Origin of the sequence: Variovorax sp. 22077 (assembly GCF_052044195.1) — a bacterium.
Taxonomy (GTDB): domain Bacteria; phylum Pseudomonadota; class Gammaproteobacteria; order Burkholderiales; family Burkholderiaceae_C; genus Variovorax; species Variovorax atrisoli.
Genome location: NZ_JBQEQC010000006.1, coordinates 1 through 344,534 on the forward strand (window position 1 = coordinate 1; position 344,534 = coordinate 344,534).

General features: G+C 68.3%; 324 protein-coding genes, 4 tRNA genes, 1 other RNA gene and 1 pseudogene. 170 read left to right on the forward strand and 160 right to left on the reverse strand.

The features are described 5' to 3' along the window. Positions 1–14: 14 nt before the first annotated feature. The 5 genes and pseudogenes from ACTJLF_RS10000 to ACTJLF_RS10020 form a co-directional block, all read left to right on the forward strand. Positions 15–2,366: pseudogene (locus tag ACTJLF_RS10000) on the forward strand (YadA family autotransporter adhesin); the annotation flags it as partial. 91 nt (positions 2,367–2,457) lie between these two features. Continuing rightward, the gene (locus ACTJLF_RS10005) at positions 2,458–3,609 is read left to right on the forward strand and encodes a DUF2827 domain-containing protein (RefSeq protein ID WP_440883000.1); all 1,152 of its coding nucleotides are present in this window, start codon (positions 2,458–2,460) and stop codon (positions 3,607–3,609) included. After that, a complete protein-coding gene (locus ACTJLF_RS10010; protein ID WP_019654601.1) occupies positions 3,606–4,730 on the forward strand; it encodes a DUF2827 domain-containing protein in 1,125 nt (374 codons plus the stop codon). The genes ACTJLF_RS10005 and ACTJLF_RS10010 overlap by 4 nt, the downstream gene beginning before the upstream one ends. 8 nt (positions 4,731–4,738) lie before the next feature. Next, positions 4,739–5,350 carry a hypothetical protein gene (locus ACTJLF_RS10015; protein WP_440883001.1) on the forward strand — a complete coding sequence of 204 codons (612 nt, stop codon included), beginning with the start codon at positions 4,739–4,741 and terminating at the stop codon, positions 5,348–5,350. 177 nt (positions 5,351–5,527) lie between these two features. Beyond that, positions 5,528–7,798, forward strand: coding sequence for an acyl-CoA dehydrogenase (locus ACTJLF_RS10020; RefSeq protein WP_440883002.1), 2,271 nt, complete (start codon positions 5,528–5,530; stop codon positions 7,796–7,798). Here the strand turns inward: ACTJLF_RS10020 and ACTJLF_RS10025 are convergent. Further along, positions 7,692–8,549: a helix-turn-helix domain-containing protein gene (locus ACTJLF_RS10025; RefSeq protein WP_126185365.1), complete on the reverse strand. Its 858-nt coding sequence runs from the start codon at positions 8,547–8,549 to the stop codon at positions 7,692–7,694. The two genes, ACTJLF_RS10020 and ACTJLF_RS10025, sit on opposite strands and share 107 nt — an antisense overlap. A gap of 134 nt (positions 8,550–8,683) precedes the next feature. Here ACTJLF_RS10025 and ACTJLF_RS10030 point away from each other — a divergent pair, with 134 nt between their 5' ends. The 11 genes from ACTJLF_RS10030 (at position 8,684) to ACTJLF_RS10080 (ending at position 21,184) form a co-directional block, all read left to right on the forward strand. Further along, positions 8,684–9,097 (forward strand): hypothetical protein, encoded by a 414-nt coding sequence (locus ACTJLF_RS10030; protein ID WP_354327193.1) that lies wholly within the window; start codon positions 8,684–8,686, stop codon positions 9,095–9,097. Between the two features lie 196 nt (positions 9,098–9,293). Beyond that, positions 9,294–12,161 (forward strand): aconitate hydratase, encoded by a 2,868-nt coding sequence (locus tag ACTJLF_RS10035; RefSeq protein ID WP_126185367.1) that lies wholly within the window; start codon positions 9,294–9,296, stop codon positions 12,159–12,161. Between the two features lie 118 nt (positions 12,162–12,279). Further along, positions 12,280–12,741, forward strand: coding sequence for a metallophosphoesterase family protein (locus ACTJLF_RS10040; RefSeq protein ID WP_019654607.1), 462 nt, complete (start codon positions 12,280–12,282; stop codon positions 12,739–12,741). A 187-nt stretch (positions 12,742–12,928) separates the two neighbouring features. Beyond that, a complete protein-coding gene (gene efeU, locus ACTJLF_RS10045) occupies positions 12,929–13,765 on the forward strand; it encodes an iron uptake transporter permease EfeU (RefSeq protein ID WP_145760423.1) in 837 nt (278 codons plus the stop codon). Between the two features lie 8 nt (positions 13,766–13,773). Further along, a complete protein-coding gene (gene efeO, locus ACTJLF_RS10050; RefSeq protein ID WP_440883003.1) occupies positions 13,774–14,964 on the forward strand; it encodes an iron uptake system protein EfeO in 1,191 nt (396 codons plus the stop codon). Between the two features lie 20 nt (positions 14,965–14,984). Beyond that, positions 14,985–16,274 carry an iron uptake transporter deferrochelatase/peroxidase subunit gene (gene efeB, locus ACTJLF_RS10055; protein ID WP_132797202.1) on the forward strand — a complete coding sequence of 430 codons (1,290 nt, stop codon included), beginning with the start codon at positions 14,985–14,987 and terminating at the stop codon, positions 16,272–16,274. A gap of 59 nt (positions 16,275–16,333) precedes the next feature. Continuing rightward, positions 16,334–17,170, forward strand: a complete 837-nt coding sequence (gene efeO, locus ACTJLF_RS10060; RefSeq protein WP_440883004.1) for an iron uptake system protein EfeO — start codon at positions 16,334–16,336, stop codon at positions 17,168–17,170. Between the two features lie 213 nt (positions 17,171–17,383). Next, positions 17,384–17,686, forward strand: a complete 303-nt coding sequence (locus tag ACTJLF_RS10065; RefSeq protein ID WP_019654612.1) for a FeoA family protein — start codon at positions 17,384–17,386, stop codon at positions 17,684–17,686. Further along, positions 17,679–19,574 carry a ferrous iron transporter B gene (gene feoB, locus ACTJLF_RS10070; RefSeq protein ID WP_132754752.1) on the forward strand — a complete coding sequence of 632 codons (1,896 nt, stop codon included), beginning with the start codon at positions 17,679–17,681 and terminating at the stop codon, positions 19,572–19,574. The genes ACTJLF_RS10065 and feoB overlap by 8 nt, the downstream gene beginning before the upstream one ends. Positions 19,575–19,703: 129 nt before the next feature. Next, positions 19,704–19,994, forward strand: coding sequence for a DUF6587 family protein (locus ACTJLF_RS10075; RefSeq protein ID WP_019654614.1), 291 nt, complete (start codon positions 19,704–19,706; stop codon positions 19,992–19,994). Between the two features lie 5 nt (positions 19,995–19,999). Further along, the gene (locus tag ACTJLF_RS10080; RefSeq protein WP_126185373.1) at positions 20,000–21,184 is read left to right on the forward strand and encodes an FAD-dependent monooxygenase; all 1,185 of its coding nucleotides are present in this window, start codon (positions 20,000–20,002) and stop codon (positions 21,182–21,184) included. 133 nt (positions 21,185–21,317) lie between these two features. Here the strand turns inward: ACTJLF_RS10080 and ACTJLF_RS10085 are convergent, their stop codons facing one another. From ACTJLF_RS10085 to ACTJLF_RS10120, 8 genes are all read right to left on the reverse strand, one after another. Next, entirely contained in the window at positions 21,318–22,568 is a 1,251-nt protein-coding gene (locus ACTJLF_RS10085) for an SMI1/KNR4 family protein (protein WP_440883005.1), read from the reverse strand. Between the two features lie 128 nt (positions 22,569–22,696). Beyond that, positions 22,697–23,557 (reverse strand): tryptophan 2,3-dioxygenase, encoded by an 861-nt coding sequence (kynA, locus tag ACTJLF_RS10090; protein ID WP_126185374.1) that lies wholly within the window; start codon positions 23,555–23,557, stop codon positions 22,697–22,699. Next, a complete protein-coding gene (kynU, locus tag ACTJLF_RS10095) occupies positions 23,554–24,831 on the reverse strand; it encodes a kynureninase (RefSeq protein ID WP_019654618.1) in 1,278 nt (425 codons plus the stop codon). Before kynU ends, kynA begins: the two co-directional genes overlap by 4 nt. 10 nt (positions 24,832–24,841) lie before the next feature. Continuing rightward, positions 24,842–25,495, reverse strand: a complete 654-nt coding sequence (gene kynB / locus ACTJLF_RS10100) for an arylformamidase (protein ID WP_184605638.1) — start codon at positions 25,493–25,495, stop codon at positions 24,842–24,844. Positions 25,496–25,578: 83 nt separating this feature from the next. After that, complete coding sequence (locus tag ACTJLF_RS10105) at positions 25,579–25,893, reverse strand: YkgJ family cysteine cluster protein (RefSeq protein ID WP_440883006.1); 315 nt, start codon at positions 25,891–25,893, stop codon at positions 25,579–25,581. Further along, complete coding sequence (locus ACTJLF_RS10110; protein ID WP_440883007.1) at positions 25,890–26,444, reverse strand: hypothetical protein; 555 nt, start codon at positions 26,442–26,444, stop codon at positions 25,890–25,892. Before ACTJLF_RS10110 ends, ACTJLF_RS10105 begins: the two co-directional genes overlap by 4 nt. A 37-nt stretch (positions 26,445–26,481) precedes the next feature. Continuing rightward, entirely contained in the window at positions 26,482–27,411 is a 930-nt protein-coding gene (gene argF, locus ACTJLF_RS10115) for an ornithine carbamoyltransferase (protein WP_440883008.1), read from the reverse strand. After that, on the reverse strand, positions 27,408–28,616 hold the full coding sequence (locus tag ACTJLF_RS10120; RefSeq protein ID WP_019654623.1) for an aspartate aminotransferase family protein: 1,209 nt from the start codon (positions 28,614–28,616) through the stop codon (positions 27,408–27,410). The genes argF and ACTJLF_RS10120 overlap by 4 nt, the downstream gene beginning before the upstream one ends. Before the next feature lie 161 nt (positions 28,617–28,777). Between ACTJLF_RS10120 and ACTJLF_RS10125 the strand changes: the two genes are divergently transcribed. After that, positions 28,778–29,143 (forward strand): DUF3579 domain-containing protein, encoded by a 366-nt coding sequence (locus ACTJLF_RS10125; RefSeq protein ID WP_019654624.1) that lies wholly within the window; start codon positions 28,778–28,780, stop codon positions 29,141–29,143. 156 nt (positions 29,144–29,299) lie between these two features. On the opposite strand, the gene rpsT is transcribed toward ACTJLF_RS10125, so the two are convergent. Next, entirely contained in the window at positions 29,300–29,614 is a 315-nt protein-coding gene (rpsT, locus tag ACTJLF_RS10130; RefSeq protein WP_019654625.1) for a 30S ribosomal protein S20, read from the reverse strand. 118 nt (positions 29,615–29,732) lie between these two features. Between rpsT and murJ the strand changes: the two genes are divergently transcribed. The 7 genes from murJ (at position 29,733) to ACTJLF_RS10165 (ending at position 36,750) form a co-directional block, all read left to right on the forward strand. Further along, on the forward strand, positions 29,733–31,286 hold the full coding sequence (murJ, locus tag ACTJLF_RS10135) for a murein biosynthesis integral membrane protein MurJ (RefSeq protein WP_440883009.1): 1,554 nt from the start codon (positions 29,733–29,735) through the stop codon (positions 31,284–31,286). An 82-nt stretch (positions 31,287–31,368) separates the two neighbouring features. Next, on the forward strand, positions 31,369–32,220 hold the full coding sequence (locus tag ACTJLF_RS10140) for a SirB1 family protein (RefSeq protein ID WP_019654627.1): 852 nt from the start codon (positions 31,369–31,371) through the stop codon (positions 32,218–32,220). Between the two features lie 4 nt (positions 32,221–32,224). Next, entirely contained in the window at positions 32,225–32,653 is a 429-nt protein-coding gene (locus ACTJLF_RS10145; protein ID WP_354406903.1) for a bleomycin resistance protein, read from the forward strand. Positions 32,654–32,791: 138 nt separating this feature from the next. After that, positions 32,792–33,223 carry a YciI family protein gene (locus ACTJLF_RS10150; RefSeq protein WP_019654629.1) on the forward strand — a complete coding sequence of 144 codons (432 nt, stop codon included), beginning with the start codon at positions 32,792–32,794 and terminating at the stop codon, positions 33,221–33,223. 36 nt (positions 33,224–33,259) lie between these two features. Then, positions 33,260–33,685: a YciI family protein gene (locus tag ACTJLF_RS10155; RefSeq protein ID WP_184605635.1), complete on the forward strand. Its 426-nt coding sequence runs from the start codon at positions 33,260–33,262 to the stop codon at positions 33,683–33,685. Next, positions 33,682–34,974 carry an RNA polymerase sigma factor gene (locus ACTJLF_RS10160; RefSeq protein ID WP_354406907.1) on the forward strand — a complete coding sequence of 431 codons (1,293 nt, stop codon included), beginning with the start codon at positions 33,682–33,684 and terminating at the stop codon, positions 34,972–34,974. The genes ACTJLF_RS10155 and ACTJLF_RS10160 overlap by 4 nt, the downstream gene beginning before the upstream one ends. A gap of 168 nt (positions 34,975–35,142) precedes the next feature. Next, the gene (locus ACTJLF_RS10165) at positions 35,143–36,750 is read left to right on the forward strand and encodes a M14 family metallopeptidase (protein WP_440883010.1); all 1,608 of its coding nucleotides are present in this window, start codon (positions 35,143–35,145) and stop codon (positions 36,748–36,750) included. A gap of 6 nt (positions 36,751–36,756) precedes the next feature. Here ACTJLF_RS10165 and ACTJLF_RS10170 read toward each other — a convergent pair whose 3' ends face one another. The 5 genes from ACTJLF_RS10170 to purM form a co-directional block, all read right to left on the reverse strand. Then, complete coding sequence (locus ACTJLF_RS10170; protein ID WP_440883011.1) at positions 36,757–37,761, reverse strand: GlxA family transcriptional regulator; 1,005 nt, start codon at positions 37,759–37,761, stop codon at positions 36,757–36,759. Further along, entirely contained in the window at positions 37,722–38,354 is a 633-nt protein-coding gene (locus ACTJLF_RS10175; protein WP_440883127.1) for a DJ-1/PfpI family protein, read from the reverse strand. The genes ACTJLF_RS10170 and ACTJLF_RS10175 overlap by 40 nt, the downstream gene beginning before the upstream one ends. Positions 38,355–38,368: 14 nt before the next feature. Beyond that, complete coding sequence (locus ACTJLF_RS10180) at positions 38,369–38,929, reverse strand: cysteine hydrolase family protein (RefSeq protein WP_440883012.1); 561 nt, start codon at positions 38,927–38,929, stop codon at positions 38,369–38,371. Between the two features lie 126 nt (positions 38,930–39,055). After that, positions 39,056–40,147, reverse strand: coding sequence for an AI-2E family transporter (locus ACTJLF_RS10185; RefSeq protein WP_126185385.1), 1,092 nt, complete (start codon positions 40,145–40,147; stop codon positions 39,056–39,058). Between the two features lie 53 nt (positions 40,148–40,200). Continuing rightward, entirely contained in the window at positions 40,201–41,250 is a 1,050-nt protein-coding gene (purM, locus tag ACTJLF_RS10190) for a phosphoribosylformylglycinamidine cyclo-ligase (RefSeq protein ID WP_132754726.1), read from the reverse strand. 129 nt (positions 41,251–41,379) lie between these two features. Between purM and hda the strand changes: the two genes are divergently transcribed. From hda to ACTJLF_RS10215, 5 genes are all read left to right on the forward strand, one after another. After that, positions 41,380–42,066 carry a DnaA regulatory inactivator Hda gene (gene hda, locus ACTJLF_RS10195; protein WP_026346369.1) on the forward strand — a complete coding sequence of 229 codons (687 nt, stop codon included), beginning with the start codon at positions 41,380–41,382 and terminating at the stop codon, positions 42,064–42,066. Positions 42,067–42,092: 26 nt separating this feature from the next. After that, positions 42,093–43,706, forward strand: a complete 1,614-nt coding sequence (gene pcnB / locus ACTJLF_RS10200; RefSeq protein ID WP_416490952.1) for a polynucleotide adenylyltransferase PcnB — start codon at positions 42,093–42,095, stop codon at positions 43,704–43,706. A 164-nt stretch (positions 43,707–43,870) separates the two neighbouring features. Then, on the forward strand, positions 43,871–44,329 hold the full coding sequence (gene folK / locus ACTJLF_RS10205; RefSeq protein WP_019654639.1) for a 2-amino-4-hydroxy-6-hydroxymethyldihydropteridine diphosphokinase: 459 nt from the start codon (positions 43,871–43,873) through the stop codon (positions 44,327–44,329). A 125-nt stretch (positions 44,330–44,454) separates the two neighbouring features. Beyond that, complete coding sequence (locus ACTJLF_RS10210) at positions 44,455–45,099, forward strand: DUF47 domain-containing protein (RefSeq protein ID WP_019654640.1); 645 nt, start codon at positions 44,455–44,457, stop codon at positions 45,097–45,099. Positions 45,100–45,113: 14 nt separating this feature from the next. Beyond that, on the forward strand, positions 45,114–46,124 hold the full coding sequence (locus ACTJLF_RS10215) for an inorganic phosphate transporter (protein ID WP_019654641.1): 1,011 nt from the start codon (positions 45,114–45,116) through the stop codon (positions 46,122–46,124). A gap of 6 nt (positions 46,125–46,130) precedes the next feature. Here ACTJLF_RS10215 and ACTJLF_RS10220 read toward each other — a convergent pair whose 3' ends face one another. Then, positions 46,131–46,577, reverse strand: a complete 447-nt coding sequence (locus ACTJLF_RS10220) for a TM2 domain-containing protein (RefSeq protein ID WP_126185389.1) — start codon at positions 46,575–46,577, stop codon at positions 46,131–46,133. Further along, positions 46,574–47,098 carry a GNAT family N-acetyltransferase gene (locus ACTJLF_RS10225; protein WP_126185390.1) on the reverse strand — a complete coding sequence of 175 codons (525 nt, stop codon included), beginning with the start codon at positions 47,096–47,098 and terminating at the stop codon, positions 46,574–46,576. The genes ACTJLF_RS10220 and ACTJLF_RS10225 overlap by 4 nt, the downstream gene beginning before the upstream one ends. A 189-nt stretch (positions 47,099–47,287) precedes the next feature. Here ACTJLF_RS10225 and rpsP point away from each other — a divergent pair, with 189 nt between their 5' ends. From rpsP to ACTJLF_RS10265, 8 genes are all read left to right on the forward strand, one after another. After that, positions 47,288–47,551, forward strand: a complete 264-nt coding sequence (gene rpsP, locus ACTJLF_RS10230) for a 30S ribosomal protein S16 (protein ID WP_007831311.1) — start codon at positions 47,288–47,290, stop codon at positions 47,549–47,551. A 15-nt stretch (positions 47,552–47,566) separates the two neighbouring features. Then, on the forward strand, positions 47,567–48,121 hold the full coding sequence (gene rimM, locus ACTJLF_RS10235; protein WP_126185391.1) for a ribosome maturation factor RimM: 555 nt from the start codon (positions 47,567–47,569) through the stop codon (positions 48,119–48,121). 19 nt (positions 48,122–48,140) lie between these two features. Then, a complete protein-coding gene (gene trmD / locus ACTJLF_RS10240) occupies positions 48,141–48,887 on the forward strand; it encodes a tRNA (guanosine(37)-N1)-methyltransferase TrmD (protein ID WP_440883013.1) in 747 nt (248 codons plus the stop codon). Positions 48,888–48,997: 110 nt separating this feature from the next. After that, positions 48,998–49,378 (forward strand): 50S ribosomal protein L19, encoded by a 381-nt coding sequence (gene rplS, locus ACTJLF_RS10245; RefSeq protein WP_026346370.1) that lies wholly within the window; start codon positions 48,998–49,000, stop codon positions 49,376–49,378. Between the two features lie 138 nt (positions 49,379–49,516). Then, on the forward strand, positions 49,517–50,260 hold the full coding sequence (locus ACTJLF_RS10250) for a CoA pyrophosphatase (RefSeq protein WP_440883014.1): 744 nt from the start codon (positions 49,517–49,519) through the stop codon (positions 50,258–50,260). 51 nt (positions 50,261–50,311) lie between these two features. Continuing rightward, entirely contained in the window at positions 50,312–51,313 is a 1,002-nt protein-coding gene (locus ACTJLF_RS10255; RefSeq protein WP_019654648.1) for a CobD/CbiB family protein, read from the forward strand. Positions 51,314–51,329: 16 nt separating this feature from the next. After that, positions 51,330–52,439, forward strand: a complete 1,110-nt coding sequence (gene hisC, locus ACTJLF_RS10260) for a histidinol-phosphate transaminase (protein WP_019654649.1) — start codon at positions 51,330–51,332, stop codon at positions 52,437–52,439. Further along, positions 52,436–53,479, forward strand: a complete 1,044-nt coding sequence (locus tag ACTJLF_RS10265) for a hypothetical protein (RefSeq protein WP_440883015.1) — start codon at positions 52,436–52,438, stop codon at positions 53,477–53,479. The genes hisC and ACTJLF_RS10265 overlap by 4 nt, the downstream gene beginning before the upstream one ends. 18 nt (positions 53,480–53,497) lie before the next feature. Here ACTJLF_RS10265 and rsgA read toward each other — a convergent pair whose 3' ends face one another. Genes rsgA through ACTJLF_RS10280 form a run of 3 tightly spaced genes read right to left on the reverse strand, consistent with a single transcriptional unit; the run spans position 53,498 to position 56,115 of the window. Next, on the reverse strand, positions 53,498–54,451 hold the full coding sequence (gene rsgA / locus ACTJLF_RS10270; RefSeq protein WP_019654651.1) for a ribosome small subunit-dependent GTPase A: 954 nt from the start codon (positions 54,449–54,451) through the stop codon (positions 53,498–53,500). A gap of 15 nt (positions 54,452–54,466) precedes the next feature. Further along, positions 54,467–54,820 (reverse strand): 4a-hydroxytetrahydrobiopterin dehydratase, encoded by a 354-nt coding sequence (locus tag ACTJLF_RS10275; RefSeq protein WP_440883016.1) that lies wholly within the window; start codon positions 54,818–54,820, stop codon positions 54,467–54,469. A 32-nt stretch (positions 54,821–54,852) separates the two neighbouring features. After that, positions 54,853–56,115 carry a M48 family metallopeptidase gene (locus ACTJLF_RS10280; protein ID WP_440883017.1) on the reverse strand — a complete coding sequence of 421 codons (1,263 nt, stop codon included), beginning with the start codon at positions 56,113–56,115 and terminating at the stop codon, positions 54,853–54,855. 59 nt (positions 56,116–56,174) lie between these two features. On the opposite strand from ACTJLF_RS10280, the gene orn reads away from it, so the two are divergent. The 6 genes from orn to ACTJLF_RS10310 all read left to right on the forward strand — a co-directional run bounded on the left by orn (position 56,175) and on the right by ACTJLF_RS10310 (position 62,862). After that, a complete protein-coding gene (gene orn, locus ACTJLF_RS10285) occupies positions 56,175–56,771 on the forward strand; it encodes an oligoribonuclease (protein ID WP_051127588.1) in 597 nt (198 codons plus the stop codon). A 259-nt stretch (positions 56,772–57,030) separates the two neighbouring features. After that, positions 57,031–58,884, forward strand: a complete 1,854-nt coding sequence (locus tag ACTJLF_RS10290) for a DEAD/DEAH box helicase (protein ID WP_440883018.1) — start codon at positions 57,031–57,033, stop codon at positions 58,882–58,884. A gap of 229 nt (positions 58,885–59,113) precedes the next feature. After that, entirely contained in the window at positions 59,114–60,187 is a 1,074-nt protein-coding gene (locus tag ACTJLF_RS10295; protein ID WP_440883019.1) for an NAD/NADP octopine/nopaline dehydrogenase family protein, read from the forward strand. Further along, entirely contained in the window at positions 60,177–61,184 is a 1,008-nt protein-coding gene (locus tag ACTJLF_RS10300; protein WP_354421675.1) for a 3-hydroxybutyryl-CoA dehydrogenase, read from the forward strand. The genes ACTJLF_RS10295 and ACTJLF_RS10300 overlap by 11 nt, the downstream gene beginning before the upstream one ends. After that, entirely contained in the window at positions 61,181–61,981 is an 801-nt protein-coding gene (locus tag ACTJLF_RS10305) for an alpha/beta fold hydrolase (protein ID WP_440883020.1), read from the forward strand. The genes ACTJLF_RS10300 and ACTJLF_RS10305 overlap by 4 nt, the downstream gene beginning before the upstream one ends. Before the next feature lie 5 nt (positions 61,982–61,986). Next, positions 61,987–62,862: a quinone oxidoreductase family protein gene (locus ACTJLF_RS10310; protein ID WP_440883128.1), complete on the forward strand. Its 876-nt coding sequence runs from the start codon at positions 61,987–61,989 to the stop codon at positions 62,860–62,862. 18 nt (positions 62,863–62,880) lie between these two features. Here ACTJLF_RS10310 and ACTJLF_RS10315 read toward each other — a convergent pair whose 3' ends face one another. Next, positions 62,881–63,357, reverse strand: a complete 477-nt coding sequence (locus tag ACTJLF_RS10315; RefSeq protein WP_019654659.1) for a MarR family winged helix-turn-helix transcriptional regulator — start codon at positions 63,355–63,357, stop codon at positions 62,881–62,883. Positions 63,358–63,501: 144 nt separating this feature from the next. Here ACTJLF_RS10315 and ACTJLF_RS10320 point away from each other — a divergent pair, with 144 nt between their 5' ends. From ACTJLF_RS10320 to ACTJLF_RS10430, 23 genes are all read left to right on the forward strand, one after another. Beyond that, positions 63,502–65,673, forward strand: coding sequence for a thiamine pyrophosphate-dependent enzyme (locus ACTJLF_RS10320; protein ID WP_440883021.1), 2,172 nt, complete (start codon positions 63,502–63,504; stop codon positions 65,671–65,673). Positions 65,674–65,810: 137 nt separating this feature from the next. Beyond that, positions 65,811–67,304, forward strand: a complete 1,494-nt coding sequence (locus ACTJLF_RS10325) for an indolepyruvate oxidoreductase subunit beta family protein (RefSeq protein WP_440883022.1) — start codon at positions 65,811–65,813, stop codon at positions 67,302–67,304. Between the two features lie 16 nt (positions 67,305–67,320). Then, positions 67,321–68,313, forward strand: coding sequence for a PDR/VanB family oxidoreductase (locus ACTJLF_RS10330; RefSeq protein ID WP_019654662.1), 993 nt, complete (start codon positions 67,321–67,323; stop codon positions 68,311–68,313). Between the two features lie 20 nt (positions 68,314–68,333). Beyond that, entirely contained in the window at positions 68,334–69,647 is a 1,314-nt protein-coding gene (locus ACTJLF_RS10335; protein ID WP_440883023.1) for an aromatic ring-hydroxylating dioxygenase subunit alpha, read from the forward strand. Positions 69,648–69,765: 118 nt separating this feature from the next. Further along, a complete protein-coding gene (locus tag ACTJLF_RS10340) occupies positions 69,766–70,248 on the forward strand; it encodes an aromatic-ring-hydroxylating dioxygenase subunit beta (RefSeq protein ID WP_184605619.1) in 483 nt (160 codons plus the stop codon). 10 nt (positions 70,249–70,258) lie between these two features. Next, positions 70,259–71,884 (forward strand): AMP-binding protein, encoded by a 1,626-nt coding sequence (locus ACTJLF_RS10345; protein WP_440883024.1) that lies wholly within the window; start codon positions 70,259–70,261, stop codon positions 71,882–71,884. Then, positions 71,881–73,056: a thiolase family protein gene (locus ACTJLF_RS10350; RefSeq protein ID WP_126185404.1), complete on the forward strand. Its 1,176-nt coding sequence runs from the start codon at positions 71,881–71,883 to the stop codon at positions 73,054–73,056. The genes ACTJLF_RS10345 and ACTJLF_RS10350 overlap by 4 nt, the downstream gene beginning before the upstream one ends. Next, the gene (locus tag ACTJLF_RS10355) at positions 73,053–74,306 is read left to right on the forward strand and encodes an SDR family NAD(P)-dependent oxidoreductase (RefSeq protein WP_126185405.1); all 1,254 of its coding nucleotides are present in this window, start codon (positions 73,053–73,055) and stop codon (positions 74,304–74,306) included. The genes ACTJLF_RS10350 and ACTJLF_RS10355 overlap by 4 nt, the downstream gene beginning before the upstream one ends. Positions 74,307–74,426: 120 nt before the next feature. Further along, entirely contained in the window at positions 74,427–75,239 is an 813-nt protein-coding gene (locus tag ACTJLF_RS10360) for a cyclase family protein (RefSeq protein WP_440883025.1), read from the forward strand. Beyond that, positions 75,236–75,970, forward strand: a complete 735-nt coding sequence (locus tag ACTJLF_RS10365) for an SDR family oxidoreductase (protein WP_440883026.1) — start codon at positions 75,236–75,238, stop codon at positions 75,968–75,970. Before ACTJLF_RS10360 ends, ACTJLF_RS10365 begins: the two co-directional genes overlap by 4 nt. Before the next feature lie 61 nt (positions 75,971–76,031). Beyond that, entirely contained in the window at positions 76,032–77,198 is a 1,167-nt protein-coding gene (locus ACTJLF_RS10370; RefSeq protein ID WP_440883027.1) for an ABC transporter substrate-binding protein, read from the forward strand. A gap of 22 nt (positions 77,199–77,220) precedes the next feature. Beyond that, the gene (locus ACTJLF_RS10375; protein ID WP_354421663.1) at positions 77,221–78,375 is read left to right on the forward strand and encodes an ABC transporter substrate-binding protein; all 1,155 of its coding nucleotides are present in this window, start codon (positions 77,221–77,223) and stop codon (positions 78,373–78,375) included. A 137-nt stretch (positions 78,376–78,512) separates the two neighbouring features. Next, entirely contained in the window at positions 78,513–79,838 is a 1,326-nt protein-coding gene (locus tag ACTJLF_RS10380; protein WP_440883028.1) for an aromatic ring-hydroxylating dioxygenase subunit alpha, read from the forward strand. Beyond that, the gene (locus ACTJLF_RS10385) at positions 79,835–80,299 is read left to right on the forward strand and encodes an aromatic-ring-hydroxylating dioxygenase subunit beta (RefSeq protein WP_132754678.1); all 465 of its coding nucleotides are present in this window, start codon (positions 79,835–79,837) and stop codon (positions 80,297–80,299) included. Before ACTJLF_RS10380 ends, ACTJLF_RS10385 begins: the two co-directional genes overlap by 4 nt. A gap of 58 nt (positions 80,300–80,357) precedes the next feature. After that, complete coding sequence (locus ACTJLF_RS10390) at positions 80,358–81,521, forward strand: ABC transporter substrate-binding protein (protein WP_019654674.1); 1,164 nt, start codon at positions 80,358–80,360, stop codon at positions 81,519–81,521. Between the two features lie 34 nt (positions 81,522–81,555). Continuing rightward, positions 81,556–82,611, forward strand: a complete 1,056-nt coding sequence (locus ACTJLF_RS10395; protein ID WP_440883029.1) for a branched-chain amino acid ABC transporter permease — start codon at positions 81,556–81,558, stop codon at positions 82,609–82,611. Then, positions 82,608–84,395, forward strand: coding sequence for a branched-chain amino acid ABC transporter ATP-binding protein/permease (locus ACTJLF_RS10400; RefSeq protein ID WP_019654676.1), 1,788 nt, complete (start codon positions 82,608–82,610; stop codon positions 84,393–84,395). The genes ACTJLF_RS10395 and ACTJLF_RS10400 overlap by 4 nt, the downstream gene beginning before the upstream one ends. 82 nt (positions 84,396–84,477) lie before the next feature. Beyond that, complete coding sequence (locus ACTJLF_RS10405; RefSeq protein ID WP_019654677.1) at positions 84,478–85,209, forward strand: ABC transporter ATP-binding protein; 732 nt, start codon at positions 84,478–84,480, stop codon at positions 85,207–85,209. Continuing rightward, positions 85,199–86,788: an ATP-dependent acyl-CoA ligase gene (locus ACTJLF_RS10410; protein WP_132754672.1), complete on the forward strand. Its 1,590-nt coding sequence runs from the start codon at positions 85,199–85,201 to the stop codon at positions 86,786–86,788. The genes ACTJLF_RS10405 and ACTJLF_RS10410 overlap by 11 nt, the downstream gene beginning before the upstream one ends. Before the next feature lie 2 nt (positions 86,789–86,790). Further along, complete coding sequence (locus tag ACTJLF_RS10415; RefSeq protein WP_440883030.1) at positions 86,791–87,543, forward strand: SDR family NAD(P)-dependent oxidoreductase; 753 nt, start codon at positions 86,791–86,793, stop codon at positions 87,541–87,543. A 53-nt stretch (positions 87,544–87,596) separates the two neighbouring features. Then, positions 87,597–88,373: an SDR family NAD(P)-dependent oxidoreductase gene (locus ACTJLF_RS10420; protein ID WP_440883031.1), complete on the forward strand. Its 777-nt coding sequence runs from the start codon at positions 87,597–87,599 to the stop codon at positions 88,371–88,373. Further along, entirely contained in the window at positions 88,370–88,903 is a 534-nt protein-coding gene (locus tag ACTJLF_RS10425; protein ID WP_132754666.1) for a MarR family winged helix-turn-helix transcriptional regulator, read from the forward strand. The genes ACTJLF_RS10420 and ACTJLF_RS10425 overlap by 4 nt, the downstream gene beginning before the upstream one ends. Before the next feature lie 2 nt (positions 88,904–88,905). Continuing rightward, positions 88,906–89,340 carry an acyl-CoA thioesterase gene (locus ACTJLF_RS10430; protein ID WP_440883032.1) on the forward strand — a complete coding sequence of 145 codons (435 nt, stop codon included), beginning with the start codon at positions 88,906–88,908 and terminating at the stop codon, positions 89,338–89,340. A 7-nt stretch (positions 89,341–89,347) separates the two neighbouring features. Here the strand turns inward: ACTJLF_RS10430 and ACTJLF_RS10435 are convergent, their stop codons facing one another. Continuing rightward, positions 89,348–89,743 (reverse strand): hypothetical protein, encoded by a 396-nt coding sequence (locus ACTJLF_RS10435; protein ID WP_440883033.1) that lies wholly within the window; start codon positions 89,741–89,743, stop codon positions 89,348–89,350. Between the two features lie 154 nt (positions 89,744–89,897). Here ACTJLF_RS10435 and ACTJLF_RS10440 point away from each other — a divergent pair, with 154 nt between their 5' ends. The 5 genes from ACTJLF_RS10440 (at position 89,898) to ACTJLF_RS10460 (ending at position 91,535) form a co-directional block, all read left to right on the forward strand. Continuing rightward, positions 89,898–90,101: a hypothetical protein gene (locus ACTJLF_RS10440; RefSeq protein ID WP_126185418.1), complete on the forward strand. Its 204-nt coding sequence runs from the start codon at positions 89,898–89,900 to the stop codon at positions 90,099–90,101. A gap of 378 nt (positions 90,102–90,479) precedes the next feature. Next, a tRNA-Arg gene (locus ACTJLF_RS10445) sits at positions 90,480–90,556 on the forward strand. Between the two features lie 49 nt (positions 90,557–90,605). After that, positions 90,606–90,809: a short-chain dehydrogenase gene (locus ACTJLF_RS10450; RefSeq protein WP_440883034.1), complete on the forward strand. Its 204-nt coding sequence runs from the start codon at positions 90,606–90,608 to the stop codon at positions 90,807–90,809. A 31-nt stretch (positions 90,810–90,840) separates the two neighbouring features. Further along, positions 90,841–90,914 (forward strand) — tRNA-His (locus ACTJLF_RS10455). Between the two features lie 57 nt (positions 90,915–90,971). Continuing rightward, positions 90,972–91,535: an HNH endonuclease gene (locus tag ACTJLF_RS10460; protein ID WP_019654685.1), complete on the forward strand. Its 564-nt coding sequence runs from the start codon at positions 90,972–90,974 to the stop codon at positions 91,533–91,535. A gap of 97 nt (positions 91,536–91,632) precedes the next feature. Here ACTJLF_RS10460 and ACTJLF_RS10465 read toward each other — a convergent pair whose 3' ends face one another. Further along, positions 91,633–91,809, reverse strand: coding sequence for a hypothetical protein (locus ACTJLF_RS10465; RefSeq protein ID WP_019654686.1), 177 nt, complete (start codon positions 91,807–91,809; stop codon positions 91,633–91,635). 258 nt (positions 91,810–92,067) lie between these two features. On the opposite strand from ACTJLF_RS10465, the gene ACTJLF_RS10470 reads away from it, so the two are divergent. After that, positions 92,068–92,484 (forward strand): hypothetical protein, encoded by a 417-nt coding sequence (locus tag ACTJLF_RS10470; protein WP_440883035.1) that lies wholly within the window; start codon positions 92,068–92,070, stop codon positions 92,482–92,484. Between the two features lie 126 nt (positions 92,485–92,610). On the opposite strand, the gene ACTJLF_RS10475 is transcribed toward ACTJLF_RS10470, so the two are convergent. Further along, a tRNA-Lys gene (locus tag ACTJLF_RS10475) sits at positions 92,611–92,686 on the reverse strand. Positions 92,687–92,827: 141 nt separating this feature from the next. On the opposite strand from ACTJLF_RS10475, the gene ACTJLF_RS10480 reads away from it, so the two are divergent. Beyond that, positions 92,828–93,535, forward strand: a complete 708-nt coding sequence (locus ACTJLF_RS10480; protein WP_126185420.1) for an SDR family NAD(P)-dependent oxidoreductase — start codon at positions 92,828–92,830, stop codon at positions 93,533–93,535. Positions 93,536–93,585: 50 nt separating this feature from the next. Here ACTJLF_RS10480 and ACTJLF_RS10485 read toward each other — a convergent pair. Continuing rightward, positions 93,586–93,661 (reverse strand) — tRNA-Ala (locus tag ACTJLF_RS10485). A gap of 91 nt (positions 93,662–93,752) precedes the next feature. On the opposite strand from ACTJLF_RS10485, the gene ACTJLF_RS10490 reads away from it, so the two are divergent. Continuing rightward, positions 93,753–94,619: an alpha/beta hydrolase gene (locus tag ACTJLF_RS10490; protein ID WP_440883036.1), complete on the forward strand. Its 867-nt coding sequence runs from the start codon at positions 93,753–93,755 to the stop codon at positions 94,617–94,619. A gap of 9 nt (positions 94,620–94,628) precedes the next feature. On the opposite strand, the gene ACTJLF_RS10495 is transcribed toward ACTJLF_RS10490, so the two are convergent. Then, a complete protein-coding gene (locus ACTJLF_RS10495) occupies positions 94,629–95,606 on the reverse strand; it encodes a GMP reductase (protein ID WP_126185422.1) in 978 nt (325 codons plus the stop codon). Between the two features lie 206 nt (positions 95,607–95,812). Between ACTJLF_RS10495 and ACTJLF_RS10500 the strand changes: the two genes are divergently transcribed. Then, complete coding sequence (locus tag ACTJLF_RS10500; protein WP_440883037.1) at positions 95,813–98,233, forward strand: UvrD-helicase domain-containing protein; 2,421 nt, start codon at positions 95,813–95,815, stop codon at positions 98,231–98,233. A gap of 68 nt (positions 98,234–98,301) precedes the next feature. On the opposite strand, the gene ACTJLF_RS10505 is transcribed toward ACTJLF_RS10500, so the two are convergent. From ACTJLF_RS10505 to ACTJLF_RS10515, 3 genes are read right to left on the reverse strand one after another with little or no spacing between them, the layout of a single operon-like run. After that, positions 98,302–99,141 carry a BPSS1780 family membrane protein gene (locus ACTJLF_RS10505; protein ID WP_354407159.1) on the reverse strand — a complete coding sequence of 280 codons (840 nt, stop codon included), beginning with the start codon at positions 99,139–99,141 and terminating at the stop codon, positions 98,302–98,304. A gap of 9 nt (positions 99,142–99,150) precedes the next feature. Then, positions 99,151–100,215, reverse strand: a complete 1,065-nt coding sequence (locus ACTJLF_RS10510) for a homoserine kinase (RefSeq protein ID WP_126185424.1) — start codon at positions 100,213–100,215, stop codon at positions 99,151–99,153. A gap of 58 nt (positions 100,216–100,273) precedes the next feature. Beyond that, the gene (locus ACTJLF_RS10515) at positions 100,274–100,645 is read right to left on the reverse strand and encodes a hypothetical protein (protein ID WP_019654694.1); all 372 of its coding nucleotides are present in this window, start codon (positions 100,643–100,645) and stop codon (positions 100,274–100,276) included. Positions 100,646–100,742: 97 nt separating this feature from the next. On the opposite strand from ACTJLF_RS10515, the gene polA reads away from it, so the two are divergent. The 3 genes from polA to ACTJLF_RS10530 all read left to right on the forward strand — a co-directional run bounded on the left by polA (position 100,743) and on the right by ACTJLF_RS10530 (position 105,888). Continuing rightward, on the forward strand, positions 100,743–103,562 hold the full coding sequence (gene polA, locus ACTJLF_RS10520) for a DNA polymerase I (protein ID WP_184605552.1): 2,820 nt from the start codon (positions 100,743–100,745) through the stop codon (positions 103,560–103,562). 113 nt (positions 103,563–103,675) lie between these two features. Continuing rightward, the gene (locus tag ACTJLF_RS10525) at positions 103,676–104,971 is read left to right on the forward strand and encodes a M20/M25/M40 family metallo-hydrolase (protein WP_440883038.1); all 1,296 of its coding nucleotides are present in this window, start codon (positions 103,676–103,678) and stop codon (positions 104,969–104,971) included. Positions 104,972–104,985: 14 nt separating this feature from the next. Next, complete coding sequence (locus ACTJLF_RS10530; RefSeq protein ID WP_019654697.1) at positions 104,986–105,888, forward strand: LysR family transcriptional regulator; 903 nt, start codon at positions 104,986–104,988, stop codon at positions 105,886–105,888. Between the two features lie 3 nt (positions 105,889–105,891). Here the strand turns inward: ACTJLF_RS10530 and ACTJLF_RS10535 are convergent, their stop codons facing one another. After that, positions 105,892–107,103, reverse strand: coding sequence for a D-amino acid dehydrogenase (locus tag ACTJLF_RS10535; RefSeq protein ID WP_416492274.1), 1,212 nt, complete (start codon positions 107,101–107,103; stop codon positions 105,892–105,894). 191 nt (positions 107,104–107,294) lie between these two features. Between ACTJLF_RS10535 and ACTJLF_RS10540 the strand changes: the two genes are divergently transcribed. The 5 genes from ACTJLF_RS10540 to ACTJLF_RS10560 all read left to right on the forward strand — a co-directional run bounded on the left by ACTJLF_RS10540 (position 107,295) and on the right by ACTJLF_RS10560 (position 111,408). Next, entirely contained in the window at positions 107,295–108,194 is a 900-nt protein-coding gene (locus ACTJLF_RS10540) for a transporter substrate-binding domain-containing protein (protein WP_440883039.1), read from the forward strand. Between the two features lie 123 nt (positions 108,195–108,317). Continuing rightward, positions 108,318–109,067, forward strand: a complete 750-nt coding sequence (locus ACTJLF_RS10545) for an aspartate/glutamate racemase family protein (protein ID WP_440883040.1) — start codon at positions 108,318–108,320, stop codon at positions 109,065–109,067. Between the two features lie 104 nt (positions 109,068–109,171). Continuing rightward, positions 109,172–110,071 (forward strand): dienelactone hydrolase family protein, encoded by a 900-nt coding sequence (locus ACTJLF_RS10550; RefSeq protein ID WP_126185430.1) that lies wholly within the window; start codon positions 109,172–109,174, stop codon positions 110,069–110,071. 118 nt (positions 110,072–110,189) lie between these two features. After that, positions 110,190–111,089 (forward strand): ZIP family metal transporter, encoded by a 900-nt coding sequence (locus tag ACTJLF_RS10555; RefSeq protein ID WP_440883041.1) that lies wholly within the window; start codon positions 110,190–110,192, stop codon positions 111,087–111,089. 115 nt (positions 111,090–111,204) lie between these two features. Continuing rightward, the gene (locus ACTJLF_RS10560) at positions 111,205–111,408 is read left to right on the forward strand and encodes a hypothetical protein (protein WP_019654703.1); all 204 of its coding nucleotides are present in this window, start codon (positions 111,205–111,207) and stop codon (positions 111,406–111,408) included. An 80-nt stretch (positions 111,409–111,488) separates the two neighbouring features. Here the strand turns inward: ACTJLF_RS10560 and ACTJLF_RS10565 are convergent, their stop codons facing one another. Genes ACTJLF_RS10565 through ACTJLF_RS10600 form a run of 8 tightly spaced genes read right to left on the reverse strand, consistent with a single transcriptional unit; the run spans position 111,489 to position 121,198 of the window. Next, on the reverse strand, positions 111,489–112,937 hold the full coding sequence (locus ACTJLF_RS10565) for an N-acyl-D-amino-acid deacylase family protein (protein ID WP_440883042.1): 1,449 nt from the start codon (positions 112,935–112,937) through the stop codon (positions 111,489–111,491). A 35-nt stretch (positions 112,938–112,972) separates the two neighbouring features. After that, positions 112,973–113,965 (reverse strand): ABC transporter ATP-binding protein, encoded by a 993-nt coding sequence (locus ACTJLF_RS10570; protein WP_019654705.1) that lies wholly within the window; start codon positions 113,963–113,965, stop codon positions 112,973–112,975. After that, positions 113,962–114,993, reverse strand: coding sequence for an ABC transporter ATP-binding protein (locus ACTJLF_RS10575; protein ID WP_126185433.1), 1,032 nt, complete (start codon positions 114,991–114,993; stop codon positions 113,962–113,964). The genes ACTJLF_RS10570 and ACTJLF_RS10575 overlap by 4 nt, the downstream gene beginning before the upstream one ends. Positions 114,994–115,006: 13 nt before the next feature. Further along, complete coding sequence (locus ACTJLF_RS10580; protein ID WP_405054333.1) at positions 115,007–115,927, reverse strand: ABC transporter permease; 921 nt, start codon at positions 115,925–115,927, stop codon at positions 115,007–115,009. 7 nt (positions 115,928–115,934) lie between these two features. Continuing rightward, complete coding sequence (locus ACTJLF_RS10585) at positions 115,935–116,870, reverse strand: ABC transporter permease (protein WP_007831166.1); 936 nt, start codon at positions 116,868–116,870, stop codon at positions 115,935–115,937. Positions 116,871–116,889: 19 nt separating this feature from the next. Beyond that, positions 116,890–118,482: an ABC transporter substrate-binding protein gene (locus ACTJLF_RS10590; protein ID WP_440883043.1), complete on the reverse strand. Its 1,593-nt coding sequence runs from the start codon at positions 118,480–118,482 to the stop codon at positions 116,890–116,892. A gap of 55 nt (positions 118,483–118,537) precedes the next feature. After that, positions 118,538–119,989, reverse strand: a complete 1,452-nt coding sequence (locus tag ACTJLF_RS10595; RefSeq protein WP_440883044.1) for a M81 family metallopeptidase — start codon at positions 119,987–119,989, stop codon at positions 118,538–118,540. Positions 119,990–120,040: 51 nt separating this feature from the next. After that, complete coding sequence (locus tag ACTJLF_RS10600; protein WP_440883045.1) at positions 120,041–121,198, reverse strand: NAD(P)/FAD-dependent oxidoreductase; 1,158 nt, start codon at positions 121,196–121,198, stop codon at positions 120,041–120,043. Positions 121,199–121,400: 202 nt separating this feature from the next. Between ACTJLF_RS10600 and ACTJLF_RS10605 the strand changes: the two genes are divergently transcribed. After that, entirely contained in the window at positions 121,401–122,177 is a 777-nt protein-coding gene (locus tag ACTJLF_RS10605; RefSeq protein WP_020723074.1) for a helix-turn-helix domain-containing protein, read from the forward strand. Positions 122,178–122,264: 87 nt separating this feature from the next. After that, positions 122,265–123,533, forward strand: coding sequence for a M20/M25/M40 family metallo-hydrolase (locus tag ACTJLF_RS10610; protein ID WP_440883046.1), 1,269 nt, complete (start codon positions 122,265–122,267; stop codon positions 123,531–123,533). Positions 123,534–123,563: 30 nt separating this feature from the next. Here the strand turns inward: ACTJLF_RS10610 and ACTJLF_RS10615 are convergent, their stop codons facing one another. From ACTJLF_RS10615 to ACTJLF_RS10650, 8 genes are all read right to left on the reverse strand, one after another. Further along, entirely contained in the window at positions 123,564–125,633 is a 2,070-nt protein-coding gene (locus ACTJLF_RS10615; protein ID WP_440883047.1) for a DUF3300 domain-containing protein, read from the reverse strand. A gap of 159 nt (positions 125,634–125,792) precedes the next feature. Next, positions 125,793–126,434: a DUF3299 domain-containing protein gene (locus ACTJLF_RS10620; protein WP_126185437.1), complete on the reverse strand. Its 642-nt coding sequence runs from the start codon at positions 126,432–126,434 to the stop codon at positions 125,793–125,795. Between the two features lie 3 nt (positions 126,435–126,437). Further along, positions 126,438–127,700 (reverse strand): ABC transporter permease, encoded by a 1,263-nt coding sequence (locus tag ACTJLF_RS10625; RefSeq protein ID WP_019654714.1) that lies wholly within the window; start codon positions 127,698–127,700, stop codon positions 126,438–126,440. Between the two features lie 55 nt (positions 127,701–127,755). Continuing rightward, positions 127,756–128,505, reverse strand: a complete 750-nt coding sequence (locus ACTJLF_RS10630) for an ABC transporter ATP-binding protein (protein ID WP_126185438.1) — start codon at positions 128,503–128,505, stop codon at positions 127,756–127,758. A gap of 4 nt (positions 128,506–128,509) precedes the next feature. Continuing rightward, positions 128,510–129,091, reverse strand: a complete 582-nt coding sequence (locus ACTJLF_RS10635; RefSeq protein WP_026346374.1) for a DUF2796 domain-containing protein — start codon at positions 129,089–129,091, stop codon at positions 128,510–128,512. Continuing rightward, positions 129,088–129,996, reverse strand: coding sequence for a sulfurtransferase (locus ACTJLF_RS10640; RefSeq protein ID WP_132754622.1), 909 nt, complete (start codon positions 129,994–129,996; stop codon positions 129,088–129,090). Before ACTJLF_RS10640 ends, ACTJLF_RS10635 begins: the two co-directional genes overlap by 4 nt. A 43-nt stretch (positions 129,997–130,039) precedes the next feature. Continuing rightward, complete coding sequence (locus tag ACTJLF_RS10645; protein WP_019654718.1) at positions 130,040–130,957, reverse strand: DMT family transporter; 918 nt, start codon at positions 130,955–130,957, stop codon at positions 130,040–130,042. A gap of 147 nt (positions 130,958–131,104) precedes the next feature. Next, positions 131,105–132,244, reverse strand: coding sequence for an aromatic ring-hydroxylating oxygenase subunit alpha (locus ACTJLF_RS10650; protein WP_019654719.1), 1,140 nt, complete (start codon positions 132,242–132,244; stop codon positions 131,105–131,107). 307 nt (positions 132,245–132,551) lie between these two features. On the opposite strand from ACTJLF_RS10650, the gene xseB reads away from it, so the two are divergent. The 3 genes from xseB to dxs all read left to right on the forward strand — a co-directional run bounded on the left by xseB (position 132,552) and on the right by dxs (position 135,755). Beyond that, on the forward strand, positions 132,552–132,818 hold the full coding sequence (gene xseB, locus ACTJLF_RS10655) for an exodeoxyribonuclease VII small subunit (RefSeq protein WP_007829283.1): 267 nt from the start codon (positions 132,552–132,554) through the stop codon (positions 132,816–132,818). Beyond that, complete coding sequence (locus ACTJLF_RS10660) at positions 132,815–133,738, forward strand: polyprenyl synthetase family protein (RefSeq protein ID WP_354407197.1); 924 nt, start codon at positions 132,815–132,817, stop codon at positions 133,736–133,738. Before xseB ends, ACTJLF_RS10660 begins: the two co-directional genes overlap by 4 nt. A 163-nt stretch (positions 133,739–133,901) precedes the next feature. After that, positions 133,902–135,755: a 1-deoxy-D-xylulose-5-phosphate synthase gene (gene dxs / locus ACTJLF_RS10665; RefSeq protein WP_221404242.1), complete on the forward strand. Its 1,854-nt coding sequence runs from the start codon at positions 133,902–133,904 to the stop codon at positions 135,753–135,755. Between the two features lie 132 nt (positions 135,756–135,887). Here dxs and ACTJLF_RS10670 read toward each other — a convergent pair whose 3' ends face one another. The 5 genes from ACTJLF_RS10670 to ACTJLF_RS10690 all read right to left on the reverse strand — a co-directional run bounded on the left by ACTJLF_RS10670 (position 135,888) and on the right by ACTJLF_RS10690 (position 140,519). Then, on the reverse strand, positions 135,888–136,619 hold the full coding sequence (locus ACTJLF_RS10670) for an ABC transporter ATP-binding protein (RefSeq protein WP_019654722.1): 732 nt from the start codon (positions 136,617–136,619) through the stop codon (positions 135,888–135,890). Continuing rightward, entirely contained in the window at positions 136,616–137,419 is an 804-nt protein-coding gene (locus ACTJLF_RS10675) for an ABC transporter ATP-binding protein (protein ID WP_019654723.1), read from the reverse strand. The genes ACTJLF_RS10670 and ACTJLF_RS10675 overlap by 4 nt, the downstream gene beginning before the upstream one ends. Continuing rightward, complete coding sequence (locus ACTJLF_RS10680; protein ID WP_019654724.1) at positions 137,416–138,279, reverse strand: branched-chain amino acid ABC transporter permease; 864 nt, start codon at positions 138,277–138,279, stop codon at positions 137,416–137,418. The genes ACTJLF_RS10675 and ACTJLF_RS10680 overlap by 4 nt, the downstream gene beginning before the upstream one ends. Positions 138,280–138,348: 69 nt before the next feature. Further along, the gene (locus tag ACTJLF_RS10685; RefSeq protein WP_026346376.1) at positions 138,349–139,230 is read right to left on the reverse strand and encodes a branched-chain amino acid ABC transporter permease; all 882 of its coding nucleotides are present in this window, start codon (positions 139,228–139,230) and stop codon (positions 138,349–138,351) included. 134 nt (positions 139,231–139,364) lie between these two features. After that, a complete protein-coding gene (locus ACTJLF_RS10690; protein WP_440883048.1) occupies positions 139,365–140,519 on the reverse strand; it encodes an ABC transporter substrate-binding protein in 1,155 nt (384 codons plus the stop codon). Between the two features lie 230 nt (positions 140,520–140,749). On the opposite strand from ACTJLF_RS10690, the gene ACTJLF_RS10695 reads away from it, so the two are divergent. Both ACTJLF_RS10695 and ACTJLF_RS10700 read left to right on the forward strand, forming a co-directional pair. Then, positions 140,750–141,829: a TRAP transporter substrate-binding protein gene (locus tag ACTJLF_RS10695; RefSeq protein WP_019654727.1), complete on the forward strand. Its 1,080-nt coding sequence runs from the start codon at positions 140,750–140,752 to the stop codon at positions 141,827–141,829. Positions 141,830–141,924: 95 nt separating this feature from the next. Further along, positions 141,925–142,272 carry a hypothetical protein gene (locus ACTJLF_RS10700; protein WP_126185444.1) on the forward strand — a complete coding sequence of 116 codons (348 nt, stop codon included), beginning with the start codon at positions 141,925–141,927 and terminating at the stop codon, positions 142,270–142,272. A gap of 6 nt (positions 142,273–142,278) precedes the next feature. Here the strand turns inward: ACTJLF_RS10700 and ACTJLF_RS10705 are convergent, their stop codons facing one another. From ACTJLF_RS10705 to ACTJLF_RS10715, 3 genes are all read right to left on the reverse strand, one after another. Continuing rightward, complete coding sequence (locus ACTJLF_RS10705) at positions 142,279–142,800, reverse strand: hypothetical protein (protein WP_132797321.1); 522 nt, start codon at positions 142,798–142,800, stop codon at positions 142,279–142,281. Next, positions 142,797–144,347 carry a TRAP transporter large permease gene (locus ACTJLF_RS10710; protein ID WP_019654730.1) on the reverse strand — a complete coding sequence of 517 codons (1,551 nt, stop codon included), beginning with the start codon at positions 144,345–144,347 and terminating at the stop codon, positions 142,797–142,799. Before ACTJLF_RS10710 ends, ACTJLF_RS10705 begins: the two co-directional genes overlap by 4 nt. Positions 144,348–144,408: 61 nt before the next feature. Then, the gene (locus ACTJLF_RS10715; protein WP_019654731.1) at positions 144,409–144,948 is read right to left on the reverse strand and encodes a TRAP transporter small permease subunit; all 540 of its coding nucleotides are present in this window, start codon (positions 144,946–144,948) and stop codon (positions 144,409–144,411) included. Between the two features lie 184 nt (positions 144,949–145,132). Between ACTJLF_RS10715 and ACTJLF_RS10720 the strand changes: the two genes are divergently transcribed. Beyond that, positions 145,133–146,434, forward strand: a complete 1,302-nt coding sequence (locus ACTJLF_RS10720; RefSeq protein WP_126185446.1) for an SUMF1/EgtB/PvdO family nonheme iron enzyme — start codon at positions 145,133–145,135, stop codon at positions 146,432–146,434. A gap of 12 nt (positions 146,435–146,446) precedes the next feature. Here ACTJLF_RS10720 and ACTJLF_RS10725 read toward each other — a convergent pair whose 3' ends face one another. Next, positions 146,447–147,889, reverse strand: a complete 1,443-nt coding sequence (locus ACTJLF_RS10725; protein ID WP_019654733.1) for an MFS transporter — start codon at positions 147,887–147,889, stop codon at positions 146,447–146,449. A gap of 109 nt (positions 147,890–147,998) precedes the next feature. Then, positions 147,999–149,354, reverse strand: a complete 1,356-nt coding sequence (locus ACTJLF_RS10730; protein ID WP_440883049.1) for an aspartate aminotransferase family protein — start codon at positions 149,352–149,354, stop codon at positions 147,999–148,001. A 106-nt stretch (positions 149,355–149,460) separates the two neighbouring features. On the opposite strand from ACTJLF_RS10730, the gene ACTJLF_RS10735 reads away from it, so the two are divergent. Then, complete coding sequence (locus tag ACTJLF_RS10735) at positions 149,461–150,420, forward strand: LysR family transcriptional regulator (protein ID WP_019654735.1); 960 nt, start codon at positions 149,461–149,463, stop codon at positions 150,418–150,420. A gap of 18 nt (positions 150,421–150,438) precedes the next feature. Here the strand turns inward: ACTJLF_RS10735 and ACTJLF_RS10740 are convergent, their stop codons facing one another. Beyond that, entirely contained in the window at positions 150,439–151,203 is a 765-nt protein-coding gene (locus ACTJLF_RS10740; RefSeq protein WP_019654736.1) for a FadR/GntR family transcriptional regulator, read from the reverse strand. A gap of 311 nt (positions 151,204–151,514) precedes the next feature. Between ACTJLF_RS10740 and ACTJLF_RS10745 the strand changes: the two genes are divergently transcribed. The 8 genes from ACTJLF_RS10745 to ACTJLF_RS10780 all read left to right on the forward strand — a co-directional run bounded on the left by ACTJLF_RS10745 (position 151,515) and on the right by ACTJLF_RS10780 (position 159,672). Further along, entirely contained in the window at positions 151,515–152,720 is a 1,206-nt protein-coding gene (locus ACTJLF_RS10745) for an ABC transporter substrate-binding protein (RefSeq protein ID WP_440883050.1), read from the forward strand. 129 nt (positions 152,721–152,849) lie between these two features. Next, the gene (locus ACTJLF_RS10750) at positions 152,850–153,710 is read left to right on the forward strand and encodes a branched-chain amino acid ABC transporter permease (RefSeq protein ID WP_019654738.1); all 861 of its coding nucleotides are present in this window, start codon (positions 152,850–152,852) and stop codon (positions 153,708–153,710) included. Positions 153,711–153,888: 178 nt separating this feature from the next. After that, positions 153,889–154,866, forward strand: coding sequence for a branched-chain amino acid ABC transporter permease (locus ACTJLF_RS10755; protein WP_354421527.1), 978 nt, complete (start codon positions 153,889–153,891; stop codon positions 154,864–154,866). Next, positions 154,863–155,630, forward strand: a complete 768-nt coding sequence (locus tag ACTJLF_RS10760; RefSeq protein ID WP_019654740.1) for an ABC transporter ATP-binding protein — start codon at positions 154,863–154,865, stop codon at positions 155,628–155,630. Before ACTJLF_RS10755 ends, ACTJLF_RS10760 begins: the two co-directional genes overlap by 4 nt. Next, complete coding sequence (locus tag ACTJLF_RS10765) at positions 155,627–156,346, forward strand: ABC transporter ATP-binding protein (RefSeq protein ID WP_019654741.1); 720 nt, start codon at positions 155,627–155,629, stop codon at positions 156,344–156,346. The genes ACTJLF_RS10760 and ACTJLF_RS10765 overlap by 4 nt, the downstream gene beginning before the upstream one ends. Positions 156,347–156,386: 40 nt before the next feature. Then, the gene (locus ACTJLF_RS10770) at positions 156,387–157,643 is read left to right on the forward strand and encodes a Zn-dependent hydrolase (protein ID WP_019654742.1); all 1,257 of its coding nucleotides are present in this window, start codon (positions 156,387–156,389) and stop codon (positions 157,641–157,643) included. Next, a complete protein-coding gene (locus tag ACTJLF_RS10775) occupies positions 157,640–159,112 on the forward strand; it encodes a M81 family metallopeptidase (protein ID WP_019654743.1) in 1,473 nt (490 codons plus the stop codon). Before ACTJLF_RS10770 ends, ACTJLF_RS10775 begins: the two co-directional genes overlap by 4 nt. Positions 159,113–159,294: 182 nt before the next feature. Continuing rightward, positions 159,295–159,672 carry a nuclear transport factor 2 family protein gene (locus ACTJLF_RS10780; protein WP_026346379.1) on the forward strand — a complete coding sequence of 126 codons (378 nt, stop codon included), beginning with the start codon at positions 159,295–159,297 and terminating at the stop codon, positions 159,670–159,672. 41 nt (positions 159,673–159,713) lie between these two features. Here ACTJLF_RS10780 and ACTJLF_RS10785 read toward each other — a convergent pair whose 3' ends face one another. Continuing rightward, positions 159,714–160,862, reverse strand: coding sequence for a helix-turn-helix domain-containing protein (locus tag ACTJLF_RS10785; RefSeq protein WP_440883051.1), 1,149 nt, complete (start codon positions 160,860–160,862; stop codon positions 159,714–159,716). Positions 160,863–161,040: 178 nt separating this feature from the next. On the opposite strand from ACTJLF_RS10785, the gene ACTJLF_RS10790 reads away from it, so the two are divergent. From ACTJLF_RS10790 to ACTJLF_RS10820, 7 genes are all read left to right on the forward strand, one after another. Further along, a complete protein-coding gene (locus ACTJLF_RS10790) occupies positions 161,041–161,538 on the forward strand; it encodes a (2Fe-2S)-binding protein (RefSeq protein ID WP_019654746.1) in 498 nt (165 codons plus the stop codon). A 13-nt stretch (positions 161,539–161,551) separates the two neighbouring features. Then, positions 161,552–163,939, forward strand: coding sequence for a xanthine dehydrogenase family protein molybdopterin-binding subunit (locus ACTJLF_RS10795; protein ID WP_440883052.1), 2,388 nt, complete (start codon positions 161,552–161,554; stop codon positions 163,937–163,939). A gap of 25 nt (positions 163,940–163,964) precedes the next feature. Further along, positions 163,965–164,756, forward strand: a complete 792-nt coding sequence (locus tag ACTJLF_RS10800) for an FAD binding domain-containing protein (protein WP_132797337.1) — start codon at positions 163,965–163,967, stop codon at positions 164,754–164,756. Between the two features lie 185 nt (positions 164,757–164,941). Next, entirely contained in the window at positions 164,942–165,832 is an 891-nt protein-coding gene (locus ACTJLF_RS10805) for an AAA family ATPase (protein ID WP_126185455.1), read from the forward strand. Between the two features lie 7 nt (positions 165,833–165,839). Further along, a complete protein-coding gene (locus tag ACTJLF_RS10810; protein ID WP_019654750.1) occupies positions 165,840–167,060 on the forward strand; it encodes a vWA domain-containing protein in 1,221 nt (406 codons plus the stop codon). Positions 167,061–167,094: 34 nt separating this feature from the next. Beyond that, positions 167,095–167,760 (forward strand): CoxG family protein, encoded by a 666-nt coding sequence (locus tag ACTJLF_RS10815; RefSeq protein WP_440883053.1) that lies wholly within the window; start codon positions 167,095–167,097, stop codon positions 167,758–167,760. Positions 167,761–167,778: 18 nt separating this feature from the next. Further along, positions 167,779–168,795: an XdhC family protein gene (locus tag ACTJLF_RS10820; RefSeq protein WP_019654752.1), complete on the forward strand. Its 1,017-nt coding sequence runs from the start codon at positions 167,779–167,781 to the stop codon at positions 168,793–168,795. 58 nt (positions 168,796–168,853) lie between these two features. Here ACTJLF_RS10820 and mnhG read toward each other — a convergent pair whose 3' ends face one another. From mnhG to gyrA, 21 genes are all read right to left on the reverse strand, one after another. Next, positions 168,854–169,237, reverse strand: coding sequence for a monovalent cation/H(+) antiporter subunit G (mnhG, locus tag ACTJLF_RS10825; protein ID WP_019654753.1), 384 nt, complete (start codon positions 169,235–169,237; stop codon positions 168,854–168,856). Between the two features lie 61 nt (positions 169,238–169,298). After that, positions 169,299–169,577: a K+/H+ antiporter subunit F gene (locus tag ACTJLF_RS10830; protein WP_019654754.1), complete on the reverse strand. Its 279-nt coding sequence runs from the start codon at positions 169,575–169,577 to the stop codon at positions 169,299–169,301. After that, positions 169,574–170,065, reverse strand: a complete 492-nt coding sequence (locus tag ACTJLF_RS10835; RefSeq protein WP_132797346.1) for a Na+/H+ antiporter subunit E — start codon at positions 170,063–170,065, stop codon at positions 169,574–169,576. Before ACTJLF_RS10835 ends, ACTJLF_RS10830 begins: the two co-directional genes overlap by 4 nt. Next, the gene (locus ACTJLF_RS10840; protein ID WP_132754584.1) at positions 170,062–171,780 is read right to left on the reverse strand and encodes a monovalent cation/H+ antiporter subunit D; all 1,719 of its coding nucleotides are present in this window, start codon (positions 171,778–171,780) and stop codon (positions 170,062–170,064) included. The genes ACTJLF_RS10835 and ACTJLF_RS10840 overlap by 4 nt, the downstream gene beginning before the upstream one ends. Positions 171,781–171,862: 82 nt before the next feature. Continuing rightward, a complete protein-coding gene (locus ACTJLF_RS10845) occupies positions 171,863–172,213 on the reverse strand; it encodes a Na+/H+ antiporter subunit C (RefSeq protein ID WP_019654757.1) in 351 nt (116 codons plus the stop codon). Beyond that, complete coding sequence (locus tag ACTJLF_RS10850; protein WP_440883054.1) at positions 172,213–175,161, reverse strand: monovalent cation/H+ antiporter subunit A; 2,949 nt, start codon at positions 175,159–175,161, stop codon at positions 172,213–172,215. Before ACTJLF_RS10850 ends, ACTJLF_RS10845 begins: the two co-directional genes overlap by 1 nt. 88 nt (positions 175,162–175,249) lie before the next feature. Then, on the reverse strand, positions 175,250–175,627 hold the full coding sequence (gene crcB / locus ACTJLF_RS10855; RefSeq protein WP_126185460.1) for a fluoride efflux transporter CrcB: 378 nt from the start codon (positions 175,625–175,627) through the stop codon (positions 175,250–175,252). 40 nt (positions 175,628–175,667) lie between these two features. After that, positions 175,668–176,981 (reverse strand): TRAP transporter large permease, encoded by a 1,314-nt coding sequence (locus ACTJLF_RS10860; protein ID WP_186475831.1) that lies wholly within the window; start codon positions 176,979–176,981, stop codon positions 175,668–175,670. A 25-nt stretch (positions 176,982–177,006) separates the two neighbouring features. After that, complete coding sequence (locus ACTJLF_RS10865; protein ID WP_126185461.1) at positions 177,007–177,540, reverse strand: TRAP transporter small permease; 534 nt, start codon at positions 177,538–177,540, stop codon at positions 177,007–177,009. Positions 177,541–177,628: 88 nt separating this feature from the next. Then, on the reverse strand, positions 177,629–178,597 hold the full coding sequence (locus ACTJLF_RS10870; RefSeq protein ID WP_440883055.1) for a TRAP transporter substrate-binding protein: 969 nt from the start codon (positions 178,595–178,597) through the stop codon (positions 177,629–177,631). Positions 178,598–178,763: 166 nt separating this feature from the next. Next, the gene (locus ACTJLF_RS10875) at positions 178,764–179,084 is read right to left on the reverse strand and encodes a ComEA family DNA-binding protein (protein ID WP_354407248.1); all 321 of its coding nucleotides are present in this window, start codon (positions 179,082–179,084) and stop codon (positions 178,764–178,766) included. Between the two features lie 136 nt (positions 179,085–179,220). After that, complete coding sequence (lapB, locus tag ACTJLF_RS10880) at positions 179,221–180,390, reverse strand: lipopolysaccharide assembly protein LapB (protein ID WP_126185463.1); 1,170 nt, start codon at positions 180,388–180,390, stop codon at positions 179,221–179,223. Further along, a complete protein-coding gene (locus tag ACTJLF_RS10885; RefSeq protein WP_126185464.1) occupies positions 180,380–180,724 on the reverse strand; it encodes a LapA family protein in 345 nt (114 codons plus the stop codon). Before ACTJLF_RS10885 ends, lapB begins: the two co-directional genes overlap by 11 nt. A 57-nt stretch (positions 180,725–180,781) precedes the next feature. After that, a complete protein-coding gene (locus tag ACTJLF_RS10890; protein ID WP_019654766.1) occupies positions 180,782–181,108 on the reverse strand; it encodes an integration host factor subunit beta in 327 nt (108 codons plus the stop codon). Positions 181,109–181,186: 78 nt separating this feature from the next. After that, on the reverse strand, positions 181,187–182,875 hold the full coding sequence (gene rpsA, locus ACTJLF_RS10895; RefSeq protein WP_019654767.1) for a 30S ribosomal protein S1: 1,689 nt from the start codon (positions 182,873–182,875) through the stop codon (positions 181,187–181,189). A 228-nt stretch (positions 182,876–183,103) separates the two neighbouring features. Further along, entirely contained in the window at positions 183,104–185,116 is a 2,013-nt protein-coding gene (locus ACTJLF_RS10900; protein WP_440883056.1) for a bifunctional 3-phosphoshikimate 1-carboxyvinyltransferase/cytidylate kinase, read from the reverse strand. 1 nt (position 185,117) lies between these two features. Continuing rightward, positions 185,118–186,008 carry a prephenate dehydrogenase gene (locus ACTJLF_RS10905; protein ID WP_126185466.1) on the reverse strand — a complete coding sequence of 297 codons (891 nt, stop codon included), beginning with the start codon at positions 186,006–186,008 and terminating at the stop codon, positions 185,118–185,120. Positions 186,009–186,034: 26 nt separating this feature from the next. Further along, positions 186,035–187,159: a prephenate dehydratase gene (pheA, locus tag ACTJLF_RS10910; protein WP_019654769.1), complete on the reverse strand. Its 1,125-nt coding sequence runs from the start codon at positions 187,157–187,159 to the stop codon at positions 186,035–186,037. A gap of 24 nt (positions 187,160–187,183) precedes the next feature. Beyond that, positions 187,184–188,251: a 3-phosphoserine/phosphohydroxythreonine transaminase gene (gene serC, locus ACTJLF_RS10915; protein WP_260310451.1), complete on the reverse strand. Its 1,068-nt coding sequence runs from the start codon at positions 188,249–188,251 to the stop codon at positions 187,184–187,186. Positions 188,252–188,321: 70 nt separating this feature from the next. Then, positions 188,322–188,903, reverse strand: a complete 582-nt coding sequence (locus tag ACTJLF_RS10920; RefSeq protein ID WP_019654771.1) for a DUF2059 domain-containing protein — start codon at positions 188,901–188,903, stop codon at positions 188,322–188,324. After that, a complete protein-coding gene (gene gyrA, locus ACTJLF_RS10925) occupies positions 188,900–191,545 on the reverse strand; it encodes a DNA gyrase subunit A (RefSeq protein ID WP_126185467.1) in 2,646 nt (881 codons plus the stop codon). The genes ACTJLF_RS10920 and gyrA overlap by 4 nt, the downstream gene beginning before the upstream one ends. A gap of 224 nt (positions 191,546–191,769) precedes the next feature. Here gyrA and ompA point away from each other — a divergent pair, with 224 nt between their 5' ends. The 4 genes from ompA (at position 191,770) to ssrA (ending at position 194,329) form a co-directional block, all read left to right on the forward strand. Beyond that, the gene (gene ompA, locus ACTJLF_RS10930) at positions 191,770–192,420 is read left to right on the forward strand and encodes an outer membrane protein OmpA (RefSeq protein WP_019654773.1); all 651 of its coding nucleotides are present in this window, start codon (positions 191,770–191,772) and stop codon (positions 192,418–192,420) included. A gap of 126 nt (positions 192,421–192,546) precedes the next feature. Further along, positions 192,547–193,266: a bifunctional 2-polyprenyl-6-hydroxyphenol methylase/3-demethylubiquinol 3-O-methyltransferase UbiG gene (gene ubiG, locus ACTJLF_RS10935; protein ID WP_019654774.1), complete on the forward strand. Its 720-nt coding sequence runs from the start codon at positions 192,547–192,549 to the stop codon at positions 193,264–193,266. Beyond that, a complete protein-coding gene (locus tag ACTJLF_RS10940; protein ID WP_184605524.1) occupies positions 193,263–193,931 on the forward strand; it encodes an HAD family hydrolase in 669 nt (222 codons plus the stop codon). The genes ubiG and ACTJLF_RS10940 overlap by 4 nt, the downstream gene beginning before the upstream one ends. A 13-nt stretch (positions 193,932–193,944) precedes the next feature. After that, positions 193,945–194,329: a transfer-messenger RNA gene (ssrA, locus tag ACTJLF_RS10945) on the forward strand. Positions 194,330–194,396: 67 nt separating this feature from the next. Here ssrA and ACTJLF_RS10950 read toward each other — a convergent pair. Then, on the reverse strand, positions 194,397–194,822 hold the full coding sequence (locus ACTJLF_RS10950) for a low affinity iron permease family protein (RefSeq protein WP_019654776.1): 426 nt from the start codon (positions 194,820–194,822) through the stop codon (positions 194,397–194,399). Between the two features lie 407 nt (positions 194,823–195,229). On the opposite strand from ACTJLF_RS10950, the gene ACTJLF_RS10955 reads away from it, so the two are divergent. The 3 genes from ACTJLF_RS10955 to ACTJLF_RS10965 all read left to right on the forward strand — a co-directional run bounded on the left by ACTJLF_RS10955 (position 195,230) and on the right by ACTJLF_RS10965 (position 196,499). Continuing rightward, complete coding sequence (locus ACTJLF_RS10955) at positions 195,230–195,565, forward strand: hypothetical protein (protein ID WP_126185469.1); 336 nt, start codon at positions 195,230–195,232, stop codon at positions 195,563–195,565. Between the two features lie 55 nt (positions 195,566–195,620). Then, positions 195,621–196,058, forward strand: a complete 438-nt coding sequence (locus tag ACTJLF_RS10960) for an Hsp20/alpha crystallin family protein (RefSeq protein WP_132754570.1) — start codon at positions 195,621–195,623, stop codon at positions 196,056–196,058. 66 nt (positions 196,059–196,124) lie between these two features. Further along, positions 196,125–196,499, forward strand: coding sequence for an Hsp20/alpha crystallin family protein (locus tag ACTJLF_RS10965; RefSeq protein WP_051127589.1), 375 nt, complete (start codon positions 196,125–196,127; stop codon positions 196,497–196,499). Positions 196,500–196,792: 293 nt separating this feature from the next. Here ACTJLF_RS10965 and ACTJLF_RS10970 read toward each other — a convergent pair whose 3' ends face one another. From ACTJLF_RS10970 to ACTJLF_RS10980, 3 genes are all read right to left on the reverse strand, one after another. After that, positions 196,793–197,026 (reverse strand): hypothetical protein, encoded by a 234-nt coding sequence (locus ACTJLF_RS10970; RefSeq protein WP_440883057.1) that lies wholly within the window; start codon positions 197,024–197,026, stop codon positions 196,793–196,795. A gap of 158 nt (positions 197,027–197,184) precedes the next feature. Beyond that, positions 197,185–197,391, reverse strand: coding sequence for a hypothetical protein (locus ACTJLF_RS10975; protein WP_019654780.1), 207 nt, complete (start codon positions 197,389–197,391; stop codon positions 197,185–197,187). Between the two features lie 9 nt (positions 197,392–197,400). Beyond that, complete coding sequence (locus ACTJLF_RS10980) at positions 197,401–197,676, reverse strand: hypothetical protein (RefSeq protein WP_019654781.1); 276 nt, start codon at positions 197,674–197,676, stop codon at positions 197,401–197,403. A gap of 513 nt (positions 197,677–198,189) precedes the next feature. Between ACTJLF_RS10980 and ACTJLF_RS10985 the strand changes: the two genes are divergently transcribed. The 12 genes from ACTJLF_RS10985 to ntrC all read left to right on the forward strand — a co-directional run bounded on the left by ACTJLF_RS10985 (position 198,190) and on the right by ntrC (position 212,040). Continuing rightward, the gene (locus tag ACTJLF_RS10985; RefSeq protein WP_440883058.1) at positions 198,190–199,785 is read left to right on the forward strand and encodes a methyltransferase regulatory domain-containing protein; all 1,596 of its coding nucleotides are present in this window, start codon (positions 198,190–198,192) and stop codon (positions 199,783–199,785) included. A gap of 57 nt (positions 199,786–199,842) precedes the next feature. Continuing rightward, the gene (ggt, locus tag ACTJLF_RS10990) at positions 199,843–201,579 is read left to right on the forward strand and encodes a gamma-glutamyltransferase (protein ID WP_126185474.1); all 1,737 of its coding nucleotides are present in this window, start codon (positions 199,843–199,845) and stop codon (positions 201,577–201,579) included. A gap of 61 nt (positions 201,580–201,640) precedes the next feature. Beyond that, the gene (locus ACTJLF_RS10995) at positions 201,641–202,390 is read left to right on the forward strand and encodes a pseudouridine synthase (protein WP_019654785.1); all 750 of its coding nucleotides are present in this window, start codon (positions 201,641–201,643) and stop codon (positions 202,388–202,390) included. 102 nt (positions 202,391–202,492) lie between these two features. Beyond that, positions 202,493–203,497 (forward strand): YVTN family beta-propeller repeat protein, encoded by a 1,005-nt coding sequence (locus tag ACTJLF_RS11000; protein WP_019654786.1) that lies wholly within the window; start codon positions 202,493–202,495, stop codon positions 203,495–203,497. After that, positions 203,481–204,302, forward strand: a complete 822-nt coding sequence (locus ACTJLF_RS11005) for a polysaccharide deacetylase family protein (protein WP_440883059.1) — start codon at positions 203,481–203,483, stop codon at positions 204,300–204,302. Before ACTJLF_RS11000 ends, ACTJLF_RS11005 begins: the two co-directional genes overlap by 17 nt. Before the next feature lie 27 nt (positions 204,303–204,329). Further along, the gene (locus tag ACTJLF_RS11010) at positions 204,330–205,304 is read left to right on the forward strand and encodes a sterol desaturase family protein (RefSeq protein WP_440883060.1); all 975 of its coding nucleotides are present in this window, start codon (positions 204,330–204,332) and stop codon (positions 205,302–205,304) included. A 50-nt stretch (positions 205,305–205,354) separates the two neighbouring features. Continuing rightward, positions 205,355–206,242, forward strand: coding sequence for an EI24 domain-containing protein (locus ACTJLF_RS11015; protein ID WP_019654789.1), 888 nt, complete (start codon positions 205,355–205,357; stop codon positions 206,240–206,242). Next, positions 206,239–207,039 carry a competence/damage-inducible protein A gene (locus ACTJLF_RS11020; RefSeq protein ID WP_184605410.1) on the forward strand — a complete coding sequence of 267 codons (801 nt, stop codon included), beginning with the start codon at positions 206,239–206,241 and terminating at the stop codon, positions 207,037–207,039. Before ACTJLF_RS11015 ends, ACTJLF_RS11020 begins: the two co-directional genes overlap by 4 nt. A 146-nt stretch (positions 207,040–207,185) precedes the next feature. Then, a complete protein-coding gene (gene glnA / locus ACTJLF_RS11025) occupies positions 207,186–208,601 on the forward strand; it encodes a type I glutamate--ammonia ligase (RefSeq protein WP_019654791.1) in 1,416 nt (471 codons plus the stop codon). 242 nt (positions 208,602–208,843) lie between these two features. After that, a complete protein-coding gene (locus ACTJLF_RS11030) occupies positions 208,844–209,359 on the forward strand; it encodes a hypothetical protein (protein WP_019654792.1) in 516 nt (171 codons plus the stop codon). Positions 209,360–209,370: 11 nt separating this feature from the next. Then, positions 209,371–210,450, forward strand: a complete 1,080-nt coding sequence (glnL, locus tag ACTJLF_RS11035; RefSeq protein ID WP_019654793.1) for a nitrogen regulation protein NR(II) — start codon at positions 209,371–209,373, stop codon at positions 210,448–210,450. A 27-nt stretch (positions 210,451–210,477) separates the two neighbouring features. After that, on the forward strand, positions 210,478–212,040 hold the full coding sequence (gene ntrC / locus ACTJLF_RS11040) for a nitrogen regulation protein NR(I) (RefSeq protein WP_019654794.1): 1,563 nt from the start codon (positions 210,478–210,480) through the stop codon (positions 212,038–212,040). Between the two features lie 38 nt (positions 212,041–212,078). Here the strand turns inward: ntrC and ACTJLF_RS11045 are convergent, their stop codons facing one another. From ACTJLF_RS11045 to ACTJLF_RS11075, 7 genes are all read right to left on the reverse strand, one after another. Beyond that, entirely contained in the window at positions 212,079–212,591 is a 513-nt protein-coding gene (locus ACTJLF_RS11045; RefSeq protein ID WP_354421497.1) for a hypothetical protein, read from the reverse strand. Positions 212,592–212,594: 3 nt separating this feature from the next. Beyond that, entirely contained in the window at positions 212,595–213,380 is a 786-nt protein-coding gene (gene xth, locus ACTJLF_RS11050) for an exodeoxyribonuclease III (protein ID WP_019654796.1), read from the reverse strand. Between the two features lie 146 nt (positions 213,381–213,526). Further along, positions 213,527–214,609: an ACR3 family arsenite efflux transporter gene (arsB, locus tag ACTJLF_RS11055; protein ID WP_440883061.1), complete on the reverse strand. Its 1,083-nt coding sequence runs from the start codon at positions 214,607–214,609 to the stop codon at positions 213,527–213,529. 6 nt (positions 214,610–214,615) lie between these two features. Beyond that, positions 214,616–215,122, reverse strand: coding sequence for an arsenate reductase ArsC (locus tag ACTJLF_RS11060; protein WP_440883062.1), 507 nt, complete (start codon positions 215,120–215,122; stop codon positions 214,616–214,618). 38 nt (positions 215,123–215,160) lie between these two features. Then, on the reverse strand, positions 215,161–215,598 hold the full coding sequence (locus ACTJLF_RS11065; protein ID WP_440883063.1) for an ArsI/CadI family heavy metal resistance metalloenzyme: 438 nt from the start codon (positions 215,596–215,598) through the stop codon (positions 215,161–215,163). Further along, entirely contained in the window at positions 215,595–215,936 is a 342-nt protein-coding gene (locus tag ACTJLF_RS11070; RefSeq protein WP_019654800.1) for an ArsR/SmtB family transcription factor, read from the reverse strand. Before ACTJLF_RS11070 ends, ACTJLF_RS11065 begins: the two co-directional genes overlap by 4 nt. A 114-nt stretch (positions 215,937–216,050) precedes the next feature. Continuing rightward, entirely contained in the window at positions 216,051–216,263 is a 213-nt protein-coding gene (locus ACTJLF_RS11075; RefSeq protein ID WP_240650128.1) for a hypothetical protein, read from the reverse strand. A 220-nt stretch (positions 216,264–216,483) separates the two neighbouring features. On the opposite strand from ACTJLF_RS11075, the gene ACTJLF_RS11080 reads away from it, so the two are divergent. From ACTJLF_RS11080 to ACTJLF_RS11095, 4 genes are read left to right on the forward strand one after another with little or no spacing between them, the layout of a single operon-like run. Further along, positions 216,484–218,310, forward strand: a complete 1,827-nt coding sequence (locus ACTJLF_RS11080) for an FAD-dependent oxidoreductase (RefSeq protein WP_440883064.1) — start codon at positions 216,484–216,486, stop codon at positions 218,308–218,310. Beyond that, a complete protein-coding gene (locus tag ACTJLF_RS11085) occupies positions 218,307–220,157 on the forward strand; it encodes a 2-oxoacid:acceptor oxidoreductase subunit alpha (RefSeq protein WP_440883065.1) in 1,851 nt (616 codons plus the stop codon). Before ACTJLF_RS11080 ends, ACTJLF_RS11085 begins: the two co-directional genes overlap by 4 nt. Further along, entirely contained in the window at positions 220,154–221,209 is a 1,056-nt protein-coding gene (locus ACTJLF_RS11090; protein ID WP_019654804.1) for a 2-oxoacid:ferredoxin oxidoreductase subunit beta, read from the forward strand. The genes ACTJLF_RS11085 and ACTJLF_RS11090 overlap by 4 nt, the downstream gene beginning before the upstream one ends. 48 nt (positions 221,210–221,257) lie before the next feature. Continuing rightward, on the forward strand, positions 221,258–221,695 hold the full coding sequence (locus tag ACTJLF_RS11095) for a CBS domain-containing protein (protein ID WP_019654805.1): 438 nt from the start codon (positions 221,258–221,260) through the stop codon (positions 221,693–221,695). Positions 221,696–221,760: 65 nt separating this feature from the next. Here ACTJLF_RS11095 and ACTJLF_RS11100 read toward each other — a convergent pair whose 3' ends face one another. The 27 genes from ACTJLF_RS11100 to ACTJLF_RS11230 form a co-directional block, all read right to left on the reverse strand. Then, complete coding sequence (locus tag ACTJLF_RS11100; protein ID WP_440883066.1) at positions 221,761–223,278, reverse strand: phospholipase D-like domain-containing protein; 1,518 nt, start codon at positions 223,276–223,278, stop codon at positions 221,761–221,763. Between the two features lie 27 nt (positions 223,279–223,305). Then, complete coding sequence (locus ACTJLF_RS11105; RefSeq protein WP_440883067.1) at positions 223,306–224,829, reverse strand: hypothetical protein; 1,524 nt, start codon at positions 224,827–224,829, stop codon at positions 223,306–223,308. A gap of 96 nt (positions 224,830–224,925) precedes the next feature. Next, a complete protein-coding gene (locus ACTJLF_RS11110; RefSeq protein WP_440883068.1) occupies positions 224,926–226,407 on the reverse strand; it encodes a hypothetical protein in 1,482 nt (493 codons plus the stop codon). A 14-nt stretch (positions 226,408–226,421) separates the two neighbouring features. Continuing rightward, complete coding sequence (tssA, locus tag ACTJLF_RS11115) at positions 226,422–227,657, reverse strand: type VI secretion system protein TssA (protein ID WP_440883069.1); 1,236 nt, start codon at positions 227,655–227,657, stop codon at positions 226,422–226,424. Then, the gene (locus ACTJLF_RS11120; protein WP_440883070.1) at positions 227,657–231,721 is read right to left on the reverse strand and encodes a type VI secretion system protein; all 4,065 of its coding nucleotides are present in this window, start codon (positions 231,719–231,721) and stop codon (positions 227,657–227,659) included. Before ACTJLF_RS11120 ends, tssA begins: the two co-directional genes overlap by 1 nt. A gap of 40 nt (positions 231,722–231,761) precedes the next feature. After that, positions 231,762–232,523, reverse strand: a complete 762-nt coding sequence (locus ACTJLF_RS11125) for a DotU family type IV/VI secretion system protein (RefSeq protein ID WP_019654810.1) — start codon at positions 232,521–232,523, stop codon at positions 231,762–231,764. 7 nt (positions 232,524–232,530) lie between these two features. Next, on the reverse strand, positions 232,531–233,871 hold the full coding sequence (gene tssK, locus ACTJLF_RS11130) for a type VI secretion system baseplate subunit TssK (protein WP_019654811.1): 1,341 nt from the start codon (positions 233,869–233,871) through the stop codon (positions 232,531–232,533). 59 nt (positions 233,872–233,930) lie between these two features. Then, complete coding sequence (locus ACTJLF_RS11135) at positions 233,931–234,407, reverse strand: hypothetical protein (protein WP_440883071.1); 477 nt, start codon at positions 234,405–234,407, stop codon at positions 233,931–233,933. Beyond that, positions 234,404–235,870, reverse strand: coding sequence for a cation:dicarboxylate symporter family transporter (locus ACTJLF_RS11140; RefSeq protein WP_132755543.1), 1,467 nt, complete (start codon positions 235,868–235,870; stop codon positions 234,404–234,406). The genes ACTJLF_RS11135 and ACTJLF_RS11140 overlap by 4 nt, the downstream gene beginning before the upstream one ends. Next, complete coding sequence (locus ACTJLF_RS11145; RefSeq protein WP_440883072.1) at positions 235,858–236,592, reverse strand: aspartate/glutamate racemase family protein; 735 nt, start codon at positions 236,590–236,592, stop codon at positions 235,858–235,860. The genes ACTJLF_RS11140 and ACTJLF_RS11145 overlap by 13 nt, the downstream gene beginning before the upstream one ends. Before the next feature lie 13 nt (positions 236,593–236,605). Further along, positions 236,606–237,880: a dicarboxylate/amino acid:cation symporter gene (locus ACTJLF_RS11150; protein ID WP_126185496.1), complete on the reverse strand. Its 1,275-nt coding sequence runs from the start codon at positions 237,878–237,880 to the stop codon at positions 236,606–236,608. A 24-nt stretch (positions 237,881–237,904) separates the two neighbouring features. After that, positions 237,905–238,948, reverse strand: coding sequence for an ABC transporter substrate-binding protein (locus ACTJLF_RS11155; protein ID WP_440883073.1), 1,044 nt, complete (start codon positions 238,946–238,948; stop codon positions 237,905–237,907). A gap of 17 nt (positions 238,949–238,965) precedes the next feature. Further along, positions 238,966–239,190: a hypothetical protein gene (locus tag ACTJLF_RS11160; RefSeq protein ID WP_026346389.1), complete on the reverse strand. Its 225-nt coding sequence runs from the start codon at positions 239,188–239,190 to the stop codon at positions 238,966–238,968. 39 nt (positions 239,191–239,229) lie between these two features. Further along, positions 239,230–239,619, reverse strand: coding sequence for a DUF4280 domain-containing protein (locus tag ACTJLF_RS11165; RefSeq protein ID WP_019654818.1), 390 nt, complete (start codon positions 239,617–239,619; stop codon positions 239,230–239,232). A gap of 3 nt (positions 239,620–239,622) precedes the next feature. After that, positions 239,623–240,351 (reverse strand): toxin-antitoxin system YwqK family antitoxin, encoded by a 729-nt coding sequence (locus ACTJLF_RS11170; protein ID WP_440883074.1) that lies wholly within the window; start codon positions 240,349–240,351, stop codon positions 239,623–239,625. A gap of 8 nt (positions 240,352–240,359) precedes the next feature. Next, entirely contained in the window at positions 240,360–242,306 is a 1,947-nt protein-coding gene (locus tag ACTJLF_RS11175) for a type VI secretion system Vgr family protein (protein ID WP_440883075.1), read from the reverse strand. A 22-nt stretch (positions 242,307–242,328) separates the two neighbouring features. After that, the gene (gene tssH / locus ACTJLF_RS11180; RefSeq protein ID WP_440883076.1) at positions 242,329–245,067 is read right to left on the reverse strand and encodes a type VI secretion system ATPase TssH; all 2,739 of its coding nucleotides are present in this window, start codon (positions 245,065–245,067) and stop codon (positions 242,329–242,331) included. 17 nt (positions 245,068–245,084) lie between these two features. After that, on the reverse strand, positions 245,085–246,092 hold the full coding sequence (gene tssG / locus ACTJLF_RS11185; protein WP_440883077.1) for a type VI secretion system baseplate subunit TssG: 1,008 nt from the start codon (positions 246,090–246,092) through the stop codon (positions 245,085–245,087). Next, positions 246,089–247,873 (reverse strand): type VI secretion system baseplate subunit TssF, encoded by a 1,785-nt coding sequence (tssF, locus tag ACTJLF_RS11190; protein WP_440883129.1) that lies wholly within the window; start codon positions 247,871–247,873, stop codon positions 246,089–246,091. The genes tssG and tssF overlap by 4 nt, the downstream gene beginning before the upstream one ends. Before the next feature lie 10 nt (positions 247,874–247,883). After that, a complete protein-coding gene (gene tssE, locus ACTJLF_RS11195; protein WP_440883078.1) occupies positions 247,884–248,345 on the reverse strand; it encodes a type VI secretion system baseplate subunit TssE in 462 nt (153 codons plus the stop codon). A gap of 32 nt (positions 248,346–248,377) precedes the next feature. Further along, positions 248,378–248,860: an Hcp family type VI secretion system effector gene (locus ACTJLF_RS11200; RefSeq protein ID WP_019654825.1), complete on the reverse strand. Its 483-nt coding sequence runs from the start codon at positions 248,858–248,860 to the stop codon at positions 248,378–248,380. A gap of 61 nt (positions 248,861–248,921) precedes the next feature. Further along, entirely contained in the window at positions 248,922–250,427 is a 1,506-nt protein-coding gene (gene tssC / locus ACTJLF_RS11205) for a type VI secretion system contractile sheath large subunit (RefSeq protein ID WP_020723079.1), read from the reverse strand. Between the two features lie 61 nt (positions 250,428–250,488). After that, positions 250,489–251,070, reverse strand: a complete 582-nt coding sequence (gene tssB / locus ACTJLF_RS11210) for a type VI secretion system contractile sheath small subunit (protein ID WP_019654827.1) — start codon at positions 251,068–251,070, stop codon at positions 250,489–250,491. Positions 251,071–251,575: 505 nt separating this feature from the next. Further along, entirely contained in the window at positions 251,576–251,815 is a 240-nt protein-coding gene (locus ACTJLF_RS11215) for a hypothetical protein (protein WP_019654828.1), read from the reverse strand. Between the two features lie 206 nt (positions 251,816–252,021). Then, entirely contained in the window at positions 252,022–253,164 is a 1,143-nt protein-coding gene (locus tag ACTJLF_RS11220) for a phosphatidate phosphatase App1 family protein (RefSeq protein ID WP_440883079.1), read from the reverse strand. An 8-nt stretch (positions 253,165–253,172) separates the two neighbouring features. Further along, the gene (locus tag ACTJLF_RS11225) at positions 253,173–253,697 is read right to left on the reverse strand and encodes a dihydrofolate reductase (RefSeq protein ID WP_126185570.1); all 525 of its coding nucleotides are present in this window, start codon (positions 253,695–253,697) and stop codon (positions 253,173–253,175) included. Between the two features lie 14 nt (positions 253,698–253,711). Further along, positions 253,712–254,554, reverse strand: coding sequence for a thymidylate synthase (locus ACTJLF_RS11230; RefSeq protein ID WP_440883080.1), 843 nt, complete (start codon positions 254,552–254,554; stop codon positions 253,712–253,714). A gap of 71 nt (positions 254,555–254,625) precedes the next feature. Here ACTJLF_RS11230 and nthA point away from each other — a divergent pair, with 71 nt between their 5' ends. The 4 genes from nthA to ACTJLF_RS11250 all read left to right on the forward strand — a co-directional run bounded on the left by nthA (position 254,626) and on the right by ACTJLF_RS11250 (position 257,707). Further along, complete coding sequence (gene nthA, locus ACTJLF_RS11235; protein ID WP_440883081.1) at positions 254,626–255,297, forward strand: nitrile hydratase subunit alpha; 672 nt, start codon at positions 254,626–254,628, stop codon at positions 255,295–255,297. Beyond that, positions 255,294–255,959: a nitrile hydratase subunit beta gene (gene nthB / locus ACTJLF_RS11240; RefSeq protein WP_354407332.1), complete on the forward strand. Its 666-nt coding sequence runs from the start codon at positions 255,294–255,296 to the stop codon at positions 255,957–255,959. The genes nthA and nthB overlap by 4 nt, the downstream gene beginning before the upstream one ends. Continuing rightward, a complete protein-coding gene (locus ACTJLF_RS11245) occupies positions 255,956–256,324 on the forward strand; it encodes a nitrile hydratase accessory protein (protein ID WP_354407334.1) in 369 nt (122 codons plus the stop codon). Before nthB ends, ACTJLF_RS11245 begins: the two co-directional genes overlap by 4 nt. A 135-nt stretch (positions 256,325–256,459) precedes the next feature. Continuing rightward, positions 256,460–257,707: a glutamate carboxypeptidase gene (locus ACTJLF_RS11250; RefSeq protein ID WP_440883130.1), complete on the forward strand. Its 1,248-nt coding sequence runs from the start codon at positions 256,460–256,462 to the stop codon at positions 257,705–257,707. 31 nt (positions 257,708–257,738) lie between these two features. Here the strand turns inward: ACTJLF_RS11250 and ACTJLF_RS11255 are convergent, their stop codons facing one another. Then, positions 257,739–258,443 (reverse strand): glutathione S-transferase N-terminal domain-containing protein, encoded by a 705-nt coding sequence (locus ACTJLF_RS11255; RefSeq protein ID WP_440883082.1) that lies wholly within the window; start codon positions 258,441–258,443, stop codon positions 257,739–257,741. 282 nt (positions 258,444–258,725) lie between these two features. On the opposite strand from ACTJLF_RS11255, the gene ACTJLF_RS11260 reads away from it, so the two are divergent. Then, the gene (locus ACTJLF_RS11260) at positions 258,726–259,517 is read left to right on the forward strand and encodes a transporter substrate-binding domain-containing protein (protein WP_132797509.1); all 792 of its coding nucleotides are present in this window, start codon (positions 258,726–258,728) and stop codon (positions 259,515–259,517) included. Between the two features lie 26 nt (positions 259,518–259,543). On the opposite strand, the gene ACTJLF_RS11265 is transcribed toward ACTJLF_RS11260, so the two are convergent. Continuing rightward, the gene (locus ACTJLF_RS11265; protein WP_126185510.1) at positions 259,544–260,365 is read right to left on the reverse strand and encodes an alpha/beta fold hydrolase; all 822 of its coding nucleotides are present in this window, start codon (positions 260,363–260,365) and stop codon (positions 259,544–259,546) included. A gap of 388 nt (positions 260,366–260,753) precedes the next feature. Here ACTJLF_RS11265 and ACTJLF_RS11270 point away from each other — a divergent pair, with 388 nt between their 5' ends. From ACTJLF_RS11270 to ACTJLF_RS11285, 4 genes are all read left to right on the forward strand, one after another. Continuing rightward, positions 260,754–265,937 carry a trifunctional serine/threonine-protein kinase/ATP-binding protein/sensor histidine kinase gene (locus tag ACTJLF_RS11270; protein ID WP_440883083.1) on the forward strand — a complete coding sequence of 1,728 codons (5,184 nt, stop codon included), beginning with the start codon at positions 260,754–260,756 and terminating at the stop codon, positions 265,935–265,937. 41 nt (positions 265,938–265,978) lie between these two features. Further along, entirely contained in the window at positions 265,979–266,626 is a 648-nt protein-coding gene (locus ACTJLF_RS11275) for a response regulator transcription factor (protein WP_132797511.1), read from the forward strand. Positions 266,627–266,763: 137 nt separating this feature from the next. Continuing rightward, positions 266,764–267,141 (forward strand): response regulator transcription factor, encoded by a 378-nt coding sequence (locus ACTJLF_RS11280; protein WP_132797513.1) that lies wholly within the window; start codon positions 266,764–266,766, stop codon positions 267,139–267,141. A gap of 157 nt (positions 267,142–267,298) precedes the next feature. Beyond that, positions 267,299–268,387, forward strand: coding sequence for an ATP-binding protein (locus tag ACTJLF_RS11285; RefSeq protein WP_440883084.1), 1,089 nt, complete (start codon positions 267,299–267,301; stop codon positions 268,385–268,387). A 40-nt stretch (positions 268,388–268,427) separates the two neighbouring features. Here ACTJLF_RS11285 and ACTJLF_RS11290 read toward each other — a convergent pair whose 3' ends face one another. Further along, on the reverse strand, positions 268,428–269,720 hold the full coding sequence (locus ACTJLF_RS11290) for an epoxide hydrolase family protein (protein WP_440883085.1): 1,293 nt from the start codon (positions 269,718–269,720) through the stop codon (positions 268,428–268,430). A gap of 264 nt (positions 269,721–269,984) precedes the next feature. Here ACTJLF_RS11290 and ACTJLF_RS11295 point away from each other — a divergent pair, with 264 nt between their 5' ends. Next, positions 269,985–272,846 (forward strand): ATP-binding protein, encoded by a 2,862-nt coding sequence (locus tag ACTJLF_RS11295; protein WP_132797519.1) that lies wholly within the window; start codon positions 269,985–269,987, stop codon positions 272,844–272,846. A gap of 137 nt (positions 272,847–272,983) precedes the next feature. Here ACTJLF_RS11295 and ACTJLF_RS11300 read toward each other — a convergent pair whose 3' ends face one another. After that, the gene (locus tag ACTJLF_RS11300) at positions 272,984–273,367 is read right to left on the reverse strand and encodes a helicase SNF2 (RefSeq protein WP_440883086.1); all 384 of its coding nucleotides are present in this window, start codon (positions 273,365–273,367) and stop codon (positions 272,984–272,986) included. A gap of 212 nt (positions 273,368–273,579) precedes the next feature. After that, positions 273,580–274,179: a cytochrome P460 family protein gene (locus tag ACTJLF_RS11305; protein ID WP_354407349.1), complete on the reverse strand. Its 600-nt coding sequence runs from the start codon at positions 274,177–274,179 to the stop codon at positions 273,580–273,582. 359 nt (positions 274,180–274,538) lie between these two features. On the opposite strand from ACTJLF_RS11305, the gene ACTJLF_RS11310 reads away from it, so the two are divergent. The 3 genes from ACTJLF_RS11310 to ACTJLF_RS11320 all read left to right on the forward strand — a co-directional run bounded on the left by ACTJLF_RS11310 (position 274,539) and on the right by ACTJLF_RS11320 (position 278,339). Continuing rightward, positions 274,539–275,855, forward strand: a complete 1,317-nt coding sequence (locus ACTJLF_RS11310) for an MFS transporter (RefSeq protein ID WP_126185511.1) — start codon at positions 274,539–274,541, stop codon at positions 275,853–275,855. A gap of 23 nt (positions 275,856–275,878) precedes the next feature. After that, entirely contained in the window at positions 275,879–277,306 is a 1,428-nt protein-coding gene (locus ACTJLF_RS11315; RefSeq protein ID WP_354421459.1) for an FAD-binding oxidoreductase, read from the forward strand. 73 nt (positions 277,307–277,379) lie between these two features. After that, a complete protein-coding gene (locus ACTJLF_RS11320) occupies positions 277,380–278,339 on the forward strand; it encodes a LysR substrate-binding domain-containing protein (protein ID WP_019654841.1) in 960 nt (319 codons plus the stop codon). 13 nt (positions 278,340–278,352) lie between these two features. On the opposite strand, the gene ACTJLF_RS11325 is transcribed toward ACTJLF_RS11320, so the two are convergent. Further along, complete coding sequence (locus tag ACTJLF_RS11325; RefSeq protein ID WP_019654842.1) at positions 278,353–278,988, reverse strand: TetR/AcrR family transcriptional regulator; 636 nt, start codon at positions 278,986–278,988, stop codon at positions 278,353–278,355. 240 nt (positions 278,989–279,228) lie between these two features. Here ACTJLF_RS11325 and ACTJLF_RS11330 point away from each other — a divergent pair, with 240 nt between their 5' ends. The 3 genes from ACTJLF_RS11330 to ACTJLF_RS11340 are packed head-to-tail and all read left to right on the forward strand — an operon-like array spanning position 279,229 to position 282,760. Then, the gene (locus ACTJLF_RS11330; RefSeq protein WP_354421456.1) at positions 279,229–280,032 is read left to right on the forward strand and encodes an SDR family NAD(P)-dependent oxidoreductase; all 804 of its coding nucleotides are present in this window, start codon (positions 279,229–279,231) and stop codon (positions 280,030–280,032) included. A gap of 33 nt (positions 280,033–280,065) precedes the next feature. Next, a complete protein-coding gene (locus ACTJLF_RS11335) occupies positions 280,066–281,202 on the forward strand; it encodes a DUF5938 domain-containing protein (protein WP_440883087.1) in 1,137 nt (378 codons plus the stop codon). Positions 281,203–281,206: 4 nt separating this feature from the next. Continuing rightward, positions 281,207–282,760, forward strand: coding sequence for an acyl-CoA synthetase (locus ACTJLF_RS11340; protein ID WP_440883088.1), 1,554 nt, complete (start codon positions 281,207–281,209; stop codon positions 282,758–282,760). On the opposite strand, the gene ACTJLF_RS11345 is transcribed toward ACTJLF_RS11340, so the two are convergent. Next, positions 282,742–284,355 (reverse strand): class I adenylate-forming enzyme family protein, encoded by a 1,614-nt coding sequence (locus ACTJLF_RS11345; protein ID WP_440883089.1) that lies wholly within the window; start codon positions 284,353–284,355, stop codon positions 282,742–282,744. The two genes, ACTJLF_RS11340 and ACTJLF_RS11345, sit on opposite strands and share 19 nt — an antisense overlap. Before the next feature lie 100 nt (positions 284,356–284,455). Then, on the reverse strand, positions 284,456–285,283 hold the full coding sequence (locus ACTJLF_RS11350; RefSeq protein ID WP_051127585.1) for a hypothetical protein: 828 nt from the start codon (positions 285,281–285,283) through the stop codon (positions 284,456–284,458). Between the two features lie 253 nt (positions 285,284–285,536). On the opposite strand from ACTJLF_RS11350, the gene ACTJLF_RS11355 reads away from it, so the two are divergent. Next, on the forward strand, positions 285,537–286,199 hold the full coding sequence (locus tag ACTJLF_RS11355; RefSeq protein ID WP_019654848.1) for a DUF1345 domain-containing protein: 663 nt from the start codon (positions 285,537–285,539) through the stop codon (positions 286,197–286,199). An 18-nt stretch (positions 286,200–286,217) separates the two neighbouring features. Here ACTJLF_RS11355 and ACTJLF_RS11360 read toward each other — a convergent pair whose 3' ends face one another. From ACTJLF_RS11360 to ACTJLF_RS11370, 3 genes are read right to left on the reverse strand one after another with little or no spacing between them, the layout of a single operon-like run. Next, positions 286,218–287,165: a DMT family transporter gene (locus tag ACTJLF_RS11360; protein WP_019654849.1), complete on the reverse strand. Its 948-nt coding sequence runs from the start codon at positions 287,163–287,165 to the stop codon at positions 286,218–286,220. Positions 287,166–287,217: 52 nt separating this feature from the next. After that, positions 287,218–287,715 carry a methylated-DNA--[protein]-cysteine S-methyltransferase gene (locus ACTJLF_RS11365; protein ID WP_019654850.1) on the reverse strand — a complete coding sequence of 166 codons (498 nt, stop codon included), beginning with the start codon at positions 287,713–287,715 and terminating at the stop codon, positions 287,218–287,220. Positions 287,716–287,721: 6 nt separating this feature from the next. Next, the gene (locus tag ACTJLF_RS11370) at positions 287,722–289,347 is read right to left on the reverse strand and encodes a DNA-3-methyladenine glycosylase 2 family protein (RefSeq protein ID WP_440883090.1); all 1,626 of its coding nucleotides are present in this window, start codon (positions 289,345–289,347) and stop codon (positions 287,722–287,724) included. Between the two features lie 111 nt (positions 289,348–289,458). On the opposite strand from ACTJLF_RS11370, the gene ACTJLF_RS11375 reads away from it, so the two are divergent. Together ACTJLF_RS11375 and ACTJLF_RS11380 are read left to right on the forward strand one after the other, a co-directional pair. Beyond that, entirely contained in the window at positions 289,459–290,841 is a 1,383-nt protein-coding gene (locus ACTJLF_RS11375) for a phosphomannomutase/phosphoglucomutase (RefSeq protein ID WP_019654852.1), read from the forward strand. A 169-nt stretch (positions 290,842–291,010) separates the two neighbouring features. Then, positions 291,011–292,402 carry a 3-deoxy-D-manno-octulosonic acid transferase gene (locus tag ACTJLF_RS11380; RefSeq protein WP_019654853.1) on the forward strand — a complete coding sequence of 464 codons (1,392 nt, stop codon included), beginning with the start codon at positions 291,011–291,013 and terminating at the stop codon, positions 292,400–292,402. Between the two features lie 138 nt (positions 292,403–292,540). On the opposite strand, the gene ACTJLF_RS11385 is transcribed toward ACTJLF_RS11380, so the two are convergent. Genes ACTJLF_RS11385 through ACTJLF_RS11400 form a run of 4 tightly spaced genes read right to left on the reverse strand, consistent with a single transcriptional unit; the run spans position 292,541 to position 295,899 of the window. Continuing rightward, positions 292,541–294,100 carry a TolC family outer membrane protein gene (locus ACTJLF_RS11385; protein ID WP_019654854.1) on the reverse strand — a complete coding sequence of 520 codons (1,560 nt, stop codon included), beginning with the start codon at positions 294,098–294,100 and terminating at the stop codon, positions 292,541–292,543. Positions 294,101–294,122: 22 nt separating this feature from the next. Further along, on the reverse strand, positions 294,123–294,458 hold the full coding sequence (locus ACTJLF_RS11390; protein ID WP_019654855.1) for a rhodanese-like domain-containing protein: 336 nt from the start codon (positions 294,456–294,458) through the stop codon (positions 294,123–294,125). 19 nt (positions 294,459–294,477) lie between these two features. Next, positions 294,478–295,155 (reverse strand): protein-L-isoaspartate O-methyltransferase family protein, encoded by a 678-nt coding sequence (locus ACTJLF_RS11395; RefSeq protein WP_126185520.1) that lies wholly within the window; start codon positions 295,153–295,155, stop codon positions 294,478–294,480. A gap of 21 nt (positions 295,156–295,176) precedes the next feature. Beyond that, a complete protein-coding gene (locus ACTJLF_RS11400; RefSeq protein WP_019654857.1) occupies positions 295,177–295,899 on the reverse strand; it encodes a TetR/AcrR family transcriptional regulator in 723 nt (240 codons plus the stop codon). Positions 295,900–296,001: 102 nt separating this feature from the next. Between ACTJLF_RS11400 and msrA the strand changes: the two genes are divergently transcribed. The 4 genes from msrA to ACTJLF_RS11420 all read left to right on the forward strand — a co-directional run bounded on the left by msrA (position 296,002) and on the right by ACTJLF_RS11420 (position 300,281). Continuing rightward, positions 296,002–296,553, forward strand: coding sequence for a peptide-methionine (S)-S-oxide reductase MsrA (msrA, locus tag ACTJLF_RS11405; RefSeq protein WP_184605372.1), 552 nt, complete (start codon positions 296,002–296,004; stop codon positions 296,551–296,553). A 39-nt stretch (positions 296,554–296,592) separates the two neighbouring features. Next, positions 296,593–296,973 (forward strand): hypothetical protein, encoded by a 381-nt coding sequence (locus ACTJLF_RS11410; RefSeq protein ID WP_019654859.1) that lies wholly within the window; start codon positions 296,593–296,595, stop codon positions 296,971–296,973. Between the two features lie 84 nt (positions 296,974–297,057). Continuing rightward, entirely contained in the window at positions 297,058–299,160 is a 2,103-nt protein-coding gene (locus tag ACTJLF_RS11415) for a TonB-dependent receptor (protein ID WP_019654860.1), read from the forward strand. A gap of 158 nt (positions 299,161–299,318) precedes the next feature. Continuing rightward, positions 299,319–300,281, forward strand: a complete 963-nt coding sequence (locus tag ACTJLF_RS11420) for an AEC family transporter (RefSeq protein ID WP_354327058.1) — start codon at positions 299,319–299,321, stop codon at positions 300,279–300,281. Positions 300,282–300,421: 140 nt separating this feature from the next. Here ACTJLF_RS11420 and ACTJLF_RS11425 read toward each other — a convergent pair whose 3' ends face one another. Continuing rightward, positions 300,422–300,808 carry a hypothetical protein gene (locus ACTJLF_RS11425; RefSeq protein ID WP_440883091.1) on the reverse strand — a complete coding sequence of 129 codons (387 nt, stop codon included), beginning with the start codon at positions 300,806–300,808 and terminating at the stop codon, positions 300,422–300,424. Positions 300,809–300,826: 18 nt separating this feature from the next. Here ACTJLF_RS11425 and ACTJLF_RS11430 point away from each other — a divergent pair, with 18 nt between their 5' ends. Continuing rightward, positions 300,827–302,038 carry an OmpA family protein gene (locus tag ACTJLF_RS11430; RefSeq protein ID WP_132797545.1) on the forward strand — a complete coding sequence of 404 codons (1,212 nt, stop codon included), beginning with the start codon at positions 300,827–300,829 and terminating at the stop codon, positions 302,036–302,038. Positions 302,039–302,114: 76 nt separating this feature from the next. On the opposite strand, the gene pdxH is transcribed toward ACTJLF_RS11430, so the two are convergent. Further along, positions 302,115–302,768: a pyridoxamine 5'-phosphate oxidase gene (gene pdxH / locus ACTJLF_RS11435; RefSeq protein ID WP_132797547.1), complete on the reverse strand. Its 654-nt coding sequence runs from the start codon at positions 302,766–302,768 to the stop codon at positions 302,115–302,117. Between the two features lie 29 nt (positions 302,769–302,797). Between pdxH and ACTJLF_RS11440 the strand changes: the two genes are divergently transcribed. Next, complete coding sequence (locus ACTJLF_RS11440; RefSeq protein WP_440883092.1) at positions 302,798–303,367, forward strand: nucleotidyltransferase family protein; 570 nt, start codon at positions 302,798–302,800, stop codon at positions 303,365–303,367. Between the two features lie 27 nt (positions 303,368–303,394). Here the strand turns inward: ACTJLF_RS11440 and ACTJLF_RS11445 are convergent, their stop codons facing one another. Both ACTJLF_RS11445 and ACTJLF_RS11450 read right to left on the reverse strand, forming a co-directional pair. Next, positions 303,395–303,934 carry a superoxide dismutase family protein gene (locus ACTJLF_RS11445; RefSeq protein WP_019654866.1) on the reverse strand — a complete coding sequence of 180 codons (540 nt, stop codon included), beginning with the start codon at positions 303,932–303,934 and terminating at the stop codon, positions 303,395–303,397. Beyond that, positions 303,931–304,629, reverse strand: coding sequence for a gamma-glutamylcyclotransferase (locus ACTJLF_RS11450; protein ID WP_126185527.1), 699 nt, complete (start codon positions 304,627–304,629; stop codon positions 303,931–303,933). Before ACTJLF_RS11450 ends, ACTJLF_RS11445 begins: the two co-directional genes overlap by 4 nt. A 135-nt stretch (positions 304,630–304,764) precedes the next feature. On the opposite strand from ACTJLF_RS11450, the gene ACTJLF_RS11455 reads away from it, so the two are divergent. From ACTJLF_RS11455 to ACTJLF_RS11470, 4 genes are all read left to right on the forward strand, one after another. After that, positions 304,765–305,355: an OmpA family protein gene (locus ACTJLF_RS11455; protein WP_440883093.1), complete on the forward strand. Its 591-nt coding sequence runs from the start codon at positions 304,765–304,767 to the stop codon at positions 305,353–305,355. Between the two features lie 202 nt (positions 305,356–305,557). Continuing rightward, positions 305,558–307,408, forward strand: coding sequence for a phosphogluconate dehydratase (edd, locus tag ACTJLF_RS11460; RefSeq protein ID WP_440883094.1), 1,851 nt, complete (start codon positions 305,558–305,560; stop codon positions 307,406–307,408). A 53-nt stretch (positions 307,409–307,461) separates the two neighbouring features. Further along, positions 307,462–308,097: a bifunctional 4-hydroxy-2-oxoglutarate aldolase/2-dehydro-3-deoxy-phosphogluconate aldolase gene (gene eda / locus ACTJLF_RS11465; RefSeq protein ID WP_440883095.1), complete on the forward strand. Its 636-nt coding sequence runs from the start codon at positions 307,462–307,464 to the stop codon at positions 308,095–308,097. 11 nt (positions 308,098–308,108) lie between these two features. Next, the gene (locus ACTJLF_RS11470; RefSeq protein ID WP_132755473.1) at positions 308,109–308,840 is read left to right on the forward strand and encodes a haloacid dehalogenase type II; all 732 of its coding nucleotides are present in this window, start codon (positions 308,109–308,111) and stop codon (positions 308,838–308,840) included. A gap of 29 nt (positions 308,841–308,869) precedes the next feature. Here the strand turns inward: ACTJLF_RS11470 and ACTJLF_RS11475 are convergent, their stop codons facing one another. The 7 genes from ACTJLF_RS11475 to ACTJLF_RS11505 form a co-directional block, all read right to left on the reverse strand. After that, positions 308,870–309,424 carry a DUF1697 domain-containing protein gene (locus ACTJLF_RS11475; protein WP_440883096.1) on the reverse strand — a complete coding sequence of 185 codons (555 nt, stop codon included), beginning with the start codon at positions 309,422–309,424 and terminating at the stop codon, positions 308,870–308,872. 22 nt (positions 309,425–309,446) lie between these two features. Continuing rightward, a complete protein-coding gene (gene gloA / locus ACTJLF_RS11480; protein WP_440883097.1) occupies positions 309,447–309,860 on the reverse strand; it encodes a lactoylglutathione lyase in 414 nt (137 codons plus the stop codon). 62 nt (positions 309,861–309,922) lie between these two features. Next, positions 309,923–310,606, reverse strand: coding sequence for a glutathione S-transferase family protein (locus ACTJLF_RS11485; protein ID WP_354421439.1), 684 nt, complete (start codon positions 310,604–310,606; stop codon positions 309,923–309,925). A 114-nt stretch (positions 310,607–310,720) separates the two neighbouring features. Then, on the reverse strand, positions 310,721–311,413 hold the full coding sequence (locus ACTJLF_RS11490) for an ABC transporter ATP-binding protein (RefSeq protein ID WP_440883098.1): 693 nt from the start codon (positions 311,411–311,413) through the stop codon (positions 310,721–310,723). Continuing rightward, positions 311,410–313,092, reverse strand: coding sequence for an ABC transporter permease (locus ACTJLF_RS11495; RefSeq protein ID WP_440883099.1), 1,683 nt, complete (start codon positions 313,090–313,092; stop codon positions 311,410–311,412). Before ACTJLF_RS11495 ends, ACTJLF_RS11490 begins: the two co-directional genes overlap by 4 nt. A 145-nt stretch (positions 313,093–313,237) precedes the next feature. After that, positions 313,238–314,299: a Fe(3+) ABC transporter substrate-binding protein gene (locus ACTJLF_RS11500; RefSeq protein ID WP_019654877.1), complete on the reverse strand. Its 1,062-nt coding sequence runs from the start codon at positions 314,297–314,299 to the stop codon at positions 313,238–313,240. A 203-nt stretch (positions 314,300–314,502) separates the two neighbouring features. Further along, positions 314,503–315,051 carry a PaaI family thioesterase gene (locus ACTJLF_RS11505; RefSeq protein WP_440883100.1) on the reverse strand — a complete coding sequence of 183 codons (549 nt, stop codon included), beginning with the start codon at positions 315,049–315,051 and terminating at the stop codon, positions 314,503–314,505. A gap of 75 nt (positions 315,052–315,126) precedes the next feature. On the opposite strand from ACTJLF_RS11505, the gene ACTJLF_RS11510 reads away from it, so the two are divergent. The 4 genes from ACTJLF_RS11510 to ACTJLF_RS11525 all read left to right on the forward strand — a co-directional run bounded on the left by ACTJLF_RS11510 (position 315,127) and on the right by ACTJLF_RS11525 (position 319,215). After that, on the forward strand, positions 315,127–315,582 hold the full coding sequence (locus ACTJLF_RS11510) for a MarR family winged helix-turn-helix transcriptional regulator (protein ID WP_019654879.1): 456 nt from the start codon (positions 315,127–315,129) through the stop codon (positions 315,580–315,582). Between the two features lie 123 nt (positions 315,583–315,705). Continuing rightward, positions 315,706–317,019: an MFS transporter gene (locus ACTJLF_RS11515; protein ID WP_354421435.1), complete on the forward strand. Its 1,314-nt coding sequence runs from the start codon at positions 315,706–315,708 to the stop codon at positions 317,017–317,019. 18 nt (positions 317,020–317,037) lie between these two features. Continuing rightward, the gene (locus ACTJLF_RS11520) at positions 317,038–318,459 is read left to right on the forward strand and encodes an MATE family efflux transporter (RefSeq protein WP_126185536.1); all 1,422 of its coding nucleotides are present in this window, start codon (positions 317,038–317,040) and stop codon (positions 318,457–318,459) included. A 39-nt stretch (positions 318,460–318,498) separates the two neighbouring features. Beyond that, on the forward strand, positions 318,499–319,215 hold the full coding sequence (locus tag ACTJLF_RS11525; protein WP_019654882.1) for an SDR family oxidoreductase: 717 nt from the start codon (positions 318,499–318,501) through the stop codon (positions 319,213–319,215). 43 nt (positions 319,216–319,258) lie between these two features. Here ACTJLF_RS11525 and ACTJLF_RS11530 read toward each other — a convergent pair whose 3' ends face one another. From ACTJLF_RS11530 to ACTJLF_RS11550, 5 genes are all read right to left on the reverse strand, one after another. Next, a complete protein-coding gene (locus ACTJLF_RS11530) occupies positions 319,259–319,570 on the reverse strand; it encodes a hypothetical protein (RefSeq protein ID WP_019654883.1) in 312 nt (103 codons plus the stop codon). Positions 319,571–319,766: 196 nt separating this feature from the next. Beyond that, complete coding sequence (locus tag ACTJLF_RS11535) at positions 319,767–320,504, reverse strand: aldolase (protein WP_132755457.1); 738 nt, start codon at positions 320,502–320,504, stop codon at positions 319,767–319,769. Positions 320,505–320,533: 29 nt separating this feature from the next. Beyond that, on the reverse strand, positions 320,534–321,184 hold the full coding sequence (locus ACTJLF_RS11540) for a 2-dehydro-3-deoxy-6-phosphogalactonate aldolase (RefSeq protein WP_440883101.1): 651 nt from the start codon (positions 321,182–321,184) through the stop codon (positions 320,534–320,536). Further along, complete coding sequence (locus ACTJLF_RS11545) at positions 321,181–322,089, reverse strand: 2-dehydro-3-deoxygalactonokinase (protein WP_440883102.1); 909 nt, start codon at positions 322,087–322,089, stop codon at positions 321,181–321,183. The genes ACTJLF_RS11540 and ACTJLF_RS11545 overlap by 4 nt, the downstream gene beginning before the upstream one ends. Then, positions 322,090–323,826 carry an IlvD/Edd family dehydratase gene (locus tag ACTJLF_RS11550; RefSeq protein WP_440883103.1) on the reverse strand — a complete coding sequence of 579 codons (1,737 nt, stop codon included), beginning with the start codon at positions 323,824–323,826 and terminating at the stop codon, positions 322,090–322,092. A 149-nt stretch (positions 323,827–323,975) separates the two neighbouring features. Between ACTJLF_RS11550 and ACTJLF_RS11555 the strand changes: the two genes are divergently transcribed. From ACTJLF_RS11555 to ACTJLF_RS11575, 5 genes are all read left to right on the forward strand, one after another. After that, the gene (locus tag ACTJLF_RS11555; protein ID WP_019654888.1) at positions 323,976–324,719 is read left to right on the forward strand and encodes a FadR/GntR family transcriptional regulator; all 744 of its coding nucleotides are present in this window, start codon (positions 323,976–323,978) and stop codon (positions 324,717–324,719) included. A 94-nt stretch (positions 324,720–324,813) separates the two neighbouring features. Then, positions 324,814–326,196, forward strand: a complete 1,383-nt coding sequence (locus ACTJLF_RS11560) for an ABC transporter substrate-binding protein (protein ID WP_019654889.1) — start codon at positions 324,814–324,816, stop codon at positions 326,194–326,196. 46 nt (positions 326,197–326,242) lie between these two features. Further along, a complete protein-coding gene (locus ACTJLF_RS11565; RefSeq protein WP_019654890.1) occupies positions 326,243–327,133 on the forward strand; it encodes a carbohydrate ABC transporter permease in 891 nt (296 codons plus the stop codon). Between the two features lie 82 nt (positions 327,134–327,215). Further along, on the forward strand, positions 327,216–328,067 hold the full coding sequence (locus tag ACTJLF_RS11570) for a carbohydrate ABC transporter permease (protein WP_019654891.1): 852 nt from the start codon (positions 327,216–327,218) through the stop codon (positions 328,065–328,067). 136 nt (positions 328,068–328,203) lie between these two features. Further along, on the forward strand, positions 328,204–329,274 hold the full coding sequence (locus tag ACTJLF_RS11575; RefSeq protein ID WP_019654892.1) for an ABC transporter ATP-binding protein: 1,071 nt from the start codon (positions 328,204–328,206) through the stop codon (positions 329,272–329,274). A gap of 25 nt (positions 329,275–329,299) precedes the next feature. Here ACTJLF_RS11575 and ACTJLF_RS11580 read toward each other — a convergent pair whose 3' ends face one another. Together ACTJLF_RS11580 and ACTJLF_RS11585 are read right to left on the reverse strand one after the other, a co-directional pair. After that, positions 329,300–330,340 (reverse strand): endonuclease/exonuclease/phosphatase family protein, encoded by a 1,041-nt coding sequence (locus tag ACTJLF_RS11580; RefSeq protein WP_354407415.1) that lies wholly within the window; start codon positions 330,338–330,340, stop codon positions 329,300–329,302. A 341-nt stretch (positions 330,341–330,681) separates the two neighbouring features. Then, on the reverse strand, positions 330,682–332,484 hold the full coding sequence (locus tag ACTJLF_RS11585) for a DEAD/DEAH box helicase (protein WP_440883104.1): 1,803 nt from the start codon (positions 332,482–332,484) through the stop codon (positions 330,682–330,684). Between the two features lie 299 nt (positions 332,485–332,783). Here ACTJLF_RS11585 and ettA point away from each other — a divergent pair, with 299 nt between their 5' ends. Then, on the forward strand, positions 332,784–334,445 hold the full coding sequence (gene ettA, locus ACTJLF_RS11590) for an energy-dependent translational throttle protein EttA (RefSeq protein WP_019654898.1): 1,662 nt from the start codon (positions 332,784–332,786) through the stop codon (positions 334,443–334,445). 108 nt (positions 334,446–334,553) lie between these two features. Here the strand turns inward: ettA and ACTJLF_RS11595 are convergent, their stop codons facing one another. The 5 genes from ACTJLF_RS11595 to ACTJLF_RS11615 are packed head-to-tail and all read right to left on the reverse strand — an operon-like array spanning position 334,554 to position 339,711. Next, positions 334,554–335,018, reverse strand: a complete 465-nt coding sequence (locus tag ACTJLF_RS11595; RefSeq protein WP_145760685.1) for a carboxymuconolactone decarboxylase family protein — start codon at positions 335,016–335,018, stop codon at positions 334,554–334,556. Beyond that, the gene (locus ACTJLF_RS11600) at positions 334,936–335,433 is read right to left on the reverse strand and encodes a MerR family transcriptional regulator (protein ID WP_145760684.1); all 498 of its coding nucleotides are present in this window, start codon (positions 335,431–335,433) and stop codon (positions 334,936–334,938) included. The genes ACTJLF_RS11595 and ACTJLF_RS11600 overlap by 83 nt, the downstream gene beginning before the upstream one ends. A gap of 51 nt (positions 335,434–335,484) precedes the next feature. Further along, positions 335,485–337,275 carry an aminodeoxychorismate synthase component I gene (pabB, locus tag ACTJLF_RS11605; RefSeq protein WP_440883105.1) on the reverse strand — a complete coding sequence of 597 codons (1,791 nt, stop codon included), beginning with the start codon at positions 337,273–337,275 and terminating at the stop codon, positions 335,485–335,487. Continuing rightward, a complete protein-coding gene (locus ACTJLF_RS11610; RefSeq protein WP_019654902.1) occupies positions 337,265–338,662 on the reverse strand; it encodes a TAXI family TRAP transporter solute-binding subunit in 1,398 nt (465 codons plus the stop codon). The genes pabB and ACTJLF_RS11610 overlap by 11 nt, the downstream gene beginning before the upstream one ends. 17 nt (positions 338,663–338,679) lie before the next feature. After that, a complete protein-coding gene (locus ACTJLF_RS11615) occupies positions 338,680–339,711 on the reverse strand; it encodes a P1 family peptidase (protein WP_019654903.1) in 1,032 nt (343 codons plus the stop codon). A 41-nt stretch (positions 339,712–339,752) separates the two neighbouring features. On the opposite strand from ACTJLF_RS11615, the gene ACTJLF_RS11620 reads away from it, so the two are divergent. After that, the gene (locus tag ACTJLF_RS11620; RefSeq protein WP_440883106.1) at positions 339,753–341,054 is read left to right on the forward strand and encodes an NAD(P)/FAD-dependent oxidoreductase; all 1,302 of its coding nucleotides are present in this window, start codon (positions 339,753–339,755) and stop codon (positions 341,052–341,054) included. Between the two features lie 2 nt (positions 341,055–341,056). Here ACTJLF_RS11620 and ACTJLF_RS11625 read toward each other — a convergent pair whose 3' ends face one another. The 5 genes from ACTJLF_RS11625 to ACTJLF_RS11645 all read right to left on the reverse strand — a co-directional run. After that, positions 341,057–341,347: a copper-binding protein gene (locus tag ACTJLF_RS11625; RefSeq protein ID WP_020723084.1), complete on the reverse strand. Its 291-nt coding sequence runs from the start codon at positions 341,345–341,347 to the stop codon at positions 341,057–341,059. Positions 341,348–341,382: 35 nt separating this feature from the next. Then, positions 341,383–341,838, reverse strand: a complete 456-nt coding sequence (locus ACTJLF_RS11630; protein ID WP_440883107.1) for a DUF411 domain-containing protein — start codon at positions 341,836–341,838, stop codon at positions 341,383–341,385. Between the two features lie 11 nt (positions 341,839–341,849). Then, a complete protein-coding gene (locus tag ACTJLF_RS11635) occupies positions 341,850–342,371 on the reverse strand; it encodes a cupredoxin domain-containing protein (RefSeq protein ID WP_132755431.1) in 522 nt (173 codons plus the stop codon). Positions 342,372–342,402: 31 nt separating this feature from the next. Next, a complete protein-coding gene (locus ACTJLF_RS11640; protein WP_440883108.1) occupies positions 342,403–343,791 on the reverse strand; it encodes a multicopper oxidase family protein in 1,389 nt (462 codons plus the stop codon). A gap of 1 nt (position 343,792) precedes the next feature. Continuing rightward, positions 343,793–344,534: TolC family protein (locus ACTJLF_RS11645; protein ID WP_440883109.1), on the reverse strand; the 742-nt coding region annotated here is incomplete at its 5' end.

Genomic DNA, 344,534 nt, shown 5'->3' on the forward strand with positions numbered 1-344,534 from the left:
CCAGCAGCATTGGCAGCCTGTCGACAGGCCTCAGCACGACGAACAGCAGCGTCGCGAGCCTGTCGACTTCGACATCGACCGGTCTGAGCACTGCGACGAGCAGCATCGGCAGCTTGTCGACGGGCCTCAGCACAACGAACAGCAGCGTCGCGAGCTTGTCTACTTCGACGTCGACTGGCCTGAGCACCGCGACCAGCAGCATCGGCAGCCTGTCGACGGGCCTCAGCACGACGAACAGCAGCGTGGCGAGCCTGTCGACTTCCGCGTCCACTGGCATCAGCAGCCTCTCAACCGGCCTTAGCACGACCAACAGTGCGGTCGCCAGTCTGTCGACTTCTACCTCCACGGGCCTGAGTACGGCCACGAGCAGCATCGACAGCCTGTCCACGTCGACCTCGACGGGCCTGAGCACAGCGACCAGCGGCATCAACAGCTTGTCGACCGGGCTCAGCACGACCAACAGCAGCGTCGCCAGCCTGTCGACATCCACATCGACAGGCATCAGCAGCCTGTCGACCGGCCTGAGTACGACGAACAGCGGCTTGGCGAGTCTGTCGACCTCGACGTCCACTGGCTTGAGTACGGCGACCAGCGGCATCAACAGCCTCTCGACCGGCCTGAGCACGACCAACAGCAGCCTGGCCAGCCTGTCGACCTCGACCTCCACCGGCCTGAGCACCGCCACGAGCAGCATCGACAGCCTGTCCACGTCCACATCGACAGGGCTGAGCACTGCGACCAGCAGCATCGGCAGCCTGTCGACCGGGCTCAGCACCACGAACAGCAGCCTGGCGAGCCTGTCGACCTCCACGTCGACCGGCATCAGCAGCCTGTCGACGGGTCTCAGCACGGCGACGAGCAGCATCGACAGTCTCTCGACCTCGACCTCGACCGGCCTTAGCACTGCGACCAGCAGCATCGGCAGCCTTTCCACCGGCCTGAGCACCGTGTCGAGCACGGTCGACAGCCTGTCCACCGGCCTGAGCACCACGACGAGCAACATCGGCAGCCTGTCGACGGGCCTGAGTACGACGAACAGCAGCCTGGCCAGCCTGTCGACCTCGACCTCCACGGGCCTGAGCACGGCCACGAGCAGCATCGACAGCCTGTCGACTTCCACCTCGACGGGTCTGAGCACCGCGACCAGCGGCATCGGCAGCCTGTCGACCGGCCTGAGCACGACGAACAGCAGCGTCGCAAGCCTGTCGACCTCCACCTCGACCGGCCTGAGCACGGCGATCAGCGGCATCGGCAGCCTGTCGACGAGCCTGAGCACGACCAACGTCAACCTCAGCAGCCTGAGCACCTCGGTCGGCGACATCTACAACAACGGCACCAAGTATTTCCACGCCAAGTCGACGGCGGGCGACTCGGTGGCCAGCGGCCAGGAGGCGGTGGCGATCGGCCCGCAGTCGGTGGCCAGCGGTGCCAATTCCTTCGCCGCCGGCAACGGCGCGAAGGCGACGGCCGACGGCGCGGTGGCGGTGGGCTTCGGCGCACAGGCGACGGGCACCAACGCGATCGCCATCGGTTCGGGCGCCCTGGCCACGGGCTCGCAGGCCATAGGTGCCAATGCACGAGCGGGCGGCGGCGGCGTGGCCCTGGGCGACAACGCGGATGCCGGCGGCACGCCGCTGAGCCAGGCGCAGAACGTCTCCAAGGGCACGGCGATCGGCTTCGGCGCGGTCGTGCAGCAAAGCGGCGGCGTGGCGCTGGGCTCAGGCTCGGTGGCGTCCACCGCGGCGGGCATGGCCGGCTACGTGCCGGGCGGTGCGACGGCGCAGCAGGAGGCCGCGATCAGGGCCACCACCAGCACGCAGGCCGCGGTGTCGGTGGGCGATGCGGCCAACGGCCAGTACCGCCAGATCACCGGCGTGGCGGCGGGCACGGCCGACAGCGACGCGACCAACGTGGCCCAGCTGAAGGCGGCCTCGGCGGCTGCGAAGGCCAGCAGCGTGCAGTACGCGACCAACCCGGACGGCTCGGTCAACTACAACCAGATCACGCTGGGCGGCGGCCAGGCGCCGGGCGGCACGCGCATCAGCAACGTGGCGCCTGGCATCCTGCCGGGCGACGCGGTCAACGTGCAGCAGCTCAACCAGGTGCAGGGCCAGCTCGGCGACGTGGCGCGCGTCGCCTACTCGGGCACGGCCATGGCGTTCGCGATGTCGGGCACCTACCTGCCGACGCTGTATCCGGGCGAGAAGACGGTGGGCGTTGGACTGGGCAGCTACAAGGGCTACAGCGCGGTGGCGCTGACCTTCAAGGCGCTGTCCGACGACGGCAAGATGTCGTGGGGCGCAGGCCTGACGACCACCGGCAAGGAGTGGGGCATCAACGCCGGCATCGGCTGGAAGTGGAAATAAGCCACTGAAAGGCCGCCGAACCGGCCCTCGGCCGGGCGGCTCCCGCGCTTCGCGGCGTGGGAGCCGTTCCTTTTGGTACACACTCCGCCTCATGCGCATCGGCATTTCAGTCCTTACCCATGCGGGGCAGAACATCTGGGAGAACGGAATGGGGCAGAACGTCCTGTTCCTGGCCCGGCTGCTGCAACGCATCGGCTTCGTCGAGTCCGTGACCCTCATCGACGCGGGTGACCAGCAGGCCATGCCGCCGCAGGTCGACATGGCCGCCATGGGCCTGGGCTTCGGCAGCGCCCGCGAGCTCACCGGCGCGCTCGACGTGGTCATCGAGATGGCCGGCGCGCTCGACGTGCAGTGGCTCTCCTACTTCCGCGCGTGCGGCGGCCGCGTGGTGTTCCATTGCGTGGGGCAGCCCTTCGCGGCGCTGGCCGAGCCCATCGTGTTCACCGACAAGGGCCACTTCAGCAGGCCCGACCGCTGCGACGAGGTGTGGCTGCTGCCCAAGGACGCGGCGTTCGCGCCCATGATGCGCACCATCCACCGCTGCCCGGTGCACGAGGTGCCGTACCTCTGGTCGCCGCAGTTCCTGGCCCAGCGCGTCGCCGAGGTCGAGGCGGCGGGCTACCCCTTCGGCTACAGGCCGCGCACGGCTGAACAGCCGGGCTTCCGCGTGGCGATCTTCGAGCCCAACATCTCGGTGGTGAAGACCTGCAGCGTGCCGATGCTGATCTGCGATGGAGCGTACCGTGCCGACCCTTCCTCGGTGGCCTCGATGCAGGTGCTCAACACCCTGCACCTGAAGGATCACCCGACCATGCTCTACCTGGCGAATTCGCTCGATCTCGTGCGCCAGCACAAGGCGACCTTCCACGGCCGCAACGACTTCGCGGGCTTCATGGTGCAGTTTGCCGACGCGGTGGTCTCGCATCAGTGGCAGAACGACCAGAACTACGGCTATCTCGACGCGCTCTACGGCAACTACCCGCTGGTGCACAACTCGCCCTGGCTGCGCGACGCCGGCTACTACTACCCCGACTTCGACATCGCCACCGGCGCGGCGCAGCTGCGCGAGGCCGTGCGATCGCACGACCGGCAGCTCGACGACTATCGCGCCCGCGCGCAGCGCGTGTTCCAGTCGGTCGATCCCTTCAGCCCCGCGAACATCGAGGGCTACGCGCAGCGGCTGCTGCACCTGGTGGGCGGCAACGCCGACTTCCGCGCCGATGCCGCGAGGGCTGCCGCATGATGCCGGCCAAGCTCAGGGTCGGCGTCTCCATCTTCATCCGCAAGGGCGAACAGAGCCTGTGGGAGAACGGCGTCTACCAGAACTGCCTGTTCCTCGTGATGCTGCTGCTGCGCTCGCCGCGCGTGGAAAGCGCGGTGCTGGTGGCCGGCGGCGGCGACGGCGGCCCGGCGGACGCCACCAGCTTCCTCGCCGATTCGCCGGTGCCCATCATCGACATGGCCACCGCGGGCCAGCAGCTCGACCTCATGATCGAGATGAGCGCCCAGCTCGCCATGCCGTGGTCGGTGGCCTTCCGGGAGCGCGGCGGCAGGATCGTCTCGATGCGCGTGGGCAACGACTACGTGATCGACATCGAGCGCATGATCTTCGACAAGCCGCACGGCCTGCTGATCTCCGGCGCGCCCTACGACGAGGTCTGGACGATTCCCGAGTACGAGGTGTCGTGCAAGCCCTATTTCGAGAGCACCTTCCGCGCGCCGGTGCGCCTCATGCCGCACCTGTGGAGCCCGATGGTGCTGGAGCGCGCCATGGCCCGCGCGCCGCAGAGTCCACCTTTCGCCTACGAGCCCGGCCGCAGGCAGTGGCGCGTGGCCATCTTCGAGCCCAACATCTGCATGGTGAAGACCAGCTTCATCCCGATGCTCGGCTGCGAGGCCGCGCACCGCGCGCAGCCCAGGCTCATCGAGAAGATGTGGGTCTACAACAGCTTCCACCTGAAGGACAAGCCGCTCTTCATCGGCTTCGCGCAGAGCCTGGACATCGTGCAGCACGGCCTGGCCACCTTCGAGGGACGCTTTCCGATGTTCCAGGTGATGCCCGGCAAGATCGACGCCGTGTTCGCGCACCACTGGGAGAACGCGCAGAACTATCTCTATTACGAGGCGCTGTACGGCGGCTATCCGCTGATCCACAACTCGCACCTCATCGGAGACTGCGGCTACCGCTACCACGGCTTCGACTGCGAGGAGGGCGGGCTCGCGCTGCGGCGCGCCTTCGCCGAGCACGACGCCGACCTGCCTGCCTACCGCGAGCGCGCGCGCCGCTTCATCGCCACCCTCGACCCCGAGGGCGAGGAGAACGTGCGCGTCTACACCGCCGCCATCGAGAACCTTTACGCATGAGGACCGGGATGAAGCCGACCCCACGATTCCCCCGCCTGCTCATCGCCGCCCTGGCATGGGCCGCCGCCAGCGTCGCGTTCGCCCAGGGCGTGCTGGTGCCGCAGGCGCCGCCCGCCGCGCCGCAGGACACGCTCACGCGCGCCGCCGCGAGCGTGGGCGTCAAGCGCTGCCTGCCGGCGATCACGCGGCTGTCCACGCTCACCGTGCAGGGCAGCCGCAGCCACGACGTGCTGCTCGACTGGGACCGCAAGCGTCCCGACGCCGGCCCGATGTTCTCGCTGATCGGCATGGAGTTTCCGAACGCGGGCGTGGCGGCGTCGATCACCGCGATTCCCGACGAAAGCGGTGCCTGCACCGTATCGGCCGAGCGCATCTCGGTGGCGCCCTTCACCTGCGCGAGCGTCGGCCAGCAGGAACTGGCCAGCTACAAGATGACGCGGCTGCTGCCCAACTATGCCGTCTACACCGACGAGAAGGAGCCGACCTCGTCGGTCTCGCTGATCGACTCTCCGCCGGGCTGCCTGATCATCCGGCGCTACGTGGAATACGGCTGGCGCGATCCAGCGGCCGTGCCTGCCGCGCCCCCTGCCGCGGCGCCACAGCCTGCCCGGAAGAAGTAGGACGGCAGTACACACCTGCAAGCCAGGAGGCGCCCGTCTCCGACAAGCGGGGAGGCCCTTGGCCGTCCCCGGGCAAGGGCCGCAGGTTCGAAGAATGGTGCATGTCCGCGCCAATGCTGGATTTGCTGGATTGGATGAGTCGTGAATCCGCCGCGGACGCAAGGAAGGACACGCACCATGCCTCTGGCTTCATTCATCGGCCGCCGGGCCATGCAAGCTTTCTCGAAGGCGCTGCCGCCGCTGGGCGACACCGAGCGCGCGGCGCTGGAGGCCGGCACCGTCGGCTTCGAGGGACGGGTGTTCGCGGGGCACCCTGACTTCGACGCGCTCGCAGCCATGGGCCCGAATCGCCTGAGCGAGCGCGAGCAGGCCTTTCTAGACAACGAGGTCCGCGAGTTGTGCCGCATGCTCGACGACCACGCCATCGACCAGGCCCGCGACCTGTCGCCCGAGGTATGGCGCTACCTGCGCGAGAAGCGTTTCTTCGGGATGATCATTCCCGAGGAGTTCGGTGGCCTCGGCTTCGGCCACCACGCGCATGCCACGGTGGTGGCGCGCATCGCCACCGTCAACGTGGCCACCGCCGTCACGGTCATGGTTCCGAATTCGCTGGGGCCGGCCGAGCTGCTGCTGCGCTACGGCTCCAACACCCAGAAGGCCCACTACCTGCCGCGCCTGGCCGATGGCCGCGAGCTGCCGTGCTTCGGCCTGACGTCGCCCTACGCGGGCTCCGATGCGGCCTCGATCCCCGACCGCGGCGTGCTGGTGGAGCGCGAAGTCGACGGGCACAGGGTGCGCGGCTTCCTGGTCGACTTCGACAAGCGCTACATCACGCTCGCGCCGGTCGCCACCGTGGTCGGGCTGGCCTTCCATGCCGTCGATGAAAGCCGGCCCGAAGGCGAGCGCGAACTGGGCATCACCTGTGCGCTGATCCCGGTGCCGCAGGCTGGCATGGAGATCGGCCGCCGCCACCGGCCGATGGACAGCGCCTTCATGAACGGACCGATCCACGGCCGCCAGGTGTTCGTGCCGATGGACTGGATCATCGGCGGCGAGCAGCAGGTCGGGCAGGGCTGGCGCATGCTGATGGAATGCCTGGCCGCGGGCCGCGCGATATCGCTGCCGGCGCTGGGCTCGGCGATGCAGCAGACCGCGCTGTACGTGGCCAATGGCTACGGCCAGATCCGCGAGCAGTTCGGCATGCCTGTGGGCAGGTTCCACGCCGTCGCGGGGCTGGTCGCGCAGATGTCGGCCGAGCTGTACGCGAGCGACGCGGCGCGGCGCTTCACGGCCGCCGCGCTCGACAAGGGCGAGCGGCCCAGCGTGGCGAGCGCCATCCTCAAGGTGCAGCTGACCGAGGCAGGGCGGCGCGCGGTGAACCACGGCATGGACATCCTCGGCGGCAAGGGCATCATCTCGGGTCCCTCCAATCTGCTGGGCGTGGCCTACAGGCAGGCGCCGATCGCGATCACCGTGGAGGGTGCCAACATCCTGACGCGCGCGCTGATCGTGTTCGGGCAGGGCGCGGTGCGATGCCATCCGCACGTGCTCGACGAGATGGCGGCCGTGCAGGCAGGGGACGAGACCGCGCTCGGCGAGGCGCTGATGGCGCACGGCAGGCACGTCGCGGTGAACCTGTGGCGCAGCCTTTTCGGCGCGCCGCTGGTCGGCTCACCGCCCGACGATCTGGCGCACGAGGCGCGGCTCATCGCTCGCATGAGCGCCAAGTACGCGCTCACGGCCGACCTTGCGATGGGCCTGCTCGGCGGCAGCCTCAAGCGCATGGAGCTGCTCTCGGCGCGACTGGGCGACGTGCTCGCGCATCTCTACCTGGCGAGCGCCTGCGTGTGGCGCTATGGCGTGGAGCAGGCGCCGGAGATGCTGCCCTTCGCCAGGGCCGCGATCAGGCTGCAGATCGACGAGGCGGGCAGCATCCTGCGCGATCTGTACGCCAACCTTCCGACGCGAGGGCGCCGCCTGATCGGCGCGATGGTGCTGCGCCGCACCGCTCACCTGGCACCGCTGCGCGACGTGCAGTTGCTCGAGCTTGCCGAACTGCTGCGCAAGGACCCGCGCATCGTCGAGCGTCTGGCGCCCGACCTGAGCGAGCCCGCCGCGGGCGGCCTGCGCGACCTGATGCAGGCGATGGAACTGGGCGCGAAGCTCGGCGACGGCACCGCGGCGCTCAACAAGGTGCTGCGCCGCACGAACTCGCTCGAAGAGGCGGCGCGCTCTTCAACCGATCCCGAACTGGCACTGGCCTACCTGAAGGCGGCAGACAAGGTCATCCAGGTGGACGACTTCGAAGGCCCGCCGCGCGACGGGGAGGGCAGGGCGGACTTCAGCGAGCCGGCTGCTGCTGTTGCTGTGCCGCCAGTGCCGCCAGTGCGGCCGCCGTCTGTTCGTCCGCCGGAAAGAACGATTCGACCGCGAGTTCCTGCAGCGTGACGTCCACCGGCGTGCCGAAGATCGTGGTGGTGCTGATGAAGCTCAGCACGCCGCTGGGCATCACCACCTGGAAGGGCACGGCCACCGCCGACAGCGCGGTGTCGATGACGGGCGCGTCGTGGCTCACGGAGGGCGCCGGATAGGCCTCGAGTTCGTCGTGCAATGACTGCAGCTCGGGGTCGCCCGTGGCGGCGATCTGCTGCTGCAGCCGCTCGAGCAGGTGCAAGCGCCACTGCGCCAGGTTGGCGATGCGCGGCGCCACGCCTTCGGGGTGCAGGCTCAGGCGCAGCACGTTGATCGGCGGCTTCAGCAGCTCGGGTGATGCGCCCTCCATCAGCAGCGGCACCAGCGCGTTGTGCGCCACCAGGTTCCAGTGGCGGTCGACGGCAAGTGCCGGAAAGGGCTCGTGGCCCTTCAGGACCATCTCGATGGCGCGGCGCGCGGAAGCCATCGCTGGGTCGTCGAGCGAGCGCTGCCTGTACATCGGCGCGAAGCCGGCGGCCACCAGCAGCGCGTTGCGCTCGCGCAGCGGAACTTCCAGCCGCTCGGCCAGGCGCAGCACCATCTCCCGGCTGGGGGCGGCGCGGCCGGTTTCCACATAGCTCAGGTGGCGGGTCGAGACCTCGGCTTCCTGCGCGAGGTCGAGCTGGCTCAGGCGGCGATGGGTGCGCCAATGCCGAAGGTGCGCGCCGAACGGATCGCGCGCGCCGGGCTGGCCGGCCTTGTTCGTGTGGGAGCGGGTGGTGTTCATGGGCCTGCATTCTGGCGCGGCGGTGGAGCGGCGCCATGACCTCCCAGGTCATCGACCCGATGCGCGCGGCCCGGAATCATCGACCCCAACGCGGCAGGACCGGCTTGCAGCGTAACCACCCAAGGAGAGATTCCGTGTCCGTCTTCGCATCCCCCCGCTTCCTGCCCAACGTGATGTGGGCCGACGCCGCCTCCTGCGCCGCCACCGGCGCGCTGCAGGTGGCCTTCACCGACGCGCTGGCTCGCCTGACCGGGCTGCCGGCACCGCTGCTCATGGGCACGGGCGTGTTCCTCCTGGCCTACGCGGCCGCCGCGGCCTTCATGGCAAGCCGCAGCACGCCGCCGCGCACGCTGATCGGGCTCGTGGTGGTCGGCAACTTCGGCTGGGCCGTGGCCTGCGTCGCGCTGCTGGTGAGCGGCATGTTCCCGGTGACGGCGGTTGGCGTGGCCTGGGTGCTGGCGCAGGCCGTGTGCGTGATCGTGCTGGCCGAGCTGCAGTGGACCGGACTGCGCCGCAGCCGTGGCGGCGCGAACATGGCCCTGGCCTGAAAGGCTCGCGGAGCCTTGTTCGAGAAACACCGAGGATCCGGCTCTGCCGGTCCTCGGCCGTTGCCCTGGATGGCGGGTGGGCGAAGCGACACGAAGTGCGCGCAGCCTGGGGGCGAGTCAAGTTTCCCGACTAAGCCTGTTGACATTGATCCCCGCTATCCTTGAGAGGCTTCCACGAACAAACAGGAGTCTCTCTATGGCCAAAGCCCCGGCGCATGCCTTTGCGTCCACCCTCAAGACCTTCAAGACCCCGTCGGGCAAGTCCGGCAAGTACTGGTCGCTGAAGGAGCTGGCCAAGCAATATCCCTCCGTCGATCGCCTCCCCGTCTCCATCCGCATCGTTCTGGAATCGGTGCTGCGCAACTGCGACGGGCAGAAGGTCACGGCCAAGCATGTCGAAGAACTGGCCCACTGGGCGCCGAACGCCGAGCGCGTCGACGAGATCCCCTTCGTCGTCACCCGCGTCGTGCTGCAGGACTTCACCGGCGTGCCCCTGCTGGCCGACCTGGCCGCCATGCGCAGCGTGGCCGGCAAGCTGGGCAAGTCGCCCAAGACCATCGAGCCGCTGGTGCCCGTCGACCTGGTGGTCGACCACTCGGTGATGGTCGACCACTACGGCACGCCCAAGGCGCTCGACCTGAACATGAAGCTGGAATTCCAGCGCAACAACGAGCGCTACCAGTTCATGAAGTGGGGCATGCAGGCCTTCGACACCTTCCGCGTGGTGCCGCCCGGCTTCGGCATCGTGCACCAGGTCAACCTCGAATACTTCGCGCGCGGCGTCTACAAGAGCCCGAACGACAAGGAAGACAAACCTACGTACTACCCCGACTCGCTGGTCGGCACCGACAGCCACACCACCATGATCAACGGCATCGGCGTGGTCGGCTGGGGTGTCGGCGGCATCGAGGCCGAGGCGGCCATGCTGGGCCAGCCGGTCTACATGCTGACGCCCGACGTGGTGGGCTTCGAGCTCACCGGCCAGCTACGCGAAGGCGTCACCGCGACCGACCTGGTGCTCTACGTCACCTCGATCCTGCGCGCCGAGAAGGTGGTGGGCAAGTTCGTCGAGTTCTTCGGCCCCGGCGCAGCCTCCATCGCGGTGCCCGACCGCGCGACCATCGGCAACATGGCGCCCGAGTACGGCGCGACCATGGGCTTCTTCCCGGTCGACGAGATGACGGTGGCCTACTTCGAGGGCACCGGCCGCACCAAGGAAGAGGTCGAGCGCTTCGAGGCCTACTACAAGGCGCAGGGCCTGTTCGGCATGCCCAACCCGGGCGACATCGACTACACCAAGGTCGTCAGGCTCGACCTGAGCACCGTGTCGCCCAGCCTGGCCGGCCCGAAGCGCCCGCAGGACCGCATCGACCTGGGCCACCTCGCCACCAAGTTCTCGGAGCTCTACAGCAAGCCGAACGACGCCAACGGCTTCAACCAGCCGGCCGACAAGCTCAAGCTGCGCTATCAGCTCGCCGCCGCCGGCAAGAGCGGCGACGACGAAGCCGCCCCGCCGCCCGCGGGCGCGCCGCTGGACGTGGTCGAGATGGTGGCCAACCGCTCGACCAAGGCCGCTGCGCATGTGAGCGCCAGCGCGCCCGCTGCGCCAAAAGGAGCGGTCACCATCGGCAATGGCGACGTGCTGATCGCAGCCATCACCTCGTGCACCAACACCTCGAACCCCAGCGTGATGCTGGCCGCGGGCCTGCTCGCGAAGAAGGCGGTGGAGGCCGGCCTCAAGGTCAAGCCGCACGTGAAGACCTCGCTGGCCCCGGGCTCGCGCATCGTCACCGAATACCTCGAGAGGGCCGGCCTGCTGCCGTACCTCGAGAAGCTGGGCTTCTACCTCGCGGGCTACGGCTGCACCACCTGCATCGGCAACGCCGGCGACCTCACGCCCGAGATCAACGAAGCCATCGTCAAGAACGACCTCGTGGGCGCGGCCGTGCTTTCGGGCAACCGCAACTTCGAGGCGCGCATCCATCCGAACCTGAAGGCCAACTTCCTGGCATCGCCGCCGCTGGTGGTGGCCTTCGCCATCGCCGGCAACGTGATGGTCGACCTGATGACCGAGCCGGTGGGCAAGGGCAAGGGCGGCAAGGACGTGTACCTGGGCGACATCTGGCCGACCGCCAGGGAGATCGACGAGAACCTGCGCTACGCCATGAATGCCAAGTCGTTCCGTGCGAACTACGACAAGGTCAAGACCGACCCGGGCAAGTTCTGGAGCAGCATCAAGGGCACCACCGGGCAGGTGTACGACTGGCCCGAGTCGACATACATCGCCGAGCCGCCGTTCTTCGAGGGCTTCAAGATGGAGCCGCATGCGTCGGACGCGGGCTTCAAGGGCGCGCGCATCATGGCGCTGTTCGGCGACTCGATCACCACCGACCACATCTCGCCGGCCGGCTCCATCAAGGAAAGCTCGCCCGCGGGCATCTGGCTGAAGGCGCACGGCGTCTCGAAGGCCGACTTCAACAGCTACGGCTCGCGCCGCGGCAACCACGACGTCATGATGCGCGGCACCTTCGCCAACGTGCGCATCAAGAACCTGATGATTCCGCCGGACGCCAACGGCACGCAGGAAGAAGGCGGCGTCACGCTGTTCCAGCCCTCGGGCGAAAAGATGTTCATCTACGACGCGGCGATGAAGTACATCGCCCAGAACACGCCCACGGTGGTGTTCGGCGGCGAGGAATACGGCACCGGCTCGTCGCGCGACTGGGCCGCCAAGGGCACGCAGCTGCTGGGCATCAAGGCCGTGGTGGCACGCAGCTTCGAGCGCATCCACCGCGCCAACCTGGTCGGCATGGGCGTGCTGCCGCTGCAGTTCCGCGGCGCCGATTCATGGCAGACGCTGGGCCTCACCGGCAAGGAGCAGATCGACGTGGTGATCGGCAGCGAGCTGAAGCCGCAGATGGACGTGAAGCTGGTGGTGCACCGCGCCGACGGCACGCACCAGGAGGTGACGGTGCGCCTGCGCATCGACACGCCGATCGAGGTCGACTACTACAAGCACGGCGGCATCCTGCCCTTCGTGCTGCGGCAGCTGCTGGCTGCCTGAACCCAGCCGAGCCAGGCCGCGGAAACCGGCCCGGCTCGACTTCCTGCAGGCGGCGTCGAGCCGCCGCGCGAGGCGGTCGAGTACGGGGCTGGTCTTCTCGCCCGCGCTCCTTCCTCCCATGCTTCGCATCGGCCTGATCTCCGACACCCACGGACTGCTGCGGCCCGAGGCGCTCGCCTTCCTGGAGGGCAGCGATTTCATCGTTCACGGCGGCGACATCGGCAACGCCGCCATCCTCGAGACGCTGGCGCGCATCGCGCCGTTGACGGTCGTGCGGGGCAACAACGACCGCGAAGCCTGGGCCGATCGCATCGCGGAAACCGAACTGGTGAAGTTCGGCGGCGTGCGCGTCTACGCCATCCACGATCTCGCGCAGATCGACATCGACCCGCGCGCGGACGGTGTGCGCGTGGTGGTCTCAGGCCATTCGCACAAGCCGAAAGTGGAGGAGCGCGACGGCGTGCTCTACGTCAACCCAGGCAGCGCGGGACCGCGGCGCTTCAGGCTGCCGATCTCCGTGGCGGAGTTGCGCATCGATGGCGGCGCGGTCAGCGCCCACGTCGTCGAACTGGCTTCCTGATGCCGCTGTCCCGACGCGGGGCAATCATTACCATTCGGCAAGAAAAGCCCACAAATGAGAATGTTTCTTATTTGATGCGCTATGCTCGGACGCTCCTCCGTGGAGCCAGAAGCAAAGGCAAACGCAGACTCGCGCGCTGACCCATGCCGGCTCCGGAGAGCTTCAACCGCCTCCATTTCCGAAGCCGATGCTCATTCCATTCCTCATCATGCTGCGCGAAGGCATCGAAGCCGCGCTGATCGTCGGCATCGTTGCCAGCTACCTCAAGCAGAGCGGGCGCGGCGCGCTGATGCCCGCGGTGTGGGTCGGCGTGCTGCTGGCCACCGCGCTCTCGCTGTTCGCGGGCGCCGGCCTGCAGCTGCTGGCGGCTGAATTCCCGCAGAAGCAGCAGGAGCTGTTCGAAGGCGTCGTCGGCCTGATCGCGGTGGTCATGCTGACCTCGATGGTGTTCTGGATGCGCAAGGCCGCGCGGTCCATCAAGGGCGAACTGCAGGCTTCCATCGACAAGGCGCTGGGCAGGGGCGCGGACGGGCAGGGCTGGGCGCTGATCGGCATGGTGTTCCTCGCCGTGGCGCGCGAGGGACTGGAGTCGGTGTTCTTCCTGCTGGCCGTGTTCCAGCAGAGCAGCGGCTGGGAGGCGCCGGTGGGCGCGCTCGCGGGCATCGCCGTGTCGGTGGCGATCGGCTGGGGGCTCTACTCGGGCGGCGTGCGGCTCGACCTGAGGCGCTTCTTCCGCTTCACCGGCCTCTTCATTCTCCTGGTGGCCGCGGGCCTGCTCGCCGGCGTGCTGCGCAAGCTGCACGAGGGCGGCGTGTGGAACCACCTTCAGACGGTGGTGTTCGACATGAGCTCCACGCTGCCGATGGACAGCCCCCTGGGGGCGGTGCTCTCGGGCCTGCTGGGCTACCAGGCCGCGCCCGTGGTGGGCGAGGTCGTCGTGTACCTGGCCTTCCTGGCGGTCTCCCTGTTCTTCTTCCTGCGCTCGGCCGCTGCGCCTGCGCCTCGTACGGCCGCGGCCCGCTGAAACCTGCAATGTCTTCCTCTTCTCCCGACAACAAACCCCCTTCTTCGAACCTGATGCGCGTGGCGGTGGCCGCGTCGGCCCTGCTGGCGGTCGCCGGCCTCGCGGCCTTCTGGTACGCCTCCGGCGAAGCGAAGAAGGCGCCGGCCAAGGCGGCCGACAGCGCCGTCACCGTCACCATCCAGGGCAACGCCTGCGAGCCCAACGAGATCACGGTGCCCGCGGGGCGCACCACCTTCACCATCGTCAACAAGTCCAACCGCGCGCTCGAGTGGGAAATTCTCGATGGCGTGATGGTGGTGGAGGAGCGCGAGAACATCGCGCCGGGCTTCTCGCAGACCATGACGGTCAAGCTGCAGCCGGGCGAGTTCGCGATCACCTGCGGGCTGCTGAGCAACCCGCGCGGCAAGCTGCGCGTGACGCCCTCTGCCGCCTCCGAGGCGGAGGCCGCGCGGCCCTCGCTGGTCAACTACGTGGGCGCGCTGGCCGAGTACCAGACCTTCCTGCGCCTGGAGGCCGGCTCGCTCGACGATGCGGTGCGTGCCCTGGCCGACGCCATCAAGGCCGGCGACCTGCAGCAGGCGAGGGCGCTCTACGTGCCTGCGCACCAGGCCTACAAGCGCATCGAGCCGATGGCGGAGCTCTTCGCCGACCTCGACACCCGCATCAATGCGCGCGCCGACTACTTCGAGAAGCGCGAGGCCGACCCGGGCTTCAGCGGCTTCCACCGCATCGAGTACGCGCTGTACGGCCAGAACGACACGAAGGGCCTGGCGCCCGTCGCCGACAGGCTGATCGCCGACATTGGCGTGCTCAAGGAGCGGCTGCGCGGCCTGAACGTGCCGCCCGAGCGGCTCGCCGGTTCCGCGTCGAAGCTGCTGCGCCGCGTGGCCGACAACCTGCCGGCGGGCGGCGAGGACCACTACGGCCACGCCGAGGCGGCGAACCTGCAGGGCACCTACGAAGGCACGAAGAAGATCGCCGACCTGCTGCAGCCGCTGCTCGTGAAGGCGGCGCCCGCGCTGCAGAAGAGCGTGGACGAGCGCTTCGCGGCCCTCGATGCCGCGCTGGCGCCTTACCGCGAGGGCGACGGCTTCAAGCCCGCGCCGCTCGACGAGGCGCAGCGCAAGGCAATGACCGAGACCGTGCGCGCGCTGGCCGAGGAACTCGGCAAGGTGAATGCCGCGCTCGGCCTGGAATGAGTCAGTTGAGAGACAGCACCATGGAAAAGTCGAACGAGCCCGTTTCCCCGCATCGCCGCCGCATGCTCGGCGCGGCAGGTGCCGCCTTCGCCGGCCTCGCCGCCACATCGGCCCACGCCGCCGCTGCGCCCGCTGCCGCGGACGGCGGCGCGCAGGTCACCGACGCGCCGCAGAGCACCCACACGCAGGACCGCGTGCCCTTCCGCGGCAGGCACCAGGCCGGCATCGTCACGCCGCGCCCCACCGCCGGCATGATCGCGTCGTTCTACGTGCTGGCCGAGAACCGCGCCGACCTGGAGCGCCTGTTCCGCACGCTCACCGAGCGCATCGCCTTCCTCACGCAGGGCGGGCCGCAGACGGACCCCGACCCCAGGCTGCCGCCGGCGGGCTCGGGCATCCTCGGTCCGGTGGTGCAGCCGGACGGGCTGACGGTGACGGTGTCGGTCGGCTCATCGCTCTTCGACGAGCGCTTCGGCCTCGCGAAGAAGAAGCCGCTGCGGCTGAACCAGATGCAGCGCCACCCCAACGACGCGCTCGATGCCGCGCTGTGCCACGGCGACCTGTCGATCCAGTTCTGCGCCAACACGCCCGACACCAACATCCACGCGCTGCGCGACATCATCAAGAACACGCCCGACCTGCTGGTGCTGCACTGGAAGCAGGAAGGCACGGTGCCGCCGATCCCGGCGGTGCCGGGCAAGCCGGCCGAGAGCGCGCGCAACTTCCTCGGCTTCAGGGACGGCTCGGCCAACCCCGACTCGGCCGATGGCGGGCTCATGGACCGCATCGTCTGGGTGCAGCCCGGCAGCGACGAGCCGGCCTGGGCCGCGGGCGGCAGCTACCAGGCGGTGCGCATCATCCGCAACTTCGTCGAGCGCTGGGACCGCACGCCGCTGCAGGAGCAGGAGGCCATCATGGGTCGCCTGAAGCCGACCGGCGCGCCGATGGACGGCGGCAGGACCGAGCACGACGTGCCCGACTACACGAAGGACCCCGAAGGCAAGGTCACGCCGATGGATGCGCACATCCGCCTGGCGAACCCGCGCACCAAGGCCACCGAAAAGAACCTGATGCTGCGCCGGCCCTTCAACTATTCGAACGGCGTCACCAAGTCGGGCCAGCTCGAGATGGGGCTGCTGTTCATCTGCTACCAGGCCAACCTCGAGGACGGCTTCATCGCCGTACAGAAGCGCCTCGACGGCGAGCCGCTCGAGGAATACATCAAGCCCATCGGCGGCGGCTTCTTCTTCACGCTGCCGGGCGTGCGGGACGAGCGCGACTGGCTGGGGCGCTCGCTGATGTCCGCCTGAAGGCCGGGCCTTCCGAGGCCCCGCAAGTTTTTTCATCACTGCCCAGAACAAGGAGATCCATGACCGTGCAGTTCCGCCGCCACTTCCTCGCCACTCTCGTCGCAGGCTTCGCCGGGCTCCATGCCGCCGGTGTGCAGGCCGCCGTGTCGCCGCTCGAGCTGGTCGGACCGATCTCCGACTACAAGATCTACGTCGCCGAGAACGTGCGCAAGCTGGCGGCGGACACGCGCGCCTTCACCGCCGCGGTGAAGGCCGGCGACATCGAGAAGGCGAAGAAGCTCTACGCGCCCACGCGCACGAGCTACGAGCGCATCGAGCCGGTGGCCGAGCTCTTCAACGACCTCGACAAGGCCATCGATTCGCGCGCCGACGACCACGAGAAGGCGGAGAAGGACCTCGATTTCGGCGGCTTCCACCGTATCGAGTACGGCCTGTGGGTGCAGAAGAGCACCAAGGAGCTCGCCCCCGTGGCCGACAAGCTGCTGGCCAACGTGCTCGAGTTGCAGAAGCGCCTTTCCGCGCTGACCTTCCCGCCCGAGAAGGTGGTGGGCGGGGCGGCCGTGCTGATGGAGGAGGTGGCCGCCACCAAGATATCCGGCGAGGAGAACCGCTACAGCCACACCGACCTGTGGGACTTCCAGTCCAACTTCGAGGGTGCCTACAAGATCGTCGAGCTGCTGCGCCCGCTGGTCGTGAAGGAGAACAAGGCCTTCTCGGACAAGACCGAGGCCAACTTCAAGGTGGTTTTCGACACGCTGGCCAAGTACAGGACGGCCGATGGCGGCTTCGAGACCTACTCGAAGCTCAGCGAGCGCGACCGCAAGCTGCTGGCCGGGCGGGTCAACACGCTGGCCGAAGACCTCTCCAAGCTGCGCGGCATGCTGGGGCTCAACTAGGCTCTCCCCCAGGCCTCGCGCACTTCGTGTCGCTGCACCGCCCCCCCCTTCCGGGGGCAGCACCTGAGGCCCGGCAAAGCCGGTTCCTCGGTGTTTCTGGCCTTGCAGCCTCCTTTTTGAGGGGGTAGTCAGGTTTTCGCGAGTGAGAATTGCTAGCATCTGGGTTTTGCTTAAAGAGATGCGCCCGATATTCAGGGCGTCTCCGCCCCCACCGTGCGAACCAACGATTTCGGCGCAGCGCCGACCACCGCCGTCGCCCTGAGCCTCGACCAGCTTCCCGACAACCAGTGGGCCACCGTGCTCGACGTGGCCCGCCCCGACAGCGCCGACGACCGCGACCTCGTGCTGCGCCTGACCGAAATCGGCTTCGTTCCGGGCGAGGCGGTACGCATCGTCGCCAGCGGCATCCCGGGCCGCGAGCCGCTGGCCGTGCGCCTGGGCCACACCACCTTCGCGCTGCGCCGCCACGAGGCCGCGCTGATCCACGTCACGCCGGGAGCCGCCAACCATGGTTGAAGCCGTCATCCAGGGCCCGGGCCGCCTCGCACCCACCGCCCAGCCGGGTCGCATCGCGCTGCTGGGCAATCCCAACTGCGGCAAGACCGCGCTGTTCAACCTGCTCACCGGCAGCCGCCAGAAGGTCGCCAACTACGCGGGCGTGACCGTCGAGCGCAAGGAAGGCACGCTGCGCACGCCCTCGGGCCGGCGCGTCTTCGTGCTCGACCTGCCCGGCGCCTACAGCCTGAACGCGCTGAGCGCCGACGAGGCCGTCACCCGCGACATCGTCACCGGCCAGAGCAAGGAAGCGCTGCCCGACCTGCTGGTGTGCGTCACCGACGCCACCAACCTGCGCCTGAACCTGCGGCTGGTGCTCGAAGCCCGACGGCTCGGCCTGCCGATGGTGGTGGCGCTCAACATGACCGACATGGCGAAGAAGCAGGGCATCGCGGTCGACACCGCGGTGCTCTCGCGCGAACTCGGCGTGCCGGTCATCGAGACGGTCGGCGTGCACACCGGCGGCGCGCAGGGCCTGCTCGCGGCGCTCGACACGCCCGTGTCCGCCGCCGCGCCGCAGCCCTGGCAGGCGCCGGACCTCGACGACGTGCTCGCCACCCAGCGCGAGGTGCGCCGCATCCTCGGCCTCGCGGTGAAGGAGCCGGTCGGCAGCCTCGCCACCAGCGACCGCATCGACCGCGTGGTGCTGCACCCCGTGTGGGGCATGCTGGTGCTGGCCGTCACCATGTTCCTGATGTTCCAGGCCGTGTTCAGCTGGGCCAACGTGCCGATGGACGCCATCAAGGCCGGCACGGAAGGGGTGGGCACCCTGCTGAAGACCTACATGCCCGAGGGCATGCTGCAGAGCCTGCTGGTCGACGGCGTGGTCGCCGGCGTGGGCGGCGTGATCGTCTTCCTGCCGCAGATCCTGATCCTTTTCCTGTTCATCCTCGCGCTGGAAGACTCGGGCTACCTGCCGCGCGCGGCCTTCCTGCTCGACCGCGTGATGGGCACCGTGGGGCTGTCGGGCCGCTCGTTCATTCCGCTGCTGTCGAGCTTCGCCTGCGCCATTCCGGGCGTGATGGCCACGCGCACCATCAGCAACTGGCGCGACCGCATCACGACGATCATGATCGCGCCGCTGATGACCTGCTCGGCGCGGCTGCCGGTGTATGCACTGCTCATCGCGGCCTTCATCCCGGCGCGCACGGTGGGCGGCATCTTCAACCTCCAGGGCGTGGTGCTGTTCGGGCTCTACGTGTTCGGCATCGTCTCGGCCATGACCGTGGCCTGGGTCATGAAGCGCTTCCGCGACAACGCGCAGCATTCGCCGCTGCTGATGGAGCTGCCGGCCTACCGCTGGCCCAACCTGCGCAACCTGGCGCTGGGCCTGTACGAGCGCGCGTGGATCTTCATCCAGCGCGTGGGCACGATCATCCTCACGCTGACGATCCTGCTGTGGTTCCTCTCGACCTTCCCGTCGCCGCCCGAAGGCGCGACCGGCCCGGCCATCCAGTACAGCCTGGCCGGCATGATCGGCCGCGGCCTGGAGCACATCTTCGCGCCCATCGGCTTCAACTGGCAGATCTCGATCGCGCTGGTGCCGGGCATGGCGGCGCGCGAGGTGGCCGTGGGCGCGCTCGGCACGGTGTATGCGCTGTCGGCCACGGGCGACGACGTGGCGGGTGCGCTGGAGCCGCTCATCGCCGGCAGCTGGACGCTGGCCACCGCGCTGTCGCTGCTGGTCTGGTACGTGTTCGCGCCGCAGTGCATCTCGACGCTGGCTGCCGTGAAGCGCGAGACCGGCTCGTGGAAGTACGTCTGGATCATGGCGGGCTATCTCTTCGCGCTGGCCTACATGGCCTGCTTCATCACCTACCACGTTGCGGTGGCACTCGGAGCGGGGTAAAAGAGCACATCCCCAGGCTTGCCAGCTTCGCGTGGCCGCCACCCCTCGCCAGGCAATGCCTGCGGCCCGGCAACGCCCGCTCCGCGGTATCCACCGCGGTGTAGGCTTCGGGATTGGAGTATTTGAGATATGACGCAACAACTGATCGTCGGATTGATCGTCGCGGCCGCCGCGTTCTACGCGGTCTGGCGCTGGATGCCCGCAGGATGGCGCCGCGGCGCCGCGCAGAAGCTGGCGGCCGGCACGCAGCGCGCCGGCCTGATCGACGAAGAGCGCGCCAGGGAGCTCGCCGCCTCGCTCGCCAAGACATCGGGCTGCGGCTCGTGCGACACCTGCGGGAGCTGCGCTCCCAAGACCCCCCTCAAGCAACCGCAAGCCGACCAGGCCGTCAGTCCCAGCCCGTCCACGCACGGCCGCTGAGACCGATGCCCGCGCACATCCTCGTCGCCGGGGGCGGCATCGGGGGGCTGGCCACTGCGCTGGCACTCGCCCAGCGCCGCCACCGCGCCGACGTCTTCGAACAGGCTGCGGCCTTCGGCGAGATCGGCGCCGGCGTGCAACTGGGCCCCAATGCCACACGGCGGCTCCAGAAGCTCGACCTCGGCACCGGGCTCGCCGCCATCGCGGCGCGGCCCGAGGCGCTGGCGGTCCACAGCGCCGAAAGCGGCTCCGAGCTGGCCCGCATGCCGCTGGGCGACGCCATGCAGCAGCGCTACGGCGCTCCCTACTTCTGCGTTCATCGCGCCGACCTGCACGGCCTGCTGCTCGAGGCCGTGCGCACGCGCGGTACCGGCACGCTGGTGACCGGTGCCCAGATCCGGCAGGTCGAGACCAGCGACGACCTCGTCTGCCTCTCGAGCACCGACGCGCGCGCCTGGGAGGGCGAAGCCGTGGTCGGGGCCGACGGCCTGTGGAGCATGGTGCGGCGGCAGCTCGACAGCCCCGGCGCCGCGCAGCCGCCTCGCGTCACCGGCCACACGGCCTGGCGCGCGCTGGTGGAGCAGTCCGCCTTGCCGGCCGCATTGCGACGTGGCCGGGTCGATGTCTGGCTTGGTCCGCGCCTGCACGCGGTGGCGTATCCGGTGCGCCGCGGCGAATGGCTCAACGTGGTCGTGATCGCCGAGTCCGCCCCCGCCGGCGACGCGCGCGACTGGGACCAGTCCACCAGCATCACCGCCCTGAAGCAGGCCATGGGCCGAAGCTGTGCCGGCCTGCAGTCGCTGCTCGACGCCATGCCCGCCTGGCGCGCATGGTCTCTGGGCGACCGCGCGCCGATGACAGGCCCTGCCGACATGGCGCACGAACGCGTCGCGCTGGTGGGCGACGCGGCGCACCCCATGGTGCCGTACCTCGCGCAGGGCGCGGGCATGGCCATCGAGGACGCGGTGGCGCTCGCCGACGCGATGGCCGACGCGGATGCGGCCGACGTGCCCGCAGCCTTCGCCCGCTACGCCGAGGCGCGCTGGGCTCGCAACGCGCAGGTGCAGGCACGCGCACGCCGCAACGGCGAGATCTTCCACGCCACCGGCCCGGTGCGGCTGGGCCGCGACATGGCGATGCGCCTGCTCGGCGCGAAGCTGCTGGACCAGCCCTGGCTGTACGGCGGCTGATATCCGGCTCGGCCTCCAGGCAGCACCCCAATACCAGGAACACCGCGGAACCGGCTTTGCCGGGCCGCTGGTGTTGCCCCCGGTGAGGGGGGCGCGGCGACACGAAGTGCGCGATTGCCTGGGGGAGAGCCTTTTACAAGCTGAAGGTCTGCAGATGGTCGATGCGCTCGGCCAGCCCTTCCTGTCCAAGGTAGTGGCCGTACTTGCCGCCCTGCATCTTCGCGAGCGCGGTCTCCAGTTCGAGCAGCATCGCGTCGCGTTCCGCGATGAACGCGGCAGGCACGTCGATGCCCGCCTTCGCGCATGCATCCGCGATCAGGTGCGCGCTCGCCGGCGCACCGCAGGCCGCGCACTTGACGATGGCCGCGACGTTGGGTTCTGCGCCGTTGTCCAGCAATGCGGCCGTGAGTTCGGGCGATATCTGGCCGTCGATGTTGCGCAGTGCATCGGTTGCCACCGGCGCGCCGGCGCGCACCAGCGCCGAGGCGGCGGCGAAGGCCCCCTGGCCCACCGCGACGTCGGTGGCCAGCGCGCTGCCCTGTTGCGGTCCGTCGAAGGCCACGCCCGCAGCGGCGAGCTCGGCGATGAGCCGCGCGTCGTCAGTTGCTATCGCATGGCGCAGGGCCACGCGTGCCAGCTGCGGCTTGTGGCGCAGCGTGCCTTCGGCCAGCGGCGTGCGCCAGTCGACGACGGCGCGGCAATAGAAGGTCACCAGCTTGTCCATCAGGTCGAGGTCGAGCCCGTGGTCCTCGTGCCTGTCGTCGAGGTAGGCGAGCAGCGTCTGGCCCGAGAAGTAGTCGCTGGTGGGCGCGAGCGGGTCTTCGTCCAGGTGCAGCGCCGCGAAGGCGCCGTGCAGGTCTGGCGCGATGGTGTTCACGCTGTCTTCGTGCAGCGCGTGTGTCCAGGCGGGCGGCAGGCCCTTCTTCCAGGCGACGATCTGCCCGTGCGCCGCGCCGGGCTCGACCACCGCGTAGATCCTGTCGGTGTACTCGAAGCCGCCGAAGGGAAGGTGCGTGAGCTTGCCGCTCCACGGCGCGCCGCTTTCCTCGGCGGCCTCCTGGGCCAGCTCCTGCTCGTGGTCGATCCAGCCCTGCAGGTCGTTGTAGCCGTCGCTGCCGTTCCAGAAGAGCTCGCTCCAGCTGATGCCCTCCAGGTTGCCGTTCATCTCCAGCGACAGGTCGTAGTCGAGACGCCCGCCGGCGGTCTCCCGCCAGAGCGCGACCAGCGCTTCGGGCAGAGGGCCAGAGCAAAGTGCCTGCACCGCGTCGATCTGCTCTTGCGGCATCGGCGGCTGCGCCTCGAAGATCACGCGATCGGCGAAGAGCACGATGCCGTGCTCGCGCAGTGTGGTCAGCTCGTCGGGTGTGAACCGGATGTCGTTCATGTCGGCGCCTCCATCGTTCTCAAAAATGTAGCGCTTTGAGCTCGCGGGGCAATCCGGTCCACCCCAGCTCCATGAGGGCGTTTGCGGCGGGTGAAGGGCGTGCCGGTGCTTTACCCGCCGCGCGCAGGCTACAGATCCGTGCGCAGCTTCCAGATCTCGGGGAACAGCACCACGTCGAGCATCTTGCGCAGATAGCTCACGCCGCCGGTGCCGCCGGTGCCGCGCTTGAAGCCGATCACGCGCTCGACCGTCGTCACGTGGCGGAAGCGCCAGAGGCGGAAGGCGTCTTCCAGGTCGGTGAGCTTCTCGCCGAGCTGGTAGAGGTCCCAGTGGTCGTGCGGGTTGCGATAGACCGTGAGCCAGGCGGCCTCCACGCCGTCGCTGAGCTCGTAGGGCTGGGTCCAGTCGCGCTCCAGCCGGTCGGCGGGCACGGGCAGGCCGTGGCGCGCGAGCAGGCGCAGCGATTCGTCGTAGAGCGACGGTGCGCGGTACGCGGCATCGACCTGCGCGAGCAGATCGGCGCGGTGCGCGTGAGGCTTGAGCATGGCGGCGTTCTTGTTGCCGAGCGCGAACTCGATGCAGCGGTACTGCGCGCTCTGGAAGCCGCTGGAGCTGGCGAGGTAGGGGCGCATGGCCGTGTACTCGGGCGGCGTCATGGTCGACAGCACGGTCCAGGCATTGACCAGCTGCTCCATGATGCGGCTCACGCGCGCGAGCATCTTGAAGGCGTCGGGCAGCTTCTCCTGCGCGATGCAGGCGATGGCGGCATGCAGCTCGTGCAGCATCAGCTTCATCCAGAGCTCGCTGGTCTGGTGCTGCACGATGAAGAGCATCTCGTCGTGCGCGGGCGACAGCGGATGCTGCGCGTTGAGGATCTCGTCGAGGTGCAGGTAGTCGCCGTAGCTCATGGACTTGCTGAAGTCCAGCTGCGCCTTCTCCTCGTGGACGATGCTCTCGGGGCTCGCGGAGGTGTTGTTGTCGGCGCTCATGTCACTGCGTTCTTGCGGTTGAATTCGGGGCGTCGCCACTCGCCGGTCTCCAGCACCTGCACGAGATGCTCGACCGAGTTCCACACGTCCTCGAAGCCGATGTACAGCGGCGTGAAACCGAAGCGCAGGATGTCGGGCATCTGCGAGTCGCCGGCGCGGTAGTCGCCGATCACGCCGCGTGCGATGAGGGCCTGCACGATGGCGTAGGCGCCTTCTTCCCTGCTGAGGCAGACCTGCGAGCCGCGCTGGGCATGGTCGCGCGGCGTGACCAGCGAGAGGCCGTGGCCGGCGCAGCGCTCCTCGACCAGCCTGATGAACATGTCGGTCAGCGCGAGCGACTTGGCGCGCAGCGCGGACATCGCACCGTGGTCGCCGTTGAAGGACTCGGCCGCGAGCACCGTGTCGAGCCCGCATTCGAGCCCGGCCAGCGCGATGATCGGCTGCGTGCCGCACAGATAGCGGCCCACGCCCGGAGCGGGGCGGTAGTGCGGCGTGAACTCGAAGGGCGCCGCGTGGCCCCACCAGCCGGACAGCGGCTGCTCGAATGCGCCCGCGTGCTTCGTGTGCACCCAGGCGAAGGCTGGCGCGCCGGGACCGCCGTTGAGGTACTTGTAGCCGCAGCCGATGGCGTAGTCGGCGTTGCTGTCGTTCAGCGCTACTGGCACGGCGCCTGCGCTGTGCGCGAGGTCCCACACGGTGAGCGCGCCCACGGCGTGTGCTGCGGCGGTGACGGCCTTCATGTCGTGCATGGCGCCGGTGCGGTAGTTGACATGCGTGAGCATCAGCACCGCCACTTCGTCGGTCAGCACGCCGGGCAATTCGCTTGCGTCGATCAGCTTGAGCGTGAAGCCGCGTTCGCGGCACAGCGACTCGGCGATGTAGAGGTCGGTCGGGAAGTTGCTGCGCTCGCTCACCACCAGCTTGCGGCCGCTGTCCTTCTGCTGCGACAGGGCAGCGAACAGCACCTTGTAGAGGTTGACCGAGGTGCTGTCGGTGCACACCACCTCGCCGGGCGCGGCGCCGATCAGGCGGGCCACCTTGTCGCCCAGGCGCTGCGGCAGGTCGAACCAGCTCGCGGTGTTCCAGGAGCGGATGAGGCCTTCGCCCCATTCCTTGGTCACCACTTCGGCGATGCGCGCCGGTGCGGCCTTGGGCATCACGCCGAGCGAGTTGCCGTCGAGGTACAGCACCCCTTCGGGAATGGTGAATTGGTCGCGCAGGGCGCGCAGCGGATCTTGCGCGTCGAGCGCGCGGCAGTCTTCAAGGGTCGTCATGGCGGAGGTTTCAGCGAGGGAGTTCGCGCAGCACGGCGCGAACGGGGGAAGCATCGGCGCTGACCAGCTTGAGCGGCAGCGCGATGAGTTCGTAGTCGCCTTCGGGCACGTCGTCGAGCACGAGGTTCTCGAGCACGCGCAGGTCGAGGCGGCGGATGCGTTGGTGGCTTTCCAGCGTCTTGCTGTCGGCCGGGTCGATGCTGGCGGTGTCGATGCCGATGAGCTTCACGCCCATGGCGGCCAGGCGCTCGACGGTGGCGGGCGCGTAGGCAGCGAGCTCCGGGTCCCAGCGGCCGACCGGCATCGTTGCGTAGGTGCGCACCAGCACGCGGGCGGGCAGGTGGCTGTCGATGGCGTGGGAGATGTGCTCCCACTCGATCAGCGGACCCTTGTCGATGGCGTGGATCACGCGGCAGGGGCCGAGGAAGGGCGTCAGGTCGACGTCGCCGATGGTCTGCCCTTCGGGGTCGTAGTGCAGCGGGGCGTCGGCATGGGCGCCGACATGGGGCGAGAGCTTGATCTCGCTGACGTTGACCGGGCAGCCCGGCGAAATGGTCGCGGCCCAGCGCTGCTGGTAGGGCGTATCGCCGGGAAAGACCGGCGCGCCTTCATGCACGGGCGGCGAGATGTCCCAGATGCGGGGGCGGGGTTGCAGTGAACGCATGGCGCGAAGTTAGCGCCGGGCGAGGGGTCGTGGTGTCGGTTATTTCCAACACCAGACGTGACGAGTTGAAGCCGGGGCCGTGATCAGTGCAGGGAAGACAGCACGGGCAGGCCGTGCCGGGCCCGCGCGCGCTCGCAGGCGTCGCTGCCGGCCTCCAGCTCGTGGCACGGATTCGGTCGCCACTCGTAGATGCCGCAGCCCACCGATTGCCCGATCTTGCCGGTGAGCGCGGCGCAGCGCGGCGATGCGTGGTCGGTGCCGCGCATGCGGCAGATGGCGTCGTTCACCTCGACGGCGAGGCCCGAAGGCACCTTGCCACCGTTCTCGTCGAGCTCATGCACGCTGAAGTCGACGCGGTAGCTGGCGCAGCAGGCGCCGCATTGCTGGCAGGTGTTCATGGTTGCAGGGCTGCGTCGTGCACGCGCCGCAGGAGCGGGCGGCGGATGAGCCCGCTCGCGGGACGGATCAGCAGCCAGTAGAGGTTGAAGCGGCGCCGCGAGGCCTCGTCGCCGCACCAGATGCGCGTGCGGGTGGTGAGGCGCGTGCCCTTGCCCTCGGGCTGGGCGGTGAAGTTGAGCACCAGCTTGGCAAGGCCGGTGGCGTCGAGCGCGGTGAAGGCGCAGGCGTCGGCGAGCGGAACCAGCCCATAGTCGGACTGCCAGAAGCGGCCCGCGAGGCCGAATGCCAGCTCGCTCTCGCCGTCGCGGCCCAGCGGCGTGAACTCGGCCAGGCTGAAGGCAGGGCGGTGCTGCAGGTTCGACGCGAAACCCAGCCGGCCTGCGAGCCGGTTCGGCAGCTCGCGCAGCGCGATCAGCTGGCGGGCGACCGGGTCGTCGACCACCTCGGGGCGGCTCGCGATGTCGAGCACGCGACCGGGCGCGGCCGGCACGTGGAGGCTGTGCTCCTCCGCGAACTGGTAGCGCGGCAGGTAGCGGTTCATCAGTTCCATGCGCGGCGCTTCGCGGCTCGGAAGGTCGCCTGCCGGATCAGAGCCTGCCGAGCAGCAGGAACTCCATCAGGGCCTTCTGGGCGTGCAGGCGGTTCTCCGCCTCGTCCCACACCACCGACTGCGGACCGTCGATGACCTCGGCCTGCACTTCCTCGCCTCGGTGGGCGGGCAGGCAGTGCATGAAGAGGGCGTCGGACTGGGCCGCGCGTATCATTTCCTCGTCGACGCACCAGTCGGCAAAGGCCTTGCGGCGCGCCTCGTTCTCGGCCTCGTAGCCCATGCTGGTCCAGACGTCGGTGGTGACGAGGTCGGCGCCGCGGCAGGCTTCCATCGGGTCCTTGAAGACCTTGTAGCTGTCGCCCGAGCGGATGCCGGCGATCGACTGGTCGACCTCGTAGCCGCTGGGCGTGCTCACGTGCACGGTGAAGCCCAGGATCTCGGCCGCCTGCAGCCAGGTGTTGGCCATGTTGTTGCCGTCGCCGACCCACGCCACCGTCTTGCCCTGGATGGATCCGCGGTGTTCGATGTAGGTGAAGATGTCCGCCAGGATCTGGCAGGGATGGAACTCGTTGGTCAGGCCGTTGATGACCGGCACGCGCGAGTGAGCGGCGAAGGCGTCGATCTTGGTCTGCTCGTAGGTGCGGATCATCACCAGGTCGACCATGCGGCTGATGACCTTGGCGCTGTCCTCGATGGGCTCGGCGCGGCCGAGCTGGCTGTCGCCGGTGGTCAGGTGCACGACGCTGCCGCCGAGCTGGTACATGCCGGCCTCGAAGCTCACGCGGGTGCGCGTGCTGGCCTTCTCGAAGATCATGGCCAGCGTGCGGTCGACCAGCGGCTGGTGCTTCTCGTAGGTCTTGAACTTCTTCTTGATGATCGCCATGCGATCGAAGAGGTAGGCGTATTCGTCGGCCGTGAAGTCCGAGAACTGCAGGTAGTGGCGGATGGCGGGCGCGGTCGTCGTCATTGGGCTGCAGGCTCCGACAGGAAGTTTTTGACGATGGGCGCGAGGATCGCGACGATCTCGTCGGCCTCGGCGATGCTCAGGATGAGCGGCGGCACGAGGCGGATCACCTTGTCGGCCGTCACGCTCAGCAGCAGGCCGGCGTCGCAGGCGCGGTTGAGGATGGCGCCGCAGGGACGGTCGAGCTCGATGCCGATCATCAGGCCCTGGCCGCGCACTTCCTTCACGCCGCTCAGGCCGCCGAGCTCGCGCTCCAGCGCCGCCTTCAGGTGGGCGCCCACGGTGGCGGCGTTCTCGAGCAGGTTCTGCTCTTCCATGATGCGGATGGTCTCGACGCCTGCGCGCATCGCCAGCGGGTTGCCGCCGAAGGTGGTGCCGTGGTTGCCGGGGCCGAAGATGTTGGCGGCCCTGGGGCCGGCCACCACCGCGCCGATCGGCACGCCCGAGCCCAGGCCCTTGGCCAGCGGCATCACGTCGGGCTTGATGCCCGCCCACTGGTGGGCGAACCACTTGCCGGTGCGGCCCATGCCGCACTGCACCTCGTCGATCATCATGAGCCAGTCGCGCTCGTCGCACAGCTGGCGCACCTGCTTGAGGTAGTCCCAGCGCATCGGGTTGATGCCGCCTTCGCCCTGGATGGTCTCGAAGAACACCGCGACCACGTTCGGATTGCCTTCGGTGGCGCGCTGAAGCGCCTCGATGTCGTTCAGCGGCACGCGGATGAAGCCCTCGACCAGCGGGCCGAAGCCGGCCTGCACCTTGGGATTGCCGGTGGCCGAGAGGGTGGCGATGCTGCGGCCGTGGAAGGCGGCTTCGTAGACGACGATCTCGGGACGCTCGATGCCCTTGTCGTGGCCGAACTTGCGCGCCAGCTTGAGGGCGGCTTCGTTGGCTTCGAGGCCGGTGCAGCAGAAGAAGGCGTTGGTGAGGCCCGAGAGTTCGGTCAGCTTGGTGGCGAGCTGCTCCTGGCCGGGCACGTGGTAGTAGTTGGAGCTGTGGATCAGCTTGGTCAGCTGGTCCTGCAGAGCGGGCACCAGCTCGGGGTGGTTGTGGCCCAGCGTGTTCACCGCGATGCCGCCGAGGCCGTCGAGATAGGCCTTGCCCGCGGTGTCCCAGACTCGGCAACCCTGACCGTGCGACAGTGCGATCGGCAGGCGACCGTAGGTGTTCATGACGTGGGGCGAGGTGGGCTGGGCGGTAGCGCTCATTCGGGTTCTCCAGATAGGGAAGGCGGATTCTAGGCGTGTGCCTTGACGGCTTCGTTGAGGATTGCGCATCACAGCAATGCCCCATGTTCAGGATGCAAAAAGGGGCGCGGATAGAATCGCTTGCTGCACCGCAGCACCTGCCTCGGTCGCTTCATTCAACGATGATTTCCCCCACAGCCAAAGAAATCTTCATCCAGGGCATCACCAAGGATGGCCGGACCTTTCGCCCGAGCGATTGGGCCGAGCGTCTGGCCGGCGTGATGAGCTCCTTCCGGCCCGGCGGCGCCTTTCCGGGCAGCTACCTGAGCTATTCGCCGTGGTGCATTCCCACGACCATCAACGGCGTGAAGTGCGTGGTCGTGAACCGCGCGCTGCGCGACGCCGAGCCGATGGCCTGGGACTTCTGCGTGAACTTCGCCAGGGACAACGACCTGCAGGTCGCCGAGGCCTGCCTGGTGCCCGACGCCCCCATCCCGCCTGTGTCAGCCTCTGCGCAGATCCCTGCGACCCCACCCAAGAAGGCCTGACAGGGCCTTTTTCTTTGCCCGCCGTCCGGGTCCGCCTGCATCTGCAAACCGTTCGGGCATGAAAAAACCGCCCGAAGGCGGTTTTTCACTTTGCTGCAGCGCACCCCGATCAAACGGCGGACCGGAGGATTCCGGTCCGGGCTTGCCTGACAGGTGTCAGGCGGCGGCCTTTGCAGGCGCGAGGGCGAGGGCCTTGACCTTGGCCGACAGGCGGCTCTTGTCGCGGGCGGCCTTGTTCTTGTGGAAGATGCCCTTGTCGGCGATAGCGTCGACGATGCTCTGGGCCTTCGCGAACAGCTCGCTTGCCTTGGTCTTGTCGCCAGCCAGAACAGCCTTTTCGACGTTCTTGACAGCGGTACGGTACTTGGACCGCAGCGAGGTGTTCGCAGCGTTCAGCTTGGTGTCCTGGCGGACGCGCTTACGGCCGGAGGCGAGGCGCGGGTTCTTTTTCTTGGGCTTGGCGGATGCCATGATTTATGTCCTTAGGTGTCTGAGGATGATGCAGCAAAGCCCTCCATTATAGGCCGGGTTGGCTTTTCCGCCGAATCCGGGCGTTTCGGGGCTCCGGCGGGGCCTAAACTCGGCCCCCGTGTCCCTGCTCAAATCCGCCTCCACCGTCTCCCTGCTGACCCTCGCCTCGCGGATCACGGGCCTCGTGCGCGACGTGCTCTTCGCCTCGGTTTTCGGCGTCAGCGCGCTCACCGACGCCTTCAACGTCGCATTCCGCATCCCGAACCTGTTCCGGCGCGTCTTCGGCGAGGGCGCCTTCAGCCAAGCCTTCGTGCCGGTGCTGGCCGCCCGCAAGACCGAGGCAGGGGAGGAGGGCGCCCGCCAGCTCATCGACCACGTTGCCACGCTGCTGACCTGGACCCTGGTGATCGTCTGCGTGGCCGGCGTGGCCGGGGCGCCGCTGCTGGTCTGGGCCATGGCCAGCGGGCTGCCCGGCTTCGACGCCGCGGTGGTCATGACGCGATGGATGTTCCCGTACATCGGCTTCATGTCGCTGGTGGCGCTGGCGGGCGGCATCCTCAACACATGGCGCAAGTTCGCGGTGCCGGCGGCGTCGCCGGTGCTGCTCAACGTGGCGCTGATCCTGTCGATCCTGGTCGGGGCGCCGCTCTTCCGGCACTGGGGCATCGAGCCGATCTACGCTCAGTGCGTGGGCGTCATGGCCGGCGGCGTGCTGCAGCTGGCCCTGCAGATTCCTGCGTTGCGCAAGCTGGGCCTGCTGCCGCGGCTGGGCATGAGCCTGCGGGCGCTGCGCACCGCCTGGACCGACCCGAACACGCGCAAGGTGCTCAAGCTGATGCTGCCGGCGCTGCTGGGCGTCAGCGTGGCGCAGATCTCGCTGCTCATCAACACGCAGATCGCATCTCACCTCGCGGTGGGCAGCGTCACCTGGATCACCAATGCCGACCGGCTGATGGAGTTCCCGACCGCCATGCTCGGCGTGGCGCTGGGCGTGGTGCTGATGCCGCAGCTGGCCGGCGCCCGCGCCGCCAAGGACGATGCGCGCTATTCCTCGCTGCTCGACTGGGGCCTGCGCCTCGTGGTGCTGCTGTCGGCACCGTGCGCGATCGCCTTGCTGCTGTTCGCCAAGCCGCTGGTGGCGGTGCTCTTCCACAACGGGGCTTACTCCGGCGAGGACGTGGGCCGTACGACCCTGGCGCTGATGGGCTACGGCGTCGGGCTCGTCGGCATCGTGGCGGTGAAGGTGCTTGCGCCGGGCTATTACGCCAAGCACGACACGCGCACGCCGATGCTCATCGCCGTGGGCGTGCTGGTGCTGACGCAGATCCTCAACGTGTTCCTGGTGCCGGTGCTGCAGCACGCGGCGCTCACGCTGACGATCGCCATCGGCGCGCTGGTGAATTCGGCCTGGCTGCTCGTCGGGCTGATCCGCCGCGGCAGCTACAAGCCCGAGCCGGGCTGGGGCAGGTTCGCGCTGCAGGTGGCCGCCAGCACCGCGGTGCTGGCGGGCCTGCTGGTGTGGGGCTCGGCGCATTTCGACTGGGTCGCGCTGCGCGAGCAGCGCCTGCTGCGCATCGGCCTGCTGGCCGCGCTGATCACCAGCTCGGCACTGCTGTATTTCGGCGTGCTGGCGGCGGTCGGCGTGCGGTTGCGCAGCTTCATCCGCCGCTGAGACCTTGCAGGGGCCTTTCAGGCGTGCGCAATACGCGTGTGCCCCTTCTTGACGCTCCGGAAATGCTCCTCTACAAAGCCACATGACGTTCAGCTTTCAGGTTCCGACCGCCCTGGAATATTTCGAGTCGCTGGTGCGCAGCGACGACCAGTTTCCGCTGCTCGAAGCCGCCGCCAGTCTGGCGCAGGACGAGTACCCCGACCTCGACGTGCAGCAGGTGCTGGGCGACGTCGACCAGCTCCTGGCCCGCCTGCGCCGCCGCCTTCCGGCCGACGCCGCACCGCTGGCCCGCCTGCGGGCGCTGAACCAGTTCTTCTTCAGCGACCTGAACTTCGGCGGCAACGTCAACGACTACTACGACCCCGACAACAGCTACCTCAACGCCGTGCTGCGCACCCGCCGCGGCATCCCGATCTCGCTGGCGGTGCTGTGGATGGAGCTGGCGCAGGGCCTGGGCCTGCAGGCGCGCGGCATCGGGTTTCCGGGGCACTTCATGCTCAAGGTCACGCTGCCCAAGGGGCAGGTGGTGATCGACCCGTTCACCGGCAAGTCGCTGTCGCGCGAGGAGCTGGGCGAACGCCTGGAGCCCTACAAGCGCAGCAACGGCCTGGTCGGCGACTTCGACGTGCCGCTGGGCCTCTACCTGCAGCCGGCCAGCTCGCGCGAGATCATCGCGCGCATGCTGCGCAACCTGAAGGAAGTGCACCACGCGCAGGAAGACTGGCAGCGCGTCATTTCAGTGCAGGACCGCCTGATCGCGCTGCTGCCCAGCGCCTGGGGCGAGTACCGCGACCGCGGCATCGCGCATGCCGAGCAGGGCAACACGACGCTGGCGGTGCGCGACCTCGAAACCTACCTGGCGAAGGCCGAGGACGCCCTGGACCTCGACGCCATCGCCGAGCGGGTCGCCGCCCTGCGCCGGCTGGCGAGCTGAGCAGATGGCAACCCAGGCCGGCGTCAGCTCCGCGCCCGACCTGGGCACCCTGCATCAGTTCCACGGCGTGCAGCCCGTGCTGCCGGTGTCGGACGTCACCCGCGCCGCGCGGTGGTTCCGCGACGTGCTGGGCTTCGAGCTCGACTTCATCGCCGGCGAGCCGCCCAGCTACGCCCGGGTAAAGAAGGGCGACCGCAGCTACGGCGACCCCGTCTACCTGCGGCTGTGGCAATGCGACGCGCGCGAGGCGAAACCCTGGCGCGGCGAGATCGTGATCCACGTGGGCAAGGACATCGACGGCCTGCACGCCGCCTACGTGAAGCGCGGCGTGACGGTCATCGAGCCGCCCGTTTCCCAGCCCTGGGGACTGCGCGAATTCGCGATACGCGAACCCGACGGCCATGTGCTGCGCTTCTGCGGCTACCTGCCCTGAAACCCCGGCTTCTGAAACACAAAATTACAAATGGATCGACGCTTCCGTGTCGATCCGGCGTCCGCCCGTCCGACGTGTGAACAGGAGCGGGCAGGTTCCCAGGCCGCTTCACCACCATCAACCTTCAGGAGAAACGACATGCGATTCATGATTCTGGTCAAGGCCAACGCCGATTCCGAAGCCGGCGTGATGCCCAGCACCGAAATCCTCACCGCCATGGGCAAGTTCAACGAGGAACTGGTCAAGGCCGGTGTGCTGCTGGCGGGCGAGGGCCTGCACCCCAGTTCCAAGGGCGTGCGCGTGCGCTGCGAGGGCCCCACCAAGCGCACCGTCATCGACGGTCCCTTCGCCGAGACCAAGGAACTGCTGGCCGGCTTCTGGCTGTTCCAGTGCAAGTCGAAGGAGGAGGCCATCGAGTGGATCAAGCGCAGCCCCTTCCAGGAAGGCGAGATCGAGATCCGCCAGGTGTTCGAGGCCGCCGACTTCGGCGACTCCATGACGCCCGAGCTGCTCGCCCAGGAAGACCGCCTGCGCGCCGAGACCGAGGCCCGCACCAAGGCTGGCGGCTGAGCCGGCCGCGCCGCCACACACCGAAGGAGACGCACCATGCGATTCATGCTGCTGATGATTCCCCACGGCTACGAGAACGCCGCGCCCGGCACCGTCCCCGACGACGTCGAGGCGGTGTCGGCCATGATGGCCTACAACGAGTCGCTGCAGAAGGCCGGCGTGCTGGTCAGCTGCGACGGCCTGCACCCGCCCTCGATGGGCGCGCGCGTGAGCTTCAAGAACCGCAAGCCCAAGGTCGTCGACGGCCCCTTCGCCGAGGCCAAGGAAGTGCTGGGCGGCTTCTGGATCATCGACGTGCCCTCGCGCGCCGCCGCCATCGAGTGGGCCAGCCGCTGCCCCGGCGGCGACAACGAGGTCATCGAGGTGCGCCAGATCCAGGAGATGGAAGACTTCCCGGCCGACGTGCAGGCGGTGGCCGGCGAATTCACCTCGATGCAGACGGTGAAGAAGCCCGAGGCATGAGCCGGGGCGAGGGCCGCGCGCACGCTGCCGCCATCCACCGCACCATCGAGGCGGTGTGGCGCATCGAGTCCGCGAAGATCATCGCCACCGTCGCGCGGATGGTGCGCGACGTGGGCCTGGCCGAGGAGCTGGCCCAGGACGCGCTGGTCTCGGCCCTGGAGCAATGGAGCGAATCGGGCGTGCCCGACAACCCCGCCGCCTGGCTCACGGCCGTGGCCAAGCGCCGCGCCCTCGACCGCCTGCGCCACCTGCAGCTGGCCGAGCACAAGGCCGGCGAGATCGGCCGCGAGCTCGACGCGCAGCACGAGATGGCGCAGGACGACTTCGCCGAGGCCGTCGATGCCGCGCTGGACGACGACATCGGCGACGACCTGCTGCGGCTGGTGTTCACCGCGTGCCACCCGGTGCTCTCGACCGAGGCGCGGGTGGCGCTCACGCTGCGGGTGATGGGCGGCCTGACCACGGACGAGATCGCCCGCGCCTTCCTCGTGCCCGAGGCCACGGTGGCGCAGCGCATCGTGCGCGCCAAGCGCACCCTGGCCGAGGCGCGCGTGCCCTTCGAGGTGCCGCGCCGGCACGAGCTGGAGGCGCGGCTCGCCTCGGTGCTGGAGGTGATCTACCTGGTCTTCAACGAGGGCTACTCGGCCACCGCCGGCGACGACTGGATGCGCCCCTCGCTGTGCGAGGAAGCGCTGCGCCTGGGCCGCATCGTGGCCGAGTTGGTGCCGAAGGAATCCGAAGTGCACGGGCTGGTCGCGCTGATGGAGATCCAGGCCTCGCGCACCGCCGCGCGCATGGGGCCCTCGGGCGAGCCGGTGCTGCTGCTGGAGCAGAACCGCGCGCGCTGGGACCAGATGCTGATCCGACGCGGCCTCGCTGCGCTTGCGCGGGCCGAGTCGCTGGGCGGTGCGCTCGGCCCCTATGCGCTGCAGGCCGCCATCGCCGCCTGCCACGGCCGCGCGCGCTCCGCCGACGAGACCGATTGGGGCCGCATCGCCGCCCTCTACGACGCGCTGGCCGAACTCGCGCCGTCGCCCATCGTCGAGCTCAACCGCGCGGTGGCGCTGTCGATGGCCTTCGGCCCGGCGGCCGGGCTGGAGGTGGCCGATGCGCTGCTGGACGAGCCCGCGCTCAAGGGCTATCACCTGCTGCCGGCGGTGCGCGGCGACCTGCTCTTCAAGCTCGGCCGCCTCGACGAGGCGCGCAGGGAGTTCGACCGCGCCGCCTCGCTCACGCGCAACACGCGCGAGCGGGCCCTGCTGCTGGCGCGCGCCCGGGCCTGCACTTGACTCGCCCCCAGGCTTCGCGCACTTCGTGTCGCTGCGCCTACCCCCTTCCGGGGGCGATACCTGCGGCCCGGCGGAGCCGGTTCCGCGGTATCTCTGGAAGAAGAGGGCGCGCTTGAACTGAACGACAGCTGAATCTGCTGCGAGTCGGGCCGGAGGACAATGCGCGCCATGCTGCGCACCCCCTTCCTCCGCTTCCTGTGCGTTTCCGGCCTGGCCCTGCTGTCGTCCGCCTCGGCCCTGGCCCAGTTCGAGCCCGCCAAGGTGTGGGTCGAGCCGCCGGCCATCGCCGCGCGCTTTCCCGATCCGCCGGTGAGCTATGCAACACCGGGCTTTCGCCCGGGCCGCACCGACTTTCCCTCGCATGCCGAAATGCTGGCCTTCCTCGACGAGTTGGCGCGCCAGTCGTCCAGCGTGCGCATCGAGCGTATCGGGACGTCGCAACAGGGACGCGAGATGCCGCTGGTGGTGCTGGCCGAGCAGGGCCGCGTCGACCCGACCCGGCCCACGGTGATGGTGATCGGCCAGCAGCATGGCAACGAGCCGGCCGGCGGTGAAGCAGTACTGGCGCTGGCGCAGCAGTTTGCCGCGGAACCAGGCTCGGCGCTGCTGAAGAAGGTCAATCTCGTGCTGGTGCCGCGCGGCAATCCCGACGGCGCCGAGCGCTTCACCCGCGTCACCGCCAACGGCATCGACGTCAATCGCGACCACCTGCTGCTGCGCACACCCGAGGCGCGCGTGATCGCGGCGGCCACCCTGCGCTACGCGCCGCAGGTGGTGCTCGACCTGCACGAATTCACCGTCGGCGGGCGCTGGATCGACAAGTTCGGCGCCGTCATGAAATACGACGGCCTGCTGCAGCCCGCCACGGTGGGCAACCTCGACGCTGCCATCGCCGCGAGCGCGCAGCGCGACTACGTCGACGCCATCCAGGCCGCCTTCGCGCGGGCCGGGCTGCAGGGCTTCAAGTACCACACCACCTCCGGCGGCAAGTCCGACGATCGCACGGTGTCGATGGGCGGCGTGCAGCCCGACACCGGCCGCAACGTGAGTGCGCTGCACCAGGCCGTGAGCCTGCTGCTCGAAGTGCGCGGCGTGGGGCTGGGCCGGGCGCATTTCGCGCGCCGCGTGCACACGCAGGTGCTCGCGGCCACCACGGTCATCGAGACAGCGGCGAAGCAGGGGCCTGCGCTGATGCAGCTCACCGCGCAGGCCGGCCAGCGCGCCAAGGCCGATGCCTGCCGCGGCGATCTGGTGGTCGAGGCCTGGCAGACGCCGACGAAGCAGCGGCTCGAATTCCTCGATGCGAAGACCGGCGAGGACAAGGCCGTCGACGTCGAATGGCGCGCCGCCGAGCCGCTGAAGATCGTCAATGCGCGTCCTCGCCCCTGCGGCTACCTGCTGGCTTCGAGCGAGACCGTGGCCGTGCAGCGCCTGCAGATGCTGGGCGTGCGCGTGGAGCGCATCGACAGCGCGGCGCCATGGTCGGTGGAGCGCTACGAGATCCTCTCGCAGGCCGATGGCCAGCGGCAGGACGCGCGCGGCGCCATCGAGGACGGCGAGGCGATCCGCAGCTTCCGCGTGCGGCTGCGCCACGGCCGCGCGGTGGTGCAGCCGGGCAGCTTCTACGTGTCGCTGGCGCAGCCGCTGTCGCCGCTGGTCAGCGCGGCGCTGGAGCCCGATTCGCAGAACAGCTACGCGGCCAACCGGCTGCTGGAGATCGGCGACGACAAGCTGCTGCGCGTGCCGGGGCCGGCGCCCGCAGGCGTCTGGCACTGAGCGGCGTCAGGCGCGGGAAGACGATCCCGCTTCCGAAGGCGACCCCGGCAGCCCGAACTGGTGCCATGCGCGGCGCAGCTGCGTGTCGGAGCCGAAGCCGGATTGCTCCGCCGCCCGCGTCACGCTTGCGCCCGAGGCCAGCGCCAGCTGGGCCGTCGCGAGCCGCAGCCGCCGCAGGTAGGCCAGCGGCGCCACGCCCGCATGCTCGACGAAGAGCCGCGTGAGGTGCCGCGCAGAGGTGTGCGCCACCTCGGCCATGCGCGGCACGTTCCAGTCGGCCTGCGGCCGCTCGCTCACGGCGTCCTGCACGCGATGCAGGGCGGCGTGCAGGTGGTTGCGGTAGGCGAGGAAGGGCGAGAGCTCCGGATCGTGCGGCCCCCGGCGCAGCGGCATCACCATCGACTGCGCGACCTGCGCCGCGAGCGCCTCGCCGCACAGCTCGCCGATGCGGTGCAGGATCAGGTCGATGCCGGTGGTCACGCCCGCGCTGCTGTAGAGCGGCGGATCGATCACGAACACGCGGTTGCTCACCACCTCGCAGCGCGGCTCGACCTCGCGCAACTCGCCCAGGTGATGGTGGTGCGTGGTGGCGCGACGGCCAGCCAGCGCCCCGGCGTGCGCGGCCAGCACGGCGCCGGCGCAGACCGTCACCAGCTCCAGCCGGCCGCGCTCGAAGCGCAGGCCACGCAGCCAGTGCAGCAGGTCCTGCGTCTCGGGGTTGTCGATGGCGATGGCGTCGCCGGGCAGGCCGACCAGCACGACCCAGCCGGGGCCGTCCCACGCCGTGGGCAGCGGTGAGAGCCCTGCGAGCGCCACGCCGACCGAGCCCATGGCCATCGGCCGCGGGCTGGCGAACTCGATGGCGAAGCGCTCGGCCCGCCCCGCCGCGCGCAGCCGCTGGTTGGCGATGCGCAGCGCCTCTGCCGGGCCGGCCCAGTCGAGCACGAGGCTGCCGGGCAGGAGGACGAACACTACGCGGATGGGGGCTGGTTCGGGTTGCTGCGGTTCCATTCGTAGTCCATCTGTCGCGCGGTGCGCTCTGCGAGCTCGAGCCCGGCCAGCCGTTCGACGAGGTGCAGGCTCATGTCGATGCCGGCGCTGATGCCCGCCGAGCTGACGATGCGGCCGTTGTCCACCCAGCGCACGCCCTCGCGCACGTCGAGCGAGGGGAAGCGCTCGCGCAGCTCGGCGATGTCTTCCCAGTGGGTCGTGACCGGGTCGCTGGTCACCACGCCGCTTCGGGCCAGCAGGAAGGCGCCGGTGCAGACCGAGGCGACGATCTTCGCGCCGGCTGCCTGATCGGCTATCCAGCGCAGGGTGTCGGAGCAGGCCATCGGCGCGTCGACCACGCCGCCGGGAACGATAAGCACGTCGGCCGCCGGACTGTCGGCCAGCGTGTGGCTGGCCAGCAGCCGGAGGCCTGCACGCGCCTGAACGGCCTGGCCTGCGGCGGCGTGGGCCACCGAAGCGACCTCGAACAGCGCCGGCGAGCCCGGCCGCAGCCGCTGCCCGACCCGGCTCGCAGTGGTGAACACCTCGAAGGGGCCGGCGAAGTCCAGCGCCTCGACGCCGTCGAACGCGAGGATCAGCACGCGCCTGGTCATGCCGCTCATGCCGTTCATGCCACGGCCCGTTCGAGCGCCTGTGCCACGGTGCAGACGGTGGCGAGTCGGCCATGCAGCACGGCGGCCGTGCGGGCCTTGATGTCGGCGGCCGCGAGCGGGCTGCCGTCGGGGTGCTTCATGTCGAAGGTGAGGGTGGCGTCGGTGACGTAGTCCACTTCCCAGCCCAAGTCGGAGGCGTGGCGGGTGGTGGTCTCGCAGCATTGCTCGGTGCGGATGCCGCTCACGATCAGCCGCCCGATGCCGTGCTGCGTGAGCCAAACGTCCAGTCCGCTGTTGACCAGCGCGCTGTGGCGGTGCTTGGTGAAAGTGGCGGCCGCGTCGAAGGCGGCGAGGCCGCCGATGGGGCGCACGTGGCCCGATTCGACCGCGAAGGGGTTGCTCGCGTCGGAGGGCTCGTCGGTGTGGAAGACCCGCACGATGGGCAGGCTCGCGGCCGCGGCGCCTTCGATCAGCGCGTTCTGCGCGGCGAAGTAGGGCGCGGCCTGGCTTTCGTTCCAGTAGGCGCGCTGGCGGAACGACTCCTGGGCGTCGATCACTATCAGACAGGTTTTCATGGCGGGGCTCGCGGGCGGGAGCGGAGTGGATGATGCCGCTCATTCTTGCGGCGCGCCAGCTTCCGGTCCGCTCGGCGCAGGACCAGAATCGATCAGATCAGGACATCGACCGGGGCGAAGGCCCCGTCAGACCAGCGAAGCCGCCTGCAGCTCTTTCTTCAGGTACGCGTAGTACAGCGGCGCCGCCACCAGCCCGGCCGGGCCGAAGACCGCCTCGGCCACGAACATCACCGCCAGCAGTTCCCACACGCTCATCTGCGTGCGCGCGCCCACCACCTTGGCATTGATGACGTACTCGGCCTTGTGGATCACGATCAGGAAGATCAGGCAGGCCGCGGCCGTGACCGGCGACACCGACAGCCCCACCAGCGTGATCACCGAGTTGCAGACCAGGTTGCCCACGATCGGCACCAGGCCGGCCAGGAAGGTGAGGGTGATGAGCGCCGGCGTGTAGGGCAGGTGCGCGTCCCACAGCGGCATGATGAAGAGCAGGAAGATGGCCGTCAGCAGCGTGTTGAAGGCGGCGATCCAGAACTGGGCCGCCACGATCTGGGCGAAGGCCTCGCCGAAGGTCTGCACGCGCCGGTGCAGCTGTTCGGCCAGCGGCAGGCGCCGCATCGGCGCGTGGGACACGGCGGCCAGGCTGCCGATGATCAGGCCCACGTACGAGAAAAGAATGCCGTGCAGCCACGCGCGTCCTGCCACGGCCAGCGAGCCGGCCTGCGCGCGCAGGTAGTTGGCGATCACGCGCTGCACCTCGGCCGCGCCCTCGGGTAGGTAGACCGCGATCTCCACCGGCAGCTTGGAGCGCAGCTCCAGCACGGTGCGCGCGGTGTAGTCGAGCAGCTCGCGGTACTGGTCGGGCGCATCGACGATGTATTCGCGGGCCTGCGACAGCCCCAGCGTGATCAGCGCGATGGGCGCCAGCAGCACCACCGTGACGGCCACCACGCCGGCCCAGCCCTGGGCGCTGCCGGGCCGCCTGGCCAGCGCCGGAATGCGCCCCAGCCCCGAGGCCAGCAGGCGCGCGAACCAGCGCGTGACGAGAAAGCCGATGCAGACGCACAGCAGGCCCGGCAGCAGGTGCTCCCACATCACCAGCATCAGGGCGCCCAGCATCAGCAGGTAGCTGGCGATGGTCACGCCGCGCGATGCGGCCGGACGGAAGGCGGAGGACGCCGGCGAGGCGATGGGGGAGGGCTGCGGCTTGTTGGCCATCCGGTGCGGGTGCGTGCTCTGTTCTTCGAAAAAGTGGACGCAGCAGCCGGCGGTCAGCCGACGACCACGGCCGCGCCTTCGCCGCGCTCGGCGATCACGCCGATCTCGTGCACCGTTTCGCCGGCGGCACGCAGCGTGGCGGCGCAGGCGGGGGCTTCGGCGGCGTCGATGACCACCACCATCCCGATGCCGTTGTTGAAGGTGCGGTTCATCTCGATGTCGTCGATGCCGGCCACCTTCTGCAGCCAGGCGAACAGCTCGGTCTGCGGCCAGCTGCCCTTCTTGAGGTGGGCGGCCGTGCCTTCGGGCAGCACGCGCGGGATGTTCTCGAGCAGGCCGCCGCCGGTGATGTGCGCCAGCGCCTTGATCGGGTGCTTGCCCAGCGCCTCGAGCACCGGCTTCACGTAGAGGTGGGTGGGCTCCATCACGGCCTCGCGGAAGGGCTTGCCGTCGAGGGTGGCGGGCAGGTCGGCCCCACCTTGTTGCGCGCGCTCGATCACCTTGCGCACCAGGCTGAAGCCGTTGGAGTGCACGCCGGCCGAGGCCAGGCCCAGCACCACGTCGCCGGGCTTGACATTCTGGCCCGTGAGGATCTTCGACTTCTCGACCGCGCCGACCGCGAAGCCCGCCAGGTCGTATTCGCCGGCCGGGTACATGCCGGGCATCTCGGCGGTTTCGCCGCCGATCAGCGCACAGCCCGAGAGCTCGCAGCCGCGGGCGATGCCGCCGACGACCGCCGCGGCGGTGTCCACGTCGAGCTTGCCGCAGGCGAAGTAATCGAGGAAGAAGAGGGGCTCGGCGCCCTGCACCAGCACGTCGTTGACGCTCATGGCCACCAGGTCGATGCCGACCGTGTCGTGCATGTTCCATTCGAAGGCCAGCTTGAGCTTGGTGCCCACGCCGTCGGTACCGCTCACGAGCACGGGTTCCTTGTAGCGCTTGGGCACCTCGAACAGGGCGCCGAAGCCGCCGATGCCGGCCAGCACGCCTTCGCGCAGGGTTTTCTTCGCCAGCGGCTTGATGCGGTCGACCAGGGCGTCGCCTGCATCGATGTCGACGCCGGCGTCCTTGTAGCTGAGCGGGGTGGGCGTGGAGGAAGTCATGGGTGGTCGAGGTCGGAAGAGACGCAAAGAGTGGGGGCGGAAGGGGCGCCGGCAACCATGTTGGCCGGGCCGATAGAATTCCCGATGATTTTAAGGGCCCCCGCGGCCCCCTCCATGAACCTTCCCGGGATGAAACAGCTCGCGCTCGATATCGGCATTGCGACGGGCCCCAGCTTCGACGCCTTTTTTGCCGGCCCCAACGAGGCGGCTCTGCGGCACCTGCAAGTGTGGGTGGGCGGCGCCGGCAGCCCCGTGCTGCACTCGCCGGTGCCCACCTACCTGTGGGGCGACGGCGGCAGCGGCAAGACCCATCTGCTCGAATCGGTGCGCGTCGCACTGCGCGAGCAGGGCGCCAGCGTGGGCTGGCTCCATGCGGGCCTGCTGGAGCCGCCCGAGTTCGACGAGCGCTGGGGCGCCGTCCTGCTCGACGACGTGCACCTCTACACCGCCGTGCAGCAGCACGCGGCCTTCAACTGGTTCGTCAACGCCCAGACGCTGCAGCGCGGCGTGGTCGCCGCCGGCGCATTGCCGCCGGCCGACCTGCCGCTGCGCGAGGACCTGCGCACCCGCCTCGGCTGGGGCCATGTCTTCCACATGCAGGTGCTCAGCGAAAGCGAACGCCGCGCGGTGCTGCGCCAGGCGGCCGACGCGCGCGGCGTGATGCTGTCGGACGACGTGCTCGATTACATGCTCCACCGCTTCAGCCGCGACCTCGGCAGCCTGATGGAGCTGCTCACGCAGCTCGACGGCTACGCCCTGCAGACGCAACGCGCGATCACCATTCCGCTGATCCGCTCCATGCTCGAGAACGAATAGAAGAGCGAACAAGGCTTCCAACAACAATGATCAAGAAATTCATCGACAAGCTGCTCGGCAAGGGTGCCGGCGGCACGCAGGGCAAGAGCCGTTTCGGCAAGCGCCAGGAGGTGCCGGCCGAGGTCCACGGAATCGACCCTGCCCTGGTCGACGAGCGGGCGAAGAACGTGGTCACCACGCTCCAGCAGGCAGGCTACGAGGCCTACGTGGTGGGCGGCGCGGTGCGCGACCTTCTGCTGGGCCTGCGTCCCAAGGACTTCGACGTGGCCACCAACGCCACGCCGGAGCAGGTGAAGGCGCTGTTCCGCCGCGCCTTCATCATCGGGCGGCGCTTTCGCATCGTGCACGTGGTGTACGGCCGCGGGCGCGAGCACGAGGTGATCGAGGTCTCGACCTTCCGGGCCTACATGGACAACGCCGCGGCCGAGCAGGTGGCCGGCAACGAGCGCACCAGCAAGGGCGAGCTCGCGAGCATGAAGCACGCGGTGGACGCCAGCGGCCGCGTGCTGCGCGACAACGTCTGGGGCCCGCAGGAGGAAGACGCCGCGCGCCGCGACTTCACCGTGAACGCCATGTACTACGACCCGGCCAACCAGGTGGTGGTGGACTATCACAACGGCATCAAGGACGCCCAGAAGCTCACCCTGCGCATGATCGGCGACCCCGCCACGCGCTACCGCGAAGATCCGGTGCGCATCATCCGCGCCATCCGCTTCTCGGCCAAGCTCGCGGCCCTGGGCTTCAAGCTGGAGGCCAAGACGGCGGCGCCGCTGGTCGAATCGAGCAAGCTGCTGGCCGACGTGCCGCAGAGCCGCCTCTTCGACGAGATGCTCAAGCTGCTGCAGACCGGCCACGCCATCGCGACCGTCGAGCAGCTCCGCAAGCTCGGCCTCGCCCGCGGCATCTATCCGCTGCTCGACGTGGTGGTGGAGCGCGCCGATCAGCCGTTCGTGAAGGCTGCCCTGCAGGACACCGACCGCCGCGTGGGCGAGGGCAAGCCCGTGGCGCCCAGCTTCCTGCTGGCCTGCGTGCTGTGGGCCGACGTGCGCGACGGCTGGGCCCAGCGCCAGGAGGGCCGCAACGGCCAGCGCGCGCAGCCGCCGTTCCCGGCGCTGCAGGACGCGATCGACGACGTGTTCAACGCCCGCATCGGCGACGTGTCGGGCCGCGGCAAGCTGGCGGCCGACATGCGCGAGATCTGGATGATGCAGCCGCGCTTCGACAAGCGCACCGGCTCCACGCCCTACAGCCTGGTCGAGCAGGCCCGCTTCCGTGCCGCCTTCGACTTCATGCGCCTGCGCGCCGACGTGGGCGAGGTGAGCGAAGCCATCGCTGAGTGGTGGCAGGAATTCAGCACCTCCGACGACACGCGCCGTTCGGACCTGCTGGAGCAGGTGCGCGAGGAGCAGAAGGTGCGCCAGCGCGTGCGCGTGCGCGAAACGCCCCAGCCCCCGAAGCCCCGCGCCGAGCCGGCAGGCCGTCGTGCGACCGACGCGGGCCGCAGCGACGAGGGCGACGAGGTCGAGACCGTGGCCGTGCCGCCCGACGGCGAAGCCGTGGTGCCGCGCAAGCGCCGGCGTCGGCGCAAGCCGCGCACCGGAGGCGGTGGTGAGGGCGGCGGCAGCGCTGCGGGCGCATGAAGAACAAGCCCGACCGCCCCAGGGGCGACGGTGACGGCAGAAAGGGGAGCTCGCCCCGTGCTCCCGCAGGCAAGCGCGCTGCCCCGCCGCCCGCGAAGCGCGCACAGGCCCGGCCTCCGGGCGGTGCCCAGTCTGCGCGCCGCCCGAAGGACGAATACCCGACCGTGCAGGCTTTCGTCGCCATCGGCGCCAACCTGGGTGATGCCCAGGCCGCGGTGAAGGCGGCCATGGAGGCCATCGGCACTATCGAGCGCACCGTGGTCACGGCGCGCTCGTCGCTGTACCGCAGCGCGCCCATCGAATCCTCGGGGCCCGACTACATCAATGCGGTGGTGGCGGTGCGTACCGGCCTGACGGCCGAGGCATTCCTCTCGGAGCTGCAGCTGCTCGAAGACCAGGCCGGGCGCGAGCGGCCCTTCCCCAACGCGCCGCGCACGCTCGACCTGGACCTGCTCACGCATGGCAACACCGTCAAGGACACGCCCGCGCTGAGCCTGCCGCATCCCCGCATGCGCGAGCGGGCCTTCGTGCTCAAGCCGCTGGCCGAGATCGCCCCCGACAAGGTACCGCGCGCCGCGCTGGCGCGGGTTTCCGGCCAGGTCATCGAGCGCATTCGCAGCTGACCGGCGGCGGGGCGGGAGCCCGGCCCGCCGGCCCGGCTTTGCCCTCCCATTACACTTGCACGGTTTTTCATCACCCTGTCACGCGGATGTGACAGGCAAGTTCCGAGATCCCAGGAGAGCGCCACATGTTCGGCAAGCTGCTGCCCCGCGAGGGGAATTTTTTTGAGATGTTCAACCAGCACGCCGAGCGCATCGTCGAGGCGGCGCGGGCCTTCGAGCAACTGGTGGCCAACTACAGCGACGTGCACCTGCGCGAGCAGTACAACCGCGACGTCGACAACGCCGAGCGCGCTGCCGACCGCGTCACGCACGACGTCAACCGGCTGATCCACAAGACCTTCATCACCCCCATCGACCGCGAGCAGATCCACAAGCTCATCAACACGATGGACGACGTGGCCGACCTGATCCAGGACTCGGCGGAGACCATGGCGCTGTACGACGTGCGCCACATGACGGAAGAGATCGTGCGCCTCACCTCGCTGAGCGTGAAGTGCTGCGACCGCCTGAAGGACGCCGTCAAGTTCCTGGGCCGCATCGCCGACCCGACGGTGGCAGAGGCCACGCTGAAGACCTGCGAGGAGATCGACCGCCTCGAATCGGACGCCGACCGCGTGATGCGCAGCGCCATGAGCAAGCTGTTCCGCGAGGAGCCCGACGTGCGCGAGGTGATCAAGCTCAAGGCGATCTACGAGCTGCTGGAGACCATCACCGACAAGTGCGAGGACGTGGCCAACGTGATCGAGGGCATCGTCCTCGAGAACTCGTAAGCGGGCAGCGACCGATGGCAACGGTTCAGGTCGCCCTCTGGGTGGTTGTGGTGCTGGTCGCTCTGGCGATCCTGTTCGACTTCATGAACGGATTCCACGACGCCGCCAATTCGATCGCGACGGTGGTCTCCACCGGAGTTCTCAGGCCCGGGCAGGCAGTGGTCTTCGCGGCCTTCTTCAACCTGATCGCGATCTTCATCTTTCATCTCAGCGTGGCCGCCACCGTGGGCAAGGGCATCGCCCAGCCGGGAGTGGTCGACGTGCACGTGGTGTTCGGCGCGCTCGTGGGCGCCATCAGCTGGAACCTCGTGACCTGGTACTACGGCATTCCGAGCAGCTCGTCGCACGCGCTGATCGGCGGCATCGTGGGTGCCGTGATCGCCAAGACCGGCACCAGCGGCCTGGTCGCCTCGGGCATCTGGAAGACGGTGGCCTTCATCTTCGTGTCGCCGCTGCTGGGCTTCGTGCTCGGCTCGCTGATGATGGTCGTGGTGGCATGGGGCTTCCGCCGCGCCACCCCGTCGCGCATCGATCGCTGGTTCCGCCGGCTGCAGCTGGTTTCGGCCGGCGCCTACAGCCTGGGCCACGGCGGCAACGACGCGCAGAAGACCATCGGCATCATCTGGATGCTGCTGATCGCCACGGGCTACGCCTCCGCCAGTGAATCGGCCCCGCCGACCTGGGTCATCGTGAGCTGCTACGCCGCGATCGCGCTGGGCACCATGTTCGGCGGCTGGCGCATCGTCAAGACCATGGGCCAGAAGATCACCAAGCTCAAGCCCGTGGGCGGCTTCTGCGCCGAAACCGGTGGCGCCCTGACGCTGTTCCTGGCCACCGCGCTGGGCATTCCGGTGTCGACCACCCACACCATCACCGGCGCCATCGTCGGCGTCGGCTCCACGCAGCGCGCGAGCGCGGTGCGCTGGGGTGTGGCGGGGAACATCGTGTGGGCCTGGATCTTCACGATCCCGGCTTCGGCGTTCGTGGCGGCTATTGCCTACTGGATCAGCATGCAGCTGTTCTGACGGCGGTTACTGCGAAATCTTCCGTCCCTCTTCGATCTGGTGCTCGAAGTAGCGCTGGAAGCTGAAGACGATGCTCGCCATCAGGATCGTGCTGCCGAAGAAGAGGGCCAGCACGACCGCGCCGATGGTGAACCAGTTGGTGCGGCCCGGTTCGGCGTCGGCCGGCGCGCTGGCGTTGAAGCGGGCGTTCCACTTCTCGGGCGTCATGAGGCCGTAGACGATGGCCATCAGGGCGCAGCCGGCGATGGTGAAGCCCAGCAGCGGAATCAGCACCCAGCTCAGCCCGTCGTCCACGCCGTACATGCGCACGCGCTCGATGCCGTAGACGCCCAGCGCGGTGGGAATGGGCAGCAGCCAGCCGAGCCAGTCGCCCAGGCCGCGCAGGTAGAAACGGTGCAGTCCCAGGGGGCCGCCGAGGAAGGAAAGCCAGGCGGCTACGGTCTTGTTTTTCATTCGGGTCTGGTGGTGCTGCCTTCGCCGAGCACCTTCTCCATCAATACGACGTCGCGCCATTCGCCGAACTTCCAGCCGCAGTCCTTCAGCACACCGACGTGCGTGAAGCCCTGGCTGCGATGCACGCCGATGGAGCCCGCGTTGGCCGAGTCGCCGATGACCGCGATCAGCTTGCGCACGCCCGCTGCCTCGGCCGCCTGCGACAGCGCCGCCAAGAGCTTGGCGCCCAGACCCTTGCCGCGCGCTGACTCCGACACGTAGATCGAGTCCTCGGCCGAAAAGCGGTAGGCCGGGCGCGGCTTGAACCAGTTGCAGTAGGCAAAACCCAACACTTCGCCATCTTCTTCCGCGACCAGGTAGGGTAGATTCCTCGCGAGCACATCGGCGCGGCGGGAGGCCATCTCGGCGGGAGAGGGCGGTTCGGTCTCGAAGGTGCCGGTACCGTGCAGCACGTGGTGGGCGTAGATGGCGGTGATGGCTGCGATGTCTTCTTCGCGGCTGGGTCGGATGGCGAGGGGCATGCGGGTGAAACGGGCGGCGCGAGGATCGGGCGAGGTCGGAATTCGGAGAAAAACGCGGGTCGGGCTATAATCGCGGGCTTTTCAGCGTGTCGCTGGCCGGGTGGCCAGTCGCGTGTCTCGACGCTGGAAGAACATTGTGAGCGGGCCTTTTTCAATCCACGAGGCCTGCTGACCACCCAAGGATAAATCATGGTCGTCATTCGACTCTCCCGCGGCGGCTCCAAAGGCCGTCCGTTCTTCAACATCGTCGTGTCGGACAAGCGCGTTCGCCGCGATGGCCGTTTCATCGAGCGCCTGGGCTTCTACAACCCGACCGCCAAGGAAAACGAAGAAAGCATCCGTATCGCCCAGGACCGCCTGGCGTACTGGAAGAGCGTCGGCGCACAAGCTTCGCCCACCGTTCTGCGCCTGATCAAGCAAGCTGCTGCTGCAGCTCCCAAGGCGGCGGCCTAAGCCGCCCGCACGGCGATGCTGCCTTCACTCGAAGCCGCCGAATTGCCGGCGGATGCGATCGAAGTAGGGCGCATCGCCGATGCCTGGGGCATCAAGGGCTGGTTCAAGGTCCTGCCCCACAGCGCCCAACCCGAGGCGCTCTTCTCATCGAAGCGCTGGTTCCTGCAGGCTCCCGGAGCCTCGGCGAGCACAGCCTTCCGGCTCGCGATCCGCGAAGCCAAGGAACATTCCGATTGCATCGTCGCCGCATCCGCGGACGTGCCTGACCGCAACGCGGCCGAGGCGCTGCGCGGCGCGCGCGTGTTCGTGCCGCGCTCGAGCTTCCCGACGGCCGGAGACGACGAGTACTACTGGGTCGACCTGATCGGCCTGTCTGTAGTCAACCGCGAAGGCGTCGCGCTCGGCACGGTGCGCGAGCTTCTCGCCACCGGCCCGCAGACCACGCTCGTGCTCGCCGCCGAAGAGGGCGGCAAGGCGATCGAGCGGATGGTGCCTTTCGTCTCGGCCTTCGTCGACAAGGTCGACCTGCCCGGGCGTCTCATCACGGTCGACTGGCAGCCGGACTACTGACCGGCGGTCCGCGCGGCGCATGCGCTTCGACGTCCTCACGCTCTTTCCCGAACTGTTCGCGCCCTTCATGGCCAGCGGCGTGACCCGACGCGCCTACGAGTCGAAGCAGGTCGAGGTAGTGCTGTGGAATCCGCGCGACTTCGCGCAGGGCAACTACAAGCGCGTGGATGACAGGCCCTTCGGCGGCGGTCCCGGCATGGTCATGATGGCCGAGCCCCTGTCCGACTGCCTCGACGCGGCGCTGGCCGCGCGAGGTGCCGATGCGCCGGTCATCCTGTTTTCCCCCATCGGCGAGGTGCTGCGGCACGAGGTGGTCGAGCGCTGGTCGGGTAGCGAAGGCGCCGTGCTGGTCTGCGGCCGCTACGAGGGCATCGACCAGCGGTTCATCGATGCGCGCGTCACCCACCAGATCAGCCTCGGAGACTTCGTGCTCTCCGGCGGCGAGGTCGCGGCCATGGCGCTGCTCGATGCCGTGGCGCGCCTTCAGCCGGGCGTGCTCGGGGACGAGGCCAGCCATGTGCAGGACAGCTTCAATCCGGCCCTCGACGGCCTGCTCGACTGCCCGCACTACACGCGGCCGGAGCAATGGAACGGGCAGGGCGTTCCGGCGCCGCTGCTCTCGGGCCATCACGCGCAGATCGAGCGCTGGCGGCGCGATCAGCGCCTGGCGATCACGGCCGGGCGGCGCCCCGAGTTGATCGAGGCAGCCCGTGCGGCGGGGCGCCTGGGCAAGACCGATGAGGCCATGCTGAAAAAAAAGCTATAATCCCGGTTTCCCCGATCCTCTGTCCGGCCGCGCCCGGTCTTTTCGCGGTTTTACCGTGAAAGCCAAAGGCGCCTTTTGTGCAGCCCGACAAGATCGAATATCAGGAAATCATGAACCTCATCCAGACCCTCGAGCAGGAAGAAATCGCCCGTCTCGGCAAGACCATCCCCGAATTCATGCCCGGTGACACGGTCATCGTCAGCGTGAACGTCGTCGAAGGCACCCGCAAGCGCGTGCAGGCCTACGAAGGCGTCGTGATCGCCAAGCGCAACCGTGGCCTCAACAGCGGCTTCACCGTTCGCAAGATCTCCAGCGGCGAAGGCGTGGAACGTACCTTCCAGACCTACAGCCCGCTGATCGCCGGCATCGAAGTCAAGCGCCGTGGCGACGTGCGCCGCGCCAAGCTGTACTACCTGCGCGACCGCAGCGGCCGTTCGGCACGCATCAAGGAAAAGCTGCCGAGCAAGTCGACGGCTGCGACGGCCGCTTAAGCGCCGCCTCCTGTCGTGCAAGAAAAGCCGCCGCTCTGGCGGCTTTTTGCGTTGTTGCCCCTGCTCGACGACAAGTTCTCCTTTTTCCGCTCTACTCCCATCCAGTCCCGACCACCCGACTTCGGTACCTTTCCGCTCTTGACCACCTCATCCCCTTCCCAACAGACCGCTTCAGCCGAAATCGTCAACGCCGTGGCGCCGCCCGCGCTGATGCAATTCGACCCGCGAACGGTGCCGTTCGTGGGCGGGGAGGTCCAGGGCCTGCCGGCAGTGGCCGCCGAGCAGCTGACGGCGCAGGCGTTGCGGGCACGTTTCGCCACCCCGCCCGTCTGGACGCCCGAAGTGCGCCGCGATGCGCGCATGACCGACCGCGTTCCCGCGCAGGCTGCGGTGCTGGTGCCGATCGTGCAGCGAGCCGAGGGCGCGACCGTGCTGCTGACCGAGCGGACCTCGAACCTGTCGACGCACTCGGGGCAGGTTGCATTTCCCGGCGGCCGAGTCGATCCCGAGGATGCCAACATCGCTGCCGCCGCCCTGCGCGAGGCCTGGGAAGAAGTGGGCCTCTCCGCCCGGTACATAGAGGTGCTGGGCAGCCTGCCGACGTACACGACCGTGACCTCGTTCATCGTCACGCCGGTGGTCGCGCTGGTGCAGCCCGATTTCGAGCTCACCATCAACCCGTACGAAGTGGCCGAAGCCTTCGAGGTGCCGCTCGCCTGGCTGATGGATCCGGCGAATCACCGCCATCACACGGTGCCCGCGCCCGACGGCACCCGGCGCCAGTGGTATTCGATGCCCTACCAGGACGGCGCGGCCGAGCGCTTCGTGTGGGGCGCCACGGCGGGCATGCTGCGCAACCTCTATCGCTTCCTCGCGGCCTGAGCGGGCCTGAACGCGGGCTGAACCTTCGGGCGCTCTCGCTATCATCGAAGGATGAGCTTTTTCGCCATCCTGTGCGCGCTGCTGATCGAGCAGGTGCGGCCTTTGGGCCCGCACAACCCCGTGTACGGCGCGGTGCTTGCGTGGACACGCTGGACCAGCCGCAACTTCGACGCGGGCAAGCCGCATCACGGATGGATCGCCTGGGGGCTCGCCGTGTTCGTGCCCACGCTGGGCGCGCTGGGCGTCCACTGGCTGCTGGTGCTCACGCTGGGCCTGCCCTTCGCGGTGCTCTGGAGCATCGCGGTGCTCTACGTCACGCTGGGCTTCAGGCAGTTCAGCCACCACTTCACCGACATCCGCGACGCGCTCGAGGAAGGCGACCAGCCGCTGGCGCGCTCTCTTCTCGCGCACTGGCAGGGCGTCGACGCGGCGGACCTGCCGCGCAGCGAGATCGTGCGCCACGTCATCGAGCATTCCGTGATCGCGGCGCACCGCCACGTGTTCGGCGTGCTCGCATGGTTCTCGATCGTCGCAGCCATCGGCCTAGGCCCGGCAGGCGCGGTGTTCTACCGCATGAGCGAGTTCGTCTCGCGCTACTGGGCCCACAAGAACGGCGCCGCGGTGCAGCCTTCCAGCGCCTCGGTGCAGGAGGCCGCGGAGCGCGCCTGGCATGCGATCGACTGGCTGCCCGCGCGCATCACCGCGCTGGGCTTCGCGGTGGTCGGCAGCTTCGAGGAGGCGATCGACTGCTGGCGCAACGACGCGCAGCGCTTTCCCAACGAGAACGACGGCGTGATCCTTGCGGCCACCTCCGGTGCGGTGAACGTGCGCCTGGGCGGCGGCTCGCTGCGCCCGATCCCGGTCGCCGATCCGCTGCCGCGCGCCCAGGCCGGCGAATCGCTGGCCGATGGCCGCCGCACCGACAGCGGCAGCACGCCGGGCCGCGAGCCCGAGCCGGCCCATCTGCGCAGCGTCGTCGGCCTGGTCTGGCGCTCGGTCGTGATGTGGATGGTGCTGCTGGCCTTGCTGACCCTGGCTCGCCTGCTCGGCTGAGCGAAGGTCCGAAGCCATGACCCAGCAACAACAGCCGCAGCAACCCGTGCCGTCCTTCTGGAGCCCGCGGATCGCCGCGCTCGAGCCGTACGTGCCCGGCGAGCAGCCGCGCATCGCGAACCTCGTCAAGCTCAACACCAACGAGAACCCGTATCCGCCGTCGTCGATCGCTGTGGAGGCCATCCGCCGCGCCGCCGAAGAAGGCCTGGAGCGCTACCCGGACCCCACTTCGCTAGCGCTGCGCGAGGCCGTCGCCCGCCGGCACGGCCTGCAGCCCGGCGAGGTGTTCGCCGGCAACGGTTCAGACGAAGTGCTCGCGCACGCCTTCTTCGCGTTCTTCCAGCAGTCCGAGCCGCTGCTGATGCCGGACGTGAGCTACAGCTTCTACAAGGTCTATGCGCAGCTCTACGGCATTGCCTGCGAGCAGCAGCCGGTGGACGCGGGCCTGCGCATCGACGTCGATGCCCTTGCCGCCCGTGCGCGCCAGGGTTGTGCGGGCATCGTCATCGCCAATCCGAATGCGCCGACCGGCATCGGCCTGCCGCTGTCGCGCATCGAGCAGCTGCTCGAGGCCTGCCCCGACCGTGTCGTGCTCGTCGACGAGGCCTATGTCGATTTCGGCGGCGAGAGCGCGCTGCCGCTGATCGGCAGGTATCCCAACCTGCTCGTGGTCCAGACCCTCTCGAAGTCGCGAGCCCTGGCCGGCTTGCGCGTGGGCTTCGCCTGCGGCCAGGCGCACCTGATCGACGCGCTGGTCCGCGTCAAGGACAGCTTCAATTCGTACCCGCTCGATCGTCTCGCCTCGGCGGGCGCGATCGCCGCATTCGAAGACGAAGCCTGGTTCCGCGACGCCTGCGCCCGGATCGTCGACACGCGCGAGGGCCTCACGCTGCAGCTCGAGGACCTGGGCTTCGAGGTGCTGCCCTCGCAGACCAACTTCGTCTTCGCGCGCCACCCGAAGCGCGATGCGGCCGAGCTGGCTGCGTTGCTGCGCGAGCGCGCGGTGCTGGTGCGTCATTTCAGGCAGCCGCGCATCGCGCAGTACCTGCGCATCAGCATCGGCACGCGGGAGCAATGCAGCGTGCTCGTGCAGCGACTGCAGGACATCCTCGAATCGACTCCATGAAAGACGCCCAGCCCATGCCGATCGAAGCCTCGGACCCACGCGCCGAGGCGTGCGCGGCGTTCTGGAATGCCCTCAGCGCCCGGCTCGAGAGCCTGCGGGCCTTGCCCGCCCGCGAGCTGATGGAGGGCCTGAACCAGCTGCTGGAGCCGCACTTCCCGAGGCTGGCCGCCGAGGTGGCCGGCGATCCGCCCGCGTTCAAGCTCGTGCTGACCGCGCACGGGTCGGTGGACGACTTCGAGGATCTGATGACTCTGGTGCGGTCCCGTCCCAGGCTGCCGCAGGTCGAGGTGGAGGCCTTCCGGCAGCGCGCGAGCGACGGCTTCGGCATGCGCATGAACAACTTCGAGCTGGCGAGCTCCGAGGTGCTGGTCAGGCACGAGCCCTATCGGGGTCGGGTGGCGCTGGAGATCGGCTTCTCCAAGCCCATTCCGATGGACATGCGCGACCATGCCCGTCACATGAGCCTGATCATGCTCGACCACATCCTCGGCGAGTACGACTTCGCGGTGAAGGTCGGTGCGGTCGACTACGTCGAGCCGGACGCGCAGGCCGATTTCAAGGGCGTGCCGCTCGACGATTTCGTGCCCCTGTTCGACGCCTGCTGGCGCGAAGAGCTCGGCCACACGGGCGTGTTCGCCCCGGGTGAGCATGCCTGGTCGGGCCTGAGCGCGACGCGCACTTCGGAGGACGGCGGCGAGATCGAGATGGTCGTCATGCGCAACGACTCGGCGACCGCGCTGGTGGGCCGCGCCGACCTGTGCCATCGACTGTCCGTGGCGGTTCCGGTCGAATCGGGTGAGGAGCTGGAAGAGGCCCGCGCCTACGAAGACCGGCTGACGGCGCGGCTGCAGGTCCATGAGGCGGGCTGCTGCACGCACGTGGTGCTGGAGGAGGGCGTGCGCACCATCCACTTCCAGGTGGCCGATCCGGACAGCGCGATCACGCAGGCCCAATCGTTGCAGGACGACATGGAACTGGCGACGACGATGGAGCTTGTCTTCGACCCGACCTGGCAGTCCTACCGGGTCTGGCTCGGCTGAGTCTGCGGCCGGCTGCGCTCAGTAGCGCTTCTGGCTGAGCTCTTCGAACAGCTCGCCGTAGATCCGGTAGCGGCTCGCGCTGATGGCGCCCGGCGCATCGGCGGTCTCCACGTTCGCGATCACGCCGCAACCCGGCTCGTGCAGGTGCGTGCAGTTGTAGAACTTGCAGTCGCCGGCATGCTCGGCGATGTCGGGCATGAGGCTGGCCAGCTGCATCGGCGCGATGTGGTTCAGGCCGAATTCCTGGAAACCCGGCGAGTCGATCAGGCCGGTGGTGCGGGCCTCGTCGATCCAGTACCAGGTGGTGCTGGTGGTCGTGTGCTTGCCCGAGTTGAGCGCCTGCGAGATCTCCTGGGTCAGCACTGCGGCGCCGGGCACCAGCAGGTTGGTCAGCGTGCTCTTGCCGGAGCCCGAGGGGCCCAGCACCAGGGTGGACTTGCCTGCGAGCAGCTTCATCAGCGAGGCGTGGTCCGCCTCGGCCGAGGCCTTCAGCGACAGCGGCAGCACACCGTGGTGCATGCGTCGATAGGGCGCGAGCCTGGCCCATGCGCGCTCGAAGGGTTCGACCAGGTCGCTCTTGTTGAGCGCGATGATCGGCGCGATGCGCTCGGCTTCGGCGGCGATCAGCGCGCGGGCCAGCTGGTGTTCGGAGAACTCCGGCTCGGCCGCTATCAGGATCAGCACATGGTCGAGATTGGCCGCGAAGGACTTGGTGCGGATCTCGTCCTGGCGATAGAAGAGGTTGCGCCGCGGCAGCACCTGCTCGATGGTGCCCTCGTCCTCGCTGGCCTGCCAGTGCACGCGGTCGCCGACCACGGCCTGGCTCTTCTTGCCGCGCGGGTGGCAGATCAGCCGCTCGCCGGAAGGCGTCTCGACGAGGCAGTGGCGCCCGTGGCTGGCGACGACGAGGCCTTCGTGGAGGGCCTTCGCAGCGGCTGCTGCTGCGGGCGCGGCGCGGCCGGGCTTAGCCAAGGACGCGTTCCTCCATCAGGCGGCGGGCGCGGCGCCGACCAGCGCGTCGGCCTGGCGGGCGCAGTCGAAGTCGGTGGCCGACAGGCCGCCCACGTCGTGCGTGTTGAAGCGCACGACGCAGCGGTTGTAGTGCACCGACAGGTCGGGATGATGGTCTTGCGTGTGCGCCACGAAGGCCAGCGCATTCACGAAGGCGATGGTCTCGAAGTAGTTGGCGAAGCTGAAGGTCTTCTCGATGGCGACATCAGCGCCGTCGCCCGTGAGCTTCCAGCTGTCGAGGCGCGCCAGGGCGGACACGATCTCGGTGGCGCTCAGCGCCTTGCGGGGAGGGAGGTTCTTCCAGTCCTTGGGCTTGAACATGCTGCTCATGATGGGCTTCTGCGGGTGAGGGGCCGACCGGGTCAGGCCGGGGCTGCCATGCGCGCGAGGCGCTCGGAAGCCGGGGGATGCGAATAGTAGAACTTGACGAACACCGGGTCGGGCGTGAGCGTCGATGCGTTGTCCTGGTAGAGCTTGAGCAGCGCGGCCGACAGGTCGGCGCCGCTGGTCTGGGCCACCGCGTAGGCGTCGGCCTCGAACTCGTGCTTGCGCGAGAGCTGCGCCGGCAAGGGCGCGACGAAGAAGCCGAACACCGGCACGGCCAGCATGAAAAGCAGCAGTGCCAGCGCGCTGTTGGGCGCCGCCATGTTGGGCTGCACGCCCAGGCCCGCATAGAACCAGACCTGCGTCGACACCCAGCCCAGCAGCGCGAAGCCGGCCAGGCTCAGAGCGAACATTGCGACCAGCCGCTTCACGATGTGGCGATGCTTGAAGTGGCCGAGTTCGTGCGCGAGCACCGCCTCGACCTCGCCGGCATTGAGCTGGCGCAGCAGCGTGTCGTAGAACACCACGCGCTTGCTGGCGCCGAAGCCGGTGAAGTAGGCGTTGGCATGGGCGCTGCGCGTGCTGCCGTCCATCACGAAGAGGCCCTTGGCCGCGAAGCCGCAGCGCTTCATGAGGGCGGTCACGCGCTCCTTGAGCGTGGGGTCGTCCAGCGGCTGGAACTTGTTGAACAGCGGTGCGATGAAGGTCGGGTAGATCAGCATCAACAGCAGGTTGAAGCCCATCCACGCGCCCCAGGCCCAGAGCCACCAGAACCGGCCGGCCGCGCCCATGAGCCAGAGGATCAGCGCGGCGATGGGCAGCCCGATCACCGCGCCCAGCAGCGTGGACTTGAGCGCGTCGGCCAGCCAGAGCTTCCAGGTCATCTTGTTGAAGCCGAAACGCTCCTCGAGCCTGAAGGTCTGCCAGAGCGTGAAGGGCAGCTCGAGCAGTCCGCCGATGGTCGCGAAGGCTGCCAGCAGCACCAGCTGCTGCACCATGCCGCCGCCGATCCAGCCCAGCAGCAGCTTGTTGAGCAGGTCGAGGCCGCCCAGCAGGGTCCACCCGAGCAGCAGCGCCGCGCTCCATGCCATTTCGACGAGGCCGAAACGCGCCTTGGCGATGGTGTAGTCGGCCGCCTTCTGGTGGGCGGCGAGGGTGATGGTCTGGGCGAAAGCGGGAGGGACGGTGCCGCGGTGCTGCGCCACGTGGCGAATCTGCCGCGTGGCCAGCCAGAACTTCACGAGCAGGCCAGCGACGATCGCAGCCGCGAAGGCGATGGTGAAGATGAGCGAATAGGACATGGATCGGCGAGTTTAGCCCTCGCTATCCGGTGCCGCAGCCCTTCGACGACAATCCTGCGATGCCCGAATCCCTTGACCCGACGCCCTCCGAGGCCACGCCCACCCTGAAGAAAAGCGACCAGAACCTTGTCTGGCTGGACTGCGAAATGAGCGGTCTGGACCCCGAGAAAGAGCGCCTGCTCGAAATCGCCGTGGTCGTGACCGGCCCCGACCTCACGCCCCGCATCGACGGCCCCGTGCTCGTCATCCACCAGAGCGACGCCGTGCTCGACGGCATGGACGCCTGGAACAAGGGTACCCACGGCCGCAGCGGGCTGATCGACAAGGTCAAGGCCTCCACCCTCGACGAGGCCGCCGCCGAGCAGCAACTGCTGGAATTCATCGCCAGGTACGTTCCCCGCAGCGGCTCGCCGATGTGCGGCAACACCATCGGGCAGGACCGGCGGTTCCTCGTCAAGTACATGCCCAAGCTCGAGGCGTACTTCCACTACCGCAACCTCGACGTGAGCACGCTGAAGGAACTGGCCAAGCGCTGGAAGCCGGCGGCCTACAACGCCTTCAAGAAGCAGCAGGCGCACACCGCGCTGGCGGACGTGCACGAATCCATCGAGGAACTGGCGCACTACCGAGAGACCTTCCTGCGCCTGGCAGATTGAACGGGGCACGGAATTAGGTAAAAACCCGGATTCGTGCCATAATCGCAGGCTTCGCTGGCCGGGCAGGCAAATTTGAGCCCGGTGAGCGTTTCTCGCATCTCCCTATCTTGCACACCGCGCCCGATCGCAGCTTTTGCTGATCAAAAAGGGCCGCAGCCTCGGGTACCCGCCCGGAGTTGAATGTCGTTGGATGGTTGATGTTTTTAACCACCCAACGGGGCGCCGTCCACGGCGGCGCTCGCGTTTGAGATTGAAATTCATGACCGACGCTTTTGAAGCGCAGGGCGAGTTCGCGCCTGTGCAATCCGCTACCCACAACGAATTCACCGCCGCCGCGGACACCGTGTCCGAGGCGCCCATCCTCGAGGCGCTGGACGCCGCTGCCCCCGAGGCTGCCGCCGCCGAGGAGCCCGCTGCTCCCAACGGCTTCATCAAGCTGGGCCTCGCGCCCGAACTGATCGCCGCCGTGGCCGACATGGGCTTCACCCAGCCCACCGCCGTGCAGGAAAAGGTCGTTCCCATTGCCATGGGCGACCAGGACGGCGCAGCCAAGTCGACGCGATTCGTCGACCTGATGGTCTCCAGCCAGACCGGCTCGGGCAAGACCGCGGCCTTCCTGCTGCCCGTGCTGCACACCCTCATCAAGCGCCAGGCAGAAGCCGAGGCTGCTGCCAGGGCCGAGTTCCAGCGCCTGGCCGAGGAAGCCGCCGCCCGCGGCGAAGCTCCTCCCAAGAAGGCGAAGCGCAAGGATCCGACCAACGCCCGCCATTTCAAGGCGGCCACGCCCGGCGCCCTGGTGCTGTGCCCCACGCGCGAACTCGCGCAACAGGTCGCGCACGACGCCATCGAACTGGTTCGCCACTGCCGTGGCCTGCGCATTGCGAACGTGGTGGGCGGCATGCCCTACCAGCTCCAGATCGCCCGCCTGCAGAACGCCGACCTGGTGGTCGCCACGCCGGGCCGCCTGCTCGACCTGCAGCGCTCGATGCAGATCAAGCTCGACCAGGTCAAGTTCCTGGTGGTCGACGAAGCCGACCGCATGCTCGACCTGGGCTTTGCCGACGACCTCGCCGAGATCAACCAGCTGACCATCGAGCGCCAGCAGACCATGATGTTCAGCGCCACCTTCGCGCCGCGCATCCAGCAGCTGGCCGCCCGCGTGATGCGCGAGCCGCAGCGCGTGACCATCGACAGCCCGCAGGAAAAGCACGCCAACATCAAGCAGGTACTGTTCTGGGCCGACAACGCCCAGCACAAGCGCAAGCTGCTCGACCACTGGCTGCGCGACACCAGCATCAACCAGGCCATCGTGTTCGCCAGCACGCAGGTCGAGTGCGACGGCCTCGCCAACGACCTGCAGCAGGACGGCTTCAGCGCCGTCGCGCTGCACGGCGCCCTGAGCCAGGGCCTGCGCAACCGCCGCCTGATGGCGCTGCGCAACGGCCAGGTGCAGATCCTGGTTGCGACCGACGTGGCCGCGCGCGGCATCGACGTGCCGACCATCACCCACGTCTTCAACTTCGGCCTGCCGATGAAGGCGGAGGACTACACCCACCGTATCGGCCGCACCGGCCGTGCGGGCCGCGACGGCATCGCCGTCACCTTCGCGGAGTTCCGCGATCGCCGCCGGATCATGGACATCGAGCACTACAGCCGCCAGCAGTTCAAGGCCGAGGTGATTCCGGGCATGGAGCCGCAGCAGCGCATGCCCCAATCGCGCCCCGACTTCGGCGGCCGCGGCCGTGAAGGCCAATCGCGCGATCGCAAGTTCGGTGGTGGCGGCGGCTACCGTGGCGGCAATGGCGGCGGCTACGCCGGCGCCAGCGGCTTCAACGACCGCAACTCGCGCGGCCCGGGCGCATCGGGTCCGCGCGGCGGCTATCAGGGCCAGAACGCCGGCTTCGGCGGCGGCCGTGACGAAGGTGGCAACGGCGGCGGCTACGGCCGCAAGCCGGGCTGGGGCGACAGCGCTCCGCGCGGCGGCCATGGTCACGGCGGCGGCCGCGGCGACGGCGGCTTCGCGCCCCGCGGCAATGGCGCCGGCCATGGCGGCCCGGGCAAGGTGTTCGTGCCCCGCGACGCCCAGAAGCGCGCGTTCAAGCCCAGCCGCTGATCCCTTGGGGAACGCAGCCTTAGGGCCGCATCCCCCTTCATTGCGAAAGCCCGCGTTCTCACGAGCGCGGGCTTTTTTCATTTCGGACGCGTTCCGGGTTTCCGAGCACGCCGATGCCGTCGAGTTTGATTGACATCTGAATCGATGAAAAGTAATGTAATGGCGCATCGCTTCCCCGGGGTCGTCTCTCGACTGCCGGTTCATCGACACCTGCTTTTCGACTTTCGACATGAAAATTGCGATTCTTGGGGGTGGTCATGGCGCCTACGCGGCTGCCGCGGACCTGTCTGAAACCGGCCATGAAGTGCGCCTGTGGCGCCGCGATGCCGCAGCGCTCCAGCCGCTGCTGCGTGCCGGCGCGATCACGCTGAAGGACGCCGACGGCTCGCGCGATGTGCCCATCGCGCTCGCCACCGCCGACATCGGCGCCGCCATGCAAGGCGCCGAGCTGATCGTCATCCCGACCCCCGCCATCGCCCAGCACGACATCGCTCTTGCCATGGCGCCGTACCTGGTCGATGGCCAGGTCGTCTTCCTGCCGCCGGGCACCTTCGGCAGCTACGTGATGGCGCGCACCGTGAAGGACGCCGGCAGCCATGCCGACGTCGCCTGGGCCGAAACCGGCACCTTGCCCTATCTGGCGCGCAAGCACGGCGACCGCGAGGTCAACGTCACCATCCGCGCGATCCGCCTGCCGACCGGCGTCTATCCGGCCCGCAAGGAGGCGCAGGCCATCGAGGTGATCCGCAAGGCCTATCCGGCGGTGCATGGCTGCGGCGACGCGCTCTCGGGCGCGCTGATGAACGCAGGCCCCGTCATCCACCCGCCGCTGATGGTGATGAACGCCGCGCCGCTGCAGCACTTCGAGCGCTGGGACATCCACAACGAGGGCACGCAGCGCGCCGTGCGCGACGTGACCGACCGTCTCGACCAGGAGCGCATCGCAGTGCGCGAGGCCTTCGGGCAGGGCTCGCCGCACTATCCGCTGGCCGACCACTACAACAACGACCGCTGGATGTACGGCGATGCGCACAAGAAGCTCGTCAAGTCGGGAGACTGGCGCGAGAACATCGACCTGCACAAGCACCGCTACATCACCGAAGACACCGAGCTCGGCCTCGCCTTCCTCGCCTCCGCCGCGCGCCATGCGGGCGTGGATGCACCCATCGCGCACGGCCTGCTGGCCATCGTCGGCGGTTTCCTCGGGCGCGACCTGCGGCGCGGCCCCCGTACCTTCGAGAGCCTGGGCTTCGCCGGCCTGAGCACCGCGCAGCTCAAGCAGAGGCTCCACGATGGCGAATGAAACCTCCTCGCTGCCTCGCTTCGCGGCCGTGGGCGCGGGGCGCATGGGACGCGGCATCGCCATCGCGTTCGCCTATGCCGGCCACCGAATCTCGCTGATCGATCTGCGCCAGCGCACCGATGAAGCGTGGCAACGGCTGCGCGGCGAAGCGAAGGCAGAGATCGACGCCAGCCTCTCCGGGCTCGCGCAGCTCGGCGTGATCGACGAGTCGCAGATCGCCGACATCGCTGCGCGCGTCGATTTCGTCGATGCCGCCGCTGCCCCGCACGCACTGGCTGCGGCAGAGCTCGTGTTCGAGGGCGTGCCTGAAACCATGGAGGCCAAGCGCGATGCCTTCGAGCAGCTCAACCGCCATTGCCGCGACGACGCGATCCTCACCTCGACCACCAGCAGCATCCTGGTGACGCAGCTGGCGTCGCTGGTGCGGCTGCCGGGGCGCTTCCTCAACATGCACTGGCTCAACCCGGCGTACGTGATTCCGGTGGTCGAGCTCAGCTGCCATCCCGCTACCGATGCCGCAGTGCTCGCACGCACCAAGGCGCTGATGGAAGAAATCGGCAAGCTGCCCGTGGTCTGCGGTGCATCGCCCGGCTACATCGTCCCCCGCCTGCAGGCGCTGGTGATGAACGAGGCCGCACGAATGATCGAGGAGGGCGCCGCCACCGCCGAGGAAATCGACAAGGCCACCCGCTACGGCCTGGGCCTGCGCTTCGCGGCACTGGGCGTGGTGGAGTTCATCGACTTCGGCGGCTGCGACATCCTGCATCACGCGAGCCGCGAGATGTCGGCGTCGCTCGACGCCGGCCGCTATACCGCGCCGGCCATCGTCGGGAAGATGGTCGAAGAGGGGCGGCTCGGCCTCAAGAGCGGCAGCGGCTTCTACGAATACGAGGGCCGCGATGTCGCGGCCTACCGGCGCGACGTGCTCTCTCGCACGCTAGGCGAGCTGCGGCATGCGGGCCTGTGGCGCGCGCCTGCCGACCGGACCCTGTCATGAGCATCATCCGCCGCGCATTCGCCGACCTGTCGGTGGGGCAGGTGCATTACGCGGCATGCGGTGACCGTACGGCACCGGCCGTGCTGCTGCTGCATCAGTCGCCGCGCAGCTGGAACGAATACCGCGCGGTGCTACCGCTGATCGGCGCGCGCCGCAGGGCCATCGCGATGGACACGGCCGGCTTCGGCGACTCCGCCGACGGTGGAGTGCCGGCAAGCATCGAGCAATGGGCGCGCGTGGCCCGCGAACTGCTCGATGCGCTGGGCATCGAGAAGGCCGACGTGGTGGGCCATCACACCGGCGGCGTCATCGCGGTCGAGCTTGCAGCGGCGTTTCCGCAGCGCGTGCGCAGCCTGGTGTTGTCGTCCACGCCGTACACCGACGAGGCCTTTCGCAAGGCGCGAGCGCAGCGTCCGCCCATCGACGAGGTCGCGCCGAGCGAAGACGGCAGGCATCTCGCCGCGCTCTGGCAGAAGCGCCAGGGCTTCTATCCGGCCGGCCGCCCCGAACTGCTCGAAGCCTTCGTGCTCGATGCATTGAAGGTCGCGCATGTCGAAGAAGGGCACCGTGCCGTGGCGTCGTACCGCATGGAAGAGCGCCTGGGCCGCATCGCGCAGCCCGTGCTGATCGTGCGCGCGACCGACGATCCTTTCGCTGCTCCCCATGCCGCTGAACTGCAGCACCATCTTCCGCAGGCGCGCATCGTCGACATCGAAGGCGGCATGGTGCCGCTGCCCGATCAGATGCCCGAGGCCTTTGCCCGCACGGTGCTCGACTTCCTGGAGAACCTGCCTTGAAAGCTGTGCGCATCCACGGATTCGATGCCGTGCCCGTGCTGGAGGAGATCGCCGAGCCCATCGCGCAGCCCGGGCGCACCATCGTGCGCATGGAGGCTGCGACGGTCGGGCACATCGACCGCACCGTGTGGCGCGGCAGCTTCCTGCGGCATCCGCCATTGCCCTACACGCCGGGCGTGGAGGCCGCAGGGGTAGTCGTCGCGAGCGGGCGTTTCCAGGTGGGCCAGCGCGTCTGGCTGCGCGGAAGCGGCCTGGGCACGCTCTTCGACGGCACATGGTGCGAGCTGATCGATGCGCCCGACGAAGCGCTGGGCCTGTTGCCCGACGACGTGCCGATGACCCTGGGCGCTGCCTTCTTCTCTCCGACGACATCCGCGTGGGTGGCGCTGCATGAAGTCGCGAAGCTGCAGGCGGGCGAACAGGTGCTGGTGACTGGGGCGAGCGGCGCCGTCGGCTCGCTCGTGATGCAGCTTGCCCGCGATGCCGGCTGCGTCGCGATTGCGGTCGCTGCCGATGCGCAGCCGCCGGAAGCCGGCCTCGCCGATCTGCTCGTGGATACCGTCGGTGGAGATGTGCTCGCTCGTACGCTGCCTGCAGTGCGCCCGGGTGGCCGGGCAGTGCTGGTCGGCTACACGGCGGGCCCGACGCTGTCGCTCGACATCGCGCATTTCCTGCAGCGCGACGTGTCGCTGCTGCCCCTGAACATGTTCCGGCGCGAAGCGGAAGGCCGTGCGGCGGTTCCCGAACTGCTGGCACGGCTTGCCGATGGGCGCCTGCATCTTGAGGTGCGGCCCTTCGCACTGGCGGATGCCGCCATCGCACTCGACTGGATCACCCAGCGCGGCCACCGCGGCCGCGCCGTTCTCGTGCCCCGCCTCTGAGCGGCGGAGCAGGCGCGCTCAGTCCTCTTCCGGCTCGTCGGCCGGCAGGCGCATGTGCAGGTCGATCATCTGCCGCAGCGTCTGCTTGAGCTCTTCCGCGCGGCGCAGCCCGAAGGGCTCCAGCACGCGCCGCTCGTGCTCGCGTGCAAGTTCCATCAGGTGCTCGACGGCCTTGAGCCCCTTGCGCGTGATGCGCACCAGCGTGATGCGGCGATCACTCTCGTGGGGCAGGCGCTCGACCTGTCCGCGTGCTTCCATGCGGTCCAGCAGCCGCGTCACCGTGGGCTGCTTCGTCACGGTGACCTGCGCGAGCTGGCCGATGCTGACCGGCTCGCTGCCCGCGAGCGAGGCCATCACGCGCCACTCCGACACGGAGAAGCCCTGCTGGCGCGCCACTTCGTGGAACTCCGAGGAGATCAGCTGGCTGGCCTGCGCGAGCAGCGCAGGCAGGTAGTCATCGACGAAGCGATGCGATTCGGCGGGTTGATCAGCCATGAAGGCACCTCACAGTCGCCACGGGCACGCTGCTTGCATGTCTAGGGTAATTCATGATTGTGGATACATTCATTTGTCAACATTATAGAAAGCACGATGCAACCTCCTGGTCGCATCGTCCCACGACAGACAACAAGGACCCCGATGGCAGAGCGTTCATTCGTTGAAGAAGTCAAGAAACTGCGGCTTTCTGGTGGGGAAGTCTTCAGGGGTGAGGGCATTCTGGCCGTCACCAAGGCCCTTCTGGAGTCGGGAGTTTCCTATGTGGCCGGCTACCAGGGCGCACCCATCTCGCACCTGATGGACGTGCTTGCCGATGCGCAGGACATCCTCGCAGAGCAGGGCATCCGCTTCGAGAACAGCGCGAGCGAAGCCACCGCGGCCGCCACGCTCGCAGCCTCCGTCAACTACCCGCTGCGCGGTGCCGTCACCTTCAAGGCCACCGTGGGTACCAATGTGGCCTCCGACGCGCTGGCCAACCTGGCCTCGGGCGGCGTGACCGGTGGCGCGCTCATCATTGTGGGCGAGGACTACGGTGAAGGCTCGTCGATCATGCAGGAGCGCAGCCACGCCTTCGCGATGAAGTCGCAGATCTGGCTCCTCGATCCGCGGCCCAACCTGCCCAGCATCGTCGATGCCGTGAAGCAGGGCTTCGATCTCTCCGAAGCCAGCAACACGCCGGTGATGCTGCAACTGCGCATCCGCGCCTGCCACGTGCACGGCCACTTCGTCGCGGGCGACAACAAGCTCGCGAAGTTCACGCTGAAGGACGCGCTCGAGAACCCGCAGCGCGATGTCGGCCGCATCGTGCTGCCGCCCGCGAGCTTCGTGCACGAGCAGGAGAAGGTGAAGGACCGCTGGCCCGCTGCCGTGCGCTTCATCGAGGAGCGCAAGCTCAACGAGTTCTTCTCGGAAGACGCCGACGACATCGGCATCATCGTGCAGGGCGGCAGCTACAACACGCTGGTGCGCGCCCTCGAACGCCTCGGCCTCGCGGACGTCTACGGCAACACCCAGGTGCCGCTGTACGTGATGAACGTCGCCTATCCCGTCATCGAGAGCGAGGTGATCCGCTTCTGCGAAGGCAAGCGCGCGGTGCTCGTGGTGGAAGAGGGGCAGCCCAACTTCGTCGAGCAGAACCTCGCGACCATCCTGCGCCAGGCCGGGTCCTCCACGGTGCTGCACGGCAAGGACATGCTGCCGGTGGCCGGCGAATACACCGCCTCCGAGCTGCTCAAGGGCGCGCGCAGCTTCTGCGAGCGCTATGAACGCCTCGCGCCATTGCCGGTGCCCGCGCCCGTGCGCAAGGTGATCCCGCTGACCGAGGTCGCGGCCGAGCCTGCGCAGCCCGTCGCGCCGCTCGGCGAAGTGGTCCACGCCCGTCCGCCCGGCTTCTGCACCGGCTGCCCCGAGCGCCCCATCTTCAGTGCGATGAAGCTGGTCGAGCGCGAGCTCGGCCCGCACCACGTGAGTGCCGACATCGGCTGCCACCTGTTCTCCATCCTGCCGCCCTTCAACATCGGCAACACCACCATGGGCTACGGCCTCGGTGGGGCGGGTGCCGCTGCGCTCAATGCGCCCGCAGGCAAGCGCGCGATCTCGATGATGGGAGACGGCGGCTTCTGGCACAACGGCCTGACCAGCGGCGTCGCCAACGCGGTCTTCAACAAGAGCGACAACCTCACCATCGTCGTCGACAACAACTACACCTCGGCCACCGGCGGGCAGGACATCCTCTCGTCGAACGCCGTCAACAAGACGCGCAGCACGGGCCACGAGATCGAGAGCGCCGTGCGCGGCGTGGGCGTGAAGTGGGTGAAGACCATGCGCCGCACCTATGACATCGCCGGCATGCGCGACGCGCTCAAGGAGGCGCTCACCACCAGGGAGAAGGGCCCGAAGGTGCTGATCGCGCAGTCGGAGTGCATGCTCAACAAGCAGCGCCGCGAGAAGCCGCTGGTGCGCAAGGCCATCGCCGACGGCAAGCGCATGGTGCGCGAGAAGTTCGGCGTCGACTCCGACACCTGCACCGGCGACCACTCCTGCATCCGCCTCTCGGGCTGCCCGTCGCTGTCGATCAAGCCCAACCCCGATCCGCTTCGCACCGACCCGGTCGCGGCCGTGCTCGACAGCTGCGTGGGCTGCGGCGTGTGCGGCGAGGTCTCGCACGCTGCCGTGCTGTGCCCCTCCTTCTACAAGGCGCAGATCGTGAGCAACCCCAGCCGCTGGGACCAGCTGCGCGAGCGCGTGCGCGCGGCCGTCATCGGCTGGATGCAGCGCGGCGAGGCTCGCCGCCGTGAAGCCTATGCCTTCTGAATGAGTCCCTCCATGCAAAGCAAAAACATGGTGTCGAAGTTCCAGGGATGCCGCGGAACCGGCTTTGCCGGGCCGCAGGTATCGCCCCCGGTAGGGGGTTGGCGGCTACACGAAGTGAGCAAGCCTGGGGGGGAGCAATGAGCCCGATCAAGATCGCGATCCTCGCCATGGGCGGTGAGGGCGGCGGCGTGCTCGCCGACTGGATCGTCGACATGGGCGAGGCCAACGGCTACGTCGCCCAGACCACCTCCGTGCCGGGCGTGGCCCAGCGCACCGGCGCGACCATCTACTACGTCGAGCTCTACCCCGCGGCGCAGGCCAAGGCCGACAGCGGCACCCCGGTGCTCGCGCTGATGCCGCTGCCGGGCGACGTCGACGTGGTGCTCGCATCCGAGCTGATGGAAGCCGGCCGCGCCGTGCAGCGTGGCCTGGTCACGCGCGAGCGCACCACGCTGATCGCCTCCACGCACCGCGTGTTCTCCATCGCCGAGAAGAGCGCGATGGGCGATGGCCGCGTCGACAGCGGCCAGCTCCTGGCCCACACCGCGAACGCAGCCAAGCGCTTCATCCGCTTCGACATGGCCCAGGCCGCCGAGGCTTCGGGCAGCGTGATCAGCGCGGTGCTCTTCGGTGCGCTGGCGGGCTCGGGCGTGCTGCCGTTCAGCCGCGCGCAGTTCGAGGCGACCATCGAGCGCGGCGGCGTAGGCGTGAAGCCCAGCCTCAAGGCCTTCGGTGCGGCATTCGAACGAGCTCAGGGCGGCGACGATGGCGAGCCGGCGAAGGAGGCACCGGTCGCCGCCCCCGCGCCACAGCCGCGACACCCTGCGGTACGCGCACTGGTCGAGCGTGTGCACAACAGCTTCCCGACGGCAGCACAAGACCTGCTGCTCGAAGGCGTGCGCCGGCTCATTGACTATCAGGACCCGGCCTACGCCGGCCTCTATCTCGATCGCATGGCCGCCGTCGCGGCCTTGCCCGCGGGCGACCACCGCCTGCTTCGCGAAACCGCGCGCCACCTCGCGCTCTGGATGTCCTACGAAGACACCGCGCGCGTCGCGGCGCTGAAGACCCGCGCCACCCGTTTCGAGCGCGTGCGCGGCGAGGCGCGCGTGCAGCCCGGCCAGGTGCTCGCCATCAACGAATACATGCATCCGCGCCTGCAGGAGATCTGCGAGACGCTGCCTGGCGGCATCGGCCGCTGGCTCATGAACTCCACGCTGCCGAAGAAGATCGTCGAGCGCTTCACACAGCACGGCCGCGTGATCCAGACCAGCTCGCTGCGCGGCTACCTCATGCTGCGCATGGTGGCGGCATGCAGGCGCTGGCGCCTGTCGACCATGCGCTACGCGGAGGAGAACCGCCGCATCGAGGAATGGCTGCAGCGCATCGCCGCCACGGCGCAGCGCAATCCGGACCTTGCCGTCGAGCTCGCCCAGTGCCAGCGCCTCGTCAAGGGCTACAGCGACACGCACGAGCGCGGCATCCGCAACTACGACACCGTGATGCGCGCCTTCGAGCGCGCGGGCGACAGGCTCGCACCGGCCACGCTGCGCGAACTGCGCGACGCCGCGCTGGCCGACGAACACGGCCACAAGCTGCAGGCCGCGCTGGCGCAGCACGCGCTGGCCTGAAGAGAAGAGAACGACGATGAGCACAAATCCAGCCACCCTCTCGCTGCGCGTTGCCGAGGCGCGCGAACTGAACCCGCTGATCCGCATGCTGCGCCTGCGCGCCGACGACGGCCGCGCGCTGCCCGGCTTCGCGGCGGGTGCCCATATCCGCGTGCAGGTGTCGCTGCCCGGCGGCAAGACCGACTGGCGCCACTACTCGCTCATCAACTTCGACACGGCGCGCAACGCCACCAACGCACCGACCGAGTACGTGATCGCGGTGCGCAAGGAGGCCGAAGGCCGCGGCGGCTCGCGCTTCATGCACGACGGTCTGAAGGAGGGCGACACCATCGCCATTGAGCCGCCGAAGAACGACTTTCCGCTGCACACCGGCCCGGGCGGCACCGTGCTCGTGGCGGGCGGCATCGGCGTCACGCCCATGGCCACCATGGCCGCGCGCCGCCGCGCCGAGGGTGCTGCCGTGCGCATGCACTACGCCGGTCGCAGCCGCGAGCTGATGGCCTTCCTGCCCGAACTGCAGGCGCTGCTGGGCGACGACCTGCACGTGCACGCCGATGCAGAGGCTGGCGCGCCGCTGGCCATCGACGCTTTGCTCGATGGCGTTCCTGCAGGCGACCGCCTGTATGTGTGCGGCCCCAAGGTCATGCTCGACGCGGTGCTCGAACGCACCCAGGCACGCGGCTGGGAGCACGACCGCGTGCACTTCGAGCTCTTCAACGAGCCCGTCGCGGAAGAGGGCGACCAGCCCTTCGAAGTGGAGCTTGCCCAGTCGGGCCAGCGCTTCACGGTGCCGGCGGACCAGAGCATCCTCGACTGCCTCATCGAGCACGGCTGCGACCCGATGTTCGACTGCAAGCGCGGCGAATGCGGCGTGTGCGCAGTGCCCGTGCTCGAAGGCGAGATCGACCATCGCGACTACGTGCTCACAGCCCGGGAGAAGGCGGAAGGCAACGTCATGCAGATCTGCATCTCGCGCGCCAAGGGGGCGCGCCTCGTGCTGGACATCTGAAGCAAGGAGCCACCAGAGCCATGACCTCCTACAGAGACAACCCCGATGCCATCCGTGCGCTGGTGCAGAACGACCGGGTGCACCGCGACCTGTACACCAGCCAGGAGCTCTTCGAGCTGGAGCAGGAGCACTTCTTCGCCAACACCTGGAACTACGTCGGCCACGAGAGCCAGCTGCCCAGGCCCGGCGACTGGATCAGCAACGAGATCGCAGGCCGCCCGCTGATCGTGGTGCGCCACTCCGACGGCAGCGTGCGCGTGATGATGAACCGCTGTGCCCACAAGGGCTCTCGCCTCGTCAACGGGCCCTGCGGCAACACCGGCAAGTTCTTCCGCTGCCCCTATCACGCCTGGACCTTCAAGACCGACGGCGCGCCGCTGGCGATTCCGCTGAAGACGGGCTACGAGAACACCCAGCTGCACGAGTGCGAGTCGGGCAAGGGCCTGACCACCGTGAAGCACGTGCGCAGCCACCGCGGCTTCATCTTCGTGAAGATCAACGATGCCGGCCCCGATTTCGACGAGTACTTCGGCGACTCGTTGAGCTCCATCGACAACATGGCCGACCGCTCGCCCGAAGGCGAACTGGAGATCGCCGGCGGCTGCCTGCGCTTCATGCACCAGTGCAACTGGAAGATGTTCGTGGAGAACCTCAACGACACCATGCACCCGATGGTGGCGCACGAGTCGTCGGCCGGCACCGCCAAGCGCATGTGGGCCGACAAGCCCGAGAGCGAGCCCAAGCCTATGGCGGTGGAGCAGTTCGTGCCCTTCATGTCCGACTACAAGTTCTTCGAGGACATGGGCATCCGCACCTACGACAACGGCCACAGCTTCACGGGCGTGCACTTCAGCATCCACAGCAAGTACAAGGCGATCCCCGAGTACGACAACGCGATGAAGGCCCGCTACGGCGAGGAGAAGACTGCGCAGATCCTCGGCATGGCGCGGCACAACACCGTCTACTACCCGAACCTCACGATCAAGGGCGCGATCCAGGCGATCCGCGTGGTCAAGCCGATCTCCGCCGACAAGACCCTCATCGAGAGCTGGACCTTCCGCCTCAAGGGCGCGCCGCCCGAGCTGCTGCAGCGCACCGCCATGTACAACCGCCTCATCAATTCGCCTTTCTCGGTGGTGGGCCATGACGACCTGCAGGCCTATCGCGGCATGCAGGCCGGCCTGCAGGCGAGCGGCAACGAGTGGGTCAGCCTGCACCGCGACTACGACCCGGCCGAACTGAAGGGCGGCGAGATCACCACCGGCGGCACCAACGAGCTGCCGATGCGCAACCAGTACCGCAGCTGGGTCCAGCGCATGACGGAGACAATGTAATGGCCAACCCCCAGGCTTCGCGCACTTCGTGTCGCTTCTCCAACCCCCTTGCAGGGGGCAACACCAGCGGCCCGGCAAAGCCGGTTCCGCGGTGTTCCTCGAATGAGGGGGTGCTCGAATGACATCGGTGACGCATCAGGACCTGATCGACTTCGTCGTGAACGAGGCGTACCTGCTCGACACCCGCCGCTACGAGGAGTGGAACGCGCTCTTCACCGACGACGCCTTCTACTGGATACCGTTGATTCCCGACCAGGAAGACGGCCTCAACCACACCTCGCACCTCTACGAGGACAAGCTGCTGCGCGACCTTCGCATCGAGCGCCTGAAGAGCCCGCGCGCCTTCTCGCAGCAGCCGCCGAGCCGCTGCCACCACCTGCTGCAGGTGCCGGTGGTCGAGCAGTTCGACGCGGATGCCAACTGCTACGTGGTGCGCACCTCGTTCCACTACACCGAGTCGCAGGGCGACGAGATCCAGTTCTACGTGGGCACTTTCTTCCACCACCTCACGGTGCAGGACGGCGCGCTGCGCATGACGCTCAAGCGCGTCAACCTGCTCAACTGCGACGCGGCCCTGCCGGCCGTGCAGCTCTTCATCTGACAGGGACGCGATGCCACACGCCACCGTCCATCAAGTCTTCGCGGCCACGGCCGCGCGTACGCCGCAGGCCGAATTCCTCTTCACCGAATCGGTGACCGCCGCCGCCTACGGCATCGAAGCGGGCGCCATCCACTGGGGCGATGCGGCGGAGCGCATCGAGCGCCTGCGCACAGCCTATGCACGGGCCGGCTACGGCCACGGCCATCGCGTCGGCCTGCTGCTGGAGAACCGGCCGGCCTTCATCTTCCACTGGCTCGCGCTGAACGCGCTGGGCGTGAGCGTGGTGCCGATCAACGCAGAGATGCGCTCGGCCGAACTGGTCTACCTGATCGGCCACAGCGAGATCGGCCTGGCCGTCACGCTGCCGGAGCGCGCGGGCGACCTGCGTGCCGCGGCTGCGAAGGCGGGCATCGCCTTCGAGACCATGGGCCCAGACGATGATGTGCCTCCCGCGAAGACAGCCGCGCCGCGCGCCCACGAGCCCGTGGGTGTCGACACCGAATGCGGCCTGCTCTACACCTCCGGCACCACGGGCCGTCCCAAGGGCTGCATCCTGAGCAATGCCTACTTCCTGCGCGCAGGCGAGTGGTATGCGGCGCTCGACGGCGTGTGCAGCATCCGGCCCGACAGCGAGCGCGTGATCACGCCGCTGCCGCTCAACCACATGAACGCGATGGCCTTCTCCACCATGGTGGTGCTGGTCGCTGGCGGCTGCCTGGTGCAGCTCGACCGCTTCCATCCGAAGACCTGGCTGGCGAGCGCGAAGGAGAGCGGCGCGACCATCGTCCACTACCTGGGCGTGATGCCCGCCATGCTGCTGTCCGCGCCTGCATCGGCAGCCGACCGCGACCATGCCATCCGCTGGGGCTTCGGCGCGGGTGTGGACCGCAAGAACCACGCGCCCTTCGAGGAGCGCTTCGGCTTCCCGCTGGTCGAGGCCTGGGCCATGACCGAGACCGGCGCGGCCGCCTGCATCATGGCCAACCGGGAGCCGCGCCTGGTGGGTACCAGCTGCTTCGGGCGGCAGGAGGACTTCGTCGAGATCCGCCTCGTGGGCGACGACGGCAGCGATGTCGGCGTCGATGCACCGGGCGAACTTCTGGTGCGCTCGGCCGGCCCCGATCCGCGGCGCCACTTCTTCTCCGGCTACCTGAAGGACGACGAAGCCACGCGTGAAGCCTGGGCCGACGGCTGGTTCCACACCGGCGACCTGGTGCGCCGCGATGCCGAGGGCAACTTCTTCTTCGTCGACCGCAAGAAGAACGTGATCCGCCGCAGCGGCGAGAACATCTCGGCCGTCGAAGTCGAGAGCGTGCTCAACCAGCATCCGGCCGTGAAGGCATCGGCCGTGGCCGCCACGCCCGACGAGGTGCGCGGCGACGAGGTGCTTGCCTGCATCGTGATGCGCGAAGGCGTCGATGGCTCGAAGCCGCAGCAGACGGCGGCCAGCATCGTGGAGCACGCGCTCGCGCAGCTCGCCTACTACAAGGCGCCCGGCTACGTGGCCTTCGTCGATGCGCTGCCGCTCACGCCCTCGCAGAAGATCCAGCGCGGACAGCTGCGCGAGATGGCGCAGTCGCTCCCCGGCCAGGCCCATTGCATCGACACCCGCTCGATGAAGAAGAGGCAGGCATGACGGCGAAGCGGCGGCTTTCCTATGAGGGCGTGGCGGTCGCGGTGCCCGTGACCGTGCCCTACGTGCGCTACTCCACGCGCACCGCGCACTGGTTCGTCGGGCAGGCCATCGAGGCGCTGGTGAAGGCCAGCGGCGTGCCCAAGGAACAGATCGACGGCCTGTGCCTCAGCAGCTTCTCGCTCGCGCCCGACACGGCCGTGGGCGTGACGCAGCACCTGGGCCTGTCGCCGCGCTGGCTCGACCACGTGCCCACCGGCGGTGCCTCGGGCGTGATGTGCCTGCGCCGTGCGGCGCGCGCGGTGCAGGCGGGCGATGCCGACATCGTGGCCTGCGTGGGGGCCGACACCAACCACGTCGATTCCTTCCGCCAGACCCTGGGCAGCTTCAGCAACTTCGCACGCGACGCGAGCTATCCCTACGGCTCTGGCGGCCCGAACTCGATCTTCGCGTTCATCACCGCCAACTACATGCGCACCTATGGCGCCCGGCGCGAAGACTTCGGCCGCATCTGCGTGGACCAGCGCACCAACGCGCTGGGCAACCCGAACGCGATGTTCAAGAAGGGGCTGACGCTCGACGAGTACATGGCCGCGCGGCCCATCTCCGACCCGATCCATCTCTTCGATTGCGTGATGCCCTGTGCCGGTGCCGACGCCTTCCTCGTGATGAGCGAGGAGCGCGCCCGCGACCTCGGACTGGCGCACGTGGTGGTCCGCGGCGCCATCGAGCGCCACAACGCCTACGCAGAAGACCCGGTGATGGTGCAGGGCGGCTGGCGCAAGGACCGCGACGACCTCTACGCGCAAGCCGGCATCCGGCCCGCGGAACTCGACTTCGTGCAGACCTATGACGACTACCCCGTCATCGTGATGATGCAGTTCGAGGACCTGGGCTTCTGCGAGAAGGGCGAAGGGCCGGCCTTCGTGCAGGCCAACACCATGACCTTCGACGGCAGCTTTCCGAACAACACGAGCGGCGGGCAACTGTCTGCCGGGCAGGCCGGTGCGGCGGGCGGCTTCCTCGGCATGGTCGAGGCGATCCGCCAGTTGATCGGCGAAGCCGGCGCGCGCACCGTGCCCGACGCACAACTGGGCCTCGTCGCCGGCTTCGGCATGGTGACCTACGACCGCTGCCTGTGCACAGGCGCGGTGATCCTCGGGAGACCGGCATGACGATGCCCCTGATGCGCCCCCCGCGCAAGAACCCGGTGCTGCGCACCCGGCAGATGAACCTGCCGCCAGGCGCTCGCGGCCGCGTGGCGCTGGGCCTGACCGCTGCCGCGGCCGAAGGCCGCTTCGAGCTCCAGACCTGCGACGACTGCGGCACGGTGCAGTACCCGCCGCGCGAGGTCTGCCACAAGTGTCTTTCCGCCGCGCTGCGCTGGCGGCAGCAGAGCGGCGAGGGCGAACTGCTCGGCAGCACCACGCTGCATCACAGCAACGATCTGTTCTTCCGCGAGCGGCTGCCCTGGCGGCTGGGCCTGGTGCACCTGGATGCCGGCCCCACGCTCATGGTCCACCTGCACGGCGAGGTCGGTGACGCGCCGCAGCGCGTGCGCGTAGGCGCCCGGCTCGACCGCGCGGGCCAGGCCGTTCTCATTGCTTTTCCGAACGAAGGGAGTCCCCACATGGCCGACGACAAGATGCTGCGCGAGATGACCAGCGACCCCAAGTTCCGCAAGGTGCTGGTGACAGACGGCAAGACCGAGACCGGCCAGGCCATCGTGCGCGCGCTGGTCAAGGCCGGCGCCGACATCGTCTGGGTCGGACACGCCGAGCCCTGGAAGAAGATGGGTGACGGCCTCGACGACATCTCGGCGCTGCCGCAGGTCACGCTGGTGCCGCTGGACCTGACCAACGGCCGGCAGGTGACGGAGCTTGCGGGCTCCATCGGCGGCAAGGTCGACATCGTCATCAACAACGCGGAGGTGCACCGCACCTTCGGCATCGGCGCACGGCGCGGCACCGACGTTGCCAAGGCCGAGATGGACATCAACTACTTCGGACTGCTGCGCCTGGCGCAGGAGTTCGGCCCCGCGCTCAAGGGCCGTTCTGCGGACGGCGTGACGGGCGCGACGGCGTGGGTCAATCTGCTGTCGATCTACGCGCTGAGCAACTTCCCGCCGCACGGCACCTTCAGCGCCTCGAAGGCGGCGGCGCATTCGCTCGCGCAATGCCTGCGCGCGGAGATGCGGCCTGCGGGCATCCGCGTAATCAACGTGTTCCCCGGTCCCATCGACGACGAATGGAACCAGCACACGCCGCCGCCCAAGCTCGCGCCCGCCGCGCTGGCCAACGCCATCGTGAAGGCGCTGCGCGACGGCGTGGAAGACGTGTACCCCGGCGACGTGGCACAGGAGTGGCTGGAGCGCTGGCGCGACAACCCCAAGGTGCTCGAGCGCGAGCTGGCCGCAGGAGCATGAGGCACACCCCCAGGCTTCGCGCACTTCGTGTCGCTTCGCAAACCCCCTTGCAGGGGGCAACACCTGCGGCCTGGCAAAGCCGGTTGCGCGGTGTTCCTGGAATAGAGATCGGAGAATGAAATGACGAGAGCCACAGAACCGATGTCCACCGCCGAGATCCTCGGCGGTCTGGTGACCGCCATGGCCAGCGGCCGCATCCGCGTGATCGACCTCACGCAGACGCTGACGCCCGAGTTCCCGCAGATCGCGCTGCCGCCCGAGATGGGCCAGTGCTGGCCCTTCCGCATCGAGGAGGTGTCGAAGTACGACGAGCGCGGTCCCGGCTGGTACTGGAACAACTTCTCCTGCGGCGAACACACCGGCACGCACTTCGATGCGCCGATCCACTGGATCTCGGGCCGCGACCTGCCGAACAACTCGGTCGACACCATCCCCGTGCAGCACTTCGTGGCGCCGGCCTGCGTGATCGACTGCTCGCCGCAGGTGAAGGACGACCCCGACTACTTGCTGACCCTGGAAGACATCGAGGCCTACGAGGCTGCCCATGGCCGCATCCCGAAGGGCGCATGGGTGCTGATGCGCACCGACTGGTCGAAGCGCACCGACCCCGAGGCCTACCAGAACTTCGACGCGACGGGCCAGCACACGCCGGGCCCGAGCACCGCGGCCGTGCGCTTCCTGGTCGAGCAGCGCGACGTACTGGGCTTCGGCTCGGAGGCCATCGGCACCGATGCAGGGCAGGGCTACCACCTGCGCCCTCCGTACCCGTGCCATTACTACATGCACGGTGCGGGCCGCTACGGGCTGCAGTGCCTGAGCAACCTCGACCTGCTGCCGCCTTCGGGTGCGGTGCTGATCTGCCCGCCGCTGAAGATCGAGAAGGGCAGTGGCAGTCCGCTGCGCGTGCTGGCGCTGGTGGGAGCGCAGGCATGAGCGCGGCTGCCCCCAGGGTCGCAGCCGTCACCGGCGGCAGCGCCGGCATCGGCAAGGCCATCTGCGAAGACCTGCTTGCACAGGGCTACGAGGTGGTGTCGCTCGCGCGCCGCAAGGCCGAGATCGACCATCCGAAGCTGCACAGCATCGAGGTCGACCTGAGCGACCGCGCCGCCACCGGCGAGGCGGTACGCGAACTGGTCGGGCGCTTCTCGCCCACCACCGTCGTGCACAACGCCGGCGTGATCCGAGCCGCGCTGCTGCCCGACGTGAAGCTCGACGACCTCGACGCGCTGGTCGACCTGCACCTGGGCTGTGCGATCCAGCTCGTGCAAGGTGCATTGCCCGCGATGCGTGCGCAGCGCTTCGGCCGCGTGGTGCTGCTGTCGTCGCGCGCTGCGCTGGGGCTGACCACGCGCACCAGCTATTCGGCCACCAAGGCCGGCATGCTGGGCATGGCGCGCACCTGGGCGCTGGAGCTTGCGGCCGACGGCATCACGGTGAACGTGGTGGCACCGGGCCCCATTCGCACCGACATGTTCTACGACGTGGTCGAGGCCGGCAGCGAGAAGGAACGCGCGCTCGCCGCATCGGTGCCCGTCAGGCGGCTAGGCGAATCGGCCGACGTGGCACGCGCCGTGCGTTTCTTCGCCGATGCCGACAACAGCTTCGTCACTGGCCAGGTGCTGTACGTGTGCGGCGGCACCAGCGTCGGCAGCCTGGCCCTCTGAACCTGTTCTTCCTTTCCTGCTTTCTCTCGTCCCTCAAAAAAACCACCTCTGGAGCTCCGCCATGAAAGTACTGAATCGAATTCGCACATTCGCGGCCATCGCCGCGGGCCTCGGCGCGCTGAGTGCCGCGGGCGCGTGGGCCGCCGATCTCAAGGTCGGCTTCATCACTTCGATGTCGGGGCCGGTGTCGTCGCTGGGCATTCCATACGACAAGGGCATGAAGGCGGCCGTGGCCTACAAGTCGGAAGTCGGCGGCCGCAAGGTCCAGGTGATCCAGCTCGACGACGCGTCCGACCCGTCCACCGCGGCGCGCAACGCGCGCAAGCTGATCGAGGAGGACAAGGTCGACGTCATCATCGGCACGGCCGGCGCACCGGGTTCGCTGGCGATCGCCGGCGTGGCGCGCGAGACGAAGACGCCGCTGATCTCCATCGCCAACGCCGACCTGCCCGGCGACGACGGCGCATGGATGGTGACGCTGCCCCAGCCCGCGCCGCTGATGATGGGCGCGATGGTCGAGAAGATGAAGCAGTCGGGCGTGAAGACGGTGGCCTACATCGGCTATTCCGACGCCTGGGGCGACCTGGTGTACGACGCACTGATGAAGTCGGCGCCGGCTGCGGGCATCAAGGTGGTGAGCAACGAGCGCTATGCGCGCAACGATTCGTCGGTGGCCGGGCAGGTGCTGAAGATCGTGGCGCTGCGCCCCGACGCGGTGATCACCGGCGCATCGGGCACGCCCGGCGCGCTGCCCTACCTGGCGCTGCAGGAGCGCGGCTACAAGGGAAAGATCTACGGCATGCATTCGCTGATCAACCCCGACTTCATCCGCGTCGGCGGTCCCTCGGTCGAAGGCCTGCTGGCACCCACGGGCCCGGTGGTGGTGGCCGAGCAGCTGCCCGACGCCAACCCGATGAAGAAGATCGCGATGGACTTCCGCTCCGCCTTCCAGAAGGCCAACGGCGCGCCGCCCACCGACACCTTCTCGGCCTACAGCTTCGATGCTTGGCTGATCTATCTCGACGCCGCGCAGCGCGCGCTGGCCAGCAAGGCCGAACCCGGCACGCCGCAGTTCCGCGTTGCGCTGCGCGATGCCATCGTGAGCACCAAGGAGCTGGTGGGCACGCACAGCGTCTACAACTTCAAGCCGACCGACCGCTACGGCTCGGACGACCGCTCGCGCGTCGTGGTGCGGCTCGACAAGGGCCAATGGAAGCTCGTCCCCTGAAACGCCCGACCTGAAGACCCCCATGAAAAAGATCACCCGCATCCTCGCCGCCACGGCCGCCGCTACAGCCGCACTGGCAGCGGCGCAGGCCATGGCCGCCGACCTGAAGATCGGCTTCATCAGTTCGCTCTCCGGCCCGGTGGCCGCGCTGGGCGTGCCCTACGAGAAGGGCATCCGCGCCGCCATCGCGGAGCGCCCCGAGATCGCCGGGCGCAAGGTGCAGCTCATCGTGCTCGACGATGCCTCCGACCCCACCACCGCGGGCCGCAACGCCCGCAAGCTGGTGACCGAGGACAAGGTCGACGTGCTCATCGGCACCTCGGGCGTGCCGGGCGCGATGGCCATCGCCTCGGTGGCGCGCGAGCTCAACACGCCGCTGATCTCGCCCACGCCGGTGACCATTCCCGGCCCCGAGGGCGCGTGGACAGTGACGGTTTCGCAGCCTTTCCAGCTCATGGTGGCGGGCGTGGTCGAGCGCATGAAGGCGTCGGGCGTGAAGACGGTGGCCTTCATCGGCTTCTCCGACGCGCTGGGCGACCTGGCGTACGACTCGCTGGTCAAGAGCGCCGACGCCGCCGGCATCAAGGTGGTGGCGAACGAGCGCTATGCGCGCAGCGATTCGTCGGTGGCCGGGCAGGTGCTGAAGATCGTCGCGGCCCGGCCCGACGCGGTGTTCGCGGGCAACTCGGGCACGCCCGGCGCGCTGCCCTACATCGCGCTGGCCGAGCGCGGCTACAAGGGCAGGATCTACGGCACGCACGGCCTCATCAACGCCGACTTCGTGCGCGTGGGCGGCGCCTCCATCGAGGGCCTGCAGGTGCCCAGCGGCCCGGTGCTGGTGGCCGACCAGCTGCCCGACAGCAACCCGATTAAGAAGGTGTCGATGGGCTTTCGCAATGCGTACCAGAAGCTCAACGGCGCGGTGCCGACCGATGCCTTCTCGTCGTACACCTACGACGCCTACCTGCTGCTGGCCGACGCGGCCTCGCGCACCAAGGGCGAGCCCGGCACGCCGGCCTACCGCACGGCGCTGCGCGATGCGATCGTGAGCACGAAGGAGCTGGTGGGCACGCACGGCGTCTACACCTTCAAGCCCGACGACCGCTACGGTTCCGACCAGCGCGGCGTGGTCATCGTGCAGATGACAAAGGGCCAGTGGAAGCTGGTGCCGCAATGAGCTCGCCCCCAGGCTGCGCGCACTGCGTGTCGCTTCGCCAACCCCCGACCGGGGGCAACACCGGTGGCCCGGCGAGGCCGGTTCCACGGTGGTGTTTCGCGAAGTAGCGCAGCGCTACCCGAGTCAGGAGTAAGTCCATGAACACTTATCGCAATCGCCCCGATCTCGTCGCGGCGCTGGTGCAGGACGACCGGGTCCACCGCGACCTGTACCTCAGCGAGGAGCTTTTCGCGCTGGAGCAGGAGCACCTTTTCGCCGGCACCTGGGTCTTCCTGGGCCATGCGAGCCAGATGCCGCAGCCCGGCGACTTCGTGACGCAGGAGATCGCCGGGCGGCCGCTGCTCATGGTGCGCCAGCCCGATGGCGATGTGCACGTGCTCTACAACCGCTGCGCCCACAAGGGCACGCAGCTGGTGACGGACGAGTGCGGCAACACCGGCCGCTTCTTCCGCTGCCCGTATCACGCCTGGACCTACAAGCTCGACGGCGCGCCGCTCGGCCTGCCGCTGAAGAACGGCTACGAGGGCACGCAGCTCAAGGCCTGCGAGTCGGGGCAGGGGCTCTCGGTGGTGAAGAACGTGAAGGTGTACCGCGACTTCGTGTTCGTGCGGCTCTCCGACACCGGCCCTTCGTTCGACGAGTACTTCGGCGAGGTGCTGGGCGCCATCGACAACATGGTCGACCGTTCGCCCGAAGGCAAGCTCACGGTGGGCGGCGGCGTGCTGCGCAACATCGTCCACTGCAACTGGAAGATGTACCTGGAGAACATCAACGACACGGTGCATCCGATGTCCACGCACGAGTCGGCCACCAAGGCGGCCGAGGCGCTGTGGGAGGGCCATGCGCCCACCGACCCCAAGCCGATGGCGATGGAGCAGATCCTGCCCTTCGGCTCGGGCTATGAGTTCTTCGACCGGATGGGCGGACGCGTGTTCGCCAACGGGCACAGCGTGCTGGGGGTGAACTTCAGCATCCACTCCAATTACGCGCAGCTGCCCGAATACGAAGCCGCCTTGCGCGCCGCGCACGGTGAGGCGCGTGCGGCCGAGATTCTTCAGCGCTCGCCGCAGAACTCGGTCTTCTTCCCGAGCCTGTCGGTCAAGGGCTCGCCGCTGGCCATCCGCGTGATCCGCCCGCTGGCGGCCGACCGCACGCTGATCGAGGCCTGGAGCTTCAGCGCCGCCGGCGCGCCTGCGCTGCTCTTCGAGCGGGCCATGAGCTACAACCGGCTGGTGTTCTCGCCGATGTCGGTGGTCGCGCACGACGACGTGCACCTGTTCGAGAGCATCCAGCAGGGCCTGCGTGCCGGCGGCAACGAATGGGTGAGCCTGCATCGCAACTTCGATCCGGCCGAGAAGCAGCAGGCCACGATCACCACCAACGGCACCAACGAGCTGCTGATGCGCAACCAGTTCCGCGCCTGGGCGAAGGCCATGGCGGCGGGCATGGAGGCCACGGCATGACGGACCCGCGCGATTTCGTCGCCCACGAGGCGGCGCTGCTCGACGAACGCCGCTTCGACGACTGGCTGGCCCTGTTCTCCGAGGACGGCCATTACTGGGTGCCGCTGCTCGGCGCGGCGCAGGCCGATCCGTTCTCTCACAACTCGCTGGCCTACGAGGACCGGCTTCTGCTGCAGCTGCGCGTGGAGCGTCTGAAGAACCCGCGCGCGCATTCGCAGCACCCCGCAAGCCACAGCCAGCATGTGCTGCAGCCCTCGCGCATCGAGCGCGAGGAGGGCGACGAAGCGTGGCTGCGCACGCCGTTCCTCTATGTCGAGGCGCGCGGCGAAGGCCAGCTGCTGCTCAGCGGTACGGCGCGCCACCACCTCGTTCGCACATCGACGGGATGGCTGATCCGCGAGAAGCGCGTCGACCTGCTCAATGCGGAGCGAGCCTTGCCGGCCATCCAGCTGTTCATCTGATCGCACGAGTTACCCACCCACCTCTGTCCATTCCAACCATCCTCACCGGAGCTACGACATGAAGAGCCTGATGCAGACCTTGACGCGCGGTGCCCTTGCCGCCGCGCTGACCGCCTGTGGCATTGCCAGCGCCATCGCCGCCGACCTCAAGGTCGGCCTGAGCGTGTCGCTGTCGGGGCCGAATTCCTCGCTGGGCGTGCCCTATGCCAAGGGCATGCAGGCCGCGCTGGCCTACAAGCCCGAGGTGAACGGCCGCAAGATCCAGCTCGTCGTGCTCGACGACGGTTCCGACCCGACCACGGCCGGGCGCAACGCGCGCAAGCTGATCGAGGAGGAGAAGGTCGACGTGCTCATGGGCACTTCCGGCGTGCCCGCCGCCATCGCGATGGCGCAGGTCGGCAAGGAAGCGAAGACGCCCCTGATCGGCCTCACGCCCATCCTGCTGGACGCCAACGACAACCCCTGGGTGATGACGGTGGCCCAGCCCACGCAGTTGATGATCGACGCGGTGGTCGAGCGCATGAAGCGCAACAACGTGAAGACCGTGGGCTACATCGGTTTCTCCGATGCCTGGGGCGACCTGGTATACGAGGCGCTGATGAAGGCCGCGCCCGCCGCCGGAATCAAGGTGGTGAGCAACGAGCGCTACGCGCGCTCCGACGCCTCGGTGACCGGCCAGGTGCTGAAGATCGTGGCGCTGCGCCCCGACGCGGTGATGACCGGCGGCGCCGGCACGCCCGGCGCGCTGCCTTTCCTGGCGCTGCAGGAGCGCGGCTTCAAGGGCGGCGTGTACGGCCAGCACGGCCTCATCAACCCCGACTTCGTGCGCGTGGTCGGTGCTGCCGGCCAGAACGCGCTGATGCCGACGGGCCCGGTGATCGTCGCCGAGCAGCTGCCGGCCGACTACCCGACGAAGAAGATCGCGACCGACTTCCGTGCCGTCTTCCAGAAGGTCAACAACGCACCGACCAGCGATGCCTTCTCTGCCTATTCCTTCGACGGCTGGCTGGTGTTCGCCGACGCGGCATCGCGCGCGATGAAGAAGGCCGAGCCGGGCACGCCCGAGTTCCGCGTGGCGCTGCGCGACGCCATCTTCAGCACCAAGGAAGTGGTGGGCACGCACGGCGTCTACACCTTCAAGCCCGGCAGCCTCTACGGCGTGGATGAACGCGCCCGGGTGATCGTCAAGCTCGACAACGGCCAATGGAAGCTCGCACCTTGAACCTCCTGCCTTCGACTCTGCGGAGGGCCGCGCGATGACCTGGGACGTGGCCCTCATCCTCATCACCGACGGCCTCGCCAACGGTGCCATCTACCTGCTGGCCGGCCTCGGGCTGGTGCTGATCTTCTCGGTCACGCGGGTGGTGTTCGTGCCCTTCGGCGACATCGCGGCCTTCGCGGCGCTGTCGCTCGCGGCCTTCGAGACCGGCCGCGTGCCGCCGACGATCGGCATGGTCGCGGTGCTCGCTGCGCTGGCGCTTGCCACCGAGATCGGCAGCCTGGTGCGGCGCGGCGAGACCGCGCGCATTCCGAAGGCGGTGCTGACCTGGGGCGTGCTGCCCGCCATTCCTTGCGCGCTGGCGTGGCTCGCAGCCCGGCCCGGCGTGCCGGTGGCGGTGCACATCGCGGTGGCGGTTCTGCTGGTGGTGCCCATCGCGCCGCTGCTGGCGCGGGTGGTTTTCCAGCCGATCGCCGATGCCTCGGTGCTGGTGCTGCTGATCGTGTCGCTCGCGCTGCACTTCCTGCTGTCGGGCCTGGGCCTGCTGTTCTTCGGGCCCGAGGGCTCGCGCACCACGCCGCTGACCAGCGCCGTGTTCACGCTGGGCGAGGGCTTCACAGTCAGCGGCCAGGTGGTGCTGATGGTGGGGGCGGCCATCGTGCTGAGCGGGCTGTTCTTCCTGGTGTTCGAGCGCACGGTGGCCGGCAAGGCGCTGCGCGCGACGGCGGTGAACCGCGTGGGCGCGCGGCTGGTCGGCATCCGGCCGGTGCGCACGGCGCTGCTGGCGTACGGCTGCGCCTCGCTGCTGGCGGGCCTGATCGGCGTGCTGATTGCGCCGGTGACGACGATGTATTACGACTCGGGTTTCATCATCGGCCTGAAGGCCTTCGTGGCCGCGATCATCGGCGGGCTCGTGAGCTACCCGATGACGGCCGTGGGCGCGCTCGCGGTCGGCGTGGTGGAGAGCTTCGCCTCGTTCTGGAGCGGCGCACTGAAGGACGTGATCGTGTTCAGCCTGCTGATCCCGGTGCTGATGCTGCGCTCCTTCGCGGCCGCGCATGCCGAAGAGGAAGAAGACGAGGTGGACGAATGAACGGCAATCGCAAGCGCATGGCGTGGATCGCCGGGCTGGTCGTGGTGCTGGCGCTGGTGCCGGTGTTCGCGGGCAGCTTCACCGTCTCGCTGCTCAACGACATCGGCATCGGCGCGCTCGTGGCGCTGGGGCTGGTGCTGCTGACCGGCGTGGGCGGCGCCACCTCCTTCGGGCAGGCGGCCTTCGTGGGCATCGCGGCCTACGCGACCGCGTGGCTCACCACCACGCAGGGCATGTCGCCCTGGCTCGGGCTGTTGTTCGCGCTGCTGCTCACGGGGCTGTCGGCATTGGCCATCGGCATGCTCACGCTGCGGCTGGGCGGGCACTTCCTGCCGCTGAGCACCATCGCCTGGGGGCTCTCCATCGCGATGCTGTTCGGCAACGTGGATGGCCTGGGCCGGCACACGGGCCTGTCGAACATACCGGCGCTGCAGATCGCGGGCTGGTCGCTGGCCGATCCGCGTGCGATGTACTTCCTGATCTGGACGGTGGTGGGCCTGGCCTGCCTGTTCAGCCACAACCTGCTGCAGTCTCGGCCGGGGCGTGCCATCCGCGGGCTGCGCGGCGGTGCGACGCTGCTGGCGAGCGTGGGCGCCGATGCATATCGCGTGCGGCTCTCGCTGTTCGTCACCGCGGCGCTGCTCGCGGGGCTGGCGGGCTGGCTCTACGCGCACATGAACCGCTTCGTGAGTCCGTCGCCCTTCGACGTGCGCGCCAGCATCGAGTACTTGCTGATGGCGGTGGCCGGCGGCCTGGGCCAGCTGGGCGGAGCGCTCGTGGGTGCCGCGCTGGTGCTGGTGCTGAAGAACGGCCTGCAGGACGTGCTGCCGATGCTCACGCAGCGCGCCGGCCAGCTGGAGGCGGTGGCCTTTGCCGCGCTCTTCATCCTGCTGCTGCACTTCGCGCGCGGTGGCGTGATGGGGCTGCTGCGCCGCTGGACGCGACGCCGCGCCGGCGCGCGCGGGCCTTCGCGCCACGAAGGGCCCGCAGTCGAACCGCTGCCCAACCGCACGCTGCCCGCGCGCGGCTCGCCCGTGCTGTCGGTGAACGGCGCGGTCAAGCGCTTCGGCGGCCTCGTGGCGGTGAACGACGTGAGCTTCGACGTGAAGGCCGGCGAGATCGTCGGGCTGATCGGGCCGAACGGCGCGGGCAAGTCGACCATGTTCAATCTGCTGACCTGCACGCTGCCGATGAGCTCGGGCCAGGTGCGCTTCCTCGAGCACGACATCGCCGGCATGCCGCAGCGCGAGGTGGCGCGGCTGGGGCTGGCGCGCACCTTCCAGCACGTGAAGCTGCGCCCGCACATGAGCCTGCTCGACAACGTGGCGCTGGGTGCGCATTCGCGCACGCGCTCGGGCATCCTGAAGGCGGGCCTGCGGCTCGATCGCACGGAAGAGCAGCAGATCCTGCAGGAAGCACAGCGCCAGCTCGACCGCATCGGCCTGGGCGACCGCGCGCACGAGCAGGCGGGCAGCCTGCCGCTGGGCACGCAGCGCATCCTGGAGATCGCTCGCGCGCTGGCCGCCGACCCGGTGTTGCTGGTGCTCGACGAGCCCGCGGCCGGGCTGCGGCGCAAGGAGAAGATGGCGCTCGGCGACCTTCTGCGCAAGCTGCGCGAGGAAGGCGTGACCATCCTCATCGTGGAACACGACATGGACTTCGTGATGAAACTGGTGGATCGGCTGGTGGTGATGAATTTCGGCTCCAAGCTCGTGGAGGGCGTGCCGTCGGCGGTGCGTGCCGACGAGCGCGTTCAGGCGGCCTACCTGGGGAGCGTCGTATGAGCGCCCCACGACCGCCCGAAGGCACGGACCCCCGTCAGGGGGCGCGTGAAGTACACGAAGCGACGAGCATGGGGGTGTCGGTATGACAGCGATGCTCGAGATCGGCGACCTGCATGTCTCCTATGGACAGGTGGAGGCGGTACGCGGTGTGTCGCTCGACCTTCAGCCGGGCCAGATCATCTCGGTGATCGGCCCCAACGGCGCGGGCAAGACCACGCTGCTGGCCGCCGCCATGGGCCTGCTGCCGTGCAGGGGCACGCTGCGCTTCGAGGGCGAGGACCTGCAGGGGCTGGACGTGGAGGCGCGCGTGGAGCGCGGCCTGTGCCTCGTGCCCGAGAAGCGAGAGCTCTTCGGCGAGCTCACCGTGCTCGACAACCTGCAGCTCGGCGCATTCGCCAAGCGGCTGCGCGGCGATGCGATGAAGAAGCGGCTGCAGTCGGTATACGACCGCTTTCCGCGTCTGGCCGAACGCCGCTCGCAGCGCGCCGACACGCTCTCGGGCGGCGAGCGCCAGATGCTGGCCGTGGGCCGCGCGCTGATGTCGGCGCCACGCCTGCTGATGCTCGACGAGCCAAGCCTCGGCCTGGCGCCGCTGATCGTGCGCGACATCCTGGCGATCGTGCGCAAGCTGCGGGAGGACGGCGTGTCGATCCTGCTGGTGGAGCAGAACGCGCGCGCCGCGCTCGAAAGCTCCGACCACGGCTATGTGCTGGAGACGGGCGAGATCGCGCTCTCCGGGGCCTCCGCCGAACTGGCGAGCGACTCGCGGGTGCAGGCGACCTACCTCGGCGGGGGCACGCACGATGACGACTGAACCCCGCGCCGTGCCGCCCGCGCAGCGCACGCTGCCGGCGATGCTGCAGCGGCAGGCCGGGCTGTTCGGCTCGCGCGCGCTGCTGAAGATCGCGGGGAGCGAGTGGACGCATCGCGATGCGGCCCGCGTCGCGGCGGCGCGGGCCGGCGCGCTGGCGGCGGCCGGCGTGTTGCGCGGCGATCGCATCGCGGTGATGTGCGGCAACCGCGTCGAGTTCCTCGAGAGCTTCCTGGGCGCGGGATGGCTGGGGGCGTCGACGGTGCCGGTCAATACGGCGTCGATGGGGCCGCAGATCGAATACTTCCTCGCGAACAGCGAGGCGAAGCTGCTGGTGATCGAAGGCGCCTTCCTGGAACGGCTCGCGGCGGCGGACCTGGGGCGCACCGCGCTGCGGGAGATCTGGGTCGTCGGCGAGATCGCCTCGGGTGCCTGGCAGGCGCCTGCGGGCGTGCGCGTCGTGGCGTATCCCGCGCATGGAGAACCCGTCGAGCCGGCACCCGTGCAGCCCGGCGACGCACTCGCGATCCTCTACACCTCGGGCACGACCGGGCCCGCCAAGGGCGTGGTCTGCCCGCACGCACAGTATTTCTGGTGGGGGGTGAACAGCGCGGAGGTGCTCGGCGTGGGCGCCGACGACGTGCTTTGCACCACGCTGCCGCTCTTCCACATCAACGCGCTCAACACCTTCGCCCAGGCCGCTCTGACGGGCTCGCAGGTCGTGTTCGAGACGCGCTTCTCGGCGTCGGGCTTCTGGCCGACGATGCGCGCGAGCGGGGCGACTGTGGTCTACCTGCTGGGCGCGATGGTGCCGATCCTGCTGGCCCAGCCCGAAGGTGGCGGGGAGCGTGACCACCGCGTGCGCATCGGACTGGGGCCCGGCGTGCCGGCCGCCGCCGGAGCCGCGTTCAAGGCGCGCACGGGCGTGTCGCTGCTGGAGGGCTATGGCTCGACCGAGACCAACTTCGCCATCGCCACCGCACCGGATTCGCCGCGCGGCGGCGTGATGGGCTGGCTGCGCCCGGGTTTCCAGGCGCGCGTGGCCGACGAGGACGACGTGGCCCTGCCGGCCGGCGAGGCGGGCGAACTGCTGCTGCGCGCCGACGAACCCCATGCCTTCGCGAGCGGCTACTTCAACATGCCGGAGAAGACGGTCGAGGCCTGGCGCAACCTCTGGTTCCACACCGGCGACCGCGTGGTGCGCGATGCGGACGGGGCCTTCCGCTTCGTCGACCGCATCAAGGACGCGATCCGGCGGCGCGGGGAGAACATCTCCTCGTTCGAGGTCGAGCAGGTGCTGCTGAGCCATCCAGGCGTGGCTTCGTGCGCGGTGTATCCCGTGCGCTCCGAACTCGCCGAGGACGAGGTGATGGCCGCGCTGGTGGCCCGCGATGGCGCGGCCATCGACCCTTCCGAGCTCGCGCGCTTCTGCGAGGGCCGGCTGCCGTACTTCGCCGTGCCGCGGTACATCGACGTGCTGGCCGACCTGCCGCGCACCGAGAACGGCAAGGTCCAGAAGTTCAAGCTGCGGGAACGCGGCGTGGGGCCGCAGACCTGGGACGGCCGGCCCGCGAAGGCCTGAGCATGACGAGCCTGGCGCCGCAGCTTCCTCTTTCCGGGCGTGTGGCGTTCGTGACGGGAGCGGGGCAGGGCCTGGGCGCGGCCATCGCGAAGGGGCTGGCACAGGCGGGCGCACGGGTGGCGCTGGCCGACATCGAGCTGTCGTCGACGGTGGCCTTGGCCGACGGGATTGGCGGCCTCGCGCTGCGGCTCGACGTGCGCGACGAAGCGGCATTCCGCCAGTGCTTCGACAGGGCGGTGGCGCATTTCGGCTGTGTCGACATCATGGTCAACAACGCGGCGCGTACGCCATCGACCTCGCTGTGGGACATCACGCCCGAGGAGTGGGACGACGTGCTGGCCATCAACCTGCGCGGCAGCTTCTTCGGCTGCCGCATCGCAGGGCGCCACATGCGCGAGCGCGGCGAGGGGCGCATCGTCAATCTCGGTTCGATGGCTGGGCAGCAGGCGAGCAGCGCGACGGGCGTGCACTACGCGGCGAGCAAGGCCGGGCTGCTGGCGCTGACGCGGTCGTTCGCGCAGGAGCTGGCGCCTCATGGCGTGACGGTGAATGCGCTCGCGCCGGCGGCGATCCGCAGTCCCGCGCTCAATGCCATGGAGCCGGCGAGGCAGCAGGCACTGCAGGCCGGCATCCCGCTCGGCCGCTTCGGACTGGCCGAGGAAGTGGCTGCGGCCGTGATCTACCTGGCTTCTCCTGCGGCGGCCTTCATGACCGGCGCGACGCTGGACCTCAACGGCGGCCGTTTCATGCGCTGACAAGGCTTGCCGGGCCATCCGGTTAAAATGGTTCAGAACTAAATCATTCAGGTATGCAATCAAATTCACTGACTGGCCGGCACGCCCTCGTCACGGGCGCTGCGCGCGGCATCGGGGCGGAGATCGCCCGCACGCTGGCTGCCGAAGGCGCCACGCTGACATTGCTGGGTCGTGACCGCGAGGCGCTGCAGCGGGTGGCGGATTCGCTGGCCGGCAGCGGGCACGGCGTCGTCGCCGCGGACGTGGCGAACCCGCAGGCCGTGCAGGCGGCGTTCGCTGAGGCACGCGCGGCGCGCGGGCCCGTGGCGGTGCTCGTCAACAACGCGGGGGCGGCGGAGAGCGCGCCTTTCCTCAAGACCTCGTTCGAGCTCTGGCAGCGCATGCTGTCGGTCAACCTCACGGGCAGCTTCCTCTGCGCGCAGGCGGTGCTGCCGGACATGCTCGAAGCGGGCTGGGGGCGCATCGTCAACATCGCCAGCACGGCGGGGCAGAAGGGCTACGCCTACGTGGCGGCCTACACCGCGGCCAAGCACGGCGTGGTCGGGCTCACGCGCTCGCTGGCGCTGGAGGTGGCGCGCAAGGGCATCACGGTGAATGCCGTGTGCCCGGGCTATACCGACACCGACATCCTGCGCAACAGCGTCGCCAACGTGGTCGGCAAGACCGGGCGCAGCGAGGCCGATGCGCTCGCGGAGTTCTCCAGCGTCAATCCGCAGAAGCGCATCGTGCAGCCGGCCGAAGTGGCCGATGCCGTGCGCTGGCTGTGCGGCGCGGGCGCTGCATCGGTCACCGGCCAGTCGATCTCGGTTTCAGGGGGAGAAGTGACATGACCACACGCAACGACGCCTCGCATGCCGTGCTGAGCGATGCGGAAGAACTGGGCCACGAGGCCCGCGCCGGCCACGACGACCACGCGGTGCTCAAGCTGTGGCTTCGCATGCTGGCCAGCACCACGCAGATCGAGTCCGAGATCCGCCGCCGCCTGCGCGAGCGTTTCGGCATCTCGCTGGCGCGCTTCGACTACATGGCGCAGCTCTACCGCTACAAGGACGGGCTGAAGATGCGCGTGCTGTCGCGCTACCTGATGGTGACCGGCGGCAATGTCACCGGCCTGACGGACGAACTCGAGCGCGAAGGCATGGTCGCCCGCGCGCCGAGCCCCGACGACCGCCGCGCCTGGATCGTGAGCCTCACGCCCACCGGCCGCCGTACCTTCGAGACCATGGCGAGCGAGCACGAGCAGTGGATCCTCGAGATGTTCTCGGGCCTCGACATGAAGACCGTCAAGCAGCTGCACACGCAACTCGGCCTGCTGCGCGTGCACGTGATGCGCGGCGAACCGGCAAGCGAGGAGGGCTGAGCATGGCCGAGGGCAGCGAGTTCTGCAGGCCGCGGCTGATCCGCTTCTCGGACTGCGATCCGGCGGGCATCGTCTTCTATCCGCAGTACTTCGTGATGCTCAACGGCCTCGTCGAAGACTGGGTGAACGCAGGCCTGGGCCTCAGCTACCACGGGCTGGTGGCGCAGCGGCGCATCGGCCTGCCCACGGTGAAGCTCGAGGTCGACTTCCGAGCGGTGAGCCGCATGGGCGACCAGGTGATGCTGGGGCTGGCCGTGGAGCGCCTCGGTTCCCGTTCGTTGACCTTGCAGGTGCGCTGCTTCGAGCCGGTGAGCGGAGAAGTGCGCATGCAGATGCAGCAGGTGCTGGTGACCACGTCGCTGGACACCCATCGGGCCGTCGCCATTCCGGACGACATGCGCGCGGCCATCGTGCGCAACGCGCCCGCGCTGGGCTGAATCCTCTTCAGGCCGCGGGGTCGCGGCCGGCTGCGGCATCCCGCGCGCGCTTCTTCAGCCAGCCACTGAGCTCTTTCTTGCCCTTGGCATTGGCCGATCGCCATGCCTCACGCGCCGCTGCGATGAAGCGCTCCTCCGCCGCGTCCGGCACTTCGCTGGGCCGGTCTTCCTCGTCGAGCCAGCCGAACTCGACGCCGCAGTGCCTTTCGATCTGCCTGGCCAGGTTGTCGCCAATGGGACGGGAGCTCTTGATCTGGCTCCACATGCTTGGGGAAATCTCGATCTTCTTCGCGAACGCCTGGTCCAGCCCCTTGGCTGGCAAGCCTGCGGCAACGGCCTCTTCGAGAAAGCGGCGGTGCAGTGCAAGCGCATTGCGGCGGCGCGCGACGGTGATATTGGGCACTGTTCAAAAACAACAACAAGACAAAAAAAGATTGTCCCGGTTGTTGACGCCGTCGTAAACACTATTTACAGTTGCCTTCAATCGCGGCCCCAAGCCGTACCTTTTTTCCAACCCCTAACGGCCGACAACGGCAATTTTTGACTCAGGAACCATCGTGAACACCGCACTGATCCTCACCAGCATTCGTCCCGCATCGGGCCGATCGCTCGTGCGCGTCTGGGCGTGCGGTGGTTTCGACGGCATGCCGTCGGTCCGATCGAACCAGCACCAGAGCCACGTGTATTCCACGAAAGCCGCAGCCAGCCTGCGTTTTGGAAAAACCGAGGATCAGGTGCTACCGGGTGGAGGTTGCGCATAGGCGCACACCTTCCAAGCTCTCTCGTTCAGAGGCCCGGAAACCGCAAGGTTCCGGGCCTTTTTGTTTTGTCGTGCAGTTTCTTGTTTGCCATTCCGGGTGTGTCTTCACCACACCGCCAGAGCCCACCGCGTAGACGGTCTGGCGGGATGTGCAGGAATTGATCACTCCTGTGCAGCGACGTCGTACGGGACAGCGCCCAGCGTGCTGTCCGTCGCGTGAGGACACAACCGAAATGGAAAGCGGACTGCCGTTTTCTCGAACGACGACATGACCGAACCCGAGCGGGACGGGGCCATGCAGATGGCCCTCCCGTGGAAACCGGCCGCAAAGATTGGGCGGCGCCGGAACTCGTAACCGGACACTTTTTTGTCTTACGCGCCCGCGTTAGCTCAATGGATCAGAGCACTTGCCTACGAAGCGAGGGGTTGCACGTTCGAGTCGTGCACGTGGGGCCAGATTCTTCTCGTTCCTTTTCCGCTGTCACATCACCAAGGAGTAGTCACCATGCGCAAGCGCAACACCCCGATCCGGATGATCACCGTGCGCCCGGCGCAGCCGCGTGAACGCACCACCATGCTGGCACTTGCCCGGCGCTTCGGTTTCAGCGCCGGAGCACGCCGTGGCGATGAGGGCCAGCCGGGGTGCGAGCCGCAGCAGCCCGACGGACTCGATCTCGACCAGCGCGTCCGCGCAGTCGGCGAGTGGTGAGCCGACAGGCATCCGCTGCTTCTTCTTAACGGTGCGTGTAGCTCAATGGCAGAGCCGCGGGTTGTGGTCCCGCTGACGACGGTTCGATTCCGTTCGCGTACCCCATGGCTTTGTTCCTTCATTCACCAAACCTGCAACCTTCGCCGCGAAAGGAGGCGATTCATGCACCCTCACGTCCTGCAACTCGATATTCAGGGCACGCCGCAAGCCTGGATCTCGCTGGAGCAGGCGGTGTTGCACTACGCGACCGGCTCGGTCGCCTGGGAAGACGGCGACCAGCCGCTGGCCACGCTGCGCGGTGGATTCAACGTAGCGCGCGGCGTGCAGTCGCGCATCGAGGTCGCGCCGATCATCGCGCTGCGCGGCGCATCGAAGATCAACCTCTTCGAGGTGATTCCGAGCGTCACCAAGAGCAAGCTGCTGCGTCGCGACCGCTACACCTGTGCTTACTGCGCAGGCGTCTTCCACGAGCGCGACCTGCAGTGCGAGCACGTGCTGCCCGAATCGCGCGGAGGTCCGTGGACCTGGACCAACCTCGTGAGCGCATGCGCGGTCTGCAACAACCGCAAGGCTGCGCGCACGCCGGAGGAAGCAGGCATGCCTCTGGTCTACCTGCCGTATGTGCCGAGCCGCTACGAGAACTTCCTGCTGGAAGGCCGCAACATCCGCGCGGACGTGCACGAGTGGCTGGCGAAGCGGTTGCCCAAGGGCTCGCGGCTGCAATAGAGGCGGAGCAATGACGGTCTTCCTGGCTCGCGCCCATGAAAAAAGCCCGCTGTCCTTGGGACGGCGGGCTTTTCTTGTTCGTGCGAAAGATCGCTGGTCAGCGCCCGATGCCGAAGAATCGATAGGCGATCACCCCAGCGGCAGCCAGGCCACCGACGATCGCCAGGACGACTCGTGTCGTTCGATTGGAGCCGCGCTTCGAACGGGGCCAGTGGTCCGGCCCGATCAGGTCGATGGGGACGGTGGGTTTGCCTATGTCGGACGCCTTTTCCATGGGAGGCAATATAGCTTACGCCCGAAAGCATGGCTCCGAGCCGGGCACATTCGTCGGCGTTGGACGGCGCGAGTCGAAGCCGGCGTAGATCGCGCAAAAAAATACCCGCATGAGCGGGCCGAACGAGCCTTGACGGCTTCGAAGTTGCTATCCCTGGGTCTTTCTTGTTCGATGCGTGACAGCAGGAGCAAGATGCCACGTCGCATGGAGGCCACTTGTAACTCCGGGGCAAGCGGCATGTAGCTGATGGAGTAAATCGTGAAATATTTCCTCATGAACAAAGAAATCATTCTCGAAAGCTTGAAGCGAGCGTTGGAGAGCTGGGTGCGCAATGCTTCGGCAGCGCAGCTGTGGCAGGTGCATCAGGAGGGCGGGCTTGGCGCGTCGATCGAGGCGGACGAGGACGTGGTGCAGGTGCGCATCGTCCTTGGCGTCGTGAGCGATGCGCTCTCGGAACTCGGCAGGACCGACGGGCGCCTGCCGGTCACAGAGGCCTACCTGGGCACAGCTGCCTGGGGAGCGCCCCCGCCGCAGGGAAACCCCGACCGCGAGCAATGGTTCCTGTCGAGTGAACTGGCACAGGCGCACGCGCGCCAATACTTGGCCGCCGAAGTCGTGGAGAGAGGGGATCTGCTGGAGCGTTGCGTCGACGAGTGGATCGTGCGTCATCAGTAAAGCGCGCCCGAGTCTTGCTCGTGACCTAGCCGCATGTCGGCCGGGCAAAGAAAAAGCCTCCTCGGAATGATCGGAGGAGGCTTAGTCAAAAAAATAGCGCGGAGACCGCGCTATTTTTGGTGTTGGTGGTGGGCCCTGAGTGACTCGAACACTCGACCTACGGATTAAGAGTCCGCTGCTCTACCAACTGAGCTAAGAGCCCTTGCGTTGAAAACGTTTAGTGTTTTCTGGCAAGACCACGAGTATATCCCATAAATCGAGCTTGTCCAAAAAATTTGTGACTTGCAGCGTTAGGATTCGTCATCACCGATGGGGCAGGGCCCCTCAACCCAGGAGAACTTCGATGAGCGACGCCAGCACCACGCCACATATCTTGATCACCGGCGCTGCCGGCGCACTCGGCCGCGCGGTGGCCCAGCACTTCATCGACCAGGGGGCGCGCCTTGCGCTGGTCGATCACCACGCGGGTCGTCTGGCCGAGGTGTTTCCCGGGCTCGACAATTCGCAGCACCTGCTGCTGTCCGGCGACGTGACTTCCACGACCGAGATGGCCGCTCTTGCAGAGCAGGTGCTCAAGTCCTTCGGCCGCATCGACACGCTGGTGCACATCGCGGGTGGCTTCGAGATGGGAGAGGCGACTCACGCGCTCTCCCGCGCAAGCTGGGACCGCATGATGAATCTCAATGCGTGGTCGTTCGTCGCCGTGACGCAGGCGGTGCTGCCTTCGATGATCGGGCGTCGCTCCGGCAGCGTCATCGCCGTCACTGCGAAGGTCGCGGCGCGCGGCGTACCGGCCATGGCTGCGTACATCGCATCGAAGAGCGCATTGCAAAGGCTGGTGGAGGCCATGGCGGCCGAGGCGGCGCCGCATGGCGTCAACATCAACAGCGTGGCTCCCAGCGTGCTCGATACGCCCGCTAACCGGCAGGCGATGCCCGATGCGAACCCCGCCGAATGGGTGTCGACATCGGTCGCCGCGCAGACCATCGCTTTCCTCGCGTCGCCTGGCGCGGCAGCGCTGCATGGGCAGCATCTGACGCTCGATAGCTGAGCCAAAAGAGAAAAGGCCCTGGCGGATGCCAAGGCCTTTTCGGTGTCGGTTGGTGGAGAGGAGGAGGATCGAACTCCCGACCTCCGCATTGCGAACGCGGCGCTCTCCCAGCTGAGCTACCCCCCCAAACGCAAGGCGAATTTTAACCAGAACTCCCGTTTTGGCGCATGCCGCCGTGCCAAGATGCGCGCCTCGTGAAACACGGAGCAAAGACTGCATGGCCTCGTTCGACCCCGCCTGGCTGGAAGGCATGTACAACAACCTCGCGCGGGTCAGGAACCATCCCGCGTATTTCGAGCGCTGGGCGAAGGAATCGGCTGCGGCGCGCGAAGCTCTTCCGGCCCGCATCGACGTGCCCTACGGCCAGGGCGTGAACGAGACGCTCGACATCTTTCCCGCGCCGGTGCCTGATGCGCCGGTGCTGGTCTTCATCCACGGCGGCTACTGGCGCGCGATGGACAAGAAAGACCATTCCTTCATCGCCCCGGCCTTCAACGATCGCGGCATCTGCGTGGTGCAGCCCAACTACGCGCTGTGCCCCGGAACTTCCGAGCGGCCGGTCACGGTGCCCGGCATCATGCTGCAGATGGTGCGTGCGCTCGAATGGACGTGGCGCCACATTGCTGATCACGGCGGCGATCCGACGCGGATCACCGTCGCGGGACACTCGGCGGGGGGACACATGGCGGCAGCGCTGCTGGCCTGCGACTGGAAGGCAGTCGCCCCCGACCTGCCTGCGCATCTGGTGCGCAATGCGCTGTCGATCTCGGGCCTCTACGATCTCCGTCCGCTGCAGCGCACGCCGTTCCTCGAGAACACGCTCAAGCTGACCGACGCCGATGTACTGCGCGCCAGTCCTGCCTTGTGGCCGGCGCCGAAGCGTGGCCAGCTCTATGCGGTTGCCGGCGGCAGCGAAAGCGAGGAATTCATCCGCCACAACGCCATGATCCGCGACGCGTGGGGCCGCAACACCGTGCCGCTGTGCGAGGTGCTCCCAGGGCTCAACCACTTCGACGTGGTGGACGCGCTCGCCGATCCGGCGCATTCGCTGCACCGCCACGCGGTGCAGCTCCTGGAAGCCTGACGGGGGCAGTTACATCAGCAGGTGCTCGCCGGCGTTGTCGCCGCCGAGCGTCACGTAGTTGACCTTGCGGATGTCCATCAGCGCGCGGCCGCCCGCGTAGCTGATCGAGCTCTGGACGTCCTGCTCCATCTCGATCAGCGTATCGGCCAGCTTGCCCTTGATGGGTTCGAGGATGCGCTTGCCCTCGACGTGCTTGTATTCGCCCTTGTTGAAGTCGCTGGCCGAGCCGTAGTACTCCTTGAACAGCTTGCCTTCGACCTCGACGGTCTTGCCGGGCGATTCCTCGTGCCCCGCGAACAGCGAGCCGATCATGACCATCGACGCGCCGAATCGCACGCTCTTGGCGATGTCGCCGTGGTCGCGGATGCCTCCGTCGGCAATGATCGGCTTGGTCGCCACGCGGGCGCACCACTTGAGCGCCGACAGCTGCCAGCCGCCCGTGCCGAAGCCGGTCTTGAGCTTGGTGATGCAGACCTTGCCCGGGCCGATGCCGACCTTGGTCGCGTCGGCGCCCCAGTTCTCGAGGTCGATCACCGCCTCGGGCGTGCCGACGTTGCCGGCGATCACGAAGGTCTTCGGCAGCTTCTGCTTGAGGTAGCCGATCATGTTCTTCACGCTGTCTGCGTGGCCGTGCGCGATGTCGATCGTGACGTACTCGGGCACGAGGCCCTGGGCCACCAGCTGGTCGACGGTGTCGTAGTCCGCCTTCTTCACACCCAGCGAGATGGAGGCGAACACGCCCTTGCCCTGCATGTCCTTGACGAACTTGACGTTGTCGAGGTCGAAGCGGTGCATCACGTAGAAGTAGCCGTTCTGCGCCAGCCACAGGCAGATCGACTCGTCCACTACCGTCTTCATGTTGGCGGGAACCACCGGCAGGCGGAAGCAGCGCTCGCCCAGCGTGACGCTGGTGTCGCACTCGGAACGGCTCTCCACGCGGCACTTGCGCGGGAGGAGGAGGATGTTGTCGTAATCGAAAATCTGCATGACCAGGCTCCTGGAAGGAATCGTTGAGAGGAACGAATGAGCGCTTGGTCCGGCCGGCTCCTGCAGTACGTTTCGCAAAGGAAACGCCCACAAAAAACCGGGCGCAAGAAACTTGGGCCCGGTGATTGATTTTACGCGGACTCGCGAAGTCAGGTCTTCCGCTTCTTCATATAACCCGCATACGCCGTGGTTTCTACAATCGGAGGATGTTGTTTAACGATCCCGCGGCCGACGCCAACCCCCCAGCGCTGCCGCTGCTCCAGAATCTGAACGCGGAGCAACTCGCCGCGGTCACGTTGCCAGAAGGCAACGCCCTCATCCTGGCAGGCGCCGGCTCCGGCAAGACGCGCGTGCTCACCACCCGCATCGCCTGGCTGCTGCAGACGGGCGAGGTCTCCGCCGGCGGCATTCTGGCCGTGACCTTCACCAACAAGGCCGCCAAGGAAATGATGACGCGCCTGACGGCGATGCTGCCCGTCAACGTGCGCGGCATGTGGATCGGCACCTTCCACGGCCTGTGCAACCGCCTGCTGCGTGCGCACTGGAAGCTCGCCAACCTGCCTTCCACCTTTCAGATTCTCGACACGCAGGACCAGCTCTCGGCCATCAAGCGCCTGATGAAGCAGTTCAACGTCGACGACGAGCGCTTCCCCGCCAAGCAGACCCAGTGGTTCATCGCCGGCGCCAAGGAAGACGGCCTGCGCCCCGACGCCATCGAGGTGCGCAACGACGACGACCGCAAGAAGGTCGAGCTCTACCGCCTCTACGAAGAACAGTGCCAGCGCGAGGGCGTGGTCGACTTCGGCGAGCTCATGCTTCGCAGCTACGAGCTGCTTCGCGACAACGAACCGGTGCGCGAGCACTACCAGCGGCGCTTCCGCCACATCCTGATCGACGAGTTCCAGGACACCAACCGCCTGCAGTACGCGTGGATCAAGATGCTTGCGGGCAACACCGTCGAGGGCCGCTTCGTGCCGGGCGAGCACAACAGCGTGATCGCCGTGGGCGACGACGACCAGAGCATCTATGCCTTCCGCGGTGCGCGCGTGGGCAACATGACCGACTTCGTGCGCGAGTTCGACGTGCGCCACCAGATCAAGCTGGAGCAGAACTACCGCAGCTACAGCAACATCCTCGATTCCGCCAACGAGCTAATCGGCCACAACAAGAAGCGGCTGGGCAAGAACCTGCGCACCGACCAGGGCCCCGGCGAGCCCGTGCGCGTGTACGAGGCCCCCACCGACCTCGCGGAGGCGCAGTGGATGGTCGAGGAAATGCGCCAGCTGGTGCGCGATGGTTACGAGCGCAAGGAAATGGCTGTGCTCTACCGCAGCAATGCGCAGAGCCGGGTGCTCGAAACCGCGCTCTTCAACGCCTCGGTGCCGTACCGTGTGTACGGCGGCCTGCGCTTCTTCGAGCGCGCCGAAATCAAGCATGCGCTGGCCTACCTGCGCCTGCTGGAGAACAAGGACGACGACACTAGCTTCCTGCGCGTCGTCAACTTCCCACCGCGCGGCATCGGCGCGCGCACGCTCGAAACCCTGCAGGACGCCGCGCGCGCGGCCAACCGTTCGCTGCACGACGCGGTGAGCGTGGTCGGCGGCAAGGCGGGTGCGAACCTCACGGGCTTCGTCGCCAAGATCGACGTGCTGCGCGAGCAGACCCAGGGCGCGAGCCTGCGCGAGATCATCGAACTGGTGCTCGACCACAGCGGGCTCGTCGAGCACTACAGGGCCGACCGCGAAGGCGCGGACCGCATCGAGAACCTGGAGGAACTGGTGAACGCGGCCGAGAGCTTCGTCACGCAGGAAGGCTTCGGCCGCGACGCTGTGGCGCTGCCGGTGGACGAACTGCGCCAGTCGCCCGCGAGCCAGGGCCTGGACCCGAACCGCCCGGTGCTCGACGAGCCCCTGGCGCCCGACGCGGAGACCGGCGAAACGCTGAGTCCGCTGGCCGCCTTCCTCACGCATGCCGCGCTCGAATCGGGCGACAACCAGGCACAGGCGGGCCAGGACGCGGTGCAGCTCATGACCGTGCACGCCGCCAAGGGCCTGGAGTTCGACTGCGTGTTCATCACCGGCATGGAAGAGGGCCTGTTCCCCCACGAGAACTCGATGAGCGATTTCGAGGCGCTGGAGGAAGAGCGCCGGCTGATGTACGTGGCGATCACGCGTGCCCGCAAGCGCCTGTACCTGAGCCACTCGCAGACCCGCATGCTGCACGGCCAGACCCGCTACAACGTCAAGAGCCGTTTCTTCGACGAGCTGCCCGAAGGCGCCCTCAAGTGGCTCACGCCCAAGAACCAGGGCTTCGCGCCCTCGGCTTTCGGCTACGGCGGCGGGTATGGCAGCACGCGCGGCGGCTCAGGCGGATACGGTGGCGGTTATGGCGGCAGTTCGGGCGGAGGCCGCGACAAGGACACCTTCGCCAGCCCGCCCGTGCCGCCGCAGAAGACCGCGCCTTCGCACGGCCTGCGCTCGGGCATGCAGGTGTTCCACAACAAGTTCGGCGAAGGCACCGTGACCGCGCTCGAGGGCACCGGCGACGATGCACGCGCTCAGGTCAAGTTCGCGCGACACGGCGTGAAGTGGCTGGCGCTGTCGGTGGCCAAGCTCACTCCGATCTGATCCGGCGGTCCAACGGATAGCGGGCGGCGGCAGTCAAGCTGCCGTGCCTGCCGCGGCGGAGGCGGCGATCAGTCGGGGTAGAAGGTGTCGCGGAAGGTGAACCAGTTCGATGCCTGGGTCATCGCCGCGAGCGTCAGCACGGTGCCGAGCATCAGCAGGTTGCCGGCCGTCATCGCGCCGGTGTCGGAGCCCAGCGAGCCCACGCCGATCACGATGGTGCCCACCAGCGCCGCTGCCAGCAGGCCGAGCAGCAGCACGCCGCACCACGCCAGCCAGTACAGCGCATAGGCGCCGAAGTTTCGGAACATCGCGACCAGGCTGAAGAAGATGCTCTTCACCGGCTCGACGCGGTGCCAGTGAACCAGCGCGGGCGCATGCCAGATGGCGGCGATCAGCGGCAGGGTGAGGCACATCTGCAGCAGGTTGGCCAGCTGGAAGCGGCTGCTTTCCATCACCTCCTTGGCAGGGGCCTCGCCGGCGAAGTAGCTGCGCATGAACTGGCCGCCATCGACGACCGCGGTCACGAAGACCGTCAGCAGACAGTACACCGCCGAGATCACGCCGAGCACTGCCAGCGAGCGCCATTCCGCCCGCATGGCCCGCGCCACCGACAGGAACATGAGCGCGCCGGTCGGCTTCCTCGGGCCGGACGTGCCGTCCGTTTCGGCAGCCTTGTCGCTGGCGGAGGCGTCGGCCACCGAGGCCGCTACCATGAAGCCCAGCGTGGAGAAGGGCAGCAGTACGAAGGGAAGGAACCTGCCGATGACCGGCAGCTGCGAGATCGTCGAGATCAGCGCCATGAACATCAGGAACAGCGACACGAAGGCCAGCGGCTGCCGCCAGAAGTTCTTGAGCCCTAGGCGGACCCATTCCACGCCGGTTCGCGCCGGCACGAGGTTGAGTTTCATGTGTGCAGGTCAGGCAGCCAGCAGCGGCTCGAGGGCCTGCGCCATGGCATGCGGATGGGTGGCGCGCTCACGCAGCACGCGCTCGAAGTGCGTGGGGTCATGGGGCTTGAGCATGCTCGCCTCGCGAGGCAGATGGAAGTCCCAGAGCCGCGAGATCCAGAAGCGCAGCGCCGCGGCGCGCAGCATCGCGGGCAGCAGGGCGCGCTCGGACGCGTTCAGCGCACGCACGGACTCGTAGGCCGACAGCAGCGCATCGGCGCGTTCGGGATCGTGGCGGCCGGTGGGCAGGTCGATGGCCCAGTCGTTCAGGCACACGGCCAGGTCGAACAGCCAGGTGTCGGTGCCGGCGAAGTAGAAGTCGAACACGCCCGTCAGCCGCGGGGCAGCGCCGGGCTCGCCGTCGGTCGCGAACATCACGTTGTCGCGGAACATGTCGGCGTGCACCGGGCCGCGCGGCAGCGCCGCATAGGCCGACGATTCTGCGATGTGATTCTGGTAGGCCAGCTCGGCGCGCAGCAGGTTCGCCTGTGATTCCTCGATGTACGGCAGCACCACCGGCACCGTCTCGTTCCACCAGGGCAGGCCGCGCAGGTTCGGCTGGATGCGGGGGTAGTCGCGCCCCGCGAGATGCATGCGCGCCAGCATCGAGCCCAGTTCGGTGCAGTGCGCCGCGGTCGGGGCCAACTCGCTGCGGCCCGAGAGCTTCTGCACCACCGCAGCCGGCTTGCCGGCGACGACGTGCAGCAGGTCGCAGGACGCGGCGGCCTCGGCGGGGGGCGTGGGCTGTCCCTTGCGGGCCTTGCCTGCCGTATCGGGCTCGGGTTGCGCCACCGGGGCAGGTACCGGCAGGCCGGCGTCCGCCAGATGCTTCATCAGGCAAAGGTAGTAGGGCAGCTGCTCGGCGCTCAGGCGCTCGAACAGTGTCAGCACGAACTCGCCGGACTCGGTGGTCGCGAAGTAGTTGGTGTTCTCGATGCCGCCCTCGATGCCGCGCAGCTCGCGCAGCGGGCCCAGCCCCAGGCTCTGGACGAGCGCGTCGGCCTCGCCGAAGCCGACTTCGGTAAAAACTGCCATAGCGGTACTCAGCGCCGCATTGCTGCCGCGAAAACCAGAACGGAAGGCCTCATTGCGGTCAGAACTTCAGCACGTTCCAGACACGGGGGCCGTTGGCGCCGGTTTCGCTCGAACCCTGGCGGCCGGTAGCGGCATCTGCCGGCAGCACCTCGTAGCCGGGCATGTTCGACTTGGGCTTGACGTTGATGCTCTGGGTGCGGCCGCCATAGCGCACTTCGTCGACCGAGGCTCCGCTGTCCTCGGTGTGGATGTTCTCCACCTTCTGGTTGCGTCGGCCCTCGGCCTTGGCCTGCTCCTGATTTGGGAGCGCCTCGGCCGGAGCCGCCGCGGGGGCGGGCGTGGCCTGCTGCGCCTGCACGGCGGCAAAGGGGGTTGCGAAGGCCAGCGCCAGCAGGATGCGGCGGGCGACCAGGAGTGTGGAGCTAGGCATGCAAGCATTGTAGGCTCGCAGCCGCTTGCGGACCGTCGGTTGACACCTCGCGCCGTCGTGGTTCCGGGCGCCGGCGCGGGCACGGCAAAATGGCCCGATGACCGACAAGAAAACGCTGCTGCTCGTCGATGGCTCGAGCTACCTCTACCGCGCCTTCCACGCCATGCCCGACCTTCGGGCCGTGCCCGGCGACCCGAAGAGCCCGGCGACCGGCGCCATCCGGGGAATGATCAACATGATGACCGCGCTGCGCCGCGAGGTGCGAGCGGACTACGCCGCCTGCATCTTCGACGCGCCCGGCAAGACCTTCCGCGACGACTGGTACCCCGAGTACAAGGCGAACCGCTCGCCCATGCCCGACGACCTGCGCAGCCAGATCGAACCCATCCATGAAGTGGTGAAGCTGCTCGGCTGGCCCGTGCTCAGCGTGCCCGACGTGGAGGCCGACGACGTCATCGGCACGCTCGCCCGGATCGCCGCCTCGCAGGGCGTCGAGGTCATCGTCTCCAGCGGCGACAAGGACCTGAGCCAGCTGGTCGACGAGCACATCACCATCATCGACACGATGAACGGCAAGAAGCGCGACGTGGCCGGCGTCACGGCCGAGTTCGGCGTGCCGCCCAGCCTGATGATCGACTACCAGACGCTGGTGGGCGACTCGGTCGACAACGTGCCCGGCGTGCCCAAGGTCGGCCCCAAGACGGCCGCCAAGTGGCTGCTCGAATACGGCTCGCTCGACGCGCTGATCGAGCGCGCCGCCGAGGTGAAGGGCGCCGCGGGCGAGAACCTGCGCAACGCCCTCGGGCAGCTGCCGCTGAGCCGGCGCCTGGTGACCATCCGCACCGACTGCGACCTCGACGGCCACGTCACGGGCCTGCCCTCGCTCGAAGGCCTGCCGGTGGGCGCACCGCAGACGGCCGAGTTGAAGCCCTTCTACGAGAAGTTCGGGTTCAAGAGCCTGGTCAAGGGGCTCGAGGCGCAGGCTGTGCCGCCCGAGCTGATCGAGGAAAACCTCAGGAAGAAGGCGGCTTCCGGCAAGGCCGATGCCGACCAGGGCGGCCTGTTCGACGAGCCTTCCGAGATGCAGGCGCTGGAGGCCGCCTCTCCCGCGAGCAACCTGAAGTACGAGACCATCACGACCTGGGAGCAGCTCGACGCCTGGCTCGCCAAGCTCGAGGCGGCGGATCTCGCCGCCATCGACACCGAGACCAACTCGCTCGACGAGATGGTCGCGCAGATCGTCGGCATCAGCTTCAGCGTCACCCCGGGCGAGGCCGCGTACATCCCGCTGATGCACAACTACCCCGATGCGCCGCAGCAGCTGCCCTTCGACGAGGTGCTCGCGAAACTCCGGCCCTGGCTGGAGAACGGCGCGAAGAAGAAGCTCGGCCAGCACATCAAGTACGACCGGCACGTGTTCGCCAACCACGGCATCGAGGTGCAGGGCTACGCGCACGACACCATGCTGCAGAGCTACGTGCTCGAGGTGCACAAGCCGCACGGCCTTTCGAGCCTCGCCGAGCGCCACCTGGGCCGCAGCGGCATCTCGTACGAAGACCTGTGCGGCAAGGGCGCGCACCAGATCCCGTTCAGCCAGGTCGACATCGCCAAGGCCGCCGAGTATTCGTGCGAGGACAGCGACCAGACGCTGGACGTGCACAACACGCTCTGGCCGCGCCTGCAGGCCGACGAGAAGCTGCGCTTCATCTACCAGCTCGAGATGGATTCGAGCGAGGCGCTCTACCGCGTGGAACGCAACGGCGTGCTGATCGACGCACCCACGCTGGCCGCGCAGAGCCACGAGCTCGGCAAGCGCATCATGGAGCTGGAGCAGGAGGCTTACGAGATCGCGGGCCAGCCCTTCAACCTCGGCTCGCCCAAGCAGATCGGGGAGATCTTCTTCACCAAGCTGGGCCTGCCCGTGGTCAAGAAGACGCCGAGCGGAGCGCCCAGCACCGACGAAGAGGTGCTCGAGAAGCTGGCCGAAGACTACCCGCTGCCGGCCAAGATCCTCGAGCACCGCAGCCTCTCCAAGCTCAAGGGCACCTACACCGACAAGCTCGGCCAGCTCGCCAACCCGCGTACCGGCCGAGTGCACACGCACTATGCGCAGGCGGTGGCCGTCACGGGCCGCCTGAGCAGCAACGACCCGAACCTGCAGAACATCCCGATCCGCACGCCCGAAGGCCGGCGCGTGCGCGAGGCCTTCGTGGCGCCGGCGGGCAGCGTGATCGCCAGCGCCGACTACTCGCAGATCGAGCTGCGCATCATGGCCCACATCAGCGGCGACGAATCGCTGCTGCGTGCGTTCACCGAAGGCATCGACGTGCACCGCGCGACGGCCGCCGAGGTGTTCGGCTCCACGCCCGACCAGGTGTCGAGCGAACAGCGCCGCTACGCCAAGGTCATCAACTTCGGCCTGATCTACGGCATGAGCAGCTTCGGGCTCGCCAAGAACCTGGGCATCGAGAACAAGGCTGCGGCCTCCTACATCGAGCGCTACTTCGCGCGCTATCCGGGCGTGAAGGCCTACATGGACGAGACCAAGGCGCTGGCCAAGGAGCAGGGCTACGTCGAGACCGTGTTCGGCCGGCGCCTGTACCTGCCCGAGATCAATTCGCCCAACGGCCCGCGCCGCGGTGGCGCCGAGCGCGCGGCCATCAACGCGCCGATGCAGGGCACCGCGGCCGACCTCATCAAGCTCAGCATGGTCAAGGTACAGAACGTGCTTGACGAGGAGAAGCGCGCCACGCGGATGATCATGCAGGTGCACGACGAACTGGTGTTCGAGGTGCCCGAGGCCGAGATCGAATGGGTGCGCACCGAGATCCCGCGCATCATGGCGGGCGTCGCTTCGCTGAAGGTGCCGCTGCTGGCCGAGATCGGTGTCGGTCCCAACTGGGACAAGGCGCACTGACGAGTCAGCGCGACGCGGCGCGAGTCGGCACACAGGCAAGAAAAAGAAGACACAGCAGGGAACGGACAAGCACGCGGCAACCAGCCAGCCAGAGAAGAAAGAAACCACAGCACATGAAGAACCGATTCCCGCAACGCGGATTCCTGCTCGCCGCCGTCTGCGCCGCCTTCGTCGGCAGCGCTTTCGCGGCGCCCGATGCCAACGTCGCAGCGCTCGCGGCCAAGGAAAAGCCGGCCCTGCTCGACACGCTGAAGGAGCTGGTCTCCATCGAGTCCGGCAGCCGCGATCTCGACGGCCTCGAGAAGATCTCCGATCTCATCGCCGCGAAGTTCAAGGCGCTCGGCGGCGAGGTCGAGCTGATCGACCCCAGCGCGGAGGCCTACCGCATGGAAGACACGCCCGAGAAGATCGGCCGCGTTGTGCGCGCCACCTTCAAGGGCACCGGCAAGAAGAAGATTCTGCTGATCGCGCACATGGACACGGTCTACACCGTGGGCATGATCAACAGGCAGCCCTTCCGCATCGACGGCGACAAGGCCTACGGCCTGGGCATCGCCGACGACAAGCAGGGCGTGGCCGTCATCACGCACATCGTGTCGATGCTGCAGGCGATGAAGTTCAAGGATTACGGCACCCTCACCGTGCTCATCAACGGCGACGAGGAGATCAGCTCGCCCGGCGCACGCGCGCTCATCACGCGCATGGGCGGCGAGCACGATGCGGTGCTGTCGTTCGAGGGCGCCTACATCAAAGAGGACAAGCTCTCGCTCGCCACGGCCGGCATCGCCTCGGTCACGCTGAACGTCACCGGCAAGGCCTCGCATGCGGGCTCGGCGCCGGAGCTGGGCGTGAATGCGCTGTACGAGCTCTCGCACCAGATCCTGCAGATGCGCGACCTGTCCGACCCGGCCACGGGCCTGAAGATGAACTGGACCATCTCCAAGTCGGGCAGCAACCGCAACGTGATCCCGGCCAGCGCCACCGCGGGCGCCGACGTGCGCGTGCTCAAGGTGAGCGACTACGACCGCATCGAGCAGCAGGTGAACGAGCGGGTGAAGAAGCAGCTCATTCCCGAGGCCAAGGTGGAGCTGAAGTTCGAGCGGCGCCGTCCGCCGCTGGAAGCCACCGACGCCTCGCGCGCACTGGCCCGGCACGCCCAGCAGATCTACAAGGACGAGCTCGGCCTGCCGCTGGGCGCGGACGACAAGGCCGCCGGCGGCGGCACCGACGCCGCCTTCGCCGCGCTGAAGACCAAGGCGCCGGTCATCGAGCGTTTCGGCCTGCAGGGCTTCGGCGCGCACTCGGCCGATGCCGAGTACGTGCTGATCAACTCGATCGAGCCGCGCCTCTACCTCGGCACGCGCATGGTGATGGACATCGCCCGCGGCAAGGCGCCAGTGGGCAACTGACCCCTTCGCTCGCGATGCGACTGCGCCACATCGAAGTCTTCAACGCGATCATGCTCACGGGCAGCGTGAGCGCGGCGGCGCGGCTCATCAACATCACGCAGCCGGCGGTGAGCCGCACGCTGCAGCATGCTGAGCTGCAGCTGGGCTTTCCGCTGTTCCAGCGCGCCAAGGGACGGCTCACGCCGACCACCGAGGCGCTCACGCTGTATCCGCACATCGAGCGGCTCTTCGCGCAGCTCGACGAGGTGCAGCGGCTCGCCTCCAACCTGCGCACCGCGGGCGACACGGGCGAGCTGCGCATCCTGAGCGTGCTGGCGCTGAGCTACGACATCCTGCCGCGCGCGCTCAAGGCATTCCGGGAGAAGCATCCGGGCTATGCGATCACGGTGGAGTCGCTGCATTCGCCGCAGATCATGTCGGCGCTGCTGCTGCAGGAGGCCGACGTGGGCTTCGCATTCAGCCCGGCGGTGCATCCTTCGCTCACGCAGGAGACGCTGGCCGACAGCCGCATGGTGTGCATCGCGCCCAAGGGCATGCTGCCGCGGGCGCTGGTGCGCAACGGCTCGGTTGCGCTGCACGACCTCGTGGACCGGCCGGTGATCGGCCTAGACAGCCGCGACCCCGTGGGCACCAGCCTGAGCCAGGCCTGCCGGCAGGCGGGTGTGGGCTTCCAGCAGGCGGTGGTGACGGTGCAGACCTACCACGCGGCATTGGCCATGGCGCACCATGGCATCGGCATTGCGCTGGTCGACGGCTGCACCGCGCGCTCGGCCGACCGCGAGAAGGTCGACGTGTTGATGCTGGAGCCGCACATCCCGGTGCCTATCCGCGCTCTGCGCTTCGCGGCGCGGCCCGATTCGGTGGCGGTGCGCGGCATCACCCGCTGCATGCAGCAGGCGATCCAGGAAACGATCTAGGGCCTAGGCTCCCAAGGCCTGCGCGACGCGCAGCGCCGAACCGAAGGCCAGCGTGAAGCCCAGTGCGCCGTGGCCGGTGTTGAACAGCATGTTCGAAGGTGCGCCGTCCAGCCGGCCGATGATCGGCAGGCCCTTGGGTGTGGCGGGGCGCATGCCGGTCCACGGGTGCAGCTCTTCGAGCCGGCTCGCATGCGGGAAGAGGGCGCGCGTGGCGGCCGCCAGCGTTTCGATGCGCGTGGCCGGAATGCTCGCGTCGTGCCCTACCAGTTCGGCCATGCCCGCCACCCGAAGGCGCGAGCCGATGCGCGCGAACACCACCTTGCGCGCACTGTCGGTCACGTTCACGCGCGGGGCGGCGCCGGGGGCAGCGTCGACCTCCACCGTGATGCTGTAGCCCTTGAGCGGATACACCGGCAGGTAGGCTCCGAGCGCGCGCCCCAGCTTGTGCGAGGCCGAGCCCAGCGCCATCACGAAGGCATCGGCTTCCACGTCGCCATTGCCGGTGCGCACCGCGGCGACGCGGCTTGCGCTGCGCACGAAGCTGCTCACCTCCGTGCCGGAGATGAAGCGCACGCCGCGCTCGGCCAGGGCCTTCGCCAGCTCGGTGCAGACCTTGAGGCAGTCGGCCGCGCATTCGCTCGGCGTGTAGACGGCGCCTGCCATCCTGTCGCGGTAGCCGGCGAGCGCAGGCTCGATCGCAATGCATTCCTCGGGCGTCACCAGCCGCTGCTCGCTGCCCATGGTGCGCTGCAGTTCGAGCTGCGCTCGCGCGCTTTCGAGCGATGCTGTGCTGGCGTAGAGCACCAGCTTGCCGGTGGCGGAGAAATCGCAGTCGGGCGAGAGTTCGGCGCGCATGGCCTCGAACTCGATGCGGCTCGATGCGGCCAGCTCCAGCAGCCGCGCGGTGGTTTCGCGCGAGGTGCGCGCGTTGCAGGCTGCGAGAAACTCCATGCCCCAGCGCCATTGAAGCGGATCGAGCTGCGGGCGCAGCTTCAGCGGCGAGCTGGACGACAGCAGCAGCTTGGGCAGCTGCCTCCAGATCGACGGATCGGCCAGCGGCTGCACGTAGGAGTAGCTCAGCTGCGCGCCATTGCCGCCGCTGGCGCCCGAGCCGGGGGCGGCGCGGTCGATCACGGTGACTTGATGGCCCTGGCGGTCGAGCTGCCAGGCGGTCGCCAGGCCCACGATGCCGGCGCCGAGCACACACACATGCATGGGGCAGCTTTCCGGAGATGAGTCGAGAACAGTGAACGCGACTGTAGGCGCGCGCGGCCGGAGCCGGAAATGCCAAAAGCGCCCCCGCCCATAACCTTTGGGCATGGCCCGGCCTGCTATTGGAATTTGTCGTTTCATTTGTCCCCTTCCTACACTGGCCGCCTGTTCAGTTCAACCGTATGAGGGCCCGAATGAAACGCTCCGTCCTGATGGCCTCCGTGGCCTCCATCGCTGCCTCGCTGCTCTTCGCCTCCACGGGCGCCCAGGCTGCCGACACGCTCGCCAAGATCGCGCAGTCCGGCAAGATCACGCTGGCCTACCGTGAGTCGTCGGTGCCCTTCAGCTACCTCGAAGGGCCCGGCAAGCCGATCGGGATGGCGGTCGATCTTTCCAATGCCGTGGTCGAGGCGGTGAGGAAGAAGCTGAACAAGCCTGACCTGCAGGTGGCGCTGATGCCCGTGACCTCGCAGAACCGCATTCCCCTGATCACCAACGGCACCATCGACCTGGAGTGCGGCTCCACCACCAACAACACCGCACGCGGCAAGGAAGTGGCCTTCGCCATCAACCACTTCTATACCGGCACTCGCCTGCTCGTGAAGAAGTCCTCCAACATCAAGAACTACGCCGACCTCGCGAAGAAGACCATCGCCAGCACCACGGGCACCACCAATGTGCTGGTCATGCGCAAGTACAACATCGAGAAGAACCTTGGCATGGACATCGTGCTCGGCAAGGACCACGCCGACGCGTTTCTGCTGCTCGAGAGCGACCGTGTCGTGGCCTTCGCCATGGACGACATCCTGCTGTACGGCCTGATCGCCAACGCCAAGACGCCGGGCGACTACGAAGTGGTGGGCGACTCGCTGCAGGTGGAGCCCTACGCCTGCATGCTGCCGAAGGACGACCCTGCCTTCAAGAAGCTGGTGGACGACACCTTCGCGGGCCTGATGAAGAGCGGCGAGTTCGAGAAGCTCTACAACAAGTGGTTCATGCAGCCGATCCCCCCGAAGAACGTGCCGCTGAACCTGCCGATGAGCCCGCAGCTGAAGGAAAACCTCAAGGCCCTCAGCGACAAGCCCGCGACTTGAGTCCACCCCCGGGCTGCGCGCACTTCGCGTCGCGCACGCCTTCCCCCTTCCGGGGGCAATACCAGCGGGCCGGCGAAGCCGGTTCCGCGGTATTCCTGAAACAGAGATAGAGACAGAGAGATCATGAGTTCGACCAACGTCGTCGGCATTCTTGGCGGCATGGGCCCGGCGGCCGGCGCCGACTTCGTGCGGCTGTTCGTGCAGGCCTGCGCGCAGCAGCTGCGCGCGCGCGGCGAAGCGGTGCGCGACCAGTCCTTTCCCGAGCACTGGCTGGCCCAGGTGCCGGTTCCCGACCGCACCGACGCGCTGGCTTCTCCCGAACAGGGTGCGCACCAGCCGCTGGAGCCGATGCTGCAGGCGCTGGGCCGCCTCGCCGCGCTCGGCAGCCGTGCCGTGGCCATCGCCTGCAACACGGCCCATGCCTGGCACGCGAGCCTTCAGGAGCGCTTTCCGCAGGTCGAGCTGCTGCACATGGCGCGCGAGACGGCACAGCACCTGGCCCGCCAGGGCGCGACCGGAGTGGCGCTGATGGCCACCGAGGGCACCTACCGCGTGCGGCTCTACGAGCAGGCGCTGGCCGAGGCCGGACTGGGCTGCCACATCCCTTTGCCCGATGAGCGCCAGGCCATCACGCGAGGCATCTTCGACGGCGTGAAGGCCGGCAACATGCTGCTGGCCGAGCAATGCTTCTCGGAGGTCGCGCTGAGGCTGGCCGAGCGGCACGGCCCGGTCTCCATCATCATGGGCTGCACCGAGGTGCCGCTGGGCCTGCAGGGTTCGGCCGCGGTGGCGGGGCTCGACCTGGTCGACCCGGCGCAGGTGCTCGCGGCGGCGCTGGCCCGGCGGGCCTACGGGGCGCGCCAACCCCATTGAAGTTTGGGGGACATAGGGGCAGCGGCCGATTTCGCCTACATTGCGGCGTGCGTTTTTCCACAACGCCACGTCCCTTGTCCGACGATCCAACCGGAGCCCGATACATGCCTCTCGACGACGACAGCCGTTCCGACTTCGATTCGCTTCGCCCCGGCGACAGCACCGAGCAGGGTGCCACGCGCCGCACCGCCCTCAAGGCCGCCATCGGCGTGGGCTATGCCGCAGCCGTGATGCCGGTGAGGGCGCAGACCGCCATCAGCACCCCGGCCGACGGCCTGAAGGCCGGCCCCATCAAGTACGCCGTCGGGGACTTCGAGGTGCCCGCCTATGCGGCGGCGCCCGCCGGAAAGACCGGCCTGCCGGTGATCCTGGTGATCCAGGAGATCTTCGGCGTGCACGAATACATCGCCGACACCTGCCGCCGCTTCGCCAAGCTCGGCTACCTGGCCATCGCCCCCGAGCTGTACGCGCGCCAGGGCGACCCGCGCGGCTACACCGACATCCCGAAGCTGCAGGCCGACATCGTCTCCAAGGTGCCCGACGCGCAGGTCATGGCCGACCTCGACGGCGCACTGGCCTATGCCAAGGCCAACGGCGGCGACACCAGCAAGGCCGGCATCACCGGCTTCTGCTGGGGCGGGCGCATCGTCTGGCTCTATGCGGCCACCGGCAAGGTCAAGGCGGGCGTGGCCTGGTATGGCCGCCTGGTCGGCCAGGCCAGCGAGCTGACGCCGAAGCACCCGGTCGATGTCGCCGCCAGCCTGCAGGCGCCGGTGCTCGGCCTCTATGGCGGAAAAGACCAGGGCATCCCCCTTGACACGGTTGATAAGATGAAAGCAGCTCTGGCAACCGGAACCCCGGCGGCCAAGGCCTCGAACTTCGTCGTGTATCCCGAAGCGGGCCACGCGTTCCATGCCGACTACCGACCCAGCTATGTGAAGAGCGCGGCGGAAGACGGCTGGCAGCGTGCCACGGCCTGGTTCAAAGCCAACGGCGTCGCCTGAAGACGGCGCCCGTCAGCCAACCCCGCCGAAGGCCGTCCTCGTGACGGCCTTTCTCTTTTTATGATCGGTATGCGGCCCCGGAAAAGTTCCAGCGGCCGTCTTTCTTGCGCAAGCAGCTATGAATTTGATAGTCATCATCGCGGCGACCCTGGTTGCCGGTATCGGAAGCGTGTGGGTCGCGGCCCTGCTGTTGAAGGTGGGGGTGCGCAGCGGCTCGGGCGGCGTGAACCCGCAGCACCTGTTGAGCCTGGCGGCCGGCGCGCTGCTCGCCACCGCATTCATGCACCTGCTGCCCGAGGCCTTCGAAAGCCGCATCGAGCCCGGGCTGCTGTTCGGCGTGCTGCTGTTCGGGCTGGTGTTCTTCTTCCTGCTCGACAAGGCGGAGCTGTGGCACCACGGGCACGAGCACCATCATGGCGAAGAGAAGAAGGGCGCGGCAGACGGCCACGATCACCACCACGGCCATGTCCATGCACACGATCATGACCACAGCCACGGCCCCCGCACGGGTGGCTGGGCCGTGCTCACCGGCGACAGCGTGCACTGCTTCGGCGACGGCATCCTGATCGCCTCCGCCTTCACCGCCGACCTGCGCCTAGGCATCGTGGCCGCGCTCGCGGTGCTGGCGCACGAGATCCCGCACCACATCGGCGACCTCGTCGTGCTGCGACAGAGTTCCGCCAACCAGCGCGCGGCGCTGGTGAAGGTGTCGCTCGCCGGCACCATGACCGCGCTGGGCGGCATCGTGGGTTGGTGGCTGGTCGACCAGCTCCACGGCCTGCTGCCGTACTTCCTGGTGCTGGCTGGCAGCAGCTTCGTCTACGTGGCGCTCGCCGACCTGATCCCGCAGCTGCAGAAGCGCCTGCCCGCGCGCCAGACGGCCGCGCAGATCCTTTGGCTGGTGGCGGGCATTGCGCTGGTCACGCTGGTCAGCCGTCTCGCGCACGGCGAGCACGGGCACGAGCACGGCCATGACGACCCCGGCCACGGGGAGCATGGCCACGTGCACAAGGACTGATCTTCAGGCCGGCGCGCGAAACTTTCCGACACCGACACCTCGCGCCGGATGATCCGCAACGGCCCAAACAGGCGCACCATAGGGGGCCTGTCAGAAACAAGCCGAGGAACAGATCATGAACGCCACCGCGCGATCCGCTTCACCCGCCGAAGACGATGAGGACGACCTGCCCGTCGACGACTTCGAGGAGCCCGACACCGACGTGGGCGACGATCTCTCGGAGGAAACGGGCATCGATCTTTCCGATGCGAGCGAACTCGACGCGGACAACGTGCCGGCCGATGAGGAATTCGACCGCGTGATGAACGCGCCCGATTGAAGGGCTCGCCCGGCTTCGCGAACTTTCACTTTCCTTGTGTCGCTGCGGGCTCCAGGGCATCCCCGCAGAGGGGCTGTTCGCTAGCGCCGCGTGATCACCTGCCCGTTGCGCACCCCGCAGTGCGCCCCGTTGCGCCAGGTGGGGGCGCCGTTCACGATCACCGCATCGATGCCTTCGGCCGGCTGCATCGGTGATTCGTAGTTCGCGGCGTCGCGCACCGTCGCGGCATCGAAGATCACCACGTCGGCGTGGTGGCCCGGCTTCAGCGTGCCGCGCTCGTGCAGGCCGAAGTTGCGTGCGGTGAGCCCTGTCATCTTCCATACCGCCGTCTCCAGCGGGAACAGGCCGACGTCGCGGCTGTAGTGCCCCAGCACGCGCGGGAAGGTGCCCCACAGGCGCGGATGCGGCTTGTCGCCCAGCGGGATGCCGTCGGAGCCGATCATGGTCTCGTCGAAGGCGAGGATGCGCTGCACGTCGTCCTCGTCCATCATGAAGTAGATCGCGCTGCCGGGCTGCAGCCGCTTCGCCGCCTCTTCGCCCGACACGCCCCATTCGGCCGCGATGTCCTTCAGGTCGCGGCCCGCGCATTCGGGGTGCGGCACGCTCGAGGCGATGAGCACGCGGCCTTCCATCATCCCGCGGTCGGTGCGGATCATGGTGGAGCCGGCGGTGTAGGGGTAGCAGTCGAGCCCGATGCACTGGTGCTTCATCGCTTCCTCGATGAAGGGCAGCGTGACCTTCGTCTTGCCGAAGTTGCGCGTGTTCTGCACCTTGTGGTGCGACACCACCACCGGAATGCCCAGAGCGCGCCCGATGTGGAAGGTTTCCTCCAGCGACTCCATCACGCGGTCGCTCTCATCGCGCATGTGCGTCACGTAAAGCGCCTTGCGCGAAGTGAGCGGGCGGCCGACCTCGATGATCTCCTCGGTCGTCGCCTTCACCGCCGGCGGGTAGAAGGTGCCGGTCGACAGGCCGATGGCGCCGGCCTGCATCGCTTCCTCGACCATCGCCTGCATGGCCTTGATCTCGGCTTCGTTCGCCGGTCGGTCGAGGTCGGACATGGCGACCGCGCGCAATGTCGAATGGCCCACCATCGCAGCGACGTTCACCGATGAAGGCGTGGCACGCAGCGCATCGAGGTACGCGGCGAAGCTGGTGAAGCGGCCCTCGGCGGGCGAATCGAGCAGACTCAGCGGCATCGGCAGGTCCATGTCGGCGCGCAGCGGCGCGGCGCTGATGCCGCAGTTGCCCGCCACCACGGTCGTCACGCCCTGCGACACCTTGAACGGCATCTGCGCCTGAGACAGCACCGCCTGGTCGTCGTGCGTGTGCGAATCGATGAAGCCCGGCGCGACGATGCGGCCGCTGGCGTCGATCGTCTGTTCCGCCGTGTGGCCCGCGAGCTTGCCGATGGCGACGATGCGGTCGCCGACGATGCCGACGTCGGCGTCGAAGCGCGGAGCCTTGGTGCCGTCGATCACGGTGCCGCCGCGGATCAGCAGTTCGTAGTGGGGGAGCTTGTCGGACACGGGGGAATCCTTTCTTTCGAGTTTCTTGTCTCTCTTCAGCGGAAATGGCAGGCGACCAGGTGGCTTCCGTTCGCGGACGACGAAGGCCGCTCGCCGAGCTCCGGCGCCTTCTCCTTGCACACGGCCTGCGCCATCGGGCAGCGGGTGTGGAAGCGGCAGCCCGAGGGCGGGTTGGCCGGGCTCGGCGGATCGCCCTGCAGCAGCATGCGGCGCGCCGGCGTGCGCGGGTTGGGCACCGGCACGGCCGACAGGAGAATCTCGGTGTACGGATGCAGCGGCGCCGAGAACAGCGTGTCGCGGTCGGCGATCTCCACGATGTGGCCGAGGTACATCACGGCGACGCGGTGGCTGATGTGCCGCACCACCGCGAGGTCGTGCGCGACGAAGAGGTACGCGATGCCGAACTCGGCCTGCAGGTCCATCAGCAGGTTGACCACCTGCGCCTGCACCGACACGTCGAGCGCGGACACCGGCTCGTCGCACACGATCAGCTTCGGGTTCAGCGCCAGGGCGCGCGCGATGCCCAGGCGCTGCCGCTGCCCGCCCGAGAACTCGTGCGGAAACTTCTTCGCCGCCTCGGGCCGCAGCCCCACACGCGAGAAGAGCCACTGCACGCGTTCGCGCCGCTCGGCGGCCGCGCCCATGCCGAAGTTGCGCAGCGGTTCCGCCACGATGTCTCCGGCCGTCAGCCGCGGATTCAGCGAGGCATACGGGTCCTGGAAGATGATCTGCAAATCGCGCCGGCGCATGCGCATGTCCTCGGCCGAGAGCGACAGCAGCTCCCGGCCTTCGAGCTGCACCGAGCCCGAGGTCGGCTCGACCAGCCGCATCACCGACTTGGCCGTGGTCGTCTTGCCGCAGCCCGATTCGCCGACCAGCGACAGCGTCTCGCCGCGCGCGACGTCGAAGGAGACGCCGTTCACCGCCTGGATCGACGGCCTGGCCGGCCGCAGCCAGCGTTTGGGCGTGGTGTAGTGCTTGCGCAGGTCACGCACCTTCAGCAAGGGCGTTGCAGCGGTTGTCGTCATGCGGCGATCTCCTCGGCACCGGCCCAGTTCTCCTCGACGGCGAAGCAGGCCACCACGTGGTCGCCGCCTTGCTGCGTCAGCCGCGGCGTTTCGGCGCGGCAGCGTTCGCGCGCCTGGCTGCAGCGTGCCGCGAAGGCGCAGCCTCGGCCCAGCTCGTGCGCGGCCGGCACCAGCCCCGGAATCTCGGTGAGCCGCGTGCTCGCGGTATTCATGGCGGGCATCGAGGCCATCAGTGCACGGGTGTAGGGGTGCAGCGGGCGGTCGAACAGATCGACCACGTCGGCTTCCTCGACCTTCCTCCCGGCGTACATGACGACCACGCGGTCGCAGCTCTCGGCGACCACGCCGAGGTCGTGCGTGATCATCACCACGCCCATGCCCAGTTCCTTCTGCAGCCGCTTGATGAGGTCGAGGATCTGGGCCTGGATGGTCACGTCCAGCGCGGTCGTCGGCTCGTCGGCGATCAGCACCTCGGGGTTGCAGGCCAGGGCCAGCGCGATCATCACGCGCTGGCGCATGCCGCCGGAGAGCTGGTGCGGGTACTCGTTCACGCGGCGCTCGGGCTCGGGAATCTGCACCACGCGCAGCATCTCGACCGCGCGCTTCATCGCGTCGGCGCGGCTGGCCTTCTGGTGCAGCTGCACTGTCTCCGCGATCTGCCGGCCCACGGTGAGCACCGGGTTCAGCGAGGTCATCGGCTCCTGGAAGATCATCGAGATGCGGTTGCCGCGGATCTGGCGCATCTCGCGCTCGCTCAGCCGCATCAGGTCGGTGCCGCGCAGCCGCACGGCGCCCATGTGACGGCCGGGCGGCGTGGGCACCAGCCGCAGGATCGACAGGGCGGTGACGCTCTTGCCGCAGCCCGACTCTCCGACCACGCCGAGCGTGCGGCCAGCGCGCACCGTATAGGAAACGCCGTCGACCGAGCGCACCACGCCCGCGAGAGTGTGGAAGTGCGTGCGCAGGTTGTCGACTTCGAGCAGCGGCTCGCCGGGTGCGAGCGCGGTGTGGGACATGGGTATCGTCATGGCCTGCCGTCCTTCACAGTTGCCGTGCCAGGCGCGGGTCCAGCGCGTCGCGCAGGCCGTCGCCCAGCAGGTTGATGGCCAGCACCGTGGCCGCCAGCAGCAGGCCCGGGTACAGGATGATGTGGAACGCCACCGCCACGAAGTTGCGGCCCTCGGCCATCATGTTGCCCCAGCTCGGCGTCTGCGAAGGCACGCCCACGCCGAGGAAGGACAGCGCAGCCTCCGTCAGCACGGCGGCGGCGGCCACGAAGGTGGCCTGCACGATCAGCGGCGCCACGGTGTTCGGCAGCACGTGGCGCACCAGGATCACCGGAAGGCGCGTGCCCACCGCATGCGCGGCCTCCACGAAGAGCTGCTCGCGCAGGGTGAGCGCCAGCGAGCGCACCAGCCGCACCACGCGCGGAATCTCCGGCACCGTGATGGCGACGATCACCGTCGTCAGGCTGGCGCGGGTCACGGCCATCAGCGCGATCGCCAGCAGGATGCCCGGGATGGCCATGAGCCCGTCCATCACCCGCATGATCGGCCCGTCCGCCCATCGCACGAAGCCCGCCACCAGCCCCAGCGCGACGCCGAGGAAGGTGGCCAGCAGCGCCACCGAGGCGCCGACGATCATCGACACCCGTCCGCCCCACACGGCGCGGCTGAATACGTCGCGCCCCAGCGCGTCGGTGCCGAACCAGTGCTCGGCCGAGGGCAGCTGCATGCGCGCGAGCGGGTCGATGTCCTGCGGGTCGTGCGTGGCGATCCACGGCGCGGCGATGGAAAGCGCCGCCACCGCGATCAGCAGCAGCGCGCCGACGATCAGCGTCGGGTGCTTGCGCAGCCAGCGCAGGCGCGGCGGAACGAAGGGGGCCTCGGCCGGCGGCGCGACTTCGGCTTGGGCAGGCGTCGCGGGCACGTCGATGTCGCTCATGGGAAGTACGGAGGACATTGCGGGTTCAGTACTGGATTCGCGGATCGAAGAGCCGGTAGCTCAGGTCGATCAGCAGGTTGATCAGCACGTACACGCCCGCCGACAGCAGCAGCACGCTCTGGATCACGGGGTAGTCGTGCCGCTGCACCGAGTCGATCACCAGGCGGCCCACGCCGGGAATGGCGAACACCGTCTCGGTGACCACCACGCCGCCGATCAGCAGCGCGATGCCCGCGCCCACGGTGGTGGCGATGGGAATGGCCGCGTTGCGCAGCGCATGCCCCAGCACCGGCAGCACGCCCAGGCCCTTGGCGCGCGCGGTGCGGATGTAGTCCTCGTGCAGCACTTCGAGCACGGTGGCGCGCGTCATGCGCGTCACCAGCGCGATGTAGACCAGGGCCAGGTTCACGCAGGGCAGCACCAGCGAGCGCAGCCACTCGCCCGGGCCCTCGGCGAAACGCACGTAGCCCTGCACCGGAAACCACGGCAGCTGGATCGCGAAGCTGTAGACCAGCAGGTAGCCCACCAGGAAGACGGGCACCGAGAAGGCCAGCACCGCGAAGAGCATCACCAGCCGGTCGATCCAGCTGCCCGCGCGGTAGGCCGCGAGCGTACCCAGCGGCACCGACACCACCAGCGTGATGAGCATGGTCAGCGCGGCGATCGACACCGTGGGTTCCAGCCGCTGGCCCAGCAGCTGCGTGACGGGCATCTGCGTGAAGATCGAAGTGCCCAGGTCGCCGGTGAAGAGCTTGCCGATCCACAGCCCGAACTGCTGCCACAGCGGCAGGTTCAGGCCGAGCGCGGCGCGCAGCTTCTCGATGTCTTCGGTGGTGGCGAGGTCGCCCGCGATGAGCGCGGCCGGGTCGCCCGGCGAGAGGTGGATCAGCAGGAACACCACCACGGCCACCACCGCCATGACGGGCAGGGTCGCGATGAAGCGTCGAACGATGTAGCCCATGGCGGTGTCCTTCCGGCCCTTACTGCCTGTCGAGCGCCCAGACCGTCGGCATGCCGGACCAGAGCTTGTCCAGGCCCTTCAGGCTGGTGCGCGCGGCGAAGGCGGCCGAGTACTGGCCGGCGTTGATGTACGGCACGGCCTCGTAGGCGCGGGCCTGGAAGGCGTCGAGCAGTTCCTTGCGCCTGGCGGGCACGGTCTCCTTCAGCCAGGCGTTGCGCAGGTCGTCGAGCTGCTTGTCGCAGGGCCAGCCGGGCAGGGTGTTGCCGCAGGCTGCGCTCAGGTAGGCGTTGCTGATGGGCGAGTTGGCGTCGAACTCGCCGGCCACGGTGACGTAGATGTTCCAGCCGCCGGCGTCGGGTGCATCGCGCTTGGCGCGGCGCGCGCCGATGGAAGCCCAGTCCATGGTCTGGGCATCGACGTTCAGGCCGATGCTCTTCATGGTCTGCGCGGCCATCAGCGCCTCGGCGTTCAGGTAGGGCACGTCGCTGGGTACCAGCAGCACCACCTTCTCGCCCTTGTAGCCGGCGTCGGCGAGCATCTTCTTGGCCTTGGCGACGTCGGCCTTGCGATAGGGCTCGGCGCCGGCCGCGGTGTCGTTGGGACTGCCGCAGATGAAATAGGTGGCGCAGTAGGCCATGCGCATGTCCAGCGGGAAGCCCATGGCCGCCATGAAGCGCTCCTGGCTCACGGCCTGCAGCAGTGCCTGGCGCACCTTCGGATTGTTGAAGGGCGGATGCAGCTGGTTCATCACCAGGAAGCCCTGGTAGGCGCCGCCGGAGCCGATCTTCACGCCCGTGTCGGTGCGCAGCGGCGCGATGTAGTCGGGCGGCAGCTGCTCGATGATGTCGACCTCGCCGCGCTTGAGGGCCGCCACCGCGCTGTTGGCGTCGGGCAGGTAGAGCCACTCGACGCGGTCGAAGTTGCTCTTCTTGCTGCCGGCCAGGCCGCTCGGCGGTTCGCTGCGCGCCACGTAGTTGGGGTTGCGCACGAACACGGCCTTGTTGCCCGGCACCCATTCGTCGCGCTTGAACACGTACGGGCCGGAGCCCAGCACTTCGGTCAGCGGCGCGGTGGCCGGCAGCTTCGCCAGCCGCTCGGGCAGCACCACCGGCGGAAAGCCCGAGGGCTTCGCCAGCGCGTCGAGCACCATGCCGAAGGGTTCGGCGAGCGTGAGCGTGAAGGTGCGCGCGTCCGTCGCCTTCCACTCGGCGCCGCTGGCCGCCATGGCGCGGCCGAGGCTGTCGCGCGCGGCCCAGCGCTGCAGCGACGCGACCGCGTCGGCCGAGGTGACTGCGCTGCCGTCGGAGAACTTGAGGTTGGGGCGCAGCGTGAAGCTCCACTGCTTGCCGTCCTTCGAGGCGGTGTACTTCTCCACCATCTGCGGCTGCGGCTTGCCGTTCGCGTCCTGCGCGAAGAGCGTGTCGTACACCATGTAGCCGAAGTTGCGCGAGATGTAGGCGGTGGTGAAGGTCGGGTCGAGGATCTTCAGGTCGGCATGCGCCACCACCTTCAGCGTCTTGGGCTGCGGCGTCTGGGCATGCGCGGGAAGGCTCGCCGCGAAGGCGGTGGAAAGGGCCAGGGCGGCGAGAGCGCCAAGCGTCCGTCGTTTCATCGTCGGTTCTCCGGTGAGGGAAGGCAGCAGGAAAGGAAGGCGAGAGAAGGAGGCCTCAGGCCGCGACGCCGATCGGCCACTTCGGCAGGCGGGCCTTGCGATAGGGCAGCGTGTTCAGGTCGAGCGTGACGGCGCCCGGCGCGCCCGCATAGATGACGTGCTTCGCCACCTTGGAGTACGACGCGTAGAAATGCTGCGACGACTTCACGACGATGATCTTCTTCGCTGAGAGGTCGCAACCGAGCTGCGTGAACAGGTCGGTGCCCATCGCCTGGTTGCGCAGCGTGATCAGCACGATCTCGATGCCGTTGGCCTCGACGAGCGCGCTGTCGCCCATCAGCGTGGGCGTGCCGGCCAGGCCGGTCATCACCAGGTCGTGCTTGAGCGCCTTCACGGTGCATTCGAGGTCGAGCGGGTTGCCGGACAGGGGGCTGATCTTGCCGCCGATGCGCATCGGCAGCTTCGCGCCCACGCCGGCGTCGAAGGCGATGCGCACCGCGATCGGGTCCCACAGCGGGCCCAGCGCCGCGTTGGCGATGCCACGTTCGACCATGCGTCGCAGGATGAATGTGGAGTCGCTCGCGGCGCCGCCGCCGGGGTTGTCGGCACCGTCGGAGATCACCACCGGGCCGCCCTCGAAGGCCAGTGCCTCGTCGAGCGATGCATCGATGCCGGGGTAGTTCACGGTGAGGCCGTCGCGCATCGCGATGACCTCGTCGGCGAGCTGGCGCGCCAGCATGTCGGCCTTGGCCTTGTCGCCGTCGGTGTAGACCAGCACCTTGGTGCCCATCTCGGGCACGTCGCCCCAAGAGAACCCGTGCGTGAGCGAGATAGAGAGCACGCCGTCCTTGCCCTCGAGCGACTGCATGCGCTCGACGAAGCCGCGCGCCGGCTGGCGCGAGGTGTGGACGGTGACGATCATGTCGCAGTCGACCACCGCCGCCACCGGACGCACCTTGCCCTCGACCGCGGCGGCGCAGATGTCGACCAGCTCCAGCCCGCGTTCGAGCACGTCGGTGTGCGGGTACTCCTTGAAGGAGATCATGACGTCGGCGTTGGAGATCATCTCGGGCGTGAGGTGGTTGTGCGGATCGAGCTCCGCGCCGATCACCACGTCGGGCCCGACGATCTGCCGCACGCGCGCCAGCAGGTCGCCTTCGCAGTCGTCGTAGCCGTCGGCGACCATCGCGCCGTGCAGGCCGAGCAGCACCATGTCGACCGGCAGCACGGCGCGCAGGTCGTTCAGCAGCTCGTCGCGCAGCGTCTCGTAGGCGTGGCGCGTGGTGGTGCCGCTGGGCTGCGCGCCGGCCACCATGCCTTCGAACAGCGTCCAGCCCTTGTCGGCGCCGCGCATGCGGGCGGCCCACAGCGGGCCCGAGAAGAGCGTCATCGCCTCGGGGTGCTTGCCGGCGGGGAAGTAGCCGCGGTCCTTGAAGGAGGCGAGACCCGTCGGCATCGGGCCGAAGGTGTTGGTTTCGGTGGCCAGGGAAGCACTGAAGACGCGCATGGTCGAACCTCGTGGAGTGTTTGTGTGGTTGTTGTGAGAAGCAGGCCGGGCTCAGCCCGCGGCCGCACGCAGCCGCTGCGGACCCAGCATTTCCGCCGTGAGCCCGAAGCAGGCGATGCGCTCCGGCAGCGGCAGCCCGCGCGCGAGCGCGGCGCAGGCCTCGCCCATGGCAGCCGAGGTCTGGATGCCGTAGCCGCCCTGTGCCGCCACCCAGAAGAAGCCGGGCACGCCGGGCTCGAAGCCGCCGACCAGGTCGCCGTCGGGCACGAAGGAGCGCAGGCCGGCCCAGGTGCGCGTGGGGCGGCGGATGGAGAGCGTGGTCGCCTCCTCGATGCGGTGCATGGCGATGGCGATGTCCATCTCCTCGGGCTGCACGTCCTGCGGCTCGACCGGGTCGGCATTGGCCGGCGAGCCCAGCAGCATGCCGGCGTCGGGCTTGATGTACCAGCCTTCGTCGGCGCCGAACACCATCGGCCAGTGCGCCACGCTCTGGCCTTCGGGCGGAGCGAAGATGAAGGCAGAGCGCCGGCGCGGCTCGATGCCCAGCGGAGGCACGCCGGCCATGCGGGCGATGGTGTCGACCCATGCGCCGGCGGCGTTGAGAACCACGGGCGCTTCGTAGACTGAGCCGCCGGCTTCGACGCGCCAGCGTTCGCCCACGCGCTCGATGGCCGTCACGCCCGCATCGCACACCAGCCTGCCGCCCGCGCGGCGCATGCCGCGCAGGTAGCCCTGGTGGATGGCGTGCACGTCCATGTCGGCGGCGTCGGGCTCGTACACGGCGCCCAGCACCTGTTCGGGGCGCAGCGCGGGCACCATCTCGCGCGCCTGCTCGCCGCTCAGGCGGGAGGCGCCGGTGTCCATGGCGCGCAGCACTTCCCAGTGGGCTTCGAGCTCGGCCATGTGTTCCGCGCCCGCGACCATCATCGCGCCGCGCGGCGTGAGCAGCGGATGCTCGCTGAAGCCTTCGGGCGGGTGTTCGAGGAAGGCGCGGCTCGCCATGGTGAGGGCGCGCACCTGCGCTGTGCCGTAGCTTTCCATGAAGAGGGCGGCGGACCGGCCGGTGGAGTGGTAGCCCGGTTGCGATTCGCGTTCGAGAAGGATCACGCGTGCGTGCGGAGCGAGCCAGTGGGCCACCGAGGCCCCGGCGATGCCGCCGCCGATCACGAGGAAGTCAGCCACGACGGGCTCTGCAGTGCTTGAAGTCATCGACGAAAAGTGTAGGAACAATTTTGCGGATACGCAAATTGATTCGGTAGCTCCAAGGGGAAACCATGATGCACCGACCTGGTGAAATTTGCGTTCGCGCAATTTGCGTATACGCAACTTCCGGGCCCGCCCAGCGCGGGTCGGCATGGATGAGGCGCGCCCCGGCTGGCAGAATTGCCGGCACCACAAGAGAAAGCCAAGCGTGAATCCACACACAGGGACCAAGACGGGGACGAAGCCCAGGGAAGAGCCGCCCACGCTGGACCGCGCCACCTTCGGCAACCGCCTGCGCAGCGCGCGCAAGCGTTTCGGCTGGACGCTGGCGCAACTGGCGGAGCGCTCGGGCGTGTCGATCACCACCATCTCGCGCGCCGAGCGTGGCCAGCTCGCGCTGGGCTACGAAAACTTCACCGCGCTGGGTCGCGCGCTCGAGATGGACATGAACGCGATGTTCGCCGGCGCAGGCGTCAAGCCCGCGCAGCTCGACGGGCCGGTGGTCACCCGCTCCGGCAAGGGCGTGGTCTACAAGGGGCTTTCCATCGCCTACGAATTCCTCGGCACCACCGCGGCCGGCAAGCAGATGAGCCCCATCGTCGGCACGGTGCATGCGCGCAAGATCCACGGTCCTGAAGACTTCGTGCGGCATGGCGGGGAGGAGTTCGCCTATGTGCTGTCGGGCGAGATCGAGGTGCACTTCGACAACGGCGAGGTGGTGCGCATGGCCAAGGGCGACTCGCTCTACTTCGACAGCCGCCTGGGCCACGCGTACATCAGCGTGAGCCGGCAGCTCGCGCGCATCGTGGGCATGACCATCGGCGAGAGCGGGCACATGCAGTCGGCGCGGGAGGGAGAGGAGCGCCCCATGCCGGCACCAGCCGCCCGGAAGGGCGAGGAGCCCGTTGCGTCGGCGCTGCCCGCGAAGGCGTCGAAGGGGCAGTCGAAGCCCTCGCGGAAAGCCGCGGCGGCAAAGAGCGCGTAGCTGCCCCCGCGCCGTGTCTCCGATTTGCTCGCCGCGCGGGTCCGCATGGCTATGCTGTGCGCCGTCATCCACTCCAGAGAAAAAACCATGACCTCGCGTCTGCCTTCTTTCCCGCTTCGCTCCATGGCACTGGCCTGCGGCCTTGCGCTCGGTGCCGTCGCCGGCGCTCACGCGGCCCCCGATGCGAAGCTGCTCGCTGCGGCCGAGAAGGCGCAGCCCGCGGTGATCGACAACCTCAAGGAGATGGTGCTGATCGAATCGGGCAGCCTCAACGTCGACGGCCTGCTCAAGATGGCCGACGTGGTCGAAGGGCGCCTGAAGGCTGCCGGCTTCAAGACCGAGCGCCGCAAGGCCACGGCCGGCGCGGGTGCCGACATCGTGATCGGCACGCTCAAGGGCACGGGCAAGCGCAAGATCATGCTGCAGGGCCACATGGACACGGTGTACGCGCCGGGCATTCTCAACAGCCAGCCCTACAAGATCGACGGCAACCGCATCTACGGCCCCGGCATCGCCGACGACAAGGGCGGCCTCGCGGTCATGCTGGCTTCGCTGAAGATCCTGGCCGACGCCGGGTGGCGCGACTACGACACGCTCACCGTGCTGATGAACCCCGACGAGGAAGTGGGCTCGGTCGGCTCCGGCGAGCTGATCGCGACCATCGCCGACCAGCACGACACGGTGCTGTCGTTCGAGCCGACGGTGGCGAAGTCGGTGGTCAAGGGCGAATCGCTGCTGCTCGGCGCGGCCGGCATCGCCACCGCCACGCTCGAGGTGAAGGGTCGCGCGTCGCACGCTGGCGCAGCGCCCGATCTGGGCCGCAACGCGCTGTACGAGCTTTCGTACCAGATGCTGCAGACCAAGGATCTCGCCAAGGACATTCCGGGCGTGACGCTCAACTGGACCGTGGCGCGCGCCACCGGCCCGCTCAACCAGATCACCGAGAAGGCGCAGGCGCAGGGCGACGTCCGCATCACCCAGCCCGGTGCCGAGAAGAAGCTGGCCGAGGCGCTGCAGGCGAAGATCGCATCGGGCAAGATGATCCCCGACACCGAGACCACGGTGAAGGTGGAGGTGGGCCGACCGGCCTTCATCGCGGGCGACAAGGGCCGCGCGCTGGCCGAGAAGGCGCAGGCCATCTACAAGGAAATCGACCGCGAACTCGCGCTGACGCCGATGACCGGCGGCGGCACCGACGCGGGCTACGCAGGCCGCTCGGGCAAGGCCACGGTGGTCGAGAGCTTCGGCCTCGCGGGCTTCGGCTATCACGCACGCGACGAGTACATCGAAGCCGATTCGATCGTGCCGCGCATCTACCTCGTCACGCGGCTGCTGACGGAGATCGGCAAGAACTGAAGTCGAAGGGAAGCGGCCCCGCCGCGCCCGTTACTGCTGCCTCGGGTCCCCGGGGCGATGCTGCTGGTGCTGCTGGCGTTCCGCCGCAGCGGCTGCCATGCGTTGCTGTTGTTGCTGCTGAGCCTGCTGCTGCTGGTGCGCCATCTGCTGGGCCTGCTGCTGCGCGCGAGCCTGTTGCTGCTGCATCTGCTGCTGGCGCTGTTGCTGCATGGCCTGCATCTGCTGTTGTTGCTGCTGCTGCATGCGTGCGGCCTGCTGCTGTGCCTGTTGTTGGGCCTGTTGTTGAGACTGCTGCTGGCGGCGCATCTGCTCCTGCTGGGCCATCTGCTGTTGCTGCTGTCGGGCCTGCTGTTGCTGCATCGCCTGCTGGCGCTGAATCTGCTCCTGCTGCCGCTGGGCCTGCTGTTGCGCACGCGCCTGTTGGTCGGCCTGTTGCTGGCGACGCATCTGCTCCTGCTGCGACTGCTCCCTGCGTGACTGGTCGAGCTGGGCCTGCTGCTGGCGTCGCTGTTCCTGAGCTGCCTGCTGTTGCTGTTGTTGCTGGCGCTGCTGCTGTTGCTGAGCGAGCTGTGCCTGCTGCTGGGCTTGCTGTTGCTGCGGCGGGGGCTGCATCAGGCCCCGAGCCTGGCGTGCCTGCTGGTCGCGCGCCTGCTGCTGGGCCTGCTGTTGAGCCTGTTGCTGCCGGCGCATCTGCTCCTGCTGCGCGATCTGTTGCTGCTGGCGGGCCTGGTTCTGGGCCTGCTGTTGCTGCTGCATGGCCTGCTGGCGCTGAGCCTGTTCCTGTTGCCGCTGCTGGGCCTGCTGTTGGGCTCGCGCCTGCTGCTGTTGTTGCTGAGCCTGCGCGAACGCGGCCTGCTGCTGGACGCGCTGTTGCTGTTGTTGTTGCTGCTGTGCCTGCTGCGCTTGTTGAGCCTGTTGCTGGGCGAAGAGGGCCCGCTGCTGCTGTTGCTGCACCTGCTGCATCGCGCCCGGGTTCGCCGCGAAATTGGCAGGCGCTCCAGGGGGCAGTACGCCGCGCGGTCCGGCATTGTTGTTGTAGACGTTGACGTTGCGCACGTTGTTGACCACGGTGGTCGAGCGCGAGATGTAGGTGCTGTTGTTGTAGACCACCGCAGGCCGCGCGAAGGCCGGCTGCGGGCCGGGGCCACGATCGCGATCACGCCAGCGCGGAGCGCCCCAGTTCATGTTCCACGAATGCCAGCCCCAGTCGTGGCGCTCCAGCGCCGCGCCCACGATCACACCGGCACCGAACGCGAGCGCGCCTGCCGCCAGCACCTGGCCGCCGCTGTAGCCCGGCGACGACACCACCTGCACCGGAGGTGCGTAGGCGTAACCCGGATACACCGGCTGCGGCTCGCCGTAGATCACCTGCGGGTCATAGGCGGGTACGTACACCACGTCGGGCTGCACCGGCTCGATGGTGATGAATTGCTGCGGCGGTTCGACCACGACGGGGCCCGCATACACGGGCTGCACGTCGGGGGCCGGCGCGTAGTTCGGTGGCGGCGCGGCGGTGACCACGCGCAGCTTGTCGTTGTTCTTGAGGCGGCCGGCCTTGGCGGCGCGCTGGCGCATGACCTGGATCGCGTTCATCACGTCGGCCGGGTCGTTGTAGTAGGCCTGGCCGAGTGCCTGTGTCCACGGAATGTTGCCGGCCATCTGGTCGACCACGGGACGGAATGCGGTGAGCGACTTCACGCTCGGGTCCCAGGGCTGCTGGTTGGCCGCGTCGGCCAGCGGGCCGGCCTTGAGGTTGCGGTTCTGCGCGAGCCATTCGTGCGCCGCGGTGATCTGGTCAGGGTAGGTGGCGCCGGCCAGGATCTGCGCGACCAGCTTGTCGGGGTACAGCGCGATGGGCGCGACCAGCTGGTAGAGCTGCTCGGCGCTGGGTGGTGTGTAGGCGGCCTGCACGGGTGCGGCGGCAGGTGCCTGCTGCGTCTGCGGCACCGATGGTGGCGGGATGGAGCCCGCAGGGTCCTGCGTCGATGCGAGAGGGGCGGGGGTGCTGGTGGGAGCCTTGTCGCAGCCTGCGAGGACGAGGGCACTGATGCACAGCGAGATCGTCAACAGCCGCGGGGCGGTAGAGAGGTTTTTTGTCATCTGGATTTCCATGAAGACGCCCGGAGGCATACCCGGACTTCTTCAACGGAACTCGGCATCAAGCGATGACAGAGCTTGCGCCGCGGATGCAACGGTCTGTGTCGGTTCCGTGCCGCCAAGCCTGTCGGCGCAGAACCACACGGCGCGGAGGCCGCGGCCTTACTTCGAGCCGCCGGTGTACTTGGTGACGGTGGCCGCGCTCACGTGGTAGCCGCTCACGCCCATCATCGAATCGTTGCGCAGGGTCTGCAGCTTGCCGGTGACCCATACCGTGTCCATAGCGCGGAACTTGGCACCCTTCTGCGGCACCACGTGCAGGATCTGGTTGGCAGGCGGCGGCGGCGTGTGGATGCAGGCGCCGAAGTAGGGCACCAGCAGGAATTCGGTGACCTCGCCCTTGGCTTCTTCGAGGGGCACGATGAAGCCGGGGATCTTGATCTCCGCGCCGTTCATCGCCGGATTGGTCGGTGCGTTGTTCGACACCTCCTGCATCTTCATGAGCAGTTCGTTGGCGCGCGGGTCGCCGTCGTCGAGCGCGCTCAGGTCCATGCCCTTGAACTCCTTGGCCGGGTCCCAGTCCTTGGGCACCAGCTCTTCCCAGGTGATCTGGCGCGGCTGGCCCGGTGCGGCCTTGGAGGCCGCTGCGGGAGAGGCCTTGCCGCCCAGCGGGTTGGCGGCGGTGGTGTCCTTGGGGGCGGGTTCGGCGGCCCAGGCGGCGGCCGCGAGGCCGGCACCTGCGATCAGCATCGAAAGCCGAGTGAAAGCTTTGCTCGTGGACAAGGTCTTCTGTGCGATGGGCATGGTTCAAATCCTCGGTGAGAGGCCGTCTGCAAGAGAGAGTCGATAGGCGCGGATGCCGGGCAAGAGGCTTGCCAGCCAACCGGCGGCCAGCAGGCTCGCCATCAGCAGCCATTCGTTCAGTGTAGGTTCGGAAAGGCTCAATGTCAGCCCGAACTGCGACTGCAGCCATGGCGAGAGCAGGGCGATGCCGAGCACCGCCATCACCACGCCCAGCACCACGCCGAGCACGGTGACCAGCGCACCTTCGAGGGCAAGCAGCGCCAGCACATGGCGCAGGCCCGCGCCCACCGCGCGCAGCACCGCGAGTTCGCGGCGCCGCTCGTTGAGGCCCGCCATCACCACCGACACCAGCCCCGCGAGGCTCACCAGCGCGACCAGTGCCGACATCAGCAGCAGCGCGTTCTCGCCGACGCCGATCACGCTCCACAGCTCGTCGAGCGCCACGCCGGGCAGGATGGCCATCAGCGGTTCGCCGGTGTAGGTCGAGATCCAGCGCTGCACGCCGAACACGGCAGCGCGGTTCTTCAGGCCCACCAGCACGGCCGTCACGTTCTTGGGCGTGAGGTCGAACTTGCGCACCTGCTCGGGCGAGATGTGCACGCCCGGCATCGGCGCGCCTCCCACCCATTCGAGGTGGATGGCTTCCATGGCCGCGAGGCCGATGTGCACCGTGCGGTCGACCGGCGTGCCCGTGCGCGCGAGCACACCGACCACGGTGAAGGGCTTGTCCGCATGCTCGGCCACGTTGAGCTCGCCGCTGCCGTGCGCGAGCGTGATCTTCTGGCCCACGTGGTAGTTGAGCTTGTCGGCCACCTCGGCGCCGACCACCGCGTCGAAGAGTTCGCTGAAGGGCTTGCCTTCGCGCAGCTTCAGCGTCTGCCTGTCGCCGTAGCGGAAGCGGGTGAAGTAGTCGGTGGAGGTGGCCAGCACCGAGAAGCCACGATGCGAATCACCCAGCGACAGCGGCACCACCCAGTCGACGCCCGGGTGCGACGAGAGCGCCTGCACGCTCTTCCAGGAGATGTTGTTGGTGGCCGCGCCGATGCGGAACACCGAGTAAAGCAGCAGCTGCGTGGAGCCCGTGCGTGCGCCCACGATCAGGTCAGTGCCTGAGACGGACGATGCGAAGTTCTCGCGCAGCTCGGTGCGGATGCGTTCCACGCCCAGCAGCAGGAAGGTGGACAGCGCGATGGAGAACACCGTCAGCGCAAGCGTGAAGCGCCGGTTCCAGGCGCTGCGCCATGCAATGGAGAAGAGTGCCTTCATTGGCAGGCCTCCGCGCGTCGCGCCGCGGTATTCGCCTTGGGAGCGGACCGGCGGCTCATGCGTCCACCGCCATCGCGCTGGTGGCCGCGCGGTTGATCTCGGGCAGCAGCACATGCCGCGCGAAGCGTTGGGCGATGCGCTGGTCGTGGCTCACGAACACGAGCGCGCTGTGGTGCTCCGCGCAGGCCGTCAGCAGCACGTCGAGGAAGGCCTCGCGCCGGTCTTCGTCGAGCGCGGAGGTGGGTTCGTCGGCGATCACCACTTCGGGCTGGCCGATGAGCGCGCGTGCCGCGGCCACGCGCTGCTGCTGACCCACGGAGAGCTGCAGCGCCTGGCGGTTCCACAGGTTGCGGTCCAGGCCCATCTGGTCGAGCAGGTGCTCGGCCTCGCCGCGCGAGCTGCCGTTGCGCGACGCATTGGCCTCGCGCCGCTGCGAGAAGCGGCATGGCAGCAGCACGTTGTCGATCACGCTCAGGTACGGCAGCAGGTTGAACTGCTGGAAGATGTAGCCCACGTGCGCCACGCGGCTGCGGTCGCGCTGCGTGCCCGAGAGCTTCGACCAGTCGTGGCCGAGCAGCGTGACGCGGCCTTCGTCGGCCACCAGCACGCCGGCCAGCAGCGACAGCAGCGTGCTCTTGCCGCAGCCGCTCGGGCCGTGCAGGAACACCGATTCGCCGGCCGTGATGCGGAAGGCCTCGATGTCGATGCAGGGGGTCTTGGCCGATGGCCATGTGAAGCGCAGCGCCTCGGCTGCGAGCACGATGCGCAGGGCCGATGAGCCCTGCGCCGAAGGAAGGTCGCTCACGGTGTCACTTGCCCCAGCTCAGGCGCGCGGGCTGCGAGGCCTGGGCGCCGGCGGGGCGCTTGAGCTGGCGCTTGAACTGGCCCTGCGCGGTGGCGATCTGCGAGTCGATCTGGCGCAGGCCCTTGAAGGCGCCGAACAGGTTCAGGTCGATGAACTTCGCGGCGGCTGCGTTGGTGCAGTTGAAGGAGAAGGTGGCGTCGAGGTCGGCGTGGCCGACGGGCTCGTTGGGGTCGGGGTTGCCGAGGCCCAGCGCGCCGGAGCGCAGGTCGACCGGGCCCAGCTTGCAGTTGGCGGCGGGGTCGACGACGAAGAGCTTGTCGGCCGCACGCAGCTGGGCGACCGCGTCTTCCACGATCTTCTTCTCGGCGTCGGTCTTGGGGGCGCGTTCGAATCCGACGATGTTGTCCAGCGGCGATTCCATGTCGATCACCACCGTGGGGCCGTCGACGGCCACGTCGAGCTTGAGCTGGCCGTGCACGTGGGCGTGCTGCTGCTGGGCCTGGGCGGTGAGGAAGGGGGCTGCCGCGAACATCGCGGCGGCTGCGATTGCGAGACCGGTGGTACGTCGGAGTCGGATGTGCTTCATGGTTCGGCGCCTTGCCGGGTCGGCAGCCCCGGCGTGTTGCTCCATTCGCTCCAGCTGCCGGCATAGAGCGCGGTCGTCCCGAATCCCGCGATCTGCATGGCGAGCAGGTTGGGCACGGCGCTCACGCCGCTGCCGCACTGGTGGACGACGGTCGCCGCGTCGCGTCCCGCGAGCAGCGCTTCGAACTCGGCACGCAATTGCGATGCCGGCTTGAACCTGCCGTCGGGACCGATGTTGTCGGCGAAAGGCCGGTTGAGGGCCCCGGGGATGTGACCGGCGATCGGGTCCAGAGGTTCCACCTCGCCACGGTAACGTGCACCGGCGCGTGCGTCGATCAGGTTCTGGTCAGGCTGGCCGAGCCGGCGCAACACCGTTTCAGTGGTGACCAGCTTCGCGATGGGCTCGCCCGCGACGAAGTTCGACTGGAAGCGCGCGGGCTCCTCGCGGCTCGTGACTTCGCCGCCTGCGGCCTGCCATGACTGCAGTCCGCCGTCGAGCACGGCCACCGCGTCGTGGCCCATCCACTTGAGCATCCACCACAGGCGACCGCAGTAGTTGGCGCCGTTGCGGTCGTACACCACCGCCTGCATGTCGTTGGAGAAGCCGACGCTGGAGAGCCAGGCGGCGAACTTCTCGCGGCTGGGCAGCGGATGGCGCCCGCCCGATGCGGGCACGCCGTCCTCCTGCGCCACGACGACTTCGCCATGCGCGCCTGGGGCGCCGTGCTTCGCGCTGAGGTCGGTGTCGAGGTTGGCATAGAGCGCGCCCGGAATGTGTGCGGCCGCATATTGCTGCGCGCCGGCTTCGGGCTTCATGAGGTCGAAGCTGCAGTCGAACACCATGAAAGGCTTGCCGCTGGCCTGCAGCTGCTGCAGTTGTTCGACGGAGATGAGGGTGTCGTACATGGCGCTTGCTCCTTCGGGAATCTGGAAATGCACGCTGCGCGCGTCAGTGTTCCTCGGCCGGGGCCTTGGGCACGGCCCGTTGTCGCAACACGGTTGCAGCAATGCCGCTCGCGATGATAAGGGTCATGCCGGCCCAGCCGGCCGCGTCGATGCGGTCGTCGAACAGCACCACGCTGTAGAAGGCCGCGAACACGATGCCCGAATATTGCAGGTTCGCGACCACCAGCGTGCCGGCCTGCGTCTTCGCGGTGGCGTAGGCGCGCGTCATGCACAGCTGGCCGAGCGCGGCGAGCAGGCCGATGGGCAGCAGCCACAGTGCGTGCTGCCAGGTCCAGGAGCCGCCGCCCGAGAAACCGGTGACCGCCGTGGCGATGCCGCCGGCCACCGCAGAGCCGACCGCGAAGTAGAAGACGGTGCGCAGCTCGGGCTCCCCGATGCGCGAGAGCGCCACCACCTGCATGTAGGCGAAGGCGGCCGTCAGGCCCGAAAGAAGCCCCAGCAGGCCCGCGAAGCCCTCGTTGCCGTTCACCGTGGGCTTGAGCATGAGCACCACGCCCACGAAGCCCGCGAGCACCGTCATCGCCAGCGCGCCCTGCAGCGGCGGGCGCTCCACGCGGCCGTCGCGTCCGGGCACCGGCACCCAGGCCAGCAGCGCGCCGCCGACCAGGAAGGCCGCGACCCACACGCTGCTCATGTAGTTGAGCGTGACGGCGGTGGCCAGCGGCATGTGGGCGATGGCATAGAACCACGCGCCGAGCGAGACCACGCCGATCGTGCTGCGCCACGCGTGCATGCCCGGGTACCTCGTGCCCAGCGGCACGCCGCGGTTGCGCGCCAGCAGCCACAGGAACACGATGCCGATCAGGCCGCGCCCGAGCACCATCTCGCCGCTGTTGAACCACGCCGAGGCGACCTTCACGACCACGCTCATCGTCGCGAACAGGAAGGCCCCCAGCACCATCCAGAGCGCTTGCACTATTGGTTCTCCCTCAGGCTTCGCGCACTTCGTGTCGCTTCTCCCGCCCCCTCGCCGGGGGCAACACCGCAGGCCCGGCAAAGCCGGTTCCTCGGTGTTCCCAGAACACCCGTGGATGCCGCGTTCATCGGCTCAGGCGTTCTGCATCGCGGCGCGGTACCACTCGTGGAACTGCTGCATGCCGTCTTCCATCGGACTCTGGTAGGGGCCGGTCTCGTTGTCGCCGCGCAGCATCAGCGCGCGGCGGCCGGCATCCATGCGCTCGGCGATCTCGTCGTCTTCCACGCAGGTCTCCATGTAGGCGGCCTGCTGGGCCTCGACGAACTCGCGCTCGAAGGCGACGATTTCCTCTGGATAGAAGAACTCGACCATGTTGAGCGTCTTCGTCGGGCTCACGGGGTGCAGTGTCGACACCGTGAGCACGTGCGGATACCACTCGACCATGACGTGCGGGTAGTAGGTCAGCCAGATGGCGCCGTACTTCGGCGGCTTGCCCTCGCGGTACTTGAGCAGCTGCTCCTGCCACTTCTGGTAGACGGGGCTTCCGGCGCGGCCCAGGCGGTTGGCCACGCCCACCGTCTGCACCGAATAGCGCGGCTTGAACTCCCAGCGCAGGTCGTCGCAGGTGACGAAGCTGCCCAGGCCGGGATGGAACGGGCCGACGTGGTAGTCCTCGAGGTAGACCTCGATGAAGGTCTTCCAGTTGTAGTTGCACTCGTGCAGCTCGACGCGGTCGAGCGCGTAGCCGCTGAAGTCCAGGTCGGCCTGCGGGCCGAGGCCGGCCATGTCGGCCGCCACGTCGGGGCCGCAGCCGTCTGCGTTCTTTTCGAACAGCAGGCCGTTCCACTCGGTGAGCGGGTAGTTGTGCAGGTTCAGGCAGGGGTCCTGCTGGAAGTGGGGGGCGCCGATCAGCGTGCCGGTGGTGCGCGGGTCGGCCGCGGCGTAGGTCCAGCGGTGCAGCGGGCAGACGATGTTGCCGCCCGACTGGCTCTCGAGCTTGCCGCGGCCCTGCAGGATCAGGGCCTGGCGGTGGCGGCAGACGTTGGAAATCAGTTCCACGCCCTTGGGCGTGTGGACGAGTGCACGGCCCTGGTGTTCCTGGGGCAGGGTGTGGAAGTCGCCCATCTCGGGCACGGCCAGGCGATGGCCGACATAGCGGGGCCCTCGCGAGAAAAGGTTCTGCATCTCGCGGGCGAAGAGCGCCTCGTCGAAATACGCGGAAACTGGAAGTTGGCTCGCGGCCTGCTGCAGTTGAAGACTTAAATCAGACATGGAGGACCTGACCAAGCTCCCCACAGGGAGGAAAGGAAGAAAAAGAACGGAAGGCGCCGCCGCAAGAGGTGGCTGGGCGGCCCGAAGCGGTGTTGAACGTCGTCAACGAGAGAAGTTCGCATTGTACCCGGGGGGCGCTCGGGGTTCCCCCGAGGCTTTCCATGCCATTTTGCGATGTGCGATGGGCCTTTCGCCGTGGGAAGCGCGCAAGGCGCCGCGGCCGCTCCGGGGAAGGGCGGTCCCGGAAGGGGCGCCATTGTTCCGGTCACGGTCCTAAAATGCCTCGTTTCACCCAAGTTTCGCTTGCATGCCCAAGGTGCCTCCCCCTTCCTCGTCCAGCCCGGCGGCAACGCCCGACACGGGTCCGCTGCCAGCCAGTTACGAAGCCGGACTCCAGGAGCTGGAGCAACTGGTCGCGGAACTCGAGTCGGGCCAGCTGCCGCTGGACCAGCTGCTCGTCAGTTACCAGCGCGGCGCGGCGCTGCTCGCCTTCTGCCGCGACAAGCTGCAGGCGGTCGAAGACCAGATCAAGGTGCTCGATTCGGGCAGCCTGAAGGTCTGGACGCCTGAATGAGCGCCGCCCCGCTGAATACCGCCGCCCACTGGGACGCCCGCACGCTGGCCGGCTGGAGCGAACCCCACCTGGCGAATGTCGAAGCGGCGCTGTCGCGCTGGGTCGGCGTCGACGCCCCCGTACTGCTGGGCGACGCCATGCGCTACGCCGTGCTCGACGGCGGCAAGCGCCTGCGGCCGCTTTTGGTGCTGGCCGCGAGCGAGGCCGTCGGCGGCAACAAGGCCGCCGCCCTGCGTGCAGCCTGCGCCACCGAGCTGATCCATGCCTATTCGCTGGTGCACGACGACCTGCCGTGCATGGACAACGACGTGCTGCGCCGCGGCAAGCCCACGGTGCACGTGAAGTTCGGCGAGGCCGATGCCCTGCTGGCCGGCGACGCCTTGCAGGCCCTGGCCTTCGAGCTGCTCACCCCCGAGGGCGACGAGATTCCCGCCACCACCCAGGCCCTGCTGTGCCGCCTGCTCGCGCGCGCCGCGGGCAGCCAGGGCATGGCCGGCGGCCAGGCGATCGACCTGGCCAGCGTCGGCATCGCCTTGAACGAAGCGCAGCTGCGCGAGATGCACCGCCTGAAGACCGGCGCGCTGCTGCAGGGCAGCGTCGAGATGGGCGCCGCCTGCGGCACCGTGAGCGCTGCTGCGCTGGCCGCGCTGCGCGACTACGGCGCAGCCATCGGCCTCGCGTTCCAGGTGGTCGACGACATCCTCGACGTCACGGCCGACTCGCAGACCCTGGGCAAGACCGCCGGCAAGGACGCCGCGGCCGACAAGCCCACCTATGTGTCGCTGCTGGGCCTCGACGGCGCCCGCGCCCAGGCCCGCCAGCTCCTGGCCGATGCGCTCGCCGCGCTGGAGCGCAGCGGCCTGGACGACACCGCGGCTCTTCGCGCGTTGGCCCACATGGTGGTCGACCGCGACCGATGAAATGAGACCACCCCCGAATCTCCGCGCACTTCGTGTCGCTTCGGATGCCCCCTCGAGGGGGCGCACCCCGATGGCCCGGCAAAGCCGGTTCCATGGGGGCCCCGGCATGGCCTGCTTCGCGGCCTTCGGCTCCGTGGCCATCTACTAGAAGAAGATTTTTCCAATGGCTGCTCCGCTGCTTCCCACACTCCACGATCCCTCGCCCATCCGCAAATACGACCGGGCCCAGCTGCGCCAGCTGTCCGACGAGGTGCGCGCCTGCGTGCTCGACAACGTCTCCCGCACCGGCGGCCACCTGAGCTCGAACCTCGGCACGGTGGAGCTGACGGTGGCGCTGCACCACGTCTTCAACACGCCGCACGACCGGCTGGTGTGGGACGTGGGCCACCAGACCTATCCGCACAAGATCCTCACGGGCCGGCGCGAGCGCATGCCCACGCTGCGGCAGATCGGCGGCATCTCGGGCTTTCCGCAGCGCACCGAGAGCGAGTACGACACCTTCGGCACCGCCCATTCGTCGACCAGCATCTCGGCCGCGCTCGGCATGGCCATGGCCGCCAAGCAGAAGGGCGAGGACCGCCACACGGTGGCCATCATCGGCGACGGCGCGCTCACGGCCGGCATGGCCTTCGAGGCGCTGAACAACGCGGGCGTGTGCGACTGCAAGCTGCTCGTGATCCTGAACGACAACGACATGTCGATCAGCCCGCCGGTGGGCGCGCTCAACCGCTACCTCGCGCAGTTGATGAGCGGCAACTTCTACGCCGCCGCCAAGAACGTCGGCAAGAGCGTGCTGCGCAACGCGCCGCCGCTGTTCGAGCTGGCCAAGCGGCTGGAGCAGCATGCCAAGGGCATGGTCGTGCCCGCCACGCTGTTCGAACAGTTCGGCTTCAACTACGTCGGCCCGATCGACGGCCACGACATCGATTCGCTGGTGCCCACGCTCGAGAACCTCAAGCACCTCGACGGCCCGCAGTTCCTGCACGTGGTCACCAAGAAGGGCCAGGGCTACAAGCTGGCCGAGGCCGACCCGGTGGCCTACCACGGCCCCGGCAAGTTCGACCCGCAGGTGGGGCTCGTCAAGCCGGCCTCCGCGGCGAAGCAGACCTTCACGCAGGTGTTCGGCCAGTGGCTGTGCGACACCGCCGCGGCCGACGGCCGCCTCGTCGGCATCACGCCAGCGATGCGCGAGGGCTCGGGGCTCGTCGAGTTCGAGAAGCGCTTCCCCGACCGCTACTACGACGTCGGCATCGCCGAGCAGCACGCCGTGACCTTCGCCGCGGGCCTCGCATGCGAGGGGCTGAAGCCGGTGGTCGCGATCTACTCGACCTTCCTGCAGCGCGCCTACGACCAGCTGATCCACGACGTTGCCATCCAGAACCTGCCGGTGGTGTTCGCGCTCGACCGCGCGGGCCTGGTGGGTGCCGACGGCGCGACGCATGCGGGCGCATACGACATCCCGTTCCTGCGCTGCATTCCGAACATGAGCATCGCCTGTCCGGCCGACGAGCGCGAGACGCGCCAGCTGCTGACGAGCGCCTACGAGCAGAACCACCCCGTGGCGGTGCGCTATCCGCGCGGCTCGGGTGCCGGAGTGGCGCCGCATCTCACGCTCGATGCGCTGCCCTTCGGCAAGGGCGAGGTCCGCCGCGAGGGCAAGCGCATCGCCATCCTGGCCTTCGGCACGCTGCTGTACCCGGCGCTCACGGTGGCCGAGTCGCTCGATGCCACGGTGGTCAACATGCGCTGGGCCAAGCCGCTCGACGTGGAGCTGCTGCTGAAGGTCGCGGGCACGCACGATGCCATCGTCACGCTGGAAGAGGGCGCGATCATGGGCGGCGCTGGCAGCGCGGTGCTCGAGGCGCTGCAGCATGCCGGCGTGCAGAAGCCGGTGCTGCAGCTGGGCCTGCCCGACCAGTTCATCGAGCATGGCGATCCGGCGAAGTTGCTCGCCGGCATCGGGCTCGATGCGGCGGGTATCGAGAAGTCCATCGTGGACCGCTTCGGCCGCGGCTAATTTGGATTCGCTCCTTCTCCCGCTGGGGGAAGGCTGGGATGGGGGCAGGCGGCGCTGGAGAGGCCGCTGCGGTTCGAAGGCTGCCGTGCCCCCACCCCGACCCTCCCCCCGCGGGGGAGGGAGGAAGACGGCTCAGCTTCCCAGGTAGGCGTCCTGCACCTTCGGATTGCCCAGCAGTTCCCGCCCGGTGCCCGACAGCACGATGCTGCCCGTCTCGATCACATAGGCCCGGTCGGCGATCTTCAGAGCCTGGCGCACGTTCTGCTCCACCAGGAAGATAGTCAGTCCTTGCTTGTTGATCTCGCGCAGCGTGCGGAAGATGTCCTGAACGATGATCGGCGCCAGGCCCATCGAGGGCTCGTCCAGCAGCAGCACGCGCGGCTTGGCCATCAGCGCGCGGCCGATGGCCAGCATCTGCTGCTCGCCGCCCGAGAGGTTGCCGGCCAGGCCGTCGGCCCGGTCCTTCAGCACCGGGAAGAGGCCGTAGATGCGTTCCAGGTCGGCCGCGCGGGCGGCGGCGCCGTCACGGCGCGTGTAGCCGCCCAGCTCCAGGTTGTCGCGTACGGTGAGCGTGGTCAGCGTGGCGCGGCCTTCGGCCACCTGCACCACGCCGCCGGACACGATCCTGTGCGGCGACAGCCCCGTGATGTCCTGGCCGGCAAAGGTCACTCGACCGGACGTCTTCTTCACCAGCCCCGACAGCGCGAGCAGCGTGGTCGACTTGCCTGCGCCATTGGCGCCGACCAGCGTGGTGATCTGCCCTTCGTGCAGCTCGAAGTCGATGCCCTTGACCGCCTGCACATGGCCGAAGTTCACCTTCAGGTCCTGCACCTGCAGCAATGGGGTCGTCGTGCCGGCGCTCATGCAGCGGTCTCCTGGTCGTTCGTGGCTTCGTCGTCTTCGCGGCCGAGGTAGGCCTCGATCACCTGCGGGTCGTTGCGGATCTGCTCGGGGCCGCCGCGCGCGATGATGCGTCCGAAGTTCAGCACCGCGATCTGCTGGCACAGGCCCATCACGAAGCGCATGTCGTGCTCGATCATGAAGACCGTGAAGCCGCGCGCCGCGATGTTCTCGATCTCGACCATCAGCTCGCTCTTCTCGGTGCTGTTCATGCCGGCCACCGGCTCGTCCAGCAGCAGCAGCGTCGGCTCGGTGGCCAGCGCGCGCGCCAGCTCCAGCTTGCGCTGGTCGCCGTACGAGAGGTTGTCGGCCACGTCGTCGGCCTTGTGGTCGAGCTTGACCCAGCTCAGCAGTTCGCGTGCGCGGTCGCGGGCGCGCTTTTCCTCGGCGCGGAACAGGCCGGTGCCCGCCAGCAGGCCCAGGGGGCCGTAGCGCAGCTTGGAGTCCATGCCCACGGTCACGTTCTCCAGCAGCGACATCTCCTTGAAGATGCGGATGTTCTGGAAGGTGCGCGCGATGCCGCCGCGGGTGATCTGGAAGGGCTTGCGGCCCGCCAGGTCCTGGCCCTGGAAGTGGATCGTGCCGCTTGTGGTGGGCAGCAGGCCGGTGATCAGGTTGAACACCGTCGTCTTGCCCGCGCCGTTCGGGCCGATGAGCCCGAAGATGCCGCCCTTGGGAATGTCCAGGTTCACGTCCTGCAGGACCTTGAGGCCGCCGAAGTGGCGAGACACGCCCTTCAGAGTCAGAAGCGTCTGTTCGCTCATGCTGCGCCCCCCTTGCGGCCGAACCACTGGCGGATGCGCGCCGGGTCCCAGATGCCCTTGGGCAGGAACAGCACGATCAGCACCAGGATGAAGCCGTTGACCACGAGGCGGAACGCGCCCAGGCCGCGCAGTGTCTCCGGCAGCAGCGTGAGGATGGTGCTGCCCAGCACCGGGCCGGTGAGGCCGCCGATGCCGCCGAGGATCGTCATCGTCAGGATGTCCACCGCGCGGTTGAAGCCGTATTCGGCCGGGCCGATGAAGAAGGTCAGGTGCGCGTTCAGCGTGCCCGCCAGGCCGGCGATGGCGCCGCCCAGCACGAAGGCCAGCATCTTGTGGCCTGCCACGTCGATGCCCATCAGGCCGGCGGCGGTCTCGTCCTCCTTGATGGCCTCGAAGGCGCGGCCCACCTTGGAGCGGCGGATGCGCCACAGCACCAGCAGCGTGAGGACCAGCGCCAGCGCCACGTGCCACCACTCGGTGGATTGCGGAATGCCGTTCAGGCCCAGCGCGCCGCCGGTGAGCGGCTCGGCGTTGAGCACTGCGATGCGCACCACCTCGCCGAAGGCCAGCGTGGCCATCGCGAGGTACACGCCCGACAGCCGCAGCGTCGGCTTGCCGATGATGAAGGCGACCAGCGCCGGCGCGGCCATGCCGGCGGCAATGGCCACCGGGAAGGGCGCGCCGTAGTTCAGTGTGAGGATCGACGCGGTGTACGCACCGATGCCCATGAAGGCGGCGTTGGCCAGCGCGAGCATGCCGCAGGCCAGCGTGAGCCAGATCGAGAGCGCCAGCAGGCCGTTGATGCCCAGCGAGAGCACCAGGTTGCTGTAGACCGACCAGAAGTTGTCGAAGGCTTCCATCTCAGACGGCCCTCCGCCGGGCAGCCCCAAGGTGGGCCAGCGCCGCAGCGCAGGTGCAGGCGTGGCGGCTCATACCTTGCGCTCCTTGAGCGAACCGAACAGGCCCTTCGGACGCACCAGCAGCACGAGGAACAGCAGGCCGAATGCCACCGCGTCGCGCATGTTGGAGCCCACGTAGGCCACCGACAGCACCTCGGCGAAGCCGAGGAACAGGCCGCCGAGCAGCGCGCCGCGGATGTCGCCCATGCCGCCCAGGATGATCACCGCGATGCCCTTCTCGAGCATCGGCTGGCCCATCAGCGGGAAGAGCGCGTTCGAATACAGGCCGATCAGCACACCCGCCACGCCGCCCAGGCCGGCAGCCACGAAGGAGGTCAGGTAGAACAGGCCCTCGACGTTCACGCCCACCAGGTACGCCGCCTTGGGCGATTCGGCGATGGCGCGCAGCGCGCGGCCCAGTTGCGTGCGCTGCAGCGACAGCATCAGCACGCCCATCAGCACGAAGGACGCGAGCACGATGCCCAGTTCGAGCGCGGTGACATGGATGCCAGCGATCACCAGAGCGTCGTCGGGAATGGTGCCGGGCGGAAAGCGCAGGTTCTCCGCGCCGAAGATGCCCTGGATGCCGTTGTTCAGGATGATGGCCACGCCGATGGTGGCGATCATCGGGATCAGGTGGGGCGCGTTGCGCTTGCGCAGGGGCTTGAGCACCAGCACGTCGATCAGCAGCCCCAGCACGCCGCACAGGACGAAGGCGAAGGGCAGGCCCGCCCAGAGCGGCAGGCCCGACAGGCGCATGAATTCGGCCGCCGCGTAGGCACCCACCATGAACACCGCGCCGTGCGAGAGGTTGATGACGCCGAGCACGCCGAAGATGAGGGTGAAGCCGAGCGCGAAGAGTGCGTAGACGCACCCGAGCGACAAGGCATTGACTAGCTGCTGATCGAGCACGATGGGCTTTCGTCAGGCCGCGACACGGGCGTGCTGCGGCAAATCAAAAAAGAAAACGGCGCAGTGACTGTCCTGCGCCATGTGGGGAAAGCAAGGCGGGCCGCCCGGCCCGCCATCGAGACGGCTTGCCGTGCTTACTTCTCGATCACGAACGCGGTGCCCTTCGTGACGCTCACGATGGCTGTCTGCTGCGCGTCGTAGCCGGCGGGCTTGCCGGCCTTGTCCTTGGCGCGCGCGAAAGCGAAGGCGCCGGTGGCGCCGGTCCACTTCACGTTGGGCAGCGCGTCGCGCAGCGCGGTGCGATCGGCGGCCAGGTTGCCCGACAGCTTCACGCCCTTGAGCGCCTGGGCCACCACGTACAGGCCGTCGTAGGCCTGCGCGGCGAACTGGTCGGGCGCCATCTTGAACTTGTCGTTGTAGGCCTTCTGGAACTTGGTGTTCTCGGGCGTCGCGTTGCTGGCCGACCAGGGGCTGCCGACGTACAGGTTGTCCGAGCTGCCCTTGGCCAGGTCGAAGATCTTGGTCGAGTTCATGCCGTTGCCGCCGATGACCGGCACGTTCAGGCCGAGTTGGCGGGCCTGCACCATGATCGGCGCGCCTTCGGCCAGCAAGGCCGACAGCACGATGGCGTCGGGGTTGGTGGCCTTGATCTTGGTGAGCTGGGCCTTGAAGTCGACGTCGCCCTTGGCGAAGGTCTCGGTCGTGGTCACGGGCAGCTTCAGGTCTTCGAGAGCCTTCTTGAAGTTGTCGTAGCCGCTCTTGGTGAACACGTCGTCGTTGCCGTAGAGCACCGCGACCTTCTTCACGTTGGCGTGCTTGATGGCCACGCGCAGCGTCTCGGGCAGCACGTCGGCTTCGGTCACGGAGTTGCGGAAGACGTAGTCGCCGATAGAGGTGATGCCGTCGGCGGTGTTCGAGGTGCCGAAGGCCACCGTCTTGGCGGCCTGGGCGATCGGGTCGGCCGCCTGGGCCGAGTTCGACAGCGTGGGGCCGAAGGTCATGAGGACCTTGTCCTGGAAGATCAGCTTCTTGAAGACGTTGATCGCGTCTTCCTTCTTGCCCTGCTCGTCCTCGATGGCCAGGACGATCTTGTCGCCGTTGATGCCGCCGGCGGCGTTGATTTCGTCTGCCGCCAGCTGGAAGCCGTTGCGGATGGCGGACCCGTACTGCGCGGCGCCGCCGGACAGTGCGGCGGCGACGCCGATCTTGATGTCGGCGGCTTGAGCGCCGAGGGCGGTGGCCGCGGCGAATGCGAGCAGCGCGGGCTTGAAGGAATTGGAGAGTCTCATGTCTTGATGTCGAAGTCGGGATATGTGTAAGGCGATTAACATTTTATGCCTCGTCCCCGGATGCGCTGTTTCGGCCGCGCATTCCCTCTTCCCGGCCTTATTGCGGCGCAGGGTAAACCCCCGCCGATCGCTGTAAGCGCGTTTTTACAATTGCCCCGGACTCACGCCAAAGTCCTCAACGCGGTCACAAGCCGCGTTTCGTTTTTTCAAAGAACTCGGAGAGCTATCTAATGGATCGTCGTTCCCTCATCAAAAACGCCGGCATCGCCGGCGTTCTGGCTGCCGGCATCGCCCCCGCGGTTCACGCGCAAGCCGCAGTTCGCTGGCGCCTGGCGTCGAGCTTTCCCAAGTCGCTGGACACCATCTTCGGTACCGCCGAAGTGTTCGCGAAGAGCGTCAGCGACATGACGGGCGGCAAGTTCCAGATCTCCGTGCATGCCGGCGGCGAGCTGATGCCCGCGTTCGGCGTGGTCGACGGCGTGCAGAACGCCTCGGTCGAAATGGCCCACACGGCCCCGTACTACTTCTACGGCAAGGACCCGACCTTCTGCCTGGGCTGCGCGGTGCCCTTCGGCATGAACACCCGCCAGCAGAACGCCTGGATGTACGAAGGCAACGGCCTGAAGCTGATGCGCGCCTTCTACGCCAAGTACAACATCATCAACCTGCCGGGCGGCAACACGGGCGCGCAGATGGGCGGCTGGTTCCGCAAGGAGATCAAGTCGGTCGCCGACCTGAAGGGCCTGAAGTTCCGCACCAACCCGTTCGCCGGCAAGGTGCTCGAGCCCTTCGGCGTGATCCCGCAATCCATCCCAGGCGCCGACCTGTACCCCGCGCTCGAGAAGGGCACGCTGGACGGCCTGGAGTGGGTCGGCCCGTACGACGACCAGAAGCTGGGCTTCAACAAGATCGCCCCGTTCTACTACTACCCCGGCTGGTGGGAAGGCGGCCCCGAGCTGGACTTCTACATCAACACCAAGGCGTGGGAAGGCCTGTCGGCCGAGTACAAGGCGATCGTCGAGGCGGCTGCCGCGCATGCCAACATCACGATGACGGCCAAGTACGACTCGAAGAACCCGATCGCGCTGAAGCAGCTGGTCGGCTCGGGCACCAAGCTGCGCCCGTTCTCGCAGGACGTGATGAACGCCGCCTTCAAGTCGGCCCAGCAGATCTACTCGGACCTGAACAACACCAACCCCGAGTGGAAGAAGATCTACGGCGACTGGTCGAAATTCCTGGCCGACCAGAACGCCTGGTTCCGCTACACCGAAGGCACCTTCGACCGCTTCATGCAGCAGCAGAAGCTGTAAGAGGCTTCGTCTCCTCGCACAGGAAGCCCTGCCGGTCCCGGCGGGGCTTTTTTTCGTCGATGCACCGCTTTCCGATTTCCTGCAGGTCCCGCCCGATGCTCCGAACGTCGTCCTTCGCCACGTTGCTCTTCACGGCCGTGCTTGCGCCGAACGTCCACGCCGCCGGCGGCACGGGCAGCTACGCGCTGCCGTGGAGCACGCACGGCGAGGTGCTCGAATACCGCTCCTGCGGCTGCGGTGATTCATGCTGGGTCGCCGAGCTGCGCGATGCGCGCACCAAGGCGCTGAAGGCCCGGCTGCGCTGCGACTGCGAGCGGCTGCACGCCACGGTGGGGCCGAGGGGCAAGGAGAGGGCGCAGGCTGCGAGCTGTCCGGTGGGCGGAGATGGCATCGACAAGCCGCAGGCCATCGGCGAAGCGATGCAGCGGCTGCTGCGCCGATAGGGTTCGCTACGCCTTCGGCGGCGCGGGCGATATCGTCCGCTTCGCCACCTGCTCGCCGAAGGCGACGAGCACGGCCGCGTCGGCCGAGTGGAACCAGGTCATGCCGCCGAATCGCCGGCGCACCAGCAGGCGCGGCGCGATCACGCGTTCGAGCATGCGGATGTGCACCAGCTTGAGCTGCGCCACGTCCTGCGCGCTCACGCGCTTGTCCCAGAGCCAGGTCTGCACCAGCACGTCGCCTTCGAGCCGGGTGCGGCTGTAGACGATCCAGTAGCCGACCCACACCACGCAAAGCGCCGCGATGCCCATCACCACCAGCGCGCTGGTCGACCAGTCGGCCGAGCGCAGCGAGGGCAGGCTCCAGATGCCGAATGCGAAGAGATCGATGACCAGCACCACCGCCAGCGTGCGCAGCAGCGGCGGGAAGGCGGGGCTTTCGATGATGGCCCTGGCCGTGTCGCCGCCAGGGCTTCGGTCGTCGTCTTGTTGTTGTCGTTCTTCAGCGGGGCCGTGGGCTTGGTCGCTCACGGCTTGGTGGCTTCGCCGGAGGCCGGCGGCGCGTCGGTGGACGGTGGCGGCGTGGAGGACTCGTCCTTCTTCTCGTTGCCGAAGGGGTCTTCCATGTTCACGCCGTTGCTGTCGGGCGAGGTGGGCTGCTCTTCCACCGGCATGTCGAGGTTGACCTTGTCGATGTCGACGACCTTTTCCTTCTCGAGGAACACGGTGACCGTCTGCGGGAAGAAGATCACGATGGCCACCAGCAGCAGCTGCATCGCCACCCACGGCACCGCGCCCAGGTAGATGTCGCGCGACTCCACCTTCTTGGGCAGCGCCCCGTTCTTGAAGAGCGTGTCCGCGATGCCCCGCAAGTAGAAGAGCGCGAAGCCGAAGGGCGGGTGCATGAACGAGGTCTGCATGTTCACGCACAGCAGCACGCCGAACCACACCATGTCGATGCCCAGCTTGTGGGCCACAGGGCCCAGCAGCGGCAGGATGATGAAGGCGATCTCGAAGAAGTCGAGGAAGAACGCGAGGAAGAACACGAAGATGTTCACCGCGATCAGGAAGCCGACCTGCCCGCCGGGCAGGCCCGAGAGCATGTGCTCGATCCACTTGGCGCCGTCCACGCCCTGGAACACCAGCGAGAACACGCGCGAGCCGATCAGGATGAACACCACCATGGCCGTCAGGCGCATCGTGCCTTCCATGGCGTCCTTCAGCAGCTGCCAGTTCAGGCGGCGGTGGACCAGCGCCAGGATCAGTGCGCCCACCGCGCCCATGGCGCCGGCTTCGGTCGGAGTGGCGATGGCCTTGTCCATGAAGGGCAGGCCGCCCATCGAGCCGAGCACCGCGAAGATCAGGATGGCCGAGGGAATGATGCCGCGCAGGCACTTGCCCCACAGCGCCCAGCCGTTGAGCGTGCGCGCGCTGGCCGGCAGGCCCGGCACGTAGCTCGGGTAGATGCGCCCGATCAGGAAGGTGTAGATCGCGAAGATCAGCACCTGCAGGATCGACGGGCCCCATGCGCCCTTGTACATCTGGCCCACGTCGGTGCCGAGCTGGTCGGCCATGACGATCAGCACCAGCGAGGGCGGCACCAGCTGCGTGATGGTGCCCGAGGCCGCCAGCACGCCGGTGGAATAGCGCATGTTGTAGCCGTAGCGCATCATGATCGGCAGCGAGATCATCGCCATCGCGATCACCTGGCCGGCCACCGTGCCGGTGATGGCGCCGAGGATGAAGCCCACGATGATCACCGAGTAGCCGAGGCCGCCGCGCACCGGGCCGAAGAGCTGGCCCATGGAGTCGAGCATGTCCTCGGCCAGCCCGCATTTCTCGAGCACCGCCCCCATCAATGTGAAGAACGGAATGGCGAGCAGCGTTTCGTTGGAGAGGATGCCGAAGACGTTCAGCGGCAGGTTGGCCATGAAGCCGGCCGGGAACCAGCCCATCTCGATGGCGAAGAAGCCGCAGATCAGGCCGAGGGCCGAGAGCGAGAACGCGACCGGAAAGCCGATCAGCATGATCACCACGAGCCCCGCGAACATGATCGGGGCGAAATTTTCCATGTGCATTTCTACTTGTCCTGCGGTGCGGGAGAGGGCGATGGCATGAGGGCGCGGAGAACTGCGCCCGTCACTGCACCGGCTTCTCGTAGTGCGTGTCCATCTCGATCAGGCCGCGCAGGTAGGCGATGCGCTTGATGATTTCCGAGACGCCCTGCAGGAACATCGCGCCGAAGCCCACCGGCATCAGCAGCGCCGCGGGCCAGCGGATGAGGCCGCCGATGTTGCCCGACATCTCGCCCGTGACCCACATGTTCCAGAAGAAGGGCCAGGTCAGGTAAGCGAAGAGGCCCATCACCGGCAGCAGGAAGAAGATGAGCCCGAAGAGGTCGACGTAGACCGGGCCGTAGCCCTTGAGCTTGCCGTAGATGATGTCCACGCGCACGTGCTCGTTGAAGCGCAGCACCACGGGGGCGCCCAGCATCACGGTGGCGGCGAAGAGATACCACTGGATCTCGAGCCAGGCGTTGCTGCTGAAGTCGAGGCCGTAGCGGATGAGGGCGTTGCCGGCGGAGATGAGCGATGCCGCCAGGACGGCGTAGCCGGCGATCTTGCCGAGTTTTTCGCTGATCCAGTCCATGCCGGTCGCGAACTTGAGGAATGCAGACAAGAGGGTGTCTCCCACGAATCCCGATGATGGAGCGCCGGCCCCTGGTGGGGGCTGCGCAAAGCCCGCGATGTTACCCCCGTGAACCTTTGTATTGACTCGCAACAAGGGGCGGGGTTTTCCCGGAATGCGGGCCTGGCGGCAGGCCGCGAAAGCCCGTCCGGCGCGGCGGTCGCCATAATCGTCCATGTCCTCGCGCCTTCCGCCTTCCACGCCCTCGGGCGCCGCCGGCCAGCCCCATTCGATCGATTCGCCCGACATGTGCAGGGCCGGGCGGGAGCTTCTTTCGCTGGCGCTGATCGACGCGCGCAACCACACGCTGCACCTCCTCTCGCTCTACGAACAGGCCCTGGGCGCCCAGGCGCTGGCCCGGCCGCCTGGCGCGGACGACGAGGGCGTGGTGCCCGCCGCCTGGCTGGCCGGCCACATCGGCTGGTTCGCCGAATGGTGGATCGGGCGCAACACCCAGCGAGCCTTCGGCGCCGACTGCCCGATGCGGCCGACGCGGCTGGCGCCCATCGATCCCGGCGCGGACGACTGGTGGAACCCTGCCCATTCCGGCCCCGGCCGCCGCTGGCCGCCCGACCTACCGGACCTGGCCCAGACCAAGGCCTACCTGCTCGAGACGCTGGAAAGCACGTTGGAGCTCCTCGACAACGCCGCCGAGACCGACGCCGGCCTGTACTTCTATCGCCTTGCGCTCTTCCATGAGGACATGCGCGGCGAGCAGTTCGTGGTGATGGCGCAGACGATGGGCCTGCCCCTGGGCGTCGAGCAGGCGCCGATCGCCGTCACGCGCGAGCCGCTGCTGCTGCCGGCCACGCGCTGGGAGCTGGGCATGCCCGACAGCGGCTTCGCCTTCGCGCAGGAGCGTGCCGCGCACCGCCTGGACGTGCCCGAATTCGAGATCGACGCCCAGCCCGTCACCTGGAACCAGTACGTCGAATTCGTCGAGGACGGCGGCTACGACCGCGAGGAGCTCTGGCACGGCGAAGGATGGCGCTGGCTCAACGCGCAGATCGAGGGCCGGCGCGGGCCGCGCCATGTCGAGCAGATCGGCGCGGCGCGCAACGGCACCGGCGGCTCGGTGCTGCAGCAGCGCTTCGGCGCCACCGTGCGCGCGGCCGGGCACCACAGCGCCGTGCACCTGAGCTGGTGGGAGGCCGACGCCTGGGCGCGCTGGGCCGGCCGGCGGCTGGCGACCGAGGTCGAATGGGAGATCGCCGCGCACACGGCGTCGCGGCGCGGCTTCCGCTGGGCCGACGTGCACGAGTGGACGTCGGGCACCCTGCAGCCCTGGCCCGGCTATCGGGCCGATCCATGGAGCGCGGGCACCGAGTTCGATCCGGCCGCAGCCTTCGGAAGGGCGCGCGTGCTGCGCGGCGCATCTTTTGCGACACGTGCGCGCCTGCGCTCGCCGCGCCGCCGCGGCTTCGCGCTGCCGGATCGCGACGACGGCTTCTTCGGCTTCAGGACCTGCGCGCTCTGACCTGAAGGGCGCTCAGCGCTCGCTGCCTTCCTCGGAGGCCAGGGGCGGCGCCACCTCCTCGAGCGGCTTGCGTTCCGCATCGGCCGCATGTCGCAGCGCCAGCAGCCCCGCCACGATGACCAGCCCGGCGCCGATGCTGTAGCCCACCATCACCGCGCCGCGGCTGCCCGTCTCGATCAGCAGGCCGAACAGCAGCGGCGCTGCGAAGCCGCCCGCGCCCATGCCGATCGCATAGAAGATCGCGATGGCGAGCGCGCGCATCTCCAGCGGAAACACCTCGCTCACCGTGAGATACGCCGAGCTCGCCGCGGCCGAGGCCAGGAAGAAAACCGCCGACCAGCACAGCGCCTGACCGCGTGCGTCGAGCCAGCCCTGCATGAAGGCCCACCCGGTGAGCGCGAGGCCGATGCCCGCGAGCACATAGGTCAGCGCGATCATCCGGCGCCGGCCCACGGTGTCGAACAGCGGCCCCAGCAGCAGCGGCCCCAGCACGTTGCCCAGCGCGAACGGAAAGATGTAGAGCGCCACGTTGCCCTCGGGCACGCCGTAGAACCGGGTGAGTACCAGCGCGTAGGTGAAGAAGATCGCGTTGTAGAAGAAGGCCTGGGAAATCATCAGCGCCAGCGCGACCACGCTGCGCTGCGGATAGCGCTTGAACAGCACGCGCGCCACCTGGCGCATCGGCGGGCTCTCGGGACGCGCGGCGGTGTAGTTCACGACGAAGTCCCGCGGGGCCGGCAGCGGGCCGTGCTGCGCCTCGACCTCCGCCTCGATGCGCTCGACAATGCGCCGCGCCTCGTCGGCGCGCCCGTGCGCGACCAGCCACCGCGGGCTCTCGGGCACGTGGCGCCGCACCAGCAGGATGGCCACCGCCAGCACGGCACCCAGTGCGAAGCCTGCGCGCCAGCCCCACACCGGGCCGACCACGCGCGCGTCGAGCAGGACGAGGCTGAGCGCCGCGCCCAGCGCCGCACCGATCCAGAAGCTGCCGTTGATCGCGAGGTTCACGCGCCCGCGCACGCGAGCCGGAATCAGCTCGTCGATGGCCGAGTTGATGGCCGCGTACTCGCCGCCGATGCCCAGCCCGGTGACGAAGCGGCACAGCGCGAAGAAGGCGAAGTTCGGCGAGAAGGCCGTCGCCAGCGTGCCGACCGTGTAGACGGCGAGGGTGATGAGAAAGAGCTTCTTGCGCCCGAGCCGGTCGGTCATGCGCCCGAAGAGCAGGGCGCCGAGCACCGCGCCCGCGACGTACACCGACCCCGACAGCCCGATCTCCCCGGCCGTGAGCCCCAGCGTGTCGGGCCGCTCCAGCACTGCGCCGATGGAGCCCACCAGCGTGACCTCGAGCCCGTCGAGCACCCAGGCCACGCCCAGCGCGATCACCACGCGCCAGTGCCAGCGCGACCATGGAAGTCGGTCGAGGCGGGCGGGGATGTCTGTCTGCAGCGTGGTCATCGGCGGCCCGACAGATTCTGGGAACCTGTGGACCGCCGGGGTGTAGGACCGCGCCGCTCGCGCGGCGACGCCTGCTGCCCCTCAAGGGGGCTGAAAGGGCGCTGAAGGATCAGGCCGTCTCGGCCAGCGCGTCGGCCAGCGCGTTCACCAGGCGGTCGATCTCGGCCTTCTCTGCGATGAAGGGCGGGGCGAGCTGGATGGTGTCGCCGCCGTAGCGCACGTAGAAGCCCTTCTTCCAGCAGTTCATCGCGATCTCGTACGGGCGGCGCGCGGGCTCGCCGGGCAGGGCCGCGATGGTCAGGCCGGCGGCCAGGCCGTAGTTGCGGATGTCGGTCACGTGCTTGCTGCCCTTGAGGCTGTGCACCGCGTTCTCGAAGTGCGGCGCGAGCGCCTGCACGCGGCCGATCATGTCTTCCTTCTTCAGCACGTCGAGCGCGGCGATGCCGGCGGCGCAGGCCACCGGATGGGCGCTGTAGGTGTAGCCGTGCGGGAACTCGAGCATGTAGTCGGGGCCGCCCGCCGCCATGAAGGTGTCGTAGATGTCCTTGCTCGCGACCACCGCGCCCATCGGCTGCGCGCCGTTGGTGATCTGCTTGGCGATGTTCATGATGTCGGGCGTCACGCCGAAGGCTTCTGCGCCGGTGAGCGCGCCGCAGCGGCCGAAGCCGGTGATGACCTCGTCGAAGATCAGCAGGATGTTGTTGGCGGTGCAGATCTCGCGAAGGCGCTTCAGGTAGCCCTTGGGCGGGATCACCACGCCGGCCGAGCCCGCGAAGGGCTCGACGATCACGGCCGCGATGTTCGACGCGTCGTGCAGCGCGATGATGTCCAGCAGGCGGTCGGCCAGCTCCACGCCGTTGTCGGCCATGCCGCGCGTGAAGGCATTGGAGGCGAGCTGCGTGTGCGGCAGGTGGTCGGCCTCCACGCCCTGGCCGAAGAGCTTGCGGTTGGCCGCGATGCCGCCGACCGAGATGCCGCCGTAGTTGACGCCGTGGTAGCCCTTCTCGCGGCCGATCAGGCGGGTCTTGCTGGCCTGACCCTTGGTACGCCAGTAGGCGCGCGCCAGCTTCAGCGAGGTGTCGGCGGCTTCCGAGCCCGAGCCGGTGAAGAAGACGTAGTCGAGGCCGGCGGGCGTCATCTCCTTGATCTTGTTGGCCAGCTCGAAGGACAGCGGATGGCCGAACTGGAAGGCCGGCGAGTAGTCGAGCTTCGCGATCTGGCGGCTCACCGCCTCGGTGATCTCGGGGCGGCCGTGGCCCAGGCCCGAGCACCACAGGCCCGAGAGGCCGTCGAAGATCTTGCGGCCGTCGGCGTCGGTGAAGTAGGCGCCCTTGGCCTCCACGATGAGCCTCGGATCGGCCTTGAAGTTGCGGTTGCCGGTGTAGGGCATCCAGTGCGCTTCGAGCCAGGCGGCGTCGGTGCGCACGGCGGACGTCGGTTCGATGGTGGGCGTGGCGATGGTCATGGCGTTTCCCGCGCGCGGCGGGCTCCGGAGGTGATGGGATGCGCCGATTGTTCGCAAGCCGTTCAGTGTGGAGAATGGCGCAATATCAATGTTCACTTGACGTTTCATGCAAGTAAAGGCGAAAGCCCGAAATGGTGCCTCCGGCACCCGCAACCGCGCCGTCCTGGGGCAGCTCAGCGACATGGACCTGCGCCTGCTCAAGGTGTTCAAGAGCGTGGTCGACTGCGGCGGGATGGCGGCCGCCGAGCTGGAGTTGAACATCGGCACTTCCACCGTGAGCCGCCACGTGAAGGACCTGGAAACGCGCCTCGGCCTCGTGCTGTGCCGGCGGGGCAGGGCGGGCTTCGCGCTCACCGCCGAGGGTCAGCGCGTGTACGACGAGACGCTGCGCCTGCTGGCCTCGGTCGACGCCTTCCGCGGCAGCATCGACGACATCCACAACCGCATGGGCGGCCAGCTCGACGTGGCGCTGTTCGACAAGACGGCCACCAACCCGCAGGCGCGCATCGGCGAGGCGATCGCGCGTTTCACCGAGATCGCGCCCGAGGTGCGGCTGGCCGTGCACGTGGGCTCGATCAACGCCATCGAGCAGGGCGTGCTGGAGGGCAACTTCCAGATCGGCATCATCCCGGCGCACCGCGCCTCCAAGAGCCTGGTGTATGCCGACCTGTTCGACGAGACCATGCTGCTGTACTGCGGCGCGGGGCATCCGCTCTTCGGCGTGCGCCACGACAAGCTCACCTGGGCCAGGCTGCGCGAGCACCATTTCGCGGGGCTGGGCTACCACTCGCCCAACATGGAACTCAGCCACCGAGCGAAGCTGTCGCGCATGGCCACGGGCTTCGACCAGGAGGCGATCGCGACGCTGATTCTTTCGGGGCGCTTCCTGGGCTTCCTGCCCGACCACTACGCGCAGGTGTTCGAGGCGCGCGGACTCATGAAGGCGGTGCTGCCGGCGCGCTTCAACTACGCGTGCCGCTTCGTGAGCCTGCTGCGGCGTTCGCCGAAGCCGTCGCGGGCGGTGCTGGCGTTCCAGGAATGCCTGGAGCAGGCGCACCGGAAGTAGATGAGGTAGCGGGGGAAGTCAGCGCTGCCCGCTCGGCAGCAGCAGGTGTTTGGCGCCGATGTGCGCCTCCATCTCGTGCATGTGCTGCTCGGCGTCGACCATGTGCTCGGCCATCAGCCGGCGCACCTCTGCGGCGTCTTCCCTGCGGTAGGCCGCCAGCAGCTGCGTGTGGTAGTCGACGTTGGCCTCGCCGAAGTGGTGGTGGTCGAGCGCCTTCTTGTAGACCACGAGGTCGCGCAGCAGGTCGTTGAGGAAGCGGCACATGAAGGAGAGCACCGGATTGGGGCAGCTCTCCGCCAGCATGGTGTGGAAGGCCAGTTCGGCCTCGCGCTGGATGCGCAGCTCGTCCTCGCTGGTCGGCTCGACCGTGCACAGCCGCACGTTCTCTTCCAGCTTCTCGAACTGCTCCGGCGTCAGCCGGCCCACCACGCTCACCGCCAGCTCGGGCTCCAGCGCCTTGCGCAGCTGGTAGATGTGGTGGCCGTCGAGATGGTGGAAGTGCAGGAAGTTGCGCAGCGGCTCCGAGGCATGCTCCACCGACACCTGCTGCAGGTAGGCACCGCCGCCGGGGCCGGTGCGGATGGAGATCAGGCCGCGCACCTCCAGCGCCTTGAGCGCCTCGCGCACGGTGCTCTTCGAATAGCCGAAGAGCTCGATCAGTTCCTTCTCGTTCGGCAGCCGGTCGCCGGGCTGCTTGCGCTCCGCCACGATCCATCGCTTGACGTCTTCGACGATGACGTCAGAGAGCTTCTGCCGCTTAGGACGGTTCTGCCCCACTTTCATTCGCTCACCCCCAGGCTTCGCGCACTTCGTGTGGCTTCGCCCACCCCCTCGCCGGGGGCAATGCCAGCGGCCCGGCAAAGCCGGTTCCGCGGCATTTCACGATCAGATGGAGACGAATTCATGCGTTCGGAGCGATGGAAAAACAGAAGGTGACCTGTAAGCAGGTATTGGGCCCCAAGGGGAGGGCAGCAGATTTTGGCACGGCTGTTGCTAGCGGGTTTTTACCAGCATATTAATCCTATTTATCCGCTTAAATTCGCCGCAATCGCTGGCGTCCCTTTTCCTTATTTCCCATCACGACCGGAGAACTCATGCAACGCAGACAACTTCTTCAGCTGGCCGCCCTGTCGGCTGCCCCCGCCTCGCTCCTGGGCGGCCGCGCCGCCTTCGCCCAGTCGGCGGACGCGATCCGATTCGGCTGCCCGGTGCCGATGTCGGGCGCCTTCGCGGCCAACGGCAAGTTCGCCGACCTGGGCATGAAGCTGGCGATCGAGCAGTACGGCAGCGTGCTGAAGCGCCCGCTGGCCTACACGGTGCTCGACACCGAAGGCAAGCCGGCCACCGCCGTGCGCAAGGTGCAGGAAGCCTCGCAGCAGCAGGGCGCGAAGTTCTTCGCGGGCGGCATCCTGTCGTCGGAAGCGCTGGCGATGGGCAAGGAGGCGGAGAAGGCCGGTGGCCTGTTCATCACCACCGCGGGCGCCGACGAGATCACAGGCAAGGACTGCAACCCCGCCACCTTCCGCTGGTCGGTGCCCACCTTCGGTGCGATCGAGCAGACGCTGCGCCCGCTGATCGCCTCCATGCCGAAGGCCAAGCGCTGGTACACGATCACGCCGCAGTACGTGTTCGGCGACGGCCTGCTGAGCGCCGCCAAGAACATCTTCCAGGAGAAGGGCATCGAGCACGTGGGCAACAGCTACCACTCGCTCAACGAGAAGGAGTTCAGCGGCTACCTCACCAACGCCATGGCCGCAAAGCCCGACGTGCTGCTGCTGCTGAATTTCGGCGCGCAGTCGTCGGCCGCGCTGCGCCAGGCGGTGAGCTTCGGCATGCACAAGAACATGACGATCCTCATGGCCTGGGCCTCGGGGCTCGAACAGTTCGACGAGCTGGGCGCCGACCTGTGCGACGGCGTCTATTTCGGCGCGCAGTACTGGCACACGGCCGACACGCCGCTCAACAAGGACCTCGTGAAGCGCACCGCCGACAAGCTCAAGATCGTGCCCAACTACAGCCTCGCCGGCTCGTACATCTGCACCAAGATCCTGATCGATGGCATCGTGAAGGCCGGCTCGGTCGACCAGAAGGCGGTGATCGCCGCGCTCGAAGGCATGAAGTTCGACGGGCTCACCGGCAGCGAGGAGATCCGCAAGGCCGATCACCAGGTCATCAAGGACTACTACCTGCTCAAGGGCAAGGCCAAGTCGAAGATGAAGGACGCGGCGGACTACGTCGACGTGGTCAGCTCGGGCAAGTCCTTCCTCGCCGTGGACAAGACAGGCTGCAAGCTGGGCTGACCCCCAGGCTTGCCCACTTCGTGTGGCCGCCAACCCCCTTGCAGGGAGCGACACCTGCGGCCCGGCGAAGCCGGCTCCGCGGTGTTCCCGAAAGGGAGCGTGCCTGAGCGCCTGCCATTACCTATACCTATGTCCGTCTACCTGCTACAGACCATCAACGGAATCGGCATCGGCATGCTGTATTTCCTGCTGGCGGTCGGCCTGTCCATCGTGTTCGGCCTGCTGCGCTTCGTGAACTTCGCGCACGGTGCCTTCTACCTGCTGGGCGCCTACCTCTGCTTCCAGGCCCTTCAGTGGGGCATGAACTTCTGGCTGGCGCTGCTGCTGGTGCCGCTCTTCGTGGGCGCGCTGGGCTGGCTGGCCGAGAAGCTGCTGCTGCGCCGCGTGTACGCCAAGGCGCACGAGTTCCACATCCTCGTGACGGTGGGCCTCGCGCTCGCGGTGCAGGAGATGGTGATCGTGTTCTGGGGCCCGCTGGGCAACAGCGTCGCCACGCCCGACCTGTTGCAGGGCGTGGTCATGTGGGGCTCGTTCGTCTATCCGAAGTACCGGCTCTTCGTGATCGGCTTCACCGCCGTGCTCGCGGTGCTGCTGTGGTGGGTGCTCGAGGGCACGCGCCTGGGCAGCGCGGTGCGCGCGGGCAGCGAGTCGACCGAGATGGTGTCGCTGCTCGGCATCAACGTGTTCCGCGTGTTCAGTCTGGTGTTCGCGCTCGGCGCGGCCACGGCGGCGCTGGCCGGTGTGCTGGCCGCGCCCATCCGCGGCGCCGAGCCCTTCATGGGCGTCGAGGCGCTGGCCGTGGCCTTCGTGGTCGTGGTGATCGGCGGGCTCGGCAGCTTCGGCGGTGCGCTCGTGGGCGGCCTGCTGATCGGCATCGTGCAGAGCCTCATGAGCACCATCTGGCCGCCGGGCGCGAGCCTGATGATCTACATCGCGATGGCGGCCGTGCTGCTGCTGCGCCCCCACGGCCTGCTCGGCCGAAGCGTATGAGCCACCCCGACTCTCGCCCACTTCGTGTGGCCCGCATCCCCCTCGAGGGGCGCACCCGGCGGCCCGGCAGAACCGGTTCCGCGGGTGCCTGCGAACGGACCCGTTCCCGGCCGCGCATCGCTCTGCCCGTTTCGGGGCCGATGCGCCGGAACATGAACCATTGAAGGAGGGATCCATCGTGTCCCGCAATACCACTTTCCTCTTGGCGCTCATCGCGGTGCTCGGCCTGCCGCTGGTGCTGAGCTCGGGTTCGCTCGCGAGCGAGGTGCTGATCTACGCGCTGGCCGCGCTGGGCTGCAACCTGCTGCTGGGCTATACCGGGCTGCTCTCCTTCGGGCAGGGCATCTTCTTCGGGCTGGGCAGCTACACCATCGCCATCCTGCTCACGCGGCTGAGCCTGCCGATGCCGCTCGCGCTGCTCGCCGCCGTGGCGATGGGCGCACTGGGCGCGGCGGTGGTGGGCTGGGTTGCCATCCGGCAGCGCGGCACCTACTTCGTGATGCTCACGCTGGCCTTCGCGCAGATGTTCTATTTCATCGCCTACACCGCCACCGGCCTCACCGGCGGCGACAACGGCCTGCTCGACGTGCCGCGCCCCGGCTTCATGGACACGCCCTGGAAGTACTACGCCTTCGTGGCCGTGGTGTTCCTCGTCGCCTTCGGCCTGCTGCTGCGCGTGACCGACTCGGTCTTCGGCCGCACGCTGCTGGCGATCCGCGACAACGAGGACCGCGCCGCCGCCGTGGGCTACGACCTCAAGCGCTTCAAGCTGCTGGCCTTCGTGATCTCAGGCGCCGTCACCGGCCTCGCGGGCGGGCTGCACGCCATGATGACCGGCATCGCTCCTCTGTCGAACGCCGAGTACCACACGAGCGAGATGATCCTCGTCATCACCGTGATCGGCGGCACCGGCAATCTGTTCGCCTCGGTGCTGGGCTCGGCGTTCTACGTGCTGCTGGCCGACTGGCTCTCCACGCTGTGGCCGCGCTGGCTGCTGCTGCTGGGGCTGCTGCTGATCGGCGTGAGCATCGGCATGCAGCGCGGGCTCTGGGGGCTGGGCGAGAGCGCCTGGAAGCGCATCTTCCGCAGGTCACCGGCGGCCCCGGCCGCGCCTGCTGCAGCTGTCTCGCCTGACGCGCAAGGAGAAAAAGCATGAGCGACGTTCTCATCGAAGCCGTCGGCGTCACCAAGCACTACGGCAAGTTCGCGGCGCTCGGCGGGGTCGACCTGAAGATCCGGCGCAACACGGTGCACTCGGTGATCGGCCCCAACGGCGCGGGCAAGACCACGCTGTTCCACATGCTCACCGGCACCGGCATGACCACCGGCGGACGCATCCTGTTCGACGGCCATGACGTCACGCGCGAGCCCGACCACAAGCGCGTGCAGCGCGGCATGGCGCGCTCGTTCCAGGTCACGGCACTGTTCGCGAGCCTTGCGGTGCGCGAGAACCTGCGCGTGGCGGCCCAGGGCGTGTCGCCGCGGCAGGCCATGAACTGCTGGCGCGCACCGGTCGGCGAACTCGCCTGCACGCGGATCGTCGACGAGGTGCTGCAGCGCATCGGGCTGGAGCGGCTGGCGGACACGCCGGCCGGCGAACTCTCGCACGGCCAGCAGCGCCGGCTCGAGGTTGGCATGGCGCTTGCGGCGAGGCCGAAGGCGATCTTCCTCGACGAGCCGACATCGGGCATGGGCATCGACGACCTCGACGACATGAAGCAGCTGATCCGCGGCCTGCGCGACGCGCACACCGTGGTTCTCATCGAGCACAACATGAACATCGTGATGGACATCTCCGACACTGTCACCGTGATGCAACTGGGCCGCGTGCTGGCCGAGGGGCTTCCGGGCGACATCCGGGCCGATGCGCGCGTGCGCAGCGCCTACCTGGGCAACATGATCACCGGAGGCAAGGCATGAGCGGCGCCCGCGACAACATCCTCGAAGTCGAGAAGCTGCACGCCCACTACGGCAAGAGCCACGTGCTGCAGGGCGTGTCGATGACCGTGGGCGAGGCCGAGCTGGTCACGCTGCTTGGGCGCAACGGCGCGGGCAAGTCGACCACGCTCAAGAGCATCGCCGGGGCGGTCACGCCCACCAGCGGGCGGGTGCGCTTCCAGGGTGCGGACATCGCCGGCATGCCGGCGCACCGCATCGCCACGCGCGGCGTGTGCCTGGTGCCCGAGCACCGCGGCATCTTCAAGCTGCTGACGGTGGAAGAGAACCTGCTGCTCGGCCTGCGGCGCCAGTCGCCCTGGCAGCTGGACGACATCTACCGGATCTTCCCGCGCCTGAAGGAGCGCCGGCGCAACGGCGGCGGGCAGCTCTCGGGCGGCGAGCAGCAGATGCTGGCCATCGGCCGGGCGCTGATGAACCATCCGCGCCTGCTGATCCTCGACGAGCCGGTCGAGGGCCTGGCGCCCGTGATCGTCGAGGAGATCGTCGCGCAGCTCAAGACCATCAAGGCCGCGGGCGTGGCGATCCTGCTGGTCGAGCAGAACCTCGAGGTCTGCGTGCAGCTGGCCGACCGCCACTACATCGTGGAGCAGGGCGTGATCGTGCACGAGGCCGGCAATGCCGACTTCATGGCCGACCACGAAGTCAAGGACCGCTACCTGGGTGTGGGCCTCGCCTGAGCGCCCTCCCTACGCAACGCATCAAACGTTTTCGAAAGCCATGAAGAACTCTCACAACGAACTCCGCATCGACGGCCAGCGGCTCTGGAACTCCTTGATGGAACTGGCGCAACTGGGCGCCACCGAGAAAGGCGGCGTCTGCCGCATCGCGCTGACCGATCTCGACCGCCAGGGCCGCGACCTGTTCTCGCGCTGGGCCCGCGAGGCCGGCTGCGAGGTGCGCGTCGACGCCATCGGCAACATCTTCGCGCGCCGCGCCGGCCGCAACAACGCGCTGCCGCCGGTGGCCACGGGCAGCCACATCGACACCCAGCCCACGGGCGGCAAGTTCGACGGCAACTACGGCGTGCTCGCCGGGCTGGAGGTGATCCGCACCCTGAACGACGCCGGGGTGCAGACCGAGGCGCCGCTCGAGGTGGCGGTGTGGACCAACGAGGAAGGCTCGCGCTTCGTGCCGGTGATGATGGGCTCGGGCGTGTTCGCCGGCGCCTTCACGCTGGAGCATGCGCTGGCGCAGCGCGACAACGATGGCATCAGCGTCTCCGAGGCGCTGGCCGCCATCGGCTATGCGGGCAGCGCGCCCGTCTCGGCAGAAGCGTCGCCGGTGGGTGCCTACTTCGAGGCGCACATCGAGCAGGGCCCGGTGCTCGAAGCCAACGAGCGCGTGATCGGCGTGGTCGAGGGAGCGCTGGGCCAGCGCTGGTACGACGTGGTGGTGCAGGGCATGGAAGCCCATGCCGGTCCCACGCCGATGGAGCTGCGCAAGGACGCGCTGCTGGCCGCTTCCGAGCTGGTGATCGAGGTCAACCGCATCGCGCTGGCCCACGCGCCGCACGCGCGCGGCACGGTCGGCTGGATCGACGCGTACCCGAACTCGCGCAACGTGATCCCGGGCCGGGTGAAGCTCAGCGTCGACCTGCGTGCGGCCGACGACACGGTGCTGTCGGCGCTGGACGCCGCGCTGAAGGAAACCGTGCAGCGCATTGCCGCGAAGGCCAAGGTCGAGATGTCGGTGGAGCAGGTCGTGTACTTCCCGCCGCAGCCCTTCACGCCCGGGCTCGTGGCGGCCGTGCGCGACGCCGCGCAGGCGCAGGGCCTGAGCTGGATGAACGTGATCAGCGGCGCGGGCCACGACGCGGTGTACCTCGCGCGCGTCTGCCCCACGGCGATGATCTTCGTGCCCTGCCGCGACGGCATCAGCCACAACGAGATCGAGGACGCGCAGCCGGATCACCTGGAGGCCGGCTGCAACGTGCTGCTGCAGGCGATGCTGCAGAGCGCGGGAGCGGCGCAATGAAGGTGCTGATCGCGCGTCTGAACCACGAGACCAATACCTTCTCTCCGGTGCCTACGCCGCTCGCGGCCTTCGGGCCCGACGGTCCCACCTTCGGCGAGCAGGCCTACCGGGACAACAAGGGCATGCGCACCGCGATGTCCGCCTTCATCGATCTCGCCGAGCAGGCGGGCGCGACCGTGGTCACGCCGGTGTCGGCCTCGGCCAACCCGAGCGGCCCGGTCGATGCGCAGGCCTACACGCTGCTCACCCAGTGCATCGTCGACGCGGCCCCGGGCTGCGACGCCATCCTGCTCGACCTGCACGGCGCGATGGTGGCGCACAACAGCGTCGATGGCGAAGGCGACCTGCTGCTGCGCCTGCGCGCGGCGGCGCCGGGCGTGCCCATCGGCGTGGCGCTCGACCTGCACGCCAACGTCACGCCCGCGATGGTGGAGAACGCCGACGTGATCGTCGGCTTCAAGACCTACCCGCACGTCGACATGTACGAGACCGGCGAGCATGCCGGCCGGCTGCTCTTCGACATGCTCGCCGGACGCAGCAAGCCGCACATGCGCTGGCACCGGCTGCCGCTGATGGCGCACACGCTGCGCAGCGCCTCCTTCACCGGCGCGATGAAGCAGGCCATCGAGGCGGCGCGCGAGGCGGAGGAGTCGGAATCGCTGGCGGTGTCGATCCTCGCGGGCTTCTCGCTGTCGGACATCGAGGCGCCTTGCATGAGCGTGATCGCGGTCGACGCGCATTCGCCCGAACGCGCACAGGCAACGGCCGACCGCATCGCGGCGCAGATGTGGGCGCAGCGCGAGGCCTTCGTCTACCGCAGCGAGCCGCTGGCGGAGTCGATCGCGCGCGCGAAGCTGATCGCCGAAGGTGCGACGCGGCCGGTGCTGCTGCTCGACCATGGCGACAACTGCATGTCGGGCGGAAGCTGCGACACCATGGACGTGCTGCAGGAGGCGCTGGCCCAGGGCCTGCACGGCATCGGCGTCGGTCCGCTGTGCGACCCCGAGGCGGTGGCGCAGCTCGTCGCGGCGGGCGAGGGCGCGCAGGTGACGGTCGCGCTGGGCAACAAGGTCTCGCTCGCGGGCATCGGGCTCGAGAAGACGCCGGTGCGCCTGACGGGCATCGTGCGCACCATCGGCAACGGCGAATACGTCATCACCGGGCCCACCTACACCGGCCAGCGCAGCAGCATGGGCCGCACGGTGCTCTTCGACATCGGCGCGGCGCGCATCGTGGTGACCGAGCGCACGCAGGAGCCGTGGGACATCGGCGTCTTCGAGTGTGCGGGGCTCGATCCGCGCAAGGAGCGCTTCCTGCTGCTCAAGTCGCGCATGTACTGCCGGCCGGTTTTCGAGCCGCTCTCGGCGGCGCTGGTGGAGTGCGACAGCCCGGGGGTCACGAGTTCGGACTACGGGCTGTTCCCGTTCGGCAAGGTCAGGCGGCCGGTGTTTCCGCTCGACGCGATGTGACTGCCTGGAACGGGGAGCGGGCGGCCGGACGCGGAGGGCGCGGAGGTTTCGCGAGGGGCTGCGTTCGGCTGCCCGATCCCGCATCTCATGACCTGCCACGTCATCGACGCGCATCGCGTGCGGCGCGACCATTCCTTCACCCCGCGATGTTGCGGGTCGACACCCGGAAAGGAATGGTCACCATGAACACTGCCACACACGATGCCACCGCCATTGCCCAACACTACATCGCGGTCTGGAACGAAACCGACGCCGAGCGCCGCGCCGCGCTGATCGAGGCCGGCTGGACCGCCGACGCGCGCTACGTCGATCCGCTCGCCCAGGCCATCGGCCGAGAGCAGATCAGCGCGCTGGTGGGGGTGGTGCACCAGCGCTATCCGGGTTTCCGCTTCAACCTGCTGGGCAAGGCCGATTCGCACGGCGACCATCTGCGCTTCTCGTGGACGCTGGGTCCCAGCGGCGCAGAAGACCTGATCCAGGGCACCGACTTCGCGCAGGTCGATGCGGGCAAGCTGCGTTCTGTGACGGGCTTCTTGGACAAGGTGCCGGTTGGCGCCTGAGCGCCGCAGTCTGAACGAAGGCTGAACGGACTGGCGGTGTTTCAGTCCGGCGCGCCGGCAGGCCGCCCGCGCCACAGCTTGCGATAGACGGTCGCGCGGCTGATGCCCAGGGTCCGCGCGGCCTCCGCCACGTTGCCGCGGGCATCGGCCACGGCCTTGCGGATCAGCGCGGTTTCCACGTCGCGCAGCCTCGGCTTGTTGTCGGGAGACGGGCTCGCGGAAGCCGCCGCGCCACTGCCGCCGGGCTGGGGCCGTACCTGCACCCGCAGGCCGGACCACAGCGGCACCTCGAGCACCGCATCGCCGCGACGGGCCGCGTCGAACATCATGTGCAGGGGCAGCGCGAAGAGGTCGTTGAAGTTCAGGGTGTGCCCGCCGTGCGGCAGCGGCTGGTGCAGCATCTGCCGCGCCGCTGCGTTGGCGCCGGTCACGCCGCCCACCGCGTCGATGCACAGCAGCCCTTCCGTTGCCTCGCCGCCCGAACTGCCCGGCCACGCCAGGCGCAGCAGCAGTTCGCAGGGCTCGCGCTTGACCAGCATGTTCTCGATGTTGCGCGCCGACAGGGTCGCCAGGTGACGCAGCTCGGGGCGTTCGGCCACGTGCACCCCGGTCAGGTCGAGCATGCCGATGCAGTCGCCCCGGGGGCCGAAGAGCGGCGCGCCGGCGCAGCTGTAGACGCTGGTGTCGTCGAAGAAATGTTCGCCGCGGTGGAGCCAGACCGATTCCTGCTCGGCCAGGGCGGTACCGATGGCGCTGGTGCCGATGGCGCGCTCCGACAGGTCGACGCCGATGCGCCCGATGTCCCGCGCATAGCGGCTGGCAGCATCGGTGCCGTCGGGCAGGTTGCCCACGTCGACCACGATGCCCTCTGCATCGGTCAGTACGGCGAAATAGCGGGTGTCGGCGATGGCGCGGGAGAGCTGCTCGATCACCGGGCGGGCCGCGGCGACCAGCGCGCGGTTGCGCTCGACGATGTCCTTGCCGGCCGAGCGGCTCACGGGGTCGAACTGGACGCGCTGCTGCGGCCGGCGGCCGGCCTCGATGCAGCGCTGCCAGGAGCGGGTGATCCAGGAATCGATGCGGGCTGCCCCCCGCGCTCTTTGGGGTGACTCGCCTTCTATCAGTTCGCGGCGGGCTTGGGCGATTGCCAGGGAACGCTCAGGAGGCTGCGAAACGATTGATACAGACATCGTGGTTTTTCGCGCATGTATGCAGGCTTTTCCCGGCCCGCCGGACGGCAGGCTGTTTCATTTTGAGAATTTCGCGCGCTCTGTGCAAGTGTCAAGGGTTTTGCCTAGGATAGTGCGAAAGGCCGGCATCCAAGATGCTTTTGCTCAAACAGCCATCACCTTTTACGGAGACAGCCAAATGCAGGTCGCTTTCAAGGTCAACGGCCGCCCGGTCACGGTCGACGCTCCCCCCAACACCTTTCTCGTACACGCTCTGCGCGAGCATCTCCATCTCACAGGCACCCACGTCGGCTGCGACACCGCCCAGTGCGGCGCCTGCACCGTCCACCTGAACGGCCGGGCCGTCAAGTCGTGCAACATCCTGGTGGCGCAGGCGGCCGGCGCCGAAGTCACCACCATCGAGGGCATCGCCGAAGCCGACGGCACCATGCACCCCATGCAGGCGGCATTCAAGGAGTGCCACGGCCTGCAGTGCGGCTTCTGCACGCCGGGCATGGTCATGAGCGCCATCGACCTGTGCACCCACCATCCCAAGTCGAGCGAGACCGAGATCCGCGAGCTGCTCGACGGCAACCTGTGCCGCTGCACGGGCTACCAGAACATCGTCAAGGCAGTGAAGATGGGCGGCGAGGCCATGGCCTCGGGCACTCCCGTCAAGGCAACGGCAACGGCCTGAGGAGAGCGACATCATGGGCGCTTCCGATTTCTCGAACCTGCCGCACATCGGCGAGGCGGTCCGCCGCAAGGAGGACTACCGATTCCTCACCGGTTCGGGCAACTACACCGACGACATCACGCTGGCCAACCAGAGCCATGCGGTCTTCGTGCGCTCGCCGCACGCCCACGCCGTCGTCAAGTCGGTCGACACCGCCGAGGCGCTGAAGATGCCCGGCGTCATCGGCATCTTCAGCGGCAAGGACATCGAGAGCAAGATGGGCGGGCTGCCCTGCGGCTGGCTCATCAACAACCCCGACGGCACCCCGATGAAGGAGCCGATGCACCCGATCCTGGCCATCAAGAAGGTGCGCTACGTGGGCGACCACGTGGCCATGGTGGTGGCCGAGACGGTGGAGCAGGCCAGGAACGCCGCCGAGGCGGTGGTGGTCGACTACGAGGTGCTGCCCGCGCTGGTGAGCGTGGCCGACGCCGCGAAGAAGGCCGGCGGCGTCACGCTGCACGACGAGGCCCCCGACAACCAGTGCTACAAGTGGGCGCTGGGCGACAAGGCGGCGGTCGATGCGGTGTTCGCCGGCGCCGCGCACGTGACCAAGCTGGACCTCGTCAACAACCGGCTGGTGCCCAATCCCATCGAGCCGCGCGTGGCCATCGGCAGCTACAACCGCGCCGGCGACGACTACACGCTGTACGTCTCCAACCAGAACCCGCACGTCGAGCGCCTGCTGATTACGGCCTTCGTGCTGGGCCTGCCGGAGCACAAGGTCCGGGTGATCGCGCCCGACGTGGGCGGCGGCTTCGGCTCCAAGATCTTCCTGTACGCGGAAGACGTGTGCCTGACTTGGGCCGCGAGGCAGCTCAACCGCAACATCAAGTGGACGGCCGACCGTTCGGAATGCTTCCTGTCGGATGCGCACGGGCGCGACCACGTGAGCCACGCCGAGATGGCGATGGACAAGGACGGCAAGTTCCTCGCGATGCGCGTGCACACCGACGCCAACCTGGGCGCCTACCTGTCGACCTTCTCGACGGCGGTGCCCACCATCCTCTACGCCACGCTGCTGGCCGGCCAGTACACCACGCCGCAGATCTACGTCGAGGTGGATGCCTGGTTCACCAACACCGCGCCGGTGGATGCCTACCGCGGGGCGGGGCGGCCCGAGGCCACCTACCTGCTGGAGCGGCTGGTGTCGCGCTGCGCCTGGGAAATGAACCTGGGGCAGGACGAGATCCGCAAGCGCAACTTCATCACCGCCTTCCCGTACCAGACCCCCGTGGCGCTGCAGTACGACACGGGCGACTTCCATGCCTGCATGGACAAGGCGCGCGTGCTCGCGGAAGTCGATGGCTACGCGGCGCGCAAGGCCGCGAGCGAAGCCAACGGCAAGCTGCGCGGCATCGGGTATTCGAGCTACATCGAGGCTTGCGGCATCGCGCCGTCGAACATCGCAGGCGCCCTCGGCGCACGTGCGGGCCTGTTCGAATGCGGCGAGATCCGCGTGCACCCGACCGGCAGCGTGACGGTGTTCACCGGCTCGCACAGCCACGGCCAGGGCCACGAGACCACCTTCGCGCAGGTCGTGGCGGCACGGCTGGGCATTCCGGTCGAGAACGTCGACGTGGTGCACGGCGACACCGGCCGAGTACCCTTCGGCATGGGCACCTACGGTTCGCGCTCCATCTCGGTGGGCGGCGCGGCCATCATGAAGGCGCTCGACAAGATCGAGACCAAGGCCAAGAAGATCGCCGCGCACCTGATGGAAGCCAGCGACGCCGACGTCGAGTTCGCCAACGGCGAGTTCACGGTCAAGGGCACCGACAAGAAGATCCCGTTCGGCCAGGTGGCGCTGACGGCCTACGTGCCGCACAACTACCCGCTAGACAAACTGGAGCCCGGCCTGAACGAGACCGCCTTCTACGACCCGACCAACTTCACCTTCCCGGGCGGCACCTACATCTGCGAGGTCGAGGTCGACAAGCAGACCGGCGAGGTCCGCGTCGACCGCTTCACCGCGGTGGACGACTTCGGCACCATCATCAATCCGATGATCGTCGAGGGCCAGGTGCACGGCGGGCTGGTGCAGGGCATCGGGCAGGCGCTGCTCGAGAACTGCGTCTACGACAAGGAAACCGGCCAGCTGCTCACCGGCAGCTTCATGGACTACGCCATGCCGCGCGCCGGCGACTTCCCTCAGTTCAAGCTCGACACCGTGTGCACCCCTTGCACGCACAACCCGCTGGGCACCAAGGGCTGCGGCGAAGCGGGGGCCATCGGCTCGCCGCCGGCCGTGATCAATGCGGTGCTCGACGCGCTGGCGCCGCTGGGCGTCAAGGATTTCGACATGCCCGCATCGCCCGCCCGCGTCTGGGAAGCGATGCAGGCTGCAGCCGCCAACCACTGAACTAGAACAAAGAAGGAACCACACCATGTACGCCTTCACACTTGAACGGCCCGCCTCGGTGGCCGACGCGGCAAGACTCGTGGCCTCCGGCGCCAAGCCGCTGGCCGGCGGACAGACACTGCTGGCTTCCATGAAGCTGCGGCTTTCGGCACCCGAGCAGCTCGTGGACCTGAGCGGCATCAAGGAGATCGCCGGCATCACGAAAAGCGGCGACACCATCACCATCGGCGCCATGTCGCGCCACCTGGACGTGGCGAACAACGCCGACGTGAAGGCCGCCTACCCGGCGCTGGCCGACCTGGCCTCGCGCATCGGCGACCGGCAGGTGCGCGCGATGGGCACCATCGGCGGCTCGGTGGCCAACAACGACCCGGCCGCCTGCTACCCCAGCGCCGTGCTGGCCTCGGGCGCGACCATCGTCACCTCCAAGCGAGAGATCGCGGCCGATGACTTCTTCCAGGGCCTCTTCACCACTGCGCTGGAAGAAGACGAACTCATCACCGCCATCCGCTTTCCCGTGCCGAAGCGTGCGGCCTACGAGAAGCTGCGCCAGAAGGCGTCGCACTTCCCGCTGGTCGGCGTGTTCCTCGCACAGTACGACGGCGGCGTGCGCGTGGCTATCACCGGCGCGGGCAATGGCGTGTTCCGTCATGCAGGGCTGGAAGATGCGCTCAACAAGAGCTTCACCGCCGCGGCTGCCGCCGCCGTGAAGATCGACGCGAGCGACCTGAACAGCGACCTGCACGCATCGGCCGCCTACCGGGCGAACCTGATCAGCGTGCTGACGCAAAGGGCCGTGACCAAGGCGCTGGGCTGACGCAGTCGGGCGCGGAGGGTTCGGACCGACCGGACACGTGAAGGGCGCGAAGGTTTCGCGAGAGACGCAAAGGAACAGCCAGGAATTTTTTCGGTTTCTCTTTCGCGTTCTTCGCGCGATCCTCGCGCCCTTCGCGTCCGGATGTCCGCCTCCGCCTTCGCAACGGCCATCCATTACCCTAGGCCATGATCTTTCCCAGCATCGACTCCCTCTCCGCCGGACTCATGCAGGCCGGCTATTTCGCCGACCGGCGACTGGCCACGGCCGTGTTCCTCGCGCTGAAGCTGCAGCGTCCCCTGCTGCTCGAAGGCGAGCCCGGCGTGGGCAAGACCGAGCTGGCGAAGGCGCTTTCGACGGCGCTGGGGCGGGAGCTGCTGCGGCTGCAGTGCTACGACGGCCTGGAGCAGCGCGAGGCGCTCTATGAATGGAACTACGCCGCGCAGCTGCTGCACATGCGCGCCGCCGAGGCGACGGGCGCGGCCCGCGACGTGGAGGCCGAGGTCTACCAGCCGCACTACCTGATCCGCCGTCCGCTGCTGCAGGCGCTGCAGACGCCGCTGCCGGGTGCCGTGCTGCTGATCGACGAGGTCGACCGCGCCGACGAGCCCTTCGAGGCCTTCCTGCTCGAGTACCTGGGCGAATACCAGGTCAGCATTCCTGAGCTGGGCACGGTGCGCGCGGTGGTGCCCCCGGTCACCATCCTCACGAGCAACCGCACGCGCGAGCTCAACGATGCGGTCAAGCGCCGCTGCCTCTATCACTGGCTCGACTACCCCGAGCGCGAGCGCGAGCTGGCCATCGTGCGTGCACGTGTGCCCGAGGCCGGCGAGAAGCTGTCGGCGCAAGTCGCCGCCTTCGTCGCGCGGCTGCGCGAGGCACCGTTCGCCAATGCCTTCCAGCGCGCGCCCGGCATTGCCGAGAGCGTCGAATGGGCGAGGGCGCTGATCGCGCTCGACACAGTCGAACTCGACCCCGAAGTGGTGGTCGACACCGCCGGCATCCTCTTCAAGCAGCGCGACGACGTGGCTGCCCTGACGCAGGAGCTGGCGTCGGACCTGCTCAAGCCGGAGGCGTGAACTGTCGATGGCCACCACCGGCGTGCAGCAACTCGGCGACGTCCGCAGCGGAAAGCTCGCGGGCAACATCACCGCCTTCGGCCGTGCGCTGCGCCGCGCGGGCGTGCGCACCGACGCGATGCGCATCGCCCTCGCGGCCGAGGCCGCTTCGCTCGTGGGCGTGGAAGACAGGCTCGACCTGAGCGCCGCCATGGAGGCGGTGATGGTCAGCCGCGAGCAGGACCGCATGGTGTTCCGCGAGCTCTTCGACGCCTGGTTCCGCGACCCGGAGCTTGCGAACAAGCTGCTGGCCCAGATGCTGCCGAGCGCCGAAGGCAAGGCCGAGCCGTCCAAGCGCCGGCCGCGCGTGCGCGAGGCCCTGAGCGCACCGCGCGCGCTCGCCAGGCCGGTGGAGCCGGCCAAGCCCGATCGCGAGGTCGAGTTCGACGCCGCCATGACGTCGAGCGACAGGCAGCGCCTGCAGCATGCCGACTTCAACGCGCTCGGCGCCGCCGAGTACCGCCTGGTGGAGCGGCTCGCGCGCGACATCCGCCTGCCGATTCCCGAACTGCCGTCGCGCCGCCTGCGCGTGGCCGGCGAAGCGGGCCGCCAGCATGCGCGCATGCACTGGCCGGGCGTGCTGCACGAGGCGGCGCGCACCGGCGGCGAGATCATGCGGCTGCCCCGGCTGGCCCGGCGCGAGCAGCCGCTGCCGCTGCTGGTGCTGGTCGACGTCTCGGGCTCGATGGAGCGCTATGCGCGCCTGCTGCTGGCCTTTCTGCATGCCGCGACGCGCCGTGCCGGCCGCCGCGACGTGTTCGCATTCGGCACCCGGCTGACCGACCTGACGCCCGCATTCCGGCTGGCCGACACCGACGAGATGCTCGGCGCCGCCAGCCTCGCCATCGACGACTTCGCAGGCGGCACCCGCTTCGGCGCCTCGCTGGCCGAGCTGAGGCGTGCCCATGCCCGCCGGCTGACCGGCCGCCGCACGCTGGTGCTGGTGATCAGCGACGGGCTCGATACCGGCGAGCCCTCGCTGCTGGAGCATGAGCTGCTGTGGCTCAAGCGCCATTCGCGCCGGCTCCTGTGGCTCAACCCGCTGCTGCGCTTCGAGGGCTACGCCCCTCTGGCGCGTGGGGCCGCCGTGCTGCACCGGCAGGCGGACGCGATGCTGGCGGTCCACAATCTCAGCGCACTCGAACAGCTCGCCGCGAGCCTCGCCGCACTGATGCGGTCCGGCCGCTAGCGGCGCCCAGGAAGGAAGACAAAGGAACCCCACCATGGAAATGCTCGGAAACCGCCGCCTAGGCATCACCCAACAACAGGCATGGGAAGCGCTCAACGACCCCGAGACGCTGAAGAAGTGCATTCCCGGCTGCGACAAGTTCGAGCTCACGGGCGAGAACCAGTACAGCGTCGCGCTGGCCCTGAAGATCGGCCCGGTCTCGGCCAAGTTCAACGGCAAGGTGCAGCTCTCGGACATCTCCGCGCCCCATGGCTACAAGCTCACCTTCGAAGGGCAGGGCGGCGTGGCGGGCTTCGCCAAGGGCTCTTCGAGCGTCACGCTCAAGCCGGTCGCCACGGACGCGGCGGCAGCCTCTGCCGGTGATGCCGTCGTGCACGAGGCCGATGCGGCGACGCCGCCTGACGCGGCCCCCGCCGGCTGCGAACTCGACTACACCGTGCAGGCCCAGGTCGGCGGCAAGATCGCCCAGCTGGGCCAGCGGCTGATCGACGGCGCGGCCAAGTCCACGGCCGACGATTTCTTCAAGCGCTTCGAGGCCGAGATGCAGAGCCGCTACGGGCCGCCGCCTGCGCCTGCCGAGGAAGCCGCCGAGGCGCCTGCCGAGAAGAGCGGGATGATGTCCGGCCTCATGAAGAAGATCGGCCTCGGCAAGAAGGACGACAAGGACGCGCCCGCCGCTCCCGGCGGCGACGCGGCCTGAATCCGGGACTGCAGCGTCATGGAAAACCTCGACGTCATGGTGCTGCGCACGCTGCGCGACTGGCGGCGTGCCGGCAAGCGCGCGCTGCTGGCGACGGTGGTGCGCACCTGGGGCTCGTCGCCCCGGCCGGTGGGTTCGATCATGGCCCTGGCGGAAGACGGTGCGGTGGTCGGCTCGGTCTCTGGCGGCTGCATCGAGGACGACCTGATCGCGCGCTACAGCCATGCCCACGGCAAGGCGGAAGACGTGCCGCTGGGTGCGCCGCCCTCGCTCGTGAAATACGGCATCACCGCCGACGAGGCGCACCGCTTCGGCCTGCCCTGCGGCGGCACGCTGGAGCTGCTGCTCGAATACGCGCCCGACGCCGGCTCGCTCGAGCAGCTGGTGGCGCAGCTGGAGCAGGGCAAGCTGATGCAGCGCACGGTGACGCTCGCCACCGGCGCGGTACGGCTCGCCGAAGCCAAGGCACCCGACGAACTCACGGTGAACGACACCGAGCTGACCAACACCTTCGGCCCCGAGTACCGCATGCTGCTGATCGGCGCCGGCCAGCTCGCCGAATACCTGGCCACCATGGCCAAGTTCAGCGGCTTCGCCGTCACGCTGTGCGACCCTCGCGCCGAGTACCGCACCGCATGGTCGCTGCCCGGCGTGCACATCACGACCGAGATGCCCGACGACGCCGTGACCGCCTTCAGGCCCGACCGCCGCAGCTGCGTGGTGGCGCTCACGCACGACCCCAAGCTCGACGACCTCGCGCTGCTGGAGGCGCTCCAAAGCGACGCCTTCTACGTCGGCGCCATCGGCTCGCGGCGCAATGCCGATGCGCGGCGCGGTCGCATGATCGAGCACTTCGACCAGACCGAGGAGTCGCTCGCGCGCCTGCGCGGGCCCATCGGCATCTACATCGGCAGCAAGACGCCGCCGGAGATCGCGGTGAGCGTGATGGCGGAGATCCTCGCGGTGAAGAACGCGGTGACGCTGCCGCGCGAGATGGAAGTGGCGCAGGCCAAGGAGCGGCTGCTGTCCTCGTGACCTTCGTGGCCTCGGTGCCCCTCGTGACCCGTATGACCGGTTTGACCGCGCGGCTCGATCAGCCCTCGTAGGGCGGGATCGGCCCCTGGTCCGATGGTGCCGGCGGCGGCACGTCGCCGTTCTTCTGGCGTTCCCGGAACAGCGCGGCGCGCATCAGGAAGATGGTGGTCACAGGCGTGGTCAGCGCCACGAACAGCACGATCAGCACCGCGTGCATGAAGAGGCTGTGGCCCTGCGCCGAGAAGTACACGATGGTAGCGACCGTCATCGACCACACGCCGCCGGTGGCACCCAGCGTGGGCGCATGGATGCGTCGGAAGAAGGTCGGCAGCCGCACCAGCCCGAAGGAGCCGATGGCGGCGAAGGCGGCGCCCAGCACCGCGAAGACGGCGGTGACGATCTCGGCCCACAGCGGCATCGGGCCCACGATGAAATCGCTCATCGGAATATCTCCGTGCTTCGCACCGCGGTGCGAGCCTGCTTGGGGCGGCCCGGCGCGGCGCTCATTCGATCACCTCCCCGCGCAGCAGGAACTTGGCCATCGCCGTCGAGCTCACGAAGCCGAACAGCGCGATCAGCATCGCGGCGGCGAAGTACACGTCGCTCGCGTAGACGATGCCCAGCACCAGCATCATCAGCATGCCGTTGATGTAGAGGCAGTCCAGCGCCATCACGCGATCTTGGGCGGAAGGGCCGATCAGCAGGCGCGCGACGGCGCAGAGCATCGCCACCGCCAGCAGGAACAGCGCGAACTTGAGCGACCAGAAAAGGATGGGCGTCATGATTCGAAGATCTCCATCAGCGGACGTTCGTAGCGGCTCTTGATCTGCGCGATGAAGGCTGCTTCGTCGTCGAGGTCGAACACGTGGATCAGCAGGGTGGTGCGATCGAAGGCCACCTCGCCCCAGGCGGTGCCGGGCGTGAGGCACATGATCATCGAGAGCACCGCGAGGCCGTTGGGGTCGCGCAGATCGAGCGGTATGCGCAGGAAGCTCGCATGGATGTTCTCGCTGCGGCGCGTGAGCAGCGCACGCGCCACCGCGAACACCGACACCGACATGTCGTAGAGCACGATGCAGCACAGCCGCAGCGCCACGCCGGGCCGGCGCATGCGTACCGTGGCCGGCCGCAGGCCCTTGGTCAGCAGCGGCACGGCAATGGCGAGCAGCACGCCCGAAAGCAGCGTGCTTGCCTCGAGCGACTGGTTGAGCAGCAGCCAGATGACGAACAGCGCGAGCGACAGCGGCGGAGATGGGATCAGGCGTCTCATTGCGCGCCTGCCTTTCCTTCGGCCTTGGCGGCGGGCACCGGGTTCGGAACCTGCCGCGCTTCCATCACTGCAGCGCGATAGGCCGTGGGCGTGCGCAGGCCCTCGGCGGTGGCCATCGCGTGGCGCATCACCGGTTCGGCCCAGATCGTGAGCGCGATGCCGGCGACGATGAGCCCCGCCACGGGCAGCACTTCGAGCGCCGGCAGCGAGGGCAGGTTGCCATGCGGCTGGGTCCAGAAATGGCGGATGCCGGTGCGGCTCAGCGCGATCAGCGCGAGGAAGCCCGAGGCGATCAGCAGCACGAGAAAGGTCCAGCCGGCCATGCCGACGGCACCGCTGCCGTTCATCAAGCCGGAGAGCATCGCGAACTTGCCGACGAAGCCCGAAAGCGGCGGCAGGCCGGTCAGCAGCAGCGTGCAGATCATGAAGCTCAGGCCGAGAAAGGCGACGCCTGCCGGGATGGCCCGGCCGTAGAGCGCCTGCGCGTCGTCGTCGAGGTTCACGTCGCTCAGCGCGCTCAGGTCTTCGGCCAGGAAGGGCGCCGTGCCCGCGACCTCGTGCGGCGCCACGCTCATGCCGGCATTGCGCCAGCGCTCGATCATGTCGGTCAGCAGGAAGAAGGCGCTCACCGCGAGCGTGGAGCTCAGCAGGTAGAAGAGGGCGCCGGCCCACACGGCCGGTTGGCCCAGCCCGACCGCGGCGAGCAGCGTGCCGGCCGACATCAGCACGCTGAAGCCCGCAAGGTTGGAAAGCCGCTGCGTGCCGAGGATGCCCAGGGCCGCGACGAAGAGCGTGGCGATGCCCGCGCCAACCAGCACCGGCTGGCCGAAGGCGGCCGAGGCGCCGGTGTCGGGCGCGAACAGCACCGTCCACAGCCGCAGCACGGTGTAGACGCCCAGCTTGGTGAGCAGCGCGAACACCGCGCCCACCGGAGACACCGCCGCGCTGTAGGCCGGCACCAGCCAGAAGTTGAGCGGCCACGCGCCCGCCTTGGCGAAGAAGGCGGTGAAGAGGATGGCCGTGGCCGCGTGCACCAGCCCGCGGTCGCCCGGCGAGAGCTCGGCGATGCGCATGCCCAGGTCGGCCATGTTGAGCGTGCCGGTCACGCCGTAGAGGATGGCCGCGCCGATCAGGAACAGCGAGGAGGCCGCGAGGTTGATCGCGATGTAGTGCAGCCCCGCCTGCACGCGCAGCCGGCCCGAACCGTGCAGCAGCAGGCCGTAGGAGGCCGCGAGCATCACCTCGAAGAACACGAACAGGTTGAACAGGTCGCCGGTGAGGAAGGCGCCGTTCAGCCCCATGAGCTGCAGCTGCAGCAGCGGATGGAAGTGCACGCCCGCGCGGTCCCAGCGCGAGGTGGAGTAGATCGACGCCGCGAAGGCGATCACGCCGGTGAGCGCCACCATCATGGTCGAGAGCCGGTCGGCCACCAGCACGATGCCGAAGGGCGCGCGCCAGTTGCCCGGCAGGTAGACGCCGATGGAGCCGGGTCCGCCGCCCGTGTCGGGCGCGTTCACCCAGCGCAGCAGCGCCAGCGCGGCCAGCAGGCCGACCAGGCCGGAGATCACGCTCAGGGCCGACTTGGCGCGCCGGCGGTTCTCGCCCAGCAGCAGCATGAGCGCGGCCGTGAGCATGGGCACGAGGATCGGCACCGCCACCAGGTGCGGCATGCTGAACTCGAGCAGCTGGTCGAGCAGGTGGAAGATCTCTTTCATCGGCCTTCCCCCGGGCTTGCCACAGCGTGTGCTGCGCCGACCCCCTCAAGGGGGCGCGTGCCTTCGGGCGCTTGCGCGTCGCTCATTCCGCCTCCTGCCGTTCTTCACCGTCCACGTGGTCGGTGCCGGTGAGGCCGCGCGAGGCGAGCATCACGACGAGGAAGAGCGCCGTCATCGCGAAGCCGATCACGATGGCGGTGAGCACCAGCGCCTGCGGCATCGGGTCGGCCGTGTTGGCCAGCGTGGCGGTGAGGCCCTTGACGAGCACCGGCTCGCTGTCGACCTTGAGCCGCCCCATGCTGAAGATGAAGAGGTTGACCGCGTACGAGATCAGCGTCAGGCCCATGATGACCTGGAAGGTGCGCGGGCGCAGCAGCATGTAGACGCCAGAGCCGGTGAGCACCCCGATGGCGAGTGCGAGCACGATTTCCATCAGGCGGCCCCTCCCTCGGAGGTGGCGGCGGCGGTCGTCTCCGCGTCTTTTTCTTTTTGCTCGTCGGCCCAGCGGTGGCTTCGTATCGACTGGTGGGCCAGCGCGGTCAGGATCAGCATGGTGGCGCCGAGCACCAGCGCAAACACGCCGGTGTCGAAGAAGAGGGCGCTGGGCACGTGCACCTCGCCCAGGATCGGCAGGTGCAGGTGCGCGGTGTGCGTGGTCAGGAAGGGGTAGCCGAGGAACACCGCACCGGCGCCGGTGGCAAGCGCCAGCAGCAGGCCGATGGCGATCCAGCGGCGCGGGTAGATGCGCAGGTGCTCCTCCACCCATTCGGTGCCCGAGACGATGAACTGCAGCACCAGCGCGACCGACATCACCAGCCCCGCGACGAAGCCGCCGCCCGGCGCGTTGTGGCCGCGCATGAAGAAGTAGACCGACACCAGCACCGATACCGGCAGCAGCAGGCGCACCAGCACGGCCGGCACCATCAGGTAGCCGACGGCCGTGTCCTTGGCGCGGCGCGGGTTCAGCAGGTCGCTGCTGCCGTCGTCGGCCTGCAGCCGCTGCTGGATCGGCAGGGCCATCGATTCGATGGCCGGGCGGAAGCGCCGCAGCAGCGCATATACGGTGAGCGCGACGATGCCGAGCACGGTGATCTCGCCGAAGGTGTCGAAGCCGCGGAAGTCGACCAGCATCACGTTGACAACATTGGTGCCGCCGCCCTCGGTGAGCGCGCGTTCGAGGAAGAAGGGCGAGATGCTCTGCGGAAAGGTGCGCGTCATCATGGCCCAGGCCAGCGCGGCCATGCCGCTGCCGGCGATGGCGGCGATCAGCAGGTCTCGGCCGCGCCGGCCCCAGGGCTTGAGCCGTGCGCGCGCGGGCTGAACCACGTCCTTGCTGCGCATAGGCAGCCAGCGCAGGCCCAGCAGGATCAGCACGGTGGTGACGGCCTCGACCACCAGCTGCGTCAGGGCGAGGTCGGGCGCAGAGAACCAGATGTAGGTGACGCACGAGACCAGCCCCGCGGCCGCGGCCAGCATCAGTGCCGCCAGCCGGTGGAACTTGGCCTGCCACGCGGCGGCCACCGCGCAGGTGCCGCCGATGAGCCAGGTCATGGCGAACATCGGCGAGAAGGGCAGCAGCTCGCGCGTGCCGGGCGCGGCGGGCGTGAGCTGCAGGGAGGCTGCCGCGCCCGCCACCGCCACGACCACCAGCAGCAGCAGTTGCCACTGCATGCGCTTCGTGCCGAAGAGACGGCGGCTGCGCCGGCCGGCCTCGCTCAGCAGCGCGATCAGGTGCTCGAAGATGACCTGGCCGTCGAAGCGGTGCAGCAGGGGCGTGTTCTCGAGGCCGCCGCGCGCGCGCTGGCGGCGTTGCAGCAGGTACAGCGCGGCGCCGCCGGCCAGCGCCACGAAGCTCATCAAGAGCGGCAGGTTGAAGCCGTGCCACACGGCCAGGCTGTACTCGGGCAGCGTGCCGCCGACCACCGGCGATGCAGCCGCGGCGAGCATCGGCCCGACCGACCACGCTGGCGCCACGCCCACCACCAGGCACACCAGCACCAGCAGCTCGACCGGCACCCGCATCCAGTGCGGCGGTTCGTGCGGATGCTTGGGCACCTCGTCGCCGCAGGGCGGGCCGAAGAACACGTCGAAGACGAAGCGCGCCGAGTAGGCCACGCTGAAGATGCCGGCCAGCGTGGCGATCAGCGGCAGGCTGAGGTCGACCCACGGCGTGGCCTGGATGAACACCGTCTCCGCGAAGAACATCTCCTTCGAGAGGAAGCCGTTGAGCAGCGGCACGCCGGCCATCGATGCGCTCGCGATGATGGCCAGTGTGCCGGTGATCGGCATGAGCCGCATCAGGCCGCTGAGCTTGCGGATGTCGCGCGTGCCCGTCTCGTGGTCGATGATGCCGGCTGCCATGAAGAGCGACGCCTTGAAGGTGGCGTGGTTCATCACGTGGAAGACCGCCGCCACCGCCGCGAGCGGGCTGTTAAGTCCCAGCAGCAGCGTGATGAGCCCGAGGTGCGAGATGGTGGAGTAGGCCAGCAGCGCCTTCAGGTCGCGCTGGAACATCGCGATGAAGCCGCCGAGCAGCAGCGTGATGGCACCGGCACCGCCCACCATCCAGAACCACTGCTCGGTGCCCGAAAGCACCGGCCACAGCCGCGCCATCAGGAACACGCCCAGCTTCACCATGGTGGCCGAGTGCAGGTAGGCCGACACCGGCGTGGGCGCTGCCATGGCGCGCGGCAGCCAGAAGTGGAAGGGGAACTGCGCGCTCTTGGTGAAGGCGCCCAGCAATATCAGCGTGAGAGCCGTCGGATACAGCGCGTGCGAGCGGATGAGCTCGCCCGAGGCCAGCACCGTGTCGAGCTCGTAGCTGCCGGTGATGCGGCCCAGCACCAGCACGCCCGCCAGCAGGCACAGCCCGCCCGCGCCGGTGACCGTGAGCGCCATGCGCGCGCCGCGCCGCGCGTCGCGGCGGTGGTGCCAGTAGCCGATCAGCAGGAAGGAGAACAGGCTGGTGAGCTCCCAGAACAGTACCATCTGGATCAGGTTGCCCGAGAGCACCACGCCCATCATCGCGCCCATGAACGCGAGGAAGAACGAGAAGAAGCGAGGCACCGGGTCGGAGGCCGACATGTAGTAGCGCGCGTACAGCACCACCAGCGCGCCGATGCCCAGCACCAGCATGCAGAAGAGCCACGCGAAGCCGTCCATGCGGAACACGAGGTTCAGGCCCAGTGCGGGCAGCCATTCGATCTGCTGCCGCAGCACGCCGCCGTTGGCGATCTTGGGGAAGAACCATGCGGCCTGGATGGCGCAGCCCAGCGCGACCAGCCCCGCCAGCGTCGACTCCCTGTTGCGCGCGTTGGAAGGCATCAACGCGGCCAGCACGCTGGCGATGAAGGGGAGGGCGACGAGAAAGACCAGGGGCATTGGGGTCGATTCTATCGGGCGACCCTATGGAACGCCTTATCTATAACCGCAAGACATAAGGCAGTTTTTCACCCTGCTTTCATGCGATTCAGGAGGAGAAGGCCTGCACCGTGCGCAGCCCCAGCCATGTCATGCACAGCGAACCGCCCAGGTGCAGCGCGATGGTGCCCATCGCGAGGCCGAGGCGGCCGCTGGTCAGCATGCCCACCACTTCCGCCGAGAAGCTCGAGAAGGTGGTGAGCGTGCCGAGGAAGCCGGTGATCACCATCAGCCGCCACGCGGGGTTGATGTCCGGCAGGCCGCTGAAGACGCCGATGGCCACGCCGATGAGGTAGCCGCCGATCAGGTTCACCGCCAGCGTGCCCCAGGGAATGATGCCGCCGGGGTTGAGCCAGAGGGCGAAGCCCCAGCGCATGAGGGCGCCGACGCATGCGGCGAGGCAGATGACGATGGCGTTCAGCAGCATGGCGGCGATTATCCGCATGCCGCCGGGCGGCACGGTCGCGCTACTTCTCCCTGCCCATCACGACGTCCGGCAGGATCGTCACGATGCTCGGGAACAGCGTGATCAGCACGATGCACAGCACCAGGCAGAAGAAGAACGGGATCGCCGCCTTCGCGATCACGTTGCTGTCCTTGCCCGTCATGTTCTGCAGCACGAAGAGGTTGAAGCCCACCGGCGGCGTGACCTCGGCGATCTCGACCAGCAGCACGATGAAGATGCCGAACCAGACCAGGTCGAAGCCAGCCTTCTGGATCATCGGCAGCACCACCGCGCTGGTGAGCACGATCATCGAGATGCCGTCGAGCGCGGTGCCCAGCACCAGGTACACCAGCACCAGTGCGCCGATCAGCGCATAGGGCGACAGGTGCATGCTGTCGACCCACTCCGCCAGCTCGCGCGGAATGCCGGTGAAGGCCATGGTCTTGGTGAGGAAGGCTGCGCCGGCCAGGATGAACATGATCATGCAGCTGGTGCGCGTGGCGCCCATGATGCCGTCCTTGAAGTTCTTCCAGGTCAGGCTCCGGCCCCAGGCCGCGATGGCCAGCGAGCCCAGCACGCCGAAGGCCGCGCATTCCGTGGCGGTGGCCCAGCCGGCCACCAGCACCCAGACGATGAAGACGATCAGCAGCGTGCAGGGAATGAGGTTGCCCGACAGCCTGATCTTCTCCATGAAGGTGGTCGGCGGATCGGCCGGCGGCACCTGGCCCGGATTGCGCAGGCTCCACCAGCCGATGTAGCCCGAGAACAGCAGCATCAGCAGCAGCCCAGGCAGGAAGCCGGCCAGGAAGATGCGGATGATCGAGGCGTCGGCCGCCACCGCGTACACCACCATGGTGATCGACGGCGGAATCAGGATGCCCAGCGTGCCCGCCGTGGCGAGCGAGCCGATGGCCAGCTTCTCGTTGTAGCCGCGGCGCTTGAGCTCGGGCAGCGCCACCTTGGCGATGGTCGCGCAGGTGGCGGCCGACGAGCCCGAGACCGAGCCGAACACCCCGCATCCGAGGATGGTGGTGTGCATCAGCCGGCCCGGCACGCGGTTGAGCCAGGGGCGCAGGCCCTCGAACATCTCCTCGCTGAGCTTGGTGCGAAACAGGATCTCGCCCATCCATATGAAAAGCGGCAGCGCGGCGAGCTCCCAGCTCGCGTTGCTTTCCCAGAAGGCGGAGAACAGGTTCTTGCCCGGCAGAGTGTTGGTGAAGAAGGCCTGGCCGACCCAGCCGACGATGGCCAGTGTCATCGCGATCCATACGCCGCCCGCCAGGAGCAGCAGCATGATCGCGAGCAGCAGCGCGCCCATCCAGAGGTTTTCGAACATCGGGTGTCTTTGTCGCTGTTGTTGTTCAGACGTCGGAGGAGAAGTCGCCCGCCGCGTGGCGCTCCTCGATGGCGCGCTGGTAGCTGGGCTTCTCGCCGCGCACCACGCCGACCAGCTCGTCGACCATCGCGATCAGCAGCAGCCAGCAGCCGATCACGAAGGTCGATTGCGGGATCCAGATCGGAATGACGACCAGGCCCGTCGCCATCTCGGCGAACTCGTAGCTCTCGTAGGTGAAGCTGGTGGCCCAGTAGGTCAGATAGGCCACCGACACGGCTGCGACGAGCAGGCAGCTCACGTCGAGCACACGCCGCATCCTCGGCGACACCGATTCGAGCAGCAGCGTCACGCGCACGAAGTCGCCGTGGCGGAACGCATGCGCCATCGCGAAGAACGCGGCGGCGGCGCACAGCCAGGCCACCACGTCGTTGAGCCCGCTCACGCGCCAGTTCATCTGCCGGCCCACGCCGGCGACGATCATCAGCACGAAAATCAGGAACACGCAGAGCGCACCCAGCGCGCCTGCACCGTCGTACAGGCGGTCGAGGAAGCGGCGCATGGTCAGGTCTCCCGCCGGGCAGCGCCGAGGGAGGGCTGCACGCTCTTGGCGGTGAGCGGCGCGCGAAGCGATGAGCGGGGGTGCTTCATCACTGCTTCTTGTAGGCGTCGACGATGGCGGCGCCGTCCGCGCCCGCCACCTTCAGCCAGTCGGCCTGCATGATGCCGCCGACCTGGCGCATGTCGGCGTCGAGCTTGGGCGAGGGCTTGTGGATCTTCATGCCGCGCTCGGTGAGTAGGCGCTTGTATTCCTCGTTCTTCTCCTGCGCCACCTTCCAGCCGCGCGCTTCGGCGTCGGCGGCGGCCTTGGTGACGGCCGCCTTGGTGGTGGCGTCGAGCGCGTCGAAGGCCTTGGCATTCACCAGGATCGCGTTCTTGGGGATCCAGGCCTGCGTGTCGTAGAAGTTCTTGATGTGCTCGTAGGTCTTGGTGTCGTAGCCGGTGGAGCCCGAGCTCATGTAGCTCTCGATCACGCCCGTGGCCATGGCCGCGCTGAGTTCGGCCTGCTGGATCTGAACCGGCTGCGCGCCGATCAGCTCGGCGATCTTGGCCGTGGCCGGGCTGTAGGCGCGCCACTTGATGCCGCGCAGGTCGGCCACCGAGCCGATCTCCTTCTTGGTGTAGATGCCCTGCGGCGCCCATGGCACCACGAACAGCACCTTGATGCCCTGCGCCGCGAGCAGCTTCTCCATGGCGGGCTTCGATGCGTCGTAGAGCTTCCTGGCCTGCGGATAGGTGGTGGCGAGGAAGGGCACGCCGTCGAGCGCGTAGATCGGGTTCTCGTTCGCGAAGTTGGCCAGCAGGATCTCGCCGGCCTGTGCCTGGCCGCTCTGCACGGCGCGCTTGATCTCGGGCGCCTTGAACAGCGACGCGTTGGCGTGCACCGTGATCTTCACCTTGCCGCCGGTGGCCGCGTCCACGTCCTTCGCGAACTGCGTGATGTTCTCGGTGTGGTAGTTGGTGGCCGGGTAGGCCGTGGGCAGGTCCCACTTGGTCTGGGCGAAGGCCGCGGCGCCGAGGGTCAGGCCCGCGAGGGCAATGCCGAACTTGTGATTCATTGACTCGCTCCGGAATGTGTTGAAAGCAAAACGAAAGGAAGCTTACGTGCAAATTCCGGGCCACTTGCTGAGGCCTTTCCCTGCCATCTCCCCGGACGTCTCCCTGACATGGCGCGCATGAAAAAGCCGCCCGAAGGCGGCCTTGCATATTTCTACCGGAGCGAGATCAGGGCTTGGAGGCCTTCGCTTCCTTCGTTCCTTTGGAGGAGGCCGGTGCCGCGTCGCCGAAGCCCTTGCCATTGACCGTCAGGCCTTCGGCGGACAGCTTGGCCGCCTTCTTCTCCTTGACGCCCTTCACGCGCTGCATGAAGTCGGGCCAGTCCTTGAACTCGCCCTGCTTGCGCGCGTCGAGGATGCGCTTGGACATCGACGGGCCGACGCCCTTGATGCCGTCGAGATCGGCTTCCGTGCCCTTGTTGACATCGACGGCCGCGGATGCGGCGATCGCGAACAGCATGGCGGTGGTGGCCAGGATCTTCTTGAACATGATTGTTAACTCCCTCTATTCGTTGATGAATGACAGCCGACGCAATCGTCGGCCCGCGCTCAACGAGGTAGTGAAAGAGGGCGTTGACCTATGAAGGCCCCGCAGGCCTTCATGTGACCATTGTTCAGGAACGTGATCAGAGTTCTTCGACGCGGCGAGGCGGATAGCTGTCCCAGGCCTGGCAGCCGGGGCAGTGCCAGAAGTACTGGTGCGCCTCGAAGCCGCAGGCCGCACAGCGGTAGCGCATGAGCGGCCGCGTGGCCTGGTCGAGCGCGCGCTGCACCTGCGGGTGGAACTGCTCGTGCTCGAAGCGTTCGCCCGCGAGCCACCGCGAGGCGGCGACCAGCGAAGGCTGCTGCGCGAGGTGGGCGATGTAGCCATCGCGCGGCGTCGGGTTCGGCTCCTCGGCCGTGGCGCTCGGCTTGCCGCCCAGTGCCATCAGCGCCTCGAGCACGTCGATGGACGGCGACTCCACGTAGCGCCGCTGCAGCAGTTCGAGCGCGTCGGCTTCGCGGTGCGCGGCCACAGCGGCCTGCTGCAAGGCGGCGGCATAGAGCGGCAGCGCCAGCGGCGCGGTGTCGCTGAGCGCCACGAGCGTGTCGAAGGCCGCGCTCGCCTCGCCCTTTCGCAGCTGCAGGTTGGCAGTGTCGATGGCCGGGCGTGGTGCCTGCGGTGCCAGCTCGACGGCTTGCGCCAGCAACTTTTCGGCGCCGGGCAGGTCGCCCGCCGCCACGCGCTCCGTCGCCTGTTCGCAGAGATGGTGCGCGCGGCGCGTGCTGTAGCTGGCCTGGTCGGACTCGTCGAGCTTCTGCGCCACGTCGGCGGCCTGCGCCCATTCGCGCGAGCGCTCGTAGATGGCCAGCAGCGCGAGCCGTGCCTCGTTCTCGTAGCGCGTGCCCTCGAGCTTCTGCAGCGCGGCTTCGGCGCGGTCGAGCAGGCCGGCGCGCAGGAAGTCCTGCGCCAAGGCGTGCTGCGCGCGCTCGCGGTCGCTGCGGCTGAGGTCGCCGCGGCCCAGCAGGTGCTCGTGCACGCGCACCGCGCGCTGGTACTCGCCGCGGCGGCGGAACAGGTTGCCGAGCGCGAAGTGCAGCTCCTGCGTGTCGGGGTCGTTCTGCACGGCCTCGATGAAGGCGTCGATGGCCTGGTCCTGCTGCTCGTTGAGCAGGAAGTTGAGGCCGCGGAAGTAGGCCTTGGGTGCCTGGCGGTTCTCGAGCTTGAGTTGCCGGATGTCGAAGCGCGATGCGAGCCAGCCCAGCACGAAGGCGACGGGCAGGCTGATCAGCAGCCAGCTGGGATCAAAGTCCATGTTGACGTACGGCGGGGAGGTCGGTGGCGGAGATGGTCGGTGCTGCGGTTGCCACCGCAGCGGCCGTGGCAACAGGTGTTGCGGGCGACTGGGCTTCGCTTGCGGCCGGCATCTGTGCCGCCGCGGCGACGCGGTGCTTCCACCAGCCCGGCAGCATGCCCAGCGCTCCCACCACGAGGCCGCCCGCGAAGGCAGCGAGCACGACCAGCACCAGCGGTGCGCGCCAATAGGTACCGAAGAAGAAGTAGACGGTCGCGTCGTGCTGGTTGTTCAGCGCGAAGGCGAAGAGCGTAAAAAAAATGGCTGCCTTGAGCAGCCACAGGAGGTATTTCATAGCCGTTCCCGTTGCCGGGAGCATTCTACGTTTGCGGGCATTCCGATCGTCCGCGCGTCAGGCCTTGCGGCCCTTGGCTTCCTTGCCCGCGTCGAGCTCGGCCGTCTTTGCGTCGACGGCTTCGCGCAGCGCCTTGCCGGGCTTGAAGTGCGGCACCCGCTTCTCGGGGATCTGCACGCTCTCGCCCGAGCGCGGGTTGCGGCCGATGCGCGGCGGGCGCCGGTTGACCGAGAAGCTGCCGAAGCCGCGGATCTCGATGCGGTGGCCGCGCACCAGCGCGTCGCTCATGGCGTCGAGGATGGTCTTGACGGCGTATTCGGCATCGCGGTGCGTGAGCTGTGCAAAGCGGGCTGCGAGTTCTTCGACGAGGTCCGAGCGTGTCATAGGCCAAACATAAACGAAAAACGTGGGCGAAAAAAAAGACAGAGCGGCCCCAGGGCCTGCTCTGTCTTCCGGTTCAGCTTACTTGCTGTCGTTGTTGTCCAGCTTGGCGCGCAGCAGGGCGCCCAGGCTGGTCGTGCCCGCGTTCTCGCGTGCCGACTGCTGGCTCAGGCTGGCCATGGCGCCTTGCTCGTCGACCATGTCCTTCTGCTTGATCGACAGCTGGATGTTGCGGGTCTTGCGATCCACGTTCACGACGATGGCCGTGACTTCGTCGCCTTCCTTCAGCACGTTGCGGGCATCTTCGACGCGGTCGCGCGAGATTTCCGAAGCACGCAGGTAGCCGACGATGTCTTCGCCGAGGTCGATTTCAGCGCCACGGGCGTCGACCGTCTTGACCTTGCCGGTCACGATCTGGCCCTTGTCGTTCACCGTGGTGAAGGTGGTGAACGGGTCGCTGTCGAGCTGCTTGATGCCCAGCGAGATGCGCTCGCGGTCGACGTCGACTGCCAGCACGATCGCTTCGACTTCCTGGCCCTTCTTGTAGTTGCGAACGGCGGTTTCGCCGGCTTCGTTCCACGAGAGGTCGGACAGGTGAACCAGGCCGTCGATGCCGGCAGCCAGACCCACGAACACGCCGAAGTCGGTGATCGACTTGATCGGGCCCTTGACGCGGTCGCCGCGCTTGGTGTTCTGCGCGAATTCCTGCCACGGATTGGCCTTGCACTGCTTCATGCCCAGGCTGATGCGGCGCTTGTCTTCGTCGATTTCCAGGACCATGACTTCGACTTCGTCGCCCAGCGAGACGATCTTGTTCGGAGCGATGTTCTTGTTGGTCCAGTCCATTTCAGAGACGTGCACCAGGCCTTCGATGCCGGGCTCGAGCTCGACGAACGCGCCGTAGTCGGCGATGTTCGTGACCTTGCCGAACAGGCGGGTGCCTTGCGGGTAGCGGCGCGAAACGCCCATCCACGGGTCATCGCCCATCTGCTTCAGACCCAGCGACACGCGGTTCTTCTCGGTGTCGAACTTGAGGATCTTGGCGGTGATTTCCTGGCCGGCCTGAACGACTTCGCTCGGGTGGCGGACACGGCGCCATGCCATGTCGGTGATGTGCAGCAGGCCGTCGATGCCGCCGAGGTCCACGAACGCACCGTATTCGGTGATGTTCTTGACCACGCCGCGCACCACTGCGCCTTCCTTCAGCGTTTCCATCAGCTTGGCGCGTTCTTCGCCCATGCTGGCCTCGACCACGGCGCGGCGCGACAGCACGACGTTGTTGCGCTTGCGGTCCAGCTTGATGACCTTGAATTCGAGGGTCTTGTTCTCGTAGGGGGTCAGGTCCTTGATCGGACGCGTGTCGATCAGCGAGCCCGGCAGGAATGCGCGGATGCCGTTGACCAGGACCGTCAGGCCGCCCTTGACCTTGCCGCTGGTGGTGCCGGTGACGAAGTCGCCCGATTCCAGCGCCTTCTCGAGGGCCAGCCACGAAGCCAGACGCTTGGCGGTGTCGCGCGAGAGGATGGTGTCGCCGTAGCCGTTTTCAACGCTGCCGATGGCAACGGAAACGAAGTCGCCGGCCTGCACTTCGAGTTCGCCCTTGTCGTTCTTGAACTCTTCGATCGGCACATACGCTTCGGACTTCAGGCCGGCGTTGACGACGACGTGGTTGTGTTCGACACGCACGACTTCGGCGGTGATGACCTCGCCCGTGCGCATTTCGGAACGCTTCAGGGACTCTTCGAACAGATCGGCAAAAGATTCAGACATTTAGTTTCCTTCCGTCAGGCAGGGTTGGCAGGCGCTCTTGCGAAATTGCGTGCGGCTGCTGTGGGTCTGTAGACGGCGGTTTGGTGGGCGTGAGCCCGGTTGGTTGAACAACCAGCAGGCCGGTGCGCTGTCGCGCGGAAGGAGCCTGCTGGAGCGGTATGCACCTACGGATATGCCGTCGGGCGCCAGCTTTTCAAGCGGACCTGAAAGGCTGTCACTTCAAGCCGCTCAAGCGGGCTTGAACGGCTGAATTTCCTGCCACCAGGCCAACACCGTGTCGATCGATTGCTCGATGGACAACTGCGAGTTGTCGAGATGGCGGGCGTCCTGCGCCGGCTTCAGGGGGGCGACGCTGCGGGACGAATCCCTGGCGTCACGGGCCTCCAAGTCGGAGCGAAGACTGTCGAGTGTAGTCGAAATCCCCTTTGAAATCAACTGCTTATGCCGCCGTTCGGCGCGCTGGGCGGCGCTGGCCGTGAGGAAGACCTTGAGCGCGGCATCCGGGAAGATCACCGTGCCCATGTCGCGGCCGTCGGCCACCAGGCCCGGCAGCTGGCGGAAACGCTGCTGCAGGGCCAGCAGCGCCTCGCGCACGGCCGGCAGCGCGGAAACGCGGGAGGCGTCCATGCCGGCGGCTTCGGTGCGGATCTCTTCGCTCACGTCCTCGCCGTCGAGCAGCACCTTGCCTTCGGTGAACTGCAGGGGCAGGGCGGCCGCCAGGGCGGCGACGTCGGCCTCGTGTTCCAGGTCGGCGCTCAGGCCCGCGCGGCGCACTGCCAGGCCGGTCACGCGGTAGAGCGAGCCCGAATCGAGATAGTGGTAGCCCAGCAGGCGCGCGACTTCGGCCGCCAGCGTGCCCTTGCCCGAGGCGGTCGGGCCGTCGATGCAGATCACCGGCACCTCGGTGGCCTGCGCCACGGAGAAGAGCGTCTCGAAGTAGTCGGGGAAGGTCTTGGCGACGCAGTGCGGATCGAGGATGCGCACCGGCACGCCGGCCGGGTTGAACGCCGCCAGCGAGAAGCACATGGCCACGCGGTGGTCGTCGTAGGTGCGGATGCTCGCGGGGCGCCAGCCGGCCTGTGCCAGCGGATGCACCCGGATGAAATCGGGCCCGGCCTCGACCGTGGCGCCGAGCTTGCTCAGCTCGTTGGCCATGGCGTCGATGCGGTCGGTTTCCTTCACGCGCCAGCTCGCGATGTTGCGCAGCGTGGTGGGGCCGTCGGCATAGAGCGCCATCACGGCCAGCGTCATCGCGGCATCGGGGATGTGGTTGGCGTCGAGGTCTATGGCCTTGAGCGGCCAGGCGCCCCGGCGGATCTCGAGCCAGTTGGGCCCGCTGTCGACCAGCGCACCCATCTGGCGGGCGGCGTCTATGAACCGGATGTCGCCCTGGATGGAGTCGGCGCCCACGCCTTCGATGCGGATGCCCTCCTTGCCGGAAACGCCGGTGGCGATGGCGCCGAGCGCGATGAAGTAACTGGCGGAGGAGGCATCCGCCTCCACGTGGATCTCGCCGGGCGAGCTGTAGCGGCTGCCCGCGGGGATGGTGAAGCGCTCCCAGCCGTCGCGGTGGACCTGGATGCCGAAGCGCGCCAGCAGGTTCAGCGTGATCTCGATGTACGGCTTGGAGATCAGCTCGCCGACCACCTCGATCACGATGTCGTTGGCCGCGGCCAGCGGCAGCCCCAGCAGCAGGGCAGTGAGGAACTGGCTCGACACGTCGCCGCGCACGCGAATCGGGGCGTCGAGCGCCAGGTCGCCGTGCGGCACAGGATGGATGCGCAGCGGCGGATAGCCGGGGTTGCCGAGGTAGTCGATGCGGCAGCCGAGCTGCGTCAGCGCATCGACGAGGTCGCCGATGGGGCGCTCGTGCATGCGCGGAACACCGCTGAGCTCGAATTCGCCGCCCAGCAGCGACAGCGCCGCCGTCAGCGGGCGCATCGCCGTGCCGGCGTTGCCGAGGAAAAGCGGCAGCAGCGTCTCGCCGGACTTGAGCCGTCCGCCCAGCCCGGTGACGCGCAGCGTGCTGCCCGCCTGTTCGATGCCGCAACCCAGGGCGCGCAGCGCGTCGAGCATCACGCGGGTGTCGTCGGAATCGAGCAGGTCGTGGATGGCGGTGGTACCGCTGGCGAGTGCCGCGAGCAGCAGCACGCGGTTCGAGATGCTCTTGGAGCCCGGCAGGCGCACCGTGCCGGCCGCGCCGGCGAGCGGCGGGAGGTCGAGGAAGGTCGTCGAGAACATCTCAGTTGTCCTGCTGCTGCGACGCGCTGTCGGCGGCCGGCTTCCAGGCCGCCCGCGTCTTGCTGGCTGCGGCGATCGACAGCTCCAGGCCCTGCAGGTCGTTGGCGGCCATCAACGCCTCGAAGTCGTCGAGCGCCTTGCGGAAAGCCCGAGACTGCTCCAGTACATGCTCGCGGTTGGCCAGCAGCACGTCGCGCCACATGACCGGATCGCTCGCGGCGATGCGCGAGAAGTCGCGGAAGCCCGGGCCCGCAAGGCTCAGGAAGCGCTCGCCCTGCGGCTGCGCGGCCAGGCCGTTGATGTACGCGAATGCCAGCAGGTGCGGCAGGTGGCTCACGGCGGCGAAGGCGCCGTCGTGCTCCTCGTGCGTCATCGTGACGACGTTGGCGCCGATGCCGCTCCACACCTGGGTGGCCCGCTGCACGTTGGAGCGCAGCGTGGTCTTCACCGGGGTCAGCACGACCTGGCGTCCGGCGAAGAGCGACGCCTCCGCGTGCTCGATGCCCGAGAGCTCCTTGCCCGCGATGGGGTGCGCCGGCACGAAATTCGCGAACTGGCGCTGCAGGCCGTTGCGCGCGGCCTCGATCACGTCGCCCTTGGTCGAGCCCACGTCCATGACCAGCGTCTCGCTGGAGATGCCGTGGCGGATGGCCTTGAAGGTGGCTTCGGACGCAGCCACCGGCACCGCCAGCAGCACGATGTCGGCGCCCGACACCGCCAGCAGCGCCGAGGGCGCCGCCACGTCGATCACGCCGAGCTGGCGCGCCCGCTCGGTGGTGGAGGGCGACTTGCTGTAGCCCACCACGCGTTTCACCAGCTTCGCGCGCTTGAGTGCGAGCGCGAAGGAGCCGCCCATCAGGCCGCAGCCGATCAGTCCCAGTTGTTCGAACATGCTGTCTCTGTGTGTCTGCCTGCCGGTCAGGCCTTGACGGGGTAGGCGCCGAGCACCTTGTAGAAGGCGCAGAGGCCGCGCAGCTCGGCCAGCGCGGCAGCCACGTTGGGCTGCGAGGGATGGCCGTCGAGGTCGATGTAGAAGTAGTACTCCCACTGGCCGGTGCGCGCGGGGCGCGACTCGAAGCGCGTCATCGAGACGTTGTTGAGCTTCAGCGGTACCAGCAGGTCGTGCACTGCGCCGGGCCGGTTGGGCACCGAGACGATCAGGCTCGTGCAGTCGCGGCCCGATGCCGGCGGCATGGCCAGCGTCTGCGGCAGGCAGATGACCGAGAAGCGGGTGCGGTTGTACGAGTCGTCCTGGATCGCGTGCGCCACGATGTGCAGGCCGAAGCGCGTGGAGGCGCGTTCGCCCGCCAGGGCGGCCCACTTGGGATTGGTGGCCGCGAGGCGTGCGCCCTCGGCGTTGCTCGAGACGGCACGCCGCTCGGCATTGGGCAGGTGCTTGGACAGCCAGGTCTGGCATTGCGCCAGCGCCTGCGGATGGGCCAGCACCGCCTCGACGCCTTCGAGCGAATTGCTGCTGCGCAGCAGGTGGTGGCGGATCAGCAGGCTGACCTCGCCGACGACGTGCGTGGGCGAGTGCAGGAACAGGTCCAGCGAGCGCGTGACCACGCCCTCGGTCGAGTTCTCGACGCCGACCACGCCGTATTGGGCGCTGCCCGCGGCGGTGGCATGGAACACCTCGTCGAAGCTGGCGCAGTAGATCAGGTCGGCGGCGCCGCCGAAGTATTCGATGGCGGCCTGCTCGCAGAAGGTGCCTTCGGGGCCGAGCACGGCAACGCGCTGCGGCGACTCGAGCGCCAGGCAGGCCGACATGATCTCGCGCCAGATGGCGGCAACGTGGAGGTCCTTGAGCGGACCGCCATTGCTCTTCTGCATCTTGTCGATGACCTGCGCCACGCGGTCGGGGCGGAAGAACGGCGTGCCCTCGCGCTTCTTGACCTCGCCGACCAGTTCGGCCACGTGGGCCCGCTCGTTGAGCAGGCTCAGCAGGCGCTGGTCGAGCGAGTCGATCTGCACTCGCAGATCGGCCAGGCTTTCGGAATTGTCGGGAGAGGAGGAGGGCGGTGTGGGTGCGGAGGCGGTCATCGGTGCGAGCGGCTGGGCATGCGCCTAGGCATGCGATCGCTCGAATTCTCGCATGTAGGCCACCAGAGCCTGCACCCCTGCCAGCGGCATGGCGTTGTAAATGCTCGCGCGCATGCCCCCGACCGACTTGTGGCCCTTGAGCTGCAGCAGCCCTGCTTCGCGAGCGCCGGCGAGGAAGGCCTCGTTGCGGCTCTCGTCAGCCAGGAAGAACGGCACGTTCATGCGCGAACGGCAGCCCGGGTCGATGCGGTTGGCATAGAAGTCGGAGCCGTCGATGAAGTCGTACAGCAGCTTCGCCTTGGCGATGTTGCGCTGCTCCATGGCGGCGACACCGGTGTACTCGCCCTCGGTCTGCTCCAGCAGCCACTTGAACGTGAGCCCTGCCATGTAGATGCCCCAGGTCGGCGGGGTGTTGTACATGGACTGGTTGTCGGCCACGGTCTTGTAGTTGAAGGCGCTCGGGCAGATCTCTAGCGCATGGCCGATCAGGTCGTCACGGACGACCACGATGGTCAGCCCGGCGGGGCCGAGGTTCTTCTGGGCGCCGCCGAAGGCCAGGCCGACGCGGCTCCAGTCGACGCTGCGCGAGGCGACGTGCGAGGAGAAGTCGATGACCAGCGGCGCGCTGCTGCCGAGAGCGGCCAGATCGGGCAGTTGCTGGAATTCGATGCCGTTGATCGTTTCGTTCGAGCACACGTGCACGTACGAGGCATCCTTGGAGAGCTGCCAGGTCGCGGGATCGGGCAGCTTCGTGTGCTGGTTGTCGGCATTGCTGGCGGCCACGCGCGCATTGCAGTAGCGCTGGGCTTCCTTGTGCGACTTGGTGCTCCAGCTGCCGGTGATGACGAAGTCGGTGGTCTTGCCGCGCGAGAGGTTCAGCGGAACGATGGCGTTCTCGCCAAGCCCGCCGCCCTGCATGAACAGGATGTGGAAGTTCGAGGGAATCGCCAGCAGCGTGCGGAGGTCGGCTTCGGCCTGCGTGCAGATCGAACCGAACTCCTTGCCGCGATGGCTCATCTCCATCACGCTCATGCCGCTGCCCTGCCAGTCGAGCATTTCGGCGGCGGCGCGTTGCAGCACCGCCTCCGGCATGGCAGCCGGACCGGCCGAGAAGTTGTAGGGGCGCTTGCCGGCCGGCGTCTGCTGCTGGGTCACGTTTCTCTTACTTCTTTGCTGGGGCCTTGGCAGGTGCCTTGGCGGGGGCTGCGCCACCGTCGGTCGGTGCGCCGAGGGCCTTGGCGACGGCGGTGTCGAGCGCCTGCATCTTGGGCTCGACCGTGGCACGCGTCTCGGACACGAGCTTTTCCGTCAGGGCGGTCTGCATCTTGGGATTCAGTTCCTGGTACTTCTTGCTCAGGGGCGAGTTGATCCAGGCCAGCAACTGCTTGAGCTCGTCTTCGCTGAAGTTCTGTTCCATCAGCGGGGTCAGGGCGCCGGGGGCCAGTTGCACGGCCTTGTCGCGGACGATGGGGTAGGTCTCGTCGAAGTACTTCTTCAGCTCGGCGTCGGCGGCCTTGGCGGCGGCTTCGCGCTTGGCCTCGGGCACTTGCGTCTGCAGGTACTGCGAACCCGCCTGCGCGATCGGGGCACTCGACTGCTCGACCAGGCCACGAGCCAGCGACTCGATGCCGGGGCGCTGGATGTCGATGAACTGCTTGATGAGCGTGGCCTTGTCCTGGGCCAGGGCGGCCATCGAGCTGCTTGCCAGGGCGACCGTCAGAAGTGCGAGTTTGATTTTTTTCACTGAGGATTCTCCGTTGAAGATGAGGAAGTATCGTCTGCTTCAGGCTCGGATTCGCCGTTCGCGTCGTTTTCGACGATACGTTGTAGCCCGCTGAGTTTGGCGCCTTCGTCGAGCCCGATCAGCGTGACGCCTTGCGTCGCGCGACCCAGTTCACGAATCTCGGCAACCCGGGTGCGCACCAGCACGCCCTTGTCGGTGATGAGCATGATCTCATCATCCGCATGCACGAGAGTGGCGGCAACGACCTTGCCATTGCGCTCACTCTGTTGAATCGCGATCATGCCCTTGGTTCCCCGCCCATGACGGGTGTATTCGGTAATGCTTGTTCGCTTTCCGTAACCATTTTCCGTGGCCGTGAGCACGCTCTGCTGCTCGTCCTCGGCCACCAGCATCGCGATCACGCCCTGTCCGGCCTCGAGCGACATGCCGCGCACGCCGCGTGCATTGCGGCCCAGCGGACGGACGTCCTCCTCGTCGAAGCGCACGGCCTTGCCGCCGTCGCTGAAGAGCATCACGTCGTGCTTGCCGTCGGTGAGTGCGGCGCCGATCAGGTAGTCGCCCTCGTCGAGGTTGACCGCGATGATGCCGCCCTTGCGCGGGTTGCTGAACTCGTCGAGCGCGGTCTTCTTGACCGTGCCCATCGACGTCGCCATGAACACGTACTGATCGGCCGGGAAGTTGCGCTTCTCACCGGTCAGCGGCAGGACCACGTTGATCTTCTCGCCTTCCTGCAGCGGGAACATGTTGACGATCGGTCGGCCGCGGGAGCCGCGCGATCCCACCGGCACCTCCCAGACCTTGAGCCAATAGAGTCGGCCGCGGTTCGAGAAGCAGAGGATGTAGTCGTGCGTATTGGCAATGAAGAGCTGGTCGATCCAGTCGTCGTCCTTGGTGGCGGTGGCCTGCTTGCCGCGGCCTCCGCGCTTCTGTGCCCGGTATTCGCCGAGGGGCTGGCTCTTGATGTAGCCGCTGTGCGAGAGCGTGACCACCATGTCGGTCGGCGTGATCAGGTCCTCGGTCGAGAGGTCGTAGGCGCTGTGCTCCACCTGGCTGCGGCGCGCGCCGATCTTCGATTGGCCGAACTCCTGCTTGAGGGTGCCGAGTTCATCGCCGATGATGGTCGAGACGCGCTCGGGCTTGGCCAGGATGTCGAGCAGGTCGTCGATCTCGGCCATCACTTCCTTGTACTCGGCGACGATCTTGTCCTGCTCCAGGCCGGTCAGGCGCTGCAGGCGCATCTGGAGGATTTCCTGGGCCTGCGTCTCCGAGAGGCGATAGAGACCGTCGCTGCCCATGCCGAACTCGCGCTCGAGGCCCTCGGGACGGTAGTCGTCGGCGTTGACCACACCGCCGTCGGCGCGCGTGCGCGTGAGCATCTCGCGCACCAGCTTGCTGTCCCAGCTGCGCGTCATGAGCTCGGCCTTGGCGACCGGCGGAGTGGGCGATTCGCGGATGATGCGGATGAACTCGTCGATGTTCGCCAGCGCCACCGCCAGGCCTTCGAGCACGTGGCCGCGCTCGCGCGCCTTGCGCAGGTTGAAGACCGTGCGGCGGGTGACCACTTCGCGGCGGTGCTGCAGGAAGACCTCGATCAGGTCCTTCAGGTTGCAAAGCTTCGGCTGGCCGTCGACCAGCGCCACCATGTTGATGCCGAAGGTGTCCTGCAGCTGGGTCTGCTTGTAGAGGTTGTTGAGCACCACCTCGGGCACTTCGCCGCGCTTGAGCTCGATGACCAGGCGCATGCCCGACTTGTCGGACTCGTCCTGGATGTGGCTGATGCCCTCGATCTTCTTTTCGTGCACGAGCTCGGCCATGCGCTCCTGCAGCGTCTTCTTGTTGACCTGGTAGGGGAGCTCGTCGACGATGATCGCCTGGCGCTGGCCGCGGTCGATGTCCTCGAAGTGGCACTTGGCGCGCATCACGACCTTGCCGCGGCCGGTGCGGTAGCCGTCCTTCACGCCATTGATGCCGTAGATGATGCCGGCGGTGGGGAAGTCGGGGGCGGGGACGATCTCCATCAGCTCGTCGATGCTGGCTTCGGGGTTGCGAAGCAGGTGCAGGCAGGCGTCCACCACCTCGTTCAGGTTGTGCGGCGGGATATTCGTGGCCATGCCGACCGCAATACCGCCGGAGCCATTGACCAGCAAATTCGGCAGCTGGCTCGGCAACACCTTGGGCTCTTTTTCGGAGCCGTCGTAATTGTCCTGAAAGTCGACGGTTTCCTTGTCGATATCGGCCAGCATTTCGTGCGCAATTTTCGCCAGCCGGATTTCCGTATACCGCATTGCGGCCGCGTTGTCTCCATCGACGGACCCGAAGTTGCCTTGGCCGTCGACCAGCATGTGGCGCATGGAGAAGTCCTGGGCCAGGCGGACGATGGTGTCGTAGACCGACTGGTCGCCGTGCGGGTGGTACTTACCGATCACGTCGCCGACGATACGGGCCGACTTCTTGTACGGGCGGTTCCAGTCGTTGTTCAGCTCGTGCATCGCGTACAGCACCCGGCGGTGCACTGGCTTGAGGCCGTCGCGGGCGTCGGGGAGTGCTCGGCCCACGATCACGCTCATGGCGTAATCGAGGTAGCTGCTGCGCATTTCCTCTTCGAGACTGATGGGCAGGGTTTCTTTTGCGAAGGAGGTCATGAGCAAGGGACTGGCGGCAGGAAGGCGAAATTTTACGCTGTGAGGGGTGTCGCACCGCCGCAACACAAGGCGCCTATTCCGCCTCCGTCCTACGCTTCCGGGCCGTCCCGCGGGCTGTTTGCCAAAGACCCTATGGCACAATCGCCTCAACGTTTTGGGTGGTGGTCACTTAAAGCGTCCTTGATTCGCAGCGCGGCTGCGGCTTTTTCCCCAAGAGGAGAACCATGAAGAAACTGAATAAAGTGGCGATGATGTTTGCAGTCGCTGCGCTCGCCACTGCCGCCGGCGCGCAGACCCGTGTCACCGCTGCGGACGGCGGTCCTACGATCGACAACTGGCAAAACGGCACCGGCGAACTGGTTTGGAAGAACGGCACGAACGAACTGTGCTGGCGCGATGCCAACTGGACGCCTGCTACGGCTGCCGCTGGTTGCGACGGTGCTCTGGTTCCTGCAGCTCCGGTTGCTGCCACCCCGACTCCTGGCGCCCCGACCCCCCCGCCCGCTCCGCAAGTCGCCGCTTCGAAGGTGACCTTCGCTGCTGACGCCTTCTTCGACTTCGACAAGTCGGTTCTGAAGCCCGAAGGCCGCGCCAAGCTGACCGACCTGGTCGAGAAGATTCGTGGCGTGAACCTGGAAGTCATCATCGCTGTCGGCCACACCGACTCGATCGGTACCGACGCCTACAACCAGCGTCTGTCGGTGCGTCGCGCCGAAGCCGTCAAGGCCTTCCTGGTCTCGAAGGGCATCGAACGCAACCGCGTCTACACCGAAGGCAAGGGCAAGAAGCAGCCTGTGGCTGACAACCGCACCAAGGAAGGCCGCGCCAAGAACCGTCGCGTGGAAATCGAAGTGGTCGGCACCCGCGCCAACTAATCGATCGATTCCATCGACAATGAAACCCCGCTTCGGCGGGGTTTTTTTATGGCTGCCGAATTCGCGATTGATCTTCGGCAAAGGCTTGCGGTGTTTATCGGACATCGACCGTTTCATAATCGCTTCATGACAGAAAACCTGAATGCCGATCCGGCCGAACTGGCCAAGTTTTCAGAACTCGCACATCGCTGGTGGGATTTGGAAAGTGAATTTCGGCCGCTGCATGAAATCAATCCATTGCGTCTGGAATGGATTGACGGTATTGCGCCGATTTCGCAGCGTCGTGTGCTCGATATCGGCTGCGGCGGCGGAATCCTGGCGGATTCGATGGCCCGCAAAGGGGCTGACGTTCTGGGCATCGATCTCGCCGGCAAGGCGCTCAAGGTCGCCCAGTTGCATGCGCTCGAGGCTGGCACCCGGGGAGTGAAGTACCGGGAGATCAGTGCGGAGGCGCTGGCTGCCGAGCAGCCGGGCAGTTTCGACGTCGTGACCTGCATGGAGATGCTCGAGCATGTGCCGCAGCCGGCTTCGGTGATCCAGGCCTGCGCTGCGCTCGTGAAGCCGGGTGGATGGGTGTTCTTCTCGACGATCAACCGCAACCTGAAGTCCTTCATGCTGGCGATCGTGGGAGCGGAATACGTGCTCGGCATGCTGCCCCGCGGTACCCATGAATATGCAAAGCTGATCCGGCCCAGCGAGCTGGCCGGGTACTGCCGGGCGGCCGGCCTGGATCTTCGCCATACGCGAGGGATGGAACACAACCCCCTGACCCGCCGCTACTGGCTCAGCGACGACACCAGCGTCAATTACATGTTCGCCACGCAAAAGCCTGGGCCGCAGGAATGATCGGCCGCGAAACAAGGGCCGTGCTGTTCGACCTGGATGGCACCCTGATCGACAGTGCACCCGACCTCGGCGCCGCCGCCGACAAGATGCGCACCGACCGCGGCCTCGATTCCTATCCGCTGGAGCGCTATCGTCCCATGGCCGGGGCAGGGGCGCGCGGCATGTTGGGCGTGGCGTTCGGCATCACGCCCGAGTCGCCGGAGTTCCCCGAGCTGCGCGAAGAGTTCTTCGTAGCCTACGAGCGCCGCATGCTCCTCAATACGCAGGTGTTCGATGGAGTGCAGGCGCTGATCGAGGCGCTGCGGGAGCGTGGCCTTCTGTGGGGCGTGGTTACCAACAAGTCGATGCGCTTCACCGATCCGCTGACCCAGGCCCTTCCGCTCTTCGCCACTGCCGGCGCGGTCGTGAGCGGCGACACCACGCCGTTCGCGAAACCGCATCCCGAGCCTTTGCACGAGGCTGCACGCCGGCTCGGCGTGCCTTCCGACGCCTGCATCTACGTCGGCGACGACGAGCGCGACATCATCGCGGGCCGCGCCGCGGGAATGCGCACGGTTGCGGCAACCTACGGCTACATGGGCTCGCAGGCCGATTCGACGCTTTGGCAGGCCGACGCATCGATCTCTTCACCCCTTGAGCTCTTGAAGTTGCTCATTAGCGCCTAAAATACGTTCTCCAGGGGCTGCACTGGTTTCGACGTGGGTTCGGAGTCGCAGCGGGGCATGTCGAGCTGAATGCGCTCGTAAAACAGATTCAAACAAACTAACTGCAAACGACGAACGTTTCGCACTCGCTGCTTAATTGCCAGTGAGCCTTGCAACAGTTGGCCGATGGGCTGGGCAAGGGGGTCTGGAGCAATCCTGACCTCCCGGCTGCAAGGATAACTACATGGGCTGGCTCCGATCCGGGTACCTTGGGTCGGGGCGAGAAAATAGGGTACTGGCGTCCGGTTTAGCGTGTGACTGCGCGACTCCGGAAGCGAGACTCAAAACAGATCACTAAACATGTAGAACTGCGCGATGAAGGCTTGCGGACGGGGGTTCAAATCCCCCCAGCTCCACCAACATGACGTCCGAGGGCGTTCACCGAGGTCCGGTGAACGCCCTTTTCACTTGGACGTTCTCCCTCGGCTATTTCGCCTCTGAATCTTCTTTTCCGTGCCCCCGCCGGCGGCGTTCGGCACGGGTGCGCTCCAGCGTCGCGTGGCTTTTCCTTGCCGCTGCTTCGCACTTCTGGTGCAGGACGCTCAGCTCCTGATCGGTGAGCTTCTCGATGCCCATGAATTCGTCTTGGGCGTCGGACGAGCGGATGAGTTCGTCGAGCTTGGTCTGCAGCGCCACGCCGTCGCGGTTCTGGGTGTTCTGGATCAGGAACACCATCAGGAAGGTCACGATGGTGGTGCCGGTGTTGATGAGCAGCTGCCAAGTCTCCGAGAAGCCGAAGAACGGTCCCGAAATCGCCCATGCCACGACGATGGCCACGCACGCCAGGAAGGTGATCGGACTTCCTGCGATGTGGGCGATCCGATTGGCGAAGCGGGCGAAGAGCTGGTCCATGGTCCTTCAAGTTGTTATGCGTTTTGCCGCGAAGGTTGACCGCATCGGCGGCGCCCGTGCGTCGGCCGGCGCCGCAGAAGTTGCTCAGGTAAAGCCGAGATGTTCGTCAGTTCGAGCCGTTGCCTTCCAGCGGTCGCGCCATGCAGGGCGCACGTTGCCGGAGTCGGATTTGTCCGACACCGCGGGCACGAACCTTGTCGTAGATTCTGGCTCCCTGCGGTCTCCCCGTAGGCTTGCTGTAAACCTCAGCCCGGCCCGAGCGGCCGGGCTTTTTTCGCGTGGGTCATCGTCCCTGCACGGCCTTCGTGCTTGGGCCCGGGCGTCGAGAAATTCCCTCTTGAAAACGGCGAGGCGCCGCCTATCTTCACCTCCGTCGGAAATTGGTCGACCGAAAAGGAGGTAATGCAATGACCATGAACTTGCTCAAGCAAATCGCCGGCTCCCGCCTACCTGTCACGTTCTATCGCACTGAAGACATCGACCAGGTCAGGGTACTGCGCGCCGCCGGGCTCGTCGTCGCCCTCGTGCCGTCGCCTTCGGATCCTCTTTCCCTGTCTGGTGCGGCCTCGGCTGCGCAGGTGCTTGCCATCACCCAGAAGGGACGCGAGGAACTGGCGAAATTCAACTATCCGGACTCACGCGCTCCGCGCTGGCGAAGCCGTTCGCCGCGCTTCACCGCACGGCTGCGCTCGTTCGCCCGCGGCTCCTCGCAGGCTGCCAGCGCTTCCCGCCTGCCCCAGTGAGGGCTCCGGCCCTTCCCCAGGTTTTCACAGGTTCCAGATTTTTGGAGGTTCAGCCATGTACCGAGCTTTCTTCCCGCGCGACATGCTCGCGGAAATGGACCGTCTGCAGCGAGACATGCGGCAGGCATTCGATCTTGCACCCACCATCCGGGGCTTCGGCAGCAACGGGTTTCCCGCGCTGAATGTCGGTGCGACGCCGCAGGCGGTGGAAATCTATGCCTTCGCTCCCGGCGTCGATCCGTCCACGCTGGAGGTCCATCTCGAGCGCGGCCTGCTGACCATCGCCGGCGAGCGCAAGAGCGTGCTGCCCGAAGCGGATGCGAAGGCGGCCGTGCACATCAACGAACGCTTCGAAGGTTCGTTCCGCCGCATGTTGACGCTGCCCGACGATGCGGACCCCGAGGCGGTCGATGCCAAGCTGCGCGACGGCTTGCTGCACATCACCGTCCGCCGCCGCGCATCGGCCCAGCCGCGCCGCATCGCCGTCCAGTGATCGCTGTCCAGTGATATCGAGGAGATGAACACCATGAGCAACGACATCCAGACCCGTTCCTCCGGCATGCCGGAGAACCACGAGCCGAAGAAGGCTCCGCGCTATGGCAGCGCCGCGCTGACGCCTCCTGTCGACGTGATCGAAGATGCGGGAGGCATCACGCTCTATGCCGACCTTCCAGGGGTTTCGCGCGAGAACCTGAACCTCCACGTTGAAGCGGAGACCCTGACCATCGAGGCCGAGTCGAGCCTGACCGTGCCCGAAGGCCTGAAAACCAGCCATACGGAAGTCGGCCTCGGGCGGTTCCAGCGCGTCTTCACGCTCAGCAAGGAGCTGGACACCGAGAAGGTGTCCGCGGAGCTTGCGCAGGGCGTGCTGAAGCTGCGGATCCCCAAGGCCGAGCACGCGAAGCCCAGGCGCATCAACGTCGAGGTGGCTTGAGCGATGGTGGGCGGGGCGGTTCGCTGCCCCGCCGAGGTGGACCCGACGCAGCTCAAGCAGGTCTTTCGCGATCGTGCGTCGCAATGCGCTGCCGCTGCGGCGGCCCGCTATCGGAAGGCGCTGAAGGCACCGAATCCGCCGGGAGTGCGCGGGTGGTCGAGCGCCAGGCTGAGGGCGCCCAGCGCAACCATGACCAGATCAAGGCGCTGCGGGACGAGCTGCGCGAACGGTCTTGAGTTCGTATGTGCCCAGCGTGACGACCAGGCACTTGCTGGTAGGCATCGATCGGGAGATCAGGCCAGAACGGCTGGCCCCCGGTCGGGGCCGATCGGGGAGCTTATGGTTGTTGGTTCGACCGGCTGTACGTCGAGCGGATCACAAGGGCTGCTGATCTGGTTTCCGTCGAATTTCACTCGCAGGAACCTTCCGTTCGCGCCGGCTACAGTGCCGAGCCTGCCGTCACACAATACGCGGCTTCCTCGCTCGAGATTGAGCCCGTGCAGCCGGCAAATCTCCTTGATGGTCATCTTTCTTGCTCACGGCGTAGTTGTCAGCAAATTGTTTTCGGATGACAGGGAGGCGTCTTCTTCCGGGATTCGTCCGCTTGTGTAGAACGGGCGCGTGGGCGCTTGAAGTCGTGCGCCGCGTCCGGCGACGTCAGCTCAGGCGGGCGCTGCAGGCGCTGTCAATAGCACTGGAAGAGGACGCCCTGTTCCGCAGGAGCCTTGCCCAGCCAGCGCGGCGTCTTGTCGCGCGCATCGCAATAGTCTGATGCCTGGACATAGGTCATGGCGCGCAGCACGCCTTCACGGACTTGCGTCACCTCGTTCGGGGGAGTGGAACAGCCGGCGACGAGGACCAGGGTGAGCGGAAGCAGTGTGCGCCAAATCATCGGGGCATTCTAAGACCGGGGATCGTTGGAGCTGCGCCCGCGGCCCGGGTAGAGATACCTGAAGTACTCGCCCGACCGGCCGAACAATTGCCTGGCGAGCTGGACCGGATCTTCGTCCTTGTGCTTTTCGTAGAGCACGGGTCCCCAGATGATGAAGCCGTCGATGCTGAGGCTCCTGGGTGAAGGCTCGATGGCCTTCCATGCATGTGCGAACTTCGAGATCCAGGCAAGCGCTTCCTTGAGCGGGTAGTTCGGCGGTGGGGTCGTTTCGTCGGTCGCAGGCATGGCGGACTTCCTTGTTGAAAAGACTGTATGAATATACAGTAAACTACGCCCATGGAAAACATGCCCGCCACTCTCTGGATCGCCGCCTGCGCGCACCGGCTGCAGCAGCGGTGGCACACGGTGGACGCCCTCGAGCTCGAGGACGTCGCACGAACCCTGTGGCGCGACGCGCGCCTGCGTGCGATGTGGCCTGAAGACGCCGCGGCAGACTGGCTCCGCCCGGTGGCCCGCCCCGAGGAATGCGGCGAATGTTCTTCCGGTCCCGGTCCTTCCCATCCCAGTTTCTCCTTGACGGGTAAACCGTCCCCCGCTGGTCAACCTGTGCGGGGGCCTTGACGCAATGCCAAGCAGATAGGCTTTTCACGCCCGGCCATTTGGCCGGGCTTTTTTATTGCGCGATGGCCTGTGGTCACGGCTATAGTCGGCGAGCACTGTCACATCGCAGTCACCGTCTGTGATCGTCTCTGCGCTCCTTCCTGCCACCTGCCCAGATCCCGAAGAAAAAGGACGCCCGTGCCGGACTCCCTGACTTCCGAGTTGACCAGCTACTACGACACGGTGCCCTACGACTCGCATCCGTTTCCGCAATCGGCGATGGAGCACCTGGAAGCGCTGGCCTTTCTCTTCGGTCTGGACGTTCCTCCTCCCGCGACGGCCCGCGTGCTGGAACTCGGCTGCGCCGCCGGCGGTAATCTGATTCCCTTCGCGGCGCGCCATCCCGAGGCGCGCGCGGTCGGCGTCGACCTATCGACGGTGCAGGTGGCCCAGGGCGCTGCCGCCATCGCGCGCGCGGGGCTTTCGAACATCGAACTCAAGGCGTTCAACCTGGCGGAGATCGACGCCTCGTTCGGGCAGTTCGACTACATCGTCTGCCACGGCGTCTACAGCTGGGTGCCAGGCGAGGTGCAGGACGCGATCCTGCGCATCTGCAGCGAGAACCTCGCGCCCAACGGCGTGGCCTACGTCAGCTACAACGTTTACCCCGGCTGGAAGGCGCGCGAGATCGTGCGCGACGCGATGATCCTGCGCGGCGGCCCGCGCGATACGCCGGAAGAAAAGCTCTCCTATGCGCGAGGCATGCTCGACTTCCTCGAGCAGTCGGCTCGTGCCGACAGCGTGCTCAAGAAGACGCTCGAAGAGGCGATGCCCATCGTGCGCAACGCCAACAGCTCCTACCTGCTGCACGAGTTCCTCGAGCCATGCAACGCGCCGTGCTATTTCAAGGAGTTCGTTGCGCGCGCGCAGACCCGCGGCCTGGCCTACCTGTGCGACGCCGAGCCGTCGACGATGTTCGTGCAGAACTACGGCGAGAAGGTGCGCGATCCGCTGCTGCGCGAGTGCGGGGGCAGCCAGGTGCTCATGGAGCAGTACCTCGATTTCCTCGTCAATCGCACGTTCCGCCAGACGCTGCTGGTCGGGCAGGCCCACGCCCAGGGCGTCCGCTACAGGCTGGAGCCTGCGCGCATCCGCCAGCTCGAGCTCGCGGGTGCCTTCAAGACGGAAGACGGTTCTGCGCTCGCGCTCGATGCGCGCGAGCAGCCCTGCAATGCGCAGCGCGGCCTCAAGGTGACGCTGCGGCTGCCGGTGCACAAGGCGGTGGCGCATCTGCTCGACACGCGCTATCCGGCCTCGATGTCCGCCGGATCGCTCATCGAGGCGGTGGCCGCGCTGGTGGGGCAGCCTGCGGCGGCGGTCGAGCCGGCCGTGATGGCCATGGTCGAGGAACTGCTGATCCTTGGCGCCCTGCGGTTCAGGCGCTCGCCGGTGCGCACCGCCGAAACGGTCTCCAGCCTGCCGCAGGCCTTGTCCGCGGTGCGAAGCGCGGTGGCCCTCGTGCCCGGTGCCAGTCCCGCCGCCAGCACCTGCAACCAGTGGCATGAGCATGTGACGGTGTCGCTGCTGGAACGCAGCCTGCTGCCGCTGCTCGACGGCACCCGTTCGCACGAGGCGCTGGCAGAGCATCTCGAAGCCGAGGTGCGCAGCGACAGGCTGCGCTTCGTCAAGGACGAAAAGCCGCTGACCGATCCGGCGGCCGTCAGGGAGTTCGCGCGCCAGCAGGTTGCGGTCGCGCTCGACGCGCTTCGCCGCAAGGGGCTGCTCACGGCATGACTGCCGGCAGGGCACCACACCAAAGATTCTTCAACACGCTCTAGAGGAGACTTCAACATGCAACAAATCCACTGGACTCCCAAGCTGAGGGGCGCCGTCGCGGCGGTGCTCGCGCTGGCCGCGGCCGGCGCGACGCACGCGGCGTCGGTGGCGCCCGTCGCCGCCGAGAACGGCATGGTCGTGAGTGCCCAGCACCTGGCCACCAAGGTCGGCGTTGACGTGCTCAAGCGCGGCGGCAACGCAGTCGACGCGGCGGTGGCCGTGGGCTATGCGCTGGCGGTGGTCTATCCCGCGGCGGGCAACCTCGGCGGCGGCGGCTTCATGACCGTGCAGCTGGCCGACGGCCGCAAGACCTTCCTCGATTTCCGCGAGAAGGCCCCGCTGGCCGCCACGGCCAACATGTACCTCGACAAGGACGGCAACGTCATCAAGGGCCTGAGCACCAAGGGCCACCTCGCCGTGGGCGTGCCCGGCAGCGTCTCGGGCATGGAATACGCGCGCGAGAAGTACGGCACCATGAAGCGCGGCGAGCTGCTCGCCCCGTCGATCCAGCTGGCGGAGAAGGGCTTCGCGCTGGAGCAGGGCGACATCGACCTGCTCGCCACCGCCACGGCCGACTTCAAGGAAGACCCGGCCACGGCCGCCATCTTCCTGAACAAGGGCGAGCCCTACAAAGTGGGCGACAAGCTGGTGCAGAAGGACCTGGCCAAGACCCTGCGCGAGATCAGCGCCAAGGGCACCGACGGCTTCTACAAGGGCTGGGTCGGCAACGCCATCGTGGCCTCCAGCCAGGCTGGCAAGGGCCTGATCACGCAGGCCGACCTCGATCAGTACAAGACGCGCGAAATGGCCCCCGTGGAGTGCGACTACCGCGGCTACCGCGTCGTGTCGGCGCCCCCGCCGAGCTCGGGCGGCGTGATCATCTGCGAGATGCTCAACATCCTCGAGGGCTATCCGCTCAAGGACCTGGGCTACCGCTCGGCACAGGCCGTGCACTACCAGATCGAGGCCATGCGCCACGCCTACGTGGACCGCAACAGCTACCTGGGCGACCCCGACTTCGTGAAGAACCCGCTCGACCGGCTGCTCGACAAGGGCTACGCCGAGAAGATCCGCGCCGTCATCGACCCGAAGAAGGCCGGTGTCTCCAAGGACATCAAGCCCGGCGTCGCACCGCATGAAGGCAGCAACACCACCCACTACTCGATCGCCGACAAGTGGGGCAACGCGGTCTCGGTGACCTACACGCTGAACGACTGGTTCGGCGCCAAGGTCACGGCCGCCAAGACCGGCGTGCTGCTGAACGACGAGATGGACGACTTCACCTCGAAGGTGGGCGTGCCCAACCTCTACGGCCTGGTGCAGGGCGAGGCCAACAAGATCGAGCCGGGCAAGCGCCCGCTGAGCTCGATGAGCCCGACCATCGTGTCCAAGGACGGCAAGCCGGTGATGGTGGTCGGCACCCCGGGTGGCAGCCGCATCATCACCGCGGTGATGCTGACCATGATCAATGCCATCGACTACGGCATGAACGTGCAGGAAGCCGTCGACGCGCCGCGCTTCCACCAGCAGTGGCTGCCCGACGTCACCAACGTCGAGACCTACGCGCTGAGCCCCGACACGCGCAAGATCCTGACCGACATGGGCCACAACCTGGGCGTGCCGCAGCCGGCGAACCACCTCGCCGCGATCATCGTCGGCGCGCCCTCGCTGGGCGGCAAGCCGGTGGGCAACAACCGCTTCTACGGCGCCAACGACCCGCGCCGCAACACGGGCCTGGCGGCAGGCTACTGATCCTGCGGCAAACTCGAAGGCGGTCGTGCCCTTGACGGCGCGGCCGCTTTTTTCATTTCCCATGCACCTGCAAGACATCCTATTCACCCAGGGCTTCGGCACGCGCCGCGTGTGCGCGGGCCTTGTCCAGCAAGGCCTCGTGACCATCGACGGCAAGGCGGTGATCGACCCCTTCGCCGATCTCGACCCCGAGGGCCTTCAGTACACAGTGCAGGGCACCCCGTGGGAGTACCACGAGAAGGCCTACCTGATGCTGCACAAGCCCGCCGGCACCGAGTGCTCGCAGAAGCCCTCGACCTATCCGAGCATCTACACGCTGCTGCCGTCGCCGCTGCGGTTGCGGCCCAACAAGGGCGCAGTGCAGGGCGTGCAGGCCATCGGCCGGCTCGATCAGGACACCACCGGCCTGCTGCTCCTGACCGACGACGGCCAGTTCATCCACAAGATGGGCTCGCCCAAGCACCACGTGCCCAAGGTCTACGAGGTGACGGCCAAGCACCCGGTGGACGAGGCGCAGATCGCGAAACTGCTGGCCGGCGTGGTGCTCGACGACGATCCGAAGCCGGTACGCGCCGCCGCCTGCGAGTCCGACGGCCCGCTGCACCTGCGGCTCACCCTCACCGAGGGCAAGTACCACCAGGTCAAGCGCATGCTGGCGGCGGTCGGCAACCGGGTGGAGGGGCTGCATCGCTCGCGCATCGGCGACCTGGCGCTGCCAGCCGACCTCGCGCCCGGGCAGTGGCGCTGGCTGACGGCCGACGAGGTCGCGGGCCTGCGCGCACCGGCCAGGCCCGCCAAGGCATTGAAGTAGAAGGGGAAAAACGCAGGGAAACGAGGGAAAAGGGCACGATTCCGGTCAGCCAGTCTTAAGGGCCGGCCGTTAACATTCCGAACTCTCTCCCGGAATCTTCCCTTGCGACTCCCTGCCCGACCGAACGGCCGCCTTGCGGCTTTCCTGCTTGCCTGCATGACGGCCTTCGCGGCCCACACCGCCGCCGCAGCGCCGGAACCCCCTCCGATCTTCGTGCTCAACTCGCTGGACGCGAACGTCAGCGTGATCAATCCCGTCGACTGGACGGAAAAGCTGCGCATTCCCACCGGCAAGGAGCCGCACCACATCTACATGACGCCCGACGAGAAGTCGGTCATCGTGGCCAATTCGGCGGGCGACTCGCTGACCTTCCTGAACCCCCGCACGGCGGAAGTCCAGCGCGTGGTCTACGGGATCATCGATCCGTACCAGCTGCAGTTCTCGCGCGACATGAAGTGGTTCGTGACGGCCGGCAACCGGCTGAACCACGTCGACGTCTACCGCTGGGACGGCAAGGACCTGAAGCTGGCCAAGCGCATCGCCAGCGGCAAGACGCCCAGCCACATCTGGATCGACAACACCAGCACCATCGCCTACGTGACGATGCAGGACAGCGACGAGATGATCGCCGTCGACCTGCCCACCCAGACCATCAAGTGGCGCGTCGCCACCGGCGCCATGCCGGCCGACATCTTCGGCGTGCACAACGACAAGACCCTGCTCGTCGGCCTGACCGGCAGCGATGGCGTGCAGGTGTTCGACGTGGCGGGCGCCGAGCCCAAGCTGGTCGGCAAGATCCCCACCGGCAAGGGCGCCCATGCCTTCCGGTCGGCCGGCGACGGCAAGACCGTGTTCGTGAGCAACCGCGTGGCCAACACCATCAGCCGCATCGACCTGGCGACGCTGAAGGTGGTCGCGACCTACCCGGTGCCCGGCGGCCCCGACTGCATGGACGTCTCTGCCGACGGCAAGACGCTCTACGTGACCTCGCGCTGGGCCAAGAAGCTCAGCGTGGTCGACCTGGCCAGCAACAAGGTCGTGCGCCAGGTCAACGTCGGACGCTCGCCGCACGGCGTGTGGACCCTGGACCATGCGAAGCGCATCTAGGCGCGCCGGGGTCGCCGCTGCGGCCTCCATGGTCGTCCTGGCGGCGGCGCTCGCGCCCGGCGCCTGGGCGGCGCAGGAGCCGGCCGCCTGCGAGAAGCCCGTCTACCTGACCTTCGACACCGGCCACATGGGCATCGCGCCCCTGGTGGCCGACGTGCTCAAGCGCCAGGACGTGCGCGTCACCTTCTTCGCCGCCGCCGAGCGCACCCAGACCGACGGCGACAGCCTCGACGACCACTGGGCGCCCTGGTGGAAGGCGAGGGCGGCCGAAGGCAACGAATTCGGCTCCCACACCTATGACCACGCCTATTGGCGCGGCGACGTGAAGGGCACGCCTCCCAGCTTCCGCATCAGGCCTTCGGCCGGCCCGCAGAACGGCAAGGAATCGACCTGGAGCGCGGCCGAGTACTGCGCCAACATCAGGAAGGCTTCCGACCGGCTGGCGGCGGTCACCGGCAAGAAGCCACTGCCGCTGTATCGCGCGCCGGGTGGCAAGACCTCGCCCGCGCTCCTGGCTGCGGCCGAGGGCTGTGGTTACAAATACGTGGGCTGGGCGAGTGCCGGATTCCTCGGCGACGAACTGCCGAGCGAGAAATTCAGCAACGCGAAGCTGCTGACGCAGGCGCTGGACACCATCCGCCCCGGCGACATCCTGCTCGCCCACCTGGGCATCTGGTCGCGCAAGGAACCGTGGGCGCCCGCCAACCTCGAGCCGCTGATCGTCGGCCTGAAGGCCAAGGGCTTCTGCTTCCGTACGCTGCGCCAGCATCCGGACTTCAAGGGCTGGATCGCCTCCCATCCCTGAAAAACTGAACGACGAGTTTTCCCGATCGTGATCGACTGGCTGACAGACGCCTTTTCCGCCCTGCAGGGCTGGTTCTTCGAAACCGCCGTACAGCCGCTGGTCTACGCCGTGGGCCTGGGCGGCTGGACCGAGGATGCCTTCGACGCCACCGGCTGGCTGCTGGTTGGGCTGATCCAGATCCTGGTGCTCATCGCCGTCATCGGGCCGCTGCAGCGCTGGCGCTCGGTGGAACCGGTGGCGGACCGCCATGCGATCCGCATCGACATGCTCTACACGCTGATCCACCGCCTCGGCCTGTTCCGGCTGGCGATCTTCTTCACGCTGCAGCCCTTCTTCGACGACGCCATGGGCGCGCTGCGCACGGCGGGGTGGGGCACCTTCCACCTCGACGAGGTGTGGCCCGGCGTCACCGACATCCCGTGGGTGGCCTTCGCCATCTACCTCGTCGTGCTCGATTTCGTCGGCTACTGGATCCACCGAGGCCAGCACCAGTTCAACTGGTGGTGGGGACTGCATTCGCTGCACCACTCGCAGCGCCAGATGACGATGTGGAGCGACGACCGCAACCACCTGCTCGACGACATCATCCACGACGCGCTGATCGTCATCGTGGCGCAGCTCATCGGCGTGGCGCCGGGGCAGTTCATCGCGTTCGTCGCCTTCACCCAGCTCAGCGAGAGCCTGCAGCATGCCAACCTGAGGCTGAGCTTCGGCGCCATCGGCGAGCGGCTGTGGATCAGCCCGCGCTTCCACCGGCTGCACCACAGCATCGGGCTAGGCCATGAATCGAAAGGCGCCAGCACCCTCGGGGGCCACAACTTCGGCGTGCTGCTGCCATGGTGGGACATGCTCTTTCGCACCGCCAACTTCGAGGACCGCTACGACCCGACCGGTATCCGCGACCAGGTCGAACCCCGTGCCGACGGCCACGTGCGCGACTACGGCCGCGGCTTCTGGGCCCAGCAATGGCTGGGGCTGAAGCGAATGGTCGGTCGCGGCTGAGGGGCTACGGCGCCTGAAGGGCGCTCCCCAGAGGTTATCCTCGCTGCCTCATGCGCCTGCTCCTCGACTCCTTCTGGCGCGCGGTCGCCTACTGCATGCTGCCGCGCGTGATCGTGCTGTCGCTGCTGCCGTTGGGGCTGATGATCGTGCTGGCCGCGGCGCTGGGCTACTTCTACTGGGACGCCGCCGTGGCCTGGACCCGCGGCGCACTCGACGCCTGGCCGCTGCTGTCGAGCTTCTGGTCGTGGATCGGCCGTCTCTTCTCGGGTGACGTCACTTCCGTGCTGGCATCGCTGGTGGTGGTGTTCGCCGCCACGCCGGTGATCGTGGTGGTCTGCCTGCTGATCGTGGCCGGGTTCATGGCACCCGCCCTGACCAGGCTGGTGGCCGAGCGGCGCTTTCCGGGGCTCGAGCAGAAGAAGGGCGCTTCCTTCTTCGGCAGCGTGGCGCGCTCGCTGGGGGCCACCGTGCTGGCGGTGATCGCGCTGGTGGTGTCGATGCCACTGTGGCTCATTCCGCCGCTGGTGCTGATATTGCCGCCGCTGATCTGGGGCTGGCTCACCTACCGCGTGATGAGCTTTGATTCGCTGGCCGAGCACGCCAGCCCCGAGGAACGCGTCGCGCTCATCCGCGCACACCGGCTGCCGCTGCTGTGCATCGGCGTGCTGTGCGGCTACCTGGGCGCTGCGCCAAGCATCGTCTGGGCGTCGGGCCTGCTGTTCGCCGCCGCTTTCTTCGTGCTGATCCCGATCGCCATCTGGATCTACACCCTGGTCTTCGCCTTCTCGGCCCTCTGGTTCGCCCACTACTGCCTCGACGCGCTCGCGCAGCTGCGCGCCCTGCGTGCGGCCGCGGAGGCCTCGGCGGCAGCCGGCGTGCCCGCCATCGAGGCCGACGAGGCCAGCAAGGCCGCTCTTTCCCAATGGGGTTCACCATGACTCGCACATTCGGTCTCATCGTCGTCGGCGACGAGATCCTTTCCGGCAAGCGTGCCGACAAGCACATGGCCAAGGTCATCGAGCTGCTCGCCGCGCGCGGCCTGCAGCTGAGCTGGGCCGAATACGTGGGCGACGAGCCCGCGCGTATCACCGCGGCGCTGCAGCGCGCCTTCGCCTCGGGCGACATCGTCTTCTCGACCGGCGGCATCGGCGCCACCCCCGACGATCACACCCGCCAGTGCGCCGCCAAGGCGCTCGGCGTGCCGCTGGCGCTCCATCCTGAGGCCGAACTGCTGATTCGCGAGCGCATGCAGGACACCGCGCGCGAGCAGGGCCTGCCCTATGAGCCCGACCGGGCCGACAACGTGCACCGGCTCAACATGGGCGTCTTTCCGCAGGGCGCCACGCTCATCTACAACCCCTACAACAAGATCCCGGGCTTCAGCGTCGGCGACGTGCATTTCGTGCCGGGTTTTCCCGTCATGGCCTGGCCGATGATCGAATCCGTGCTCGACGGCCGCTACGCCGGCCTGTTCGCCACCAACGCCGTCGCCGAGAAGTCCGTGATCGTTTTCGGTGCCATGGAGGCCACCCTGACCCCGCTCATGGAGGCCATCGAGGCCACCCACGCAGGCGTCAAGGTGTTCAGTCTGCCGAGCGTCGATCACCCCACCTACGGCCGGCATATCGAGCTGGGCGTCAAGGGTGAGGCCGCCCGGCTCGACGCCGCCTATGCCCAGCTGATCGAAGGCCTGCACACTTTCGATGCCAAGCTTGGCCCCGAATTGGTGCGCTGAAATCAATTGCACCAAAATAGTGATTTTCTGCCTTCATTTGGGCTGCCAGACTGCCATCAAAGCCTCACCGGGTGAGGTGACAATGGCACAGAAACTGCATCCCGCATCCCCGCATTCCTAACCACCATCCAACTCAGGAGAAACTGATGGCAAAGACCGTCGCCGATGTACTCAAGCTCGTCAAGGAAAACGAGGTCAAGTTCGTCGACTTCCGCTTCACCGACACCCGCGGCAAAGAGCAGCACGTGACCGTGCCGGTCTCGGCTTTCGATGAAGACAAATTCACCTCGGGCCACGCATTCGACGGCTCGTCCATCGCCGGCTGGAAGGGGATCGAAGCTTCGGACATGCAGCTCATGCCCGACCCGAACACCGCCAACATCGACCCGTTCTTCGAAGAAACGACGCTGATCCTGACCTGCGACGTGATCGATCCCGCCGACGGCAAGGCCTACGAGCGCGACCCCCGTTCGCTCGCCAAGCGCGCCGAGGCCTACATGAAGGCATCGGGCCTGGGCGACACCGCCTACTTCGGTCCGGAACCCGAATTCTTCGTGTTCGACGGCGTGCGCTGGAAGAACGACATGTCGGGCTGCTTCGTGAAGATCGAATCCGAAGAAGCCTCGTGGAACACCGACAAGGAATTCGAGCACGGCAACACCGGCCACCGTCCCGCGGTCAAGGGCGGCTACTTCCCGGTTCCCCCGGTCGACAGCTTCCAGGACATGCGCTCGGAAATGTGCCTGGTGCTCGAATCGCTGGGCATCCCGGTCGAAGTGCATCACCATGAAGTGGCCAACGCCGGCCAGATGGAACTGGGCACCAAGTTCAGCACGCTGCTGCAGCGCGCCGACTGGGTCCAGCTGCAGAAGTACGTGATCCACAACGTGGCCCACGCCTACGGCAAGACCGCCACCTTCATGCCCAAGCCCATCGTCGGCGACAACGGCTCCGGCATGCACGTGCACCAGTCGGTCTGGAAGGACGGCAAGAACCTGTTCGCCGGCGACGGCTATGCAGGTCTCTCTGACTTCGCCCTGCACTACATCGGCGGCATCATCAAGCACGCCCGCGCCCTGAACGCCATCACGAACCCCGGCACCAACAGCTACAAGCGCCTGGTGCCCGGCTTCGAAGCCCCGGTGAAGCTGGCCTACTCGGCCAAGAACCGCTCGGCCTCGATCCGCATCCCGTTCGTGGCCAACCCGAAGGGCCGTCGCGTCGAAGCGCGCTTCCCCGATCCGCTGATGAACCCGTACCTGGGCTTCTCGGCCCTGCTGATGGCCGGTCTCGACGGCGTGGAAAACAAGATCCATCCGGGCGAAGCCGCCAGCAAGGACCTGTACCACCTGCCGCCGGAAGAAGACGCGCTGATCCCGACCGTCTGCCACAGCCTCGACCAGGCCCTGGAATACCTGGACAAGGACCGTGCGTTCCTGACCAAGGGCGGCGTGTTCACCGATGCCTACATCGATGCGTACATCGAACTGAAGATGCAGGAAGTCACGCGCTTCCGCATGGCGACCCATCCGGTCGAGTTCGACATGTACTACTCGTTGTAATTGGTTCGCCCCCAGGCTTCGCGCACTTCGTGTCGCTTCGCCAACCCCCTTCCGGGGGCGACACCAACGGCCCGGCAAAGCCGGTTCCGTGGTGTCCCCCGCGAAGAGGTTGGTGGCTTGTAAGCCTGATGGGTTATGAAGGACGGCTTGGCCGTCCTTTTTCTTTGGGGCGGAACATCTGGTCACTGTTCGCGTCGAATTGCACGAAAATGCAGCCCTGTTGCCGCCCTCTACCGATACATATGAAGACTGCTTCCCTCATTTTCCTGGCCGGTTCGTTGCTCGCGTTGCCGGCGCTTTCGCAGGAGCGCGTCTGGCGTTGCGGCAACGAGTACACGAACAACGCGACCATCGCGCAGCAGAAGGGCTGCAAGGTCATGGAAGGCGGCAACGTCACGGTGGTGCAGGGCACGAGGGCTTCGGGCGGTGGATCGTCTTCTTCTTCCTCGTCGTCGGGCGGCTCGTCCGCTGCGCGGTCGCCTGCAGGCAGCCCGCGGGTCGAAGGCGTCGACCAGCGTGCCCGTGACGGCGAGGCGCGCGCGGTGCTCGAAGCCGAGCTTCGCAAGGCCGAGGCGCGGCAGGCCGAACTGCAGAAGGAATACAACAACGGCGAGCCCGAGAAGCAGGGCAGCGAGGGCCGCAACTACCAGAAGTACCTGGACCGGGTCGCCGAGATGAAGGCGGAGCTCGCACGCAACGAGAGCGACATCGCCGGCATCCGCCGCGAGCTTGGCCGCCTGCCGGCCAAGCAACAGTAGTCGTCGTCATCATGGTGTTCGGGAAGAAGGCGGTCGGCGCCAATTCGCGCTTTCAGTCCTTCGACCTGTTGTCCACGCTGATCGCGGTGGTCGACAGCAAGGGCTCGGTGCTGTTCGCCAACGCAGGGCTCGAAGACGCGCTCGGCACTTCGCGCCGCACGCTCGAGGGTTCGCAGTTCGGTGCGTGCTTCCACGAGCCGCAGGTGCTGCGCACTGCCATCGACGGCGCGAGCAGCAACGACTTCGCCACGCTGCGCTACGAGGCCTTGCTGCGCCGAGTGAACCACGAGCTGATGCCGGTGCAGGTCTCGCTTGCGCAGGGCGAGAAGAAGGGCGAGCTCATCATCGAGATGTCGCCGCTGGAGCAGCAGGTGCGGCAGGACCGCGAGGAGCGCCTCATCGACCAGGCGCAGGCGAACAAGGAACTCATCCGCAACCTTGCGCACGAGATCAAGAACCCGCTGGGCGGCATCCGCGGCGCGGCGCAGCTGTTGCAGATGGAGGTCGAGTCGCGTGACCTCATCGAGTACACGCAGGTCATCATCCACGAGGCCGACCGGCTGCAGACGCTGGTCGACCGCCTATTGGCACCGCACCGCCGCCCGCACGTGGTGGGCGACGTCAACATCCACGAAGTCTGCGAGCGCGTGCGCTCGGTCATCCTCGCGGAGTTTCCGCGCGACCTGCACATCGAACGCGACTTCGACGTCTCCATTCCCGAGTTCCGCGGCGACCGGGAGCAGCTCATCCAGGCCACGCTGAACATCGCGCACAACGCGGCGCAGGCGCTGGCCGAGCGCCGCGCGGCGGGTGACGCGCAGATCACTTTCAAGACGCGGGTGGCCCGCCAGGTGATCTTCAACAAGCAGTGGTATCGACTGGCACTGGAATTGCATGTAATCGACAATGGACCGGGTGTGCCGGACACGATCAAGGACCGCATCTTCTATCCGCTCGTATCGGGCAGGGAAGGCGGGACAGGGCTGGGATTGACGCTCGCACAAACTTTTGTGCAACAGCATCACGGCGTGATCGAGTGCGACAGCGTCCCGGGCCGAACCGATTTCAAGATATTGATACCGCTGCCCTAGCGCAGCCACCGGCAACAGAGGAGATGCATGAAGCCGATCTGGATAGTTGATGACGACCAATCGATTCGCTTCGTGCTCGAGAAGGCTCTGCTGCGCGAAGACCTGCCCACGCGCAGTTTCACCAATACGCGCGAGGTGCTGGCAGCACTCGAACAGGCCGCCGACGACGACCAACTCGCACCCCAGGTCCTGGTAAGCGACATTCGCATGCCCGGCGGTTCCGGGCTCGACCTGCTCGACAAGATCAAGGCCATGCATCCGGGCCTGCCCGTCATCATCATGACGGCGTTCTCCGACCTCGACAGCGCGGTCTCAGCCTTCCAGGGCGGCGCCTTCGAATACCTGCCGAAGCCCTTCGACCTGCCGCGCGCGGTCGAGCTCATCCGCCGCGCGGTCGACGAAAGCCAGCGCGAGGAAGTGGCGGAGGAGCGCATGGTCGCCGCACCCGAGATGCTCGGCCAGGCGCCCGCCATGCAGGACGTGTTCCGTGCCATCGGACGGCTCTCGCAGAGCAACGTCACGGTGCTCATCACCGGCGAGTCGGGCTCGGGCAAGGAGCTGGTGGCGCGCGCGCTGCACAAGCATTCGCCCCGCGCCAACGGGCCCTTCGTGGCCATCAACACCGCCGCGATCCCCAAGGACCTGCTGGAGAGCGAACTCTTCGGCCACGAGCGCGGCGCCTTCACCGGCGCACAGACCATGCGCCGCGGCCGCTTCGAGCAGGCCGAGGGCGGCACGCTCTTCCTCGACGAAATCGGCGACATGCCCTTCGACCTGCAGACGCGTCTGCTGCGCGTGCTGAGCGACGGCCATTTCTACCGCGTGGGCGGCCACAACTCGGTGAAGGCCAACGTGCGCGTCATCGCGGCGACCCACCAGGACCTGGAGCAGCGCGTGAAGCTCGGCGGCTTCCGCGAAGACTTGTTCCACCGCCTCAACGTGATCCGCCTGCGCCTGCCCGCACTTCGCGAGCGCGGCGAGGACGTGCCCGCGCTCACGCGCCACTTCCTGCAGGTGAGCGCGCGGCAGCTCGGCGTCGAGCCCAAGCGCATCTCAGATGCGGCGCTCGCCAAGCTGGCGGCCTTCAACTTCCCCGGCAACGTGCGCCAGCTGGAGAACATCTGCCACTGGCTCACGGTGATGGCGCCGGCCCAGCTGATCGAGGCGAAGGACCTGCCGCCCGAAGTGATGATGGCCGGTGGCACGACCGCCGAGGCGCATGCCGCAGGCGAAGCGCCGGCACTCGCGTCGAACGTGACGGCGGCACATCAGCCGGCCCCCTCGCTGCCCGCCACGGCAAGCGGCGAGGCGATGCCATCGGGGCACGTCTTCTCCGAGCCTGCGGAGGCCCACGCCCCCGCAGCTCCAGCCAGCGTCAGCAACTGGGAGAGCGGCCTCGAAGCCGAGGCCCAGGCCCTGCTGGCCGCCGGCCGCACCGACGTGTGGGATGTGCTCTCGCGCCGTTTCGAGTCGAGACTGATCCTCACCGCGCTGGCCAACACGCGGGGCCGACGCATCGAGGCGGCACAGAAGCTCGGCATCGGCCGCAACACCATCACCCGGAAGATCCAGGAACTCGGCATCGAATGAAAAAGGCCCTCTCAGGGCCTTTTTCTTTTCCCGCTCTTTCAGCGGCTTCTCTGCCCCTGCGTCAGCGAATCGATCTGGAACTTGTCGCTGCGGTCCCAGAGCCAGGTGTCCACGTAGGTGTGGGCGCCGAGCTTGCCCGGATTGGGCAGCGGCGACGCGGCCTTGATCATCTCTGCGATCTTCGGCGCCACTTCGGGCGCATGGCTGGGCGTGCGGCTGAAGGTGACGTTTACCACCTTGCCCGTCGCATCGATGTCGGTCTCCACCACCACGACCGCGTAAACGAGCGGCGGCAGCTTGCCCTTGTAGATGAGGTTCGCGTACTTGTTGTAGATGTGGCGAGCGCCGATCTTCCGGTAGGCGCGAACCACGGGCGTCTGCGCGGTGATGAGGCGCACCGTCGCCACCTCGCGGCCATCGGTGGCGGTTTCCCCGGCGGGCGCGGCGACGGTCCCCTTGTCGCCTTCCTCGGCCTTGTCGGCCGGCTTCAGCAGCGAGCAGGCCGAGAGCGACAGCGCAATGGCGATCAGCGCAAGTTTGCGCGCGACCATGGTTCAGCCACCCCGGTCGAGGTCGAGCACCACCGGCGCATGGTCGCTCGGCTTTTCCCACTTGCGCGGCACGCGGTCGATGACGCAGCCCTTCACGCTGGGCACCAGGGACTCGCTCACCAGGATGTGGTCGATGCGCAGCCCGCGGTTCTTCTGGTAGCCCAGCATGCGGTAGTCCCACCACGAATAGCTCTTCTCGGGCTGCTCGAACATGCGGAAGCTGTCCTTCAGGCCCAGGTCGAGCAGCGCCTTGAAGTGGTTGCGCTCTTGCGTCGTGTGGTGGATCGTTTCCTTCAGGCCCACGGGGTCGAAGCTGTCGCGGTCCTCGGGCGTGATGTTGAAGTCGCCCAGCAGCACGAGGTCGGGATTGGCCACCAGCTCCTGGCGCAGCGAATCGCGCAGCGCGTCGAGCCACTTCATCTTGTATTCGAACTTGTCGGTGCCCGGCGCCTGGCCGTTCACGAAGTAGCCGTTGACCACGCGCAGCGGACCCGAGGGCGTCTCCACCGTGGCCGCGATCACGCGCGACTGGTCGTCGCTGAAGCCGGTGATGTTCTTCACCACGTCTCGCACGGGTGCGAGGCTCAGGATCGCGACGCCGTTGTACGTCTTCTGGCCGAACACCGCGGCCTCGTAGCCTGCCGACTTGAGCACGTCGAGCGGGAATTTGTCGTCCGTCATCTTCAGCTCCTGCAGGCACAGCACGTCGACCGGATTGGCGATGAGCCAGTCGAGCACGTGCTGCAGGCGCGCAGTGAGGGAGTTGACGTTCCAGGTGGCTATGCGCAAGTGATTCTCCAATGGGGTTGATCGCGTCGATTTTTATCAGCGAGGAATCGACTCATCCGATTTTCGGGCGACCGGTTTTGTATCCGGTTGTCGCTTTCCCCTGTAGGCCGATGGCCTCGGGCACGGCATGGTGCCACACCGGTTGTTCAGCGACTCAGCCCCTGTTCGTACCAGCCGCGGGTGCGCGTCACCACGGACACCACGGCCAGCATGAGCGGCACTTCGATCAGCACGCCCACGACGGTCGCCAGCGCCGCACCCGACTGGAAGCCGAACAGACTGATGGCGGTCGCCACCGCAAGCTCGAAGAAGTTGCTCGCGCCGATGAGTGCCGACGGCCCCGCGACGCAGTGTGCAACGCCGAGCTTGCGGTTCGGCAGGTAGGCCAGCCCCGAGTTCAACACGACCTGGCAGAGGATCGGAACGGCCAGCAGCGCGATCACCAGCGGCTGGGCGATGATCGCCTCGCCCTGGAACGCGAAGAGAAGCACCAGCGTGAGCAGCAGTGCGCCCATGGACCAGCGGCCGAGCCGGGCGCCCACGGCCTGCAGCCGCGCCTGTCCTTTTTGCAGGAGATGCCGGCGCAGCAGCTGGGCGATGACGACCGGCACCACGATGTAGAGGCCCACCGAGATGAGCAGCGTGGCCCAGGGCACGGTGATCGACGACAGCCCCAGCAGCAGCGCCACCAGCGGCGCGAAGCCCACCACCATCAGCGCGTCGTTGAGCGCGACCTGCGACAGGGTGAAGTACGGATCGCCGCGGCAGAGCTGGCTCCAGACGAAGACCATCGCCGTGCACGGCGCGGCCGCGAGCAGGATCAGGCCCGCCACGTAGCTGTCGAGCTGGTCCGCCGGCAGCAGCGTCGCGAATGCATGGCGCACAAAGAGCCAGCCCAGCAGCGCCATCGAGAAGGGCTTGACGAGCCAGTTGACCGCCAGTGTCACGCCGATGCCGCGCCAGTGCGCCTTGACCTGTCCGAGCGCTCCGAAGTCGATCTTCAGGAGCATCGGAACGATCATCACCCAGATGAGCATGCCCACAGGCAGGTTGACCTTGGCGATCTCGAGGCGCGCGACCGCCTGGAAGGCGGAGGGAAACCATTGGCCCAGCGCCACGCCTGCGACGATGCATAGCGCCACCCACACGGTGAGATAGCGCTCGAAGCCGCCCATCGGGGGCGGGGCGGCGGACCGGTCCGCGTCGGGCGGCGCGATGGAGGACGACATCGCGCTTCAGCTCTTGGCGAGTTCGCGCGCGGTGGCCTGCAGCGACATCCCGTCGAGGCTGGCGGCCGGCAGGTTCACCAGCAGTCCCAGGCGGCGGCGGATCGCGTGCAGGGTCTGGCGGAAGGCCTCTCGCTTGCGTTCGTCGTCGCCCGCTACTTCCGAGGGATCGGCATAGCCCCAGTGGGCCGTGGCCGGCTGGCCGGGCCAGTAGGGGCAGGCCTCTCCCGCGGCGTTGTCGCACACGGTGACGACAAGGTTCATGCGCGGCGCATCGGGCTTGCCGAACTCGTCCCAGCTCTTGCTGCGCAGGCCCGCGGTCTCGATGCCCGCCTTGCGCAGCACCTCGATGGCCATGGGGTTGGGCTGCTGGTTCTCGCGCGGGCTGCTGCCGGCCGAGTAGGCCTTGAAGCGCCCGCCGCCGATGTCGTTGAGTATCGCTTCGGCGAGGATGCTGCGCGCCGAGTTGTGCGTGCAGAGAAAGAGCACGTTGAGCGGCGTGGTGGTGTCGGTCATGGGAACTTGAGGTCTTTGGGGGCAGGGGACTTGGTGGCTCAGCAGCAGGCTTCGGCCTTGCCGGGAGCGGCGGTGCAGCAGGCGCCCGCCTGCTGGTCCGGCTTGTTGTGGACGGGCACGGAGTCGAGCGTGCGGTAGTGTTCCCAGGCGATGCCCTGCGGGTCGGTCACCCAGTGCTTTTCGCTGCGGGCATAGCAGCAGCTGGTTTCGCCCTCGTCGAGCAGCGACCTGTCGGCCAGCTCGGCGCGCGAGCGCAACTGCGCCAGTTCGCCCTCGTCCTCCGCCTGTATGCCGAGATGGTCGATGCCCTTGCCGCTGCCGAAGGTCGAGATCGCGAAGTTCAGGCGCGGGTCTTCGAGCATCCACTTGGCGTAGTCGGCTTCGACGCGCGCGGGCTCGGCGGCGAACAGGCGGGAATAGAACGTGATGCTCCGGTCGAGGTCGTCGACGTGCAGGTGGACGTGGAATCGCTTCATGACGTGGCTCCTTGGCTCTTGCAGGACTTGGTTCTGTCGTCGACCGCACAGGAAGCGCCTGCGCAGCAGTTTTCGGTGAGGAAGCCCAGCAGCGCGTCCATCTGATCGAAGGCGGCCCTGTAGACCAGGTTGCGGCCGTTGCGCTCCTGCGTGATCAGGCCGGAATTGGTCAGCTCCTTCAGGTGGAAAGACAGGCTCGTGGCCGGCACTTCCATGGCCTCGACCAGCGCCCCCGGTGTCAGGCCTTCGGGGCCGGCCACCACGAGGGCGCGAAAGACGCGAAGGCGCAGGGGCTGCGCAAGCGCCGCGAGCGATTGGATGACTTTTGATTCTTCCATTATTCAATAATACTCGAATAATGAAATTAATGAGCAAGCAGCAGATGCTCTTTCTCATGCGCTGTACGTGCAGCACGCGCGAGCAGGGAACCTGGATTCGGCCTCAACTACTTACTACTGCGGCGAGGCCGGTTCCTGCGAGGCCTGCTGCTGCGCTGTCTGGGCCTGCTGTGCGTCCGGCGCGGCGGCCGGTTCCGTCTCTGCGTGGTGCCTGATCGCGATGCCCTTGACGAGGTGGCGGGGCAAGTGGTGCGTCTTCCGCAACTGCGCCAGCGCCTCGCTGCGCGCCGGCTCGCATACAGGCAGGAACATGTGCAAAACGCTCATGGTGTCGTCCCCGTGGAATGACCGGCGGACATTGTGGGCGCATCCGGCTGCGGGCGGGGGAATCGCCCTGTCGGCGCAGATGCCTTGGCGCTGCGCGGCGGACCGTGCGGGATTCCACCAAGCTTGCGCTTCCGTCGGCGGGGCGCATACTCCGCCAAAAAGCGCCACAAGCCACTCGTCGGCCCCTGCGGGGTTCCGGGCGACAGCCAGGAGACACGTGTTGCAGCGAACGAACATTGCCAACCCGGCCTACTTCCACAAGGTCGTCGATTGCCAGTACGCCTGTCCGGCGCACACTCCCGTCCCCGAGTACATACGCATGATCGCGCAGCGCCGATACGGCGACGCGTACATGGTCAACTGGGTCTCCAACGTCTTCCCCGGCATCCTCGGGCGCACCTGCGACAGGCCCTGCGAGCCGGCCTGCCGGCGCGGCCGTGTGGAAGAAAGCAATACGGAGGCCCCGGAGCCGGTAGCCATCTGCAGGCTCAAGCGCGTGGCTGCCGACATGAAGGAGGACGTGCGCGCGCGCATGCCCAAGCCCGTGCCGAAGAACGGCAAGCGCGTGGCCTGCATCGGCGCAGGGCCGGCCTCGCTCACCGTCGCGCGCGACCTGGCGCCGCTGGGCTACGAGGTGACCGTGTTCGACGGTGAGGCCAAGCCCGGCGGCTTCATCCGAACGCAGATACCGCGCTTCCGCCTGCCCGAGTCGATCATCGACGAGGAGACGGGCTACGTGCTCGACCTGGGCGCCGAGTTCCGCGGCGGTGAGCGCATCGATTCGATGAAGGCGCTGATGGGCCAGGGCTGGGACGCGATCTTCGTCGGCTGCGGCGCACCGCGCGGCCGCGACCTCGACATTCCGGGCCGCAAGGAGGCGGCGGCCAGCATCCACATCGGCATCGACTGGCTGAGCTCCGTCTCTTTCGGGCACGTCAGCAGCATCGGCCGGCGCGTGATCGTGCTGGGTGGCGGCAACACGGCGATGGACTGCTGCCGCTCGGCCCGGCGCCTCGGCGGCAGCGACGTGAAGGTCATCGTGCGCAGCGGCTTCGACGAGATGAAGGCCTCGCCCTGGGAGAAGGAGGACGCCGCGCACGAGGGCATCCCGATCATCAACTTCCACGTGCCCAAGGCCTTCGTCCACGACAACGGCAAGCTCGTGGGCATGCGCTTCGAGATCGTCAAGGCGGTCTACGACGACAAGGGCCGCCGCACGCTGGAGCCCACGGGCGAGCCCGATGCGTACTTCGAGTGCGACGAGGTGCTGGTGGCGGTGGGCCAGGAGAATTCGTTTCCCTGGATCGAGCGCGACTGCGGCATCGACTTCGACAAGTGGGGCCTGCCGGTGCTCGATGCGTTCACCTTCCAGTCGACGGTGTCCAACGTGTTCTTCGGCGGCGACGCGGCCTTCGGGCCGAAGAACATCATCACCGCGGTGGCCCACGGCCACGAGGCCGCGGTGTCCATCGACAAGCTGCTGCGCGCGGAGCCGATCGAGGTCCGTCCGCCACCCATGACCAACCTGGTGTCGCAGAAGATGGGCATCCACGAGTGGAGCTACGACAACGACACCTCCAACGACCTGCGCTACAAGGTGCCGTGGGCCAAGGCAGAGGCGGCGCTGGCGAGCATCCGCGTGGAGGTGGAGCTGGGCTTCGACGCCGCCACCGCCTTCAAGGAGGCCGCGCGCTGCCTGAACTGCGACGTGCAGACGGTGTTCAACGAGCCCGCCTGCATCGAATGCGACGCCTGCGTGGACATCTGCCCGATGGACTGCATCAACTTCGTCGAGAACGCCGATGAAGAGAGCCTGCGCCCGCGGCTGAAGGCGCCCGCGCTGAACCTGGCGCAGGACCTGTACGTGTCCGGCGGACTGAAGACAGGCCGCGTGATGGTGAAGGACGAAGACGTCTGCCTGCACTGCGGCCTGTGCGCCGAACGCTGCCCGACCGGCGCGTGGGACATGCAGAAGTTCCTGCTGAAGATGACGCTCGCAGGCCAGGAGAAGGCCGCCGAACAGCAAGTCCGGAAGGAGACCGCATGAAGCAGATCGAGGCGGTCAACGACTTCGTCATCAAGTTCGCCAACGTCAACGGCTCGGGCTCGGCCTCGGCCAACGAGCTGTTCGCCAAGGCCATCCTGCGCATGGGCGTGCCGGTGAGCCCGCGCAACATCTTTCCCAGCAACATCCACGGCCTCCCGACCTGGTACGAGGTGCGCGTGACGGAAGAAGGCCACCTCGGCCGGCGCGGCGGCACCGACATGATGGTGGCGATGAACCCGCAGACCTGGGACGCCGACATCGCCGAGCTGGAGCCCGGCGGCTATCTGTTCTACGACAGCACGCGGCCGCTGCCGCCCTCGAAGTTCCGCGACGACATCCGCGTGATCGGCATGCCGCTCACCGAGATCTGCAACGCGGTCTATCAAGACCCGCGGCAGCGGCAGCTGTTCAAGAACATCGTCTACGTGGGCGCGCTGGCCATCCTGCTGGGCATCGAGCCCGAGGTGGTCGAGAAGCTGTTCTCCGAACAGTACAAGGGCAAGGAGAAGCTGCTTGCCTCGAATGTGCAGGCGCTGCACCTGGGCTGCGACTTCGCGCGCGAGAACCTGCGCGAGCCCGTTGGCCTGAAGGTGCGGCGCGCCGACCGGGTAGGCGACAGGATCTTCGTGGACGGCAACAGCGCGGCGGCGCTGGGCTGCGTGTACGGCGGCGCGACGGTGGCGGCTTGGTATCCGATCACGCCTTCGTCGTCCGTGGCCGAGGCCTTCCAGAAGTACTGCACCAAGTTCCGCGTCGACCAGTCCACCGGCCAGCACCGCTTCGCCATCGTGCAGGCCGAGGACGAGCTGGCCTCGATCGGCGTGGTGGTCGGCGCCGGGTGGAACGGCGCGAGGGCCTTCACCGCGACCTCGGGGCCGGGAATCTCGCTCATGACGGAGTTCATCGGGTTGGCGTACTTCGCGGAGATTCCCGTCACCCTCATCAACGTGCAGCGCGGCGGCCCTTCGACCGGCATGCCCACGCGCACGCAGCAGGCCGACATTCTTTGCTGCGCCTATGCGTCGCACGGCGACACCAGGCACGTGCTGCTCTTTCCCGAAGACCCTCACGAGTGCTTCGAGCACGCGGCAGCGGCGCTGGACCTGGCCGACCGGCTGCAGACGCCGGTGTTCGTGATGACCGACCTCGACATCGGCATGAACCAGCGCCTGTGCAAGCCCTTCGAATGGGACGACAGCAGGGCCTATGACCGCGGCAAGGTCATGACTGCCGAAGAGCTGGAGGCGGGCCGCGACTTCGGCCGCTACAAGGACGTCGACGGCGACGGCATCCCGTGGCGCACGCTGCCGGGCACGCATCCCACCAAGGGCAGCTACTTCACGCGCGGCACCACGCGCGATGCCTATGCGCGCTACTCTGAGCGCGGGCCGGACTACATCTACAACATGGAGCGGCTGCTGAAGAAGTTCGCGACCGCGGCCACGCTGGTGCCGCAGCCGGTGCTGAAGCCTGCTTCGCAGAAGACCGACCTGGGCGTGATCTATTTCGGCTCGACCAGCCCCTCCATGCACGAGGCGCTGCAGGAGCTGGAAGAGCGCGGCATCCATCTCGACGCGATGCGGCTGCGTGCATTCCCGTTTCCCGAGAGCGTGGTGCAGTTCCTGGCCGGGCATGAGCGCGTGTTCGTGGTCGAGCAGAACCGCGACGCTCAGATGCGCAGCCTGCTGGTCAACGAGCTGGATGCCGATCCGGCCAAGCTGGTGCGCGTGCTGCACTTCGACGGAACGCCCATCACCGCGCGCTTCATCGTGCAGGCGATCGAGGCGCAGGTCGGCAAGTCGACCGCGCAAGGCACGGCCACCACCGGTGCGAAGGAGCCCGCATGACCTACCTCGCCAAGCCTAAGCTGCGGCATCCGACGCTGGCGACCAACAAGGTCGGCTACACGCGCCGCGACTACGAAGGAAAGATTTCAACGCTGTGCGCGGGGTGCGGGCACGACTCCATCTCGGCCTCGATCATCGAGGCCTGCTGGGAGCTCGACATCGAGCCGCATCGCGTGGCCAAGCTCTCCGGCATCGGCTGCAGCTCGAAGACGCCGGACTACTTCCTCGGCGCATCGCACGGCTTCAACACCGTGCACGGCCGCATGCCCAGCGTGCTGACCGGCGCCAACCTGGCCAACCGCGACCTGCTGTACCTGGGCGTCTCGGGCGACGGCGACTCGGCCTCCATCGGTCTGGGCCAGTTCGCGCACGCCATGCGGCGCGGCGTGCGCATGGCATACATCGTCGAGAACAACGGCGTCTACGGCCTCACCAAGGGGCAGTTCTCGGCGACCGCCGACCAGGGCTCGAAGAGCAAGAAGGGCGTGGTCAACACCGACAGCCCGGTCGACCTGGTGGCCATGGCGCTGCAGCTCGGCGCGAGCTACGTGGGCCGGGGCTTTTCGGGCAACAAGGCGCAGCTGGTGCCGCTCATCAAGGGCGCGATCAGCCATGGCGGCTCGGCCTTCATCGACGTGATCAGCCCCTGCGTGGCCTTCAACAACCACCCGGGCAGCACCAAGAGCTACGACTACATCCGGGAGCACAACGAGGCGGTCAGCCGCATCGACTTCATCAGTGGGCGGGAGGAGATCGCCGTGGACATGGAGCCCGGCGAGGTGATGGACGTGCGCCAGCACGACGGCACGCTGCTGCGCCTGCGCAGCCTGCACCCGGACTACGACCCGGGCGACCGGTTCGCCGCCATGGCCTACATGCAGCGGCATCACGAGATGGGCGAGGTGGTGACGGGGCTGCTCTACGTCGACCCGCTGGCCACCGACCTCCACACAGCACTCAACACCTGCGACCGGCCGCTCAATGCATTGGGGCCGGAACAGCTGTGCCCCGGCGCCCAGGCGCTGGAACGGCTCAACGCCTCCTTGCGCTGAGCAACGGCCGGCGTCAATATTCGGGGTTCGACTCACGGAGGGCGCATCATGGCCGAGCGCACCGTTTTTCAATCGATCTCGCGCAAGCACGTGCTCAGCCTGGCACCGCAGGCCACCGTGCGCGACGCAGCCTGCGCGATGACGCGCGCCAACTGCGGCAGCGTGCTCGTCATGGAGCTGCCCGACACGCTGCTGGGCATATTGACGGAGCGCGACCTCATGACCCGCGTGCTCGCCAAGGGGCTCGACCCCGACGGCACGGCAGTGCGCGACGTGATGACCCCCAACCCGATCTGCGTGCCGCCCGAGACGCTGGTCTCCGACGCTGTGGTGCTGATGCTGGAGCGAGGCTTTCGCCACCTGCCGCTGGTGGCGGGCGCGAAGGTGCTGGGCGTGTTCTCGGTGCGCGACGCGCTGCCGAGGGAGATCGGCGCGGCGGTGAGCCTGAGCGAGTTCAGAGAGCAGGTGAACGACGCGCTGGGTTGAGGGCGGCGGCTTCTCCGAGGCCGCTCGGCGGCACAGGGCTGTCGCCATGCCCCTTCGCAGGATCGCTACTTGAGCACCAGCGGCGTGGTCGTCCTGCCCTCTTGGGTATTCCGATGGTGCGCCATCAGCTCGTCATAGACCGTAGGAAGATCGAGACAGAGAAAGTTCTCCGCGTTGATGTTGGCGATCACGCTGACCGTGGCGCCCGCGCTGCCCAGCAGCGTGCGTTTCACGCCGTTGTGAAAGGTGGCAAGAATCAGCTTGTCGTGCTGCAGACGCTCCTGCCCGCCCACCACCGTCACCGGTGTCTGCACATAGACCTTGCCGCCGCTTTGCATCAGTCGCACAGCGGCCTCCTGCACGAATCGGTATTTGTCGTAGGCAGCCTCGTCGAGGAAGACTTCGATGTCAGCCCCTTGCTCGGCCATCTTGCAGAGAACGGGCACGATGCTGTAGTCGTCGTCGATGCCTGCCGTGCTCACGAGAAACTGGCGAACGGTGATCTTTATTGCGCCGAGCAGGTTCTCCACGATGAAGTTGCTGATGTTCACGGTGGGAGCAAACGCGGCCTTCACCCGAGTGGAGCTACTGTTGTAGTGAGCGACCTGTTTTTCGAAGGCCTGCCAATCCAGGGAATCGGCGGAGTAGGGCTTGCTTAGCAACTGGAAGTAGCGCTGATAGAGCGGCGCCAGCTTGGCGCTTCGGATGTAGATGCAACTCTCGAAGTTGCCGCCCTCCATGGCGGAGAAGCTCACGTTGGGCGATCCGGTGACGATGCCGTTGTTGTCGAGAATCCAGAACTTGTTGTGCATCAGGCCCGTCTGAACGTGCCCGCTGTCCAGTTCGTGCTCGAGGTCGCTGAACTGGGTGATGGTCTCAGCCTTGTAGTCAAGAAGAGCCGGCTTCTTGCGTTGCTTCCTCAGGGCCTGGATTTCGTGCCGCTGGTATATGAAATGAGGATTCTGCGATGCCTTCTGCAACTGCTCCAGGAGCTTCTGATTCGGAGTGCCCAGTTTCAGCGTGAGCTTGATCCTGTGCTTGACGATGTACGCAAGGATGCTGTCGCTGTCACCGTAGCTGACCGGCATGAACTTGTCCACCGCCAGCGAGAGGTTCCTGGTGTTCGCAAGCAACCCCAGTATCTGGCTTTTCATCGTGAGCCCCGATCCCGAGCCGAATCCGCGCGCATCGGCCACGTAGCGCCGAAGCACGATGGTGGCCGCGTGGTGCCAGCGCCTGCATACCCGTGCGAGCAGGCCGACGCTGCGTTCGTCGAACAGCTCGAAGAGCTGAACAAGAATGTCGCTCAACAGAAGCGGATGCGGCGGCATGGCGACCGTCAGTGCCTTGCCCGATGACGTCTGGGTCGGAGTCGGGATCGTGGCCTTGCCCGGTGGTTTCGACGTTGTCGCCTTGCCGATCGGGGCCACGGTGCGCACGACCGGCTGGCTGGAAGAGGGCACCGTTGTCGTGACCTCCGGGCGCAGGACGGTGCCCTTGCAGTGAGGGCATGTCTTCACTGGCATCCACGCGTTCTCCGTGGTTCGTCCGCAGCTGAGGTTGAGGCAGGTATAGCGCGCCATGATGTTCAGTGTTGACGACGAGCGCTCTCAGAGCGCAATCACATCCGCGATCGGCTTGTTCGCCTTGAAGCAGGACAGCGCCTCCATCTGCTTCCAGGCCTGCAGCTGCGTGAAGTTCGTCTGGTATTCGATGTAGCAGCCGGTCAGCGCCTCGTCGATGATCTTGTCGGCCCGCTCGAAGAGGATCTGGTTGTCTTCCAGGTCGCGGAAGTAGGTGCGCCAGGTGTCGCGCTCCTTCGACTGTCCCAGCAGCGTGAGGTAGGCGCTGTAGAAGAGCGAGTTGAACGCGCGGCCGATGTTGTCCTGGTAGACGGTGAACTCGCCGCCGCCGCCGGCACCCACGCCCAGCGTCACGTCGGCCTCGATGCCGAGCTTGGAGCCGCCGAAGGCCGAGGACTCGAACTCCAGCGAGAACGATGCGCCCACGCCCGCCGAGAGCGAGCCCTTGGCCGTGCCCTTCACTATGTCGTAGCCGCACATGCGAACCGAGAGCGATGCCTCGCCCGTGACCCGCGCGCCGGCGAAGGCCTCGGCACCGACCTTGAACTTCACGCCGTCGACGGTGGCGTTGAACTCGACCTCGGCCTTGGCCATGGCGCCCGCGAAGGCCTCGGCACTGGCCTCGATCAGGAAGATGTCGGACACGTCGATCTTCGCGTCGAGCTTGATCTTCACGCCGACCATCGCCTCGACGCTCGCCTTGGCCGTCACGCCCTTGCCGCGCTCGTAGCTTGCTTCGGCCTCGACGGATGCGGAGCCGCCGGCGAACGCGTCGGCCTTGAACTCCGCGCGCAGCCCGGTGATCTCGATCACGCACTCGCCCGTGGCGCGCACGCCGTAGCCGACCGAGGCCTCGGCCTTCACCGCCTTCTTGAACTCCTCGTCGGTCCAGGTCACCTTGCCAAACCTGCCGTTCTCGCCGCCGCGCATGAGGCCGGTCTCGACCTTGCCGCTGGTCTGCAGCCAGGGCCGCGGATCGGCAAACCTGATCTTCGTGAGGTCCTTGCACAGCACGTCGAGGAACAGGCGCACCTTGGCCGGCTCGTTGTTGCCCATGTACTGCAGCGAGAGCGACACGTCCTCCATGTACTCCGAGCCGTTGCGCAGGCCGTCCATCCAGAACTTGAGCAACTGCTTCTTGCGCACGATGAGGTCGCGGCGCACCGCGTTCACCGCCATCTTGTCGGCGACCGAGGCGAGCTCGCTGGGCAGGCGCAGGATGGGCATGTCCAGCAGGCTGCCGAACTGCCGCTTGTACTCGGCGTTGAAGTCGTTCATCTTCTGCAGCACCAGCGCGGGCTCCGGCGAGTGCGTGCCCTGCGTGAGCTTCTCCAGCATCTGCTTGTAGACGTAGAGGAACTGCAGGAACTCCTGCGCGAGCGCCTTTCGCTCCTTGCTGGAGGGCCCGCCGATCACCTTGCCGAGCAGTTTGAGCCAGGCTTTTGTCCTGGTGTTGAACTCGGCGCCGGACAGCTCGGCCCATACGACTTCGTACTTGTGCGTGAACTTGGCGCTCGCGAGGGCGTTGAAGAGGGGAGCAGACGTAGCCATATCGAAATCGTTCGTAGGGTGCTTGTAGAAGATGTGGTGTCAGCCGTTGTGAGCCTGCTGAGCCGAAGGGGAAATCCGGGAGAGGCGCAGCGCGGGCTAGGGCTGCATGTGATCCAGCGTTCCCACCCTGGTTTGCAGACGGGCCGCGATGCGCGTCAAGCCGGTGGTCGTTGCGGGATCGGCGGGAACTTGACGTTGCAGCACATGAGCCGCCTGGATGATCGTGGCGCCATTCGCCGGCGGGTCCTGGATACCCCAATGAGTGGCGATCTCGGGAAACCTCAATAGCCACTGAAACAGCACATCGATCTCTTTTTGATGAATAAAGTCGAAAGCCTGAGTCGCGGCGAACCTGTTCTGCGACCAGAGCGGTCGACCGCCGATTCGCCCGCCATCGGTCGGACTTGCCGGCAGCAGTCCGCCGACAAGGTGAAGCTTCAGCGTACTGGTGATCGGCACCATGACGCGCTCCGCCGCCGCATGCGCTAGCTTTTCCTGCGCTGTCGGCTGCCGGCCCACTATGGGGACGTCTGGAAGATGTGGTCCCCTTGGGCCCTGCAGGGGTGTGGCGAGTGCTTGACCTGTACCTGTCGTGGCGGATTGCGGAATCGCAAGCGGATGCCAGAGTATGGCGTCCCACGTGAAGCGGGCCGTGCTGGACTCCGCAAGGTCCAGGATCATCAGGTTGATGGGCCACGCACGCGGATTTCTTGCCGGCTCCGCATGGAAGATCGCCATGGTCATGACCGGCAGCAACAGCTGCTTGCGGGCATAGTCCTTGTCATATCCTCCAGAGCCCGTTGTCAGAGACGGGGATTGGCCCTTCATCAGGGATCGGACCGCCTTGGCAAGCACGGGAGAGTGGCGTATCTCGTTCCACGGAGCGGGCCGCGTTCCTCCGTAGACGCTCTCGGTGCTCTTCGCATAGATGAGGCCTGGATCTACGACCCTTTGCGCTAACAGTTGGTACTGTGGGTCATGGATTGCGTTCTTGGCGGCCCATTCCTGGATGAGCGTCCTGTCCTTCTCATCGATGTAGTCATTGGGGTCGTTCGATGCGGCTCCGGAAGTTCTGGCCATGTCGAGCAGATGCGCACTCAGGATGGACGCGGTCCAGTGTGCTGGAGGCGTTCCCGTTTTCTCGATCCGCAACGCCTGCCACGCCGCGTGATTGAGCGCCAGCGATGCCTTGATCACCGATATCGCGGTGATCGCATAGCGGTAGTGCAGATTGAGCTTGGGCAACCTGCCGTATCTGGATCTAAAGGCCTTGAGCGAACTCTCCAAGATGCTCGTGGACTGCAGGTAGGCAGGCTCCACGTCGCCCATGTACACCTTGTGGTTCTTGCTGATCAGCCGGCCCGCCAGCTTGTAGTAGACCATCGCCTCCCGCGTCGACTGGCGCCAGCGTGCGACCCAGGCTCCGGCATTGTCCATGGTGTAGGGTGACGCAGGGCTTCCATTGCCGACCGGAGCGCCTGGCAGTGCCGCCTCTTTCGTCAAGCGCTCGCAGAGCGAGAGCAGATGCAAGCCATCGACATACACGTGCTGGCCGGTGCGTTTGAGATAGCGAGGCATGCCAAAGGCTCCGTTCAGACGTCAGGCCTGACGCCGATCATCGAGAAGTACCGATTCAGATCCCCGTCTTCCCGCAGCACTTCCTGCATCAGCTGCGGCAGCGGCATGCGGCCCCAGGCGACTGCCCGGTTCACCAGGTAGGGCGTCGGGCTGTGCGGCTCCTCGCGCATCAGGTAGGCCGCCGCCAGCTCGAGCAGCCGATAGGCTTCGGCGCGGCTGCCGATGCGGCCGCCCGCCAGCGCCTGTGGGAGCGCCTCGGAGGGAGGGGGAGGAAAGAAGATGGGAGGAGCGTCGCTCATGTCGTTGTCGTCCATCGGAGTTGCGGTGGGCAGCGGTTCGGCATCTGGCACCCATCCGGTCGGAGCCGGAGTGGCCGGCTTTTCTTCGTCGCGCGGATCGCGCCCCTGCAGCAGGCTGCGCAGCGCCTGCCGCATGCGCGCGAGCATCTCCGTCAGCTTCGACAGGCTGGGTGCGTCCACGCCCAGCCGTTCGTCGAGCAGGGCTTCCAGGCTGCGCCATGCGTCGGCGGCCACGGCGACCCGGTCGTCGAGTGCGGCGAGCGCATGCAGGTCGCGCGCGGCGCGCTCGAGGATGTCCTGGCGCGACACCGTCTGCGCGCTCGGCTCCTCGGCCACTTCCTTCCCCTTGGCCTTGGCGTTGCCCGCAGCGCCGGCCGCGCCCGTGCCGTATTCGCTGGTCAGCGCGCGCTGCCAGTCGCCCAGCGTGATGAAGGGCGGCGAGAAGTCCGGCCATGCGAGCAGCGGCACGCGCATCAGCAGCACCTGCGCGATGGCGTCGTTGACCCACACGAAGGTGGCGGTGCGCATGTCGGCGTCGCCATCGTCGCCGATGAGCGGGTGCACGTCTTCCCAGAACTCGCGCGCCAGCCCTTCCAGCAGCCGCGCGCCTGCGGTCAGCCCGTCGATCGAATGGCGGTGCACCCAGGCCTCCGTGAGCCAGGCGGCCATCTGCAGGTCCTTGCTGCGGCGCTGCAGGACCTCGGTGCACAGCATCTCGGTGGTGCGCCAGTCGGCCTTCTTGAGCGGACGGGTCCATTCGCCCATCGGCAGGCTGGCGTCTTCCTCGGTGCGCGCCTCGCGGATGCGGGCGCACACCGGGTCGTAGCGCAGCGGAGGGCCGGCCGGGCCTTCGGGGCCCTCCAGCGGCGAGAGAAAGGTCGCGAGGTCGGGCGCGAAGCCGCCGTTGGCTTCGTAGGCGTTGGCGTTCAAGGGGGACAGCAGGGCGGCCATCAGGGCATGTTCCATTCGGGAGCGCGCGTGGGAAACGCGGTGGGCCAGATCAGGGCGTTCTTCTTGCCGGCGGGGCTGGCGGCAACGCGCAGGAACACGCGCGCGCGTCCTCCGTCGGGCGCCTGGGCAGCGTCGCCGGCCGACTGGGCCACCAGCGGAAACTCGAACTTCAGCAGCTGCGAGCGGCCATCGGGCCGCTGCGCCGGATCGCCTTCGCGCTGCCGCTGCGCCAGCGTGAACAGCGCCCACGGGTCGGCGAAGCGGAAGCTCACGGTCTGGCCGTCGGTGATCAGCGCATGCTGCTGCGGGTCGGCGCGTGCGATCAGCGGCGAGTCCTTCGCGATGCGCAGCACCAGCGCCACCGGCATGCCGTATTCCCAGCGCAGCGTGCGCGGCGCATCGCGCAGCCTCAGCGCCTGGTCGCCCACTTCGAAGGACCAGTCGATGATCTTGTTGCCCTCGATCTCGGCCATGGTGTTCGCGCGGAAGTCCACGCTCAGGTCGTAGCCGGGGGCGGCGCCTTCCTCGGACGGGAAGAGCGGCTGCAGGAAGTCGCGCGAGCGTGCGAACTGCTCGGCGAAGCGGCGTGCGCCGGCGCCGGGCATGCCGGCGTTGCGCGCGCCGGTGTCTGCACCGCGGTTCTCCTTGAGCGCGCGCGACAGCGGGTCGAACGCACGCAGCAGGTCGTTCACGTCCGCCGGGTCGGCGAGCTCGAAGGCGCGCCCCGTCGCCGGGCCGAACGGATGCCGGCCCGCCAGCGAGCGATTGAAGCGGGTGGCGAACTGCGTCCACAGCTCCTGCTGGTCGCCGAACTGGAGCTCCTGGCAGCGCGCGAGCAGTGCGCTGTAGATCTGCTGGTGGCGGTCGGCGAAGTAGTCGCCGATGCGCGTGGCCGGCGCCTTGCCGGCCAGCTTCGCGCCGCAGGTCTCGCGGTCGATCTCGGTACCGGTGGTGCCCAGGAACTGTTCGAGCAGCAGCAGACTGCTGTTCGGGTTCTTCAGCCGGTAGCGCTCGAGGTCGCGGTTGATCGCCTGCCAGCGCTGCGCGAGCACCGAGCCTGCGCCCACGCCGTCTAGCGTGGCGATGTAGCTGTCGGCCAGCTTGCCCAGCGTTTCCACGCGGTTGAACTGCTGGCCCAGGTAGGCCGCGAGCGAGCCCACGTCCGAGACGCCGAAGGCCACCAGCATCGGCCCGCGCTCGCCGCGCCAGGACTGGAAGTCGCGCCCGCGCATGGCGTAGAGCTCCGACTGATTGAAGGCCTCGTCGACCGCTTCCAGCCGTTGCATCGCATCACGCGAGACCATTGCGCGAAGGTCTTCGGCGCGCGAGCCGGCGCCCAGTTCGTACAGCAGCGCCTGGATCTTCACGAGGCGCTGGCGCGAGGCCTCGTAGGCGGCCGCCTGGGTGTCGACGGAGCGGCCGCCGTCGCCCATGCCGTTGGCGGCATCGGCCACCTGGTCGACCACCAGCTGCGCGAAGTGCGCGTTGAGCGCGCCCTCGATGCCCGGGCGCAGCGTGGCCGGAAAGGCCTGCATGCCTTCGCTCATGTAGCGCTTGCGGATGTCGCCCACGGCCAGCGCCTGGTCGAGCCGCGGCAGGTCCCACACGGCCAGTGTGCGGGTGCCGCCGCCAGGCAGTTCGCGGTCGCGCGCGGGCGCCATGAAGGGCTGCGCCAGCAGCGCGGTAAGGGCGTCGCGCAGGGCGATGCGCTCGGGCGCCAGCGCGAAGCGGCCGTCCTTGTCCTGCCACACCAGGCCGGGCTGGGCGCCGCCGAAGCGCAGGTTGAACTCGACGCGGAACTTCTGGAAAGCATCCTGCGCGCGGCTTCGCACCGCCTCTGCCGATTCGAGCCCCAGCAGCCGGTTCTGCTCGATGCGCGCGATCGTGCGGTCGTAGGAAGGGCCGAGCACCAGCACCGGCTGGCGCATCCAGCCGCCCTTGCCGGAGGCGACCAGGTCCTCCTGGTCCTTCATGGCCGCGATCACCTCGCGGAAGCTGGCCGTGGTGCGCGTGAAGGTGCCGGTGCTCGCGAGCGAAGGCAGCAGCCGCGCGAGCGACTGCTCCGACACCAGCAGCTCGTTGTTGACGAAGAGCCGCGCATCGAGCTGCGCCGTGCCCTTGTCGAGCGCGCAGCGCAGCGCCGACTGCACCGGTGCCAGCGGAATGGCCAGCGCATTGCCTTCGGCCGCCTGGCGGAAGTAGCGCAGGTTGCGGCTCAGGTCGGCCGGCAGTTCCGCGCCCAGCGCGTAGCGCACGGCCACGCGAAGGTCTTCCGCATTGCCGGTGGCCGGCTGGCGCAGCCGCTCCACCGCCTGCAGCGCGGCATCGAGCTGCTCGACCGAGCCCAGGTAGCGCTGCAGCGCGCCGAACTCGGGCTGGTCTTCCACCAGCAGGCCGTTCTTGCGCGGCGCGTCGCCGATGGTCCTGAAGCTCGGCGGCAGGCCGCAGCTCGCGCCCACGATGAATTCGCCGGTGGCTTCGTCCTGCTCGACGCCGCTCAACTGGCTCACGCGCGCCATCAGCTCGCGCCGCAGCGTGCTCACGGCGATGTCGCCGAACTCGCGCTCGATGCGTTCGATCACGCGCTCGTTCAGGTCGTCGAAGGGCTGCCAGGAGCCGGGCATGAAGAAGGAATACGTGCCGTCGGTGCGCAGCCGTTCGTTCATGGCCAGCAGCAAGAGCGCCTTGTTGCGGTACCAGGCGGTCGGAATGGTCTCGCCGCGCTGCAGCGCACGCATGCGGTACTGCGCGTCGTGCTGTAGCTGCGCAAGCGCCGGCACCAGCGTCGCGTTGTGCCGGTGCAGCTGCCAGGCAGCCACGATCAGGCCGATGCCCCAGCCGCCCAGGAAGATCACCGCCGTCCAGCGCAGCGCGCGGTGCAGCACGGGGCGCGTGAGCGTCTGCGTGCGCGAAGGCCGCGTGAGGCCGTATTCCAGGAAGATCTTCTTCTCGAACAGGTCGCGCAGGAAGGCCGGCTGGCGCATCAGCTGCGCGATCAGGTCGCCGCCGACGGGCTCCAGGTCCTTGTGGCCGTAGGCATCGTGCTGGGCGTCGATGGCCGCCACCGTCTGCGCCGATTCGCCGCTGTCGCCCGTGAGGTAGATGCCGCGGAAGAAGAAGGGCTCGTGGTAAGCACTGGGGCGCATCAGCTCGTCGACGTACAGCTGCAGCTGGCCGCGCAGCGCCTCGATGCGCGAAGGCAGCAGCAGCTGCGCGCCGGCGCCCTGGGGCTCTGTGCCGGTGGCGAAAAGCTCGGCCGACACGTCCGACACCGAGCGCACCACGGTACCCACCGCCTCGTCGACCCACGCCGGCTGGTAGGTGGTCGACAGGTCGTAGGGCGAAGACCAGCCCAGCATGCTCGCGCGCAGCGGCTCCGGCAGGGCGCTCGCGAAGGCGCTGAAGCCTTCGAGCTGCTCCGCGCCGGTCACCAGCACGTACACCGCGAAGCGCATCGCGAAGCGGTTCTGCGCGAGCCACAGGCGGCGGTGCGCGAGCTTGGCGCGCTTGGAGAGCTCGAGCCGCCCGTCGGTGCTGTCGTCCAGCAGCAGGGCCGCCGGTATGGTGATGACCACCGAATCGAAGGGCCGCTGCGGCCGGTAGGCGCGGCACATGCCGAGGAACTCGTCCCACGGCTTCTCGGAGGCATCGTCGTCGTCGGGCGAACCCAGGTAGGCGCCCTGGATGTCGATGACAACGCCGCGGTCGAAGAAGTGCCACGAGATGCCCTGCGTGGCCGCGGCCGAGGCCGACTCGGTGCTCAGCGCGCTCGCCACGCCCGACTGCTCGATGGGCAGCTGCCGATGGTCGTCGCCCTCGTTGAGCAGCATGATCCACGGGATGCCGTAGCGGTCGGCGCGCGAGGCGATGTTGCCCTCAATCAGCTCCACTGCCTGGCGGAACGAGCTGCGCAGCGAGTCGAAGCGGATGCGCGCGACCTTCGGATCGCTCGACGGCTTGGCGTGCGAGCGCCGTGCCGCGAAGTACAGCACCATGCCGAGCACGAGCAGCACCACCAGCGTCAGCACCGCGATGGAAATCAGGAAGAGCTGGTCGGTCAGCATCGCGACGCCCCCCGGTGAATTCTGTGAAGACGCGTGTCGTTCATCGCAGGTGGGCCCCCGATGCATCGACCGCGCCCGGCTGCAGCACCTGCCGCACCGGCCACGACTGCCACAGCCACAGCAGCTCCGACACCGCCAGCAGCGTGGCGACGCCCAGCAGGAACAGCACCGTCCAGCGGCTCAGCGTGGGCAGCTTGCGCGGAGCGATGTGCGAGAGCGTGCTCGCGTAGGCGCGCTCCGAGACCACGCGGTCGCGGCCCGAGAAATCGGCCGGCCGCTGGTAGACGAACTGGAAGAGCTCCTCGCGGTAGCCCAGCAGGCGCGCTTCCTCGCCCGCGCCGCGGTACTTGCCCTGGAAGCCCAGCGCCAGCGCGAAGAGGTACAGCCTTGCGATGTCGCGCTTGGAGGGCTCGCGCCCCGACAGCAGCTCCTCGATGCGGCTGAACACCAGGTCGCCCGCGATGTTGGTGCGAAAGAGCGACGACTCCAGCAGGTGGGCCGTCCAGCGCTCGCGGCCGATCCACGGCGTGTGCAGCAGGATCTCGTCGGCCAGCGCGGCCTTGAGGTAGCGCGCGTCGGCCACGTTCTCCAGCTCGAAGCGAGAGCTCTCGCGGCGCGATTCGAGCGACTGCAGCTCCAGCAGGTTCTCCAGGTGGCGCGCCAGCGTCTGCGCGACGGTGTCGATGTCGCTCTCGCGCGATTCGGCGGTGCGGTCGCGTGCCTTCACGATCTCGTCGTAGAAGGCGCGGAACTGCCGCGTGATGTGGTCGTCGACCGCGAGGTCGGGGAGGTTGCGTGCCATGGTCAGGTCAATCCTTGATGAACAGCACGATTTCCTGCGGAGGCTGCACGGTGGCGCCTTCGTTGGCGTTGGCAATCACCAGCAGCTCGGCGGGCACGGTCAGCCCCGGGCTGGTCTGGATCGCGTAGAGCAGGTAGCCCGAGCCCGGGCGCAGGCCCAGCTCGTCGGCCGACTCGATGCAGCGGCGCACCGCGCCCAGCACGCGGCGTTCGCGCAGCGAGGGGTAGGCCGACTGCGAGCCGACGATGGCGCTGTCCATCCAGGCCATCAGGTCCTTGTCGGACTGCCCGCGCAGGCCCACCACGATGCGTGCGCCCGACACCCACTGCGGCTGCAGCGTGGTTTCGAAGGCGCCCTGGCGGAAGTCGAACTTGTGCTCGCGGTACTCCTGGCTCACTTCCGACACCGCGTCGCGCAGCGCCAGCAGCAGCGGCTGGAACACGCGCGACGGGTCGGCGTGGTCGTAGTCCATCGGCACCGGCGGCACACCGCCAGGACGCAGCAGGCTCAGCGAGGCCAGCAGCGCGCACAGCGACCAGTACATCGGCAGCGGATGCAGGTGCGGCGTGCGCATCACCGCCTCCGCGTGCGGCAGGCCCGACAGCAGGCTGCGCAGCCGGTCCTTCAGCTCCAGGTGGGCGAGGCGGTCGTCGATGCGCGAGGAGGGCACCGCCGTCTGCTTCGCCACGAAGGCCGCCTTGCCGCGCAGCTGGCCGAGCAGGGCGGACGCGGCCGTCCACAGCGGGTTGTCGCGCGCCACTTCGAGCAGCGGCGGCTGCGCCTCGCCCAGCTTCACCACCTCGTTGTCTTTGAAGACCTGGCCCAGGCGCAGGTGGACGTGCGTGCCGGGCGGCACCGCGCCGGCGCTGAGCGCGAGGCGCGGCAGCATGCGCGGTATGTTCGCGGGCTCGGCGTCCGACACTGCGTCTTCCACCGGCGCGCCGGCCACCGAGCGGAAGCGCACGGTCGCGGCGCGATGCCGGTTGGGCGCGGTGACGGGCAGCGTGAGGTAGATGTCCAGCGGCTCGTTGGCCAGCCGCTCGGCATAGGGCGCGAGCGAGAGTTCGAGCGCGCCGTGCGCGGCCTCGGCGGCCGAGAACTGCACCGCGGTGCCGTCGGGCAGGATGGCTTCGAGCGCCAGCACGCGCAGCAGGCCGGCCGGCAGCAGGCCCTGGTCGAACACCAGGCGGCGCACGCCCCACGCGAAGGGCGCTGCGGCCAGTGTCTGCCAGGCCACGAGGGTGTCCATGCGCGCGGAGAACTGCTGGAAGTGCTGCGGCGACAGCAGCATGCCTTCATGCCACTCGACGCGGTCGGTGATGGGGGCGGCGCGGTGCAGGTCAGACATGGCGTGCTCCCGCGCGGCTGATTTGAAGTTGTTGGTTCACTTGAAGGAATCCGTGTTGTTCAGCGAGACGCGGCCGACACGTCGAAGCTCTGGGCATCGAAGCGGGCCACGATCGAGCCCTTGAGGTCTTCCACCCGGATGCGGTTCGCACCGGGCGTGGTGTAGTTCGCGAAGACGAGCACCGCCGCCACCCGCGGCGAGCCGATGGCGCTGGCGGGCACGCGGATCGTCTGTCCCGGCACCAGTTCCCATGAGAGGTACGACAGGCTCTGGGGAAAGGTCTTCTGCAGGTCGGCGCGCGCGCCGAACCACTTGGCGGCCGTGAGCTCGGTGACGCGCGCGAGCATCGCGTCGTCGAGCACCATTACCACGTCGACCGCCACCGGGCTGTTCTGGTTGGCGCCGGGTGCGGCGGAGAGCGTGAGCTCGTTCCAGCTCACCCGTGTGCCCTTGGGAAAGAGGCTGCCGCATGCGGCCAGCTGCACGATGAGCAGCAGCGCCGCCATCCACTTGAGAAGGTTCTTCGTCCGGTTCATCGCGAAATTCCTGTGTTCGCCGCGGCGGGGGATGCGTGCGTGACCGCCGACTGCGCCTGCCGCACGCCCACGGCAATGCCCATCAGCAGGATCAGCACCGAGGCCAGCACGCTGCAGCCCGCGAGCAGCGCGACGTGCCCGCGCGCGAACACGAAGCGCAGCGGCTGCGCGGGCTTGATCTCGGCGGCCGGCGCAGCCACGCGCTCCGAAGGCAGCCCGGCCGACACCACGGAGATCAGCGCGCAGGTGGCCAGCAGCGTCAGCAGGTTGCGCGGGCCCTCGCAGATCAGGTCGATGGCCAGGAACAGCGCCAGCGCCGCCTCGATGGGCAGTTGCAGCATCGACAGCACGATGCCCGCGTAGCCCACGTTGGTCATGCTGTTGTTGCCGGCCGAGGCGAAGGCCGCGATGGTCGCGCCGATGCCGATAGTGGCGATGTCGGCCGCGCCGAGCGTGCGGTCGTAGAGGTTGGCGACGAACAGCGCCGCCAGCACGTAGTAGAGCGCGGAGCCCGCGCGCAGGAACACCGAGGCCGTGGGCACCACGAGTTCGACGATGCCGCGGCTGAAGCCCAGCCGCGCGCTCATCGCCTCGATGGTGTGCGGGATGCTCGCCGTGGTGCTCGAGGACATCAGGCTCACCAGCATCGGCGTCTTCAGGTGCTGCAGCACCTCGGCCAGCGGCTGGTTGCCGCGCCGGTGGATCACCGCGATGGCCGCGGTGCCCAGCAGCGCCACCAGCACCACGAAGTGCAGCAGGAAGCCGCTCATGGCGCGGATCGTCACCGCGTCGGTCTGCGACAGCACGTGCGCCGACATGCCGAAGGCCACCACCGGCAGCAGGATGTTGGCGCGCGCGATGATGAGTTCGAGCGTGCGGTAGATGCCCTCGAACATGTGGTTGAGGGCCGCGTGCTGCGTGCGCGCGAGCGCCGCGAAGGCCAGCCCGAAGAGCAGCGCGCAAGAGAGGATGCCCAGCGAGCGCCCCTCCGCGAGCACGCGGAAGAAGTTGTCGGGCACCACGCTGGCGCGCGGGCGCTCGATCGACGTGGCCTGCGTGCTGTGGTCGTACAGGCGCATCTCGATGTCGCCGCCGTCGCCCGCCTTCTGCACCAGTTCGCCGAGGTGTTCGCGCGCTTCGGCGTCCAGCTGGGCGCCCGGCGCGTTGACCCAGCCCAGCGCGAGACCGGTCGCGGCGCAGCTCACCACCAGCAGCAGTGCAAGGCCAGCGATCATCGCGATGCGCCGCCCCGGAAAGGGCAGTCCCATGGTCTGGCGCAGGCCGAAGAAGGTCGCCACCACCAGCAGCGGAATGGCCGCCATGCTGACGATCGCCAGGTAGACCTGCGCCGCCGTGTACGCCACCTCGCCCAGCGCGGGCACGTACACGCCCGCGACGGCGCCTGCCGCCATGCACACCAGCAGGGCGAGCAGGCTGTGGGACATGCGCGTCAGGAAACCCATGCCGGCTTGTTCCATCCCTTGTCGAGCGCGAAGGCGACTGTGGCGCGGGCCAGCTCCAGCGAGCTGTCGACCAGCGTGAGCGGCGTGAGCTCGGCGGCGCGTGCGGCCTGTGCAGCGATAGGCAGCTCGGTGCAGCCCATGATCACCGCGGTGGCGCCCGTCGCGGCCAGCGCTTCCAGCGCATGCGCGAACGCGGCCGCGCCTGCTCGCGCGTCGCCACCCTTCACGGCGCGGATGCAGGCGTCGACATGGTCCTGGCCGGTGGCCGCGTCGGGCACGAGGAAGTCGATGCGGCGCTCGCGCAGCGCCTGCTGGTAGAAGCCCGAGGCCAATGCGCCGCGGGTGGCGAGCACTGCCACGCGCACCGGGCGGTCTTCGGACTGCGTCGCGATCGCAGCCACGCACGACTGCGCGATGTGGATCACCGGCGCGCGGCTGTGGGCCGCGATCTGCGCGTACCAGTGGTGCGACGAGTTGCAGGGGATCGCGATCACGCCCACATGGGCGTCGTTGAGCACGTCGATGCCCGCGAGCAGTGCGTCGAGCGGGTCGGGGCCCGTGCCCAGGATGGCGCTGGAACGGTCGGGCACGTGGGGCAGGTTCGCCACGATCACCGGCAGGTGCTCCTGGTCGCGCGTGGCGGGCGTGAGCTGGATGATCTTCTCCATGAAGTCCACCGTCGCCGATGGACCCATGCCGCCTAGAACGCCGATGCGTGACATGAAGGCGCCTTCCTCAGATCTTCAGGGGCCGCGGGCACACCACCGCCACCGCGGCGGTGTTGCCGATGACCAGCACCAGCGTGCGCAGCATGTCGCACACCGGGTCCACCGCCAGGAACAGGATGAAGGCCGCCTCGAAGGGCAGGCCCAGGTAGGCGCAGGTCATGCCGATCAGCGACACCGTCACCAGCCCCGTCATGCCGGCCGACGCGAAGCCCGCGAGCACGGAAGAGGTGAGCACGATGCCGATCTCCACCGGTGAGAGCGAGCGGCCGTAGATCTGCGCGATGAAGAGCGTGGCGCACACGTAGTACACGACCGGCCCGATGCGCAGCAGCGACACCGTCAGCGGCACCAGCAGCTCCACGCGCGAGCGCGCGAAGCCCAGCCGCGTGACCAGGCTCTCGATCATGATTGGCATGCAGGTGGCGCTGCTGCGCGTGGCCAGCGCCAGTGCGAAGGGGCCGCGCAGCGCGTTGAGCGTCTGTCCCAGCGTGCCGTTGGAGCGCTTCCAGATGATGACCGCCGCCACCGCCAGCAGCAGCGCCGACACGACGAGGAAGGCGATCACGAAGGCTCCCATCGCGCGCAGTGGCTCGATGCCGGTCTTGCCCAGCTGGGCCGCGCTCATGCAGAACAGCACCACCGGCAGCGGGAAGCTCAGCCAGCGCATCAGCGTCTGGCAGGCGTGGTAGACGGTCTCCAGCGCCTGCGTGAGCCCGTCGGAGATGCGCGTGGGCACGTGCCCCACCGCCAGGCCGAAGAGCAGCGCGAACACCAGCGTCTTCAACGTGTCGCCGTTGGCCAGCGCCGAGAAGATGTTGGCAGGCACCAGGCTCACCAGCATGTCGGCGAAGCTGGCGGTCTTCTTGACCTCGTCCACGCCGCGCAGGTTCATGGTCGTGTCGCTGGCGCTGAGGTCGCCGCCCACGATCTGCCCGAAGGTATGCATGGTGCTGCTCGGCAGGTTCTCGCCGGGACGCAGGATCAGCAGCGTGGCCGCACCCGCGATGGCCACGAAGGCCGAGAACGCGAGGAACACGAGCGCCACCCGTCCCAGCAGGCTGGCCGTGCCGCCGTCGCGGAACAGGCGCTGCAGGCTGAAGATCACGGCCGAGACCATAAAGGGCAGCGTGATCATCTTCAGCAGGTCGACGTAGATGTCGCCCACGAAGGCCAGCGGCGTGGCCAGCGGCGGTGCGAGCATGCCGAAGGCGACGCCTGCGCCCAGGCTGATGATCACGACCCAGGGGTTGAGGACGAATGCGTAGATCTTGGAGGTGTTCATGATGATTCGGGCGTGCTGTGCCGCTCAGCGGTCGAGTGCCTGCAGCACCTTCTGGATGTCCAGCTTCTCGGCGCGCTGCGCGAGGAACTGGTTGACGAAGGCCAGCAGCGTGGTGTCGGTCACGGCCACGCCGATGCCCAGCGTGTCCTCCAGGTCCTTCAGCGTCACGGTGCGCAGCACCAGCGAGACGGTCGGGTCGGCCTTGAGCACGCGCTTGACCTCGAACTCGTCGCGGTAGGCGCTCACGATCTCGCCCTTGTGCACGGCCACCAGCACGTCGTTCCAGGTGGGGTACTCCTGCACCTTGGCGTGCGGGAAGTTGGTGCGCGCGTAGTCGGCGAACGACGACTTGGCGATCACGCCGATGCTGCCGTCGAAGTTGCGGATGACCTCGGGCAGCGGCCGCCCGCGCGCGAGCTGCGCGAACTTCACGCGGTTGAGGATCAGCGAGTGGTTCAGCGTGAGGTAAGCGTCGCTGAAGGCGATGGTCTGCGAGCGCGCCAGCGTGCGCGAGAGCTTGCTGATCGCCAGGTCGGCCTGGCCGCTGGCCAGCAGGTCGACCACCGCGTTGAAGGTGCCGGCCTCGCGGTTGAAGCGCAGCTTCACGCCCAGCTCCTTGGCCAGCGACTGGGCCAGGCCCACCTCCAGGCCGGTCCACTGGCCGCCGTCGTCGAAGAAGAAGAAAGGCGGCGTGTCGACCTTGAGCATGGCCACCACCAGCTCGCCGCGGTTCACGATGCGGGCGATGTCCGGCGCGAGCAGGCGGCCGTCTGCCACGCGCACCAGGCCGTTCACGAGCGCGGGGGGCGGCGTGGGGGCGGCGGGTTCGACTGCGAAGGCTGCTGCTGCCGGGGCAGGCGTTGCCGCTGGCGCTGCGGCCGCTGCAGTCGCGACGGTCGCGACGGCAGCCCCGGCAGGTGCCGAGAGCGTGCCCTGCACCACCGGCCGTTCGCCCGCGGCGAGCGCGCTGGCGCCGGCGCAAAGGCCGGCGAGTGCCAGCAGGGTGGAAAGGGCGAGGCGGCGCAGCGCGTTGTGCATGCCCGTGAGGTGTGGTGCGTTGTTCGACATGCTTGGGGTCGGTTGGGTCATTGGGCTGGAGCCGCGGGAGCCGGGGCCGGCGCGGCGGAGGGGGATTGCGGCAGCGCCTGCTGCTGCGCCGGGGCAGCAGCGGCGGGCATCGGCACCGGCGCGGGCGCCAGCAGCTTGCCGATCTCGATGCCCATCAGGAACAGCAGGACGCACAGCAGCACCAGGCAGGCCGCCGTGATGGCGACCATGCGGGAACTCATCGTGAAGACGTATTGGGACATGGGTGTTCGGGCGTGCCGTTCTTGGGTTCGTCGTTCGTGTCAGGGGACCATGGAGGTGAACTGGCCCGGCGCGACCACCTGGATCACGCCGCCCCAGTTGCAGGCCAGCTTCGAGCTGTCCTGCAGCGCGGGCATGTCGCCCACCAGCACCGTGGGCGAGCCCGGCGCCCAGGGCGCGGCCGTCACCGGGATGCAGGGCATGGGCGTGAACGCGCCGAGCGCGGCGGCGGTGGCCGCGGCCACCATCGGGTTCGACATGCTGTTGCAGGTGCCGAAGGGCAGGATGTTGACGATCGGCTTGTTGTCCATGATGTTGGCGCCCGGCGCGCCGCCGGCGAGCACGCCGCTCGCGGGCAGCACCACGAGGCTGGACGGCGCGGCGCCGAAACTGCACTGCAGCGTGGCTCCCATGCAGACGTGCATGCCCATGGCTCAGGCCCCCCTCACGAATTTTTCGAGGCTCTTCATGAAGCCCTGCGGCGCGGCGGCTTCCACGACTTCGCGGCCCGCCTGGTCGAAGCGGCGCGCGATGCCGTGCGGCTTGCCCTGTCGGTAGGCGACTTCTTCCATCAGCTGCCCGTTGGGCCAGTAGCGGCGCAGCGGACCGTGCAGCACGTTGGCCGTGTAGGTGGACGACTGCGCCACGCCGCCGCCGGGCGCGTAGTCGATGACCTCGCCATCGAGCAGGCCGGCGCGGTAGCGCTCGCGCCGCAGCATGCGGCCTTCGTGGAAGTAGCTGGCCTCGCCTTCGAGCCTACCGGCCGCATAGGGCAGGCGCGCGGTGACGTCGCCCGATTCGGCATACGACACCGCCTCGCCGTGCAGCACGCCGCGCACGTGCTGCTGCGTCTGCATCAGCTTGCCCGTGGGGTAGTAGGTGCGCGTGATGCCTTCGGCCAGGCCGCCCAGGCGCTGCGTTTCCTGCAGCATCTGGCCGCGTTCGTCGAAGAGACGCATCGGCCCGTGCGGCAGGCCGGCCTGGTAGGAGGCCTCGAATGCCGGCTTGCCCGGTGCCGAGAAGACCTGCATCGGCCCGTGCGGCAGGTCGCTCACGAAGGAGGCGCGCGCCATCGTCCGGCCGGCGTCGTCCAGCGTCTCGCGCACGACGGCTGCCGGCAGCGCGGCGATGTCCTTGGCGGGGAGGGAGGAAGGGATTGCCATGGCGCCGCTCAATTGATCTTCACCAGCCCGCCCTTGAGCGTGACCATGCCGCCGCCTTCGACCGAATTCATGCCCGAGGCCTTGCTGCTGATGGAAGGCGCCTCGTTCGAGAGCGTGGCGCCGCCCTTGGCCGACAGCGCCACGCCGGCCTCGGCCTTGAAGTTGAGGCCGGCGTTGGCGCCCAGGTCGGTGCCGGCCTTCAGGTCCAGCGTCTGCGCCGACTTGATCAGCAGCGTGCCCGACACGTCGATCACCAGGTTGCCCGTCACCTTGAGCTCGTAGTTGCCCGTGACCGTCTGCGTGAAGTCGGCCTTGTTGTCGTGCGTCTCGTTGCCGGTGACGTCGAGCGCGCGCGTTCCCTTCACCGAGTGGGTCTCGTTGCCGGTGTCCACCTTGATGGTGCGATTGCCCTTGGTGACGGTGTGCAGCTCGTTGCCGGCCGTCACGGTGGTGGTGAGGTCGTTCTCGATCTCCGCGCGCATGTCCTTCTGCGCATGCATGTAGAGCTCCTCTGAGCCCTTCTTGTCCTCGAAGCGCAGTTCGTTGCCGGCCTCGCCGGCCTTGGTCGAGCGCGAGCGGATGGTGCTCTGCGACGACGACCCCGGCAGCGCGACCGGCGTGGCGTGCGTGCCGTTGTAGACGCTGCCCGAGACCAGAGGACGGTCCGGGTCGCCGTCGACATAGCTCACGACCACCTCCTGCCCGATGCGCGGCAGGAAGAGCGCTCCCCAGCCTTCGCCGGCCCACATCTGCGAGACGCGGATCCAGCAGGAGCTCTTCTCGTCCTTCTTGCCCAGGCGGTCCCACGGGAACTGCACCTTGATGCGTCCGTGCTGGTCGGTCCAGATCTCCTCGCCGGCAGGGCCCACCACGCGCGCCGTGTGGCTGCCTGCCACCACCGGCCGGGGCGTGATGCGAGGCGGACGGAAGGGCATGGCCGGCGGCAGGGTTTCGAAGCTGTTGCCGTAGTGCTCCAGGTCGGCGTGGTGCCGCACGCTGTGCACCATGTGCTGCGCGTTGAGGTCCGCGCGCGGATGCTCCTCCAGCGTGAAGGTGGTGCCCGGCGTGAGGTAGTGGCAGTGGCTGTCGCCGCGGCCCGACTGGCTGCGGCTGCGGTATTCGTCCAGGCGGATGCGTGCGCGCGGCTCGCCCGCCGAGATCGCCACGCGCGAGGGGTATTCGTAGTCGGTGCCGCGCCCGGCCTCGGCCTCCTGCTTCTTCAGCAGGCTGGTGTCGGGCGTGAGGAAGTCGTAGTCGTCGACCTCCTGGGCCTTGGTCACCAGCCGCGCGTCCGACTCGAAGCGCGTGACGGCGTGGGCGTGCGCGAAGCCTTCCTCGGTGCTGCGCACCACCAGCTTCGCGGCGTGGGGGCAGGGCTGGCATGCCGAGTTGTTGTCGGCCAGCACCAGCGTGTGCTCGCCGTCGGCGAAGGTGAAGAAGTAGAAGATGCCTTCCTCTTCCATCAGCCGCGAGACGAAGTCGAAGGCCGTCTCGTCGTAGCGCACGCAGTACTCGCGCGCGGCGTAGCTGCCGGTGAGCTGGAGCTGGAAGTCCACGCCGAAGTCGCCGAGCACCTTCTGGACGATGTCGGGCGTGCTCATGTTCTGGTAGATCACGCGGTCGCGCCCCAGCGTGAGCAGCCACATGCGCGGCACCAGCTCGAGCGTGTAGGTCGCGAAGTCGCGGTTGCTGCCGAGGTAGGTGAAGCGCGAGACGATGCCGTTGAAGAAGCGGCTTTCCTTCTCGGGCCGCTGCAGCGCTACAGTGGCCGAGGTGCCGATCAGGTCGGCTGCCTTCAGCGTGCCGTCGTGCGAGCGCATGGTGAGCGAGCAGGCGAAGAGCTGCGACAGCCCCTCGGTGGCCTGGAAGGTGTCGAGCAGCAGCTCGTTCGGCCCGAGCGCGGTCTTCACCGTCAGGAAGGCGGCGTGCTGTGTGAAGCCTTCGCGCATGTTCATCGCTTGCTCATCCGATCCGGGCTCAGCTCAGCGTCGACGGCTCGAAGCCGAAGGCGAAGGCGCCATCGACGCCCACGCTCATGTGCACCCCGGTGAAGGCGGCCGCCATCGAGATGCGCTCCAGCACCTGGCGCGACAGCTCGGGCAGCACCGCGTGCGCCAGGATGTGGTCGATGTTGCGCGCGCCGCTGTCCACCTCGGTGCAGCGCGCGGTGATGGCGTCCCCCACCTGCGCGTCCCAGGTGAACCCGGCGTGGTGGTTCAGCGCGAAGCGCCGTGCCAGCTTGCCCAGCTTGAGGTTGACGATGGACCGGATCTGCCCGTCGCCCAGGTGGTGGTAGGGAACCAGCGCCAGCCGTCCCAGGAAGGCGGGGCTGAACTGCTTGAGCAGCTCGGGGCGCAGGCGCTCCACGAGCTCGTCGGGGTCGGGCCTGCGCCCGCCCTGCGAGGCCTGCGTGATCACGTCCTGCGCGGCGTTGGAGGTCAGCAGGATCAGCGTGTTCTTGAAGTCGATCAGCACGCCTTCGCCGTCTTCCATGGTGCCCTTGTCGAACACCTGGAAGAAGAGTTCCAGCACGTCGGGGTGCGCCTTCTCCATCTCGTCGAGCAGCACCACGCTGTAGGGGCGGCGCCGCACCGCCTCGGTGAGCACGCCGCCGCGCCCGTAGCCCACGTAGCCGGGCGGAGCGCCCTTGAGGCTGGAGACGGTGTGCGCCTCCTGGAACTCCGACATGTTCACCGTGATGACGTTGCGCTCGCCGCCGTACAGCAGGTCGGCCAGCGCGAAGGCCGTCTCGGTCTTGCCCACGCCGCTCGGGCCCACCAGCATGAACACGCCCACGGGCTTGCCGGGGTCGTCGAGGTCGGCGTGGAAGGTGCGGATGCGTCGCGAGATGGCGTCGAGCGCGTCGTCCTGGCCGACTACGCGCTCGGCGAGCTTCTCCTTCAGGTTGAGCACCGTGTGCAGCTCGTCGGTCATCATCTTGCCGACGGGGATGCCGGTCCAGCCGGAGATGACCTCGGCCACCATGGCGCCGTCGACGCACACCGGCACCATGGGCTCGTCGTTCTGCAGCGCCTCCAGGCCCTTCTCCAGACGGCGCAGCGCAGCGGTGAGCAGCGCGGGGTCGTTCTCCTCGTCGGCCGGCGGCGCGTCGCTGCGCAGGCCCTCGGCGATGCGGCGGCGCAGCGCGACGATCTCCATCACCGCGTGCTTCTCCTCGTCGACCTTGTCCGAGAGGCGCCTGTGCTTCTGGCGCAGCGCATCGAGCCGCGCCGAGAGCGCCGAGATGGCCTCCTGGCGGTCGCTGCCCGTGGCCGCTTCGTGGCGCAGCACGCGCAGTTCGCTCTCGCCCGTGGCGATGTCGCGCGCCGTCGATTCGAGTTCGGCCGGCAGCCCGTTCTGCCCGATGGCCACGCGCGCGCAGGCGGTGTCGAGCACGCTGATGGCCTTGTCGGGCAGCTGGCGGCCGGTGATGTAGCGGTGCGAGAGCTTGACGGCCTCGCGCACCGCGTCATCGACGATCTCTACGCCGTGGTGCTTCTCCAGTGTCTCGACCATGCCTCGCAGCATGTCGATGGCGACCTCTTCGCTGGGCTCCTCCACCTTCACGACCTGGAAGCGCCGCGCGAGCGCCGGGTCGCGCTCCACGTATTTCTTGTACTCGGCCCAGGTGGTGGCGGCGATGGTGCGCAGCTCGCCGCGCGCGAGCGCCGGCTTGAGCAGGTTGGCCGCATCGCCCTGGCCCTCGGCGCCGCCCGCGCCGATGAGCTGGTGCGCCTCGTCGATGAAGAGGATCACCGGCGTGGGCGAGGCCTTGACCTCGGCGATCACCGACTTGAGCCGGTTCTCGAACTCGCCCTTCACGCCGGCGCCGGCCTGCAGCAGCGCGAGGTCGAGCGAGCGCACCGACACCTGGCGCAGCGCGGGTGGCACGTCGCCCTGCACCACGCGCTGCGCGAAGCCTTCGACCACCGCCGTCTTGCCCACGCCGGCTTCGCCGGTGAGGATGGGGTTGTTCTGGCGGCGGCGCAGCAGCACGTCGATGATCTGGCGGATCTCGCCGTCGCGTCCGCGGATGGGGTCGATGGCACCGTCGCGCGCGAGCTGCGTCATGTCGACCGTGTACTGGTCGAGCGAGGGCGTGGCCGAGCTGCTGCGGCGCGCGGTGGGCATCTGCATCGCGCCGGCTTCGGGAGCGGGCTGCGGTGCGGCGGGCTGGTTCGCGGCAGGCGCGGAGGAGGCCGATGCGATCGGCGCGGCGGCCAGTGCCGCACCCGCCGCGTCTTCGGGCGACGACTGCAGCAGGCTCGCGAGTTCGTCGCGCAGCGAGCCGCGCGGGATCTGCAGCAGCGCGGGCGCGGCATCGACCAGCCGGCCGCGCAGGCGATCGACCTCGAGCAGCGCCAGCATCAGCGTGCCCGAGCGCACATGCTGCTGGCCCAGCAACATCGAGCTCATGAGCCAGGCTTCCTGGAAGAGCGGCGCGAAGTCGGGCGCGAGGCTGGGCGTGCGGCCGTTGCCGCGCTTGAAGGTGTCGAGCGACTTCTGCAGCTGTGCCTGCACCGTGTCGGGCCGGATGCCGAAGCGGCCGAACACCAGGCGCAGGTCGGGCGCCTCGTTGTCCACCAGCTTCATCAGCAGGTGTTCGATGTCGACGTTGTAGTGCGTCTGCTGCACGCACAGCTCGGCGGCCTGTTCCATGGCGCGCTTGCATTCCGGGTTGAGCCGGCCGAGCAGGGTGCGGATGTCGATGTCCATAGGAGAGCGTGTTCGGATCAGCCGTGCGGCGCGTCGCCGCCGTCGCTGGTCAGGGTGTGTTGAACGGGCGGCAGTGCGCCGCGGAAGGCCGGCCCGGCAACCCACGAGGTCCAGCCCAGGCGCATCGGGTTGGATGCGCCGAGCACGCTGCTGCGCGATTCGGAAGGTGCCAGCCGCAGCTCCATCTCGACCTTCAGGTCCTGCGGGATGAAGCGGCGCACCAGCCACCTGGCGAGCGCATGGTCGGCGCCCTTGGGAAGCAGGTCGCGCAGCCGTTGCTGGCTCAGGTTGCCGAAGACGAGGCGGATGCCCGCGCCCTGGTCCCACACGCGCTTGCCGAGCACCGCGCCGCCGCCCAGCGGCGTGCGCATGTCCAGCCGCGCCGAGGCGTCGGGTTCGAGTGCCAGCCATCGGCCGCGGAACTGCGTGCCGTCCACCTGCACGCCGAGGCGGTCGCGCAGCAGCGCGAGCAGGGCCGTCATGCCGCGCGGCGAGCCGCCGAGCAGGCCGGCATGCCGCAGCCACTGGGCCGATCCGTCGGGCGCGCGCACGCCGGCGCGCAGCCCGAGCGCGCTGGCCGCGTCGAGCGTGGTGGCCAGCGTCGAGCGCGCGGGCGACTGCGGATTCAGCGCGATGTGGTGCTTGCGCCGGCTCCGGTAGAGGAAGGCCAGGAAGCGGTGGTTGAAGATGTCGAGGAAGTCCTGCGTGGCGTAGTCGCGCTGCTGACGGCGCTCCAGCAGCATCTCGGTGAAGGGCATCGGCAGCGGACCGCCGCTGCCCGCGAGCGAGAGCGCGGGCGTGGTGAGCGTCCAGGGCTCGCCCGTGGCGGCCTCGGTGCCGACATCGCGCACGTCGCTGGCCTCGAAGGCGAGCGAGACGAAGGCGTGCAGCCGCACGGCCTCACGCTCGCGTGGGCCCTGCGATCGGCCCACGGGCACCGCCTGGGGCGCGGCGCGCTCCAGCAGGCTGATGGCCTGGAACAGGTTGAAGTCCTGCGGGCGGGCGGCGAGTTCTTCGATGATCACAGCACCACCTGCCGGCCCGTCATCGGGGCCCACTGCTTGCGGATCTCCTCGCCGCTGCGCACTGCGAGGCGCACGAAGGAGTTGACCGAGGTGTACATCGCGAAGAAGCGCGCGAGCACCGCCGACATCATCAGCGGCGAGCCGCCGACGAAGGCGTCGTCCTCGAATTCGAGCGTGACCTGCGTGCCGCGGCAATACCCGCGCCACGCCTCGGTGCCCACGTGCGCGGTGACGCCGCGCGCCGAGAGCCCGGCGATGCCGCGGATCTGCGCGTGGTCGCGCCGGCTGTCGGAGGCGAACAGCAGCAGCATCTCGCGCAGCTGTTCGCGGCCGGTGGAGCCGTCCACCAGCGACTGGTGGTTGAGCGTGAGCAGCGACACCAGCCGCCACAGCGTCTCGCTGCCCAGCGGCGGATCGCGCTGCGCGGTGGGCTCGTAGAGGCAGCGCACGTGCGTGGGCTGCGGCGGGCCCTCGGCCAGCAGGCGCGCGCCCACGGGCACCTGCTCGGCCAGCCGCCGGTTGGTGCACAGCAGGTGCGCGTAGACCACGGGCTGCGCGGGCCGGGTGTGGGCCTTGCCCTGGTCGACGAAGGACAGGAAGACGTCAGTGCCCGGAATGTTCTGGCGCAGGCAGGGCTCGCGGCGCGCGGACCAGAAGACCGCGCCCTCCTTCACGCCCGGCGCGCCGTCGACGTGGCCCAGCGCGGCGAAGCCGGGCACGTTCACCGGCTTGTCGGCGTCCGGGTCGGATGCGACCACGGAGACGATGGAATGCACTTCTGTGGTCGCGTCGCGCTGGCGGTCGGGCACCAGCATGTATTCGTAGTGGCGCTGGTCCATCGCCAGCGGCTCGCTCACGCGCGGGAACAGGTTGACGATGGGCGTGCAGCCGAGCTGGAAGTTGTCGGCGTCGATGTAGCGCAGCGCACGCGTCGAGCGGTCGAGCTGGAACGCGATCTCGCAGCGGCGCCCGCTGCCCAGGCGTGAGCGCAGGTGGTGCAGGTCGAAGAAATGGAACTTGCGCGGGAACGCGAAGTACTCCTGCAGCAGGCCGTAGGCGGGCTGTGCGTTGGCGGGCTGGGGCAGCACTTCCTCGCCCTCGGCGAAACCGACCTCGCGCCAGGCGTCGGCCGGCAGCGTCTGCGCTATGCCGCCTTCGGGGATGACGGCCACCGACTTCACGCCGGACACCAGCGCGTCGTACAGCGGCATGGTGGTCATCCAGTCGCCCTGCAGGTGGATGCGCAGGCTGTCGACCTCCAGCTCGGAGAAGTCGGTCTGGTCATCGCATTCGAGCGCGAGCCGCAGCACCGCGTCGCTGTCGATGGCGGCATGCGTGATCCGCAGCGGCCACAGCACGGTGTCCCAGGCGGCGCGGAAGCGGCAGTCCTGGGACGAAGCCCCCGGCGCGTGCGGCGATGTGCGCGCATGCAGCATGGTGTGGCGCGGCACGCGGAATCCTGCCGTGACCTTGCCCTGCGCCGGATCGAGCTCGAACTGCGCCACCGACATCGAGGGAAGCGGCTGCACGAGCGAAGGGCAGAGGTTGTCGAGCAGGGCGTAGGCGACGTCGGGAAACTCCTGGTCGAGGTCGCGGTGCACGCGCGCCGACAGGAAGGCCACCGACTCGATCAGCCGCTCTGTGTGGGGGTCGAGCGACTCGCCGCCGTGCAGCGAGAGGCGCGATGCGATCTTGGGATAGCGCTGGGCGAAGTCCGCCCCCTGTCCTCGCAGGTAGGACAGTTCGCGCTTGTAGTACTGCAGCAGGTCGCTGTGCTGGATGTCGGACACGTCAGGCGACTTTCATCAGGCTGTCCGGCGCGCCCAGCAGCATCTCGAAGTCCACGCGGCGCAGCGCGAGGCCGGCGCGCGCCTGCGCGCCGATGCGCACCAGCGCCACCTCGTGCCGGTTGGGCGCGGGGCTGACCTGCACGCTCACCTCCGACAGCCGCGGCTCGTAGCGCGCGACGGCCGTGCGCAGCAGCGCGGCCAACCTCTGCAGGTCGGCCGCGTTCTGTGCGCTGAACACGGAAAAATCGGGAATGCCGTACTCCAGGACGGTGCCGCTGCCTTGCGCGTAGTCCTCCGCCGAAAGCGGCGAGCGCGTGTTGAAGAGCCGGCGCAGCTCGCGGCCGATGGAGTCCTGCACGGATTCCATCGTCTCGAGATGCGCGGCACCCCGCACGTGCTCGGACTGCGCGGACGCCAACCGGTCGAACAGGGGGGCGACGCCCCCTTTGACGAGTTCGGACACGGTGGTCGGCGCCGGAGGTCAGCGGCGCTCGATCAGGCCACCGCGACGTTCTTGGAGATGTCCCAGCCGAACGGTGCGACGCCTTCCTGGCCGCCTTCTTCCTTCTGCTTCGTGTAGTCGACCTTGATGGCCGCGTAGTTCAGGGAGATGCTTTCGGAAGGCAGGTCGCCGCCGCTGGACACCGAGAAGCCGCTGAGGATCACGTCGGTCAGCGTCACTACCATCAGGGGCAGCAGGCCGCTCTTGTCCTCGCGCGGGAAGGTGATGACGGTGTCGCCCGCGAACACCTCGCCGCCGGCGAGCTTCTGCAGCAGCTGGGGCGTGGCCGAGTCGCTGGTGCGCGTCACGGTGATCTCCGAGAAGCTGGGCTTGCCCGCGGTGCGTTCCTGGTTGGAGGTGCCCGAGGTCACGGCAAGGCCGGCGCCGAACTGGAAGCTCTGCACTTCCATCTCGTCCTTGTGGCCTTCGATCTGGGTCTGGCCGGTCACGCCCGGCATCTTGAGGTAGATAGGCATTTTCGAAAGTTCTTTCTGTCGGTCGGTTCGTTGTCGACGTTGATTGACGGGATGTGAGCGATCAGGCCGCTGCCGCTGCCGGCAGGTCGGCCACCAGGCGGATCGAGGCCGAGAGCTCTTCCAGCTGGAAGTGCGGCTTCAGGAAGGCGATGGCGCGGTACGAACCCGGCTTGCCCGGCACTTCGGTCACGTCGACGCGGGCCTGGCTCAGCGGGTACTTGGCCTTCATGGCCTGCGGCGCCGAGGGGCTGACCAGCACGTAGTTCGCGACCCAGTTGTTCAGGTGCTTCTGCATGTCGGCCTGCGTCTGGAAGCTGCCGATCTTGTCGCGCACGATCACCTTCAGGTAGTGGGCGAAGCGCGATGCGGCCAGGATGTAGGGCAGGCGAGCCGAGACGGCCGCGTTGGCGTTGGCCGCATCCTTGTCGTAGACCTTGGGCTTGTTCACGGTCTGCCCGCCGAAGAAGGTGGCGGTGTTCGAGCCCTTGGAGTTGACGATGGCGATGAAACCCAGGTCGCTCAGCTCCTTCTCGCGGCGGTCGGTGATGGTCACTTCCGTAGGCGGCTTCAGCGCGATGTCGCCTTCGTCCGTCTTGTAGGCGTGGGCCACCAGGCCGTCGACCTTGCCGCCGCCTTCCACGCCGCGGATGGCCGTGGTCCAGCCGTACAGCGAGTGGGCCTGCGTGATGCGAAGGCCCAGCTGGTAGGCCGCGTTGGCCCACAGGTACTTGCCGTGGTCGGTGCCGTCGACGTCTTCCTCGTAGTTGAAGTTCTCCACGGGAATGGTCTTGGCGCCGTAGGGCAGGCGGGCGGCATAGCTGGGCAGTACCAGCGACACGTAGCGCGAATCTTCCGAGTCGCGGAAGCTGCGCCACGCGGTGAGCTCGGCGCTCTCGAAGGTCTTCGACAGGTCGCGCGGAATGCCCAGCTCGGTGAACGACTTGAAGTCGAACAGGGCCGGCGCGGCCGCGGCGATGAACGGCGCGTGCGCGGCGGCGGCCACGCGGGAGATGCGCTCCAGCAGGGCGATGTCCTGCGGGTGGCGGCCGAAGTAGTAGTCGCCGATCAGCAGCGAGTAGGGGTGGCCGCCGTAGGTGCCGTATTCCTCTTCGTAGATCTTCTTGAAGAGCACGCTGGTGTCGTGGTCGACGGCGCCTTCCAGGTCCTTCAGCAGGTCCTTCTTGCTCACGTTGAGCAGGCGCAGCTTGAGGTTGCTGCCGGTCTCGGTGCCGAACACCATGTCGTGCAGGCCGCGCCACGAGGCTTCGAGGGCCTGGAACTCGGGGGCGTGCAGGATCGCGTTGAGCTGGTCGGTCAGCAGGCGGTCGATCTCGGCGACACGCTCGTTGATCAGCGTGACCACGCCCTTGTCGGGGCTGGTCTTCATGCCTTCGTCGAGGATCTGCGAAGCCAGCTGGCCGATCAGCTTCTTCGCGTAGGCGCCCTGCGAGGGCTCCGTCGTCATGTTGCCTTCGTAGACGATCTTGTCGAGCAGGCTCATGTCACTGGTCGTGACGGTGGTTGCTGCTGCGCTGCCGGCTTCGGCGGCTTTGGATTTGTTGGCCATCTCTATCACCATTCATGAAGTGCCGGGCTGCGCAGCGAGGGGCGGCGGCCGGCGTGGTTGATCACGCTGCCGGTGCTTCGGCTTCGGGGGAGGTCTGTGCGGCAGCTTCCGGGGAAGCGGCGGCGGGGGCCTGTGCCGGTGCGGCGTCGGCTTCCGCCTTGGCCTGGCTCTGGACCGTCTTGAGGTCTTCGCTGTTCTTCACCACGCGCTCGAGCAGGCCGTCGAGTTCGTCGTTGCCGTCGAGCTTGGCGAGCAGGTCGCGCAGCTGCTGGCGCGCCTCGAGCAGCTTGGCCAGGCGCGGCACCTGGCTCACGATGGCTTCGGGATGGAAGTCGCCGAACTCCTTGAAGTTCAGTTCGATCTTCAGGTTGCCATCGCCCTTCATGGTGTCGGGCACCGACAGGTCGAGGCGCGGGGCGATGTTGCCGAGCACGCCGTCGAAGTTGTCGCGGTCGATCTCGACGAAGCGGCGCTCCTTGAGCTTGGGCAGCGGCTGTTCGGGCTGGCCCGACAGGTCGGCCAGCAGGCCCACCACGAGCGGCAGTTCCTTCTTTTCGACGGCGTCGCCGATCTCGACGTCATAGGTGATCTGGACGCGCGGAGGACGATTGCGTCCCACCCATTTTTGCAAGCTGTTCGACATTGTTCGCTCTCGGAAAAGGTTGAAGTGACAAGAACACAGGTCGTGTGTTTCGACGCAGCTCCGCCCCGGTGAAGGCGGTCCGCGGCCCGTTGCCGTTGCAGTCCCGGCATGCTTTGAGACGCACGAAAGATACAAATGGAGATATCTAGCAACAATCCCCAGAATTGGGTAGGTACCCCATCAATCGAGAAAAACCGGAGAAAAGGCAAGCCATGTCTCCGTAGAAACTCATGTAATTGAGCGTTTTTTCACGTAATTGACACGCAAATGAGGCGCGTGATAGCGAGAAGAGGTGCGAAGACGCGTGCTCGGTCGCTCAGGCAGGGCGTGAGAGATGCGCGCAGGGCTACCCAACGCGAGCCCTGGCTCGTGCAAAAGCGGGCGACTTGTAACAGCGAATGAGAAGGTGCTGCACACGCTGCAGCGGGTGTGCAGGGGGCCTTCAGGAGGCGTGCAAGAGGCTCGCGCGAGGCCTCTGCAGAGAGGAAAGAAGCTGAAGCGCCTCTTACAGTTCGATGAAGGCCGAGGTGGCTTTGTTGAGTGCCAGCATGCCCTTGGCCGTGATCGATTCGACCTGCGCGAGCTGGCGGATCGCGCGCGCATCGGACGCGTGGTCGGCCGGCGGAATGAATGCAGTCACCAGATCTGCGGCGCGCAGCACGCGCAGCCTGTCGATGTCGGCCGGCGTGTGAACGACGTATGGCAATTTCTGCTCGGCGATGGTCCGAAGAAATTCCATGGACATGAGCCGTCTCCTTGTGGTTGAGGGCGTTCCGGACATTGTGCGCACAAACAATTAGCGTTGTCTAAACCCTGCGCTGCGCGTGCCTTTGCCCGCGTGTACCGAAGTGCTCCTTTCGCGCAGCAAGACAGAAGAAGGTGCCAGTCTGCGCGGGCCCACCTGCCTGCGGGCTGACTCGCCGCAGGCCTTTGCCGACGAATGCTCGATGGCTAGTTGAGGGCCTGCACGGGCCACGCGGCGGTGTCGGGCATCACGATGTGCCAGCGCACCGGGTCGATGCCTTCGAAGGTCGCGCGATAGCGATCGGAGGTGCGGCCTTCGCCCGTCACGTCGCGGATCACGATGCTTTCGATGCGCTGCGGATGGGAGCGAAACGTTTGCGCGTAGATCTCTGGATCGGCCTCGCCCGAGTCGCCCACCAGCACGAAGCGCCGCTGCGGAAATTCGGCGAGCAGCCGCCCGATCACGCCGAGCTTGTGCGTGCGCGAATCCTCGTCGCCGGGAATGAGCGTGCGCCACGTCGTGCTCTCGCGCAGGTGCATGCTGCCTTGCGGAAAGTCGGCATTGCGGATGAAGTCCGACAGCGCCGGATAGAGCTGGATCGGGCTCGCCGAGAGATAGTGGAAGCGCGTGCCCGGCACCTTCGCCAGCGCGCGGTACCAGCCGGCCATGCGAGGCGCCGACTCGAAGCGCCGCGCGAAGGTGTTGAGCAGCATCTCGCGCCGGTCGCGCACCTGCGTGCGCTTGATGGTGTCGTCGATGTCCGAGATGACGGAGATGCCCTGCTCGGGCACCACGAGCGCCTGTCCCCTGAAGCGGTGCAGCAGCTCGCCCGGACCGGTCACGCCATGGAACTGCACCCAGTCCTGAGGCGAATGCGATGTCGCAAGCAGCGGTGCGCGCGGCATGTCGATCACGACGCGCAGGTTGCAGCGGCCGTCCTTGCCCGATGGCGGCATCGTCACGCGCGTGGATGTGCCGTCGAAGTCGACGTCGATCACCTTGCCTTCTTCCGACTCCGCATGGAAGAGCGCGGTGCGCTGGTTGAAGCGCAGGCGAGCGGCGGGCGAGAGCTTCTTCAGGCTCAGGCCCAGGTAGCGCGCGAAGGCCGCATTGAGGTCCCAGCGGTTCTCGCGCTCGAAGATCCATGCGTGGATGTCGACCTCGAGCCGGCCATCGGCGGCGGGGCGCGCCGTGCCGGTCATGAAGAGTGCTTCCTCGTCGGGCTCCAGCGGCTCGGCCGCATGCACGAGCCGCATCGGCACGAGGCCCGCGAGCAAGGCCGCGCCGGCGATCAGCGAGCGGCGCCGCAGGCCGCTCGGTGGGAGCCGGTGCGCTGCGCCTTCGCCCATCGCCTCGCTTACCTGCCGGGGGCGGGCGCGACGCGCTCGTAGGTGACGAAGCTGAAGCCCAGGCCTTCCTTGGCCGAGACATGCGCTTCGCGCTGCGTCTCGCGCCAGCAGGCGGCGTCGAGTTCGGGCGCGTAGGCATCGCCCTCGTAGTCGCGCGCCACCTCGGTCACCACCGCGCGCTGCGCGAGCGGCTCGGCCTCGGCGTAGATCTGCGCGCCGCCGATGACCCATGCGGTCTCGACGCCCGGCTGTTCGCAAAGCGCCAGCGCCTCCTGCAGGCTCGCCGCGCGCTGCGCACCTTCGGCCTGCCAGTCGGCCTGCCGCGTGACCACGATGTTGCGCCGGCCCGGCAGCGGGCGGAAGCGCGGCGGCAGCGAGTCCCAGGTCTTGCGGCCCATGATCACGGGCGCGCCGGCTGTCTGCTGCTTGAAGTGCGCCATGTCCTCCGGGATGTGCCAGGGGATGGTGTTGTCCACGCCGATCACGCCGTTGGCGGCGCGGGCGAAGATGAGGTTGATGCGCGGCTTGCTCATCGGACTCGCACCGCTCATACCGCCACGGGCGCCTTGATCGCGTCGTGGTGCCGGTAGTCGCGCACCTCGAAGTCTTCGTACTGGTAATCGAAGATCGAGGCCGGCTTGCGCTTGATGTGCAGCGTGGGGTAGGGGTAGGGCGTGCGGCTTAGCTGCAGCGCCACCTGCTCGGCGTGGTTGCTGTAGATGTGGCAGTCGCCGCCGGTCCAGATGAAGTCGCCCACGTCGAGGTCGCACTGCTGCGCGATCATGTGCGTGAGCAGCGCATAGCTCGCGATGTTGAAGGGCACGCCCAGGAAGATGTCGGCGCTGCGCTGGTAGAGCTGGCAGCTGAGCTTGCCGCGCTCGCCCTCGGCCTGCGGCGGCGCCACGTAGAACTGGAAGAAGGCGTGGCAGGGCATGAGCGCCATCTTCGACAGTTCAGCCACGTTCCATGCGCTCACGATGATGCGGCGCGAATCGGGGTTGGTCTTCAGCGTCTTGATGACTTCGGCGATCTGGTCGATGTGGCCGCCCTCGGGCGTCGGCCAGCTCCGCCACTGCACGCCGTACACGGGGCCGAGGTCGCCGTCCTCGCGCGCCCATTCGTCCCAGATGGTGACGCCGCGCTCCTTGAGCCAGTTGTTGTTGCTCGAGCCGGTGAGGAACCACAGCAGTTCCTGGATGATGGACTTCAGGTGAACCTTCTTGGTGGTCACCAGAGGGAAGCCTTCGTTCAGGTCGAAGCGCATCTGGTGGCCGAACACGCTCTTGGTGCCGGTGCCCGTGCGGTCGCTCTTGAAGACGCCATGGGTATCGACGTGGCGCATGAAATCTTCGTACTGGGAGCGGACGGGGCGGGCGGGCGTGGAGGTCATGGGGGAGGGCTTCCGGAGGGGAACTGGCGGGAGGCTTCGAATTTTAAGTGCCCGGGCGTAGCATCGCCCGGATGAGCTCCGACCACCCCCACGACGACAGCGGCCACGGCGACGATCACGCCCACGACCATGGCCACGAACACAGCGAACTCGGCGAGATGGACCTGCGCGTGCGCGCCCTCGAGAGCGTGCTCGCGCAGAAAGGCTACATCGACCCGGCCGCGCTCGATGTGCTGATCGACACCTACCAGACCCGGGTCGGCCCGCGCAACGGCGCGCGGGTGGTGGCCAGGGCCTGGGTCGACCCGGCCTTCCGGCAGTGGCTGCTGGCCGATGCCACCGCGGCGATCGCCTCGCTCGGCTACACCGGCCGCCAGGGGGAGCATATGGTGGCGGTGGAGAACACCGACGACACGCACCACATGGTGGTGTGCACCCTGTGCAGCTGCTACCCCTGGCCCGTGCTGGGCCTGCCGCCCACCTGGTACAAGAGCGCGCCTTACCGCTCGCGCGCGGTGAAGGACCCGCGGGGCGTGCTCGCCGACTTCGGCACCGTGCTGCCCGAGGCCACGCGCATCCGCGTGTGGGATTCGACCGCCGAGGTGCGCTATCTCGTCATCCCGCAGCGGCCGGCCGGCACCGAGGACCTGAGTGAAGAGCAGCTGGCCGACCTGGTCTCGCGCGATTCGATGATCGGCACGCGGCTGGCCGGTGCTCCGGTGGAACAGGAGCACACCGCATGAGCTACGAGACCAAGGCCGACCTCGGCGGCCTGCCGGGCTTCGGCAAGGTGGTACCCGAGGCGGAAGGCGAACTCTTCCACGCGGCCTGGGAGCCGCGTGCCCTGGCGCTCGTGCTGGCCATGGGCGCGACCGGCTCGTGGAACATCGACGCGAGCCGCTCCGTGCGCGAGACGCTGCCCGACTACCGCGAACTCAGCTACTACCAGATCTGGCTTCGCGCGCTGGAGCAGCTGATGCAGCAGCGCGGCCAGCTCTTTGCCGACGAGATCGCCAGCGGCGAGATGCGCCATGCGGCCGCACCCGTGGCCCGCGTGCTGCGTGCCGCCGACGTGCAGCCGGCGCTTGCCAAGGGCTCGCCCACCGAGCGTCCCGCGCCCGCTGCGGCTCGCTTCGCGGTGGGCCAGGAGGTGCGCATGCATGCGGGCAAGGTCGACCATCACACGCGGCTGCCCGCCTATGTTCAGGGCAGGCGCGGCACCATCGTCCGGGTGCACGGCGCGCATGTGTTCGCCGACACCAACGCGCAAGGGCTCGGCGAACAGCCGCAGTGGCTCTACACGGTGGAGTTCGACGAAGCCGAGCTGTGGGGCGGCGACGCGCCGCGCCAGAACCTCGCGGTCTCGGTCGACGCGTGGGAAAGCTACCTGGAGGCGGCGGCATGAGCAGCGAGCGCATGCCCCTGTCGCCCGGCATGCCGCGCGATGCGGACGGGCCCGTGTTCAACGCGCCCTGGGAGGCGCAGGCTTTCGCGATGACGCTGGCCCTGCACGAGCGCGGCCTCTTCACCTGGCCCGAATGGGCCGAGGCGCTGGCCGTACAGATCGCCCAGGCACAGGCGGCGGGCGACCCCGATACCGGCCAGACCTACTACTTGCACTGGCTGGCCGCGCTCGAGAAGCTCGTGGCCGGCAAGGGCGCCAGCTCCGAAGGCGAACTGGCGCGCTACCGCCATGCCTGGGCGCACGCGGCGGACCGAACCCCGCACGGGCAGCCGATCGAGTTGCGCGCGGAAGACTTCCCCGGCTGAACTGTCTGTAGAGTCAGCACGGCGCGGCGGCGCTGCCGCGCCTTCCAGGAACTTCCTTCAACAGAACGGACAACAATGACGATCCACTCGCGCCATCCCGCATCCGCCTGCTCGGCTTCTTCGGCTTCCTCGGCCATGAAAGCCCGGCCGCCTGTCCGCCGCCTGCTCGCCGTCGCCCATTGCACCGCGCTCGCATGCGCGCTGCTGGCCGGCAACGCCATGGCGCAGAAGCCTCACCAGGGCGTCCTCGACGCGGCCACGCAGAGCAAGGACGGCGCGCTCAAGATGCTGGAGGCCATGGTCAACATCGACTCCGGTTCTGCCGACACGGCGGGCCTGGCCAAGGTGAGCGATCTGGCGGTGGAAGAACTGCGCAAGCTCGGCGCGCGCATCGAGACCTTTCCGGCGGAGCCGCATCCCGGCACCAACGTAGTGGCCACGCTGACGGGCCAGGGCAAGAAGAAGATCCTGATCCTCGCGCACATGGACACCGTCTTCAAGGAAGGCACCGCCGCGGCAAAGCCCTTCTACATCAAGGACGGCCGCGCCTACGGTCCCGGCGTGATGGACGACAAGGGCGGCGTGGTGGCGGGCCTGTACGCGCTGAAGATCCTGCAGCAGATCGGCTTCAAGGACTATGGGCAGATCACCTTCCTGCTCGACACCAACGAGGAGACCGGCTCGGTGGGCACCAGTGCGCTCATCGAGCGCGTGGCCAAGCAGCACGACGTGGCGCTGAACCTGGAGCCGGGCCGGCCGGCCGACGGCCTCGTGGTCGAGCGCAAGGGCTCCGCCACCGCGCTCGTCGAGGTGAAGGGGCTGGCGGCGCACGCAGGCGTGGCACCCGAGGCAGGCCGCAACGCGGCGATGGAAGTGGCGCACCAGGTGCTGCAGCTGTCGAAGGCGGCCGACGCGGCGAAGAAGACCACCGTCAACTTCACCGTGCTCACGGCCAACGGCCCGACCAACGTGATTCCCGCGACCGCGAGCGCCAAGGGCGACGTGCGCGCCGCCACGCCCGAGGAGCTCGACCGCGTCGAGAAGGACCTCGCGCGCATCTCGCAGAACAAGCTGATCCCCGAGACCGAGGTGCGCGTACGCCTGGTCCGCGGCCTGCCGCCGATGCCGCGCTCGCCGGCTTCGGACAAGCTGGTGGCCATGGCCGAAGGCATCTACGCCGAGATCGGCAAGAAGCTCACCATCGAGAGCAGCGGCGGCGCGGCCGATGCGAGCCTGGTGGCGGGCGTCGGCGTGCCGGTGCTCGACGGCTTCGGCATCGTGGGCGGCGGCATCCACACGCCGGAGGAGTACGCGGAAGTCGAGAGCGTGGTGCCGCGCCTGTATCTGCTCTCGCGCATGCTGATGGACCTCAGCGCGAACTGAGGTCGTCGCCCGATGGCCGGCTGAGTTTTTCTCAGCCGCGCTTCGGGATGCCCAGCCCCGCCACCACGGCAGGGCGCGCCACGAAGGCCTCGAGCGTGCGCGCGACGTTCGGGAAGTCCTTGAAGCCGACCAGGTCGCCGGCCTCGTAGAAGCCGATCAGGTTGCGGATCCATGGGAAGGTGGCGATGTCGGCGATGGTGTAGTTGCTGCCCATGATCCATGCGCGATCGGCCAGGCGCCTGTCGAGCACGCCAAGCAGGCGCTTCGACTCGTTCACGTAGCGGTCGCGCGGGCGCTTGTCCTCGTAGTCCTTGCCGGCGAACTTGTTGAAGAAACCCAGCTGGCCGAACATCGGGCCGATGCCGCCCATCTGGAACATCACCCACTGCAGGGTCTCGTAGCGGCCGGCCGCGTCCTGCGGGATGAGCTTGCCGGTCTTCTCGGCGAGGTACACGAGGATCGCGCCCGATTCGAACAGCGCCAGCGGCTTGCCGCCGGGTCCGTCGGGATCGAGGATGGCCGGGATCTTGTTGTTCGGGTTGAGCGACAGGAACTCGGGCGACATCTGGTCGTTGGTCTCGAAGCTCACCAGGTGCGGCTCGTAGGGCAGGCCGGTCTCCTCCAGCATGATCGATACCTTCACGCCGTTGGGCGTGGGCAGCGAATAGAGCTGCAGCCGCTCGGGGTGCTGCGCGGGCCACTTCTTCGTGATGGGGAAGTTCGAGAGATCGGTCATGAAAGGTCCTTGAGGGGATGAGACTGCAAGCGCGGGATTCTGCCCGCGTCGGCAGCAGCGCGTGCATGGGCGGCTTCTTGTCGTCGCGAGTCCCCAATGTGGGGCTCGCGGCCCTGAATCAGGGCCGGTTCGCGGCTTGCGCACCGGGTTTGTCGTTCTGATCGAGTGCACGAGTCTTGTATACCACTGGCACGATTCGTGCGGCTGTGCGCCGGGCGCGGCCGCCCAGGCAGCCGTGCGTCCGACATCAAACCCACAACCACTCGTCATCGTTCAGGCATCATGAAATTCGGCAGATTGCAATTCGTCCTGGGGCTCGCGCTCGGCGCCCTCATGGCAACCGGGGTGGTCCATGCGCAAAGCGCGCTGGACACCATCCTGAAGAACAAGAAGATCGCCATTGCGGTTCCTCCCGATTTCCCGCCCTACGGCTCGATGGACCGCGACTTCAAGATGCACGGCCTGGACATCGACATGGCCAACTACATCGGTGCCAAGCTGGGCGTGGAGGTCGACCTGATCCCCGTGACCAGCGCCAACCGCATCCCGACGCTGCAGAAGAAGAAGGCCGCGCTGGTCATCGCCACGCTTGGCAAGAACCCCGACCGCGAGAAGCAGATCGACTTCACCGCCGCGTACTCGCCGTTCTACCAGGCCATCTTCGGCGCGAAGAGCCTGAATGTCAGGAGCTTCGCCGACCTGTCGGGCAAGTCGATCGCGGTCACGCGCGGCTCGGTCGAGGACCAGGAGCTCAACAAGGTCGCGCCCTCGGGCACCGACATCCGCCGCTTCGACGACAACACCCGCACCGTCTCGGCCTTCGTCTCCGGGCAGGCGCAGTTGATCGCCACGGGCGCTTCCGTCGCGAACACCATCATGGCCAGCAACCCGGCGCTGGGCACCACCTACAAGCTGCTGCTGAAGGAAAGCCCCAACTACATCGGCGTGGCCAAGGGCGAGGACGCGCTGCGGCAGCGGGTCAACGCCATCATCGACGAGGCGAAGAAGAGCGGCGAGCTCGACCGGCTGTCCATGAAGTGGCTGGAGCGCCCGGCCGGAGAACTGCCGCAGTAGGCGCCTGAAAGCGGGGCCGCCGATGCTCAGTGCCCGGCCGCCTCGACGATCACCCGGGTCACCGCCTCGGGCTGCGAAGTCATCACGACGTGCGAGGCGCCCTTGACCACCACCGTCTTCTGGGCGTTGGCGCGCTGCGCCATGAAGGCCATGGCCTGCGGCGGGATGTTCTTGTCGCGATCGCCGTAGACGAACCATGACGGCACCGATTTCCATGCCGCAGCCTGCGCCGGCTCGTTCAGCGCCGCCTCCGCGATGGGCCGCTGCCCCACGGCCATCAGGCGCGCCTTGGCGAGCGGAACGTCGGCCGCGAACTGCGCGGGGAACTTGTCCTGATCGATGTACAGGTCCTTGCCGCCGTCGGCGAGCGGCACCGCCGGCGCCAGCGTGGGCCCGAGCGTGCTGCCCGGGAACTTGCCCGTGAGGCCGATCGCCGTTTCGCCGGCCTCCGGCGCGAAGGCCGCCACGTAGACCAGCGCCTTCACGTTCGCCTTGCCGTTGGCGGCGGCAGAGATGACCGAGCCGCCGTACGAGTGCCCGACCAGCACCACCGGCCCCTTCACCGCATCGACGATGCCGGCGACGTACGCCGCGTCGAACGAAGGCCCGCGCAGCGGGTTCGCAGCGGCGATCACGGAATAGTGCCGTGCCTGCAGGCGCTGCACCACGCCGTCCCAGCTCGACGAATCGGCGAAGGCGCCGTGCACGAGCACGATCGTGGGCTTGGTGGACTGGGCGGACGGGGCCCGGTCCGCCGGCTGCGCGAACGAGTGCAGGGGCGCGAGCGCCGCCAGGCCGAGCGCGTGGGCCATCAGGGTCGCGGCGAGGCGGCGAGAGAACTTCTTCATGACGATTCTTCCTTGGTTGATTTGGGTGGAACGGGATCGACCCTGGGCCGACGGCACTGAATCTAGGGGCGATGCGAAGGAAGCCGGGGCCGCTCTGTATGCCTGTGTGTCCGAAGGGCGTGACGTGACATTACTTTTCAAGCGGCCCGGCCGGAACCGCCGCGGCGCGCCCGGTTTGCGGTGGCGCATACCCGCGCCTAACAACACCTAACACCAGCCAACGGCCGCAGCGTCCATCTCGCGATCGGCGGAGTTCCAATGGCATCCGCGCCCAGCGCGCCCAGCGCGCCCAGCGCGCCCGGAGACGGGAAGACACAAGAACAACGGCGGACTCGACTCGGTGCCCACGCATTTCGCGGCCCCGGCCGGCCGCAAGAGGCCCACATCCATGCCCATGCAACACCAGGAACTCGCCGGACAAGAAGAGCCAGAGGCGGTCTTGCCAGATGCTCCCGTCGTCGCGCAGCACGGGGCATCGTCGGTGCGATACCGCGACTTTCGCGAACTGGGCGCGGGCACGCCGCGCCTGGAACGCGCACGCGCGCATGGCACAGCCTCTTCGCTCGTGGCCGGGCGCGGCCAGAGCACGCCGGCCATTGCCGCGCTGCTTCAGCGGGAGTACTCGTTGCGCCACGTGCTTCGCGACGAGTGGGCCGCGGTGCCGATCGCGCTGGTGCCTCATGGAGAGAGCTTTCTGCTGATCCTGAAGGACTCCGGCGGCGAGCCGCTTCTGCGCGGTGCGGCGCCGTGTACCGACGCACACACCTTCGTTGCGATCGCGCTGCGCCTCACCGCCGCCGTGGGCGCGATGCATGCGGCCGGCGTGCAGCATCGCGCGCTCACGCCCGGTCGCATGCTGCTCGGCGAAGACGGCCGGGTTTGCCTCACCGGATTCGGCCAGGCCGTCACGGTCGAGGACGAGGACAAGTCCGCGGGCGACGACCAGCTCTCCTGGGACGAGGACAGCTTCAACTACATGGCGCCGGAACTCGGCGCGCGCATGAACCTGCGCGTGGATGCACGGGCCGACCTTTACGCGCTCGGCTGCATCTTCTACGAGCTGATGACCGGCAGACTTCCCTTCGAGGGCGCCGATGCCGCCGCGCGCGTGCACGCGCATGCGACCCGGCTCGCGCGCGCACCCGTGGAATTGGTGCCGGGGCTTCCGGAGCAACTCTCGCTGCTGGTCATGAAGCTGCTCGAGAAGGCACCGGAGCACCGGTATGCGGACGCTGCCGGAGTGCTGGCCGACCTGCGGCGCTGCGAGACCCTGCTGTGCCAGCACGGGCGCATTCCCCGGTTTTCGCTCGATGCCCATTCGGCCCTGCGCAAGCCCGGCGGCACCGGCCTCGTGCTGGGGCGCGACGCCGAACTGCAGGCGCTGCTGGCGCTCTACCGCAAGGTTGCGGACAGCGCCGGTTCGGCGGCGGCCTGGATCTCGGGCCCGTCGGGCATCGGCAAATCGACGCTCCTGCGCGAGGTGGTGGCGCGCATGCAGCGCTCTGGCGCGCCGCTGCTGGCTGCGGCCAAGAGCGAGCAAGGGCGCCGCGGCAAGCCGTATGCGCTGCTGGTGGAGGTGCTCGATCCGCTGCTGCAGAACGTGATCGGCTGTGCGAACGAGGAGTTCGCGGCCTGGCGCAATCGCATCGCCGCCGCCGCGAGGCCGGTGGAGCGGACCCTGGCGGGCTTGATGCCGGCGCTCGGCGTCATCCTCGGCGCGCCATCGGGGCAGCCAGTTCCCGCCTCCCCGGATGCGGCCCCCGCGCTCGAACGCGAGCGCGTGCTGCAGGGCATGGCGCGGCTGATCGCCTGTTTCGCCGCGCCCACGCGTCCGCTCGTGATGCTGCTCGACGACCTGCAATGGGCCGACGTCGAGACCCTGCAGGTGCTTGAGCGCCTGCTGCATCAGCATGACGATGCAGCGCTGCTGCTCGTCGGAACCTTTCGCGACAACGAGGTGGACGTGACCCATCCGCTGCGCGCGGGCCGGCTCGCGGAAGTGCCTCGGGCCGTGCGCATCGAGCTCGGTCCGCTGGACGAGGGCGCCCTGCGCGAGATGATCGCGCTCACGCTGCAGCAGGATGCGAGCGGCGTTGGCGAACTGGCCGAGCTCATCGGCCGGAAGACCGAGCGGAATCCGCTCTTCGCCCGGCACCTGCTCCATCTGCTGGCCGACGACGGCCTGCTTGCCTACGACGCGGAGACCGCCTCGTGGCGCTGGAGCCTGGAACAGCTCGCGTCCCACCCCGGCGCCGACACCGTCGGCGACCTGATGGCGCACCGCTTCGAGCAACTGCCCTCGGCGACGCAGGCGGTACTGCGCCTGATGGCATGCCTAGGCCACCGCACCCCGCACGAGGAGCTTGCGCTCGCGATGGACGTGCAGCCCGGCACCGATGCAGCCTCCCGCCTGCACGCCGCGCTCGACAATGCGCGCGAAGCAGGCAGCATCCAGCGCGAGGGCGATGACTGGGTCTTCTGGCATGACCGCATCCGCGAGGCTGCCTACGCATCGATCCCGCACGGGGAGCGGCCGCGCATGCATCTGCAGATCGTGCGCCGCCAACTCCGGCTTGCGTCCGATCCCGCGCGGATTTTCTCGCTCGCCGCGCAGGCCGGCCTCGCACACCCGGCCGTTGAGGTACCACGGGAGCGACGCGACTTCGCGCGGCTGAATCTGCAGGCCGGCCGGCAGGCAAAGGCCGCGGCCGCACACCATTCGGCGCTCGGCTTCTTCCGCGTCGCGCTCGCCTTCCTGGGCGAAGCCGACACCAGCGAAGACGGCCTGCACGCGCGCGCTCTCTGCGGTGAGGCCGAGTTCATGACCGGGGCGCTGGAGGCCGCGGAGAGCCGCCTGTCGGCACTGGAGGAGGTCGCGGGGGACGGCATCTTCGGGGCCGATCTCGCGCGCCTGCGTGCGGCGCTGTACACCACGCTCGGCAACTTCGACCGGGCACTCGACGTGGGGCTGGCCTTCCTGCGCAAGTCCGGCATCGTCATGCCGAGGCGGCCCGATGCCGCGGCGGTCGATCGGGAGCATGCGGCGCTGCAGGAATGGATCGACCGGCACGGCATCGGGGCGCTGCGCCAGCTGCCCATCGTGGCAGACCCGCTGCGCCGGGCGATCACCGACATCTTCGCGGACCTCATTCCGCCAGCGCTGTACACCGACCAGAACCTGGTCGACCTGATCCTGCTGCGCATGGTCGGCCTCAACATTGCGCAGGGCCATTCCGACGCGTCGGCGGACGGCTATGCCTGCATGACGCAGGTCTTCGGCGTGCGCTACGGCAACTACGCCGCCGCGCGGGAGTTTGGCGCGCTCGCGCTGCACCTGGTCGACGAGCGCGGCCTCGCGCTGTACCGGGGCAGGGTCTACATGACCTTCGGCACCATGGTGGTCCCGTGGACGCAGCCGGCGCGCGCAGCGCGCGACTACATCCGGCGCGCCTACGACGTGGCCGTGGCGAGCGGCGACCACACCTTCGCGATCTACTGCGGACGCAACCAGGCGACGGGCATGCTGTTCGCCGGCGAGTACCTCGGCGACGTGCGGGACACGGTGGAGCGTGGGCTGGCCATTGCGCGCGATGCCAATTTCCAGCTCGTGATCGAGGCGCTGCTGGCGCAGAAGCTGCTGCTGGCGCAACTGCAGGACGGCACATTCGGCAATCGCGACGAGCAGCCGAGTCCGCCCTGCGAAGGCCAGCCCGCCACGCTGGTGGACTTCGCCTATTGGGTGTACAGGCTGCAGGCGGCGCTGCTCGGTGGCAGGCTGGCGGAGGCAATAGAGGCTCGCCATCGGGCCGAGGCCTGCGCGGCCTCGGGCCGCACCTTCGCCGAGAGCGGCGACCTGCCGTTCTACGGCGCGCTCGCCCTGCTCGCGCTTCCCGCGCGCGATGCCTCCCAGCAGGCCGCGCTGCAGCGGGACGCGAAGCAGCTCCAGGCCTGGAGCCAGGCCTGCCCGGCCAACTTCCTGGCCCGCTTCCAACTGGTGCGCGCCGAGATGTGCCGCATCGACGGCGATCCGCTCGCGGCGGTGGAGGCCTATGCGCGGGCGGTGTCGCATGCGCGGCGCCACGGCTTCACCCAGGTGGAGGCGCTGGCGGCCGAGCTTGCCGCGGCCTTCCATGCCGGGCGAGGCGACGATCTGTCCGCGCACGGCAACCTGCGCCACGCACGCGGTGCATGGCAGCGCTGGGGCGCCACGGCCAAGGCGCGCCAGCTGCAGGCTTCGCACCCGGGGCTCTTCGAGATCGAGGACCCGCTGCCGAACACGCGGCGGATGCAGGGGCTCGACGCGCAGGCCGTCCTGCGCATCTCCACGGCCCTCGCCGGCGAGATCGTGCCCGTCCGCCTGGTCGAGACGCTGCTTCGCACCGCGCTCGAGAACGCCGGCGCAGAGTCGGGCACGCTGGCGCTGTTCCGGCACGAGGCGTGGCAGGTGCGCGCCCAGGCGCGGGTGCTCGACGGTGCCGTCGTGCTCACGCAGGAGGGCATGTCCTTCGATGCAGGGACGCTGCCGGTCTCCATCGTCCAGGCGGTCGCGCGCAGCCAGCAGCACATCGTGGTGGACGATGCGCGCGAGAGCGCATCGCTTGCGCAGGACGATTACATCCGCCGCCGGCGCCCGCGCTCAATCCTGTGCGTGCCGCTGATGCGCCAGGCGATGCTCGTCGGCGTGCTCTACCTGGAGAACAACCTCGCCTCCCATGTGTTCACGCCCGCCAAGGCCGAGGTGCTGGAGGTGATCGCCTCGCAGGCGGCCTTCGCGCTGGAGAATGCGCGCCTCTACGAGGAACTGGTCGACCAGAACCAACAGCGCGCGCAGGCGGAGGAGCAGCTGCGGAGCACGCTCGCCGAACTGGAGCGCGCGACCCGTCTGAAGGCGATGGGCGAGCTGGTGGCGTCCATCGTGCACGAGGTCGGCCAGCCGATCGCCGCGGTGGACACCTCGGCCAGCGCCGCGCTGCGCTGGCTCGACCGCAGTCCGCCCGACATCGGCGAGGCCAGGGAGATGCTCACGCACATCAGCAGGAGCGCGCTGCGCGCCCGCACTATCATCCAGGGCCTTCGCGCCAAGGCGCGCAACGCAGAGCCGCAGTTCGCCGCCTTCGACCTGGGCGAAGCGCTGCGCGAGGCCGCTGCGCTGGTCGCCGGGGCGCTCGACACCATGGGTGTCACGCTGGAAATGAAGGGCCTGGACACGCCGCTGGCCGTTCACGGCGACCGCGTGCAGCTGCAGCAGGTCGCCGTCAACCTGTTGATGAACGCAGCCGAGTCGATGGCTTCCCTTGCGCCCGGTCCGCGCCCGCTGTCCATGGCATGCGCGCAGGACGACGGCCATGTGCGCATCGTGGTGGAAGACGCGGGCCCGGGCATCGGCCCCGAGGCGGCGCAGCACCTGCTCAAGCCTCTTTTCACCACCAAACCCAACGGCATGGGCATGGGGCTGGCGATCTGCAAGTCCATCCTCGATGCGCATGGCGGAACGCTCGAGCTGCGGCCGCGCGAGCCCACGGGCATGCGCGCCGTCTTCAGCCTGCCGCGGCCGGCCCCTGGCCATCGATGAAAGCGCAGGCGACCCCGATGCCCTCACCAACCCTTCGTTTCATGCGTCCTTCCGATCCGCCTCCGGTGCCCCTTCGCTGCGTGTTCATCGTCGATGACGACGAGCTCGTGCGCGACGCGCTGTGCAGCCTGCTGCGCTCCATCGACCTCACGGTGCACGCCTTCGCCACGACGGAGGAATTACTGGCCGCGCCGCGCTCCGGCTGGCCCTCCTGCCTGGTGCTCGACGTGCGCCTGCGCGGCCAGAGCGGCCTTGCCTTCCAGCAAGCGCTGCTGGAGCGCGGCGAGCATCACTTGCCGATCGTGTTCATGACCGGCCACGGCGACATCGCCATGACCGTGAAGGCGATGAAGGCCGGGGCCGTCGATTTTCTGGCGAAGCCCTTCCGCGACCAGGACATGATCGACGCGGTCATCGCCGCGCTGGACCGCGATGCGCGGCGCCTCGAGAGCGCACGCGTGCTTCAGGCGGCGCGTGCCTGCTGGGAATCGCTCACGCCGCGCGAGTGCGAGGTGGTGCAGCACGTGGCCGGCGGCCTGATGAACAAGCAGATCGCCGATCGCATGGGCATTGCTGAGATCACGGCCAAGATCCACCGCGGCCAGGCGATGCGCAAGATGAACGCGCGCTCGGTCGCCGAGCTGGTGCGCAAGATGGAGGCTCTGGGCGTGGTGGAGAGCGCTTGCTGAACCGGTGCCATACCTATGGATGATGGCGCCGCGCACTGGCGCCGGTATCCTGCAGCTCTCGGCAGGGGCGGGAATGTTCCTGTGCCTTCACCGGAACCCTTCGGGGTAGAGAACGGGCTTCCTCCTTGTCCGCGTCCTTGTCCTTTTCAGCCATCGAGCTCGTTTCCATCGTCGACGACGATCCCTTCGTGCGCGCCGCGACAAGCAGTCTCGTGCGCTCGTTCGGATGGGAGGCCCGCGCGTTCGAGTCGGCCGTCGACTTTCTTGCCTCCGACGTTCCGGCGCGTACGCGCTGCCTCGTCTGCGACATTCACATGCCGGCCATGGACGGCATCGCACTGGTCGAGTGCCTCGAGCGCGAAGGACTGCGCCTGCCCGTCATCTTCATCAGCGCCTTGGCCACCGCCCGCACGCGGGAGCGCGTGCAGGCCAGCCCGGCACTCTGCCTGATCGAGAAACCCATCGACGCCGCCGAACTCGAGACCTGGATCGGCCGCGCGCTGGGCCGGGCCTGAGACCCGGGAAGGAGCGCCGGCCGCGCGCCACCCTCGTGCATGAAGAGGGCAAACCTTCGTAGGGGTGCGGCAAACGCTGATGCAATGGTCAGTGCTCTCCCTCGCGTGATGTCATCCCTCCCACGCCGGCCCGTGCGCCGGCAGCAGGAGAAAACCAATGACGAAGAAGTCCCGCGCATCCATCAGTTCCTTCATCTGTTCCTACTTCGGCTCCTTCCACCGGGCGCGCGCATCCGTGGCGTTCGCCGGCGCCCCTTCCAAATCCACCCAGCCTGACCGCCGTTCGCACGGCCTGGCCTTGACCGCGGCGCGCGCTCTCGCGGTGGCTACGCTCGGGCAGAACGTCCATGCCGCGACGCTGTCGCCGCTGGCGTGTCCGCTCGACGACAGCCTGCGGTGGGTGCTGTGCGTGTCGGTGCTCGTCGGCCTCATGCTGCTCGCCGTCGTCCTCTGGCTGGAGGCGATGGACCACCGCGCGGGGGCGGCGCGCCTGGCTCGCACACTGGAGCAGCACGGTGCCGGCATGCCCGAACTCGCCGAAAGCGGCCCGCGCGCCATCGTACGGCTGGCCCGCGCGATCAACAACGTTCGCCGCCGCCAGGCCGAGCGCGACGTAGCGCACCTGGATGTGCAGGCCGCCTATGCGCACGACCTGCGCACGCCGCTGACCCGCATGGGGCTGCGCTGCGAGATGCTGGAAGACGCCTCGCTGCGCGAAGCCATGGAGCGTGATCTCGCCCAGATGCGCGAACTGGTCGAGGCCAGTGTGGCCAGCGCGCGGCTGCAGCGCAGCGTGGCCGAGCCGCTGCAGCGCGTCGATGCCGACGGCCTGCTCGGCAGCCTGATGCGCGACTATCGCGAGGCAGGCAGGGCGATCGCCGTCGACGGCCGCATCGGGCAGCCGGTGATGGCCTGTCCCCTCGCGCTGCGCCGCGTGCTCGCCAACCTGATCGACAACGCGCTGCGCTACGGCAGCGACGTGAGGGTCAGCGCCCGCGTCGATGCGACGAGTCTGGTGCTGGCCGTGGTGGACTCGGGGCCGGGCATCCGGCCGGCGCAGATGGAGGCGGTCTTCGCGCCATGGGTGAGGGCGGAGCAGGCCAGCGTCGAAGGCAAGGCCGGCTCGGGCCTCGGCCTCGCGATCGCCAGGCGCCTGGCCCGCTCGATGCAGGGCGACCTGCAGCTGCAGAACCGCCGCTGCGGAGGGCTCGAGGCACGGCTCACGCTGCCGCTCGTGGTCGCATGAAGCGACCCCTGGCGAACCGGCGGGGTTGCTTCTTCCCCGGTCAGCGCAGCGACCTGAAGGCCGCGCGCACTTCCTGGCTGAACAGTGCCGGCTGTTCCCACGCGGCGAAATGACCGCCGGTGTCTACCTCGTTCCAGTAGATCAGGTCGTGGTATGCGCGGTCGGCCCAGGTGCGCGGTGCCTGGTAGATCTCGCCGGGAAACACCGTCACGGCAGCCGGCAGCGAGATGTCGACGGCGTTGAAGTTGTTCGAGTGGTCTTCCCAGTAAATCTGCGCGGCCGAGGTCGCGCTGTTGGTCAGCCAGTACAGCGAGATGTCGTCGAGCATCTCGTCGCGCGGGAGCACCCGTTCGGGCACGCCGCCCGAGTAGGTCCAGGTGGCGAACTTGTCGTAGATCCAGGCGGCCTGGCCCACGGGCGAGTCGGCCAGCGCGTAGCCCAGCGTCTGCGGACGCGTGACCATCATCGCGGAGTAGCCGGAGCTGTTCCTGTAGAAGGCATCCAGCTTGTCGAAGGCCGCGCGTTCCTTGGGCGACAGCCCGGCGGGCGCGGGGCCGCCCGCGGCGAGGATCGACGCGATCTCGGCAGGCACGGTGCCCGGCATATTGACGTGGATCGCCATCAGGCCCGGCACCTTCTGCATCGCCATGCGGTGCGAGATGACCGAGCCGCAGTCACCGCCCTGCGAGACGAACTGCCTGTAGCCCAGGCGCGCCATCAGCACGCCCCAGGCGCGCGCGATGTGGTCGGAGCCCCAGCCGGTGGCCTGCGGCTGGCCCGAGAAGCCGAAGCCGGGCAGCGAGGGCAGCACGAGGTGGAACGCATCCTCCGCGCGGCCACCGTGGGCAGTGGGATCGGTCAGCGGGCCCACGACCTTGAGCAGCTCGAAGATCGAGCCTGGCCATCCGTGCGTCATGATCAGCGGCATCGCGTCGGCGTGCCGCGAGCGGATGTGCGCGAACTGGATGTCGAGCCCGTCGATGGTGGTCACGAACTGCGGAACGGCGTTGAGCCGGGCCTCGCCCTTGCGCCAGTCGTAGTCGGTGGCCCAGTGGCGCACCAGCGAGCGCAGCGTGGCGAGCCGCACGCCCTGCGAGTCGTCCGCTACGGTCTCGGGGCTCGGCCACCGGGTGGCACCGAGCCGGCGGCGCAGATCGGCCAGAGCCTCGCGGTCGACGCCGATGCGGAACGGCCGCACCGAGGCGTCGTCCGGACCGGAGGCTCCGGGCGGCCGCAGCATGGCGAAGGCGCCGGTGGCCGCCGACGCCGCGCCGAAGGCGATCGACGTGGCCAGGAGGTGGCGGCGCGAGAGAGATGGATGGAGGTTGTTCATGCAGGCATTTCCGTGAAGTTGAAACGCCTCCATTGAAGACAGCGGATGTATCCCGCGTGTGTGAAGAAACGGTCGAATCGCATGCGCAGGTACCTCGGGGGCGGACCGACACACGGCCGTACAAATCGGCATGCTGCGACCCTCGGTTATGCTCCGTCCGCCCGCGCTGCCGAGGCGGCCGGCGGGTTCGTCGGGCCGATCGGATCGACCACGTCCGGCCTGGCATCGCGTCGCCTGCGCGGCACGCTGCAGTTCCCCATCTCCATGAGCGACGACAACCCCTTCAAGACCGCCGGCTCCATCTCCTTCGGGCCGTTCACCCTGCGCGTCGCGCAGCGGCTCCTCGAGCGCGACGGCATGCCGGTCGACCTTGGCGGGCGGGCGATGGATGTTCTCCTCGCCCTGGTCGCCAACGCCAACACGATCGTGAGCAAGCGGGAGCTCATGGCGCTAGCCTGGCCCGGCATGGTGGTTTCGGACGGAAGCCTGCGTTACCAGATCGCGATGCTGCGGCAGGCGCTGGGCGACGGGCAGCACGGCGCGCGCTACCTGTCGAACGTGGTCGGCCGCGGCTACTGTTTCGTCGCCCGCATCACACCGGCCGCCGTCGCTCCCGACCTGCCGCCTGAACCCGAGGCGGGCCCTGTCGAACCCGGTCTTCCCGCGCAGCTGGTGGAACTGCTCGGCCGTGCAAAGGACCTGGCCGCGATCCCGGTCCAGTTGGCCAGGACGAGGTTCGTCACCATCGTCGGCTCGGGCGGCGTGGGCAAGACGAGCGTCGCGGTCCGCACGGGGCAGGACATGCTCGGCGAATTCAACGGGGCCGTGGTGTTCGTGGATCTTTCCATGCTGCTGGACCCCGGCCTGGTGCCGAGCGCCATCGCATCGATGCTGGGGCTCTCGGTACGCTCCGCCGACCCGGTGCCCAACCTGATCGCCTACCTGCGGGAAAGGCGGATGCTGCTGATACTGGACAACTGCGAGCACGTCATCGCGGCGGCCGCCTCGCTGGCCGAGCGCATCTTCCAGGCGGCGCCGCGCATACACATCCTCGCTACGAGCCGCGAGGCGCTGCGCGTCCAGGGCGAGCACATCCATCTGCTCGATCCGCTGGACAACCCGCCCGACCAGCCCGGGCTAGTGGCGCGCGACATCCTGATGTACCCCGCCACGCGCCTGTTCGTCGACCGGGCCGGCGCCAGCGGCGCCATGCCCGACCTGAACGACGACGACGCGCCCGTCATCGCGAGCATCTGCCGGAAGCTCGACGGCGTCGCACTCGCCATCGAACTCGCGGCCCGGCGCGTCGCCGCCTACGGGCTACAGCAGACGGCCACCCTGCTCGACGAGCGACTGGCGCTTTCGTGGCTCGGGCAGCGCACCGCGCAGCCAAGGCACCAGACCCTGCAGGCCACGCTGGACTGGAGCTACGAACTGCTCGACATGCCGGAGCGCCAGGTGCTGTGCCGGTTGTCGGTCTTCGTGGGCCATTTTTCGCTGGAAGCCGCGCGAGAAGTGGCAACGGACGGCGAGCTGACGCAGGCGCAGGTCGTCGATGCCGTCGCAAGCCTGGCGGAGAAATCGCTGCTCTCCATCCGGCGCTCCGTCGCCTCGACGCAATACCGGCTGCTCGAGAGCACCCGCGCGTATGCGCATTCGAAGGCCGGCGCGGACCTGGCCGATTCGGCGGCGCGGCGCCACGCGATCTACTTCCGCAAGCGGCTGGAGCAGATGGCAGAGCAGGACGACGCCTTCTCCCGCGACACGGCGCGCGCGTCGGATCTCGCGGACCTGGGCAACGTGAGGGCCGCGCTCGCCTGGTGCTTCGATCGCTGCGATTCCAGGGAACTCGGCGTTTCCCTCGTTCTGGCGGCCGTGCCGGCCTTCATGGCGATGTCACTGCTGGCCGAGTGCCACGACTGGTCGAAGCGCGCGCTCGCCGAACTGGGCACGGCCTTGCTCGGCAGCGCCGCCGAGATGCACCTGCAGGCGGCCGTCGGCCTCTCGCAGATGTTCACTCGCGGCCACAGCGACGAGGTGCGGCACGCGCTCGAACGCAGCCTCCAGGTGGCGGAGGCGCTCGGCGACTCGCGCAGCCAGGTCGAGTTGCTGGGACGGCTGCAGATCTTTCATGAGCGCATCGGGGACTTCGTCGAGTCGCTCAGCCATGCCCGGCGCTGCGCCGCCGTGGCCGCCTCCATCGACGACGCGACGGCGCAGGCGACCGCCAATTCACTGGTGGGCCTCTGCCATCATTTGGTGGGAGACCAGGCCCGCGCGCGGCATTTCCTGGAAGCTGCGATCGCCGGCGCCTCGGTGTCGCGGCAGCGCAGCAGCATCCACGCCGGCTTCGATTTCCACAATCGCGCGTGCATCGCGCTGGCCAGGACCTTGTGGCTGCAGGGGCAGCCCTCGCAGGCCGTGGTCGTCGCCGGGCGCGCGGTCGAGGAGGCCCGGCACCTGAACCACCCCGTGACGCTCTGCATCGCGCTGATATGGGCCGTGTCGGTCTACATGTGGGTAGGTGACCTCGCGCGTGCCGAGCAGGACATCGACCGCTTCATCGCCTATGCGGAATCGCACTCGCTGACGCCGTATCTCGCGGTGGGCCGCGGGGTCAGGGGCGAGCTCGCCATCAAGCGCGGCGACGCCGCACGCGGCGTGAGAGCGATCCAGGATTCTCTGGTCGAGCTGCGTGCGTCGCGCTACGAACTGCTCACCACGTCGTTCAACATCACGCTCGCGGAAGGCCTGAATGCCATGGGCAGGAACTGTGACGCGCTTGAGTTGATGAACGACACGCTCGCGCTGGTGCATGCCAAGGGCGACCTCTACAACCTGCCGGAGCTTCTTCGCGTGAAGGCGCGTGCCCTCTCGGGTGCCGTGCCGCCGAACACCGCGGGCGCGGAGGAGTCGCTGCTCGAAGCGCTGGCAGTCAGCAGGCAGCAGGGCGCCCGCTCGTGGGAACTGCGCGTGGCGATGGACCTGGCGCGCCTTTTGGAAGACGCCGGACGCGGGCAGGAGGGCAGGGACCTGCTGGCCGGCGTGCTTGCCCGCTACACCGAGGGCTTCGAGACTGCGGACCTGCAGGAAGCCGAGCGGCTGCTTGGCGCGTCGACGGATTAGGGAAAGGCGCGGTCCGCTTTCTGCGGCCACGCCGCACTCTGCCTCGAGGAGGCGCGCGCGGCGGGCTGCCGCCGGGAAAAGATCATGGGGTTTCCCGGCGGCGGGAGCGATGGAAGCGGATGCGCATCGGTGGCCGCTTACAGCGTTCCCTCGGTCACGCCGCGGGCCGCCGTTGCGCGTGCCTGCGCACGCACCGTCGCGCGGTCGAGCCTGCTGGTGAATGCCTGGGGCGCGTCGGCGTTGGCGCCATCGGCATAGATGTTGCCGGCGCGGGCAGCCGCGACGGCTTCGGCACGCGTGTCGGAGCGCTTGGCCAGGGTGGGCAGCGCGGGAGCGATATCTGCCGAAGCGCCTTCGCGATAGGGATCGGCGCTGTGCGAGGCAACGACGGCTTCGGCCCTGACGCCGGCGCGGCTCGCGCTGGAATGGAACTGCAGCACGCCCTGGTATTCCTCGGCGCTCGCGCTCAAGGCGAACAACGAAGAGACGGCAGCGGCGGCGAGGAGTACGGAAGCTTTCATGATGAATCCTTTCGGGTAGGTGATGACGATTCGGAAGACCGGGTGTCAGTCGGATCGCATGGGCTTTTCCGAACTGATGGAGAGATTGTTCGGCTCATGAGGCACCTGGTGATCGGATTGCGTATGCCTCTGTATCCGGGCCGTGTTCGTCAACACTAAATTTCAAAATCGCAGGCACGACCCATCAACTGCGACCCATCGATTGCGACTCGTCAGGGCGCGAGCCGCGTGAACACGTAGTCGTGGTTCTTCACCAGCGACTGATGGCAGGCAAAGCAGGTCTGGTGCTGCGCCAGGTCCGCGGGCTTGCCGTCGATGAAGCGCCCGAAGCCCCAGCCGCCGGTGGCGGTGTACTTCTTTGAGTCCTTCACCATCACCTGCACGGTGGTGGCCGCGCCCGGAACGGATGCCGGTGCGAACTCGGGCGACTGCACGTGTTTCCAGGCGAGCTTGACGAGCACGGTTCCGTCGGGAAAGGGCAGCGTGCCCTGGTCGTAGGCCTTGATCGCCTTGGCGTTGCCGAGCACGGCGCGCAATTCGTTCAGCGGCTCCGCCTCGATGGCGGGCGCGATCAGCTGCCACTGCCGGTAGCCCTTGGGAATGGTGACGCCGTAGATCGGCGATGCGTCGGGGCCCGCAGCGACGCTGCGGGTCTCCTTGGCCGCGATGGGCGCGACCGCGAAGGCGGCCAGGGCGCCAGCGAGCGCGAGGAGGCCGAAGCTGGCGAGCCTGGCTGGCGCACCTTGGAGGAAACGGGGCGATGCCTTCGTTGCGCGAGTGCCGCGAGGCTGATGGGTGTGGGGATGGTTCATGGGTGAGCTGAGTTGGTTGGACAGAGTCGGCATGCCGACGGGACGCGGGCCCGCGCCCCGGGGCGCGTCCGATGGTCTGCCGTCTTTTCCTCGTTCCCGCGCCTTGCGTATGCGCGTGTATCGCGCCTGGCCGGTCCACACACTGCGTTACGGTGGCCGGCGTGCCACGCGCATCGCTCCGGTGCGTCTTCAGCGCGGTGCGCACCGTCTTCGCCGCATGCACCTGCGTCGCGCATCTCGTTGCGAGATACGGCGATCTTCAATCCATATGAATATTGCGTGGAAACCCGCAGCCGCGCAGCGGGTGCGGACCCGACCATCGCCTGCAGTCGAACCAGACGAAGGAAAGCGACGCACCCATGAGCACCGGCACCATCGCGCAGCCCTACGAGGGCCGTTTCGACAGCACTTCCGACGCCGTCTACCGCAAGGTGGGATGGCGGCTGATCCCGCTGCTTTTCCTCTGCTACATCGTGGCCTACCTCGACCGCGTGAACGTGGGCTTCGCCAAGCTGCAGATGCAGGGCGACCTGCAGTTCAGCGACGCGGTCTACGGGCTGGGGGCGGGCATCTTCTTCATCGGCTACTTCCTCTTCGAGGTGCCGAGCAACGTGGTGCTGCACCGCGTGGGCGCGCGCCGCTGGATCGCGCGGATCATGATCACCTGGGGCGTGCTGTCGGCGGGCACGATGTTCGTGAGCTCGCCCACGTCGTTCTACGTGATCCGCTTCCTGCTGGGCGCGGCCGAGGCGGGCTTCTTCCCCGGCATCATCCTGTACCTCACCTACTGGTACCCGGCCGCGCGGCGCGGCAAGGCCACGTCGCTGTTCCTCGCGGCGATCCCGTTCGCGGGCATCCTGGGCGGCCCGTTCTCGGGCTGGATCCTGCAGGGCATGGGCGGCGTCAACGGCTGGGCCGGCTGGCAGTGGCTGTTCCTGCTGCAGGGCCTGCCGACGGTCGCGCTGGGCCTGATCGTGTGGCGCTACCTCGACGACCGCGTGAAGGACGTGCGCTGGCTCACGCTCGCCGAGCGCGAACTCATCGCCCGCGAGATCGCCGCCGAGGACGCGGGCAAGGCCGAGCCGCGCATCCTGAGCGTGCTGGGCAACGGCCGCGTATGGCTGCTGGCGCTGGTGTACTTCGCCTACACCTCGGGGCTCTATGGCATCTCGTTCTGGCTGCCCAGCATCATCAAGGCGGCGGGCGTGAAGGGCGCGCTCGACATCGGCCTGCTCAGCGCTATCCCGTGGACCTTCGGCGTGGTCGCGATGTACTTCATGGCCCGCAGCGCCGACCGCCGGCTCGAGTACCGCTGGCACAGCGCGACCGGCGCTGTCGTCGGCGCGGCGGGGCTCGTGCTCAGCGTGGCCTCCCATGGCAACGTGACGCTCGCGATGGCGGGGCTCACGCTGGCCACCATGGGGATCATGTCGACCTTTCCGGTCTTCTGGGGCCTGCCCACGGCCTTTCTCGGCGGTGCGGCGGCGGCCGCCGGCATCGCGCTCATCAATTCGTTCGGCAATCTCTCGGGCTTCAGCGCGCCGTACCTGATCGGGCTCATCAAGGAGGCAACGCAGAGCACCGACGCGGGATTGCACATGCTGGCAGCGCTGCTGGTGATCGGCGCGGTGCTGGTGCTGTTCGTCAGGCCGGCTCGCGCGCCATCGCAGCGCTGAGCTGCATTCAGGAGGAGGCTTCCATGGACTCGGTCGTGACCATTCCCGTGCGTTCGAACACCAGGCGCTCCCCGTCGCCGGAACTGCTCGCCCTGCTGCAGGGCAGGTTCGCCGAACGCTTTTCGACCAGCAAGGTGGTGCTGCTGCAGCACGGCACCGACGAGTCGACCTATCCGCCGCAGCCACCCGACGCGGTGGTGTTCGTGCGCAGCACCGAAGAGGCTGCCTTCGTGGTGCGTGCCTGTGCGCGCGAGCGAGTACCCGTCATCGGCTTCGGCGTGGGCTCGTCGGTGGAAGGGCATCTGCTGGCCGTCGAGGGCGGCGTGTGCGTCGATTTCTCGCAGATGAACAAGGTGCTGGCGATCCGGCCCGGCGATCTCACGGCCACGGTGGAGGCGGGCGTTACGCGCGGGCAGCTGAACGCGGCGCTGCAGGGCTCCGGCTTCTTCTTCTCCGTCGATCCGGGCGCGGATGCATCCATCGGCGGCATGGTCGCGACGGCCGCCTCCGGCACCAACACCGTCCGCTACGGCACCATGCGCGACAACCTCGTGAGCCTGACGGTGATCACGGCCGAAGGCGAGATCGTGCGCACCGCTTCGCGCGCGCGAAAGAGCTCGGCGGGCTACAACCTCACGCAGCTCTACTGCGGCTCCGAGGGCACGCTGGGGCTGATCACCGAAGCGACGGTGCGGCTGCATCCGCATCCGGAGACATACGCCGCGGCGGTGGTGCACTTTCCATCGGTGCGCGCGGCGGTCGGCTGCGTGATCGAGTCGATCCAGATGGGTGTGCCGCTGGCGCGCGCCGAACTGCTGGATGCGCTGACCATCCGCGCGGTGAATGCGCACAGCCGCACCACGCTGGGCGAGCAGCCGACGCTGTTCCTGGAGTTCGGCGGCAGCCAGGGGCAGGTCGACGAGCAGGCGGCGGTGGTGCGCGAGATCGCTGGCGGCCACGGCGGCGGCGACCTCCAATGGGCAAGGCTGCCGGAGGAGCGCTCGCGCCTGTGGACCCCGCGCCATCACGCCTACTTCGCCTGCCTTCAGCTGAAGGCGGGCTGCCGCAGCCTGAGCACCGATGCCTGCGTGCCGCTGTCCGCGCTCGCGCAGTGCATCGAGGAGACGCAGGCCGACATCGCCGAACACGGCCTGCTCGCCCCGGTGCTGGGCCACGTCGGCGACGGCAATTTCCATTGCCTCGTGCTGGTAGACCCCGGCAGCGCGCAGGAGAACGATGCGGCCGAGGCCTTCAGCCACCGGCTGGTGCAGCGCGCGCTGCGTCACGGGGGCACGTCGACCGGCGAACATGGCGTGGGGCTGCACAAGATGAAGTACCTGGTCGAGGAGCATGGCGCGCACGGCGTGGCGCTGATGCGCGCGGTGAAGAAGGCGCTGGACCCGCACGACATCTTCAACCCCGGAAAGGTCGTCGCCTCGGCCGAGGGCTGAAGAGCAGGCTGGTGTGCGCTCTAGAATTTCCGGCCTCGCCCGCGCCTCGCGGCGAACGGCCGGAGGTCCCTCGATGGAGTTGCGCCAGTTCAAGTACTTCGTTGCCATCGTGGATTGCGGCAGCCTGTCGCGCGCCGCGCAGCAGCTCTTCATCGCGCAGTCGGCCCTGAGCAAGCAGATGGCCGAGCTGGAAGGCGAGCTCGGCACCCAGCTGCTGCTGCGAAGCCGCAACGGCGTTGCGATGACGGAAGCCGGCAAGGTCTTCTACGAATACGCGCAGGGCATCACCAAGCAGGTGCGCGACGCCAGGGCCGCGGTGCATGTGGCGGCCGAGTCGGTGGCGGGGTCGGTGGTCGCGGCGCTGCCGCAGAGCGTGTCGCCGATGGTCGCGCTGCCGCTCATGCGTGCGGCGGCGCGCCGCTATCCCGACGTGGTGCTGCACCTTAACGAGGAGCTCACCGGCAACATGGCCGACCAGCTGCTGCGCGGCCGCGTCGACGTGGCGATGTTCTCGCCCGCGATGGCGGCGGAGGACATCCAGTTCACCCCGCTGGTTGAGGAGGACTTCGTGTTCCTCGATGCCCCGCAGAGCCCGCACGCGCTGCCGCCCGGCGACGTGAGCATCGAGCAGGCCATCGCGCGCCCGCTGGTGTGGCCCGCCCATGCGCACGGCCACTGCACGCGCTGGCTGGTCGATGCAGTGCTGGAGCAGGCGGGGCACTCCGCGGCACGGGTGGCGGCGGAGATCAATTCGGTCTACACGCTGAAGGCGGCGGTGGAGGCCGGGTTGGGGCCGACCATCATGCCGTTCGGCCTTGCACAGCGCGAAGTGCAGGAGGGGCGGCTCGTCGCGCACCGCATCGACTGGCCGTCGATGCACCGCACGCTGGGGCTGTGCGTTTCCGTGCACCTGCCCGTCACCAATGCCAAGCGCGCGGTGTGCACGCTGATCGCGGACGTGGTGCGCGATCTTTGCGAAAGCGGCCAGTGGGCCGGCGCGCGTGCGCTCGCGCCGGCGAGGAAGGCGAGCTGAGCCGCGTCGCGCTTCAGGCGCCGCGCTTGCGGGGCGCCGCGGCCTTCGCTGGGGGCGTGAAGAGGCGGCCGATGGCTTCGCGCACGTCGGCCTTCATGTTCTCCACGGCCTTCGCATCTCCCGACATGTGCTTGAGCAGCGCCTGCTGGAAGAGCCCGTCGAACAGCGCATAGGTGGCCGAGGGCGACATGCCGGGCTGCTCGCCCGAGAGCTCGGCGAAGCGGCTCATGATGCGCCAGATCATCTCTTCCAGGCTCTTGTCGATCTGCACGACGTCGTTGCGGAAGGCCTCCTCGAACAGCGCCTGCGAGCGCAGGTCATACCAGAGGCGGTGCACGTGGCCTTCGTCGCACAGCGTGTCGCCCAGGCTCTTGAGGAAGCCTTCCATCAGCTCGTCGTAGGTGGTGGCGCTTTCCACCGCGTGGTCGTAGCGCGTGACGCAGCGTGCCTTGTACTGCTTCACGCTGCAGATGATCAGGTCGACCTTGTCGCTGAAGTAGTAGTGCAGCACGCCATGCGAGAACTCGGAGTTCTGCGCGATCTCGCGCAGGCTGGTGCGCGCATAACCCAGTGCCGCGAGCGTGGTCAGTGCGGCTTCGCCCAGTTCGGCGCGGCGCTCGGAGAACTTGTCGACCCGCGCCTTGGGCACCCGTTCAGCGTGTTTCTTTACCCGTTGATGTGTCGTCATTGAAAGCCGGGCCGCATGAATGCCAGCCCCGTGTTCCTCGTGATTGCAAACCATAGCACGCAAGCGGGAGAACCCGCATCCGGCACGCCACGGATGCCATTTTAGAAAAACTTGACGGTTGCCAAGAAAAATCTTGACAGTCGTAAAGTCGATTTCTAGCATGGCCGCTCCATCTCACAACATATCCACAGGAGACAAGTGATGGCCAAGTACGACTTGAAGGGGCGCCGTGCGCTCGTGACGGGCGGTGCGCGCGGCATTGGCGCGAGCATCGCCGAGGCGCTGGCCGCGGCCGGCGCTTCCGTGATGATCGGCGACGTGCTCGCCGACCTGGGGCGCGAAACCGCCGCCAGGCTGTCCGCATCGGGGGCGAAGGTGGGCTTCGTCCCGCTCGACGTCACGAGGGACGGCGACTGGGCCTCGGCCACCGAGACCACGGTGAAGGAGCTCGGCGGCTTCGACATCCTCGTCAACAACGCCGGCATCGAGATCACCTCGCTGGTGGTGGACGTCGACGGCGACGACCTGCGCCGCATGCTCGACGTGAACGTGGCCGGCACGCTGCTCGGCATGAAGCACGCCTTCCGCGCGATGCGTCCCGGCGGCAGCGCGGGCAAGGGCGGTGCGGTGGTCAACATCGCCTCGGTCGCGGCGACCATCGCGTTCCCCGCCATTGCCGGCTACTCCGCCACCAAGTCAGCCGTCGACCGCGCCACGCGCGTCGCGGCGATGGAGTCCGGCAAGCTGGGCTACGGCGTCCGGGTCAACTGCATCTACCCGGGCCTCGTGCCCACCGACATGGGCATGAAGCTCGCGCACGACATCGTCGCCGCAGGCCTCGCACCGAGCGTGGAGGCCGCCGTGAGTGACGTTGTCGGCCAGACGCCGCTGGGGCGCCTCGGCGAAGTCGGCGACATGGCCGACGTGGTGGTCTTCCTCTGCTGCGACGCGGCCCGGTTCATCACCGGCGCAGGCATCGCGGTGGATGGCGGCATGGGCATGTAGTCGCACAGGCGAACAACAGCAAGGAGACACAGCATGAGCAGCAGCAAGAAGAAACCCGTCGTCGTCTACGGCGCCTCCGGCTACACCGGCCGGCTGGTGTGCGAATACCTGCGCGAGTACAACATCCCCTTCGTCGCCGCGGGCCGCAGCGCGCAGAAGGTGGAAGCGGCGATGAAGTCCAACGTGCCCGGCATCGAAACCGCGAACTACGAGGTGGTGGAGGTGGCGCATTCGGTGGGAGCGCTCACCGAGCTCTTCACCGGCGCCTCGGTGGTGCTGAACACGGTGGGGCCCTTCGCCCGCTTCGGCCATGAAGTCGTCGATGCCTGCCTGGCCGCGGGCTGCCACTACACCGACACCACCGGCGAGCAGGACTGGCTCATCACGCTCGACCAGAAGTACGGCGCCAGGTTCGCCGCCGCAGGCCTGCTGCTGTCGCCGGGCCTCGCCCACATGTACACCACCGGCGAGATCGCCGCGCAGCTGTGCCTGGAGACTCCCGGCCTCGACACGCTCGACATCGCCGTGTTCTGGGGCGGCAGCCCGACCATCGCGTCCACCCAGACCATCCTGGTGAATGCGGCCACCTCGAAGGCCTACTACCTGGAGCAGAACGAATACGTCGAGTGGCAACCCGACGCAGGGCTGTACCACCTCTCGATTCCCGGGCAGCACGAGGCCGCGCTGGCGCTGCCCTGGGGCGGTACCTCGCACCCGGTGTGGTTCAAGCGCGATCCGCGCGTGGCAAACGTGAAGGTTCTGGGCGGTGTCTTCAACAAGGCGCTGATGCAGGGCGTGCCGCAGATCGTGGCCGCCGCGCTCAAGGCCACAGAGGGCATGAACGACGAGGACCGCTATGCCGCGCTGGCCCAGACCGCGTCGGGCGTGATGAACACCATGCCGCCGCGCGAGAACCCGCGCATCAACAGGTCGGTCGATTCGGTGCACGCCTCCGGTCCGCTGGGCCGCGTGCACTGCGTGATCTTCGGCAACTGCAACTACAAGCAGACCGGCCTGCTGCAGGCCTACGCGGCCGCCTCGCTGCTGCAGCAGCCGCCGCGGCGCGCCGGCTTCGCTTCGGGCTGCCAGGCCTTCGGTCACCGAGAGCTGCTCGGTGCGCTGCGCGGTTTCGGGCTGGTGCAGGAGCCCGTGATCACCCGGATGGGTTGATCCCATGCGCCTGGTCGACTACCTCGACAAGGGCGCCCAGCTCGGCGCCCATTCGCCGTGCCTCACCATGGGCGGCAGCAGCCTGAGCTATGCCCAGGTGCAGCGCATCAGCTGGCGCGTGGCGAGGGGCCTGCAACGCGGCGGCATCCGCCCCGGCGACAAGGTGGCCGTGCTTTCGAGCAACGACGCGACGGCCTTCGCCACCGTGTTCGGCATCTCGCGCGCGGGCTGCGTGTGGTGCCCGATCAATCCGCGCAACGAAGCGGGCGAGAACGCCTACGTACTCGATGCCTTCGACTGCGCCTGCCTGGTCTTCCACGGCAACTATGCGGCCATGGTCGAGCAGATGCGCCCGCAACTGCCCGGGCTGCGGGCGCTGGTGTGCCTCGATCAGCGCCAGGCCTTCGCGCCCTCGCTGGAAGACTGGCTCGAGGGCCTGGACGACTCGCCCTTCGACGTCGCGCCGCCCGACGACCTGGCGATGATCGCCGGCACCGGCGGCACCACAGGCCAGCCCAAGGGCGTGATGCTGTCGGGGCGCAATCTCGAGGCGATGTCGGCGCTGACGCTGATGGGCTATCCCTTCGAGGGGCGGCCCGTCTACCTCGCGCTGGCGCCGCTCACGCATGCCGCCGGCGTGCTGTGCCTGCCGGTGATGGCGCTGGGCGGGCAGGTCGTGATCATGCCCAGGCCCGACCTGGGCGAGTTCCTTGGCCTCATCGAGGCGCATGGGGTCACCCACACATTCCTGCCGCCCACGCTGATCTACATGCTGCTGCAGCATCCGCAGCTCGCGCACACGAAGCTCGATTCGCTGCAGTGCTTCTGGTACGGCGCCGCGCCCATGTCGGCCGCGCGGCTCGAAGAGGCACTGCAGAAGATCGGCCCCGTCATGGCGCAGCTCTTCGGCCAGACGGAGGCGCCGATGATGATCTCGATGATGTCGCCGCGCGAGCACTTCAACGCCGACGGCACCATCGCTCGCCACCGTCTGTCTTCGGCGGGCAGGCCGGGCCCGCTCGTGCAGGTGGGCGTGATGAACGCCGACGGCGTGCTGCTGCCCACGGGCGAGAGCGGCGAGATCGTGGTGCGCGGCTCGCTGGTGATGCTCGGCTATTACAAGAACCCGGGCGCCACCGAAGAGGCTTCTCGCCATGGCTGGCACCACACGGGCGACATCGGCTACCTCGATGCCGATGGCTTTCTTTACATCGTCGACCGGGCCAAGGACATGATCATCTCGGGCGGCTTCAACGTCTATTCGGCCGAGGTCGAGCAGGCGCTGCTGCAGCACCCCGACGTGCAGGACAGCGCCGTCGTCGGACTGCCCGACGAGAAGTGGGGCGAGCGCGTGGTGGCGGTGCTGCAGCTGCACGAAGGCCGGCAGGTGGACGTGGAGGACGTCAAGGCCTTCGTCAAGGCGCGCATCGGCAGCGTGAAGGCGCCCAAGCAGATCGAGGTGTGGCTCGACCTGCCGCGATCCAGGGTGGGAAAGGTGCTGAAGAAGGAGGTGCGCGCGACGCTGCTGCAGGGCGCGGATCAACCCTCGCGCTCGTAGTGGTCGTGGTGCGCCCGGCGCAGCTCGAACTTCTGGATCTTGCCGGTCGAGGTCATCGGCAGCGCCGGCAGGAAGATGATCTTCTTCGGCACCTCGAAGCCGCCCAGGTGCTCCTTGCAGTGGGCGGAGAGCGCGGCCTCGTCGAAGTCCGCCGGTGCGTCGGGCCTGCGCGTGACGAAGGCGGTGATGGCCTCGCCCCAGCGCTCGTGCGGCAGGCCCACCACCGCGGCGTTGAGCACGGCGGGGTGCCGCAGCAGCACCTCCTCGACCTTGATCGAGGGCACGTTCTCGCCGCCAGACTTGACCATGTCCTTGAGCCGGTCGAGGAAGATCAGCTGGCCGTCGGCGTCGAGCTTGCCCAGGTCGCCCGAGTGGTGCCAGCCGAAGCGCTGCGCGTTCGCGGTGGCCTCCGGGTCGTTGTAGTAGCCGAGCATCACGTTGGGGCCGCGGAAGACGATCTCGCCGACCTGCTCGGGGCCGAGCAGCTCGCCGCCGTCGCCCATCACCGCGACCTCGTTCACCAGCGTGCCCACGCCCCAGTAGGAGCCGAAGCGCCTGCGCTGCTCGTGCGCCTCGAAGATGGTGGCGCCGGGGTACATCTCGGTCTGGCCCGAGACGAGCGCGAAGTTCGGGCAGAACTCGTCGAGCAGGCGCAGCAGCAGCGTGCGCGACATCGGCGCCATCGCATACACGCAAAGCCGCAGGCTCGAGATGTCGCGCGCGGCGCGCTGCGGATGCGCGAGCAGCGCGCCGTACATCATCGGCAGGCCGACCATCACCGTGATGCGGTGCCGCTCGATGGCCGAGAGCACCGCGCCGGGGTCGAATCCGCGCAGCACCACGAGCGAGCCGCCCACCGCCAGCGCCGACATCAGCACCGTGTGCTGGCCGCAGTGGAAGAGCGGCAGCACGCTGCTCCACACGTCGGCGCGCTCGGGGCTGCTGCCCCATTCGACCATGTTGCTCAACAGCACCGAATGCACCGAGGCGTGCGAGTGCATCACGCCCTTCTGGCGGCCCGTGGTGCCGCTGGTGTACATGATGAGCGCGAGCTGCGTACTGTCGATGGGCACGTCGGGCAGGGTCGCCGGGCCCTGCGCGATGGCCTGCAGCACGGTGGGCAAGCCTTCCGGCGGCGTGTCGCCGTCGAGCACGCAGAGGATGGGCGCCACGCCTTTCGTGCTCAGCAGTTCACGCAGCTCGGGCCGGGCGTGCAGCGCGGTGTCGATCACGACATGGCGCACCTCGGCATGGCCGAGGATGTAGCCGATGGCATCCACAGCGAGCGCGGTGTTGATCGGTACCCACACGAGGCCGGCCTTCTGGATGCCCAGCATGGCGACCACCATCTGGATCGAGTTGTTGCACAGCATCCCCACGCGGTCGCCGCCCGACAGGCCCAGGCCCAGCAGATGGTGCGCGAAGCGGTTTGAGGCGGCGTCGAGTTCGCCGTAGGTGATGCGGTGCTCGCCTTCGACGAGCGCCGTGCGTGCGCCGAAGCGGCGTGCGCTGCGGTGGATCACGTCGCCCAGCGCGATGCGCGAGATGCGCGAATGGAACTGCGGCGGCACAGGGCCGTTGGCGGCTGCGGGCATGCTCTTCGTCTCCGTTCTTCGATGGTGGGCGCAGCCTAAGGCCGTGCGCCGCACCGCGTCTTGCGAAGACTGGCTGCCACCCCGCAGCCGGATCGGGCGCCTAGAAGCGCGCCTTGAGGAAGGCCGAGGGACCCTGCAGCTTGACCTTCAGGCGCGTATCGGCGAAGTCGTTGTTGCGCGTCAGGTCGATGTTCGTCACGCCATAGGCCAGCACCACGCCCACGTTCTTCACCGGGAACCACTCCACGCCCGCGGAAGCGTTGTAGATGTTGCCGTGGAAGCGGCCGCCGTTCTTCCATACGCCCGAGGCGTCGGCGAAGAGGCGCAGGTCGGGCGTGATGGCGTGGCGCACGCCGATCTCCAGCAGCGGCGCCACGGCGTTGTCGCTCGAACTCTGGCTCAGGGTACCGATCTGGCCGTTCACGGAGGCCAGGGCGCTGGCGCCGAGCGTCGCGCGGTAGTAGGCGGCGCCGGCGCCGAGGCCGAGCACGGTGTTGCCCGAGCCGATCCACCATTTGTATGAGAGCTTCGCGAAGTCGAGCTTGGTGCTCAGGTCCGCATTGCCGAAGGTGTTGAGCGTGCCGAAGGGCCCGAGCGACGTGGTGTTGGCGACGCCGCCGGAGTAGTCGCGCTTGTAGCGGTAGTAGTCGAAGGAGATGCCCTGGCTGTCGCCCAGCAGCACGTCGGCCGAGATGCGCGGCATGGTGACGCGGCCGGGCTTGATGTCGCCCGTCTGCAATGCGCCGTACGCCGTGCCGAAGGATGCGCTGATCTTCGGATCGGCGTTGAAGCCGCCCACCGAGAAGCTGAAGCGATCGAGCGCAGGGGAGGGGTCGGCGAAGGCAGGCGCGGCGGCAATGAGCAGCCCTGCGCCGAGCAGCACGGGGTGCCGGACGGACGGGAGAAGACGGGGACGAGGCAGCGGCATTGAAGAATCCTTGAAGAAGCGGATGGGCGAAACTGGAACTGGATGGATCCCCCTCGGGCACGTCGTCGTGGCGGAACGGGAGCCGGGTGGCTGCGTCCTGTTGTGCGGTGCTTGAGGGCGAGGCTCCCTGAACAGGCGATACGTTAGAGGGCGACAAGGACTTCGCGGATGCGCGGAATGCCGCAGTGGTTGTAGGAATAGCTCTACGCCGCGACGGCGCGTTGCGCCCCTTGGCGGGCGCTAAAGTGCCGTCATGCGCCGACACCTCTCCACCACCACCGGTCCCCAACGTCTTTTCTATGGTGCCGCCGCGGGCGCGGCCGTTGCCGTTGCGCTCCTGCCGGTGCCCATGAGCGGCATGGCGCGGGGCCTGGCCGCCTGGTGCGCGGGCGTGGTGGTGCACCAGCTGCTCGCATGGTGGCTGGCCTGCACCTTCGACGCCAGGCGCACGCGCGAGCGCGCGCAGTCGCTGGACCAGCCGAACGTGTTGATCCTGGTGTCGATGCTGCTGGTCGTGGCGATGAGCGTGGTGGCCATCGCCATGCTGCTGCAGCAGGTGAAGGACCTCAGCGGCTGGGTACGCGCGGCGCACATCGCGCTCGGGCTGGTGGCGCTCGTGGGCTCGTGGCTGACGATGCACACGATCTACGCCTTCCACTACGCGCACCGCTACTACATCGACCAGCGCGACGGCACGCCCGACGGCGGCCTCGACTTTCCGGGCAAGGACGACGCGCCCGACTACTTCGACTTTCTCTACTACTCCTACGTGATCGGCATGACCTCGCAGGTCTCCGACGTGCAGGCGACCTCTAAGGAGATGCGGCGCATCACGCTGCTGCACAGCATGCTGGCCTTCGCCTTCAACATGCTGGTGCTGGCGCTTTCGGTGAACGTGGTCGCGGGCGCCGTGTAGGCGCCACGCGACGCGCCTTCAGGCTGGCGCCTTGCGCGGCCAGCCCGGCTTGACGATGCCGGTCGACAGCGCCACCCCGCAGACGATCACCACCGCGCACACCAGCATCCACTGCGTGATGCTCTCGCCCAGGAACACCGCGCCGTAGAACAGCGCGAACACCGGCACCAGGAAGGTCACCGTCAACGCGCGTGCCGGGCCGGCGCGCTCGATCAGGCGGAAGAACAGGATGTAGGCCACCCCGGTGCAGGCGATGCCCAGCGCCAGCAGCGCGAGCCATGCGCGCAGGCTGGGCATCTGCGTGGGCCAGAGCCAGAAGGCGGGCAGGGCCAGGAAGGCGGTGGCGCCGATCTGGCTGCCCGTGGCCGTAGTGAGCGCGGGCACGCCGCCCAGCCAGGCCCGCGTGGCGCTGGCGGAGATGCCGTAGCACAGGCAGGCGGCGAGGCAGGCGAGCACTGCGAAGAGCGCCGCATTGCCGCTGGCACCGGAATGCAGGCCGGCGTTGCGGCTCGCCAGCATCGCCACGCCCGCGAAACCGATCACCAGCCCCACCAGCCGCCAGTTCGCCGGCCGCTCGCGGAACCAGGCCCAGGCCACCAGCGCGCCGAACATCGGCGTGGTGGCGTTGAGCACTGCCGCGAGGCCGGTGTTGATGGTCAGCAGCGCGAAGCAGAAGAGCGCGAAGGGCATGCCCGAATTGAAGACGCCGACCAGCATGCTGGCCTTCCAGTGCTTCGCAAGCGACGGCCCCTGCCCGCGCAGCAGCGCGATCGGCAGCAGGAACAGCGCGGCGATCGCCACCCGCACCGCGGCCGTAGGCAACGCGCCGAACTCGGCGGCGCCGATGCGCATGAAGAGAAAGGAGGCGCCCCACAGCGCCCCCAGCAGCACCAGGTCGATGAGCCACGCGGTGGGGGGGAGGGCCTTGGCGGCGGGGGCGACGTTGTCGTTCTTCGTTGTGGTCATGCGTCCTCGGTCGTTCTTTCTTCTGTGCGCTTGCGCGTTCGCTCGCTCGGGCTCAGATCGCCTTTTCGAGCTGCAGCAATGCGGTCTTGCGTTCGAGCCCGCCAGCGTAACCGGTCAGCGAGCCGTCGGAGCCCAGCACGCGGTGGCAGGGCACGATCACGCTGATCGGATTGCGTCCCACGGCAGCACCCACCGCGCGCACCGCGGCCGGGTTGCCCACGTTGATGCTGAGCGCGCCGTAGCTCGTGGTGGCTCCGGCCGGAATGGCCAGCAGCTGCTGCCACACGCTCTGCTGGAACGCGGTGCCGTGCGAGAGGTCGAGCTTCATGTCGAAGCTGTCGCGCTTGCCGGCGAAGTAGTCGCGCAGCTGCGTGGCCGCCTCGACCAGCGCGGGATGGTCGTCCCTGGTGATCCAGCCGCTGGTGTCGGGCCAGTGGCGCTGCTGGTCGAACCAGACGCCGGCCAGCCCGTTGTCGGTGGCCGCCATCGTGACGCCGCCCAGCGGCGTGTCGATGTGCGAGGTGTAGATGACTTTGCTCTTGAACTTCATGACGCTTCAGGCTGCGACGCCTGCCGTTGTGATGAGGGGAGATCCGGACTCGGTGGCCGCAGGTGGCGAAGGCGAGCCCGCCAACGCCGGGGTCGGGGCGTGCCAAGCCCGCAGCACCGCGTAGCTGCGCCACGGCCGCCACGCCTGCGAGGCTTCGCTGGCAGCGCGGGCGGTGGTCACGCCCAGGGCCTTCTGCAGCGCGACGTCGCCGGCCGGAAAGGCGTCGGGCCAGCGCAGCGCGCGCATCGCGATGTACTGCGCAGTCCAGGCGCCGATGCCGGGCAGCTCCTGCAGCGCGGCGATGGTGGAGGGCACGTCGGCGCCGGCGTGCAGCGCCAGCCTGCCGGAGGCCACTTCGCGCGCGACGGCCTGCAGCGCCGTCTGCCGCTGCCGCACGATGCCGAGCCGGCCCAGCTCGTCGCCGCTCGCGGCCGCGATGGCCGCCGGCGTGGGAAAGAGCCGGTCCAGCCCCTCGACCGGCGTGGCCAGCGTTTCGCCGAAGGCCTGGACCAGCCGCGAGCCCAGCGTGCGCGCCGCGGCCACCGTGATCTGCTGGCCCAGCACCGCGCGCACCGCGAGCTCGAAGCCGTCGACCGCGCCGGGCACGCGAAGCCCGTCGCCGTGCGGAAAGGCCGCGTGCAGCGCCGCATTGATGGCCATCGGCTCCGCATCGAGGTCGAACAGGGCGCGGGCACGGCTGATGACGATGGGCAGCACGGCGGCCAGCGAATCGCTGACCGACAGCAGCATCTGCTCGCGTTGCAGGTCGAAGCGCAGCTGCAGCCACCCCGCGTGGGCCTGTGCGCCCTGCTGGATGCGCAGGGTGCGGGTCAGCTTCACGTAGTCGGGCGTGCTGCCCTTGGCGGGTTCCTTGCCGTCGGCGGTGGAGACCATCTCCACGCCGCGCAGCGCGCGCCGTGCGAAGAAGCCCAGCATGGCGTTGGCGTCGTAGGGCGGTCGGAAGCCCAGGCGCACCTCGATCGCCTTGCCATGGCCGCCTGCGCTGCCGTTGTCCGCGCCGCCGCCGGCGCGCCGCAGCGCGCTCGGATTCAGGCCGTAGTGCTCCAGGAAGGCTGCATTGAAGCGGCGCACGCTGGCGAAGCCGCTGGCCAGCGCGACCTGCGTCATCGGCAGGCGCGTGTCGGCGATGAGCTGCTTGGCGGCCAGCAGGCGGCGCGTCTGCAGGTACTGGAGGGGCGAGACGCCGAATTGCGATTCGAAGATGCGCCGCAGGTGGCGGTCGCTCACGCCCAGGCGCGCCGCGATCTGGGCCGCGCCGGGGCCGTCTTCGGACCAGGCGTCGGGCTCGTCGATCAGCCGCGCGGCCTGCTGCGCGAGGATGCGCGAGGCATCTTCGGTCGACCAGCTCGCCGCGCCCGAAGCGCGAGGGGCCAGTTCGGGCCGGCAGCGCAGGCAGGGGCGGAAGCCCGCGGCCTCGGCCTGTGCCGCATGGCGGAAGAACCGGCAGTTCTCGCGCCGCGGCAGCTTCACGCGGCAGACCGGGCGGCAGTAGATGCCGGTGGAGGTCACCGCGGTGAAGAAGGAGCCGTCGAAGCGCGCGTCGTGCGTCTTCATCGCCAGGTAGCAGGCGTCGCTCTCGAGCGCTTCGGTGGAGTGGTGGTCGGCAGGCATGGGGAAATGATACGGTTTCGACTCGTTTCAACTGGCCGTTTCCGGACATGTGGCCACCCGGGGCCTTGCCTACAATGCCCGGTTTACAAATCCGACAGGGAACGCCTCTCCATGCAGCTCAGCGCGTCGATCTTCAAGGCCTATGACATCCGCGGCATCGTGCCGGTCACACTCGATGCCGAGGTGGCGGAAGCGCTGGGCAGGGCCTTCGGCAGCGCGGCCCGCGCGGCGGGCGAGAAGTCGGTGGCGGTAGGGCGCGACGGCCGCCTGTCGGGCCCCGCGCTGGCCGAGGCGCTGATCAAGGGCCTGGTGGCCACGGGCATCGAGGTCATCGACGTGGGCGCCGTCACCACGCCCATGCTGTACTTCGCGGCCCACACGCTGTGCACGAGCGGCATCCAGGTCACCGGCAGCCACAACCCCAAGGACTACAACGGCTTCAAGATGGTGCTGGCCGGCCGTGCGATCTACGGCGACGAGATCCAGGCCCTGCGCAGGACCATGGAAGCCGGCACCGCGCAGCTCGCCCCGGGCGGCAGCGTGCGCAAGGTCGACGTGGCCCCGGCCTACATCGAGCGCATCGCTGGCGACATCAAGCTGGCGCGCCCGATGAAGATCGTGGTCGATTCGGGCAACGGCATCGCCGGCGCCTCGGCCCCGGCCATCTTCCGCGCCCTGGGCTGCGAGGTGACCGAGCTCTTCAGCGAGGTCGACGGCAACTTCCCCAACCACCACCCCGACCCGAGCAAGCCCGAGAACCTGAAGGACCTGATCGCCGCGCTGGCCGCCGGCGACGCCGAACTGGGCCTGGCCTTCGACGGCGACGGCGACCGCCTGGGCATCGTCACCAAGGACGGCCAGAACATCTTCCCGGACCGCCAGATGCAGCTCTTTGCGCAGGACGTGCTCTCGCGCGTGCCCGGCGGCACCATCGTCTACGACGTGAAGTGCTCGCAGCGCCTGGGCCCGGCCATCGAGGCCGCGGGCGGCAAGCCGATGATCTTCAAGACCGGCCACTCGCTCATCAAGGCGAAGATGAAGGAAATCGACTCGCCCCTGGGCGGCGAGATGAGCGGCCACATCTTCTTCAAGGAGCGCTGGTTCGGCTTCGACGACGGCACCTACGCGGGCTGCCGCCTGCTCGAGATCCTGAGCAAGAGCCCCGACGCGAACGCCGTGCTCAACGCGCTGCCCACGAGCTTCTCGACGCCCGAGCTGAACGTGGCCTGCGCCGAGGGCGAGCCGCACGCGGTGGTCGACAAGCTGGTGAAGGGCGCGAACTTCGCCGCGCCCGCCAAGGTATCGACTATCGACGGGCTGCGCGTCGACTGGCCCGATGGCTTCGGGCTGATCCGCGCGTCGAACACCACGCCCGTGCTGGTGCTGCGCTTCGAAGGGCAGACCGATGCGGCGCTCAAGCGCATCGAGGCCGAGATGCTGGCCCTTCTGAGAACCGCCAAGCCCGACGCCAAGGTAGGCGAAGCGGCGCATTAGGATGACCCCCCGTCTTCGCGCGCTTCGTGTCGCTGCGCCAACCCCCTTCCAGGGGGCGATACCGCTGGCCCGGCAAAGCCAGCTCCAAGGTAGCGCTGGCGTGAAAGGCCGCGCGGGTCTCACGCGCTGTGGGTTCCGCAACGGTGTGGTCTTGGTGGGGAACTGAATCGTGCGTTCCCTGCTGCTGCGCCTCTACGGCGCCTTCACCACTGTCGTGCAACCGCTCGTGCGCCGCAAGCTGCGGCGCCGCGCGCAGGCCGAGCCAGGCTACGGCGTGGCGGTGGAGGAGCGCTTCGGCTACTACGACGAAGCCATCACCGGGCACGCCCAGTGCTGGGTGCATGCGGTCTCGCTCGGCGAGACGCGCGCGGCCGCGATCCTGATCGCCGAGCTGCGCCGGCAGTACCCCGGCGTGCCGATCCTGCTCACGCACGGTACCGCCACCGGTCGCGAGGAAGGTGCCAAGCTGCTGGAGCCGGGCGACACGCAGGTCTGGCAGCCGTGGGACACGCCTGGCGCCGTGCGCCGCTTCCTCGACCGCTTCCAGCCGCGCATCGGCGTGCTGATGGAAACCGAGGTCTGGCCCGAGCTGACTGCCGCCTGCGCCGAACGCCGCATTCCGCTCGTGCTGGCCAATGCGCGCCTCAACGAGAAGTCGCTGGCGGCGGCGGAGCGCCTTGCATGGCTGGCGCGGCCCGCGTATTCGTCTCTCACGGCCGTGTGGGCGCAGACCGAGGCCGATGCGCACCGGCTGGTGTCGCTCGGCGCCAAGGTGGCCGGCATCTACGGCAACCTGAAGTTCGACGCCACGCCCGATGCGCGCCAGCTCACCGCCGCTGCCTCGTTGCGCGAGCGCCTGCCCAAGCCGATGGTGGTGCTCGCAAGCTCGCGCGACGGCGAGGAGCGCATGCTGCTCGAAGTGCTCAAGCGTTTCGGCGCGACGTCACCGGTGCCGCCGGAGCAGGGCGCGATCCGCTCGATCGCCAAGCGCGTGCATGACGTGCAATGGATGATCGTGCCGCGCCACCCGCAGCGTTTCGACGAGGTCGCGGCGCTGATCGAGGCCGAGGGTTTCGCGGTGGCGCGCCGCAGTGCGGCGGGCCAGCCGTCCGATGCCGAGATCTGGCTCGGCGATTCGCTGGGCGAGATGGCGCTCTATTACGGCCTGGCCGACGTGGCGCTGCTCGGCGGCAGCTTCGAGCCGCTGGGCGGGCAGAACCTGATCGAGCCGGCGGCCTGCGGCTGCCCGGTGGTCATGGGCCCGTCCACGTTCAACTTCGCCGAGGCAGCGCAGCTCTCGCTGGCCGCGGGCGCATCGCTGCGCGTCGAAGGCATGGAGCAGGCCGTCACTGCGGCGCTGAAGCTGGTCGAGAACCCCGAGCGCCGCGCCGCGATGGCGCAGGCCGCGCTGGCGTTCTCCTCGTCGAACCGCGGCGCGGCCGAGCGCACGGCGGCGGCAGTGCTGGCGATTGCGCAGGCGGCCGAGCCGGTGGACACGGTGAATGCGCCGCTGGACGGCGATCCGCAACAACCGCCGCGCGCGGAACCCACGCTGGATTGAATTGCCTCTGGCTCCTTCCCCCAGAGGGGGAAGGTTGGGATGGGGGCAAGTGCCCAGCGAGCGCTGCGAATGGGTCAAAGCCACGGTGCCCTCACCCCGACCCTCCCCCGGGAGGGGAGGGAGAAAAATCCAACTGGCTCAGCGCACGGGCGGATTCACGATCACCGGCGGCACGGGCGCCGTCGGCATCGTCGGTGCGGGCGGATTGAACTGCGGCGTCTGCACCGGCGGGATCGCGGGGATGCTCGGCGGCGTCGCGGGCACAACGGGTGTCGTGGTCGTCGTCGTGCCGCGGTCGGGGCCGATGGCCGGCGGCACGGCCGGCACGCTGCCGCTGCTGGCCAGCGTCGCGTTGATCGCGTTCATGTCGTCCACGGTCAGCGTGCCGTTGGCCTGGCGCAGCTTCAGGTTGCCCAGCAGCACGTTGTAGCGCGCCTGCGCGAGGTCGCGCTTGGTCTGGTAGAGCTGGCTCTGCGAGTTCAGCACGTCGATGTTGATGCGCACGCCCACTTGGTAGCCGAGCCGGTTGGCGTCGAGCGCGCTCTGGCTCGAGGCCTCGGCGGCTTCCAGCGCCTTCACCTGCCCTGCCCCCGAAACGAGCCCGAGGTAGGCCGCGCGCGTGGCTTGCGCCACGCTGCGGCGCGTGCCTTCGAGCACGCTGCGCGACTGGTCTTCGAGCGCCAGCGTTTCCTTGATGCGGTTCTCGGTGGCGAAGCCGGCGAACAGTGGCAGGTTGAAGGTGACGCCCACCGTGGCCGCGTTGACGCGCGTGCCCACGGTACTCGTGCTGGTTCCGGTCGGATTGCGCGTGACGTTGTAGCCCAGGTTGGCGTCCAGCGTGGGCTTGTGGCCGGCCTTGGCTTTCTCCACTTCGAGCCCGGCCACGTCCAGGCCCAGGCGGGCCTGCCGGATGGAGGGATGCGCCTCGTCGGCCTGCGAGACCCATGCGTTGATGTCGGCGGGCGTCGCCGTCGGCAGCACCACGGGCACGGCGAGCGGCACCGGCACGCTGCCGGGACGGCCGACCAGCTGGTCGAGCACCACCTTCTTCACCTGCAGGTCGTTCTCCGCGGCGATCTCCTGGGCGATCACCAGGTCGTAGCGGGCCTGGGCCTCGCGCGAATCGGTGATGGTGGAGGTGCCCACCTCGAAGTTGCGCTTGGCCGATGCCAGCTGCTCGGCCACGGCCACCTTCTGCGCGCGCACGAGCGCCAGGCTGTCCTGGCTCGCGAGCACGTCGAAGTAGGCCTGGCTCACGCGCACGATCAGGTCCTGCTCGGCGATGGTGAGCACCGCCTGGGCGATGTCGGCCTGGCGCTTGCCCTGCTCGTAGGTGGCCCAGTTCGCGGGCCGGTACAGCGGCTGGGTGGCGTTGATGCCGATGTTCTGCGTGTTGAAGTCGCGCGAGGCGGAGCTGCCCCGGCTGGTGCCGGTGAGGGTGTCGATGTCCAGGTCGCTGCGCGTGACGCCTGCGGTGAGGCCCACGGCGGGCAGGATGCCGGCCTTGGCCTGCGCGGCGCGCGCGATGCTGGCGTCGTACTGGGCCCGTGCGCCCTGGTACGTGGCGTCGAAGCCGCGGGCGGATTCGTAGAGTTCGTTCAGTGTCTGGGCCTGGGTCAGGGCCGGCGATGCGAGCAGGACTGCGAAGGTGGTTGCGAGTGCTGCGGAAAGAGGCGAAAGCCGGGGCCTGGAAGGCATTGAACGTCCTTGGGGGAAAGAATCAGTAGCGCGGGACCGTAGGGTCGTGCGACGACCAGGCGTCGATGCCGCCTGCCACGTTGGCGAGCTGGTCAAAGCCGTTCTGGTTCAGGAAGGCGGCCACGCGCTGGCTGCGCGCGCCGTGATGGCACAGGCATGCGATGCGTTGGCCGTCATTCAGCTCGGCCAGCCGCCCGGGGATCTCGTTCATCGGAATCGCCACCAGGGTGAAGCCCTGGGGCGTGACGCTAGCCGTCTGCAGCTCCCAGGGCTCGCGCACGTCGAGCAGCACGGGGGCTGCGTCGGCGTTCTGTGCGAACCAGGCGGCGAGGTCGGCGGGGCGGACTTGGTCGATCATGCTCGTGTCAACCGTCGGCTCAGAACGCGAAGCGCGAGGGCTCGGGGAAGTTCAGCAGGCGCGGGGCCATCGTGTCCCAGGGCTGGATGGTGTCCCACTTGCTCTCGCTGGTGCGTGTGACGAAGTGGGCGCGCATCATCGGCTCTTCGCCCACGATGGCCGAGAGGCGGCCGCCGACCTTCAGCGATCCGAGCAGGTTCTGCGGAATGCGCGCGACGGAGCCGCTGAGCACGATCACGTCGAAGCTGGGACCGCTGGGCAGCGGCACGGAGCCGTCGGCATGGCGCACTTCGACGTTGGTCACGCCGTTGCGGCGCAGCGTCTCGGCGGCGCGGGCGGCCAGCACGGGGTTGATCTCCAGCGACAGCACCTGGGCGGCGCGGGCGCCCAGCAGGGCGGCCATGAAGCCGGAGCCGGTGCCGATCTCGAGCACGGTCTCGTGCTTCTTGATGTGCAGGTCCTGCAGCGTGCGGGCCTCGACCTTGGGCGACAGCATGATCTCGCCGGGCACGGAGCCGTCGAGCAGCGGCAGTTCCATGTCGAAGAACGAGAGGGTGCGGTGCGCTTCGGGCACGTAGTCCTCGCGGTGGATCTGGGCCAGCAGCTCGAGGATGTCGTTGTCGAGCACGTCCCAGGGGCGGATCTGCTGCTCGATCATGTTGAAGCGCAAGCGCTCGAGGGTGGGGGTGGGGTTCATGGCGTGGCTTTCCTTGTGGGCTCAGGACAAACCTTCAATTTTAGGTGCCGCCGGTGACACCACCGGTTCGGTCGGCCTTCCGGGGCGCACGCTGAGCCCGTTGATCACCACTTCGGCCTGGGTCGCCAGGTATTTTTCGGGGTCGAGCGCCGCGGCGCCGTCGACGCAGACCATGGCCGAATGCTTCCAGAGCATGAGAAAGACCATGGGCGCGACCACCGAGTAGATGGCGTGGTCGATGTCCATGGGCGCGAACTCGCCGCTGTCGATGCCGCGCTGGAAGATGCGCCGCAGCAGCTCGTGGCCGGGCCGGACCACCTGCTCGCGATAGAACTCCGCGAGCCCGGGGAAATTGGCGCCTTCGCTCATCATGAGCTTGGTCAGCCCCGATGCCTGGGTCTTGCCCACGCGCTCCCACCACACGTTCATGCAGTAGCGCAGCATGTCGGCGGTGGTGCCCTCGAAGGCCTCGAACTCGGCATTCCATTCGGTGAAACGGCCGCCGAGGTTCTCCATGACCACGGCCTTGAAGAGTTCTTCCTTGCTCGGGAAGTACAGGAAGAGGGTGCCCTTGGAAACCCCGGCGCGCGCCGCCACTTCCTCTGAGCGTGTCGCTGCAAAGCCTTTTTCCACGAAAAGATCGAGCGCGGCCGCCAGCAGTTCGCCGGGGCGCGCCTCCTTCCGGCGCTCGCGCTTGGCGCGCACCGGACAGATCTTGTCGACGAGGGAACGGGAGGGGGACATGTTATTAATGACTCGCGGGTTAGTAATGTAGTGACCGACATCCGTCACGTCAAGCCGCGACAATATCGGGTTCGTCTTTTCAACCTCCTCCGGAGCCGCACCATGTCCTCTTCATCGCCGACCACCGAAACCATCGTGCTGGGCGGGGGCTGCTTCTGGTGCACCGAAGCGGTCTTCGACCGGGTGCAGGGCGTGCTCGACGTCGAATCGGGCTACAGCAACGGCCAGGCCGTCAACCCGACCTACGAGCAGGTCTGCACCGGCCGCACCGGGCACGCCGAGGTGGTCAAGCTCGAATTCGACCCGGCGCAGATCAGCCTGCGAGACATCCTCGAGATCTTCTTCGTCGTGCACGACCCGACCACGCTCAACCGCCAGGGCAACGACGTCGGCACCCAGTACCGCAGCGGCATCTACTACATCGACGACGCCCAGAAGCAGGTGGCCCAGGACGTGATCCGCGAGATCGAGGCCAGCAAGACCTACTCCTCGCCCGTGGTCACCGAGGTGGCGCCGCTGGCCAACTACTCGACGGCCGAGGCCTATCACCAGGACTACTTCCTGAACCATCCGAACCAGGGCTACTGCGCCTTCGTCGTGGGCCCGAAGGTCGAGAAGTTCCAGAAGACCTTCGCATCGCGCGTCAAGGGCTGAAGGCCTGACGCGCCGAACGGCCCGAACCCGACCCCTTCCGTGCACCTCGCCATCCGACAGTCCAGACCCCGCTCGACCCGCGCGCTCGTGGTCGTGCTTGCGGTCGCGCTGTGGTTCGCGGGCACGCTGGGGCTGATGCACCGATCGCTGCACGTGCCGGGCCTGCCGGCCGCCGCGGCGCAGGCCGCGCAGATCGTCCACAAGCACACGGCTCATCACCTGGCCAGCCTGTTCGGCGATCACACCGATGCCGAGTGCCGGCTGTACGACCAGCTCTCGCACGGCTCGGCCATGCCCGGCGTGCCGTTGCTGGTGCTGCCGATGCTGCTGCCGTCGGCCACCTTCGCTTTCCTGCAGGGCGAGGCGCTCGCCCGCTGGGTCGCGCTCTTCGACGCGCGCGGCCCGCCTTCCACTCGCTGAATCCCCTTGTGTTCCGGCTGCTGCTGCACCCGCCTTGCGCGCGGTGGCGGCTGGTCGTTCCTTGATTCACCGAGTGTCCTTTTCATGACCCCCAATTTCCGTCGCAACGCCATCGGCGTTGCCGTTCTTTCGCTCGCCTCCTTTGCAAGCATGGCCCAGGCACAGGATCCCGCGCAGGTCCAGCAGGCCCAACCCGCCGACGCCGCGAGCCTGCGCGAGATCACCGTCACCGGCAATCCGCTGGGCGCCACCGACCTGATCGCGCCCACCACGGCGCTGTCGGGCGACAAGCTGCTGCTGCGTTCCCAATCGACCCTCGGCGAGACGCTGGACAACGTGCCGGGCGTGAGCAGCAGCTACTTCGGCCCCAACGCCAGCCGGCCGATCATCCGCGGCCAGGACGGCGACCGCATCCGTATCCTGCAGAACGGCGGCGCCGCGCCCGACGCCTCCGCGCTCAGCTACGACCATGCCGTGCCCGTCGATGCGCTGGTCACCGAGCGCATCGAGGTGCTGCGCGGCCCCTCGGCGCTGCAGTACGGCGGCAGCGCCGTGGGCGGCGTGGTCAACGTGATCGACAACCGCATTCCCTCCGAGCCCATCAACGGTTTCGGCGGCCGCGCCGACCTGGGCTATTCCACCGGCAACAAGGAGAAGAACGGCGGCGTGGTGCTCGAAGGCGGCAACGACCGCTTCGCGGTGCATGTCGATGCCTTCAACCGCGACTCCAAGGACGTCTCGGTGCCGATCACGCTCGAATGCAGCAAGCCCGGCTCGCCGTGGACGGCGCGCAAGATCTGCAACTCGGCCAACGAGGCCAGCGGCGGCGCGCTCGGCGGCACGCTGTTCTTCGACCAGGGCTACATCGGCGCCTCGGTCAGCAGCTACCGCAGCAAGTACGGCACGGTGGCCGAGGACGACGTGACCATCAACATGAAGTCCGACCGCTACGCGCTGGAAGGCGAGTGGCGGCCGGGCGGCTTCATCAGCAGCATCCACGCCAAGCTCAGCCACACCGACTACCGCCACACCGAGTTCGAGGGCGGCACGCCCGGCACCACCTTCTCGAACATGAGCAACGACCTGCGCATCGAGGCGCGCCACCAGAAGATCGGCAACTTCGAGGGCCTGGTCGGCTTCAGCAGCGAGACCAACCGCTTCGCCGCCGACGGCGAGGAGGCCTTCGCGCCGCACAGCCGCACGCGCTCGAACGCGTTCTTCCTGCACGAGGAATACGGCACTTCGTGGGGCCGCCTGAGCTTCGGCGCGCGCACCGAGCAGGTCCGCATCCGCTCGCTGGGCTATCCGGACGATCCGACGGTCACGCGCTTTGCCATCGGCGAGCGCACCTTCAACCCGCACAGCGCTGCATTCGGTGCGCTGGTCAACCTCGCGCCGCAGTGGCAGCTGACCTCGAACCTCGCCTATACCGAGCGCGCGCCCAAGGACTACGAGCTGCTGGCCAACGGCCCGCACGTGGCGACGGGTGCGTGGGAAGTGGGCGATCCGAACCTGAAGAAGGAGAAGTCCACCGGCTTCGACCTGGGCGCGCAATGGAAGTCGGGCCCCAACACCGCCCGCGTCAATGCCTACGTCACGCGCTTTCGCAACTACATCGGCCTGACCGCGACGGGGCGCAGCCTCGACGAGGAGGGCAACGTGGCCGAACCCGGCGCCGCCGACACGCTGGCCGAGTACGTCTACGGCGGCGTGCGCGCGCGCTTCACCGGCATCGAGGCCAACGGCAACCTGCGCCTGCTGGGCTCGGACGGCTTCGCACGCATGGACGATGCGGGCACGCTCGACCTGGAATGGCGCGGCGACATCGTGCGCGCCAAGAACCTCGACACCGGCGAGCCGCTGCCGCGCATCGCGCCGCTGCGCCTTGGGGCCACGCTGGCCTACAACAACGGCCCTTGGGGCGCGCGCTTCGGCTTCGACTACAACGCGGCGCAGCACCGCGTGCCCTCCGTGGGCGCGCGCGAAACGGATGCCTACACGCTGTGGAACGCCGCCATCACCTACCGCATGAAGGTGCAGCGCGCCAACCTCACCTGGTATGCGCGCATGGACAACATCACGAACAAGCTGGCCTACAGCGCGACTTCGATCCTGACGACGACCGTGTATCCGAACGCGCCGCTGCCGGGGCGCACGCTGAAGGTCGGTCTGCGCGTGACGTTCTGACCGGTGTTGTTTCTCCCTCCCCCGCTGCGGGAGGGCAGGGGTGGGGGCAAGCGGCCTTGATGGGAGCCTGGCTTCTGCAAGCGCGCCTGCCCCCGTCCCAACCTTCCCCCAGCGGGGGAAGGAGCAAGACAGCCGCACCCCTCGGCTATCCTCGCCGGGTGAATTCCTTCGTCATCTCCTCGCTCGTGCCCGTGGTCGTGCTGATCGCAGTGGGCTACCTGGCCGGCAAGCGGCGCTGGATCGGTGGCGGCGCGGTGAAGGACCTGTCTCACCTCATCTTCCTGCTGCTCGCGCCGGCGCTGCTGTTCCGCGCGATGAGCACGGTGCACGTCGAGCAACTGAGCCTCAAGCCGGTGGCTGCGTATTTCATCGCCTCCGGCCTGCTGTTCGCGGGCACGCTGGCGCTGCGCGGATTCAACCGCACGGCCGCGGTGATCGCGCTGGCCAACACCTACAGCAACACCGTGATGATCGGCATCGCGCTGATCGGCCTGGCCTACGGCGAGCCGGGCATGGTGGTGCTGCTCACGCTCATATCGCTGCATTCGCTGGTGCTGCTGACCAGCGCCACGGTGGTGCTGGAGCTGGCCGTGGCGCGCGAGCAGGCCAACACGCTCGGGGCGGCGGGCGCGGAGAAGCGCCCCTCCATGGCCCGCACCGTGATGCGCGCGCTGCGCAACGCCATCATCCACCCGGTGCCGCTGCCGATCATCGCGGGCCTGCTGTTCGCCCAGACCGGGCTGGTCATGCCCGAGGCCATCGACAAGCCGATCCAGCTGCTGGGCCAGGCATTCGGGCCGATCGCTCTGGTGATGGTGGGCATCACGCTCGCGCTCACGCCCATCGGGCGGCACTGGCGCGGCGCGCTGGTGCAGGCGCTGGTGAAGAACCTGCTGCATCCGCTGCTGGTGGCCCTCATCGGCTGGCTGCTGGGCGTGCGCGGCATTCCGCTCACGGTGATGGTGGTGGCCGCGGCGCTGCCGATCGGCGCCAACGTGTTCCTGTTCTCGCAGCGCTACCGCACGGCGGAAGACCTGGTGACGGCCAGTGTCGCCGTTTCGACGGTGCTGGCGCTGGCCACGCTCACGCTCGTGATGATGTGCGTGCAGTGGCTGCCCTGAGTCCTTCGGTCTCCCTCCCGTAGCTACCCGCGCACTTTCGCCTTAGGGCCTTCACGCGGCGCGCCTATGCCGTTCGGCAGGGTGGCCGTTTGGCGAGATGCTGCGCGGCCTTTGGCCCCCTACATTTGCCGGCTGATGATTCACCCGGTGCGCTCTTCGCCCCTTCTTGCTATGGCGGTGGTCGCGACGGTGATCGCGCTGCAAGGCCGACCCACGCAGGCAGCGGAGACTGCCGCCGAGGCGCCCAAGCCTTGCCGCACGCCATGCCTTTCGGCGAGCGTGCCGCGCGAGCCGAGCGAGCCCGCGGCCGCGGCGAAGGCCGACAGGGCGCCGAAGGCCGAAGAGGGGCCGTCGAAGCCGAAGCCGGTGGCGAAGGCACGACCGCAGCCAGCCGTGCCCGTGCCATCGCCGCCGCCGGTGCAGCGCGAGGCCTCGGCGGCCGCAGCGCCGCGGCCCGCGCCTTCGAAGCGCTGCACCGAGATCAACATGCGCGCCGCCGTCGGCGAGCCGCTGTCGGACCAGGACATGAAGACATTGAGGAGCCAATGCTGATGACGACCACCATCCAACGAGCCCGCCTGGCGCTGCGCATGCTCGCGCTGTGCGCCGCCGCCGTGCTCGCCGCGGCCTGCGCGCACCGTCCCGCGACCGGCAACGCCATGCCCTTCGACCAGGCGGTGAACCAGGCGGTGGACGACCTGATGGTGCAGACCCAGAAGCTGCCGGCCTTCCTGGCCAAGGTGGAGTCGACGCTCACGCAGCGCCGCATCGTGATCGACCCGCTGCTCGAGGGCGCGAGCGGCCAGCAGACGGAGGTGACGCGCGTGGCCGAGCAGCGCATCGTCCAGCGCATGCAGGCGCAGTTCAAGCAGTTCACTGTCTCGCCATTCAACGCGACCGAGATCGGCAACGCGCAGTACGTGCTCAACGGCACGCTGGTGCGCGACAAGGACGCCTCTGGTGCACCCTACCGGCTGAACCTGGCGCTCACCGAGATCAAGAGCGGCGTGGTGATCGCGCAGTCGGTGACGCGCATCAGCGACGCCTCGCTCGACACACGCCCCACGCCCTTCTTCCGCGACAGCCCGGTGAACGGCAAGGACCGCGGCGTCGAGGGCTACATCCGCACCGCCGAGACCCAGCCCGGTCAGGCCGCAGACGCGCTCTACCTGGAGCGCCTGCCCACCGCCACCGTGCTGCAGGAAGCCACCGCCGCCTACGAGGCCGGCCGCATGAGCGAGGCGCTGAGCCGCTACGAGGCCGCGTCGAAGCGGCCCGATGGCCAGCAACTGCGCATCTACAGCGGGCTGTACCTCACGCAATCGCAGCTCGGCCGCACGGCCGACGCCGAGAAGACCTTCGGCACCATCGCCCGGCTGGGGCTCGAAACCAACAACCTGAGCGTGAAGTTCCTGTTCAAGCCGGGCTCGACCGACTTCCTCGCCGATCCGAAGATCAGCGCCGCCTATCCGATGTGGCTGCGCCAGATCGCGCGGCAGGCGGCGCAGATCGATTCATGCGTGGTGGTCACGGGCCACACCAGCCGCACCGGCTCGGAAGCGGTGAACGAGCGGCTGTCGCTGCAGCGCGCGGCGAGCGTGAAGTCGAAGCTGGTGGGCGAGGCGCCGCCGCTGTCGAAGAAGCTGCGCGAATCGGGCATGGGCTTTCGCGAGAACATCGTCGGCACGGGCGCCGACGATGCGAGCGACGCGCTGGACCGGCGCGTCGAGTTCAAGGTCGTCGCTTGCGAGGCTTGATTCGGTCTCGGCTTGCGGGCAACACCTGCGGCCCGGCGAAGCCGGTTCCGCAGTGTTCCTTGAATGATTGGTGGGGTCAGGGAGCGAGGCGTTCGCGTACCCAGTCCGCGCCTTCGAGCCTGTAGCGCAGCCGGTCGTGCAGCCGGCTCTTGCGGCCCTGCCAGAACTCCCAGCGGTCGGGCACCAGCCGGTAGCCGCCCCAGTGCGGCGGGCGCGGCGGGGAGAGCAGGTGCTTGGCGGCGTAGAGGGCCGCGTTCTTCACCAGCACGTCGCGGCCGCTGATCACCTCGCTCTGCGGGCTGGCCCAGGCGCCGATGCGCGAGTCGAGCGGGCGGCTCGCGTAGTAGGCGTCGCTTTCCTCGGCGCCGGCCTTCTCGACGCGGCCCTCGATGCGCACCACGCGCTCCAGCTCGACCCAGTGGAACTGCAGCGACGCATACGGATTGCCCGCCAGCTCGCGGCCCTTGCGGCTCTCGTAGTTGGTGTACCAGACGATGCCGCGCGCGTCGTAGCCCTTGATGAGCACGATACGGCTCGAAGGCCGCAGGTCGCTGCCGACGGTGCACAGCGTCATCGCGTTGGGTTCGGGCACCTGGCCCTCGACGGCCTCCGTGAGCCAGCGTTCGAACTGTTTCAGCGGATCGTCGGCGCTGCGGGTCTCGTCGAGCTCGGCGCGCTCGTAGCTCTTGCGCAGCGCGGCCAGCTCGTCTTTGGAAAGAGGAGAAGTCATGCCGGGATTGTTGCGCACATACTCGGCCCATGACGACGCAGAAGGCGAATTCCCTGGTGGTGATCGTGCTGGCTTCCGGCCGCGGCGAGCGTTTCATCGCGGGCGGCGGCACCGGCTCCAAGCTCAGGGCGCTGCTGGCCGGCAGGCCGGTGCTGGAACGCACGCTCGACGCGGTGCGCGCCAGCGGACTGCCCTGGCACGTTGAAGACGCGGGGCATCCCGGCATGGGCGATTCGATCGCGGCCGCCGTTCGCGCCACTGCGCAAGCGCAGGGGTGGCTGATCCTGCCGGGCGACCTGCCGCTGGTTCGGCCGGGCACGCTTCAGGCCGTGGCGGCCGCGCTCGGCGGTGCGGTGAATGCCGTCCAGCCGCAATACCAGGGTGAGCGCGGCCATCCGGTGGGTTTCGCCGCGGTATGCGGCGCCCAGCTGGCGGCTCTGGAGGGACCCGCCGGCGCGGCCTCCGTGCTGCGGGCGATGCGCGCCGCCGGCTCGGTCGCCGATCTGGCGGTGGACGACGTGGGCGTGGTCACCGACATCGACACGCCCGAGGCCCTGGCGCGGGCCGAGGCGCTGTGGCTGGCGCGCGAAGGCGCCTAGCCTTTCTTCATCTTTCCTGTCGCCCGATCAGGGCTTGCCGATCACCGCGCAGGCGATGCGCGGGCCGGAGTTGCCCGAGGGCTGGGTCGTGAAGTCGTCGGGATCGCGGTGCACCACCAGCGCACGGCCGATCACGCTGTTGGCGGCGCCGGGGGTGAGCGAGATCGAATGGTCTTCGAGGCTGAAGCGCGCCACGCCGCTGGAATCGGCCCGCAGGCTGGGCAGTTCGCCGGCATGGCTGCCCGGCGCGCCGAACTTGCCGTGCGTGCCGCCGGTCGGGTTGAAATGGCCGCCCGAGGCATTGCCGTTGTCGCCGCAGTCGCCCTTCTCGTGGATGTGGAAGCCGTGCTCGCTGCCCGGCACCAGGCCGCGGACCTCGCCGGCCACGCGCACGCCGTGATCAAGGGCGGTGAAGGTCACCGTGCCGCGCGTCGGGTTGGGCGTGATCGCGGCGGTCGGCACCAGCTCGACCGCGGTGCTGGGCTTGCCACCCATGCTGCCGCAGGCGGCCAGGATGGCCGAGGCGAGGAGGGCGGAGCCGGTGGCGATGAGACGGCGTTGGTTCATGTGTTTTCCTTGTCGGGTCTGGAAGGTTGGGAGGAAGTCTTGTCCGCTGACCCCGGAACATATACCGGAGCCTGCGGCGTATCGCAATCAGCGGCGTTCTCCGGGGGAGGCTGCTCTTTCAGCTCCGCCAGCGCCACCAGGCGGGCCAGCGCGGCGTCGTGGATCGAGTGGCGCCGCAGTTCCATCAGGGTCTGCTGGGCATAGTCGAGCGAGCTGCCGTAGCGGCCGACCGCGTGGGCGAAGATGTGGCGGTAGCGCTCGTCGCTGAGCTCGCCGGTGAAGTTGGGGCTGCGCCGCGAAAGCGTGAACGCCAGCGCGCGCACGTCGCCTTCGGCGGTGCCGCAGCGCAGCCACCTGGGGTCGTACACGCCGGTGGGCATCTCGCGCAGCCAGAGCCGGCGCAGGGTTTCGAGGCCGTCCGCCCTGGGCACGCGGAACACCATGCCGCGGCAGCTGCCCCCGGAGAGCAGCCCGAAGACCAGCCCGGGCGTCTGCACGCTGCCCCGGTTCACGCGGCTCCACATCTTCAGCGCGCGGTGCCAGCCGTGCACCCAGGCCGGACGGCGCTCGGTGAAGCCGAATTCGGGCCGCCAGATGAGCGAGCCGTAGCCGAAGAGCCAGAGGTCGTCGCGCCCGCCCCAGTCGGCGATGGCGCGCTCCAGCATCGGCTGCGGGTCGCGCAGGGGCGCGGGCATGGGATCGAGCCCCGGCGGACCGGGGTTCGGCGCCGGCTCTGACACGGAAGTGCCGGAGCCGCCACCTACAATTTCCTGATCATGGTTCACCGCACCATTATTTACCGGCCCCTTTCCTATGGAGCAAGACCCCCGATGAGCGACGACGACAGCCAGCAGAACTTCATCCTCGGATTCGTCATGGCGTTGATCGCTTTGGTGATCCTGTTCGTGGTGGGCATCGTGATCTGGCACAAGGGGCACAACCCCGCGGCGGCGGCAGCGGCTGCAGCGGCCGCCGCGCAGGCTTCGGCGGCACCGCCGGTCGCGGTGATCGTGCCGGCCCAGCAGGGCAATGGCACCGCGGCGCCCAGGGTGGCCGAGGTCACCGAGACCGTCACCGTGGTCATCCCCGACGGTGCGAGCATCCGAGTGACCGACGGCGTGGTGAACTTCTATTTCGCCACCGGCAGCGCCGACCTCGCACCGGGCGCCGCCGAGGCCCTGGCTACCGTCATCAAGGGCGTGGAGAGCGGCCGCAAGGCGGTGATCTCGGGCTTCCACGACACCACCGGCGATGCCGCCATCAACGAGCAGCTCGCGAAGAAGCGTGCCGAGATGGTGCGCGACGTGCTCGTGGGCCTGGGCGTCCCGGCCGCCAAGGTCGACCTGCAGAAGCCCGCCGTCACGGCCGGCACGGGCAACAACGCCGAGGCGCGCCGCGTCGAGGTCAAGCTGGTTGACTGAGCGGGCGATCGAGCCTCTGCGCCCAGAAGAGGAAGCCCGGCCATGCCGGGCTTTTTCATGCGCGCTGGCCGGTGGAGGGCAAATAGGTAAATTCGTATTGCCATGCGCCCGGATTTCATCGGGCATTCGGGCCTGACTTGTTACCATGAGCCTCCAGGCCCGAAGTCGCCCGGGCGACAGCGGCCAGAGCCATCGACTCCCCATGAGCAGCAGCACCCACCCCACCGTACGCGACGTCACCGACCGCATCCGCGAGCGCAGCCAGGGGCTGCGCGGCGCCTACCTCGACCGCCTGGCCGAGATCCGCGGGCGCGACCGCGGCTCCGACCGCATGGGCTGCGCCAACGTGGCGCACGCCGTGGCCGGCATTCCGGCCAACGACAAGTTCCGCGTGGTCGCCGAGCGCGCGCCCAACATCGGCATCGTCACCGCCTACAACGACATGCTCTCGGCCCATGCGCCGTACCAGGGCTACCCCGACATCATCAAGAACGAGGCCCGCGGCCTCGGCGCCACCGCCCAGGTGGCCGGCGGCGTGCCGGCCATGTGCGACGGCGTGACCCAGGGCACGCCCGGCATGGAGCTGAGCCTCTTCAGCCGCGACGTCATCGCGATGAGCACCGCCGTCGCGCTCACGCACGACATGTTCGACGCGGCGCTCATGCTCGGCGTGTGCGACAAGATCGTGCCCGGGCTGCTGATCGGAGCGCTGCACTTCGGCCACCTGCCCACGGTGTTCGTGCCGGCCGGGCCGATGCCCTCGGGGCTTTCGAACAGCGCCAAGTCGAAGGTGCGCGAGCAGGCGGCGCAGGGCCTCGTCGGCCGCCAGGGCCTGCTCGAGGCCGAGATGGCCGCCTACCACACGCTCGGCACCTGCACCTTCTACGGCACCGCCAACAGCAACCAGATGCTGCTGGAGGCCATGGGCCTGCACGTGCCCGGCACGGCCTTCATCCAGCCCGGCGACGCGATGCGCGAGACGCTCACGCGGGAAGCCGTGCGCACGGTGCTGGGCAAGGCGGGCAATGCTCCCTTCGACTGCCCGCCGATCGGCGTGATGGTCGACGAGCGCTGCATCGTCAACGCCATGGTCGCGCTGCTCGCCACGGGCGGTTCCACCAACCACCTGATCCACTGGGTGGCCGTGGCGCGCGCCGCCGGCATCCTGATCGACTGGGACGACTTCTCGAAACTCTCCGACGTGGTGCCGCTGCTGACCCGCGTCTACCCCAACGGCAGCGCCGACGTGAACGAGTTCCAGGCCTCGGGCGGCCCCGGCTTCGTGATCGGCGAGCTGGTCGAGGGCGGCCTGATGCACGCCGACGTGCTGACGGTGCGCTCGGGCGGCATCCGCGAATTCGCGAACATTCCGTCGCTGGCGCAGCAGGCCGGCGAGCAAGGCAGCCAGCGCCTGCAATGGACTCCCGCCGCGCCGCTGAAGAACGAGGCCGTCACCCGGTCGGTCGGCAACCCTTTCAGCGCCACCGGCGGCCTCAAGCTGCTGAGCGGCAACCTTGGCCGCAGCGTGATCAAGGTGTCGTCGGTGCCCGACGACCGCCACGTCATCGAGGCGCCTGCGCGCGTGTTCGACTCGCAGGCCGCGCTGCAGAAGGCCTTCACCGCCGGCGAGCTTGAGCGCGACGTGGTCTGCGTGGTGCGCTGGCAGGGTCCGCAGGCCAACGGCATGCCCGAGCTGCACAAGCTCACGCCGCCGCTGTCGGTGCTGCAGGGCAAGGGATTCCGCGTGGCGCTGGTCACCGACGGCCGCATGAGCGGCGCGTCGGGCAAGATCCCGGCCGCGATCCACGTTTCGCCGGAGGCCGCCGCCGGCGGGCCGCTGGCCAAGGTGCGCGACGGCGACCTGATCCGCCTCGACGCCGTCGCGGGTACGCTCGCCGTGTTGCTGCCCGAGGACGAATGGGCCGCCCGCGAGGTCGCCACCATGTCCGAGGCGCAGCGCATCGCCGACGGCCACGGCCTGGGCCGCGAGCTGTTCGCAGGCATGCGCCGCAATGCACTGGCCGCCGAGGAGGGCGCCTGCACCTGGCTGTGACCAGGGCTGTCCTCACAGAGCGCGATGCATACGTAACCGATTGGAGCCAGGAAATGACTGAAAGACTCACCCCCCTCGACGTGATGCGCGACGCACCGGTCATCCCGGTCATCGTGCTCAACGATGTGAAAGACGCCATCCCGCTCGCGCGCGCCCTGGTGGCCGGCGGCATCCGCATGCTCGAGGTCACGCTGCGCACGCCGCAGGCGCTGCAGTGCATCGAGGCCATCGCCAAGGACGTGCCCGAGGCCGTGGCCGGCGCCGGCACCATCCGCAGCGCGGCCGATGCACAGGCCGCGGCGCTGGCCGGCGCGAAGTTCGGCGTGAGCCCGGGTTACACGCGCTCCGTCGGCAAGGCCTGCCACGACATCGGCCTGCCGCTGCTGCCCGGCGTCGCCACCGGCAGCGAGATCATGACGGCGCAGGAAGACGGCTACACGCAGCTGAAGTTCTTCCCCGCGCTGCAGGCCGGCGGCCTTCCGATGCTCAAGGCATGGCAGGGCCCGTTCGGCGACGTCACCTTCTGCCCGACCGGCGGCATCCATGCCGGCAACGCGGCAGAGTTCCTCGCGCTGGCGAACGTGGCCTGCGTGGGCGGCTCGTGGATCGTGCCGACCGACGCGATCCGCGACGGCGACTGGGCCCGCATCGAGCAGCTGGCACGCGCCGCGAGCCAGCTGCCGCGCTGAGCGTCGTCGCCATGAGCAGCGCGGATTTCGACGCGAGCGATCTCAAGGTCATCGCATTCGACGTCTTCGGCACGGTGGTCGACTGGCACAGCGGCATCGCCGCCGAGGTCGAGCGCGTGTTCCCGGGTGTCGACGGCGCGGCGTTCGCGCTCGCGTGGCGCGCCGGCTACCAGCCGGCCATGAAAGCGGTGATGGAACGCATCGCCGCGGGCGAGGGCGGCTTCACGCTGCTCGACGAGCTGCACCTGAGCATGCTCGACCAGGTGCTGCACGACTTCAGCCTGGCCGATCGCATCGAGGCTGGCGCCAGGCGCGACCTGAGCCGTGCCTGGCACCGCCTGCCGGCCTGGTCCGATTCGGTCGAGGGACTCTCGCGGCTGAAGAAGAAGTTCACCATCTGCACGCTGTCGAACGGCAACATCGGCCTGCTCACCGAGATGGCCAAGCGTGCGGGCCTGCCCTGGGACTGCATCCTGTCGGCCGAAGTGTTCAAGGCCTACAAGCCCGACCCGCGCACCTACCTTGGCGTGGCGGGGGTGTTCGACGCGACGCCCGGCCAGGTGATGCTGGCCGCCGCACACCACGACGACCTCGCGGCCGCGCGCGCCTGCGGCCTGAAGACGGCCTACATCGAGCGCCCGCACGAATTCGGCCAGGCCCGGCCGAAGGACGTCTCGCCGCAGCCGGACAACAACCTGCACGTGCGCGACATCAACCAGCTGGCCGACCTGCTGGGCTGCTGAGCTGCCGAGGCCCTGCAGCGGCTGCTCGCTCAGTCGCCCAGCAGCTTCTCCACCGTGCGCAGGTTGCGCGTCGTGGTGCTCGACTTGTAGCGGGTCTTGGCGAGCAGCTTGGCCACGGGCGTGTCCAGGCTCTCGCCGCGCGGGCATTGCCAGTACAGCACGCCCTTGCCGCGTTCGAGCCGCTCGGTATCGGCATCGACCGTGCCTGCCTTTTCCATGATCTCGTCGAGCATCGCCTTGTCGGAGCCGAACACGATGTACGGATGGCGCTCATCGTCGATGCGTTCGAAGGGGTAGGCCGCGGCGATCTCGGCCACGGTCTTCTGCGTGAGCAGCACGATCCATGCGTCGTAGCCGAAGCGCTTGCGCAGCGCCTGCTCGATGCGGCTGCGCAGCGCGGCGCCGCTCTCATCCGTGTCGAACAGCACGTTGCCGCTGGCGAGCACCGTGCGCACCGCAGCGAAGCCCAGTTCGACGAAGAGCGCCTTCAGCTCGGCGCTCTTGATGGTGATGCCGTTGACGTTCACGCCGCGCAGCAGCGCGACCTGTCGCGTTGTCGCGGGCTGCTTCTTCGCGGTTGCCATGGCGGCGTCGGCCCCGGGGCCTTCAGCGCAGGCCGCCGCCTGCGGCGTTCTCGTCACGCTGGATGAGTTCGATCTTGTAACCGTCAGGGTCGGTGACGAAGGCGATCACGGTGGTGCCGCCCTTGACCGGGCCGGCCTCGCGCGTCACGTTGCCGCCGGTGGCCTTGATCTTCTCGCAGGCCGCGTAGGCGTCGGGCACGCCGAGCGCGATGTGGCCGTAGGCGGTACCGAGTTCGTAGCTCTCGGTGCCCCAGTTGTAGGTGAGCTCGATCTCGGCCTGGTCGGGATTGCCGTTGCCGTAGCCGATGAAGGCGAGGCTGTACTTGTACTCGGGGTTTTCGGAAGTGCGCAGCAGGTTCATGCCGAGCACCTTGGTGTAGAAGTCGATGGAACGCTGCAGGTTGCCGACGCGCAGCATGGTGTGGAGGAGTCGCATCTCGTGGTGCCTTGTAGTCGTGGAGAGGTAAGCCCGCTATTGTGGGCCTGCGGGCGCCGCGATCAAGCGGCCAGGGTCAACAGGTGGGCCTGGTGGCGTTTCAGGAACTCCATCAGGTGCTGCGGGTACTCGGGCACCACCGCCTCGCGCACGCTGGGGCGCACGGCCAGCGCCTTGCGCCATGCATCCACCTTGGGCAGGGCATCGAAGATGTGCGAGTCGCTGATCGCATCGAACACCTCGAAGTAGCGGAACACCGGCGCGAAGACCGCGTCGACGAGGCTGAAGCTGCCGCCCGCGAAGTAAGGGCCTTCGCCCAGGGCCGCTTCCACGCGCTGGAACTTGGCGAGCAGCGCCTGCCGCTTCTGCTCGAAGACGGCTGCGTCCTGCGTGGTCTCGTAGCCCCACAGGTCGCCGAGGATGGCCGAGCCGAACTCCATCCATGCGCGGTGCTGGGCGCGGGTGAGCGCGTCTTCGGGATGCAGGCGAGCGCCTGGCTGCGTTTCCTCGAGGTATTCGCAGATCACGTTGCTCTCGAAGAGCACGGCCTCGCCGCCCTCGGGCCGGCGCGCCTTCAGCAGCGGCACCTTGCCGAGCGGCGAGATGTCCAGGAACCATTGCGGCTTGTTCGCGAGGTCGATCACGATGCGCTCGAAGGGCACGTTCTTCTCGCGCAGCGCGATCGCGGCGCGCTGCACGTAGGGGCACAGCAGGTGGCTGACGAGGGTGAGGGATGGCTGGCTCATGGGGCTCTCCGTTTGCTGGATCGGTTGTGTCTGGATCGCGGCGATTCTTGCGATCCCGAACAACCTTTTCCCGGAAAGCCCATTCGAAAAACGGGCGGCTGTGATAGGGGTGTGTCAGGGGGCCGCGGTTGCCGTGTCGATCCAGTGCGTGATGCGCCCGCCGTGCATCACGCCGATGCGGTCCGCCATCGCGTGGGCCTCGGCCTCGTTGTGCGTCACCAGGATGGCCGTCTGCCCCGCCCGCTTCAGGATGCCGCGCACTTCCACGGTCAGCCGCTCGCGCGTGCCGCCGTCGAGGTTGGAGAAGGGCTCGTCGAGCAGCAGCAGGGCGGGCGATGGCGCGAGCGCACGTGCCAGTGCGATGCGCTGCTGCTGGCCACCGGAGAGCTCGTGCGGATAGCGCTCGCCGGCATCCGCAAGGCCGACCAGCGCGAGCATCTCGGCCACGCGCGACTGCTGCTGCGCGCGCCCCAGCCGGCGCAGCCCGAAGGCCACGTTCCGCGCGGCCGAGAGGTGAGGGAACAGCGCGTATTCCTGGAACATCATGCCCACGCGCCGCTGCTCGGGCGGCAGGTGCGTTTGCACGGACGACAGCAGCGCGTCACCGAGGCGGATCGTGCCCGCGCGCAGCGGCTCGAAGCCCGCGATGGCGCGCAGCACCGTCGTCTTGCCGCATCCGGAAGGGCCGAAGAGGCAGGCGATGTCGCCCGCGTGCAGTGCCAGCGAGAAGCCGTCGACGACCGTGTGCGGGCCGCGCGGCGTGTCGTAGGCCAGCCTGATCGCGTCGAGGTGGAGTGGGGAGCTCATTTCAGTGTCTTCTCTGCAGCCATGGTCGCCGAAGGCGTGCCCAGCTGGTTGCGCGCGAGCAGCACCACGGGCAGCAGGCCTGCGAGCACGATGGCGAGCGCGGCGACCGCGCCTTCCTCGTAGGTGCCTCGCGCGGCCTCGGCATAGAGCCAGGTGGCCAGGGTGTCGAAGTTGGCGGGCCGCAGCAGCAGCGTGGCCGGCAGCTCCTTCATCGCATCGACGAAGACCAGCAGCGCCGCGGAGGCCAGGGCGGGGCGAAGCAGCGGCAGGTGCACGCGGCGCAGCGTGCCGGCGGTGGTCTCGCCGAGCAGGCGCGAGGCCTGTTCGATGGCGGGCGGAATGCGCGAGAGGCCGGCCTCGATGCCGCCGACCGGCATGGCGAGAAAGCGGATCGCGCAGGCCACGACCAGCACCACGCCGCAGCTCATGAGCGGCAGGCCCTGCCAGCCGAAGGCCGTGGCCAGCGCCGAATCGAAGGCCAGCGCCGGCGTGAGCAGGCCGATGGCCAGCACCGTGCCCGGCACCGCGTAGCCCAGCGTTGCCGCGCGCGCCTGCCAGCGGCCGCGCGTGGGCCCCGAGCCCTGGCTGCGCGCTGCCCAGGCGACGACCAGGCCGGCCGCCACCGCGACCGCCGTGACTCCCGCGGCCAGCGCCAGCGTGTTGCCCAGGCTCGCGACCAGCCCCTGCGAGATGCCGCCGCCCTGGCGCAGACGCTTGGCGCTTTCCCAGACGAGGTACGCAGCAGGTGCCACGAAGCCGATCAGCACCGGCAGCGATGCGGCGGCCGTTGCGGCCCATGCCGCCGCGCCATGCAGCCGCCGCGCCTGCACCGCGCGCATGCGCTGCGACGAGCCGAAGCGCTGGTGCCGCCGGCCGTTGCGCTCCAGCCAGACGAGCGCGATCACCACGAACAGCATCGCGCAGGCGATCTGAGCGGCGCCCGCGAGGTCGGACCGCGTGATCCATGTCGTGTAGACCGCGACCGTCAGCGTGTTCACGCCGAGGAATTCGGAAGCGCCGATGTCGTTGAGCGTCTCCAGCAGCGCAAGGCTCAGACCCACGGCCAGCGCAGGCCGCGCCAGCGGCAGCGCCACGCGGAAGAAGGCGCCGCGCCGGCTTTCGCCGAGCATGCGCGCGGCCTCCATGAGGTGCGCGGGCTGCGTCATGAACATCGCGCGCGCCGTCATGTAGACGTACGGATAGAGCACGAAGCCGAGCACGAAGATCGCGCCGGGCATCGAGCGCAGGTCCGGCAGTCGGAACTGCCGCGGGCTGTCGAAGCCCAGCATCCAGCGGATCGCACCCTGCACCGGGCCGATAGGATGAAGCAGGTCGAGGTACGCGAAGGCGACGATGTAGGTCGGCATCGCCAGCGGAAGCAGCAGGGCCCAGTTCAGCATGCCGCGCCCGGGGAAGTCGTGTGCCGTCACCAGCCATGCGCAGCCTGTGCCGATCACCAGCACCAGCGTGCCGACGCCCGCGAGCAGCACGGCGGTATTGAGCGTGGCCTGCGGCAGCACGTTGGCGAACAGCGGCCCCCAGTGGCCCAGGCCCGAGCCGAAGGCCAGCCACGCCAGCGTGAGCACCGGCGCGAGCACGCCGATGGCGATCAGGAAAGACGCGCAGCGCCAGGCCGGGCCTGCGGCTTGCAGGCCCGCGTACCGACCGCCTATGTTCATGCGAAGCAAAAGATGCCTGTGCGCGCGCTCTGGTTCTTGCGAGGAACACCGTGGAACCGGCTTTGCCGGCCCACCGGTGCTGCCCCCGGACGGGGGATGGCGCAGGCGACGCTCAGTGCGCTGCAGCCATGGGGGCGAACCACGCCTACTGGTCGAAGCCGACCTTGTCGACCAGGGCGCTGGCCTGCTTACGGTACTTGGCGATCTCGGTCAGCGGCAGCGGATCGACCTTCAGCTCGCCGATGGTCTGGCCGATGATCGGGTCGAGGGCCACGCCCTTGCGCACCGGGTACTCGTAGTTGGCCTGCGCGTACAGGGCCTGGGCCGGCTCCGACACCAGGAACTCGAGCAGCTTGACCGCGTTGGCGCGCTGCGGCGCGTTCTTCGCCACGGCCGCGCCGCTGATGTTGACGTGCGTGCCGCCGCTCTTGGCATTGGCGAAGGTCGGGCGCACCACCTTGATGGCGTCGCCCCACTTGCGCGCGTCGGTGCCTTCCTTGGCGCTCTTCATCTGGCCGACGTAGTACGAGTTGGCCAGGCCCACATCGCAGATGCCGCCGAGGATGTCGCGCGCCACGTCGCGGTCGCCGCCGGTGGCCTTGCGCGCGAGGTTGGCCTTCACGCCGCGCAGCCACTGCTCGGCCTTGGCTTCGCCGTCGTGCGCGATCAGCGCGGCCACCAGCGCGGTGTTGTAGGGATGCTGGCCTGCGCGGATGCAGACCTTGCCCTTGTACTTGGGGTTGGCCAGGTCTTCGTAGCGGAAGCTGGTGAGCGGCAGGCTCTTGTCGGCGTAGAGCACGCGTGCGCGCATCGAGAGCGAGAACCACTGGCCGTCGGCACCGCGCAGGTTGGCCGGAATGGCGGATTCGAGCGCGGCCGACTTCACGGGCTGCGTCACGCCGCCGTCGACCAGGTCCATCAGGTTGCCGATGTCCACCGTCATCAGCACGTCGGCGGGCGAGCGAGCGCCTTCGGCCTTGACGCGCTCGAGCAGGCCGTCCTTCACGAAGACGGTGTTGACCTTGATGTTGCTCTGCGCGCTGAAGGCGGCGATGAGCGGCTGGATCAGCGCCGGCTCGCGCGTCGTGTAGAGCGTGAGTTCTTCGGCGGCCTGGGCGGGCAGGGCAGTTGCGGCCAGCCAGGCTGCGCCTGCGCCAAGCAGTGCGCGCGCGGCGCGGCCTCGGACGCGCGGGCGTTGTTCGGTCATGAGGATCCTCCAGGAGCGGGTGTTCTAGAAAGCTCCGGCGCCGGCGGCGGATGGTGGGCCGCCGGCATCGCGTGTTGCGACGGCCGGATGAGAATAATTATCACTGGCTGCCTGGATCGCGACGCCTTTGGACTTACAGGTTGAAGGCCTACTGTGGATCGACGAGCCCGAAGCGGTCCTCCTTGGCCCGCTGGCCTCGTGGCTCAGCGCGCCGGCGGCACCTCGAAGACCAAGCAGGTGGTCGTCGCGTGCGCGTACAGCGTGCCGTCGGGGCCGTAGAGGCGGGCCTCGGCAGTGGCCAGCTGCTTGCCGCAGTGGATCACCTTGCCTTCGGCGCGCACCCGCTGCACCTTGGGCGTGAGGCCCTTCACGTAGTTCACGCCCAGTTCTGCGGTGGTGTAGGCGCGCCCGGGCGGCATCATCGTGTGCACCGAGCAGCCCAGGGCGGAGTCGAGCAGCGTGGCGACCCAGCCGCCGTGGATGGTGCCCAGCGGGTTCAGGTGCTGCGGCAGCGGCGTGCCCTGGAAGATGGCAACGCCCGCGCGCACTTCGAGGATCGTGAAGTCCAGCGTTTTGGCGATGGCGGCGTAGGGAATCTCTCCTTCGAGCATCGCCTGCATGATCTCCAGGCCGGTCTTGCCTGCGATCTGGTCGGGGCGGGCGAGGCCCGGGCCCGGACCCCCTTCCAGGCGGCTGATGATCTTCTGTTCCTCGGCGATCCATGCGTCGAGCTGGCTGGTGGCTTGTGTCATGCCTGTGTTCCTTCTGGGGGCATTGTTCGGGGATGGTGATTGCATATGCAATAGTTGCACATACAATAATAGCCCATGGACACTCCCGCCAAGCCACGTGGCTGCACCAGCTTCAAGGTGCGACAGCTTTCGCGACGCCTCTCGCAGCACTACGACGCCGAGGTATCGCAAAGCGGCCTTAAGACCACGCAGTACTCGCTGCTGTCGCATCTTGCGCGGCTCGGTCCCTCCCGTCCGGTCGACCTGGCGGCCGAACTCAAGATGACCGCCTCCACCCTGAGCCGCAACCTGCAGCCGCTGATCGCCGCAGGCTGGATCGCGCAGAGCGCCGGCGCCGACGCGCGCAGCCGCCTGGTGCAGCTCACCGAGGAAGGCGAGGCCAAGCGGCGCGAGGCCCTGGCGCACTGGAAGACCGCGCAACAGAAACTGAACGCGCTGCTGGGCGTCGAGCGTGTGCTCGCGCTGCACCTGCTGATCGACGAGGCCATGGAACTGCTGGGCGGCGATGAAGAGCCCGCCAGCGACGACTGACCCCTCAACTTCTTCTTCACCCACGACCAACCCGCTGATCGTGCGCCCGGGCGCGCGAGGGACCCCTTTCGCTTTTTTTCCGGCTTTTCCTTCCTCCCAATCAATTCCAACAGCAGAGGCCCCATGTTCGCCACACCCGTTTCCGCATGGCTGCAGCGCCGCGGCATCCACTACGGCTGGATCGTCGCCGCCATCACCTTCCTCACCATGCTGACCATGTCGGCCGCGCTGGGCCTGCCTGGCGCGATGCTGCAGCCGCTGGGCAAGGAGTTCGGCTGGAGCACCGAGCAGATCTCGTCCTCGCTCGCGCTTCGCTTCGCACTCTTCGGCCTCATGGGGCCCTTCGCCGCGGTGCTGATGGAGCGATATGGCCTGCGCGCGGTGGTCTGCACCGGCCTCGCGCTGGTCGGGCTGGGCATGGCGCTGGTCACCATGGCCTCGCAGCTGTGGCAGCTCTTCGTGCTCTGGAGCCTGATGCTGGGCCTGGGCACCGGCATGACGGCGCTGGTGCTCGGCGCGGTGGTGGCCAACCGCTGGTTCGTCGCGCGGCGCGGGCTGGTGGTGGGCATGCTCACGGCCAGTTCGGCGACGGGGCAGCTGGCCTTCCTGCCGCTGGCGGCCTGGATGATCGAGCACTGGGGCTGGCGCTCGGCCGTCGCGCCGATCGTGGTCGGCACCATCCTCATCGGCCTGCTGGCGCTGCTGCTGATGCGCAACCGGCCATCCGACGTGGGCCTGCTGCCCTACGGTGAGAAGCCGGGCACGCAGCCGGCGGCGCCCGCTGCGGCCGCGCCTGCGATGAATTTCGCAACGCCCTTCCGCGTGCTGAAGGAGGTGTCGACCAACCGCACCTTCTGGGTCCTGGCAGGCACCTTCTTCATCTGCGGCCTGAGCACCAACGGGCTGGTGCAGACGCACTTCATCTCGCTGTGCGGCGACTACGGCATGAGCGCCGTGCCCGCCGCCTCGGTGCTCGCGATGATGGGCGCCTTCGACTTCGTCGGCACCATCCTCTCGGGCTGGCTCTCCGACCGCTACGACAACCGCAAGCTCCTCTTCTGGTACTACGGCCTGCGCGGGCTGTCGCTCTTCTGGCTGCCGCACTCCGAATTCACCATCTACGGCCTGGGCATCTTCGCGATGTTCTATGGCCTCGACTGGATCGCCACCGTGCCGCCGACCGTCAAGCTCGCGGGCGCCGCCTTCGGCCCCGCCAAGGTCGGCCTGGTGTTCGGCTGGGTCTTCGCCGCGCACCAGCTGGGCGCCGCCACGGCCGCTTACGGCGCCGGCTTCGCACGCACGCTGCTGCTGACCTACACCCCGGCGCTCTACACCGCCGGCGCGGCCTGCCTGGTGGCGGCGCTGATCGTGATGACCATCCGCCGCCCCGCGGCCAAGTCCGGATCGCCGGCCACGCCGGCCGCTGCCCGCGCCTGAACCGGGAGGGCTCCAGCCATGACTGCACCCCAAGCCTCCACCGAACTCGATCCACGCACGCGCCGCCTGCTCGAGGCGCCCATCGTCCCCACGCTGCTGCGCCTGGCCGCGCCCAACGTGCTGGTGATGGTGGCCCAGGCCTGCGTCGGCCTCATCGAGACCTACTTCGTCGGCAAGCTAGGCACCGACGCGCTCGCCGGCATGGCGCTGGTGTTTCCCATCGTGATGCTGATGCAGATGACCTCCAGCGGCGCCATGGGCGGCGGCATCGCCTCGTCCATCGCCCGCGCGCTCGGCGCGCGCCGCCGCGACGATGCGAACGCGCTGGTGTGGCATGCCATCGTCATCGCGCTGGGCTTCGGCCTGTGCTTCACGCTGGCGCTGCTCTTGGGCGGGCGCTGGCTCTACGGGGTGATGGGCGGCACCGGGGCCGCGCTGGAAGCCGCGCTCACGTACTCCAACTGGGTGTTCGCGGGCGCGACGCTGGTGTGGCTCTTCAATTCGCTCGGCGCCATCATCCGCGGCACCGGCAACATGTCGGTGCCGGCCAACGTGACGGTGGTGGGCGTGGTGTTCCTCATCCCGGCATCGCCGCTGCTGATCTTCGGCATCGGGCCGCTGCCGGGCATGGGCATCGCGGGCGGCGCGATCGCGCTGCTGCTGTACTACCTGCTGGGCTCCATCGCGCTCATCGCCTACCTTCGCTCGCCGCGCAGCCTGCTCAAGCCCACGCTCGACGCGCTGAAGCTGCGCTGGCCGCTGTTCCGCGACATCCTGCGCATCGGCCTGGTGGGCGCCGTGTCGACGGTGGCGACCAATCTCTCCATCGGCATCGCCACCGCGCTGACCGGCCATTTCGGCTCGGGCGCGCTGGCGGGCTACGGCACGGCCTCGCGGCTCGAATACCTGCTGGTGCCGCTGGTGTTCGGCCTGGGCGCGCCGCTGGTGGCGATGGTCGGCACCTGCATGGGCGCGGGGCTGCGCGAGCGGGCGTTGCGCGCCACCTGGGCCGGCGCGGCCCTGGCCTTCACGCTCACCGAGACGATCGGCCTCGCGGCGGCGTTGTTCCCGCGCCCATGGCTGCTGCTGTTCGGCAACGACCCGGCGATGCTGGAGACCGGTTCGCACTACCTGCGCGTGGTCGGGCCGATGTACGGCCTCTTCGGCGTCGGGCTGGTTCTGTACTTCGCCTCGCAGGGCGCGGGCAGGCTGCTGTGGCCGATGCTCGGCAACATCGCGCGCCTGGCAGTGGCGGCCAGCGGCGGCTGGCTGGCGCTGAACTGGGGCGCCGGTCTCACCGGCGTGTTCGCAGCGCAGGGCGTGGCGCTGGCGGTGTACGGCATCGTGACCGCATCGGCCATCGCGGGCGGTGCGTGGTTCGGCCGCGTGGGCTGGCCGCGCACCACCACAGGACTGCTGCGGCGCATGGCTCAGGCCTGAAATCCATCGACTCATCCACCTACCAACGAAAGACTCGTCATGAAAATCAAGGACTCCGTGGTCTTCATCACCGGCGCCAATCGCGGCCTCGGTCTCGCCTTCGCGAAGGCTGCGCTCGCCGCGGGTGCGCGCAAGGTCTACGGCGCTGCGCGCGACCCGAAGAGCGTCGACCTGCCCGGTGTGACGCCGGTCGCGCTCGACGTGACGCAGCCCGCGCAGATCGAGGCGGCCGTACGCGCCTGCGGCGACGTGACGGTGCTGGTCAACAACGCGGGCATCTCGCGCGGCTCCAGCTTCCTGGGTTCGCCCGATGCGGTGGCCGCAGCGCGCGCCGAGTTCGAAACCAATTTCTTCGGCCCCTGGGCGCTCACGCAGGCCTTCGCGCCCGTGCTCGCGGCCAACGGCGGCGGCGGCGTGATCAACGTGCTGTCGGCGCTGGCCTGGACCACCTTCCCGAGCGTGGCGACCTACAGCGCGACCAAGTCGGCCGCATGGTCGCTGAGCAACGGGCTGCGCAACGAACTGGCCAGGCAGGGCACGCAGGTCACGAGCCTGCACGTGGGCTACATGGACACTGACATGGCCTCGCACGTGCAGGGCATCCCGAAGGCATCGCCCGACGAGGTCGCCCGCCAGGCATTGGCCGGCCTGGAAGCAGGCAAGGCCGAGGTGCTTGCCGACGAGACTTCGCGGCAGCTCAAGCAGGGACTGTCGAGCCCGACACCGCCCTACGCCAGCGTGCCCCAGGCGGCCTGAGCGGAAGACCCGGGCGCGAGGCCCGGGCCTTCATTCATGCCGCTCAGTAGCGGTAGGGATTGTTGGGACGGCGGTCGTAGCGGTTGGGCACACCGTCGCCGTCGTTGTCCCTGCGGCCATAGCGGCGGCGGTCGTCCCAGCGGCGGTCGTAGTGATGGCCATGGCGGTAGCCGGGGCCGTAGTAATGGCGCGGCGGAGGCGGCGGCGCGTAGTAGCGGCGCGGCGGTGGCGGCGGCGGAACGACGTACACCTGTGCCTGGATGAACGAGCCGCCCGTCTGTGCCTGGGCGGGTGCGCTGATGGCGGCCAGCGAGAGCAGGGCCGCGGCGCCGAATGCGAAAGTGAGCTTTTTCATCTGATCCCCCGGTTGTGAATTGGAGCCTTCATCCTCGCGGCCTTTTGTTAAGTTGCTGTAAGGCTTGAGCGAAATCGGATGAAGAGCTGTAAGCCGGTGCGCGCAGAGCGCGGCACGGGCGAGACACAATTGTGAAGAGAGTTTGCCCCGCGGAGCCCGTCCGCGGGGTAGGCCGTCGGCTCTATCGGCCGAAGGCTCAGCCGCGCGGTGCGGGCAGGAGTCGGCGCAGTGCCTCGAAGAACAGGTCGGACTGCTCGCGCTCGCCCTGGATCTGCGCCGCCACGTGGGCGGCCAGCTTCGGGTCCACCGGCGCCAGCGGGCGACCGGTCGACTGCGCGATCACCTGGTGCAGGCAGGCGCGCTCCAGGTAGTAGAGGTCGTCGTAGGCATGGGCGATGGTGCCGCCGGCCACGATCACGCCGTGGTTCGCGAGGAAGGCCACGTCCTTGCCGGCCATTGCGCGCGCGATGCGCTCACCCTCGGCGTCGTCGAGCGCGAGGCCGTTGTATTCGGCGTCGATGGCGATGCGGTTCATGTAGCGCATCGCGTTCTGGCTCGCGGTCGGGTCGAGCGCGCGGTCGACCGTGATCGTGAGCGCCGTGGCGTACGGCATGTGGCAGTGCAGCACCACCGCATGGCCGGTGAGCCGGTGCACCGCGCCGTGGATGAAGAGGGCGGTGGGCTCCACGCGGTGGCGGCCCGCCAGCACCTCGCCGTGAACGTCGATCAGCACGATGTCGTCGGGGCCGATCTCGCTCCAGTGCAGGCCGCGGGGGTTGATGAGGTAGCGGTCCTGCGCGCCCGGCAGCATCACGCTGAAATGGTTGCAGACGCCTTCCGACAGTCCGTGATGGTCGGCGGCGCGCAGGGCGAGGGCGAGGTCTTCGCGCAGCTTCCGGACGGCGGGGCTGGCGTAGAGGGCATCGGCGGACATCGGTGGGGGTCTCCTGTTTCTTCTTGGGGTCAGGCGAGCGTGAGGCCTTGCCAGGCCGCGACGAATTTCCGGGCGTCCTCGCGCACCGCCGCGGCCTGCTTGCCGGGCTTGTAGAGCGAGGAACCGATGCCGAAGCCGGCGGCACCGGCCGCGCGCCATTCGGCCATGTTGGTGGGAGCGATGCCGCCCACGGGCATCACCGGCGTGCCGGCGGGCAGCACGGCCAGCAGGGCCTTCACCACCGCGGGCGAGGCCAGCTCGGCCGGGAACAGCTTGAGTCCCGTGGCACCGGCCGCGAGCGCGCCGAAGGCCTCGGTCGGCGTCATCACGCCGGGCAGGCACACCATGCCCAGGCGCACCGCCTCGGCGATGACTTCGGCATTGAAGTTGGGCGAGACGATCAGTTCGCCGCCCGCCTCATGCACCTCGCGCACCTGCCGGGCGCCGAGCACCGTGCCGGCGCCGACCAGCGCCTGCGGGAAGCGCTTGCGCATCAGCGCGATGCTTTCGAGCGGCTGCGGAGAATTCAGCGGCACTTCGAGCAGGCGGAAACCGGGCTCGACGATGGCGTCGCCCACGTCGGCTGCCTCGGCGGGCGTCAGGCCGCGCAGGATGGCCACCAGCGGCAACTCGCGCATCGCGGCGTTGAATTTGTCGAGAGGGGTGGTGGAAGAGGTCATGCCGCGGTCCTGTCGGAATCCAGAAAGCCGGACAGGGCGTGCAGCCCGGCCCAGGTGGCCTCGGAGCCCAGCGTGCGCGTGGCGACGCCGGTGGCGCGAAGGGCCAGCGTGTAGCGTTCGGTGAGGTTGGACGAGCCGATCAGGATCACCTCGCCCGATGCCTGCAGTGCCTGCGTGCGCAGCTCCTCGCCGATCAGCAGGCCCGAGAGGTAGCTCGACAGCTCCTGCTTCGGCATGCGTTCGAAAAGCGCCAGCGTGCGCGCGCCGAAGGCGTTGTGCAGCAGGCCGTGTCCGTTCTCGGAGCGGGTCACGCCTTCGAGGAAGGCCGCCTCGTCGAGCGGCGCCGAGGCGTCGAGCGTGCGCGCCAGTATGGAGTGCTGGCTCAGCAGCGCGTAGAACTCGCCCGTCATGTAGGTGCGAAAGCCCGCGACGCGGCCCTTCTTCACCGTGGCCCACTTGTTGTGCGTGCCGGGCAGCACGAAGAGGCCTTCGCTCAGGCCGGTGAGCTCCATCGCGCCGAAGATCTGCACCTCTTCGCCGCGCATCACGTCGGGCACGCCCGCATGCTCGTCGCTCAGGCCGGGCACCATCGCGATGCGCGCACCCGGGACGGCGTCGATGTCGATGATCGCGCGGCCCACTTCCACGCGGCCGGCGGGGCAGGCGCAGTAGGGCGCCTCCACCCAGCCCTGCTTGCTGCCGGCCATGCCGGAGATCAGGCTGCGCGCGCCTTCGAGGCGCATCCAGTCGCCGAACAACTTCTCGAAGACGGCGGGAAAGCCGCCTTCGGGCACGGTGAGAATGCCGCGCGCATCGCTGCGCTCCTCGAGCACCTTGCCGCTGGCGTCCAGCAGCGCACCGCGCAGTGAACTCGTGCCCCAGTCGATCGCTACCAGTCTTGTCATCTAGTGATTGTCGCGCGGCACGAAGGCGCCGCGGCGACCGCGCAGGAAGGCCAGGTCGGCGCCCTGGTCGGCCTGCAGCACCGTATCGACATACAGCTTCCAGTAGCCTGATTCGAGCGGCGCCTTGGGCGCGACCCAGCTGGCACGGCGCCTGGCGAGTTCTTCGTCGCTCACGTGCAGGTGCAGCCTGCGGTTGGGCACGTCGAGCTCGACGATGTCGCCGTCCTGCACCAGCGCCAGCGGGCCGCCCGCGGCCGCCTCGGGCGCGGTGTGCAGCACCACGGTGCCGTAGGCGGTGCCGCTCATGCGCGCGTCGCTGATGCGCACCATGTCGGTGATGCCCTTGCGCAGCACCTTGGGCGGCAGCGGCATGTTGCCCGCCTCGGCCATGCCGGGGTAGCCCTTGGGTCCGCAGTTCTTCAGCACCATGATGCAGTTCTCGTCGATGTCGAGGTTCTCGTCGTCGATGCGCCTGTGCAGGTCGTCGGCGCTCTCGAACACCACCGCGCGGCCCTTGTGCACCAGCAGTTCCGGAGTGGCCGCGCTGGGCTTGATGATGGCGCCGTTGGGCGCGAGGTTGCCGCGCAGCACGCAGATGCCGGCCTTGTCCTTGAAGGGCTCGGCCAGGGAGCGGATGACCTGCGGGTTGAAATTCTCCGCGTCCTTCACGTTCTCCCAGATGCTCTGGCCGGTGACGGTGAGGACGTCCTTGTGCAGGTGCTGGGCGATCTCCTTGATGACCACCGGCAGGCCGCCCGCGTAGCAGAAGTCTTCCATCAGGAACTGGCCCGAGGGCTGCAGGTTCACGAGGCAGGGCAGCTCGGAGGCGAGGCGGTCGAAATCCTCGAGCGTGAGTTCGACGCCCATGCGTCCCGCGATGGCCAGGAGGTGGATCACGAAGTTGGTCGAGCCGCCGATGGCCGCGTTGACCTTGATCGCGTTCTCGATGGCCTGGCGCGTGAGGATCTTCGACATGTTCATGTCTTCATGGACCATGCCGACGATGCGCCGCCCCGCCTGCCGCGCGAGCACGTTGCGGCGGCCGTCAACGGCAGGGTATGCCGCGTTGCCCGGCAGGCCGATGCCCAGCGACTCGACCATGCTCGCCATGGTGCTCGCGGTGCCCATCGTCATGCAGTGGCCGTGGCTGCGGTGCATGCAGCTCTCGGCCTCGAAGAAATCCTGCAGCTTGAGCGTGCCGGCGCGCACCTGCTCGCTCATCTGCCACACGCCGGTGCCGGAGCCCAGCTCCTGGCCGCGCCACTTGCCAGAGAGCATCGGGCCGCCCGACACGCCGATGGTCGGCAGGTCGACGCTGGCGGCGCCCATCATGAGCGCGGGCGTGGTCTTGTCGCAGCCCATGAGCAGCACCACGCCGTCGAGCGGGTTGCCGCGGATGCTTTCCTCCACGTCCATGCTCGCGAGGTTGCGATACAGCATCGCGGTGGGCCGCAGCAGCGTCTCGCCGAGCGACATCACCGGGAACTCGAGCGGGAAGCCGCCTGCCTCGTACACGCCGATCTTCACCTGCTCGGCGAGCGTGCGGAAGTGCGAGTTGCAGGGCGTGAGTTCGCTGAAGGTGTTGCAGATGCCGATGACCGGGCGGCCGTCGAACTGGTCGTGCGGCACACCCTTGCCCTTCATCCAGCTGCGGTAGATGAAGCCGTCGCGGTCGTTGCGGCCGAACCATTGCTGGCTGCGGAGTTCTTCGGGTTTCTTCCTTGGGGCGGTGCTCATCGGATGTCTCTCTTTGTTGTCGAAACCTGGGCCCGATCGTCAGGGTTTGTCCTGCCGGTGGGGCGTTTCAATCATCATATGATAAGCCCGCACAACGCGCCGGACCCTTAGTGTTTTCGAGCGACGCGATACCAGTTTTCACATCACGCATGATCAAGAACATCCACGGTCGCACGCTCGAACTCCTCGGTGAAGCCGTGGTGTCGGGCCGCTATGCGATCGGCGCGTCGATCCCTTCCGAGCCCGTGCTCGGCGAGGAACTCGGCGTGAGCCGCACCGTGGTGCGCGAGGCCATCAAGTCGCTGGTCGCCAAGGGCCTGATAGTGACGGGCCCCAAGGTCGGCACGCGCGTGCTGCCCAAGGACAAGTGGAACTGGTTCGACCCCGACGTCATCACCTGGCAGGCGCGCGCCGGCCTCACGCCTGAATTCCTTCGCGACCTGCAGGACCTGCGCCGCGTGGTGGAGCCCGCGGCCGTGCGCCTCGCCGCGGAGCGCGCCACCGAAGAGGACATCGGCGAGATCGAGCGCGCCTTCGCGGGCATGAAGGAGGCCGTCGAGAACGGCGGCGACTACGTCACCTTCGACCTGCGTTTCCACAACGGCCTGCTGGCCGCGGCGCGCAACCGCATGCTCGCGCAGATGAGCAAGGTGCTCAACGCGCTGCTGCGCACCAGCTTCGAGATATCGACCACCAAGCCCGATGGCCCCGCGCTCTCGCTGCCGCTGCACCGCGAGGTGCTCGACGCCGTGATCGCGCACGACCCGGACAGATCCGAGCGCGCGATCATCCGGCTCATCGACGGCGCACGCCAGGACATCGAGGACGTGCTGGGCTCGCGCCGCCGCCTGCCGCGCCTGAGCAGGCCGCCGCCCAGGCTCAGGGCCAGCTAGCCGCACCGGCGGCCTTCGCGTTTCACGTCCGGTTCTTTCACCCCACGCTCGCACGACGAGCCAATTCCACCCAGAAGAGAAGGAGACAACGTCCATGAAACTCGTCAAGTCGCTGATCGCGCCGACGCTGGTCGCGATGGGCCTGCTGTCGGCAGGCCACGTCGCCGCGCAGGAAAAACTCACCGTCTGGTGGGTCAAGGGCTTCTACAAGGCGGAGGACGACGCGCTGTACGCCGCCATCAAGAAGTTCGAGGAGAAGAACAAGAACGTCAAGATCGAACTCTCGCAGTACCCGATCCAGGACATGATCCCCAAGACCGTGTCCGCGCTCGACTCGGGCAGCCCGCCCGACGTGGCGTACGCCGACGTGTACGACTTCCAGGTCACCGGCAAGTGGGCCTACGACGGCAAGCTCGAGGACATCAGCAGCGTGCTCACGCCGATGAAGGACCGCTTCGCGCCCAACACGCTGGAGACCACCTACCTCTACAACGACCAGACCAAGGGCAAGGCGTACTACGCCTTCCCGATCAAGCAGCAGACGATGCACATCGAGTACTGGCTCGACATGCTCGCCGAGGCCGGCTTCAAGGAGTCCGACGTTCCCACCGGCTGGAAGGACTACTGGGCGTTCTGGTGCGAGAAGGTGCAGCCCGCCAGCCGGCAGAAGAGCGGCAAGCGCAACTTCGGCATCGGCATGCCGATGGGCGTGGATTCGAGCGACGCGTTCTATTCGTTCCTCACCTTCATGGACGCCTACAACGTCAAGCTGGTGGACGACAACGGCAAGCTGCTGGTCGACGACCCGAAGGTGCGCACCGGCCTGATCGGCGCGATGACCGACTACACCATGCCCTACACCAAGGGCTGCACGCCGCCTTCCTCCACCAGCTGGAAGGACCCGGACAACAACGTCGCCTTCCACAACAAGACGACCGTGATGACGCACAACGCGACGATCTCCATCGCCGCCAAGTGGCTCGACGACTCGAACAACGCCTCGCTCACGCCCGAGCAGCGCGAGGAAGCGCGCAAGAACTACACCGAGCGCATCCGCACGGCCGGCTTCCCCAACAAGCCCGACGGCAGCAAGATGGTCTACCGCACGGCGGTGAAGACCGGCGTGATCTTCAAGGACGCAAAGAACAAGGCCCGCGCCAAGGAGTTCGTGTCGTTCCTGATGCAGGAAGAGAACCTCACACCCTACGTCGAGGGTTCGCTGGGCCGCTGGTTCCCCGTGACCAAGGCCGCGCAGCAGCGTGACTTCTGGAAGGCCGATCCGCACCGCCTGTCGGTCTACAACCAGTACGCCGCCGGCACCGTGACCTTCGAATTCACGAAGAACTACAAGTTCACCGTGCTCAACAACGAGAACGTCTGGGCCAAGGCCATGAACCGCATCGTCACCGACAAGGTGCCCGTGGACAAGGCCGTGGACGAGATGATCGCCCGCATCAAGACGGTGGCGGGGCAGTAAGCCGCGCAGAGGCACCCGCCGGCACTTTCACCACCAGCAGCACGCCATGAGCAGCGCAACTGCCACCACCACCGCCGCCGCGCCGAGCACCCCGGCGCCTGTCGTCAATCCCGGAGCGCGGCATGCGCGCTGGCAGTTCTGGGGCGCGGTCATGGTCGTGCCCTACCTGCTGGTGTTCGTGGTGTTCGTGCTGTACCCGGTGGGCTACGGCCTCTGGCTGGCCCGCCAGCCGCAAAGCTACGTGAAGCTGGTCGAGGACCCGATCTTCTTCCGCTCCGTGATCAACACGGCCGTCTTCCTGGTCGTGGCGATCAACCTCAAGATGCTCGTGGCACTCGTGCTCTCGGGCTTCTTCGTGACCTCGCGCTGGTGGATCAAGATCGTCTCGGCGATCTTCATCCTCCCGTGGGCGATGCCTTCCATTCCCACGATCCTGTCGATCCGCTTCATGCTGAACCCCGAGTGGGGCGTGATCAACAGCACCATCTTCCGCCTGACCGGCGCCGACGGCCCCAACTGGCTCAACGACCCTTCGCTGGCACTGGCCTTCGCGATGATCGTGCACATCTGGAAGTCGCTGCCGTTCTGGACGCTCATCCTCGTGGCGGGCCGCCTGGCCATTCCCACCGAACAGTACGAGGCGGCCTCGGTCGACGGCGCCTCCTCGTGGCAGAAGTTCCGCTTCGTGAGCTGGCCCGCGCTGAAGACGCTCTACATCACCTCGCTCATCCTCTCGATGATCTGGACGCTGGGCGACTTCAACAGCGTCTACCTGCTGACCGGCGGCGGGCCTGCCGACTTGACGCACGTGCTCGCCACGCTGGGCATCCGCTACCTGCGCCTCGACCAGGTCGACCTGTCGATGGCTTCCATCGTGGTGGCGATGCCTTTGGTCCTGCCACTCGTGTACTTCATGATGAAGAGGCTGTCGAAATGAGCCCCCACGTTCATCACTTCGTGTATTCACTGCCCCCCGAGGGGGCTCCCGCCCTCCTGGAGGCGGCTCGTCGGAGGGCGATATGAAGCGCTGGACCCCGAAAGCCGTGCTCACCGAGGCCCGGCTGCTGCTCATCGGCATCCCCGTGCTGCTGTGGACGCTGATCCCGGTCTACCACATGGTGCTGTTCGCGATCTCGTCGAAGGACTCCGCGACCTCGGGCCACCTGTGGCCCAAGAACCCGACGCTGGACAACTTCCGCATCGTGTTCCACCAGAAGCACTTCTACCTCGACCACTTCTGGCTGCAGCTTTGGAACTCGCTGCTGATCGCGCTGTCGGTGGGCGTGCTCACGCTGTTCGTGGCGACCACCGCCGCCTTCGCCATCAGCCGCCTGCGCGTGCGCGGCGGGCGCACGGTGATGAACATGGCGCTGTTCACCTACTTCATCCCGGCGGCCTTCCTCGCGGTGCCCATGTACAAGACCATGGGCAACTACGGCCTGCTCAACAGCCAGTGGGCGCTGATCCTGGCGATGGTGACCATCGCCTCGCCGTACTGCATCTGGGTGCTGAAGCAGGCCTCAGACAAGCTGCCCTACGAGCTCGACGAAGCCGCGCGCATGGACGGCGCCTCGCCGCTGCAGCTGTTCCGCCTCGTGTACCTGCCGCTGATGGTGCCGTCGCTGGTGGCCGTGGGCACGTATTCGCTGCTGCTGGCCTGGAACGAGTACCTCTATGCCTTCCTGCTGCTGTCGAACGACAAGAGCGTGACGCTGGCGGTGGCGCTGGGCAACTTCCTGTCGGCCGACGATTCGCCGTGGGAGCTGCTGATGGCCACGGGCCTGATCTATGCGCTGCCGCCCGCGGCCATCTACTACGCCTTCAAACGCTACATGGTCGGCGGCATCACCGCCGGAGCGGTAAAGAGCTGACCCCCCAGGCTTCGCGCACTTCGTGTCGCTTCGCCAACGCCCTTTCGGGGGGCGGCACCTGCGGCCCGGCAATGCCGGTTCCGCGGTGTTCCGCGAAGCACCCCAGGTGCAAAGACACACTGAAGAGAGAGATCCCATGGCATCCGTATCCTTTCGCAATATCCAGAAATCCTTCGGCAAGGTCCAGATCATCAAGGGGCTGGGCTTCGACATCACCGACGGTGAGTTCGTGGTGCTGGTCGGCCCGTCGGGCTGCGGCAAGTCGACGCTGCTGCGCATGCTCGCGGGCCTGGAGGACATCAGCGGCGGCGAGATCGTGATCGACGGGCGCGTGGTCAACGACCTCGAGTCGAAGGACCGCGACATCGCCATGGTGTTCCAGAGCTATGCGCTCTATCCGCATATGACGGTGGGCGAGAACATGGGCTTCAGCCTGCGCCTGCGCAATGCCGAGAAGTCGGTGACCGACGAGCGCGTGGCCAAGGCCGCGAAGATCCTCAACCTCGATGCGCTGCTCGGCCGCTATCCGCGCGAACTCTCCGGCGGCCAGCGCCAGCGCGTGGCCATGGGCCGCGCCATCGTGCGCGACCCGAAGGTTTTCCTCTTCGACGAGCCCCTGTCGAACCTCGATGCCAAGCTGCGCGTGGCGATGCGCGCCGAGATCAAGGCGCTGCACCAGCGGCTGAAGACCACCACCGTCTACGTGACGCACGACCAGATCGAGGCCATGACCATGGCCGACCGCATCGTCGTGATGCACGACGGCATCGTCGAGCAGATAGGCACGCCGCTGGAGCTCTACGACCGGCCCGACAACCTGTTCGTCGCGCAGTTCATCGGCTCGCCGTCGATGAACGTCATCGAGGGCACGGTGCGGCGCTCGGGCGGCGAATGCTGGGTCGAGGCGCAGGGTGCGCGCTGGCCGGTGCCGGCCGCCACGGCAGTTCCCGACGGCCAGCCGGTGCACTACGGCGTCCGCCCCGGCGACATGACGCTGGGCGGCGGCTCCCACGGCGTGGAGGCCAGGGTCGTCGTGGTGGAGCCCACCGGGGCCGAGACCGAACTGCTGGTGCAGGTCGGCGAGGCGAAGCTGGTGCTCGCGGTGCACGGCCGTGTCGATGCCGGGCCCGACGACATCGTGCGGTTGGCCATCGAATCGGAGAACGTCCACCTGTTCGACCGGCAGACCGGCCGCCGCATGGGCTGAAGAAGCGGCTTGCCGCGAAGGAAGATCAGGCCGTGCGCAGCCGAAGCAGGGCGCGCACGAAGCCGTGGTCCGAGCGCGAGCGGTCGCGACCTTCGTGCAGGTGGTCGTTGAAGTAGTCGACGCGCCGCACGTCGCCCAGGCTGTGCCGGCTGGTGGCGACGAACTCCTCGCTCACGAGGATCTGGTCGAGCACCTCCGGGTAGCCCTGGTGGATGTGCGAGTAGGCCACGTCCTTCTTCAGCGCCGCCTCGCCCTGCATCTCGTAGGCGTTGAAGAGCGCCACGTCGCGCGCGGCCTTGTCGTAGGCCACCTCCGAGGTGGCCGCCACGAGCTGCGTGGTGACGCTGTGCGGGTTGTCGTTGAAGTCGCCCATCACCACGAGCGGCACGTTCGTGCCCTGCAGCAGGTCGATCACGATGCAGCGCAGGGCCGCGGCCTCGGCGCCGCGCATCAGCAGCGAACGCAGCGAGGCCATCACGCCCACCTTGCGGTCGTCGCGGTCCTCGAGAGCATTGCCTTGCGCATCCTGCAGGAACTTGGGGCGCTTGGACTTCAGGTGCACCGTGAGCACGTGCACCTGCTGGCCATGCTTCATGCGCACCGTGGCGAGCAGGGGAGGCCGCTCGAAGCGCGTGTGCGGACCGAGCCCCGGCACATCGACACCGAAGCCCGGTGGAAAGTCGACGAAGGAGCGGATCGCATCCACCTTCAGCCGCGTCGCGATGCCGACCCGCGGCGTGCCCTGTGCGCCCGGCCGCGCGGGCGTGCCCGCGGGGCTTCCGGGCGGCGGCGAGTTCTCTGCGCCGGGCACCGAGACGAAGTCGTAGCGCAGCCCGCTGCGCGCGATGCAGGCCTTGAGTGCCGATTCGTCCCACACCTCCTGCACGGCCAGCACGTCGGCATTGAGCGCATGGAAGCGCTCGCCGGTCCACTCGATCTTCCGCTCGTACTCGCGCTCGGTGTAGGCGTCCTGGTTCTCGTAGTACACGCGGTTGGGCGCCGCGAGGTTGAGGAGGTTGCAGGTGGCTACGAAGAGGGTGGCGTAGTTGGGCGGGATGTATTGCATGGGGTGACGATTGTGTCCCGGGTTACGATTCCCGGCCAAGGTGCACCCGCCATGTCATTCGAGGCCGAGGCCGGCGGCACAAACAACAATGAAACGAGGGAGCCGCCCCGGGGCGGAATGTATGAAGTTGATCCATATCACCGCGTGCGCCGTGGCGGCGTTGCTCGGTTGCCGCGAGCTATGACGCGGCGGTAGTCGCGCTTGCAACCCGCATCGCCAGGAACATCCGGGCACAGACGGCACCACCCCCCTGAGGGCGGTTCCTGCCCGAGGGCAAAAAAGAAAGGGCACCGAGGTGCCCTTTTCAATTTTCAAGCAGGCGTGCTGCTCGCGGCGCCTTCTCAGCGGCCGAACGAACGGCCGCCGCCGCCGCCACCGGAGCGATTGCCGCCGCCGCCGTAGCCACCGCCGCCGCCCGAACGGCCGCCGCCGCCCGAACGGTTGCCGCCGCCCGAACGGTTGCCGCCGCCGTAGCCGCCGCCACCCGAACGGCCGCCGCGTCCGCGGCCGCCCATGTGGTCGACGCTGGTGCGCAGCGGATCGGGCTGGCCGGCGCCGCCGCTGATCGCTTCGGCGCGCAGGTGCGCAACCTGGTTGGCCTGCGTGGGGCTGTGGCTGTTGCCGTGGTGGCGCGGCTGGCGCTCCTCGTGCGGCGCGTGATGGTGATGCTGCGGGGCGCGTGCCGGTCCCTGCGGGCTGCGGGGCTGCTGCTGCGGGCGTGCGCCCTGGCCGCGCGGGCCCTGGCCTTGTCCTTGGCCCTGGCTTCCGCCATTGGCATTGCGGCCCTGGCCGTTGCCGCCACCCTGGCCGCCGCCACGACGCTGGCCGCCGCCATTGCCGTTGCTGCCGCCCTGGCTGGCCTTGTTCTCGCGGATGCGCTGGAGCATCTCGGTGCGCGCGGCCTTGGCGGCCGCCTGCATGACTTCGCGGCTCGGCGGACGGCCGGCGCCGCCCCAGATGGTCTGGCGGCCCATGGCGATGGGCTCGGCGCGCTCGCCTTCCTCGGGGCCGAAACCCTCGATGACCTGCACGGGGATCGTCTGCTTGGTGAAGCGCTCGATCTCCTGCATGAAGCCTTCCTCGTCCAGGCACACGAAGCTCACGGCCTCGCCGCTGGAGCCGGCGCGGCCCGTGCGGCCGATGCGGTGCACGTAGTCTTCGCTGACGTTGGGGATCTCGTAGTTCACGACGTGCGGCAGCTCGTCGATGTCGATGCCGCGGGCGGCGATGTCGGTGGCCACCAGCGCGCGCAGTTCACCGCTCTTGAAGCCGGCCAGCGCCTGGGTGCGGGCGCTCTGGCTCTTGTTGCCGTGCAGCGCCATCGCCTCGATGCCGTTCTTGGTGAGGAATTCGGCCACGCTGTTGGCGCCGAACTTGGTGCGCGTGAAGACCAGCACCTGGCTCCACTTGTTCTCGTTGATGATGTGCGCGAGCAGCGCCTTCTTCTTGCCGCGGCCCACGGGGTGGATCACCTGGGTGATGCGCTGCACCGTGGTGTTGCGCGGCGTGACCTGGATGCTCTGCGGGTTGCGCAGCAGGGTGGCGGCCAGGTCGCGGATCTCGTCGCTGAAGGTGGCCGAGAACAGCAGGCTCTGCTTTTCCTTGGGCACCAGCGCCAGGACCTTCTTCACGTCGTGGATGAAGCCCATGTCGAGCATGCGGTCGGCTTCGTCGAGGATCAGCATCTGGACCTGGCCGAGGTCGAGCATGCCCTGCTGCTGCAGGTCGAGCAGGCGGCCGGGGGTGGCCACTAGGATGTCGACGCCCTTCTTGAGCTTGCTGATCTGCGGGTTCATGCCGACGCCGCCGAAGATCACGGTCGAGTCGAGCTGCAGGTACTTGCCGTAGGTGCGCACCGACTCTTCGACCTGCGCGGCGAGTTCGCGGGTGGGGGTCAGCACGAGGGCACGGATGCCGGTGCCGCCAAACTTGTTGGTGGCGCTGCGGCTCATGGTGAGCTTGTGCAGCATCGGCAGCGTGAAGGCGGCGGTCTTGCCGGTGCCGGTCTGGGCGCCGCCGAGCAGGTCATGGCCCTCGAGCACCGCAGGGATGGCTTGCGCCTGGATGGGGGTGGGGGTGTCGTAACCGTGCTCGTGCACAGCCTTCAAGATGGCGGGAGCCAGCTTCAGTTCGTCAAAAGTCATTGAAAACAATAAGCGCCATACACGGCGCAGTGGCATCGGCCCGCTTGGCGTCTTGTTGACGCCGAGCCAGTCAAGGCAGATGAGGGTCAGGGGTGGGAGCCGGAAAGTCCGCCCTCGCAAAAGGGTGAAATGGGCCTTTCTTCGTCCCCGGCAGAGAGCCGGTGTCGCGGGCAACTGGACCCGGCAACGGAGCCTATTGTCGCATGAGTCGATAATCGGTGGTTTGCCGCGCCCGAATGCCTCCATTCCGGCGGCCGCGCGTTCCCTCGAATCCCGCTACCCAAGGTAACCAACCACACATGGCTCAATACGTCTATTCGATGAACCGTGTCAGCAAGACCGTGCCGCCCAAGCGGCAGATCTTGAAAGACATTTCGCTGTCCTTCTTCCCCGGCGCCAAGATCGGCGTGCTCGGCCTGAACGGCTCGGGCAAGTCCACGCTGCTCAAGATCATGGCGGGCGTCGACAAGGAAATCGAGGGCGAGGCGCTGCCCATGCCCGGCCTGACCATCGGCTACCTGGAGCAGGAGCCCAAGCTCAACCCCGAGCACACGGTGCGCGAATCCGTCGAGGAGTCGATGGGCGCCGTCAATGCGGCCAAGAAGCGCCTCGAAGAGGTCTACGAGCTGTATGCCGCCGAAGACGCCGACTTCGACGCGCTCGCAGCCGAACAGGCCGAGCTCGAAGCCATCATCGCCACCGCCGGCACCGATTCGGAGCACCAGCTCGAGATCGCCGCCGACGCCCTGCGCCTGCCGGCCTGGGACGCCAAGATCGGCGTGCTCTCGGGCGGCGAGAAGCGCCGCGTGGCCCTGTGCCGCCTGCTGCTGAGCAAGCCCGACATGCTGCTGCTCGACGAACCGACCAACCACCTGGACGCCGAATCGGTCGAATGGCTCGAAGTGTTCCTGCAGCGCTTCCCGGGCACCGTGGTGGCCATCACCCACGATCGCTACTTCCTCGACAACGCCGCCGAGTGGATCCTCGAACTGGACCGCGGCCGCGGCATTCCATGGAAGGGCAACTACAGCACCTGGCTCGAGCAGAAGGGCGAGCGCCTGGCGCAGGAGCAGAAGAGCGAGGAAGCCCACGCCAAGGCCCTGAAGAAGGAACTCGAGTGGTCGCGCCAGAACCCGAAGGCGCGCCAGGCCAAGAGCAAGTCGCGCCTGGCCCGCTTCGAGGAGCTGAGCGACGTCGAATACCAGAAGCGCAACGAAACGCAGGAAATCTTCATTCCTGTGGCCGAGCGCCTGGGCAGCCAGGTCTTCGAGTTCAAGAACGTCAGCAAGTCCTTCGGCGACCGCCTGCTGATCGACAACCTGAGCTTCAACGTGCCCGCCGGCGCCATCGTCGGCATCATCGGCCCGAACGGCGCCGGCAAGTCGACGCTGTTCAAGCTGCTCGCGGGCAAGGAGAAGCCGGATTCGGGCGAGGTCGTCATCGGCCAGACCGTGAAGATGGCCTTCGTCGACCAGGCGCGCGACGCGCTGGCCGACCAGAAGACCGTGTGGGAAGACATCTCGGGCGGCCTGGACATCATCAACGTCGGCAAGTTCCAGATGGCCAGCCGCGCCTACGCGGGCCGCTTCAACTTCAACGGAGCCGACCAGCAGAAGAAGGTCGGCACGCTGTCGGGCGGTGAACGCGGCCGCCTGCACCTGGCCAAGACGCTGATCGCCGGCGGCAACGTGCTGCTGCTGGACGAACCGTCGAACGACCTGGACGTGGAAACCCTGCGCGCGCTGGAAGACGCGCTGCTCGAGTTCGCCGGCACGGTCATGGTGATCAGCCATGACCGCTGGTTCCTCGACCGCATCGCCACGCACATCCTCGCGGCCGAAGGCGACAGCCAGTGGACTTTCTTCGACGGCAACTACCAGGAGTACGAGGCCGACAAGAAGAAGCGCCTGGGCGAGGAAGGTGCCAAGCCCAAGCGCATGCGCTACAAGGCGTTGAAGTAGGGCTCGCCCCCAGGCTGCGCGACACTTCGTGTCGCTGCGCCAACCTCCTGCCGGGGGCAACACCGGAGGCCCGGCAAAGCCGGTTCCTCGGTGTTCCTGGAAGGGGCCTCAGGTCATCTCGGCAAGAGCGTGCGGTTCCGCAAGGGGCCGCGCGCTTTTTTCATCGTCCGCCGCGAACACGTCGCGCGCCGCGAAGAGGCCGTTGAGCGCGGCCGGGAAGCCCGCGTAGACCGCCATCTGCATCATGACCTCGACCACCTCGTCGCGCGTCACGCCCACGTTCAGCGCGGCCTGGATGTGCACCTTCAGCTGCGGCGTGGCATTGCCCATGGCGGCGAGCGCGGCCACCGTCGCGATCTCGCGGGAGCGCAGGTCGAGGCCGGGGCGCGAGTAGATGTCGCCGAACGGGAACTCGATCACCAGTCGGCCGAAGTCCGGCGCGATGCCGGCCAGGCTCTCGACCACCTTGACGCCGCCTTCGCCGTCGATCTCATGAAGCTTGGCCAGGCCACGCGCGTAGCGCTGGCTGTCGCCCTGAACCTGGTCTTGCCGTTGTTGTTGTGTGTTCGTCATCGCTCGTCTTTCCTTTCCGGGCCTTGCCCGACAGAGGAGGACGCTCGTTCGTCTTCTCGACCTTGCGGTAGTGGTCGATCTTGAGCGACAGCGCCTGCATGGATTGCTGCAGCGCCGCCACTTTGGCCTGAACCTCGGCGAGATGCCGCTCGAGCATCTCGCGTCGTTCGCCGACGCTGGCGTCCCCCTGGCTTCGAAGCCTGACGAAGGCCTGCATGCCCTGGATGGACATGCCGGTCTCGCGCAGGCGCAACAGGAAATCCAGCAGGTCCATGTCGGCGCTCGCATAGCGCCGCTGGCCGCCCGGCGCACGGGACACCGCGGCGATCAGTCCGATGCGTTCGTAGTACCGCAGCGTGTGGGCCGTGAGGCCGGTACGTTCTGCGACTTCCGCGATGGTCAGGCTGGTTTCCATGGCATCGATTCTCGAAATTAGAGCGCGCTCTAAGTCAAGCGCCTTGTCGAACTATTTTTGAACGCCGTCCAGGTCGGCGTCCAGCCAGCCGCGCAGGCTGTTCACGAAGGCCAGGGCCTGCACGCGGGGCAGATCCTCCACCCGCACGACCGCTTCGGCAAGCTGGCCGTCGCGCACGCGGTTGGCCCGGCCGATGCCGTTCAGCAATCCGCAGTGCAAGGGCGGCGTGACCCAGCGGCCATCGAGCAGCAGGGCGATGTTGCCGCGCGTGCATTCGGTGATTTCGCCATCGCGGTTCCACAGCAGCGTGTCGAACACGCCGGGCTGCGTGGGCGCAAAGGCTTCGTAGTGGGCGCGGCGGGTGGTCTTGAAGCGGGTGAATTCGCCATGGGCGTCGTCGAACGGACGCGTGGCGAGCTGCAGGCGCACGCGCGCGGGCGGCGCCTCCATCGCGAAGGCTTCGGCGCGCGGCATGCCCTGCGCATCGAGCAGCAGGCGCACGCGCCAGGTGCCGGCGCTGTGCCGGGCCTTCAGGTCGTCGAGGCAGGAGGCGACCGACGCATGGTTCCACGGTCGCCCGAAGTGCGCTGCGGCGGCAGCCATGCGCGCCAGATGCGCCGGCGCGTCGCGCAGCTCGCCGTCCGCCAGCGCGAGGGTCTCGAGCAGGTCGAACGATGGCGTCGCGGCCCTGCCTGCCCGGTCCAGGAAGGCGCGCTTGTGTCGCCATTCCTCCCACTCGGCGTCGGCCCGCGCATCGGCGGTGATGCCGCTTCCGATGCCGCAGCGGGCCTTGCCGCCGCGCAGTGTCACGGTGCGTATCGGCACGTTGAAGGTCGCGTGCCCGCCGGGCCGCACGACGCCCACCGCGCCGCAGTAGACGTCCCGCGGCCCGCGCTCCAGATCGCAGATCATGCGCATCGCGCTCACCTTGGGCGCACCGGTGATCGAGCCGCACGGGAACAGCGCCGCGAACACGTCCGCCAGCGTGGTGCCTTCGCGCACCCGGGCTTCGACGTCCGAGGTCATCTGCCACACCGTCGGCAGGGCCTCGGTGTGGAAGAGGCGCGGCACCTGCACCGAGAAGGGCCGGGCGATGCGCGAGAGGTCGTTGCGGATCAGGTCCACGATCATCACGTTCTCGGCCCGCTCCTTCGGCACCGTGCGCAGCCGCCGCGCGAGCGCCTCGTCCTCCGCCGGCGTGGCGCCGCGCGGGGCGGTGCCCTTCATGGGCCGCGTCAGGATGCGGTCGTCCTGCCAGTCGAAGAAGAGCTCGGGCGACACCGACAGCACCTGTTCCTCGCCGGTGTCGATGAAGGCGGTGTAGCCGTCGGGCTGGGCCTGCCGCAGCGCCATGAACAGGGCTTGCGCGTCGCCGTGGAAGCGGGCGTGCAGTGCGGCGGTGTAGTTGAGCTGGTAGAGCTTTCCGTGCGCGATCGCGCGATGGATGGCCTGCATGCGGACATCGAAGTCGGCGCGCGAGAGATCGAGTTCCCAGCCGATCGGCGCAAGGGCAGCGTCGCCCGTGGCGTCGGGCCACGGCAGGGCTTCGTCGTGCACTCCGAACCATGCCAGCGGCCCGTCCGCCGCGTGCACGGCGAATGCGCGGTCGAAGGCCGCCGCCGCCTCGTAGCGCAGATAGCCCACGCACCAGTGCCCCTCGCGCGCCAGTGCCTCGACGGCGTCGAGCACGGGCCGCACCTCGGCCGCGGTGCGCGCCGCCAGCACGCGCGACGGCGCACCGAAGCACAGGCGCAGCCGGCCAGCCTCGCCGTGCGGCTGTGCGAAGTCGATCAGCGTGCGCGAGGTCGCGGGCCGGGTTTTGCGGGCGTCGTCAGACGGCATCGTTCGCCGCTGCCGTGGCCGGGTCGGCCACGTCCGCCTGCGGCGCCTTGGCCAGCACCCGCTTGCGCACCGCATAGATGTTGTTGCGCAGCGCGTAGAGCTCGTCGGCATACGACAGCGGCACCGCCACCTTGTTGACCACGCGGTCGAGCTGGTCGAGCTCCTCGAGCAGCGACTTGCGCTCGTCCTCCTTCGCCAGCGCCCGGGTGTCGACCTTCGCCTCGATGTCGCGCAGCCGCGCATACCAGCGGAACACGCGCCGGCGCACGCGGAACTGGTAAAGCGGCGGCACCACGCGGCTCAGCGGCAGCATCAGCACCAGCAGGCCGCCGAGCACCAGCCACATGCGTTCGACGAGGTTGCTGGCCCAGAAGGGCAGGTAGCGCTGCCATGCCGGCGGCGTGCCGTTGATGGCGCGGTCGCCTTCGGGGCTCACTGGCAGTTCGCTGGTGCGGGTGTTGGGGAAGTCGCGCGCGCGGTTGAACCAGCCGGCGCCGCTGTGCACCGTCTGCGCGGCCTGCGCGAAGAGCTGGCGCAGCGCCGGGTGGGTTTCGTCGCGCGACAGCAGCGAGGTGGTGGCCGCGAGCAGCGACACGTCGTGCGGCGGCGCGTCCTTCGACAGGTCGATCATCCCGCGCGACAGCGTCACGGCCGAGAGGAAGGGAAAGCGCCGCGAGTAGGCGTCGGCCTGCCCGAAGTCCATGAGCTTGATCGAATCGGAGCGCAGCAGCCGCTGCACCTGGGGCGACTGCGGCGCGGAAGACAGCACGATGGCGTCAAGGAGGCCGGCCTCCAGCGCCTCGGCGGCCGAGGCCTGCTCCAGGTTCGACAGCAGCAGGTCGTCGGGACCGAGCCTGTTGGCCTTGAGCATGCGCTCCATGATGTCGGGCAGCCCGCTGCCGGGCAGGTCGACGTTCACGCGCAGGCCGCGCAGCTGGGTGAGCGAGGTCAGCGTGGCGGTCTTGCGATCGATCTTCTGGGCGGAGTCGGTCCGGTAGAAGAGCCAGATCGGCTCGTAGAACAGGCTTCCCAGCGAGGTGAGGCCGGCTTCCTCGTCGGCCACCGGGTCGGCACTGCCGCCGCGCACGAAGCCCACGTCGGCGCCGCCGGTGCGCAGCAGCTGCAGGTTCTCGGTCGAGCCCGAGGTGGGCTTGAGCTCGACCTCGATGCCCTCTCGCTTGAGCGCCTCGGCATAGCGCTTGCCGAACTGGGCGTAGGCGCTGCCCGTGGGGCCGGTGGCCAGCGTCACGTGCTTGGGCGGCTGCGGCTGCAGCCACCAGTAGGCCGCGATCAGCAGCCCGATGACGATGAACACGATCGGCCCCGCCGAAGCGATCAGGTCGCGGATCGACAGCAATATCAGCTTCAGTGTCCTTGGGAACGCCATGGTGTTGCCTCCCGTGGTCAGCCGCGCGCCTTGCCCAGGTCCGCGGCGCAGGGAATGTGCAGCTCGCCCACCGTCACCGTGCGCGCGGCCAGCACCGCGCGCAGCGTGGCAATGGCGGCGACTTCGGCGGCCATGGTGCTCAGCACCGTCATGCCGGGCGCGTCGCCTTCCAGCGGCACGCGGCCGGTGGCCAGCGCGAACAGCGTGTCGCCGTCGCTCATGGTGTGCACCGGGTTGATGGAACGCGCCAGCCCATCGTGCGCGACCATGGCAAGCCGGTTGGCCTGCACCTTGGTCAGCACCGCGTCGGTGGCGATCACGCCGATGGTGGTGTTGGTGCCGGCCAGCAGCGGCTTAGGGCTGTCGCCGCGCAGCAGCGCGCGCCGGGTGTCGAGCAGGCGGGTGCCGTCCTCGGTGCGCGCGCCGGCCACGGGCTGGCCGGTGTTCGGGTCGATCACGTCGCCCAGCGGATTCACCGCGATCAGCGCGCCCACGGTGACGCCGCCGACCTTGACCGATGCGGTGCCGACGCCGCCCTTCATCGCGCGATGCACGCCGAAGAGCTTGCCCACCAGCGCGCCGGTGCCGGCGCCCACGTTGCCTTCCGCCGGCGCGGCGGTGCTGGCGGCCTCGCAGGCGGCATAGCCGGCGGCCGCGTCGGGTCGGATGCGCGCGTCGCCCATGGGCAGGTCGAACAGCACGGCGGCCGGCACGATGGGCAGAGTGCCGAAGCGCACGTCCATGCCGATGCCGCGCTCCTCCATCCAGCGCATCGCGCCCTCGGCCGCCGCCAGGCCCCAGGCGCTGCCGCCCGCGAGCATCACCGCGTGGATCTGCTGCACGAGGTTGCCGGGGGAGAGCAGGTCGGTCTCGCGCGTGCCGGGCGCGGCGCCGCGAACGTCCACGCCGGCCACGGCGCCCTCGCGCGCCATGATCACGGTGCAGCCGGTGGGGCGGCGCGTCTCGGTGAAATGGCCGACCTCGATGCCGGCGACGTCGGTGATGGCACCGGCGGAATGGGAGAGAAGAGAGGAAGACGGTGCTGACATGGCGGCCGATTATGAGACCGCGCCCTCTACCATCGCCGTCCATGACGGTTGCAAGAAGTTTCTCTTCCCCGGGCGGTGCGCGCCACGTGGTGGTGATCGGCGCGGGAGCGGTCGGCAGCGCCACCGCCATCGAGGCGCTGCGCGCGGGACTGCGCGTGACGGTGCTGGAGCCCGGACAGCCCGGCGGGCCGCACGCCACCAGCTACGGCAATGCCGGTTGGCTCTCGTCGCACTCGGTCGTGCCCCCCGCGCTGCCGGGCGCATGGCGCAAGGTGCCGGGCTGGCTGGCCGATCCGCTCGGCCCGCTGGCCCTGCGCTGGCGCTACCTGCCGCGCGCCATGCCGTGGCTGCTGCGCTACCTGGCCTCGGGCTGGACCGAGGCGCGCGTGCAGCGCACCGCCGACGCGCTGCGAACGCTGCTGGCCGATGCGCCTGTGCTGCATGCGCGGCTGGCAGCCGAGGCCGGCGTGCCCCAGCTCATCGAGCGGCGCGGGCTGCTGCATGCCTACCGCTCGCGCGCCGAGTTCGACGGCGACGCGCTCGGCTGGCGGGTGCGCCGGCGCACCGGGGTGCAGTGGGAGGAATGGCCGCAGGACGAACTGCGCCGCCGCGAGCCCGACCTCGACGCGCGCTACACGCTCGGCATCTTCGTGCCCGAGGCCGGCCACTGCCGCGATCCGGGCCGCTACGTGGCCGCGCTGGCGCGGCACGCGCTCGGCTCGGGCGGCGAGCGCGTCATGGCTCGGGCGACCGGCTTCCGCATCGAGGGCGGCCGGCTGCGCGCCGTGCTCACCGAGGCGGGCGAGATCTCCTGCGACGCCGCCGCCATCTGCGCCGGTGCGCGTTCGGGCCCGCTGGCGGCGGCGGCCGGCTCGGCGGTGCCGCTGGAGTCGGAGCGCGGCTACCACGTGGTCGTCGAAGACGCGACGGCCGGCCCGCGCACGCCGACCATGGTGGCCGACGGCAAGCTCATCGCGCACTGGATGGACGGTGGCCTTCGCGCCGCCGGACAGGTCGAGATCGCCGGCCTCGACGCCGCGCCCGACTGGCGCCGTGCCGAGATCCTGCACGCGCACCTGCGATCGATGTTTCCCTCGCTCGCACCAGCCGCGCCGGGCTCGGCCTCGGTGAAGCACTGGCTGGGGCATCGCCCGAGCCTGCCCGACGGCCTGCCGTGCATCGGGCCGGCCGCCGCCACGCCCGACGTCGTGCTGGCCTTCGGCCATGGGCACGTCGGCCTGTGCGGCTCGGCGCGCACCGGGCGGCTGGCGGCGCAGCTGCTGGCGCGCACGGCGCCCGAGATTCCACCGGACCCCTTCGACCCGGCGCGATTCGGCCGCTAGGCTCAGTTCGCCGGCGCGATCGACAGCACCGTGAGCGCGCCGTCGACCTTGTCGGCGGTGAACTGCACCTTGTCGCCCGGCTTCACCTTGGACAGCAGCGCGGGGTCGCTCACGCGGAACACCATCGTCATGCCGGTCATCTCGAGGTTGGGAATGTCGCCGTGCTTCAGCGTGATCTTCTTCGCGTCGAGGTCGACCTTGCGTACCTCGCCCTCGACGGCGGGCAGGGCAGCCTGGGCGAAGGCCGCGGCGGCGAGCAGGGCGGTGCAAAGGGCGGTGAACAGTTTCTTCATGATCGGTTTGCTTCCTTGTTTCATCGAGGGGTGAGTCAGCGATAGCTCTGGTAGACGCGCGTGCTGCCGTCGGCCAGCACCAGCAGCACGTCGTAGGGATCGCGCTGGTCGCCGTAGGCGGGGCCGTCCATGCCCGGCGAGCCGACCGGCATGCCGGGCACTGCGAGGCCGACGGCCTTGGGCTTTTCCTTCAGAAGCCGCTGCACCTCACGTGCGGGCACGTGGCCTTCGATGGCGTAGCCGCCGACCAGGCCCGTGTGGCACGAGCCCAGCTTGGCGGGCATGCCCAGCCGGTTGCGCGCGGCCACATTGCCTTCGTCGTGCACGCGGGTGGCGAAGCCGTTCCTGTTGAGGTGCTTCACCCAGTCCTGGCAGCAGCCGCAGTTCGGGTCCTTCCAGATCTCGACCATCGGCGCGGCGACCCGCGCCGTCGTCGTGGCGAAGGGCAGGGCCGCGGAGGCAAGTGCCAGCAGCATGTTTCTTCTTTGCATCATGTTCTCCTTCAGGACTTGCCGCCGGTGGCGGGCAGCACGCGGACGCGGCCGGCCATGCCGAGTTCGTAGTGGTCCTTCACGAGGCAGGCGAAGTCGAAGTCGCCCGCGCGGTTGAAGGTCCAGACCATGCTGCCGGTCTTGCCGGCGGGCACGTGGACCATCCACGGGTCGTCGTGCTCCATGTCCGGAAACTTCTTCATCATGGCCGCGTGGGCCTCGATCTCGGCGGTGGTGCCGAGCACGAGCTCGTGCAGTTCCTTGCCGCGGTTCTTCAGCCGCAGGCGGACGGTGTCGCCCTCGCGCACCTCGATGACCGAGGGCGTGAAGGTCATGTCGTCGGCCATCGCGATGTCGATGGTGCGCTTCACCGCGGCGGCCTTGCCCGCGATGCCCCAGGGCTTCTGCTCCGGGGCGAGTTCGGCTGCGCCTTTCGGCTTGGGCTTGTCGTGGGCCTCGTGAGCGAAAGAGGCACTGGCGAGTGCCGCGAGCATGAGGCCGGCGGCGATGGACTTGAGGTGTGTCTTGTTCATGAGGTGAGCTCCGTGAAGAAAGGAGAAGAGGTCAGTGGTTGTGCGCGTCGTGCCCCGAGGGCTTGCGCACGGTCGCATCGGGCCTGGCCCCGGTTGGCGAGGCGGGCGTTTCCTTGCGGGCTGCCGGCGGCACGTTCGCGTTCGGCACCTCGCGCGCCACGGTGCCCGCCGGGTGCCTGAACCAGCCCGGATCGCGGTAGTCGCCCGGCTTCTGGTCGCGCCGCACCTTCAGCAGCGTGAACATGCCGCCCATCTCGGCCGAGCCGAAGGGGCCGGTGCCGGTCATCATGGGCACGGTGTTGTCGGGAATGGGCATCTCCATCTCGCCCATGTCGGCCATGCCCTTGTCGCCCATCACCATGTAGTCGGGCACGAGCTTCCTGATCTTTTCGGCCACGCCCTTGTGGTCGACGCCGATCATGGTCGGCACGTCATGGCCCATCGGCCCCATCGTGTGGTGCGACTTGTGGCAGTGCAGCGCCCAGTCGCCTTCCTCGTCGGCGATGAACTCCATCTGCCGCATCTGGCCCACCGCCACGTCCACCGACACCTCGGGCCAGCGCGCGGTGCGCGGCACGGGGCCGCCGTCGGTGCCGGTCACCTCGAACTCGTGGCCGTGGATGTGGATCGGGTGGTTGGTCATCGTCAGGTTGCCCACGCGGATGCGCACGCGGTCGCCACGGCGCACGTTGAGCGTGTCGATGCCCGGGAACACGCGGCTGTTGAAGCTCCAGACGTTGAAGTCGGTCATGGTGTTGACCTTGGGCGTGGCGCTGCCGGGCTCCACGTCGAAGCTGCCGAGCAGGAAGCAGAAGTCGCGGTCTGCCTTCTCGATCAGCGGATGGTCGGCCTTGGGGTGCGTGACCCAGAAGCCCATCATCCCCATCGCCATCTGCACCATCTCGTCGGCGTGCGGGTGGTACATGAAGGTGCCGGGCCGGCGCGCGGTGAACTCGTAGACGAAGGTCTTGCCCGGCGGTATGTGCGGCTGGGTGATGCCGCCCACGCCGTCCATGCCGTTGGGCAGCCGCTGGCCGTGCCAGTGCACGGTGGTGTGCTCGGGCAGCCTGTTGGTGACGAAGATGCGTACGCGGTCGCCTTCCACCACCTCGATGGTGGGGCCGGGCGACTGGCCGTTGTAGCCCCACATGTTGACCTTGAAGCCCGGCGCCATCTCGCGCACGACCGGCTCGGCGACGAGGTGGAATTCCTTGACTCCGGCATTCATGCGCCAGGGCAGCGTCCAGCCGTTGAGCGTGACGACGGGGTTGTAGGGCCGGCCGTTGGGCGGTGAAAGCGGCGGCGCGGTGGCGGTGGAGCCCTGCGACACCGGTTCGGGCAGCGCTGCCATCGACACGCGGCTCACGCTCGTGGCGGCGACGGCCGTGGCAGCGCCCGCGAAGAAGTTGCGGCGGTTCATGTCAGTGGCCTCCCGTTGCCGGCGCTTCGGCAGCCGAAGCAGTCTGCAGCGCCGATATGCCGCCGGGCGAACTGCCCGTGAGCGCCAGCTGCAGGTCGGTGTCGGCGATCCAGAAATCGCGCTGCGCCTCGATGCCCGCGTTCACCGCGAGCATGCTGGCGCGCGTCTCGGCCAGCAGTTCCCACACGCTGGCGAGCATGCCGTTGTAGCGAAGGACCATCTCCTCGTTGACCTTCCTGCGCAGCGGCAGCACCTCGTCGCGGTAGCGGCGCGCCAGCGCATAGGCCGTGTTCCAGCCCTGCCAGGCTTCGCGCGCCTCGCTCGCGGCGAGCACGCTCACGTCGCGCACGCGCGCGGCCGACTGCAGGTACAGCGCCTCGGCACGGCCGTTGCGCGACTGGCCCCAGTCGAAGATGGGAATCGGCAGGTCGAGCTCGAAGCCGCGCTGGGTCTTCTTCGTGCGGTCGGCGTCGTTCTCGAAGGTGGTGTTGCGCACCAGGCCCAGCTCCATGGCGTTGACGACGCTGGTGGCGCGGGTGAGGCCCAGCGAGCCGGCCACGGCGGTGTTCTGCGCCTGCGCCGAACGCACGTCGAGCCGGTCGCGCAGGGCCAGCGCCTGCACGTCGCCGAGTTCGGGCGCGGCCTGCGGCAGGGGCGGCAGGCGGTCGGGCAGGGTGTAGCGGGCGGCGTGCTCGCCGCCCCGGCCCACCCGGAGCGTGGGTGGTTTGTGCGAAGACACCACG

Coding starts and splice junctions, on each gene's coding strand:
- ACTJLF_RS11475 (WP_440883096.1), bottom strand. CDS start 309,424: ATGGCAACCGCGAAGAAGCAGCCCGCGACAACGCGACAGGTCGCGCTG.
- ACTJLF_RS10615 (WP_440883047.1), bottom strand. CDS start 125,633: ATGACAAAAAACCTCTCTACCGCCCCGCGGCTGTTGACGATCTCGCTG.
- ACTJLF_RS10600 (WP_440883045.1), bottom strand. CDS start 121,198: ATGACTTCAAGCACTGCAGAGCCCGTCGTGGCTGACTTCCTCGTGATC.
- ACTJLF_RS10835 (WP_132797346.1), bottom strand. CDS start 170,065: ATGAGACGCCTGATCCCATCTCCGCCGCTGTCGCTCGCGCTGTTCGTC.
- ACTJLF_RS10480 (WP_126185420.1), top strand. CDS start 92,828: ATGAGCGACGCCAGCACCACGCCACATATCTTGATCACCGGCGCTGCC.
- ACTJLF_RS10360 (WP_440883025.1), top strand. CDS start 74,427: ATGACGAGAGCCACAGAACCGATGTCCACCGCCGAGATCCTCGGCGGT.
- ACTJLF_RS11220 (WP_440883079.1), bottom strand. CDS start 253,164: ATGGGCGAAGGCGCAGCGCACCGGCTCCCACCGAGCGGCCTGCGGCGC.
- tssH (WP_440883076.1), bottom strand. CDS start 245,067: ATGGACATCGACATCCGCACCCTGCTCGGCCGGCTCAACCCGGAATGC.
- ACTJLF_RS11620 (WP_440883106.1), top strand. CDS start 339,753: ATGACGGTTGCAAGAAGTTTCTCTTCCCCGGGCGGTGCGCGCCACGTG.
- ACTJLF_RS10540 (WP_440883039.1), top strand. CDS start 107,295: ATGAAACGCTCCGTCCTGATGGCCTCCGTGGCCTCCATCGCTGCCTCG.
- ACTJLF_RS10325 (WP_440883022.1), top strand. CDS start 65,811: ATGAGCCCGATCAAGATCGCGATCCTCGCCATGGGCGGTGAGGGCGGC.
- ACTJLF_RS11510 (WP_019654879.1), top strand. CDS start 315,127: ATGGACACTCCCGCCAAGCCACGTGGCTGCACCAGCTTCAAGGTGCGA.
- ACTJLF_RS10525 (WP_440883038.1), top strand. CDS start 103,676: ATGAAGAACCGATTCCCGCAACGCGGATTCCTGCTCGCCGCCGTCTGC.
- tssB (WP_019654827.1), bottom strand. CDS start 251,070: ATGTCGAACAGCTTGCAAAAATGGGTGGGACGCAATCGTCCTCCGCGC.
- ACTJLF_RS10350 (WP_126185404.1), top strand. CDS start 71,881: ATGACGGCGAAGCGGCGGCTTTCCTATGAGGGCGTGGCGGTCGCGGTG.
- ACTJLF_RS10375 (WP_354421663.1), top strand. CDS start 77,221: ATGAAAAAGATCACCCGCATCCTCGCCGCCACGGCCGCCGCTACAGCC.
- ACTJLF_RS10795 (WP_440883052.1), top strand. CDS start 161,552: ATGGGCGCTTCCGATTTCTCGAACCTGCCGCACATCGGCGAGGCGGTC.
- ACTJLF_RS11265 (WP_126185510.1), bottom strand. CDS start 260,365: ATGAAGAAGTTCTCTCGCCGCCTCGCCGCGACCCTGATGGCCCACGCG.
- ACTJLF_RS11595 (WP_145760685.1), bottom strand. CDS start 335,018: ATGACGAACACACAACAACAACGGCAAGACCAGGTTCAGGGCGACAGC.
- ACTJLF_RS11225 (WP_126185570.1), bottom strand. CDS start 253,697: ATGAGCAAGCCGCGCATCAACCTCATCTTCGCCCGCGCCGCCAACGGC.
- ACTJLF_RS10165 (WP_440883010.1), top strand. CDS start 35,143: ATGCTGCGCACCCCCTTCCTCCGCTTCCTGTGCGTTTCCGGCCTGGCC.
- ACTJLF_RS10750 (WP_019654738.1), top strand. CDS start 152,850: ATGTCCGTCTACCTGCTACAGACCATCAACGGAATCGGCATCGGCATG.
- ACTJLF_RS11390 (WP_019654855.1), bottom strand. CDS start 294,458: ATGATCGACCAAGTCCGCCCCGCCGACCTCGCCGCCTGGTTCGCACAG.
- ACTJLF_RS10185 (WP_126185385.1), bottom strand. CDS start 40,147: ATGGCCAACAAGCCGCAGCCCTCCCCCATCGCCTCGCCGGCGTCCTCC.
- ACTJLF_RS10675 (WP_019654723.1), bottom strand. CDS start 137,419: ATGAGCGAACAGACGCTTCTGACTCTGAAGGGCGTGTCTCGCCACTTC.
- lapB (WP_126185463.1), bottom strand. CDS start 180,390: ATGGACTTTGATCCCAGCTGGCTGCTGATCAGCCTGCCCGTCGCCTTC.
- ACTJLF_RS10420 (WP_440883031.1), top strand. CDS start 87,597: ATGCAATCAAATTCACTGACTGGCCGGCACGCCCTCGTCACGGGCGCT.
- ntrC (WP_019654794.1), top strand. CDS start 210,478: ATGAAGCCGATCTGGATAGTTGATGACGACCAATCGATTCGCTTCGTG.
- ACTJLF_RS11560 (WP_019654889.1), top strand. CDS start 324,814: ATGAAACTCGTCAAGTCGCTGATCGCGCCGACGCTGGTCGCGATGGGC.
- ACTJLF_RS11095 (WP_019654805.1), top strand. CDS start 221,258: ATGGCCGAGCGCACCGTTTTTCAATCGATCTCGCGCAAGCACGTGCTC.
- ACTJLF_RS10290 (WP_440883018.1), top strand. CDS start 57,031: ATGACCGACGCTTTTGAAGCGCAGGGCGAGTTCGCGCCTGTGCAATCC.
- ACTJLF_RS11125 (WP_019654810.1), bottom strand. CDS start 232,523: ATGGCACGCAACCTCCCCGACCTCGCGGTCGACGACCACATCACGCGG.
- purM (WP_132754726.1), bottom strand. CDS start 41,250: ATGACTTCCTCCACGCCCACCCCGCTCAGCTACAAGGACGCCGGCGTC.
- ACTJLF_RS11170 (WP_440883074.1), bottom strand. CDS start 240,351: ATGGCAATCCCTTCCTCCCTCCCCGCCAAGGACATCGCCGCGCTGCCG.
- efeO (WP_440883004.1), top strand. CDS start 16,334: ATGACCGTGCAGTTCCGCCGCCACTTCCTCGCCACTCTCGTCGCAGGC.
- ACTJLF_RS10860 (WP_186475831.1), bottom strand. CDS start 176,981: ATGTTCGAAAACCTCTGGATGGGCGCGCTGCTGCTCGCGATCATGCTG.
- ACTJLF_RS10740 (WP_019654736.1), bottom strand. CDS start 151,203: ATGAAAGTGGGGCAGAACCGTCCTAAGCGGCAGAAGCTCTCTGACGTC.
- ACTJLF_RS10720 (WP_126185446.1), top strand. CDS start 145,133: ATGTCCTCGCGCCTTCCGCCTTCCACGCCCTCGGGCGCCGCCGGCCAG.
- ACTJLF_RS10700 (WP_126185444.1), top strand. CDS start 141,925: ATGCTCCGAACGTCGTCCTTCGCCACGTTGCTCTTCACGGCCGTGCTT.
- ACTJLF_RS10120 (WP_019654623.1), bottom strand. CDS start 28,616: ATGAGCGCTACCGCCCAGCCCACCTCGCCCCACGTCATGAACACCTAC.
- edd (WP_440883094.1), top strand. CDS start 305,558: ATGAGCAGCAGCACCCACCCCACCGTACGCGACGTCACCGACCGCATC.
- ACTJLF_RS11570 (WP_019654891.1), top strand. CDS start 327,216: ATGAAGCGCTGGACCCCGAAAGCCGTGCTCACCGAGGCCCGGCTGCTG.
- ACTJLF_RS10765 (WP_019654741.1), top strand. CDS start 155,627: ATGAGCGGCGCCCGCGACAACATCCTCGAAGTCGAGAAGCTGCACGCC.
- ACTJLF_RS10670 (WP_019654722.1), bottom strand. CDS start 136,619: ATGAGCGCCGGCACGACGACCCCATTGCTGCAGGTGCAGGACCTGAAG.
- ACTJLF_RS10415 (WP_440883030.1), top strand. CDS start 86,791: ATGACGAGCCTGGCGCCGCAGCTTCCTCTTTCCGGGCGTGTGGCGTTC.
- ACTJLF_RS11285 (WP_440883084.1), top strand. CDS start 267,299: ATGACGAAGAAGTCCCGCGCATCCATCAGTTCCTTCATCTGTTCCTAC.
- ACTJLF_RS10170 (WP_440883011.1), bottom strand. CDS start 37,761: ATGGAACCGCAGCAACCCGAACCAGCCCCCATCCGCGTAGTGTTCGTC.
- ACTJLF_RS11295 (WP_132797519.1), top strand. CDS start 269,985: ATGAGCGACGACAACCCCTTCAAGACCGCCGGCTCCATCTCCTTCGGG.
- ACTJLF_RS11260 (WP_132797509.1), top strand. CDS start 258,726: ATGAAATTCGGCAGATTGCAATTCGTCCTGGGGCTCGCGCTCGGCGCC.
- ACTJLF_RS11145 (WP_440883072.1), bottom strand. CDS start 236,592: ATGTCACGCATCGGCGTTCTAGGCGGCATGGGTCCATCGGCGACGGTG.
- ACTJLF_RS10365 (WP_440883026.1), top strand. CDS start 75,236: ATGAGCGCGGCTGCCCCCAGGGTCGCAGCCGTCACCGGCGGCAGCGCC.
- ACTJLF_RS10125 (WP_019654624.1), top strand. CDS start 28,778: ATGATTTCCCCCACAGCCAAAGAAATCTTCATCCAGGGCATCACCAAG.
- ACTJLF_RS11445 (WP_019654866.1), bottom strand. CDS start 303,934: ATGAACCAACGCCGTCTCATCGCCACCGGCTCCGCCCTCCTCGCCTCG.
- ubiG (WP_019654774.1), top strand. CDS start 192,547: ATGACAGAAAACCTGAATGCCGATCCGGCCGAACTGGCCAAGTTTTCA.
- rplS (WP_026346370.1), top strand. CDS start 48,998: ATGAACCTCATCCAGACCCTCGAGCAGGAAGAAATCGCCCGTCTCGGC.
- ACTJLF_RS10450 (WP_440883034.1), top strand. CDS start 90,606: ATGCGCAAGCGCAACACCCCGATCCGGATGATCACCGTGCGCCCGGCG.
- ACTJLF_RS11150 (WP_126185496.1), bottom strand. CDS start 237,880: ATGAACACCTCCAAGATCTACGCATTCGTCCTCAACCCCTGGGTCGTG.
- glnL (WP_019654793.1), top strand. CDS start 209,371: ATGGTGTTCGGGAAGAAGGCGGTCGGCGCCAATTCGCGCTTTCAGTCC.
- ACTJLF_RS11070 (WP_019654800.1), bottom strand. CDS start 215,936: ATGGAAGAATCAAAAGTCATCCAATCGCTCGCGGCGCTTGCGCAGCCC.
- ACTJLF_RS10080 (WP_126185373.1), top strand. CDS start 20,000: ATGCCCGCGCACATCCTCGTCGCCGGGGGCGGCATCGGGGGGCTGGCC.
- dxs (WP_221404242.1), top strand. CDS start 133,902: ATGGCTGCTCCGCTGCTTCCCACACTCCACGATCCCTCGCCCATCCGC.
- ACTJLF_RS11140 (WP_132755543.1), bottom strand. CDS start 235,870: ATGGGTTTCCTGACGCGCATGTCCCACAGCCTGCTCGCCCTGCTGGTG.
- ACTJLF_RS10900 (WP_440883056.1), bottom strand. CDS start 185,116: ATGTTCTCGACGACCTTCCTCGACCTCCCGCCGCTCGCCGGCGCGGCC.
- ACTJLF_RS11400 (WP_019654857.1), bottom strand. CDS start 295,899: ATGTCCCCCTCCCGTTCCCTCGTCGACAAGATCTGTCCGGTGCGCGCC.
- ACTJLF_RS10275 (WP_440883016.1), bottom strand. CDS start 54,820: ATGAGCAGCATGTTCAAGCCCAAGGACTGGAAGAACCTCCCTCCCCGC.
- tssA (WP_440883069.1), bottom strand. CDS start 227,657: ATGGCCGCCCTGCTGTCCCCCTTGAACGCCAACGCCTACGAAGCCAAC.
- ACTJLF_RS10780 (WP_026346379.1), top strand. CDS start 159,295: ATGAACACTGCCACACACGATGCCACCGCCATTGCCCAACACTACATC.
- ACTJLF_RS11495 (WP_440883099.1), bottom strand. CDS start 313,092: ATGAACATAGGCGGTCGGTACGCGGGCCTGCAAGCCGCAGGCCCGGCC.
- ACTJLF_RS10770 (WP_019654742.1), top strand. CDS start 156,387: ATGAAGAACTCTCACAACGAACTCCGCATCGACGGCCAGCGGCTCTGG.
- ACTJLF_RS10830 (WP_019654754.1), bottom strand. CDS start 169,577: ATGACGCCCATCCTTTTCTGGTCGCTCAAGTTCGCGCTGTTCCTGCTG.
- ACTJLF_RS10490 (WP_440883036.1), top strand. CDS start 93,753: ATGGCCTCGTTCGACCCCGCCTGGCTGGAAGGCATGTACAACAACCTC.
- ACTJLF_RS10465 (WP_019654686.1), bottom strand. CDS start 91,809: ATGGAAAAGGCGTCCGACATAGGCAAACCCACCGTCCCCATCGACCTG.
- ACTJLF_RS10140 (WP_019654627.1), top strand. CDS start 31,369: ATGACGTTCAGCTTTCAGGTTCCGACCGCCCTGGAATATTTCGAGTCG.
- ACTJLF_RS11375 (WP_019654852.1), top strand. CDS start 289,459: ATGCAGCTCAGCGCGTCGATCTTCAAGGCCTATGACATCCGCGGCATC.
- ACTJLF_RS10150 (WP_019654629.1), top strand. CDS start 32,792: ATGCGATTCATGATTCTGGTCAAGGCCAACGCCGATTCCGAAGCCGGC.
- ACTJLF_RS11385 (WP_019654854.1), bottom strand. CDS start 294,100: ATGCCTTCCAGGCCCCGGCTTTCGCCTCTTTCCGCAGCACTCGCAACC.
- ACTJLF_RS10005 (WP_440883000.1), top strand. CDS start 2,458: ATGCGCATCGGCATTTCAGTCCTTACCCATGCGGGGCAGAACATCTGG.
- ACTJLF_RS11335 (WP_440883087.1), top strand. CDS start 280,066: ATGAGCAGCAGCAAGAAGAAACCCGTCGTCGTCTACGGCGCCTCCGGC.
- ACTJLF_RS10280 (WP_440883017.1), bottom strand. CDS start 56,115: ATGTCCTATTCGCTCATCTTCACCATCGCCTTCGCGGCTGCGATCGTC.
- ACTJLF_RS10940 (WP_184605524.1), top strand. CDS start 193,263: ATGATCGGCCGCGAAACAAGGGCCGTGCTGTTCGACCTGGATGGCACC.
- ACTJLF_RS10535 (WP_416492274.1), bottom strand. CDS start 107,103: ATGCATGTGTGTGTGCTCGGCGCCGGCATCGTGGGCCTGGCGACCGCC.
- ACTJLF_RS10430 (WP_440883032.1), top strand. CDS start 88,906: ATGGCCGAGGGCAGCGAGTTCTGCAGGCCGCGGCTGATCCGCTTCTCG.
- nthB (WP_354407332.1), top strand. CDS start 255,294: ATGAGCTACGAGACCAAGGCCGACCTCGGCGGCCTGCCGGGCTTCGGC.
- ompA (WP_019654773.1), top strand. CDS start 191,770: ATGAAGAAACTGAATAAAGTGGCGATGATGTTTGCAGTCGCTGCGCTC.
- ACTJLF_RS10370 (WP_440883027.1), top strand. CDS start 76,032: ATGAAAGTACTGAATCGAATTCGCACATTCGCGGCCATCGCCGCGGGC.
- ACTJLF_RS10400 (WP_019654676.1), top strand. CDS start 82,608: ATGAACGGCAATCGCAAGCGCATGGCGTGGATCGCCGGGCTGGTCGTG.
- ACTJLF_RS11355 (WP_019654848.1), top strand. CDS start 285,537: ATGCGCCGACACCTCTCCACCACCACCGGTCCCCAACGTCTTTTCTAT.
- ACTJLF_RS11450 (WP_126185527.1), bottom strand. CDS start 304,629: ATGCCCGCGCCCCTGCGCGACCCGCAGCCGATGCTGGAGCGCGCCATC.
- ACTJLF_RS11175 (WP_440883075.1), bottom strand. CDS start 242,306: ATGAACATGCGCGAAGGCTTCACACAGCACGCCGCCTTCCTGACGGTG.
- ACTJLF_RS11310 (WP_126185511.1), top strand. CDS start 274,539: ATGAGCACCGGCACCATCGCGCAGCCCTACGAGGGCCGTTTCGACAGC.
- ACTJLF_RS10890 (WP_019654766.1), bottom strand. CDS start 181,108: ATGACACGCTCGGACCTCGTCGAAGAACTCGCAGCCCGCTTTGCACAG.
- ACTJLF_RS10775 (WP_019654743.1), top strand. CDS start 157,640: ATGAAGGTGCTGATCGCGCGTCTGAACCACGAGACCAATACCTTCTCT.
- ACTJLF_RS10040 (WP_019654607.1), top strand. CDS start 12,280: ATGCTTCGCATCGGCCTGATCTCCGACACCCACGGACTGCTGCGGCCC.
- ACTJLF_RS10760 (WP_019654740.1), top strand. CDS start 154,863: ATGAGCGACGTTCTCATCGAAGCCGTCGGCGTCACCAAGCACTACGGC.
- efeU (WP_145760423.1), top strand. CDS start 12,929: ATGCTCATTCCATTCCTCATCATGCTGCGCGAAGGCATCGAAGCCGCG.
- ACTJLF_RS10975 (WP_019654780.1), bottom strand. CDS start 197,391: ATGATTTGGCGCACACTGCTTCCGCTCACCCTGGTCCTCGTCGCCGGC.
- ACTJLF_RS11250 (WP_440883130.1), top strand. CDS start 256,460: ATGAAAGCCCGGCCGCCTGTCCGCCGCCTGCTCGCCGTCGCCCATTGC.
- ACTJLF_RS11015 (WP_019654789.1), top strand. CDS start 205,355: ATGCGCCTGCTCCTCGACTCCTTCTGGCGCGCGGTCGCCTACTGCATG.
- ACTJLF_RS10695 (WP_019654727.1), top strand. CDS start 140,750: ATGGATCGTCGTTCCCTCATCAAAAACGCCGGCATCGCCGGCGTTCTG.
- ACTJLF_RS11305 (WP_354407349.1), bottom strand. CDS start 274,179: ATGAACCATCCCCACACCCATCAGCCTCGCGGCACTCGCGCAACGAAG.
- ACTJLF_RS10345 (WP_440883024.1), top strand. CDS start 70,259: ATGCCACACGCCACCGTCCATCAAGTCTTCGCGGCCACGGCCGCGCGT.
- msrA (WP_184605372.1), top strand. CDS start 296,002: ATGTCCTCTTCATCGCCGACCACCGAAACCATCGTGCTGGGCGGGGGC.
- ACTJLF_RS10385 (WP_132754678.1), top strand. CDS start 79,835: ATGACGGACCCGCGCGATTTCGTCGCCCACGAGGCGGCGCTGCTCGAC.
- ACTJLF_RS11545 (WP_440883102.1), bottom strand. CDS start 322,089: ATGACAAGACTGGTAGCGATCGACTGGGGCACGAGTTCACTGCGCGGT.
- ACTJLF_RS10495 (WP_126185422.1), bottom strand. CDS start 95,606: ATGCAGATTTTCGATTACGACAACATCCTCCTCCTCCCGCGCAAGTGC.
- efeO (WP_440883003.1), top strand. CDS start 13,774: ATGTCTTCCTCTTCTCCCGACAACAAACCCCCTTCTTCGAACCTGATG.
- ACTJLF_RS11315 (WP_354421459.1), top strand. CDS start 275,879: ATGGACTCGGTCGTGACCATTCCCGTGCGTTCGAACACCAGGCGCTCC.
- ACTJLF_RS11320 (WP_019654841.1), top strand. CDS start 277,380: ATGGAGTTGCGCCAGTTCAAGTACTTCGTTGCCATCGTGGATTGCGGC.
- ACTJLF_RS10885 (WP_126185464.1), bottom strand. CDS start 180,724: ATGAAATACCTCCTGTGGCTGCTCAAGGCAGCCATTTTTTTTACGCTC.
- ACTJLF_RS10870 (WP_440883055.1), bottom strand. CDS start 178,597: ATGAATCACAAGTTCGGCATTGCCCTCGCGGGCCTGACCCTCGGCGCC.
- ACTJLF_RS11535 (WP_132755457.1), bottom strand. CDS start 320,504: ATGTCCGCCGATGCCCTCTACGCCAGCCCCGCCGTCCGGAAGCTGCGC.
- ACTJLF_RS11290 (WP_440883085.1), bottom strand. CDS start 269,720: ATGAACAACCTCCATCCATCTCTCTCGCGCCGCCACCTCCTGGCCACG.
- ACTJLF_RS11550 (WP_440883103.1), bottom strand. CDS start 323,826: ATGAGCACCGCCCCAAGGAAGAAACCCGAAGAACTCCGCAGCCAGCAA.
- ACTJLF_RS11490 (WP_440883098.1), bottom strand. CDS start 311,413: ATGAGCTCCCCACTCCACCTCGACGCGATCAGGCTGGCCTACGACACG.
- ACTJLF_RS11330 (WP_354421456.1), top strand. CDS start 279,229: ATGGCCAAGTACGACTTGAAGGGGCGCCGTGCGCTCGTGACGGGCGGT.
- ACTJLF_RS11030 (WP_019654792.1), top strand. CDS start 208,844: ATGAAGACTGCTTCCCTCATTTTCCTGGCCGGTTCGTTGCTCGCGTTG.
- ACTJLF_RS10340 (WP_184605619.1), top strand. CDS start 69,766: ATGACATCGGTGACGCATCAGGACCTGATCGACTTCGTCGTGAACGAG.
- ACTJLF_RS10555 (WP_440883041.1), top strand. CDS start 110,190: ATGAATTTGATAGTCATCATCGCGGCGACCCTGGTTGCCGGTATCGGA.
- serC (WP_260310451.1), bottom strand. CDS start 188,251: ATGCCGGAGGCGGTGCTGCAACGCGCCGCCGCCGAAATGCTCGACTGG.
- arsB (WP_440883061.1), bottom strand. CDS start 214,609: ATGTCGTCCTCCATCGCGCCGCCCGACGCGGACCGGTCCGCCGCCCCG.
- ACTJLF_RS11275 (WP_132797511.1), top strand. CDS start 265,979: ATGCGTCCTTCCGATCCGCCTCCGGTGCCCCTTCGCTGCGTGTTCATC.
- ACTJLF_RS11360 (WP_019654849.1), bottom strand. CDS start 287,165: ATGACCACAACGAAGAACGACAACGTCGCCCCCGCCGCCAAGGCCCTC.
- ACTJLF_RS11165 (WP_019654818.1), bottom strand. CDS start 239,619: ATGGGCATGCACGTCTGCATGGGAGCCACGCTGCAGTGCAGTTTCGGC.
- ACTJLF_RS10590 (WP_440883043.1), bottom strand. CDS start 118,482: ATGAAACGACGGACGCTTGGCGCTCTCGCCGCCCTGGCCCTTTCCACC.
- ACTJLF_RS10390 (WP_019654674.1), top strand. CDS start 80,358: ATGAAGAGCCTGATGCAGACCTTGACGCGCGGTGCCCTTGCCGCCGCG.
- ACTJLF_RS10850 (WP_440883054.1), bottom strand. CDS start 175,161: ATGCCCCTGGTCTTTCTCGTCGCCCTCCCCTTCATCGCCAGCGTGCTG.
- ACTJLF_RS10575 (WP_126185433.1), bottom strand. CDS start 114,993: ATGACGATACCCATGTCCCACACCGCGCTCGCACCCGGCGAGCCGCTG.
- ACTJLF_RS10530 (WP_019654697.1), top strand. CDS start 104,986: ATGCGACTGCGCCACATCGAAGTCTTCAACGCGATCATGCTCACGGGC.
- ACTJLF_RS10355 (WP_126185405.1), top strand. CDS start 73,053: ATGACGATGCCCCTGATGCGCCCCCCGCGCAAGAACCCGGTGCTGCGC.
- ACTJLF_RS10950 (WP_019654776.1), bottom strand. CDS start 194,822: ATGGACCAGCTCTTCGCCCGCTTCGCCAATCGGATCGCCCACATCGCA.
- ACTJLF_RS10970 (WP_440883057.1), bottom strand. CDS start 197,026: ATGACCATCAAGGAGATTTGCCGGCTGCACGGGCTCAATCTCGAGCGA.
- ACTJLF_RS10010 (WP_019654601.1), top strand. CDS start 3,606: ATGATGCCGGCCAAGCTCAGGGTCGGCGTCTCCATCTTCATCCGCAAG.
- ACTJLF_RS11415 (WP_019654860.1), top strand. CDS start 297,058: ATGACCCCCAATTTCCGTCGCAACGCCATCGGCGTTGCCGTTCTTTCG.
- ACTJLF_RS11365 (WP_019654850.1), bottom strand. CDS start 287,715: ATGAAGTTCAAGAGCAAAGTCATCTACACCTCGCACATCGACACGCCG.
- ACTJLF_RS11085 (WP_440883065.1), top strand. CDS start 218,307: ATGAAGCAGATCGAGGCGGTCAACGACTTCGTCATCAAGTTCGCCAAC.
- ACTJLF_RS10500 (WP_440883037.1), top strand. CDS start 95,813: ATGTTGTTTAACGATCCCGCGGCCGACGCCAACCCCCCAGCGCTGCCG.
- ACTJLF_RS11090 (WP_019654804.1), top strand. CDS start 220,154: ATGACCTACCTCGCCAAGCCTAAGCTGCGGCATCCGACGCTGGCGACC.
- ACTJLF_RS11470 (WP_132755473.1), top strand. CDS start 308,109: ATGAGCAGCGCGGATTTCGACGCGAGCGATCTCAAGGTCATCGCATTC.
- ACTJLF_RS11200 (WP_019654825.1), bottom strand. CDS start 248,860: ATGCCTATCTACCTCAAGATGCCGGGCGTGACCGGCCAGACCCAGATC.
- pcnB (WP_416490952.1), top strand. CDS start 42,093: ATGATCAAGAAATTCATCGACAAGCTGCTCGGCAAGGGTGCCGGCGGC.
- ACTJLF_RS11505 (WP_440883100.1), bottom strand. CDS start 315,051: ATGACACAAGCCACCAGCCAGCTCGACGCATGGATCGCCGAGGAACAG.
- ACTJLF_RS11230 (WP_440883080.1), bottom strand. CDS start 254,554: ATGACCTCCACGCCCGCCCGCCCCGTCCGCTCCCAGTACGAAGATTTC.
- ACTJLF_RS10995 (WP_019654785.1), top strand. CDS start 201,641: ATGCACCTGCAAGACATCCTATTCACCCAGGGCTTCGGCACGCGCCGC.
- ACTJLF_RS11270 (WP_440883083.1), top strand. CDS start 260,754: ATGCCCATGCAACACCAGGAACTCGCCGGACAAGAAGAGCCAGAGGCG.
- ACTJLF_RS10405 (WP_019654677.1), top strand. CDS start 84,478: ATGACAGCGATGCTCGAGATCGGCGACCTGCATGTCTCCTATGGACAG.
- ACTJLF_RS11075 (WP_240650128.1), bottom strand. CDS start 216,263: ATGAGCGTTTTGCACATGTTCCTGCCTGTATGCGAGCCGGCGCGCAGC.
- ACTJLF_RS10610 (WP_440883046.1), top strand. CDS start 122,265: ATGACCTCGCGTCTGCCTTCTTTCCCGCTTCGCTCCATGGCACTGGCC.
- ACTJLF_RS11155 (WP_440883073.1), bottom strand. CDS start 238,948: ATGTCGAACAACGCACCACACCTCACGGGCATGCACAACGCGCTGCGC.
- ACTJLF_RS11120 (WP_440883070.1), bottom strand. CDS start 231,721: ATGCTGACCGACCAGCTCTTCCTGATTTCCATCGCGGTGCTGACGCTG.
- ACTJLF_RS10015 (WP_440883001.1), top strand. CDS start 4,739: ATGAAGCCGACCCCACGATTCCCCCGCCTGCTCATCGCCGCCCTGGCA.
- pheA (WP_019654769.1), bottom strand. CDS start 187,159: ATGACCGCCTCCGCACCCACACCGCCCTCCTCCTCTCCCGACAATTCC.
- polA (WP_184605552.1), top strand. CDS start 100,743: ATGACCGACAAGAAAACGCTGCTGCTCGTCGATGGCTCGAGCTACCTC.
- ACTJLF_RS10580 (WP_405054333.1), bottom strand. CDS start 115,927: ATGTCCTCCGTACTTCCCATGAGCGACATCGACGTGCCCGCGACGCCT.
- xseB (WP_007829283.1), top strand. CDS start 132,552: ATGCCCAAGGTGCCTCCCCCTTCCTCGTCCAGCCCGGCGGCAACGCCC.
- ACTJLF_RS11045 (WP_354421497.1), bottom strand. CDS start 212,591: ATGGTCGCGCGCAAACTTGCGCTGATCGCCATTGCGCTGTCGCTCTCG.
- ACTJLF_RS10110 (WP_440883007.1), bottom strand. CDS start 26,444: ATGGAACTGATGAACCGCTACCTGCCGCGCTACCAGTTCGCGGAGGAG.
- ACTJLF_RS10800 (WP_132797337.1), top strand. CDS start 163,965: ATGTACGCCTTCACACTTGAACGGCCCGCCTCGGTGGCCGACGCGGCA.
- ACTJLF_RS10960 (WP_132754570.1), top strand. CDS start 195,621: ATGTACCGAGCTTTCTTCCCGCGCGACATGCTCGCGGAAATGGACCGT.
- ACTJLF_RS10805 (WP_126185455.1), top strand. CDS start 164,942: ATGATCTTTCCCAGCATCGACTCCCTCTCCGCCGGACTCATGCAGGCC.
- ACTJLF_RS10315 (WP_019654659.1), bottom strand. CDS start 63,357: ATGGCTGATCAACCCGCCGAATCGCATCGCTTCGTCGATGACTACCTG.
- ACTJLF_RS11585 (WP_440883104.1), bottom strand. CDS start 332,484: ATGACTTTTGACGAACTGAAGCTGGCTCCCGCCATCTTGAAGGCTGTG.
- ACTJLF_RS11515 (WP_354421435.1), top strand. CDS start 315,706: ATGTTCGCCACACCCGTTTCCGCATGGCTGCAGCGCCGCGGCATCCAC.
- ACTJLF_RS11245 (WP_354407334.1), top strand. CDS start 255,956: ATGAGCAGCGAGCGCATGCCCCTGTCGCCCGGCATGCCGCGCGATGCG.
- ACTJLF_RS11100 (WP_440883066.1), bottom strand. CDS start 223,278: ATGGCGCGCTATACCTGCCTCAACCTCAGCTGCGGACGAACCACGGAG.
- ACTJLF_RS10145 (WP_354406903.1), top strand. CDS start 32,225: ATGGCAACCCAGGCCGGCGTCAGCTCCGCGCCCGACCTGGGCACCCTG.
- tssC (WP_020723079.1), bottom strand. CDS start 250,427: ATGGCCAACAAATCCAAAGCCGCCGAAGCCGGCAGCGCAGCAGCAACC.
- mnhG (WP_019654753.1), bottom strand. CDS start 169,237: ATGAGCGATTTCATCGTGGGCCCGATGCCGCTGTGGGCCGAGATCGTC.
- ACTJLF_RS10105 (WP_440883006.1), bottom strand. CDS start 25,893: ATGAACACCTGCCAGCAATGCGGCGCCTGCTGCGCCAGCTACCGCGTC.
- ettA (WP_019654898.1), top strand. CDS start 332,784: ATGGCTCAATACGTCTATTCGATGAACCGTGTCAGCAAGACCGTGCCG.
- ACTJLF_RS10265 (WP_440883015.1), top strand. CDS start 52,436: ATGAAAGACGCCCAGCCCATGCCGATCGAAGCCTCGGACCCACGCGCC.
- rimM (WP_126185391.1), top strand. CDS start 47,567: ATGCTGCCTTCACTCGAAGCCGCCGAATTGCCGGCGGATGCGATCGAA.
- kynB (WP_184605638.1), bottom strand. CDS start 25,495: ATGCGTTCACTGCAACCCCGCCCCCGCATCTGGGACATCTCGCCGCCC.
- ACTJLF_RS10330 (WP_019654662.1), top strand. CDS start 67,321: ATGAGCACAAATCCAGCCACCCTCTCGCTGCGCGTTGCCGAGGCGCGC.
- ACTJLF_RS10730 (WP_440883049.1), bottom strand. CDS start 149,354: ATGACCATCGCCACGCCCACCATCGAACCGACGTCCGCCGTGCGCACC.
- kynU (WP_019654618.1), bottom strand. CDS start 24,831: ATGACGACCCTTGAAGACTGCCGCGCGCTCGACGCGCAAGATCCGCTG.
- ACTJLF_RS10820 (WP_019654752.1), top strand. CDS start 167,779: ATGGAAAACCTCGACGTCATGGTGCTGCGCACGCTGCGCGACTGGCGG.
- nthA (WP_440883081.1), top strand. CDS start 254,626: ATGAGCTCCGACCACCCCCACGACGACAGCGGCCACGGCGACGATCAC.
- ACTJLF_RS10160 (WP_354406907.1), top strand. CDS start 33,682: ATGAGCCGGGGCGAGGGCCGCGCGCACGCTGCCGCCATCCACCGCACC.
- ACTJLF_RS10635 (WP_026346374.1), bottom strand. CDS start 129,091: ATGAAGCACATCCGACTCCGACGTACCACCGGTCTCGCAATCGCAGCC.
- gyrA (WP_126185467.1), bottom strand. CDS start 191,545: ATGACCTCCTTCGCAAAAGAAACCCTGCCCATCAGTCTCGAAGAGGAA.
- ACTJLF_RS10220 (WP_126185389.1), bottom strand. CDS start 46,577: ATGAAAAACAAGACCGTAGCCGCCTGGCTTTCCTTCCTCGGCGGCCCC.
- tssK (WP_019654811.1), bottom strand. CDS start 233,871: ATGTCTGACCTGCACCGCGCCGCCCCCATCACCGACCGCGTCGAGTGG.
- ggt (WP_126185474.1), top strand. CDS start 199,843: ATGCAACAAATCCACTGGACTCCCAAGCTGAGGGGCGCCGTCGCGGCG.
- ACTJLF_RS11215 (WP_019654828.1), bottom strand. CDS start 251,815: ATGTCCATGGAATTTCTTCGGACCATCGCCGAGCAGAAATTGCCATAC.
- ACTJLF_RS11255 (WP_440883082.1), bottom strand. CDS start 258,443: ATGACCGATCTCTCGAACTTCCCCATCACGAAGAAGTGGCCCGCGCAG.
- ACTJLF_RS10620 (WP_126185437.1), bottom strand. CDS start 126,434: ATGCCCATCGCACAGAAGACCTTGTCCACGAGCAAAGCTTTCACTCGG.
- ACTJLF_RS10175 (WP_440883127.1), bottom strand. CDS start 38,354: ATGACCAGGCGCGTGCTGATCCTCGCGTTCGACGGCGTCGAGGCGCTG.
- ACTJLF_RS10865 (WP_126185461.1), bottom strand. CDS start 177,540: ATGCGCCGCTTCCTCGACCGCCTGTACGACGGTGCAGGCGCGCTGGGT.
- gloA (WP_440883097.1), bottom strand. CDS start 309,860: ATGCGACTCCTCCACACCATGCTGCGCGTCGGCAACCTGCAGCGTTCC.
- ACTJLF_RS11395 (WP_126185520.1), bottom strand. CDS start 295,155: ATGAACCCCACCCCCACCCTCGAGCGCTTGCGCTTCAACATGATCGAG.
- hisC (WP_019654649.1), top strand. CDS start 51,330: ATGACCCAGCAACAACAGCCGCAGCAACCCGTGCCGTCCTTCTGGAGC.
- ACTJLF_RS10510 (WP_126185424.1), bottom strand. CDS start 100,215: ATGGCAGTTTTTACCGAAGTCGGCTTCGGCGAGGCCGACGCGCTCGTC.
- ACTJLF_RS10810 (WP_019654750.1), top strand. CDS start 165,840: ATGGCCACCACCGGCGTGCAGCAACTCGGCGACGTCCGCAGCGGAAAG.
- ACTJLF_RS10785 (WP_440883051.1), bottom strand. CDS start 160,862: ATGTCTGTATCAATCGTTTCGCAGCCTCCTGAGCGTTCCCTGGCAATC.
- orn (WP_051127588.1), top strand. CDS start 56,175: ATGCCCGAATCCCTTGACCCGACGCCCTCCGAGGCCACGCCCACCCTG.
- eda (WP_440883095.1), top strand. CDS start 307,462: ATGACTGAAAGACTCACCCCCCTCGACGTGATGCGCGACGCACCGGTC.
- ACTJLF_RS10155 (WP_184605635.1), top strand. CDS start 33,260: ATGCGATTCATGCTGCTGATGATTCCCCACGGCTACGAGAACGCCGCG.
- ACTJLF_RS11485 (WP_354421439.1), bottom strand. CDS start 310,606: ATGAGCCAGCCATCCCTCACCCTCGTCAGCCACCTGCTGTGCCCCTAC.
- pdxH (WP_132797547.1), bottom strand. CDS start 302,768: ATGACTTCTCCTCTTTCCAAAGACGAGCTGGCCGCGCTGCGCAAGAGC.
- ACTJLF_RS10210 (WP_019654640.1), top strand. CDS start 44,455: ATGTTCGGCAAGCTGCTGCCCCGCGAGGGGAATTTTTTTGAGATGTTC.
- ACTJLF_RS11580 (WP_354407415.1), bottom strand. CDS start 330,340: ATGCAATACATCCCGCCCAACTACGCCACCCTCTTCGTAGCCACCTGC.
- ACTJLF_RS11425 (WP_440883091.1), bottom strand. CDS start 300,808: ATGTCCTGGTCCGACAGCGGCTCGCCGACGGCGGCGCGCATGTTGATC.
- ACTJLF_RS11575 (WP_019654892.1), top strand. CDS start 328,204: ATGGCATCCGTATCCTTTCGCAATATCCAGAAATCCTTCGGCAAGGTC.
- ACTJLF_RS10225 (WP_126185390.1), bottom strand. CDS start 47,098: ATGCCCCTCGCCATCCGACCCAGCCGCGAAGAAGACATCGCAGCCATC.
- ACTJLF_RS10395 (WP_440883029.1), top strand. CDS start 81,556: ATGACCTGGGACGTGGCCCTCATCCTCATCACCGACGGCCTCGCCAAC.
- ACTJLF_RS11065 (WP_440883063.1), bottom strand. CDS start 215,598: ATGAAGCGATTCCACGTCCACCTGCACGTCGACGACCTCGACCGGAGC.
- kynA (WP_126185374.1), bottom strand. CDS start 23,557: ATGAGCGCCGACAACAACACCTCCGCGAGCCCCGAGAGCATCGTCCAC.
- ACTJLF_RS10980 (WP_019654781.1), bottom strand. CDS start 197,676: ATGCCTGCGACCGACGAAACGACCCCACCGCCGAACTACCCGCTCAAG.
- ACTJLF_RS10180 (WP_440883012.1), bottom strand. CDS start 38,929: ATGAAAACCTGTCTGATAGTGATCGACGCCCAGGAGTCGTTCCGCCAG.
- ACTJLF_RS10815 (WP_440883053.1), top strand. CDS start 167,095: ATGGAAATGCTCGGAAACCGCCGCCTAGGCATCACCCAACAACAGGCA.
- ACTJLF_RS11440 (WP_440883092.1), top strand. CDS start 302,798: ATGACGACGCAGAAGGCGAATTCCCTGGTGGTGATCGTGCTGGCTTCC.
- ACTJLF_RS10380 (WP_440883028.1), top strand. CDS start 78,513: ATGAACACTTATCGCAATCGCCCCGATCTCGTCGCGGCGCTGGTGCAG.
- hda (WP_026346369.1), top strand. CDS start 41,380: ATGAAACAGCTCGCGCTCGATATCGGCATTGCGACGGGCCCCAGCTTC.
- crcB (WP_126185460.1), bottom strand. CDS start 175,627: ATGCTGCTGAACGCCATCGTCATCTGCCTCGCCGCATGCGTCGGCGCC.
- ACTJLF_RS10300 (WP_354421675.1), top strand. CDS start 60,177: ATGGCGAATGAAACCTCCTCGCTGCCTCGCTTCGCGGCCGTGGGCGCG.
- ACTJLF_RS10025 (WP_126185365.1), bottom strand. CDS start 8,549: ATGAACACCACCCGCTCCCACACGAACAAGGCCGGCCAGCCCGGCGCG.
- ACTJLF_RS11615 (WP_019654903.1), bottom strand. CDS start 339,711: ATGTCAGCACCGTCTTCCTCTCTTCTCTCCCATTCCGCCGGTGCCATC.
- ACTJLF_RS11300 (WP_440883086.1), bottom strand. CDS start 273,367: ATGAAAGCTTCCGTACTCCTCGCCGCCGCTGCCGTCTCTTCGTTGTTC.
- ACTJLF_RS10515 (WP_019654694.1), bottom strand. CDS start 100,645: ATGCCTAGCTCCACACTCCTGGTCGCCCGCCGCATCCTGCTGGCGCTG.
- ACTJLF_RS11530 (WP_019654883.1), bottom strand. CDS start 319,570: ATGAAAAAGCTCACTTTCGCATTCGGCGCCGCGGCCCTGCTCTCGCTG.
- ACTJLF_RS10335 (WP_440883023.1), top strand. CDS start 68,334: ATGACCTCCTACAGAGACAACCCCGATGCCATCCGTGCGCTGGTGCAG.
- ACTJLF_RS11565 (WP_019654890.1), top strand. CDS start 326,243: ATGAGCAGCGCAACTGCCACCACCACCGCCGCCGCGCCGAGCACCCCG.
- ACTJLF_RS11540 (WP_440883101.1), bottom strand. CDS start 321,184: ATGACCTCTTCCACCACCCCTCTCGACAAATTCAACGCCGCGATGCGC.
- ACTJLF_RS10640 (WP_132754622.1), bottom strand. CDS start 129,996: ATGTACGACACCCTCATCTCCGTCGAACAACTGCAGCAGCTGCAGGCC.
- ACTJLF_RS10955 (WP_126185469.1), top strand. CDS start 195,230: ATGACCATGAACTTGCTCAAGCAAATCGCCGGCTCCCGCCTACCTGTC.
- ACTJLF_RS10710 (WP_019654730.1), bottom strand. CDS start 144,347: ATGCACATGGAAAATTTCGCCCCGATCATGTTCGCGGGGCTCGTGGTG.
- ACTJLF_RS10570 (WP_019654705.1), bottom strand. CDS start 113,965: ATGACGACAACCGCTGCAACGCCCTTGCTGAAGGTGCGTGACCTGCGC.
- ACTJLF_RS11020 (WP_184605410.1), top strand. CDS start 206,239: ATGACTCGCACATTCGGTCTCATCGTCGTCGGCGACGAGATCCTTTCC.
- trmD (WP_440883013.1), top strand. CDS start 48,141: ATGCGCTTCGACGTCCTCACGCTCTTTCCCGAACTGTTCGCGCCCTTC.
- ACTJLF_RS10595 (WP_440883044.1), bottom strand. CDS start 119,989: ATGCGCGTCTTCAGTGCTTCCCTGGCCACCGAAACCAACACCTTCGGC.
- ACTJLF_RS10035 (WP_126185367.1), top strand. CDS start 9,294: ATGGCCAAAGCCCCGGCGCATGCCTTTGCGTCCACCCTCAAGACCTTC.
- ACTJLF_RS11060 (WP_440883062.1), bottom strand. CDS start 215,122: ATGACCGACACCACCACGCCGCTCAACGTGCTCTTTCTCTGCACGCAC.
- ACTJLF_RS11345 (WP_440883089.1), bottom strand. CDS start 284,355: ATGCCCGCAGCCGCCAACGGCCCTGTGCCGCCGCAGTTCCATTCGCGC.
- ACTJLF_RS11500 (WP_019654877.1), bottom strand. CDS start 314,299: ATGACCGAACAACGCCCGCGCGTCCGAGGCCGCGCCGCGCGCGCACTG.
- ACTJLF_RS11455 (WP_440883093.1), top strand. CDS start 304,765: ATGAGCGACGACGACAGCCAGCAGAACTTCATCCTCGGATTCGTCATG.
- ACTJLF_RS10645 (WP_019654718.1), bottom strand. CDS start 130,957: ATGGTGCTGGGGGCCTTCCTGTTCGCGACGATGAGCGTGGTCGTGAAG.
- ACTJLF_RS11610 (WP_019654902.1), bottom strand. CDS start 338,662: ATGGCGTTCCCAAGGACACTGAAGCTGATATTGCTGTCGATCCGCGAC.
- feoB (WP_132754752.1), top strand. CDS start 17,679: ATGGTTGAAGCCGTCATCCAGGGCCCGGGCCGCCTCGCACCCACCGCC.
- rpsT (WP_019654625.1), bottom strand. CDS start 29,614: ATGGCATCCGCCAAGCCCAAGAAAAAGAACCCGCGCCTCGCCTCCGGC.
- ACTJLF_RS10745 (WP_440883050.1), top strand. CDS start 151,515: ATGCAACGCAGACAACTTCTTCAGCTGGCCGCCCTGTCGGCTGCCCCC.
- ACTJLF_RS10690 (WP_440883048.1), bottom strand. CDS start 140,519: ATGAGACTCTCCAATTCCTTCAAGCCCGCGCTGCTCGCATTCGCCGCG.
- ACTJLF_RS10305 (WP_440883020.1), top strand. CDS start 61,181: ATGAGCATCATCCGCCGCGCATTCGCCGACCTGTCGGTGGGGCAGGTG.
- ACTJLF_RS10410 (WP_132754672.1), top strand. CDS start 85,199: ATGACGACTGAACCCCGCGCCGTGCCGCCCGCGCAGCGCACGCTGCCG.
- ACTJLF_RS11135 (WP_440883071.1), bottom strand. CDS start 234,407: ATGAACCGGACGAAGAACCTTCTCAAGTGGATGGCGGCGCTGCTGCTC.
- ACTJLF_RS11105 (WP_440883067.1), bottom strand. CDS start 224,829: ATGGCTACGTCTGCTCCCCTCTTCAACGCCCTCGCGAGCGCCAAGTTC.
- ACTJLF_RS10505 (WP_354407159.1), bottom strand. CDS start 99,141: ATGAAACTCAACCTCGTGCCGGCGCGAACCGGCGTGGAATGGGTCCGC.
- ACTJLF_RS11370 (WP_440883090.1), bottom strand. CDS start 289,347: ATGCCTGCCGACCACCACTCCACCGAAGCGCTCGAGAGCGACGCCTGC.
- ACTJLF_RS10320 (WP_440883021.1), top strand. CDS start 63,502: ATGGCAGAGCGTTCATTCGTTGAAGAAGTCAAGAAACTGCGGCTTTCT.
- ACTJLF_RS11635 (WP_132755431.1), bottom strand. CDS start 342,371: ATGAACAAGACACACCTCAAGTCCATCGCCGCCGGCCTCATGCTCGCG.
- glnA (WP_019654791.1), top strand. CDS start 207,186: ATGGCAAAGACCGTCGCCGATGTACTCAAGCTCGTCAAGGAAAACGAG.
- ACTJLF_RS10680 (WP_019654724.1), bottom strand. CDS start 138,279: ATGGAAGCCTTCGACAACTTCTGGTCGGTCTACAGCAACCTGGTGCTC.
- ACTJLF_RS11110 (WP_440883068.1), bottom strand. CDS start 226,407: ATGCCTCGCTATCTCAAACGCACCGGCCAGCACGTGTATGTCGATGGC.
- ACTJLF_RS10650 (WP_019654719.1), bottom strand. CDS start 132,244: ATGTCTGATTTAAGTCTTCAACTGCAGCAGGCCGCGAGCCAACTTCCA.
- rpsA (WP_019654767.1), bottom strand. CDS start 182,875: ATGTCTGAATCTTTTGCCGATCTGTTCGAAGAGTCCCTGAAGCGTTCC.
- ACTJLF_RS10460 (WP_019654685.1), top strand. CDS start 90,972: ATGCACCCTCACGTCCTGCAACTCGATATTCAGGGCACGCCGCAAGCC.
- ACTJLF_RS11555 (WP_019654888.1), top strand. CDS start 323,976: ATGATCAAGAACATCCACGGTCGCACGCTCGAACTCCTCGGTGAAGCC.
- ACTJLF_RS10020 (WP_440883002.1), top strand. CDS start 5,528: ATGCCTCTGGCTTCATTCATCGGCCGCCGGGCCATGCAAGCTTTCTCG.
- ACTJLF_RS10625 (WP_019654714.1), bottom strand. CDS start 127,700: ATGAAGGCACTCTTCTCCATTGCATGGCGCAGCGCCTGGAACCGGCGC.
- ACTJLF_RS10790 (WP_019654746.1), top strand. CDS start 161,041: ATGCAGGTCGCTTTCAAGGTCAACGGCCGCCCGGTCACGGTCGACGCT.
- ACTJLF_RS10425 (WP_132754666.1), top strand. CDS start 88,370: ATGACCACACGCAACGACGCCTCGCATGCCGTGCTGAGCGATGCGGAA.
- ACTJLF_RS10085 (WP_440883005.1), bottom strand. CDS start 22,568: ATGAACGACATCCGGTTCACACCCGACGAGCTGACCACACTGCGCGAG.
- ACTJLF_RS10840 (WP_132754584.1), bottom strand. CDS start 171,780: ATGAAAGAGATCTTCCACCTGCTCGACCAGCTGCTCGAGTTCAGCATG.
- ACTJLF_RS10735 (WP_019654735.1), top strand. CDS start 149,461: ATGCAAGTAAAGGCGAAAGCCCGAAATGGTGCCTCCGGCACCCGCAAC.
- ACTJLF_RS10725 (WP_019654733.1), bottom strand. CDS start 147,889: ATGACCACGCTGCAGACAGACATCCCCGCCCGCCTCGACCGACTTCCA.
- ACTJLF_RS11525 (WP_019654882.1), top strand. CDS start 318,499: ATGAAAATCAAGGACTCCGTGGTCTTCATCACCGGCGCCAATCGCGGC.
- ACTJLF_RS10560 (WP_019654703.1), top strand. CDS start 111,205: ATGAACGCCACCGCGCGATCCGCTTCACCCGCCGAAGACGATGAGGAC.
- ACTJLF_RS11600 (WP_145760684.1), bottom strand. CDS start 335,433: ATGGAAACCAGCCTGACCATCGCGGAAGTCGCAGAACGTACCGGCCTC.
- ACTJLF_RS10660 (WP_354407197.1), top strand. CDS start 132,815: ATGAGCGCCGCCCCGCTGAATACCGCCGCCCACTGGGACGCCCGCACG.
- argF (WP_440883008.1), bottom strand. CDS start 27,411: ATGACGACGACCGCGCCCGCCATCCGCCACTACCTGCAGTTCTCGGAC.
- ACTJLF_RS10965 (WP_051127589.1), top strand. CDS start 196,125: ATGCCGGAGAACCACGAGCCGAAGAAGGCTCCGCGCTATGGCAGCGCC.
- ACTJLF_RS11340 (WP_440883088.1), top strand. CDS start 281,207: ATGCGCCTGGTCGACTACCTCGACAAGGGCGCCCAGCTCGGCGCCCAT.
- ACTJLF_RS10585 (WP_007831166.1), bottom strand. CDS start 116,870: ATGGGCTACATCGTTCGACGCTTCATCGCGACCCTGCCCGTCATGGCG.
- ACTJLF_RS11520 (WP_126185536.1), top strand. CDS start 317,038: ATGACTGCACCCCAAGCCTCCACCGAACTCGATCCACGCACGCGCCGC.
- ACTJLF_RS11625 (WP_020723084.1), bottom strand. CDS start 341,347: ATGAAGAAACTGTTCACCGCCCTTTGCACCGCCCTGCTCGCCGCCGCG.
- ACTJLF_RS10905 (WP_126185466.1), bottom strand. CDS start 186,008: ATGTTCGAACAACTGGGACTGATCGGCTGCGGCCTGATGGGCGGCTCC.
- pabB (WP_440883105.1), bottom strand. CDS start 337,275: ATGCCGTCTGACGACGCCCGCAAAACCCGGCCCGCGACCTCGCGCACG.
- ACTJLF_RS11005 (WP_440883059.1), top strand. CDS start 203,481: ATGCGAAGCGCATCTAGGCGCGCCGGGGTCGCCGCTGCGGCCTCCATG.
- ACTJLF_RS11160 (WP_026346389.1), bottom strand. CDS start 239,190: ATGTCCCAATACGTCTTCACGATGAGTTCCCGCATGGTCGCCATCACG.
- ACTJLF_RS10875 (WP_354407248.1), bottom strand. CDS start 179,084: ATGTTCAAGAAGATCCTGGCCACCACCGCCATGCTGTTCGCGATCGCC.
- ACTJLF_RS10075 (WP_019654614.1), top strand. CDS start 19,704: ATGACGCAACAACTGATCGTCGGATTGATCGTCGCGGCCGCCGCGTTC.
- ACTJLF_RS10845 (WP_019654757.1), bottom strand. CDS start 172,213: ATGGAAATCGTGCTCGCACTCGCCATCGGGGTGCTCACCGGCTCTGGC.
- ACTJLF_RS10550 (WP_126185430.1), top strand. CDS start 109,172: ATGCCTCTCGACGACGACAGCCGTTCCGACTTCGATTCGCTTCGCCCC.
- ACTJLF_RS10255 (WP_019654648.1), top strand. CDS start 50,312: ATGAGCTTTTTCGCCATCCTGTGCGCGCTGCTGATCGAGCAGGTGCGG.
- ACTJLF_RS11640 (WP_440883108.1), bottom strand. CDS start 343,791: ATGAACCGCCGCAACTTCTTCGCGGGCGCTGCCACGGCCGTCGCCGCC.
- ACTJLF_RS10215 (WP_019654641.1), top strand. CDS start 45,114: ATGGCAACGGTTCAGGTCGCCCTCTGGGTGGTTGTGGTGCTGGTCGCT.
- ACTJLF_RS10295 (WP_440883019.1), top strand. CDS start 59,114: ATGAAAATTGCGATTCTTGGGGGTGGTCATGGCGCCTACGCGGCTGCC.
- ACTJLF_RS11630 (WP_440883107.1), bottom strand. CDS start 341,838: ATGCAAAGAAGAAACATGCTGCTGGCACTTGCCTCCGCGGCCCTGCCC.
- rpsP (WP_007831311.1), top strand. CDS start 47,288: ATGGTCGTCATTCGACTCTCCCGCGGCGGCTCCAAAGGCCGTCCGTTC.
- ACTJLF_RS11350 (WP_051127585.1), bottom strand. CDS start 285,283: ATGCCGCTGCCTCGTCCCCGTCTTCTCCCGTCCGTCCGGCACCCCGTG.
- ACTJLF_RS10545 (WP_440883040.1), top strand. CDS start 108,318: ATGAGTTCGACCAACGTCGTCGGCATTCTTGGCGGCATGGGCCCGGCG.
- efeB (WP_132797202.1), top strand. CDS start 14,985: ATGGAAAAGTCGAACGAGCCCGTTTCCCCGCATCGCCGCCGCATGCTC.
- ACTJLF_RS11430 (WP_132797545.1), top strand. CDS start 300,827: ATGCTGATGACGACCACCATCCAACGAGCCCGCCTGGCGCTGCGCATG.